The sequence below is a fragment of the Klebsiella pasteurii genome (assembly GCF_018139045.1).
Lineage (GTDB): Bacteria > Pseudomonadota > Gammaproteobacteria > Enterobacterales > Enterobacteriaceae > Klebsiella > Klebsiella grimontii.
The window spans coordinates 684,592-1,145,964 of record NZ_CP073236.1 but is presented as its reverse complement, the minus strand read 5'-3'; the positions used below and the strand labels follow the sequence as shown (position 1 = coordinate 1,145,964).

Here is a 461,373-nt window from a genome sequence, read left to right as displayed (position 1 = left end):
GATAATCAGTACGCTGAATAATAGTCGCCTGGGCAACAATTCCGCAGAATAACAAGGAACAAGATAAATAACACCACTTCTTCTGCGGGTATGAAATCTTCTCATTTTGCATTCATTGCTAGCAATAATGCTATCTTGGTACAGATGTTGCTGTTAACCCGCTATCACCCCCTGAACAAGAGATATCGCTATGCCGACACCTGACATCCTCTGGGAGCTTAACTATCACCAGCGTTTCCCGTGGCGTTCTGCCGCGGATACTCCGGCAGTCAGCTGGCCGGAAGGGAAACGGCTCGCACTGTATGTGGCTATCAACCTCGAACACTTCGCGTTTGGCTGTCAGGAGGGGGCGAAGCTCTCACAGGCGGCAAATCAACTCGATATTCTCAACTATAGCTGGCGAGATTACGGGAACCGGGTTGGCGCCTGGTATTTGGCCGATCTGTTTGCTGAACTGACGATTCCACCTGCGGTTATCAGTAACACGGCCATTCTGGATTACTGCCCGGACCTTTTGTATCGATGGCTTTCGCTGCCCGGAAGCGAACTGATCGCTCATGGGCACACCAACTCTCAGCGCCAGGGCGATCTGGCCCCGGCGGATGAAGAACATCTGATTAGCTACTGCCAGCAGCGGTTGAGTGAATTTCAGGGTAAACCGGTTGCGGGGTGGCTCTCTCCGTGGATTTCTGAAAGCCACCAGACTCCTGATTTTCTTCACCGCCACGGGTTCAGCTATAACCTGAACTGGGCGCACGACGATATGCCGACCCCCATGCAAACCGCCAGCGGAACGTTACTGTCGGTACCTTATCCGCAGGAAATCAACGATATTCCGACCATCATTCCCAACGGCGTCTCCATCGAGACCTTTTGCCGGATGGTTGAGGATCAGTTCAGCGAGCTCCACCAGCGTAGCCGCCAGCAGCCGCAAATAATGGGCATTGCGCTGCACCCCTATATCGTTGGCCAACCTTTCCGTTTTTATCACTTAAAGCAAACCCTGACGCGACTGGTCGCCCAGTGCGATGACGTCTGGCTAACCACTCCGGGTGACATCGCCGCGCGCTATCTGTCAGAGGCTTCATAACGAAGCAAGGTTTGCACCGTAAACGCACCAATTGAACCTTAGCAGTGCATTTCATTGAGGAGAGAAGAATGACAAGCGTACATGAGCAGGCCGTTGAGATTGTAAAAAACTTCCTGGAGGCGTCAATGGCGCCGGACCCCGATCGCGCCGCTGCGCTGATGGCGGAAAACGTGCAGATCACCTTTACCGGTAAGCGGCGGATGGCTCGTGTCCATGAGGTCACCGCGTTTAATGCTGACCGTTACCGCTGGGTTAAGAAACAGCCCGGCGAATTCGAATGGATGGCGAAAGGTGACGATCACACGGTGATCTACTGCACCGGCACCCTCTATGGTTGCTGGCCGGACGGACGTGAGTTTGAAGGAAACCGCTATCTTGACCGCTATGAAGTGAAGGGCGGGGAGATAACCATGATGGACGTCTGGAATGACAGCGCCGAATGGATCCTTGCGCATCAATTGCAGCAAAAATAAACGACCTGGCATCGTTATTGCAATTGCTAGCAATGTTATTAGCAAACAACTCGAGTGGTGCATGATGAAAAAAATAGTGTTATCGCTGCTGGCTGTAAGCGTTATCGGACTGATGAGTCAGCAGGCGAGCGCGGAGAATGTGGTTCGCTGGGCGACCGATGCCGACATCCCAACGCTGGATCCGGATGCCTACGCCTCTACCAAGGCATTAACCTTTCAGAACCATATCTATGAAGCGCTGGTGCAGCGCGATGATAATTTGCAAATTCAACCGTGGCTGGCAGCCAGCTGGCAGCAGACCGACGATACGACAATTCGTTTTAAGCTGCGTGAAGGCGTCAAATTTCATAACGGCAATGACTTTACCGCCGATGATGTTGTCGCTTCGGTTGCCCGGGTGACCGACCCTGCATCAGGGATCCGTGCTAACGCTTCGACGATTAAGGATGCCGTGGCCGTCGACAAATATACCGTCGATATCCATCTGGTGAAGAAAACCGGTATCGCGCTGAATGAACTGACCGGCGTGATGATCATGGATAAAGAGTGGCTGGCGGAGCACAACGCACTCAAGCCAACCGATATCAGCCAGGGAACGGAGGGGTACGCTACCAATAACACTAACGGCACCGGGCCATTTATTCTGCAAAGCCGCCAGCGGGACACCCAGATGGTGCTGGTGCGTAACCCGAACTGGTGGAACGCGGCCCACGGCGGCAACATCGATAAAATTATTTTCAAACCGGTGACCTCCGACGCTACGCGCCTGTCAGGGTTGCTGGCGGGAGAGTACGACCTGGTGACGTCGGTCCCGCTACAGGATATTCCGCGCCTGCAGAGCAATTCCCGGATCAATATGCAGATCAGCCCTTCGCTGCGGGTGGACTATTTAAGCCTCAATATGCGCGATAAGCTCAATGCTAAGAATGACAAAGCCGAGAACCCGCTGAAAGATTTGCGTGTCCGCCAGGCTTTACTGATGGCGATTAATCGCGAGGCGATTACCCAGAAGGTTATGCGTGGGCTGACAAAGCCCACCAATAACTATCTGGCGCCGGATATTCCGGGTTACAACGCCGCCAGCAGTCCGGATATCCCGTTTGATCCGCAAAAAGCCAGGGCATTACTGGCCGATGCGGGGTATCCAAACGGGTTTAATCTGGCCTTTGATTGCCCTGAGGGCACCTATATTAATGCGGCACAATGGTGCCAGGCGGTACAAAGCTTCTGGGCAAAGATTGGCGTGAAAACCAACCTCAACGTCCATCCAGCCAGCGTCTACGATCCGATTCTGGTCAATGGCCGTACCGACGTGGGGGTGTTAGGATGGGCAAACCTGCCGATTATGGACCCCTATAGCGTCGCAGTTCAGCTATTGCATACTAACGATGGCAAAAATATGGGCACCTTTAATATTCCGCGCTACAGCAATAGCGAAGCCGACAAGCTTATCGATCAATCGGTCGGTGAGCTGGATAATAAAAAACGTATTGCGCTACTTAGCCAGGCGGTGGCAATTGCTAATAAAGATTTGCCTTTTTTACCGATGCATTTCGAACCTGTGGTATGGGCACTGAGTAAAAATCTACAATTAAAACAGACGCCAGATAATGTACAGCGCCTGTGGTACGCTAACGTTACACCATAATTAATTTTTCTTGCTCGTTTATTCATTGGGGATAAACATCTTCGGGTTGCCTGCTGGGTAATTCGATGGCGTCGGTCCCCGTTTATCAGCGCAGACATTTATTTTTATCCGGAGGCAATAATGTTCTTTTTATTGCGTAAGCTGTTTCAGGCTGCGATGTTACTGGCCGGCGTAGCGCTGATCTCGTTTATTCTGTTTCAGTATCTTGGTGACCCGGTGGCAAATATGCTGCCGGAAAGCGCCACGGAAGTAGAACGAATGCAACTACGCGCCAGCCTGGGATTAAATGATCCGGTTTTTGTGCAGTTCTTACATTATCTTTCCCGTTTACTTCACGGTAATTTCGGCATTTCATATTACAACCAGGTATCTGTCTTTCAACTGATTATGGAGCGACTGCCGGCCACGCTGGAACTGGTGTTTGTCGCGGTCATAATATCGCTGGCAGTCGGCTTTCCGCTTGGCGTTTGGGTCGCCATTACGCGCAATAAACTATTGCGTGAGGGGGTGCAAATTCTCTCGTTGATTGGGGTTTCGCTGCCGTGGTTTCTTATTGGTATTATGCTGATTATCGTGTTTTCAGTATGGCTGGGTTGGTTTCCCTCCAGCGGCCGCGGTGAAACCGTTAAAATAGGTTTCTGGTCGACCGGTTTGCTGACCGCATCAGGCTGGCGCTCGATTGTGCTTCCGGCGCTTTCCCTGGCGCTGTCGATGATTACCATCATTATGCGTCTGGTACGAACAGAAATGCTGGAAGTGATGAAGGCTGATTATATTAAATTTGCGCGCGCACGCGGCATTGAGAATTACCGTATCTGGTTTCGCCATGCGCTGCGTAATGCCTTATTGCCGGTTGTCACGGTAATTGGTTTGCAAATTGGTGGGCTAATCGCCTTTGCAATAGTGATTGAGACCGTTTTTCAATGGCCGGGTATGGGACTATTACTTATTCAGTCGATCAACTATGTCGATGTCCCGGTGCTATCCGGCTACCTATTATTCATCGCTCTGATATTTATTATGATAAATACCATCGTCGATCTGCTTTATTATCTGATTGATCCCCGTATGCGTGCGCAATAAGGAACCGTGATGCAAACTCGTCATTATTCAAATACGACGGCCGGGCAAAAACTGGCTCCCCGAATCGCAGCGCGCTGGCGCGCCTTTATTGATAGCGATTTTTTATGGCTATTCTGGAAAAGTAAAAGCGCGGTCATCGCTTTCACCTGCTGTATGTTGATTTTACTTTGCTCATTATTCAGCCACTGGATTGCGCCGCATAATGTTTTTGATACCGCTGGTTTTGACTTAATGGATTCAGAACTACCGCCCGCATGGATGAGTGGCGGCGATCCGCGCTTCTGGTTGGGCACCGATGTTCAGGGGCGAGATATACTCTCCCTGATGCTTTATGGGCTGAATATTTCGCTGATTATCGGTGGCCTGAGCGTTCTGGCTTCGGTGGCTATTGGCGTGGGGTTGGGGGTACTGAGCGGGTATTTCGGCGGCATCGTGGATACGCTGATCATGCGGTTTGCTGACGCTATGCTCAGTATTCCTACCATCATGTTCACGCTACTGGTCAGCGGGGTGGCTCGCGTGGCAATTCCGAAAGAGTATATCGGCCATTTTGCCCCGGCTATCCTGATTGGCGCTATCGCTCTGACCGGATGGATGCAGTACGCCCGCACGGTACGCGGCCTGACCTTACTGGAGAAAGGGCGGGAATATGTTATGGCCTCTCAAATTAGCGGCGGCAGCCATCTGCATATCATGCTGGCGCACATTGTGCCCAACGTCATGCGCCCGGTGTTGGTGATGGCGACCCTACATCTGGGTGTCGCGATTCTCACCGAAGCCACCATGTCATTTCTCGGCGTCGGAATGCCTCCAGACCAGCCTTCGCTGGGAACACTTATTAATGAAGGCAATCAGTACCTCTTTTCCGGGCAATGGTGGATCGTTCTGTTCCCGGCCACGCTGTTGGTCATACTTTCGCTGGCGTTTAACGTTCTCGGCGACTGGTTGCTCAACGCGCTCAACCCTAAGCTGCGCTAAAGAGGAAAGATAATGACGGCTTCTCCACAGGCGTTACTGGAAGTGAAAAATTTGAGCATTGAATTCCTGCATCGCAAAGGCAACCTCCAGGCGATTCATGAGTTGACGCTATCGATGCAGCCAGGAGAGATCCTCGGTATGGTCGGCGAGTCGGGCGCGGGGAAATCCCTGACTGGTGCGGCGATTGCCGGGTTGCTGCAAAGTCCCGGACGCATTCGGGCGGGTGAAATCTGGTTTGCCAATCGACGCATCGATAACCTTGACGAAGAAGCCAGGCGCCTGCTGCGTGGTAAGGCAATAGGCTGTATTTTTCAGGATCCGCTCACCAGCCTGAACCCGGTTTTGACCATCGGGCAGCAGCTGATAGAAACCATTCGTACCCATCTTCCTTTATCGGCAAACGAGGCGCGGGAGCGCGCGGTTTCCCTGCTTACTGAAGTGGGAATTAATAGCCCACGTCAGCGTATCGATCAATATCCACACCAGCTCTCGGGTGGAATGCGTCAGCGCGTGGTCATTGCGCTGGCGCTGTGCGTTGACCCGCAACTGGTGATTGCCGATGAACCGACCACCGCGCTGGATGTATCGGTGCAGGCTCAGGTTCTGGGCGTACTGCGTCGTTTGTGCGAACAGCACGGCACCGCCGTGATGCTCATTACCCATGATATGGGCGTGGTGGCGGAGGTGTGCACAAGAGTGGCGGTGATGTACGCCGGGCGGATTGTTGAAACCGGACCGATCGCGCAGGTGGTTCGTCATCCTCAACACCCCTACACCCGGGGACTGATTCAGTCCATTCCATCAATGAGCGAGCGTCGCGAATACCTGACGCAAATTGATGGCGCGATGCCGCGTCTGAATGCGCTGCCGCAGGGCTGCGCTTTCCATTCACGCTGTCTGCATGCCAGCTCGCAATGCCGCGACCACCAGCCAAAGATGCAGCAGCGACACCAGGCTGAGTTGGCCTGTTTTCATCCGCAAGGAGAACCGCTATGAACGAACCGTCGGGCCTGGCCCCGGAAGTTGTGACCATTCGCGACCTGCATATTCGCTTCAATCTGGGGCGGGAGAAAAAAACGTCGCTGTTTCGTCCGGCGGCGAAAAAAACGCTGCATGCGGTACGCGGTATCAGTCTCTCTATCCGTCAGGGAGAGACGTTCAGCATCGTGGGCGAGTCGGGGTGCGGAAAATCGACAGTCGCCCGTGCGCTGGCCGGACTCTATCAACCTGCCTCCGGTGAAATAAACTATGCCTGGCGCAGCCCGCAAATGGCTGGAACTGTGGGGCAAAATGGCACCCAGATGATCTTTCAGGATCCCTATGCCAGCCTGAATCCGCGCTGGCGCATCGGCCGATCGCTGGCGGAACCGCTGGTGCTGGCGAAAAAGGTCGGTACCACGCGCCAGGCTCGGGAATACTGCGGCGACCTGCTGACCCAGGTTGGTCTTTCCGCCGGCGATCTGGATAAATTTCCCCATGAATTCTCCGGCGGCCAGCGCCAGAGGATTTCCATTGCCCGCGCGCTGGCAACACAGCCAGGTTTTCTGATTTGCGACGAACCGACATCGGCTCTGGATGTGTCGGTTCAGGCCCAGGTGCTCAACCTGATGCGCAAACTGCAACGGGAAAACGGCCTGACCTACTTTTTTATCAGCCATAATATGGCGGTGATCTCCCATATCTCCGACAGGGTCGGCGTGATGTATCTCGGCAGATTGGTTGAGCAGGGCAGCGTAGAGGAGATCTTCACCCATCCGGCGCACCCTTATACGCGCATGTTGATGGCAGCTATCCCACAGTTTGATGCGCCATCCAGCGCGCGCGAACCGATACGCGGAGAAGCGCCCAGCCCGCTGGCGCCACCGCCAGGCTGCGCGTTCGCACCGCGTTGCCCCTATGCTAAACCGCTGTGCCACCAGGCCATGCCGCCCGCGCACAGCCTTAGCGATAATCATCAACTGGAATGCCATTTCCCGATCGAAGTGATGGCCGGTTCCGCCTCTATTCCACTTGCGAAGGTATCGTAGATGACCACCATTTTGCTTAAAGGCGTCACGCCTTTTGACTGCTCTTCACCCGTTGATCTGCTGCTTGAGGAGGGAAAGATTGCCGCCCGAGCGGCAGAGCTGGAACCTCCTGAAGAGGCGACTGTGGTTGACGGCCGCGGTTATCAGGTCTTTCCCGGTCTGGTGGATGGTCATGCGCATCTGGATAAAACGCTGCTGGGACGTGAGTGGTACGTCAACGACGTTCCGCGCGATCTGGCGGCAATCATTGCCAACGAACGCGCCTATCGGCATGAACGAATGCCCGATGCTCAGATCCAGTCCGAGCGTATCGCCCGGCGAGGTATTGCCGCGGGCACCTCGTTTATCCGTACCCATGTGGATATTGATAATGAAATTGGCCTGGCCAATCTTGAAGGGGTGCTTGAGACTCGCAGAATTCTGGCGCAGCAGGTCGATATCGAGATTGTTGCTTTTCCGCAAAGCGGTATTTTGCAAAACCCTGGCAGTGAAGCCCTTCTGGATCGGGCGCTGGAAATGGGGGCGGATCTGATCGGCGGTCTGGACCCGTGCGCTTTTGACCGCGACCCGCAGCGCCATCTGGATATCATTTTTAGACTGGCCTGCCAGCATAATAAAAAAATCGATATTCATCTGCACGAACGCGGTGAACTCGGCGCATTTAGCCTTGAGCTGATCCTGGCGTTTATTCGCCGTTATCAGAAGCAGAATGCGGTCACCATCAGCCACGGTTTTTGTCTGGGGATGCTGGAACCCGCTCGTCAGCAGCGATTTGCCGAAGAGATGGCAGAGCTGGGCGTCAGCGTTGCAACAACCGCGCCTGCCGATATTGCCGTGCCGCCGTGGGAACTGCTCGATAGCGTAGGGGTTGCGATATGCGCCGGGAATGATGGCGTACGCGATACCTGGAGCCCTTACGGTAACGGCGATATGATTCAGCGGGCAGTGACTATGGGTCTGCGTTACCGCTGGCGTAAAGATAGTGAAATCTCGCGCGCCGCCCGTAGCGTGACCCACGGCGGCGCGCGGGTCATGGCGTTGGAACATTACGGACTTGAGCCTGGCTGTCGCGCGGACCTGGTACTGATCCCCGGTCGCAGTATGGTGGAAGCGCTGGTGGAAGCTCCGCGCGAGCGGAAAGTGTTTAAAGGCGGCGTGCTGGTAGCGGAAAACGGGGAGTGCCTGTTTTGATGAGTGAGAAAATAACGCGTATTTGCGCCGCCTGGGTGGTGGGTTACCGCGAGGGCGATCACTGCCTGTATGCCGACGGTGAAGTGGTCTATCAGGGAGATAAAATCCTCTTTGTTGGCCACGATTATCCGGGCCCTGTTGATGAAGAGATTCACGTTGGCAACAGTCTGGTTGGCCCTGGTTTTATAGACCTGGACGCGCTGGGCGATTTAGATACCACCGTACTGGCGTTTGATAATCAGCCTGGCTGGCAAAAAGGACGGATCGTTGCGGATGACTGGCGACGCCGCGACCTGTATACCCGCGAACAGCTCGATTTCGCCAAACGTTATGCTTACAGCCAGCTACTGCGCAACGGGATTACCAGCTTTGCGCCAATAACGTCAATTCTCTATCGCCAGTGGGCGGAAGATTTCGACGAATATCTTTATGCGGCGGACGTCGCCGAGTCTCTCGGCGCGCGCGCCTGGCTCGGCCCGGCGTTTATGTCCGGATATTATGTCACCGATGCTGCAGGGCACTTCAGCCGTCGGGAAGACCGCGAGCAGGCCAGACGCGGCCTTGATGACGCACAACGCTTTTTCCTGCGTTTGCAGCAGCGTGACGTTCCGACCATCAGCGGAATGCTGGCACCGGACAGAATAGAAGGTGGCGATCCGCAGTGGCTCAGCGAACTGGCCGGGTTGGTGCATGAGTTAGGCTGCCCGACGCGTCTGCACTGCTGTCAGAGTGAGCTGGAAATCAACGAAATTGCTCGCCGCTATAATGGCAAGAGTTCGCTGGAGGTACTGGAAGACGCCGGGCTGTTAAACCGACATATGCTGTTACCACACGGCCAGTATCTGGGCGGTGCTGAGCCCAGCGCGCCACGAATAGCGCAGGACATTGAGCGTTTGGCGCGCTCCGGGGCGACGGTGGTTTCCTGTCCGCTGGTATCCGGGCGTCATGCAAAATATCTTGAACAGTATCCGCAGCTTAAGGCCGCTGGGGTCAATATGGCGCTCGGCACCGATACATTCCCGCCGGATATGTTCAGCAATATGCATCTGGGTACGATCCTGACGCGAGTCGTGACCGGCGACATGTCAGCTGCCAGCAGCGCCGATTACTACCGCATGGCCACCCTTGGCGGAGCGCAGGCGCTGGGGCGTGACGACCTGGGGCGGCTCGCAGCTGGCTGCCAGGCGGATATGATCGTGGTGGATCTGACGCAGCCCGCATTAGGTCAGATATTCGACCCTATCGCCGCGCTGGTGCTCAGCGGCAACGGGCGCGATGTTAGCGGAACAATCATTGCCGGGCGTAAGGTATATTGGGAGGGCCGTCTGGTTCAGGCGGGTTATGACTTCGCGGAACTGCATGCTGAATCGCAGCGCGTTTTTGCCCATCTCCTGGACAGCTACCCGGAACGTACGGTTAACCACCCGCCGCTTACCGAAATTGTCCCGTCTACCTTTCCTCTCTGCCTGCGGAGGCACGCCGATGAGTGAGCGCTATTTATTGACTAACGTGCGCCTTGAGCAGGGCTTTATTCGTCGTCAGGGCGTTGTGCAGGGAACCGAATGCGCAGAGTTTACCCTCGATATTATCGACGGCAGAATTAACGCGCTTTACGCCGGTACGCAGCGCTTGCCAGGCGTTGCGGCGCAGGATGGCAGAGGATATCTGATGCTGCCGGTTACCCGCGATGAGCATATCCATCTGGATAAAACCTTTTATGGCGGTCCATGGCGAGCGGCGCGGGAGAACGGGGCGCAGGACATCTTTGAGATGATCGCTCTTGAGCAGGAGATACTGCCCGAGCTGCTACCGACCTCGGTACAGCGCACCCACGCGCTTCTTCAGTTATTACAGCAGCAGGGAACAACTTATGTTCGCAGTCATTGCAATATCGAGCCGGTAAGCGGCCTGCAAAGCTTGCGGCATTTGCTGGAGGCGTTGGAACCCTGGCGGGAGCAGTTACAGTGTGAGATTGTGGCGTTCCCGCAGCACGGGCTATTGCGTTCAGGCTCGCTGTCGCTGATGCGCAAAGCGCTGGCGATGGGGTGTGAGTGGGTCGGTGGCCTGGATCCGTCAAAAGTCGATGGCGATATGGTCCGTTCGCTTGAGGCGACCCTGGAACTGGCCGTCGAAGCGGGAAAGGGTATTGATTACCATCTACATGAGGATAAATCCACCGGCATTGCCTGTATCCGCTATTTACTGGATGCTCTGGAGCAGGAGCCGGTGCTGCGAGGGAAGCTGACGCTGAGCCACGCTTATTGCCTGGCGCAAATTGATCGCGAGGAGCTTAGCGAACTGGCAGGCAGGATGGCGGCGCTTGGCGTATCGCTGGCGACCTGTCTGCCGATAGGCAAGGATGTCATGCCGCTGCCGTTTTTGCGCGAGCGCGGCGTACGGTTGTTAAGTGGTACTGATAGCGTTATCGATCACTGGTCGCCGTTTGGTTCGGCCAGTATGCTGGAAAAAGCGCATGACTGGGCGCGGCTTTATACTCGCGGTACGGAGTTTGAGCTGAGCCGGGCGCTGGCTATCGCCACCGGCAATTGTTTACCTTTAGCCGACAGTGGCGAGAGGGTATGGCCGAAACTCAACGATGAGGCCAGTTTTATCTTGTTGAATGCTGCCTGTTCGGCGCAAGTTGTTGCGCGCTTGCCTGCCGTTGAGGCAGTCTACTTTCGTGGGAAAAGAGTCTGGATCAGAGAGTAAACCAGGGTAGAGAACGAAATGAGTGAAAAATTGACGCCGAAGCAGCGTGAAGTGAATCGGGTGGTGGAAGCGCTCACCCAGGCTATTGGGCAGCATAAGCTGCGTCCAGGGATGCGTTTGATTGAAGCGCAAATTGTTGAGGCGCTACAGGCTAACCGTAATCATGTGCAGACCGCACTTCAGCGGATGGCTGGCCAGGGGATTGTGACGATTGAACCGAATTACGGGGCAATGGTTGCGCGGCCAACGGCAAAACAGGCCCGCGAGGTTTTTATTGCCCGTAACGCCATCGAGTGCGCGATTATGTCCTGCATCACGCCGGAGAAAATGGCGCTTTTCGCCGAAGAGATCGCCTGTCAACAGCACAACGAGCACCAGTCGCTGCACGCGCAGGATCGGAGGCGTATTGTTTATGAGCTGGGTGCATTCCACGAGCTGATGGCAAGAATCGCGGATAATGACGTGCTGCGCGATATCCTGAATAATTTAATGGTGCTGAGTTCGTTGATTGTAATGCTCTATCAGCAGGATGTGACGACGCATTGTCAGTGCGATGAACACAGCAATATCATTGCCGCGCTGAAGGCCGGGGATTCGCTTCGCGCCCAGGATCTGATGCGAGAGCATCTTAACGACCTACTGCAGCAGCTCAACCTGGACGAAACCCCGCAGAATTTTATGACGCTGTCGCAGGCGCTGGAGATGGGGGAAGGGTAATTCGAGAGAAATGCATGTCCCCATTGAGGTGATGATGTGGCGTCGTTTCCGGCGTTCTTCGCTAAATCAACAAAGTAGCGCGTCGAATATGGATGCTCGATACTAACAAGGCGCAGTCTTGCTGAATTAAGAAGTGAACGATGATGCCGACCCAGGGTTGGCAATCGTGAGATTGCTCATTGCTCACATGAAATTCAGCAACAAATGTTACTTCAGATCATTATCACATCTGCGACTTATCTATATAAGTTTACTGCTTTATGAGTGAGGAATTTGACTAGTTAACGACGCGTGAGATTGCAAATGAAATGGATACGAGTATTTACAGCATGCGCTACTTGCTATGCCAAATGGAAATGACGGGAGTCGTGATAAGTATTAAAACGGGCAAAGGCCGGAGTCATACACTGCGTTGGAAATTAGCTAGCTAGTTCTTAAAAAGAATATTCAAAATGCTGTGTCATGCTAAATTGATAATAACGTCAATGTGTTATTCAACCTTCCTCTAAAATGATCGGCTAACTTCAATAATTTCAACGCCAGCCCTGGCCGGGAAAGGTTTTAACTGAGAATGACCGGTAGGTTTGCTGTTTACCTGATTCGTTTTGTTTCAGGAGGCTAACCGCAAACCTAACGGTCTCAGTTGTTCGGACAGTGAAGCGATGGGGGCTATACCCGCTCAATCCTTGCCGGCAACCCCTGACGCACCGCCGCGCCGGAGACCCAGTCAAGCCAGGTGTTGCTCACCTCTCGCGTGGGGTCCGCGAATCCCAGATCGTTAAGGTTAATACCTGATTTGACCTGCTCTGCGACAGGCATAGCCTTGCCGTCGAGGAGGTGCCGCGCCGCGCCCATTTCGCGATGCCCGTAGCCGTGTTCAATCGCGATAACGCCGGGCATCACCCCACTTAACAGGCTAATGACAGCTTCAACCTGGCCGCCGGGCGTGGATATGCGCACTCTGTCGCCATGCGCCACACCGAAACGGCGGCCGTCCTGTGGGTTCAGCGCCACCAGGTTGGTCGGCTTGAGGTGATGCAGGCGCGGGATCACCGTTGAGGCGCTGCCCATGGTGTTGGATTTAAATGAGATCAGCTTCAGCGGCCACTGCTGTCGCGGGAAAAGCGCTTCGACAGCGCGTCCGTCGGACAATCTGGCCGGATACCATGCCGGGCAGCCGCTGTAGCGCTCGCCGGTGATGGCATGGCGATGGGCGGCAACCTCCGCGTTCCAGATTTGCAGCGGTTTTTCCCACAATTGACCGACGCTATTCTCCGCTCGACCGCTTTTGTCCGGCGCGAAGCGCCCGCCGCGGGAATAGATAAAGGCTACCCGGCTCACTTCTTCCGCTTTCAGGGTCTGGCTAATAACCGGCAGAATACGCTGCACCCCGGTCAGCGTCAGATCCTCGCTGCTGGCCTCGGCAACCGGCGCTTTACCCATAAACGCAATATTGGCGGCCATGCGCAGGTAATAGTCCTCAGCCCGGTTGAGTGGATAGCGGTTACCCTGAGCATCGGTAATGGCGTTTTCGCCAAATCCGGGCAGATCAAGACGCTTCGCCACCGCGATGCAAAATGCCTCCATTGACACTGGCTCACCGTCAGCGGTTTTTGCGGTGGCGGCAGGGACGATCGGCCAGCGGGCGGTGGTGGCTTTACTGGCGACGCCAGCCCACGGCGCGCTGAACCCCCAGCTTTCGAAATTATGGGTATCGGGAACGATATAGTCGGCCAGGGCGGTGGTTTCGTTCATAAAGGCGTCGATAGCGATAAACAGAGGTAGGCGCCGCGGATCTTTTAACTTCTCTTCAGCGACGGTCCGTAACCCGGGCACGCCATACAGCGGGTTGGTCATATTGGAGATCCACGCCTTCAGTGGATAAGGGTAACCTTCGAGCGCCGAGGTCAGTAGCTCGGTCAACTGCCCGGCGACGAATGGATACCATGGAGCTTTGGCCGGGTAGGGGGAGACGCCCGCCGCCGCCTTGCGGTGATACTCTTCAGAGGATTCATACGCTGTTTTGCTGCGTGCGATGCTGAGCCCTTTCGGCTTCACTTTACCGACAAAGCTCTCCAGGTTGTAACGCGGGCCGTCTGTCGCGCCGTTGAATTTGCCGCCGCCGACAAACACGCCGCCCTCCAGGCTGAGATTCCCGATTAACGCATTAAGCATCATGACCGCCCAGGCGTTGTAGAATCCGTTGCCGGCCATCATGCCGCCGTGGGTAATGACCGCGGCTTTACGGCCATGACGGGTAAAGGCATCCGCCAGCGCCGCGATCTTATCTTCCGCGACGCCGCACTGCTGGCTGTACTCCGCCAGGGTGAGCTTTTCAGCGGACTCTTTCAGCATCTGGAAGCCGCTTTTGACCGTCACGCTGCGCCCGTCCTGCAGGGTTAGCTGGCGCGTTACAAAGAGCGCGCCGCGCCGGCAGCCGCTGGCGGCGACAGCATCACCGCTTTCGTTAACCACCACCGGTTCGCTGGCTCCCTCCGCATTCAGGTGAGCAAGGGTTAGATGCTGCCCGGCCAGCCCGGGCTTATCATCGGCGATCACCAGGTGTGTCGCATTGGTCCAGCTCTTTTCACCGACCAGCTTCATTGCCTGTGCGCCCGGTATTGCCAGATAGTCGGCGTTGTAGCGCTGGTTTTCGATAATCCAGCGGATCATTGCCATCGCCAGCGCCGAATCGCTCCCGGGGATGACCGGCAGCCAGTGCCCCCGATCGTCTGCCATCACCGTGGTGAGCGGCAGCGCGGGGGCGACAACGACATACTGAAAGTCATCGCGCAGGCGGGCGCTGGCCAGCTGTCTGGCCTGGCGTTTAAACGGATTGCCGGACTGGGCGGGTGAAGTACCCATAAACAAGGCAAACTCGACGTTGTCCCAGTCAGGCTTCACGTGCGGATTTTTATCCAGATCGCCCATTAATGCGCCGGAACCCGCACGATAGGCCAGCCCGCAGTAGGAGCCGTGAGCGCCGAAGTTTTTGCTGCCGAAGCTGTTCAGCGCAAAACGGCGTAAAAAGGTATCGCGCCCGTCGTCGCTGGTATTGGTGACCAGTAGCTGGTTGGTTTTTGGGCCGAATCCCGGATGCTTTGGATCGATGGGCGTTGTCGGCGCATAAATGGCGCGCAGGCCATCAACATGCCCCTCGCCAAACAGATCGCCGCCTTCCACCACCTCTTTTACCAGTTGATCGAAGCTGATGCGCTGCCATTTCCCTTCGCCGCGCTTACCGACGCGCTTCATAGGTTCAAGAATACGCAATGGACTGTACAACCCCTCCAGCAGCGTCGCACCGCGCGCGCAGGCGGTAGAGCGGGCGTCTAGTCCGCTTTCGCCCGCCAGCTGCGCCATCGCGATTGAAAAAGGAACGGAGGCGTCAATGTGGTGTTCATGAGAGAGCGGATGATACGGGTTGCCGGCAATGCGCAGCGCTTTACCTTCTTTGCTATCAACCCTGACGCGCACGCCACACTGGGTCCAGCAGCCAAAGCACTGGGTCATCGAAATCACCTGTTGCGGATTTGGCTGCCAGCCGGAACTGACCTGAGCTTCCGGGATCAGCGCGTTGCCGAAGATACGATCGCGGGTCACTTTCCCGGAGGTGCCGTTGAGCAGGCCGTCAAGGGCGCGCTTTGCCACCTCCCGATAGCTGAGGGCGAAAGATGCCATTCCGCCTGCGGCCAGGCCCACTTTAAGCCACTGACGACGGGTTAAATTAGTCATGTTGCCTTCTCCTGGCGAGTACGTTCACGGTTTCACTTACAATAATCAGCAGCGCAATCCACAGGCCGAAGGTGCCAAGGATTGCGAGCCAGCCGTCGGTACCGACCGGCAGGGTATAGGGATTAAACTGGGCATTAAATTTGGGGATGGTTTGCCCCTGAATCAGCAGCGTCCAGCGCATCAGCCAGCACAAGGCCATGGCGCTACTGGCCTGTAAAGCGCGAAGGGGGAGGTTGAGCGAATAGCGCAGCGCATGAATAGCAAAGCCCAATGACATCAACCAGAAGGCAAACCAGCCGAAGGCGTAATGACGGGCTGAAGACGAGATAGCCAGCCATTGCCGTATCGCGGTGCCGGACAGGGTATCGCCGCTGACCCACATCGCCACCACCACGGCCAGCAGGATCAGCGCCGAGAGCTGCCACCGCGCCAGGCGCCGCTGAAGGGGAAAATCATCGCGTGTTGCCACAATCAGTAGGGCGAAAAAAGTTTGCAGCGCGCTAAAGAACATCGCCAGTGGGAAGGCGTAGCTGAACCAGACCGGTCGGGCCAGAACAACTGAAACTTCACGTCCGGTATAGACCAGCAGGCCAACCGCCGTGAGGGCACTGGCAAGCGCAACCCATTTGGTGACGCCGTAACTTTTATTGAAAAGCTGTTTGATCCACTGCGCCACAAACCACCAGCCTAAAAACAACGTGAACAGCGGCAGAAACAGCGCCCCCCATGGCATCCACGACCAGGGCGTGGGGTAGGCGTAAAAGTGCCAGAAGCGGGCGGTCTGATGCAGATCCGCCGTTAGCGCCAGCGGCGCGGTAATCGCGCAGGTCAGCGCAATCAGCAGCGTTAGCCTTTCCAGCGTTTCATCGTGTCTTTTGCGCCAGTGAAGCAGGCAGGCAAACAGCACCGCGCAGGCGGCAATGCCAATAAAAAAGAAATACTGCACCGCCCACGGTAGCCAGCTCACCTCTTGCGGACGCGCCAGCACCTCTTCAATCATCAACGTATGCGTCATTCAAACCTCCTGCCAGAGCGCGGGTTGGGCATGTCCCATCAACGGGGTAACAAACGCCTCGTCGAGTCCGAGATAGAAAACGTGGGGGACGGTAGCGTTTTCCGGCTTCAACACCTTGATGGCGTCATGGTGCAAAGCGAGCATCTGCGAGATGCGGCTTTGAGGATCCTGGATATCACCGATGATCCGCGCGCCGCCGACGCAGGACTCGACGCAGGCGGGGAGCAACCCGGCCTCCAGGCGATGAACGCAGAAGGTGCACTTATCGGCGGTTTGCGTCTCATGGTTGATAAAACGCGCGTCATAGGGGCAGGCCTGGACGCAATAGGCGCAGCCGACGCAGCGGGTGTTATCCACCACTACAATGCCATCCTGACGCTGAAAGGTGGCCTGCACCGGGCAGACCGGCACGCAGGGCGGATTATCACAATGGTTGCACAGCCGCGGTAGCAGGACGTTGGTGATCCGATCGTCCAGCTGCACCTGATATTGATTAACGTGAGTGCGAAACGCCCCCTGCGGCGTCTGATTCTCAATTGCGCAGCTGACGGTGCAGGCCTGGCAGCCGATGCAGCGCCGCAGGTCAACCAGCATGGCATAGCGGTGTCGGGAGGCGCCTTCGCGGCGGGCTGGCGAAAAGGGAAATTTCGCCTCCGCCAGCGGCACCAGAGACGCGCCGGCGGTCAATACGCCCAACTGCGCCAGAAACTGTCGTTTACTGCTGTCCATTTTTTCCCCTCGGGTGGCAATAACGAAATATTTGTCACGTCATTGTTTTGCATGTGATGAATAAACAATGTTGATGATTTACAGTGTAAAAATCGCGGCGAGGTCAGCTCTATTGTGGTTAACCACATACCCGGCGGGTTGTTGATCTAAAACAACATAATGAACAGGGACAATCGAGTGAGAGCGAAAACGGTGCAGCATCTGACGCTGCTGGTGACGGCGCTCCTGCTGAATAGCAGCGGGTGGGCGGCGTCGTGGAATATCGGCGTTCTGGCCATGCGCGGCGAGGTCTTAACCCGCAGCCACTGGCAGCCGCTGGAGGTGGCGCTCAATCAGCAGCTAACGGATCAGCAGTTCCATATTCAGCCACTCGATCTGCAGCAGATGCAGGAGGCGGTCAATAACGGCGCGGTGCAGTTCGTGGTGACCAATCCGGCGCAGTTTGTCCAGTTGAATAGTCATTCTTCCCTGCGCTGGCTGGCCTCTTTGCGCTCTTCGCAAGGGACAAGCAACGTGATCGGCAGCGTTATTTTGACTCGTCGCGACAGCGGTATTGCGTCGCCGGCCGATCTGATCGGCAAAACGGTAGGGGCCATCGATCCTCAGGCGTTCGGCGGCTATTTATTGGGATATAAGGCGCTGATCGATGCCGGGCTGCGGCCGGAACGCGATTTGCACCTGCGCTTTAGCGGGTTTCCCGCCGACGCGCTGATCTACCTGCTGCGTGAACAGGCGCTGCAGGCGGCGATTGTGCCGGTGTGCCTGCTGGAAAAAATGGCTAATGAGGGGCTGGTGGATAAAGGTGATTTTACCGCGGTCATCGAGCGGCCAGCGGCGATGCCTTGTTTAACCAGCACCCCGCTGTATCCCGACTGGTCGTTTGCCGCGCTTCCGGCGGTGAGCGACGCGCTGGCGGATCGGGTGACCCGCGCCTTGCTCAATGCCCCGGCTAACGCCGCCTTTCACTGGGGAGCGCCCGCGTCGACCCGCCAGGTTGAAGCATTACTGAGCGAAGTTCAACAGCACCCCCAGCAGCGACGGCTGTGGCTTGAGGTAAAAAGCTGGCTTATCCAGCACCGGTTAATCATGGGCGGCATCGGGCTGGCGCTGCTGTTGCTGACGTTGAATTATATCTGGGTGATGCTGCTGGTGCGGCGACGCGGGCGACAGCTTGAACGCAACGCCATCCGTCTGCGCGAGCAGGAGCAGGCGCTGCAAACGGCGAGGCAGATGAGCGTATTGGGTGAAATGACTTCGGGATTCGCTCACGAATTAAATCAGCCGCTGTCGGCTATCCGCCACTATGCGCAGGGCTGCACGATCCGTTTGCAGAAACAGGATCCGCAGCATCCCTTACTGCCCGCGCTGGGCCATATCGATCAACAGGCTCAGCGCGGGGCGGAAACGCTGCGCAACCTGCGCCATTGGGTTAGCCAGGCGCACGGGAAGCCGGGACGCACGGAGACCTGGGAACGCATCAGCGTTCGTCAGGCCATTGACCATGTCTGGCAGTGGCTGCGAATGCCGCAGCAGTTTCCCGGGCTGTTGCTCAACAGCGATGTCGATCGCCCGTTAACGCTCGTCTTACCGCCGGTGCTGCTTGAACAGGTGCTGGCGAATCTGATCCTCAATGCGGCGCAGGCCGGGGCGAAGATGCTGTGGATTGACGCCCTTCGCGATGCCGGAGGCGTGAAGATCGTCCTGCAGGATAACGGTGGCGGTATCGCCGGAGCGCAGCTTGCACAGGCGTTTCAGCCGTTTGTGACCAGTCGTCAAGAGGGGATGGGGCTTGGGCTGGTTATCTGTCAGCGGCTGGTCCGCTATGGACGGGGGGAGATAAGCCTGACAAATCAAGCGGCACCCGATGGGCAACCCGGTGTCACCGTGGTACTGACATTCATGCAACAAGAAGCGCGGAGCGGCAATGGCGATAATTTATCTACTGGATGACGACCTGGCGGTGACTCAGGCATGTGCTTTTTTACTGGAAAGCCTGGGCTACGAGGTAATGTGCTGGGCAGAGGGGGACGCCTTCCTCGCGCAGGCCGATCTCTACCGGACCGGCGTTGTCCTGCTGGATATGCGGATGCCGACGCTGGATGGTCAGGAAGTACATGAGGCGCTGCGCCAGTGCGGCAGTACCCTGGCGGTGGTCTTTCTGACCGGACATGGCGACGTCCCGATGGCGGTAGAGCAGATGAAACGCGGCGCGGTGGATTTTCTGCAAAAGCCGGTTTCGCTAATGCCGCTGCAGGCGGCGCTGGAACATGGGCTCGCGGTCTCCGGCGAGCGCTTTGCACAGAAAAAAGTCGTCGATTGCTATCAGCGGCTTACGCCCAAAGAGCGGGAGCTTGCGCTGCTGGTGGTGAAAGGGCTCATGAACAGGGAAATTGCGCAGGCGATGAACATTGCCGTACGCACGGTGGAGGTCCATCGGGCGAGGGTGATGGAAAAGATGCAGGCCGGGAGTCTGGCGGAATTAGTCAGCATCTTACAGCCGGTTATCTCGTGATTTTATTGATTACGCTGAATGCAGAGTGGCGGGTTCCCGGCGTCAACAAAGCGGCGGTTGATATCAGAACACAAAAATTGGTAGGGAAGATGCAGGTAAACGTAATTGCAAATGATATTTATTTTCATTAATGTTTGCATTCCGTAAACTACTGTAAAGAAAAATTACATGTCAACCGCATCTCTGAAGCAGGTCGCGCGCCGCGCGCTGGTCATTTCGTTTTGTCTGCATGCTCTCTCCGCCTCGGCTAAGGATTTCAGCGAGCGGGAATTCCTCACTCAGTCTCTCGGCCACGGCGTTTATGAGCTGGCTTATGATAACGGTCAGAAGGCGCTGTATGCCGCTTCCGCACCCTCGTTTGATAAAGATAAAACTGTGGGGCTGGTCTTTCGACTGACGGCGGATTCTCTGCGGATTGATGAGAAAATCGCCACCGAACGCCGCGCCTTTGCGCTCTCTCTGGATGAAGAAAACCATATCCTGTATTTGGGCAATGCGCTGGATGGTTCGCTGACGCTGCTGGATACGCTGACCAATAGGGTGATTAACACTATTCAGCTAAGCGATGATTCAGATCCGGAGAAACAGGCTCACGTCCGTGAAGTCGTACTGGATAAGCTAAACCAGCGTCTGTATGTGTCAGGGATAGGGCGCAAGGGCCAGGGCCTGCTCTGGGTGGTCGATACCCGCAAGCAGCAGCTGATTGACACGTTGAAGAACATTGATCCGGTGGGGTTTGCCGTTGATACCTCGGGTGAAAAGGTTTATGCGGTGACCGGCAACGGGGAGTTGGTTACCCTCAATGGCAAAACGTCGAAACTGCTTTCCCGGGTGAAGGTTGACCCGGCTGAATCTGACCACTACTTCCTCAATATCGCCCTGAACACCGTCGCCGGAGTCGGATATATCGCCGATACCAATACCCGCGATGTGCTGGTGGTGCAACTGGACTCCGGCAAGCTGGTCGATCGTATCGCTTCGCCAAACTCCATCGCCGTGCTCTATCACGCCGGGCGCGATGAAATCTATGTGACCCATCGTAACGATCGCTCGATAAGCATCATCGACGCGAAAACCAACCATCTTAAACACACCATCAAAACGGCGGCCATGCCCAACAGCCTGGCGCTTTCAGCGGATGGCGGAACGCTCTATGCCAGCGTCAAACAGGGCGAAAAAAGCAACCTGGCTGACTACGTTCTCAAGATTGATCTAACTAAATTTTAAGGATTTTTTGTGACGATGAAAACACGCCTGGACGTGGCGGTGGCGCTCGCCTTGAATCTACCCGCGGCAGCCTTCGCCGCAGATGGCGCTGTAGTAAATGAAGAACAGATGGTAGTGACCGCCACGGGATTCAGCCAGGAGAGGCGCGAGGCGCCGGCGACGATCTCGGTGCTCGATGAGAAGGCGCTGAATACCCGCTCAAATCAAAACATCACCGAAGCGTTGCGCGAGATGCCTGGCGTGCTGGTGGGCAACGGTCACGGCAGCCTGGCGACCGGCGATGTACAGATGCGCGGTATGGATTCGACCTATACCTCGTATATGGTGAACGGCATCAAGCAATCTACCCGAGAATCTCGTCCCTACGGGCATCATATTGGGACGGAAGCGGCGTTTATGCCGCCGCTGGCCGCTATTGAACGAATCGAGGTCATTCGCGGGCCGATGTCTTCGTTGTACGGCTCTGACGCTATTGGCGGCGTGGTCAACGTCATCACCAAAAAGGCGTATAACCTCGACACATGGACGGGGGTGCTGGAGGATAATTACTTCCTGCAGGAGAAAAGCGAATACGGCAATACTAACCAGACAAACGCCTTCTTTATGGGGCCGGTCGTGCCGGGTAAACTCGGGGTCAGCGTGGGCGCAGATTATCTTGACCGTCGCGACGATGACAGCCCGACCCAAGAACGTTTTGTTAAACATCAGTCCGGAAATCTGGATGCCACGATTTCTCTGTCGCCAACCGATACCCAGCTCTGGGATCTGAACGCCACCAAAGGTAATCAGGAGAAAACCCATAATGATAAAGAGTGGTACTGGGGTTTTGACCGCGATGCGGCATCGCTGTCACAGCATGCCTGGTACGGTGATGACCTGCTGGAGGTGAAGAACTTTATCAGCTACGAAAAGGCCCGCACGGAGTACCGCGTGCCCGGCATGGACCCGCAGTTTATTAAGCAGAATAATTTTGAGGCCAATAGCGCGAACACCTTTACGCTGGGCGATCACAAGCTGACGTTAGGCGTCAACTTTACGCGCAACGAGCTGAATGACACCTTCGGTATCGCCGACAAACAGGCGCCTGGCGTCACCCCGGTCAGTAAAATTACCCGCCACGGCTGGGCGGTATTCGCGGAAGACGCGTGGATGATCGTCCCGGACTTTACCCTGACGACCTCGGCGCGCCTCGATCATGATAGCTATTTCGGTTATCACGTTACGCCTAAGCTGTACGGTAACTGGACCATTGACGAAACCTGGGCGCTGAAAGGGGGCGTGTCCGCCGGCTATAAAAAACCGGATTTACGCCAGAATAATGCCGGTTTTACCAGCGTCTACGGGGCTTATCCTTATTCTGAAATCGGTATTGGCAACGACGATCTCAAGCCGGAACAAAGCATCAATACCGAGCTGGGCGTGTACTGGCAGCGGGATGCCCTGGCGCTCGACGCCACCCTTTTTTACACCAAATTTAAAGATAAAATCAGCGACCATACCATCTGTACTTCATCGGCTACCCAGAAGTGCCAATACAATGGCTATACCGCCGATAGCGTGTCGCAATATATTAACGTCGGTGATGCGCAGATCTACGGTGTGGAGCTGAACGGCGACTGGCAGGTGACCGCAGCGCTGAAGGCAAACGCCAACTATACCTACACCCACAGCGAACAGAAAAGCGGTGAGTATAAAGGCTATGCGCTAAACGATTTCCCCAGCAGTATGGCCAACGTTTCGCTGACGTGGAACACCACTTCCGATCTGGAACTATGGACCAAGGCCAGCTGGCGCAGCAGATCGCCGGATATCGGCAAGTCCAGCTCAACGGACGCCTACGCGCTGGTGGATTTAGGCGCGCGTTACCACCTGACTAAGCGCGTCACCCTGATGAGCGGGATCTACAATCTGTTTGATGTAAATCCGGTTTACACCACCGCCTACAGGCAGACGGCGATGCTGGAAGGGCGGCGCTATAATTTCGGCGGGCGCATTGAGTTCTGACAATAATGCAGGGGCCGAATGGCCCCTGCGAAATGATTTCACAAAGAGCTGTCAGGGCCTGAAGTCCAGAACGGGATGACTGAATGTTTGATAGGTTTTTTCGTCTGGCGCAGGCGGGATTTTGGCTTGTTTCAGCGCGGACATCACCTGCGCGCATAGTGCCGGATCGCCGTTCTCGACCGTTGGATTCTGCACTGTCCCGTCACGCTGTAGCGTTAAGCGCACCGAGCATGTTTGCCCTTGCCAGGACGCCGGCTGGTCTATGTTAGCGAAGACAGCCGCCTGGATCCGCGCCAGATAGCGTGAGGCATTGGCCTGCGGTGAAGTATCTGCACCCGTTTGATAATCGCGAAGTATTTTATCCGCTTCTGCCGATATTTTAGCGTCTTCGGTGCTGTCCGGCGCAGAAGCACTACCCGAGCAGGCGGAAAGGAGTAAAGAGAGGGTGCAAATGAGCAGCGGGCTGATTTTCATGAACAGGGTAACGCCTCCTTGCTGGCGATGAGATATTCCGGATACGAGGCGGTTATCCTCTGTTATTCCGCGATATTATTCAAACCCTAATCGCTGATTTTTCATGCGGCGGATCGAACGCGCGACAGCGACGTTAAGTGACGCTGTCACGTATCTTCTGCCTTCGCCACGGGCGGTTTACGCCATCCAGTCGCGAATCAGGTTCCCGTACAGCTGCTCAGCCTCCTCCAGCCGGCTGACCAGGCAGTATTCGTCGGTTTGATGAGCCATAGAGGGTTCGCCGGGGCCAAGAATGATACAGGGCGGGTTGCCCATCGCAGGCAGCAGCAGCGAGGCGTCGGTAAAGTAGGGCACCACCCGCGGCTCAAGCGGCCGATCGTGCAGCGGCTGGCAGCGCTGAAATACCTGTTTTATCCATGCGTGATCCTGTTCGCTGAGTACCGCGGGCAGATCGACCAGCGTCGACACCGTGACGCTCTCGCCAAGCAGCGTGATCAACCGCTGGCGGATGATGGCGTGCTGTAAATCAGGCGCGCTGCGGATATCGACATCGAAACGCGTGCGGTCCGGTACGGAATTAATATTTAGCCCGCCTTCAATACGTCCGACGTTTACCGTGGGCTGCTTCATCAACGGATGCGGCGCCCCCGGCGAAAAATGTTGGATTTTACCCAGCGCATCCGCCGCCAGATAGATAGCATTAATCCCCAGTTCCGGCATCGCGCCGTGGGCTGTTTTTCCCCGCGTTTCGCAGCGTAGCCAGAGCGCGCCTTTATGGCCGATCACCGGATAGTTGGCGGTGGGCTCGCCGACGATCAGCGCGCCCACTTCCGGCAACGGCGCAGAGGCGATCAGCGCCCGCGCGCCGTCGCAGCCGGTCTCTTCCCCGCCGGTAATCAGCAATACCGCGCCGCGCCCGGCGCGGATCGTTTCCCGCTGTTGAACGCAGGCGACGGCAAACGCCGCTATCGCCGCTTTCATATCGCTGGAGCCACGGCCATAAAGACGCCCGTCTTCCACCTGCGAGCCGAAAGGGTCGTACTGCCACCGGGCATTTCCCAGCGGCACGGTATCCAGATGCCCGGTAAAGGCCAGCGGTTTACCAGGCGTTGCCCCGGGGAGCCTGGCGATCAGATTGCAGCGTTCCTCGCCGAATGACGACAGCGAAACCGCAAAACCGTTAGCGTTAAGCCAGTCGGCAAAGTACCGCATGCAGTCTGCTTCGCTGCCCGGCGGGTTGATGGTGTTAAAGCCCAGCAGCTGCCGGGCGAGCTCAAGGGTGGTGGTCATCAGCGACGTTCCGTCAGCCAGTCAAGGCAGTTAATCCACAGCTGGCGATAGCCGGGCCATTTGGCAAACTCTTCCGGCAGCCAGTGTGCCGACATATCGCTGGTCCACACCAGTGAGCGACCCTGTTGATATTCGCGAATAGCCAGCAGCGGATGACCGGTACCGGCCACGGTCGCCAGCAGTTTGCCTTCCGGATGCATTTCTACTTCGTTATAGCCCAGCAACCACGGCCATTCGCCCGGAATATCGTTGAACAGGGCGTGGGATTCCGTCACCTCGGCATAACAACCTTCCGGCGTTTCAATGCGATCGTCCCATGCCAGGCAGCGGACCGGCAGCACTTTCTCCACCGCGGTATGGCGATAACGCGCGCCGCCGTTGATTCCCTGGAAGCTGTAATAGCCGCCGATCATCATCAGCGACCCGCCGCCGGCCACATAGTCATGCAAAAGCGTCAGACGGTTGGCGGTTCGGCGGCTTCTCAGCCAGGTGTCCGGATGCAGCAGCAGCGTATTGGCGCCGATATCTGACAAAATAATCGCATCCCACTGCTGCAGCGCGTCCAGCGTCAGCGGAAAGTCTGTCGCCGCCGCGTGGGCGGGCATGTAGGTAATGGCGTAGGCACTGTCCGCGAGCGCCGCCAGAAAATCCGTCGCGCCGGTATGCCAGGTGGCGGTGGCGAACTGATCGAAGCCTTTAACGTGTGTTGAAGTGCTGGTCCAGGATTCCCCAACCAGTAAGATTTTTTTCTGCATTATGACTTTCCTTTTATCCGCCAAAGACCCGTTGGGGATTTCCAATCATCAAGGTTTCAAGCTGTTCGCCGCTGACGCCGTGGCGCCGCAGGCGGGGAACAAAATGCTTGAGTATGTAGCCGTAACCGTGGCCGCCGTAGCGGGTGAGCATGGTTTTCAGAAAGACGTCCTGCGACAGCAAAATTTGCTGGATATAGCCGTCGTCAATCAGCTCGCGAATCGCGCGGGCGTTTTCCTCATCGGAGGGCGACTGCGCCGACTCGTCGGCGTAGTAATAGCTCATGCCGATCATGTCGTATTCGAGAAACGCCCCGCGCTGCGCCAGTTCCCGCTGGTAGCGCTTATCGGCAAAGCTGGGATTCATGTGGCACAGCACCGTATGGCGCAGATCGGCGCCTTCCTGCTCGAGAATGTCCAGTACACGGTGACCCAGCCGTTCCCAGCCGGGCAGGTGGACCTCGATCGGTACCCCGGTCACGGCGCTGGCCCGGCCCGCAGCGCGCAGGGATTTCTCCTCATCCGGGGTAAAACGGCTTGAGATACCGATTTCGCCGATGAGCCCGGCGAGCACCTCCGGTTTCTCCTCTGCGCCGCCGAGATCGTAGATTAGCCGCTCGGTCAGCTGTTCAACGCTGCTGGTTCTTACCCACTCGGGGTGCGAGGGTTCCAGATAGAGGCCGGTGCCCATAATAATGTTCAGGCCGGTCAGACGGGCGATACGCGCCAGCGCTTTGGGATCGCGGCCAATACCGATATTGGTCGGATCGACCACCGTTTCCCCGCCGAGGGCGCGATATTTCGTCAGCTCTTCAATCGCGACGTCGACGTCAAACAGTTGACAATTATCGCGGCTCATCAGCGGGTTCAGCGACAGTTCGCCGAGGTTTTCCATTTTCACCGGCATTTCGGCAAGATGGCGATCGCTGCAGCAGCAGGGCGGCACCCATTTGCCGGAGGCATCCAGCAGAATATGCTCATGCATCAGCGTAACGCCCATTTCACTTATCGGCAGCGGGCCGACCACCGTCATCACGTAACCGCTGCTGACGCCGACCGGCAGCGGGTCGGGATGGCGAAAAATTGATCCTTTCATCTGCTATCCTTTTGCCGCGGAGCGCGCCGGGTTGAGAATGCGGGTGTTCAGCCAGATAGCCAGCAGGATAATAGTGCCGGTGGCAATCTGGGTGTAGAACGGAGAAATATGCGACAGGATCAGACCGTTCTGGATCACCGCAATCGACAGCGCGCCCAGCAGCGTGCCGATAATAGTGCCGAAGCCGCCAAACAGACTGGTACTGCCGAGCACCACGGCGGCGATGACCTGCAGTTCAAAACCTTCGCCCTGGTTGGAGGAGCCGCTGCCGAGGCGAGCGGTGATAATCATCCCCGCCAGCGCGGCGGCCATGCCGCTGATGATATAGACCTTCATGGTGACCGCTTTGGTGTTAATCCCGCTGCGTCGCGCGCCTTCGGCGTTGGCGCCGATAGCCGTCACGTAGCGGCCAAAACGCATATGGTTGAGAACGATGTGCCCGATAACCAAAATCATAATGCCGATCAGCGCAGGCATAGGGATTCCCACAACCCACGCGCGGCCTATAAAGGTAAACAGGCTGTCAGCCGGAACCGGGATCGAGTAGCCCTGGGTGACCAATAGCGCGATGCCGCGAACCACGGCCAGGGTGGCGAGGGTGACGATAAACGCCGGTATGCCCTCATAGGCGATAAAGAAGCCGTTGATGGCGCCAACGACGCCGCCGAGCAACAAGCCGCCGAGCAAAACCACCGGCCACGGCAGTCCCCAGTTGTTAAGGGCGATAGCGGAAAGCGCGCCGACCAGCGCGAGGGTGGAACCCACCGACAGATCGATGCCGCCGGTGGTAATGACCAGGGTCATTGCCGTCGCGACGATCAGCAGCGGGGCGCTCTGACGGATAATGTTGAGCCAGTTGGTGCCGGTGAGAAAGTTGCTGGTGATCAGCGAGAACACCACGCAGCAGAAAACGAAAAAGAGCGCGATGCTGACCACGCCGGAGTGGTTATGCAGCAGGCGGCGCGGCAGCGAATGCTGGATCATGCGGGAACTGCTTAAGTTCATGATACTCATCCTGTTACCTCAATGTGCGGCCGCAGAGCGGGCGGTGAATTTTTCGCCCACAATCAGGTTAACGATATCGCTCAGGCTAGTGTCGGCCACTCGTCTGTCGGCGACGTTGGTACCTTCGTACATCACCATGATCCGGTCGCAGACCAGAAACAGGTCCTGCAGGCGGTGGGTAATCAGAATCACGCTCACGCCGCGAGCGGAAACGCGGCGAATCAACTCCAGCACCGCTTCAACTTCCGCGACGGCCAGCGCGGCGGTGGGTTCATCCATAATCAACACTTTCGGGTCAAAGGCCGCCGCGCGGGCGATGGCAATGGCCTGACGCTGGCCGCCGGAGAGATTTCGCACCAGCAGGCGGGTATCCGGAATGGAGATCCCGAGACCTTTAAGCATCTCCCGGGCGTCGGCGTGCATTTTGGCCTCGTCGAGAAAGGGGATGCCGAGGACCGATTTCATTGGCTCGCGGCCCATAAACAGATTGCCCGCGACGTCGACCGTGTCGCACAGCGACAGATCCTGGTAGACCATCTCGATATGGCAGCGGCGCGAATCGGCCGGATTAGCGAAATGCTGCTGTTCGCCATCGATGCGAATCGTGCCGCTGGAGGGGATCACCGCCCCCGAGAGTACTTTGGTCAGGGTGGATTTCCCCGCGCCGTTATCGCCCACCAAGCCCAGCACCTCGCCCGGAGCCAGCTCGAGGTTGACTCCGCGCAATGAACGTATCGACCCGTAGGTCTTGGTGATGTTGATCATCTCCACCCTTGGCGGGGTAGTGTGTGGCTGCTGCATCTGATAACTCCCATCGCTGTTGCCGGGAAAATGTTCGCCATCCTGCGGGAGAGATGCTATCCGACACGGTTTACATGCTAGTAAACCGGTTTACCTGCGGAATAGAGTACTCGCCAGCACAGTCAGGACAAACGCTACGTAAGATATTTGTTCGCCAGTAAGAACGTTGCAGCATCCGTGCCAGGGCAGGAACAACACAGCAGCCCTGTAACTTAACCATATGTAATCAATAGGTTTTATTGGTTACATTCCGGTAAACCGGTTTACTGATTATAGTGAACAGATTGTGAATTGATCGTTTTTTGCGCCAAAACTGGGCGCTTTTGCGCCATTTTGGGACGCGCTTAACAAATCTTGATTGAGTCGCGACCGATCCATTCTACCGGTAGGCGGGTTTCTGCCGGGATATCCTGGTCATTGTTCAGCAGGCGCATCATGATATTCACCGCGGTGCGGCCCAGTTCACGGGCGGGCTGGCGGATAGTTGAGATACGCGGCTGGGTGAAATCGGCATAGTTGGCGTCGTCGAAGCCGACCAGCGACAGCGCCTCCGGCGCCTGAAGCCCGCTGGCGCGCAGCCCGTCAAGTAGGCCAAGCACCAGGTAGTCGCTGGCGGCGAAGACGGCGGTCGGGCGAAGCGGCTGGCTAAACAGGTAACGCAGCGCCTGTTGGCCGAACTCGCGCTGGTAGTCGCCGTACATCACCCATTCGGGCGGCCAGCTCAGACCGGCCTGCTCCATCGCGGTGCAGAAGCCCTGATAGCGCTCGCGGACGCTCATCAGCTTGTCAGGACCGCCGACGAAGGCGATATGGCGGTGTCCAGCGGCGATCAGCATTTCGGTGGCGATCCGCCCGCCCTGAACGTTATCGGCAAACACCTTCGGCACCGTACTGCCGGGTATATCTTCATCCAGCAGGACAATGCGTTCGTGACGCTGGACCTCTTTGCGCAGCAGGCCGTTATCGGGGCGGTTAGTGGTGAACAGCAGGCCATCGACCTGACAGGTATCCAGCCAGCGGATGAACTGACACTCCTTTTCAGGATTATTGCGGGTGATGCACAGCACCAGGCTATAACCGCTGGCGGAGGCGGCCTCTTCGGCGGCGTCGGCCAACTCGGCAAAAAAGGGGTTGGTAATATCGGGGAGCACCAGGCCGAGCGTCTCGCTGCCGCCTTTGCTCAGACGACGCGCCAGGCTATTACCGCGATAGTCCAGTTCGCGAATCGCCGTTTCGATACGGTCGATGGTGTCCTGCGGCAGCACAATACTGTTGTTCATATAGCGCGACAGGGTGGCTTTCGACAGTCCCGCCAGCTTTGCGACATCGGATAACAATACGCGTTTTATACTCATTTCCTGCGCCATTTCTGCCAGAATCGGCTATCTGTAACATAGTTAAGCGCGGTGGATACAGCAATTTCTCCGCTCATAATCTCCATAAATAAATGCTTGACAAATTTTAATCTGCGGAGAATTGTATAGGCAGTTTACCGCATCATCCGGGAAGTCATTCCCAAACCCGTTTAAGTCATTCCAGTCGCGCACCGACACGGACCGGTTGCCGGAATGAAGTTAAGCAGGTATTCGCCGAACGATCGATGATGGTTCTGGCCACATAGACGATATTTGCCCGCCAAAAAAATAATCCTTCTGCGTTCGCATGCGGCGCGGAACTCTGCTGGTTATCACTTATTCCCGACGAGGATACTGATGATGTTATTTAACACCGGAAAACTGCGTTTACTTGCTGTCGCCACGACGATGCTGGCATCAATGAGTTTTATTTCTACCGCCGGCGCGGCCGCTCCGACTTATGCACTGGTCCAAATCAATCAGCAGGCGCTGTTCTTTAATCTGATGAATAAAGGCGCGCAGGATGCGGCAAAAGCCAGCGGCAAAGATTTAGTGATATTTAACTCTAACGATAATCCCGTGGCGCAAAATGACGCGATTGAAAACTATATTCAGCAAGGCGTTAAAGGCATTCTGGTTGCCGCTATCGATGTTAACGGAATTATGCCCGCGGTAAAAGAAGCCGCCGCCGCTAACATTCCGGTGATTGCGATTGATGCCGTATTACCGGCCGGGCCACAGGCAGCCCAGGTCGGCGTTGATAATATTGAAGGCGGCAGAATTATTGGTCAATACTTCGTGGACTACGTGCAGAAAGAGATGGGCGGCCAGGCGCGGCTGGGTATCGTCGGCGCGTTGAACTCGGCTATTCAGAACCAGCGGCAGAAAGGGTTCGAAGAGACGCTGAAAAGCAATCCGAAGATCACCATCGCTAACGTTGTTGATGGGCAGAATGTGCAGGATAAAGCAATGACCGCGGCGGAAAACCTGATCACCGGTAATCCGGACCTGACGGCGATATATGCCACCGGCGAACCCGCGCTGCTCGGCGCGATTGCCGCCGTGGAAAACCAGGGGCGCCAGAAGGACATTAAAGTGTTTGGCTGGGATCTGACGGCGAAGGCGATTTCCGGTATTGACGGCGGCTACGTGACCGCTGTACTGCAGCAGGACCCGGAAAAGATGGGCGCAGAAGCCCTGAAGGCGCTGAACAGCATCACTTCGGGTAAAACCGTGCCGAAAACCATTCTGGTTCCGGCCACGGTGGTAACCAAAGCGAACGTCGATACCTACCGTTCGCTGTTTAAGTAGGTCAGCGCGCGCCGCCCGTGGTTAACAGGGCGGCGAGCTCATGGCTGCCGGGAAACGCGCTGAGCGTCCCCCGGCGGCTAACGGTAATGGCGGCAGCCCGGCTGGCATGCGCCAGCGCCAGCGCATCCGGCGCGACGCCGCGCAGCAGGGCGGAAGCCAGCATCACGGCGAGGAAGGTGTCGCCCGCGCCGGTTGTATCAAGCGCCTCGGCGGGCACGGCGGGGCAAAACTGGCGCTGGCCCTGCTGGATCAGCCAGGCACCTGCGGCCCCCTGGGTAATCACTAAAGTTTTCACCCTGTATGGCTGGAGCAGCTCGGCCTCAGATTCATTGACCACCGCGATGTCGATGAGCGGCCACAGATGGCAAAAGTCAGGATTGACGGGCGAGGGGTTGAATACCGTCGTCATACCGCGGCTTTTGGCGTACTGGAACAGCGCCCGCGTTTTGTCCAGGGAGAAATTGCCCTGCTGCAGCAGAATATCGCCGGCGACGGCATCCGCGATATGCGGAATGATGTCATCCAGGCGGAATGTATCCGCGGCGGCGGTAGTGGTAATAATGGCATTGTCGCCATCAGCGCTATTTAAAATAATCGAGGTATCGCTATGTTGATTGAAATGACCGTCGGGTAGCAAGGTCAGTGGTTCATTTTTTATCTGCTGACGGATCCACACGCCGTTGCTGTCATTTCCCGTGGCGGCAATTAAGCGTGTTTCTATTCCGCAGCGGGCTAATATAATCGCCTGGTTCGCGCCTTTACCGCCGATATCCTGCGAAACTTTAACGCCGTGAATTGAAGCGCCTTTTTTTGGTATATCCGGAATGGACCAGGTTTCATCTACGGTAATATTACCGGTAACGTAAACACGCATAGTGTTCCCTTAACAGGATGGATAAGATGGTTGCTATCTCAGCAGAAAAAACGAATGCAATACAAGCTATTTTTTCACGTAGCAAAGCGGTTATTGGAGTTATTCATTGCGATCCTTTTCCTGGTGCGCCTAAATATCGAGGGAAATCAGTCCGTGATATTATTGAGCGCGCGCTTCGCGATGCTGAAAATTATATTTCAGGCGGCGTTCACGGCCTGATTATTGAAAATCACGGGGATATTCCTTTTTCCAAACCGGAGGATATTGGTCACGAAACTTCCGCGCTGATGGCGGTGATTACTGAGAAAGTGCGCGAGCGTTTTGCTGTGCCGCTAGGCATTAACGTCCTGGCGAACGCGGCGATCCCGGCGATGGCTATCGCCCTGGCGGGCGGAGCCGATTTCGTTCGCGTAAACCAGTGGGCCAACGCCTATATCGCCAATGAAGGATTTATTGAAGGGGCAGCGGCTAAGGCGCTGCGCTACCGCAGTATGCTGCGCGCTGAGCATATTCGCGTTTTTGCCGATAGCCACGTCAAGCACGGTAGCCATGCCATCGTTGCCGATCGTTCGATTCAGGAGCTGACGCGCGACGTCGATTTCTTCGAGGCTGACGCGGTGATCGCCACCGGCCAGCGTACGGGCGATAGCGCCACGATGGCGGAAATTGACGAGATCCGCGCGGCGACGGAACTACCGCTGTTGGTAGGCTCCGGGGTGACGCCGGCCAACGTGCGCCAGATCCTCGAGCGGACTCAGGGGGTCATCGTGGCCAGTACGATGAAGGTCGATGGCGTGTGGTGGAACGATGTTGAACTGGCCCGGGTGAAGCATTTCATGTCGATCGCGCAGGCCGCGCTGGAGGAGGCATAATGGAAGCGTTTAGCGAACGCCTGCTGCGCGAGCATCAGCCGGTGTGGCAGGCAATGCAGCGGCACCGTTTTGTGACGGATATCGAAGAGGATCGTCTGCCGCCTGCCGTCTTCAACCGCTATCTGGTGTTTGAGGGCAACTTCGTCGCGACGGCAATCGCGATTTTTGCCCTCGGAGTCAGCAAGGCGCCAGGTATTCATCAGCAGCGCTGGCTGATTGGCGTCCTGAATGCTCTGGTTGACACGCAGATTGCATGGTTTGAACAGGTTTTATCAGAACGGCGGATAACTCCTGCTGATTATCCGGACGATCTGCCCGGCGTGCGGCGCTTTCGCGACGGTATGCTGCGAACCGCCCGGGAGGGCAGCTACGAGCAGATCGTGACGATGATGTTCGGCGCGGAGTGGATGTATTATTTCTGGTGCCGACGGGCGAGCGAACATCGGCAGAGCGATGCTGACGTGCGCTGCTGGGTGGAAATGCACGCCGAGGACGCATTCTATCAGCAGGCTCTCTGGCTGAAGAACGAACTCGACCGCTGCGCCATGACGCTGAGTGAAAGCGAAAAGCAGGCGCTGTCGGCGCTTTACGGCGATGTACTGCAGTGGGAAATTGATTTCCATCACGCCGCGTACGAAGCGTAGCCGCGAGGTGAATAACAGGGGGCGCCTGAAGCGGCGCCTCCTGAACGCTGATACACTTAGCGGACCGATCGCCGTTTACAGGGAAACCATGAAATATCAGGACCTCTTGCAAAGCGTGTTGTTAAACGACCCGATAAGAATGAACGCGCTGTACGCCGTGCAGGCGCTGGAACTCAACGATGGCTGGATTGGCGCCGGCTTTGTCAGAGATGCTGTCTGGGATCATCTGCACGGCTACGGGCTAAGGCCAGTTTCGGGTGATGTGGATGTTGTCTGGTTCGACGCGAAAAGCGCGACTTCCGCCTGCGATAGCGCGCTGGAAGAGAGGCTGAGCCAGCAAAATTCCGCCTTTAACTGGTCGGTGAAAAATCAGGCCAGAATGCATCAACGTAACGGACATCAACCTTATCACTCAACGGAGAATGCGCTGCTGTACTGGCCTGAAACCGCGACGGCTATGGCGGTCAGAATGGGAGGAACAGATCATATTGAGATTATCGCGCCCTACGGGCTGGACGATCTCTTTGAGCTCCGTCTGCGGCCAACGCCGGTATTTGCGCAGCATAAGCTGGCTATTTTCCGCCAGCGCGTCGTGGAAAAACGCTGGCTACAGCGTTATCCCGGCCTGCGGCTTCTCGTCCCGACATAACGCAAAGCCGCTGTTCGCCTGGTGTTCGTCAAAAGCGCCAGTCGGCCGCAGTTGAAAGTGCGACAAACGGACCCGCCAGCGTTCGGTTGTGATGGCCAATGATTTCATGAGCGGATAAATGGGGATTATCGATTGTGGTATGCGCATCAGAAATCAGCACAGTCGTGAATCCCAGCTCCGGCGCTGTCCGGCAGGTGGTATCGACGCAAAACTCTGTTTTCATCCCGGCAATCACCAGCTGCTTCACGCCTCTCAGCATAAGCTGGCGCTGTAATTCGGTGTCGCGAAAGCAGCTGGGATACTTTTTGGTCAAGACGATATCCCGTTCAACGTCCACATCCAGCTCAGCTATCAGCCTGGTTAACGGGCTGCTCGCAGAGAATGGGGAGCCGTCAGGCCCGACGTGGCGAATAAAAAAGATCGGTACCTGTGACTGCCTGGCTTTAGCGATCAGCAGAAGAATATTTGTCAGAACGGCATCAGCGCAATGAGGGGAAGCAGGGCCGCGGAAAAGTCCCTCCTGCATATCAATAATCACTAGCGCATGTTCAGATGAAATCATGGGGCGTGTCTCCATTCAGTGTGTGATGAACGGAGAGCTGTTTGTCCCCGTCCGGTTTAACGGGGAGTGTGGTTCTGTTCTATCAGGTTCCAGCCACAGATACGCACACGCCGCCGCAGGTTGCGGTGGTACGTGTCGTTGTTGAACGGGCTGGATGAATCATTTTCTGACCTTATTATTCGTTGAAGATAAATAACCAGAAACTAACGGAACCGCTTAAAACTACACGCCATGTACGATGCGGGTCAACTACAGATTTCATGTCATGTCGCCCGGTCAGAATACAGACTTTCCTGCCATTGCCGGGCAAATATCCTGCACGTTGACGCTTATTGATTATACTTTGATGGCAGGTTGTGCTGGCCCGCTATGGGGTAGCACAACCGACATCCTGGAAATGGGCTTAACCGTTCCGATGAATATTTGATCGTGAAACAGTAATGGAGGTATGGAACGATGGGATTATTAAATTTTGTCAAAGAAGCGGGCGAGAAAATATGGGACGCCGTCTCCGGCGGCAGCAAGGAAGATAAGGCCGACAAGCTGAAAAAACATATTGATGGTCTTAATCTTCCCGGCGCCGAAAAGGTCAATATCGATGTTGCGGACGACGGCACCGCGACGGTTACCGGCGATGTCGGTTCGCAAGAAGATAAGGAAAAAATTCTGGTGGCGGTAGGTAATGTCACCGGCGTTGGTCAGGTTAATGACAGCGTGAAGGTGACGCAAAGCGGGGCGGAAAGTCGTTATTACACGGTCAAATCCGGCGACACCCTGAGCGCCATCTCCAAAGCGATGTATGGCTCCGCCAATGAGTATCAACGTATTTTTGAAGCCAACAAACCAATGCTGACGCATCCCGATAAAATCTATCCGGGCCAGGTGCTGATTATTCCGACGAAGTAAGCGGTGAATTCCTTGGGCTGCAGGCAGATGGAATTATCTTCAAGGCCGGCCAGTGACAATATAGATTTTGTTGCTGGCTGGGGTTCGGGCATTCTCCTGACGTCAACGCGTTAAATTCCGTGATGGCAGGGATGCGATTATTGCATCCCTGTATCGTTGGATCAGAAGAAATCAATTCGCGTATTGATACCCACAGTGCGGCCCATGTTAACCTGCGCGACGGCGCTGCTGCCGTTCATATATCCATAGGTACGGTAACGACGGTCGAACAGGTTATCGACATAGACGGAAATATTCATCCGTTCCGTCGCCTGCCAGCCAATGCTGCTGTCCAGGGTGGCGTAGGTGCCTTGCCGCAGCTGGTTGTCGCCATCGAAATAATGCGGCCCCACCAGATTAACCGCCAGCCGGGGCATCAGTGCGCCATAGCGCGTATCAATCACGCCATTCACACTGCTTCCCGCGCCGTAACGCGGTACGAACGGCACCCGGTTGCCGTGGTACAGCTCGCTGTCGTTGGTGAATTCGGAATGGATCATGTTGCCATTGATATCCCATGACCAGCCTTGGGCAAACCGCCATTTCGCTTCCAGCTCAACGCCGGTGGCGTTGGCTCTCCCCGCATTGCTTAAGGTCTGCATTCCGACCGGGCCAGAGTAGAGCTGCATATCTTTGGTGTGGGTATAAAAGGTGGCGGCTTGCAGCGTGACGTCGGCGGTTTCGTAACGGGTGCCAATTTCATAGTTGATGGATTTTTCCGCGTTGAACGGTTTGGCATCAAGACCTGCGGTTGGCACGATATTGTATCCGGAAGGTTTATATCCCTGGGCGACGCGGGTATATACTCGCCAGTCGTCGGTCAGCAGATAGCCTGCGGAGAGCTGTCCGAGCACCCGGTCGTCATTGCTTTTACCCTGGTCGCCAAATGGGTTTCCCAGCATGCTGCCGTGATACTGCGTGCTGGCTTTATCATGCGAGAAACGCACGCCGCCGCCGATGTCAAAACGCTCGGTTAAATGCCAGGTCAGATCGCTGTAGGCGGCAAGGGTTTCAGCGGTGGTATAGCCGGTGCTGCTTAAATAGGGCATCGTCGGCATATCATAGGCGGAATTTAGCTTTTCGCGGGTGTTCTGCCGGTACAACCCAAATACCATATCCACGGTACGCGTATCGCCGAGGGTGGCGGCGCGTAGCTCCTGCACATCCTGGTTCCAGCGCTGGGGCATATTGACGATCAACGAGCCGGAAGGGAAGGTCCGGGAATAATTCTGCTGCTGCCAGGCGCCGATCAGATTGAAAACCCAGTCATCGGTAGCGTATTTACCGCTTAGCGTCTGGCTGTCAGTACAGCGCCGTAGGTACGGGTCCGGTGAACCCTCGCTAAGAGACAGCGTACGGCTCTTGAGATCATTCCATGCCACATAGGCATCCTGTGTAGCGCGAGTGCATTCGCGCGAGGCGGAAAACCCCATTTCCCAGGGCTGGTCGTCCGGCGCCAGACGCAATTTCACATTCCCGATACTGGCACGGGTACCGCCTAAATCATCGCTACCGGTCGAGGGGTTAATCATCTCGCCGTCATCAACCTGGCGTAAAAGAGTCACGCTGCCGTATAACAGGCCATCCTGAATCGGGCCGCTCAGGTTGAGTTTGCTTCGATAACTGTCACGACTGCTGACGCCACCCTCAATATAGCCGCGCGGTGTGCTGTCCGGCTGCTGGGTGACGATGTTAATGATCCCGCCCTGGGCGCTTTTGCCATACAAGGTTCCCTGCGGTCCGCGCAGCAGCTCTACGCTCTGTACATCGGTCAGTGCCTGGATGGTGTTGGTAGACAGCTGGGGAACCCCGTCGACATACAGGGTAACGGCGGGGTTATAAAAGTCCTGGGCCGAAGAGATGCCGCGTAGCGAGATCGTTGAAAAAAGCATGTTGCCGCTATTTTCAATATTCAGCCCTGGCAACACTCTGGGGAGTTTGTCACTGGCGGTAACGCCCGCGTCGCTTAACTCCGTCGCGCTGATAACGGTAGAAGAAACATTATTGGCTGATGCCGAGTGGGAAGACTGTTTACTGGCGGTGACCACCAACGTGCTTTCGTCTTGCTGTGAGGTTTGGCTATGAGCAGCGGCCGGGAGTAAAAATCCCCCCAGAACCAGAGGATAAAATCGTGTCATTTTCATTGTGATGAATCCCTGAAAAACGGCGAGACGCCAAAATACCGATAATGGTGAATTGAAAATGATAACTATTTCTAATTGCACTGCTACCCGAAACGGGTTTATTTCCACCTGTTTCGGGTAGCGGGGCGCTTATTGGGCTGAATGGCGATAACGATCAATGGCGAGCGCCGTCAGGCGCTTTTTATCTACCTTGCCGACGGCGGTGAGCGGCCAGTGGGTCAGAAACTCAATTTGATCGGGAATCTTCCACGCGCTGATCCCCATTTGGACCAGCTTTTGACGCAGCTGTTGATAGTCAGAGGGAGTGCGTTGCGCGATGATAAACGCGCATATCCGCTCGCCAAGCAGCGTGTCCGGCGCGGCGACCACGGCGCAATCCTTTACGTCTTCCAGACGCATCAGTACCGATTCCACTTCCGCAGCGGCTATTTTCTCTCCGGCGCGGTTGATCTGCTCTTTTATACGCCCCTCAACGTACAGATTTCCCGCCTCATCGAGCCTGACATTGTCGCCAGTACGGTAAAATCCTTGCGCGGTAAAGGCCCGCGCATTGTGCTCGGGAGCGCGATAATAGCCCGTAATAGTATAAGGACCGCGCGTTAATAACTGTCCCGTTTCGCCAGGCGCAACGTCGTTTTCCTCTTCGTCAACGACGTGAATTTCATCCAGGGGAGACATAGGGCGCCCTTGGCTGTGAAGAACGGTGACCAGAGGATCGTCCAACCGGGTAAAGCAGAGCAGGCCTTCCGCCATACCGAATACCTGTTGCAGGGGACAATCAAACGTCGAGATAATCTGCTCAGCAAGCGTTGGGTCAAGCCGGGCGCCGCCCACCTGAATGACGCGTAGCGAAGAGAGATCGCTGTCTTCCCACTCTCTGGCCTGCACCCAGAGCTGCGCCAGCGCCGGTACCAGGGCGACGTGGGTCACACCTTGTTCCGCGATTAAAGGCATCACCTCATCGCAGCTGGCGCTGTCGGTTAATACCACCTTTCCGCCGCAGGCAAGCGTTCCCAGAATACCGGGACAGGCCAGCGGAAAGTTATGCGCCACGGGGAGGACGGCGAGATACACGCTCTGTGGATTAAGGCCGCACAGTTCGGCAGAGGCGCTGAAGTTATAGCTATAGTCAGCGTGCCGTCGCGGGATAAGCTTTGGCGTCCCGGTGGTGCCGCCTGAGAGCAGCAGCAGCGCGGTGGCGCCAGCATCGGGCTGCGGCCACGTCTGCCGTTCGCCGCGCAGCGAGAAGAGCGGCGTAAAATCGTCGCCTTCGGTCTCACTTGCGACCAGAACTTGCCGCAGGCAGGCGTGTTTGCGCGCCATCTGGCGGGCCAGGTCCGCGTGGTTTTCTCCGTGAATCACATAAGCGGCCGGTTGCGCCAGCGCAATCAACGCGTCGATATCCAGCGCCCGCTGCGAGGGCATCGCCAGAACAGGGATAACGCCCAGTCTTAACAGCGCGAACAGCAGGATCACAAATGCGTTGCCGTTGGGGAGCTGGATAAGCACATGTTCTCCCGGACGCAAACCCAGCGAGTATAACCCTGCAGCAAGCTCATCGACCCGAAGATCGAGCGCGCTGTAGGTCAGCGAGCCTTTGGCATCAACGACAGCAATTCGTGAGGGATAGCGAGCCGCCCAGTGGCGCAGCTGTTCAGCAATGGGGAAGGGATACTGTTTTATCAGAGAATCAAAGGAAGAGTGCATGCGTCACCTTTCTGAAGTGCAGGACCGATTTTGCAAAGCGGTCGTCGCAGAAAATACGTGGGGAAAATGGTGAATAATCTGCTTAAAAAAGGCCCTGGATTGTTGCAGCAGATAAAAATGGTCGCCGTCAATCACCACCTCGCCTGCGATGTGGTTCAGCCACGGACGCCAGGCCTCCATCTCCGGCCAGGAGGCTTCACGATCGCGGCTGCCGCATACCAGCAGCGCAGGCGTGCGCAGCGGCGTGAAATCGTCGAGCGAGTCGTAGTGATAGTGCTCAGTAGCGTAAAAATCAGCGCGAAGAAGAGGAAGAAATAGCGACAGTAGCTCCTTGTTTTCCTGTAGTTCAGGCGAACATCCGCCGATATCAATCAGTTCAGCGATAAAGTCGGCATCCTCGCGGTCGCTGAGCCTGCGCCGGGAATGCAGATGAGGGGCATGGCATCCGGAAATAATCAGCCCTTGTGGGGGAAGACCCCGTTGTTCCAGAAGCCGGCAGGTTTCAAACGCCACCTGCGCGCCCATGCTGTGCCCGGCAAGTAAAAGCGGGGCGTCAGGCAATACGCTCTCTTCCAGTTCGTCCGCCAGCAGCGACGCCAGTTGCGTAATGCTGCTGAGCGGCGCCAGATGGCGCAGGCGATCGCGTCCCGGCCAGGTCACCAGGGAAAGCGCGATCTCCGCCATGGGGTGGTCTCGCCAGCGGCGAAACGCGCTACTGCTGCCGCCCGCGAAGGGGCACATCACCAGATGCGCCGTACTGGCGTTGCGGGCGGGCCATAACGGAATACACATCGCAGATTGCATCACCGGGACTCCTCATCGTGGCGGTAGAAAGCCGGTAACCGGTCGTGACGCGGCGGCGTCAGATGTCGGATCTCCGCATGGCCGGTCTTACGTAAAATCTGCTGCCATAAATGTGATAACGCGAGCTGATGAGCGGAGTGGCAGGCCGCCGGCAGATTTCCGCCCGCCAGATGGCAGCGCAGCTGCTGTAGCAACCTGCCGACCCCCTCCGGTCCGGCGGTTTCGCAGCAATCACGCCAGCTCAGGGGAGCCGCGCTGCGCGTCTGACCCGGCGGGTCGCGCAGGATCTCCGGCCTGCGGTAGAGACTACGACCATTCGCCTGATGTTCTGCGACAAACAGGCTGGATGACCAGACCACGGGGCCGTAGCTTGCCTCCAGCGAAAGATGACCTTCCGGCCAGCCCAGCAGCAAACGGTGCATAATCAGGCTGTGCATATCAGGATCGTCAGGATCGAGATAGCGCTGAAGCAGCAAACAGGCTTCTCCCGCCGGCCAGAAAAGTCTCAGACAGTGAAAGTCGCGAAAGCTACCGACCACTTCACACTCCACGCTGGCGGCATCAACCTCTAACGCCAGCAACAACAAATCCAGCGTGGAGTAGAGCAACTGTCGGCTGGTGGTAGCGTGAGCAACCGACGGCGCCTGATCCAGGCTGCGACGTAACCGCTGCGCATCCCCGAGCCAGGCGCGACCCGCACGCGCGTGCGGATAAAACGTGTTGACCCAATAGCAGCGGCCCCGTTCCTGCGCCAGCGCTTGTAAAGAACGGACGTCATCCGGGTGGAGGGGATGCTCCTGAATCACGTGCACGCCGCGGGTCAAAAAGTGCCGGGCAAGCTGGGTTCCGCTCCCGCCGGCGACGGTTGAGCGCACGACGATACAGGCGATATCCGGCATCTCGGCGATCTGTTCCGGCGAGGTATACAGGGGGATTCCAAACGCATAGGCCAGCTCTCTCGATCGCGCGCTTCCCTGGGACAGAAGACCAACCAGTTCCAGCCCCTCCTGGGGCTGCATAAAGGCGTTGAGGTACATTTCGCCAAATTTAGCGCCCACAATCAGTACGCGTTGCTTAGGGGCGGCGGACGGCATCATAACGTGTTCTCCGGTTGCGTTGAGGTTGCGCCGAACCAGCGCTTGATATGCTGCGCGCAGGTCTGAACGTGGGGGGGCTCCAGCATGATTTGCCAATGGCTGGCTTTAATCGCATAGCTGTCGGCGCGGTCTATCCAGGTTTGCCATTCGGTTTCCGCTGGCGTCCAGCGCGCGGGTCTCATCGCGGCATGCACGATGAGACAGGGGAGCGGAACGGTTTCGTCCGGCGTATGCTCGGTCAGTAAGCGCAGCAGATGCGCGATGTTGTCGATCCACGCTTCCGCCGCCTGTAGCGTCAGGTTTTGCGCCATTATTCCCGCCGTTCTGGCAAGGTCGATGAAGACGGCAAGCTGGCGGTCGGGCGTCAGCCGATCGAAATGTTCCGGCAGCGCCAGCGGCGTATCGCCTTCGGCTAACAGCCGCAGCAGGGCCGTCCGGTTTGCGCAACGAAAATCCTGTCGACACACGGGATCGATTAACGCCAGCCGTACCTGCTCGCCTTTGGCATCCAGGCGCTGCGCGGCGCCCGCCGCAAGAAAAGCGCCATACGACCAACCCGCCAGCGCATAAGGGCCGTGCGGCTGCTGGCGGCGGATACTCGCAACATACTCATCGATCATTCGATCAAGCGTGGCAAAACGCTGCGGCGATTTTGCCTGCAGGCCGAAAACGGGCATATTCAGTGCGCTGGCGAGCGGCAGCCAGGCGCTGATACCGCCGTCTGAAGCATGGAAAACAAACAACGTTTCGTCGCCACCTCCCTGGCAAATGGGCACAGGATTCTCCTCTCCTGACGAACAGGCCTGCAGATGGGCGCAGAAGTCGCTGAGCGTTGAATGGGTGAACAGATCCTGAAGGCTGGCGCTGGCAATCCCTCTGCGGTTCAACTGCGCGACCATCCTTGTCGCCATCAGGCTGTCGCCGCCCAGCGCGAAAAAGTCGTGATGTCTGGCCACGGGGCGAGACAGCAGCGTTTGCCAGAGTTCAGCGACCTGTTTTTCCAGCGCCGGATCGCCTACGGAGCTCGGTGTCGATTCGGCTGGCGCAATCTGTGCGTCAGGCGGGGCCGATAGCGGAGTAAATAACGTTTCTCGCTGCCGGATCTGCAACGCGGGCAGGGTGGCGCCAAAACGCTGCTGCAGATAGCGGCTCATGGCTGCTGTATCCGGGCGATTCACCCCAGGCGAACGTGCGACCAGCAGATGCTGGCGCAGCGGCGACGATTCCTGCGGCGGCCAGGCCAGTTCGTTGGCAAAACCGGCCTGCACAAGCACTTCCTGCCACGCCGAACGGGTGAGCATAGGTTTTTCATCCCGGCGGCGGAAATCGCGGTATCCGCTTAACCCTTCGATAAAGCCGACGCTCGCCAGCTGGAATACGCTGTTTCGTTCCGTCGCTTCAACGATCAGCAAGCGTCCGCCGGCTTTCAGCAACCGCTTTAATCGGCGCAACGACTGTACGACATGGCTGGCGTCGTGAAGCACGTTGACGGCAATAATCAGGTCGTAACCCGTCTCGGGGTGGGCGGTAAAATCCAGCGGCTGGTTGATATCGAATAAAGCGTAAGACACCCGCGATTCATCGTTGAAACGGGTTCGGGCGTCGTTGAGGAACTGCGCGGAGACATCCGTGAAATGGTATGACAGCCGCGTGTTTCGCGTGGCCTTCAGCACCGGTTCCGCGGTGGCCGCGGTTCCGGCGCCCACCTCGAGGATCCGTTCTGCGCCGCAAAGGGCGGCAATCTGCGCGGTATAGCGATTCAGACAAGCGCTGGCGGGGTTTTCGCGATACAGCGCGTCGGTTACGCGCAACGACTCGTTGAACAGCAGTTCCAGCGGCGAACACTGCCCGGAGAAGAGGTCGTCGTGCCGGGCGATGCAGGCGCCCAGATACTGCGCCAGCGCCTGGCTCCAGTGGGCTTGCGGGCACGCCTCGTGAGGCTCGGGAATGTCGCTGAGCGGAATGCGGCAGCGCCAGCTATCCCCCTCGCGCACTAACCATTCCCTTTCCGCCAGACACTGCAGCCACTGGCGTAGCAGGCGCCGGTGTGACGCTTGCGCGCCCAGCGCCTGTACTATTTCGCCAAATGGGTGGGCAACCTCCGGGGTGGTGAACAGACGGTGGCGATGTAGCGTGGCGGCGATCCCCTGCAGCGCGCGCGCCTCCAGCCAGCGCCAGGTCGCTTCCAGCTCGTCAAGTTGCGTCTGTTCAGGCAACGGCAGCGCCAGAGAGGCGAGATCGTGCTCATCATATAACGGCGCTGAGGACGGCGGATCCTCGGTCATAACGATATCCAGGGTTAACGCGCCATTTTCGCTAAATTCCGCTCTGGCCTGTTGGATGCCGGGGTATTCCTGCGCCGCTTGCTCAATATCCCGCAGATCGTAGTCCGTTTGCGCGTTCAGCGGCCAGCGGCGGCGGGGAATGTGTTCGGCAATGCCGCTGTCAATGGTCTTCAGGCCTTCAGGGTTGGTAATGGCGGCCTGCAGGATGGTGCAGTAGTCATTAAACATCGCTTCAGCTGCGCCCGGTTCCAGTACGTTGTCCATGCAGTACCAGCTAAACGTCAACGCGCCATTGCTCTCCATCACCTGATGATCCAGCCAGACCTGCGGCGTTTGCGTAAAGACATAGCAGGGTTCGCCGAACAGATGACTCATTGCCCGGTCGATAGCCATTCCTTCCAGCGTCATCCCCAGCATGCTGGTAAACACCACCGGCATCAGCGGTTGACGCTGGGATCCACGCTGGCGCCCCAGCTCGCGGATCGCCTCAACGCCGTTCACTTCGCTGTGCGCCATGTTTTGCCAGAGGCGCTGCTGGGTCCGTTGCATCTGCTCCTGCAGCGTTAGCGGCGTGGAGAAGTTAAAATCAACCAGCGTGACGGAGGTAAAATCCCCGATCAACTGGTTGATTTGCGGGTGGATCGGCTGGCGATTAAAGAACGTCAGGTTCAGCGTAAATGCCGTGGTACGACTCCAACGCTCAAGGGTGGCCGCAAACAGCGTGAGCAGCGCGGCGGAGGGGGTGAGGCCCTGCTGCTGCCAGCGTTGTTTCACCGCCTGCCACTCTTGCTTATCAAGCGTCGAAGTAAACGTGGTGAAGTGCGGGGTTTCCGGCGGTGTCTCCACCACCGGCAGTTCCGGCGCTGAAGGCAGTTGCGGTATTTTTTCCTGCCAGTAATCCCAGGCATTGTGCCATGCTGTTGTTTGTCGGCGCGCCTGTTCAGCCATCACGTAATCGCGGAAAGTGATATCGAGCGGTGGCAGCGTTTCTCCGCGCCAGACCTGGGCTAAATCGTCCATCATGACTTTAAAGCTCTGCACATCGAACTGCAGAAGATCGAGGTTCATGTGCAGGCGGTAGCGGCAATCATCGATTTCGCTGACCACCAGCTCAAAGAGCGGCCACTGGTCGGCAGGTAAAACGCGATAGCTCAGTTCATGGCGCCGTTTTTCCAGCGCCTGACACTGCTCTTGCGGGGAAAGCGCGCGCAGATCGTCGCGCGGGATACGATATGTCGGGGCTGTCGCCAGAACGCGCTGTTGTCCATCGGCATCTACCACCATCCGCAGCATATCGTGGCGGGCAATGAGCTGGTTCCATGCTTTCTCCAGTATGGCGAGATCGAACTCATCGTGGTGTTTATCCCATTCAAACAGCACGTGACAGGCAACGCCGCCATAGCCAATAAGATGGGTTCTGCCCAACCAGTAGGCATGCTGAATCGGCGTCAACGGGAAGGGCGCGTAACGCTTAGCGGCATCGTGCTGCAACATTTCTGGCGGCGATACGGCAGGCGCCATCTCTGCCTGAGAACAGATAAGCTGTGTGAGCCCGTGCGGCGAGAGATCCTGCCACGCCCGTTCCGCGTTGATGCGTACGCCCAGGTCATGTTGAATATCGCTACTGAGTTCAAGAAAGAGCAGCGAGTCCATTCCCAGCTGTAACAGATCCTGATCTGCGTTCAGCGAGGCAGGATCGTTCAGTCTTAGCTGCAGCGCAATGCGATTTTTCAGCCATGTCATCACCGCCGCTTTATCGCCGATGCTACCGTGGAAAGCATGGTTATCAGCGGGAGTCGCGGCTTGTTCTGTCGCTGCGGCGTTAAACAGAGCCTGCTGCAGCGGGGGCATTTTGTCGGTGAAAACGCGCATGGCCAGTCGCCAGGGGGCGCCGCGCATCACCGCTTGTTCAAGGTGCCAGCGTCCCTCGGCATCGCTTAACGCGCCCATGCCACGATCGGCAAGGGTCGTCAGCATCTCCGTCGTAGCCGCCCGGCCACTTTCTCCCCATGCGCCCCAGGCGATGGAGAGCACTTTCGGCGTAGCAAGGGAGGAGAACTGCCGGGCGAGTCCGTCAAGATAACCGCAGGCCAGCGCATGGGCGCTCTGGCCTGGCGCGCCGAGGGCGGCGGCGGCGGACGAATAGAGAATCAGATAACGGGCGTCGTGGTTGCCCAGCGTTTGTAATAGCTGGCTTGCCGCCTGCGCTTTGACCGCGAAAACGGCGGCCAGCTGGTGTTCATCGAGTTCCTGTAAGGGCCCATCAGCCAATACGCCAGCGGTATGAATTGCGCCGGCAATGCCGCCGCTGGTCGCCAGCTCATCAAGAACACGGGCCAGCTCTCCGGCATCACCCACATCACAACGGCAGACGCGAATCTCCACGTCCGCTGTGTCGCCTGGCCATGACGCATCCACGCGCGGCGCCAGTAGCGCGATGCGGCGCGCCCCTTTTTCTCTGAGCCAGTTCACGGCAAGACGGCCCAGTCCGCCAAACGCCCCGGTCACCAGATGCCAGCGGTTATCGCCGGCAAATACCTTCGCCGGTAATTCGGCGGCGCATCCCGCATTGGGCGCCAGCGAAGGGAGCCAGAAGCCGTTATCCCGGGCGGCTAGCCAGCGCTGTGACAATGAAACAGCGTTTAATCCTTGACGCAGCGTTTCCCACGAGTCGTTTTCAGCCATATCGATAGCGGCGATTAACCGTTCCGGCTGTTCGTTGGCCGCGACGCGAAGCATCGCCCACAGCGCGTGATGGGCCGCTGATAGCGCCTCGTTTTCCTCGATTCGCCACGCGCGGCGGGTGACGACAATCAAGCCGCCTGGGCTGACGCTGAGCGCCTCTTTCACCTGCATCGCTAACGCCAGCGTCTCCTCGCTATCATCGGCAATCATCAGGACAGAAGGGGCCTGCGGATCGTGAAGAATGCCGTATTGCGCCAGCGCCTCTTCGTGCGCAAGGGTACCGGCGCAGAAGCGGAATGCCAGCCGGCGGCTATTGCTGTCGATGCTGAGGGGCCTCCAGCGCCAATGATAATGCGTCTGCGGCGCAGGAAGAGGCGCGTCGGGCGCCAGCGGCAGCCACTTGCCGTCTGGATGACGGGCTTCCAAGCGCATCTCGCCGCGGGAAAAGGCTGCGTTTCGCCAGCTTAAGCGCACCTCTCCCAGCCATTGCGGGGCGGTAACGAGGGGCGGTTTCACGGGGGAATCGTCGCCGTGCCGCGCGGAGAGTCGCCGCCAGGCCTCCTGCCAGCGGGCGATAAACCGTTCCGGCTGACCTGCGCAATCGGACCAGTCGGCGAGATAATCAGGGTTATCCGGCAACGTCTGTTCCAGCGCGGGGTCTGGTGACGTGGACACCCCCTGGCCGGGCAGGGTGGCGAGAATGATATGTTCGCTCATCGCGGCGGTTGGGCTGCCGTCCTGCGGTAGCCACGCCACTTTGCTGAATCCGGCGCGGCGGCACTGCTGCTGCCACTGATGGGGGGTGAGGAAGAGCTCGCCTTCGCGGGCGTCGATATCCTGTAGCGGGAGGACCAGCGGGCCGAAAACGAAATCAAACAGACGCATTGGCTGGGTGATTTCGCGCATCAGCAGGCGCCCGCCCGGCTTGAGCAAGGGACGCAGATTATCGAGGGTTCGACCGATATGGCGCGTGGCATGGATCACGTTAGCCGCGACGATAAGATCGAAAGACTGCGCCGCAAAGCCCTGAGACTGCGCCTCTTGTTCGAGATCCAGCTCGTCGTAATGCACGAAGTCATAGTCGGCGAATTTCTGCTGCGCGCGGCGGGTGAACAGCGCGGAGATATCGGTGAAGTGGTACTCCAGCGCCGGTACGTCTTTGAGTTCCGGCAGCAGCCATGCGGTGGTGCCGCCGGTTCCGCCGCCGACTTCAAGAATGCGCAGCGGCTGATGGGGCTGACGCGCCTGGACGATACCCCGTAGTACCCCGGCGGCAATCTGGTTGAAATAGCGGCCGAAGCTGAATTCCTGATATAGCACCTCTACGCCGTCGGAAGCGCCTTGCGGGAAGATAATCGCCACCGGCTCTTCCGCGCCGCTCATCATGTCGTATAACCGATCGCCGGCACGGGCGATGGTATCGGGGATAGCCTGATAACCCTCACAATAATCGGCGAGTTCCGTCAGCAGGTTTTCCCGTTGCTGATGTTCAATGGGGCGGGCGCGGTAGTAGCGTCCCTCAGCGCAGCGGTAATCGCCGTCGACAACGCAGTTATTTAGCAGGCGCTGAAGCAGCTGCTGGTAGCGGGGCATCAGTCGTCCATGGCGCATAATGGTGATGGCGTCCACGCCGTTATCTATCGCATCGCCCGTACAGCGTTGTACCAGCCGATCGACATAGATGGCGTGCAGCCGCGTGGCGCACTGTTTAAGCGCCTCCAGACGGGGAAGTTCGAGCGCTGTCGCGGCGCTGCTGGCCACCTCGAGTCCAGCGGCAAACACAGCATCGGCTGGCTCGCAGGCAGAGGTGGCGGGTTCTTTCCAGTAACGCTCGGCCGCAAACGGATAGCATGGCGCGGAAATACGTTGCCCATCGCCTGCGAGAAGAGCAGCCCACGGTAAGGTGACGCCGGCCGCATATAGCTGGAGAAGCGCCTGATTCAGGACCGCGCTCGCCTCCTGGTTACGCCGGGCGCTGGCTATCCAGTAAGCGTCATCGCGGTATTCGCGCTGTCCGGAGGCAATCAGCTGGGCGTCGGGCCCCATTTCAACAAAAACGCGGGCGCCGAGCTTGCGCGCCGCCTGAATACTCTGAATAAAACGTACCGGCTGGCGCATATGGCGGCGCCAGTAATCCGCCTGGTTGAGTGTCGCCTCATCAATGACTTCGGAAGTAAGCGTGGAAATCAGCGGTGTTTGCCCCGGCTCGGCGAGCAGACCCGCGCAGGCCTCCTGGAAGCGATCGAGTATTGGTTCAAGTAAAGCGGAGTGCGCCGCGCCGGTTACGCTCAGGCGACGATAGTCGATCTCATGTTGCGAAAGCGCGGCGCAAAACTCCGCGATACGGACTTCCGGCCCGGAAAAGACCGTATGCCGGGTGCCGTTGTTGGCGGCGAGATCCAGCTCGAACTGACGGGCCAACGGCATCAATGCCTCTTCTTGCGCAAATACCGCCACCATCGCGCCGCTTGCGCACAGCTGCATCAGCGCGCCGCGCCGACATACCAGCGGCATGACCTGCTCAATGGTATAGTGTCCGCAGACAACGGCAGCGGCAAATTCGCCAACCGAGTGACCGATGGCGTAGTCCGGCTGCAATCCCTCGGCGCGCCAGTGGGCCGCCATCGCGATTTCGAACGCGACAATCGCCGGCTGGGCCCAGGCCATATTGTCAAGCTGCGCTGAATCGGGATTAAACATCACTTCCCGTAGCGAAGGCGTGAGCATGTCGCGACAGGCGGCAAAACAGCGCTCCAGCGTATCGGCAAACGCCGTTGAGTGCTGGTACAGAGACTGACCCATAGTGCGCCAGTGCGAACCCTGCCCGGTAAACAGCCACACCTGTTTGCCGCTGGCACCGTGACCGCTATAGACCGGCGAAGCCGATTTCGCGCCAGCCCAAGCGCTGAGCGCGGCGGCGGTGTCATGATTTAATGGCGCCGCCAGGCGGAAGGGAAGATCGAGACGGCGCGCGCGTAATGCCGTGAAGGCCAGATTGTTGGCATCCGCGTTCTCCCTCAGCGCCGTGGCATAGTCCGCGGCCAGCTGCCGCAACGCGGTGTCGCTGGCGGCGCTGAGCAACAGCGCGGAACTCTTGCTGCCGTCATCCGCGGTGGGGTAGCTTATATTGAGTTCGTCGGGCAGCGAAGCGACGATCATATGGCAGTTGGTGCCGCCAATACCGAAGGAGGAGACGCCCGCGTAGCGCACTTCGTCCTGCCACTCCTGCGCCGTCACCGGCACGGTAAAGGGGCTTTCCTCGAGCTTAAGCGCCGGGTTTGGCGTATGAAAATTCAGCATTGGCGGAATTTTTCCGCGACTGACCGCCAGAACGGTTTTCAGCAGTCCGGCAATGCCCGCCGCGGTATCCAGGTGACCAACGTTGCTCTTCACGGAACCCAGCGCGCAGCGCTGTTGCGGCGGGCGGGGAGCGTAGACGTTGCGCAGGGCTTCTATTTCAATCGCGTCTCCCAGCGGCGTGCCGGTACCGTGGGTTTCAATGTAGCCGATCTGCCTGTCGTCGATGGCCGCCAGCATTAACGCTTCTTCGATGACCGCTTGCTGTCCTGCCACCGACGGCGCGGTATAGCCCACTTTTCTGTTTCCGTCGTTGTTGACCGCGCTGGAGAGGATCACCGCGATAATCGGATCGCCTGACAGCAGCGCGTCCTTCAGGCGACGCAGCACCACGCAGCCGAGACCGTTGCCGGCCCAGGTGCCCTCTGCCGAGGCGTCAAAAGGGCGACAGTGGCCGTCGGGAGAGAAAATCATCCCGGGCTGGTAGCGATAACCCGCCTGCTGGGGAAAGGAAAGCGCCACGCCGCCGGCTACCGCCATATCGGATTCGCCTGCGCGCAGGCTTTCGCAGGCCAGATGGACCGCAACCAGCGAACTGGAGCAGGCGGTCTGTACCGATAACGCCGGGCCGTGCAGATTGAGTTTGTAGGCCGCGCGGGTGGCTATATAGTCCTTGTCATTGCCCATCAGAGACTGCAGGCCCTTGACCTGTGCTACCTCTGTCACGTTCAGGGCTTCGCGGCCGGGATAGGTGCTCATCCGCGAAGAGGCGAAAACGCCGGTCTTATGGGGGACGGCGCCCGGGGCGTAACCTGCATGCTCCAGCGCATGCCAGACCGCCTGTAAAAACAGGCGCTGCTGGGGATCTATCGACTCCGCTTCCTGCCGCGAATAGCCAAACAGGGTGGCATCGAAGCAGTCAGCGTTGTCTAAAACCGTTCCAATATTGACGTAACAAGGATCGTCAATAATGGCGGTATCCAGCCCGGCGGCCAGAAGCGCTTCACGCGTAAAGCGTCGGCTGCATTCGCGGCCTTCCAGCAGATTCCGCCAGAAGGTTTCGCCATCCGGCGCTTCAGGAAAATGGCAGGCGTAGCCGATGACTGCGACAGGTTCGCAGTCCGGGTAGCGTTGAGCGATCGATGCATCAATGGAATCTGCTGTTGGCGCAGAAGAGAAGCGCAAGTTATCCATAATCGGTCCCGTTTCCTAAAATTGACAAAGTCAGTGGCGCGCCATGCGTTGGCGATGGCGTCCGGGAAAAGTCAGTTTGTATCGCGTCAAAGGCGCCGCTGACGCCGGCGAACCGGCCGCACGCGTTTGGTTTGCTCCTCCAGGGCTACGCCGGCCAGATAATTGGCCAGCGCGACAGGAGAAGGGTGAGTGAACAGGTCAAGCAGCGTCAGGGCAGCGAATTCGTGACGTTGTAACAAAACGTGCAGCTGCACCAGATTCAGCGACGTGGCGCCCGCCTCAAAAAAGTTCTCTGCGGGTGCGACAGGTTCGCCAACCACCTCACGAAAGGCGTCGCAAATCAGGCTGACGCTGCTCTCGTCCGCCGCGACCCGCGGCTGAGTGCGCTCAGGGCGCAGCCGGTGGGCGCGTTGCTCCGTGACCTTAAGCGGGGGAACCAGGTCGGCGAGCGACAGCTGCCAGCTGCTGTCATCCTCCGCCATTCGGTTAAGCAAGGCGCAATACTGTGCAAACTGGCGCTCCACCTGCCCGTCAGGAAACAGGGCGGCGACAAAATCCCAGTTAAAGCGCAGTTCCCCTTCAGATTCATAAACCTGGTGATCGAGCCAGACCTGCGGCGTCTGGGATATACCCCACACCGGTTTGAGCAGATTGCGCTGGGCAAGGAAGTTATCCTGCTCAAAGCCCAGCGCGCTGGTAAAGACGACGGGCATTGGGACAGCCGGTACGTTTTGCCGCCGCGCCAGTTGCCGCATCACGCGTATTGCCGATACATCGCGGTGGTTGAGGCTCTCGCTTAGTCGCTGCTGCAATAACCGCGCGCTTTGCAGCCAGCTCTCGCCGGGATGCCAGCTCAGCAGCATCAGCGAAGTAAAGTCGCCCAGGATCTGGTTGATTTGCGGGTGCAGCGGTCGTCTGTCGAAAAGCGTAAGGTTAAGCGTGAAATCGGGCTGTGCGCTCCATGCAGCAAGAACCGTTGACCACACGGATAACAGTACGGCCGACGGGGTGAGATGAGCGTCAGCCGCCCGCTGTTTCAGGCGACGCCAGCGCGCGCTGTCCATTGCACCATTGAGCCGTGCGAAGCGCGGCGTCTCAACGTCCTGAGGCAAGCAGCGTAGCGGTAACGCAGGCGCCGGAGGAATATCATCTAGCTGCGTTTGCCACCATGCCAGAGAGTCGGGATTGGGCGTCTGCAGCGCGGGTTGCTGCAGATAATCCCTGAAGGTAACGGGAAGCGGCGGTGGCAGCTGCTGCGGATAGCGATAGCCGTGTTCCAGTTCCGACAACAGGATCTGCATGCTCAACCCGTCAAGCAACAGGTTATCCAGACACAGCCACAGGCGGGCGGGCATCCCGTCGACGAACCCGACCTGGAGATCGAATACCGGCCAGACTTCAGGGTTGAGAACCTGATGCGCCAGTCTGTCGCGTACCTGTAGCGCCTCTTCGGGGCTGTGCAGAATGTGCGCGGGTATCACCCACGGGGGAGTCTGTTCGAGAACCCGCTGTTGTCCATCCCGCACCACGGCGCGCAGCATATCGTGGCGGGCGATTAACCGGTTCCAGACCTTCTCCAGCCGGTGAATATCCAGATCGGCAATTTCAAATTCAACAAAGAAGTGTGAGCCTACGCCGCCAAGGGCAAAGCCCGGCTGACGCCCGACCAGGTAAGCCTGCTGCACGTCAGTCAGCGCGAAAGGCCGGTAGCGTTCTTCAGGGGAGTGGACAAAGGGTTGTTCAACAGGGAGGTCGGTTTTACGCAGCGTGGCGGCAAAATCAGCCAGCCGGGGGTGATTAAACAGGTCGCTTAATCGTGCTTTATAACCCGCCTGGTGGAGCTGTCCGATCAGCCTGGTGGCTAGCAGGCTATCACCGCCATGCTGGAAGAAGTCGGTTTCTCTGCTGACGGCGCCCATCGACAAGAGCGGCTGCCAGATGACGGCAACCTGCTTCTCAATATCGCCCAGGGGTAAATCCGCTTCAGTCCGGTTTTCAGCTTCCGGGGTATGACAGCGCTTTAGCGTCTGATAGTCAATTTTGCCGTTCGCCGTCAGCGGTAAGGCGTCAAGTAAGACGATCCGTTTCGGTACCATCCACCCCGGCAGACGTTCGGCGAGAGCGGACTGCAGCTGACGAGGATCGCGGCGTACCTGGCTAACGGGGCATTGTACGAGGAAGCGCTGCAATCCCTCGACTTCATCGCCGTGCTGGCAGTTGAAAGCGGCGGCGGTAAATATCGCCCCCCAGTCAGCGCTATTGTGAAGCAAGGCTTCGGGCTGATCATCGGTTAACAGAAGCGTGCTGAGCAGGGCGGAGGGCGTTAACTGACGAAACTCCAACACGTAGAGCAGCGCGCCTGGAACGGCCAGCTGCTGTAATGCCGCGAGGAGCCCGGGCTCTTCCGGCAGCAGACGATGCAGGGCGTTATTCAGCCAGATAATGTCCGCCGAATGAGCATGCGCCGCCAGCGTGTCTGCACTCCAGAGGGCGAGACGGGCGTCAGACCACGGTGCAAGCCGCTGTCGGGCGCTCAGCAGCAGCTCCTGGCTGTGCTCGAGCCCGACATACTCAATCTCGTCAGCGCTAAGCCGGGTTAGCAGGCACTCTGCGGCGCGGGCGGTGCGGACACCCACCTCTAGCAGGCGTACCGGGCGCTGTAAACGCCGGGAAAGCTGTTGACAGATTTTCGCCAGTTCCTCGATATACAGGGCGCTGGCCGGATGGTCGAATGCCAGACTTTCCGGCGACCACCGCGCATCGTTCAGTAATGACAGTTCGTGGCGAGCGCCGCGAAGGATCTGCGTTAAGGTGAGGTCATGCCCGCTGAAAGAAGGAGGGTTATTCTCCGGCGCTTCCCCCGCACAAACCTGATAACCCTCAGCGGCGGGCCGCAGCCGCTGTTGGGTCACGAGAAAAGCTAACCAGCTTTCCACCACGGCCCGCCAGCGAGGCTGGATAGCGAGAGCATTCATCAGGGGAAGCGGATCGGCGCCAGGAGTTTGACCCGGTTTCAGTTTTAACAGGCGATGCTGAAGAAAATCAGCGACCTGGCCGGCGGAGATTTCTGGGGGGCAGACACAGCAGGACAGCGTTCCGGCAAGCCCGCGCCACTCCTGGGGCAGCGCCGGGTCCCGATGATGGGTAACACAGAAAGCCGAACCCTGAGGCACAACCCAGGCCGCCAGGGTCTTTTCTTTTTCGCCGATTGCCACAACGGTTGACTGTTTCACTCCCGCCAGCTGGCTGAGCGCACTTTCGATTTCACCCAACTCGATGCGATATCCCCCGACTTTGACCTGCTTATCGCGACGACCGAGGAACTCTAACGTACCGTCCGGCCAGTAGCACCCGAGATCGCCGGTGCGATACCAGCGCGCGTTCGATTGCGTCACAAACTGCTGCTCGCTGCGTACAGGATCGTTAAAGTAGCCTTCCGCGACTCCGATACCGCCAATCCACAATTCGCCCGGAACCCAGTCCGGGCAGTCCCGGCCCAGTTCATCCACCACCCGGTAACGTTGGTTGGCCAGCGGAAAACCATAAGGGATGGCGCGCCAGTGGTCAGGGACCCGGTTAATTTCACAGGCGTTAGACCAGATAGACGCCTCGGTGGCGCCGCCCATGGCGATAAACTGTCCCTGAGGGCGGAAGGCGTGATAGCGGGCAGGGAGATCGAGGCCGATCCAGTCGCCGGAAAGCATGACCGCCCGCAGTTTCTCCGGCGCGGCGTCGGCGAAACCTTCACACCAGGTCAGCAGCATATCGAACAGCGCCGGGACGCTGTTCCAGAGCGTAACCTGATGACGCTGGATCAATTCGCACCATGCGTAAGGATCGCGCCGTTGATTTTCCATAACGATAACCAGCGCGCCGCCGGCGCTCAGAACGCCAAAAATGTCGTAAACCGATAAATCAAAATGCAGGGCGGAGAGGGCCAGCACTCTGTCTCCGGGACCCACCTGGTAACGAGTATTGATATCGCAGCAGGTATTCAGCGCTGCACGGTGAGAAATAACCACGCCTTTCGGCGTGCCGGTCGACCCGGAGGTATAGATAATGTAGGCCGGCTGCGTCGGCGCGCGCGCCGCCTGGTCGGCTAGCGGCTCCGCCTCAATGGCCTGCTGCCAGGTCAGGTGGGGAATATCGTCTGACCTGGCGCTGGCGTCGTGCTGGCAGGTGAGCACCAGCCGGACGTTGGCGTCGGTGTAGATTTTCCCGCGCCGCGCGGCGGGCTGGTCGAGCGAAACCGGAACGTACACCGCCCCGGACAGCAGAACGGCGAGGACCGCAACCAGCTGTCCCGCGCCTTTCGACATTGTAATAGCGACATTGTCGCCGGGCTGAACCCCGCACGCGATTAACCTGCCAGCGCAGCGGCGCGCATTCTCGGTCAGCTCACGATAATTCCACTGATAATGCGCGTCCGTTACCGCCAGCGCCTGCGGCTGCCGGAGGGCGATGCGGAAAATGCCTTCATGCAGCAAGCCTTGAGGAACGGGTGCGTCGGTTGCGTTAACCCGTTGACGTATCTCCCGCTGGCTTTGGGGCATCCTGTCCGCGAACGGCTTCTTCCAGGCGCTTTCATCATCGCAGAGTTGGTTAATCAGCTGGCAGTAGGCGTTGAACAACGTCTCGACCAGCGCCGGAGGGAACAACGCGTCATTGCTATCCCATTGTAGCCAGACCTCGCCCCGATGCTCGAACGCCAGATGATCTATCCAGACCTGCGGCGTCTGCGAGATGCCCCATTCCGGTTCGCCCAGCGGCGACTCATCGCGGCTGCTGTACAGGGAGCGCCCAAGATTGCTGGTAAATACCACCGGGGCGCCGTGGGGATGGCTTTGCTGGCGTTTGAGTTCACGAAGGAGCTCGACGCCGGACCAGTGGCGATGCTCCCAGTCCTCAGTAAACGTGAGCTGGTTTTTACGCGCCAGGTTGCTGACGGTATCGCCATCGCAGGCGGTATCCAGCAGAAGAATATTGGTGAAGTCGGCAAGCATTGCGTCAACCGCCGGGTGCAGCGGCTGGCGGTCAAATAACGTGATATTGAGCAGCAGCCGGGTCAGGCCGCCCCAGCGCGCCAGAACGGCAGCAAAACAGGTCGCCAGCGCCATAGTCGGCGTCACGCCATTCTCACCGGCCCGTTGGCTAAAGGCGTTCCAGCGTGTTGTCGGGACAATCATGCGGCGTCGGGTATTACGGACTTCACGCAGCGTTGCGGGTTCGCAGGCTAGCGGTAAAACCGGCGCGGGCGGCAGCGTCGATGCTTTCGCCAGCCAGTAGGCGCGCGCTTTGTCGAGCAGCGGCTGATTGATCTTCTGCTGATGCAGCAAATAAGCGCGGAAATCATAGCGGGCGTCGCCGGGCGGTAGCGACTCTCCGGCCAGCAGGGCGTTAAGTTCATCGAAGAACAGCGTAAAGCTGGAAGCGTCCATAATCAGCAGGTCGATATTGACATGGAGGCGGTGGCGATTGTCCGGCAAGAGCGTCAACTGGAAATCGAAGGTTTCACCCATTTCCACGCGTAAAAGACGGTGGCTCAGGCGCTGGCGCAATGTTTCCAGATAGGCCTGGCGGTTTGTCTCGTCGGTCTGGCGTAAATCATGAACGGTGACGCCGTTCCAGTGTGGCTGCGGTAGCCAGACCTGCTGCCCGTCAGCGCGAAAGGCTATATGCAGCATCGGGTGGCGTTGCAGTAAGATCGTGATGGCCTGTTCCAGCTGTGGCGCCGTGAGATAATGGCCGACAAACTCCTGATACAGATGGCAACCGACGCCGCCCAGCGTCTGTCCGGGCATTCGGCCCGTCAGATAGGCATGCTGTACCGGCGTCAGCGGGAAGGGGGTACGCTCGCTCATGACTGGCCACGCCGCGTCAGCCGGGGAGCTTGCATTATCCGGTTTTTCACCCGAACGGATGCGCATCAGCTGGCGCCATGCTGCCAACGTGGGGACGGCATACAGCTCGCGAAGGGTGAGACGGTAGCCCTTTTTACGAAACCAGTGTAACCATCTCATTAATCTTATGGAGTCCAGGCCCGCCTGGATCAGATTGCTCTCTTCTTGTAACTGCTGCGGCGCTAAATTCAGTTCCTGTATTAACAGTTCGCGTAATTGTTGATAATCAGCCGCTTCGCCGTTGTCCGATAACAGCGGATCCTGAGAGGGTGCGCCAGAAATCATTCTTCCTCCTGATGGCACGTCATACCAAAAGCATTGCGTATATGAGAATAATTATTATTAACAATTGAGCGCTACCCGAATCGGGTTTATTTATGCCCGTTTCGGTTTCACGGTCGGCAAAAAAAAGGTCCGGATGGCGAATCCGGGCCTTGTTAACGGAGGGGGTTCTGGGGTGAGTCCTGGTTAGATCACACGTTTGAAGGTCGACGGGGTGACGCCAAACTGCTTCTGAAATGCGGCGGAGAAATGGCTGGCGTTGGCATAGCCTAGATCCGCCGCCACCGTCATAACGGAAGTATTGCCATTAGCCAGCCGTCTTCTTGCCTCCTGCATGCGTTCGGCCTGAAAAAGTCCATAGACGCTGTTGTTGAACAGAACGCGAAATCCCCGCTTAATTTTAAGCACGCTTAAACCGGACTCTCTGGCGAGTTCGGTGACCCCCGGCGCCTGCGTCAAATCGGCCAGCAGCAGATCCTTTGCCCGCAGCAGTTTCTGGCGTTCCATCGGATTGAAGTGGCAGGAGGAACAGCTGGCGTCCTCGCGATGTTCATCCAGCACCAGGCTGAGCATCACCAGACTTTGTCCCTGTAGCCATAACGTCGACGGTTTTTGTTCATGAGTGAAGCCGCCGTGCATCCGCATCAGCGCATGACGCAGGGCCTGAGCCGTTAGGTGAGTTTCGGCATTACAACGTTGCTGCTGGCAACAGCAGTGGGAGTCGATCTTATTTTTAATGACCGAGCTAATATCCGGCACCCACAGCGCGAGGGCTTCAGGGCTGAAAGAGAGCGTAATGCTCTCGAACCGGCCGCAGTAGGAGGCGCTGCCGCGGCAGTCCGGCGTATGGGTAATGTAATGACGATCGCGCGCGAGTTCCCAGTCGGTGTGGCGGCTGTGTCCCTGGATCGCAAAGCGCGATGTGCCTTCCAGAATGCAAGAGAAGTTAATCCTGCCCAGGTCGTCGTGCAGCTGCAACGTCTCAGGCTGAGCAAAGTGGCCCCGCCAGAGCAAAATATCCATACCTTCCTGCAGCGAGCAGCGCAGCAGCTCACACTGGGCAGGAATAGTGCCGTCGTTCGCGGGTTTTCCAACCACTAGCTGGTGAATAGAGATGGCAGATTGCGTATGTGGTGACTCCGTCATGACCGGGTTATCTCCCTGTGGCTTAGACCAATGCGGGTATAAATAGAACCGAATGGGGTAGATGAGTAATTGATAATGGTTATTATTCACATTAATTCCCGGAACGCCACCTTGAAATAGTGTTTTTGGCGTCCATAAAAATTCATCAGGAAAATCAGCCACTCCCATGTCATCTCACTCATCCAACACTGAATCGCTGTCCCGATTTCCTCTTTGGCAGGTGATTACCCCGGTTCGCCGGAAGGTGCTCCTGGCTATGGCGCTGGCAGGGCTGGCGGCCTTAACCAGCCTGGGGGCGCTGCTTTTTCTGGCATGGTGCCTGCGCGATCTGCGCGGGGCGCCTGACTTCATCCCCGTCTGGCCGCTGAGCGGCGTAGTTGGCTGCGTGATAGCGACCTTTATCCTGCGCCTGCAGGCGTTCAATACCTCTCATTATGCGGCTTTCCATCTGGAGAATATTCTGCGCAGCAGATTAGCCCACAAGACCCTACAGCTTGCGCCGGGCGCGTTACAGCAGATGGGCAGCGGATCGGTGACGAAAGTGATGCTGGATGATGTGAAGTCGTTACATATTTTTGTTGCTGACAGTACGCCGCTCTATGCCCGCGCCATAATCATGCCGCTGGCGACTGTTGTTCTCGTATTCTGGCTGGACTGGCGACTGGCCATCGCGACGCTGGGGGTACTGGCGTTTGGTTCGGTGGTGCTGTTACTCGCCCGGCAGCGCTCGGAAAACATGGCTCAGCGTTATCATCAGGCGCGTGAACGGGTCAGCGCCGCGGTGATTGAGTTCGTACAGGCCATGCCGGTTGTGAGGACTTTTGATAGCGGCAGTACCAGCTTTTTGCGCTATCAACATGCCCTCGAAGAGTGGGTCGATGTGCTCAAAAGCTGGTATCGACAGGCCGGATTTTCAGCGCGTTTTTCATTCTCGATTCTGAACCCGCTGCCGACCTTATTCGTTCTTATCTGGTGCGGATACGGCCTGCTGCACGCTGGTAGTCTCGATTTTATCGCCTGGGTAGCCGTATTACTGATAGCCAGCGGAATGGCCGAAGCGGTAATGCCGATGATGATGCTTAATAACCTGGTCGCGCAAACGCGTTTAAGCGTTCAGCGTATCTATCAGGTTCTCACGATGCCGGAACTTTCGCGCCCGCGAGCCGATCGACAGCCGAAAGAGGCGAGTATCACCTTTGAGCAGGTAAGCTTTCATTATCCGCAAGCGCGGACTGGCGCCGCGTTGCAGGAGGTAAGCTTTCACGTGCCTGTCGGGCAAATTGTGGCGCTGGTAGGGCCAAGCGGCGCCGGGAAAAGCACCGTGGCGCGGCTGCTGCTACGTTATGCCGATCCCGACAAAGGCCATATTCGTATTGGCGGCGTGGATCTGCGCGATATGCGGATAGAGACCCTGATGAAGCAAATCTCGTTTGTGTTTCAGGACAACTTTCTTTTTGCCGACACGATCGCCAATAACATCCGTCTGGGCGCGCCGGATACGCCGCTGGAATCGGTGATAGCGGCGGCCAGAGTGGCGCAGGCGCATGAGTTTATTAGCGCGTTGCCGGAGGGTTACAGCACGCGAGTCGGGGAACGAGGGGTATTCCTCTCCGGCGGGCAGCGGCAGCGCATCACCATCGCCCGGGCGCTTTTGCAGGACCGTCCCATTCTGGTGCTTGATGAAGCGACGGCGTTTGCCGATCCGGAAGGTGAAGCGGCGCTTATCAAAGCCCTCGCGGCTGCCATGCGCGGCCGGACGGTCATCATGGTCGCGCATCGTCTCTCCATGGTGAGTCAGGCCGATGTGATATTGCTGTTTTCCGACGGTCAGCTTCGGGAAAGCGGGAGCCACGGGCAGCTATTGGCGCAGGGTGGCCTGTATCAACGGCTATGGCAACGCTATCAGCAGGCGCAGCAGTGGGCGCCGGGTGGAACGCAGGAAGAGGCGGAGCAAAATGAAAGTCACTAACCCGGCGGATAATCTGGCCTGGCGCGCGATCTGGCGCCAGCTTATCTCCAGCGTGGGCAGTCAGGTGGGAACGCTGCGGCGCAGTCTGTTTGCTCTGCTGCTGGCGGCATTGATGCAGGGGATCGCCTTCGCCTGCCTCTATCCGATCGTTGATGCGCTGCTACGGAATGAGGCATCTCGACTTCTTCACTGGGCTTTGGCCTTCAGCATTGCGGCGTTTGTGACGCTGGCTCTCCGCTGGTATGGGCTGGGCTTTGAATACCGCGGGCATCTGGCGCAGGCCACCCATGAACTGCGTCTGCGCCTGGGCGAACAATTACGCCGCGTGCCGCTGGAGAGGCTCCAGCGCGGCAGAGCGGGCGAAACGAACGCCTTGTTGCTGGGCTCCGTGGATGAAAACCTCAACTATGTGATTGCGATAGCCAATATTTTACTGCTGACCATCGTTACGCCGCTGACGGCGTCGCTGGCGACATTGTGGATCGACTGGCGGTTGGGGCTGGTGATGCTGCTGATCTTCCCCTTGCTGGCGCCGTTTTATTACTGGCGCCGCCCGGCGATGAGGCGACAAATGCAGACCTTGGGCGAAGCGCACCAGCGGCTGAGCGGGGATATTGTTGAATTTGTGCAGGGGATGGTGATATTGCGTACCTGCGGTAGCGATGCTGATAAAAGCCGGGCGCTGCGGGATCATTTTAACGCTCTGGAAAACTTACAGACCCGCACTCACCGCCAGAGCGCGGGCGCGACGATGCTGATCGCCGGCGTTGTGGAGCTGGGACTACAGGTGGTGGTGTTGTGCGGAATCATCTGGGTGGGCACGGGCACATTGAACCTCGCCTTTCTGATTGCCGCCACCGCGATGATTATGCGTTTCGCTGAACCGATGGCCATGTTTATAAGCTACACCTCGGTGGTGGAACTGATTGCCAGCGCCTTACAGCGTATTGAGCAGTTTATGGCGATCGCGCCGCTTCCCGTTGCAGAACGCGGAGAGATGCCGGAACGTTACGATATCCGCTTTGACAATATTCATTACCGCTATGACGACAGCGGCGATCCCGCGCTCAATGACCTCTCTTTGACCTTTCCGGCGGCCAGTATGAGCGCGCTGGTGGGCGCTTCCGGCGCAGGTAAAACCACGGTCAGCAAACTGTTAATGCGCTATGCCGATCCGCAGCAAGGGCGGATTTCTATCGGCGGCGTCGATATTCGTCGCCTCACGGCGGAACAGCTCAACAGCCTGATTTCCGTCGTATTCCAGGATGTCTGGCTGTTTGATGACACATTGCTGGCGAATATCCTGATTGCGCGCCCGCAGGCGACCCAGCAGGAAGTAGAAGAGGCCGCCCGCGCGGCGCAGTGTCTTGAATTCATTACCCGCCTTCCTCAAGGCTGGCTGACGCCAATGGGCGAGATGGGCGGACAGCTATCGGGCGGCGAGCGCCAGCGGATTTCCATTGCCAGGGCCTTATTGAAAGATGCGCCGATCGTCATTCTTGATGAGCCGACCGCCGCGCTGGATATCGATAGCGAGCTGGCGGTACAGAAAGCTATCGATAACCTGGTTCACAACCGGACGGTGATTATTATCGCCCATCGCCTGTCTACCATCGTCGGGGCAGGAAATATCCTGGTGATGGAGGAGGGCAAAGTGGTTGAACAGGGCACCCATGCGCAGTTGCTCTCTCTTCATGGGCGTTACCAGGCGCTGTGGCACGCGCAAATGGCCGCCCGCGTCTGGCGCGCCGAAGGGGTTTCCACGTCAGAGGAGGTGGCGCATGAGTGACGTTCCGTCGAATGTGAAACCGTTGACGTTAACCACCGGGCGGGTGATTTTCGCCATTGCCGGCATCTATGTGACACAGAGTCTGGTATCGGCGCTCTCGATGCAGTCCTTACCGGCGCTGGTGCGCGCTGCTGGCGGATCGCTTGCGCTTGCCGGGGCCACAACCCTGTTTATGCTGCCCTGGGCGCTGAAGTTTATTTGGGCGCCGTGGGTCGAGCGCTGGCGGCTACCTCCTGGCAGCCCGCAGCGCCGTTCCCGCATGCTGATCCTGCGCGGGCAGGCTGCGCTCGCGGCGATCCTGGCGATTGCCGCCGCGATTGGCGGGACAGGGCGAGAAGGCGTATTGCCCGAAACGATAGTCGTCGCGCTATTTGCGCTGTTTATGGTGGCGGGTACGGTCGCCTCCACTATTGATATCGCCAGCGATGGTTTTTGCGTCGATCAGCTGACCCGCGCAGGGTACGGTTGGGGAAACAGCGTGCAGGTCGGCGGCAGCTATCTGGGAATGATGTGCGGCGGCGGGGTGTTTCTGATGCTGTCGGCGACCGTCGGCTGGCCTGCGGCCATGCTGATGATGGCGGCGCTGATCCTGGTCTTATCCGTACCCCTGTGGCGCGTTGCCGAACCAACGCGCGCAGCATCTGTTCCGCATGTTCCGGCATTGGGTTATGCGCTTAGAAGGCGAAAGGCTCGTCTGGGCTTAATGCTGGTATTGATGCTGAATTCCGGCATGCGGTTTGTGCTGCCTCTTCTGGCGCCGTTGCTGTTGGATCATGGTCTGAGCATGTCAGCGCTCGGCGCGCTGTTCAGCGGCGGTAATATTGCGGCGGGCATAGCCGGAACGCTGGCGGGTGGATTGCTGATGAAATACCTCTCACCCGGCAGAGCGCTGTTTACGGCTTATGGCGTGCAGGGCATCGCGCTGCTGGCGGTAGTGATGACGCTGAAGATAGCGCCGGGTCCTCTACTGCTGCCGATTCTCCAGGTATTGATCGTTGTTCAATCTGTTTCGCTGGCCTGCGCGTTGGTCTGTCTTTACGCCACGCTGATGGCGCTTTCTTCTCCTTTGCAGGCCGGTGTCGATTTTACGCTCTTTCAATGTACTGACGCCGCCATCGCCATTCTGGCCGGCGTAGTCGGCGGCGTTGTCGCGCAGCGCTTTGGCTATACGGCCTGCTTCCTGTTTGCCGGCTTATTCACGTTGCTGGCGGCGTGGATTGTTTCTATCAGACTGCGTTCGGCAAAAGAACTGATGACAAGCTCAATTGATTGATTCGGGAATAACACAGAGAGGTAAGGGATGAAAATCAGTGAATTTTTACACCTGGCGTTACCAGAGGAGCAATGGCTGCCGATGATTTCTGGCGTCTTACGTCAGTTCGGAGATGAAGAGTGCTATGTCTATGAGCGCCAACCTTGCTGGTACATAGGTAAAGGATGCCAGGCGCAACTGCAGATTAATGCCGACGGCACCCAGGCGACATTCATTGATGATGCCGGAGAACAAAAGTGGGCGGTAGATTCGATTATCGACTGCGCGCGTCGTTTTATGACGCATCCGCGGGTAAGAGGATGCCGGGTATATGGCCAGGTTGGGTTCAACTTTGCGGCCCATGCGCGGGGAATGGCCTTTGATGCCGGCGAGTGGCCGCTGCTAACGTTAACCGCTCCCCGTGAAGAACTTATTTTTGAGAAGGGAAATGTTACCGTTTACGCGGACTCCGCCGACGGATGCCGCCGTCTGTGCGAGTGGGTAAAAGAGGTCGATACGGCGACACCATGCGGGCCAATGGTTGTGGATACCGCCCTGGACGGTGAAGCGTATAAACAGCAGGTTGCGCGCGCCGTTTCGGCGATCCGCCGCGGCGATTACGTTAAAGTCATCGTCTCACGCGCGATTCCTCTGCCTGCGCGAATTGATATGCCCGCTACGCTGCTATATGGACGGCAGGCCAACACGCCCACCCGTACGTTTATGTTTCGCCAGCAAGAACGCGAGGCGCTGGGTTTTAGTCCGGAACTGGTGATGTCGGTGACGGGAAACAAAGTGGTCACTGAGCCGCTGGCGGGCACCCGCGATCGCATGGGCGATACGGCGCATAATCAGGCAAATGAGAGGGAGCTGCTGCACGACGGTAAAGAGGTGCTTGAGCATATCCTCTCGGTCAAAGAGGCCATTGCCGAACTGGAGGCGGTTTGCCAGCCCGGCAGCGTAGTGGTCGAGGATTTGATGTCGGTTCGCCAGCGCGGCAGCGTCCAGCATCTGGGGTCTGGCGTCAGCGGCCAGCTCGCGGAAGATAAGGATGCCTGGGATGCGTTTACCGTGCTGTTTCCGTCAATTACCGCGTCAGGTATCCCTAAAAAAGCGGCCCTCAACGCGATCATGCAAATTGAAAAAACGCCGCGGGAGCTCTATTCAGGCGCAATCCTGCTTCTGGAAGATACGTGCTTCGATGCGGCGTTAGTGCTGCGTTCCGTGTTTCAGGATAGCCAGCGCTGCTGGATACAGGCGGGGGCGGGTATCATCGCGCAATCTACGCCGGAGCGCGAACTGACGGAAACCCGGGAGAAATTAGCGAGCATTGCGCCCTATTTAAAGGTGCCCGCATGACGGTCATCGACCCTGTTTAAGGTGAAAAGTGCCAGCAAGCTGGCACTTTCTTTTCCCGGATTCAGGCGTTTATCGTGCGTCGGCCAGCGCCAGCTCGGCTTCTTGCTGCTGCGTGTTCTTACGCTGTTGCTCAAGCTCCAGCGCGCCGCGATGAGAGAGGTAGCAGAACAGAATGCAGCAGACGATCCCGCCCATCAGCAGATAGAACCCGCCGTGCCAGCCCATTTTATCCACCATCACGCCAAACAGGCTGGTGCCTAACGATGCGCCAAAGATGTAGCTCATAAATCCGCGCAGTCCCACGGCGGAGCCGACGGCAAAGCTGGGAACAATTTCCATAGTCTGGACGGAGGCCAGAAACTGCGGCACGTAAATCAGGCAGCCCACTATCGCCGCGAACACCGTCACCATCAGCAGAGATTCGCTTTTCCAGTAGCCGATCAGGCAGATGAAAATCAGCGCCATACAGATCATGGCAAGCGGCATGCGCCGTCCTTTGAACAGCTTGTCGGAGAGCCAGCCCGCCAGCAGGGTGGAAGGAATCGCCGCCCATTCAAAGAACAGGAAGGCGACGCTCATCTGCTCTTTGGAAAAATGTTTCACCGTCAGCAGATAGATAGGCAGCCAGCTGATCATGCCGAAACGCACCATATAGACAAACACGTCCACAAGGGAGACATACCAGGCGTTTTTGTTGCGCAGAACGTAGGTGCAGAAGATCTGGAATGCGCTCATATTCTCCGGCGCCTTTACCGCGTGTTTAGCGTTAAGCACCACCTTTTCTTCCGGCATCATCTCTTCCAGCGCAGGCAGGCCTTCCTCGCGCGGCGAACCTTTACCCAGCGCCAGTACGCTCAGGGCGAACACCACTGCCACGCAGGCCGGGACAATGTAGCTGGCGCTCTGCCAGTGCTCGGTACCGAGAATCGCAAACGCGGCGCCGACGATCGGGGCGACAATCCCGCCGCCGACGTTATGGGAAATGTTCCAGAAAGCCCCCACGCGACCGCGCTCCCGGCGAGGGAACCAGTTAGCGATGGTGATAAAAGAGGGGCCGACGCCCATCCCCTGAAACAGACCGTTCAGAACGACCAGCGCAGCGAAGAGCCAGAACGCGGTGCTGAACCCCAACCCGACGTTGACGATCGCGCACAGCACCAGGCCGCAGGCCATAAAGACTTTCGGGCTGGCTTTATCCGCCAGGCTGCTCATAACGCCTTTGCTGATCCCGTACGCAATGAGCATACAGCTGCTGAGCAAACCGATCTGCGTGGCGCTCAGATCTAACTGCTCTTTCAGATAAGGCGTGGATAAGGTGAAATTGTTGCGCACAATATAGTACGCCAGATAACCCAGAAATACGCTTAGCAGCGCCTGCATGCGGTAGCGGCCATAAGTTGCCTGCACTTTTTCAGCAGGCACTTTATTCGCCGACGGTCCTTTTTTTAATATTGATAACATGTCGTCACCTGTATTTTATATTGCTATGAAGGTCAGGAGTGGTCGGCATGAAGAGTGAAATAAGCGGGTATAAAATTCAAATCATCAAAATGAGTCAAAATTGACTCAACTTGATGAATTAAGGTGTTATTTTTGACACATTGAACATCAATAAAATCGCGGCTAATTAATTTAACGCGGATTTTATGTCAGGCTTGTGCGGATATTAACAAATTCCACATTCATTATCTGGTAATCTTTCCTGAGATTTCCGGTTGCCAATACAACTATTTTTCCGCTGGCGATGATTAATCCGCCAGGCGTCATAAACGGGTAAGTTTTGTCTCAACGCTATTTTTTCGGTATTTCAATATTTATGAACGGGATCACAAACAGGTTTTTTCGTCGGGGCGGGATGCTCAGCAAAACGTGGGCGCTGTGGCTGCTGGCCGCCGGGTTTAGTCCCTGTACGGCGCAAAGCGAAGAACTGGTGATGGCGACAACGTTTTCTCCCGGCGCCACCGCGTGGATTATCGCGCGCTGGCAAACGGAACCGGGGTCGGTGATGATTCGTACACTCAACCGCACCAGCGCCTCGCTGGAACAACTTCTTGATACGGCAAATGCGGAAAACGTTGATCTGGTTCTGACCTCATCACCGATGTTGCTGCAGCATCTTCAGGAACATCAAAAGCTGGCGCCGTTCAACGGCGCGCCGGCAGGCAGCCAACATCTGGTGCCGGAATCCATTCGTTCAACGTCCGTTGCCGTGGCGATGTCGGGGTTCGGTTTACTGATTAACCGCTCGGCGTTGACGACGCGGCATCTGCCCGCGCCAGCGGACTGGGACGATCTCACCGATCCCCGCTATCAGGGGGCGCTGCTGATGAGCAGCCCGTCGCGCTCGGACACCAATCATCTGATGGTAGAGTCGCTGTTGCAGCAACAAGGCTGGGTTAAAGGATGGCAGACGTTGTTGGCAAGCGCGGGAAATCTGGTCACGATTTCATCGCGCAGCTTTGGCGTGGCGGATAAAATTAAAAGCGGGCTGGGAGTGGCCGGTCCGGTAATTGATAACTATGCCAATCTGCTGTTGAACGATCCGCATCTGACCTTTACCTATTTTCCGCAGTCGGCCGTTTCGCCAACCTATGTCGCGGTGCTCAAAAACAGTCAGCACGCCAGCGAAGCGCGGCGCTTTATTCGCTATTTGCTCAGTCCGGAAGGGCAGCGGATCCTCGCCGATGCCAATACCGGAAAATACCCGGTGACGCCGCTGGCGGCGGGTAATCCGCGGTCAGCGCAGCAGGCGCGGCTGATGAATCAACCGCCGTTGGACTATCGCCTGATCCTCAAGCGTCAGCGTCTGGTTCAGCGAATGTTTGATACGGCCATCAGCTTTCGTCTCGCCCAGTTGAAAGATGCCTGGCGGGCGCTGCACAGCGCGGAAGCCCGTCTTAAGCGTCCGCTGCCAGAGATACGCGCGCTGTTAACCGGCGTCCCGGTCGACCCGGCGAGCAGTGAGGATGTAGCCTGGCTGGTGCAGTTCGACAGTAAGAGCTTTGCCGAGCAGCAAATGATGGAGTGGCAGCTCTGGTTTCTCAATAACCAGCGTCAGGCGATCGCAAAACTGGAAGAACTCAAATGATGGGCCGGTCCATATTGCAACGTTTGCGGCAAATCAGCATCAGCGCCAGCCTGCGCGGGGCTTTTCTGATGGGCGCGCTGCTGACGCTGATTGTCAGCGGCGTCAGCCTCTATTCATGGCATGAGCAAAGCTCGCAGATACGCTATTCGCTCGACGAGTATTTTCCCCGCATTCACTCCGCTTTTCTGATTGAAGGCAATCTCAATCTGGTGGTCGATCAGCTCAATGAGTTTCTGCTGGCGCCGAATACCACGGTGCGCCTGCAGCTGCGTAACCAGATTATTCAGCATCTGGATAAAATCGAGCGGCTGAGTCAGGGATTGTCACCCGCTGAACGCCGGCAGCTGAAGGTGATTTTGCAGGACAGCCGCGCGCTGCTGTCGGAACTGGATCGCGTGCTCTATAACATGTTTCTGGTGCGCGAAAAGGTCGGGGAGCTGTCCGCGCGTATCGACTGGCTGCACGACAATTTCACCACGGAGCTGAATTCTCTGGTGCAGGATTTTACCTGGCAGCAGGGAACACTGCTCGACCAAATTGAAGCCCGGCAAGGCGATGCGGCGCAGTATCTGAAACGCTCCCGGGAAGTGCAAAACGAGCAGCAGCAGGTCTATACGCTGGCCCGCATCGAGAATCAAATCGTTGACGATCTGCGCGACAGGCTAAATGAACTCAAGTCCGGAAATGACGATGGTATGCTGGTTGAGACGCATATCCGCTATCTCGAAAACCTGAAGAAAACGTCGGATGAAAATATTCGCGCGCTTGACGACTGGCCGAGCACGATCACCCTGCGACAAACTATTGATGAGCTGCTGGAAATCGGCATGGTGAAAAATAAGATGCCGGATACTATGCGCGACTATGTCACGGCGCAAAAAGCGTTAATGGACGCCAGCCGGGCAAGAGAAGCCACTTTGGGACGTTTCAGGACGCTGCTTGAGGCCCAACTTGGCAGCAGTCATCAGCAAATGCAGATGTTTAATCAGCGTATGGGGCAGATTGTCCGCGTCAGCGGCGGGTTGATCCTGGTGGCGACGCTACTGGCGCTGCTGCTGGCGTGGGTATTGAATCATTATTTTATTCGCTCGCGGCTGGTGAAACGCTTTACCGCGCTGAATCAGGCGGTGGTGCAGATTGGGTTAGGCCGGACGGATGCGACCATTCCAGTGTATGGACGGGATGAACTGGGGCGTATTGCCGGTTTGCTTCGCCATACGCTGGGTCAGCTTAACGCGCAGAAACAGCAACTTGAACAGGAGATCGGCGAGCGCAAAGCGATCGAGTCCGATCTCCGCGCTACACAGGACGAGCTGATCCAGACCGCAAAGCTGGCGGTGGTAGGGCAGACGATGACTACCCTGGCGCATGAGATCAATCAGCCGCTGAATGCGCTGTCGATGTACCTTTTTACGGCGGGACGGGCGATTGAGCAGGGGCAGGCAGAGCAGGCGCGAACGACGCTAAGTAAAGCGGAGGGGCTGATTAACCGCATTGACGCAATTATCCGCTCGCTACGACAGTTCACCCGCCGCGCAGAACTGGAAACGCCGCTGCATCCGGTCGATCTGCGGCAGACGTTTATGGTGGCGTGGGAACTACTGGCGATGCGCCATAGGCCGCAGCAGGGAACGCTGATGCTACCGGATGAAACCGTCTGGATCCGCGGCGATGAAGTGCGGGTCCATCAGGTACTGGTGAACGTGCTGTCGAATGCGCTCGACGCCTGCCCGAACGCCGCGAAAATTACTGTGAGCTGGCAAATGCACGGCGACACGCTGAGCGTGTTGATTGCCGACAACGGCCCCGGCTGGCCTGCGGCCTTGCTACCTTCATTGCTGAAGCCGTTCACTACCAGTAAAGATGTGGGGCTGGGGATTGGGCTGTCAATTTGCGTTTCTCTGATGACGCAAATGGAAGGGACGCTGCGCCTGGCGTCGACGTTAACGCGCAACGCCTGCGTGGTGCTGCAATTCAATTTAACGGATGCAAAAGATGTTGAGTAATGAGTGTTCGATTCTGCTGATTGATGATGATGCCGATGTGCTGGATGCCTATACACAGCTGCTTGAGCAGGCGGGTTATCACGTCCATGCCTGCGATAATCCCTTTGCGGCGCGGGAGTGGGTGCAGAGGGACTGGCCCGGTATTGTGCTGAGCGATGTCTGCATGCCAGGCTGCTCCGGCATCGACTTGATGACGCTGTTTCATCAGGATGATGAGCAACTGCCGATTGTGCTTATCACCGGGCATGGCGACGTGCCGATGGCGGTAGACGCGGTGAAAAAAGGAGCCTGGGATTTTTTGCAAAAGCCGGTCGATCCGGGAAAGCTGCTCTCGCTGGTGGACGCCGCGTTGCGCCAGCGGCAAGCGGTGATCGCGCGTCGCCAGTACGGCCAGCAAAAATTACGGGTTGAGCTGATCGGGCGCAGCCAATGGACGGAACAGTATCGCCAGCGCTTACAGCAACTGGCGGAGACGGATATTGCGGTCTGGCTTTACGGCGAACCGGGAACCGGCCGTATGACCGGCGCACGTTACCTGCACCAGCTGGGGCGTAACGCCGACGGTCCGTTTATCAACTGCGAATTGACTGCGGCCAACGCCCATACGCTGAATGACGCGATCGCCCAGGCGCAGGGCGGAACGCTGGTATTAAGCCATCCGGAGCACCTGACTCATGAGCAACAACATCAGCTGGTACAGGCGCAGAGCCATGAGAAGCGGCCTTTTCGCCTGATTGGCATCGGCAACGCTTCGCTGGTGGAGCTGGCGGCCAGCAGCCAGATTGTGGCGGAGCTCTATTACTGCTTCGCGATGACGCAAATTGCTTGCCTGCCGCTCACTAAGCGGCCTGATGATATCGAGCCGCTGTTCCATCACTATTTGCAGAAAACCTGCCGGCGGCTGAATCATCCCGTCCCGGAGGTGGATAGCCATCTGTTGAAAGGGATGATACGCCGGGTGTGGCTGAACAACGTCCGCGAACTGGCGAACGCAGCCGAACTGTTTGCGGTGGGAGTATTACCGCTCGCGGACACGGTGAATCCACAGATGCACGTTGGAGAACCCACTCCGCTCGATCGCCGGGTCGAGGATGTTGAACGGCAGATCATTACCGAAGCGCTGAATATCCACCAGGGGCGGATTAATGAAGTGGCGGAGTATCTGCTCATCCCGCGTAAAAAACTGTATCTCAGAATGAAGAAATATGGCCTGAGTAAAGAGCACTATAAGGGATTTTAGGGGCCGCAGAAGAGGAGGGGAGTAATATTCGGTTACTCCCCAAATTTTGATTTTATTAATCGTATGACAAATAATGTTTGTTATCTCCGGGTTCGCCAGCTATAAATATTCAAGAGATTAACCACCCGCGCTAAAATAATAACGTCTTAAAAATGATACTTTAAAAAATATAAAAATTTCAGTATTAATTTTGATGCGTTAAAAGTCACCGCTATCCATCAGGTTATGTGATCGCTGTTAGCGAATTAGCATAGTCGCATTTAATAAAATAGCCAAATAAACACAGCGTTTTTATTACCTGCATCAGAATCAATAAATTCTGACCCTATTTTTATTACTGAGGCCATATTATGGAAACCGTTCAAAATACCCTCGTCGCTCGCGAGAGCAGCGGCTGGAGAAAGAGTGATACCGTCTGGATGCTGGGCCTGTACGGTACCGCGATAGGCGCAGGGGTGCTTTTCCTGCCGATTAACGCCGGGGTTGGCGGCTTAATTCCGTTAATTATCATGGCAATTCTTGCCTTTCCAATGACCTTTTTCGCCCACCGCGGTTTAACCCGTTTTGTGCTGTCAGGAAAAAATCCGGGGGAAGATATTACCGAAGTGGTGGAAGAGCATTTCGGTACCGGGGCAGGTAAACTCATTACGCTGCTCTATTTCTTTGCTATTTATCCGATTCTGCTGGTCTATAGTGTCGCCATTACCAACACGGTCGATAGCTTTATTACTCACCAGTTGGGTCTGGTGTCTCCGCCGCGCGCTATTTTATCGTTGATTTTAATTGTCGGGATGATGGGTATTGTCCGCTTTGGCGAAAAAATGATTGTTAAGGCCATGAGCGTACTGGTATTCCCGTTCGTGTTTGCTTTAATGATACTGGCGCTGTATTTGATACCGCAATGGAATGGCGCGGTACTGGATACCCTGTCGCTGAGCGGCGCTTCGGCTACGGGGAATGGGCTGTGGATGACCCTGTGGTTGGCTATCCCGGTGATGGTTTTCTCCTTCAACCACTCGCCGATTATCTCCTCTTTTGCAGTGGCAAAGCGTGAAGAATACGGCGAGGACGCCGAGCGCAAATGCTCCCGTATTCTGGGCTTTGCCCACATTATGATGGTGCTGACCGTGATGTTTTTCGTGTTCAGCTGCGTGCTGAGCCTCTCCCCGGAAAACCTGGCGGAAGCGAAAGCACAGAACATCTCCATCCTTTCTTACCTGGCGAACCACTTTAACGCGCCGGTGATTGCCTGGATGGCACCGATCATCGCGATGATTGCGATTACCAAATCCTTCCTCGGCCACTATCTCGGGGCGCGTGAAGGTTTCAACGGCATGGTGATAAAGTCTCTGCGCGGTAAAGGCAAATCGATCGAAATCAACAAACTGAACAAGATCACCGCGCTGTTCATGCTGGTGACCACCTGGATTGTCGCGACCCTGAACCCGAGCATTCTGGGCATGATTGAAACGCTGGGTGGCCCGGTCATCGCGATGATCCTGTTCCTGATGCCGATGTATGCCATCAACAAAGTACCGGCTATGCGCAAATATAGCGGTCACATCAGCAACGCGTTCGTGGTTGTGATGGGACTGATTGCCATCTCCGCCATTTTCTTCTCTCTATTCAGCTAAGTTTCAGCGCCGCCGCTCACCGGCGGCGTATTCGTTTTGCTATGTAACCGCATGGGTGCCACATGATTAGCGTTTTCGATATTTTCAAAATCAGCATCGGGCCGTCCAGTTCCCATACCGTTGGGCCGATGAAAGCAGGAAAACATTTTGTTGATACCCTGCAGGAAAAAGGCCTGCTGCATAAAGTCACCCGTCTGGTGGTGGACGTGTATGGTTCTCTTTCATTAACGGGTAAAGGCCACCATACCGATATCGCCATTATTCTTGGATTGTCCGGGTATTTACCGGATACCGTGGATATCGACGCCATTCCCGGCATTATTCGCGATGTCAACGCCATGCATCGTCTGTTTATTGAAGAAGGCCAGCGCGAAATTGAGTTTCCGGTGGCGGAATGCATGCGTTTTCACAATGAATTTCTGCCGCTGCATGAAAATGGCATGAGCATTACCGCGTTTTGCGACGGCAAAATCGCCCATTTCCAGACTTATTATTCCATCGGCGGCGGTTTTATCGTGACCGAGGAAAACTTTGGCAAGAGTCAGGGCGCGGATGTCGATATTCCGTTCCCGTTCTATTCCGCTCGCAACCTGCTGGCGCACTGCCAGGACAACTGCCTGTCGATTTCCGCGGTGATGATGAAAAACGAGATCGCCCGCCACGGCAGGGAGAGCGTTGAGCAAAATATGGCAAAAATATGGGAGACCATGAGAAACGCCATTAATCGGGGGATGAATACGGAAGGTATTTTACCGGGGCCGCTGAAGGTGCCGCGCCGAGCTTCTGCGCTGCACCGTGTGCTGGCGCCGCAGAGCCAGTCGATTACGCCGCTGAGCGCGATGGATTGGGTCAATATGTTCGCCATGGCGGTCGGAGAAGAGAACGCGGCGGGTGGGCGAGTCGTGACCGCGCCGACCAACGGCGCCTGCGGCATTGTCCCGGCGGTGCTGGCCTATTACGATCGGTTTATCAAAGAGGTGACGCCGGAAATCTCTATGCGCTATTTCCTGACGGCGGGCGCGATCGGCATTCTTTATAAGATGAACGCCTCCATTTCCGGGGCTGAGGTCGGTTGCCAGGGCGAAGTGGGCGTGGCCTGCTCGATGGCGTCCGCCGGACTGGCCGAGCTGTTGGGGGGAAGTCCGGAGAAGGTGTGCATCGCCGCGGAGATCGGTATGGAGCATAACCTTGGCCTGACCTGCGATCCGGTGGCCGGCCAGGTCCAGGTACCCTGCATTGAGCGTAACGCGATTGCGGCGGTGAAGGCGATTAACTCGGCCAGTATGGCGATGTACCGTACCAGCGATCCGAAAGTCTCACTGGATAAAGTCATCGAAACGATGTTTGAGACGGGCAAAGACATGAACGCCAAATACCGTGAAACCGCCCGAGGCGGTCTGGCGATTAAAGTCGCGGTGTGTGAATCCTGAGTCCCATAAAAAACGCCTGTTTAACGACAGGCGTTTTTTCTTTCCCCGGTGGTGCAGGCCCTACAGTTTAGGGCTTTTTTTTCTCTCCGTCAGGCGGCTGAAAAGACCATACCACGCTGTTAGAAGCCGATGAGGTGTACCATTCGTTAATGGTGGCGTTTGACTCGCTGGTCTGCGCCGCGGCGGCCTGTTTCTCTTTTGGCTGATGCGTTTTTTTCCGAATGCGGATACGGGAAGGGGCCCCGGAATTAATTTGCGCTTTAAAGGTGCGCATATGTGAATCGAATAAAATTGACTCCAGTTGATGTAGTCGGTCGAGGCCGCGCAAAATACCAATCAGCGTACTGAGAGTGACGGACTCACCTAGTTCAACGCGTTTAATGGTTGCCGCGCCGACCTGGGCGCGTTCGGCAAGCTCAATCTGTGATAGCCCCAGCTGTATACGCGTTTCTTTAATTCTTCGGCACAGTTCAGAAATAATTTCACTGTCGGGCATGGTACTGAAACGCATCTTAATTCCTCTACTGCGTAATAAAACCTGACTAATTATTCCGCAAGCCAATTTATAAATAAAGCGAATAATTTCTCTTTTGCGATAGCGACGACAATGTTTTTTACTAATGCCATCAACGAGTTGGATATACGCTCGTTCCCGCGAATCCAGTGGATTCAGGCGCCGAATAAAGGGACTTCGGATCAATCGCCTGGGGCGATACACCGTGGCGCAGGGATGCGCCTCTCTCTGCCATAATGCAATTACGGCGAATTGCGGTTATATATATCCCTTTCTGCGGCCAGGTTTCGCCGCAGCCACTCTTACGGATGATAACGATACGCCATGAATCTTCGTGAAAACATTGTGAGCCAATTCAGCCTGCTGTCGCCCGAACTCCAGCGCGCGGCGGAATTTTCCCTGCAAAATGCCAACCAACTGGTGGTGCAATCAATGCGTGCCTTCGCCGCGGAAGCCGGCGTTAAGCCTGCCACGCTACTACGCCTGGCGCAGCGTCTGGGCTATAACGGTTGGCGGGAACTGAAAAGCGCATTTATCGACGATCTCGGCTTAGGAAATGATACATATGTATCTAAGGCTGAAAAATTGATCGCTAAAGGAACGCAGCCCGAGCTGTACGAAGAGGTTTTCCTCGCGCATCAGGCCAATCTGGCATTCACTCAGGCAGAGAATCAACACGCTATGCAGCAAGCGATTACGTTGCTGGATGAAGCGAAGCAGGTCTATATTTGCGGCTTCCGCGCCAGCTTTCCTATTGCCTGGTCGTTGTTTTATGTCTACCGATTGTTCAATCGCCAGGTGTCGCTGATTGACGGATTGGCCAGTAATATCGAAGTATTCACCCGTGAGATCAACGCGGAAGACTGTCTGCTATTGACCAGCTTTTCTCCCTATTCCCGTGAATCTCTCGACGTTCTCAATGCAGCCAGACAGGCCGGGGCGCGGATTATCGCCATCACCGACTCACCGGTTTCGCCGCTGGCGCAAACGGCGGACTGCACGTTGCTTTTCTCCCTCAGCAGCCCGTCTTTTTTCCCTTCGATAGTTTCCGGTATGGGCGTTGCCGAGTGTTTGCTGGCGATGCTGGTTGCCCGCCACGGTCGGGAGGCGGTGAATAAGATTGAGAGCGCAGAACGTTATCTGCAACGCTCCGGGGCGTATGTGATGCCCGATAAACCCTGATAAATGATTCATTTGCTTTTATCATAAGAAAATTAAATACATTTGAATCATTATCGAATTGACGAGATTCAAATGGATCCTGCAAGATGCTTTCAATTTACGCGAAAGCGATTTCTAAAGCAGGGTAAAAGCATGAGTCATATCATTCACCGCAGCCTCCGTACTACCCCGGCAGTGGCAGTCAGTGCCCAGGGCGCTTACATCACGGATGCCAGTGGTCATCGCTATCTGGACGCCTGCGGCGGGGCGGCGGTTTCTTGTCTGGGGCACGCCCACCCGGATGTGCTGGCGGCGATGCATCGGCAGATCGATCGGTTGGCCTATGCCCACACCAGTTTTTTCACCACCGATACGGTGGAACAACTGGCTGAGCAGCTTGTCCGCACCGCGCCCGGTTCGCTGAACTATGCCTATTTCGTCTCCGGCGGATCGGAAGCGGTTGAAACGGCGCTGAAGCTGGCGCGCCAGTACTTTGTTGAGATCGGGCAGCCGGATCGCACGCTGTTTATTGCCCGTAAACAAAGCTACCATGGCAATACGCTAGGAGCGCTGGCCGTTGGCGGTAACGAGTGGCGCCGCCGCCAGTTCGCGCCGCTGCTGATGGATGTGGTGCGCGTATCGGCCTGTAATGAGTACCGTGACCGTGAGGCGGGCGAAAGCCAGCAGCAATACACCGAGCGCTTACTTGGCGAACTCGAAGCGGCAATTCTGGAGGCCGGGCCGCAAAAAATTATCGGTTTTATCGCTGAAACTGTGGTTGGCGCAACCACCGGCGCAATGCCGCCTACGCCGGGTTATCTGCAAGGCGTTCGTCGGTTGTGTGATAAATACGGCATTCTGTATATCGCCGATGAGGTGATGTGCGGCATGGGCCGTACCGGCACGTTGCACGCCTTTGAACAGGATGGCGTTGTCCCTGACATCGTGACCATCGCAAAAGGTTTAGGCGGGGGTTATCAGCCCATAGGCGCAGTGCTGGCCAGTGAGCAAATCGTCGCCGCGCTGCAAGCCGGTAGCGGTATGTTCCAGCATGGTCACACCTACATCTGCCACCCGACAGCCGCAGCCGCTGCGCTGGCCGTGCAGCAGGTTATCGAGCGAGATCGTTTGCTCGAGCAGGTGCAGCAGCAGGGCGCGTATTTGCAGCAGGCGCTGCATGATGTGCTGGGCGGATTACCGTATGTCGGTGATACGCGCGGTCGCGGTTTATTCGCCGGCGTGGAGCTGGTATGCGATAAAGAGCGCAAAACGGCATTCGATCCGATACTGAAGCTGCATGCCGCTATTAAAGCGCAGTGCATGGCGCACGGGCTGCTGGTCTATCCGATGGGCGGAACCATTGATGGCCAGCGGGGCGATCATATCCTGATTGCGCCGCCGTTTATTGTCAGCCGGTCCGAACTCGATTTTGTAGTGGATACCCTGCACAAGGTCATCAGCGAAGAGACGCATAAACTGATGAGACGTCAGCCATGAATCGTTTACCTGCACTGACAGAACAGCAGTGGAGCGATGAACAACGCCAGCTTGCGGAGGAGATTATCAACGGGCCGCGCGGCGCGCTGCTGCCGCCGTTTGAACCGTTGTTGCGCAGCCCGGAACTGATGGCCCATGCGCAGCGAATGGGGGAGTATCTGCGCTACCGTAGCGCGCTGGGGCAGCGGTTGTCGGAATTGGCCATCCTGCTGACCGCACGTCACTGGTCTCAGCCGGTTGAATGGGCCATTCATGCGCCAATAGCCAGGGAAAAAGGGATCCCGGAGCAAGCGGTGCAGGCAATTAATGAACAGCGTCAACCAGAGGCGCTGGCGGCTGATGAATGGGTGGTTTACCATTTTTGCCAGCAGCTGCATCAGCATAAAAAAGTCAGTGATGATATCTGGCAACAGGCAATCGATCTCTGGGGGGAAAAGGGCGTTGTCGATCTGATTGGCATCAACGGTTATTACAGCTTTCTTTCAATGATCATGAACGGCGCGCAGACGCCAGTACCCGACACCAGGGATTTTATTCTTCCCGCATAAATAATTCGCACGCCTTTATTTTTATATCGCGTGCGAATGTAGGGATACTGTTTTAATTCTCAACGCCAATATCAGTTTTAGGGTATTGCGCGAAAACTCCTGTCTGCTGTCTTAATTACGCTGAGGATTATTATGTCTGCATTATTGAAAAAATTAAAGATTACCCTGGCACTGGTTGCCTGTTCGGTGAGTTTTACCGTCATGGCACAAGATAAATTATTAGTCGGTGTGGATACTGCCTTCGTTCCCTTTGAATTTAAGCAAGGCAATAAATATGTTGGTTTTGATATCGATTTATGGCAAGCCATTGCGAAGAAAATGAATGTCAGCTACGAATTACGCCCTATGGATTTCGGCGGCTTAATTCCTGGTCTGCAATCGCGTAATTTAGATGTGGCAATGGCCGGGATCACCATTACCGATACTCGCAAACAGGTCGTTGATTTCAGCGAGGGTTACTACGATGCGGATCTCTTAATGGCGGTGAAGAGCGGTGATAATTCCATTACCAAATTCAGCGATCTGACCGGTAAAAAAGTGGGGCTGAAGCAGGGCACCGCCGCGGCGAGTTTTATGAAATCCAAATATAAAGCCAACTATGTCGAATTCCCCAATATTGATAACGCCTATCTCGACCTGCAGGCTGGCAACCTGGACGCGGTCGTTCACGACTCCCCGAACGTACTCTACTACGTGAAAACAGCAGGTGGCGGTAAGGTAAAATCCACCGGTGAAACGGACAGCATTCTGCCGCAGAAATACGGTTTTGCCCTGCAGAAAAACAGCAGCCTGACGCCGAAGGTCGATGCCGCGTTAAAGGCATTACGCGCGGATGGCACCTATGACAAGATTTATTTTAAATGGTTTAACAAACAACCTAAATAATACCAGCCGGGCCGGGTAACTCCGGCCAGAACCGTGAGTAATAGACCGCATTATGAATTTCGAAACGAAATATATATGGGAATCGCTGCCGCTATTATTACAGGGGCTGCAGCTGACAGTATTGATCTCTATGGTCGGTTTGGCGGGCGGCTTTATCATCGGTCTGCTGGCAGGAATCTGCCGTGCGCTGGGAGGCGGCATCGCGAAAACGTTATCATTAATTTTTGTTGAGTTGATTCGCGGTACGCCAATTATGGTACAGGTGATGTTTATCTATTTTGCCTTGCCAATGATTCTGCCCGTTCGTATCGACCCCATCACGGCCGCGATGGTCACCATTATCATTAACTCCGGCGCGTATATTGCGGAAATTACGCGTGGTGCAATTTTGTCCATCAATAGAGGGTTTAAAGAAGCCAGTCTGGCAATGGGATTATCGCAGCGCGCAACGCTATGGCACGTGATTATGCCGCTGGCCCTGCGCCGCATGATCCCGGCGTTGGGCAACCAGTGGATTATCAGCATTAAAGACACCTCGCTGTTCATCGTTATCGGCGTCGCGGAATTAACGCGCCAGGGGCAGGAGATCATCGCCGGGAACTTCCGCGCCCTTGAGGTCTGGACAGCGGTAGCCCTGATCTATCTTGCCGTCACCCTGTGCCTGAGCTTCCTGCTGAAGCAACTGGAGAAAAGGATCCATATTTTATGAGCATGGTTGAATTTAGCGCGGTCGCTAAACATTTCGGCACCACGCAGGTGCTGCACGATATCAATCTGAGAATTGATGCCGGTGAAGTGGTCGTGATTATCGGTCCTTCAGGTTCAGGTAAATCGACGCTGCTGCGTTGTATCAACAAGTTGGAAGCGATCTCCTCCGGCACCTTGCTGGTTGCCGGGATGCACCTGACCGATCCTCACGTCAACGAGTGCGAAATCCGCCGCGAAGCGGGGATGGTATTCCAGCAATTTCATCTGTTTCCGCATCTTACGGCGCTGGAAAATGTGATGTTTGGACCTATCCGCGTACGCAGAATGAGTCAAGCGGCAGCCCGCGAACAGGCGCTGGCGCTGCTGGAACGTGTCGGCCTACGCGAACGAGCCGAGCACTATCCATCAGAGCTTTCAGGCGGCCAGCAGCAGCGCGTGGCTATCGCTCGCGCGCTGGCGGTGAAACCGAAAATGATGCTGTTTGATGAGCCAACCTCTGCGCTCGATCCGGAGTTGCGCCACGAAGTATTAAAAGTGATGCGTTCACTGGCGGATGAAGGGATGACCATGATTATAGTGACGCACGAGATTGGCTTTGCACGCGATGTGGCCTCTCGATTGATTTTTATCGATGGTGGAACCATTGCTGAAGATGGCCCACCTGATATCCTGCTGAATGCCAGTAGCAATCCGCGCCTGAGAGAATTTTTACAGCACGTTTCATGAACATAAGTGAATCCATTACATGAAGAAAATCGACATCAGTGGTTCCCCGTTTGAGATTGGCCTGCGCCTTGGCGAGCTTGGCCGTGAAGCATGGCATCAGAAACTGAGGCTCACGTCATTGTGGCAAACGGTGATGACTCTGCAGGCATCCCCTGAGACCCGGTTAATGCGCGCCGAGGTGCAGCGGCATTATCCGCACATCTGGCAGGAGCTGCAGGGGTTGGCGCAGGGGCTGGAGTCCACTGTTGATCAGGTCTTTGCCTGGAACTGCCGTGGCGATCTGGTGCGCTCAACGTCGGATGGCTGTACGACGGTGGCCGGGGTAAACGCCGCAGGCGAGCGGATTATCGCGCACAATGAAGACGGTTTTCCTCAGTTACGGGATGAATGCTTGCTGGCTACCATTACCCCGAGTCGCGGTCTGAGCTTTACGAGTTTTGCCTATCCGGGGTCGATTTGCGGCCACACCTTTGCGGTGAATGAAAAAGGTATCGTTAACACGGTGAATAACATCCGTGCAGTGCATCGTCCGCAGGGATTACCGCGTCAGATCCTGGCTCGCGCCTCGCTGAATGCGAACACCCTCGACGAGGCAATCACTATACTTACCGGCCAGCCGCGATCCGGGGCGTTTCACCATACGCTCGGGCAACTGGGCGATGCGCGGCTGTTCAGCGTTGAGGCCACCGGTCAAGGCTGTTCCGTTCTACCCCTGACGACGGTAACGGGGCATGCCAACCATCTGGTGCATGCGGCACTGGCTGGCGTTGAGCAGATCGTTACCGCCAGTTCAGCGTCGCGGCAGTTACGCCTTATGCAGTGGCGGGAAACGCAACCTCCGTTTGACGCCGCGGCGGCAAAAACCATTCTCTCAGATACCCATGACGCCGAACTGCCAATTTATCGGCTGGCTGCCGACGATCCGGATGAGGAGAACACCCTCGCCACGGCAGTTTTCACCCTCAATGCCAACCACGTCAGGTGGCAAATTTTCGACATTAACCGCGACGATGCTAAATTTCAGGGAGAAGTGCGTGGGTGAGATAGCCGGTCGTCAGTCATAAAGGGCAGGGTAGTACCGTTGCCCCGGCGTTCAATAGTACAGTCCGGATACTGCCCGCTATCGGCGTCTTGAGCGATGTCCTGAAGCGCGGTGTCCGGAATATTCAGGTTTGCGTCTCTATACGATTCGGGCCATCGCCGTTTCTCATCTGCCTCGTGCGCGCCGATGCATACTCTCGCGGACATACACGAAAAACAAAATGTCTTGTTCAGTTAAGTATGGCTTACAGGACAGCGCCTGTTAATTAGCCCTTATACCTTAGTTGATTATTTCAAGGTTACTGCTGTTTCTGCTTTTTTATCCTTTCGTATGTCGCCTGCATCTCTCTAAAAAATTTATACAACTTTGTCAGAGTTACACTTTTTTACGTATTAACTTTTTTTTGCTGCGCTTAAAAACGCTTGACAAAATCAACGCCAAAGTTAAATTTGAGCGACCGCTCTAATTTTATGTCATGCATTTAGAATGGTAAAAATGGTTCTTAATGATTTACAAAACACTCTATGACAAGGGGAATAGCGTAATGCCACTTTTTTTCCAGGACACTCAGTTGATGAGAGCAAATATGATTACCCTTGCTCTGGCTTTTACTTTCTCTATTTTTTCTACACCAACCTCAGCAAATGCCTCACCATCAAAAACTTATCGTATCGCTGTTTATAGGGGAGACGCCGGGTGCGCGGGGTGTTCAGAAATGGTGGTGAAATCGCTCGTCGGTACTGGCCTGCCCCTGAATATCGCTTATGTGGGTGAAAAAGAAACGCTGAAAGTGAATGAGCAAACGCTTAAAAAATTCGATATCTACATTCAACCCGGCGGCGGTCAGGATATACCCGGTTCTTATGACGTCATTGGTGATGATGGCGCTGAGGCTATCCGTCAATTTGTGAAAAGCGGCAAAGATTTTATTGGCATTTGCATGGGGGCGTATCTTGCCGATAAAGACTGGATTGGGCTCATTGATGCTCCCCTTGAGTCAGAAGTGGGAAGACCTGGTTCACGCGCCTATGATGAGGGGGATTACACCTTGCAAGTGAAATGGAATAATAAACAGGAACCTTTTTACTATCAGGATGGCCCCTATCTGAATAACACAACCTCAAACGCTGGGTTCCAGGCGATAGCTTATTACGACAATGGGGATGTCGCTATCGCCAGATATAAATATGGGGAAGGGCATGTGATATTATCAGGCCCTCACCCTGAAGCCGATGAGACATGGATAGATGCCCGAGTTGCGGGTAACACCACCGCGGAAAGTAAAATGAAACGCATTTTAAGCTATCTGGGCATAAACAAGCGCTAATTTCTACTGCGGGTTTTTCATGCGTTTCAGAAGGGTTTGCCAAGGATTTTAAAAGAAATCTCATATATTTCATTAAGAAAAGCGGTTCTTTTTTCTTTTGAATAATCGAGGATCAGCATACTCGAGTATCCATCTATTAATGCATTTATTTGTCTGGCGGATACCGAAGCGTTTATCGAGGAAAACTCGCCCTCATTAATTCCGGAGTCGATGATTTCTTCGAGTATATTGATCCATTGGAGTGATTGATTATGGACCAAATTAGCATAATCATCGTCGCGCGCGGCCATCGGCCAGAGTTCAAGGTAGAGCAGCCAGTGCGCTGATGGCGCATCAGGTAACAGCGTTTTGATATACAGCCTGACCCTGTCAGTTGGGCTCATACTTTCCGAGGCATTAAACGTTGCATGACATTCCTCGATGTCATTATCAAACATATATTTTATGGCCGATTTTTTTAATGTTTCCCAGTTACTATAATAATGATAGATGTGGCTCCTTGAAATATTAAGCTTTTGTGTAAGATCGCGGGTGGAGACATTGTTGAATCCTTTTTCTCTAAAAAGCTGCAGAGCGGCTATCTTTATTAGTTCCGAAAAATTTGTTGCTTTCAAAATTTAACCTTCATAGTGCGTAAAATTATCGTGTCGCAGAAAACGCTCTATCATTGCTCTGCACCTAATCAACAGCCAAATTTACTACACAGTCATGACCAGAGGCAATGACTGGGTTTTACACAGGACGGTGAACGTTACCATCATGGCGTGGCGGTTTCTTACATCTGCGATTGTTCCCTGAACGATTTCCGAGAGGCGTTCGTAGGTAGAGCAGGGAAGCCAGCATGGTCAATGGCGCGTCGAAAATAATAACTTCCCTTAACCAATCTGTGGAATCTTTACGCCATCGTATAATGTGATCCTGCTTTTCCAGGTAACCCCGGATGGCCTCAAAATAGGTGAATGTCGATTCCGATTTTACAAATCGAAGCTGCATCAGGTGGCTCGTCGCGTCGTCGACGTAGACCAGTGCGGTACAGTCGGGTGCACGGTTCTCGAACCAGTGATGGTCGCAGCCATCAATCTGGATCAACTCACCACAACAGGCAAGACGATTGCTGAATTTTCGGCGCACGTTGTTTGCGGGGGATCCAGAGACCGGCTTTAACCATAAGCGACCGGACAGTTTCTTTGTACAGGTGGACATCGTGCAGTTCTGCAAGCTTTTCACACGCCAGCATTGGCCAAAGTCGGTATAGCGTTCTCGGATAATATTGAGCGCGTACTGTGCAAGGCCATCAGGCCGCTGGTTATTGCTGGGTTTTACTCGACGGCGGTTTACCAGGCGGGCCAGATTCACGGTAACGCGAGAAGACGTCGGCACTGACGAGCGGAGATACCCAGGCGCTGCGCGGCCATCTGCGTTGTTAGGTGCCGGTCGACAACATCTTGAATGGGGTTAACTTCATCCAAAGTAAAAAACTGCGCTGAATGGGCCATGAGCAGAATCCCAGGATGGTTAACTGAGTTCTGATCAAAACCGCATAATCTTGCGGCTTCTATATTGGTGCGCATAATGTATATTATGTTAAATCCCATTCGAAAGGCCGAGTTGCCGCAATTCGCCCCAGTAGCCATATCGCCCGCCTAACCGGGATTATTCAAATCATTCTAGTTTCTCAAGAACTAACACCATCTTGTCATCCACCTGCCGCCGCAACGCCTGGATATAGCCCCTTTCGTCACGCGCAGTTTCACTCATCGTTATGGATCAGCACTGCGCAATAGCGCATCACAAATTTTGCCGCTCCCTGGGCAGCAGTGAGCGAGGCGAGATACCGAAGGCTTTGCGGAAGGCATGGCTAAAATGAGAGAAATCGGAGAAGCCAAAATCCAGCGCTGCCTGGGAAACGCTACTGACTCGTCCGCGTTCGAGGGCCTCCCGGCTCGCTCGCAACCTCTCCTGCCAAATTACGGCCATCGGCGTTTTTTTGTGACGGGCGAAAGCCCGCGTGACGGTGCGAACGGAAACGTGGTGCGCCTGCGCCAGGCTCTCAATGTTCAAATCTGGATCGACAAGTTGCCGCCGAATGTAAATCATCATCCGGGCGTAGAGATCGCGCTCAGCGCTAACGTTATCCAGATCCTGCAATTCCAGACTCAGCACCAGCAGATCCAGCATTGTCTGGGAGAAACGACCAGAAATATCTGGATTGACCAGGCAGTCTGGCATCGCTGTTGCCTGACGCAGCATTTCGCGCAGTGGGATCACGCCGGGGCGACCGTCGTCCAGTACCATCGCGGTGAGGTTTTCAATTCTCGGCAAACGACCGCTCAACAGATGCCGCGGGACCCGTACCAGATGGTTATCGCGCCCACCCAGGCTAAAGCTGAAAGTCTGGGCGGCATCGTATAGCACCAGACTATCCGCCGTCAGCGCCGCCCTGCGTCCCCCCTGTTCAAGCTGGCCGTACCCTCCCTGCATATAGCCCAGCCACAGATCGTCGTCTGGGCCCTGTCTCAGATAACGCGCGGTGCGTTCCCAGCGGTGCAACGGCGCAGACAACGAACAGATATCCACCATACCCACACCGCGTACCGCAAGCCGGGCATCAAAGTCGACCCCAGCCATGGGCACACTGGCGGCCGGGATGCAGTGACGCAACACCACATCGTTCCAGTACTCGAAGCGGCGCGACTCGGCAACGCCAACGGTCGAATAGTGGGAGCTGCCCGCAGATTGCATGATGCTATTCATTATTACTCACCTCGCGCCTTGATTCCCGCATAAACAACAGACACGGTGTGACGGGCAGCAACTATCGTGCCAGCACACAGATTTCGCCTCCGTCTATCACGAGCATCTGCGCTAAGGCTGCGGAAATATGGCGGAAAATGCGTCGACGCGCCTGGCGTCCCACGTCGCGAATGGCGTCGAAATAGCGATAATCGCACTCCAGGCGTGCACATCTGCGCTACGACGGAGCATCACGCTATGAACCTTTTCACCCTGCCCGCCCGTTGTCCCTGCCAGCCAAACGACTGTCCTTATGAAACAAGTACGCCGCAAATTTCTCCCTAATATCAGTAACCGTAATGTCGTCCGGCCACGTTGGTACCGGGAAATAAACAAGAGATATCAGACATGAGGGTAACGTTATGACTGTTAGTGGCACCACATCTCGCATCAGCCTGGTCGCCTGCACGCTCTGGCTGGCGACGAGCCCGGCCCATGCGGTCGATCTCAACTCACAGGATCTCATTCCGGCGCCTGCCGGTACCGATGCCATTCTGGCGTATTTCACCTACGCCACGCGAGACAGCTTTACCCCCACAGGCGGCGACGAAATTAAGCAAGGCACCGGGCTGGATTCCTTCGTCAGCATCTTTCGTTACGTCCACTATATGGATGTGGCTGGCTTCACCGTCGCGCCGCAGGTGCTGATGCCCTACGGACGTCTTTATAACGGCTCCCTGGGCGGCGCCCGCCTCGATTCCGCCAGCGGCCTGGGCGACCCTATTTTGACCGCCCCTGTCTGGCTGGTGAACAACCCCGGCACCACCTTCGCCCTCGTGCCCTACCTGTACGTCCCTGCCGGTTCCTACGATGCCGGGCGTACGCTCAACGTCGGTGAGAACCGCTGGAAGTTCGACCTGCAGCTTGGCGGCGTGCAGCAGCTTGGTAACGGTTTCGCCACCCAGCTGTCTGCTGATGCGCTGTGGTATGGCGACAACGACGATGCCACGGGCATCGGCACCGGCCGCCTCAAACAAGACAACACCTATCAATTTCAGGGCTGGATAAGCTGGACGCCGCCCGCAGACAACACCTGGACCGTCTCTGCCGGTTACGCCAAATCGTGGGGCGGTAAACAGCAGATTGACGGCGTCGAGAACGGACAAGCGACGCGTTCGGATCAGGTAAGGCTGGAATTGTCGAAATTCATCACCCCTACGGTGCAAGTGCAGGGCTTGCTCCAACGCGATATCAACGTTGATGGCGGTTTTAAGGAAGATCTCCACACCACCCTGCGCGTGATGAAACTGTTCTGATTGAACAGAGACCGCAACATCCCCTTCCACTCACATGTTACGGAGAAATCCACCATGAACGAACAGCAGCAAAAGCCGTCCCTGTATGAACGTCTCGGCGGGTATGACGCCGTCTACGCCTTCGCAGGCGAAGTGTTGAAGACCTGTATGAAGCATCCCGACATCGGCCATATCTGGGCGCACGTGTCCGAGTCTTCATTCCAGAAAGAACATATCAACTTCGTTGATTTCTTGTGCAAGCACTGGGGTGGCAACACCGTCTATCGGGGACGAGATATGGTGACCGCGCACCGCGGCATGGGGCTGACCGAGGTGCACTGGAAAGCCGTGTTCGAATCTATCGATGAGTGTTATGAAAACTTCAACGTGCCGCAGGATATTCGTGAAGAGGTCACTGCCTTCCTGACCCAGTTCAAGCCCGCCGTTATCGGCAGTCCTTCGTACCGCGATGTAGTGCTCTCACACCCTGACATGGACGTGACCAAGGGCATGAAAAGTGTCGGTATCCACTGGCCTAAAGCCGATAAGCCGTCTTAACACCTTACGGACACCCACTGGCTGGGTGGGTGTCCATTTCAGCCAAACGACTGACCCGGATAACCAAGTCTGGATGGCATTCCGGGCTTATGTTCAAGACTGATGCATGAGCAAACACAGGAAAAAGGAAAAAACATGGCTATTCAACGTCCCACTGCCGAAGAACTGCAAGAGCTTGCCAGTCGGCTGCATATCAACCTGACGCCGGCGCAGGCTGAAGAATATCTCGCGCTGATGCAGGCTAACTTCGACGCCTACGATCTGGTCGACTCTCTTCCTGACGACATCCCGGAGGTCCGCTATCCACGCGCCGCCGGATACCGTCCCACTGGCGAGGACAATCCGCTCAACGCCTGGTATTACAAAACCGAGGTAAAAGGTGCGGCGACTGGGGCGCTGGCCGGGCGGACCATCGCCCTTAAAGACAATGTCTCGCTGGCCGGCGTACCGATGATGAACGGAACCTCCACCCTCGAAGGTTTCGTCCCATCCTACGACGCAACCGTGGCCACCCGCCTGCTGGATGCCGGGGCGACTATTCTCGGCAAAGCCACCTGCGAGCACTTCTGCCTCTCCGGCGGCAGCCACACTTCCGACCCGGCCCCGGTACACAATCCCCATCGTCATGGCTATTCCTCCGGCGGTTCGTCCTCAGGCAGCGCCGTACTGGTAGCGATTGGCGAAGTGGACATGGCGATAGGCTGCGATCAGGGTGGTTCCATACGTATCCCTTCCGCCTTCTGTGGTACCTACGGCATGAAACCGACCCACGGTCTGGTGCCTTATACGGGCATCATGCCGATTGAGGCGACCATCGACCACGCCGGTCCCATCACTGCCAACGTGCGCGACAACGCGCTAATGCTGGAAACCATCGCCGGGAGTGATGGGCTTGATCCGCGTCAGTACGCGCCGGTTGTAGAAACTTATACCGCCGCCCTCAGCAAAGGCGCGCACGGCCTGAAAATCGGCATTCTGACCGAGGGATTCCAGTTGCCGAATATGGACCCGCAGGTAGAAGCGAAGGTACGAGCCGCTATCGCCCGCCTGCAAGCGCTTGGGGCCATCGTTAGCGAAATTTCCGTGCCGGAACACAATCTGGCGGGCGCGCTTTGGTCGCCTATCGGCTGCGAAGGTCTGACCGCCCAGATGATGCACGGCAACGGCATGGGCTTTAACTGGGAAGGCCAGTACGACGTCGGCCTGCTGGACAAACACGCGCAATGGCGCGACTGCGCGAATGCCCTCTCCCCATCGCTCAAAGTCTGCATGTTCGTCGGCCAGTATGGGCTGGAACGCTATAACGGTCGCTACTACGCAAGGGCGCAGAATATTGCGCGTCGGGCCCGTGCCGGCTACGACCGCGCGCTGAGCGATTTCGATCTGCTGGTGATGCCTACAGTACCTATCCTCGCTCAGCCGATGCCAGACCCAGACTGCTCAATCACCGAATATATTTCGCGCGCTTTCGAAATGATCGGTAACACCGCCCCGCAGGACATCACCGGTCACCCGGCGATGTCTATTCCCTGTGGCATGGTCGACGGACTCCCGGTGGGCATGATGCTGGTAGGACGTCATTACGCTGAAAACACTATCTATCAGGCCGCCGCCGCTTTCGAGGCCTGCGGTGACTGGCGGAATTTTTAACCTTAACTCTCGGGAAGCATAAAATGAGCCATAAACACGACCACGACCATACCCAACCACCTGTAGACATCGAGCTACGTGTCCGCGCACTGGAATCCTTGTTACAGGAAAAAGGCCTGATCGACCCGGCTGCGCTGGATGAGTTGATTGACACCTACGAGCACAAAGTCGGCCCCCGAAACGGCGCACAGGTTGTCGCCAGAGCGTGGAGTGACCCGGAATACAAACGTCGTCTGATGGAAAACGCCACCGCCGCCATTGCTGAACTTGGCTTCTCCGGAATACAGGGCGAAGACATGCTGGTCGTGGAGAACACGCCGGACGTGCACAACGTCACCGTTTGTACGCTGTGTTCCTGCTACCCCTGGCCGGTTCTGGGGCTGCCGCCTGTGTGGTACAAATCAGCGCCCTATCGTTCACGTATCGTCATCGACCCGCGCGGCGTTCTCGCCGAGTTCGGGTTACACATTCCAGAAAGCAAAGAGATCCGCGTCTGGGACAGCAGCGCCGAGCTGCGCTATCTGGTCCTGCCAGAACGTCCGGCGGGGACCGACGGCTGGAGCGAAACGCAGTTAATCGAGCTGGTCACCCGCGATTCGATGATTGGCACCGGTGTGGTTAGCGCACCATAACGAAAGGAGAAAACCATGAACGGGATACATGATTTGGGGGGAATGCACGGCCTTGGCCCGATCCCTACTGAGGAAAACGAGCCCTATTTCCATCATGAGTGGGAACGCAGGGTATTTCCTCTGTTTGCCTCGTTGTTCGTCGGCGGACACTTTAACGTCGATGAATTCCGCCACGCTATCGAAGGTATGGCGCCGACAGAATATCTGCAGTCGAGCTACTACGAGCACTGGCTGCATGCATTCGAAACGCTGCTGCTGTCAAAGGGGGTGATCACCGTTGAAGAGTTGTGGGGAGGCGCGAAGCCTACCCCCTGTATGCCTGGCACGCCTGTGCTGACGCAGGATATGGTATCGAAGGTCGTTAGCACCGGCGGGTCTGCTCGCGTCAGTCATGATGTTACGCCCCGCTTCCGGGTAGGCGATCGGGTACGAACGAAAAATTTCAATCCGACCACACATACCCGTCTGCCACGCTACGCACGCGATAAAGTCGGTCGCATAGAGATCGCTCACGGTGTGTTTATCACGCCAGATACTGCGGCGCACGGCCTGGGCGAACATCCCCAGCATGTCTACAGCGTCAGTTTCACCGCGCAGGAACTGTGGGGCGAGCCGCGTCCGGACAAGGTGTTCATCGATCTGTGGGATGACTATCTGGAGGAAGTATGAATAGAAGCATGAATACTGCGACTCAACACGATTACGCCGCCATCGGGTTACCGCGCGATGAGGAAGGGCCGGTGTTCGATAAGCCCTGGCAGGCAAAAGCATTCTCCCTGATAGTCCATCTCCACCGGGCCGGGCTGTTCCCGTGGGCAGAATGGGTACAGACATTCAGTAAAGAGATCAAAGCGGCGCCGGCGCAACCGGGTGAAAGCGTGAATGATGCCTACTATCGTCAGTGGACGGCGGCGATGGAAAACATGGTGACTGCACTCAACCTGGCTGTGCCGGATGATATCAGCCGACGGACGCAGGAGTGGCGTCAGGCGTATCTCAACACGCCCCACGGTCAGCCGATTGTACTGGCGAACGCCAGTTGCCCGCCAGCACATAGCCATCATCACCTTTCGCTGGGCGTGCCGGTCACGGTGAGTCCGGCTCTCGTTTCCAACAGTAAAATCGATAATGGAGTTACACCATGAGTGATATCACCCTTAACACCCACATCCCGGCCGCCCCAATTCCTGTTGCGAAACTGCTGCCCTGGGCGCTGTTCACCGCCCTGCTGGCGCTGCTGGCAATCTATTTTGTTGGCGCGGAACAAGGCGCGACGTCGATGTTTTCCGGCACTCAGGTGCATGAATTCTTCCACGACGCACGTCATCTGCTGGGTTTTCCCTGCCACTGAGGAGGCGGAAATGATTGGGAAACTGTTATTTAAAGGGATGATGGCCGGCATTCTGGCGGGACTGGTGGCGTTTGCTTTTGCGCACCATTTCGGCGAGCCGCAGGTCGACCGCGCGATTGGGCTGGAAAAAAGCATGTCAGCTCATGCTCACCAACACGGCGCGTCAGCAGACAGCGAAGAAGAAGAGGTGTTTAGCCGACAGACCCAGTCCGGGATCGGCCTGATGACCGGCATGGCGCTGTTTGGCGCAGCACTGGGCGGCGGTCTGGCGCTGGCGTGGGCCTTTAGCTACCAGCGCTTTGGGCCATCGAACCCGCGTGTGCTGGCGTTGTGCCTGGCGCTGGGTGGCTTTCTGGCAATGAGCCTGATGCCAGGTCTGAAATACCCGCCCAATCCGCCCGCAGTCGGCAACCCGGAAACCATCGGCTATCGTACCGGGCTGTACTTCGTCATGATGTTACTTTCCATCGGCATCGTCATCGCGGCCGCGTGGTTATCACATCAGCTAATGCCGCGCCTCGGCAGAGCAGATGCGATGATGTGGGCAACGCTGTTCGCCGTGGCGCTGATGCTCGTGGTTTGTGCCCTGATGCCGACCGTGAACGAAGTATCCGACCACTTCCCGGCTGACCTGCTATGGCGTTTTCGCATAAGCTCCTTCGGCACGCATCTTGTGCTCTGGAGCGTCATCGGTGTGGTTTTCGGCGCCTTAGCCGAACGCCCGCCGGCGACACGCGGACAGCGACTGGCCTTCTGGCGCGGTTAACATCATGAGAGCGTCGCTAACGCTAATTTGCCAGGGAGAAACGGCAGCTTCCAGAGGTTCACACTTCCCCTGTGATGATCCTCTGGAGGCACGGGAGTGGCAACGGGCCCATCAGTTACAAAGCGGTACTGCCCGTTATCAACGCGTCTGGATCTCCCCAGACACCGCCGCCCGGCAAACCGCAGCTGCGCTCTCTTTACCGGGTACTCTGGTAACGGAACTGGCCGAACCCGACTACGGCATCTGGGCGGGTCGGTCATTACGTGAGGTGATGACGCAAGACGCCGAAGCATTCCGGGCATGGCTTGAGGGTGACTCTCCGCCGAGCGGAGAGTCGCGCGCACAGCTGCTGGCGCGCTGTGGCAGCTGGCTGGCTAAACACGTCGATATTCAAGGTCGGCACTGTGCCATTGCGCCAGCCGCCATAATCCGCGCCATGATCGTCGATGTTCTCGGCGCCCCACTTCACTCATTTGCACGCATCGACATCCACCCGCTCAGCATCACCGAGTTGCGCAGCGACGGACGGCGCTGGAATTTATGTTTATTGAAGGGCCACATCAATGGTGAATAGACCACGTTCAGCCAGCGGACGGAGGTCTGTCACATTTCTGCGGCATGGCATTCACGAAGGTAATATCTCAACCGTGGCCGCTCTGGCGCGAGCTCCCGTCATTGCGGAAACATAGCTACTGCTGGAATATTTTATCTGGTAGGCCCGATCGATTTTACTTTCAAGAACTGGGTCCGACGGTTTTACGAACCGCACGTCGAATTCCTGGCCGATAGCCACTATTTTACCCGCCCGTCGAGTTAGTGCTGCCTGATACCATTTTGAACGGGTACCACTATAGGCGCGGACAAAAAGTCGGTCATCCACCGTCACTTCCCAAATCCATGTTGGCGTGCCGGTAGTATTCATATCGGGACGGTACGGCGCGATTTTTAGGTCGTCCGCTGTATCTATTTTTGCTAAGAGCTCGCGGTTCCAGAGCATAAGCTTTCCCTCTTTTGTCTACGTTATTTCGTATATTAAGGACATAAAACGATAACGCTGATTCGTAGAATATCGGACGGTGTTATGATTTATTTATTAAGGTATTTGTTAAAAAATGCCGTGATGTTATCGAACGGGATCTTGTCCATGCGATCATATAAATCAACATGGGTGGCATTTTTTACAATCAAAAGCTCTTTTGGCTGATTTGCCGCTTCATAAGCCGTTTTGGAGAAGTACAGCGAATGCGCTCTTTCGCCATGAATGAACAGGATCGGGCGCGGAGAAATTTCCTTAATATAGGTCATGAGCGGGAAATTCATAAATGCCATCGGCGTTGTCACGGACCATGAATTGCCGGAGTTGACGGCTCGTGGATGATATCCGCGTTTGGTCATGTAGTAGTTCGCATAGTCCACGAGAAACTGTGCTTCACCGCCCTTCAGTTTATTATAGTCTGGCTGGTATGCAGGTTTGCCGTTTGCCGCATCCTCCCAGCGCTGAAGACTCATCTTCTCCAGCGCCTGCTCGCGTTGCTCCGTCGTTACGCTGTCATTGTAGCCTTTCGACATCACGCGGCTCATATCATACATGGTGCTGGCAACGACCGCTTTTACGCGTTTATCCACGGCAACAGCGTTCAGGGCAATCCCCCCCATGCCGCAGATACCGATGACACCGATACGTTCACGATCCACATAAGGTTGCAGTCCAATAAAATCGACGGCTGCCATAAAGTCTTCGGTATTGATATCAGGTGAAGCAATATTGCGCGGTTCACCACTGCTTTCACCGGTATAAGACGGATCAAATGCCAGCGTCACGAATCCGCGCTCTGCTAAGGTCTGAGCATACAGACCTGATGCCTGCTCTTTTACCGCACCAAAAGGCCCGGAAATAACAAGCGCAGCAAGCTTCCTGTTTCCGCGATCTTCAGGAAGATATACATCTGCGGCCAGCGTAATGCCGTAACGGTTTTTAAAAGTCACTTTTTGATGATCCACTTTGTCGCTCCTTGAGAAAGTTTTATCCCACGTCTGAACCAGATGGACTGAAGAATCAGCTGTGCCTGCTGCCGGCTGTGCGACCGCAGCTTCTGTTGAAATCATGGCCAGCGTTCCGGCAAGGAGTGCGCCATTAAAAAAACGGGTTGAAGTTTTTAGCGTCATGATAGTCATACCTTCATTCAAATTGGATGCGGATTGGGTTGTAGTCAGCGTCTCATTTCGGTATGTCTATTTTGGATGTCGCTAATGAAATCTGTTATTAAAATACTCTGTATTATTTGCCTGATCCTATTAACATGATGCCAAAGCGTATATTTCACTTTTCATAACGGGTAAGTTGGCAACGTCGCACAGACTTAACAAATATGGGGGGTGATGGAATGATTTCAGACAAATCGATTGAGAGACGACTCGGCGAGCTCTCCCGGGATATTGCTCAGCGCACGCCCGGCACCGGTGATTTCCCTACAGCCGTAGAAGGACTGGAATTATTCCGCCGAAACGAACCCGCTCCTCCGGTGAGCTGCCTGGTTCCTCCGAGTATCGTTCTGGTGGCCGATGGCGCGAAGATCATGTGGGTTGGCGGTGAACCATATGAATATAATGCGGAAAAATTCCTGATCACGTCTCTTGATCTGCCAGCCAGTTCGGAAGTATTGCAGGCTTCGACATCCCGGCCCTGTGTCGGCGTCGCCTATAAACTTGACCAGCGCGTGCTGATGGAATTAATTGCACAGGGAAGCCTGCCGCCGGTCAAAAAACGAGACGCGGGAACGGGTGTAGGGATAGGGACCATGACTGATGTATTGCTGGAGCCTTTCTGCCGTCTGCTTTCTTTGCTTGACGAGCCTGAAGCCATTCCTGTTCTTGGGCCGCTGATTCAAAGAGAGATACATTACAGGCTTTTGATGAGCGATCGGTCCGATCATCTCAGACAGATTGCAGCAGTAGACGGCCATGGCTACCGTATCGGTAAAGCTATCGACTGGTTAAAGACCAATATTGCATCACCTTTACGTGTCGAGGAGCTGGCAAACCGCGTGCAAATGAGCACGCCCTCTTTCCACCAACATTTCAGGCAGCTTGCGGGAATGAGCCCGCTCCGGTATCAGAAATGGCTGCGCCTCAATGAAGCCAGGCGACTGATGCTGAATGAACATTACGATGTCACCACAGCAGCCTATGCTGTCGGTTACGAAAGCTTATCTCATTTCAGCCGGGAATATACGCGGATGTTCGGGGAATCACCTAAGAGGGATATTACTATGCTGAGAAAGTCTGCTGGTAAGCTTTAGTAAATTCTGCCTTGCTCTGCCTCCCCCGGTAAAATCTATTGTACGTAAAGGCTGTAGGAGAAGCTAAAGACCTGAACTCAAAATCAGACAGCCCTCGTCGGGCAGCCCGTAAAAAGTCAGCTAATAGATGCCATTGACATATTCACTTTTTGATTAGATTTGCACATTACTCACATTATTAATCCAGTAACTTCATTTCCAGAGCCCGACTCATGGCTTGCGTACGACTATTGACTTTGAGCTTGGCGTAGATGTTCTTGATGTGCCATTTCACCGTCTCAGTAGAGATAGTCAAAGAGCGAGCGATTTCCTTGTTCATCTGACCATCAGCAATCAGCTGTAATATCTGCTGCTCTCGGTCACTGAGATCCAGGTTAACATCACTATTTTCACGCTGAATCCGCTTGCCTTCAGACTCGCTCCTTTTCACGGGCAAATGGTCATCCCCTTCGCTGGCTGCTGAGGTTTCGCGTACATGGACAAGCAGAAGCTGCAATGCCTCGCCAGCATCAAGAAAAATTCGTTTGAGATGCTGTTGTGCCGCTAATTGCAAGGTGGGCTGCAATGCAGCCACGGCAGCCGCGTTTTCGCCACTATCCCACAAGGATAATGACCATAGCGTACGAAGGCGCGCTGCGGATAGCCGGTCGCCCCGACGCTCCTGCTCAGTCACGAGTTCGCCCAGTAAAAGTCTGGCTTGTGGCGCCTGGCCTGACGCCAGAAGAAGGCGGCTGCGGCTGACGATTGCATGCTGAGCTATTGCGCGTTGACAGGGATTTTCGGCATCAATTGTGGCATGGGCGGCCAGTTGTTCGAGTTGCCGTTGCAGCTGCTCTGCGCCTGGATAATTCGCGCGCTGCAGGCGCACTCTCGCCTGCTCTGCTAACAATAAAGCCTGCGGCCGTTGCCATCCGCGAGACACCGCTAGTCGTTGCGCGTGTTCCAGCAGCCGTTCTGCCTCATGCGGCATATCGTCATTTAAGGCCTGGCGCGCAAGATAGGTATAGCAGCGACTCAAGGCATCGGGTGGACCAAACCGATCGATAAATTCGAGTCTGTCTGCTAACAGCGTATTTAATGAGTCCAGGTTCTTACGTTCGTAAGCTATTTCCGCCAGCAGCGGCGCAAGCGTCGCGCCGCTGGTCGACTGAGGGCCGGTAAAACGCTCAGCCTGGCGCAATGCATTCTCTGCATACCCCCAGGCGTTCTCCAGGTCACCCTGACCAAGATGGCACTGAGTAATGATAAAAGCGCGATAAACCGAGACAAACAGATTGTCGAGCGGGCTTTCCGGGCAAGGCATATGCCGTTGAACCTCAAGAGCGTCGGTATAGCGCTGGTTAACCACGTGGCAGTAGCTCAGAATATTGCAAATGAGGCCATCGACCCAGGTGTCTCCGCAGGGCACTTTAGCCAGCAACGGCTCAACAATCGCCAGGCTTTCCGGGATTTTCTCGGCAAAAGCTTCGCAAATTGCGCGCACGACACGTAATTTGAGCCAGGCGTTGGGGGTTATATCATCACGGTGATTAACGACCATTTGGTCAAGATTATCCAGCAACTGCCTTGATTCATCGAAGCGGAAATAGTGCGCCAGCGCCCAGGCCAAATTGATTTGCAGGTCAATGCGCGAAGGGTCAGTACTTGCGGGTAAGTGATGCATCCAGGAAACCAGGGTATCTATATCCCCTTCTTCCGCCAGTGACTGCGCTCCTGCACCATCCTGCCCGGGGTTATGGATCGGCTTGCCCGCTGCAAGTGCGTGGCGTACCGCTTCGGACCACAATCTCTGTTCAACGAACCAATGACTGGCTAATTCATGTAAATGCTTGAGGTTGATATCGTTGTTCTGCTGCAATATCGTTCGCAGGGTTTCCTGCAAAAGAGGATGGTAGCGAAACCAGCAGCCTTGTTCGTCAAGGGCTGACAAAAAAAGATTGTGCCGCTCAATCCATGCCAGTATCGCTTCACTATCATCACGCCCTGTAACCCCATTACATAACCCGGCATTTAAACGATTAAGAAACGACGTTTTGACAAGAAAATCAAAAATTTCCGCAGGCAATGGGTCAAGTACCACCTCTTTCAGATAACGGGCGATGGCGCGGGTTCCACCACGAATATTGCGCAGCAGATGTTCTGGATCATTGAGCAATTCTGGGGACAACGAAGCGATTTTCATGCCGGCGATCCACCCCTCTGTCGCGGAACGTAGCCGCTGTACATGCTGATTACTGAGTGGTACATCAATCGTCTGGCTGAAATAGTTTCTGGTTTCTTCGAGCGTAAATTGCAGGTCTCGATCATAAATTTCCACCAGCTGGTCCTGCGCCTGAAGCAGGCTCAGGGACAGACTGGGGTGGAAACGGCTGCCAATGATTAGATGCAAGGCGGCAGGAGCATGCTTGAGCAAATATCCCAGGGCTTCATATACACCGGCATCATTGATCATATGGAAGTCATCAACGATCAGATACAGGTCGTGCGGACAGTAATGCAGTTGGTTAATCAACCCGGCCAGCAGCTGTTGCGAACTGGAGGGCGTCTGTTCTTCTATGTTGCGCCAAAAGTCGGCGTCCCAATCGCCATAGAGCGGCCGCAATGCTTGCAGTAGATAAGGAATGAACTGCCATACGCCATCATCATCCTCATCGAGGCTAAGCCAGGCAACGCGTTCGCCCTGGGCAATCATTTGCTGATACCACTGCGCCAACAGGGTGGTTTTGCCAAATCCAGCTCCCGCGCAAACGACACCCAGACGGCGTCGCTGCATGCGATCGAGGAGCAGAAGAAGCCGTGAGCGCTGTAGCAGCCGTATCGAAGAGCGTGGTGGGACGAATTTGGTCAGGATTAGCGGCAAATCTCTCGTCAGCCGCAATGGCCCGGAGACCAGTGAAGTTGCCTGACGACTTTTAAAATCCGATGGCTTCATCCGTAGTTATCTACTCGTATTTTTTTATCAATTGTACGCCAGAGCCCGGGATGAAATGGAACCGTCCCTCTTGATAGATACATAAAATTTATAAAGTTTGACCTCAAGCATGTAAACCCCCTCCTACCCCCCCATGAAGGTGGCTTCGCACCTCCTCGTCGCACTCGTAGATTCATTGCATCGGCGTGGTTAAGGGCTTCCAGCCTGCCCGCCTGACGACCGTTACTGAGGAGAATTAAGTGATGCTTAACAAACAGGCTTTACTCCAGGCTTACCGTAAGATGCGCGAAATCCGGACGTTTGAGGAGCGTTTGCATCAGGAAAACACCAGCGGTGATATTCCGGGCTTCATTCACCTTTATACCGGTGAGGAAGCCATTGCGGTGGGGGTCTGCGAAAATCTGACTAACGCTGATTTTATTGGGTCCACGCACCGTGGACATGGCCACTGTATTGCCAAAGGCTGCGATATTCACGGCATGATGGCTGAAATATTCGGTAAGGACAGCGGATTATGCCGGGGCAAGGGGGGCTCTATGCATATTGCCGATCTGTCGAAAGGTATGCTGGGTGCAAACGCTATTGTGGGTGGTGCCCCTCCGTTAGCCATCGGCGCTGCGCTGACGGCCAAAACCCTTAAGACCGGGAACGTTGGGGTCTCTTTTACTGGTGACGGCGGTTCTAATCAGGGCCTGGTATTTGAAGCCATTAACATGGCAGTCGTGCTGCAACTCCCTGCCATCTTTATTTTCGAGAACAACGGTTATGGCGAAGGAACGGGCCATGACTACGCCGTCGGTGGTCGTGATATCGCCGGGCGCGCCGCGGGCTTCGGTTTACCGGCAGTGACGGTTGATGGCACCGATTTCTTTGCCGTTTACGATGCCACCGCAGAGGCGGTCAAGCGCGCCCGAGAAGGTGGAGGTCCAAGCGTCATTGAGGCCAAAGCTTTCCGCTGGCACGGTCACTTTGAGGGCGATCCGGCGCTTTACCGTGCTGAGGGCGAAGTTCAACGTCTGCGCGAACAACATGATCCGCTGAAGATTTTCACCACCAAGGTCGAACAACACATCTCCCTTGAGGAACTGGCGGCGATCGACGCGGCGGTTGAAGCACTTGTCGATGATGCTGTATTCAAAGCCCGCGCCGCTGCCTACCCGGCTCCGGAAGACCTGCTTACAGACGTTTACGTCTCATACTGAGGGTGATCACAATGCCTATAAAAACCTATCGAGAAGCGGTCAAGGAAGCCCTGGCCCAGGAAATGGAGCACGACGAACGTGTCGTTCTGATTGGTGAAGACTTGCGTGGCGGTCACGGCGGAAATGCGCCCGAAGAAGCAAGGATAGAGGCCTTTGGAGGCGTGCTCGGCGTTACTAAAGGGCTGTGGACGCAGTTCGGCTCCGACCGGGTGATCGACACCCCCATTACGGAGTCGGCGATCGTCGGCATGGCTGCCGGCGCCGCAGCAACGGGTCTGCGGCCGGTGGCAGAGCTGATGTTTATGGATTTTTTCGGTGTTAGCCATGATGCACTGTACAACCAGGCCGCAAAGTTCCGCTATATGTTTGGCGGCAAGGCGAAGGCGCCGCTGGTGATGCGGGGCATGATCGGCGCTGGTTTTTCTGCTGCAGCCCAGCATTCGCAGTCACCCTATAATATTTTTGCGACCACACCGGGGCTCAAGGTGGTCGTGCCATCGACGCCTTATGATGTCAAAGGGCTGCTGATCCAGTCGATTCGCGACGACGATCCGGTGGTGTTCTGCGAGCATAAAATGCTTTATGACCTCAAGGGCGAGGTACCGGACGAGATTTATACCATTCCCCTGGGCGTCGCCAACTATACCCGTGAAGGTGAGGATGTCACCATCATCGCGTTGTCGGCAATGGTACATAAAGCAAACCAGGTCGCCGACAAACTGGCCAGCGAGGGGATCTCGGTGGAGGTGGTCGATCCACGTACAATTTCGCCTCTGGACGAAGAAGGTATTCTGGAATCAGTGGCTTCTACAGGCCGCGTGGTCATTGTCGACGAGTCAGCTGCGCGTTTTGGCTTTGCTCATGATGTCGCCGCGCTGATTGCTTCCCAGGCATTCCATTTCCTCAAAGCGCCTATTGTTCTGGTAACACCACCACACACCCCGGTACCGTTCTCCCCTGCTCTCGAAAAACTCTGGATCCCTGGCGTTGAACGTATCGAAGCTGCCGTCCGTCAAGTGCTGGAGGATTAAGCTATGAGCGATATCAGGACACTTGAAATGCCGAAGTGGGGTCTTTCAATGGAGGAAGGCGTGCTCGCACGGTGGGCCATCCAGGAGGGTGACCGCTTCGCCAAAGGGCAGGAAATCTGTGAAATTGAGACCAGTAAAATCGTCAATGTTCTGGAGGCCCCCTTCGCCGGTACGCTACGGCGGATAATCGCCCGAGTGGGAGATACCCTCCCGGTCGGCGCTGTTTTAGCGTTGGTCGCTGACTCTTCGGTAAGCGAGGCTGAACTGGATGCCTTCGCGGCCAGTCTGGGCGCGGCGCAGCCAGCAGCTCCTGTCATGCAGACAACCGAGCCTGCTGTAGCGACCGCGGCGCCCTCCTTTGTACCGGCCCCCGCCAATAAGCCTGCGGCATCCATTGGGCTGACCGAGGTACCCATCAGCTTACAAGGCAAAACCGATCCGACTCAGGTGAATGCCACTCCCCATGCGTTACGTCTGTCCGCGCGGTTGGGCGTTGACTTGAAAAAGGTCCACGGTAGCGGGCGCGGCGAGCGTATCTCCGTGGCTGACCTGGAGAGCGCGATCGTTGCCGCAGGCGGCCGCATCGCCTCTCCGCCGCCGCCAGTTCGTTCCGGCAAAGCGCCGCGTTCGCATACCGATGATAGCCAGGTATCGGCAACCCCGTTGGCGCGCCGTCTGGCCAAAAAACTGGGGATCAACCTGCACGACTGCCGCAAAAGCGGTTCACTTGGACGGGTGAGTCGCGATGATGTGCTGGCGGCCGCTTTGCTGCTGGATGGGCTACCCCAGACCGGGGCTCCACAAACCACGTCAGCGACAGCCTTTGAGACGTTGCCGATGTCCAGCATGCGGCGAGCGATCGCTGGTCGTTTGCAAATGTCCAAGCAACATGCACCTCATTTCCGTTTGACCGTCGATCTCGACCTGGATCGACTCTTAGCATTACGTAAGGAAATCAACAGCGAAGTACCCGGCGTCAAGATTTCGGTTAACGATATGCTGGTTAAAGCCTGCGCCATGGCGCTGATAGCCGTGCCGGACGTTAACATACAGTTTGATGAGGCTACCCAGAGCATACGCCGTTTTGCCGATGCCGACATTTCCGTGGCGGTTGCGCTGCCAGACGGGTTAATTACTCCTATCGTACGTTCGGCCAACAGCAGGTCGATAAGCGACATATCAAACGAAGTTCATTCTCTGATAACCAAAGCCCGGGCGGGCATGCTCAAGCCCGAAGAGTTCCAGGGCGGCACCTTTAGCGTGTCAAACCTGGGCATGCTCGGAGTAAGGCAGTTTGACGCCATCATCAACCCACCCCAGGGCGCGATCCTTGCGATTGGCGCAGGTGAGCCCCGAGCGGTAGTTCGCGACGGACAGATCGTCGTCCGCCATCAACTGACCGTATCGCTGTCCTGCGATCACCGGGTCATCGATGGGGCGTCAGGCGCGGCTTTTCTCCAGGCGCTCAAGCGGTTGGTGGAAACACCGACGCTGTTGTTTATCGGGGAGACGAGCTATGCACGACAAATATGATGTACTGATAGTAGGTGGCGGGCCTGGGGGGTATGTCGCCGCCATTCGTGCCGGCCAGCTAGGGCTTCGTACCGCATTAGTGGAGAAGCAGCATTTAGGGGGCATCTGCCTGAACTGGGGATGCATTCCAACCAAGGCGCTGCTGCATGGCGCAGAGGTGGCGCACAGTATTGCGCATGCCGATCGGCTGGGTTTTAGTCTCAGCGAGGTGAGTTTCGATCTGCAGAAACTGGTGCAGTTTAGCCGCGCCGTGTCGCAACAGCTTACCGGAGGTGTCGAGTACCTGTTGAAGAAAAATGGCGTGACGGTCATAGCCGGCACCGCCCGGCTGCGTGGTAAGGGGCAAGTCACGGTCGCCGATCCCCAGGGGGAAGAGCGCGACTATCGCGCTGATCATGTGATCCTTGCGACTGGCGCCCGGCCGCGAGCGTTGCCAGGAGTAGAGCCAGATGGCGAGCGAATCTGGACCTATTTCGAGGCCCTGCAGCCTGAGCGCTTACCGGAGTCTCTATTAATTATCGGGTCAGGGGCCATCGGAGTGGAGTTCGCCAGCCTTTATAACGATCTTGGCAGCAAAGTGACGCTGCTCGAACAAGCCGCGCAGATTCTGCCCCTTGAAGACGCCGAAGTATCCGCTACCGTGCGTAAATCGTTCGAACGACGCGGTATACACGTCCATAGCCAAACTCTGCTGACGCAGGTAAAGCGCACCGATACGGGCGTGCGCTGCGCCCTGAAAACCACCGGCGCCGAACAGACCCTGGAAGTCGAACATGTGCTGTTGGCAGCGGGCGTACAGCCTAATGTGGAAGGCCTGGGGCTGGAAGCGCTGGGAGTCGAGTTGGACCGCGGGTTTATCAAGACGGATGCCGCCTGCCGAACCAACGTCTTTGGGCTCTATGCTATCGGCGATGTGGCCGGCCCGCCGTGTCTGGCGCACAAAGCCAGCCACGAAGGCATGATCTGCGTCGAGGCGCTGGCTGGTATCGAAGGCATACGCCCTCTTAACCGCGACTACGTGCCCGGTTGTACCTATGCCCGTCCGCAGGTTGCCAGCCTGGGCTTGACAGAGGCGAAGGCTCGCGAGACGGGACGGCCGATCAAGATTGGTAAGTTCGCGTATCAGGGGAATGGTAAGGCGCTGGCCAGCGGTGAGACGGAGGGTTTTGTTAAGACTATTTTCGACGCCGAAACCGGCGAACTGCTGGGCGCGCATATGGTTGGCGAGCAGGTCACTGAACAGATCCAGGGTTTTGGTATCGCGCATCATCTGGAGGCCACAGATGAGAGTCTCTTATCGATGATCTTTGCTCATCCCACGCTTTCTGAAGCCATGCATGAATCCATCCTTGCTGCCAGTGGTCATCCGCTGCATCAATAATGACAATACAAACCCGGCATTCAACGCCGGGTTTATCTGTACGCTAAGGCCGTCTGAATAGCGCAATGCTGCGCCCGGCCAGAATAAAATTAATCGCTTCCGTAATAGTGACGCCGTCACTTTTCTCTTCAGCGGTCGACAGCTCAAGAACCCAGCCGCCTTCGCCGAACTGCGGTATCTGGAACGCAACATCGCCCTCAAAGGGATTGAAGAGTATCAGAACGTCGTGCCAGATCCCTTTCTCCTCTTCGAGGTCGGGTCGACTGATGGCAAGGCCTAACGTTGACCCTTCATCCCACTGCTCAGATTGCTGCAAGCCGCCGCCGGCGTTAAACCAGCGTATCTCGAGCCCATCGCGCCAGCTTTCACGCCGTAAAAGCGGTTGTTCCACGCGTAGCGCAATCAGGCGCTGGGTGAAATGGCGTAATGCGTGGTCATCTTCGGACAGCGCTTCCCAGTTGATCCATGAAATCTCGCTGTCCTGACAGTAGCCATTATTATTTCCCTGCTGCGTACGGCCAAATTCGTCCCCGGCCAGTAGCATCGGGGTGCCGTGGGAGAACAATAGCGTGGTGAGGAAGTTACGCTTCTGGCGTTCGCGGACCGCGACGATAGCCTGATTTTCCGTCGGCCCTTCCTCGCCATAATTGCAGGAACGGTTATCATTGTGCCCGTCGTTATTATCCTCACCGTTGGCTTCATTATGCTTCTCGTTATACGAAACCAGATCGTTTAACGTGAAGCCGTCATGAGCGGTAATAAAATTGACGCTGGCCCACGGGCGGCGGCCGCGTAAATCGTACAGATCCCCCGATCCCAGCAAACGGGCGGCAAAATCGGTAGATACGTTATCTCCCTTCCAGTATTCCCGCACCGTATCGCGGTATTTGTCGTTCCACTCGCCCCAGCCTGGCGGAAAACCGCCAACCTGATAGCCGCCGGGGCCGATATCCCAGGGCTCGCCGATCAGTTTAAGTTTTGCCAGCACGGGATCCTGGGTTATGGCGTCAAAAAAACCGCCTCGCGGATCGAACCCTTCCGGTTCACGGCCGAGAATAGTTCCAAGATCAAAACGAAAGCCGTCAACGTGCATGGACTGAGCCCAATAGCGTAGCGAATCCATCACCATCTGCAGCACCCGGGGATGGGACGTATTCACCGTATTTCCCGTCCCCGTATCATTGATGTAATAACGATGCCGATCCGGCATCGTCCGGTAGTAGGAGAAATTATCGATGCCCTTAAATGAGAGCGTCGGGCCCAGCTCATTTCCCTCCGCGGTATGGTTGTAAACCACGTCAAGGATTACCTCAATACCGGCATCATGAAAAGCGCGCACCATATTGCGGAATCCGGCAATACCTGCGGGCCCATAGTAACGGGACGCGGGGGCAAAGAAGCCCAGCGTATTGTAACCCCAGAAGTTTTTTAGTCCCCTGTCAAGCAGATGCTGGTCATCGGGAAACCAGTGAACGGGCAGCAGCTCAACGGAAGTGATGCCGAGGCTCTTGATATACTCGACGGAGGCCTGATGCCCAAGCCCCTCGAATGTGCCGCGCAGCTCGGGGGGGAGCGCCGGATTAAGCTGGGTAAACCCTTTCACATGCGTTTCGTAAATCACCGTATTCGGCCAGTGAATGTCGGGGCGATTTTCCCCCTGCCAGTCGAACGCATCCGGGTCGACAACCTTACATTTTGGCGTAAAAGGCGCGCTATCGCGGGTATCAAAGCTGAGGTCTTTCTCCTCATGGCCCAGCTCGTAACCGAAATGCGCCTCGTTCCACGCGATATCGCCTGCCAGCTCCCGCGCGTAGGGATCGATAAGCAGTTTATTTGGGTTAAAGCGATGCCCGTTTTCCGGATCGTACGGGCCGTAAACCCGATAACCATATAACGCCCCAGGCTGAAGATCGGGCACGTAGCCGTGCCAGATTTCGTGCGTATATTCCGGCAGTTCCAGCCGGGCTATTTCCGTTTTCCCTGAAGGATCAAACAGGCACAGCTCAACCCGTTCAGCGTGCGCGGAGAAGAGCGCGAAGTTAACGCCTTTTCCGTCAAAATTAGCCCCCAGCTGCTGGCTGTCACCGGGCCGTATTTCAAAAGCTTTTTCCTTGCGCATCGTTATTCTCCCCGTTGCTCATCGCTAATAAGCGTCAACAACCACCCGGAAGTTGACGCCAGATCTAGGGACGTTTCCACCAGGCGGCTCTCGCCGCTTAACACATCGCGAAAACATTTCCCGGCCAGATCGTCTGGTATTGTTACCGCAGTATTGCCCCATAACCTTGCGGAAGATTCCGCCAATCCGTGCGCCGCAACGTCAAACGCCAGGCGAGGAACCACCACGATCAGGGCCTCCTCTCCGCTGATGCGCGCGTAGGCAATAAGATTATCCTCCCTCTCCCCGGAGACTTTTAATGGTACCCAGTCACCATAATGGAAGAGCGCTGAATGCCGCTGTCTCAATCGGAGAAAAGAAACGGTAACGTACTGTTTCAGGCGCCCGTCTCGCCAGGCGGATTCGCGGGTGAACAGATCCGCATTCCGGGTATGAAGGTTTTGCGCAAGGACGGCGAAATCGGGTTCACGTCGGTTATCCGGATCGACAAGGCTGAAGTTCAGCGCCTCGCTCCCCTGATAAATGTCCGGCACGCCGGGCGCGGTCAGTTTTATCACCGTCTGGCTGAGGCTGTTTACCAGTCCGGCACGGATAAAAGGCTGTAAGGCGGTGTGAAAATCGTTGAGAAAACGCGAATTATCCGCAGAAAATAGCTGCTGCGCATAATTAAGCACCACGCTTTCATAGCTTTCATTGCTGTCGATCCAGTCGGTTCTCTGCTTGGCCTCGCGCAGCGCTTTTTCCATAAAAGCGAGAAAACGCGCTTCGAGCGATTTCAGCCCTTCGGCATCGTCCGGCAACAGCGTTGCAGGCCATGCGCCCGCCAGCGCCTGATAGATCATCCACGTATCCGCCGCGTTCGGCGCCGTGCCGTCGTTCAAAAAACGCACCTGGGTTTGATTCATCTGACGCCAGCGCGCTAGGTTTTCCCCCCACAGCTGCGGGGCTTCCGTTAAGGTATAAAGCCGGGCGCGCGCATCTTCCCCGCGTTTCGTATCGTGCGTCGATGTCCCCAGCAGCGCATCGGGCTGGCGGGCAAGACGGATGCGCATCTCCTGATGAAAGCGAGACAAAGAGAAGGCGCGAGGCGTAGGATCGGCTCCAACTTCATTCAGCGCCAGGTCGAGGTTATGGCGAAAGAACAGCGTATCCTCGACCGATTTCGCCATTAACGGCCCGGTGAGCTGCTGAAAACGGGTCCTGAAGTGTGAAGCGATGTCGAGGCAGCTCTCCTGCAGATTGCCGGTCAGGATAGCGATAATAACGTTAAGCGCGTTGGCATCGGGGCGGTTTTCTTCGGCGTTCACCTGGTCAACCACCCGGTTTAACAGCGTAATATCGCCTGCGGTCAGCCCTTCGGCGGTGCCGTAGGTACGATAGACCGGGAAGGCCAGCAGCAGTTCGCGCAGGGCGTGGCGCAGCGCGTCGCTCTCGACCGCCATGCCGTTACGCTGCGCCAGTTCGCGAGCCAGGTTCAATAAGGTGGTAAATTCCCCCTCAAAATTGCGATCCGCCATCAGGCCTTTCGCCTCGCGCAGCGCTTTGCGGCGATCCACCGTTCCGCCGAGCGCGTCGTCATGCACCTGCTGCAGCTGGTCGAGGTTATTGTCATCCACCAGTACTTCCGCCAGCGAAGCGATAAACTCATACCCTGTGGTGCCGGACACCGGCCAGTCGGCGGGCAGCTGTTCGCCCTTCGCAAGGATTTTTTCCACCGTAATGTAGCACTCTGGCCCGGTTGCCTGGCGCAGTCGCTGCAGATACCCCAGCGGGTCGGCAAGGCCATCGATATGGTCAATACGCAGACCATCGACGATGCCGGAATGCACCAGTTCAAGGATAAGTCGATGGGTGTCGTCAAATACCGCAGGGTCTTCAACCCTGACGCCAATCAGGCCGGTAATTTCAAAAAAACGCCGCCAGGAGAGCTGCCTGGGCGCTTCCCGCCAGGACATCAGCCGCCAGCTTTGCGCCTCATGCAGCGCCAGAATGGCATCGCGTTCAGGGGATGTTAGTAGTTGCTCACCTGTCGCCAGGGTTTGAGGATTCAGGGGCCAGGCCTGATCGTAGTAGATGAACGCCGGTTTCCCGGTTTCAGGGTCGCGTTTCAGTGCGAGCGCCCCGCTCTCCAGCTCCGCCTCAAAGGTATCTCCCAGAAACGGCAGCGTAACGGGACGCGTCCAGTCAATGTCGAAATAATTCGCCCAGTGGCTGTTCTTGCCCTGCTCGATAACGTCCCGCCACCAGCGATTCTCCAGCGAGGTCGCCATATGGTTAGGCACAATATCCAGGATTAGACCAATTTGCGCATTTCGCAGCGCCTTTACCATCCGGTCAAACCCTTCGCGGCCCCCTATGGCCGGGTCGATCTCGTTAGGATCGGTAATATCATAGCCATGGGTGGAGCCGGTGGTAGCCGTAAATATCGGCGAGGCGTAAAGATGGCTGATACCGAGCCCCTGAAGATAGGGGGCCAGCGCCGCCGCGCGATCGAAAGTCATGCCGTTACGGAACTGAATACGATAAGTCGCAGAAGGGATCATACTGAGGCTTCTCCATGTGCAAAACGGACAACAATACTGTTTGGCATTAATGCCTCCTGCTGTTCCGGCCAGCTAAAAATGACCTCGCCGGGTATTGCCGGCAGCGCAAGCGGCTCCTCGCCGATATTCAGCGCCACAGAGAGCGTCCCGCCGGCAAATTGCCAGCTAACGGCCAGCGCCTGTGGTTCCGTGTGCAGGATCTTGCCCTCGACGGCGCCCCCTGCCGCCAACAGCGGGACGATATAGCGATGGCGCAGCAAGATGAGGTTGCGCGTGAAGCGCAGCCAGGATTTCCCCTCCTCGCTTGCCGCCTTCTGCCAGTCGAGCTTAGAACGGATAAAGGTCCGGGGATCGTTCGGGTCCGGGACGGATTCGTCATGTCCCGCGTGTCCGGCAAACTCTTTCGCCCGCCCTTCCCGTACCGCCTTCGCGAGGGAACCCTGAAAATCGGTAAAGAACAAAAAGGGATTGGTCTCGCCGAACTCCTCGCCCATAAACAGCAAAGGAATATGCGGAGACAGAAGCAACGCGGCAAGCAAAACGCGCGTTTTCCCGGCGCCGGCAAGGGAGATCAACCTTTCCCCCTGCGCACGGTTCCCGGTCTGATCGTGATTCTGAATAAAGTCGACAAAAAACTGCGGCGGTTGCGCTGCGCAGGACACGCCGCGGGGCTTCCCGGTTTGCGCAGAAATCTCACCCTGGTAGACAAATCCCTCGGCCAACGCCCTTGCGAGCTTACTGGCGGGCTGATGCGCAAAATCCTGATAATAGGCGTGCGTCTCGCCGGTGGCGAAAACGTGGGCGGCGTTATGAAAATCATCATTCCACTCGGCGGTAAATAGCGGCGTTTGGCCGTCCTCATCGCGCGGATGGAGGAAAATGACGTTCCGGCTGTCTTCGGTGGTGAGGTGGATATGGCGGTCGGGGATGGCTTTGCGGATATTTTCGGCGATCTCTATCAGCACATGCCTGGCGGAGCGATCTTCAATCTGATCGATGGCATCAAAGCGCAGCCCATCAAGATGGTACTCGGTAAGCCAGAATAGCGGCGCCTCGGTAATATACTGCCGCACGGCCTCGGTTTCATAGGCGATAGCGTTACCCCAGGGGGTCATCCGGTTCTGATGAAAAAAGCCCGGCGACAGCAAAGAGAGATAGTTGCCCTCCGGACCAAAATGGTTGAGAACGATATCGAGAACCACCGAAAGCCCTAACCCGTGAGCGGCGTCAATAAAGGCGTGAAAATCCTCCGGCGCGCCGTACGCGGCGTGCGGAGCGTAAAGTAATACGCCGTCATAACCCCAGCCTCGGGAACCGCCAAACTGGGCAACGGGCATAATCTCTATCTGGGTGATCCCCAACTCTGCCAGATAAGGCAGCTTATCGATGGCGGCCAGAAAGGTGCCTTCTGGCGTAAAGGTGCCCGGATGGAGTTCATAGATGACGGTTTCTTCCCATGGCCGCCCTTGCCAGCCATCGTTAACCGGCTGAAAAAGCCTGGGGTCGATAACCACCGAGGGACCGTTAACATCATCGCGCTGCGCGCGCGTGGCCGGATCGGGAATACGCCTGCCGTCGGCTAAAAGGAACATATATTCATCGCCATGCTTTACGCCGGGGACGTCAATCTGGAACCAGCCCTCACCCGCGGCTTCCATCGGTATATCCCGCGTCTTCAGGCTCAGCATCATTCTCTTTTGACCTTCAGCCCAGAGGCGAAAACGGACAGTGTCAGCGGCAATAAACTCCGCCCCCCAATGCTTGTGAAACGATATGGATTCCATTCAATGTCCTCAGGCGACTTATTCAGATAACGCGGCACGAAATATAAGATTAGACCAGGATGCGCCAAGTGCGCTGGTGGCGTTAAGTGTATTATTTATAAATACCTTGTCTGTAATGCATGTTGACTTAAAAGTCAGGTAAATAATTCCTGGTTTTAAGTCGTTAATTATTCCTGGTTTACGCTTCTTTTATCCCCCGGACGCAATAATTGACTAATCTTAAATTTCATTTATTAAGGAGGCCGGTATGACAACAGGAAATAATTCAACGCTACACTATCCACTTCCGCCGTTTGTCGAGCAGCCGCAGCAACCACCGGGGCTGGCATCTGAAATGAAGCCCCTTCCCGACCACGGCGAAACCAGCTACATCGGTTCCGGGAAGCTTGTGGGGAAAAAAGCGCTGGTTACCGGCGGTGATTCGGGTATTGGCCGGGCAGTGGCTATCGCCTTCGCGCGCGAAGGTGCGGATGTCGCGATCGGCTACCTGCCGGAGGAGGAGTCCGACGCGGCTGCCGTTATCGCGCTGATACAGGCCGAGGGCAGAAAAGCCGTCGCTATTCCCGGCGATATCCGGGTTGAATCATTTTGCGATACCCTGGTCGAAAAAGCGGTCGCGGAGCTTGGCGGGCTGGATATTCTGGTTAACAACGCCGGCAGGCAGCAGTATTGTGAATCTATCGAGGCGTTGAGTACCGCCGCCTTTGACGCGACCTTTAAAACCAACGTTTATGCGCCATTCTGGATAACAAAAGCCGCGCTCCGCCATCTGTCTGAGGGCGCGGCTATCATCAACACCTCTTCCGTCCAGGCGTTTAAACCCAGCGAGATCCTGCTGGATTACGCCCAGACCAAAGCCTGCAACGTTGCGTTTACGAAATCGCTGGCCAAGCAGCTGGGTCCGCGCGGTATCCGCGTTAATGCCGTGGCGCCGGGCCCCTACTGGACGCCTCTGCAGTCAAGCGGCGGCCAGCCGCAGGAGAAGGTTCAGCAGTTTGGCGGGGATACGCCGCTCGGCAGACCGGGACAGCCGGTTGAGATAGCGCCCCTTTACGTACTCCTGGCTTCCGACGCCTGCTCCTACGCTTCTGGTCAGGTCTGGTGCTCTGACGGCGGCACCGGGGTAGCATAAGAGAGATCGTCGCTGTGTCGTGCTCTATTCGCACGCCGCAGCGACAAACGCTAGCAGCGTACAAGGAACTGGATAAGGATGATCAGCAAATACAAACCGCAGACGATTTGCAAAACTCTCCAGCCCCATCTGAAATAACGCCACTGATAACGCTCTCTGGCATTCGCCTGCGCAATGGCGGGCTCCAGGCTCCTCTGTTTCTGCTTACTTTTCAGTATGCTCCAGCCCCACCAGACAATGACCATGATGACGATAACTTTATACAGGATGATGTTGTCCATGCCGCCGCCATTTCACGATTGGATAAAACTGCCTGCGAGTGTAGCGCACTTCCCGCCTCGTTACCTGCATTCCTTATTGACGTTTAAACATGTTTACTCTGGAGCACTCTTGCTCCGTCAGCACGATTGATGTAAGCGATATTATAGAATAATCTTATATATGTCAGATTGGTGAATTGCGACTTTTCTCTTTATTAAATATGTAGTATCAGGGTGCTGGTAATATTAGCAGTCTTATTATTCAAAAAGTTAAAATTTGCAAAACCAGACGTAACCGCTAAAATAAACATGAGCTAACTCACTAAGCAGGGAGATATTATGGGTTTTTGGCGAATTGTTTTGACGATTATTCTACCCCCACTCGGCGTGTTGTTGGGTAAAGGGTTCGGCTGGGCTTTCATTCTCAATATTATTTTAACTATCCTCGGCTATATTCCAGGGCTTATTCACGCTTTTTGGGTTCAAACCAAAAACACCTAATAAGAAATGTCTTATAGTTTGACTCCCGGCATTCCGGCGCTCGCCGGGCTATCCCCGGACATTAAACGGAATCAGAAAGTTCGCAGGAGCTATTTTATGCTTAAACAATTAACCGCTATCATTTTGCTGGCTGCAGCAACCAACGCCATGGCACAAGACGATATTACGCTGGACAGTCTGGTCAAAAAGGAACCGGCAGCCTTTAGTCAAATGGTAAAAGGTCACACTCTGCCCGCCTGGATAAGTACGGGCGGTACCGCCTCGCCAGCCAGAACAGTGAAGCTTGGCGCGGAGACTTACCAGGTACTCAGCGTCTGTAAACCGCATGATTGCGCGGCGGAACGCTTCGCAGTGCTATGGTCTGAAAAATCCAGACAGATGACCGGTCTTTTCTCTAGCGTTGATGAAAAAACCGCCCAGGAGAAACTGACCTGGCTTAACGTTAGCGACGATCTTTCCATCGATGGTAAAACGGTGCTCTTTGCCGCCCTGAGCGGCAGTCTGGAAAACCATCCCGACGCATTTAACTTTCAGCAGTAGCCGGTAGCTCAAAACTGACGCCTGTGGCCGAAACGGTAATCCGGTCATACCTATTCTGCCGCTCTGACCCCGGGTCTGGACGGCAGAATAACCTCCCTTTCCGGTTACAATGAGATGCCGGCGAACGACATAAACCCCAGCGACATTAGCCCGGCGGTAATAAATACGCTGCCTAACCCGCGCACCCCCTTCGGCATATTGGCGTATTTCAGCTTTTCGCGAATACCGGCCAGCGCCACGATCGCCAGCGCCCAGCCAATACCGCACCCGGTACCGTAAGTGAGTGACTCGAAGAAGCTGTATTCACGCTGCACCATAAAAATGGTCGCGCCGAAAATGGCGCAGTGAATGGTTAATAACGGCAGAAACGGGCCTAAAGCATGGTTCAACGCATGAAAGTATTTATCGATGACCATCTCGAGGATCTGCACCAGCGCCGCGAGAACGCCGATAAAAGTGATAAAATCGAGGAAGCTCAGATCGACCCCTTCGATCAGGGCGTTCTCTTTCAGCAGATGATTGTAAATCAGGTTGTTAATCGGCGTCGCTATGGCCAGCAGCGCGGTTACCGTCACGCCGAGACGAAATGCGACATCGATTTTTTTGGAGATAGCGAGAAAAGTACACATACCGAGGAAAAAGTTAAGCGCCATATTCTCGACAAAAACCGCGCGGATAAAAATATTGAGATGAGATTCAAACAAGACAACCTCCATGTTGTTGAGTTGTTTCTCAATCATGCCAAACTTTCAGTTGCAAGAGGCAATAAAGACTCGGTTTTGCCGAGTCGATCACCTTTTAATTTCCTGAGTTTTGATAAGGCGGGACAGCCGCCTTTACTCGCCCTCTCTCCGCTGGAGAAACGTGCGCGGAAGCATCTTAATAAATTCATCAACCGGCACCGGTTTTGAAAAGTAGTAGCCCTGGTAGAGAGTAATGCCCATATTTTTAAGCATCTCAAGCTGCTCCTTATCCTCAACGCCCTCAGCAATAATCTGGCAATGAAATTTTTTCGCCAGATTGACCATATTCATCACCACCAGCGCTGAAGCGTTATTGGTCACAATGTTGAAGGTAAACACCTTATCGATTTTGATAATCTCCGGATTAAACTGCTGGATGTAGCTGTAGTTTGCGTGCCCGGTACCAAAATCATCCAGCGAAAACTGCACGCCAATACGCCTGAGTTGGTCCGTCACCGCTGACGTCTGCAGGGTATTTGCAATCGACTCCCGCTCGGTTATTTCCAGGACAAGGCGTACTTTTTCCGCTTTCATCTGCTGGGTAAACGTCTGGCACAGGGTCACAATTTCGTCGTCCTGAAAATTTACCGAGCTGGTGTTAAAGCAGATAAACAGCCCCGCGGGAATGACGGACTGCTGTCGCCGGAGCTGGCGACTCACCTCAGCAAAGCAAATCGCCGTCACTTCTTTGATAAGGCCGGTCTGTTCGGCGACGGAGATAAATTTATCCGGCGCAATAAACCCCTGTTTGGGATGCTCCCAGCGCACCAGCACTTCGCCGCCGACGATCTGACCGGTGTCGTTGCCGATAATCGGCTGAATATAGGGTTTGAGCTGTTTAAGTTCGATAGCCTGCCTGAGCTGATACTCGATCGTATTCCGGTAGCGGAGGTAGTTTCTGAACAAAAATGTCAGCAGCAAGGAGGCCAGAATAATCGCGATAAGGGTGTGTTGTGCATAACGGATAAATGCGCCGGGGCCGGACGCGTAGTGGCGGTCGGCAATAACCGAATAGTGAAACTGCTCTGATTCCATGCGTACGGGAACGAGAATACCCGGGGTTGTCGTCACTTCCCCCTTGTGGGTCATTACCCGGTCGCCAACCTGAAGATACAGATGAGCGTCGCCGTCGAGAACGTTTAAAATATTGTATAAATAATAGCCATCCACGCCCACCAGAATCGTATTTCCCCGGCCGTCCTGTTCGCTGTAAACCATCAAAGGATGGAGCGGCGTGATTTCACTGCCGCTCAGCAGACGTAAAGCGCCATGCGTATATTGTCGGCGATCGAACTGAAATTTTCGTCCGCCATAAACCGAGGTACAGTATATTTCATTATCCTTACCTAAATTCACCGTGCGCACATCGGGAATAGTGGCCACCAGCGTGCGTAGTTCCGTCAGGACATTCTCATTACAGCTTTTCCCATAGTACGGCTCAGCCATATTAGCGGCCTGCTCCGCATGAGAAACGGTTACATCAAGGCTGGCTATCGCCTGTTGGAGTCGCGCATGAATATCGTTATCCACTTTTTTTTGCATTTGCCAGTAACAAAGCCCTGTACCGAGGCTCAGCACCGCAATTAAAAATAAGAATATCCACAGATGATGGCGTGATAAGGAGTCGTTCATTGTGCTAATCCAGTTTGACTCGCCGCAGCGGGCTGACGGTCAATAGTTTGACCAAATTTTAATAAATCCTGTTTATACTCGCCCTGAACGGATCAAGTTTTAATGCATATCAATGATATATCATGGCAAACCGTTGCGTGACGCGAGAGGCGTTTTATTCGTCTGAAGCTTGCGTGCTTTCGCCGCTGCATCCGTGGCTAAACTATTGACTTAAGGTCAAATAATACGAAAATGACTCTTTTGTGCGCTGACCAGAAAAACTGGCTAATATCATGACGATCCGCTCTCGTAAGTTTCTCCTGGACAAGGTGAAAATATCCGCCGTAGCAATAGCTGCTGCGCTGCTGTTGGCCCACTGCGGCAGCAAACCGCCCGTTTCTCTCGTCACGCCCATGCCGCCCGCGACCAGACAACCGACGTTACCCAAAAGCCATGAGCCGGTACGCGGCGTGTGGCTGACAACCGTTTCGCGCCTCGACTGGCCGCCGCTGGAATCGGTGAATGGCGGCATTACGGCCGACCGACGTATCGCCCTCCAGCAGCAGGCGCTGATTGCCAAGCTGGACAATTTAAAGAGCCTCGGCATTAATACCGTCTTCTTCCAGGTGAAACCGGATGGCACAGCGCTCTGGCCATCGAAGATCCTGCCGTGGTCCGATATGCTGACCGGGAAAATCGGCGAGGATCCGGGCTACGATCCGCTCAAATTCATGCTGGACGAGGCCCATAAGCGCGGGATGCGCGTTCATGCCTGGTTTAACCCCTATCGCGTTTCGGTCAACACCCGGCCGAAAACCGTCACCGAGCTTAACGGCACGCTATCGAAGGTTCCCGCCAGCGTATACGTTCTGCACCCCGAGTGGATACGCACCTCCGGCGATCGCTTCGTGCTCGATCCGGGCATCCCGGAAGTGCGCGACTGGATAACCAGTATCGTGGCGGAAGTCGTGGAGCATTACCCGGTTGACGGCGTCCAGTTCGACGACTATTTCTACACCGAATCGCCGGGATCGGCGCTGAACGACAGCCGGACGTTCCAGCAGTACGGTCAGGGATTTGCCGCGAAGGCGGACTGGCGGCGGCATAATACCCAGCTGCTGATCGAGCAGGTTTCCCGCACCATCAAGCAGCTGAACCCCGAGGTTGAATTCGGCGTCAGCCCGGCAGGCGTCTGGCGCAACCGCTCCCACGATCCGGCCGGTTCCGACACCCGCGGCGCGGCGGCCTACGATGAGTCCTATGCCGATACCCGTCTCTGGGTGCAGCAGGGATGGCTGGACTACATCGCGCCGCAGATTTACTGGCCCTTCGCCCGCGATGCGGCCCGCTACGACGTGCTGGCAAAGTGGTGGGCTGACGTGGTGAAACCCACCCATACCCGCCTCTATATCGGCGTGGCGCTGTACAAGGTGGGCGAACCGTCGAAGAACGAACCCGACTGGATGATTAACGGCGGCGTGCCGGAATTGAAAAAGCAGCTTGATCTGAATGAATCCATGCCGCAAATTCAGGGCACGATTTTGTTCAGAGAGAATTACCTCAATCAGCCGCAAACCCAGCAGGCCGTTAACTACCTGAAAAGCCGTTGGGGAGGTTGATTCCCATACCTGCCTCTACCGGAGAATGTTATGTTGAAAAAATCGATCGTCGCCTTTTCCTTGTTCTGCGCTCTGACGCCCGTCGTTTTTGCGGGAAACAGTGAAAATGAACAGCTGAATAAAAAGAATGTCATTGATTTTTATAATAAAGCGTTAAATGACAAAGATTTTGCCGCCGCCAGACCCTATCTCGGAGACCGCTACATACAGCATAACCCGATGGCGAAAGACGGCGTGGAGGGCTTTCAGCAGTTTATCGCCTTCCTCAAGAACAAATATCCCGACTCCCACAGTGAAATTAAGCAGGCGTTTGTCGATGGCGATCATGTGATCCTGCACGTTGAGGTCACCGGTCGCGAGCCGGGCGTGACGCGGGCGATTATCGATATCTTCCGCGTCGACGAGCAGCATAAAATCGTTGAACACTGGGACGTGACTCAGAACGTTCCGCAAAAAACCGCCAGCGGCAACGGCATGTTTTAAATCCTGAGCAGGCGTTTCCTGCTCATCCCCCCTCGCAACCAGCCTCGATATGAGCCACTTTCTCGTCAGCTCCCTGCAGGAGCCGCTGAGCCGGGTGATCGTTGAATTCGCCCTGGCGCAGTTTCAGCAAGGAAAAAACTGCCCGACGCGGCTCTGAAGCGCGCGCCTGCGCCCCATCGTGATGACCTCACTCGCATTTGTTGTTGGCGTAATCCCTCTGGTACTCTCTACCGGCGCGTGGGCTTCCAGCCAACGAGAGACAGGCGCCGCGGTCATCGGCGGCATACTCACCGGGACGCAGCTGACCTTGTTTTTCGCTCCACTCTTTTTCCTGCTGGTACAGCAAGGAATGATGCGCCTTAAAGGGCGCAAACGGTAAGGACTCAACTGATGGGAAATCAACGCGGGCGGCCGATGAAAGCCCGCCCACGCATTTTACAAACCGCCCGGGCGCTGTTTCTGCAGCACGGTCTTGATGTGTCTCTCGATACCATCGCCGCCGAAGCGGGAACCACGCGACCGACGCTGTACAGCCATTTCCCCGGCGGAAAAGACGCGCTGCTGCTGGAGACGTTCGCCTTTCTCAACGACGCTATGCAGCCGCCCCTGCAACAGCTTCTACAGGACAGCCAGCAGGATCTGCCGGCGCTGCTGCGGGGGTTTGCGAAAGTGGTGCAACAACACTTTTATGCGCCGGAGAATATTCACTTTCAACGCCTGCTTATCCAGGTGCTGGTGCAGAAGCCCGAGCTTTACGTCACGCTCGAACAACGCCCCTCAGGACGCGTATTGCAGGCGCTCAGCGATATCCTCGCTAAGAAACGAGATCAGGGTCAGCTGACCCTCAGCGACCCGCAGCTCCAGGCGACGGCGTTTCTCGGCGCGATTATGGGCTATCCGCTGCCGGGAGCCTTAATTGCGCAAAATGCGCTGGCGGCAGAAACGCTGGAGCCTCTCGCCGAGTGCGCGATTAGCGTGTTCCTCACGGCCTGGGGCTATAAGCCATCATCATCCGGCGCCCTGTGAAAGGGGCCGGAATACGCCTAACCGGCCAGGAGCTCATCGTACAGGCTACGCAGGCGGGTGCGAAGGTAGAGAACGGCTTTATGCTTACGCGAGAGCAGCGCCTGTTCGCTGACGCCGGACTCTTCGGCCAGCTCCCGGTAGCTATACCCCTGCAGTTCGGTTTTCTCAAATGCCTCACGCTGGGCGGGCGGCAGCTCCGAAAGCGCCTGGTTTAGCTCCTCCCAGAGCAGCGCTTTCAGATACTCATCCTCCGGCGTTTGCGGCACGCCAAACAGCGTTTCGGCCAGCTCGTCCTCGGGAAAATCGCCCTCTTCCTCCTCGCTGAAGCCACCCGCCAGCGGCAGCTCGCGTTTTTTCCTCGCCCTGTCGGTCATTTCGTTGCGCGCCGCCCGGAACAACCAGGCGGCGATATTCTCCACCGGTTGCTCGACGCGAATGAGCTGATACGTCACTTCCTGCAGGATATCGTCCGCCTCATCGCGCAGCGGGGTCCGTCCGCGGATAAAAGCCTTCAGCCGCGAACGGCAGGCGTTGAGGGCGGAAACAAGCCGTGACTCCGCCACGATGCCGTTTTTCATTGTGTTCACTCGGGATCCGCGTTTTTAGCCGGACTCTCTTGCTGCGGCCCATGCTCGCCGCGGCGGTCGCGCCAGCCGCAGGGGCCGTGATGCCCGCGGCGGCCGAAGCGCTGAGCAAACTCCTCGCGCTGCTCGGGGCTCATGTTCATCCAGCGTTCGTGCATCCGACGCCGGGCGTGCCCCATGCCAAACATGCCCGGCCGAAAACCGAGGCCGCCGAACAGGATCCGCGACAGCGCCAGAATCCCTAACGCCTGCCAGAAACCGATGCTCTTCACACCTAGAATTGCCGGCAGCAGCGCATTCCACAGCGACATTACCACCAGCCCGAGTACGGCGATTAACGCCACGCCGATAATAAGCGGTTTTGCCATTCTGTGACGGCCAAAGCGCTGATGGTGGTGCTGACCGTGCATATCGAAATCTCTCATCTTCTGTTGTCCTCATAATGCTCGTGAATATTAGCCTGTGCTGAGGTAGACGAATGAGCGGACAAAATATTGCTAACAATATTTAAAAATCGACACGCTTTATTTGTATGACAATTTTTAATGTGTGATCTTCATCACCTTCTATCGCGTGCGGCGGCGATAAGGTTGCACGATGATTCATTGAAAAAAGAGGAACTTATGAACGCAGTAAAAACACTAAAAGCGGACTGGCTGATTATTACGCTCATGATTGTTGTCGCGGTCGTGATGTATGGGTATCTGATCCCCAAATACTGGTAATCGAAGTCCGCCCTATCGCTCAGGGCGGCTTGCCGGCACTATCGCTTATCGTTCAGCGTCTTAATCAGAAACGGCACCGAGTCGCGTAAAGACGGGTTAACCGTACCGCTATGATCCAGGCCTTCGTAAATATGTACCTCCGCCCGGGTTCCCGCGCTTTTTACCGCATCGGCAAAGCGTTTTTGCATCGCCGTCGGCACGTTGATATCCGCGCCGCCAATACCGATAAACACCGGATGATCGATTTTCAGGGTCGGATAAAGCATGCTGCCCACGCTGGCGTTTAACAGGGAATCTATTCCCGGCTTAAGTGAGTTAGCGGCATTAAGACCGGCCTTCATGACCTCATCGTTTAACGGCGTAATGCATAAATTGCTCGCCTCTTTCAGCAGCGGCAGCGCGTTATCCTGGAAATAATCAGCCGGATTAAGCTGCGGGTTGCTGTCGGCGGCAGAAAGATAAATATAGAAAATATAAGGTATTTTCGGGTCGCCACCGGTCGGCGCTTTGCCGCCTGCCGGTGGAAGCACGTCGGCGGCGGTGGTTCCTTTCTCAAAATAAGGCGTACCGGTCAGTACCGTCGCGCGAACGTTCAGTTCCGGCGCATATTCCGGCTGATAGCCCGCGCTGGCGAACGCGGCGTGAGCGCCCTGCGACTGCCCTACCAGAATAAGCTCATTCTTAAGCGGAAACTGCTTCAGGGCGGCGCGAACGCCATCAAGAACGCTCCACGCTTCGCCACGGGCGTTAAGATAATGGTGCAGGCCAGCAGAGCCCAGCCCGGCGTAATCCGGCGCAACCACCGCGTAGCCCAGCGACAGCCAGGTATTCAGATACTGCTTATCGCGATCGCTGCGCGGGTTTAATGACGGCGCGCAGTGGTTCGCCACGCCCACGGTACCGTGAGCCCAGACCACCACCGGCCATCCCCCTTCCGGCGTCGCGCCAAAGGGAATAAATACCGCGGCGGTATCTTCGCGGACGGTTTTACCGTCAACGCCGCTGCGGGAGGGATAATGCAGGAGGTACTGCTTTGCCGCTTCGCTTAAGCCATTCGCGGCGTTGAGCGGAGAGACAGCTTCGGTGCTGTCGCCAGCGCTAGCCGGTACCGCGCTCATTGAAAGCAGCAGCAGCGCGGAGGTGGCGGCGAGGAATTTTCTCGAGAGTGAATAGGTCATGGCATCCTGTTCCATTGTTAGTGATTCACTTAGTGTAGTCCCCGCCGTCTGAATATCAGCTCAATGAAGCAGACGCTTGGCCATTTTTTTATAAACCCTGAGTGGCTTCGCTTTTTGCGCGCGCAAATAATGATAGATTTTTATCAATAACCTCAAAGGAAGAGACCGATGTCAGCGAAAAAAGTGACCATGACCGACATAGCCAGAGACGCCGGAGTGGGTATTGCGACGGTAGACAGAGTGCTCAATAAACGGGCCGCGGTCAAAGAGAGCACCGAACGTAAAGTACTCGAGTCCGCGCGGCGATTAGGTTTCGCGCTTGAGCAATCCCACTATCGGCTGGCTGCCGGCCGGCCGGCGATAGCCCTCAGAATGGGGTTTATCCTGCTGCAGCCATCACACTCGTTTTATCAACAGCTGGCGCAGGCGCTTGAACAGGCGGCTCTCGCGTGGCATAGCCCGACGCAGGCCCCCGTTTTTCTGCATTATGATATTAACGCCATCGACGATATGGCCGCCGCGATCGCCCGCCTGAGCGCTGAAGTGGATGTGATCGGCATTGTGGCGCTGGATAATCCGCTTATCCGCCATGCCCTCATTCAGGCGATTGATAAAGGGGTGCACGTCTTCACCCTGCTCTCCGATATGAGCATTCCCCAGCGTACCGGCTATATCGGGCTGGATAACCAGAAAGCAGGCCGCACCGCCGGCTGGGCGGTGGACAGGCTCTGTCACGGCGACGGCAAAATTGGGATTATCGTCGGCGATAATCGGTTTATTTGTCAGGAAAGCTGCGAGATAAGTTTCCGCTCCTACCTGCGCGAACAGGGCAAAGGCGATCGGGTGCTTGAACCTGTGCGCAACCACGAACGCGCCGATGTCGCGCGCCAGGTGACGGAAGAGATGCTGCAACAGTACCCCGATCTGAAGGCCATTTACGCGCCCTGCGGCGGCGTGGAAGGTATTGTCGACGCCCTGCGTGCTCGCCAACGCCAACACCAGGTCACCCTGATTTGCCATGGCCCGATAGACAACGGCGAGCTGGCGTTAATCGACGGCACCGTCGATCTTATGCTTGCGCACCGGCTTAGCGACTTCGCTGCGGCCACAATTAACGCCTTTATCCAGGCGGCCAGCCAACCGCAGGCGACGTTTATCAACGCTCTGCAGCCGTTTGACCTCCTCACCAAAGAAAACCTCTGATTGCCGCAGGCGCGGGTTAGTCGCCGCGCCCCGCTTCAGCCCTATATTTGATAAAAAACCATCATTTAAACTATCAAAATAAATCTTGAATCCCATCAAAGAATTTAAATTTCATCATTGTTGAATATGAAATTTTCATTCAATACTGGTCATGTTTTCTCCTCATCAGAAAAGGAAGCCATCATGACCATACATATTGCCAACGCGCCGTGCAGCTGGGGCGTCGATGATCCCAAAAACCCGTACCTGCCGCCATGGTCCAAGGTGCTGGAAGAAGCGGCGACGGCCGGTTATAAAAGCATTGAACTGGGCCCGTGGAGCTATCTGCCGACCCGAGCCGATGAACTCAGCGCCGCGCTGACTAAACAGGGGCTGTCGCTGGTTGCCGGAACGATCTTTGACGATCTGGTTAGCGAAGAGAACTTCGCGAATATTGTCGAACTGACGCATAACCTCTGCCGCAATCTGTCGCAGGTACCGGCCGCGGAAAAGACGCCGGGCAACCCCTTTCAGCCGCCTTATCTGGTCATTATTGATTTCGGCAATCCGCAGCGGGCGAAATATGCCGGACGCGGCGAGCTGGCCCCCCGTCTGTCACCCGCCGACTGGCAGCGGATGATCGACCACATTATCACTATCAGCAAACTGGCGTGGCAGGAGTACGGCGTGCGTCCGGTAATCCATCCGCATGCCGGCGGCTGCATCGAGTTTGCCGATGAAATCGACCTGCTGGCGACGCAAATTCCCCATAAGGTGGCCGGTTTGTGTCTCGACACTGGCCACCTCTACTATTCGGGCATGGACCCCATTATCTGGCTGGATCGCCATTTTGACCGTCTTGACTACCTGCACTTTAAAGATGTTGACCCGAAGGTGTTCGCGAGCGTGATTTCCCGCGACATCGACTTCTTCTCCGCCTGCGCAGAGGGGGTGATGTGCCCGCTCGGCAGCGGCGCCATTGACTATCCGGCGGTGCGCGCCTTTCTCGATAAGCGCGGCTATCAGGGCTGGATCACCATTGAGCAAGAGCGCGATCCGCGCAACGTCGAGGGCAGCCTGCAGGCGGTCACGGAAAGCCTGCGCTACCTGCGCTCCGTTGGGTTTTAATCGGGAGAAAACAGATGATTAACGGTATTAAACCTGTTGGCCGCTCCTTACGCTGGGGCATGGTGGGCGGCGGCGGAAGCAGCCAGATTGGCTATATTCACCGCTCCGCGGCGCTGCGCGACGGTTCGTTTACCCTGCTGGCCGGGGCTTTTGATATTGACGCTGAGCGCGGGCGCGAGTTTGGCCAGCAGCTGGGCGTCGAGGCCGGTCGCTGTTACCCCGACTACGAAACGTTGTTTCGCGAAGAAGCGGCGCGGGAAGACGGCATTGAAGCGGTTTCTATCGCCACGCCGAATAACACCCACTATGCCATTTGCCGCGCGGCGCTTGAGGCCGGACTGCATGTGGTCTGCGAAAAACCGCTCTGTTTTACCGGCGAAGAGGCCGATGCGCTGGTGGCCCTGAGCGAAAAACAGCGCAAAATCATCGGCGTCACCTACGGCTACGCCGGGCATCAGCTGATTCTGCAGGCGCGGCAGATGATTGAACAGGGGCTGCTGGGCGAGATCCGCATCATCAATATGCAGTTCGCCCACGGTTTCCATAACCAGCCGGTAGAGCAGGATAACCCCAGCACCCGCTGGCGGGTGGACCCGAAATTTGTTGGTCCCAGCTACGTGCTGGGCGATCTGGCCACCCACCCGCTGTTCCTGGCGGAGACGATGGCGCCGAAGCTTAATATCACTCGCCTGATGTGCTCCCGTCAGAGCTTTGTCAAAAGCCGCGCGCCGCTGGAAGATAACGCGCATGTGCTGATGGAGTACGACAACGGCGCCGTAGGGTCGATGTGGTGCTCGGCGGTCAACAGCGGCTCAATGCACGGACAGAAAGTGCGCATCGTCGGGGAGAAAGCCAGCCTGGAGTGGTGGGATGAACAGCCGAACCAGCTGCGCTACGAAATTCAGGGCGAGCCGGTGCGCATCCTCGAACGCGGAATGTCCTATCTTGACCCGCTGGCCCTCCAGGACGACCGGATCGGCGGCGGCCATCCCGAAGGGCTGTTTGAGGCCTGGTCGAATCTGTATCGCCGCTTTGCCATCGCCATGGATGCGACCGACCGCCGCGACGCTGCTTTGCTGGAAAACTTCTGGTATCCAGATGCCAAAGCCGGGGCGCTCGGCGTGCACTGGGTCGAGAAGTGCGTACGTTCAGCAGACAGCGGCGCCAGCTGGGTAGAGTTTCACTGATCCTTTGATAATACGCGCCCGGTAAGGCATCAGCCGCCGCCGGGCTACCACGATGCACAAAAGCCCTTTCACGCGACATTCATCCGTGACAACGTCACCTTTTCTCATAAAATTCACAGCATTGTAATCAAAAAAGGAATGTCGTATAACAGGGGCCAAACCGAGGGGTGTCCCGTGAGGGCTGAGATGGCGTAAGCCGAACCCTTTGAACCTGATCTGGGTCATGCCAGCGAAGGGACGGGTTGGCATTTCCGCCAGTTTTGCGCCACTGCCTGTTCACACTTCATTCAGCACGCCCGGATCTCCCTTGTTTCAGGAGGTCCTGTGATTCTTCCCGCGTTTACCCAAGGTATTTATGGCCGTCTGCGTCAGCAGGCCGGCGCCGACTGGCAGCACTACGTCGCCCACCCTTTCCTGCGCCAGCTCGCCGATGGCACCCTGGCCGAACCCGCCTTCCGCCGCTATCTGACCCAGGATTACCTGTTTCTGATCCACTTCGCCCGCAGCTACGCGCTGTTGGTCAGCAAGCTGCGTACTCTGGCGGAAATGCGCGCGGCCGCCGCGTCGATGAACGCTATAATGGACGAGCTGCCGCTGCACGTTGGCTACTGTCGGGAATGGGGGCTGGATGAAGCGACGATGGCCGCCGAAACGGAAGCCGCGGAAACCATCAACTACACCCGCTACGTGCTGGACATCGGCCACTCCGGCGACGCCCTGGATCTGCTGGCAGCGCTGATGCCCTGCGTTGCCGGCTACGCGGAAATCGGCCTCGGCCTGCTGCACGATCCGGCGACCAGGCTGACCGCCAATCCATATGCCTCCTGGATCCGCAACTACGGCGATGAGGGTTACCTGAACGGCGTCACTAACGCTATCGGCCTGCTGGAAACCCTCTGGCGGCATCGCGGCGGCGAGGCGCGCTTCGCTGAACTCAGCGCTATTTTCACTACCGCCACGCGTCTGGAGGCAAACTTCTGGCAGATGGGCCTCAACGCCGTCGCGGAGCGCCCGGCGTGACGGCACCCGGTATCGAGGTGCGCGGTCTGAGCCTGCGCTTTGGCGCGCGGTGGATATTCGACAATCTGACGTTCGATATCCCCGGCGGCCAGTGGGTATCGCTGCTGGGGGCCAGCGGCGCTGGAAAGACCAGCCTGTTGCGTATTATCGCCGGGCTGGCAAAAGCTACCGCCGGTGACGTTCGCGCCAGCGACGGGCAGCCAATAGATAAACGGCTGGCGTGGATGGGACAAAAAGATCTGCTTTATCCATGGTTAAGCGTGCGCGACAACGTCTCGCTTGGCGCGCGTCTGCGCGGAGAGCGCGTAGACCATCGGCGGGTTGCCGCGCTGTTACAGCAGGTTGGCCTTGAACACTGCGCCGGCGACCGCCCGGCCGCCCTCTCAGGCGGCATGCGCCAGCGTGCAGCGCTGGCGCGCACGCTCTATGAAGACCGCCCCATTGTGCTGATGGACGAGCCCTTTTCCGCCCTCGATACCCTTACCCGCACGCGCATTCAGACCCTGGCTGCGGAACTGCTGGTGAACCGCACCGTGGTGCTGATTACCCATGATCCGATGGAAGCCTGCCGCCTGAGCCATCGTCTGCTGGTCCTTTCCCCCGCTCCCGGCGGGATTGACGATGCGCATCACCTCTCCGGTTTGCCGCCGCGCGCGCCGGACGATCCGGCGCTGTTGGCCAGCCAGGCGGAGCTGCTGCAACAGCTCATAAGGGCTAACGGATGAGCGCAAAACTGTTTCGCGCCGCCGTAGTGTTCTGCGGCCTGCTGCTGCTCTGGTGGCTGGCGAGCCGCAGCGGCATTCCCGCTTTTCTGCTGCCTTCACCCTCGGCGGTGGCAAGGGCTCTTTGGGTCAACCGCATGTACCTCGGCCAACACACGCTGATCACCTTGAGCGAGATCCTCAGCGGCCTCGTGCTTGGCGCCCTCCTCGGAGTGACGCTGGCGCTGTGCATGATTGTCTCGCCTCGCCTTCAGCGCTGGCTGATGCCGCTGGTGCTGACCAGCCAGGCGATCCCGGTCTTTGCCCTCGCCCCGCTGCTGGTGCTGTGGTTCGGTTTTGGCATGGGCGCCAAGGTCATGATGGCGGTGCTGGTGATTTTCTTTCCCGTCACCTCGGCGTTTTTTGACGGTCTACGCCGGGTTAATCGCGACTATCTCGATCTGGCGCGCACCATGGGGGCCTCTTTTGGCGCGCAGCTGCGCCACGTTCGCATGATGGCCGCCCTTCCGGCCCTCGGTTCGGGCCTGCGGATGGCCGCCGCCGTTGCCCCCATTGGGGCGATTATCGGCGAATGGGTCGGTTCAGCCGAAGGTCTGGGCTACGTCATGCTTAACGCCAACGCCCGCCTGCAAACCGATATCTGCTTCGCAGCCCTGTTCATTTTGGTGGTGCTGACCGTCCTGCTCTGGCTGGCGGTGGATGCTTTTTTACGCCGGCTGATCGACTGGACGCCGGAATAACGATTTTAAACAGAAGGAATAACCATGCGTAAACATCTTTATAGCGGAATGGCCCTTGGGGTGCTGTTCAGCGGTCAGGCGCTGGCCAACGAGAAACTCACCCTGGTGCTGGACTGGTATATCAATCCCGACCACGCGCCGATCGTGGTGGCCGAACAGATCGGCGCCTTTAAAGACGCGGGGCTGGACGTCAAAATTGTGCCGCCGTCCGACCCGGCGCTGCCGCCGCGCTTAGTCGCTGCACGCCAGGCGGACCTGGCGATTACCTACCAGCCGCAGGTGCATTTTTTTGCTGATGAAGGGCTGCCGCTGGTCCGCGTCGGCACGCTAATTAATTCGCCGCTGAATACGGTGATCGCGCTGGATAAAAGCATAAAATCTCCCGCCGATCTGCAGGGCAAAAAAGTGGGTTACTCGGTGAGCGGTATCGAACAGGCGACGCTGGCCACCATGGCGCAGCATGCGCACATCGACCCCAAAAGCATCAAGCTCATCAACGTGAACTTCCAGCTGACCAGCGCCCTGCTGGCCGGTCAGGTCGACGCGGTGATTGGCGGCTATCGTAATATCGAAGCGCTGGAGCTGAAGCTACAGGGGAAAGATCCGCAGGTGATGAACGTTGAGGATTACGGCGTACCAGCCTACGACGAGCTGGTGATTGTCGCCAACCGGGATGAAGCCAACGCGCCGAAGATTAAGGCGTTCCTCACGGCGCTGCAAAAAGGCGTCGCTTACCTGCGCGCTCACCCGCAGGAGACCTGGCAGGCGTTTGCCGCCGCGCATCCCGAGCTCAACACCGAACTGAACAAGCAGGCATGGTTTAAAACACTTCCTCAGTTTGCCAGCGATCCGGCGGCGTTGGATAAACCTCGCTATGAAGCTTATGAACAGTTTTTATATAACAATAAGTTGGTGAAAAAAGTCACACCTTTAACGAATTATGCGGTTGAGCTGCATTGAGTCATGCCATTGCTGGCGGAAACTTTTCGCCAGCAATATCCGCGCAACGTTAATAAAAATCGAGAAACTTCCTCACTAATAATTACAATTTTAAAGGTCTTTCATGCTTTAAAATATTACTTTAAAATCAATTTATTATGATGGTTTTCGGCAGTGTAAAAATAACGTAAATATACCTTAATCAATAAAACGTTGAATGCGTATCTAAAAAGCCATATATTGTGCCCGCTTTAATGCATGGCGATTCAATTTCTTACACCAATTTATTCAACCAGCGCTCAACCGTAACGCTGGTTGTGGGAGTGATATGATGACGGATAAAGTCCGTATTGATACTTTAGGCGCAGATTTATTAGATGCAAACAACGATACCTTTTTGGCCCGTCAGGCTGAATTCGAATCGAATGTCAGGAGCTACCCGCGCAAGCTGCCCCTTGCGATTACCAAAGCGGAAGGCGTCTGGCTGACCGATGCGGATAACAAACAGTATCTGGACTGCCTTGCCGGCGCCGGTACTCTGGCACTCGGCCACAACCATCCTGACGTGCTGCAGAGCATCCAAAGTGTCATTACCAGCGGCTTGCCGTTACATACTCTCGATCTGACGACACCGTTAAAAGATCGCTTTTCTGAATACCTGCTCTCCCTGCTGCCGGGCGAAGGCAAAGAATACTGCCTGCAGTTTACCGGTCCGTCCGGCGCTGACGCCGTGGAAGCGGCGCTGAAGCTGGCGAAAAAATACACCGGTCGCTCTTCCGTGATCAGCTTCTCCGGCGGCTACCACGGCATGACCCACGGCGCGCTGTCGGTCACCGGCAACCTGTCGCCAAAAGCGGCGGTTAACGGCATGATGCCGGAAGTGCAGTTTATGCCTTACCCGCATCAGTACCGCTGCCCGCTGGGTATCGGCGGTGAAGCCGGTGTGAAAGCACTGACCTACTACTTCGAAAACCTGATCAATGACGTCGAAAGCGGCGTGCGTAAACCGGCGGCGGTGATTCTTGAAGCCGTTCAGGGTGAAGGCGGCGTCAACCCGGCTCCGGTCGAGTGGCTGCAGCGCATCCGTAAAGTGACTCAGGAACACGGTATTCTGCTGATCATCGATGAAGTTCAGGCTGGCTTTGCCCGTACCGGTAAATTCTTCGCCTTTGAACACGCAGGCATTGAGCCGGACATTATCGTGATGTCGAAAGCCGTTGGCGGCGGTCTGCCGCTGGCCGTTCTCGGTATCAAAAAGCAGTTCGACGCCTGGGAACCGGGTCACCACACTGGCACCTTCCGCGGCAACCAGCTGGCGATGGCCACCGGTCTGACCACCCTGCGTCACCTGAAAGACAATAAGATTGCGGATAAAACCGCCGCTCAGGGCGAATGGTTGAAAGGCAAGCTGGCCGAGATGCAGAAACGCTATCCGGTTATCGGCCACGTTCGCGGTCTGGGCCTGATGATCGGCATCGAGATCGTTAAACCGAACGAAGCGCCGGACCACATGGGCTGCTACCCGGCGGACGGAGAACTCTCCGCGCTGCTGCAGAAGAAATGCTTCGAAGCGGGTCTGATCCTCGAGCGCGGTGGCCGCCACGGCTGCGTGCTGCGTCTGCTGCCGTCCCTGCTGATCAGCAACGCTGAGCTGGAAATTTTCTTCGACAAATTTGAACAGGCCCTGCTGGCCGCCGGCGTAAAACCGGTCTGAGTGGAGTAAGTGACCGCAATGTCCAAATTGAATCCGATTCTTGCTGGTTCCGCGCAAAGTATTGATGCCTACCAGCAAGCGATCGCCCAGACCAGCCAGGCGGTAGCGCAGTGGCTGCAACAGCCTGAAATGTATCAGGGGAAAAGCGTTGACGAACTGCGTGAGCGTATCACCCTTGATTTCAACGAACAGGGTCTGGGCAACCAGGCGGCGATTGAACGTGCGATCGAGTACTTCCTGAAAGACAGCCTGTCGGTACATCACCCGCAGTGCGTGGCGCATCTGCACTGCCCGAGCCTGGTAATTAGCCAGGCGGCGGAAGTGCTGATTAACGCCACCAACCAGAGCATGGACTCCTGGGATCAAAGCCCGTCAGCGACCATCATCGAGATCAAGCTGATTGAATGGCTGCGCGCCCAGGTCGGCTACGGCGCTGGCGATGCTGGCGTTTTCACCAGCGGCGGCACCCAGAGCAATATGATGGGTCTGATGCTGGCGCGCGATGCCTTCTTCGCCCGCCGGGGTCACTCCATCCAGCAGGATGGTCTGCCGGGCGATATTCGTCAGTACAAAGTGCTGTGTTCAGAAAACGCCCACTTCTCGGTGCAGAAGAATATGGCGCTGATGGGCCTCGGCTACCGCTCCGTGACGCTGGTGAAAACCGACGAATTCGCGCGGATGGACGTGGCGGATCTGAAAGCGAAAATCGCCGAGGCGCAGGCTAACGGCGAGCAGATTATGGCGATCGTCGCCACCGCCGGCACCACCGACGCCGGGGCAATCGACCCGCTTCGCGAGATTGCGGCCGTCGCGGCAGAGCACCAGATCTGGCTGCACGTCGACGCGGCCTGGGGCGGCGCGCTGTTGATGTCCGAGAAGTATCGCGACCGTCTGGACGGCATTGAGTTAGTGGACTCCATCACCCTGGATTTCCACAAGCAGTTCTTCCAGACCATCAGCTGCGGCGCGTTTCTGTTAAAAGAAGCCCGTCACTATGAGCTGATGCGCTATCAGGCGGCCTATCTGAACTCCGAGTTCGATGAAGAGCACGGCGTACCGAACCTGGTATCCAAATCGCTGCAGACCACCCGCCGCTTCGACGCGCTGAAGCTATGGATGGGTCTGGAAGCGCTGGGCCAGAAGCAGTACGCGGAAATCATCGACCACGGCGTGACGATGGCGCTGAACGTGGCGGATTACGTCGCAACGCAGCCGACGCTGGAACTGGTCATGCAGCCGCAGCTGGCGAGCGTGCTGTTCCGTTCACGTCCGCAGCAGATGGCGGGCAGCGACGATGCCGCGATCGCCCTGCTCAACCAGCGGGTTGGCGATGCGCTGCTGGCTTCCGGTCGCGCTAACGTCGGCGTGACTGAGCACAACGGCGTTACCTGCCTGAAGCTGACGCTGCTGAACCCGATCGTGACGTTAGAGGACGTGAAGGTGCTGCTGAGCCTGGTAGAACGTACCGCTCAGGAGCTGCTGGCGCAGTAAATTTGTTTTCGCATTAACCTTGAAAGCCGATAACTCACCTTATCGGCTTTTTTATTGGTTATTCGCCCTCGACTTGTGACGTTGTCACGATTTTTCCCGCTGCGTGGTATCTGCGCCAGGCGTGACATGGCGGGATGTTGTCGCACCGTGTATCGACTCTCCTTTCCGATATACGGTGAGACAAACGCACGATCAGTCCAGATAACGCGCCGCCGGTTCAGATTGCGCAAAGCCGGGGAGCATGGCCTGACGCGTCGCGTTGAGCGCCTGCCACTGCGTTTCATCATGCAGCGGCGGAATGGTCACCGATTCACGGCGGTCGAACCCTACCAGGGCGGCATCCACCAGTTTATCCACCTCCATGACGCCGGGGATGGTATCCACATCTTTGCCGCTGTGCTGCCAAATCTCGGTGCGCGTCGCCGCCGGCAGTACCGCCTGGACGTATACGCCTTTCGCGCTCAGCTCAACATCGAGCCCCTGCGAGAGAAACAGCACAAAGGCTTTCGTGGCGCCGTAGACGGTCAACCCCATTTCCGGACCCAGCCCAACGACCGACGCGATGTTGACAATCGCCCCCTCTCCGGCTTCGGCCAGACGCGGCGCGATGGCGTTCGCCAGGCGAGCCACTGAGGTCACGTTGAGGGTAATCAGGCGAGTGATGTCGTCACTGCTCTGGTGGAGGAAATCACCGGGAATCGAGGTGCCGGCATTGTTGACCAGAATCCCAATACGCGCGTCTTCCCGCAGCCGCTTCTCCACGGCGGTGATGTCGCTATCCTGGGTTAAGTCGGCCTGCAGGATGTCAACCTGAACGCCGGTTTCACCGCGCAGTCGCTCGGCCAGCGCCGTCAGACGCTCGCGGTTACGCGCGACCAGCACCAGGTCGTGGCCACGACGGGCAAAACGTTCGGCATAGACTGCGCCAATTCCGGTCGATGCGCCGGTTACCAGCACGGCTGATTTACTGCTCATAGGTGTACTCCTTGATTTATACATGATGGTCGTCATGTATAATGGCACGGGCTGGGTATGCTGTAAATAATGTTATATGATGGCCATCATAAATAATTTCGCAGCAGGACGACGCCATGAGAGTGAGCAGAAAACAGGTTGAAGAGAATAAGCAGACAATCCTGACCGCCGCTGGACGCTTGTTTCGCGAGCGGGGTTTTGACGCGGTCACGGTCACCGATATTATGAAATCAGCCGGTCTGACCCACGGCGGATTCTACGGCTACTTCAAATCGAAGGATGACCTGATCGCCCAAACCCTCGCGGAACTGAAGATAGAGAACGACGCGGCGAAAAATGGCCTCGTCGCGCAAATCGAGCGTTATCTTTCCCCCGAACATCGGGATAATTTTGCCAGTGGCTGCCCGCTGGCGGCGCTGGCGGCTGAGACCATCCGCCAGTCCGAACCCGCGCGTGACGAAATGAGCGCGCGGCTGCAGCAGCAGATAGCGCAGCTCAGTGAAGCGATGGATGATCAAGACGCTGAAGCCCGCCGCCGTGCGGCGATAGGCTGCTGGTCGGCCATGGTCGGCGCGTTGATTCTGGCGCGGATGACCGCGGATTCGGCGTTTTCCGACGAAATCCTGGCTGAAACGGCGGCCTGGCTCGCGGAAAAACAGCGCTAACGTTAAGCCGGGTTGAGGTCTGGCTGCAGGTAGCCTGCGACAAAGCGGGTCAAAATCGCCGAGGCCACTGGACTCTCCGCAACGTCACGACTCAGCCTGTCCGGGTCAACCCCCTCGTTGCGCAGCGCCGCCTGACGGAACGCGATCAGCGAGCGGGCAATCGCCGGGGTGATCTCCGGATGAAACTGCGTAGATACGGCATGTGCGCCGTAGCGAACAATCTGGTGAGGGTCGTGCTGCGACGAAGCCAGCACCTTCGCCCCTGGCGGTAATCGGGTGACCGTTTGCATATGCGTGAGGTGCGCGCTGAACGGCGCCGGGTGGTCAGCCAGCAGACAATCCGCCAGGCCGTGTGCGGACAGTGAAATGGTTTTACTTCCCGCTTCGCGTCCGGCTGGATGGTAGTCCACCTCGCCGCCCAGCGCGTGCGCCATCAGCTGATGCCCGTAGCAGACGCCAAACAGCGGCATGTCAATTGCCATCGCCTCGCGGATCCATGCGGCGGTCATTTCGCTCCACGGCAGGCGCTCCGTGACCATATCCCAGGATCCGGTAATCACCGCCACGGTATAATTGTCCGGCGCGGGAAGCGGCTCGCCGGCATACACCCGCGCGACGCTGATTTTATTGCGCCACGGCGCCAGCAGATTGCCAAACCAGAGGGGAAGATCGCCGTGGTCGGAGACGATTTCATCCGGCGGAGTCCCGGTCTGGACAAGAAGAAGCGTATTTCGGCTTAACGACATCAGAGCGCCTTTTTCACAGCAACACAGAACGCTACTATGCGCAAAAGCGCCGGCGGCGGCAAATAACCAATCCGCCAACGCTTATGCTCTCCGCGAATAACCGCTACTGCGCGTCGGCGCTCTCCACCTGCGGTACCGTCGACGTCGCGCCCTGTACCGCCGGCGCGTTGGCCGGGTCGAAGATATGGTCGAGGATGGCGCGCGCCGTCGGTCCCGCTACCACGCCATCGCCGCCGCCGTTCTCCAGAATCAGCGCCATCGCCACCTTCGGATGCTGATACGGCGCAAACAGGGTGTAGAAAATATGGTCGCGCAGGCGCACCGGGATCATTTTCGCGTTATAGGTCTGGTTCTCCTTCAGGCTGAAGACCTGGGACGTCCCGGACTTGGCGGCGATTTGGTACGGCGCGGTATGGAACAGCTTATAGCCGGTGCCGTTTGGCAGGTTCGCCATGCCGTACATGCCGTTACGCACCACGCTCCAGTAGGGCGAACGCGGATCGCCAACCTGCGGCAGATCCTGCGGCGGCTGATAGCGCTCGACCTTATTCCCCTGCTTCATGGAGTAAAGCAGATGCGGATTTTGCACTTTGCCGTTGTTAATCAGGGTCGTCAGCGCCTTAACCATCTGGATCGGCGTGGCAATCCAGTATCCCTGGCCGATGCCGACGGAAATGGTATCCCCCTGATACCACGGTTTTTTATGCACCCGCTGTTTCCACTCCCGGCTCGGCAGCACCCCGGCATACTCTTCGTTTAGATCGATGCCGGTTGACTGACCGTAGCCAAACTTGCTGAGCCACTCGTGAATACGGTCGATACCCATCTCAAACGCCACCTGGTAGAAGAAGGTATCCGCCGATTCTTCTATCGCTTTGGTGACGTTAAGCATGCCGTGGCCGCTCTTCAGCCAGTCGCGATAGCGGCGCTGGGTCCCCGGCAGCGTCCAGGTCGGCGCGCCGAAGAAGGAAGTGGTTGGCGTGATCACGCCCGCCGATAGCGCCGACAGCGCCATGTAGGGCTTCACCGTCGACGCGGGCGGATAGAGCCCCTGGGTGACCCGGTTAATCAGCGGCCGGTCCGGGTTATCGAGCAGCGAACGGTAGGCCTGATAGCCGATGCCCCTGACAAAGGGATTGGGATCGTAGCTGGGACTGGACACCATGGCCAGCACGCCGCCATCGCGCGGATCGACGACCACCACCGCCGCGCGCTGCCCCTTCAGCACCGATTCGATATACTGCTGCAGGTGCAGATCCAGCGTCAGGTAGATATTCTTCCCGGCCACCGGCGGCACCTCTTTCAGCAGGCGCACGACCCGCCCGTGGTTATCCACCTCGACCTCCTGGTATCCGGTGGTGCCGTGCAGCGCTTTCTCGTAGTAGCCTTCAATGCCCTGCTTGCCGATATTGTGGTCGGCGGCGTAGTTCTCCTCTTCCCCCGCTTTGGCCAGCTTTTGCAGATCGCTATCGTTGATTTTCGATACGTAGCCAACCACGTGCGCCAGTTCGGCCCCGTAGGGATACGCGCGCTGCTGATAGCTCTCCACCGTGACGCCGGGGAAATGAAATTCATTGACTGCAAAACGCGCCACTTCAACATCGCTCAGGTCCGATTTTAAGGTCACCTCTTTGTAGCGGCTGTTGTGGTGCATATCGTCGCGAAAATCGGCGATATCCTGCGGGGTTAAATCGACGATCGGTGTTAGCTGCTGCAGCAGCGCCGTCATATCGGCGATTTTGCTCGGGATCACCTGCAAACGGTAGAGGGTAATATTTTGTACCAGCGGGATACCGTTACGGTCGAAAATCAGTCCCCGGCTCGGCGCGATGGGCAGCATTTTAATATCGTTCTGGTTTGAACGCGTCTGATAAAAATCGTGCTGATCGACCTGCAAACGGTAAAGATTAAGGATCAGGATGGCAAAGCAGACCACCACCAGTAGAAACGCGATGACGGCTCGGCGGATAAATAGCATCTCTTCCGCTGAATGGTCGCGAATTTCATCTCTCATTAGGGACATTAGCGGTCATATACCTGGGTTACAAAGGGCCTGAAAAAGGAAAAGCGGGGAAGAATAGCGTTATCGCAGCGGGAGCCCTACCGAAAGGTTGCTAATGATTTGGCAGAAATGTTTCAGCATGTTAGAGGAGTGACGCTGTCACAAAAAACACCTCCCTCGAAAACTCGACGGAGGTGATGATGTCCTAGCGTGCCAGCCAGGCGCGCCAGCCCCCGTAAGCGGTAATCTCCGTAGCTTCGCCTAATCCATCGGCTTCGCAAATAAAGCCCGTTAACCGGCGTCCGTCGGCAAGTTCAACTTTACCTAAGCCCAGCGGCGCGGGAATGGCCGCCAGTAGCGAACCGACCTCCGCGCTGGGTAGCTCCCACACTTCGACCGCAATCGCCGCCCCGCCGCACTTATCGCGAACCATTGCCGGGCGCTTACCGTCCGCGAGGGCGTACAACCGATAGTGCGCTGCGCTGCGGGTTTCCTGCAGCAGCCGGCCGCCCCGCGCCAACAGCTGATCGTTTAGCGGCAGGCCGGCAAGATGCGCGCCGCAAACAACCAGCGCCATTCGGTCATGGCCGGCGGCGCGCTCGGGCTCCGGGGTTTCCAGCAGCGTCCCGCCGACCAGCGGCAGCCGCTCCGCTCGCTGAAACGCATCGGCCAGGCTGAGCAAATACTGGTCGGTAAATGCCCGGCCAAACAGGGTAACGCCGGAGGGCAATCCGTCCGGCATAAATCCGCAGGGCACGCTCACCGCCGCGTAGTCCAGCAGATTCATAAAGTTGGTGTAATACCCGAGATCGGCGTTACGCGCGATCGGTTCCGCTTGCAGCTCGTCGAGCGTCACCGGACGTGGATAGGTTGGCGTCAGCACGCAATCGAGGGTCTCGAGGATCGCGTCGCACCGGGCTTTGTACTGCTGTAGCTGATAGATCGCCTTAAAGGTCGCCGTGGCGTCGGTGTCCGGCGCTTTCGCCAGCACATCGCGAATAACCGGCAGCACCGCCTCCGGCTGCCGCGCAATCAGCGGGCCGACGACCGCGTAACGTTCAGCGACCCACGGTCCGTCATACAGCAGCCGGGCTGCCGCCAGAAACGGCGCGAATTCGATCTCAACCGCCACCCCGCCCAGCGCCGTCAGCCGTTGCCGGGCCTGGGTAAACAGTCGTTCGCTTGCGCTGCAGCCGAGGAAGCTCAGCTCGCGCGGAACGCCAAAACGAAAACCGGCTGCCGGCCTGCCGAACGCCTGACGGCTGTTCCACTGCGGATTATGGCGGCTCCAGGCATCCAATGTATCGTACTGCGCGACCAGCGCCAGCAGCTGGCTGGCCTCGTCGGCGGTGGCGCTGAAAAAAGTCACACAGTCTAACGTACGGCAGGCGGGCACGACCCCAGCGGTGGAGATCAGCCCTTTCGTGGCCTTCAGGCCAACCAGATTATTCAGCCCCGCCGGGACGCGGCCGCTACCGGCGGTGTCCGTTCCCAGCGAGAAGCTGGCGACGCCCAGCGCCACTGCCAGCGCGGAGCCGGCGCTGGAGCCCCCGGAGGGGTAATCGGCAAGATAGCCGTTGCGGCAAGCGCCGTACGGCGAGCGGGTACCATTCAGGCCGGTGGCAAACTGATCGAGATTGGTTTTACCGACCGGTACCGCCCCTAGCGCGATTAGCTGAGCGACAATCGTCGCGCTCTGCTCCGCCCGGTAAGCAAACGCCGGGCAGGCGGCGGTGGTGACAATCTCCGCCAAATCGATGTTGTCTTTGATGGCGAACGGCACGCCGTATAGCGGTAACTCGGTCGGCGAGAGGTCTTCCAGCGCCGCCAGAAACGGCTCCTGCTCCTCTTCGCTCAGAATATGGATAAATAAGCGGAATTCGGGGTTCAGCGCCTGCGCCCGCTGGCGCACTTCCGCCAGCAGGCGGCGCGGGGTGGTTTTGCCGTTGCGATAATCTGCCGCCAGGGTCGCCAGGCGTAAATCAAACGTATGCTGCATCATGCCTTCTCCTCAATAATCACCGCCACCCGCTGCCCGGCGCGCACCGCGCTACCCGGCTGGACGTGAACCTGCTGAATAACGCCATCGCAGGGGGCCAGCAGCGGGATCTCCATCTTCATCGACTCCAGAACGACCAGCACATCCCCCGCGCGAACCCGACTGCCTGGCGCGGTTTGTACCTGCCATAAGTTGCCGGAAATCGGGCTCTCCACCCCCTGCTCGCCCTGCCGCAACGGCGCGTCGCCGCCCTCATCCACGGCGCTTTCCTGGCTGTCGAAATGGGCCTGGCCGCTGGCTATCCAGCGCTCGCGTTCGGCGTTGAACGCCCGCTGCTGATGCTCGCGAAACGCGTCGATGCTGTGCGCTTCGCGGCGAAGAAACTGTTGGTATTCCGCCAGCCGCAGCGTGCTGTTCTCAATGCGCAGCGGGTAGCGTCCGAGCGGGAAGTCGCGGCGAATTTGCAGCAGTTCTTCCGCTGAAACCGGATAGAAACGCAATTGGTCGAAGAAACGCAGCAGCCAGGGTTTGCCAGCAAAATCCGCCACTTCGTGGTAGCGATTCCACATCTGCAGGGTTCGGCCAACGAACTGATAGCCGCCAGGTCCCTCCATGCCGTAGACGCACAGATAGGCCCCGCCGATGCCGACCGAGTTTTCCGCCGTCCAGGTGCGCGCCGGGTTGTACTTGGTGGTGACCAGGCGATGGCGTGGGTCAAGCGGCGTCGCCACCGGCGCGCCGAGATAGACGTCGCCCAGTCCCATCACCAGATAGCTGGCGTCAAATACCGTATTCCATACCGCCTGCTCGTCAGGTAGATCGTTGATGCGACGAATAAATTCCAGATTACTCGGGCACCATGGCGCGTCCTGGCGCACGGTGGTCATGTATTTATCGATCGCCTTGCGGCAGGCCGGGTCGTCCCAGGAGAGCGGCAGATGCACCACGCGCGTCGGCACCTGCAGATCGTCGCTCAGGCATACCGTGGACCATTCGCCGCGCACCCGCTCCAGTAGCGCCTCCAGGGGCAGCGTTTCCGGCTGAAAATGGATTTGCAGCGAGCGGATCCCCGGCGTGATATCAATCACGCCTTCTGCGGATTGCGCCTCAAGGGCCTGCATCAGGGCATGAATGCGGAAACGCAGCACCAGATCCAGCTCCGGCTCCCCGGCTTCCAGCAGCAGGTGGGTATCGCCGGAAAGGCGCGCCACCAGGCGTTTATCCGCCTCGCCGCAGGTCATGACGACAGGCGACGTCAGGGGCGCGGGCTGCCAGGCTATCGCCTGGTGACTTAGGGTCGCCAGCTCGGCGCGCCGCCCTTGCGCCAGCCGCCGGGCGGTGGGTAAATCCACCGCCACGAAATGCACTTTGTCCCCGGCCTTGAGCTGGCCTAACTGCCAGAGGTCGGCTTCAATAACGGTGACCGGGCAGACGAAACCGCCGAGGCTCGGCCCGTCCGGCCCGAGGATCACCGGCATATCGCCGGTAAAATCGACCGCGCCCACCGCGTAAGGATTATCGTGAATATTCGACGGATGCAGTCCTGCTTCGCCGCCGCTGTCGCGGGCCCACAGCGGCTTGGGCCCAATCAGGCGCACGCCGGTGCGGCTGGAGTTAAAATGGACCTCCCAGTCGGTGGCGAAAAAGGTCGCGATATACTCCGGCGTAAAAAACTCCGGCGCGCCGTGGGGGCCATAAATCACCCGCAGCGTCCGTACCTGCGCAAGCGCCGTGCGGAGCGCGGCGGGCAGTTGATCCCCGACCCTGGCGGCGGCGCGCGGCGCCAGATGCAGCACGTCGCCGCCGCGCAGCGCCCGTCCGCCGTGGCCGCCAAACTGACCGAGGGTAAAGGTGCTTTTACTGCCCAAATAGTCCGGCACCTGAATACCGCCGCTCAGGCAGAGATAGCTTCTGACCCCTGCGCCGCTTATCGCGCCAAGCTTCAGCGTCGCCCCTGCCGGAATGGTAAAAACGCGGTCCAGCGGCTGGTCAACGCCATCGAGCGTCACCGCCAGCGGCGCACCGCACACCGCCGCCTGAACGTCAGTATTAAATTTCAGGGTCGGCCCGTTAAGGGTGATTTCCAACGCGGCTTCACCCTCGGCATTGCCCAGCAGACGGTTGCCGAGACGCAGGGCGCGATCGTCCATCGGCCCCGACGGCGGTACGCCCACCGCCCAGTACCCGAGACGTCCAGGGTAGTCCTGCACGCTGGTCTGGGTCCCGGCGCTCAGCACCTCGACGGTGGCCGCCCGGTAGCACAGCTGCTCAAGGCAGCGGGTCCAGGGCTCGCCTTCGGTAAACGGCGCAAAGCCGAGAATTTGCAGCAGGTACAGCCGGTTGGTTTCGACGCCGTACAGGCGGGTCTCCGCCAGCGCCTGCGCCAGGCCGGCGATAGCCTCATCGCGGCTGGGGCGCCAGGCGATCGTTTTTGCCAGCATCGGGTCGAAAAACGGCGGCACTTCGCAGCCTGCTTCCACCCAGCGATCGATACGCAGGGCGGCGCCGTCCGCCGGTGGAAAGATGGCTTCCGTTAGCAGTCCGGGAGATGGCTGAAACTGCCGTCCCGGATCTTCGGCGTAAAGTCGCGCCTGAATAGCATGCCCCTGGGGCCGTAACCCGGCGGCCAGCACGTCCAGCGCGGGTAAATCGCCCGCCGCCAGCTCAATCATCCAGCGCACCAGGTCAACGCCCCACACCTGCTCGGTGACGCCGTGCTCAACCTGAAGCCGGGTATTCACTTCGAGGAAATAAAACTGCCGCGCCGTGCTGTCATAGACGAACTCCACCGTGCCGGCGCTGCGGTAGTTCACCGCTTTACCGAGCGCGATAGCCGCCGCGCATAGCGCCTGCGCGGTGCCTTCCGGCAGATTAGGCGCAGGCGTCTCTTCAATCACTTTCTGGTTACGCCGCTGTACCGAGCAGTCGCGCACCCCGAGGGCGATAACGTCCCCCCGCCCGTCGCCGAAGATTTGTACCTCCAGATGACGGGCGCGTTCGATATATTTTTCGAGAAATACGCCGGCGTCGCTGAAGTTGTTTTGCCCCAGCCGCTGCACCGTGGCGAATGCTTCGGTCAGCTCACGGGCGTCGCGGCAGACGCGCATGCCGATCCCGCCGCCGCCGGCGGTGCTTTTAAGCATCACCGGATAGCCCACCGCCTCCGCCGCCCGGCAGGCTTCGTCGCTGTCAGCCAGCAGTTCGCTGCCCTCCAGCAGCGGCACGCCCTCGGCTTTGGCTAAGGCGCGGGCGGTATGCTTCAGACCGAAGACGCGCAGCTGCTGCGGGGTTGGGCCGACAAAGGCCAGCCCCACCGCCTCGCAGGCTTCGGCGAAGGCCGCGTTCTCCGACAGAAAGCCGTAGCCGGGGTGGATCGCCTGGGCGCCGCTCTGCTGCGCGGCGGCAATGATTTTCTCCGTGGCCAGATAGGTTTGCGCCGCCGGACCGTCGCCGAGGCTGAGGGCTTCATCGGCGTCGCGGATATGCAGACTACTCAGGTCGGCTTCGGAATAGACGGAGACGCCCTTCACCTGCATCGCGCGCAGGGTGCGCAGAATGCGGCAGGCAATCGCGCCGCGGTTGGCAATCAGTAAGGTATCAAACATAAGCGGAACTCACAGGGTCGCGGGTCGTCCCGCAAAAATTCGATGTTCCCCTGAGGTCGTCCCCGGGGTGAACCGGCGCTTAAGGTTTGCGCGTCGGCTTACTGTTCAGGCGATCGGCGCGGACGGCGAAGAGCCGAAAGGCCAGCAGACGCCAGCGCTGCCAGCGGGTCAGTTCCATACCAGCACCTCGGCGGGCGTAGGGTTCCAGCCGTTGCAGGGATTGTTCAACTGCGGACAGTTGGAAATCAGCACCACGGCGTTGCACTCGGCGCGCAGCTCAACGTATTTACCCGCCGCCGATATGCCGTCCTCAAAGGTCAGCCCACCTTCCGGGGTTACCGGGACGTTCATAAAAAAGTTGATGTTGGCGCCGATATCGCGCTTGTGCAGGCGACCATCGTGCAGGCAGGCGCAAAGGAAATTATCCCGGCAGCTGTGCATATAGCGTTTATCCTGGGCGTAGCGCACGGTGTTGCTCTCCTGGGCGCAGGCGCCGCCGAGGGTATCGTGGCGACCGCAGGTGTCGGCAACGATGGTCAGCAGCGGATTGCCCAGATTGGAATAGAGCACGCTGCCGGTGGTCAGATAGGCATTGCCCTGGCGGCGCAGCGTGCGCTGCGGATCGTAGCGTTCCCGGGGGTTATCAGCATTGTAGAACAGAGTATCAATGGCCTGGTTGCCTTCGAGGTCTAGCAGGCGCAGGGTTTGTCCTTTTTGTACCTCAAACAGCCAGGGTTCCCCTGCCGGGATCACATGACGATAGACGGCATCTTCAGGACGACGGTTACTGGTGATAAGGCTCATCGCTGCCTCCTTACAGGGCAAAAAGTTGGGTATTGAGGAACGCGCGCTGGTTTTCATCGCGGGTAAAGAGCGCTTCTGTGGCCGCCTGCACATCGTCGGCCTGATACCAGCTGAGCTGAATCGGCCGCGGGGCGTACTCCGCGGCAGGATCCTGGGGATGAGGCAGCGCGGTCAGCACCATGAGGACATCCATCGGCGCAAACAGCTCAACGTAATCTCCGGCGCGGCTGTTGCCCGGGATGAAGCGGAAACTACCGTCCTCATCGACAGTCACTTTGCTGAAGAAGTTAACCACCATCAGCAGGTCTTCAAGGCCCAGGTCCCACTTGCCCATCTCGACCAGCAGGTTATCGACACCGTTGCGATAGAAGCCGTTGCGCAGCTCCTGGTAGCGTCCTGCGCCATATTTTTCACGCGTCTCGTCGGCGTTGAGCACCCCGCCGAACGGGTCGTGCCAGCCGCAGCTATCGGCCACAATCCCGGCCAGGACGCGCCCCATATCTGAGTAGAAACAATGCCCGGCGGTCAGGCGCGCGGTGTGCTGGCCCTTGAGGGTATCCGGTAAATTCAGGCGCTCGCTCTTCTCGTGGGGATTAAGCATCATCATGCTGACGTTAGCCCCGCCGTCGATATCGGTCAGGCGCAGGATCTGCCCTTGGCGCAAAATCAACGAGGTATGCGCCCCGCCGGGGAGACGCTCTTCGCGCAGACTGGGGGAGGAGTGAAAAAGTGCGGTCATCAAACTATCTCCTTAATGCGTAAACGTTATTGTCGCTGCCGGTCGTCAGCTGCGACATCCGCGCTTCATTGAGCGGTATATCGTAGGTAATGCGCGCCCCCCAGGCGTTAGGCGCCTGCGGGTCAATGCGCACTTTGTCGAAAACCAGCAGCCGGGTGCCAAGGTTGAAGCCTTCCGCGAGGTCGTGGGTGACCATAAAAACCGTCATCCGGGTTTCGCTCCATAGCTGGAGCAGCAGCCCGTGCATATCCTTGCGGATCCCGGGATCCAGCGCGCCGAAGGGCTCATCGAGCAGCAGCACGCGCGGCTGCATCACGAACGCCTGGGCAATCGCCAGCCTCTGCTGCATCCCGCCGGAGAGCTGCGCCGGGTATTTATCCAGCGCGTGCCCCAGCCCGACTTTCTCCAGCATCCGCCGCGCCTGTTCGCGGGCGTCGCGTTTCCTGCCGGCAAACAGCCGGCCAAACAGCGGTGACGCCGGAAGTTCAAGACCTATGGCGACGTTATCCAACACGTTGAGATGCGGGAAAACCGAATAACGCTGAAACACCACGCCGCGGCTGCGATCCGGCTCCGCCGCCAGCGGCAGGCCGTCGAGGGTAATTTCACCGCGGGTCGGCTTTTCCTGGCCGAGCAGCAGACGTAAAAAGGTTGATTTGCCGCAGCCGGACGCCCCGACCATCGAACAGAACTCGCCCTCTTTCACCTGCAAATTGATGCGCTCCAGCACCACGTGATCGCCGTACTCCTGCCAGATATTTTTGATGTCGATAAAACTCATGCCCGACCTCCTTCCGCCCACGGGAAACAGGCTTTATGCAGCTGGCGCAGAGCCAGATCCATCAACCACGCCAGCAGCGTTATCCAGATGACGTAAGGAATAATCACGTCCATCGCCATATAGCGGCGAACGAGGAATATGCGATAGCCAAGCCCGGCGGTGGCGGAAATGGCCTCAGCGGAGATCAAAAACAGCCACGCGGAGCCCAGCAGCAGGCGCAGGGAGGTTATCAGCCGCGATAGCAACTGCGGCAGCACGACCCGCAGGACCACCGTCCAGCTATTGGCGCCGAGGGTTTGTGCTTTGATAAACAGCTCCGCAGGGATTTCCCGCGCCCGCTGCTCAAGGTCGCGCGCCAGCATCGGCGTAATGCCAATAACGATAAGCATCACTTTTGATAGCTCATCCAGGCCAAAGACGATAAACAGCACCGGCAGGATCGCCAGCGGCGGGATCATAGACACCACGGTCATCAGCGGCGACAGCGCCGCGCGGTACATCGGGAACACGCCGGCGGCGATGCCGATGCCCAGGCCAATCAGCGAAGAGAGTGTCAGGCCAATCAGCAGGCGGCCAAGGCTAATCAGCGTATCGGCCCACAGCAGATACTCACCGCTGCGTTTATCCGGCGTGAACGCCATCCGGTCAATGGCCGCGATCATTTGCGACAGGCCGGGCAGCAGCTTATCCTGCGGATTGGCTTCCAGCCGCACCGCCGAGCCGATAAACCAGGCGGCGACCAGCAGGACAAAGGGCAACAGCATCAGCGTCAGACGCATACCCTGACGGGGATAGCGGTTAATGTGGCGCATGGCGTGGACTCCCGGAGTCAATCATTACAGCTTGCCCGCCGCGGCCAGCTTCAGATAGCTGTCGTCAAAGCGCAGCTTGCTGTTCGCGGTATCGCCGACGGTGACGCCGCCGGGAAAGGTCATGCCGATAAAGTCGGCGCTCTGCGCTCCCTCGCCCAGCAGCCCTTTATCAAAGGAGAACTGCGCCACCCGCTGCATGGTTTTGGCCAGCTCCGGCGAGGAGATAAACGTCAGGGTGTCGGCAGGCGTCCAGAACAGATGGGTCGTTTTTAGCTGCGCCTGGTAACCGGCGAGGTCGGTGCCGGAGTCGGCGGCCATAGCGTTTAGCGCCTCGGTATCGCCGGCCTGCATTTTGGCCATCATCTCGAACCAGGCGCCGGTCAGGGCTTTGCCCAGCGCCGGGTTATCTTTCAGCGTCTGAGTATTTACCACCATCATGTCGATCAGCTCGCCGGGGACCTGTGAAGAGCTAAAGACTTCTGTAGTTTGCGGCGTCTTTTTGATAACCGAAAGCTGCGGGTTCCAGGCCACCGCCGCGCGTACGCCGCTGGTGCCAAAGGCCGAGACGATATCCGCATCCGAGGTATTGACCACTTTGACGTCTTTTTCCTGCAGTCCGGCTTTTTCCAGGCCGCGAACCAGCAGGTAGTGCGATACCGAAAGCTCCGGGAGATACACCGCCATGCCTTTCAGATCGCTGAGTTTTTTATTCGCCCCTTTCAGCACCACGCCGTCGTTGCCGTCGGAGTAGCTGCCGGTAATCAGCGCCGTCGTGTCAACGCCCCCCGCCGCCGGAATGGTCAGGGCATCCATGTTGGTCATGGTGCAGCCGTCAAACTGGCCCGCGGTATACTGGTTGATGGACTCGATGTAGTCGTTTAGCTGAACGATATTGATTTTGATGCCGTATTTACTGGCCCACTTATCGATGATTTTTTCGTTGCTGATGGTGCCCCAGGGCATCCATCCGGCGTAGATAGTCCAGCAGACGTTGAACTCTTTTTTGACGGCGGCAAACGATGGGACGCTGGCCAGCAGCGCCAGCGACAGGATAAGAGAGCGGAGGAGCGGCGGTGTCTTCATGGTGGACCTCTGGTTAGCACGGGAAACGGGGGCAGCGCGACACCCAACGGTGCTGCTGTCTCCCGGGCTTTTGTCCCGCCGTGTAACCTCGCAGAGGTCGCCAGCTCTCGGACCAGACGTTCACCTGAGTGAACCGGAACCCTAGCCAGCTATTGTGTTATCTCAATTGTCTGTTGCGCTGCCTTCTGACGAGGAGTTTGCAAGGTCTATGCCAGGCGCGCAGAGCGCGTAAAATCAGCCATACGACGACAGGCGTCGCCGCGATTCCCAATAATGGGGAGTGATGATGGGGCATTGCATGAATTTGGTGCGCTCGCCGTGAGAGAGGAGCGCGGTCGGGATAATACTAACGCGCTTTTTCGCTGACCGTCATAGTGAAGCGCGTGACAGCATCCCCGGCGTTAGCGTAGCTATGCGGGGCGTCGGTGCGCGCCACGGCGGAATCTCCGGCGACAATCACATAGCTCGCGTCGTTGACCGTCAGGGTTAAGGCGCCCTCGGTCACAAAAAGCAGCTCTGTCGTGCCATCGCCGTGCCCCGGCGAGGTAAAAATCTCACCGGGATAGAGACTCCATTGCCAGAGCTCCACCATATCCGGTCCGCTGGTACCGGCAAGCAGCCGCGCATGACCGCCCCGCTCGCCCTGCCACAGGGTGGGAATATCCCTTGCGGCCATCACCTTGACAGGCGGCGCGGCGGCGACGTTGACAAAATCGGCCACGGATACGCCCAGCGCCGAGGCCAGACGGCATAACAGCGCGATGCTCGGATTGGCCCGGCAGGCTTCAATGTCTACCAGCATGCCTTTACTGACCCCCGCGCGTCGCGACAGCTCATCAAGGGAGATCTTCTTTTCCGCCCGGTAGCGTTTAAGGCGCGCGGCAACGGCTTCATTGATCATGGCGGCATCGGCGCCCGCATCGGTCGTTATATTGACTTTATTGGTCATCGGTCGATATTATGCTTTAAAATGGTCGTTACAGGATTATCCAATGAATAGCGTATTACCGTCAATCAGCCCGCAGGTCTCCGCGCTGGCCCCCGGCTTTCGCGCCCTGAGCATTGATGTCGTTTCCGCCGCCGTACGCGCCCCCCAGGTCGGGTCAGATGCGCTCCGCTCCGCCTGCAAAGCGGTTCTCGCCGACGAGCCGCAGTGGGCGGAGGCGCACCTGCAGGCCTGGAGCGAAGTATTCCGCGCCTTTGGCGCAAAACCTAAAAGGACCCCCTGCTCGGCGGAAGCCTTGCGTAAACGGGTGCTGCGCGATGGCGAGATGGCCGCGATCGATCCTATCATCGACCTCTATAACGCGGTGAGCCTGCGCTACGCCGTGCCGGTCGGCGGCGAAAACCTGGCGGCGTATGTTGGCGTGCCGCAGCTCAAGATAGCGGACGGCAGCGAGCCGTTCGATACCGTTAAGGAAGGACAGACGGTTTACGAATACCCCGACGCGGGAGAGGTGGTCTGGGGCGACGATCGCGGCGTGACCTGCCGCCGCTGGAACTGGAGACAGGGAGTACGCACTCGTCTGAGCGTGGAGAGTCCGCGGATGTGGTTTATTCTTGAAAGCCTGCCGGAAATGCCGTTTAGCGCGCTGCAGGAGGCGGGAGAGATGCTGAGCAACGGTCTGCTGGAGATGATGCCGGAGGCGACGATCCGCTCGCGGCTGATTGGCCCGGGGGCTTAACCCCCTTCTGCTGCGCCCGGCAGCGCTATACTACCGGGCAGAGCGATTACTTCCGCGCTTCGAAGGCAATTTTCACCGCCATCCCCGCCAGCACCGTCGCCATCAACCAGCGCTGAAACTGCTGCCATAACGGGCGCCCCGCAAGAAACAGCGACACCTGCCCGGCCATCACCACAATCAGCGCGTTAACCGCCACGCTAATTATCGCCTGGGTAAATCCCAGCGCCAGCGATTGCGTAAGGATGCTGCCGTGACCGGGAGAGATAAACTGCGGCAGCAGTGAGAGATACATGATGGCGATTTTAGGGTTCGCCAGGTTAGTAATAAAGCCCATCATAAACAGCTTACGGCCGCTATCCGCAGGCAGGTCGCGCACCGTAAAGACCGAGCGCCCGCCGGGCTTCACCGCCTGCCAGGCCAGATAAAGCAGATAGACAACGCCGCTGATGCGCAAGACGTCATAAGCATAGGGCACGGCGAAGATCAGCGCGGTAATACCGAACGCGGCGCACAGCATATAAAAGACAAACCCCAGCGCCACCCCGCCGAGGGAGACCAGTCCGGCCTTTCTTCCCTGGCAAATCGAGCGCGAAATCAGATAGATCATATTCGGCCCCGGGGTCAGCACCAGGCCAAGGGCCACCAGAGCGAAGGTCAGCAGCGACGAAATCTCAGGCATAGCGTATCTCCATAAAGTGAAGTGATGCCCAGGCGCGCGGCGGCGGCAACCATGCTCCCCGACAGTGACCTGTCTAAAACGCCAGTCACATGGTGACGAACAGTATGGCCGCGGTTAGCGATGCACGACAACTCACCTGAACAGGTGGGCGGTCTATCGCTTCTCTGCTGCTTTTGCCGCCTTGCCGGAGCGATAAATAAAGAACAGCGCCAACCCCAAACAGACGATCGCCCCAAGCCGCCCCGGTGAAAAGGTAATGGCATCATTACCGAGCCAGCCAAAGTTATCGATCAGCAGACTCATGGCCAGTTGGCCAAAAATCACCGCCACCGTGGCCGTCGCGGTACCGATACGCTGCACCGCCACCACCATAATTACGATATAGGGGACGCCGCAAAATGCCCCCAGCAGCTGCCATTTCGGCACATCCTGCAGCGTCGTCGTCTGGTGGGGCGCAAAGTAGAAAATCAGCAGCGCGGTGATCAAGGCGCCTACGGAGAAAGTGAGAAACGCGCTACGAAATACGCCTACCTGACTGCCTAAACGACCGTTAATCGCCGCCTGCATACTCAACATCGCGCCGCCGGCCAGCGCCAGCAAAATCATTATGCTACTCATCTTAAGTCCTCAGCTTGCGGCGATCAGAATCAGGGCGACAACGATAAACAGTAGTGCGATAAGCCGCCGACCGTCGATTTTACGTTTTGGCGAACCGAACAGGCCATAATGGTCAATCAACAGGCTTTTGCAGACCTGGCCGGCAAGAATGCCGATCATCGTCATGGCAATACCGATAACCGGCACGGCGATAGTTAAGATGACGACATAGATGGGGCCCAGGATGCCCCCGGTAAGCTGCCAGCCCGGCAAAGAGAAGAACGAGGGGCTTTGTCTCTGGCCAAACAGCAGCATCAGCAGAAACGTCAGCGCGCTGCCAACGCTGAAAATACTGAAGGTGGCCCACAGGTCCCCTACCTGACCGGCCAGCGGCCCGAGTAGTCCAGCTTCCACGGATAATCCCATGCCGCCGGCAATCACAAGAAAAATAAGTAATAACTGCATCGTTGCTATCCGATTATTAATGGGGTGGCAGAGCATAAAGCAGCGGAGTGATGTGAAAAACGATACAATCAAGGAAACACTTTTGCGGATATTGCATTAATGAGCGATGCGGGTAATGTGAACTTTCGGGCGCTGCAGCTGTTTATCGCCGTTTACGACAGCCAGAGCTTTTCCGTCGTGGCGCGACGGGAAGGCGTTTCTCCCTCAATGGTATCGCGCACCATTCACCAGCTTGAGGACGCGCTCGGTCAGCAGCTGTTTTATCGTAATACCCGGGCCGTGGTGCCTACCGAAGCAGGACGCCTGTTTGCCGCTCATGCCAGAGGTATCAGCGAACAGTTCAGCGCCGCGCGACGCGATTTGCAGGACCGGAACCTTGAGCCAGGCGGGCTGGTGCGCATCAACGCCCCGGTCTATTTTGGCCAGCGCCATATCGCGCCCTGGCTGCCGGGGCTGACGGCGCGCTATCCGCAGATGCAGATTGAGCTGGCGCTGACCGATGATTTCATCGATCCGCACCGCGATGCGACCGACGTGATTTTTCGCATCGGTAGCCTGCCGGATTCCAGCGTTCACGCCAGGGTACTGGGTATGCAGCATCATTATCTGGTCGCCGCTCCGGCGTATCTGCGACGCCGCGGCATCCCGGAGACGCCGGAAGATCTTCGCCAGCACAGCACGCTGGTCTACAGCGGCTCAAACGGGCCCAACCGCTGGCTGTTCCGCCTTGCGCAAGGGGAATGGGTGCACTATCCGCAAACGCCGCAGCTCACTTCAAATAACGCTGATGCGCTGCTGACCGCTGCGCTGGGGGGCATGGGAGTGGTGCTCTTTCCCGACTGGATGGTTAATAAAGCGACAGGAGAAGGAAGGCTAATTCAACTGATGCCCCGCTACACCGCGGCAATCGGCAATACCCCCTCGCCGGTTTCGGCGATTTACCCTCACGCCAGGCATCCGTCACTTAACGTACGGGCGGTAATTGACTATTTTATCGACGTTTTTGGTACACCTTTATACTGGCAGCGCTAAGCTTGTTTACGCACTAAAATTGTCATAACGCAAATAATGGGATCTTCGCTGGCGGAGATGATGCCTTAACGATTCCTTTACGCTGATGTTACGACTATGGTGGTAAGGTCATTGTTGAAAACCAGCCATTCAACAATGATATATATTCGGTTTTTACAAAGGCATTGAACGGAAATAACTATTAAATCCGTAGACTCATTCAAATATCGCTTATTGGTAGCAGTGTATATCGTAATGGCATTCACAAAAGCAAACGGAGCCTGATATGAGCACGTCAAACGATCCTTCGAATACCCCGTCGGCAGGAAAATGTCCCTTTCACGCCGAAACACCGACGCCCACGCAGAGCGCGGGCGGTGGCACCGGCAACCGCGACTGGTGGCCTAATCAACTACGTGTGGATCTGCTGAATCAGCACTCCAATCGTTCAAACCCGCTGGGCGAAAACTTTAACTACCGCGAAGAGTTTAAGAAGCTCGACTACTCGGCCCTGAAAGCCGATCTGCGCGCCCTGCTCACCGATTCTCAGGAGTGGTGGCCGGCGGACTGGGGCAGCTATATCGGGCTGTTTATTCGTATGGCATGGCACGGCGCCGGTACCTATCGTACCGTTGACGGGCGCGGCGGCGCAGGCCGCGGGCAGCAGCGTTTCGCCCCGCTCAACTCCTGGCCGGATAACGTCAGCCTCGACAAAGCCCGTCGCCTGCTGTGGCCGGTTAAGCAGAAATACGGCCAGAAAATCTCCTGGGCCGATCTCTATATGCTGGCGGGCAACGTGGCGCTGGAAAACGCCGGTTTCCGCACCTTTGGCTTCGGGGCCGGTCGTGAAGACGTATGGGAACCGGATCTGGACGTTGACTGGGGTAATGAAACCGAATGGCTGGCCCATCGTCATCCGGAAAGCCTGAATCAGCAGGCGATCGGCGCCACCGAAATGGGGCTGATTTACGTCAACCCTGAAGGTCCTAATGCCAGCGGCGACCCGCTCTCCGCGGCCTCCGCAATTCGCGCGACCTTCGGCAATATGGCGATGAATGATGAAGAGATCGTCGCGCTGATCGCCGGCGGCCATACGCTGGGCAAAACCCACGGCTCCGCGGTGACCAGCCACGTTGGCGCAGAGCCGGAAGCGGCGCCGATCGAAACGCAGGGCCTCGGCTGGGCGAACAGCTACGGCAGCGGCGCGGGCGCCGACGCGATCACCTCCGGTCTGGAAGTGGTCTGGACGCAAACGCCAACCCAATGGAGCAACTACTTCTTCGAAAACCTGTACAAATACGAGTGGGTACAGACCCGCAGCCCGGCAGGCGCGATTCAGTTCGAAGCGAAAGACGCCCCTGAAATCATTCCTGACCCGTTTAATCCGGAGAAAAAACGCAAGCCCACCATGCTGGTCACCGACCTGACGCTGCGCTTTGACCCGGAATTCGACAAGATTTCCCGCCGTTTCCTGAACGACCCGCAGGCCTTTAACGAAGCTTTCGCCCGCGCATGGTTTAAACTGATCCACCGCGATATGGGGCCGAAGTCCCGCTACATGGGTCCGGAAGTGCCGAAAGAAGATCTGATCTGGCAAGACCCGCTACCGGCGGCGATCCACGCCCCGACCGCAGAGGATATCGCGACGCTGAAAACCGCCATTGCCGACGCCGGCCTTTCGGTCAGCGAGCTGGTTTCCGTAGCCTGGGCATCGGCATCCACCTTCCGCGGTGGTGATAAACGCGGCGGCGCCAACGGCGCGCGTCTGGCGCTCGAGCCGCAGAAATCGTGGCCGGTCAACGCCATCGCCTCCCGCGTGCTGCCAACCCTGCAGGCGATTCAGCAGGCATCAGGTAAAGCGTCTCTGGCTGATATCATCGTCCTCGCCGGCGTGGTGGGCATTGAGCAGGCTGCCGCGGCGGCAGGCGTTCAGGTCAGCGTCCCCTTCGCTCCTGGCCGCGTCGATGCGCGTCAGGATCAGACCGATGTCGAAGCGATGGATCTGCTGCAGCCGCTGGCCGATGGTTTCCGCAACTATCGTCGCGTCGGCGGCGGCATCTCCACCGAAACGCTGCTGATTGATAAAGCGCAGCAGTTAACGCTGACGGCGCCAGAAATGACGGTCCTGGTAGGCGGTCTGCGCGTGCTGGGCGCTAACTTTGACGGCAGCCGGCACGGCGTATTTACCGACCGCGTGGGCGTGCTGAGCAATGATTTCTTCGCTAACCTGCTCGATATGGGTACCGTCTGGAAAGCTGCTGACGAGCACGCTGAGCTGTTTATTGGCCGCGATCGTAAGAGCGGCGAAGAGAAATACACAGCGACCCGCGTTGATCTGGTGTTTGGCTCCAACTCCGTCCTGCGCGCCCTGGCAGAAGTGTATGCCTGCAGCGATGCGCGGCAGAAGTTTGTCAGCGACTTTGTCGCCGCATGGACCAAAGTGATGAACCTCGACCGCTTCGATCTGTAATCTTTTCCCCGGCAGAAATGCTAAACCCGGGCCAATGGCCCGGGTTTCTTCTATCTAATCCAGATTGTCAGCAGAATAATGATGGCCGCAATAATCGCCACCTGAATAAAGACTTTATCCAGCGATCCTCTACGCATCGCGCCCCCTTATTCAGAACAGGATTTGCCAGATAGCTAACAGCAGCACCAGCAGACCCATCAGGAAAAATATCAGCGCGATGATAGTGTCCGGAGAACGATTCATCTCTGCGCCTCCTTATTATCAGAACCACTGACCGAAACGTTTGATATAGAAACGTTTCATGCCCTGCGCGACCACGCAGTAGCTGAGCAGCGTCGCGACCAGCCATGGGAAGTAGCTCAGCGGCAGCGGCTCCAGCCCGACCATCGCTCCCAGCGGGGAGAACGGAATGTAGATGCCCATCGCCATAATCACTGCGGTGGTGAGCAGTACCGGCAGCGTCGCGCTGCTCTGGATAAACGGAATTTTCTGCGTTCTCAGCATATGTACGACCAGCGTTTGCGACAGCAGCCCTTCAATAAACCAGCCGGACTGAAACAGCGCCTGGGCTTCGACGTTGTTCGCCGCGAACACGTACCACATCAGCGCGAAGGTGGTGATATCAAAAATGGACGACGTCGGGCCAATCCACAGCATAAAGCGGCCGATGTTTTTTGCATCCCACTTGCGCGGCTTGCGCAGGAATTCCTTATCCATCTTGTCCCAGGGCAGCGAGAGCTGGGAGAGATCGTACATCAGGTTCTGGATCAGCAGATGAATCGCCAGCATCGGCAAGAACGGAATAAACGCGCTGGCCACCAGTACTGAGAAGACATTACCGAAGTTAGAGCTGGCGGTCATATTCAGGTACTTAATGATATTGCCGAAGGTCTCACGTCCTTTGATCACCCCTTCTTCCAGCACCATCAAATCCTTTTCCAGCAGGATAATATCGGATGCCTCTTTGGCGATATCCGCCGCGCTGTCGACCGAAATACCGACGTCCGCGTCGCGCAGCGCTGGCGCATCGTTGATGCCATCGCCGAGGAAGCCGACGGTGTGGCCGTTTTTCTGCAGCGTTTTCAGGATCCGCGACTTCTGCAACGGCGTCAGTTTGGCGAACACCGCGCGCGTTTCCACTTCGCGCTCCAGTTCGTTATCCGTCATCGTCTCAATCTGCGGCCCGGTCAGGATACCGTGGGCATCGATACCTACTTCCAGGCAAATCCGCGCCGTGACGACCGGGTTATCGCCGGTCAACACTTTGACCGCCACGCCGTTGTCGCGTAGCGCGGTAATCGCTTTTCCCGCGCTCTCTTTCGGCGGGTCGAGGAAGGTCAGCATTCCTTCTACCGTCAGCCCCTGCTCATCGTTGGCGCACAGCGGGGCTGTCAGGGCGGAATCATCCAGCTTGCGGGTCGCAACCAGCAGCACGCGGAAGCCCTGGGCGTTGTAGTCCTGCGTTTTGGCTAACAGCAGATCGCGGCGGGTTTCATCCAGCGCAACCACGCGGTCGCCTTCGCGCAGATGCGTGGCCACCATCAGCATCTCTTCGACCGCGCCTTTGCAGATCAGGCTTTTATCACCGTGGCGAACATCTTCCACCGACACCGACACCCGACGGCGGACAAAATCAAACGGCAGTTCATCAAGCTTCACGAAGCGCTCTTTGGTCGCCGGCGCAATCCGCCCCTCACCAAAGCGCAGCACCGCCCGATCCATCAGGTTGCGCGCCCCGCTCTGGCTGCTGCTGTTGAGCCACGCCAGCGTCAGCACCCGGTCGCTCTCGCTGCCGCTGACGTCAAGATGATGCTCAAGAATGATATTGTCCTGAGTCAACGTGCCGGTTTTATCGGTGCACAGCACGTCCATGGCGCCGAAGTTCTGAATCGCGTTCAGCCGCTTGACGATCACTTTACGCCGCGACATGGCGATAGCGCCTTTCGCCAGGTTGGAGCTGACGATCATCGGCAGCATCTCCGGCGTCAGGCCCACGGCGACCGCGAGAGCAAACAGCGATGCCTCAACCCAGTCGCCTTTGCTGAAGCCGTTAATCAGCAGAACAATCGGCACCATCACCAGCATAAAGCGGATCAGCAGCCAGCTGACGCTGTTTACCCCGCGATCGAACGCCGTCTGGGTGCGCGTACCGACAATAGACTTCGCCAGCGAACCAAACCAGGTGCGGTTTCCGGTGGCCACCACCACCGCCTGCGCCCTGCCGCTGGTCACGTTGGTGCCCATCAGACAGATATTGCCCATCTCCAGCAGGCTTTTATCTTTATTCGGCTCGGGAAGCCTGTCGCACCCTTTGCCGGACACGCTGGCCAGAACATCATACTTTTCAACCGGCAGCGATTCACCGCTGAGTATCGACTGGCTGACGAACAGGTCCCGGGACTCCAGCAGACGAACATCTGCCGGAACCAGATCCCCCGCCGCCAGGAAAATGATGTCACCGGGCACCAGTTCCTCAATGGCAATCTCCTCCTGCACCGGCCCCATGTTACCAGGACCGCGACGCAGCACCGTCGCCGTGGTGCGGACCATCGATTTCAGCGCCTGTGCCGCTTTGTTGGTACGAAACTCCTGCCAGAAACGCAATAACCCGCTCAGGCTAACCATCGTGACGATAATAATGATCCCGGTCAGATCGGTCTCTTCGCCGTTACGCAGCGGTAGCCAGTAATCGGTCACGAAGCTGACGGCGGCCAGCGCCATCAGGACATAGATAAACGGGTTATTGAATGCCTGCAAAAGCTGGATTAGCGCTGGCGGCGCCTGCTCGTGCGCCACTTCATTGCGGCCATATTCATCCAGTCGTTCAAGGGCATCTTCGGTGGTGAGACCCTGACGGCTGCTGTTGAGCCGCGCCAGCGTATGATCCGGGCTGTTAAATGCCTCGGTTTCAATGGCGAAGCTTTTTTTATGCTGCTTATCATTTTCTGACGCAGACCGGTTTATTTTCCGGTTTTCTATTTTCATGTCAGTCATGATTAATCCTCAAATTTAAGACGTCGTTATCCCTGCATAATTAACTTATGCATAATTCATTTTTACGTTATTAAACGCTTATTACTTTATATGCCTGGGAATATCCATCATTCCCTCCTTAGACAAATCATTGCCACAGTAGAATATCAGGGAGGCTAACTCCCTTCGACGCACCAGCGCACTGACGTAATGTTTTCGTCACCGCCAATTCTTGCCATAATAAGATCTCGTACTTTGCGGTGGTCGGTATTACCGACCAGTTCGATACGAATTTCTTTATGTCCTTGTTCTTTTGCTGCTATCGACACCAGCCCCTGCAAGCTGAGCGTCATCTCTTTACTGATATTAAGCAATAGCTGACGAATCGCGTTTTCGTGTTCGCTATGACAAATAATATTCAGGACGTAGCATTTCTCTTCTTCTGTCGCACCGGGGATCTGATTAATTCTCTGCGCCGCTTCGCGCAGTAGAATATTAGCGCAGAGGATGATCAGCGTTGCCGCCGCCGCTTGCCAGAACTGGCCTAAGCCACACAGCACGCCAATTGCCGCAGAGCACCACAGCGTCGCCGCGGTATTCAGGCCGCGCACGTTCATGCCTTCCCGCATGATGACGCCGGCGCCGAGAAAACCAATTCCGGAAACCACCTGCGCGGCAATACGCCCCGGGCTATCCGGCGATGTGGAGATAGAGCTCAGAATAAAAACCGCCGCGCCGGTGGCGACCAGCGCATTAGTGCGCAGGCCAGCCATTCGCTGCCGCCACTGTCTTTCGGCGCCAATCAGCGCGCCCAACAGCATTGCCGCGAGTAAATTTGCGATATAAGGAAACATCAACATAGCTTCCTCCATTTTTGCTGGAAGAATTAACTACGTGCTTTATTAAGCACACGACAAATTGTCGCCAGATAGGCGATTAGCGTCGCGTTGACGGTGGAGGGAATAATGTATTTTTAAACATGAACATGACGATTATCCTCGCAGCCATGCTGCGTTATTCTTTATGGGATGCAATCGTCTGAATGATGAGGAGATTGCTGCCCGCCGGTTGGCAAGCAGCGCAGAAAAAATAGCGTCAGCTTGCCTTGATGTTTAAGTAAGGGTGACTGTCCAACATATTTCTCCTGTGTGAATTTGTGCTCATTATAGTCATTCAATTATTTGAGTAAAGTTAAAATCTCGCTTTAGTGACGATTTGTTTAGAATGACCTTAATGCGCCAGGCCTGCCCACCGGGATTAACCCCGGCGCGAACCGGGGTTAATTCACTAATCGAAGACGCCATTAATTATCGACGTCACGATCGCCGTACTCAGCGCGATCAGCACTAAATCCTGGCCCACCACGCGCCATTCATAGCCTGGATAGTAAGGCAGTTCGTTGAGCATTGATGCCGGAACCGCTTTTTTCGCAATCCCCGGAGGTAAGGGTTTACCACGCGCCAGATTTTTGGCGATTCCCGGCGGCAGGGACTGATAGCCGGTTAAACCGTAGTTTACCGCCAGCGAACGTGCTCTGGAGAAGCTGATATCGGCGGAGACATGATCGGGTTTGCCGTAATTTTTTCTCTGCCCCGGATTTCCTTCTTTATGGCCCTGGTTGCCCTTATCAACGTTGTTTTTACCGCTATTGCCCTTGTTACCGCTATTGCCATGGTTACCGCTATTCCCACCACTGTTGCCATGGTTACCGCTATTTCCACCGCCGTTACCGCCGCCATTCCCGTTACCGGGATTAGCGAAGACCGGCGTAGCCATCATTGACAGCGAAAGCGCCGCCGCCAGCGCTGCTTGTAAAATTTTCTTGCTAGACATGATTATTTTCCTGAGTGGGAGTACTCGCTTTGAATGTAGGTGAATAACCGCGACGTAACAATCTCTCTTTATCTTAAATTTAACCCAAGTCAAAACCTTACGGCATAGTGGTGAATTCCTTCATCCCGTGGGCGGATGCAGCGCGAAAACCAGCATACTTTCTCATCAGAATCCCATTTCCGAGATTTTATTCTGCAAATATTCCCCCCTCGGTGCGAATAAAAATTTAAAACCATTAACAATCAAATAACATTAGCAGGCAAACATTTTATCTGAGGAAAATAATAATATGTCTACCACCCAGGTTCTGGGCGACGCCGCGTTCGCCTCCCCAGGACATCCCCACTCCAGCCTGACCGCTCGCATCGATGCGCTGCCCGCCTCCGTTGGCCTGTGGTCTTTTATCACCCTCCTGGCGCTGGGCGGCTTCTTCGAGCTGTACGATCTTTTTCAGACCGGCTATATCAGCACCGGGCTGCTGGCAGAGAATATTTTCCATACCGGTGAGCAGGGTATCTTCGGTATCTCCGACCAGGCCGCCTTCGCATCGTCCACTTTTATGGGGCTGTTTATTGGCGCCAGCCTGCTTGCGCCACTGGCGGATAAACTGGGCCGCCGCCTGACGTTTATGTTTGCCCTCGCCTGGTACGGCGTATTTTCGCTGATGATGGCCCTGCAAAGCAGCGCCGAAGGGGTTATCTTCTGCCGCTTTCTGGTCGGCGTCGGTCTCGGCATTGAGCTGGTGACCATCGACACCTATTTAAGCGAATGGGTGCCGACGCATCTGCGCAATAAAGCTTTCGCTTTCGCCTTCTTTATTCAGTTTTTATCGGTTCCTGCCGTGGCGCTGATGTCGTGGCTGCTGGTGCCGATTACCCTTTTCGGCCTGACCGGCTGGCGCTGGGTGATTATTTTCGGCGCGCTCTGCTCACTGGTCATCTGGGTTATCCGCAAGAAGCTGCCGGAGTCGGCGCGCTGGCTGGAGGAAAAAGGTCGTCACGAGGAAGCCCATAAGGTGATGTGCGAAATGGAACAGCGCTGCGGCGTTTCTCCCTCGCCGCGCCACCGGATTGAGAAGCAAGACAACCAGCGCAGGCTGGGAAGCTTTAAAGCGATCTGGGCGCCGCAGTACCGCAAACGCACGATCATGCTGATGGTGATGAACTTCTTCCAGGCCATTGGCTTCTTTGGCTTCGGCAACTGGCTGCCCGCCCTGCTTTCCGGTCAGGGGGCGAGCATCACCCACAGCCTGCTGTACGCGTTCTTTATTACCCTCGCCTATCCTATTGGCTGTCTGTTCTGCACCCGCTTCGTCCATCGTTTTGAAAATAAATGGCAAATTGTGCTTTCCGCGCTGATGACGGTGGTGTTTGGGACCCTGTTTGCCCTGCAGAACAGCCCGGTACTGCTGGTGATTTGCGGGTTTATGATCACCTGGTCAAACGCCTGGCTAACCATTAGCTATCACGCCTACCAGGCCGAAGTTTTCCCAACCCACATCCGCGCGCGGGCGGTCGGCTTCTGCTACTCCTTTAGCCGACTGTCGACGGCGATCACCAGCATTTTGATCGGCATTATTTTGCAATACGCCGGTACCCCGGGGGTGATTAGCTTTATCGTCGCCAGCATGCTGATGGTGATGCTGTCGGTGGGCATCTTTGGTCCGAAGACTCGCGGGATCAGCCTGGAGAATATTTGACGCTAGCCGCCGCCGGGTTAGCCGGCGGCGCGCGTGGCTAATCTTTTCTCCTGAATCCGTAGCAGCCACGGCAGCGGCAATGCGCTCAGGGCGCAGAGCAGCAATATTCCCTGCATTGCCCGCTCGCCGTTGCCGTCAACCGAGAGCACCCACGACGAAAGCAGAAAGGCCGCCGCCGTACTTAATGACATTAAGGTATTCTGTAAAAGCGTAAACCCGGCCCTGGCGCTATCCGCGGGAAAACGCATCGCCACAGCCGATGAGGCCACCAGACGACAGTAGGCGGCGGCCAGAAACAGCACCATAAACAGTGCGCCGCCGTGGTTGAAGGTAAAAGCGATGCTCAGGCTCAGTATAAACAGCAGACTGGCCAGCAGGCTGATGCGGTAGCCGCTGTAATGCTGGCATAGCTTGCCGGTGAGTTTAGTGGCGCCCAGCCCTGCCACTCCTCCGCCGAAAAAGAGCCACGGCAATTCGCCGCCGCTGGCCCCCATTTTCACCGTCAGTAACGGTACCAGCAGCGGAATGATTAACATCGGGCTGAACTGCGCAAGTGCGTTGCCGGAGGCGTAAAACAGCACCGATGACGACCAGCGCAAACCCGCCTGACGACTCGCCTCGATGGGTTGCTCCGGCAGCACGAGTTTTATCAGCGGTAACGTGATTAAGCAGAGTCCGCCGATCGTCGCGGGAGCTATCTGCCAGCCGATTTGTTCACTGAGAAATAGCATCATCGGCATGCCGACAATGCTGACCAGTGAGAATGCGGCAATCGTTGAGGCCAATGCCCGAGGGCGCAGCTGCGGCGGCATAATGTTGACCAGCAGACTGCTGGCCACGCCCATCGTGGTCCCGCCGACCAGGCCGGCAAGAAAACGCCAGAATAACAATACGTCAAAACGGGTGGTGGTCAGCGTCATCATCGTTAGTCCCCCCAACAGAGCCATGTTGCAGAGCAAAAAGCGCCGTGGTTTAACGTTACCGACCCATCGCCAGATGCTTACCCCGGCAACAACGGAAGCCAGCGTATAAACGCCGGTGACGTAACCCGCCTGGCTTACCGGCACCTGAAAAGTCGGCGCCATCCAGGTAAATAAGGGATTAAAAATCATATATTCGAGGGCGTTGATGAATTGAACAAAGGCCATGATCAACGTTATTCGTACCAGATATCCGGGCATGTAAGACTCCTGACAATGTAATGCGCAGAGTCTAGCTGCTGGTAAATCCGCGCATAAGACGGTAAAAGTGGCGTTGTTAATTATCAAAATCGGGATAATCGAGAGTGAAAAAAGTGGATCTCAACGCCCTGCGGGTGTTCGTCACCGTGGCGGAAACTGGCTCATTCAGCGCCGGAGCAAAAGCGCTGCAGATGCCCTCATCGAACGTAAGCCGACAGATTTCACAGCTTGAGGAGAGCCTTCAGCTACGCCTGATACAACGCAGTACCCGGCACATGAAGCTGACCCCTGCCGGTCAGACGCTGCTCGCCAGTATGCGGCCGGTGCTGGAGCAACTTGCCGCTACGGAAGCCGAGCTGACTCAGCAGCAGGCCGAACCCGAAGGGCCGCTGCGCCTGTGCCTGCCAAACGAGATTGGCCCTTCGCTGTTTGCGCCGCTAATGGCGCAATTTGCCCTGCGCTACCCAAAAATAACCGTGAGCTGTACCACCAATCTGGCGGGAACGGAGGTGTTAAAAGAGGATGTGGATATTGCGGTGATCATTACCCGCGGCAAAATGGAAGACGCCAGCGTTATTGCGCGTCCGCTCTTTTCGTTTCCCTGCTGCGTGGTCGCTTCTCCGCAGCTGATTGCCAGAACGGGAATGCCGACAAACAGCGAGCAATTAACCACGCTGCCCTGTATTACCACCGTTAGCGCTCTGGCGGGGCAAGCCTGGCAGTTCGCCGCGGCGGACGGTAGCTTCAAAAAGGTTAGCGTCAACGGCCACTATCGCGTCAACAGCGGCGAAATGGCCCTGCACGCCGCGCTTGCCGGCGTCGGCTTCGCGATTCTGGGGGAGAAACCCTGCCGCCCGTTTATTGAACGCGGTGAACTCCAGGAAGTCATACTGGAGCTGCCGCCGGCGCCGTTACAGCTCTCCGCCCTCTATCGGGAGCGCCACTTTATGCCCGCCAGAACGCGCGTCTGGCTTGAATTTATCCAGTCGCAGATGGTCGGCGTTCGCTAAAAATCACCTGCGCATCGGCGAAGCATTTTTCCGCCAGCGACGACACCGGCTCTTTGTTGCGCATGATCAGCGCCAGCATCGAGTCGACCTCCGTCTCCGCGATCGGCCTGATTTCCAGATTATCGCTTAGCGCTTCGAGGCCGTTGTTCAGCGGCATAATCGCGCAGCAGATCCCGGCCTGCACCGCCTGGATAATCTGAAACGTGGAGTCGCTTTCGAAAACGTATTTTGGCGCCAGCCCCTTGGCCTTAAAGCTCATCTCAATCGATTCGCGGTAGTACATGCCCTTGGTCAAAAAGCCCAGCGGCAGCGCGGCCAGCGTCTCCCAACCGGGGATGGCGTCAGCAAACTGGAAATGGCGCTTATCGTGCAGCAAACCCATCCGGGTGTTCGGCAGCCACACCACGTTGAACAGCTGGCTATCGACGTGATGCAGATAGCAGATCCCCAGATCCAGCTGGTTGCGGCTGACGCCGTCGATAATCTGTTCCGAGGTCATGGACAGCAGACTGAACTGCAGCTCCGGGTATTTATCCGCCAGCGGTTTGATCAGCTGCATCGGATTCAGGCTGGCTAAGGGCACCATTCCCACTCTGAGCTGGCCGACCATCTGCCCGCGGCAGATAGCCGCCTCCGCCTCCAGCCCGTCGTGCGCCGCCAGCAGCGCCCGCGCCCAGGCCAGAATACGCTCGCCCTCAGGGGTAAAACCTTCAAACCGCTGCCCGCGCTGAATCAGAGTCAGATTAAGTTCTTCTTCAAGATTGCGGATCCGCATTGATAGCGTAGGCTGGGTGATATGACAGGCTGCCGCGGCCTGGCCGAAATGTCGTGTTCTGTCGAGCGCAATCAGGTACTTAAGTTGTTTGATATCCATTAATGATCCACTGTTGCGCAATCTGCTGCCAGCGCAGCAGGCAAAATGTTAGCTAAATGTTATGTTCTACGTTGATGAAATTCAAGCGCCGGTCGACCGTTGCTCGTCCCGCGCGTCTGAGGCTACACTCATGCTATGCCCCGGCAGGAGAAACCGTTGAAAACTCGCCTTCATCACGTTCAGCAGCACCGGATAGCCATGCCGGGACTGGAAGCCATATCGTTAGTTACGGACCAGAGCTTTCCGCGCCATTCCCACGAACGGTTCGGCATCGGGATTTTCACTCAGGGCGCGCAGCGTTCCTGGAGCCATCTGGGCAAAGTTGAGGCCGCCGCCGGAAATATCATTATGGTTAATCCGGGCGAAATACACGATGGTATTCCGCTGGAGGGCCCACGCAGCTGGCGTATGGTCTATCTCGATCCTGAGCGCGTTGTCGACGAACTGCAGGGAGAGATGAAGGCAGAAGAGATCCTCCTGCGTCCGGTCGTCGACGACCCGCAGCTGCGCGGGCAAATGCAGCGGCTGTTTCACGAGATCGTCGCCAGCGCGCCCGACGATACCGCCGTGGAAGAGGCGCTGCTGCTCTGCCTGATGCAGGTGAGCCAATTTCATCTTTGCGCCAGGCGACCCGGCAAAATCGGCACTCCCGCCATTGCGCTGGCCAGGCAATATCTCGACGACGCCCCCGAAGAAAAAATCTCTCTCGACGCGCTGGCTACCCTCTGCGGTCTCAGCCGCTTTCAGCTGATCCGCGGCTTCGCTCGAGAAACCGGCATCACGCCGCACGCCTACCTGGTACAGGCACGCGTACGCCTGGCTCGCCGTCTGCTGGCGGAAGGCTACTCCCCCGCCGATACCGCATTGATGGCCGGTTTTGCCGATCAGAGCCACCTCACCCGCGCGTTTCAAAAACAGTTTGCCGTCACGCCAGGCAGCTATCAGGCGATCGTTCAGGCGAGCCGCTAGCTGACGTTGTGCAATTTTGTTCAATACCGGCACGCGGCTTTACGAAATACTCAGAGCCTCGATTCACCACATCAGGAATAACATCATGGCGCTCATCAGCCCTGAGTTTCTTTTGACTTCGTTTATTGTGGTTATCGCTCCCGGCACCGGGACGCTGTACACCATTGCCACCGGTCTGGCGGCGGGCAGACGAATGAGTTTTGCCGCAGCCTTCGGCTGCACGCTGGGTATTATTCCGCATATACTGGCGGCGATAACCGGGCTGGCGGCCATCCTCCACAGCACGCCTGGCGCATTCGAACTGGTGAAGTACGCCGGCGTCGCCTGGCTGCTGTACCTCGCCTGGGCTACGCTGACCCAGCGCGGCAGCTTGAGCGTGGAAGGCGTCGGGCAACGCAACCCCCGGCAGGTCATCAGCCACGCCATTCTGATCAATTTGCTTAACCCCAAACTGCCGCTCTTCTTTCTCGCCTTTCTGCCGCAGTTTATCCAGCCCGGATCGGCTTCGCCGATCCGGGAAATGCTGATCCTGAGCGCCATGTTTATGCTGATGACGCTGCTGGTTTTTATGTTCTATGGCGCCTTTGCGGCGGCAATGCGTGGATACGTGCTGACTCGCCCCAGGGTTTTACAAGGGCTGAGAGCCTGCTTTGCCGCCGGTTTTGTCGGGCTGGGGATAAAGCTGATTCTGGCGCAGAGGTAGCGATTTTGCCCACGACGCGACGATCGTCGCAGGCAAACAGCCCTTTAGCGAAGCCCCGCCAGCGCGCGGATCTCTTTCGAGCGCAGGGTTAAACGGACGGGCGCCGATTTATACGACGGCGTGCCGCTCTCTTTATCGAGATAATCCAGAGGGACCAGCACGTTCGCTTCGGGGTAATAGGCCGCAACGGTGCCCGGCGCGATGCTGTAGGCGACCAGCGTGATATCTTCCAACCGCTGATGGTGGCCCGGTAGCGCGGAGCTGATATCCACCCGATCGCCGTGCTCGAATCCCTGCTCCGCCATGTCCTGCTCGTTCATAAACAGCACGTCGCGACGGCCAAACACACCGCGGTAGCGATCGTCCATGGCATAAATGGTGGTGTTGTACTGATCGTGGCTGCGCAACGTCACCAGCCGCATCACATCGTTACCCTCCACCTGCAGATTTTCGCGCACGCCGTGGAAAACCGAGAACATCGCTTTTCCGGTCGGCGTCGGCCAGATACGCTCCGTCGGCGGCAGCGGCATACGAAAACCGCCGGGATGGCGAATACGTTGATTGTACTGGTCAAAGCCGGGAACGGTCTGTTCAATCAGATCGCGGATACGATCGTAGTCGGCAACCAACCACTGCCAGTCGATTTTGCTCTCCGGCAGCGTCGCCGTCGCCATTGCGGCGACAATCGCCGGTTCCGAGCGCAGTTCAGGCGAGCCGGGCTTCAGCTTGCCCGATGACGCGTGCACCATCGACATGGAATCTTCGACGGTGATCGACTGGCGTCCGGTCTCCTGAATATCGAGTTCGGTTCGCCCAAGGCACGGCAGGATAAAAGTCTCTTTTGCCACCAGAAGATGCGAGCGGTTAAGCTTAGTGCCAATATGGACGCTCAGATCCAGCCCCCGCATCGCCGGAAAAGCCCGTTCGCTATCCGGCATGGCCACCGCGAAGTTACCGCCAAGGCAGATCAGCGCTTTCGATTCACCGTCAATCATCGCCTGCAGCGCTTTTACCGCATCATGGCCGTGCTCCTGCGGCGGCGTAAAACCACACACCCGCTGTAGGTTGGCGAGAAACTGGGCGCTCGGTTTTTCGGTGATACCGACGGTACGGTTGCCCTGGACGTTGGAGTGGCCGCGCAGCGGGCAGATCCCGGCCCCCGGTTTGCCAATATTCCCGCGCATCAGCAGCAGGTCGGCTATCAGGCGTACGTTGGAAGTGCCCTTGTTATGCTGGGTGATGCCCATGCCGTAAGTGATAATCGTGGCGTTAGATTTAGCGTAAGCCGCCGCCACCCGTTCAAGATCGCCGCGCGTCAGGCCAGACTCGCGTTCGATATCCAGCCACGGCGTCGCGTCGACATCCCTCGCAAAGTCGGCAAAGCCCAGCGTGTGCTCATCGATAAAGGCCCGATCCAGCGCCTCGCCCTGCTCCTCCTCAAGCCTTAACAGCGCCTTCGCGATACCCTTAAGCGCCGCCGCGTCGCCGCCCGCTTTGACCTGGAAGTAGGTCGATGCAATGTTGGTTGAGCTGTAGGTCGCCATCTCAATGACGTTCTGCGGATCGGCGAATCGCTCCAGCGCCCGCTCTTTTAGCGGGTTGAAGACGATAATCGGCACGCCCCGGCGCGCCAGTTCGTGCAGCGTACCCATCATGCGCGGATGGTTGGTGCCGGGATTGTGGCCGATAGAGATAACCAGCTCGGTTTTGTCAAAGTCATCAAGCGAGACGGTCCCTTTACCGATGCCGATCGACTGCGGCAGGCCGACGCTGGTCGACTCGTGGCACATATTGGAGCAGTCGGGAAAGTTATTGGTACCGTATTCGCGGGCAAACAGCTGGAACAGCCATGCCACTTCATTAGAGGCGCGCCCTGAGGTGTAGAACTCCACTTCATTGGGCTGCAGGGTGCGAAGAACTTCGCCAATGCGGGTAAACGCCGCTTCCCATGACACCGGACGCAGGGTGTCGCTGGCCTTATCGTAAGCCAGAGGCTGGGTTAAACGCCCGTAGCCTTCCAGCTCGAAATCGCTCCGGGCCAGCAGCGACGTGACGCTATTCGACGCCAGAAACTCTTCGGTGACCCGCTTGCTGGTGGCCTCCCAGGTCACCGCTTTGGCGCCGTTTTCGCAGAACTGAAACGTGGATTTATGCTCCTTATCGGGCCAGGCGCAACCGGGGCAATCAAAGCCATCAGGCTGATTGGTTCGCAGTAGCGTCGCGGGGGCATCGAGCGCATCCATTTGCGTCCGAACGGCGATGGCGGTGGCTTTTAAGGCACCCCAGCCTCCCGCCGGGCCATCATAGGGATGGACGCCGGGAACGACGCGTCTTTTATTACTCATGTTCACTCCTGATGCGCTTTCGGCGGCGGATAGCAGGTGAAACGCCGCATGATTCTTATCACCCGCTACCAGCTAGCGTAACGGGCATTTTATTAACGAAAGCATAACAATCAAGGTCGAGACTGTATAATCAATGTTATCTATCACGCGTTAGATTTAACTTATTTAACGAATAATAAACATACAAATTAGGTCAGATTGTAGTAGCGATCCGGCTCAAGTTGCGCCGGCAAAGGATGCTGCCCGGTCATATCCAGCAGGTTGCGCTCAATGGTGTTGCACATTGCGTTCAGCGGCAAATCATTGGCCGCGGTACCAAACGGATCCTCCAGCTCTTCCGCCAGCGAATCCCATGACAGAAAGGTGTAGGAGATAAAGACCGACACGAACGGCGTCATATAGTGCAGATCGCCGACGAGGGCAAACGGCAGCAGCGTACAGAACAGGTAAACCGTACGCTGCAAAATAAGCGTGTAAGCAAAGGGTACCGGCGTGCTGGCGAGGCGCTCACAGCCGCCCAGCGCATGACCGAGCTCATCAAGCTTATTGTCCATCAGGCTGAAGGTCATATCGCTGAGTTTCCCCTCCGCGCGAAGACGCCCCAGCTCATTCCCCGCCAGCAGCAGAATACGGTTGGTGGGCATCGAGCTGGCGAGAATATCCGCCACGTCTGGCGGCGGCAGCAAACGTGCTAAATCGGCGCTCGGGTCCGTCTTGCGCAACTGATGCTTCAGGCTCCAGCTAAACGCGACCAGGTAGCTCACCAACCGCTGATGGGATACGCTTTCCATTGGCAGGATATTCTTCAACTGGCGCACCAGCGTTCTCTGCGCAATCAGGACCGTTCCCCACAGATTACGCGCTTCAACAAAGCGGTTGTATCCGGCGCTATTACGAAAGCCGAGAAAAATGGCAATGGCAATCCCCAGCAGGCTAAACGGCGCGACGGTAAGATGGATCCCCAATTGCTCGTACCATTGATAGCTGATGATGGCGATAATCGACATCAGCAGATTAAGCAACAGGCGAAAGACGATTTTTGACAGCACCGAACCGTGCCAGTCAAACAGACGAAGAAACCAGTGTTGTTCTGGCCGGATAATCATTGTATTACTTCCTGAAATTTCGTACGGACAATAGATATTTTCTATTAGCCGATTGGTTTTTTATATTGATTAAAAACACGACAATGCGTCAACCTGCTATTAATCAGCGATGAAAGAATAGCCACTGAATTATGGTCCTTTTTTATTATCCAGGCAATATTGTCTGCAGAATAATAAAGCCCTTTAGGTTGCTGAGGAATAAACTAGGTACTCATTGCGGCTATTTCCGCGCGACAAGGGTCGATATGAATCATCATATGCAAAACGTTATGGCTATTTAATACCCGCGAGCGCGCCGTCAGCGCAATATCGTGTCCTTGGGCAACCGATAAGTTTCCCGGTACCTCAATGTGCACATCGACCAAAATGAAATCTCCGGCACGGCGGGTTTTAAGGTCATGCAGCGCCGCAACGCCAGGCGTCGACAGAATGGTGGCGGTTATCTGCTGCTCGGTATCACGGTCCACTGAGCGATCCATTAAGTCATGCAGAGCGTCAGATGAAAAGGTATAGCCCATGCGGGTGACCAGCGCGCCAACGACCAGCGCGGCAACCGGGTCAAGCCACGGAAAGCCGGCCAGATTGCCGACGATGCCCACTGCGACCACCACCGACGACGCGGCGTCAGAGCGGGCGTGCCACGCGTTGGCGATCAGCATTGAAGACTGGATCCGCGTTGCCGCCCTTAGCATATAGCGGAATAAAACCTCCTTGGTGACCAGCGCGGCGATCGCAACCCACAGCGCGGTTATATGCACATTCTGGATAGACTCCGGATGCCACAGTTTGCCGCAGGCGGACCACAGCATCCCCGCGCCAACCAGCAACAGCAGCGCGCCAATCGCCAGGGAAGCGCCGTTTTCATATCTCCAGTGCCCGTAGGGGTGATCGTCATCCGAAGGCTGGCGGCTTTTTTTATTCGCCAGCAGCACGACAAAATCGGCGACTAAATCGGAAAGCGAATGGATTCCATCGGCTATGAGTCCTTGCGATCCGCAGAACACACCCGCCAGCACCTGAGCGCTGGATAAAAATAGATTGACCACCACGCTGACCATCGTCGTTTTGCGCGCAACCTGAGAACGCCGATCCTCGCCAGTCATCCCGCCCATATTCGCTTCTCCGTAAAAAAATAAATAACGTACGCGCTTTGGCTTAATTTTTCCTGAATAATTCGCCGTCGTTAAGAGAATATTTAATTATTTTTACGACTGCCAAATATATAAATGAGAATAGTTTGTTTTTAAAAAATATAGCCATGACAATAATAGCCATGGCTATATTTCCGGGTAAAACGCAGCCTGAGTAATTAAAATTGATTCATCCGACGCATAGCGCAGTGATAAGCGCCGTTGCGCACCGACGCGCGCAGTACGCGAGCGACGGCGTGCACCGTAATCCGCGCGCTGTGGCGCTGCGTTGCGCTCATCGGTAAATTGAGCATCTCCTGCGCCCACGGCGGCAGCAGATCAATCCCGGCGCACATCATCATTCGCCCAACCGGCTGGCTCAGGCGACCGGGCAGACGGGTCGACAGTAGTACGTCGGCCACTTCCTGCGTTCGCTCATCGCAGCGCAGCGCCGGGCGCATATCCTGCAGGTAGTCGGCAACCTGCCGTGGCGTCACCGGGATATCCCGAGCGCCAAGGCGGCGGGCAATTTCGGCGGCTTCCTGATAATACTGCTCCTGGCGGGCGGGGCTCACCACGGTACGTTTATAGCGCAGATGCGAAGCCATGAAGCTGCTGCATTCGGCGACGTGGACCCAGGTGAGCAGCGCCGGGTCACTGGCCTGATAGGGCGTGCCGTCTTTATCTTTGCCGCTGACCCGCAGGTGGATCCCCTGCACTTTTGCAATCAGCCGTTCGGCGTCGGCGGTGGTACCAAAGGTGGTGGCGGAAATAAACTGGCTGGTACGGCGCAGGCGGCCAAAGATATCTTCGCGAAAGTTTGAGTGATCCCAGACGCCCGCCAGCGCCAGAGGATGCAGCATCTGCAACAGCAGCGCGCTGACGCCGCCGCAGAGCATGGAGGTAAAATCGCCGTGAACCTGCCAGATGGCAGACTGCGGACCAAATAGCCCCGGTTCCCCTTTGGGATGCTCAAAATCGATCTCTTTAAGCGCTATCCCGGTTAAGCCCAGAACCTGAGCCTCAATGGTTTTACGTATGCCGATCATTACCCTACCTGCTCTTTTCCGTAGGCGGCAAAGATAGCATTAATTAACGCCAGGGGCATTTGCCAACAATGGCTTTTAAGGCAGGAGCGCCCGCCGATAGCGGGCGCCAGTGAGCTTATGGATTGAGCTGGTAGTCGAGGCTTATCTCCGCGTTCAGCACCTGCGACACCGGGCAACCGGCTTTGGCTTTTTGAATGATCCCGTCAAACGCATCGGCCTCGATGCCTGGCAGCACAATTTTACTCTGCAGCGCGATTTTGGTGATGGCAAAGCCGCCGCCGGATTTATCCAGCGTCACCACCGCCACGGTATCAATAGAGGTGGCGGTATAGCCCTCTTCGCTCAGCATCAGCGATAGCGCCATAGAGAAACAGGCGGCATGGGCGGCCCCGATCAGCTCTTCCGGGTTGGTACCCTTGACGCCTTCGAAACGGGTATTAAAACCATAAGGCTGCTGGTTCAGCGCGCCGCTCTCGGTCGAGACGGTTCCTTTACCGCTTTTCAGATCCCCTTCCCAATGCGCCTGACCTTTCTTATGGATTGCCATAATATCGCTCCTTTTTGACATTAAAGGGTTAAGTATAGAACCCCTTTACGCATTTGGGCGGCGCGCGGCGTTTTTCAGATCAATCCGTCGGGATATTTTTACTCATATTAACGCCGGTAACGCGGAAACCCGCGGCGTCATAGAGATGGCGCGCGCGTGGGTTATCCCCGGCGACGCGCAGCTTAATTTGGCTGATGCCCTGGCTTTTCAGCGCATGCTCAAAAGCCGCCATTGCTTGTTTACCCAACCCTTGTCCCTGCAATGCCGGATAAATATAAAAATCGCAGATAAAGGCGGAGCGCATTTCTTCATCCGGCTTGTACCAGAGATAGCCGACCCGCTTTTCTGCTCCGTCACCGTCATCGAATAAGCAGCATAAAACCTGGCCGCGGGTATTGACGCCGTCGGGCAGATCTGCGGCGATTTCGCGCTGCGCCTGGGCGAAAGCGGCCGCCGGCGAAAGCGCATAATTGGCCGAGATTTCCGCCGCATAGTCGGGGATAAAATAGTCGAGATAAGCGGGATACTCTTCATCACGCATGGGGCGAAGCACTATCATCAAAGGTTTCCTTTTATATCGTGAGTTTGCGCCAGCAGCTGCTGAATCTCGCCGAGAAACAGCGGCAGCGCGCTCGGCTGGTAGTCCCTGGAGAGGTAAATCCCATACACGCTTAACGGTTTTGGCCGCCAGGCCGGCAACACCAGCTTCAGCGCCCCGCTGTTAAGCGCCCGCTGCGCCTCCAGCTCTGGCAGCATCGCGATGCCGCAGCCAGCTACCGCCGCTTCCATTAGCAGCGAAGAGATCCCGGCGCTAAGATTACCGGAAACCGCCACCGCCACGCTTTCGCCGCCAGGGTCGCTAAACTGCCACGTCTGGCTGGCAAAATGGCTGTAGTGCAGACAGTTGTGGCGGGCGAGATCTTCAGGCGTTTGCAGAGGGCCGTTCTGCTGCAGCCAGCGCGGCGACGCGCAGAGCACCGAACGGCATACGCCAAGGCGGCGGGCAATAGCCCCCGGTTCTGGGTTATCGGTGATTCGTATCGCCACGTCGATACGCTCGCCAATCAGGCTCACCGGATGATTATTGATATCCAGCTCAAGGCGCAGCTGCGGATAGCGGGCGAGAAAATCGGGTAACAACGGAGAAATAAGCTGCATGGCGGTGAAGTGCGCGCAGGCGACGCGCAGCGTACCGCTGGGGATCGCGCGTTCGCTTTGCCCGGCGATCTCATCCGACAGCTGCGTCAGGGTGCGCGTTTTTTGCAGCACCTTTTCCCCCGCAGCCGTGAGCGTCAGTTTGCGGGTTGAGCGATGGACCAGCCGGGTACCGGCCCACTGCTCCATCTGCTCCAGATAGCGGCTGACCATCGGGCGCGACATCCCCAGCGCGCGCGCGGCGGCGCTTAAACTCCCCAGTTCACAAATGCGCATATACACCTGCGCGGCGATGACCCTATCCATTCTTCGATTCCATCTGCACGTTTTATGAAACTCAGCATCTCTTTTTTCAGGAATTTTCGCAAATCAGGAAATCCGTACAATAGCGCTCATTCACCTGACCAAGAGAAAATGAATATGAAATTATCTGCCCTGGCTATCGCGAGCACGCTGTTCAGCACGTCCGTTCTGGCTGCCCCTTTAACGCTGCAAACCTACAACCCGCAGGAAAACGCCATTTTCGCAGTGAACTCCACCCTCGCTTCCGGCCCGCATGAAGCGGTGCTGTTTGACGCCCAGTTTAGCGTTAAAGATGGCGAGAAGCTGGTTGAAATGATTCAGAAAAGCGGTAAAAAACTGACCCGCATTGTGATCACTTCCGGCGATCCGGATTTCTACTTCGGCCTCGAGCCGCTGGTGAAGGCCTTCCCGGACGCCAAAGTGGTGGCGACCGCGGAAGTGGTTAAACACATTAACGCCACCAGGGCGGCTAAACTGGCCTACTGGGGCCCACAGATGAAGGACGGCGCGCCGAAGCAGGTTTACGTCCCGCAAGCGCTGACGACAAATACCTTCACCATCGACGGCGAAAAAGTGGAGATCCGCCAGCCGCAAAATTACGCCGCCTATGTGTGGATCCCGGCGAATAAAGCCATTCTTGGCGGCACTGGTGTCGCATGGGGAATGCACGTCTGGACCGCGGATACCCAAAGCGTGGAGAGCCGCCAGCAGTGGATACATACGCTCGACGAGATGGCCGCGTTGCATCCGCAGCAGGTGATCCCCGGCCATTACCTGGGTACGCCGCCCGCAGGCGACCGTGCGATTACCTTTACCCGCGATTATCTGACCCAGTTCGAGCAGGCGCTTAACGCGCACAAAAACTCCGCTGGCGTCATCAAGGCGATGAAACAGCGCTGGCCGGGACTGGCGGAAGAGAGTTCGCTGGATCTAAGCGCTAAAGTGAATACCGGCGAAATGAAGTGGTAATTCCGGCTATCGCGCGGGTATGCCGGCCGCGATCCGGCCGACATACCGCGGTCCGCTGAAGAGACTGTTCTTAATCTGCCGCCTCAACGTTGCTAATCCTGGTAAAATGGGCCACGCTGATTATCGCCGTGCTAAAAAATGTGCGGCGTACTTAAGGGTTAAATTTCGTCCGACACCCGTCGGGCTTGTCCTTGAAACCGACACAGGATAAAGGAGTAAGAATGAAATCGAACCAACAGGCACGTCATCTTCTCGGTCTGAACTACAAGCTTTCTCAGCAGAAAAAAGTGCTGCTGGAGGGCGATGCGGAAACCACGGTTAACCATGTTCGCGCCACCGGCCGCAAACGCCGCGGTGGCTAACTTTTCAGCTGAATGATGATAAAAACACCGTCCTTTCTACCGGATGGTGTTTTTTTAACGCTATCGTCCTCTTGTTTACCCTCCTTTGATGCCATCTGCCTTATACTCTGCACGCTGCCATTCCCTGCCAGCCCCCGCCTGTCGCCGCGCCCGGGCTGAAGCGATTATCAAGGAGTTAGTGCGATGCAATTCACCCATAAGAAAAACCGCTCTCTTTACATCCCTTACGCCGGCCCCGTGCTGCTTGAGTTTCCGCTGCTCAACAAAGGTAGCGCCTTCAGTATGGAAGAGCGCAGCAGCTTCAACCTGCTGGGTCTGCTGCCAGAAGTGGTCGAAACCATCGAAGAGCAAGCCGAACGCGCGTGGATCCAGTACCAGGGATTTAAAACCGAGATCGACAAACACATTTATCTGCGCAACATCCAGGACACCAACGAAACGCTGTTCTACCGTTTGGTCGGCAACCATCTCGAAGAGATGATGCCTGTTATCTATACCCCGACCGTCGGCGCCGCCTGCGAACGCTTTTCTGAGATCTATCGTCGCGCCCGCGGCGTGTTTATCTCTTATCAGAACCGCAATAACCTCGACGATATTCTGCAAAACGTGCCGAACCACAACGTCAAGGTGATAGTGATGACCGACGGCGAACGTATTCTCGGCCTCGGTGACCAGGGGATCGGCGGGATGGGCATTCCTATCGGCAAACTGTCGCTGTATACCACCTGTGGCGGTATCAGTCCGGCCTACACGCTGCCGGTAGTCCTGGACGTCGGTACCAACAACCAGCAGCTACTGGACGATCCGCTGTATATGGGCTGGCGTCACCCGCGTATTACCGACGACGAGTACTATCAGTTTGTTGACGACGTTATCCAGGCGATTAAAGCCCGCTGGCCGGACGTACTGCTGCAGTTCGAAGACTTCGCGCAGAAAAACGCCATGCCGCTGCTCAACCGCTATCGCCACGAAGTGTGCTCTTTTAACGATGATATCCAGGGCACAGCTGCGGTCACCGTCGGTACGCTGATCGCCGCCAGCCGCGGCGCGGGCAGCCAGCTGAGCGAGCAGAAAATTGTCTTCCTCGGCGCCGGCTCCGCGGGCTGCGGTATCGCCGAGCAGATCGTCGCCCAAATCCAGCGCGAAGGGTTAAGCGAAGAGGAAGCCCGCAAGCGCGTGTTTATGGTTGACCGTTTCGGCCTGCTGACCGACGCCATGCCGAACCTGCTGCCGTTCCAGAGCAAACTGGTACAAAAGCGTGAGCATCTGCAAGCGTGGGATACCACGAATGATGTGCTGTCGTTGCTTGACGTGGTGCGCAACGTCAAACCGGACATCCTGATCGGCGTTTCCGGCCAGCCGGGTCTGTTCACCGAAGAGATTATCCGCGAGATGCATAAGCACTGCCCGCAGCCAATCGTCATGCCGTTGTCCAACCCGACCTCCCGGGTGGAAGCCACGCCGCAAAACATCCTCAGCTGGACCGATGGCGCGGCGCTGGTTGCTACCGGCAGCCCGTTCGCCCCGGTCACGCTCAAAGGTAAACAGTACGTTATCGCTCAGTGCAATAACTCCTATATCTTCCCGGGAATTGGCCTCGGCGTGATCGCTTCGGGCGCGTCTCGCGTCACCGATGCAATGCTGATGGCCGCCAGCGAAACTCTGGCGAAACACTCGCCGCTGGTAAATAACGGCGAAGGCCCGGTTCTGCCGGAGCTGAAGAATATCCAGACCGTCTCGCAGGCGATTGCCTTCGCGGTCGGCAAAGTAGCGCAGGAACAAGGCGTGGCGGTGAAAACCTCAGCCGAAGCGCTGCTGCAGGCGATTGCCGATAACTTCTGGCAGCCGGAGTACCGCAGTTACCGCCGGACGTCGATTTAACCGGAAATCAGCCGTATAACGGGCCTGCTTTGCAGGCCTTTTTCTGTTCTTCATCTAGCCAAACTGCTTTTATCCCTCTACACTGCCAGCACCCATCAACTAACTGAATAGAAAAGGAGGATCCCATGTCGTACCGTGAAATGTTTTTTTCACGTGCATTTGGCGATCGCACCAGCTCAAGCGTTATCGGTATCGTGCTGCGATAACTTCAGCTTGAGCGAAGAAACCAAAGACTAAATCCCTTCCCTCGGGCTTACCGGGTTATCGTCAGCGATGTTTGACGAGGCATTCACATGCCTGTAACTCTTGAGTAAGTTCACAATGAGCACATTACTAACTGCACAATCTCTTCATGTTGATACGGCGTTTGGTCCGCTGTTCACTAACCTCTCCTTTACCCTGAAAAAAGGCGACCGCATTGGCCTGATTGGCTACAACGGCTGCGGAAAGAGTACCCTGCTACAGGTGTTGGACGGCACTATCGTGCCCAATTCGGGCAGCGTGGCGCTGGCCAATCACTGTCTGATGGCGCGAGTGGAACAGCATCTACCCGATACGCTGTTAGCGCAGCCTCTGCTGCAGGCGGTACTGGCGAAACTTCCCGTCCTTGAACGTGAGAGCCAGCGCTGGCAAGCAGAAAGGCTGCTGGCGGAGATGGGCTTTACGCCAGATGAGGTCCTGCAGCTGGCGTCAACGCTTAGCGGCGGTCAGCACACCCGGCTGCTGCTTGCCAGAGCGCTGATCCAGCAACCGGATCTCCTGCTGCTGGATGAGCCGGGAAACCACCTCGACCTGCCGACCCTCCTGTGGCTGGAAAGCTTCTTGCAGACCTGGCAGGGGAGCTTCGTTCTGGTGTCGCATGACAATATCCTATTGGATGCTGTAACTAATGCCAGTTGGATCCTGCGCGACAGAACCCTGCACGCCTTCTCCCTGCCCTGCAGCGCCGCCCGTCAGGCGCTGGAAGCCCAGGACGCCAGCGACGCGCTGCGCCATAAAGCGGAGCAAAAGGAGATCGACCGGGTCGCCGCCAGCGCCAAACGGCTGGCCATCTGGGGACGGACGTATGACAACGAAGATCTCTCGCGCAAAGCCAAGCAGATGGAAAAGCAGGTTCAGCGCCTGAAGGATAGCCAAACCGAGCTCACCGACGGAACGCCCTGGCGGCTGGCGCTGTGCGGCGACATGCTGCGGGCCGATCGACTGCTGGAGATGGAACAGCTCCCCGTTTCGCCCGCGCCGGGTCTGCCGGCCCTGTTCACTGCGGGCCTGGCGCGTCTGAAAAGCGGCGATCGGGTGGCGGTGATGGGACGTAACGGCTGCGGCAAGTCTTCGCTGCTGCGTCTGCTGTGGCGGCAAATGCAGCAGGAAACGACGGAGCCCGGTCTGCGTCTGCATCCGCGGCTGAAGCCCGGTTACTACGACCAGACCCTGCATCAACTGGCGGATGGCGACACCCTTCTCGACGCGCTGGAGCCCTTTGAACCGGCGCCGGAGACGCGCAGGCGGGCGCTGATCTCCGCCGGGTTTAGCTGGGCGCGTCACGGGCAAAAGGTCGCCACCTTAAGCGGCGGCGAGCGTTCGCGCTTGCTGTTCGTCGGCCTGTCTCTGGCCCGCTATAGCCTGCTGCTGCTGGATGAGCCCACCAACCATTTAGATATGGATGGCAAAACGGCGCTGGCGGCGACGCTGAACGACTACCCCGGCGGCCTGCTGCTGGTCAGCCACGATCGCGAGCTCATCAACCAGAGCTGCAATCGCTTCTGGCTTATCGACGAGCGCGGGCTAAGCGAATGGCAAAGCGCCGACGAGGTGTATGACGTTTTACGCGCCGCCGTTCGCCGTCCGCTGATAGAGGAGACGACGGTGAACAGGCGCGAAGCAGAGGACGATCATGATGCGCTGCTGGAGCGGTTAATCACGCTTGAGCAGCTGCTGGCCGACGATCTGGCGCGCAAGTCAAAACATCAAAAACCGCAGCTGCAGGCGCAGTGGCGTAAGGAGATGGCGACGATCAATACGAAATTAAGCTAAAAGAGGTTCTCCCGGCGCGGCGATTCGCGCCGGGAGATTATCCAGCGCGGGCCTGCTGCCGGCTAAACTGCTGCTCGGTCATCATCCGCCCCCACTGATCGCCCTGCCACTCTTTATGCAGCGTGAAGCCGAAGGATTCATATAGCCTGCGGGCGGCGTTCAGCCCGCTGAAGGTCCACAGCTGCACCGCAGAAAAGCCCTGGCTATCGCAAAAAGCCATCGCTTCATTCAGCAGACGGCGGCCAATGCCGCTTCCCCGACAGCTATCGTCGAGGATAAACCAGCGCAGGTGCGCTTGATTGTTACCGAGGTCTTCGCCGTCAATCGCCACCGATCCGACAATCTGCCCACCCTGAACGGCAAGCCAAACCCGGTTGCACGGTTTCTCAAGACGACCGGAAAACTCCGCCAGCCCGCTGGCCACCTTGCTCTCGAAAAAGTGACCAAATCCGTAGTGCTTCGCATAGTACTCGCCGTGCATCTGCGTAATGCGGCCAATCATTCCCGGACGAAAGCCGGTAACGATAGCAATCCTCGTGGTTAAGTCGCTCATTTTAACTCCTCGTCAGAGCCAAGGGAGACAATGGCCTCCCTTGGTACCCCTTGTCATCAGGCACAACAACGATCGTTCCATGAATCACGATAGATAATATTACCCTCCGTATACATCCAGGTAATTGCTTCATAACGCAATTCAAGCGTTTCAAGGTGAGTACTACTCATACCGTCAGGAGACAGGAATGGTGCGACCGTTGTGAACCTGACGTTTTCAAGAATGATATTGAAATACTCGGCCTCGATGCCCGATTCCTGAATGCGGTACCTCTTAATTGTAGCCTTTTTCATGGTCCGGCCTTCACAGACCGCGCGGTACAGAAGTGGTGTTGTCTGATCAAATTCTTTCACTATCGTTATAGGGCGGTGAACGCGTGTACCTGTAAGTTTTCCCCAGCTCGGGTCAACCGGAATAGTGACACCGTGAGAGAATGATTTTAATTCGATTGAACCCAGGCGAAGTGGCATTTGGCAACTGCCAACAATCGGCGAACCATTTTCATCTTCAAGCCATAAATGTGCGGGTATAGACATAGAATTTCCTTATAAATAAATTTCAAATAATGCTAAATTTTGATGTTTTGATGATTACCATTTCACATATCGATAAAAAATAACGATCACAAAAATGCAGAATATGGGGACAGGCCATATTGGTCCGTCAGGAAAAATTTGAAAAAGGACAATTGCAAATAAAAGTGTCAATAAGGCAGGACCGTACATCGATATCAATGACCTGAATATCCGTCTGAAAAACCTTTTAATAAGACTCATCATGATTATCGAATCATCCTGGTGATGATGTTTGCAATCTCGCCATCCGATACCCTTTGTGCATTAAACGCTTCAGCTCGTTCAAACAATGGCTCTATCAGGAAGTACATCATCTCCAGCTCTTGTGCATATAGCGCTGAGTAGTACGCTGGACAATTAATAGCAAGACGACGCGCACTATCTGCTGCTTTCTGCACAACGCCATATAAACCAATAATCCCAACAATACCTCCCGCTCTTCGCCCTGCCAGTGCACTGAGTTCAAGACTTAAATTCATGCCTGCAGCGACAAATGATGCTGTTGCTAAAGCAAATCCTGTATTTGTGAGTGAACTTGCGGAAATATGAATATTTACTGCCATTAACAGTTGTTTGATGTGCTCTAGTTGATCGGACGTTTTGTATCGGAATACTTCTTCAAAGTAAATTCTAAGCATTTCATACACAACATCTCCACGCCTTATAATATGATAAACGCCTTTAGTAAATCGGATATCTTTGGACTTTTGTTTCTGGCATACGACCTGATATTCATCAGTAAAGCAGGATGTATAATACAGCACACGCGTTGCACCTGCACCGATCCTTTCAATCTGATTTGATACATCTTTTCCTACACCCTCTAATGCGTGGTCGAGTTTTAACGCAAGAATTTCATTAGCCTGCAAATAACTTATAACGTCATTTCTGTCATAAATATGTACGTATAAGGGGCCGTGAAAGAGATTTATATCGTACCAGTGATATGAGACAACGTCAGCAGTGAGATTGACCGGGATCTTATTACCCGTGAAAAAAGCAATCCCGAGCGCATCGTCGCCACGCAGGGGCTGAAGAAAAGGACGCAGGGTAACGGAAATTTCGGCGGTTCCGGCGTAGTTCCCCGTATTGCCGCACTCTGCGGAGAATAAGGCGAAGAAAAAGCGACAGGCACCGGGCGATGCCTGTTTTTCCGCTTATTGCGGATTTTTCTCTTTCCAGGCATCCCATGCCGCTTTAATTTCCTGCTTCGCGGCGGCGGCATCGTTAAAGCCGTTCAGCTCCACTTTTTTACGCCCTTCCGGCAGCTGTTTGTAAACGCGGAAGAAAGCCTGCAAACGCTCCTGCTCAATTTTCGGCAGATCGCCGATCGCGTTGATGTCATCGTAGGTTGGGTCGATTTTGCTTGCCGGAACGGCAATGATTTTGTCGTCCTTCTCGCCGCCATCAATCATCTTGAGCACACCAATCGCGCGCAGCTTAATCAGCGTTCCCGGCGCCATCGGCGCGCGGGTGTAAAACACCACGTCCAGCGGATCGCCATCTCCTGCCAGAGATTGGGTCAGCGAGCCGTAGTTAGCCGGATAGGCCACCGGCATCGACTGAAAACGATCGGCGATCAGAAAGCCGGTTTTGGCGTCGGTTTCATATTTGATAATCCCGCCCGCGGGAATTTCGGTCACCGCATAAAACTCTTCAGGATTGTTTTTCGGCTGCGGGAAATCCAGTACGTTCTGCGCCTGAGCGGCAGCGGAAAGCAGAAGGCCTGAGGCAAGGAGTGTTTTTACCAGATGCATTGTATTGTCGCTCTCTCGTTATAAGAAATTGAAATACAGAACGATAGAGGCCGCAAATGAAGCGTGCATGACGTAACGATGACGGTAATGTGACGATAATTTCATTAATAAATCTGATTAAAAAAACGGCACGTGAAACTCATCTCAGCCAGGAACTGCTATTATTCCCTTGATTTTGTGATGATTTGAGCTAAACCTTAGCATGCGTAAAAAACAAAATTGTGTTAGTACGCTTATGTTCAATAAGGAGAACAGAATGAAAGCTGCTGTTGTCACGCAAGATCATCAGGTCAATGTTACGGAAAAAACGCTTCGTCCACTGCAACATGGCGAAGCCCTATTAAAAATGGATTGCTGCGGCGTATGCCACACCGACCTGCACGTCAAGAACGGCGATTTTGGCGATAAAACCGGGGTCATCCTTGGCCATGAAGGCGTGGGCGTCGTACAGCAGGTCGGTCCTGGCGTGCATTCTCTGAAGCCGGGCGATCGCGCCAGCGTCGCGTGGTTCTTCGAAGGCTGCGGGCATTGTGAATATTGTAACAGCGGCAACGAGACGCTGTGTCGCTCGGTGAAAAACGCCGGCTATACCGTCGATGGCGGTATGGCGGAAGAGTGCATCGTCATGGCCGATTATGCGGTCAAAGTGCCGGACGGGCTGGATTCAGCGGCGGCCAGCAGCATCACCTGCGCGGGCGTGACGACCTATAAAGCGGTAAAAGTCTCCCATATCAAACCCGGCCAGTGGATCGCCATCTATGGCCTCGGCGGCCTCGGCAACCTTGCGCTGCAGTACGCCAAAAACGTGTTTAACGCCAAAGTGATCGCCCTTGACGTTAACGATGAACAGCTGAAGCTGGCCGCGGAAATGGGCGCGGACCTGACCATCAACTCCCGCAGCGAAGACGCGGCCAAAATCATTCACGAGAAAACGGGCGGCGCGCATGCCGCAGTGGTCACCGCCGTCGCTAAAGCGGCGTTCAACTCAGCGGTAGACGCGGTTCGCGCCGGCGGACGCGTGGTGGCGGTAGGCCTGCCCCCGGAAGCGATGAGCCTGGACATTCCGCGTCTGGTCCTCGACGGAATTGAGGTGGTCGGTTCGCTGGTCGGCACCCGTCAGGATCTGACCGAAGCCTTCCAGTTCGCCGCAGAAGGTAAAGTCGTACCGAAAGTCACCCTGCGCCCGCTGGGCGATATCAACGCCATCTTTAAAGAGATGGAACAGGGGCAGATTCGCGGCCGTATGGTCATTGATTTCCGCCGCTAATCGTCGGACCTCTCCCCGCTGCGGGAGAGGTTTCATTTCCCCTTTACACGCATGGCCCCGTTGCGCAACCGTACATCATCACCAGCGGAAATAGCGGCACCAGCGGAATCAGGGCGATCTCTCCGAGCGGGCTAATGGTCTGCGTTGTATCGTTAATTGACACCACCACCGGGCTGGCAAGCCGATAAGCGTCATCCAGCTCATTGGGATCAACGGTTGACCAGAAACCGGTCGCTTTAAACAGCACGCCAAGATGCTCGTTGTCCAGTGCATTCGCTTTATATTGGTTGGTTAATAAAGTTTGTTGGCTCGCATCCAGCCTGCGCTTGTCGAGCACCACCAGATATTCCGCAACAACCTCATGCTGTTTCACGACAAAATTCACCCGTACGCCGGATGCGACCTTATTGAAGCGTTCGTAGAAAGTATTATAACGCTGGTACTCCTGCGGCACCCCTTTACGGAAGAATCGATAGCTGTATTTATTTGAATTGGCAATGATGCCCGACTCAATAGGTTTAACCTTAATAATGGTATCGGTAGAAGGCAAATTGGGTGCACTGGTACAGCCCGCCAGTACCGTCACCGCCAACATCAGTAAATACTTCAGCATCGTTGCTATCCCTTTATTACGCTGACTATCTCTCAGCCATTAAATTATCCATCATGAGTTTCAGCTGAAAGGCATGGAAATACCAGCCCCTAAAAATCGATCCGGGTATAAATGCTTTTTATGCAAATGCTTAGCGCAAATCCTCACTTCCTTTGTTAAAACGCGCGCCCGATGATGACCAAACAATAGATAACAAAGGAATTCACCATGCACACCCGTTTTCGCCTGCCCGCGCTGGCGGCACTTTTTTTAAGCGGCGCCTTTTCCGCGTGGGCCGCCGATGCGCCGGTTAAAGGCGGCACGTTAATTTATCTGGAGCAACAGCCGCATACTAATCTTTATCCGCCGGCCGGCGGGTTCTATCCCAACGGCGGTATCCTGAATCAAATAACCGATAAGCTGACCTGGCAAAATCCCGAAACCCTACAAGTCGAACCCTGGATTGCCGAAAGCTGGAGCGTTAACGCCGATAAAACCGAATATACCTTTAAGATTCGCCCTGGCGTCACCTTCTCGGACGGAACCCCGCTTGACGCCAATGCGGTTGCCAAAAACTTTGATACCTACGGGCTTGGGAATAAAGCGCGCCGCCTGCCGGTTTCCGAGGTGATTAATAATTACGATCGCAGCGAAGTCATCGATCCATTGACGGTAAAATTCTACTTTAAAAAGCCCTCGCCGGGATTTCTGCAGGGCACCGCGACCATCGGCTCCGGACTGGTTTCCCTCAGCACCCTGGCGCGTAATTTTGAAGAGTTGGGGGACGCCCGCCATATTATTGGTTCCGGGCCTTTTACGGTTAAAGATGAAAAACCGGGGCGTGAACTCACGCTGGTCGCGCGTAAAGATTATCAATGGGGGCCAAAAAGCCTCGCCCAGCAGGGACCAGCCAATCTCGACGGCATAACCTATATCGTCACCCCGGAGGATGGCGTGCGTATTGGCGCGCTGCTGGCGGGACAGGCCGATTTTATCCGCCAGGTGCAGGCCTACGATGAGAAGCAGGCCACCGATGCAGGCTTTAAAATCTATGCCGCTCCGACGCGCGGCGTCAACGATAGCCTGAGCTTCCGCCCGGATAACCCGCTGGTTGCCGACCTGCGCGTGCGCCAGGCGCTGCTGCACGCCACCAACGCGAAACAGGTGGTCGAAACCCTGTTCTCCGCCAACTATCCGCAGGCCACTTCCGTCATCGCCAGCAGCGCGGCCGGATACATAAACCTCAGTGATAAGCTGGCTTTCGATCCGGCCAAAGCGAAACAGCTGCTGGATGAGGCGGGCTGGAAACCGGCCGCCGACGGTATACGGGTAAAGGATGGTCAGCGCCTGGCGTTAACCGTCTATGAATCCCTGCCCCAGCCGCAAAACAAAGAGGTACTCCAGCTTATCGCCCAGCAGTGGCGTCAGGTCGGCGTTGCGCTGGCGGTCAAAGCCGGTGATGCCGGTAGCCGTACGCTGGACAGTCTCGACCCGTTGAAAACGCCGCTCACCGTGTCGGAAGTGGGCCGCGCCGACCCTGACGTGGTGAAAAGCATGTTCTTCCCCATTAACCGCGACGCGCTGCTGCAAAAAGGCGGCTCCAGCGACAAAGTGCAAAGCTTCCGCGACGATAAGCTCAACGCGCTGCTGACCGCGATCTCAGCCGAAGTCGAGCCGCAAAAACGCCTTCAGCTCACCGGCGACGCCCAGCGCTACCTGCTGGATAACGCCTACGTGATCCCGATATTTGAAGAGCCGCAGGTCTTTGCCGGCGCCCCGTGGGTGAAAGGCGTCAGTTTTGAAGCGGTAGGCCGCCCGTCGTTCTACGGCGCGTGGCTGGAAAAGCACTAAGGAGCCCGCGATGAGCCACTATCTTCTGCGGCGCTCCGGCCAGGGACTACTGGTGCTGTGGGCGGCGTTTACTCTCTCCTTCGTCCTGTTACAGGTGCTGCCCGGCGATGCGGTACTGATCAAGTTTCAGAACCCGGATCTGGGACTGAGCCCCGCGCAGATCGCCGAAATGCGCCTCGCCTACGGGGCCGATAGCCCGCTGTGGAAGCAGTATTTCCACACGCTATGGGCCATGCTACGGGGCGATTTTGGCTATTCGCTGCAGGCCGGGCTGCCGGTCAGCGCGCTTATCGCCAGCAACCTGCCGGAGACATTAAGCCTGGCGCTGCCCGCCTTTGCGCTAGCGGTGGCGCTGGCGTTCACCCTCGCCTTCGCCTCACGGCTGCCGGGTTTGCGCTGGCTGAGCAACACGCTGCAATCGCTGCCGGTGCTGTTTATCTCGCTGCCAACGTTTTGGCTCGGGATCGCCCTGATTCAGCTTTTCTCCTTTCAGCTGCGCTGGATCCCGGTGATCAACCCGGGTCCGGTTGAGGGCTTGATTTTGCCCATTATTGCCGTCGCGGTGCCAATTTCCGCCCCGCTGGCGCAAATCCTGATGCGCAGTCTGGATCAGGTCGCCGCGCAGCCATTTGTCGCCGTTGCCCGTGCCAAAGGCCTGAGCGAAACGGGCGTTCTGTGGCGGCACGTTACCGGCAACGCCCTGCTGCCGGTACTCAATATTGCCGGTCTGCTGCTGGGGGAACTGATCGCCGGCGCGCTGATTACCGAAACCGTGTTTGGTCGCGGCGGTCTGGGACTGCTGACGCAGCAGGCCGTCAATAATCAGGATATCGCGGTGCTGCAGGCGGTGGTGATGATCTCTGCCCTCGGTTTCGTACTGATTAACCTGCTGGTCGACCTGCTGATGCCGCTGTTCGACCCGCGCCTGAAAACCGTTATCGGAGGTGCCGTATGAGCCTGGTGGATTACGCAATCGCCGCGCGACGCCGCAGGATAAACTGGCGTACGCTGCGCGTTCAGCCCGGCCTGCTGCTGGCCTGGGCGATAACGATCGTTGCCGCGCTGATGGCGATCGCCCCGCAGCTGTTTACCGCTTATAACCCGCTGGAGGGACTTCCCGGCGCCCAGCGGCTGGCGCCGCAGGCCGGCCACTGGTTGGGCACCGACCAGCTGGGTCGGGATCTGTGGAGCCGCATCGTTTACGGCGCCGTGCATTCCCTCTCCGCCGCGCTGGCGGCGGTGGCGATCGGCCTGTTCATCGGTACCGCGCTGGGCACCCTGGCCGGTGCGCTGGCGGGACGCGTGGAGTCGGCGATCATGCGACTGGTTGACGTGCTGCTGGCGATCCCCGCTTTGTTATTGTCGCTGACGGTCATCATCCTGCTCGGTTTCGGCACCCTTAACGCCGCCGTCGCGGTCGGCGTCGCGGCAATAGCCAGCTTTGCCCGCCTGGCACGAGCGGAAGTGGTTCGCGTGCGCCACAGCGACTTCGTCGAAGCGGCGTACGGCAGCGGCGGCACTTTTTTCGCCGTTTTCTGGCGGCATATTCTGCCCAATTCGCTCACTGCGGTACTGGCTTTTGCCACCCTCCAGTTCGGTCAGGCCATTCTGGCGCTCTCAACCCTGAGTTTTCTCGGCTACGGCACGCCGCCGCCGGTACCGGAGTGGGGGCTGCTGATCGCTGAGGGCCGGAACTATCTCTCCACCGCCTGGTGGCTTACCACCCTTCCCGGCCTTGTGGTGATCGCCGTAGTGCTCGCCGCCAACCGCATCAGCCGTCAATTTAGCGGAGAACGCCCATGAATGTTTTGACCGTCGAGAATCTGCGCATCAGCTATCGTTCGCAGCGCGAATGGCGCGAAGTGGTGCACGACGTCAGTTTTGCGGTAAAACGCGGCGAAATGCTGGCGTTCGTCGGCGAATCCGGTTCGGGTAAAACCACCACCGCGCAGGCGATTATCGGCCTGCTGGCGGATAACGCGCGCCGGGACAGCGGGCGCATCTCGATTAACGGCGAAGATATCAGCGGCTGGTCCGCCAAACGCCTCGACGGCCTTCGCGGCGCGCGGATTAGTCTGGTGCCTCAGGATCCGGGCAACTCCCTGAATCCGGTAAAAACTATCGGCGCTCAGGTGGGCGAAATTCTGCGCCTGCATCAGCAAAGCAGCGCCGCAGAGCGTAAAGCGCAGGTGCTGGCGCTACTGGCGAAGGTTGGGCTGAGCCACCCGGAACAGCGCATCGATCAATATCCTCACCAGCTTTCAGGTGGTATGAAGCAGCGGGTGCTGATCGCTATCGCCATCGCCCTGAAACCCGATTTAATCATTGCCGATGAGCCCACCAGCGCCCTCGACGTGACGGTACAAAAACGGATCCTCGACCTGTTGGACACGCTGCGCCGGGAGTCCGGTACGGCGGTGCTGTTCGTCACTCACGATCTGGCGCTGGCGGCGGAACGCGCCGACCGACTGTTGGTCTTTCGCCACGGCGAAATTCAGGAACAGGGCGCGACCGTCGATGTGGTGCGCACGCCGCAGCACGCCTATACCCGCCAGCTGCTCAGCGATCTCCAGGGTTCGACGCTGACCATCCCCCCGGCCAGCGGGCGCGTGCTGGCGACCCCGGCGATCCGCGTAGAGGGCATCAGCAAGCGTTTTTCGCTAGGCCGCGCGCATTTACAGGCGCTGGACGCCGTGAGTTTCGAGGTGAAACGGGGCAGCACCCACGCGCTAGTCGGTGAGTCCGGCTCCGGTAAAACCACCCTTGCGCGGATCCTGCTGGGGTTCGAAAAGGCCGATGTTGGCCATATCGCTATTGACGGTATTGATGCCGGGCATCTCAGCCGCGAGGCGCTCCGCCAGCTGCGGCGTAAAATACAGTTCGTCTACCAGAACCCCTTTGCGTCCCTGGATCCGCGGCAAACGCTGTTTGAGATTATCGAAGAGCCGCTAAAAAACTTTGACCGACTCAACGCCGAGACGAGACGCCAGCGCGTGGAATCGGTCGCCGCCCGCGTGGCGCTCGCGCCGGAGCTGCTGTCGCGTACCGCCCACGAGCTATCCGGCGGCCAGCGTCAGCGGGTGGCCATCGCCCGCGCGCTTATCCTTGAGCCAACGATCCTGGTGCTGGATGAAGCGACCTCAGCGCTGGACGTCACGGTGCAGGCGCAAATTCTCGCCCTGCTGCAGCAGCTTCAGCAGCAGCTCGGGCTGAGCTATCTGTTTATCACTCACGATTTGGCGACGGTGCGCCGTATCGCCCACAGCGTGACGGTGCTGCGGGCGGGCCAGGTGGTTGAACATGGGGATGTCAGCCGTCTGTTCAGCGCCCCGCAGCATCACTATACCCGCGAGCTTATCGCCGAGATTCCCCACTTTTCATCCCTGAGCAAGGAGGTTGCATGACGCGTAAACGACTGGGCTTTTTCACCCGCCTGCTGGACCACGCCACGCCCAAAGAGCGCTATCGGCTGGCCACCGAGCAAATTCGCCACGCCGAACGCCTTGGGTTCGACAGCGCGTGGATTGCGCAGCACCATTTTCATGAGCACGAAGGCGGCCTGCCATCGCCGCTGGTTTTTCTCGCCCATGCGGCAGCGCACACTGAACGCATCCGTCTGGGAACCGCTATTATCACTCTGCCGATGGAAAACCCGCTACGGGTGGCGGAGGATGCGGCGGTGCTGGATCTGCTCGCCGATGGGCGGCTGGAGGTGGGCTTCGGCTCCGGCGGCACCCCCACCTCGTTTTTACCCTTCGGCCTGACGATCGACCAGCGCAGCGCGGTGTTCGCCGAGCACCTGCATCTGATTCAAAGCGCCTGGCGCGGAGATTCGCTCGCCCATCCGGATAATCATCTTTACCCTCCGGCGCCGCAGCTGGCGGAACGTATCTGGATTGCCACATTTTCCGTCGACGGCGCGGTCCGCGCCGCGCAGGCCGGACATGGACTGATGCTCTCGCGTACCCAGCCGCGCCCGTCCGGGCAACCGATGCTGCCGCTGGACGCGATTCAGAATCCGATTATCGACGCCTATCTCGCCGCGCTGCCCGCGGGCGTCGCGCCGCGGATCCTCGCCTCGCGTACCGCTTTCGTCGCCGACAGCCAGGAGTACGCGCTACATGTCGCCGAATCCGGTTTACGCCGGCAGGCAGCCCAACATCGCGCCGCCGGCCATGAAATTATTGGTGACACTGTCACCGAATTTCTACCGCAGCTTGACGCTCACGTTGGCGACCCCTCACACGTCGCCGCCTCGCTGGCGCGGGATAGCGTGCTGCGGCGGGTGACCGATATTTCGTTTCAGGTGCACTCCGTTGAACCGTCGCACCGGGACACGCTGCGTTCCCTTGAGCTGATCGCTCAGCACATTGCCCCTTCAGTTACATAAGGAGTCACCATGACGCTAAGTCAGGATATATTGGCCGAACTGGCAGAGATTGCCCCCGATTCCGCTTTAGCCGCGGCGCGCGCCGTGCGCGAGGCGGCCACCCGCCACGCTCAGGGAAGCTATGAAACACTGTTTGGTCAGCAGGATAACGACTTTCCGCTCGATGAGCGTTTTGCCGTTGCCGCCAGGGTCGCTAAGCTGCATGAGAGCGATGCGCTGGCGGCCCACTATGCCGGTTTTGGTATCGCCGACCCCACATCCCCGCGGCTGGTCCCGGCGCTGGCCTTTGCCCGACTGTTAACCTTTACGCCTGTGGAGGCCACGCCATCGCCGCTGGAGGCGTTAATCCGCGCCGGTTGGACCCTGCGCGGCATCGTCACCCTCGCCCAGCTTATCGCCTTTGTCAGCTTCCAGAGTCGGCTGGTCACCGGGCTGCGCCTGCTTAACGGCAAAAGCATTACTGTCGCACAAACCCCGGTCGCGGCTGGATTCTGGCATACCTCGCCGCAAACCCTCAGCGGTAAGCGCGCGCCAGTGCGATTTACCCGCGACGAACTGCACTGGGAGCCCTGGCTGGCGGCTAAACCGCTGGCGGAGTTTACCCCGGATGAGCAGGCGCTGCTGGCGAAGTTCGGCCATAGCGATTCCCCCTATTTCCGCCTGCTGGCGCGCAACCAGCCGGTACTGGAGCAGCGTACGTTAACCGACAAAGGGATTTTTTATACTCCCGGCGGCCTGCCGCGCGCCGAACGCGAGCTGGCGGCGACGGTGGCGAGCAAAGTTAACGGCTGTATTTATTGCGCGTCGGTGCATGCGCGCAAGGCCGCGCAGCTGGCTAAGGATGAAACGGCGGTAGAAACGCTGCTGGCGGTAACGCCCGGAGAGAACCTGAGCGACGGGCAGACGCCGGGCTGGCAGGCGCAAATCGATTTCGCCGCCGCGATTTCCGTTACCCCGCCCGCCCTGGGCGCCGGACACCTTGCCGCGGTCGAACAGCAGGGCCTGGATACGCTCGCTCAGCTGGATTTACTGCAATCGGCAGCGTTCTTCGCCTGGGCCAACCGTTTAATGTTGACCCTCGGCGAACCCTGGCAGGAGTAAATGAATCAGGCCGGACGCTGCTGATAGCGGGCATAAATCAGCAGCGAACTGAGGGCAAGAAACGAGAGCAGAGCGGCCGGTAAGGCAACGGAACGCCAGCCAAAATCGGCCGTAATCATCATTCCGCCAAACAGCGCGCCGATGGCGCTACCGAGATTAAAGGCTATCTGACCGCCCGCCGCACCCAGCATCTCGCCGCCTTTGGCGTTTTGCAGCAGCAGAATTTGCAGCGGCGCCGACAGGGCGAACAGCGCCGCGCAGCAAATAAACGCCAGGGTTAATGAGGCGGCTTTATGCTCAGCCAGCAGAAAGATCAATAATAAGGTCACCACAATAACGCCATCGGTAACGGCGGCAATACGCAGCGGGCTGAAGCGAACGGAAACTTTACCGCTAAAGAGATTTCCGAGAACCATCCCGAGGCCCACCAGCATCATAATGAATATCATGGCGCTCTCACCGAAACCGGAGACGTTAATCATAAACGGCTTAATATAGCTAAACCATGCGAATACGCCGGCATTGCCGAACATCGTGGCGGCAAAAATTAACCACGGCGCGGGCGATGTTAAAAAACAGAACTGCGAGCGCAGGCGCGCCGTGGATTTATCAAACAGCGTGGGCACCCACCAGGCGATGGATACCAGCACCGCGATATCAAACACCGCAATCGCCAGAAAAGTATAGCGCCAGCTAAACTGATGGCCGAGCCAGGTCCCGGCGGGCACCCCCAGCAAATTGGCGACCGTCATCCCGGCGATCATCCCCGCCACCGCCGCCGTCACCTTTCCTGGCGGGGCGATTTTTGACAGGATAATCGCCCCTACGCCAAAAAATGCGCCGTGCGGAAAGCCGGAGATCAGACGGCCCAACGCCAGCATCGAATAGCTGGAAGATAAAGTGAAGATGGCATTGCCGATAACGCACAGCGCCACGAGAAACAGCATAACCGACTTTAACGAAAAGCGGCTGGAGAACAGCGCCATCACCGGCGCGCCGATCACCACGCCAAAGGCATAATATGAGATCATATTGCCCGCGGCGGGAATAGATATGCCGACATCATGAGCGATTTCAGGTAATACGCCCATAATGCCAAACTCCGCCATCCCGAGACCAAAGGTGCCAAGCGCTAACGAAAAAATAGTCTTTTTCATACAACTAATCACTTGTTATAAAATATACCGGCGGCATTATTGTGCATTATCAAACGGCAGACCAGATAAAAACGCCGGGTGGCATATTTATCCATAAAACGGCGCGGTTATTTCATAAGCTTATTCGCAAGTCGGTTATTAATTGCGCATTATCTCAAGGTACTCATTATTTCGAAGGTCGGATTACCATAAAAGCGATCGCCAGGACATTCTGTGACCAGCGGCTGGATTGCAACTATAAACCGTGTGGCAATGCCGACCCAGGACCACGCTTCCACAAAAGTGCCATCTTTTTCATATCGTTGCTGTTCTCTGGAACCCGTCTCGCAAACCTGCAACAACCAGGGGAGTCGGTATTGTTTTTTAAAGTGATAGGTTGATAATTGAAGCACACCACTTATGGAGGCCATAATGAAACTAAACGATATTGAAAACCTAACCGTCAAAGCCCCTCCACAGAATCCATGTCAGGCATCTGACGATCGCGATGAACAGTACCAGAAGGACAAGGAGTTTATGCAGGCAATGAATGAATTTACTGCTGAAGCCGGCCTGTTATCTGATGACCCCTTCTTTGAGGGACTGTGATGAGCTTACAATTTGATGTTTATCGCAATCCATCGGAGAGAACCAATCAGCTACAGCCATATATTATGGTTATTCAACATGATTATTACTGTGATTTGTCTACCAGACTTACTCTTCCATTAGGCTATAGTACTCGGCTGGCAGGATACTACCACTCCGCGTCTCCACGGATAAATATTAATTTTCAATCTTTATTCCTGAATACACCAGGGATCACCAGTGTAGAAAAGAGCAAATTAAAAAAGAAGCATTTCGTCTGTAATTTAAAAAGTAGCCACGGAGATGTTATTTCAGCCATCGATGCTCTTATTACCAATACCTGACCCGCTCCGGGTTTAACCGGAGCGGGTTTACGACTCAGAACTTATTTCAGCCCTTCGCAGCTCTCTTTCTTCGCTTCCTGACGCTCCACCTCGCGATACCAGCGCGGATGATGCTTCTTCGCCCAGCGGCGACTCACCTTCCCTTCGATCATGCCTTTAATCGATCCCTTTACCCAAAACGCCATATACATATGGATCAGAATCGCATGAATAAGAATAATCGCCGAGGTCGCGTGAATCAGCAGGCTATAGCGAATCACCTGAATCGGGAAATAGTGGGCAAACCAGGGTCGCCAGATAATCACCCCGGTCACCAGCAGCACAAAAATCATGCTCATAATGGTCCAGAACATCATTTTCTGCCCGGCGTTATATTTCCCTACCCGCGCCACTTTATGCTCGTTGCCTTTCAGCACCTCAATAATCCCTTTGAGCCAGGGAATATCCTGCTTATCAGGAATATTGTGGTGGACAAAGCGCACAAACATAAACATCAGGGCCACGAAAATCAGCACCCCGAAGAACGGATGCAGAATACGCCCCATCTGCGGTGTACCGAAGGTTTCGGTCAGCCACTGCAGCGTCGGGAAGAAAAACGAGATCCCCGAGAGCGCCACCAGAAAGAAGCAGATGACTACCGTCCAGTGACAGGCGCGGTCAATAAACTTCGTGCGCACAATCATTTTCGATTTACTCATCGTGCTCCTCCTCTTCGTCACCCGCTTCCTTGTTCGGCCCAATCCCGATGTAGTGATAAATCAGCCCGGCAAAGGTGGCGATAAATCCGACCGCCGAGAGCGGCTTCAGCGCGCCTTTCCACAGGTTGATCGCGGTATCGATCTGCGGCGCTTTCGCCAGGTTATGGTATAGCTCAGGCTGGTCGGCATGATGCAGCACGTACATCACGTGCGTGCCGCCGACGCCCGGCGGGTTATACACCCCGGCATGGGGATAGCCGCGCTTCTTCAGTTTTTCCACGCGCTCGTTAGCCACCTCCAGCATCTCTTTCTTGCTGCCGAAATGAATCGCGCCGGTTGGGCAGGTTTTCACGCAGGCCGGTTCCTGGCCGACGCTGACCCGGTCAACGCACAAGGTGCACTTATAAACCCGGTTATCCTCTTTATTGAGGCGCGGGACGTTAAAGGGACACCCGGCGATGCAGTAGCCGCAGCCGATGCAGTTTTCCTGCTGAAAGTCGACGATGCCGTTGGCGTATTGAATAATCGCCCCGGCGGACGGGCACGCCTTCAGGCAGCCCGGGTCCTCGCAGTGCATACAGCCGTCTTTGCGAATCAGCCACTCCAGCTTGCCGTTCTGCTCGGTTTCGCTAAAACGCATTACCGTCCAGGATTTGGCGCTCAGATCGGCGGGATTGTCATACACGCCGACGCAGTGCCCAACCTCATCGCGAATATCGTTCCACTCGGAACAGGCCACCTGGCAGGCTTTACAGCCTACACAGGAGGAGACATCAATCAGCTTCGCCACTTCCGCCTTAAAATCCCGCGCGCGCGGCGCGGGAGTTATCGGGTTGGTGGCGGAGCGTTTAATAATGTCCTGGGTTTCCATCGCCATTGATTCGCTCCTTACGCTTTCTCGATGTTGACCAGAAACGCCTTATACTCCGGCGTTTGCGAGTTGGAATCCCCCACGTTCGGCGTCAGGGTATTGGCGATGTAGCCTTTTTTAGCTACGCCTTCAAAACCCCAGTGCAGCGGGATACCGACGGTTTCCACCTGCTGGCCGTTAACGTTAAGCGTGTGCAGACGACGCGTCACCACCGCCACCGCGCGAATAAAGCCGCGTTTGCTGCTGACCGTCACCCGATCGCCGTTGGCTATCCCCTTCGCTTTCGCCAGGCCTTCGCTGATTTCGACAAACTGTTCCGGCTGCGCGATGGCGTTGAGCAGCGCATGCTTGGTCCAGGTGTGAAAATGCTCGGTCAGGCGATAGGTGGTGCCGACGTACGGGAATTGCGCCCTCTTGCCTAAACGCAGGGCATCCTCTGCATACAGCCGCACCACCGGGCTGGAGATCACGTTCGGGTGCAGCGGGTTGGTGCCAAGCGGCGTTTCCATCGGCTCGTAGTGTTCCGGGAACGGGCCTTCCGCCAATTTATTCAGCGCAAAGAGTCTTCCCATCCCTTCCTGCTGCATAATAAACGGCCCGGTTTTGCTGCCCGGCGGGGCGTTATTAAAGTCCGGAATATCGTTTCCGACCCACTTGCTGCCGTTCCAGCGGATCAGCATCCGCTTCGCATCCCATGGCTTGCCGTTGATATCCGCCGATGCGCGGTTATACAGCACCCGCCGGTTGAGCGGCCACGCCCACGCCCAGCCGAGCGTGTTGCCAAGACCTGACGGATCGGCGTTATCGCGGTTGGCCATCTGGTTGCCCTGCTCGGTCCAGCTGCCGGTATAGATCCAACAGGATGAAGCGGTGCTACCATCATCGCGCAGCAGCGCGAAGCTGTTCAGCAACTGGCCCTTCTTCGCCAGCAGCACACCGTTGGCGTCGTATAGCTCTTCCAGTGCATAGCCGTTGTTCTCTTTGGCGATTTCCTCAGATTCGGGATGATCCGGCTGCTTGTAATTCCAGCCCATCTTCAGCAGCGGCTCGACGCCTTTGCCACCCTCGGTGCGATACATCTCGCGCAGACGGTGATAGATCCCGGCAAGGATTTCGCCATCGTTACGCGCTTCCCCCGGCGCATCCTGACCTTTCCAGTGCCACTGCAGCCAGCGCCCCGAGTTGGCGATCGAACCATCCTCTTCGGCGAAGCAGGTAGACGGCAGACGGAAGACTTCGGTCTGAATCGCCGCCGGGTCGACATCATTCGACTCGCCGTGGTTTTGCCAGAAGGTCGACGTTTCGGTCACCAGCGGGTCGATCACCACCATGTACTTCAGCTTGCTCAGGCTGCGGACCACCTTGTTTTTGTCCGGGAACGAAGCCACCGGATTGAAGCCCTGGCAGAGATATCCCGTCACCTTGCCGTTATCCATCATATTGAAGTACTTGATAACGTCGTAAGCCTGGTCCCACTTCGGCAGCCAGTTAAAGCCCCAGTCGTTCTCTTTTTGCGCCGCATCGCCGTAGAACGATTTCATCAGGCTGACGAAGAATTTCGGATAGTTGCTCCAGTAGTTCACCTGGTCCGCCAGCAGCGCTTTCGGCGTATTCGCCGTCAGATAGCTTTGCAGATCCGTCTGCTGTTCCGACGGCAACGTCAGGTAGCCCGGCAGGCTGGTCGATAGCAGCCCTAAATCGGTAAGCCCCTGGATATTGGAGTGTCCGCGCAGCGCATTCACGCCGCCGCCCGCCATCCCCATATTGCCGAGCAGCAGTTGGATCATCGCCATGGTGCGGATGTTCTGCGCCCCGACGGTGTGCTGCGTCCAGCCCAGCGCGTAAAGGAAGGTGGTGGTCCGGTCCGCCGCGCTGGTTGAGGCCAGCACCGCGCACACCTTGAGGAAATCGGCCTTCGGCGTGCCGCAGATATTCTCCACTACCTCCGGCGTATAGCGCGAAACGTGCTGCCGGAGCAGATTCCATACGCAGCGCGGATGCTGCAGGGTTTCATCGCGCATGGCGTAGCCGTTTTCGTCGAACTGATAGTTCCACGACGATTTATCGTACTGACGCTTTTCGGCATCGTAGCCGCTGAACAGGCCGTCTTCGAAGGCAAAATCGTCGCGCACCAGCAGGCTGGCGTTGGTGTAATGCTTCACGTATTCAGCGTTGATTTTGTTATTTTCGATCAGGTACAGCAGCACGCCCGACAGAAAGGTAATGTCGGTGCCGGAACGAATCGGCGCATAGATATCGGCCACCGACGCCGTACGCGTAAAGCGCGGGTCGACGACGATAAGCAGAGCGTCGTTGTTGTTTTTCGCCTCCATCGCCCAGCGGAATCCCACCGGATGGGCTTCGGCGGCGTTACCGCCCATCACCACCACGACGTTGGCGTTTTTGATATCCACCCAGTGGTTGGTCATCGCACCGCGACCAAATGTTGGAGCAAGACTTGCTACCGTTGGTCCGTGTCAGACGCGCGCCTGGTTGTCTACCGCCAGCATACCGAGGGAACGCACAAACTTCTGCGTCAGCATGCCGGTCTCGTTGCTGGCTGCCGAGGCGCACAGCATCCCGGTGGTAAGCCAGCGGTTTACCGTGACGCCCTGCTCGTTTTTCTCCATAAAGTTGGCGTCGCGGTCGGCTTTCATCAGCCTGGCGATACGCTCAAACGCCTCATCCCAGGAGATGCGCTGCCATTTATCCGCACCCGGCGCGCGGTATTGCGGGTAGCGCAGGCGGTTATCACTGTGGACGTAGTCCAGCAGTCCGGCCCCTTTCGGGCACAGCGCGCCGCGGCTTACCGGATGATCCGGGTCCCCCTCGATGTGATAAAGCGCTTCTTTCGCGTTCTTCGCGCCGTCGCCCAGGCTATACATTAATAGCCCGCAGCCTACGGAGCAGTATGTGCAGGTGTTGCGGATCTCTTTAGCGCGCAGCAGCTTGTAATTACGCGCCTGAGCCAGGGCCATTTTGGGCGCAAAACCCAAAGCAGCGGCTGTTGTTCCGGCCATACCGCCTGCGCAGATTTTAAAAAACTTTCTGCGGCTGACGTCCATTGTTCCCCTCCATGCGGGATGTTTATTCATCGCGGAGGGCAAAACTAACAGCAATATCCCTGTTTTATTTGCGTCAAATCAATGTCGAAAACTGACGCCCCCTTAATAGTCAGCGGCGCCAATTTTTATTACTCCGATAGTATTAAGCATGGTGGAAAATATCCCCCCGACGGCAGTAAAAAGTGTTATAAAACCCGACTGCGTTTGAACCAACATCAGGTTAAATATGGAGAAAAAGAGAGCCACGCTCATTGGATTGGCCGCTATCGTACTCTGGAGCACTATGGTCGGGTTGATTCGTGGCGTCAGCGAAGGTCTTGGCCCGGTGGGCGGCGCGGCGATGCTCTACAGCCTGAGCGGCATGTTGCTGATCTTTACCGTCGGCTTCCCGCAAATACGCCAGATTCCCCGCCCTTATTTACTGGCGGGGAGCCTGCTGTTCGTCAGCTATGAAATTTGCCTGGCGCTGTCGGTTGGCTTTGCCGGTACCCGCCAGCAGGCTATTGAAGTGGGGATGGTCAATTATCTCTGGCCCAGCCTGACGATTTTATTCGCCATTCTGTTTAACGGCCAAAAAAGCAGCTGGCTGGTTATCCCCGGTTTATTACTCGCTATATTTGGCGTCACCTGGGTATTAGGCGGTGAGCATGGTCTGAATATAGACGAAATTATCAGCAACGTGATCTCCAGCCCGCTGAGCTATATTCTGGCGTTCATCGGGGCGTTTATCTGGGCGGCCTACTGCACGGTCACCGCGAAATACGCCAAAGGCAAAAACGGGATTACGCTGTTTGTTCTGCTCACCGCCCTGACCCTGTGGCTGAAATTCCTGTTCAGCGATCAGCCGCCGATGGTCTTTAGCTGGCCGGTGACGATCAAGCTGATCGCGCTATCCGTCGCCCTGGGGTTTGGCTACGCGGCGTGGAACGTCGGAATCCTGCACGGCAACGTTAGCCTGCTGGCCGCCGCCTCTTACTTTACCCCGGTGCTCTCATCGGCGCTGGCGGCGGTACTGCTCAGCGCCGCGCTATCGTGGTCGTTCTGGCAGGGCGCCGGAATGGTCTGCGCCGGTTCCCTGCTCTGCTGGCAGGCAACCCGGCGCTAAAGCGGAGGCGGCGAACGCCTTAATGGCCGACACGATCCGCGACTGACTTCAGTCCCACCCCTGATGGCAATTCCCGGAATGGGCACCTCTTCAATCATCTGGCTGCCGGCTGGCAAAGGGTTAGTTGAGCTCCGGCGCTTTTGCCAGGCTTCGCCAGATCCCCGCCGCCAGCAACAACAGCAGGACGCCAGCCGTGGCCAGCACGGTGCTGTGCGAGTGAATAAACGCCGTCTTCGCCGCCTCAAGCAGGCTTTGCGCCGGAATGGCGGGCAGCGACTGCGCCAGCTTAATCGCCTCGCTGATGGAGGAGGACGCCTGCTCCGCCGCCGCGCCCTCAATACCCCACGGCAGGACGATTGACGAAGTGTAGCTGCGGGTCAGGATCAGGCCAAACAGAGCAATGCCCAGGCCCGCGCCCAGTTCATAGGCCATGGTTTCGATGGCCCCCGCCGCCGCCGCTTTCTCCTTCGGCGCGGCGGCCATGATCGCCGAGCTGGAGGCCAGCAGCGCGCTGGCAACGCTGAAGCCCAGCAGCGTCATCAGTCCCCAGGCCTGCCACTGCTGCGTACTGAAATCGGTCATCGACAGGCCGAGGAAGCTCAGGGCGCTCAACAGCATTCCGCCGGTGGCGACCTCGCGCAGCCCCAGACGCGACACCAGCATGCCGGCAATCGGTCCGCTGAAACCGCTCGCTACCATCACCGGCAGCATAAACAGCCCGGCTTCAAAAGGCGTTTTGCTATGCACAAACTGCAGCTCCTGCGCCATCAGCAGCTCAAAACCCACTAGCGTAATCAGCGCGGTCATCGCCATCATCACCCCGCTTAAAATAATGCGATGGGTAAACAGACGCATATCGACCATCGGACGGGTTGCCGAGAGCTGTTTGCGCACGAACCAGAACAGCATCGCAGCGCCCGATAGCGCCACCAGCCCGGTTAACCACAGCGCCATTTGCCCTTTGAGCGCCGTCTTGGCGCTAAACACCAGCATCAGGATGGCGGCGATGAGGATCAGCGCCTGGAAAAAATTAAGCGGCTGCTCGCGCCGCGCGGGCTGGCGCGGCACCACTTTGGCGTTAATCGCCATCACCAACAGCACGATCGGCACGTTGATCAGGAATACCGAACCCCAGTAAAAGTGCTCCAGCAGCATGCCGCCAATCAGCGGGCCGAATGCCGCGCCGCCGGAACCGACCGCCGCCCATAGACCCAGCGCCATATTGCGCTGTTGCGCTTGCGAAAAGGTGCTGCGGATACCGGCAAGGGTCGCCGGGACGATCATCGCCGCCCCCACCGCCAGCAGCGCGCGGGAGGCAATCAGCGTCTCTGCGGTAGGGGAAAACGCCGCCGCCAGCGACGCCGAGCCAAAAATACCGCTGCCGAGCAGAAGCAGCCGTTTAAAGCCGATTTTATCGCCCAGCGCGCCCATAGGCAGTACCATGCCTGCCATGACCAGCGAATAAATATCAATAATCCACAGCAGCTCGTTGCCGCTGGTGCCCAGCGCTACGCTTAGCGTGGGCGCGGCCACGTGGAGAACGGTGGCGTCAATCGCCACCGGGATATAAACCAGCAAAATCGCCATCAGCGTCAACCATTGCCGAGACATACTACATTTCCTCAAAGTTAAATATTGGACAGCTGTCCAGGAAAGCGATCCTGCCGGAATGTTGAACGAGTGTCCAACTTTTTGTTACTATCGGCAAAAAAACCAGGGTCACAAACGTTATGAGCTACTTAAATCGCGATGCGCGTCGGGAAGTTATTGTGCAGGCGGCCATGCGCGTGGCGCTTCAGGGCGGGTTTAGCGCCATGACCGTTCGCAATATCGCCGCCGAAGCCGGCGTTTCCGCCGGCCAGCTGCACCACCATTTCACCTCCGCGGGTGAGTTAAAGGCCCATACCTTCGTGCGCCTGATTCGCGAAATGATGGATATGCCGCTGGTCGCCGACGATGCCACATGGCGTGAACGCCTGTTTTCCATGGTGGGCAGCGATGACGGCAGGCTTGAGCCCTACATTCGTTTATGGCGCGAAGCGCAGCTGCTGGCCGATAGCGATGCTGATATTAAAGGCGCGTATCTGCTGACGATGAGCATGTGGCATGAAGAGACGCTGAAGATAATCCAGCGCGGCACCGAAGCGGGTGAGTTCAGGCCAAGGGACCCTGCGGAAAGTATCGCCTGGCGGCTTATTGCCCTCGTCTGCGGTCTGGATGGTATTTACGCCCTGGGAATGAAGGAAATTGATGATGCCGCCTTTAATCAACATATCAATCATTATATTTCGATGGAATTATTTTAATCAGGGTTACACTTTGTAACAAATAATTCCCACCTATTCTCCGCGCGTCTCTTTTAGATGCGCTTTTCTTATCTATTCTTCATTCATTACAACAAATACATCCCCCATCCCCTGGTTTTATTTCTTTTATTAATTTGCTGTTTTACAAGTTTATTCTTTTTGACTGACGACTGTTCATTCGAGGGCAATATGCAGAGCAAAAATGAGAAAAAGAATCATTATCTTTTAAAAGAGTGGAAACCGGAAAACTCGGCATTTTGGGAGAATAAGGGAAAGAAAATAGCCCGCAGAAATCTTTGCATTTCCGTAGCTTGTCTGCTACTCGCTTTTTGCGTCTGGATGCTATTCAGCGCCGTCGCCGTTAATCTCAATAAGGTTGGTTTTAATTTTACCACCGATCAGCTTTTTTTATTAACCGCCCTGCCTTCGCTCTCTGGCGCAATATTACGCGTGCCCTACTCCTTTATGGTACCTATATTTGGCGGGCGCTACTGGACGGTATTAAGCACGATTATTCTGGTAGCGCCCTGTATCTGGTTGGGAATAGCCATACAGAATACCGCTACTCCTTTTTGGGTATTTATTACGATTGCATTACTCTGCGGTTTTGCCGGGGCGAACTTTGCTTCCAGCATGGGAAATATCAGTTTTTTCTTTCCTAAAGCGAAACAGGGCAGCGCTCTGGGCATCAACGGCGGCCTCGGTAATCTTGGCGTCAGCGTGATGCAGATGATCGCCCCGGCAGCGATTTTTGTGCCCATTTTCGCCTTTCTTGGCGTACACGGCGTGCCTCAGGAAGATGGTTCGATCCTCGCGCTAAGCAACGCCGCCCTTATCTGGGTTCCGCTGCTGGTGATTGCCACCTTCGCCGCCTGGGTAGGCATGAACGACATCGCCAGCTCGAAGGCTTCCATTCGCGAACAGCTCCCGGTGCTTAAACGCCCGCACATGTGGCTGCTGAGCCTGCTCTACCTCGCCACCTTCGGCTCGTTTATCGGCTTTTCCGCCGGTTTTGCCATGCTGGCGAAAACCCAGTTTCCCGACGTTAACATCCTTAAGCTGGCCTTCTTCGGGCCGTTTATCGGCGCGCTGGCGCGATCGTTTGGCGGCATCATCTCCGACCGCCTCGGCGGCGTGCGGGTGACGCTGGTCAACTTTGTGTTGATGGCGCTGTTTACCGGCCTGCTGTTTCTCACCCTGCCCGGCACCGGCTCAGGCAGCTTTCTCGCCTTTTACGTGGTGTTTATGGGCCTGTTTCTGACCGCCGGTCTCGGCAGCGGTTCCACCTTCCAGATGATCGCCGTGATCTTCCGCCAAATCACCATCGACAGCGTGAAGAAACGCGGCGGCAGCGATGAGCAGGCTCAGCACGAAGCGGTGACCGATACCGCGGCGGCGCTCGGATTTATCTCCGCCATCGGCGCGATTGGCGGCTTCTTTATCCCGAAAGCCTTCGGCACCTCGCTGGCGATGACCGGCTCCCCGGTCGGGGCGATGAAGGTCTTCTTTGTATTCTACGTGGTCTGCGTGCTGGTGACCTGGCTGGTCTACGGCCGGCGGAAACCGACGGCGACAAGACAATAACAACATGTTCAACGCAGGTCGTCTCGCTACGCCGGGTGGCGCTGATACGCCTTACCCGGCCTGCGGGCGAACGCCCTGACAGTTTATGGATCAGGAGAAATGTCATGAGTAAACTACTGGATCGCTTTCGCTACTTTAAGCAGAAAGGCGAGAGCTTTGCCAACGGTCACGGCCAGGTGTACAACACCAACCGCGACTGGGAGGACAGCTACCGTCAGCGCTGGCAGTTCGACAAAATCGTCCGCTCAACGCACGGTGTGAACTGTACGGGCTCCTGCAGCTGGAAAATTTACGTCAAAAACGGCCTGGTGACCTGGGAAACCCAGCAAACCGACTATCCCCGAACCCGTCCTGACCTGCCGAACCACGAGCCCCGCGGCTGCCCGCGCGGCGCAAGCTACTCCTGGTACCTGTACAGCGCCAACCGTCTGAAGTATCCGCTGGCGCGTAAGCGGCTGATTGAGCTGTGGCGCGAAGCGCTGGCCCAGCATCCGGATCCGGTAGAGGCGTGGGACAGCATCATGCGCGACCCGGTCAAAACCCTTAGCTACAAGCAGGTTCGCGGCAAAGGCGGGTTTATCCGTTCAAGCTGGAAGGAGCTGAACCAGCTGATCGCCGCCGCCAACGTCTGGACCATCAAAAACTACGGCCCGGACCGGGTGGCGGGCTTTTCGCCGATCCCGGCGATGTCGATGGTCTCTTACGCCGCCGGTACCCGTTATCTGTCGCTGCTCGGCGGCACCTGCCTGAGCTTCTACGACTGGTACTGCGACCTTCCTCCCGCCTCGCCGATGACCTGGGGTGAACAGACCGACGTTCCCGAATCCGCCGACTGGTACAACTCCAGCTATATCATCGCCTGGGGCTCCAACGTCCCGCAGACCCGAACGCCGGACGCCCACTTTTTTACCGAAGTGCGCTACAAGGGCACCAAAACCATCGCGATTACCCCGGACTTTTCGGAAGTCGCCAAGCTTAGCGACCAGTGGCTGGCGCCGAAACAGGGTACCGACAGCGCGCTGGCCATGGCGATGGGCCATGTGATCCTCAAAACGTTTCACCTTGATACCCCGAGCGATTATTTCCTCAACTACTGCCGCACCTACACCGATATGCCGATGCTGGTGATGCTTGAGCGTCGCGAGGAGGGTTTCTACGTTCCCGGCAGGATGGTCCGCGCCGCCGATCTGGTTGACGATTTGGGCGAAAGCAACAACCCGGAGTGGAAAACCGTTGCCTATAACAGCGCTGGTGAACTGGTGGCGCCCAACGGTTCGATTGGCTTCCGCTGGGGGGAAAAAGGCAAATGGAACCTCGAACAGCAGGCCGCCGGGCAAACCATTGAACTCTCGCTGTCGCTGCTGGGTAGCCGTGACGACGTGGTGACGGTAGGTTTCCCCTACTTCGGCGGCAACGAAAACCCGCACTTCCGCAGCGTTCAGCAGGAGCCGGTGACCCTGCATCAGCTGCCGGTTAAACAGCTGCCGCTGGCCAACGGCGAAACCGGCCTGGTGGTCAGCGTCTATGATCTGATCCTCGCGAACTACGGACTCGATCGCGGTTTAGACGATCCCAACGCCGCGCAGGACTTCGGCGAGATAAAAGCCTATACCCCGGCGTGGGCCGAACAGATTACCGGCGTCCCGCGCCAGCACATCGAGCAGATCGCCCGCGAATTTGCCGATACCGCGCATAAAACCCACGGACGGTCGATGATTATCCTCGGCGCCGGCGTCAACCACTGGTACCACATGGATATGAACTACCGGGGGATGATCAATATGCTGGTGTTCTGCGGCTGCGTCGGCCAGAGCGGCGGCGGCTGGTCTCACTATGTCGGCCAGGAGAAACTGCGTCCGCAAACCGGCTGGCTGCCGCTGGCGTTCGCTCTTGACTGGAACCGCCCGCCGCGCCAGATGAACAGCACCTCCTTTTTTTACAATCACGCCAGCCAGTGGCGCTATGAAAAGCTGACCGCCCAGGAGCTGCTGTCGCCGCTGGCCGATGCCAGCCAATTCAGCGGCAGTCTGATCGACTTTAACGTACGCGCCGAGCGTATGGGCTGGCTGCCCTCCGCGCCGCAGCTTGGCGTCAACCCGCTGACGATTAAGGAACAGGCCGCCGCGGCCGGACTTACCCCTGCGGACTACACCGCCCGGGCGCTGAAGTCTGGTGAGATACGCTTCGCTTGCGAACAGCCGGATAACGGCAAAAACCATCCGCGTAATCTGTTTATCTGGCGCTCCAACCTTCTGGGCTCTTCCGGCAAGGGCCACGAGTATATGCTCAAATATCTGCTGGGCACCGACAGCGGCATTCAGGGCGATGAGCTGGGGGCTGCCGACGACGTGAAGCCCGAAGAGGTGGAGTGGCAGACCGCGGCCATCGAAGGCAAGCTCGACCTGCTGGTGACCCTCGATTTCCGCATGTCCAGTACCTGCCTGTTCTCCGATATCGTTCTGCCAACCGCCACCTGGTATGAAAAAGACGATATGAACACCTCAGATATGCATCCGTTTATCCACCCGCTTTCCGCCGCCGTTGACCCGGCGTGGGAATCGCGCAGCGACTGGGAAATCTACAAAGATATCGCCAAAACCTTCTCCGAGGTCTGCGTGGGCCACCTCGATAAAGAGACCGACGTGGTGCTGGTACCGCTGCAGCACGACTCCCCGGCGGAACTCTCTCAACCCTTCGACGTGCTGGACTGGCGGAAAGGCGAATGCGAGCTGACGCCGGGTAAAACCGCGCCGTCGATCGCCGTGGTTGAGCGTGATTACCCAGCGACTTACGAGCGCTTCACCTCCCTTGGCCCGCTACTCGACAAGCTGGGCAATGGCGGCAAAGGCATTACGTGGAACACCCAGAGCGAAGTCGATTTCCTCGGCAAGCTTAACTACGTCAAGCTGGACGGCCCGGCGAAAGGCCGACCGCGCATCGACAGCGCCATCGACGCCTCGGAAGTGATCCTCGCCCTCGCCCCGGAAACCAACGGCCAGGTGGCGGTAAAAGCCTGGCAGGCGCTCGGCGAGTTTACCGGCCGCGAGCACACGCACCTGGCGCGCAATAAAGAGGATGAAAAAATCCGCTTCCGCGATATTCAGGCCCAGCCGCGCAAAATCATCTCCAGCCCGACCTGGTCCGGCCTCGAGAGCGAGCATGTCTCCTATAACGCCGGCTATACCAACGTCCACGAGCTGATCCCCTGGCGCACCCTTTCCGGCCGCCAACAGCTGTATCAGGATCATCCCTGGATGCGCGCCTTTGGCGAAAGCCTGGTGGTTTATCGTCCGCCGATTGACACCCGCAGCGTCAGCCAGATGAAAGCGATCCCGCCCAATGGCTTCCCGGAAAAAGCGCTCAACTTCCTGACGCCGCACCAGAAATGGGGCATCCACTCCACCTACAGCGAAAACCTGCTGATGCTGACCCTGTCGCGCGGCGGGCCAATCGTGTGGATCAGCGAAACCGACGCCCGCGAGCTGGGTATCGAAGATAACGACTGGATCGAGGCCTTCAACGCCAACGGCGCGCTCACCGCCCGCGCGGTGGTCAGCCAGCGCGTACCGCCGGGGATGACCATGATGTACCACGCCCAGGAGCGCCTGATGAATATTCCGGGCTCGGAAGTCACCGGACGGCGCGGCGGGATCCATAACTCGGTCACCCGCGTGTGCCCGAAACCGACCCATATGATTGGCGGCTACGCCCAGCTGGCTTACGGTTTCAACTACTACGGTACCGTCGGCTCCAACCGCGACGAGTTCATCATGATCCGCAAAATGAAAAATATTGACTGGCTGGATGACGAAGGTCGCGATGGGGTACAGGAGGCGAAAAAATGAAAATACGTTCACAGGTCGGTATGGTTCTCAATCTCGACAAATGCATCGGCTGCCACACCTGTTCCGTCACCTGTAAAAACGTCTGGACCGGACGCGAAGGGATGGAATACGCCTGGTTTAACAACGTTGAAACCAAACCGGGCATCGGCTATCCGAAAAACTGGGAAGATCAGGAGGTGTGGGAAGGCGGCTGGGTGCGTGATGTTAATGGCAAAATACGCCCGCGTCTGGGCGGTAAAATGGGCGTCATTACCAAGATCTTCGCTAATCCGGTGATACCGCAGATTGACGACTACTATGAGCCGTTCACCTTTGATTATCAGCATCTGCACAATGCCCCCGAGGGCAAACACCTGCCCACCGCCCGTCCGCGTTCGCTTATCGACGGCAAGCGGATGGATAAAATCATCTGGGGGCCCAACTGGGAAGAGCTGCTCGGCGGCGAGTTTGAAAAGCGCGCCCGCGACCGTAACTTCGACAAGATTCAGAAGGAGATGTACGGGCAGTTTGAAAACACCTTCATGATGTATCTGCCGCGCCTGTGCGAGCACTGCCTGAACCCGAGCTGCGTCGCCACCTGCCCCAGCGGCGCCATCTACAAGCGTGAAGAAGACGGCATCGTGCTGATCGACCAGGATAAATGCCGCGGCTGGCGTCTGTGCATCAGCGGCTGCCCGTACAAAAAAATCTACTTCAACTGGAAAAGCGGCAAATCGGAAAAATGCATCTTCTGCTACCCGCGTATCGAATCCGGGCAGCCCACCGTCTGCTCGGAAACCTGCGTCGGGCGTATTCGCTATCTCGGGGTGCTGCTGTATGACGCTGACCGCATCGAAGAAGCGGCCAGCACCGAGCGCGAGACCGATCTCTACGAGCGGCAGTGCGAGGTGTTCCTCGACCCCCACGACCCGGCGGTGATTGAAGAAGCGCTGAAACAGGGGATCCCACAAAACGTAATTGATGCCGCCCAGCGCTCGCCGGTGTACAAAATGGCGATGGACTGGAAGCTGGCGCTGCCGCTGCATCCGGAATATCGCACCCTGCCAATGGTCTGGTACGTGCCGCCGCTGTCGCCGATTCAGTCCTACGCCGACGCCGGCGGTCTGCCGAAAAGCGACGGTGTGCTTCCGGCCATCGAAAGCCTGCGTATTCCGGTGCAGTATCTCGCCAATATGCTCAGCGCGGGCGATACCGGCCCGGTACTGCGCGCGCTGAAGCGCATGATGGCGATGCGTCACTACATGCGCTCGCAAACGGTGGAGGGCGTTACCGATACCCGCGCCATCGAGGAGGTGGGCTTAAGCGTTGAGCAGGTCGAGGAGATGTACCGTTATCTGGCGATCGCCAACTACGAGGACCGCTTCGTGATCCCGACCAGCCACCGCGAAATGGCCCGCGATGCTTTCCCCGAGCGCAACGGCTGCGGCTTTACCTTCGGCGACGGCTGCCACGGCTCCGACAGCAAATTCAACCTGTTCAACAGTAGCCGCATTGACGCCATCAACATCACCGAAGTGCGCGATAAAGCGGAGGGAGAATAATGCGAATCCTCAAAGCGATCGCCCTGCTGCTGGAGTACCCGGATGAGTGTCTTTGGCAGTGCAAGGACGAGGTGCTGAGCATAGTACGTCACGACGCCCCCCTGCTCGACGACTTCGCCGCGGAGATGCTGAATGCCCCGCTGCTGGACAAGCAGGCCGAATGGTGCGAAGTGTTCGACCGGGGCCGCGCCACGTCGCTGCTGCTGTTCGAACACGTGCACGCAGAGTCCCGCGACCGCGGTCAGGCGATGGTCGACCTGCTCGCACAGTATGAAAAAGCGGGCCTGGTGCTCGACTGTCGCGAACTCCCCGACCACCTGCCGCTGTATCTGGAATACCTCAGCATATTGCCGGAAGCCGAAGCCCGCGAAGGCCTGCAAAACGTCGCGCCGATTCTGGCGCTGCTGGGCGGGCGGCTAAAGCAGCGCGGTGTCCCCTGGTATCAGTTGTTTGACGCCCTGCTCAGCCTGGGCGGGATCCCGCTATCAAGTGACAGTGTCACGCAGCAGGTCAACAACGAGTCCCGCGATGACACCCGACAGGCGCTGGATGCGGTCTGGGAAGAAGAACAGGTGAAATTTATCGAAGACAACGCTACGGCTTGTGACAGCTCACCGTTACAGCAATATCAACGACGCTTTAGCCAGGACGTGGCGCCGCAGTACGTCGACGTCAGCGCGGGAGGCCCGAAATGATACACTACCTGAACGTCTTTTTTTACGACATCTACCCCTACATCTGCGCAACGGTCTTTTTTCTCGGCAGCTGGCTGCGCTATGACTACGGTCAGTACACCTGGCGCGCTTCCTCCAGCCAGATGCTGGATAAACGCGGGATGGTGCTCTGGTCGAATCTGTTCCATATCGGCATACTCGGCATTTTCTTTGGCCATCTCTTCGGTATGCTAACGCCGCACTGGATGTATGCCTGGTTTTTGCCGATTGCGGTCAAGCAGCAGATGGCGATGGTGCTCGGCGGCGTGTGCGGCGTTCTGACGCTGATTGGCGGCGCGGGGTTGCTCTGGCGCCGTCTGACCAACCAGCGCGTGCGCGCCACCTCGACGATGCCGGACATTATCATCATGAGCATTCTGCTGATTCAGTGTCTGCTCGGGCTGAGCACGATTCCTTTCTCGGCGCAGTATCCGGACGGCAGTGAAATGATGAAGCTGGTTGGCTGGGCGCAGGGCATCGTAACGTTCCGCGGCGGCTCGTCAGAAATGCTCAGCGGCGTCGCCTTTGTATTCCGCGTGCACCTGGTGTTGGGGATGACGATTTTCCTGCTGTTCCCGTTCACCCGACTGGTTCACGTCTGGAGCGCGCCGTTTGAATATTTCACCCGCCGCTACCAGGTGGTGCGTTCAAGACGCTGAGCAAAATCCGCAATCATCCCGGGTGGCGGCGTAAACGCCTAACCCGGGCTACAGGATCGCAGATAGCTGTGAAGCTGTAGCCCGGCTAAGCGTAGCGCAAGCCGGGAAACATCGACGTTTGACAGTAACGGTTCCTGAATGATATTTATTTTCCGGCCTCGGGATGGGTATCAAACGCCGCCATCACCGCCGCCAGCTCTGCTTCGCTGAAGCCGTATTTGGCATCATCGACCCCAAGACCAAAACGCGTTTTCAGCGCTTCATACAGCGCCGGAACATCCGCTAAATCCAGCTTTTCGACCACATGGTTTTTATCCCAATGGGTAAAGTGGAAATTGGTCAGCGTCATCTTGCCGCCGTCCGGTAAATGACGGCACATCAGCAGGTGGTGGCGAAAGTGCGACTGCGGCCAGTGCGCCGACCAGAAGTTGCCCATTACATAGTCGGCAGCGTACTGGCGACCTAAATCAAAATGGTACATCGACTGCCAGTGGCCGTGATGGCTAAACTGCAGCGCCCACTCATCCCCTTCGTTAATCAGGCGATACTCGCCGTGCGGTGTGGCTTGTTCAATATCCGCCAGCAGCTTAATCGGCGCGGTGAGGGTCTGGCCGCCGAAGCCGACATCAGCAATCCAGCGTTCCCCTTCCACCTCCACCAGCAGCAGCCGGTGGGTTCGCGGCGGCATATGCGGCGGATTGGCCAGCACCACGCGGCCCAGCAGGCTGCGCACGTTAAAGCCGATCTCGCGCAGCGCCCTCTCCAGCAGGCCGTTTTGCTCAAAGCAATAGCCGCCGCGGCGACCATGAATCAGCTTCTCCTCAAGGGTACGATCGTCGAGATGAATCTCTCTGGGCAGCAGCACATCGAGATTCTCAAAGGGGATGGCGCCATTATGATGGATATGCAGTTCACGCAGGGTGTTCAGAGAAACATCCGGGGTACCCGCCCAGCCCAGGCGAGAAAAATAGGCGCTTAAAAATGGACTCATCAATGCCTCCAGCAATCGGTGTCCGACATTTATAGCCTTTTTTTGTCGCCAGATGGCGTATTTTGTGCGATCGGCGTTATTCGCGCGCGCCCCGCTGCATCAACGCCAGCGCGCTGAGCATCAGCCCCAAACCGGTAAATAGCGTCAGCGAGGCCATCGCCATGCCTTGTCCTGGGGATCCTTGCTCAAACTGACGCCAGATAAACACCGCCACGGTTTGCGTCCCGGCGGGGGCCAGCAGCAGCGAGGTCACCAGCTCGCGGGAGGCGATGGCAAACACCATCAGCATCGCCGCCAGCAGCGCCGGGAACACCAGCGGCAGGACGATCAGGCGCAGCGCCTGCAGGGGCGTCGCGCCGTGCACCCGCGCGGCGGGCTCAAGGTTATGACCAAGCTGGCGCAGCGCGCTGCCAACGTAGCGCACCGGCCACGGCAGCAGCAGACAGCAGTAGGAAAGCAGCAGCATAAACCAGGTGTTGTAAGGCGACACTGGCCAGAACGGCTGGTTCCACAGCAGAATCAGCCCGACGCCGACCACCACGCCCGGCAAAGCCGCCGGCATCAATGACAGCGCATCGACGATCGCGCTACCCTTTATTTTCTGCACCAGCACCAGCCACGCCGCCAGCAGGCCAATGACGCCGACAATCAGCGCCGAAGCCAGCGCCAGCGAAAGGCTGGTACCCAGCGCCGACAGCGCGTCGCCCTGCTGGGCAAACAGCGCCGTGAAATGGCGGAGGGTAAAGTTATCGCCATGAATACCGCCCGACAGGGTACCCATCAGGCTGGTCAGCACCATCGATGCTCCCGGCAGTATCACGGCCACACCCCCGACGCTCACCATTAACAGCGCCGCAGGAAGCGCCAGCCAGCCCAATTCCGCCCCGCTATTCTCCCCCGGTTTGCCGGTGACGCTGGTGACCTCTTTATCGCCAGTCAGCCGTTTTTGCAGCCACCAGGCCAGCAGCGCCACCGCCATCAACAACAGCGACAGCAGCGAGGCGCCGGGAAGATCGATAGGCCAGTCGGCGAGCTTTTTCTCGATTCCCACGGTGAGCATCAGCAGACCCGCGCGCGACCCGAGGGCCGCCGGAACGCCGTACTCTTCAATCGCCAGGGTAAACGCCAGCAGCATCCCCGCCGCCAGCGCCGGTGAAAGCATCGGTAGCGTAATGTGCCAGAACGCCCGCCAGGCGCTGGCCCCGTGCACCCGAGCGACGATCGCCAGCCGCTGACCGCTCGCCAGCAGGCTGCGCGAAACGGCAAAATAGACCACCGGGAAAATATTGAGCGTCATCACCAGCACGATCCCGCTGCGGCTAAACAGCAGATCGTTGAGATCCCAGCCGGTTAGCTGTTGCAGATAGCCGTTGCTTTGCAGCAGCAGCGTCCACGCCAGGGCAGCGATATAAGGTGGCGTAAGAAATGGGATCAGAAACAGCAAATCCCACAGCCGCGGCAACGGCAAATTAAACAACCCGCGCAACACGCCCAGCGGCAGGCCGATCAGCACGCTCATCAGCGCCACGCCGCAGGCCACCCACAGGGTACCGCCGAGCATCATTGGCAGCTGCGGGTCGGCAATCAGCGCCGCCACGCCGCTAAACGCGCCCTCCAGCGACCCGGCGCTAAACCGGGGGAAAATCGCCTGCAGAATAATAAAGAGCAGCGGCAACGCCACCAGCACCAGCAGCGCCGCCAGCGTGCCAGCGGAAATCAGTTTCTGTTTCACGGTATTTTCCTGGATACGATCTTCCCCGGCTCGCGCTGCGCTTAGCCGGGCTACCGGTTCACAGCCGTCTGCGGTCCGGTAGCCCGGACAGGCGCGCCAGCGCCGCCTCCGGGGAGTGTGCCTGAGCAAACTTTCGCAACCCGTGGGATGTCGGTTTACTGGGCGAAAAGCGTATTAAAGCGGGACAGCACCGCGCTGCGTTCGCTCTTGCCATCGCTGACGGTTGGCAGAATTTTCAGCTCGTTGAGCAGCGGGCGCTTCGCCGGAACATCGCTGCGGGCAGGCATCAGCCAGGCGTCGGCGACCAGCGCCTGGCCTTCCGGCGACAGGACATAATCAACGAAGGCCTTAGCATCTTCGGCATGCTGGCTGGTTTTGAGGATCATCATCGGCCGCGGGGCAATGACCGTGCCGCTGGCCGGGAAAATCACCTTCAGCGCTTCGCCCTGATCGATATTGCCGTATGACACATAATCTACCGCGCCGAATACCGCCGCTTTCGCCCCCTGCATCACCGGCGTCACCGCCTGGGCATTCGGCCCGCTGACCACCATGCCATTCTTCTTTAAATCATCAAACAGCACCCAGGCTTTATCGCCCATGCCATTCTGTAACCCGATCAGCAAATCCAGCGATGCGCCGGAAAGCGCCGGGTCCGGCGTCGTCACTTTGCCTTTAAACGCCGCTTCGGTCAGGTCGCGCCACTCTTTTGGCTCCGGGGTGCCGCTTTTGGTATTCCAGACGATCCCCAGCGCCGAAATCCCCTGGGCAACGTAATCGGTGGATTTCAGGTTGGCCGGGACCTTATCGGCATTGGCGCTCTGATACGGCAGCAGCCAGCCGCGGAGATGCAAATCTTCTGCGGTATCCCAGGAGGCGGAAATCAGCACATCCGCCTGCGGGTTAGCCTGTTCGGCCTCAAGACGCGCCATCACCTTACCGGTGGTGGCCTGGAAAATATTCACCTTAACGCCGGTTTTCTGCTCATAGCCGCTGGCGAGGCTTTTCGCCAGTGAGCCCGGACCGGCGGTATAAACGGTGAGCGCGTGGGCGCTGGAGATCATCGTGGCAGACAGCATCATCGCGAGCGCGGCTCCTTTCTTAACGGTCATAACGGTTTTCATACGGATTCCCCTGAGGTTGAAGTCACAGCGCGGACGGCGGCAACGCAGCCCGCGGATAAATGCACAATCTTGTCGGCCAACAGTTCGGCTTCGCGACGGTCGTGGGTGACGTAGACGGCGGTGATGCCCAGTTGGCGCAGCAGGCGGCTCATTTCAATGCACAGCGACTCGCGCAGCTCGCTGTCGAGATTGGAGAGCGGCTCGTCGAACAGCAGCACGCGCGGTTCGGCGACAATAGCGCGGGCCAGGGCAACGCGCTGCTGCTGGCCGCCGGAAAGCCCTGACGGTTTGCGGTCGGCGAAGCCGCTGAGGCCGACCATCGCCAACGCCTCCTCGACCCTTTGCTGACGTTGCTGACGCCCGACGCCGCGCATACGCAGCGGAAAAGCCACGTTCTGCGCTGCCGTCATATGCGGCCATAGAGCGTAATCCTGGAAGACCATACCGAGATCGCGCTGCTCCGGCGGCAAACCCCAACCGGTTTTCGCCACAAGGCGATCGCCAAAGTGAATACTGCCGCTGGCGGGTACGGTTAATCCGGCGAGCAGGCGCAGCAGCGTGCTTTTACCGCAGCCAGAAGGCCCCAGCAGCGCAACAATGCTGCCCGCATCAATTTGCAGATCGATCTGATTAAGCACGGTGTGGGCGCCGAAGGCGAAAGAGACGCCGTCGAGTTTAATGCTGGTCAGCGCGCGCATTATCGCCCTCCCGTTGGGAAAGCGAGGCTCTGCCCGCGGTCAACATCCGCCGGCGCGCGCTCACCTGAGATAAATTCAGGGGAGCTAACATATTGTTATCCTCTTTGGGACTTAGTGACGCCGACTATAGGGAGCCTTGATGACGTATTGATTACATTTTCATTGCGGATTAACGTGTTGTCTGGCATCAGACCCATTTACCAAGGAACGCATATGAGCCGTTTTCGCCACGTGGAACTCCAGTACGCCAGTCGCCTGCTCAACCATGGCCCGACCATTCTGATAACCAGCTATGACGCCCGGTCTCAACGCCGCAACGTGATGGCCGCCGCGTGGTCGATGCCGGTGGAGTTCGCCCCGCCGCGGCTGGCCATCGTGGTGGATAAAAGCGCCTGGACGCGGGAAATTATTGAGCGTAACGGCACCTTCGGCATCGTCGTCCCGGGCGTCGAGGCCGCCAGTTGGACCTACGCGGTCGGCAGCATCAGCGGGCGCGATGAAGATAAATTTAACGCTTACGGTATTCCGGTGGTGCAAGGCCCGGAGCTGGGATTACCGCTGATAGAAGAGAAGTGTCTGGCGTGGATGGAGTGCCGACTGCTGCCGGCAACGGCGGCTCAGGAGCAGTACGATACGCTGTTTGGCGAAGTGGTTTCCGCCGCCGCCGATGAGCGCGCCTTCGTCACCGGCCGCTGGCAGTTCGACGACGATAAAATTAATACCCTGCATCATCTCGGCACCGGCAATTTTGTCGCCAGCGGTCGCCACGTGCGCGCCAATACTCCGGAAGAGTAGAGCCCCTCCCCTGTGCGGGCCGGTTCTAAAGGCCTGCACAAAGTGCTGACCAGGAATTCACCAAAACGGCGTCGTCAGCTTGTTTGCATTCTCCACGGCGGGTTTCAAAACGCCTTTTACGCTTGATCGCCTGTCGCTTTATGCATATAGTTAGGCGCCATACTATATGTCGGAGGCCGCTATGGAACTTGAACAGAAATACCTTTCTCTACTACAGGAGGCAGAGCGTCACCAGCTTACCGACGTGGATAACATCCGTCTCTGTTTTCAGACCCTGTCGCTCGCCGCCGCCATCGATCGCGATTGTGCAACGCTGCTGGCTCCGTGGGGATTATCCGAAGGGCGCTTCGTGCTGCTGTTTTTGCTTGATGCCGCGCCAGACGGCCTGGCCCCCAACGTGCTGGCGGAAAAAGCGGGCGTCACACGCGCCACCATTACCGGCCTGCTTAACGGCCTGGAGCGCGACCAGCTTATTGAGCGCCATGCCGACCCCCTTGATGGCCGGGCCATGAGCATTGCCTTAACCGCAGAAGGAAAACAGCTTATCACCCGCGTCTTCGCCCAGCATAGCCGCTGGATTGGCGGCTTATTCAGCCATCTCTCGGCGCAGGAGCGCGGCCAGCTGTCCGAACTGCTGACGAAGGTCGCCGCCGGGACGCTGGCAGGTAAAGGCGTTCCCCCTTGTGGCGGATAAGCCTGAAGCTATTTCGCAGGCGCTCTGCGCGCAAGGACTCACGGCGTCGCCTCCATCCACCACACATCGTATCTGCCAACGGGCGATACGAAATTTCACTTGAGGAGCAACAGATATGCCCCACTATTTAGTCGAACTTTATACGCCCAATGCAGCCTGGCGCGGCCTGTCCCCGGAGCACCGTCAGCAGTTTATCAGCGGCATTCAGGCGGCAATGGGCGGCCTCGCGGGATCCGGCATTGAACTATTGACGCTGGCGGAAACCGATACCGCTGTCGACCATACTACATCGCACCGCTTTTTGGGGATCTGGCGCTTTCCTGACGCACAGGCCCGCAATGCGCTGCTCGCCGGTATCGCCGCCAGCGGCTGGTATGATTATTTTGATCATATTAATGCCGCGGCAGCTACCGGCGGTATGGAAGAACATCTCCGCTCGCTGAGCTGACGCTTCAGTCCCGTCTTCTCCCCGGGGCGGCGCAGAGCGCCTTGCCCGCGCTACCGGACCGCGGACCGCTGCGGACCCATAGCCCGGACAGATGCGCAGTATCGCCTCCGGGGAGAGAACTACCGCTGCAAACGACGCCGGTCTTCGCTGGGGGTCAGGCCAAAGACCTTTTTATATAAGGTGGTGAAGTGATTACTGTTGGCAAAACCGCATAAATAAGCCACTTCGGTAATCGTCATATCGGTTTCGCGTAATTTTACGCGCGCCGAAACTAATCTCAGCCGCTTTAAATAATTATCCGGGGTCAGCCCCGTCGCCTCTTTAATATGACGAAAAGCGGTCCGCGTGGTCAGATGAAATTTATCCGCCAGCTGCTGCCAGTTATGTTCTTCAAAACAGTGCTCCTGCAGCCAGGTCAGCAGCTTATGCAGCTTATATTTGGTATTACTGTATTCGGCTTCAGTTTCCGCATGCAGAATCGTCGTCACCAGCTGGAAAAACGCGGCTTCCCTCAGGGCGATATTTCCCGGCTGCCGCAGCGGGTGTGAAAAGATTTTATCAACCAGATCCTTGCAGGTATGGCGAGTGTCCGGAGCCAGCCAACCGTAGCAGGACGCATTCTGCGCAGAGAAAGTCTGTAATAAGGTATCGAGAGGCTGTAAATATTGGAACTCAACCAGCGGGTTAATCAATATGTTAATTAACTTCAGCGTTCCCAGCTCATCATAATAATGTACATCGCCCGGCTGAACGTAAAAAACGTCCCCCTGTTGAATATATAATGGCCGGCCATTAATAACGTGTAAACCGTGTCCTTGCTCAACGAGCACCAGTTCAGCAAATTCGTGACTGTGTTCATGGCTATTATCTTCCGGGTCACTGGCGTACATCCCCAGCTTATCCTGAGGATGGGTGAAATAATACTCAACGGTTAACATCATCGATCAAGTCCAAAACAACATACGGTGCATGGGCAAGATAATGCATTTCACCGGCGGCCACGAGTCAGATTTGTGGAATTGTGATCGCCAACCCGCCCACCCCATTATCAGTGCCATTTTGTCAAATGCATTGGCATTGCCAGAGTGGTTGCCGCGGGCGGCGGCGTCTTATGCTGCGGACAATTAAACACAGAGGACGCAGTATGTCACAGGCAATTCAGCATAATTCTCAGGTCACGATGACTCGCCACCCGCATTTTTTACGCATCGCCGAGGCGCTCCGGCCCGCGCTGCGCCGTGAGGCGCATCTGCCGAGCGCGGTGGTGGAAGCCCGCGCCGACGCCGCGGCGCTCTTTGGCTGGCGCGCCGAGCCGGTGAGCACCCTGGCCGCGTTTTACCAGCGCGAGCTGACCAGCGGCGATAGCGTCATTATTGATTTTGGCAGCCATTACGTTGGCTACCTGCATTTTCTCTGCCGGAGCGCCGGGAGCCCGCCGGACGCTCCGGCTCATCTGCAATTCACCTTCGGCGAAACGCTGAGCGAAGTGTGCGAACCGTTCAGCGATTATCAAGGCTGGCTCAGCAGCAGCTGGCTGCAGCAGCAAGATCTGTGGCTTGATGTCCTGCCCGCCGAAGTTGACCTCCCGCGCCGCTACTGCTTCCGCTACCTGAAGGTGGAGGTAAAAGCCGTTTCGCGCAAGTTTCGTCTGCAGTTTGACCAGATCCAGGTTAATGCCGTTACCTCAGCCAGCGGCGCATGCCCGGCGGCGGCAACCTCCGACCCGCAGCTCCAGGCCATCGATAGCATTGCCGTTCTGACCCTACAAAACTGCATGCAGGAGGTGTTTGAAGATGGGCCCAAACGCGACCGCCGCCTGTGGCTCGGCGATTTACGCCTGCAGGCGCTGGTGAACGAGGTCACCTTCGCCCGCCACGATCTGGTGCGCCGCTGTCTGTACCTTTTCGCCGGGCATACTCGCGAGGACGGGATGGTGTCGGCTAATGTGTTCGTCCAGCCGGATATCGTTGCGGACGATACCTTTCTGTTTGATTATTCGTTGTTTTTTGTCGACGTTCTTTATAACCATTTGCAAAGCACCGAGGACATTGAAACGGCGCGCGAGCTGTGGCCCACGGCGCGCCGTCAGGTAGAACTGGCGCTAAGCCGCTGCGGCCCCTCCGGTATTGTGCGCGATAGCGACGAATGGTGGGTGTTTATCGACTGGCAAGCGTCGCTGAATAAACAGGCGGCGGCGCAGGGGGTACTGATTTACTGCCTGCAGCGCGCCGTCTGGCTGGCGGAGCGTTTCGAACCTGAGCTGGCCGCAAGCTATCGCCAGCGTTTACAGCAGCTTAAAGCGGCAGCGCTTGATTCGTTCTGGGACGAGCAGCAGGGCTTCTACGTCAGCGGCCCCCAGCGCCAGGTCTCCTGGGCATCGCAAATCTGGCTGGTGCTGGCAGAAATCGGCACGCCGCAGCAGCGACGGGAGATCATGCGCAACCTGGAGAAAAATCCCCCCGCCGTCGCCATGAACACGCCGTATCTGCGTCACCACTATATCGCCGCCCTACTGCAGTGCGGGCTGCGGGATGAAGCGATTGCGCAGCTCAAGGCCTACTGGGGCGCCATGGTCGACTACGGCGCCGATACTTTCTGGGAAATCTTCGACCCGGCGCATCCTGACTTTTCCCCTTATGGCAGCAAACTGATCAACAGTTACTGCCATGCGTGGAGCTGCACTCCGGCCTGGTTTATTCGCCAGTACGGACTTTAACAACAACGATAAGCGAGTGTATTTTTATGGCAGAAACAACCTTTACCCTGTGGCGGCAGCGCCTTGGCTATGGCATCGCCGACCTCTCCTGCAACCTTGTGTGGCAGATGATCTCTCTTTATCTGATGTTCTTTTACACCGACGTGATGGGGCTGCCCGCCTATTATGTTGGCCTGATGTTCCTCGTTACGCGCCTGGTGGACGGCGTTGCCGATGTACTGATGGGGTTGGTTATCGACAATACCGCCACCCGTTGGGGACGCTGTCGTCCCTACCTGTTGATAGGCGCGGTTCCCTTCGGGCTGCTGTGTATTCTGGCCTTCTACGTGCCGGATTTCAGCACCATTGGTAAGCTGATCTACGCTTTTATCACCTACCTGTGCCTGTCGTTTCTCTACACCCTCGTCAACATTCCGTTCTGCGCCATGCTGCCGTTTCTGACGAACGACTCGCGGGAGCGCACCACGCTGTCGGCGGTGCGTATTCTGCTCGGCTCGCTCGGCGCGACTATTGTCGCGGTCGCCACTCTGCCGCTGGTTGGCGCGCTGGGGAAAGGCAATCAGCAGCACGGCTTCTTCTATACGGCGGTGGTTTTCGGCGTTATTGCCACCTTTTTCCTGCTGGTGAGCTTTCGTAATGTTAAAGAAAATATCAGCATTACGCAGGAGCGCATGACCTTAAAACGCGCGTGGGTTAGCCTGCGCGCCAACCGGCCGTGGTTCGTCTTCGCCATTAATATTTTCCTGATGTGGGGCGCGTTCTTCTTCCAGACCGGGGCGCTGGTCTACTTCTTCCACTACTACGTCGGCAATAGCGATCTCACGGCGATCGTCGCCGGGATCTCCACCTTCGTACCGCTGCTGGGTACCCTCACCGTACCGCTGCTCGCCAGCCGCATGAAAAAACGCCACGTCTACCTGGTGGCCAGCGCGATCAACCTGGTCGGCATGGGCATGATGATGGCGGCAGGCGTTAACAGCTGGGGTCTGGTTGCCGGAGCGGTCGTACTCTCGCTTGGCGCCGGACAGCGCACGGCAATTTACTTCTCCATGCAGGCCGACCCGGTGGATTACGGAGTATGGAAAACCGGCATCAATACCGCCGGCATTTTAACCTCCATCAACGGCTTTCTTGGCAAGGTGGCGATGGCGGGCGCGGGAGCCATTACCGGGGCCCTGCTCTCATCCGGCGGTTATATCGCTAACCAGACGCAAAGCGACAGCGCGATGCTGGCCATTAAAGCCTGCTACCTCTATATCCCGGCGCTGTTGATTGTCGCCTCGATGCTGTGGATAGGCCGTTTCTACCGCCTCGACGACCAGTACGAGCAGATCCGCGCCGACCTTGATGCCGGACGTCGCGCGCCGTCGGATTCGTCATCAGTCGCCGGAGAAAACCACGCCCTGTAAGGCGCTGCATACCCTTCATACCTCTGAAAAAATAAGGATTACTATGCGTATCTCTTTGATTAGCGCAGCGGTTTGCTGCGCCCTTTTTTCGGCTTACGGCGCGAGTGCGGCCCCGCTCAGCGTTGAACAACGTCTGGCGCAGCTGGAGGCCCGGCTTAACCATGCGGAGCAGGAGGCCGGAGAGGCTAAACGTCGGGCGCAGCAGGCGGAGCTGCGCACCAGCGCGGCAGAACAGCGTGCGGCGGCAGCGGAAAAGCAGGTGCAGACCCTCAGTCAGCGCACCGCAGCGACGGAGCAAAAACAGCAGGCTGCCGACAAAAAGCTGGCGAAAACCCGCCTGAGCGATGGCTTTGAATTTAACGCCTACGCACGCTCCGGGATGCTGGTCAACAGCCACGGCAAAGGCGCGCGCGGCGGTCCGGGTGTCTCCCCGGCCAGTTCGCTCAACGGCGATGCCCACGTTGGCCGTCTCGGCAATGAGAAAGATAACTACGTGGAGCTGAGCTTCGGCAAAAAAATGACCTTCAGCGACGGGTCGTGGGCGCACTTTAAAACCATGCTAGCCGACGGCGCGACCAACCCGGATCCGTGGGTGCAGGATAACGATAGCCACCATCTGAACGTGCGCCAGCTGTACGTAGAGATGGGTAATTTCGCCGATTTTTCCGGGCCGTTCAGGAGCGCCTCCATCTGGGCGGGCAAGCGTTTCGACCGCGATAATTTCGATATCCACTTTACCGATAGCGATATTATGTTCCTCGGCGGTACCGGCGGCGGGATCAATGACGTCAACTGGAATAGCACGCTGCGCGGCGACTACTCGGTTTATGCGCGCAGCTTTGGCGACCTGGGTAGCGATAATTATGAAGATAACGATATCCAGAACCTGATGTTCACCGCCAACCACTTCTGGAACAACTGGCAGCTGATGACCACGGCGATGACCGCCCAGGGCAATGATGACCTCAAAGATAATACCTCGACCACCGGCAGTTACGCTCTGCGCAGCGATAATACGGCGAAAAACGGCTACTACGCGATGCTGGCGTATCACGACAAACAGCAATTCTATGGCCTCGCGCCGGGCGTATCGGAGAGCGCCCTGCAGTACGGCGGCGGGCTGGGCGCCGAGGCGCGCCAGCCGGGCAGCGACGGCGATCTTACTGAAAACGCCAAATCACTGCGCTTTGCGTCCTACGGTATTTTACCGCTGGGCAAAAACTGGCAGCTTGCGCCATCGGTTATCGCCCAGCATAGCGAAGATCGCTACCGCGATGGCGACCGCTACGATTGGGCAACCTTTAACCTGCGGGTTTCCCAGGGCATCACCCGCAACTTCGCCCTGCTATACGAGGCGTCCTGGCAATATATGGACCTGAATCCCAACGGCCGAACCTATCGCTATGACAGCGGCGTGCATCAATACCAGGCGGTGAGCGGCGATTTTTACAAGCTGACCTTCGCCCCGACGTTTAAAGTGGGCGATGTGTTTGAAATCAAAGCGAGGCCGGAGATACGTTTCTTTGTCACGTGGATGAATTGGGATAAAGACCTGGATCGTTATGCGATCAACGATGATTTCGGCAGTAAAGGATTTACTGCCGGAGGAAACTGGAACTTTGGCGTGCAGACGGAGATTTGGTTTTAAGAAGGCAGCCCGTCCGGGGCAAACGCCTGGACGGGTTTATTTAAATACACGCTGTAACTTTGTCACAATGCCAGTTCTGTATGAAGTAAAATAAACTAATAAAATAAAAACCATAACAGGCTATAAAGACAAAGGTTGTTTTTATAATTCCAATAAGTGACTTTCGTTTTTTCTCAACGATGAGAAGATCGTGAAACCTTTCTTGCTGTTGCTCTGGTGTTAAATTATTGAGTATTTTATTTTTTATATCATCGTGAATCTTTTTAAACGTTCGCTTTTCACCTGGAAAGCTACCGTGTAGAAGAAACAAAAAAATAATGAAGAGCATAATAAATGCCAGCATCCTAATATAGGGATCAGTTACTCCCCAGCATCCAAGCGTAGCAATAAAAAGCCAGATACCATGAGTATTTGCTCGCGATCTAAACCTATCGATATGAGCGCTGTATTTCTCGACTTCTGTCAAAATAGATTCATCAGTTTCCATACGTAATACTCTCCTTTTTAAAGACCCTCGATTACGAAAGAGGGCAAATTCTGCCATTTTCCTTTCGAAAAATAACGTTTCAAATAACCTTCAACAAGTTGATAATCAATGGATTGCCCTGAAGCAATAAAAGCAGCTTTCTGGATGCGCCGGTTGGATGACGTCGTTTCGTTTCCCAGCTTTTAACCAGCTCATAGCTAACGCCAACGGCGGCGGCGAAGTCCTGCTGTTTTAAACCGGTGGCTTCGCGTATCGCTTTCACATCAACTTCGCTGAAGGTATGAACGTGGTGCACCTTCGGCGTTAGTTCACCCTTCTCAATCCTGATCATCTCTTCTGCACTAGCCAGCAGATCGGCAAACAATTCGTCTTTCATATACACCTCAGTTGGCTCTCTGGCGCTATCGATGTTTCAATCATTAATAGCTCAGCCTCACTTTATGTTTCTTGGCTAGTTTAATAACTCAGCAACCTGCCTTAACATTTTTTTCTGCTCCTGGCTTAATTCATCCTGTTCACTTTTAGGATAGATGAGCGCCAGGTAAATTCTTCCCTTTATCGTTACATTATAGTAAATCACCCGCACGCCGCCGCGCTTGCCCGTTCCGGGACGACTCCAGCGGATTTTACGAAAACCTCCGGTTCCCGAAATGGTGTCACCTGCCTCAGGATCATTGATCAGGATTTCCTGAAAGACCCGAAATTCACCATCCGGCAACAGCACCTGGCGTCGCTTACTGAAGCCTTGTAGTTCAATAAAAGTAAACATCTCATTCCCTGATGTCCTTACGACTTACCAGACAATATATATGTACTGTGTACAGTAATCAAAGGATTTCATGTACCCGGTACATTGTAACGCGTTGGTCCAGGACAAGACGTATCGCTCATGGCCTGGCTTCAGTGCCCCCGCTCCCGGGGGCGGCGCGATACGCCTGCCCGGGCTACCGGATAGCAGACCACTGAGAACGCGTAGCCCTGACAGATGCGCAGCATCGCCTCCGGGAATGCTGATCGCCTCCGGGGAAGAAACCGGGTTACATGCTATAGCCCGGTTTCTTAATCAACTGTTCCATCTGCGGGGCGATTTCGCTGTCCCACACCTGCTGCCAGTCGCTCGGCTCAACCTGCTTCAGGGCCACGCTCACTGAACTCTCTTTGCTGTTCAGATGGCGAATCAACACCTCGGTAATATCGGCGGCCAGCGCCGTTTTTTGTTCATCATTCAGCTCGCGGGGAAAACATTTTATATCAACGTGCGGCATAGCAGGCTCCTTATTGTCAGGACAATAAAGCTATCATAGCAGGCGACGTTCGGTTCTCATTTTGTGCTTTAAATCAGCTCGTTGCGATGCAGCACGGATTGGAGTTTGGGATGGCGATACACCGCATCCGCCACGGCGACGAATTTTGGCGTATGGGCCGCAAACCACTCCCGGCGCGGGCCCCAGGCGCACATCGCCGCAATATAGCAGTCCAACAGGGTTATCTCCGCGCCCAAGGCATACGGCGCGGCGGCAAGTTGCTCCTCCAGCCACAAATAGAGCGATTTGCGATATCTGATGCAGCTTTCCCGCAGCTGCTCTGGCGCATCGGCGGCCCAGCGTTCGGGGTAATCCGCAAAGGTAAAGGTGGGATAGACGTTCGCCACCAGCCAGATCAGCAGACGCTGAAAGGCATGCCGCTGCGGCGATGCGGGCGCCGGGGCGAGATCCGGCCGTCTGTCGAGGATCATCAGGGCAATAGCGGCGGATTCGGTCATCACGCTGCCGTCTTCAAGCGTCAGGGTCGGCACCTGACACAGCGGGTTTATCTCTTTAAGGCGGTCGCGCTGCGGGCCCGGCTGGTCAAAGCCCTCAACGTTAACAAAATGGTACGGGATACCGGCCAGCGTCAGCATCAGTTCGCTAATTGTTGAGCCCCAGCCGGGTACGCCATAGACGGTGATCATATTCTGCGCCCTCGATGAATTTGCCGCTCAGGAACAGAGCGGCGACAGGTTTAGCCATTTTGCAGTATAGGATCGATAGCGCGATGCCGCTTTAGAACGCCCTACGCCGACTCGCGCGCCACCAGGTGAAAGCCGATATCAATAATCACGTCCCCTTCACCGCCGCCTTCGATGCGGTCGGCAAGCAGCGTGGCCGCCTGCTCGCCGATGGCGTGACGGTCGACGCTGACGGTGGTGATGGCCGGACGGTTGCTGGCGGCGAAGTCCAGATCGCCAAAACCGATCACCGCCAGATCCTGCGGCACGCGCAGACCCCGGCTTTCAGCTTCCATAATCGCCCCCTGGGCAAGGGTATCAGAGCTGCAGACGATAACGTCAAACTCGCCGCCAGCCACCAGCTCGGCCAGGCCGCGACGCCCCAGCGCCAGTGATGCCGGAAGCGGCACTACGACCTGCGGCGCATCGTCAAGGCCATTTTTGGCCAGCCGGGCGCAGAGTCCCTGCTTTCGCAACGTCGCGCGGGCGTCGCCGGCCCACAGCAGGCCCGGGCGACGGTAGCCTTTTTCCAGCAAATATTCGCCAATAGTTTCACCGACTTTTTCATGCGAAAAACCAACCAGCATATCCAGCGGCGTCGGGGTGAGATCCCAGATCTCCACTACCGGCGTAGCGGCGTTGAGAATCGTCTTCTTCAACGCCGGGGCGTGCTGAATGCCGGTCAACACCACGCCATCCGGACGCCGGGAGAGTAAGGTTGCTACCAGCTCGGCTTCGGTCTGTCGGCTGTAGCCCGCTACGCACAGCAGCATATGGTAGCCGCGCGCCGCCAGGGTATCGCTTAACGCCTGGATGGTATCGACAAACATATTGTTATTGATTTGCGGCACTACCACCGCCACCAGCTTGCTGCGCCTGGAGGCCAGGCCGCCGGCCAGCGCGTTGGGAATGTAGCCCGTCGCCTGCACCGCCTGCATCACTTTCTCGACCGTTTTTGGCCGTACCAGCTGCGGCGTATTCAGCGCCCGACTGACCGTCATCGACGACAACCCGGCGCTACGGGCTACATCATCCAGCGTCGGCGCCCGCGTCGGTTTTCTGCTTTTCACGACTAAGCCCCTGTGTTGAGTCGTTTTCTGTGGGCATTATTGATGATGGCCCGCGCAATTGCCAGCGGCCACCACGACATCTTCAATAGAATCAACGATCTGAAAAATAAAATGTTATCGCTATCATTATTCTTTGTGAATTTTCACAAACCTATTTGGATCGTGACCTGCACTGCATAATTTTACCCTTTATAACCGCTAATTGTGATCATTTGTACAAATTAAAATCACTGCCGTAGCGCCAGGACAATTTCAGGATTAAAAATGTTAGCGCAAACATTTTATCACTAAAAGGGAACTAACTATGACCACGAGCGCTAATTCCGAGTCCGTGACCTACGCCAAAGCGTCTGGCGTCAAAACCGCCGCAGAGACCGGCGACCGCATTGAACACGTCAAACTGTCGCTGGCCTTTCTGCCGCTGGCGACCCCCGTTAGCGATGCAAAAGTTCTGACCGGTCGGCAAAAACCGCTTACCGAAGTAGCGATCATCATCGCCGAAATCCGCTCCCGGGACGGCTTTGAAGGCGTCGGCTTTAGCTATTCCAAGCGTGCGGGCGGCCAGGGCATTTACGCCCACGCCAAAGAGATCGCCGATAATCTGCTCGGCGAAGACCCGAACGATATCGACAAGATCTACACCAAACTTCTGTGGGCCGGTGCTTCCGTAGGCCGCAGCGGTATGGCGGTACAGGCCATCTCTCCTATCGATATTGCGCTGTGGGATATGAAAGCCAAACGCGCAGGACTCCCGCTGGCGAAGCTGCTCGGCTCGCACCGCGATTCCGTCCAGTGCTACAACACCTCTGGCGGCTTCCTGCATACGCCGCTGGATCAGGTGTTGAAAAACGTGGCTATCTCCCGTGAGAATGGGATTGGCGGGATTAAGCTGAAAGTCGGTCAGCCGAATACCGCTGAGGATATTCGTCGCCTGACGGCAGTGCGCGAGGTGCTGGGCGATGATTTCCCGTTAATGGTCGACGCCAATCAGCAGTGGGATCGCGAAACCGCCATCCGCATGGGGCGCAAAATGGAGCAGTTCAACCTGATCTGGATTGAAGAACCCCTTGACGCCTACGACGTTGAAGGCCACGCACAGCTCGCCGCCGCGCTGGATACGCCGATTGCCACCGGCGAGATGCTGACCAGCTTCCGCGAACATGAGCAGTTGATCCTCGGCAACGCCAGCGACTTTGTTCAGCCGGATGCCCCGCGCGTCGGCGGGATCTCCCCGTTCCTGAAGATTATGGATCTGGCAGCGAAGCACGGTCGCAAGCTGGCCCCGCACTTTGCGATGGAGGTACACCTGCATCTCGCCGCCGCCTACCCGCTCGAGCCGTGGCTGGAGCACTTCGAATGGCTGAACCCGCTGTTTAACGAACAGCTGGAGCTGCGCGACGGGCGGATGTGGGTTTCCGAACGCCACGGCCTGGGCTTTACCCTGAGCGAACAGGCCCGCCGCTGGACCCAGCAAAGCTGCGAGTTTGGTAAACGCCCTTAACCGAATTCCCCGGATGGCGGCGTAAACGCCTTATCCAGGCTACAGGCCCCGTAGCCCGCGCAAGGCGCGTCAAGCGCCGCCCCCAGGAGAATACCGCATTTTCCCGGAGGCGATGCAGCGCATCTGTCCGGGCTACCGGTCCGCAGACGACTGAAAACCCGTAGCCCTCCCGGGGAAATATCTCTTATTGCCTGTACCCACAATACACAACCCTGCAAAGGAGTTGATTAAAATGCAACAGCAATTAAAACGCAGCAACGTGCGTTACAGTATATTACTGTTTTTATTTCTGGCTACCGTATTTAATTACGCCGACCGGGCAACGCTGTCCGTCGTCGCGCCTATTATGAGCAAAGAGCTAGGCTTTGATCCCGAGGCAATGGGGCTGGCCTTTTCTGTTTTTGGTATCTCCTACGTCATTATGCAAATACCCGGCGGCTGGCTGCTGGATAAATATGGTTCGCGGCTGGTCTACGGCTGCGCGCTCATTGGTTGGTCGATCGTCACTATGTTCCAGGGCACCATCTATCTGTTCGCCAGCCCGCTGGTAGCGCTGGTTATTCTGCGCCTGATGATGGGGGCGATTGAAGCCCCAGCCTTCCCCGCCAACAGCCGTCTGAGCGTGCAATGGTTTCCCAATAAAGAGCGCGGATTCGTCACCTCGGTCTATCAGGCCGCGCAGTATATCTCTTTGGGGATTATTACGCCGCTGATGACCATTATTCTGCATAATTTAAGCTGGCATTACGTATTTTATTATATTGGCGCTATCGGGGTCGTGCTCGGGATATTCTGGCTGGCAAAAGTGAAAGACCCGTCTAACCACCCGAATATTAATCAGCAGGAGCTCGACTATATTCGTGAAGGCGGCGGCGAGCCGGAATTAGGCACGAAAAAAACGCAGCAGAAATTAACCCTCGCGCAGATTAAAAGCGTCTGCGTCAATCGCATGATGATCGGGGTTTATATCGGCCAGTTCTGCGTGACGTCTATTACCTGGTTCTTCCTGACGTGGTTTCCCACCTATCTTTACCAGGCCAAAGGTATGTCGATCCTGAAAGTCGGCTTTGTCGCCAGTATCCCGGCCATTGCCGGATTTATCGGCGGCCTGCTCGGCGGCGTGTTCTCGGACTGGCTATTGAAACGCGGCTACAGCCTGACGACCGCCCGCAAGCTGCCGGTGATCTGCGGCATGCTGCTCTCCTGCGTGATTGTTGTCGCCAACTACACCACCTCGGAAGTGGTGGTGATCGCCGCCATGAGCGTGGCCTTCTTTGCTAAAGGTTTCGGTAACCTCGGCTGGTGCGTGCTGAGCGACACCTCACCGAAGGAAATGCTCGGTATTGCCGGCGGCGTGTTCAACATGTGCGGCAACCTGGCGAGTATTATCACGCCGCTGGTCATCGGCGTGATCATCGCCAACACCCACTCGTTTGATTACGCCATCCTGTACGTCGGCTCCATGGGTGTACTGGGCCTGTTCTCTTATCTGTTTATCGTCGGGCCGCTGGATCGTTTGACGCTGACCCCGCGAGCCGCCTGATTTAACACCCTGGCGAGGATTCGCCCCCGCTGTTTCGCATCACACTCCTGCGAAACAGCGGTTTTTTAGTAGGTTATCCCCGGCGGGTTCACCGTCGATTGCGTCACCTCTTCGCCCTGCTCGCCCCAGCGCGCCAGCACCTTCTGGTATTCCCCGCGAGCAATCGCGCCATTCAGCGCCGCCTGCAGCGCCACCACCAGGCCGTTACCCTTTTTGGTCGTCGTGGCAACGTACGCTTTTTTCGGCCCCAGGCCGACGACTTTGGTTTTGCCGCTGAGCGCCGCTTTATAGGCTGCCACCGACTGCGGCCCAAAGAACACATCCGCGCGCCCGGACTGAATATAAAGGTTGCCCGAAGCGTCATCGGTCAGGTAGACCGGCAGCGCCGGTTGACGCCCGGCGGCTTCATTTTCGGCGTTCCAGCCGAGCAAAATCCGCTCCTGATTGGTCCCGGAACCGACGATCACCTTTTTACCCGCGAGATCCTCCGGTCCGTTGACGCTGGCGATATCACTGGTCGATTTCACGGAAAAGGCCAGCGAATCGACGCGATAGGTCGCAAAATCAAACTTCTCTTTTCGCTGCTCGGTCACCGCAATATTGACCAGCGCCACATCGTAGCGACCGGAAGTCACCCCCAGCGGCCAGTCCTCCCAAGCGGTGGGCACCAGCTTCAGCTTCAGCCCGAGGCTGCCGGCCAGCAGCCGGGCGATATCCGGGTCGCTGCCAATACGCGTGCGGTTATCGCTGGCCAACAGCGCCAGCGGCGGCGAGTTGAGCGCCGAAATCGCCACCGTTAAGGTGCCCGGCTCGACGAAAGCGTAATTTGCCGGGATCTTCGCGATCGCCTGCTCATCACGGATCACCGGCAGCGGCTGCTCGTTGGCGCGCAGGTCGATAGCCGCCTGCGATGCCGCGGATAAAGACAATAATGTCAGGGCCAAAAGTCCGTTTCTCATGCCGCTAATACCCTCGATAAGAACTGCCGCGTCCGCGGGTGCTGAGGGTGGTTCAGCACGGCGTCGCTGCTGCCCTGCTCGACAATTTTGCCGTCGACCATAAACACCACCCGATCCGCCACCTCTTTCGCAAAGCCGATTTCATGGGTCACCACCACCAGGGTAGTGCCGGAGCGCGCCAGCTTTTTAATCACATCCAGCACTTCCCCCACCAGTTCAGGATCAAGCGCGGAGGTCGGTTCATCAAACAAAATCACCCGCGGGTTCAGCGCCAGCGCCCGGGCAATGGCGATGCGCTGCTGCTGTCCCCCGGACAGGTGTCGCGACCAGGCATCGGCTTTGTTGCGCAGTCCGACCACGTCCAGCAGGTCATACGCCCGCGCGATAGCCTCTTTGCGGGTCGCCTGTTTGTGGGCGATGGGCGCTTCAATCAGGTTTTCCAGCACCGTCAGATGCGGGAACAGATTGAAGTTCTGAAATACGTAGCCGACGTTGACCCGCTGGCGGAGGATCTCTTTCTCTTTCAGTTCGTACAGCTTGTCGCCTTTGCGACGATAGCCGATATAGTCGCCATCGATCTGGATAAAGCCTTCATCGACGCGCTCCAGGTGGTTAATTGCCCGCAGCAGCGTCGATTTTCCCGAGCCGGACGGCCCGAGGATCACCGTTACCGTGCCGGGTTCGATTTCCAGCGACACATCATCCAGCGCTTTATGGCGGCCAAAGTATTTGCTGACGCCGGTAATGGAGATATGACCGTTACGAGAGTGGGACATGGGCAGGCTCCTGCGATTGTGGGCGGCGAACGGGTTCAGCGCGACGACTGCTGCGGGCGGTATTGACCGCCGAGCGGCGTTCGCTGCGGGCGAGGCCGCGTTCGACCAGATACTGAATCAGCGACAGCACGCTGGTGATCACCAGATACCAGGCGGCACCGACCATCAGCAGCGGAATGACTTCCTGGGTGCGGTTGTAGATCATCTGGATGGTGTAAAACAGCTCCGGCATCGCCAGCACGTAAACCATCGCCGTCCCCTTGGCGAGGCTGATAATTTCGTTAAAGCCCGCCGGTAAAATGGTGCGCAGCGCCTGCGGCAGGATAATGCGCAGGGTACGACGGCTGGCCGGAAGCCCCAGTGCCGCCGCCGCTTCATACTGACCGTGATCGACGCCAAGGAAGCCACCGCGGATAATTTCGGCGGTATAGGCGCTTTGCACGAGTGTCAGCCCGACAACGGCGGTGGAAAACTGCCCCAGCACGTTGATGGTCTCAAAGCTGGCCCAGCTAATGCCGGTGAACGGGATACCGATCGATAACCTGTCGTAGAGATAAGAGAAGTTGTAGAGAATAATCAGCACCACGATCAGCGGCAGCGAGCGGAACAACCAGATATAGCCCCAGGCCAAACTGCTCAGCAACCATGAGCTGGAGAGGCGGGCCAGCGCCAGCAGACCGCCGAGAATCACGCTCAGCGCCGTCGCCAGCAGGGTCAGCAGCAGCGTCTGCCCGAGGCCCTCGAGGATCACCGGGTCAAAGAACCAGCGGGCAAAAACGCCCCACTCCCAGCGCGGGTTAAAGGCGACGGACTGAATCACCACCGCCAGCGCCAGCAGCGCCAGCGCCGCGCCGACCGCCCGCAGCGGATAGCGTGCGGGAACAACCTTAATCGTTTCCGGGGTATGCATATTGACTCCTTAAGCGCTCTGGCTTAGCGCGCTGACCGCCAGCGCTTTCGTAAAGCGCAGTCGGCCATCGAACGGCGGCAGGCTGTACTCTTCCGGATCGCGGCTGAGGTCAAACTGAGCCTCGTAGCCCTGGCTGAGGTAGAGCCGCACCGCTTCCGGCTGCCGAAAACCGGTGGTCAAATAGATATGGCTGTAGCCGGCAAGCAGCGCCCGACGCTCCAGCTCCTGCACCACTTTCGCCGCCAGCCCCTGCTGGCGCAGACGACGATGGGTCCAGATACGTTTGATTTCCGCCGTATGGGCGTCTTTCGGTTTGTACGCGCCGGTGGCGATAATTTCGCCCTCGCGCTCCAGCACGATAAATAGCCCCTGCGGCGCCAGATACCACTCGGTAAGCTCGACTTCGGCATCGCGGGAAAAGTAATCGCCGTAGCGCGCGGCGTACTCGCCGAACAGGCTCTCAATAATCGGCTGCAGCTCCGGCGCTTCCGGAGAGACATCGCGGAATAGATCGCTCATCATGCCTCCTGTTAGTCGCCGAGTCCGGCCGGGTTAATTTCCGATTGCGGGATGCTCTCCACGCCTTCTCCCCAGCGGTTCAGCACCTTCGCGTAGTCGCCGCTGCGGATAGCGCCGTTCAGCGCCGTCTGTACCGGTTCAACCAGGCCGCTGCCTTTTTTCACCGTCACGGCAATATGCGCCGCCTTCGGCCAGCCGCCGTCAACGCTGCCCACCAGCTTCGTTTTACCCGTCAGCGCCGCTTTCCACGCGCCGATCACGTTGGGGCCGAAGAAGGCGTCGGCGCGCCCGGACTGCAGCGCCAGGGTCTGGGCGGCGTCATCTTTGGTATAAACCGGGGTAAACGGCTTCAGCCCCTTCTTGACGTTCTCGGCATTCCACGCCAGCAGAATGGCTTCCTGATTGGTACCGGAGCCGACGATAATCCGCAGCCCGGCGATATCCTCCGCTTTTTCAATTTTGCTCAGCGGACTGCTGCTCTTGACGTAGAAACCCAGTGAATCTTTGCGGTAGGTGGCGAAGTCAAACTTCTCTTTGCGCTCTTTGGTTACGGTGATATTGCTGACCGCCGCATCATATTTGCCGGAGGCGACGCCGAGCGGCCAGTCTTCCCATGAGGTCGGTACCACGTTCAGCTCAAGCCCAAGGCTGTCGGCCACCAGGCGGGCGATGTCCACTTCGCTGCCGAGCAGGGTTTTGTTATCGTCGGAAAACACGGTCAGCGGCGGCGAGTTCAGTGCGGCGACCGCGACGGTCAGTTTGCCCGGCACCGCCAGGTGAAGACCTTTGGGCAGTTGCGCGATAGCCTGCGGGTTTTTCGCCGTATGAATCGGCGTTTTATTAGCTTCAAGGCTCACGCCGGTGCCGTTGATCGTGACGTTCTGCGCCCAGGATGAGGCGCTAACTGCCAGCGCAAGCGCCAGGAATAGCGATTTTTTCTGCGTTTTCTGCATAGCGGGTTTTCTCTATTATTGTTTTTGGAATTGATTGACGGGCTCTGCCAGCCCTAAGCTTTCGCGCAGCGTGGCGCCGGGATATTCCTGGCGGAATAATCCGCGCTGCTGAAGAATGGGCACGACCTGATCCACAAAGCGCGGGAAGGTGTCCGGCGTGCCGCCCTGGATAATAAAACCGTCCGCCGCGCGCTGTTCAAACCACAGCTGCAAACCATCGGCCACTTCTTCGGCGGTGCCAGAGAAACGCGGTCGCGGGCTGGCCGCCTCCAGCGCCACCTGGCGCAGCGTCAGGCCGCGTTCGCGGGCGTTGCGTTTTATCTCATCGGTGGTGCTGCGAAAGCTGTTCTGCCCGAGATCGCCGATATCCGGGAACGCCTCATCCAGCGGATACTGGGCAAAGTCGTGATGCTCAAAATAGCGGCCAAGATAATTGAGCGCGTCGTCAATCGATACCAGCGCGGCGGTGGTCTGGTATTGCTGCTCTACATCCTCGGCGCTGTCGCCAACGATGACGCTGACGCCCTGGAAAATATGCAGTTCGTTGTCCCGGCGGCCATGCGCTTCCAGCTGGCTTTTGACGTCGCGATAAAAGGCCTGGGCTTCCGCCAGAGATTCCTGATGGGTAAAAATAGCGTCGGCGTGGCTCGCGGCTAATTTTTTGCCGTCATCGGATGCGCCCGCCTGAAAGATAATCGGTCGCCCCTGCGGGGTGCGGGCAATATTTAGCGGACCGGCTACTTTAAAGAAATCGCCGTGATGATTAAGGGTATGCAGCTTATTTTTATCAAAGAACTGGCCGCTCTCTTTATTACGAATAAACGCGTCCTGCTCCCAGGAGTCCCACAGACCTTTGACAACCTGCAGATATTCATCGGCGATGCGGTAGCGCAGCGCATGGTCCGGATGCTGCGCGCGGGAGAAGTTTTTCGCCGAGCCCTCCAGCGGCGAGGTGACCACATTCCAGCCCGCGCGCCCGCCGCTCAGATGATCGAGGCTGGCAAACTGGCGGGCAGTGGTAAAGGGTTCGCTGTAGGAGGTCGATAGGGTGCCGACCAGGCCCAGACGCGAAGTTACTGCCGCCAGGGTGGATAATACGGTGAGCGGTTCAAAACGATTTAAAAAATGCGGGATCGATTTTTCATTAATATATAAGCCGTCGGCGACAAAAATAAAATCGAGCTTGCCCTCTTCCGCTTTTAACGCCGTCTGCTTAACGAACTCAAAGTTAATACTGGCGTCCGCCAGCGCGGCCGGATGGCGCCATGCCGACATATTTCCCGATGCGCCATGTAATATAGTGCCAATACGCAGTTGCCGTTGTTCAGACATCGTTAATCCTTAGTCTATGACCCTGAATAATTAAAGTTCTTTTAATGCCTGCTCTGCCAGATCGGCAAAATAGTGCGCCGCCGGCGCGATCAACCGCTCATCCGGGTTAAACGCCGGATGGTGAAGACCAAACTCGCTGGCGCTACCGATGCTGACGAAAGCGCCGGGTATATGCTGGAGATAAACGGCAAAATCTTCGCCACCGAGATGGAGATCCGCATGATGCGTGCGGTAGCCGGACTTATCGGCCACGTCGCTGGCGAATGTCGCCCAGCGCTCATCATTGACCAGCGCGGTCGGCCCGGCATACCAGAACACATCGATCTGCGCGCCGAAAGCGCTGGCGAACCCGGCGGCGATTTCGCTCACCCGCGCCTTTACCCGCTGCTGGACTTCGCTGCTGTGGGTGCGCAACGTCCCCTCCAGTTCGACGCTTTCCGGCAGGACATTCCAGGTATTACCGCCCTGAATCCGCGTCACGCTAAGCACCACGGAATCGAGGGTATTCACTTCGCGGCTGGCGACGCTTTGCAGCAGGGTCACCAGTTGGCTAGCCAGCAGAATGGCGTCCTTCCCTTCATGAGGCCGGGCGGCATGTGCGCCTTTACCGGTCACCTTGAAGACAAAGCGGTCGACGTTGGCGTAAAACGCGCCGCCGCGAGTAGCGAACTCGCCTACAGGCAGGCCCGGTTCATTATGCATACCAAAAATGGCGGAAACCCCCTCCAGAACCCCGGCGCGAATCAGGGTTTTCGCGCCGCCGAAACTCTCTTCCGCTGGCTGGAACAGAATGCGGACGCGTCCTGCAAGCTGCGCTTCGCGTTGTTTCAGCAGTAAGGCTGCGCCAAGGATCACGCTGGTATGAATATCATGCCCGCAGGCGTGCATCACGCCGGCATTCAGCGAGCGAAACGGCACGCTGGCCGCCTCTTCGATAGGTAGCGCATCGATATCGGCACGCAGGGCTATCACCTTATCGCCGCTGCCCACTTCGGCCACCGCGCCAGTTTTCAGTTCATAAGGCAGCAGGCTGATGCCGCCGCTCTGCAGCCAGTCGCGAATACGTGCCGTGGTGTCGACCTCCTGCAGCGAAAGTTCCGGGTACTGGTGCAGTTCGCGCCGCCAGCGTATTAGCTGTTCGGAAAGACTCATGGCTGCACCTCCGCGCTCAAATGCGCCTGAGCCAACAAACGCAGGGAGTTCAGACGTGCCGCGCCGTCGCTAATAGGCGTGTCGATTATAAATTCGTCGATGTTCAACGCCGACTGCAGGGCATCCAGCTGCGCTTTCACCTGCTCCGGGGTACCGAATAGCACCGCCGATTCCCGCCGGGCGATGCGCGTCGGCCTGCTACCCGCCTGGCGGGCAAACGCGGCCGCCTGAGCTTCGCTGCCGACGGTTACCCGCTGGCCGTTTTCCAGCTCAACGCCCCATACTTCCACGCCGTTTGCCAGATCGGCTGCGGTGGCAGAATCGTCGGCCACGATGACCTGGACGGCAATAATCGCGTCTCGACGGCTCAGTTCGCGCCAGCGGGTTAACACCTCGCGCAGCAGATGCTTATCGCCGTTGAGATGGGCGGCGAAGACGAAGTTCCAGTCCAGCTGCGCCGCCAGCTGCGCGCTTTCCAGGCTGGCACCGAGGAGAAAGCCGTCAGCGCGGCGCGGCGGGATCGGGGTTGCGCGGACGCTCTCTTCCCCGTCGGTTTCGGTCAACGACAGCCAGTTATCGAGTTGCGCCAACTGGTCGGCAAAACTCCCTTTTTGCTGGGGATTAAGCCCCTGCTGCAGCGCGCGGGTAGAGAGCGGCAGGCCGCCGGGGGCTTTGCCCACGCCGAGGTCGATGCGGCCCGGCGCGAGGGAGGCCAACATATTGAAGTTTTCCGCCACTTTGTACGGGCTGTAGTGCTGGAGCATGACGCCGCCGGAACCGACACGAATCCGGCGGGTCTGGCCGAGGATCCAGGCGATCGCCAGTTCCGGCGACGGGCTGGCAAGCTGCTCGGTATTGTGGTGTTCGGCTATCCAGAAGCGATGATAGCCCCAGGCTTCCGCCTGTTGCGCGAGCGTTAATGTACGCGCCAGCGCCTGGGCGGCCGTTTCTCCGGCTGCCAGCGGGCTTTTATCCAGGATACTGATTCGATAAGACATTTCGCAGGCTCATGTGAATTAACATGTCTGCATTATTAAAAGCGGCCGCGGTCAGTGAGAAACAATTTATTTACATTTGCTCTGCCGGAAATTAGATATGCGGCGAGGAAACTGCCCCGGAGGCGATGCTGCGCATCTGTCCGGGCTACGGGTTATCAGCAATCTGTGGCCCGGTAGCCCGGCTAAGCGCAGCGCGAGCCGGGAAGAAGCCGAAGCAATGCCACGTCACGGCATATTCCCCGGGTTGCGGCGTAAACGCCTTACCCGGGCTACGGATTACCGACAACCTACGGTCCGGTAGCCCGGCTAAGCGCAGCGCGAGCCGGGTGATTATCGGCTATTTTGCCGAAGCTCGCGCACCAGCGCCTCGGTCTGCCGCTGGTTGCGCAGACGCACAAAGCGAATGTGTTGATACTGGGAATCGCGCATATCCGCCAGATAGCGCCGGCGATTGTTGCGCCAGGTTTTCAGCGTCCACAAAATAATGGAGTCCCGGCTAAAGAAAGAGCGGCGGAAGGTTTCGCAGTTGCCGGTGCCGGGCCACAGCTCCTGGCGCCGGCTTGCGCGTGAAGCCGCGCGCCAGACGGCCTGGCGAATCGTGCGCCAGAAACTGTAGTCCACCCACACCACCAGATCCACGTCGCGCCATTTTACCGGGCGGCTGCGGTTATAGTTGCCGTCCAGCACCCAGCCGGGCGCGGCGAGCGCGGTGGCAAGTTTGGCGTAAAACTCATCGTCCGACGTACCTTGCCATTCGGGCAGCCAGTAGAGCACATCCATTTCGATATAAGGCAGCGACAGTTCCTGAGCCAGCCGACGCGCGAGGGTAGATTTGCCGACGCCGCTGGTCCCTACTACGTTGATTTTCATCGTGGTCTCTCGGGCAAAAAGCGGGCTGAAAATAATAGCGCACATTGGGCAAAATCGATCAGCGAAATTTCCAGGTGATTATCCCCCCGCAGAACGCGGCGATCTCATTGATATTTAAGCAAGTGCGGTCCGTAAATCTTTTACGTGCGTCCATTTTCCGATACGTGTAGGATTCTCCGCCATGCTCGCTTATCTCATTCCTCAGAATGATGAGAGAGCCAGCAGCACGAACCACTCATGGACTTTGACAGGAAAATAGCGACATCAATGAATACAAAACACTCTAGCGTGGCGGAGCAGCACGCTGCCAAACGCCATTGGCTGAATTCGCATGAGTCCGGCTACCACAAGGCGATGGGCAACCGTCAGGTACAGATGATTGCCATCGGCGGCGCCATCGGTACCGGCCTGTTTCTCGGCGCGGGCGCGCGCCTGCAGATGGCCGGACCGGCCCTGGCGCTGGTTTATCTGGTCTGCGGCCTCTTTTCGTTTTTTATCCTACGCGCGCTGGGCGAACTGGTGCTTCATCGCCCTTCGAGCGGCAGCTTCGTCTCCTACGCCCGCGAGTTCCTCGGTGAAAAAGCGGCTTACGTGGCGGGCTGGATGTACTTTGTCAACTGGGCGATGACCGGGATCGTCGATATCACCGCCGTGGCGCTGTATATGCACTACTGGGGCGCGTTCGGCGACGTCCCGCAGTGGGTCTTCGCCCTCGGCGCGCTGGCGATTGTCGGCACCATGAACATGATCGGCGTGAAATGGTTCGCCGAAATGGAGTTCTGGTTCGCGCTGGTGAAAGTTCTGGCGATCGTGGCGTTTCTGGTGGTCGGGACTATTTTTCTTGGCACCGGCAAGCCGCTGGATGGCAATGCCACCGGTTTCCACCTGATTACCGATAACGGCGGCCTGTTCCCGCATGGCCTGCTGCCGGCGCTGGTACTGGTACAGGGGGTGGTGTTCGCCTTCGCCTCTATCGAACTAGTGGGTACCGCCGCTGGCGAGTGTAAAGATCCGCAGACCATGGTGCCGCGCGCTATTAACAGCGTTATCTGGCGTATTGGTCTGTTCTACGTTGGCTCGGTATTGCTGCTGGTGCTGCTGCTGCCGTGGAATGCCTATCAGGCCGGGCAGAGCCCGTTCGTCACCTTCTTCTCGAAGCTGGGCGTGCCGTATATCGGCAGCGTGATGAATATCGTGGTGTTAACCGCCGCGCTCTCCAGCCTCAACTCCGGCCTCTACTGCACCGGGCGTATTCTGCGCTCCATGTCGATGGGCGGTTCCGCGCCGAAGTTTATGTCGAAAATGAGCCGCCACCACGTGCCCTACGCCGGGATTCTGGCGACGCTGGCGGTGTATGTCGTTGGGGTGTTCCTCAACTATCTGGTGCCTTCGCAGGTGTTTGAGATTGTCCTGAACGTCGCTTCGCTGGGGATTATCGCTTCGTGGGGCTTTATTGTGGTGTGCCAGATGCGCCTGCGTAAGGCGATTAAGGAAGGCAAAGCGGCGGACGTCAGCTTCAAGATGCCGGGAGCGCCCTTTACCTCCTGGCTGACCCTGCTGTTCCTGCTGAGCGTGTTGGTATTAATGGCTTTCGACTATCCGAATGGAACCTATACCATCGGTTCGATTCCGCTGATCGCCGTACTGCTGGTTGCCGGCTGGTTTGGCGTACGTAAGCGCGTGCATGATATTCACAGCACCGCGCCGAATATTGAAAAACCGTAACCCGTTCCTTTTGCGGTTTGCCCCACCGGGCAAACCGCAACTGCACAACTTAATTATCTTCCACCAGCTGAGCGACGTCGCTGCTGTTAATCTGGCGCTTATTGCCTGACTCATCGGTATAGCTGGTCATGCCGGTATCCTTATCCAGCTGCGGCTTGCCCTGCGTCACGATAGTCTGCCCGCTTTTCGTCGTCATCACATAGTTTGAGCTACAGCCCGCCAGAAGGGCCAGCATCGCGCCGGCGCAAACGACCATAAATGATTTTTTCATCTTTTCTCCAGGATTAATGCCACCGTCCCGCTTGCGCAGGAAAGACGTCAGTTTATAGCCATTATATTTATCAGGCTAATAAGTGTTTGTAACAGAGGGTGATATCGCTGAAGGCGCCGGCCGCCGCCGGCGGACAGACTTTCAGGAGGGGTTACCCCCTCCCGTCAGGATCACAGCGCGATGCGAATAACGTCATCCGGCTGGGTGGCCTCTTTCTGGCGTGTCGATTCCTGCTTCACGCTGACGTACAGCGTTTTGCCATCGGCGGAGAGGGTCAGGCTGTTCGGGTGAGTCGGGGTTTTAAAGGTCTTGACCACTTTGTAGGTCTTACCATCGATCACGCTCACTTCGCCGGCTTTACGGTGGGTCACGTAGGCTTCGTTGCGGGTCGGGTTAAACAGCACGGCCAGAGATTCCGGCGCGGCGATTTTCTCCAGCACTTTACCATCGCGAATATCGACCACCAGCACTTCCGGCTGTTTGCCATCGGTGATAAAAGCCCGGTGACCAGCGGTATCGAGGCTCAGGTTGAGGTAGAAGTGCTCTTTGCCGTCATCCTGCAGTTTCTTACGCGTCAGGATCTTATTGCTGGTGCTGTCGATGGTCACCAGTTCGCCATCGGCGTTGGTGGTGTAGATACGGTTCGCTTCCGCATCCACCGCCAGGCCCGTCGCCATCGCGCCGGTATTGGCAATAGTGTCTTTCAGCGTCAGCTTGTCGCCGTCCACCACCCAGATCACGCTCTCTTTACCCAGCCCGGTGATGTAGACAGTATTGGTTTTCTCGTTAACTGCCAGTTCGCGCGGGGCTAGCGGGCGCACGGTTTCGCTGCGCTGACGGGGATCGAGCACCAGACGCCCTTTCACCTTGCCGGTTTTTGCATCAATTGCCGTCACGCTGCTGTCGGTGGTGTTGCCAAACCACAGGGTCTGGGTAGCGTTGTTGATCGTCGCGCCGAACGGTTTTAGATCGTTACGAATAATCTGCGTCACTTCCAGCGTCGTCGGATCGAGACGGTAAACAATACCGCCCTTGTCCAGCGAACGGCTTTGCGAAGTCGCCACCCACAGCGCATTCTCCTGCTGGCTATAGGCCATTTCGTACGCGCCTTTACCAACGGCTTTGCGCAGCATTTCTTCCGCCGCGTGGGCGCTGAAGCTCCCCGCCAGCAGTAATGAAGTTAATAACAGTGAACGGCGCAGACGCGGCGCGGACAGATGACGTAATGACATGACGACTCCCTTTGATAAAACGAATATGTGCCTGCTCGACAGTGCTTCCGGGGCGCAAAATCATGGCTTTGCGCTACTCTTTGTAATGCGAATAGTAATCATTATTTATCGCAATGTGGAGAGTTAATTGCGTTTAGTCCATCCGGCATCACGCAATTCTTGCTATTTGTTAACTCAAATCCTGTTAAGTCTTTTCAAAAAATTTACAAAAGAGTTAACATATATACATATGTTCCGTTTGGTTCGTTTTGCGAGTAACTTTGATGAAAATCCTTTCCGTGCGCGCCGCCGCGCTCCCCGCACTGCTTCTGCCGCTTATATCCTCAGCGCCAACTGCCCACGCCGCTGAACAGACCATGGTGGTTACCGCCGCACCGTCGGCGGTTTCTGAACTCGATACTCCCGCCGCCGTAAGCGTGGTTAACGGCGACGAGATGCGCCAGGCCGCGCCGCGGGTCAATCTTTCCGAGTCGCTGGGCGCGGTACCGGGGCTACAGGTGCAAAACCGTCAGAACTATGCGCAAGATCTGCAGCTTTCGATTCGCGGCTTCGGCTCCCGCTCCACCTACGGCGTACGCGGGCTGCGCATATACGTCGACGGCATTCCGGCCACCATGCCCGATGGCCAGGGACAAACCTCGAATATTGATATTGGCAGCCTCGATTCGCTCGAAGTACTGCGCGGACCTTTTTCCGCCCTCTACGGCAACTCCTCCGGCGGGGTGATTAACGCCACCACCCAGACCGGCAGCCAGCCGCCCACTATCGAAGCCAGCAGCTACTACGGCAGCTTCGGTACCTGGCATTACGGTATGAAAGCGACCGGCGCGGTCGGCGACGGCAGCCATGCGGGCGACGTCGACTATGTGGTTTCCACCAACCGCTTCACTACCCACGGCTCCCGCGATCATAGCGGCGCGCGTAAGAATCTCGCCAACGCGAAGCTCGGCGTACGTATTAATGACGACAGCAAACTGACCCTGCTGTTTAATAGCGTGGATATTAAAGCCAATGACGCGGGCGGCCTGAGCTATGACGAATGGCAAAATAATCCCCGCCAGTCCCCAAGAGGCGATCAGTACAATACTCGCAAAACCATTAAACAGACCCAGGCCGGTTTGCGCTACGAGCGCCAACTGAGCGAGCAGGACGATCTGAGCGTGATGATGTACGCCGGCGAGCGTGAAACCACGCAATATCAGTCGATTCCTCGCGCTCCGCAGCTCAAACCCACCCATGCTGGCGGCGTGATTGACCTGACGCGTCACTATCAGGGGATTGATACCCGCTGGACCCATCGCGGCGAGCTGCTGGTGCCGGTCACTTTTACCACCGGACTTGATTATGAAACCATGACCGAGCGCCGTAAGGGTTATGAAAACTTTGTCATGAGCAACGGCGTGCCGCAGTACGGTGAAAAGGGCGACCTGCGCCGCAACGAACGCAATTTGATGTGGAACGTTGACCCCTATTTGCAAACCCAGTGGCAGCTCACCGAGAAACTCTCTCTTGACGCCGGCGTGCGCTACAGCTCGGTGTGGTTCGATTCCAACGATTATTACGTTACGCCGGGTAACGGCGATGACAGCGGCGAGGCCAGCTATCATAAATGGCTGCCGGCGGGCTCGCTGAAATACGCGGTAACCGATGCCTGGAACGTCTACATCTCCGCCGGCCGCGGTTTCGAAACGCCGACCATCAATGAGCTTTCCTATCGCTCAGGCGACCAGGGCGGGCTGAACTTTGGCCTGCAGCCTTCCACCAACGAAACCGTTGAAGTTGGCAGCAAAGCGCGAATCGGCAACGGCCTGTTGACCGCCGCGCTGTTCCAGACCGATACCGACAATGAGATTGTCGTCGACGCCAGCAGCGGCGGGCGCACCAGCTATAAAAACGCCGGTAAAACGCGCCGTCAGGGGATGGAGCTGGGGCTGGATCAGCAGTTCGGCGAGAGCTGGCGTTTAAAAGCGGCCTGGACCTGGCTGGATGCGACCTATCGCACCAATGTCTGTGACGATACCAGCTGTAAAGGCAATCGTATTCCGGGGATTGCCCGCAATATGGGCTACGCTTCCTTCGGCTATCAGCCCGAGAAAGGCTGGTACGCGGGCAGCGATATTCGCTATATGAGCGATATTATGGCTAACGATGAGAACACGGCCAAAGCGCCGTCCTGGACGGTGGTCGGCCTGACGACCGGCTATAAATGGAGCTACGGCAAGATGGATATGGATCTGTTTGGCCGGGTAGATAACTTGTTCGACCGCAGCTACGCGGGCTCGGTTATCGTGAATGAATCCAACGGCCGCTACTACGAACCGGCGCCGGGCCGTAACTACGGTATCGGGCTAAACCTGGCATGGCGGTTTGAGTAACGCTTGACCACGGCACCTCAACGGGATCGCGCGCAGGATCCTGTTGAGGCTGAGCCGTGGGCGCTCACTGACGTTAAATAACGTTTCTTAACGACAATTCGAAAATGATCTTTTCCGCCTGGCAGGAGAAGGCAATCGAAGCCTCAAGCTTTGCCTCATCACCGGCGGGCACGATGGTATAGTCGACCTGCGGCGGCTCGCTGGCGGGGGCGGCGGCAAGGGCACGTTCGCGGACCGCCGCGATGGTGGACTCAGCCTCTTCGCGGCTGGCGAAGTTTTTCTCAACCCGCCAGACGCAGTCCTCATTATCAATAATCGAGCCTACGTCGATGGCACAGCCTTTGGTACTGCATTTATCTACAACATCTTTCATTGCAATTATCTCCTGGAGTTTTCTTTAGAATAAGAATCCGCTGACGGAAAGCAAACCAGTAATATTCGTATGGTTGCGTCGTTTTATCATTATAGGCCTCCACGGGAAGCGACTTCTTGCGCCACCGCATGGCTACCTCCTGATTGCGCACAGATCAACCAGCTATGTTGGCTAAGCGTCGCGCGATGTCGGCGCTCAATCGTGCACGTCATCACACTATCCTGCGTTGAGCCTCGTTTATGTCGCTTTACGGCGTTACCCTTGTCACAAAACAACGCCAACAAGGAGCTGCCATGGCACTGCCAGTAATTATCGATTGCGATCCGGGTCATGATGACGCGATTGCCCTCGTTCTCGCCCTCGCCTCACCCGAACTTGATGTTAAAGCCGTGACGTCCTCCGCGGGAAACCAGACCCCGGACAAAACCCTGCGTAACGTACTGCGCATGCTCACCCTGCTTAAACGCCCGGATATCCCGGTAGCCGGCGGCGCGCTTAAGCCACTGATGCGGGAGTTGATTATCGCCGACAACGTGCATGGCGAGAGCGGTCTTGACGGCCCGGCGCTGCCGGAGCCGGGCTTTGCCGCGCAAAGCTGCACCGCCGTCGAGCTGATGGCCAATATCCTGCGCGACAGCGCCGAACCGGTTACGATCGTTGCCACCGGCCCGCAAACCAACGTCGCCCTGTTACTCAACAGCCATCCGGAACTGCATGCCAAAATCGACCGTATTGTGATAATGGGCGGCGCAATGGTGCTGGGGAACTGGCAGCCGGCAGTCGAGTTTAATATCTACGTCGACCCTGAAGCCGCGGAGATCGTTTTCCAGTCCGGTATTCCGGTGGTGATGGCTGGGTTAGACGTCACCCATAAAGCGCAAATCCACGTTGAGGATATTGAGCGTTTCCGCCGTATCGGCAACCCGATATCCACCATCGTCGCCGAACTGCTCGACTTCTTCCTTGAGTACCATAAGGATGAGAAATGGGGCTTTGTCGGCGCGCCGTTGCACGACCCGTGCACCATTGCCTGGTTGCTGAAGCCGGAGATGTTTACCACCGTTGAACGCTGGGTCGGCGTGGAAACGCAGGGGAAATATACCCAGGGGATGACGGTCGTCGATTTTTACAATCTGACCGGTAAGCAGCCGAACGCAACGGTGATGCTCGATGTCGATCGCCAGGCGTTTGTTGACCTGCTGGCCGATCGGCTGGCGTTTTACGCGTAAATCATCATAAAACCCGGCGGGCGCGGCGCCTGCCGGGAAAGCGATTACTCATCCGGAGAGACGCGAACCACCACTTTACCGAAATTCTCGCCCTTCAGCAGACCGATGAGCGCCTGCGGTGCGTTCTCCAGGCCGTCAACAACCTGCTCGCGGTATTTGATTTTCCCTGCCTGCACCCAGCGCCCCATCTCCTGCTGGAACTCGGCAATCCGGTGACCATAATCCTGGCCGATAATAAAGCCCTGCATACGGATGCGTTTTTTGAGGATCGTCGCCATCAGCAGCGGCAAGCGATCCGGGCCGTCGGGTAGCGCGGTGGCGTTGTAGCCGCTGACCAGGCCGCAAACCGGCACGCGGGCCGAGGTGTTCAACAGCGGCAGCACTTCATCGAATACTTTGCCGCCGACGTTCTCATAGTAGATATCGATGCCCTGCGGGCAGGCTTCTAACAGCTTAACGGCAAAATCGGGCGCGCGGTGATCGATACAGACGTCGAAACCCAGCGTCTCTACGGCATAGCGGCACTTCTCGCTGCCGCCCGCAATGCCTACCGTACGGCAGCCTTTTAGCTTCGCTATCTGTCCGACCGTTGCGCCAACCGGCCCGGTGGCGGCGGCGACCACCAGCGTCTCGCCCGCTTTTGGCTGGCCGATATCGAGCAGCCCCATATAGGCGGTAAAGCCCGGCATACCGAGGATCCCCAGCGCCCACGAAGGGTGTTCCGGGCTGTCGCCTAACTTCACCAGCCCGCTGCCGTCGGAAAGTTCATAATCCTGCCAGCCGCCGTAGCCCAGCACCCAGTCGCCGGGCTGAAAATCGGCATGGTTCGATGTCACCACGCGGCTCACGGTGCCGCCAACCATCACCGCGCCAATGGCGACCGGCGGCGAATAGGAAGGCGCGTCGCTCATCCGCCCGCGCATATAGGGATCCAATGACAGAAAGACGGTGCGCAGCAACAGCTGCCCCGGCCCAGGAGACGCGACCTCGCCCTCTTCCAGGCGGAAATTCTCCCCGGTTGGCTCGCCGTGCGGACGCGATGCCAGCAGCCAGCGGCGGTGGCGTTGCGGATTGAAAGCCATAACACACTCCTCTTTTGACAAGTCTGTATTGAGGCTAGCTGCTTTCCCGGCAGCGCGCATTGACATTATGAGGCAGATTGATTGAGTCGGACGACCAGATAGACGCAGGGCAGCGCGGTTTCATTAATAAAGCGGCAGTCGTTAGGCGGCCCGAGCTCCAGGCAGTCCCCCGCCTGCATCTCGTGGCGCGCATTGCCTTCGATAAACACCAGCTCGCCCTGCTGTAGCCAGATCAGCTGCCGGGCCTGGGCGTAGGATGACGCAGGCATTGGCACATCGCTGCCGGCCGGAAGCTCCACCTGCACCAGGTCGATTGGCAGGTCGCTGCGCGGCGAAACGTGGCGCCGCAGATAGTGGCTCTGCGGATCGCGCCACACCGGCTGATGCGCAAAGCGCAGCAGCTTGCCTTCCTGCATCTCCGCCCTGGCGATCAGCGTCGACATACTCATGCCGAAGGCGCCGGATAACCGTCCCAGCATCGATGCCGTCGGGCTGCTTTCGCCGCGCTCGATCTTGTGGATCATCGCCCGCGACGCCCCCGCCCGCTCCGCCAGTTCGTTCAGCGACCAACCGCGAGATTCCCGCTCGATTCGGATACGTGCGCTGATGCGCTGGTTAAGGTTGTCTTCTATAGTATTCATAGCGTGACACTATAGTGTAGCCCGCCTGTTTGCACAACCAGACGCCCGGCGTCGGAAATGAAGATGAAAAAGCCCGGCGCATCATTGGCCGGGCAAACACAGAGAGTCATTCAATCCGTTAATTTGAACAGCATTACGGCAATAAATGAAAAGAAATTATCCCGCTTAGATAAAGACGCGCAGACCCACTGCGCCAAGATGGTCGTCAATATTCCACGCTTCATTATCGTTGCCCCAGGCTTTTTCGTAGCCATATTCAAGATAAGTGACCGCGTTTGCGCCGAGCCAGTAATCGGTACCCAATACCGTCGACTGGAAGTGCTGTCCCTCCATCGCATCGCCGCCCTGCGACCAGTTAAAATCAACGTACACGCCCCAGGCCGGGGTGATTTTAAACTGTGAGTCATATTCCAGACCGAGAACCGTTTCCTGGTCATCACCCTGCGGGTTATTATGTTCGTAATGGCCGCTGGTCGCCGCGTTAACATCATTCACTTTATTGAGGTAATAAGTCACTTCCGCGCCGTTATACCAGGCATGATCGCCAACGCTTGTCGTATATTTCGCGTTCATGCCCATGCTATAAGTATTGCCGTCATAGGCATCGCCGTTATTATCGGTGTAATTAAAACAGTGGCCATTCGGGCCAAAATTCTGGCAGCCGCTGACTGAACCGCTATTTACCGTGTAATTGTTATACGCCACCGCGCTGGAGACGGAAAAGCCGTTATCCCAACGGTACTGCGCGGCAACCGCCGCTCCGCCGTGAACGGTGGCTGACCCATCGCGGTAGGCGTCGTGCAAGTTGGGGCCATCGCCATAGGAAGCAAACCCGATGCTGTCGACGTTGTCATTGCCTTGTCCCATGACGCCAACAGTCATATTTTTATCACTGTAATAGTAGATCGCCGCAGAATTAATTATATCCGTCGACATCCCGGCGGTATCATGTTTCGCTTTACCGCCCCAGGCATAAGTCGTATCAATACCCAGTCCCCAGTCGGTAGGGGCGTATTGTTTGCCGAAGGTCACGACGCCATATTGATCGTTACCAATACCGGCATACGCCTGCCGCGTATAGACATCGTTGCCCTGATCATCGGTGGCGGAATCTAAACCATGAACACCGGTCTCATAATAACCGACGGCATAATTACTCAGGCCATTCAGGTCAAAATTATGGCGCAGGGCAATCCCCAGCCGCGAGTCATTATTCTGTATATTATGTTCCTGAGTATGAGCAGAATCCGTTTTGGCCATTAAACGTACGGATCCTAAAATACCGATTGCCGTATCGTCATTACTCCACAGCGTCTCCCCTTTGGTCTGCGTTGCGGTATAAGCCGGCGCAGCCTGTAGCGCAGAAGGTTCCGCCGCCATTGCGCTATTCGCGAATAGCGTACCGATGGATATTGCCAGTACTGAAGGCATGAATTTTTTCATATTTTGTGTCTGCGCCATCGCTTCACCCTTTTAGCAAATTTATTCCGTGCGTATAAATACGCACAATATTGTGAGTAGAATATGGTTATATAAAAACCAACAGAGCAGCGCGCTATATTAAATAGCGACCCGCATACTCTGATTAATCACAATATATCCGCGAGGATTGAGTTATTTCTATTGGCTGAAATGCAAAAAAGGAATGCCATCACAACGAATCACACCATTATCAATAAAATCATGGAGTTACATTATTACTGGCACCATTGCCAGATGTCATTAAACAATAATAGTGGTAAATAAAAATGTGGAATGTTACGGCAAATTAATAGCAATATATTAAATGAATTATCGAATTAAAAATTATCGATGTGAGTGATGATTTTGCCGCCGGACCCGGCGACGCAATCCTCGTATCCTCCGACGCAGCTCAGCCGAGGAGAAAATTTCTGCCTAAAACAGATGACAGCCTTGCGTACATTATTGTAATAATATCGTACTACTATAGTGTACAAACCTTGAGGGTTACCATGACCATCCGCCATGCCAGCAAAGACGATTGCGCGGCAATCGCTGAAATCTACAACCATGCGGTACTGCATACCGCCGCTATCTGGAACGACAAGACCGTCGATACCGACAACCGTATTGCCTGGTTTGAGGCCCGACAGCTCGTCGGCTATCCGGTGCTGGTCAGCGAAGAAAACGGCGTGATTACCGGTTACTCCTCCTTCGGAGACTGGCGCGCCTTTGACGGTTTTCGCCATACCGTCGAGCATTCCGTCTATGTTCACCCCGATCATCAGGGTAAAGGGCTGGGCCGCAGCCTGCTGGTCGCCCTCATCGCCGAGGCGAAACGGTTAAATAAGCATGTTATGGTTGCCGGTATCGAGGCGCAAAATCAGGCTTCACTGCATCTGCATGATACCCTGGGCTTTATCACCACCGGGCAAATGCCGCAGGTAGGCACCAAATTTGGTCGCTGGCTGGATCTGACCTTTATGCAGCTGCAGCTTGACGATCGCCGCGATCCGGACGGCAGCGCATGAATCAAACCCTGACCCTCGCCTGTTTAGTGGCCGCCGGCGTCGGACTGGTACTGCAAAATACGCTGATGGTGCGCATTACCCAGTCCGCATCGACTATCCTGATCGCCATGCTGCTTAACTCGCTGGTCGGCATCGTGATTTTCGTGACCATATTGCTGCTTAAGCACGGCGCGGCGGGGTTTCAGGAGCTGGCGATTAGCGTAAAGTGGTGGACGCTCATTCCCGGCCTGCTGGGCTCGTTCTTCGTCTTTGCCAGCATCAGCGGTTATCAGAACGTCGGAGCGGCAACCACCATTGCGGTGTTGATTGCCAGCCAGCTGGTGGGGGGGTTAGTGATGGATCTGATTCGCGCGCACCACGTCCCGCTTCGCGCGCTGATTGGCCCGCTCTGCGGCGCGGTGATGCTGGTGGTCGGCGCCTGGCTGGTGGCCAGACGCCAGTTCTAGCCGCTAAGCTAGTGAATTTCGCCGCCGCGGGTCAGCTGCTCGCGGCGCGCCTCCTGCTCCTCGTGCTGCTGGCGGCCATGGTGGGCGATGGCAGTCCGCAAACGCTGCTGCTGAACGTAGCGCTCTTCCCGTCCCAGCTCCGCGTCATCGCTCAGCGCGATCAGCAGTTCATTCATGTGGGTAATGACGCTTTCGGCAATCGCGGCGTCCACGCGGGCGACGACCTCATCCAGATGCGACATGTTTTTCTCCTTGCGGCTTAGTTGAGTTTAACTTTGGAAAAATCACTGCCCATCAGGCTCACGCTGTAGCCGCTGACGTTGCTGCGCGTCGCGTAGAAGGTCTTCCCGGTCGCCAGGGTGATCCAGGGGGCCTGCTGCTGAAAAATCGTCTGCGCCTCGCCGTATAGCTTAGCGCGCGCCTGAGGATCGCTGACCAGGATAGCCTTTTTCACCAGCGCATCGTAGGACTTATCGCACCAGCGGGCGACGTTAGAGCCGGTTTTGATGTTATCGCAGCTTAACAGGGTGCCGGCGAAGTTATCCGGATCGCCGTTATCGGACATCCAGCCAAACAGCGCGCTGTCGTGCTCGCCTTTACGCATTCCGGCGAGATATTCCCCCCACTCATAGGTGACGATTTTGGCTTTAATCCCGACCTTGCTCCAGTCATTCTGGATCATCTCGGCAATACGGCGCGAATTAGGGTTATAGGGACGCTGCACCGGCATCGACCACAGGGTCACTTCGGCCCCCTTCTCCAGTCCGGCCTGCTTGAGCAGGTCTTTCGCTTTTTGCGGATTGTAGTCGTAGTCCGGTAGATCTTTCTTATAGCCAAGCATATTGGCGGGGATCGGTGATTTCGCGACGCTGCCGGAGTCGAGGAACACCGCTTTTACGATCGCCTGCTTGTCGGTCGCGTAGTTCAGCGCCTGGCGCACCAGGACATTATCAAACGGTTTTTTCTCGGTATTGAACGCCAGATAACCAACGTTGAGCGCTTCTACCGAATGCAACGCCAGATCTTTATTGCCCTTAATCACCGGGAACTGTACCGGCGATGGCGCGGGAATAATCTGGCACTCATTGGTTTGCAGCTTCGCCAGTCGCGTCTCAACGTTCGGCGTGATCGAGAAGATCAGGTGTTTGGTTGGTACCTCGCCGTCCCAGTAGTGCGGATTGGCGATATAACGGATCTGCGAATCCGCTTTATATTGTTGTAGCGCGTAAGGTCCGGTGCCGACAGGCCAGGTATCAACATACTCCGGGGTCCCTTTTTTCAGCATCGCATCGGCATATTCGGCAGAGAGTATCGACGCAAAATCCATGCCCCAGTCGGCGAGGAACGCTGCGTTGGGTTCGCTCAGCACAAACTGGACGTGGTAATCATCGACCTTTTTAACCTCTTTGATCAGCTTATCCAGCCCAACGTCGTGAAAGTATTCGTAATGTCCCTGGGAAACATTATGGTACGGATGGTTGGCATCTTTCTGCCGCAGCACCGAGAACAGCACGTCATCGGCGTTGAAATCGCGGGTAGGCTTAAAGAATTTGTTGCTGTTGAACTGCACGCCCTTGCGCAGGGTGAAAGTCCAGGTTTTGCCGTCCGGCGAGACGCTCCATTCGGTCGCCAGCGAAGGAATTGGCGTGTTTTTCACCGGATCGAAGTTTATCAGGCGGTTATAAAGCACCTGGGAACTGGCGACGAACGACGGGCCCGAGCTGGCAATCTGCGGGTTGAAAGATTCCGGTGAAGCTTCGGAGCAGTAGACCAGCGTATCGTTGCCCGCCGCCCAGGCGCTGGCCGCCGGAAAGAGTGCGCTCAACGCCAGCGCAAGCAGCGTTTTCCCTGTAGACATGGTTATAAGCCTTATGAATTTGTTATAAGTGCTTTAATAACAGCACAGGAGAATTCAACCGGCAAATAATCAATTGCTATCAGGTTATGCTAAAAACCGCATTTTCGCCGATTAATTCTACATCCGCTCATTTGACGTCATTGAATCCAGCAATAAATGTGAAGCGTACGGAAGGTTACGAAAAAAGCGGGCGATAACCGCCCGGCCGGCATCGCGCACCCGCACCACCCGGTAGACTCGGCAAATCGTAACGTCAGGAGAAGATAACAATGACCATAACCTGCAGCCTGTACACTAACGGCCAGTGGCATGATGCCGAAGGCCGCGCCACCTTTACCCGCAATAATCCGCTGACGCAAGAGACCGCCTCCGTTGCCAGCGCAGCCAGCCTGGCAGACGCTCGCCGCTGCGCCGATGCCGCGGGTGCGGCGTTCCCGCAGTGGCGCGACACAATCCCCGCCGAGCGTCGACGCCTCCTGCTGGAAGCCGCAGAAGAGATGCTGCGCCGCGAAGCCAAGTTCATTGCCGCGATGGCGGCAGAAACGGGGGCCGCCGCGCACTGGGCCGGTTTTAACGTTCACCTGGCCGCCGATATTCTGCGTGAAGCCGCCGCGCTAACCACGCAAATCGAGGGACAGGTGATCCCCTCCAATGTGCCGGGAAATCTGGCGCTGGGCATCCGCCAGGGCGCGGGAGTCGTGCTCGGCATGGCGCCGTGGAATGCGCCATTGATCCTGGCGACCCGCGCTATCGCCACGCCGCTGGCCTGTGGAAATACGGTTATTCTCAAAGGCGCGGAGCTGTCACCGGCAACCCAGGGGTTGATCATTGATGCCCTGGCAGCGGCAGGCTTTCCCGCCGGGGTGGTCAATTATCTGACCTGTCCCCCCGCCGACGCGCCTGCGCTGGTGGAGTCTCTGATCGCCCACCCCGCCGTTCGCCGCATCAATTTCACCGGTTCGACGCCGGTGGGGCGGATAATCGCCCGCACCTGCGGTGAACATCTGAAACCCGCGGTACTGGAGCTGGGCGGCAAAGCGCCGCTGCTGGTGCTGGATGACGCTGACCTCGAACAGGCCGCGGCAGGGGCAATTTTTGGCGCCTTCGCCAATGCCGGGCAAATCTGTATGTCAACCGAGCGCATCATCGTCGATGCCGCCGTCGCGGAACCGTTCGTGGCGCTGCTGGCCAAACGAGCCGCCGCCCTGCCCGCCAGCCTTCTCGGTCCGGTGGTGGAGATGAGAACCGTCGCCCGCTGCAACGCGCTAATAGAGGACGCGCTGGCGAAAGGCGCGCGCCTCCTCGCGGGCGGCATGTCGGACTCAACGCAGATGCGCGCCACCCTGCTCGATGGCGTAACCCGCGAGATGCGCATCTGGCATGAGGAGTCATTTGGCCCGGTGAAATCGATTATTCGCGTTCAGGATGAAGCCGAAGCGCTGGCCGTCGCCAATGAAAGCGAATATGGCCTCTCGTCGGCGATCTACAGCCGGGACAGCGCCCGGGCGTGGAACCTGGCGCAAAATTTGCAAACCGGCATTTGCCACATTAACGGCCCCACCGTGCATGATGAGGCGCAAATGCCGTTTGGCGGCTGCAAATCGTCGGGCTACGGCCGCTTTGGCGGACGCGCGGGGGTGGCGGAGTTTACCGAGCTGCGCTGGATAACGCTGCAAACGCTCCCGCGCGAGCTGCCGTTTTAAGCCTCAGGGCTGCCAGTGGTTATTGAATTCCCACAGGCGATTGAAGGCAACATCATCAAGCTGACGTTCTGCGGCGGTATTGCCGCGGAACGGCCGGGAGGTGGTGGCCGCAGCGCCCCAGGGGGAAAGCCGATCGTAGCTTTGATCGATAGTGCTGTTGGCGATAAGCGCCTGCCCGTTAGCGGTTTTTCCGGGTAAATAGCCGGTCTTGCCCGCCCCCTGGTCCCAGGCGCGGCCAAGCTTCGCCTTGAAGCCGCCCCGATAGCCGCTATCGCCGGTAAAACGGCTGTTGATCACCAGAAATCCACACGGGTTATCCGGCAGCGTATTCGGCGCAAGCACGTAAGCTTCGGGCGAGAGGCGCGTTGAGACGGTGTGAAAATGGACATTATCAAAAACCACGTTTGCCCGGCCAAAAACATAGTCCACATCGCCTTCTATGTAGCTGTCTTTGACATATACCCGGCTGATACGGTCGGTCACCGCCTCATTGCGCCGATTGCTGGTATTGACATAGAGCGTATCCTGGCGTCCCAGCAGACGGACGTTCTCCAGCTGCACCCGATCGCCATCGGTCCGCAGCGCCACGCCCTGATGGGTCCCACCGTCGACGTTGTCCAGCAGGCTATTGACTACGCTGAGGTTCAGCAGCTGAAAATCCGCGCTTTGTGACCACATCACCGCCGCGCAGTTGGTGCCTATCGTCCTGGCGGTGCGTCCGGCGCAAAGCGCATACTGATACCAGGCCGGATCGCCTTCACGATACTGTTGCTGGCTATTCACCTGCTGGCGATAGCGCGTTACCGGGAATTGCGAGTCGATTGCCAGCTCTATTCTCACCGCTTCAGGGTTATCCCCGGCGCCGTAGAGGGTTATCGGCGGCGCCCCTTCTGGGATATAGACCGTCTCCCGATAGATACCCGGTTCAATGCGGATATAAATACGCCCATCACCGGCCGCGTGCTGGTTGATTGCCGCATTGACCGCCTGCTGAATGCGGGTGAACGGCGCGCCCGATGGCGCCACGCGCCACGCGCTTTCGGCCCGCGGGAGACGCGCAGGCGATGGCGACCAGGGGCCATCGGGGGCACTCAACGCGCCGCCTTGCGCAAAATAGCGTTCCATGGTGAAGGTTGCCGCTTCCGCCGCCGTAAGCTGTGGGCGGGAGGTTGTCCCGCGCGGATTTTGCGACACGCACCCTTGCAGAAGCAGCGGTGTACAGAGTAAAGCCGAGATACCCAGGATAGTGATTTTTCGCATTTCACGCTCGCCAAAAAAATAAAAAAACGGAATACCAAAATAAATGAAATATTGTTTCTTTTTGTGTATAGCGATCACGAATCAGGCTTCTGCGTCAATACCGGCGTAAAAATCGGCCAGCGTACGCGCCAGCGCTGAGGGGTTTTCCCACGCCATGGAATGCCCGGCCTGCGGGATCATCAGCAGCGGGATCCCGGCGGCTTCACTCTCCGTCGCTTCCTGGGCAGGCAGCGATAATGCTCCGTATATCAGCGCTCTGGGGCAGGATAAATTGACAAAGCGCGCGAACCAGGAGGGATTAGCACCCTTCACCAGACTGACCGCGCCGCGCCACACCGCCCAGGGGGCGCTGTTTTGCAGGCAGCCGGCCCATGGCGAGGTTTCGGTGGAAAGCATATCGGCGTAACCACGGGCAATAAAGCGTTCTTCCGTTTGCCCGGCGATGCGCCTGCTGTACATTCCGCCCCCGGGATAGAGATTGGGTTCGGCTACCAGCAGCGCCCGCACCCGTTCGGCAAGCCGCCCGGCCGCTTCAATCGCGACGCTGCCGCCCATGCTGTGACCAAATAAATAGCAGCGTTCAAGGGCTAAGCGATCCACCAGCTCGGCCACTACCGCGGCCTGATCGGCGATACGGTAGCTGAAGGATTCAGGTTTATCGCTATAGCCGAAGCCGGGTAAATCGACAAGGATCATTCGCCGCCCGGCCAGCGCCGGGTCGGCAGCAACGCGCGGATAATCATAGCTTGAGGCACAGCCCAGGCCGTGGATAAAGACAATGGGTTCGCCGCGACCGGGCAGATCGAGCCAGCGCACGGTGGCGCCAGCCTGAGAAGAATAAAAACCGTTCATCGAAAAGCCTCCATTTAATTACGCCTGTTTTTTTATACAGTCATAACGTAAGGTGAGCTATCGATTTTTAAATCAAAACAGGGAGACCAGCAGCGCCATGGGAAAACTGAACGGCCAGGTCGCGCCAATCAGCAGCGCCGCCAGCAGTCGGATCCAGCGGCTCTCTTTGGTTAAGAACCAGCTTATTACCGCACAAACACAGCCCATAACTGCATAAAAAACCAGCATTTTCTGGTATAAAGTCATTTTTCTTCTTCCTTCCCTGACCGGCATTTACGCATATCGCGATGCCTTTTCGCATCCGCAGAGTGCGTCAGGGATTATGGCATTTTTAAAACACACAACAGGGTTAATTTCGGAAAAACGCCTGATTCATCTTTGTCCGATAGCGCAACCTCTAAGCTCGTACTATAACTGTAGAGGCTTATTCATAAAGGTGGCGTTATGGATGTTTCCAGCAAAACCGTCCTTCTGATAAATGTCGGCGCGGCACTCGCGCTTATCGGCCTGTTATCCGTTCGTTTTGGTTGGTTTTAAAGATTTTACTCAGCAGCGAAACCTAAAAAAGCAGCCTGGTCAGGCTGCTTTTTTACGATTTGAAAGACCCCGCCTCCGCTGCAGGCGCACGCTTTTGCGCGGCCATCAACCTTTGAACTTCTGGATTCCATGCCGGCAGCAGATCGACTTTTTCACTATCCCACGCGGCTGCCATGCAAATCGATTCCGCGACCCCCTGCTTTTCACAGCCAATAATCTGTTTGGCCGGAAAATTGCCGTAAAGCATCGCCGTGGCGCAGGCCACAAAGAGAAAACACGCTATTTTTTTCAAAACAATATCAACTTCGAAGCAACAAATTGCGCCGAATGTTCGCATGAGCGGCTATAGAAAGTCAAACGCCCGGCGCGTCGCGTATTAGCCGTAATGACGCCCGTAAATTTAACAAAAATATTACATTCACCATCAACTTATAGGTGAAGGCGGGGATTAAATATCGTCAAAGTTAAATCGCTGCCGTTAGAGATATTAATCTCACCTGTCGCCGCAAATTCCAACATAAATAATAGGGTTAATATCAACCATAAATATGACTGCTGCGCCGTAATCCATACATAACGGTATTGCCGAAAGCGAATGCGCTTTTCATTGCACGGGGTAATTGTTCATTACTCTTTATACGCGCAGATTCGCGAGAGCATTTTGCGATCATCATTATTAGCAGGGTCAGCGGCAGCGAGGATTTCAGCAAAATGAACACACCAACAAAAAGAACAAATATATCAATATTTTACACTAGATCATGATAACCAAAAGCCTGCGAATTGTTTTAAATGATAAGAAATATCATTTGCGTTATTTAGCACAAAATCATACATTCATAATCACAAGTTATGCGAAGCTTGTTTTTTACTCATTTATTTTTGAGGTGGCACATGTCCGGAATCGCCGTTCTTATTGTGGCGTTAATTTTATTAGTTGCTGCAATTTATAATCTTTTTTCCTACGTTCGCGAGCGTCGCCAGGCGAGTTTACCGAGCAAAAAAACAAAACGTTAGCCTGATTATCATTTACCAAAAAATAGATGCCTTGATACGTAATAAATGCGCGACCGCATGACATCGGGCAAACTCGCAGTAACAAACCAGTAGCGTCTGAACAACAAAAAGCCCCTGCAGATGATGCAGGGGCCCGGGAATGAGTATCGTCATATCGCGGCATCCCGCTCAGGGCGCATCGCGCGCCCCGGGGAAGGATACCAGCCCCATCCGGCGCTTATCTCCGGCACTCATCATGGCTTAGCTCTTGAAGGGGCATAAGAATACTCTCATAAAACCCCGCTTCCGTTTTAACTTTTTCTGCTATCGCTAACTATTAGCAGGGTAATGTATCCACTCAGGGATTATCACGACTGTGCCCTACCCGTGTTTAATCATTACGTGCCGGATAGTGGTGTAATCCTCCAGGCCATACATCGACATATCTTTGCCATAGCCGGAAAGCTTCTGCCCGCCGTGCGGCATTTCGCTGACCAGCATGAAATGGGTGTTGACCCAGGTGCAGCCATACTGCAAACGCGCGCTAAGGCGATGCGCTCTGCCGACATCCCTGGTCCACACCGACGAGGCCAGACCATACTGTGAATCGTTAGCCCAGCTTAGCGCCTGCTCTTCATCAGTAAACGAGGTGACGCTGACGACCGGGCCGAATACCTCGCGTTGGACAATCGCATCTTCCTGCCTGGCTCCCGCCAGCAGCGTCGGCTGGTAATAGTAGCCGTTACCGGACGCTTTGTTGCCGCCGGCGATCACTTGAATATGCGGCAGCGCGCGGGCGGCATCGACGGCGGCGCTGACCCGGTCCAGATGTGCTTGTGAACTCAGCGGCCCCAGCTCGGTGGTCTCATCGTCCGGCGGGCCCATCTTCAGGCTGGCGACCGCGGCGCCGAGTTTTTCCACCAGTTGGTCATAAATCCCGGCCTGGGCGTAAATCCGGCAGGCGGCGGTGCAGTCCTGACCGGCGTTATAGAAACCAAAGGTCCGTACCCCCTCCACCACCGCATCGATATCCGCATCATCAAAGACGATAACCGGCGCTTTCCCGCCCAGTTCCATATGGGTACGCTTAATCGACGACGCGGTGTGGCCGATGATATGCGCGCCGGTGGCAATCGAACCGGTCAACGACACCATGCGCACCTTTGCATGGGCGGTGAGCGGATCGCCGACGGTAGCGCCGCGGCCAAACAGCACGTTAAGCACCCCGGCGGGGAAAATCTCTTTTGCCAGTTCGCCCAGCTTCAGCGCGGTCAAGGGGGTAATCTCCGAGGGTTTGATCACCACGCAGTTGCCGGCGGCCAGCGCCGGTGCCAGCTTCCACGCCGCCATCATCAGCGGGTAGTTCCACGGCGCGATGGAGGCCACCACGCCAACCGGATCGCGGCGGATCATGGAGGTGTGGCCCTCGAGATACTCACCGGCCGCCATACCCGGCAGACAGCGCGCCGCCCCGGCAAAGAAGCGGAACACATCGGCGACCGCCGGCAGTTCATCGTTGATCACGCAGTGCAGAGGCTTGCCGCAGTTGAGCGATTCAAGCTTAGCCAGCGTCTGCGCATGTTCGTCAATCACGTCCGCCAGCGCCAGCAGGCATTCAGCGCGGCTCTTGGGCGTGGTCTGGCTCCAGTTGACAAAGGCCTGGTCTGCGGCCTCAACCGCGGCCTCAACCTGCGCCGGCGTAGCTTCAGCTATCGACACGATCTCTTCACCGGAGGCAGGATTAAACACCGGCACAGCCTCGCCTTCCCCAGCCACTAACTTACCGTTAATCAAAAGGTTATTTTGCATAGCATTATCCTGTATCGGTATTTTATTTTCCGTTTTCAGCGCTGATGTCGCCGTCACGGGTGAGCCACCAGGCCCCCAGAATCGGAATCATCGTCACCACCATCACCAGCAGCGCAACCACGTTGGTTATCGGGACATCGCGCGGGCGTCCGAGCTGATTGAGCAGCCAGAGCGGCAGCGTACGCTCGTGTCCGGCGGTAAAGGTGGTAACGATAATTTCATCAAACGACAGGGCAAACGCCAGCATGCCTCCCGCCAGCAGCGCCGAACCCAGATTAGGCAGCACCACATAGCGAAAGGTTTGCCAGCCCGTTGCGCCTAAGTCCATCGACGCTTCGACGAGACTCCAGGAGGTCCGGCGAAAGCGGGCAATCACGTTGTTAAACACCACCACGACACAGAAGGTCGCGTGGCCTACGACTATCGTCAGCAGCCCCGGCTCCAGATTGACGGCCTTAAAGGCGGTGAGCAGCGCCAGTCCGGTAATAATGCCGGGCAGCGCTATCGGCAACAGCAGCAGCAACGACACGGCGTTCTTACCAAAAAACGCGCTGCGCCACAGCGCACCTGCAGCCAGCGTGCCAAGTACCAGGGCGATAGCGGTGGAAAGCGCGGCAACCTTAAGTGACAACGTCACGGATTCGATAATGTCGCCGCGCCCCGCAGCTTCGCTAAACCAGCGCAGCGTCAGGCCCTGCGGCGGAAAGCTGAAGGCGGCGTCTTCGGTATTAAACGCATAGAGGGCGATAATCAGTAGCGGGAAATGCAGGAAGATTACCCCGCCCCAGGTTGCCACCTTCAGGAGCAGCGGCGCGCGGTCAGAGTGCATCAAACGCTCCCAGACGTTTCACGAACGCCAGATAAAGGGCAATCAGCACGATTGGTACGAGGGTAAAGGCCGCCGCCATCGGCATATTGCCAATCGCTCCCTGCTGGGAATAGACCATATTGCCGATAAAGAACCCCGGCGGCCCCACCAGCTGCGGGACGATAAAATCGCCGAGCGTCAGGGAAAAGGTAAAAATCGATCCCGCGGCAATGCCGGGAATCGCCAACGGCAGAACCACGTAGCGGAATGTCTGGCGCGGACGGGCGCCAAGATCGGCGGAGGCCTGAAGCAACGACGGCGGCAGGCGTTCCAGCGCAGCCTGCACCGGCAGGATCATAAACGGCAGCCAGATATAGACGAACACCAGAAAGCGGCCCAAACCGGAAGTCGACAGCGTATTGCCGCCTACCGCGGGGATCGTCAGCACCAGACTCAGCAGGCTTTCCAGCCCCAAATGGCGCAGAAACCACTGCGCGACGCCATCTTTTGCCAGCAGCAGCGTCCAGGCATAGGCTTTGACGATATAGCTCGCCCACATCGGCAGCATTACGGCGATATAGAAAAACGCCTTCATCTTGCCGCGGGTGTAGCGGGCCATATACCAGGCCATAGGCAATGCCAGGATCGCGCTGGCGATCGTTACCGACAGCGCCATCATCAGAGTACGGAGAATGATGTCGTAGTTTGCCGGGTTAAACAACGCCCGCAAATTGGCCAGCGTCAGGTCCTGAGTCACTGACATGGTGAAATCATCGAAAGTGTAGAAGCTTTGCCATAGCAGGGTCAGCAACGATCCCAGATAGACAATGCCGAACCACATTAGCGGGCCAAGAAGAAGCAAAAACAGGGCCAGCGAGGGTTTACGCCAAAACAGCGCGGATAAGCGCCCGGGAGAAGCGGACGGAATCGCCATCGTCATATCAGCCCCCGCTCTCCAGCGGCACCATTGCCGCACGCGACCACGAAGCCAGCACCGTTTGTCCCACCGGCGGTGCGTTTAACGCGGCATGACCATCAACGTTCGCCTGACTCACCAACAGCTTCTCGCCATCGGCCAGCTTGAGTTCGACCCGAGTCGCGGCCCCCTGATACTGTACCGCCTGTACCACCCCCGCAATCTGGATCTCACCGGCGGTATTCAGACGAATATGCTCCGGACGCAGCGACCAGGATCCCGCCATCGCGCAGAGCCTATGCGCCCGTTCTCCGCTGAACACGTTGGCGGTACCGACAAAGCTGGCCACAAACGCCGTTTTCGGCCGCAGATAGAGGTCCTGGGGCGCATCAATCTGTTCGATTCGCCCATTATTAAACACAGCCACCCGATCGGACATCGACAGTGCTTCCCCCTGATCATGGGTAACAAAAATAAAGGTGATGCCCAGCGCCTGCTGCAGTTTTTTCAACTCCAGCTGCATCTGCTCACGCAGCTTTAAATCCAGCGCGCCGAGCGGCTCATCCAGCAGCAGGACCCGCGGCTGATTCACCAGCGCGCGGGCGATCGCTACCCGCTGACGCTGTCCGCCGGAAAGCTGTGATGGCCTTCGCGCGTGCACAAACGCGAGCGCGACCCTCTCCAGCGCCTCCATCGCGCGGGCGTGACGCTCCTTTTTGCCGATTCCTTTAACCATCAGACCGTAGGCGACGTTATCGAGCACCGACATATGAGGAAACAGCGCGTAATCCTGGAAAACGGTATTAACGTCGCGCTGCCACGGCGGCAGCTCGCTGGCCGGTTTACCAAAAATGCGAATCGCGCCGCCAGAGAGCTGTTCAAACCCGGCAATCAGGCGCAGGCAGGTGGTTTTGCCGGAGCCGGAGGGCCCCAGCATGGAGAAAAACTCACCGTCGCGAATGGCGATGCTGACGCCATCCACCGCCCGTACGTCGCCGTACAGCCGCGAGACATTATCGAACTCTACCGCGTGCATATTGTTCGCCTCCGGCGACTTAACGACCGCCCATAATCGCGATGTAATCCTGGGTCCAGCGGCTGTAGGGTACGAATTTCCCGCCTTCCGCGACCGGCGTTTTCCAGAACGCGATTTTGGTGAACTCGTTATAGCCGTTGGTCTCGCAGCCCTTATCTCCCAGTAGCGTACTGGCTTTGCACCCTTCAGGAACCACCGGCAGAGAACCAAACCAGGCAGCGACATCGCCCTGGACTTTCGGCGTCAGCGACCAGTTCATCCATTTATAGGCGCAGACCGGATGTTTTGCGTCGCTATGCAGCATGGTGGTATCCGCCCAGCCGGTAACCCCCTCTTTCGGGAAAACGGTAGCAATCGGCTGGCCTTCCGCTTTCAGGCCGTTGGCCTGATACGGCCAGGCGCTGGAGGCCACGACGCCTTCGTTTTTAAAATCACTCATCTGTACGGTGGTATCGTGCCAGTAGCGATGAATCAGGGCGTGCTGATCGCGCAGAACCTTGAGTACCGCCTGATATTGCGCTTCGGTGAGCTGATAGGGGTCGGTGATACCGAGCTGCGGCTGGGTGGCTTTGACAAAGAGCGCAGCATCGGCAATATAAATCGGCCCGTCATAGGCCTGCACCCGGCCCAGGTTGGTTTTGCCGTCCGGCAGATTTTGTTTGACGAACACCACGCTCCAGCTATCAGGCGGCGTCGGGAAGATTTTGCTGTTGTACATCAGCAGATTCGGCCCCCACTGGTACGGGGTGCCGTAAACCTTACCGTTGACGTTGAACCATGCGCCTTTTTCCACCCGCGGGTCGAGGGACTTCCAGTTGGCGATCAGCGAGGTGTCAATCGGCTGTACGCGCTTGCCCATAATCAGGCGCAGCGAAGCGTCGCCGGAGGCGGTGACCAGGTCATAACCGCCTTTCGCCATCAGGCTGACCATCTCGTCGGATGTGGCGGCGGTTTTAACATTGACCTGACAGCCCGATTCTTTTTCAAACTGGGTTACCCAGTCGTAGCTTTTATCGGTCTGTCCCCGTTCGATATATCCCGGCCAGGCGATAATATCGAGACGGCCTTCGCCTTTATCGAGAGAAGTCGGCGGCTCGGCGGCCTGCGCCGTCAGGAAAACCATACCCAGCACGCATAAGCTGCCGCGGGCAATTTTATTGCTCATCGGGTCTTACTCCTGTCACAAGAAAATGAGCGGCAGCCGTGCCGTAAAAATATCTCCCTTAATAACAGTAGACGGCGCGCTATAGCCCCCTGGGGAAATTTATTCAGGTTGTGACAAGGGGCGCATTACGCAAAAACGAGATACACGGGATAACTTTGTGGATTATAGACAAGGAGTTAGCGAGATAATACGACTATGCAAATTTCATATGGCTCGTGCCGGTAAAATAATAACCGGCATGATAACTGAAAGACTAAGGCGGCTTATTTTTCGGCGAGGATAATCGCCGGATATAAACAAAACGACAGCATGGCGACCAACCTGTTTTAACCGCTGCCGTGCATGCCTGACGGGCGCAATTTTAGCTAGGCCAACATCTCGCGAATCAGATCGCCCAGCCGCTTAACCCCCTGCTCCTCTCTTTCGCCCCAGCCCCACGCGGTGTTAAAGCGGAAAAATGCGGTCCAGCTGTCAGTGGTGGAGAACATTTTTCCCGGCGCAATGCTGATGTTATACGCTAGCGCGCGGGCGCTCAGCTCCCCCGCGTCGCTCCCGGCGGGGAGCTCAAGCCAGAGAAAATAGCCGCTATCGCTATGATGAATTTTTACTTCTGCCGGAAGATGGCGCAGCAGCGCCTGCCAGGCCAGCTGCTTGCGCTCGGCAAGCTGGCGGCGCAAACGCCGCAAATGGGCGTCGTAGCGCTTGGTCGAAAGGTAATCCACCAGCGCCAGCTGCATTGGCGAACTGGTAGAGAGCGTGCTCATCAGCTGTAGCTGCTGAATACGTCGGGCGTGCTTGCCCGCCGCCACCCAGCCAATGCGAAAGCCGGGGACCAGGCATTTCGAAAACGAGCTGCAGTGCAGCGTCATATCGTCGCGATCCCAGTACTTTGCCGGCAGCGGTTTCTCGCGGCCGAAATAGAGCTCGCTATATACGTCATCTTCAATCAGCATCACCTTGTAGCGCGCCAGCAGGGCAACAAGCTGCGCTTTTTTCTCTGCGCTGAGGGTAAAGCCGAGCGGGTTTTGCCCGTTGGTCATCAGCCAGCAGGCCTTAACCGGGTAATTCTGCAATGCCTGCTCCAGCGCGTCGAGGTCAATCCCCTCTTTGACGTCGGTCGCCACCGACAGCGCCTTAAGGCGCAGCCTTTCCAGTGCCTGCAGCGCCCCGTAGAAGCAGGGGTTTTCCACAACCACCCAATCGCCAGGTTCGGTGACGGCCTGCAGGCTAAGATTCAACGCCTCCAGCGCCCCGGCGGTAATGACAATTTCATCCGGCGAGATATTCATTCCCTGCAGCGCGTAGCGTCGGGCAATCGCGTGGCGTAGTTCATCATTCCCCGGCGGCAGGTTTTCAATCACGCTCATGGCGGTAGCGGTTTTGCTGACCTGCGCCAGGGATCGGTTGAGCTGCGGCAGCGGGAACAGGCGCGGGTCGGGAAAAGCGGAGGCAAAGGGCAGCATTGAGGCCTGGCGGCTGGCCTGCAGCACCTCGAAAATGTAGGTATTGATATCGACGGACTCGTCGCGCGTCACCTGCGGAGGCGGTTCCGGCTGGCGCTGTTTGAGCGGCTGCGGCGCGACATAATAACCGGACTGCGGGCGCGCGATAATCCGCCCCTGGCTTTCCAGCAACTGATAGGCGTGGCTGACGGTCATGAAGCTCATTCCGCTGCTCACTACCTGCTCACGCAGCGAAGGCAGTCTGTCGCCGGGTAACCACACTCCAAGCCCAATCTGTTCGGTGATCTGCTGCGCCAGCTGCTGGTACTTTTTCATAGAGATATCCGCAAGAAAATGTCTGCACGATTGTATATCAGTTAAAAAAATAGGCCAGTATTTATATACTGACCTATTTACAAAGATTGGCATCGGCGATAGCACGAATTACCTATCGCTAAGCTATTCGTTTATTGCTCATATATCTATTTGATACAGAACAAACTCAAGCGCTTAAACAACAAGCGTTTTTAAAATAACATAATGAATCCGCTAACAACGAATACCCAAAAAAAAGTCATAATTAACAAAACAGTACATAAACTGCGAAGTCCATTAGTTGACAAAATCACATCCTCTGTAAAATATAATCAATAAATACACTTTCCAATAACCAACCGCTTAAGATTACAGGCATGTATTAAACATACGCTTAACTCAGAGTGCGTATCCCCTGAACCCAAATCCCAGAGTAAAATCCACAGCGCGCGAGACCAGCGTTAATGACGCAACGCGCGACCGGAGAGAAAACGGACAATTGTTTTATTATAGGATTAATACGCGTTTTATGATTTATTCAGCGAATCTATATTTAAAAAAAATATATAAATCTCGCTTACCCAAAGGAGCGTTGAAATACTGACAGGCAGCACTCACGTCTAATCAAAATAACATACTATCCCGGCGCGTTAAATAGTTTGCTTTTAGAAAAAAAGAGTTGAGACATCAAAAAAGAGCGCAAATCGACAACTGTTATAGATAAAAACAGGTTTTTTGTTCCTGCTATCGGCCTGGGTGGAGGCCTAGAATTGCGCTGAATCAATTTTGTTGTGGAGTTCTGCATGTTTGGTCTTGATGCATTTCACCTGGCGCGGATCCAGTTCGCCTTCACCGTGTCATTTCATATCATCTTCCCCGCCATCACCATCGGCTTAGCCAGCTACCTGGCGGTGCTCGAAGGCTTATGGTTAAAAACGAAAAACCCGACCTGGCGCTCGCTGTACCACTTCTGGTCGAAAATCTTTGCCGTCAACTTCGGCATGGGGGTGGTCTCCGGTCTGGTGATGGCCTACCAGTTTGGCACCAACTGGAGCGGTTTCTCCGAATTTGCCGGGAGCATTACCGGCCCGCTGCTGACCTATGAAGTCCTGACCGCCTTCTTCCTGGAAGCCGGATTCCTCGGCGTCATGCTGTTCGGCTGGAACCGCGTCGGGCCGGGCCTGCACTTCTTCGCCACCTGCATGGTCGCGCTGGGGACGATTATCTCCACCTTCTGGATCCTCGCGTCCAACAGCTGGATGCAAACGCCGCAGGGGTTTGAGATCGTCAATGGTCAGGTGGTGCCGGTGGACTGGTTCGCGGTGATCTTTAACCCGTCATTCCCTTACCGCCTGCTGCATATGTCGGTGGCGGCCTTTCTCAGCAGCGCGCTATTCGTCGGCGCCTCGGCGGCCTGGCACCTGCTGCGGGGTAATAATACGCCCGCCGTTCGCGCGATGTTCTCCATGGCGCTGTGGATGACGCTGATTGTTGCCCCCATTCAGGCAATGATTGGCGATATGCACGGGCTGAATACGCTCAAGCACCAGCCGGCGAAGATCGCGGCTATTGAAGGCCACTGGGAAAATATCCCCGGTGAGTCCACCCCGCTGCTGCTGTTCGGCTGGCCGGATATGCAGCAGGAACGTACCCGCTATGGTCTGGAAATCCCGGCCCTCGGCAGCCTGATCCTTACCCACAGCTTGGATAAACAGGTGCCCGCGTTGAAGGAGTTCGCCGCGGAAGATCGGCCTAACGCCACTATCGTGTTCTGGTCCTTCCGCCTGATGGCCGGGCTAGGGATGCTGATGATCCTGCTCGGCGCGCTGGCGCTGTGGCTGCGCTACCGCGGCCGCCTGTATCATTCCAGACCCTTTTTACGCTTTGCGCTATGGATGGGGCCCTCGGGACTTATCGCCATTCTTGCAGGCTGGGTGACCACCGAGGTGGGCCGCCAGCCGTGGGTCGTCTACGGGGTACAACGCACCGCGGATGCCGTCTCCGCGCACGGCGACCTGCATATGTCGATCAGTCTGCTGACGTTTATCGTCGTCTACGGTTCGGTATTCGGCGTCGGCTATAGCTATATGCTGCGTCTGATTCGCAAAGGGCCGCAGGAAGCGCAGCCGCCCGCGTCAGGGACGCCAGCGCGCCCCCTTTCCGCCGCTACCGACCACGCACAGCAGAAGGAGTCCCATTAATGGGTATCGATTTATCGGTTATTTGGTTTGTCATTATCGTCTTCGCCACCCTGATGTATATCGTGATGGACGGCTTCGATCTGGGCATCGGCATTTTATTTGCTACCACGCGGGACGCTTCCGACCGCGACGTCATGGTGAACAGCGTCGCGCCGGTCTGGGATGGCAATGAGACCTGGCTTGTGCTCGGCGGCGCGGGCCTGTTCGGCGCGTTTCCGCTAGCCTATGCGGTGATTATCGACGCGCTGGCAATCCCGCTGACCCTGATGCTGATCGGGCTTATTTTCCGCGGCGTCGCTTTTGAATTCCGCTTTAACGCGACGCCATCGCACCGTCCGTTCTGGGATCGCGCCTTTATGGGCGGCTCCATTCTGGCCACCTTCACCCAGGGCATGGTGGTCGGCGCGGTGATCAACGGTTTCGCGGTCAGCGGCCGCAGCTTCAGCGGCGGAATGTTTGACTGGTTGACGCCGTTTACCCTGTTCTGCGGTTTAGGACTGTGTATTGCCTACGCGCTGCTGGGGGCCTGCTGGCTGGTCATGAAGAGCGAGAATGCGCTGCACCGCAATATGCGCGTCACCGCGCGTGGTTTACTGCTGGCGCTGCTGGCGGCAATCGTCGCCATCAGTATCTGGACGCCGCTGGCGCAGCCGGCCATCGCCGAGCGCTGGTTTAGCTTGCCTAACCTGTTCTTCCTGCTGCCGGTGCCGCTGCTGGTCGCGGCGATAAGCGCCTGGCTATGGCGAGCGCTTCGCAACAACGACAGCCATCTGCTGCCGTTCGTTCTTACGTTGGGGCTGATCTTTCTCGGCTTTAGCGGACTGGGGATCAGTATCTGGCCGCATATTATTCCGCCGGGCATCACCCTTTGGCAGGCCGCCGCGCCGCCGCAAAGCCAGGGCTTTATGCTGGTCGGCGCGCTGCTGATTCTGCCGGTGATCCTCGGCTATACCTTCTGGAGCTACTACGTATTTCGCGGCAAAGTTCAACACGGCGAGGGGTATCACTGATGCAACGAGTATGGCTTAAGCGGACATTATGGATGGTCGCCCTGTGGGGAGGAAGCGTGCTGGCGCTGGCGGCGGTGAGCATGGGATTTCGGCTGCTGATGACGGCCGCCGGATTGAAAGCGTAATAGCGCGCTTACCGTTGTAAGTTCGGCCCGACGGCACGCCGTCGGGCTTTTTTTCACCATCCGTCAGGCGCCGCTGACAAAGGCTTTTCTCTTCTTTGATAACCGCAGAGATAAGCTCAACCAATTCCGGGCATAGTAGCCCCATTCGCCGATAGCATGGAAAAAGAGATGTTCAGGAGAAGCGTTTCGACGTTACTGCTGGTGTGCGCCCTGTTTTCCGGGCACGTACTGGCCCGCAAACAAGGGCACGATTTCTTCCCGGTACAGAGTCTCGAACAGCAATTGCAGCACGAAGCCGATAGCGATGAACTGCGCAGCCAGGCGGAAGACGCCGCCTCCGAGTTGCGTGAACATCACCACTGGCAGAATGCGCGAAAACCGAAAATGCATCACTACCAGTAGCGATTTCGTTATCAAGCGCCCTTGCGTTTTGGCAGCGTTTTCATCAGCTCATCGGGGCTCACGGACGCCACGATACTGCCCGGCAGCGGCATTTTCAGAATATGATTTTTTATCTTACCAACCACGTGCATTTCGCACGGCCGGCAATCGAACTTCAGCGTCAGCACTTCATCACCGTGGATGAGCTGCATCGGCGTCGCCTTCCAGCTCTTAATCGAGCCTTTGGCCTGTTTCGGACAGAGGTTGAAGGCAAAGCGCAGGCAGTGCTTGGTAATCATCACCGGCACATCGCCTTTCTCTTCGTGGGCTTCATAGGCGGCGTCGATCAGCTGTACGCCGTAACGTTGATAAAACTCGCGCGCTTTGTGGTTGTAAACGTTAGCCAGAAACGACAGATGCGTTTCCGGATACACCGGCGGTGGAACGGAAACCGGCTTGCGGCTGCCGCGCGCCACGGCCTTCAGGCGCGCATCATCGAGCATTTCAACCGTTTCACGGCGCAGCTGGTTCAGCAGGCTGTTTGGCACAAACAGCGCGCCCGGCAGGTTAATCTCGACGTTGCGCGAATAGTAAATGGTCTGGCCAAGCTTCGCCACACCATCGCGCAGATTCGCCAGCGCTTTCTCCGCCTGGGTCGCCTCGGCAAACTCGCCATCCAGCGTGTGGGTGACGCTGACGCCCTCTTCGCTGGTCATCGTCAGGACCAGCTGCTCCTGCCAGCCGCTCAGTTCGATATCGACGGCGATGCGGCGCTCGCTGGAGGTTTTCAGCAGCGCCTGCTGCCAGTTATGATCGAGGTTGCGGTTTAACGGCTGGTGCGGACGCACTTTGTATAAATCCGCGGGCATCTCATTCGGCCATACGCGGTAGCGATTTTCGCCGTTTTTTTCCACCGTGTTGGCGCGAAAGCCGACGATTTCACGTTTGATCATCACGTTCAGGCCGTCGCCGTTGGTCAGCGTTTCGCTCACCTCAACGTCGAGAAAGTCTTTGCCGACTTTCAGAACTTCACCCACCGGCAGGCCAATAAACTTTGGTGAATCAAAAGCGCCAATGTCGCCTTTGCGCGCATTGACAAAATAGTCGGTGCTGCCGCGATGGAAGGTCTTATCCGTCGACGGTACAAAAAAGTGTTCGGTTCGCCCCGATGAGGCGCGCGCCAGGTCGCCGCGATCGTCAATAATGGCGTCCAGCATCTGGCGATAATGTGCGGTGATGTTCTTCACATAGCTCATATCTTTGTAGCGGCCTTCAATCTTGAAGGAGCGCACCCCGGCATCGATCAGCGCGGCCAGGTTGGCGGTCTGATCGTTGTCTTTCATCGACAGCAAATGCTTTTCATACGCCACCACGCGGCCCTGGTCATCTTTCAGAGTGTAGGGCAGACGGCAGGCCTGCGAGCAGTCGCCGCGGTTGGCGCTGCGCCCGGTCTGGGCATGGGAAATATTGCACTGCCCGGAATAGGCCACGCACAGCGCGCCGTGGATAAAGAATTCAATGGTCGCGTCGGTGTTATCGTAAATCGCTTTGATTTGCTGAAGATTCAGCTCGCGGGCAAGCACGATTTGGCTGAAGCCGACGTCGGAGAGAAACTTCGCTTTCTCTACGCTGCGGATATCGCACTGGGTGCTGGCGTGCAGCTCTATCGGAGGAATATCCAGCTCCATCACCCCCATATCCTGGACAATCAGCGCGTCCACCCCGGTTTCATACAGGTCGGTTATCAGGCGCTGCGCCGGTTCCAGTTCATCATCATGAAGAATGGTGTTCAGGGTCACGAACACTTTCGCGCCGTAGCGATGGGCAAACGGTACCAGACCGGCGATATCGCTCAGGCTATTGCTGGCGTTGTGGCGTGCGCCAAAGCCCGGCCCGCCGATGTAGACCGCATCCGCGCCGTGTAAAATCGCTTCACGGGCGATCCCGGCATCGCGGGCGGGACTCAGTAGTTCAAGATGATGGTTTTGCAGGCGCATACGCTCGTCGTTATCCATTATAGGGGGTCGAAATGGCGGCTATTGTAGTCAGAACTGGGCACAGACCAAAACATTTTCCATCGCCGCGGCGGGAGTAATTTTCAGTTTTTAGCAAAGCATTGAAGGAAAAGATATTTCCCAGAAAAAGCGCCTAAGGATAGAGTCATCACGTATTCCGGATTTTCCTCGTCACGTTGTGATTTGCTGTCTCAGTCATTTGCCTGGCCGCGAGTTTGCTCGCGGCTTTTTTATTTCTCTTTCGGATAGTGGATCAGCGAATGGAAATGGGCGGTGTGCGACCCGCTATTGCGATAGGCGTGCGCTAAATCGCCGGCGAAGCGCCGCCCTTCTCCTGGCTGCAGCGTCAGCCACGCCCCCTGCAGGCAAAGATCCAGCACGCCGCTAATCACCACCACATGTTCGATAACCCCTTGCTCATGCGGCGTTGACTCGCTCAGCGCGCCGGGGGCAAGGGTAATGGAGAAGTGATCGAAGCGCAGCGCCGGGTCCCATGGGAAGAGCGGCGTCACCACCATGGCCTGCTGCTGGGGATCGAACGCCGTCGGTTCGGCGGCGTCATCGGCAACAATAAAGGCGGAAAACGGTACGTTAAGCCCGGTAGCGATTTTCCATAACGTCGCCACCGTCGGGCTGGATTCGTTACGTTCGATCTGCCCCAGCATCGCCTTCGATACGCCAGTCTCTTCCGCCAGGCGCGACAGGCTCCAGCCGCGCTGCTGTCGCAGCGTTTTTAACGTTGCCGACAGGTGTTGCGCAATATCCATTCAACCTCCTAATAATCTCTTCGGGAATTATACGCGCATGCGTCGGATTCTACAGGGGGAATGCAGTTTTAGCTTACCAGGTCCCAAAGCCTGTCGGGGTTCAGCACGCCAAAAGCCGATTGTGCGTTATAGCGCACAATGCTAAATTATATCGACCGTTATAACGCACAAGGCACAACCATGCGCACTTTTACTCTCCCTCTCCCGACTCTGTTAGCCGGCCTCGTTGCCGTACTGGTCGGCTACGCCAGCTCTGCGGCGATCATCTGGCAGGCCGCCGCCGCGGCAGGCGCCGATGCTTCGCAAATCGCGGGCTGGATGACCGCCTTAGGCCTGGGGATGGGCGTCAGCACCCTGGCGCTCACCCTGTGGCGGAAGGTGCCTATCCTTACCGCGTGGTCGACGCCGGGCGCCGCGCTGCTGGTCACCGGCCTGCAGGGGGTCACGCTCTCCCAGGCGGTTGGCGTCTTTATTTTTGCCAATGCCTTAATCCTGCTTTGCGGCGCCACCGGCATCTTTGCCAGGCTAATGAAAATCATCCCTCATTCGCTGGCGGCGGCGATGCTGGCCGGGATTTTGCTGCGCTTCGGCATGCAGGCTTTCGCCAGCCTGCAGGGAAATTTGCTGCTCTGCGGCAGTATGTTAGCCGTCTGGCTACTGTGCAAAGCCTGGCTTCCCCGCTTCGCGGTAGTGGCTGCCCTGCTGGCAGGCGCCGCGGTAGCCGGGTTTAGCGGGGATGTGACAACGTCACAAATAGGTTTGAGCTTCGTCGCCCCGTCCTGGATTGCGCCTGAATTTACGCCAGCACTGTTGCTCAGCGTCGGCGTGCCGTTTTTCCTCGTCACCATGGCGTCGCAAAACGCCCCCGGCTTCGCCACCCTTCAGGCCTCCGGCTATCGGGTCCCTGCTTCAACGCTGATTGTCGCCACCGGCGGCCTGGCGCTGCTGCTGTCGCCCTTTGGCGTCTACTCGATCTGCATCGCCGCCATTACGGCCGCGATTTGCCAGAGCCCGGATGCCCATCCGGACCCGCAAAAGCGCTGGCTCGCGGCGGCGGCGGCGGGCGTTTTTTATCTGTTGGCGGGGATATTTGGCGGCTCCATCACCTCGCTGATGTCAGCGCTACCAATGGCGTGGATCCAGATGCTTGCCGGGCTTGCGCTACTCGGCACCATCGGCGGCAGTTTGTTTCAGGCGTTGAATCAGGAGAGTGAGCGCGATGCGGCGGTGGTGACTTTTCTGGTCACCGCCAGCGGCGTGACGCTGGGCGGTGTCGGTTCTGCATTTTGGGGACTGGCTCTCGGCGGCGTCAGCTACGTTTTGCTCTCATCGCTGCGCCGCGCGTAGCTGCGAGGGCGTCAGGCCGGTGGCGCTTTTCACCCGATGACTAAAGTGGCTGGCCGTGCTAAAGCCGCAGGCCATCGCAATATCGGTTAACGACATCTGGCTACGGTATATCAGTTCCTGTGCTTTGACCATCCGGCGCTGCATCACGTACTGATGCGGCGCCATCTTCATCGACTGGCGAAACATCCGCGCAAAATGGTATTCACTCAGCGCCGCTTCCTGCGCCAGATCCGCGAGAGTTAACGGCCGGTCGAGGTTCTCCTCAATCCATGCCAGCAGATTACGCAAGACGTGCGGCGCCAGCCCGCCGGTCACCGTCGGTAGGCGCCACTGGACGTTTGAATAGCGCTGAATCAGGTGAGTGAGCAGCAGCGTGCTGGCCGAACTCAACGTCAGTTGATTCGCCTGCTGCTGCCAGTCGTTGTCGAGAAGAAACTGGCGATAGACAGCGGTGATTTTATCATCGCTGGAGAAGGTTTTTTCCTGCAGCGTGAACGAGGCCGGGCTGCGGTCCCAAATCTGCTCGCCGACCCGACGCAGGTGTTCATCGGTGCAGTAAAGATGCACAAAAGAGAGATCGCCGCGGATATCCCAGGTGCTCTCATCGCCTTTTGGCATCAGACAGAAACGGTCCGGCCCGCCGCCGTTTTTCCAGCCGTGGGGCGTTTTTTGGTAACTTTCGTAGCCATCGGCAATATACAGGCTCAGGGTATGGTGGTCGCTTTTTACCGTAATGGTATCAAGATTGTTATACCACGCGGCCAGCTGAATACCGGAGTTGAGCTGCACCGTCTCGCGCAGCACGGCATTTTTTTGACGCAATGTTTCGAAAGTCCCGTAAGCCATAACCCTTCACACTTCTGATTCCACAGATCTCTAGTCTATGAAGAGTCGCTGGCAGATACCAGCCTTCCCCTGCCGCAGGCTAAAAATAAGCGCAAGAATTTGCAAGTCGGCAACAAGCAGATGACAGCGCCGCGCGGTGCCAGGCCGCAAAATGATCGCGACAACACTCACAGGAGAGACATTTTGAACGCATTACTCTACGGGTTGGTCGTGGTTATCTGGGGCACGACATGGATTGCTATCTTTTTGCAGCAGGGGCCGGTTGCCGCGCCGGTGTCCATTTTCTGGCGCTTTGCCGTCGCCAGCGTCGCGATGCTGACCATTCTACTGGTTACCCGTCGCCTGCGCCCGCTGGCCGCGCGCGACCATGTCTTCTGCCTGCTGCAGGGCTGCTGCGTCTTCTGTTTTAATTTCTGGTGTTTTTATACCGCCGCCGCGTATATCAATACCGGCCTTGAATCGGTGATCTTCTCTATGGCGGTGCTGTTTAATGCGATCAACAGCTTTCTCTTCTATCGTCAGCAGCCTCCTGGCCGTTTCTGGCTGGCCGCCGCGCTGGGCCTGGCAGGGATCGTGACGCTATTCTGGGATGATCTCTGGGCCAGCGGCCTGAACGCCTCGCTGCTGCTGGGTATCGCCCTCAGCGCGCTGGGAACCTATGGCTTTTCACTCGGCAATATGCTCAGCATCCGCCACCAGCGCCGCGGCCTGGAGACCTTGACCACCAACAGCTGGGCCATGCTTTACGGCACCCTGGTCATGGGCGCCATCGCGCTGATACGCGGTGATAGCTTTGCCCCACAGTGGACGCTGAGCTATATGGGGGCGCTGCTGTATCTGGCCGTGTTTGGCTCGGTAATTGCTTTTGGCGCCTACTTCACCCTGGTGGGTCGCATCGGCGCAGGGAAAGCGGCATACAGCACCCTGCTGTTTCCACTCGTCGCCCTGACGATTTCCACCTTTTATGAAGGCTACGTCTGGCATAGCAACGCCGTGGCCGGGCTGGCGCTGATCCTGGTGGGAAATCTGGTGATGTTTGCTCGTCCGGAGCAGTGGCTGCTGCGCCGCAGGCTGGCCCAGGTTCGCTCATAACACCGCTGACGCTGCGTTGTGGCTAATAAAAAAGGCGCTATCAACGAATAGCGCCTTCATTTTACGATGAACCTTGCTTAGCGGTTATTCGGATCGAATTTCACCGCGTCAATCGCCATATCGTCTATCACCTGCTTCAGCGTCTCGACGGTGAGCGGGGTATTTTCGTTGGACAGATTTTTGCCTTCGCCTTTACGAACCACTTTGATGACCGGCTTTTTGGTCGCGGCATCAATCAGTTCACCTTCAAAGTACAGGTTGGTATCCATGGTACGGTGACCGGTTGCCGCCTGGGTACCGGCGATAATCATCGCGACCGGGATCACTTCGTAGAACTGCAGGCCTTCTTTGCTGGAATCCACGCCGGTAATGGCGCCGCGGAAGATCAGGCTGCGCTTACCTGCGGTGGTAGCCAGCGGTTTACGCTCGGAAATAGCCTGTTTCATCTCTTTATTGGTGTAACTCAGGATATCGTTGAGCGCCTTCTCGCCCACCTGAGTGGTCGGTTTCGGTACCGGGTAGTAGGTGATCGGATTATAAACAACGTTGTCATAGTTGCTCGGATTGTAATCCGGAGAAATCCAGCGCAGTTCCGGTTTGCCGGATGCCGAGGTGGTTTCTTTTAAGTTAGAGTAATCTTTTAAAAATCCCGAATATTGTTCCGGTTTAGCGATTTTAGATGAGCAGCCGGCCAATGCTAACAGGCCAGCGAGCGCGGCGACCTTAAAAAATAACTGAGTACGCATATAGGTTAATCCCTGTGAATACCATTTCGGCAAGAGTTATAGCAAATAACACGGGTAAGTTTTGTGACAAAAAGGGTGCTACGTCAAGTAGTGCAATAAAATAAACCCGCCGTTGCCGGCGGGCTATCTTTAACCGTTTATCTGATATCAACCTGATAAAAAATATGCTTGCCAAAGGGGTCTATTTCGTAGCCGGAGACATTTTTACGCACCGGTTCAAATATTGTCGAGTGGGCAATCATTACTGCCGGCATCTGATCGTGCATCATCTGCTGCGCCTGAAGATAGAGCGCTTCGCGTTTTTGGCGATCGGTTATCGATTTTGCTTCGGCAATTATTTTATCAAATGGCTGATAGCACCATTTTGCCGAGTTCGATCCACCCTTCGCCGACTGGCAGGTAAATAATGGGCCGAAGAAGTTATCCGGGTCGCCGGTGGCGGTGGTCCAGCCCATCAGCGCCGCCTGATGTTCGCCATCCTTCACCCGCTTTAAGTATTCACCCCACTCATAGGTTGTAATGGTAGTTTGCACGCCGATTTTCGCCCAGTCGGCCTGAATCATCTCGGCCATACGTTTGGCGTTCGGGTTATAGGGTCGCTGCACCGGCATCGCCCACAGATCGATGGTAATGGGCCCCGCAACGCCCGATTCCGCCAGCAGCGCTTTGGCCTTCTGCGGATCGTATTCATAATCCTTAAGCTGGCTATCCGCGCTCCATACGCCCGGCGGCAGCAGGTTTTTCGCCACCGTACCGGTACCGTGGAATACCGCTTCAATAATCGCCGGTTTATTAATCGCCATCGCTAACGCCTGGCGCACCTTCACGTTGTCCAGCGGCGCTTTTTGGGTGTTAAAAGCAAGGAAGCCGGTGTTAAGACCCGCTTTGCTCATCAGGTTGATCGCATTGTTCTCTTTCATTCGCGGCAGATCGGCCGGATTAGGGAACGGCATCACCTGGCACTCGTTTTTCTCCAGCTTGGCGTAACGTACCGAGGCGTCCGGCGTGATGCTGAAAATGAGACGATCGATCTGCGCCTTCCCCTGCCAGTATTCCGGGAACGCGGTGAAAAGAATACGGGAATCTTTTTGATATTGCGCGAGCCTGAAAGGACCGGTACCAATCGGGTCCATATCCACACGCTCTGGCGTACCGGCTTTTAACATCGCATCGGCATATTCCGCCGATAAAATAGAGGCGAAATACCAGGCAAGATCGGCGACAAATGGCGCTTCGGCATGGGCCAGCGTGAAACGCACCGTATATTCATCAGGCTTATCAATCGCGGTAATTAACTGGCCAAATTCCAGGCTCTCAAAATTAGAATAATTGCCGCTGGAGATATTGTGATAAGGGTGTTGAGGATCCTTTTGCCGCATAAACGAAAAAATAACGTCGTCGGCATTAAAATCACGGCTGGGTTTAAAATATTTATTACTCTGGAATTTAACGCCTTTGCGTAAATGGAACGTATAAACTTTGCCATCCTCGCTGACTTCCCAGCTCTCAGCGAGGCTCGGCACCAGTTCCGTAGTGCCGACTTTAAAATCGACCAGCCGGTTATAAACAGGCACCGCGCTGGCGTCCACGCTGGTCCCGGAGGTGTAGAGTTGAGGGTTAAAATTTTCCGGCGATCCTTCTGAGCAGTAGACCAGCGTTTTTGCGCTAATGGCCGAGCTGGCCGTCAGGGCCGCTAACGCCAGAGCAAGCGTCGTTAATCTGCGTTGCATAGGTTTTCCTTTTTAATTTGTCAGCTAATGAATAGCTTGTTGTTTTCCCTTTCATACATAACACTAAAGTCTGATTGCAAACACCTGAAAACTCGAATAAAGAAGGAATCACTATGTCATCAGCCTTGGCCAGTCAATTAACCCAACGCTTCTTTCGCTACCTGGCGATAACCAGCCAAAGCGACCCGCGAGCCACGACTCTGCCCACCACCGCCGGGCAACACGCGATGGCGCAGGCGCTTGCGGATGAACTACGCCAGCTGGGGCTGGATGAGATTGTGATTGACCAACACGCAACCGTCACGGCAGTGAAAAAGGGAAATGTCGCAGGCGCCCCGCGGATTGGCTTTATTACCCACATCGATACCGTTGATGTCGGGCTGTCGCCGGATATTCATCCACAAATTTTGCGCTTTACTGGTGAAGATCTCTGTTTGAACAGGGAAAAAGATATCTGGCTGCGCGTTGCGGAACATCCGGAAATCCTCGCGTATCCTGATGAAGAGATTATTTTTAGCGACGGTACCAGCGTGCTCGGGGCGGATAACAAATCCGCCGTGACGGTAGCGATGACGCTGCTGGAGAACCTGACGCCGGAGCACCGCCACGGCGATATCGTAGTGGCGTTTGTGCCGGATGAGGAAGTGGGTCTGCGCGGTGCGAAAGCGCTGGATCTCGCGCGCTTTGCCGTCGATTTTGCCTGGACCATCGACTGCTGCGAGCTTGGGGAAATCGTCTATGAGAACTTTAACGCCGCCGCCGCGGAAATTCGCTTTACCGGCGTGACCGCCCACCCAATGTCGTCAAAAGGGGTGCTGGTGAATCCGCTGCTGATGGCCACCGATTACATAAGCTATTTCGATCGCCAGCAAACGCCGGAGCATACCGCCGGACGCGAGGGTTACGTGTGGTTTAACGGCATCCAGGGCGATCAGAACAGTACCCTGCTGCAGGCCAGCATTCGCGATTTCGACCTTGAAAGCTTTACTCGCCGTAAGCAGCAGATTGGCGAGGTGGCGCAGCAAATCGCCGCGCAGTATCCTACGGGCAACGTGGAATACCAGGTGAGCGATATTTACAGCAATATCAGCAACGCCGTTGGCGAAGACCGCCGCGCTATTGACCTGCTATTTGAAGCGATGGAAAGCTTAGGCATCACGCCAAAACCGACGCCGATGCGCGGCGGCACCGACGGCGCGGCCCTGTCGGCAAAAGGCGTATTAACGCCCAATTTCTTTACCGGCGCGCACAACTTCCACTCGAAATTTGAGTTTCTGCCGCTGCGCGCCTTTGAGGCGTCTTATCAGACCGCGCTACAGCTCTGCGTGTTAGCGGCGCGTTAAGCCAGCTTTCGCGCCAGCATCGTGGCGAAACGCAGCTTAATCCGCTTACCGTTGGCGTCGGTGCGGTGGAGTTCACCGACGTCTTCGTTATATTTGAGCAACGTCCAGCCTGAATAATAGTTGCGCAGCTCTTCCGGTTTAAACGCGAACGGGAAGCCAACGGTGCACGGAAAATCGTCGGTATCCATGGCCGCAACAATCAGATTGTAGCCGCCGGGCCGGGTGCAGCGCTGCATGCTGGCAATCAGACCCGGGATGGTCTTCGCTTCCAGGAACATCATCACCACGGTCGAAAGAATAAAGTCATACTCGCCGTCAAAGCTGAGGGCGTTAAGATCCTTAATCGCCGTCCGCAGATTCTCCAGCCCTTCCGCCTGACGAATACGCTCAAGATTGCCGATGCTGGCCGGATTTTTATCCCATGCGGTGACGTCAAACCCGTTGGCCGCCAGGTAGAGGCTATTGCGCCCGTTGCCGCAGCCCAGATCCAGCGCCTTGCCCGGCGCAATCAGCGTGGCGGCGTGCAGTACCTCGGAGTGGGTGCGGGTCATGCCATATTTGTCGGTGAAGTAATTTTCGTCGCGAAGAGTCATGGTTAATCCTTGTTTTTTAATAACGTGTCGCGTTCGACGCGAATCAGCAGTTTACCGCGCATCAGCAGCAGGAAGGTACGAATCAGCAGCAGCCCAACGATCAGATTGGTAAAGAGAAACAGCGGGAGCGCGAGGGTGTGGAAAAAGCCGTCCGGATGCTGATGACCGAGATGCAGGCCGGTGGTCGCCAACGCGGAAACGCCGAACGAGAAGCTCCAGAACGAGGCGTTAAACGGCTGGCGCAGGTACCACGGCATCAGGCGCAGCATAAACAGCAGCTGAAGCAGACCATAGCCGAACAGCAGCTTAGCGAAGGTATCCGCCTCGCCGCCGTTCACGCTCAGCCAGGCGCTGCACGCCACCAGCGCCGGAGCCAGCTGAATGCCGAGCGATGTACGCATGGCCATCGGCAGTTCTCCGTCGCTACGCAGGCGTTGCAGAATCACCGGTTCAAGGCTAAGCCAGGAGAATAATCCGGCGCCAAGAAACACCAGTCCGGCGTCGGTAAAACCCAGCGCGCCGCAGGCCATGGCGCTGATAAAGTTGTTTGCCACCGTCGGCAGATAGAGGCCCGGGGTGGTCGCTTCGTTGGGATGGCTCCCCCGCCATAGCCCGGCGCTCTGCCAGGCCGCATAGCTCAGTTGCAATACTACGCCAATGCTGAATAACACCAGAGACAGCGGACGCAGCCAGGGTACAAAACCGATAGCGACCAGCATCGTGGTGGCCGGAAACAGGCTGACAAAACTGCTGGCGACCGGATGGCGCATCTCCTGCACTACGCTGTGCGGGAAACGGACTGCCCGGCCGATAAAAGCCAGCGCCAGCAGCGCCCAGATGACCGTTGCCGTGACCACCAGACCGTCGCCGACGATCCGGCTCAACGGCCAGATCGTGCTGGCGTAGCGCCAGGCGAAGCCCATGCCGATAATGCCCAGAACCATACCAAAATAGCCCGCCGGAAGATTCAGCACCCGGCTCGCGCCCTGCTTTTTATTCATTTTGTTTAAACTTTCAATTTATATTAAGTTGCATTCTAAAAGAACCTTCAAAACGCGCTACGGCGTTTTTTGCTATGTTTATGTTAACCATATGTAATGAGTAAGGCCGATGCGCAAATATTCCCTCAGCGAACAGGTTCGCCCGTTTCACTACCAGACAGACGGCATTAAACATAGCGTAAATCTGCGGCAAATTATCGCCTTGCGGGATTTCGCCGACGTGAAAACCGGCGACGAAGGCGGCTGGATCGATGATGAGGCCGCCCTGAGCCATGACGGCGAGTGCTGGATTTATGACGCCAATAGCGCCGTTTTTGCCGGAGGGAAAATCGAGGGCAACGCGCGCTTAACCGGCGAGTGTATTATCAGCCTGGGGGCGATTATCAGCGATAATGTCCGACTGGATAGCGTACACGTTAGCCACTCCGCGCGAATAAGTGACAACGTCACCGTTTCGCATTCGCAGATTCGCGGATATTGTCACCTGGCCGACAATGCGCGCATTCTCCCCCACTGTCATATTATCGCCGCCCGGGGCCTGACCGCAGACAATGATAAAATCCTGCGGATTTATCAGCGGGCGACGGTCAGCGCATCGAGAATCGTTCACCAGGCGCAAATTTACGGCGATGCCTTTGTCGAACACGCGTTTGTTGAGCATCGGGCGGAAATCTTCGACCAGGCGCGGCTGGAGGGCAACGATGAGAACGATGTCTGGGTCTGCGATAACGCCAGGGTATACGGTAACGCGAAGATTATCGCCGGCCGTGAAGAGGACGCCATCCCCACCCTGCGCTACAGTTCGCAGGTGGCGGAGCATGCGGTGGTCGAAGGAAACTGCCTGCTGAAGCATCGGGCGATGGTCGGTGGACATGCGTACCTGCGCGGCGGGCCAATTCTGCTTGACGATAGCGTGTTAATTGAAGGCCATGCGGTCATTTGCGGCGATGTGGTGATTGAACATCAGGTGACGATCGGCGATCGGGCGCGAATTGAGGCCAGCGCAGGCGACGCCATTTATATCCGCGGGGAGAAAGTAATAAACGGAGACGAGCATTTTACCCGCACGCCCATCGTTGGCTTTCTGTGACCTTTGCTATTGACCGGGCGGTTTATCGGCTTCAGGCCCCTGCGCGCTGGTCCCCGGGGGGCGGCGCTCAATGCGCCTTGCCCGGGCTACATTTCAGCGCGGCCCATAGCCCGGGCAAGGCGTCAGCCGCGAGCCGGGAATTGACCGGTGTTACAATCAATAATGCGCCCGTAGATATTCTGGTCATCATACGAACCGTTCAGATACTCGGCCTGCTTCAGGCACCCTTCGAGGGTGAAACCGTTACGCAGAGCGACCTGATTGCTTCTCTGGTTTGCTACCCGACATTTAATCACGAAGCGGCGAACCGTCCCGCTGCGGGCAAAAAAGTCCATCAGCGCCTGCAGCGCCTGAGAGAGCAGCCCCTGCCCCTGATGGCTCTCATCAATCCAGTAGCCGATGTAGGCGGTCTTATTGATCGGCTCAATCTGGTTAAACGACAGCACGCCGACGATCTCTTCCTGCAGAAAGAGCAAAAACATTTTGGCGTAACCGCGCTGGTGCAGCATCACGTTGCCCTGCACGTGGCGGCGGGTTTCATCTTCGTGACTGACGTCAGCGGGCCAGCTCAGCGATTGCTGGAGCCAGCGCTGGTTTTTCATTACCAATTGGTGCAACTCCGTCACGTAGCGCTCATCCACCGCGCGCAGGGAGAGCGATGCCGTGACGGGAATGCGTTCGATCGAAGCGGTATTTTCGGCAGACATGGCGCACTCTGATTAATCGTCTGATAAAAAGAAAAACGCCCGCAGACTCACCTCGGCGGGCGGAGTGACAGGCTATTACTTCATGACCCGGTCATCGACATAGTTGCGTTTATCCGGCGCTGGCGGGAAGTACTGATACAGCCAGGTTTCACTGATCGCCTCACCCTGGCAGCGCAGGAACATGCGCATCTCGACCGGGTCGGTCGAATCAGAGGTCGGGTACCAGTCAAACTGAATACGATAACCATCAAACGGTTCCACGTAGAGAATTTCTATCTGCTTCGCTTCGCCGCTCGACAGGGTAATCACCGGCTCGATACCTCTTGGCGCAGCGGCCTTCAGGTCGCCGCCGACGAAATCGATGGCAAAACGACGGGTCCATTTATCCGGATAGTGCTCACCCGGCGCCCAGCCTTCAGGGAAACCACCCATGCCGGTACGCGTCGCCAATACCCGCGCCAGCGGCGAACGGACCGGCGGCTGCGCGCTCCAGTAGAGTCGATAGCGGAAGTCCAGCTCATCCCCGGCTTTCACCGGCTTCTCGGGTTGCCAGAAGCAAACGATATTGTCCAGCGTTTCACCGGTCGTCGGGATCTCCATCAGGTTGACGGCCCCTTTGCCCCACTGGTTGCGCGGCTCCACCCACAGGCTTGGGCGTTTGTTATACCAGCCCATAATATCCTGATAGTGGGAGAAATCGCGGTCCAGCTGCAGTAGGCCAAAACCACGCGGATTCTTATCCTGGAAAGCGTTGAACTGCAGCTTCTGCGGGTTGTTCAGCGGACGGCACACCCACTCGCCGTTGCCCAGCCACATCGACAGGCGGTCGGAGTCGTGGATCTGCGGATGGATAGTGTCGCACATCCTTCGTTCGTTATTGCCGCAGCTAAACATACTGGTCATCGGCGCGATGCCCAGCTGTTTAATGTCTTTACGCGCGTAGATGTGGTTTTCCACATCCATAATCACCTGCGTCTCCTGACAGTTCACGACGAACTTATAGGCCCCGGTGACGCTTGGGCTGTCGAGCAGCGCATAGACGGTAAATACCGTAGCTCCCGGTTTAACGGTCTCAAACCAGAAAGAGGTGAAGTCAGGGAATTCTTCCGGCGTATCGGTAAAGGTATCGATCGCCAGACCGCGGGCTGACAGTCCGTACTGATACGTGCTGTCCACCGCGCGGAAATAACTCGCGCCGAGGAAGGCGACGATATCGCGACGCGCCAGCTCCGGCGCTTTAAACACGCGGAATCCGGCAAAGCCGAGATCGCTCTGGCCTTCTAGTTGTTTGGTGTCGACGCCGGCGTCATTATATTTAAACAGCTCAGGGCGGAAGTGAATTTCCCGCGCCTGCTGGGTTTGCGAATCCAGGGAGAACATCCGCACGCGGCGGCGAAACCCCATCCCCACGTGGAAGAACTGAATGTCCAGCTTGCGCTCTTCAATATTATTCCACAGCGAATGCGCAGCATCGTACTGAATGCTGTTGTAGGCCTGGGGGGTCAGGTTTGCCAGGGTTGGCGGCAGATCGCGCGGCGCGCCGCCCCAGGGCTGACGCGCAAGATCGTGGGCCATCGACTGGAGTACGGAGTAATCAAAGCGACGGGTCTGACCGTCGGCAATTCCTGAGTCCTCGGCGAATGCGGCTTTTGAAAATAGAGAGGCGACTCCTGACGTTCCGCATACGGCGGCAACAGCCATGGAAGATTTGAGAAAACGTCTGCGGTTCATGCCTGAGAGAGCATCCTTCTTCATATGTGAATTGAGACGCGACGTAACAAACCCATGCGTCGTGAATGTCGCTCACTCTAGACAAAAACGATTAATAATCCAATTGTTGACGGCAGAAATGCGTGAAAAAAATATGTCCACCGGACCAGACCGAATTGCTGATATTCACAGGGCGGCGATGATTTCGCCAGGCAGCGATGCTTCACACGAAAGACAGCGCCAGCGAAACGTGACGGGAAGCGGCCAGACGAACGCTGGCCGCGAGAACGACTATTTTTGCTGCAGAAGGTTAAAACTGGTCATCAGGTTGCGATAGTCCGGAATATGGTTAGAGAACAGCGTCCCTAGCCCTTCAACATCATTCCGCCAGTCGCGGTGCAGTTCGCAGGCAACGCCGAACCACGACATCAGCTGCACACCAGCCTGCGACATACGATCCCAGGCGGCATCGCGGGTAATTGGGTTAAAGGTACCGGAAGCATCGGTCACGACAAAGACATCAAAGCCCTCTTCGATGGCCGACAGCGCCGGAAATGCCACGCAGACTTCAGTCACCACCCCGGCGATGATCAGCTGCTTCTTGCCCGTCGCCTTCACCGCCTTCACAAAATCTTCGTTATCCCAGGCGTTAATATTGCCCGGCCGCGCGATGTATGGCGCATCAGGGAACTGCGCTTTTAGTTCCGGCACCAGCGGACCGTTAGGGCCGTTCTCGAAGCTGGTGGTTAAGATGGTCGGCAGAGCGAAGTACTTCGCCAGGTCGCCGAGGGCAAGGACGTTGTTCTTGAATTTATCGGGATCGATATCGCGCACAAGAGAGAGCAATCCGGTCTGGTGATCGACCAGCAGCACGGCGGCATCATTTTTATCCAGACGAACATACGGTTTAGCCATGATTTCATCCTCATTTCAGCATCACATTTTCCGTCGGAACCCCGGTTCCGCGGATGTAGGGTTAACAGCACCGATCATAGTGTAATCACTGGCTGAGGATTAGCCGCCGAAAGTGGGACGCATCGTCCCATTTACAGAACACGCAGCGTCTCAAGGCATCTTCCGGGCAGCGTCAATCCAGGGTCACATGATGCTTCATCACCCGGCGAAACAGCGCCAGCCGCGCGCGCATAAAGCGGTTTTCCACCTTAAAACCGGCTCGTTTGTGCAGGCCAATACGCAACAAACGATCCCGACCGCGCACGCTGGCGGGCCAGCGCACCGCCCCTGGGAGATCGTGGCAGCCGTTACCGGCCACGCGGGCGAAGTTAGCCCAATAGTCGGCGACCTGGCCGGCAAAGGTCCGGTCGCGATCGTTAGCATACTGGCGTACCGGCTCGGCAAGATCGAGGTTGTCAAAAACGTATGCCACTTCATTCCCGTGCCATGCGCCGTGCGGATAGGTCTGGTGTTCCGCCTCGGCAACGTAGTCAAACCAGTAGCGCCAGCACGGTTGCCCTACCCGCTGCTGCGCCTGCATCACCACGTAGCCCAGGGTGGTGAACGCCATATCGCGGCAGACTTCACGCCCCAACGCTTCATCGCCTTTGACGCCGGGATACAGCAGTTTAATCAGCCCGAGACCCAAGCGCCGTTCGCGGCGAAGCTTCTGGATCTGTCCGGCGATATCGACGCCAAACACCGCCATCACGCTGGCCTCATCGCTGTTTGAACCAATCATCACCGGCAGCGGATGCTGACGCCCGCTAAAAAAGGTTTCCAGCATCGGCTGGGGCAGCACGGCATCGCCAACAATCGGCGCCGGGCCGATGGTAAGCGGCGCGGTCAGCGACCAGAACGCCTCTGCCGGAATCGCCCGCAGCTGTTCGGCGCTGGCCTGCGGTAAAGCGAAGTGTTCAGCGATAAGCTGCCCTTTGGCCAGCGCCTTTTCCCGCGGCAGATCCGGCAAGGTATAGCCGCTCTGGATAATCGCTTTATGGAATAGTCCCCGGGATTTCGGCGAAACCATGAGCGACAGCACGCTGCGCGCCCCGGCGGACTCGCCGAACAGCGTGACGTTAGCCGCATCGCCGCCAAAAGCGTGAATGTTATCCTGAACCCATTGCAGGGCGGCAATTTGGTCAAGCAGCGCGAAATTATAGATGCGCTCGCCCGCTTCCTCCTCCAGCGCCGGATGGGCAAAAAAGCCCAGGTGCCCCAGCCGGTAGTTGACCGTCACCACGACAACGTCACGGGAGGCTAAGGCTTTGCCATCATAGGGCGGTAAACTTCCCGCGCCGATGGTATAGCCGCCGCCGTGCAGCCAGACCATCACCGGCAGCGGTTGCGCGCGCGAAGCGGGTGACCAGACGTTAAGGTAGAGGCAATCTTCGGAAAAACTGCCGGGATCGCCGCCGCCGAGCTCACGACAGTACTCAATATCTTGCCAACTGGAGGCCGAGAAAGTCTCCGCCCGACGTACGCCCTGCCAGCGGGCGGCAGGCTGCGGCGCGCGCCAGCGAAGATCGCCGACGGGCGGCGCGGCATAGGGAATACCGCGCCAGATATGCATGTTCTCTTCAGAGGTGCCGGATAGTGTGCCCTGCCGGGTTTTCACCAGCGGGGTAGACGGATTCTGCATGGCCTGCTTCCTTTTACGACTCATGCCAGCAGAGTACTGATTTTACAGCAGACCGCAACGTCGTTTACTGCGCTCCTCCGCCTGCTGATAAAGGCCAAACTCATCGTAAACCGCACAGCCCAGCGCCTCCTCAAAGGCCTCGCGGCTGGCGTTGCCGTGGCTGCGGGCCTGTATCTCGTTACCCAGGTTGGACTGAAAAATCCCGGCGGCGCTGACCGGTAAAAAGTCTTCATAAATAATTGGTTGCGCGATAACCCAGCCGCGCTCAATCAGCCGCTGCGGATCGTCGCCCGGCCGAAAGGCCTGGCGGTGCGCCTCGCCTGCGGGCGTCAGGCGGTAACGAAAGTACGCCAGCCCCTGCTGACGCAGCAGGAATTCGCTGTCCGGGAACGGGCTAAACACCTCCTGCAGATGGCGCTGATGGTTAAGATTATCTTTGCCCCCCCCCGCCTCGCTAAGCAGTCGGTCGTACAGAGCGCGGCCCTTCGGCGTCAAGGCGATGCCGCGCTGCTCTATTTCGCCAAAGCGGGCCGTATGGGTGCCGCGATGCTCCCCGGCAAACGTCACCGGCTCTTCAAGGGCCTTAAAGCTGGTCTGGCGCAGCAAAATCGGCACATCGCGGCGCGGCGGGCCTTCTATTAACGCTTTCGGCGCGATACCGCATTCAGGCATCAGCGCCTGAACCCGGTCGATATCCAGCGTGCGCGGCGTCAGATGATTAATGTGACAGCCGGGGAAACAGACCACATCGGCAATCAGCCGGTGCTCTTCGTGCAGGGCGTGATAGGTTTCCTCATCGACGGTGGCATGTCGATGCCAGCGAAAGGTTTCCAGCGCCTGCTGCACAAATTCACGCGCCTCCGCGGCGGTGAACTCCCCCTTCTGTTCATGAAGTGCGATCAGTTCGCGACAGCGCGGCGTGAAGATATCACGCCGGGCAAGAATTTCCGCCGCCCGCTTGCGCAGCGCCTCATTGGCGATCAGCTCAAGGCGCAGGAGCGAGGTAAAAACGCGAAACGGATTGCGCGCCAGCGCCGCGTCATCGATGGGGCGAAACGCAGTGGAGTGAACCGGTACGCCGGCCTGCGACAGATCGTAATAGCTAACGGGATACATGCCCATAATGGCAAACATGCGACGCAGGGTCGCCAGTTCCTCCGCCGTACCGACGCGGATCGCGCCGTGGCGTTCAACGTTCAGCCGCGCCAGCTCATCGGCGTTGGCCAGTTGTTCGTGCAGCGTCGGGTTATTTTCCAGTATCGCCAGATTAACGTCGGCTACCAGCTCCAGTAGCGTCCCGTACTGCGGAACTTCCTGCTGGTACATCGCCGACATCGCCTGCGAAAAGCTTTCCCGAATCTCATCAGCCGTGATGGTGTTCGCCATGATGTCTTACCTCCAGTGAATTCTCCCTGGAGTGTAGGAAAGCTGTCTGAAGACGGCGGGAAGAATTTACAAACTGTGATGCCGGTAGCTGGCCGGTTTCTTTTCATCCGCTCACTTCATAACCACCGGTTATGTTAAACACCCTTTAATTTCACTTTAAATTAACAAAACATTTACACACACTGCATGTGGCGACATTACAACAACATGCCTCTCTACCGATAACACGGAGTCCCCTCATGAACGACAAATGGTCACCGCGCGAGGTCCTGCATCGCGACTACAGTAGCCATCCTCCCGCCTACGCGCCGGGCTACAAAACCAGCGTGCTGCGCTCGCCGCGCAATGCGCTCATTTCCCTGCAGAATTCACTTTCGGAGATCACCGGTCCGGTATTCAGCAGCGACGATCTTGGCGCACTTGATAACGACCTGATCCTGAACTACGCCAAAGACGGCCTGCCGATTGGTGAGCGGATTATCGTGCACGGCTACGTTCGCGATGGGTTTGGTCGGCCGATGAAAAATACGCTGGTTGAAGTCTGGCAGGCCAACGCGGGCGGCCGCTACCGGCATAAGAAAGATCAATATCTGGCGCCTATCGACCCGAACTTTGGCGGCTGCGGACGCGTGCTGACCGATGAGAACGGTTACTATTGTTTCCGCACCATCAAGCCCGGCCCCTATCCGTGGCGCAACCAGGTCAGCGACTGGCGTCCGGCGCATATTCACTTTTCGCTTTCCGGCGAAGCCTGGGCGCAGCGTCTTATCACCCAGATGTATTTCGAGGGCGACCCGCTGATTAAACAGTGCCCTATTGTCAAAACCATCAATAACGATGATGCCATCAGAACGCTGATCGCCGAGCTGGATACCCATGCCGCCGTCCCGCTGGACTCTCTGGCCTACCGTTTTGATCTCGTGCTGCGCGGTCATCGCGCAACGCTGTTTGAAAACCGCACGCAGGGGGCCGCCCGATGAGAGATTTTTTACCTGAAACCGCTTCGCAAACCGCTGGCCCTTATGTGCATATCGGCCTGGCGCCGGACGCTGCCGGCTTTCATATCTTTGAGAGAAACTTTGGTCCGACGCTGACGACGGCCGACACCGAGGGCGAACGCATTACTATTGAAGGTCGAGTCATCGACGGCTCCGGCACCCCGGTGCGCGATGTGCTGCTGGAAATCTGGCAGGCCAACGCCGCCGGGCGCTATAACCATCCTGACGACCGACAGCAGGGTAAGAAGCTGGATACGGCATTTCGCGGCTGGGGACGCAGCTGCTCGGACTTCACCAGCGGCGTCTGGCGCTTTGAAACTATCAAACCCGGGGCCGTTGTTGGCCGCGATGGTCGCGCCATGGCGCCGCACGTCAATTTATGGGTGGTCGCCCGCGGGATTAATATTGGCCTCAACACGCGGATGTACTTCTCTGACGAACAGGACGCTAACCAGGCCGACCCGGTGCTGAATTTGATTGAGTGGGAAGTGCGCCGCCAGACCCTCATCGCCCAACGCGAGGTGCGCGGGACGGAGATCGTTTACCGCTTCGATATTCATCTGCAGGGCGAAAACGAAACCGTCTTCTTCGATATCTGAATTTTCACTTCCTTTTTCCGCCCCTGCTGTCAAGGGGGCGGTACTTTAACGACAATGCCAATAAAATCAACTTGTAAAATAATAATATAAAATGTTAATAATATTTTGCTATGAAGTTAACAATTTTAAACGCCCTTACTTGTCATCGGTACACCTCTGTTTTTAACATTGATTATGCAAAAAAATGGTCTTTTCAGTCAGCGCATTCGCTTGCGCCATCTACATACCTTCGTGGCCGTCGCTCAACAGGGAACTCTTGGGCGCGCGGCTGAAACCCTTAATCTGAGCCAACCGGCCTTATCCAAAACGCTGAACGAACTGGAGCAGCTCACCGGCACGCGGCTGTTTGAGCGGGGGCGCCTGGGCGCGCAGCTTACGCTGGTCGGCGAACAGTTTCTCACCCATGCGGTCAAAGTGCTCGACGCGCTCAATACCGCTGGTCAGGCGCTAAATCGTAAAGAAGGCCTCAACAGCGATATCGTACGTATCGGAGCGCTCCCCACCGCCGCGCTGGGGATCCTGCCCTCGGTGATCGGCCAGTTCCATCAGCAGCAAAAAGATATCACCCTTCAGGTCGCCACCATGAATAACACCATGCTGCTGGCGGGGCTAAAATCGGGAGAAATCGATATCGGCATCGGGCGAATGTCCGATCCGGAATTAATGAGCGGATTGAACTATGAACTGCTGTTTCTCGAATCCCTGAAGCTGGTGGTTCGTCCGGGACACCCTCTGCTGCAGGAAACCGTCACGCTGAGTCGGGTCATGGAGTGGCCGGTGGTGGTTTCGCCTAAAGGCACGCTGCCGCGACAGAACGCCGAAACCCTGCTGCAAAGCCAGGGCTGCAAAATTCCCACTGGCTGCATCGAGACGCTGTCGGCTTCACTGTCTCGCCAGCTCACCGTCGACTACGACTACGTATGGTTTGTCCCCTCCGGCGCGGTTAAAGACGACCTGCGTCGTGGGCTGCTGGCCGCGCTGCCGGTGCCCACCCAGGGCGCGGGTGAACCAATAGGGATCCTCACCCGAGTGGACGCCACGCTCACTGCGGGTACGCAAACCCTGCTCAGCGCCATTCGCAAATCCATGCCCGTCTGATCGCGTTCTCCCCGGCTTCGCGCGTCGGGGAGAGATAATCCGCCCGTTTTCCCTGCTGCTGCCCGGAACTATTCACCACAATATTCAATTAGTGCGAAATCATTCATTAACAATTGCGTAAATTTCTTTAACAGATCTATCATATCCGCGATTTCACCAAATGGTTCACATGAAATCAATAACAGTAAAAATTACGCTTTTATGAAGGTTATCATTACTTCATTCAAAAGAGTTCACTTGAAAAATTGATCTATCTGGTTCGCACCTGTTCAGGGGTGGTGAAGGAGAAAAAATGGCAACTGACAACGCGCCGCGAGGGTTCCCCCGGATCCTACAGTGGCTTCTCGCCGGGCTGATGCTGATCATCGGCCTGGCTATCGGTATTCTTGGTGCGAAGCTCGCCTCCGTCGGCGGGACGTTCTATTTTGCGCTGATGGGCCTGGTGATGGTTATCGCCGCGGTGCTCATTTTCCGCAGCCGCCGCGGCGGTATCATGCTGTACGCCGTTGCGTTTGTCGCATCGATCGTCTGGGCGATTAGCGACGCGGGCTGGACCTACTGGCCGCTATTCTCCCGCCTGTTCGCCCTCGGCGTACTGGCCTTCCTTTGCGCGCTGGTCTGGCCGTTTCTTTCCCGCCAGCCGGCGAAAAAAGGGCCGGCATTTGGCCTGGCTGCGGTGCTCGCCGTGGTGCTGCTGGTCAGTTTCGCCTGGATGTTCAAATCCCAGCCGCTGGTCAGCGCCAGCGAGGCGGTGCCGGTTAAACCGGTCGCCGCAGGCGAGCAGCAGAAAAACTGGGCGCATTGGGGCAACACCACCCACGGCGACCGTTTTGCCGCCCTCGACCAGATTAACAAACAGAACGTCGACCAGCTGCAGGTCGCCTGGATCGCCCATACCGGCGATATTCCGCAGAGCAATGGCTCCGGCGCGGAAGACCAGAACACGCCGCTGCAGATTGGCGATACGCTTTACGTCTGTACGCCCTACAGCAAAGTGCTGGCGCTGGATGTCGATAGCGGCAAAGAGAAGTGGCGCTACGATTCAAAAGCCACCGCCCCCAACTGGCAGCGCTGCCGTGGTTTAGGCTATTACGAAGATAGCCAGGTTCAGGTTTCCCCTGCCGCCGACGCGCAGCCGGCCGCCTGCTCCCGTCGCCTGTTCTTGCCTACTACCGATGCCCGCCTGATCGCTATTGATGCCGACAACGGCAAACTGTGCGACGCCTTTGGCGACCACGGTATCGTTGATCTGAGCATTGGCATGGGCGAGATCAAAGCGGGTTACTACCAGCAAACCTCCACGCCGCTGGTGGCGGGTAATGTCGTGGTCGTTGGCGGTCGTGTGGCGGATAACTTCTCCACCGGCGAGCCTCCGGGCGTCGTTCGTGCCTATGACGTCCACACCGGGAAACTGGCGTGGGCATGGGATCCGGGCAACCCGGCGCTGACCGGAGAACCGCCGGCAGGCCAGACCTATACGCGCGGCACGCCGAACGTCTGGTCCGCCATGTCCTACGACGCGAAGCTGAATCTGATTTATCTGCCGACCGGTAACGCGACGCCGGACTTCTTTGGCGGCGAACGTACCGCGCTTGACGATAAATACAGTTCATCCATCGTGGCCGTTGACGCCACGACCGGCCAGGTCCGCTGGCATTATCAAACCACCCATCACGATCTGTGGGACTTCGACCTGCCTTCCCAGCCGCTGCTGTACGATCTGCCTGACGGTAAAGGCGGCACCACGCCGGTGCTGGTGCAAACCAGTAAGCAGGGCATGATCTTTATGCTTAACCGCGCCACCGGTGAACCGGTCGCTAAAGTCGAAGAACGTCCGGTTCCGGCCGGCAACGTTAAAGGCGAGCGCTACTCGCCTACCCAGCCTTACTCCGTCGGTATGCCGATGATTGGCAACGAGACGCTCACCGAGTCGGATATGTGGGGCGCGACGCCTGTCGACCTGCTGCTGTGCCGTATCCAGTTTAAAGAGATGCGCCACCAGGGCGTCTTCACCCCGCCGGGCGAGGACCGTTCGCTGCAGTATCCCGGCTCGCTGGGCGGGATGAACTGGGGCAGTGTATCGGTTGATCCGAATAACAGTCTGATATTCGTCAACGATATGCGCCTTGGCCTCGCCAACTATATGGTGCCGCGCGCCAAAGTGGCGAAGGACGCCAGCGGTATCGAAATGGGGATCGTGCCGATGGAAGGCACGCCGTTCGGCGCCATGCGCGAGCGTTTCCTGTCGCCGCTGGGTATTCCATGCCAGAAACCACCGTTCGGCACCATGTCAGCGGTTGATTTGAAAACCGGCAAACTGGTGTGGCAGGTTCCGGTAGGCACCGTTGAGGACACCGGCCCGCTGGGGATCCGCATGCATATGCCAATCCCCATCGGCATGCCGACGCTGGGTGCGTCGTTATCCACCCAGTCCGGTCTGCTGTTCTTTGCGGGCACTCAGGACTTCTACCTGCGCGCGTTTGATACCGCCAACGGGAAAGAGATCTGGAAATCGCGTCTGCCGGTCGGCAGCCAGTCCGGCCCGATGACCTACGTATCGCCGAAAACCGGTAAACAGTACATCATCATCAACGCGGGCGGCGCTCGCCAGTCGCCGGATCGCGGCGATTACATCATCGCCTACGCGCTCCCGGAGCAGAAGTAACCCTCAGGGCCCCCAATCGGGGCCCTTTTTGCTGGCAAAGTACCTAGTCTGGGTTTTGCCCGGTGGCGCGATAGCAAAATCGTCTGCGCATCTCCCCCCAGCAAGCCATTCTTATTCCGTCATGTTATTATTGCGAATGGTTATCAATAATAAATACTGAACAAGGATAATGGATGAAGCGTTCAACCTGCCGCCTGCTCGCAGGCGCCATCATGTCGATAGCGGCCGCCTCGGCTCAGGCGTTAAAAGCCCCGGAAGTGGACCTGCGCGATCCGACGATTTGGCAAGAGAAAGCGATGTCTCCGCTCACCGCTCACCCACAGCCCTGCGAGGTGTTCAGCGGCCCGCACTGCGCGGTCTGGGAAGATGAGAAATCGGATATTCAACGTGAACGGGAGCGCCGGGAACAGCGGCGCTGGCAGAATGGTTATGAAAACCTGCGGCGGGAATAATCCCGCTAAAACGATAACCCGGGCACGCCCGGGTTATTTATTATCTGAAAATCAATTCTCGCCGAAATGAATAACGGTACGAATGGATTTACCTTCGTGCATCAGGTCAAAGGCTTCGTTGATGCGATCCAGCGGCATGCGGTGGGTAATAAACGGATCGAGACGAATTTTCCCCGCCATCGCCTCTTCAACCATTCCCGGCAGCTGCGTGCGCCCTTTCACGCCGCCGAACGCGGAGCCGCGCCAGACGCGCCCGGTCACCAGCTGGAATGGACGGGTTTTAATCTCCTGACCCGCGCCAGCGACGCCGATAATCACGCTTTCGCCCCAGCCTTTGTGGCAGCACTCCAGCGCCGCGCGCATCACGTTGACGTTACCGATACACTCGAAGCTAAAGTCGACCCCGCCGTCGGTGAGTTCAACAATCACATCCTGAACCGGCTTATCGTAATCATGCGGGTTGATAAAGTCGGTCGCGCCCATCTCTTTCGCGAGGGTGAATTTTTCCGGGTTGGTATCCACCGCCAGAATGCGCCCGGCTTTCGCCTGTACCGCGCCCTGGATCACCGCCAGGCCGATCCCGCCGAGGCCGAAGACGGCGACGGTATCGCCCTCTTTTACTTTCGCCGTATTGTGCACCGCGCCGATACCGGTCGTGACGCCGCAGCCCAGCAGACATACTTTATCCAGCGGCGCCTGCGGATTCACTTTTGCCAGCGAAATTTCGGCCACCACGGTGTATTCGCTGAAGGTGCTGGTGCCCATATAGTGATAAATCGGTTCGCCGTTGTAGGAGAAACGCGTGGTGCCGTCCGGCATCAGGCCCTTACCCTGGGTGGCGCGGACCGCCTGGCAGAGGTTGGTTTTGCCTGATTTACAGAACTTACATTCGCGGCATTCGGCGGTATACAAAGGAATAACGTGGTCGCCCGGCTGCAGACTGGTCACGCCTTCCCCGACTTCGACGACAATCCCGCCGCCTTCATGGCCCAGCACCGCCGGGAAAACGCCTTCCGGATCGTCGCCTGAGAGGGTAAAGGCATCGGTGTGGCATACGCCGGTATGGGTGATCTTGACCAGCACTTCGCCTTTTTTCGGCGGCGCGACGTCAATCTCAACGATTGAAAGCGGCTGACCCGGGCCAAACGCGACGGCTGCACGTGATTTCATATCTCTCTTCCTCGTGGTGATTTTATTTTAAATAGGATCGTAGCAGATGCCCGACTTCCGCCATTCTGGCGGCGCGCTGATCGGGCGTCGTTTCGCCGCTGACCAGTTCGTCCTGTAGGTGAATTTCCACCATCTCCCCCATCAGTCCGTTAGCGGCGCCGCGTATTGAGGCGATTTGTTGCAGAATAGTCATACAGGGTTCGCCGGATTCAAGCGCCCGCTCAAGCGCTTCAACCTGGCCACGAATGCGCCGCACCCGGCTGAGGGCACGCTTTTTATCTTCAGGTGAATGTGGCATGGTTTCGCCCTCCATATCATATAGGGGGGTATACTATATTTATTATTGCCTTGAGGCAAATGGCTTCGCCGCTTTAACCGTAGCATAGCGGCGAGAATTTGCGCTTAGCTGAAGTTGAGGATCCCGAAGAAAGAGACAAAAAAACCCGCCGAAGCGGGTTTATCGAGGTTTAACGCCTGCGCGGCATCATCCGCAGCAGCGTGTTATCTTTCCACAAATAGTGGTGCATCAGCGCCGCCAGCGCGTGCAGGCCGATAATAAAGTAGCCGGTATTGGCCAGCACCTCATGCCACTCTTTCAGGGTATCCACCAGCTCAAAGTTGCTTTCCGCCGCGTGCGGCATGGTCAGGCCAAAAGCAAACCAGGGGTTGCCGCGGTAGTACATCATGACCATGCCGATGGCCGGCAGCGCGATAAACAGCAGATAGATAACCAGATGCCCAAGATGCGCGAAGCCGGTCATCATCGGTGACGGTTTAGGCACAATCGGCGGCGCCGGAGATTTGAGGCGCACCAACAGACGCACCACCATCAGAACAAAAATAGAAATCCCGCAGGAGACGTGGATCATATTAAAAACGGGCCGCTCGCTGCGGGGGAAAAAGCCCCGCAGCTCCATCGCCGCGTAAGCGCCAATCACTAAAAAAAAGACCAGCCAGTGGATACCTATTTGTAGACCAGTGTATTTATCGCGCATGAGAAACCCTTAATAAAACGGTGATATCGCCAACATAAACACCTTTTATTAAAAATTCATTAACTTTTACGTACTTATAAAAAAACAATTGCCGGTTTCGCGCAGATAAAGCAAAAGTAGCGGGTTATCTGCGGAGCAGTAGTACGAGGAACGTATACCGCAACCTTGACGCTGTATATAATCACAGTACAATACGGTTTGCTATTATCATCAATGGGATAAAAAATGTTCGTAGAGCTGATTTATGACAAGAGAAATTTCGAAGGATTAGCCGGCGCTAAAGAGATCATTCTGACGGAATTGACGAAGCGAGTGCATCGCATTTTTCCCGATGCCGACGTTCGCGTTAAACCGATGATGACGCTGGCCTCCATCAATACCGACGCCAGCAAGCACGAGAAAGAACAGATCAGCCGCGCCGTGCAGGAAATGTTCGAAGAAGCCGACATGTGGATGCAGGAAGATTAACGGGCGATATTCGAGGACAAAATGAATACCTTCACCATTATAGCCATCCCCTTCTTCGCCGCAGCGATCGTCATGCTGACATTGGGGACAACCAGGAAAAGTCGTGCCTGCGCTATCGTGGGCGGCGTTTTGCTGGCCGCGACCGTGGTCAACGCGGTGACGGGCATGGCGCTACAGGGCGGGTAAGAGAATGAGTTTTGTTTGGTACATGGCGCTGATATGCGTTGCGATCGCCTATCTCATGATGCGCTTTCTCCCTGTTTAACCCCGGGTTTTCGCATACCCGGGCTTCATATAGCGTTCTTTTTACCGGCGGGATCATAACCCCTTACGCACCAGCGTCGCCGCCTGTTTAAAAATCTCGTCCTCGACGCCGTCCCCCTTCTGTCTTCCCAACCTCACCAGTTCTTCGACAATACTTTCCCGGTTAATAGGCTTCTGCCCAGAAACCAGGCCAATCACCGCCGCGCCGATGGCAAGACCAATCAGCCCCGTTTGTTCGTCTTTGTTCTTCATCGTTCCGCTCCGTTATGCCCGAAAAAAGTTTAGCAGCCGCACTCGCGACTGCAACCCGAGCATCCGCAGGCTTTGGCGCCAGCTAAAGCGACTTCAGAGGCCATACGGATACAGGATCAGGCAAAGCCGGCCTCAGGCGCGTTAGCCTGCTGCGGGACGCTAAAAAGTGTGAAGTTGATCAAAAACAACAAAATGACGGTCTGAGAGGCGTATTTGTATTACCGCCGCGCCGGGGCAGCCCGGAGCGTGACGACACGATGATGAAAAGGAGAAATAACCATGATCACATACGATCGTAACCGCAATCCTATTACCAACGGCAGCCAGGTGATGATTAATGGGACGGGCAAAACCGGTAAAATTATCGCTATCCATTCTACGGATTTAACCCCAGCCCAGCTGCGTCGAACTAAGACCGTTGAAGTTGAAGGGGCTGAAGGGAAGTTTGAACCGGTTGAACTGATCCGCCTTGGTCTCCACTAAGGAGGCGACAGCCGCTGCGGCATCGCCCAAACGCCGGCTATCGGCTGGCGATGCCCGGCAGTTTTACTACCGACGTTCCGCGCCATGGCTGCTCTTCGCCTGATACATGCGTCGGTCCGCCACCGCAACAATCTCATTGAGGCTATGATGCGCATCGGGATCGTATTCAACGCAGCCCCATGAGAACGCCAGCTGCCACGGATTGCCCGCCTGCTGATTGTACTCCGCGACGTTCTTGCTAAGCTGCTCCATCGCCTGGCCAGCGGCGTGCTGCGAGGTATTGGCAAGCAGGATGATAAATTCGTCGCCACCCTGCCTGGCAATTAAATCCGACTCTCTGAAGGTGGCCTTCATCAAATCAGCAATCGCCCTCAGGGCTTTATCTCCCTGTTCATGACCCCAGGTATCGTTAATCAGTTTAAAGCGATCGAGATCGATAAAGATGAGGCTCGCTGGTTCATTCCGCCGTCTGGCGGTCAGCAACGCGTACTCCGCTAACGACATAAAGCCCCGGCGGTTGAATAGCCCCGTCAGCTCGTCAGCGGTCGCCGCATCCAGCACCTTGAATTCATCTTCAACGATGGCGGCCAGGTCGCTTAAGATTTGTATTTCATGAACGGAGAAAGCGCGCGGCTTGTGATCCATCAGACAGAACGCGCCGACCGTCGCGCCGTCAGGCAGCTGCACCGGGTATCCGGCATAAAAGCGGATAAAAGGCGCTTCGGTGACCAGCGGGTTATCGTGAAAGCGCAGGTCCTGCTGCAGGTCGTTGACGATTAAAGGATCGGTTTGCAGGATAGTATGCGCGCAGAATGTGATATCCCTCGGCAGGGTATCCACATCAAGTCCGGCGCAGGATTTTACGTGCAGGGTGTTTTCCCCCACGAGGCTAATCGAAGCCACCGGCAGATCGTAGAGCGTACGTGCAAGCCTGGTCAGGCGATCGAAACGCTCTTCTTTTCCGCTGTTTAATAATCCGGATGTCCGCAGCGATTGCAGACGGCGCAGTTCATCTGGATGAAGTCCGGCTAATTTCAATTTTTCTCTCTTACGTTATCAGGATAAATGACGCAGCGCTTACCAATGAAACGCGCATCAGGCTGTTAACAAACGATTCACATGTGTTATCTGATGAGTTAAGCATATATCGCTGGCTCGTCAAACGAGACATCAGGCGCGTTCTGCCGCAGCCCACTCCCTCAGCTTCGCTTTCAGCCACTGGCTCGCGCCGCGCTGCCCGCTCCGCTTATGTGAATAGATTTTCACTTCGAATGGCGGAACCTCAAACGGTAATTCAAAAACCTTCAGCTTCGCCGCGCCGAGCATTTTTTCCGCTGCGGAGCGCGGTATCGCCATAAGCAGTTCACTTTGCGCAATAATGAAGGGCGCGCTCAGCATAGAGGGTGTTTTGATGGTGATATGCCGCGCAAACCCCATTTTCGCGAGCTGTACGTCGAGAATCCCCTGGCTTTCATTCCACGGGGTGACCACCAGATGCTGGGCTGCCAGGTAATCCGCCAGCGTTAGCCGGGACCGGCTGGCGTGGCTTATTGCAACATAATCATCTTTTAGCCAGCAGATCTCATCCAGCTCCGGATGCTCTGCTTCATGCAAGGCGCTAAACCCCAGCGCTAAATCCACCTCGCCGGCCAGCAGTTCCGTCAGCGCCGGGCTGTGCGGCAGATAGCGCAGCTCGAAACGCAGGCCTGGCGCCTGTTGCTGCAGCCTGGGCATCAGCGTCGGGAAAACGCACTGCGCGGTAAAATCCGTGATCGCTATCTGTAAGCAGTCGGTACTGGCCGAGGCGACAAACTTCGGCTGCGGGGTCAACTCCTGATCTAAAAACTTTAACGCCGAGGCAATAGAAGGCGCGAGCTGGGTGGCGAACACGCTGGGGCACATACGATGCCCTTCGCGATAGAAAAGCGGGTCATTGAGCGCGGCGCGCAGCCTGGACAGCGCGTGGCTTAACGCCGAGGTGCTCATCGCCAGCTCTTCCGCCGCCAGGCGTACCGAACGATAACGGTAGACCGCCTCGAATACCGGGAGCAGATTCAAATCAAGACGACGCAGAGCTGGATGCATAATATTCATCATTGCGTGATTTCATTGCACTTAATTCTTCTAACCTTAACGTTTATGCTTTGCGGTATCAAACTTACGATGGCACAACAGGTACTCCAATGAATATGACCATTCGTCAGGCCAGCCCGGCGGACGCAAAAGCAATTTATGACATGATTTACGAGCTGGCGGTGTATGAAAAGGCGCCGGAACAGGTGGTCACCACGGTTGAAGAAATCCAGGCATCGCTTTTCGCCAGCGACAGTAAAACGGAAGCGCTAATCTGCGAGATTGACAGTAAGATCGCCGGCTACGCGGTGTTCTTTACCAGCTATTCCACCTGGCTCGGCCGCAACGGCATCTATATGGAAGATCTCTACGTCACTCCCGAGTTTCGCGGCCGCGGTGCAGGAAAAGCGCTGCTGAAAACCATCGCTCAGTTGGCGGTAAAAAGAGAGTGCGGTCGCCTGGAGTGGAGCGTGCTCGACTGGAACCAGCCGGCCATTGATTTTTATCTGAGCATTGGTGCCGTTGCGCAAAGTGAGTGGGTTCGCTATCGCCTTGACGGCGCCGCGCTTGCCGCTTTTGCTGAACTGGGCGGGAACGCCAAATAATCGGCCACCAGGTGGGCCCTTCCTGGGCCCACCTTTTCAATCCCTTGCCAATATGCCCGTGGCGTATAAAGCTGAAACAAAAAATTATTAACCGTTAACACCCCGCCCGCAACCCACCGAATTTATTCACTTTTCCGTTCGCGTTTTTATCAGCATTTAACGGCGCCGCAAAAATCGTTGGTTGCCCTATTCCGGCAGCTGAACTAAGCCTGGAGAAGTTTTTACCTGACAGTTCAACTGACCTGGAGATTCTTCATGAGTAAACTCGGGATTAATGGATTTGGGCGTATTGGACGTTTAGTGCTGCGCCGGTTACTGGAGGTTAACAGCCCTTTAGAGGTCGTGGCGATTAACGACCTGACATCACCTAAAGTGCTGGCCTACCTGTTAAAGCATGATTCAAACTACGGGCCTTTCCCATGGAGCGTAGATTTTACTGAAGATGCGCTGATCGTTGATGGCAAAAAAATTACCGTTTTTGCGGAAAAAGAGGCTCAGCATATTCCGTGGAAAGCGGTAGGCGCCGAGCTGATTGTCGAGTGTACGGGTTTTTATACCTCCGCGGAAAAAGCGCAGGCGCATCTGACCGCCGGCGCGAAAAAAGTACTGATCTCCGCGCCCGCTGGCGATATGAAAACCATTGTCTATAACGTTAACGACGACACGCTGGACGCCAACGATACAATTATTTCCGTGGCCTCCTGCACCACCAACTGCCTGGCGCCGATGGCGAAAGTGCTCCATGACGCATTTGGCATTAAAGTGGGGACCATGACCACTATTCACGCCTATACCGGTACGCAATCGCTGGTTGACGGCCCGCGCGGCAAAGATCTACGCGCTTCCCGAGCGGCGGCGGAAAATATCATTCCGCATACTACCGGGGCGGCGAAAGCCATTGGGCTGGTTATTCCAGCGCTGAGCGGCAAGCTGAAGGGCCACGCCCAGCGCGTACCGACCAAAACAGGGTCGGTGACTGAGCTGGTGTCAGTGCTGGAGAAAAAGGTCTCCGCCGAAGAAGTCAATCAGGCGATGAAAAATGCGGCGGCGAACAATGAATCATTCGGTTATACCGAAGAAGAGATCGTTTCATCGGACGTCATCGGCAGCCATTTCGGTTCAATTTACGATGCCACGCAGCTGGAGATTGCTGAGGTTGGCGATCTGCAACTGGTGAAAACCGTGGCCTGGTACGATAACGAGTATGGCTTCGTTACCCAGCTTATCCGGGTGCTGGATAAATTCGCGAAGTAAGTCGCAGACGGTTCGGCACACGTAGCCCGGACAGATGCGCAGCATCGCCTCCGGGAAATGATGCCATCCTGCGCTCTGTTCCCCGGGCGGCGCAGAGCGCCTGCCCGGGCTACGGGTACGTGCGCCTGCGTTTGGGTAGTTTAGGTAGCCCGGGTAAGGCGTCAGCCGCGACCCGGGGGCGATCTGCGGGCTGGACAGCCCGGAAAGATGCGCAGTATCGCCACCGGGAGACGCTGCCGACTCAGGCCTGCAGATAGACCACCTGGGTTTGCAGATACTCATTCAGACCGTGACGTCCGTCGGCGCCGCCAATGCCCGATTTACGCCATCCGGCATGGAAACCCTGCATCGCTTCGAAGTTTTCGCGGTTAATATAGGTTTCGCCAAATTTTAGCCCCTTGATCGCCTTCATTGCGACGTTCAGGTCGCGGGTATAGATCGACGACGTCAGCCCATAATCGCTATCGTTGGCCATCGCCAGCGCCTCTTCAAGGGTATCAAACGCCACCACCGGCAGCACCGGACCGAATGTCTCTTCATGCACGATATCCATCTCCTGGCGCACATCCAGCAGCAGCGTTGGCGGATAAAAATAGCCCCTCCCCGTCACCGCTTTACCGCCAAGGGCGACGCGCGCGCCCTGGGCAACCGCTTTTGCCACCTTCTGCTCAACGCGCTCCAGCGCGGCGGCGTTAATCAACGGCCCCATCGCGATATCGTCGCGTGCCGCCGGATCGCCAAACTGTACCGCCTTCAGCGCTTCGCCAAGGCGATTAACAAAGCGATCGTAAATGCCCTTTTGCACGTATACGCGCTCGACGCAGTTGCACACCTGCCCGCTATTGATAACCCGAGAATCCACCACCGCCTTAACCGCCAGCTCAAGATCCGCATCATCCATCACGATAGCAGGTGCTTTCCCGCCCAGCTCCAGACACACTTTAGTGATGTTTTTCGCCGCCGCGGCCATAATCTTCTCGCCTGCAGCGACGCTGCCGGTCATGCTGACCATCGCTACTTTCGGATTGCCCGCCAGCTCCTGGCCTACGGTTTCGCCGCGGCCCAGCACCAGGTTAAAGACCCCTTTCGGTAGACCAATATCATGGACGATTTGCGCAAAAACGATGGCGTTATTCGGCGTAAATTCACTCGGTTTAATGACGATGGTATTACCGGTAATCAGCGCCGGCGCCAGCTTGCGGGCAATCAGGAAGAACGGAAAATTCCACGGCAGGATACCGGTCGTCACGCCCAGCGCGCGCTTGAATACCAGAATGTTCTCCCCCGGGCGGTCGCTCTGCACAATTTCACCTTCATAACGGCGCGCCCACTCGGCCATATAATCAAGATAATCGGCGGTAAAAGAGACCTCCACCGCCGCCAGCTGCTGGATTTTTCCGCCCTCGGCGACGATAAGCGCGGCGATCTCTTCCGCACGTTGGCGGATACCGGCAGCGATTTTGCGTAACCATCCCGCGCGCTCAATCGCCGGCAGGGCTTCCCAGCCAGGCTGCGCGCGCTCGGCGGCGAGAATCGCTCGCCTTGCATCTTCCGCGCTGCCGTCGGGGATCCGCGAAAGCAGCGCTTCCGTCGCCGGGTTGATCACATCAATCCACGCATCACCGCGGCCGGGTTCAAACTGGCCGTCAATATACATAGGGTGTTGAACGGGTGCTGTCATGGTCTGCTCCTAAGGATTATTGTTTTTAACAGGTGAACTAGATGTTAAAAACTATCGTCCATAAGGCAAAGAGACAGCATGAGGGCTTGTTTTTGTGAGATATTTCATAAAAACAGATGAAGCTAACGCGCAAAAAATCACAATTCAATAACACGATCTGCCCGTTTGCGATACCGCCAACGCAAACGGGCAAATTTCCCGACGCCGGCGACCATGCCAGGCGTCTAAAGGAGGAAGAAACGCGAACCAACAGCGATGAAAAGCGCTTATGGCTACCTAAGCCAGCTGCCGCGCGCTTAGCGCATCGGAGAGCAGACGGTCGTCGCGCAGCGTCTGCCACGCCTGAGCAATGTGCGGCGGAATATCCACATGGGCGATAAAATCCTTGCCTAACGGGCCGTAGCCCTGCGGGTTATCCGCCAGCCGCGGCGGTTCGCCGAGGATCAGCGCCAGATAGCGCCCCACCGGCCACAGACCCGTATCTTCCCCACCAAACGTGACACCGTCACGCCTGTTACGCAATACCGGCGCGCACCCCGGCGTGCTGTACCACGTCGGCGCTCGCGGATCGTCTTGCCAGACGCGGGCAAACGTCGCCATCGTTCTGCGCTGCATGGTCGGATCCTGAATCACCACCCCTGTACGATGGGCAATGCCCCTCTCCTCAAGCATTTCCCGGGTAAAGCGCGCGTTCTCTCCGCAGTTGGTGGAGCGATCCTCCACCACGATGTGTTGGCGCGGAATGGCCCAGAACTGATGGGCGATGTCGGCCAGGATATGCGCTTCGGCGCGATCCCTTACCGCGATGGCGCGGTAGCGCGGGTCGTTTAACACCGACTGGTATAAAAACGAAGTGGAGTGACCGATACCGCCGCTGATCAGCAGCGGAACCGCGTGCTGCGCCGCCAGCCGGCAGGCGAAATCGATGGTCGGGATCACTGCGTTGCCAGCCAGCACCACCACCTCTATTTGCGGATCAACGGGCAAATCATCCTGCGCCAGCCAGGCTCCCAGCTGGTTCGCCGCGGCCAGTACCGATTCGGGTAGCGATGGAAAATGTTCTGACATGTTTTCTCCTGTTAACACTCTCAGCCGTAGATTAGCGGCCACCATCTTAGACGCTGGCGCGAACTTTGGGTAATAAAGCGCGAATAGCGCACCCACGCCTCTTAAGCAACAAAGTCAACACATCTGAATAGCGTTTTATTCACTTTTTGAAGAGGGTCAAGAATCTAATAAATAGGGAGAAAGGGTCACAACTACGGCTTTAATGCACAAAAATGCATATTCATCCATGAAGAGCGTTATTTTACGTTTTTTTATTCACAAAAAGCTGAATCCCAGCCGCAACGACAGCATATTCTGCATTTTTGCCAAATACCGTCCCATTAAATTGGTGATAACATTCTCGTTACAGAGTTTATAGCTGTACCTTTCCACGGTTAACAAAATAATTATCACTGCGAAACAGGACTCTTATGGAAAAGTTATCTTACGCTTCTGAAAGTAGTACATCTCCATGGACCACCTACCTGCGCCAAATCGATCGCGTCGCGCCCTACCTCGGCGATCTCGCTTTCTGGATTGAAACCCTGCGCCATCCGAAACGCGCGCTAATCGTTGATATCCCTGTGCAAATGGACGACGGTACTATCCGCCACTTCGAAGGTTACCGCGTTCAGCACAACCTCTCGCGCGGACCGGGTAAAGGCGGCGTGCGCTACCATCCTGATGTTGATCTCAATGAAGTTATGGCGCTTTCAGCCTGGATGACCATCAAGTGTGCGGCAGTTAATATTCCCTACGGCGGCGCCAAAGGCGGCATCCGCGTCGACCCGTTCTCATTGTCGGAAGGTGAACTGGAGCGTTTGACCCGTCGCTATACCAGCGAGATCGGCATTATTATCGGGCCGCAAAAAGACATTCCGGCGCCGGACGTCGGCACCAACGGCAAAGTGATGGCCTGGATGATGGATACCTACTCCATGAACCACGGCACCACCATCACCGGCGTGGTCACCGGCAAGCCTATTCACCTGGGCGGTTCGCTGGGCCGTGAAAAAGCCACCGGCCGCGGCGTATTCGTCACCGGTCGCGAAGTAGCTCGCCGCAGCGGTATCGAAATCGAGGGCGCAAAAGTCGCGCTACAGGGTTTTGGTAACGTAGGTAGCGAAGCGGCCCGCTTGTTCGCAGGCGTCGGCGCACGGATTGTGGTGATTCAGGACCACACCGCCACCCTATATAACGAGGGCGGTATTGATATGGCCGCGCTGACCGCATGGCAGGCCGAGAACAAGCAAATCGCCGGTTTCCCTGGCGCCCGCGAAATTGCCAAAGAAGCGTTCTGGACGACGCCGATGGATATTCTGATCCCGGCGGCGCTGGAAGGCCAGATTACGCGCGAGCGCGCCGAAACCCTCAGCTGCAAACTGGTGCTCGAAGGCGCTAACGGCCCGACCTACCCGGAAGCGGATGATGTGCTAGCCGAGCGCGGCATCGTGGTGGTGCCGGACGTTATCTGTAACGCCGGCGGCGTCACCGTGAGCTACTTCGAATGGGTGCAGGATATGGCCAGCTTCTTCTGGAGCGAAGAAGAGATCAACGCCAAAATGGATCGTATCATGACCGATGCGATCGTTCACGTTTACGAAAAAGCGGTGGAAAAAGCGTGCTCTTTACGCACCGCCGCCTATATCGTGGCCTGTGAGCGGATCCTGATGGCGCGTAAAGATCGCGGTATTTATCCGGGATAATCCCTCTTCTCAGCCCGGTTAATGCCGGGCTTGAGACCAGCCCCCTCCTTTGCCCTTCGCAAGTCTTATTCCACATTAAACGCACATACCGTTAACCTGTTTTTACCAAACGGGCTTGAATTCTCGTTCTGGTCAGGCAAAAATCATTAGAGCTCTAACGATATTGCAGACTGGTCTATGGATAACCGACAGCTTAACTTTTCCCATCTTTTATATCTGACCGCCCACCACTGGCGCCTGGCGGTCAACCGCCGACTCAAGGACCTTGGCATGAGCCAGGCCAGCTGGGTCGCCGTTTCCGCCATCGCGCGCAACGAAAAGCCGCTATCGCAAAGCGAGCTGGCCCAGGAGCTGGGCGTCGAAAGCGCAACCCTCGTACCGCTGCTCAACCGGCTGGTCGATCTCGGTCTGGTCGAGCGGGTGAAAACCGAGCGCGATAAACGCAAACGGCTGCTGATTGCCACCGCCAAAGGCCTTGAAGTGTACCAGCAGGTGAAAACGGTGGCCGATGATTTGCGGGAGGAGATCCTTACCGCCATTACCCCCGAAGAGCAGCAGCAGACGCAGCAGGTACTGGAGAAGCTGCTGCGCGAGGTCGAGAAAAAATAATGCCTCGCCGACACGCCAATCCCTATATTCCTCACGACTGGGCCCCGCACGAAAAACCAGCGATCCTCGGCTCGCCGTCGACCCCGATCCACAGTACGCCAAAACGCATTGCCTACGGGATCGTCGGGCTGCTGGTATGCCTGACCGGCGCGTTGGGCAATGCGGTGGTGACCGCCAATCTACAGCTGTTGCAGGGTACTTTTGCCGCCTGGTCGACGGAGATTGCCTGGCTCCCGGCAGTCTACGTAATGACCAACGTGTCCATTAACCTGCTGCTGGTGAAGTTCCGCCAGCAGTTCGGCCTGCGCGCTTTTACCGAAGGTTTTCTCGTACTCTACGTGCTGGTGACCTTCTTCCACCTGTTCGTCAACGACCTGAGTTCCGCGCTGATGGTCCGCGCCGCCCACGGCATGGTGGCCGCGGCGCTAAGCTCGCTGGGGATTTATTATCAGGTGCAGGCCTGGCCCGCCCGCCATCGGCTCAAAGCGCTGACCATCGGCATCACCGGTTCATCGCTGGCGATCCCGCTGGCGCGCCTGTTCTCCACCGAGCTGCTGCAAATCGACGAGTGGCGCGGGCTGTACTTCTTTGAACTGGGGCTGGCGCTGGTGTCGCTGGCCTGTGTGATCGCCCTCAAGCTGCCGCCAAGCGATCGGAAAAAGGTATTTGAGAAAAAAGATTTCATCACCTTCTTTCTGCTGGCGCCAGGGATGGCGCTGGTCACTGCGGTGCTGTCGCTGGGGCGGCTGGACTGGTGGTTCGAAGCGTCGTGGATCGGCTGGGCGCTGGCGGGCGCTGTGGTGCTGATTGTCTCCGCGATTGCTTTTGAGCATAACCGCAGCAACCCGCTGCTCAATATCAAATGGCTCTCCAGCGGCAGTATTCTGCGTCTCGGGCTGATTATGCTGCTGATCCGTATCGTGCTGGCGGAGCAGAATACCGGCGTCATCGGCTGGCTGCAGTACGTCGGCCTGCAGAACGAACAGATGACCAACCTGGCGTGGTCGATTTTCGCCGGGATCCTCTGCGGTATTGTCGCCAGCTGTCTGACGCTCAACCCGCAGCGCCTCTACTGGCCCACCGCCACCGCGCTGGCGTTAATTATGGTTGGATCGCTGCTCGACAGCCAGTCGACGATCCTGACCCGCCCGGAGCAGCTGATGTTCAGTCAGTTTCTGCTGGGTTTCGGCAGCGCTTTCTTCCTCGCCCCGGCGATGCTGGCGGGGATTGGCGGGGTCATTGCCGACCAGCGCAACCTGGTGAGCTTCTCGGTACTGTTCGGCATGAGTCAGAATATCGGCGGCCTGCTGGGCTCCGCCATTCTCGGTACTTTCCAGACCTGGCGGGAGAAGTTTCACTCCAGCCAGCTCGCCGACCAGCTCACCACGCTCAATCCGCTGATTACCGAGCGTATACAGCAGTATAGCCAGATGTATCAAAGCCAGATTGGCGACAGCACCCTGCTCAATGTTCAGGCCACCATGCTGTTGCAAAACGCCGCCACGCTGCAGGCCAATATTCTCGCTTACAATGATACCTATCTGCTGACGGCGGCGATTTCAGCCGCCACGCTGGTATGGGTTTTCTGGCGCTTAATAAGATTACGTATTACCGCCCGTATCGCGCTGAAACGCGCAACGGGAAGTAAATAAAATTCACTCTGGAGTCATTATGAGTCAGCAGGATGCGGCCAAACAGCAGGCCAACACCCGAAATAATATTCGCATCGTTTCGATTTTCACCGCCGCCGCCATTGGCATCGTTGGCGTACTGGTTATTCTCTACGCCTGGCAGCTGCCGCCGTTTACCCGTGAAAGCCAGTTTACCGATAACGCCTACGTTCGCGGGCAAACCACGTTTATCAGCCCGCAGGTCAACGGTTATATCACCGAGGTTAAGGTTCAGGATTTTAATCAGGTGAAAGCCGGCGACGTGCTGTTCCAGATTGACGAGCGCATCTATAAGCAGCGCGTCCATCAGGCGCAAGCAACGCTGGCGATGAAAGAGGCGGCGCTGAAGAACAATCAGCAACAGCGCAGAAGCGCCGAGGCGGTCATCGCACGTAACGAAGCGGCGCTGCAGAACGCCCGCGCGCAGAATCTGAAAACCCAGGCCGATTTAAAACGCGTTCAGGAGCTGACCGCTGACGGCTCGCTATCGATTCGCGAACGCGATTCCGCCCGCGCCAGCGCGGCGCAAGGTACCGCGGATATCGAGCAGGCCAAAGCAACGCTGGAGATGTCACGCCAGGACCTGCAATCCACCATCGTTAACCGCGATTCGCTGCTCGCCGACGTCGCCAGCGCAAAAGCAGCGCTGGAGCTGGCGCAGATCGACCTGCAAAACACCCGGATTATCGCGCCGACTGACGGTCAGCTCGGGCAAATCTCGGTTCGCCTTGGCGCCTACGTGACCGCTGGGACGCATCTCACCTCGCTGGTGCCGCCGCAGCACTGGCTGATCGCGAATCTCAAAGAGACCCAGCTGGCGCAGGTGCGCGTCGGGCAACCGGTGACCTTTACCGTTGATGCGCTGAACAGCGAGAAATTCACCGGCACGGTGCAGAGCATCTCTCCGGCGACCGGCGTCGAGTTCAGCGCCATTTCCCCGGATAACGCCACCGGTAACTTCGTGAAAATCGCCCAGCGCATTCCGGTACGCATCGCCATTGATGAGGGGCAGAAGAACGGCCAGCGTCTGCGGCCGGGGATGTCGGTGCAGGTCACCATTGATACCCGCGCGGAGAAACAGCAATGATTCGTCCGCTCGCTCTCGCCGTTATCCTTGCGCTGGTCGGTTGCCAGTCCGCGGACGTTCAGCAGGCCGCGCCCGGTTTACAGATCCCTGCCGCCTGGCGGGCGGATGTCGGTCCGTCCAGCCCCGTTGAGGGCGTGTGGTGGCGCAATTTTCATGACAGCACGCTCAACCAGTATGTCGACCAGGCGTTGCGCTATAACAGCGACGTGCTGCTCGCTCGCGAACGGGTCAACGAGTACCAGGCCCGGGCCTACGCCGCCGATAGCAGCCTGTTTCCCTCGCTCGACGCCGGGTTGACCGGCACCCGCGCGCGGTCCCAGTCGGCGGCTACCGGGCTGCCCGTTCACAGTACGGTGTATAAAGGCGCGCTGACCGCCAGCTACGATGTTGATCTCTGGGGCGCAAACCGCAGCGCCGCCAGCGCGGCGCAAGCCGGCCTGGAAGCGCAAAAAGCCGCGGCCGCCGCGGCGAACCTGACCGTCGCCTCTTCGGTGGCGGTCGGTTACATCACCCTACTATCGTTGGATGAACAGCTGCGGGTGACGCAACAAACGCTAAAATCACGCGAAGACGCTTTCAACCTGGCGAAACGCCAGTTTGAAACCGGCTATACCTCGCGCCTGGAGCTGATGCAGGCGGACTCCGAACTGCGCTCCACGCGCGCGCAAATTCCGCCGCTGCGCCATCAAATCGCCCAGCAGGAAAATGCGCTCAGCCTTTTGCTCGGCGCCAATCCGGGCACCGTTAAGCGCAACGCGTTCGCGCAGCTTTCGCCGCTATCGCTACCTTCCCAGCTGCCGTCAACCCTGCTCAACCGCCGACCGGATATCGTTCAGGCCCAGCGTCAACTGGTGGCCGCCGACGCCACCCTGGCGTCATCGCAGGCGCAGCTGCTGCCGTCCATCAACCTTACCGCCACCGGCAGCCTGCAGGATCGCACCCTGCCCGACCTGCTGGATAATCCGCTACGCTTATGGAGCCTCGGCGGCAGCATTCTGGCGCCGTTGCTCAACCGCCAGGCGCTGAATGCTCAGGTCGACGTATCGATGGCCCAGCGCAATCAGGCGCTGTATAGCTATGAAAAAACGGTGCGCGCCGCGTTTAAAGAGGTGAACGACAGCCTCGATGCCATTAATCGCTACAGCGATCAGTTGGCGGAGCTACTTGAACAGGAGAACGTTGCTAAGGAGACGCTACGTATCGCCCAGAACCGCTATCGCAACGGCTACTCATCCTATCTGGATGTACTCGACGCCCAGCGCACGCTGTTTTCCACCCAGCTCAGCGTGGTACAGGTGAAAAACAACCTGCTGCTGGCGCAAGTTGATTTGTACCGGTCGCTGGGAGGCGGCTGGTCTGATTCATCAGGGATGTAATACGGGAAATCTGACATGCAACAACAGTGGTCGGCAGTAGATAATTATCTCGTGACAGCGTTAATCCCCACCGATCCGCTCCTCAGCCAGGTTCTGGCGAATAATCAGCACGCCGGGCTTCCGGCGATCGACGTCGCCGCCAATCAGGGGCAGTTCCTGGCCCTGCTGGTGCGCATGACGGGCGCCAAACGCATCCTCGAGATCGGCACGCTCGGCGGCTACAGCACGATCTGGATGGCCAGGGAGTTGCCCGTCGATGGTGAATTGCTCACCCTGGAGGCCGACGCGCATCATGCCGCCGTCGCGCGCGAGAACCTCCGTCTGGCAGGCGTGAACGATCGCGTTGCGGTGCTGGAAGGCCCGGCGCTGACCAGCCTGGAAAAGCTGGGCGATCGCCCGCCGTTCGATCTCATTTTTATCGACGCGGATAAACCGAATAATCCTGGCTATCTGCGCTGGGCGTTGCGCTATTCTCGCCCGGGGACAGTGATTGTGGGCGATAACGTGGTGCGCGACGGCGAAGTGACGAACCCGGATAGCGAGGACGACCGGGTGCAGGGCGTCAGAGCGTTTATCGACATGATGGGCAGCGACCCGCGGCTGACGGTCACGGCCCTGCAAACGGTGGGCAGCAAAGGCTGGGACGGGTTCACCCTCGCGTGGGTGAACGAATAATGAGTCTGAAAATCCGGATTGCGGCGCGAAGCTACAATCCGGATCATGTTAGCTATGGTGATGGGTTAATTCTGATAATGGATTACATATCAGATTGCACATGTCTTTTGCATCAGTGAGTGACATCCTTGTTTACAGAACAAATCATTGAGAATGATTCGGCTGATATTCAATCTGATAATTTACCTCTATTTCCCTGTCGGCCCCCGCGCGAGCTGTATCAGCTTCCCACCTGTTCTCCTGCGTGCAGTTTCCGACAACATCCCACCTTACGCATTTTTCCTCGAAACGGGAGCGATTTTCAGCCGTCAGTCCCAGAAGCAGGCTCGACAGCCAGCGCCCTTGTCCGTCCCAGCGCAGGAGTCGGGAACGTGACTCTTCGGTAACATGTGCTAAACGCCCATTGATATCGTGGTAATAGTCGACGATGATTGCCGCCGGAGAACCCGTGGGCTTTATCACTTCACGAATCAGGCGATTTTGATCGTCATAAAGATATTCCCAGGTCGTGGTTTCCAGCAGTTTGTCATCCATTTTATATTGGCCTTCTGCGCGGACAATTCGGCCCAATTCGTCGGTATAGTAATGTCGGCTATCGATGCTGGCCTTATTCGGATAAAAGCCGTCGATTCTCATCTCCGTCAGCCAGCCCTTTTGTTTATCACGGATGACAGTCGTTGTGCTTCGCATTGTCTTATTATTACCAATATCACGCTCTTCCGTTTCAGCGCGACTTTCCAGTTGCCCGCAGTGAGAAAGTGACATCGTGCCGGATGATTCATAACGATAAAGTTTTCCTTTACCGGAAAAGTGCACGCTAAGAAACTTCTCGCCCGGCATCATGGGCGGCATTTTTGTCAGAATCATATAGTTTGAACTATTGATAAATAACTGTTTTTCTGCACAAGTCGTCGTGGTCTTTTCATTAGCAAAGGCCGAAGAGCACGCTGCGGTTAAAATTGAAATCATCGTGACGATTTTTATATTCATATAATATTTACATCCCTTTAAATAATTAGTTTTAGCAATACTTTATTTCATCCGAATTTATATGTTTTATACTACAGCATTAGCCGTTCTGGCTGTCGTTAAGATCAATAATATTAAGACGAACGCATAATGGATATTTAATAATTTGGCATGACGTTTCCATTCCCTGAAAGAGAATGAAAACGCCATTGCCGTAGTATCAGGCCACAATCGCGTCCATTGCCTGCAGCACTCGCTTGTCGGATATCGGATACGGCGTGCCGAGCTGCTGGGCGAACAGGCTGACGCGCAGCTCTTCAATCATCCAGCGGATCTCCTGCACGTCGTTATCCTGACGGCGCTGAGGCGGCAGCTTATTCAACCACTGCTGCCACGCCTGCTGGATGCTCTCCACCTTGAGCATCTGCGCGCGGTCACGGTGCGGATCGATCGCCATTTTCTCAAGCCGCTTTTCAATCGCCTGCAGATAGCGCAGCGTATCCCCAAGGCGGCGGAAGCCATTGCCGGTGACGAAACCGCGATACACCAGCCCGCTCATCTGCGATTTGATATCCGACAGCCCAAGCGCCATGGTCATATCCACGCGGCCTTTCAGGCGTTTATTGATATTGAACACCGCGGTCAGGATCTGCTCAACCTGTTTGGCGATTTCCACCACCGTCTCGTTGAGTTCAGCGCGCACCTTTTCATGCAGCGCGGCAAAGCCCTCTTCGGTCCATACCGGGCCGCCCGCTTCATCGATCAGCTTATCCACGCCGCAGGAGATACAGTCATCGATCAGATCCAGCACCTTGCCGTAGGGGTTGAAATAGAGCCCCAGCTTGGCTTTATTCGGCAGCTTCTCATGCAGGTATTTAATCGGCGACGGGATATTCAGCAGCAGCAGGCGGCGCAGGCCGCGCCACATCTCCTGCTGCTGCTCCAGCGGGTTATCAAACAGCTTGATCGCCACGCTATCGCGCTCGTCCACCAGCGCCGGCCAGGCCTTAACTTTGTAGTTGCCGCGCTTCTGCTCGTAGCTCTCCGGAAGCCGGCCAAAGCTCCAGATATGCAGCCCGCTCTGCTCGATACCGTCATCGGCAACCGCGGACAGCGTCTCCTGCACCTTACCTTTCAGCGCATCTTTCAGATCCTGCAGCGAGCGCCCTTCCTGCAGCTTCTTGTTTTTCTCGTCCACCACCCGGAAAGTGATTTTCAGATGATCGGGTACCTGATCCCATTGCCAGGCCTCGCGGTCGATAGTCACGCCGGTCATCCGCCGCAGCTCACGTTCAAGGGAATCCAGCAGCGGCAGCTCCAGCGGCGTCGCGCGGCCTAAAAACGCCTCCGCGTAGTTCGGCGCTGGAACGAAGTTACGCCGTACCGGCTTCGGCAGCGATTTAATCAGGGCGATAACCAGCTCGCGACGCAACCCCGGGATCTGCCACTCAAATCCGGCTTCTTCCACCTGGTTGAGCAGCGGCAGTGGAATATGCACCGTTACGCCGTCAGCGTCGGCGCCCGGTTCAAACTGATAGGTGAGACGCAGCTTCAGGTTGCCCTGGTGCCAGAAGTTCGGATAGTCGAGCTTACTGACCTGCTCCGCGCCTTCCTTAATCAGCATGCTCTTTTCAAAGTTGAGCAGATCCGGCGTCTCGCGGCTGGCCTGTTTCCACCACTTGTCGAAATGGCGCGCTGAGATGACGTCATGGCTGATACGCTGGTCGTAGAACTCAAACAGCGTTTCGTCGTCGACGAGAATATCGCGGCGGCGCGACTTATGCTCCAGCTCTTCAATCTCGTTGCGCAGCTTCAGGTTGTCACGGAAGAAGGCGTGACGAGTCTGCCAGTCGCCCTCCACCAGCGCATGGCGGATAAATAGCTCGCGGCACAGCGCCGGATCAATCTGGCTATAGTTGACCTTGCGGGCCGCGACAATCGGCAGCCCGTAAACGGTGACCTTTTCCGTCGCCATCACCGCGCCCTGCCCGCGCTCCCAGTGGGGTTCGCTGTACGAGCGTTTGATCAAATGCTGCGCCACCGGCTCAACCCACTCCGGCTCAATGCGCGCGGCGATGCGCCCCCACAGGCGGCTGGTTTCCACCAGTTCGGCGACCATCGTCCATTTTGGCGGCTTTTTGAACAACCCCGATCCAGGGAAGATGGAGAAGCGAGCGTTGCGCGCGCCGGTAAACTCCTGCTTGTCGGCGTCTTTCATACCGATATGCGACAGCAGACCGGTCAGCAGCGCGGTGTGAATTTCGCGATACTCCGCCGGCTCGCTGTTCACCGGCAGCCCGAGCTCTTTCACCACCTGACGCAGCTGGGTATAGATATCCTGCCACTCGCGCACGCGCAGGTAGTTGAGGAAATCGACCCGGCACTGGCGGCGGAACTGGTTCGAGGAGAGCGCTTTTTGCTGCTCGCCCAGGTAGTTCCACAGGTTGACGAACGCCAGGAAGTCGGACTCTTTATCGTGGAAACGGCGATGTTTCTCGTCAGAGGCCTGCTGCTTGTCCATTGGCCGCTCGCGCGGGTCCTGAATGGAGAGCGCCGAGGTGATAATCATCGCCTCGCGCACGCAGCCGTGTTTTTGCGCTTCCAGCACCATGCGCGCCAGACGCGGGTCCACCGGTAGCTGGCTAAGCTGACGGCCCATCGGCGTCAGCTTATAAGCGGTCTGCTGTTCGTCGGTGGTAATCGCCCCCAGCTCTTCCAGCAGGCGAACGCCGTCCTGAATATTGCGTTTATCCGGCGCTTCAACAAACGGAAACGCGGCGATATCGCCCAGGCCCAGCGCGGTCATCTGCAGGATAACAGATGCCAGGTTGGTGCGCAGAATCTCCGGGTCGGTAAATGCCGGGCGCGACAGGAAGTCATCTTCCGAATAGAGACGAATACAGATCCCTTCCGACACGCGACCGCAGCGGCCTTTACGCTGGTTAGCCGACGCCTGGGAAACCGGCTCAATAGGCAGGCGCTGCACTTTGGTGCGGAAGCTGTAGCGGCTGATACGCGCGGTACCCGGGTCAATAACGTACTTGATGCCCGGCACGGTCAGCGAGGTTTCGGCGACGTTGGTGGCCAGCACGATCCGCCGCCCGCTGTGGGCCTGGAACACACGGTTCTGTTCGCTATTGGAAAGCCGCGCATACAGAGGCAGCACTTCGGTATGGCGCAGATTCAGCTTATTGAGCGCATCGGCGGTATCGCGGATTTCACGCTCGCCGCTCATAAAGATAAGGATATCACCGGGGCTTTCGCGCCCGAGTTCATCAACGGCGTCAAATATCGCCTGCAGCTGATCGCGCTCGGTGTCGTCGGCGTCTTCAACGATGGGTCGATAGCGCACTTCTACCGGGTAGGTGCGCCCGGACACTTCGATAATCGGCGCGTTGTTAAAGTGGCGCGAGAAGCGTTCCGGATCGATGGTCGCCGAGGTGATTATAATTTTCAAATCCGGGCGACGGGGCAGCAGTTCCCGCAGGTAGCCAAGCAGGAAGTCGATATTGAGGCTGCGTTCGTGCGCTTCATCGATAATGATGGTGTCGTATTGCATCAGCAGCCGATCCTGCTGGATTTCCGCCAGCAGAATACCGTCGGTCATCAGCTTAACCATGGTGTTATCGCTGACGTGGTCGCTAAAGCGGACTTTATAGCCAATGCAGCCGCCCGGCTCCGTTTGCAGCTCTTCGGCGATACGGTTGGCGACGGTACGCGCGGCCAGCCGACGCGGTTGCGTATGGCCAATTAAGCCTTTAACGCCGCGCCCCAGCTCCATACAAATTTTTGGCAGCTGGGTGGTTTTCCCCGAACCGGTTTCCCCCGCCACAATCACCACCTGGTGATCGCGCACGGCTTCGAGAATCTCCTGTTTTTTCTGGCTAACCGGCAGGTTCTGCGGATAATCGATTACCGGTCGGGCGGCTTCGCGCAGCAGGACTCTCCCTGCCGCCTGTTCAATTTCTTGCGCCATCTCCTGAAGGATGGCCTGCTGGGCATCAGGATTTTTAACCTTCTTCACGCCGTGCAGGCGACGGGCAAAGCGCGACTTATCGCGCAGCATCAGGCCATCCAGCCGTGCAAAGAGCTGAGAGAAGGTTATTTTTTGTTGTTCTGTCATAGCGTTATCGGGCAGCGCACTGCCGGGAAAAATCTCTTTTGATGTATTGCGTTAGAGTACCACATCCGCGCAATTCGTGCCTTGTTCAAAAAAACTGAATACAGAGTTCGATTTATTGCGCTTTCTCTGCGACATGATTGTGAATAGAGTGTCAACAAGCACCAGGGCAACGGCCCGTCAATCACATTAAAAAAGGAAACACCCATGAGCAAAGTATTAGTTCTGAAATCCAGTATTCTGGCAGGGTACTCGCAATCTGGTCAGCTGTCCGACTATTTTGTTGAACAATGGCGTGAAAAGCACGCGCAAGACGTTATCACCGTGCGCGACCTGGCTGCAAACCCCATTCCGGTTCTGGACGGCGAACTGGTTGGCGCTCTGCGTCCGAGCGATGCGCCGCTGACGCCGCGTCAGCAGGAAGCGCTGGCGCTTTCCGACGAACTGATCGCTGAACTGCAGGCGAATGATGTGATTGTTATCGCGGCGCCGATGTACAACTTCAACATCCCTACCCAGCTGAAAAACTACTTCGACCTGGTAGCGCGCGCTGGCGTGACCTTCCGCTACACCGAGAAAGGGCCGGAAGGTCTGGTGAAAGGTAAACGCGCTGTCGTCGTCACCAGCCGCGGCGGTATCCATAAAGATACCCCGACGGACCTGGTAACGCCGTACCTGTCTACCTTCCTTGGCTTTATCGGCATCACCGACGTGAACTTCGTGTTCGCTGAAGGCATCGCCTACGGCCCGGAAGTTGCAGCGAAAGCGCAGACCGATGCGAAAGCCGCTATCGACAGCGTTGTTGCCGCATAAGAGTTGACTCCTCCCGCCCCGGCGGGAGGAGAGTTTCACTTTTTCTCGTAGCGCAAATACCCCACCACGCCACCGCCGCCATCTTTTGGATGATTCACGCCGTCGTTGACCTCCACGCAGGGAAAATCAAAAGGCGACACACCGTCTATGCAGGCCACATTCACGCCATATTGCTGCGGGTTTGAACGCCGTTGATGAAAAGTGTAGATCCCACACACGGAGCAGAAAAAGTGCACGGCTTGACCGGTATTAAAACGATACTCCGTGAGCTTATCCCGTCCGCGTATAACATCTATTCCTGAAAGCGGCGCGGAGACCGCGACCGCCCCACGCATCCGGCAATATGAACAGTTACAGCGGCGAACGGTGTTGAAGCCATCGCTAAGCTCAACGGTAAAGGCCACCGCGCCGCAGTGGCACTGAGCGGATAATTTCTCTGCCATGATTTACCCCCTCAGGATGATGATTTCGGCCGCAAATTCTCATCAAACGCCAGCCGCTTTCTGTCCGGCTCTGCTTCTTTGAGCGGTTCCACCTGATGCAGCGTCTGTTTGCAGCGCTCCACCAGCATCTGATACTCCCGCGTCCCCTGCTTCTTCCAGGCCAGCTCCCGTTCGCTTAATGTACGAATGGCTTTTGCCGGACTGCCGACAATCAGATGGTTAGCGGGCATTTCGGCGTTGGCTTTCACAAAGGCCGAAGCGCCGACAATGCTGTTTTCCCCAATGCTGGCCCCATCAATAATCACCGCGCTCATGCCCACCAGCGCGTTGCGCCCGATGGTGCAGCCGTGCAGAATCGCGCCGTGGCCGATATGCCCCTCTTCTTCCACGACCGTATCCTGGCCGGGAAAGCCGTGCATCACGCAGTTATCCTGAATGTTGGCGCCATCTTTCACCACGATACGGCCAAAATCGCCGCGCAGGCTGGCGTTAGGCCCGACGTAGACCCCTTTACCGAGGATCACGTCGCCAATTAGCACCGCGGTGGGATGAACGTAGCTCTCGTCCGGTACCACCGGCGTCATACCGTCAATTTGATAAATGGGCATAGCCTCTCCTTATACGCCTGCGAGTCCGCCAAAGCGCTGGAAATAGAGCGGTCCCGGCGCGGGAAGATCCCCCACCGAGCTTTCGCCCTTCTCGCTGACAAACGCCAGCGCGCCGGGCGCAACGCGTTGATAAATATTGATGCACAGCTGGCGCGCGGTTTGTCCGGCCCAGTGCGCGGGGAGCAGCTCTTCAGGCAGCAGCGGATCTTTCAGCACCACCCGGCGATAGAAGTGAATCAGCAGCAGCTGAATCTGGAAACTGCGTTCGGGCGTCAGCTCCGCGGGCTCGCAGTCGCGAAGCAGCGGCAGCAGCGGTCGAAACAGGGCGATAAACGTTTCATACATCGCGTTCTGGTCGGTAAGATGCCAGCACTCTTCAACGCGAGCGCGCAGCGCCGCCCGAGAGAGCGCCAGCGGGGAATGCGCTTCGAAACAGATAACGTTTTCCGCCACGCCCGCTTCATGCAGCAGAGACTGTACGTCCGCCAGCTTTTGTGATGGCGAAGCCAGCAGGCTCGGCGCAAGCGCGCCAAATCCCTGCCATAGCAGCTGTTTTTTGACTTCCGCCAGGGTGCTTTTTTCCAACCCTTCCGACAGCAGCAGCAGCCAGGTCCCATCCCACTCCGGCGCGCTGGCGCGATAGATTTTATGCTCCGCCCGGCGGGTCAAACGCAGGCCTTTGTCGCTGAGGCGGTAGAAGCTGCGGCGGCCAATGCGCACCACATCGAGCCACTCTTCTTTATTCAGGCGGAACAGCGCGGTACGCACGAATCGTTCGCCGAATCCAAGCCCTTCCAGCAGCGCCGCCACGCTGCCGAGCCAGACCTCTCCGCCGCGCTGGAGCAAGGCGTCGCCATATAAAGAAGCAATAAGCGAGGTCCCGCTGATGGGCATCGCGGCGACGGCCTGCTGAATAAAGGTGTCGAGTTTACTCATCTGATTCATTCTGTTGTGATTTTTTTCCTTTTTGAATCATAGCACAGGAAATTGCGAGGCGGTGCTGCGCACCTGGCCGGGCTACCGGCCCGCAGACGACCATGGATACATCAACCCCGGCACACTCCCCGGGTCGCGGCGTAAACGCCATACCCGGGCTACGGGAGTTGTGTCGTCGGGTAGCCCGGACAGGCGCAATGCGCCGCCTCCGGGAGAAGGTGTTATCCGTTAGCGGCCGCCTTGCGCAGATCGAACACGCGGCAGGCCTTGCCCTCAGAGCGCGGGATGCTGCCGCAGTTAACAATGCTGATATCGGTCGAAATCCCCACCATCGACTTGATCCGGTGGCGCAGCTGATGACAAATCTGACAACGTTGTTCGTGGTTCAGCGCCAGACCGCTCTCTTTTAACTCCACGCGCACCGAAAGTGAATCAAGATGGCCCCGGCGGTTAACCTCCAGCTGATAGTGCGGCGCCAGATGTTCGAACTTGAGGATCTCCTCCTCCAGCTGCGACGGGAAGACGTTCACGCCGCGGATAATCAGCATATCGTCACTGCGCCCGCTGATGCGATCCATCCGGCGCATAGTGCGGGCAGTCCCTGGCAGCAGACGGGTCAGGTCGCGGGTACGGTAGCGGATCACCGGCAGCGCTTCTTTGGTCAGGGTGGTGAACAGCAGCTCGCCATGTTCGCCGTCCGCCAGCGGCGTGCCGTTGTCCGGATTCACCACTTCAGGGTAGAAGTGATCTTCCCAGATCGTCGGACCGTCGGCGGTTTCCAGGCACTCCATCGCTACCCCGGGCCCCATCACCTCCGACAGGCCGTAAATATCCAGCGCCGAAATCCCCAGACGACGCTCGATTTCCGTACGCATCGCGCGGGTCCACGGCTCCGCGCCGAACACTCCCACCCGCAGTGAGCAGCCGCTGGCGTCGCCGCCCATCTGACGCTCCAGCTCTTCAATCAGATTCAGGCAGTAGGACGGCGTCACCATAATCATATCCGGCTTAAAATCGCGGATTAGCTGGGCCTGCTTTTCGGTCTGCCCGCCGGACATCGGTATCACCGTCGCGCCTAAACGCTCCGCGCCGTAGTGGGCGCCTAGCCCGCCGGTAAACAGACCATAGCCGTAGGCGACATGAATTTTGTCTTTTGCCGTCCCGCCCGCCGCGCGCAGGGAGCGGGCGACAATATTGGCCCAGTTATCAATATCGTTTTGCGTATAACCCACCACCGTCGGCTTGCCGGTGGTGCCCGAAGACGCGTGGATGCGCACCACCTGCTCCATCGGCACCGCAAAGGTATCAAACGGATAGTTGTCGCGCAGATCCTGCTTGGTGGTGCAGGGAAACTTGCTCAGATCGCTCAACTCATGAAAATCGTCCGGATGAACGCCCGCCGCGTCGAATTTGCGGCGATACATCGGCACATTGTCATAGGCGTGCTTCAGGGTCCACTTCAGACGCTGGGTTTGCAGGGCCTGCAGCTCGTCGCGCGATGCGCTTTCAATCGGGTCTAATTGCGTTATCGTTGTCATTTTGTAGGGTACTCGCAGGTAGATTCGCTCACACTCGCTCAAGGATCATGGCAATGCCCTGACCCACGCCAATACACATCGTACACAGCGCATAGCGCCCATTGCGGCGCTGTAGCTCCAGGCTGGCGCTCAATGCCAGCCTGGCTCCGCTCATCCCCAACGGGTGGCCTAAGGCGATGGCGCCGCCGTTGGGGTTAACATGCGGGGCGTCATCCGCCAGCCCCAGCTGTCTGAGCACGCCCAGCGCCTGGGCGGCGAAGGCCTCATTCAGCTCAATCAGATCCATATCGTTTATGTTCAGCCCGGCGCGCTCCAGCACTTTACGTACCGCCGGTACCGGTCCGAGCCCCATCAGCTTCGGCTCGACGCCCGCCGTCGCCATCGCCACAATTCGCGCCCGCGGCGTCAGCCCCTGGGCGGTGGCCTGCTGCGAGCTGGCGATAATCAGCGCCGCGGCGCCGTCGTTGACGCCAGAGGCGTTTCCCGCGGTCACTACGCCACCTTTCCGGAACGGCGTTTTTAGCCGCGAAAGCTGTTCAAAGGTGGTGTCCGCCCGCGGATGCTCGTCGTCACGCACGACGTTTACCGCCCCTTTCCGGTCGATAATCGGTACCGGCACGATCTCCTGCGCCAGAATGCCGTCGCGCTGGGCCTGGGCCGTACGCTGCTGACTACGGTACGCAAAAGCGTCCTGATCGTCGCGGCTGATATTTAACAATTCAGCTACATTCTCCGCCGTTTCCGGCATACTGTCAGTGCCAAATCGCTGCTGCATGAGCGGGTTCACAAAACGCCAGCCGATAGTGGTATCAAACAGCTCGGCCTGGCGCTGATACGGGGCGCTGGCTTTGCCCATCACAAACGGCGCGCGCGACATCGACTCGACGCCGCCGGCGATCATCAGATCCGCCTCTCCGGCTTTGATCGCTCGGGCGGCGAAGCCGATAGCGTCGAGACCGGAGCCGCACAGGCGGTTAATAGTCGTGCCGGGTACGGTGTGCGGATAGCCCGCCAGCAGCGTCGCCATATGAGCCACATTGCGGTTATCTTCGCCGGCCTGGTTGGCGCAGCCGAGAATCACATCGTCAATCGATGCCGGGTCAAATTTCGGGTTACGGTTCAGCAGCTCGCGCAACGGGATAGCGGCCAGGTCGTCAGCGCGCACGCTGGCCAGCGCCCCGCCGTAGCGGCCAATCGGCGTGCGGATCCCGTCACAAATAAAGGCGTCGCGCATCAGACTTCTCCTGTGATTGTGCCGCCGATGCGGTGCGATTTACCGCGAAACAGGGCGACCACTTTTTGCTGTTGGTTAACGATTTCAATGTCATAGACCCCGGTCAGTTTGCCCTGATGCTTAACTCTCGCCGTCGCGGTCAGCAGCTCGCCGACAAAGGCTGGTCGAAGAAAATCGATGCTCGCCGCTGAGGCGACCGCCGCCAGCCCCTGACTGTTGCAGGCGTAAGCAAAAGCGGTATCGGCGAGCGAAAACAGCTGTCCGCCGTGGCAGGAGTGGTGGCCGTTGAGCATGTTCGGGGTGACCGCCATGGTCATCTGCGCGTAGCCCTGGTCCATCTCGATAATTTCAATTCCCAGCGCTTTCGCACAGTTATCGTTCTCATACATCGCGCGGGCGTTGCGCCAGGCTTCATTGCTCATGATGTCTCTCCATCAGCGCCTTCTGACGCAGCAAGGAACAGGGGCGATAGCGCTCTTCGCCGTAATGCCACTGCAGGTTTTCCAGCAGCCGCAGTACCCGGCCCCAGCCAAGTGATTCTCCCCACGCCAGCGGGCCGCGCGGGTAGTTGACGCCCAGACGCATGGCGGTATCGATATCCTCCGCGCCGGCGACGCCCTTCTGCAACGCGTCCAGCGCTTCGTTAACCAGCATCGCCACCGTCCGCCATACCAGCAGGCCGGGATAGTCGGCGATCCGCAGCACCTTTTTGCCCTGCTGCTGAAAATAGAAAGTTGCTTTATCGATCGCCGCCTGAGAGGTGGTTTCCGCGCTGGCCAGCACCACCGTATCGCCTGCGCTATGGTCGTAGACCACCACCGGACGGCCGTGCTTAAGGCTTAACGCCAGGGCGGTTTCACCGGTTGTTTCCAGCAGCAGCACCTCATCCAGCTCGGTGACAACGTCACGTTTTATGTGCTTTGCTGCGCGTTTTGCTGATACGGCGGCCAGCGCCAGGTCAGGCAGTGCGTCAGCAGGCCAGCAGTAGACCCCCTGCCCGCTTTTTTTGCCCAGCCGTCCGGCCAGCGCCAGCTCCTGCTGCTGCAGCGACGGCAGATAGCGACGGTCCTGCCAGAAGGCGTTAAATACCGAACAGGTCACCGCAAAGTTGACGTCCTGGCCAATCAGGTCGGTCAGCGCCAGCGGCCCCATGGGGAAACCACCGCCGTCGCGCAGGGCGGCGTCAATCACCTCCGGCGCGGCGACCTGCTCCTCCAGCGCTCGCCACGCTTCGGCATAAAACGGTCGCGCCACGCGGTTGACGATAAAGCCGGGCGTTGAGCGGCAGCGAACCGGCTGTTTTCCCCAGTCGCTGACCCGCTGGCAGAGCTGTTCGACGACTTCCGCCGAGGTGGCCAGACCGCTGACCACTTCCACCAGCTTCATTACCGGGGCCGGGTTAAAGAAGTGCAGCCCGGCGACTCGCTCCGGGTGTTGTATCCCCGCGGCGATGGCGGTGATCGAAATCGATGACGTGTTGCTGACCAGCAGCGTCGACGGGGAGCAGATCGCCGCCAGTTGTTCGAACAATGCCTTTTTGACCTCCAGACGCTCGGAGGCCGCTTCGATAACCAGTTGCGCGCAGGCCAGAGCGCTCAGCGTCTCCGCCGGGGCCAGACGCGACAGCAGCACCCCGGCCTGTTCCGCGGCCAGCTTGCCGCGGCTGACGCGGGAGGCCAGCCGCTGGCGAATCCCGTCGATGGCGCGAACCACCGCCCCAGGAGCGATGTCGTAAATCAGTACCGGATGCCCTGCGGCGGCGGCCACTTCGGCAATGCCGGCGCCCATGGTGCCGCTGCCTATCACCGCGACGGTAGGTAACGTTGTGCTCATCGGCTATTTCCCGCTGAATTGAGGTGGACGCTTGGCCAGAAAAGCGCTGACACCTTCGCGATAGTCTGCGCTGCGCCCGGCCAGACGCTGATAGTCGCGCTCAAGCTCAAGCTGCTGGTCCAGGGTCTGCGTTTCCGCCAGCTGCAGGGCTTTCTTAATCAGCCCGAGGCCATAGGTCGGCTGGGCGGCCAGATGACGCGCCAGCGCCAGGCCGGTGTCTTTCAGATCGGCGTCGTCCACCACCTGCCAGATCATCCCCCACTGCGCCGCCTGCTCTGCGCTCAGGCTATCGCCCAGCAGCGCTAACCCCATCGCGCGCGCGCGTCCCGCCACCCTCGGCAGAAACCAGCTGCCGCCGCAGTCAGGCACCAGGCCGAGTTTGCTGAAGGCCATGACGAACTTCGCCGAACGCGCCGCCAGAACGATATCGCAGCCCAGCGCCAGCGTGGCCCCCGCGCCCGCCGCGACGCCGTTTACCGCGCAAATGACCGGTTTCGGCAGCGCCGCCAGACGGCGCACCAGCGGGTTATAGAAACGCTCGACCGATAGGCCGAGATCCGGTGCAGGACCGCTGGGGTCAACGTTGCGGTCATTTAAATCCTGTCCGGCGCAAAAGCCGCGCCCGGCGCCGGTCAGCAGTAAACTGCGCACGCTGTCGTCACGCTCGGCCTGTTTCAGGCACGCCGCCAGCTGCTGATGCATCAGGTCGTTAAAACTGTTCAGACGGTCCGGGCGATTAAGGGTAATCGTCATCACGCCCTGTTCCACTTCGCTGAGAATGAAAGCTTCCACGATTAGCGTCCTTTAAATTCCGCAGTACGTTTATGTAAAAAGGCGTCGATGCCTTCACGGCGATCTTCGGTCGCGCTCAGCAATGTAAACAGCTGGCGCTCCTGCTGAAGCCCGGCCTGCAGGCTCACCTCCTGCGACAGCCGCAAAGCCTGCTTAGCCGCGCGCAGCGCCAGCGGCGAGTGGCGAGCAACGGTTGCCGCCAGGCCAAGCGCATATTCATCGGTGAGCGCTGGCGGATAAACCTCGCATACCAGCCCCGCCCGTTGCGCCTGATGAGCATCAATGCTTTCGCCGCTCAAGACCATCCGGCTGGCCAGCGCCTTACCGACGGTGCGGATCAGACGCTGGGTGCCGCCCGCGCCCGGCATAATGCCGAGGGTGATTTCCGGCAGGCCGAAGCGGGCGTTATCGCCGGCAACAATCAGATCGCCCAGCAGCGCCAGCTCGCATCCGGCGCCGAGGGCATAGCCGTTAACCGAAGCAATCAGCGGTTTGCTGAAGGCGTCGATACGCGCCCACAGCCGCGGGCGAATATCATCGAGCGTGGCGGACAGATCTTTTTCCGCCATTTCGTTCAGGTCAGCGCCTGCGGCGAAAAAATGTGGGTTGCCGCTGATGACGCAGACGCCAACCGTCGGATCCAGCGCCGCCGCGTCGAGCGCGTCGGCGATCTGCGTCAGCAGCGCGTTATTCAGCGCGTTGCGCGCCTGCGGACGATTGAGCGTCAGCTGCAGTACGCGCGCGTGGCGAGCAATCAACAGTTCACTCATGCCATCCCCCGCGCGTCGAAGTCGACGATCACGTCGCCGCTGGTGGGAAGCGCCTGGCAGCTCAGCACGTAGCCTGCCGCCACTTCGTCGGCTTCAAGGCTGTAGTTAGCGGCCATCGCCACCTCGCCGCGCAGCACTTTGCATTTACAGGTGGCGCACACGCCGCCCTTACAGGCAAACGGCAGGTCCGCCCCCTGGCGTAGCGCGGCGTCAAGAATGCTGTCGTCCTCAGCGCTCAGGGCAATGATGCGGTCGCGGCCATCCTGACGAATCGTGACCGAGCGGCCCTCCGCCTGTACGCCAGCAGCCCGCCTGGCGCTGCTGCCCGGCGTATTGAAACGTTCCAGATGGATGGCTTTCTCCGGGACGCCCAGCTCGCGCAGGGTCATTTCCGCTTCATCCATCATCGCCGCCGGGCCGCAAATAAAAGCATGGTCAAAGCGGCTGAAGTCCAGCAGATGGTCGGCCAGTTCGCGCAGCTTGTCGCCATTGATGCGCCCCTGCAGCAGATCGCTGTCCATCGACTCCTGGCTGAACAGGTGCACCACCTGCAAACGCTGCGGATAGCGGTCTTTCAGGTCGGCCAGCGCCTGACGGAACATCATGCTGTGGCTGCTGCGGTTACCGTAAATCAGCGTGAAGCGGCTGTCGGTTTCGCTGGCGAGGGTGGCATCGATAATCGCCATCATCGGCGTAATCCCGGAGCCGGCGGCAATCGCCAGGTAGTCGGCCCGACGCCCGGCCTGCGGCTGGTAACCAAAGTGACCCTGCGGCACCATCACCTCCAGCGCCATCCCCGGTTGAATGTCGCTTTGGGCATAGCGCGAGAAGCGCCCGCCGTCGATAGCCTTCACCGCCACGCTGATTTCACCCGGCGCGCGGCTGCGGCAAATGGAGTAGCAGCGCCTAAGCTCTTCGCCGCCGAGGCGGGCTCTCAGCGTCAGATGCTGGCCCGGACGAAAGGCATAGGCGTCGCGCAGCGCGTCGGGTATGGCAAAGGTGATGGTGACCGCGTCGCGGGTTTCCGGTTCCACTTTCGCCACGGTAAGCGAATGAAATGTCGTCATCGCAACCTCAAATACATTTAAAGTAATCAAAGGGTTCCCGGCAGCTGTCGCAGCGATACAGCGCTTTGCAGGCCGTGGAACCGAATTCGCTAATTAGCGAGGTGTGTCGGCTAGCGCAGCGCGGGCAGATCACCTCGTCCGGCATATGGGCATGGCAGGCATGAGCCTGCGGCGGGCTGATGCCGTACTGGCGCAGACGTTCCCGGGCCTCCGGCCCCATCCAGTCGGTAGTCCACGGCGGGTCCAGCTGCAGCACGATATGCACCGGCGCGTAGCCGTTTGCCGTCATCGCCGCGCGGATTTCTCCCAGCAGATGTTCGGTGGCCGGGCAGCCGGAATAGGTTGGCGTGAAGCCAATCACCCAGCCATCGCCTCGGCGTTCCACGCTGCGCACCATACCGAGGTCGGTAATCGTCAGCACCGGAACTTCCGGGTCAGGAATGGCGCTTAATACGTCCCAGACGGCGTGGATCTCCGGGGGAGCGATATCTACCAGACGTTGCATAATCCCCTCCTGCTACCAACGCTGACCGGGATAGGCGCGCTGTAAATACTGCATCTCCGCCAGCAGCGGCCCGAGATGCTCGCTGTGCAGCCCCTGCTTGCCGCCGTGGCGAAACGGCGCTTCCTCGGGGATCGACAAACCGGCATCGCTTAGCGCGGCGCGGACCGTCGCCTGCCATTCAGCCTGTAACTCGCGCGGGTCGACGGCGATGCCCTGCATGCTCAGCTCAATCTCCAGCGCATCGGCCTGGAATAGCTCGCCGGTAAAGCGCCAAAGGTTATCGACCGCGTCCTGCGTTCTCTGCGCGGAAAGCGCCGTGCCGTTGCCCAGGCGTTCCAGCCAGCCGCGGCTAAAGCGCTGGTGATAACGCACCTCTTTCAGCGCCTTGGCGGCGATGGCGGCGAGCTGCGTATCGCGACTGCTGACCAGGCGGCCATAGAGCGCCACGTGCCAGACATCGATAAAAAACTGGCGAGCAATGGTGTCGGCAAAGTTGCCGTTTGGCTGCTCCACCAGCAGCAGATTGCAAAACTGGCGTTCGTCGCGGCCAAAGGCCAGAGTGTCTTCATCGCCGCTGCCGGCCAGGTCGGCGGCGTAGCTAAGAAAATTGCGCGCCTGCCCCAGCAGATCGAGACCGATATTGGCCAACGCCAGATCGATCTCCAGCTCCGGCGCGTGGCCGCACCACTCGCCAAGACGCTGAGCCAGCACCAGGCCGGTATCGCCGAGGCGCAGAGCATAAGCGGCAACGGGGTTGTCGTTGTTCATCGCCGCCTCACATATGTTCCATGCCATCGGGCACGGTGTAGAAGGTCGGATGGCGGTAGATTTTGCTCTCCGCCGGATCAAAAAATTCTTCACGCGCTTCGGGCTGCGAGGCGATAATTTCGCGGGCCTTCACCACCCAGATTGAGCAGCCTTCGCTGCGGCGGGTGTAGGCATCGCGGGCGTTTTCCAGCGCCATCCGGTCGTCGGCGGCGTGCAGGCTGCCGACGTGGCGGTGCGACAACCCCTGCTTGCTGCGAACGAACACTTCATATAACGGCCAGTCGTTTTTGCTCATCTTCCTTCTCCTTACGCGGCATCGCGGGCCCGTTGTTTTTGCGCGTGCGCCAGCGCGGCTTCCCGCACCCACGCGCCCTCTTCCCATGCCTTGCGTTTAGCGGCCAGGCGTTCGTGGTTGCAGATCCCGCGCCCGGCAATCGTCTCGTTAAATTCCTGCCAGTCGATGGCGCCAAAGCGGTAGTGGCCGGTGAATTCATCCAGCTGCAGATCCGGGTCCGGCACGGTCATGCCGAGGATCTCCACCTGCGGAATGGTGTTATCAACAAAGCGCTGGCGCAGTTCGTCATTCGAGTGGAGCTTGATTTTCCACGCCATACTGCGGGCGCTGTTTGGCGAGTTATCGTCGTTCGGCCCGAACATCATCAGCGCCGGCCACCAGAAACGGTTGATGGCGTCCTGCAGCATCTGCCGCTGCGCGTCGCTGCCCTGCGCCAGCGCCATGCAGGCTTCAAATCCCTGGCGCTGGTGAAAGCTCTCCTCTTTGCAGATCTTGACCATTGCCCGGGCGTAGGGTCCGTAGGAGGTCCGGCACAGCGCCACCTGATTGACGATGGCCGCGCCGTCCACCAGCCAGCCGATCACGCCGATATCCGCCCAGCTCAGGGTCGGGTAGTTGAAAATGGAGGAGTACTTCATCTTGCCGTCGAGCATTTTCTGATACAGGTCTTCGCGGGCGCAGCCGAGGGTTTCCGCCGCGCTGTAGAGGTACAGGCCATGCCCGGCTTCATCCTGCACTTTCGCCAGCAGAATCGCTTTGCGCCTAAGGGTCGGCGCGCGAGTGATCCAGTTGCCTTCCGGCAGCATGCCGACAATTTCCGAATGCGCGTGCTGGCCTATCTGGCGGATCAGCGTTTTGCGGTAGGCTTCCGGCATCCAGTCCTGCGGTTCAATGGCCGTCTCCTGCGCAATGCGCTGGTCAAAGCGTTGTTCTTCTGTCACGTCATCACCTTTATGATTCCAATAAATTCGATTTAAATTAATTTTCGAATCACTTTGATTTATAAAAGTTACATTCGGGTTAAATAAAACCACAAATTTTGTTTATGTTTTTTGTGACAGTTACCGCAAAAGCTTTTGTAAAAACCATTATTAACAATTAATTAAGACAATCCCACCGAAAGACGGCGATCGCATTGTTAATAAATTATTAAATTCAAACTTGATTTTTATGATTCACCAAAGAACTATTTATAGATATTTCACGTAACACATCTGGAGATAAACCATGCAGCAGTTAGCCAGCTACTTGTCCGGCGCGTGGCAGACCGGCCGGGGCCACGCACGCACCATCCATCACGCCATCAGCGGTGAAGCGCTATGGGAAGTCACCAGTGCGGGTCTGGATATGGCACAGGCGCGACGCTTCGCGATCGAGCGCGGCGGCAAGGCGCTGGGGGCGATGAGCTTTATTGAGCGCAGCGCGATGCTGAAGGCGCTCGCCAGATATTTGCTGGAGCAGAAGGCGGAGCTGTACGCGATCTCCGCCGAAACCGGCGCCACACGCGCCGATAGCTGGGTAGATATCGAAGGGGGCATTGGCACCCTTTTCACCTACGCCGGTCTCGGCAGCCGCGAGCTGCCGGACGATACCCTGTGGCCGGAAGATGAGCTGATCCCGCTGTCAAAACAGGGAGGCTTCGCCGCCCGCCACGTCCTGACCTCGAAGTCCGGCGTGGCGGTGCATATCAACGCGTTTAACTTTCCCTGCTGGGGGATGCTGGAAAAGCTGGCGCCCACCTGGCTTGCCGGGATGCCCGCCATCATCAAACCGGCTACCGCCACCGCGCAGTTGACGCAGGCGATGGTCAAAATGATTATCGACAGCGGACTGGTGCCGGAAGGCGCAATCAGCCTGATCTGTGGCGGCGCGGGCGATCTGCTCGACCATCTCGATGGCCAGGATGTCGTCACCTTTACCGGATCGGCCCATACCGGACAGCAGTTGCGGGTGCACCCCAACCTGGTCGCGAAGTCCATTCCCTTCACCATGGAAGCGGATTCGCTGAACTGTTGCGTACTCGGTGACGATGTCACGCCGGAGCAGCCGGAGTTCGCGCTATTTATTCGCGAAGTGGTACGAGAGATGACGGCAAAAGCCGGGCAAAAGTGCACCGCCATCCGCCGGATTATCGTGCCACAGGCGCAGGTGAAAGCGGTGAGCGACGCGCTTATTGCACGCCTGCAAAACGTGGTGGTTGGCGACCCGGCGCAGGAAGGCGTGAAGATGGGGGCGCTGGTGAACAACGAACAGCGTCAGGACGTGCAGGATAACGTCAATCGTCTGGTGGCCGCCGGATGCGACGTGCTGCTAGGCGGCCAGGCCGATCTCAGCGCCGCCGGGGCCTTCTTCCCGCCAACGCTGCTGTACTGCCCGCAGCCGGACGAAACCCCGGCGGTTCACGCTATTGAAGCGTTTGGTCCCGTCGCCACCCTGATGCCGTATCAGACCGTTGAGCACGCCATGACCCTGGCGCGGGCCGGCGAAGGTAGCCTGGCCGGAACGCTGGTGACCGCTAGCGGCGAACTGGCGCGGACGTTTATTCTCGGCGCCGCCCGCGCCCACGGACGTATTCAGATACTGAACGAAGCCTCTTCTGCAGAATCGACCGGCCACGGCTCCCCGCTGCCGCAGCTGGTTCACGGCGGCCCGGGGCGCGCCGGCGGCGGCGAAGAGCTGGGCGGTCTGCGGGCGGTGAAGCACTATATGCAGCGCACCGCGATTCAGGGCAGCCCGACGATGCTCGCCGCTATCGGTCAGCAGTGGGTACGCGGCGCGCAGGTGGTGGAAGACCGCATTCACCCGTTCCGTAAATATTTTGAGGAGATCCAGCCGGGCGACAGCCTGCTGACGCCTCGCCGCACCCTGACCGAGGCGGATATCGTCAACTTCGCCTGCCTGAGCGGCGATCACTTTTACGCTCATATGGATAAGATTGCCGCCGCGGAGTCGATTTTTGGCGAGCGGGTGGTGCACGGCTATTTCCTGATTTCCGCCGCTGCCGGGCTGTTTGTTGACGCCGGAGTCGGTCCGGTGATCGCCAACTACGGGATGGAAAATCTGCGCTTTATCGAGCCGGTGAAGCCGGGCGATACCATCCAGGTACGCCTGACCTGCAAACGCAAAACGGTGAAACGCCAGCGCAGCGCGGAGGAAAAAGCGACCGGCGTCGTCGAGTGGGCGGTAGAGATTTTTAACCAGCACCAGCAGGCGGTCGCGCTCTATTCCATTCTGACCCTGGTCGCCCGCCAGCGGGGAGATTTTGCCGGGTAAATATTGGAAATTCGCGCATTTTTGTCGCCCGGCAGGGCTTCGCCATATTCATACCTCTGCGGAGGCATTTTTTGTAACTGGCAAAACTGACAAACAACCTGGCAAAAGCAGGCAAACGCCTGGGAGCAGAGCGCTGTTAGGTTAACGATACACAAGCCGACATTCGCAGCGGCACAGCACAACACAACAATAAGGTGAGGTCTCAATGGCGATTCTTTCTCCCCGCAAAACGGCTCTGGCGTTAGCTGTCGCTCTGTTCTGCGCCTGGCAAAGCCCGGCGTTCGCCCACGGCGGCGAAGCCCATATGGTCCCGATGGACAAAACCCTGCAGGATTTTGGCGCGGACGTTCAGTGGGATGACTACGCGCAGATGTTTACCCTGATTAAAGACGGCGCTTACGTAAAGGTAAAACCGGGGGCGAAAACGGCCATCGTCAATGGTAAAACCCTGGAGCTGCAGGTGCCGGTAGTGATGAAAGACGGCAAAGCGTGGGTTTCTGACACCTTTATCAACGACGTGTTTCAGTCCGGTCTTGACCAGACCTTCCAGGTGGAAAAACGCCCTCACCCGCTGAACTCGTTGTCAGCGGCGGAAATCAGCGCAGCGGTCGCCATTGTTAAAGCCGCGGTGGATTTCAAGCCCAATACCCGATTCACCGAGATCTCCCTGCGCGAGCCGGATAAAAAAGCGGTGTGGGATTTTGCCCTCAACGGCACGCCGGTCAACGCCCCGCGCGCCGCCGACGTGATCATGCTCGACGGCAAGCACGTTATTGAGGCGGTGGTGGATTTACAGAATAAAAAGGTCCTTTCATGGACGCCGATTAAAGACGCCCACGGCATGGTGCTGCTGGATGATTTCGCCAGCGTGCAGAACATCATCAACGCCAGCAGCGAATTTGCCGAAGTGTTGAAAAAACACGGCATCGACGACCCGAGCAAGGTGATTACCACCCCGCTGACCGTCGGCTACTTCGACGGTAAAGATGGCCTCAAGCAGGACGCGCGGCTGCTGAAAGTGGTCAGCTATCTCGACGTCGGCGACGGCAACTACTGGGCGCACCCGATTGAAAATCTGGTGGCGGTGGTCGACCTCGAGCAGAAGAAGATCATCAAAATCGAAGAGGGTCCGACGATCCCGGTGCCGATGGCGGCCCGCCCCTATGACGGCCGAGACCGCGTTGCGCCTACGGTGAAACCGCTGGAGATCATTGAGCCAGAGGGCAAAAACTACACCATCACCGGCGATATGATTCACTGGCGGAACTGGGATTTCCATCTGCGGATGAACTCCCGCGTCGGGCCGATTTTGTCTACCGTGACCTGGAACGATAACGGTAAAAAACGCCAGGTGATGTATGAAGGTTCGCTGGGTGGGATGATCGTCCCCTACGGCGACCCGGACGTGGGCTGGTATTTTAAAGCCTATCTGGATTCCGGCGACTACGGCATGGGCACCCTGACCTCGCCTATCGTCCGCGGTAAAGATGCGCCGTCCAACGCGGTCCTGCTGGATGAAACTATCGCCGACTATACCGGCACGCCAACCACCATCCCACGCGCGATCGCCATCTTCGAACGTTACGCCGGGCCGGAGTATAAGCATCAGGAGATGGGCAAGCCGAACGTCAGTACCGAACGCCGCGAGCTGGTGGTGCGCTGGATCAGCACCGTCGGCAACTACGACTACATCTTTGACTGGGTATTTCACGAAAACGGCACCATCGGCATTGATGCCGGGGCCACCGGCATCGAAGCGGTCAAAGGCGTACAGGCGAAGACCATGCACGACCCGAGCGCCAAAGAAGATACCCGCTACGGCACGCTGATCGACCATAATATTGTCGGCACCACTCACCAGCATATCTACAACTTCCGCCTCGATCTTGACGTCGACGGCGAGAACAACACGCTGGTGGCCATGGACCCGGAAGTGAAGCCGAACACCGCCGGCGGCCCGCGTACCAGCACTATGCAGATCAATCAGTACACCCTTGATAGCGAGCAGAAAGCGGCGCAGAAATTTGACCCGGGCACCATTCGTCTGCTGAGCAATACCACCAAAGAAAACCGGATGGGTAACCCGGTGTCGTATCAGATTATCCCCTACGCGGGCGGCACACATCCGGTCGCCACCGGAGCGAAATTCGCCCCAGATGAGTGGATTTACCATCGTCTGAGCTTTATGGATAAACAGCTGTGGGTCACCCGCTATCATCCCACCGAGCGCTTCCCGGAAGGTAAGTACCCTAACCGTTCGATTCACGACACCGGCCTCGGCCAGTACGTGAAAGATGACGAGTCGCTTAACAACCATGATGACGTGGTATGGATCACCACCGGTACCACCCACGTGGCCCGGGCTGAGGAGTGGCCGATTATGCCGACCGAGTGGGCGCATGCGCTGCTGAAGCCGTGGAACTTCTTTGACGAGACGCCGACGCTGGGCGAGAAGAAACAATAAGCACGTCACGGCCTCAGCGATGGGGCCGTTTTTACTTATCCGCGGTCAATGCACATGCAGCGGGCAGCAGGACCGGTATACCCTGTTTTTCAACTTCTTTTACCGTATATTCATCGCTGACGCTCCGGTTCGCGGCGTTCCCGCTCATCCTCGGTTACGTAGCGCGTTAAGTAGCGCCTGCGTTGCGCTGGAAGACGTTCCGGATGACGAACAAACCAGCCGAAACTCACGGTGTATGGCAGGCGTCACTGGCACCACGCACAGATTGCGCAACGCCTCTGGCAGAGCTGATTCAGGTACAAGGGCGACGCCCATCCCTTCCGCGACCAGCTTACAGGCGCTAATCCAGTCGCGCACCGTCACGCGTATATCAGCAAGTTGCAGACCCGCCTTTTCCATCAGGCTTTTGCCATTAACGGCGCATCCGCCTGTCGCCAGAATAAAGGGCTGGTCTGCCAGCGCCTTTAGCGTTATGCCAGACGTCCTGGCATGGTGTGCCAGCCGATGAGTGGCTGGCAGTACCGCTACCCATGCATCCTGCCCTAATACAACGTCTGCACGGCCGGGGTCGGGATTCATGACCACCCCCAGCTCAACGGTATCTGCGGCCAGCCACTCCTCAACCTCCTCGTCAGAGCCTTCCAGGATGACGACATCAATACCCGGATGCAGGCGCTTAAAGTCCCGCAGCAGACCGGGCAACAAGGTGGACGTCACGGATGGAAAGCTGGCCAGGCGAATGCGCCCGCGATTTAAACCCCGGCTCTCATCGGCCAGTACGCGGATGGCATTCAGCTGCGAAAGCATGTTTCTTGCGTGTTCAACAACCTGCCCACCCAGCGCGGTCACACCGATATATCGTCGCTCACGTATAAATACCGGAAATCCCAGTGAAGCTTCTAGTTGGGCGATTGCCTGGCTGGCGCCGGACTGAGTCATTCCTATCTCCTCTGCGGCGCGCGAGATGTTGCCGGCATCCGCCACGGCCACCAGTAAGCGCCAATGTAAAAGATTCATCATGATTGTCAGTAGCTCAGCTAATAGTTAGTTTCTTTATCATTAATTTTACAGCGCAACCCGCCTCAAATACAGTGAGTTCAGGATGTTCCCCGACCGCTTTTCCCCTTTAACGGAGACAAAATGAAACTCTATTACGCCCCGGATACCTGTTCGTTATCACCGCACATCGTGCTGCGCGAACTGCAACTTGAGTTTGAACTGGTTAGAGTCAACAACAGAAGCAAGATCACCGCTGATGGTCGTGACTTCCGAACGATTAACCCTAAAGGCTATGTCGCGGCCCTTGAACTCGATGATGGTCAGATACTCACTGAGGGTCCGGCCATCGTACAGTACCTCGCCGATCTAAAACCAGAGCACGGCCTGGCGCCCCGCGCTGGCAGCTGGGCTCGGGTGCGTCTGCAGGAATGGCTTAACTTTATCACCAGTGAGATACACGCTGGCTCGGCACCGTTGTTCAACCCCGCGCTGCCCGAAGAGGTCAGAGCGATTTTTCGTGAGAAGCTGTTCCGACAGTTCGATTACCTTCAGGCGACTCTCAACGAAAAAACCTATCTGACTGGCCCATCCTTCAGCGTGGCTGATGCCTACCTTTTCACTGTGCTGGGCTGGTGTAGATTCTTCTCAATCTCACTGGAGCGCTGGCCTGTGCTATTGGCGTACAGGGAAATGATCAATGCCCGTCCTGCGGTACAGGCCGCATTACTGGCCGAGGCATCGCTTTAAGGTTGGTATGGGGATTACGGTTCAGGCATTACTGCGTAAAAACGTAAGGCCTTATAAACAGGGCATTCACCAAAGAGGACGACAAGTATTCTGATTGTTAGAATGACGACGGCGGGCGAGAAAAAGCGGTAATGCGGCTCAGACGCTGAGCGGCGTTAAAACCGGGTTCGAATTTGTCGCCGTTGTTCTGTTTATCCGGGGGAATGCGCCTGCCGCTCTTTCATGTTCAATCGGGTGCAACACCTCAGGAATATATTTTACCCTCACAGCCTTAACGCTATAACTAATGGGCGTTGGTGGAGTTTGGTAGACAGCTTTGCGTCAGAAGCGGACCGTCAGCAAGCCGAAGCAGGATATTTCGGAAGCTCTTATGGACAAATGAAATGTATAATCACATGTAAACTCAGGCGGGATTTTAATATTAAAGCAGTATCTTTCCCTGGAGAACACTGATGTTTACTCATATGCGTATTGCTAAACCCGTCGCCAATCTCGAAAGATCATTTCTGATGTACAGCAAGGGGTTAGGTCTGCATAAAATTGCTGAATTCAACGATCATGACGGTTTCAATGGAATAATGCTAGGGAGGGGAGACTTAGACTGGCACATAGAATTCACTTTTTGCCGAAGCCATCCCGTTCAACCTTTACACACAGAAGAGGATTTACTCGTTCTTTATTACTCTGAAGAAAAAGAATGGGGAATTGCCTGTGAAAGAATGATCGGTGCTGGCTTTAGAATGACCACGTCATTCAATCCTTACTGGGATGTGAACGGAAGGACATTTGTTGACTTCGATGGATATAGGGTGGTTATACAAAACAAGGCGTGGGTATTGCCCCAATAAATATGGCAATGCTGCCACCGTCCTGCCGTAAGATAAACATTCGTTTCTCGCTCAAAGCTGACCTCACGGCGCTTCAGGCGGTCCGCTTCGTGCCAGGAGCGGACGTAATGGAATTGGCATCGCGTTATATCGTTCTGGCATAAACAGCAAAATCCAATAATAAATAACTCAATGATTGAACGGAAATTGCCCAGCAGAGATATTATCATGCTCATTATGTACAGCTGTTCTATAGTTCATGAAGACCTCCGCTAAAACAATCAATTGAGTGGGATTTCGCTATGCCAATAACACGCAGGGACTTTTATAAACTGGCGCTGGGCTCCGCCGTTGGTCTTGCAGTACTAAAGAACAGCCCAACAGCGCTTGCTCAGGGGATTTCCCTGAAGAAGCCACTTCCCTACGGCGCAGGGCAAAAAGGGGAAACTGCAGGTGGTTTACCACCTGAAGGTTCCAGAATCGGACGCCGCAATCGCAACAACAACGAATCCGTCAGTCCACAATAAAGAGTTTTGCCCCTGTCTCCGTTCTGGACTGATGTGGTTCTGCGTTATCACCCACCTGATAGCTCATTCCCGCAGTTAAAGTGAATTTACGGCCATCTGCGAGCAGTGTTTCGAGTTCTCCCTCCATGCATAAAAGGACATGGCCTTTATTGCACCAATGATCCGCGAGGTAACCAGGGGTATATTCAACCATTCGCACACGAATTTGATTTGGCTTCTGACCAAAAAGTTGCGTGCGCCAGTAAGCCATGCCCGTTTCCCCTGGATGTTCTGTTATTTCGATTTCACCCCAGTTGGTGGTGCCAAACGCAAATGCCTCGATATTCATTTTATGGCCTTTCGTTATTAAGAAAGAGCTCTTGAGCTCAGGTTAGAGTGAATTAAAATAAGAAAAAATAATTTATACATCAATGAAAATCGATGGGTGTCGGTAACGTCCGCTCCTCGCTCATAGCGGACCTTTAGCCCAGTTAGCTTGTCCGCTTCGTGCCAGAAGCGACCATGGCGCGTCTCTATACCGTTGTGCGAGGTATCTCGGTATGATCAATGCAACCCTGGCCCTGTAACGTCGTATGGACAGCTACATCAAGAGGGGTGTGAGGCTCGGCACCTAAAAATTTCACCAGTTTCGTATTGTCCAGGCGGACCGACTGGCGCCACAGGTACCGCATCTCCAAAAGCTCGCGTAAGGTTGCGTTGAAAGGCGCAGCCAGGTACGCGAACCACCACGGAAATGATTGTATTTTGGCAACGCCGCCGTAGCGCGCCGCAGTGCGTTGAATCGCACTGACCATTTCGCTGCCGTCGGCATCCCAATGGCCTTGCATATGGAAGCGCGCAAAGGGCTCAAGTTCCTCGCGTCGTTCTAGCAGCGCAGCTATCGTTTCCGCTACATCAGGTAAATAAGCCCACTGGTGACCCGTTTCATGCGAACCAGGATTGCTAATGACGCCAGGCAGCTTGCCGGGTTTAATCAAACCTTGAGAAAACCAGTTATTACCGGCGCGTGGACCAAAAAAATCCCCTGCACGGAGGATTAATACCCGCCCGCCCCGCTGCGAATAGGCCTCAAGTTCGTTCTCCATTTGTACCCTGATCGCTCCCTTCTTTGTGACCGGCATCTGCGGAGCATCTTCCCGTACTAGCGGAAAAGCGTCAGGACCATAGTTGTAAAGGGTACCGGGAAGCACGATCAAGGCGCCGGTTCGTTCTGCTGCGTCGATCGTGTTGCGCAGCATAGGCAGCACCAGATGCTCCCAGTTTCTGTAGCCGGGCGGATTGACGGCGTGAACGATCGCGCTACAGCCTGCCGCCGCCGCGGCGACTTGGTCCGGGTCGAGAACGTCGCCCCCTATCCACTGGATGTCATCACGTTGTTCACTGCCATGAAGTCCTCGTTTTAGTGCACGTACGTCCCATTTTTTCTGAATGAGCCGGCGAGCAGTTTCACCACCGATACCGCCGGTTGCGCCAAGTATCAGTACTTTGCCTCGGGTTTCCATAATATCTGCCTCTTCGCTGATTTGACCTTGACAGCGTACGTACAGGCAGAGCTAAATGGAATTGCATATCTTTATAGGGCAGCTATACAAATTTGTATGAATAAATCTATCCCATGGGAGTGGTACCGAACATTTCTGGCTGTGCTCAGGGAAGGTTCGCTTTCCGGCGCATCACGCAGGCTTTCGATTACGCAGCCTACGGCAGGACGCCATATCGCTGCGCTGGAGTCCGCTCTGGGCCAGGTGTTGTTCACGCGGTCGCAGACGGGCCTGCTGGCGACTGAAACGGCGCTGGCGCTGAGGGTGCATGCCGAAGCGATGGAGAGCACCGCGAATACGTTAGCGCGTACAGCCTCCAACTTTAGTCATAACAGCGCGTCCATTTGTGGCGTTGTCCGCGTCTCCGCAAGTGACGTTATCGGCGTTGAGGTTCTGCCACCACTTATTGCCAGGCTCAGGAAGTCTCACCCACAAATAACGATTGAATTAGTTCTGTCGAACCGGGTTCAGGATTTACTGCACAGAGAAGCCGATATTGCTGTACGCATGACTACGCCAGTACAGGAGCAGCTTATTGCGCGTCGCGTTGGGCGCATTGAGCTCGGTCTCCACGCATCGACTTCCTATCTCGCACGTCATGGCACACCTGAAAATAGCGAAGATTTGCTGAATCATGCGCTGGTTGGCTTTGATCAGGATACGCCTTTCATCCGTAAGGCCCTGGAAAAATTCCCTCAGCTAAGCCGCGATGCCTTTTCCATGCGCACCGACAGCGACGTGGCTCAGCTGAATCTTATTCGCGCCGGTGCCGGCATTGGCATATGCCAGGTGCAGTTGGCCAATGGCTATATTCCATTGCAGAGGTTACTGTCGAATGTCTTTTCTTTCTATCTTGATACCTGGATCGTCATGCACGAAGACCTGCGTAATAGTCTGTGCTGCAAATTGGTTTTCGATGTTCTGGCAAAGGGATTAGGGGAATATATCGGCCAGAGACAGGAACAGTGAATCGCCATGGAGAAAAGGCCGCTAGTTCGAACTCCGTCTGTTAACGACCTTCAATACATCATTTATGAGACTGAAAATAATATTCAGCCACACTTATTCCTGTTTGCGGCCAGAGCAGAAAAAAACCACTATATTAAAGGGATATGTTTGTTCTGTAGCATTTAAATCAATAACATACATGGCCTTTAATAATGTAAGTGATACCTGTTCGACACGCGGAAACAGAGTGGAATGTGAAGGGTATTATTCAGGGACAGAGTGATAGTGCGTTGACCCTGCGACTTCATGTGCATCTCCGCCCTGCAAACAAGTGATACCATAGAAGGTATGAACCTGCTTCAGGAATGCTCATGAAACCGACCCTTAATCAGTTGATTAACTTTTGCACTGTTGCTGAAACCGGAAACATCGGCAAAGCCGCCAATAAACTCAATATTTCGCAGCCCCCCTTAAGCCGGCAAATTGCCCAGCTGGAAACCATCCTCGGTGCAAAGCTATTTAACCGGGCCGCTAAAGGTGTCAGTTTAACCCTTGCCGGAGAGCAATTTCTGGTGGACTGCCAGGCGGTGCTGGCAATGCTGGAGCAGGCTTGTAATAACGTACGGGCAGTAGAATCAGGGCAGAAAGGTGTTCTGAAATTAGGTGCAACAATGTATGCCAGCTATAGCGTTGTGCCTCATGTTGCCATACAGCACCGGGATACCTATTCTGATGTGGAATTGCATTTTCAGGAGATGGTCCCCTCTGATTTACACGCCGCATTACAGGATGGCAGATTAGACGCGGCAATCAGCTTCTCCGAGACGGCCACTCCGGGAATTCATTCACTGGTGCTCTTGCGTGAGCCGCTAATCGCCGCCCTTCCTGCCAATCACCCCCAGGTTCAAAGCGAGCATTTCAGGCTTGAATCACTCAGTGATGACCCATTCATCACTGTTCCGCGCCAGAGTGCACCGATGCTCTATGATTCCATCCTTCATCAGTGCCTCAAGGCCGGATTTAGCCCGAAAATAGGACTGGAAGCCTCCATACAGCAGACTGTAATGAATTTTGTGGCCCATGGCGTTGGCGTGGCGCTTATTCCCGCAAGTATGGAGAATGCCCAATTGCGTGGTGTAGTTTACCGGAGGCTGGAAAATCCGAATATGGTGGAGAATATGCTGATGTGGTCGACAAAGAACAAAAACCCGGCTTTACCGGGTTTTGTGAACCAGTGCCGCAGTATCAGGGATAAACTGCATGCACCGCAGGCCGAACGGATTAATGATTAACTTTTACTGATAATGATTTCGATCACATTAGGTTTGCCACTCGCCAGTGCGGCCTCAACTGCCGGGGCGATATCCCCGGCACGAAGAACTTTTCTGGTTTCCAGTCCCATCGATGCACCCAGCGCCTGATAATCAACTGCCGGATTAACCAAATCCATTGCGATAAAGCGTTCTGTTTGTGCCGAAGTATAATCCGCCTGTGAACGCATGAAGTTTTTCAATACGTTATATTCCGTGTTATTCATTACAATAAAGGTTACCGGCAGTTTTTCATGTGCGGCCGTCCAGAGAGCCTGAGGAGAGTACATCGCAGCGCCGTCGCCCACAAAGCACACCACAGGCGCTCTTCCCAAACCGAGTGAATAGCCCACAGCTGCAGGCATCCCCCACCCCAGACCACCGCCGCGTAAAAAGGCATATTGATCCGCGCGGGGACTGTTGAGTGATTTACGAAGCGAGCCGCTGGTTGCAATCGCTTCGTCAACAATTGCCACATCGGGTCCGATCGCCCTTGCGGCCTCAAAGGCAGCCACGAGTGGCGTAATTACCGTAGCAGATTGTTGTTCCTTAACCTGCTCTAGCAGACTATCTCTGCTCAATTCAAACTCATTAACCGCGCTTTCAAAACGACGTTGATAATCACTTCGATGGTTTGCCGTGGCTTTTTCCAGCTCGGGCAGTAGCACCATTAACGATGATTTAATATCGCCAACCACTGAGAGTTCACTACTGTAAGTGCGTCCCAGGTCGCCCGCATCGGCTGATAACTGGAACACTTTACACTGCTCCGGTACTGCCTGACCTTCTGTATAAAGAATGGTGATAAGCGACTTACCACCAAGTGCGAAAATAGCATCGTACTGGCCTAATGCTCTGTTAATTTCCGTCGCTTTAGTGGACAGGTTGCCCCGCCAGAGAGGGTGTGCTGTTGGGTAGGGGATCCGGTTTGGCCATGTTGAACCGTATACGTCAGCGGCAAGCATCTCAGCAAGAGCAACAACCTCGCTGGCCGCTCCACTTTGGTAAATTTCGTCGCCGGCAATCAGTGCGACTTTACCTGGAGTAAATGCCGCTAGCTTACTTGCCAGCAAAGGTAACGAACCCGCGACTGCATTGCGGTCAATAGTGGAAGGCGCCCCGATCCCGATAGAACTCATCGCCTCCATTACATCCATCGGAAGCGACAGGAAAACGGAGCCTTTCGGTGCAGCGTCTGAATCGTGGAAAGCCCGGCGAACTAATACCGGTAGCTGGTCAACGTGAGTCACCTCCTGTGACCATTTAGCGAACGTTTTACCCATTCCCACCAGATCACCCAACAATAGCGGATCGGCTGTCGTGTGGCGTAAATCCTGCTGCCCCGCTGTCACCACGAGTGGCGTCTGTGAACATTTTGCATTCAACAGGTTTCCCATGCCGTGGCCTAAACCACCGGCGGTATGCAGATTCAGGAATCCTGGCTTTTTTGCTGCCTGCGCATAACCGTCCGCCATGGCTACTGCGCTCGCTTCCTGCAGAGCTAACACGTACTGAATTGACGGTTTTCTTAACAGCGCATCCATGAAGGGCAGTTCGGTTGTGCCTGGATTACCAAACACATATTCCACCCCTTCACTTTCCAGAACTTCTAACAATACATCACCGCCACGACGTGCATTGGCGTTGTGGACTTTAGTTATTGCGTTACTCATAGAATGATCACCTCTATCTGCATATTCGTTCGCCCTGTCTGGCGGGTGATTCAATCTTAATAACAGGTATGACATCCTTTCCAATACTATAATGATGCCCAGCCATACCCTTTTAGGTATGGAAAGTCATTCGTTTTCCATTAGGAATTGTAAAGTGTTCTGTGTCGAAGAACTGGCTCCGCGCCGCTTCAACACAGTGCCGGATCGGACTTTTCTACCGCCGCTGAGGTATTGATCAATGGAGAACAGGTCCTATTTATCATATAAATTAACGGACACGCTGAGTTTTACAGGAATATCACCGATGAATACTGCCGCCTCCATTGCCCTTTTGAGCGCTTGCCCATTTGTGAGTCTGGCGGCAGTGCCGGTGACCTTTTCCGAAACTGTCCTGGAGGCCGCTGGGCCGAAAGGTCCTTTGAAGGGTACGTTACTCACCCCAAATTCTAAACCAACCGCGGTTGTTCTTATCATTCCTGGCTCCGGGCCGACCGATCGGGATGGAAACAACCCGCTTGGTGTGAATGCATCGCCTTACCGACTTCTTGCTGAAGGTCTGGCGGCAAAAGGCTTTGCAACGCTTCGTATCGACAAACGTGGAATGTTCGCTAGCGCAATGGCCGTAGAGGATGGCAATGCGGTGACGATGGCTGACTATGTTGACGATGTTCGATCCTGGGTAGAAATGCTTAGACGTCAGATGCACGCTTCCTGTATTTGGGTTTTAGGACACAGCGAAGGAGGCGTAGTCGCCCTTGCCTCGGCTCAAGAAGAGGATCTGTGCGGGGTGGTTCTTATTGCAACGCCCGGGAGGCCGATGGGCGAGGTGTTGAGGGGGCAACTTTACGCTAATCCGGAAAACGAAGTGCTATTAAAGCAGGCACTGCCGATCATTGATGCTCTCGAGCATCGGCGCCGGGTAGATATTTCGAATATGCATCCAGCACTGCAAAATCTCTTTAATCCTGGGGTGCAGGGATTTTTGATCAATGCGTTTTCATATAATCCGGGTCAGCTCATTTCGCGTATTTCCAAACCCGTGTTAGTGCTACAAGGGCTACGCGATCTTCAGGTGGAAGAAACGGATGCAAGGCTGCTTAAGGCCGCGAATCCTCAAGCGTCCTTAATTATACTGCCCGATATGAACCATGTTATGAAGGAGGTGACTTCGGACGATAGCAAGGCGAATATCGCTTCATACGCTGATCCAGCGCTCCCCTTAGCTCCCGGTTTAATCGACTCAATTAAGCATTTCCTCATCCACAACTCACCTTTTCCCGAAAAGTAACAGCTGCTCTGGTCCCTGTGTACTGCAAAAAAACGATGTCCTTTTAAAGCGTTCAGCATCCTTTAAAGCATTCATCTGCTTTTCGTTCTCGGCAGTCTCCCCCCTTAAATAGGGTCTGCTTCGTGCCAGCAGCGAACATCCTCAGGATAACTTACCTGTCTTCTGGTCGATTAACTTATTTGTCTACTTACCAGGTCTTGCAACATTTTTCCGGCAATCTGAATATGTCGCTTAACTTCAGTTCGCGCTTGTTCGGCGTTTCGTTGCTGGCAGGCAATAAGAATACTCGCGTGGTCATCCTGAAACAGGGATGTCTCAGAGAGTAGCTTTCGCTGGAGGTATTCATACCGCTCAATCTGATTGCGAGAATCATTAATCATGGTCAGTAGACGATGATTTTCGCACCCGCTATAGAGAAGATCATGAAACTCACGGTTTAGTTGCCCTTGCAGTTCGAATTTGGTACATGAAGCAAGAAGACTGTGCGTCAGCCCCGCTCTCGCCAGATTATCAGCACTCAAATTATTGACGCTCTGAAATATTGCTTCGCCCTCGAGCAGAGAACGCAGCTGGTAAATTTCATTAAGATCATCAACAGATAACGTTCTGACAATTGCTCCGCGATTTCTAAAAATCTCCACCAGACCCTCATGTTCAAGTTGTCTGATCGCCTCCCGCATTGGAATACGGCTTACATCAAAATGACTTGCAAGGTCTCTTTCGACAAGCCTTTCACCATCACGAAGACTACCGTTGTTAATCATTTCTCTTAACTTATTAGCGAGTAAGTCTGCGGTTGAAACAGCTCTAAAGCTCATAAACGACTCCGAAAAAAACGATGGTATAATGGTATACCATTTGATAGATTGAGTCCAGAAATGCGGCGGCGAGACAAATCTAATATTTCCAAAACAATAAGTTAATGCACACGGAGACCAAAATGATCGAGAGAGAGCATCACTACCAGGTGAACGTTAAATGGACGGGAAATAAAGGTAATGGCACGCAGTCTTACAAAGACTATGAGCGAAGTTATGAGATTTCAGAGGACGGAAAACCTGTAATTTTGGGGTCATCAGACCCCGCATTTCTGGGCGATGCCAAATGTTGGAATCCGGAGGACCTGCTCGTTGCTGCTGCTTCAGCATACCATAAATTATGGTATCTGCATCTCTGCTCGGAAGCAGGGATAAGCGTTATAAGCTATGTTGACCGAGCACATGGAACGATGCGCGAAGGGAAAAAAGGATGTTTCACCGATATTACTTTAAAACCTGAAATAACGATCCGTCCCGGAGATGACATCAATCGAGCGCAGGCTCTCCATCACCGCGCGCATGATCTTTGTTTCATTGCAAATTCCCTTAATTTCCCGATTACATGCCAGGCAGTTATTACTCACAGCCAAAATGGCTAACGAAATCTGCAGGCAGGTAACCGTGTGAAATAGCGTGCCGGTACAATAGGGCGTCATCCAAACTGAATGGTAGACGTCCGCTTCTCGCTCAAAGCAGATATTCGGTACTATTTTTCCAGTCCAGTTTGTACGAAACCTACCTCAGCAGGTAATCCCATCCCGTCGACGTCAAACCATCAGCGAACGAGAGAACAGCGTCGCTGCGGGGGTAAAAATTATCTCTCCCCCGCCTGTCCGGTTGACTTATTCTGTAAAAAGATTACTTTTCAAGACATGAAGAAGATACTTATTATCGTCCCCGATGGCGGCATGCTGTTTGAATCCGCCGGTATTGCCGACATTCTGATGCAGGCCAACCGCCTGCACCCGGAAGGCGCCGGGAAACTCTGCTACCAGGTCCAGCTAGCGACCACCCAGCCGCATCAGGTGATCCATGGTCAGTCTGGATTAAATCTGCTGGCCGATCATCGCCTGCATGAGATAGATCCTCGCGAGCCGCTCGATACCATCATGATTACCGGCAGAGGTCAAAACCCGCAGGAAGGGATCGCGGTGGTTGACTGGCTGCGCCTTGCCGCACCCCATGCCCGCCGCATTGCCTCCATTTGCGGCGGAGCCATGCTGCTTGCGCAAACCGGGCTGCTGGACGGCAGACGAGCCACTACCCACTGGAAGCTACTGGATACCCTGCAGGCGGAATTTCCGCAGGTACGCGTTGAAGGCGGTCCACTCTATATTCAGGACGAACACATCTGGACCTCTGGCGGAGTCAGTTCCGGCTTCGATCTCACCCTGGCGCTGGTTGAAGAGGACTACGGCTTCAGCCTTGCGCGCGATATTGCCCAGGATTTCGTCATGTACCTGCGACGTCCCGGCGGCCAGCTGCAGTTTAGCCGCTACAACCTCCAGCAGACCAGCACCCTGGGCCCCATTAACGATCTGCTGGCGTGGTTGCTCGAAAACCTCACCGCCGACCTCAGCGTGGATAAACTGGCGGAAAGAGTCGCCATGAGTCCAAGGAATTTCACCCGCGTATTTACCCGGGAAACCGGCGCTTCGCCGGCGCGCTACGTCGCCGAAGCCCGCCTGGCCGCCGCGCGGCAGCGTCTGGAGCAAACTAACGAGACGCTGGATCGTATCGCCGAACAAACGGGATTTGGCAGCAGCATTAACCTGCGACGGCTGTTTGAAAAACAGCTTCACCTCACACCCGGGGAATATCGACAGCGATTTCACTGTCGCAAAATGGCGTAAAGTGATCCTTTTTTGTCATTTACGCCAAAGCCTACCCGACCTACTCTGACGCCAGAGACAATGGATAAGGAGTTAATTATGGTAAAGGTCGGTATTAACGGTTTTGGCCGTATCGGACGCAACGTACTGCGTGCTGCACTGGGTCATCCGGATATTCAGATTGTGGCGATCAACGATTTGACGGACAGCAAAACGCTGGCGCATCTGCTGAAATACGACTCGCTGCTTGGTAAGCTCGACGCCGACGTCACCGCCGGTGAAGGGCAGCTTGTGGTTGACGGTCAACCCATTACCGTATTCAGCGAACGCGATCCGGCCAATATCCCGTGGCGTCAACGTGAAGTCGATATCGTCATTGAAGCTACCGGATTCTTCACCGATCGCGACAAGGCGTCTGTGCATATCCGTAGCGGTGGCGCAAAGCGCGTGATTATCTCCGCCCCCGGCAAAAACGATGATTTAACCATCGTGATGGGCGTTAACGATGGCCTCTACTCCCCGGATAAACACTACGTGGTCAGCAATGGTAGCTGCACCACCAACGGTCTGGCGCCTGCCGCGCAGGTTCTGCACCAGCATTTCGGTATTAAGCACGGTTTGATGAACACCACCCACGCCTACACCAACAGCCAGGCGCTGCACGACCAGCCGGAAAAAGATCTGCGCGGCGCTCGCGCCGCTGCGCTGTCGATTGTGCCTTACTCCAGCGGCGCAGCGAAGGCGCTGGGCAAGGTTATTCCTGAGCTGGATGGCCGCTTAACGGGATACTCGCTGCGCGTCCCCGTGCCGGTGGTATCCATTGTCGACCTGACCGTGACGCTGGCGCGAGATGTGACGGCCGAAGAAGTGAATAATGCCTTCCGCGAAGCCGCCGCGGCGGGACCGCTGAAAGGGATCCTCGGCTATAGCGATGAACCGCTCGTCTCCAGCGACTACCAGGGTGACCCCCGCTCGTCGATTATCGACGGTCTGTCAACGCTGGTGATTGGCGGCAATATGGTCAAAATTCTGGCGTGGTACGACAATGAATGGGGATTCTCCAATCGCCTCGTTGACCTGGCGCTGATGATGGCAAGGCGTGAACGTTAATTCACTGCGGGTGTTATTGATAGTTGACATCACTCTGTCGCGGAGAACTTCTTTGGTGACGCGCAGCAGGCCCCTCTGAGCGCCTGATAAAAAGCATAAATGCCCTCGAAGGGCATTTATGCTTTAGCGGTAATGCGCGACGGGTCAGTATTTTTTTAACCACTATTCCTGCCGTTCCGGAAAATAGTTAGTGCACAAATAACGCGATTAAAATAATGATAGGGATTGGCACACCCAGAAAGAAAAGCAATATTGAACGCATAGGTTCCTCCCGTATAATGAGTATTAGACGTTATAAATCACGCTGACGGCCGCCATAGGTGGCACAAAGGCTGGCAACAAAAGCGCCAATTAACAGAGAAATAAATGACCACAGGGTAACGTAGCTGGTGGTTTTTCTGGCGGCGTCAGCGGCCTGCTGCGCTTTATCTTTCGCCTCTTTCAAATTAGCCTGGGCTTTATCATAAACCGCCTGTACCCGTTGCTCGGCCTCTTGCTGACTTATACCGGTATTCTGAGCAACCAGCTGCGCCACATAGTTCAGATCATCCTGGGGAAGCGCGCCAGAATAAATACTGTTAGCAAATATGCCCGTCACCTCGGCTAATTGAGCGGGAGACTCCGCCTTTGGCGGCACAGGATGATTCATGGCCATGACATCATTGCCTGATGCGTTGCTGTTATCTGCCGGAGTGGAGCCGCTCGCCCTGAACAGTGAGCGGGTAAAATATTCCATCGATGACTTCGATAACATCGAGGATCCGTCCCCAGCCTTATTCATGGCAGTAGCCGTCGCGCCCCCGGCAACGGAACCCATGACTTTTGCGCTGCCGCCGATCAGGGAACTGATGGTGGTGGTTAAAAGAACGGCTGATACCAGCAGCGCCACCGCCCATGTCAGAAAGCCATGCGCCGTGTCGCGGAAATAGATTTCATTGGTATGCGTATCAACCCATTTAGTCCGCAGCCTTCCGGCCAGATACCCCCCCATTCCTGAGGCCACAATTTGGGTAAATGTCAGCCAGGCGATGGCGGCAATACCGACGGTCCCCGCCGCAAGGCCTTGATTTTCCCACGGTGAAATTGAAGTAAGGCCCAATCCGGCACCAAGCATAAGCAGCATAAGCGCCAGCGAGGCGGCAGCGGCGGCGCCTGCAAATATCGCCCCCCATGATACCGCGCTCGCGCTGTTAACTGCGGCCGCGGGCACCTGCCTGGCGGTTTCCTGACTGCTAATAGAGGTAGAGTCGTAGATATTCGTCATTTACGTTGTCCTTTGAAATAACTCATTAGTCCTGAAGTCGTTTGGCATAAACGTTCACCGCAGACATTAACCCGCCAGATCTGCGATAATATCGAGCGGGATAATTATCGTCAGCCGCTATCGCTCGCCGCTTAAATAGCGGGCGGTCGACCAGGGACTAATTATCTAAATGAGTACGAATTGCTAGCGTATGAATTTAATCAACAATTCTATTTTAGTAGATGATTTTGTTTTAACCATTTTTAATCGCCAAAAATATCACCGCACAGCCATAACAAACTGTAAACAAAGGAAATGTCGGGGAGAATAGATTTTATCGACAATATTTTTCACAGGACTATACCGCCCAGTCTTTATGGAATTATCTTAATTTTACGCGGGTAATTGACTGAATGGACTTGGTTATTAAAAGTGGCGTACATTTTCGATTTGCATTATCGATGATTTAATATCCCGGCCTGAACCGTAATACATTGCTGGCGGCCGATGGGGGTATATCAACTGAACAAAGGGAATACAGGGAAGGTTCGCTTCCCTTCCCCGTTATATCGGCTTCGTATTCGTCTCGCCGCGGGCTAGCTTGCCCGTTTGACTAATTAGCGAGCAGACAAAGCAAAGCGGTTCTCAAGCGCATGCGCAATTTCATCTTCCGCCAGCCACTGCTTCTCTACGCGGTCGGCGGTAATACTCTTAAGCATATTGCCCAGCAGAATAAAGCGCCCCTCGGGCTGATGCTGTATCACCAGCAGCTTTTGTACAAAGACCGCATCGGGATGCGTGGAGTTAAGAAAATTGGCCGGAACAAAATCAATCCACTCCTGAGGTGACAGGTCAAAACCGTATTGATTGGCCCAGCTTCCCTCAACTTTTGCCTGCAGCAGGTAGTCTCCATGCGCATCGCAGCTAAGCCGGAACGCATCGAAATCCTGGATAATGTCCGTATCAAGTTCGTCCAGGGCCAGCGGCGCGCGGATACCGTAGCTCCCAAAGCCAAGGTCGCAAAGCCACTGACGCCCCTCCACTTCCGCGACCACCGCCATATGGGTTTTAGGCCGGCGCGCAGGATAGAACATGGGCCGCGCCGCGACAAACCGCCAGGCAATACCCAGCGCTTCCAGCGCCATGGTAAACAGCCCGTTGAGTTCATAGCAGTAGCCGCCCCGTCTCTGCCGTAAGAGCTTATTGGCAATATCATCGGGCTCCATCGACACGATTTTACCTGCCTGTACGTCCAGATTTTCGAAGGGGATGGCAAAGAGCTGGTGACGCATCAGCGCGTGTAGCGTTGCGGTATCCGCTGCCGCAGGCCCGCTATAGCCTATGCGGCGGAAGTAAAGTGAAAGGTCGAAACTGTCGCTGTGCATGTGATTTCCTTGGCTGGATTGTGTTGAACCCACTATAGATGGCGCCCCGCAACGACTGTATAGTCAGATTTATCAAAAATCAGACTATACAGATGACGATGTCCAACCCACTCCCGCCGATTCCTCACTACCGCCGAATAGCCGATATGCTGCGGCTGACGCTTGCTTCAGGCGCTTTGCGGGCAGGCGATCGCATTATCTCCGCGCGCAAACTGGCCGAGCGCGAGCAGGTCAGCCTCCCCACTGCGCTCGAAGCCCTGCGTCATCTTGAGGCGGAAGGCCTGATCATCGCCCGACCGCGTTCAGGCTACTTTGTCCGCCAGATAAACACCTCCGGAGACGTACAGCGCGCAGCATCTTTATCCGGCCCCGTGCCGGTGACCATGTCCGCCATCGCCCGCTCGTTGTTCGGTAGCGCTGAAGCGCGTCTGGTGCCGCTTGGCGCCGCGCTACCCGATACCGCCTGGCTTCCCGTCGATGCCTTGCAGCGGGCGTTGCACACTGCCGGACGTCGGCTTGACGCGCGCGGGCAGAGCTACAGCCTACCCCCGGGAAGAGCGGACCTGCGCAGAAAGATTGCCGCCCGCGCGGCACAGTGGGGGGCCCTTTTTGGCGCTGATGACCTTATCATCACGGCAGGCGCAACGCAGGCGCTACGCCTGGCGCTACGCGCGGTATGCCAGCCGGGCGATGCGGTGGCGATTGAGCGGCCCGCCTATTTCGGCACGCTTCTGCTGTTGGAGGATCTGGGGCTGAAGGCATTACAGATCCCCACGGACCCGATTGAGGGATTATTGCTGGCGCCGCTTGAAGAGGCCATCAAGCGCCACCGTCCGACAGCCGTTCTGGCCTCACCCACGGTGCAAAATCCGCTGGGCGCCAGCATGCCCGTCGCGCGCAAGCAGGCGCTGGTGGCCCTGCTTGCCGATCGGGGCATCCCTTTAATTGAAGACGATGTCTACGGCGATCTGGCCGGTGGCGCGCAGCGTCCGCCCGCGTGTAAAGCCTTCGACAAGGGCGGAAATGTGATTTATTGCAGTTCTCTGTCGAAAACCCTGGCGCCGGGCTGGCGAATTGGCTGGATTGCTGCCGGACGCTATCACCCGGCGGTGTTGCAGGCCCGCATGGCCGGGGAATGGGCAGGCGCGCCGTTGATTGAAGCCGCGGCGAACGAGATCCTCGCCAGCGGAGATTATGACCGGCACCTGCGCCACCTGAAGCTGCGGATTGCGGAAGGTATGCGGGCCATCATCGCCAGGGTTGACGCCTGCTTCCCACCGGGCACGCGCGTAGCGGCTCCCGAAGCCGGCTTTCTGATTTGGGTCAAACTGCCCGCCGGGATCGATGCGCTGGAAGTCCATCGTCGCGCCCTCGCCCTGGGAATTGGCGTCAGCCCGGGGCCGTTGTTTTCCCCTGGCGCGGCGGAACTGCAAAACTACCTGCGCCTGAACGGTGCGAACGACCCCACGCCCGCGCTTTTGCATGCCGTGGAGCAGCTCGGGAGCTTATGCCATGAATTAATCAGGGGCCAATGATGGCGGATATTGCCTGAAGCGGTAAATTATACATCGTCATATTGTCTCCATTGACTTCCTTAAGCTGATGGACAGGCCTGCCGCGCTCGGGGCTTTCTGGCAAAAGAGATGTTTTTTGGAGATGAAATCAGGATATGCTAACTGTATGATTGACTGGATAAATCTCAGTCTTAGCGCTACTTTGCCGCCACAGGAATGTAAATGATCGATGACATCCGTTACCTGATTGTTTTTGCAAAAATTGTAGAGGCAGGTTCAATTTCAGGTGGTGCAGACGCTTTAGGGCTGACTACCGCGACGGCAAGCACGCATCTCTCTAAGCTTGAGCGAAATCTTGGCAGCGCGTTGCTCTACAGAAATACCCGCAAGCTCTCCCTGACTCACGATGGCGCAAGTTTGCTCGAGACAGCAAATGCTATGCTCGAGCTCTATGAAAAGGGATTTATCGAATTTAAACAGCGTACCATTTCAACAACCAATAAACTGCATATTTCGCTACCTGCCGTTTTTCAAAATAGTGTATTTACGCACCATCTTGCCGCTTTTATAAAAGAATATCCGGATGTTTGTCTGAATATTTCCTATAGCGATACGCGTAAGGACATCATTGCGGAAAGTATTGATGTGGCATTTCGTATTGGCGATCTGCCGGACAGCTCGCTCAAAGCACGGCATCTTTTTGTATTGCCGCGAAAAGTGGTGGCATCAAAGCAATGGTTAAGCAATTACAAACCTGTCAACCATCCTGATGATTTAGCAAAAATGCCCTGGATTGGTCTGACTATGCGACAGAACAGCCGAGAGTTCAGACATACTAATGGTGAAGTGGCCATCATAAAGTACACCCCAACGGTTTACGTTGATAATGTCGAGGCCGCCTATGCGCTGGCAAAACAACAGGTAGGGTTAGTTGCTCCTCCTGCCTATCTCAGTAAAGAGGATATTCAGCGCGAAGAAATGCAGGAGGTACTCCCCGACTGGTCATTAGAACCACTGAAAGTTTATGCCATTTGGCCCTCCAATATCTCGACCAGCAGCATCGCCTACACCTTAATAAATAAAATTTACCACGCTTTTGAGCATCATATATTAGATTAACTAACAAACAGGCGAACGACTGAACGCCTGGCGTTCATTGCCAGGCAGTTAAGCCGGCATCAATAAATGGGAAGCCGATCATTGAAAAGAGAGCATATAGCAAGCGGTCATGATCAGTAACCCACCCATCAGGACGTTAAATACACGGATCCGCTGAGCGCTACTTAGTAATGTTGATACTTTATTTCCCAGTATTGCCCATGCAGCCAGAGAGATGTAACACACTGAAAAATAGATAATTATAAAGGTAATCAGCATTGTGTGGGTTGACGAATCAGAAAATAGCGCCACCCCAGATGCACAGGCGATCCAGGCTTTAGGATTGAGCCACTGGAGTAAAAAACCCTGAACGAAACCTGGGGTATCTGTTTTTTTCAGAGATAACTCAGGTTGGGACGAAGCTATCTTATAACCCACAAATATAATAAATGCTGAACCGGCGATATTAAGATATTTTAAGAAGAGTGGATACGACTCGATAACGGCATAGAACCCAAAACCGACAAGGATAAGTAATAGCGTAAATCCTATGGTAGCACCTGAAACAAACGGAAGGGTTTTTCTAAATCCATGGTTCGCCCCTGAAGATATAATAACCATATTCACCGGACCTGGCGAAAAGGACATCGTCAGAGCGAACATAAACATTGCCAAAATCAAACTCATTTTCTCTCCATACTCTTATGAATGCATAATAAAACAGCGTCGATTTTTCTTGCATGACCGTATTTTGTTATAGTGACAGGTTACAGAAAAAATCGGGTGAGATTAAGTGGGTTTTCTTTAAGGGTGTATTAGATTTTTTATGTGATAATTTCGATAAAACATGAAATTTAATAAAACAATAAAGATTTGATAGTTAATCACCGGGAAATAAGTCACGTTAACCGCATTGATACAAGGGCCATAAACCTTGAATCCTATAAAAAACAGCGCGCACGTTTACCCGCTAAACACTGCAAGGATTATCACCATGATGCGTATCGTGCCTGTCTTCGCTCACGGATCGTTAATCAATCCCCTTTTGTTATGTGCCAGCCCGGCCAGCAACAGTATCAATGCCAGGAAAACACCCATTGAACTTCACATAGTGCAGACGAGCCTCATCCTGTTCGTCTGTATCCGGCGCCAGTAAATCATCGCTTTCGACGAACCCCCGCCCCTGACGCACCCGGCGGGCGCGCACTTCTGATATTCAGATGGAATGCAGAATTGTAAATAACCAGCGATCTATGCGTGTGCCAGGGGTGAACTGCGCGCTTTTTTCAAGCGCGCGGACACAGGTACACAGAACCAGTTCTTCGGCAACTTCACGGTTACGCGTCAGAACCAGCCCATAACGCCACAGGCGTGTCAGATGTTCAGCAAGATGCTGACGGACGTCGCTGATCGTGATTTTTTTATCCTCATCTCCTTATTCAGGACTCAGGATGACCGTCGATCGCAGCCTGGAGATCCCGGTACTCCTCGCAGCTATGGCCGCACAGCGCGGCGATAGTTTTCAATTGCGCTTTTGCCAGGTCAGGACGACCTTTCGCCAGCCATGCTTCACCAAGATATTCACGTACTTTGGCATAGGTCGGATCGAGCGCGATTGAACGCTGATAGTAGCCGATGCCCTCATCGGTACGTCCCAGCTTACGCGTGGCATAGCCCCGTTTATTCCTGCATCTTTCTGTCAGACCATGATGGCGACGCAGTGAAGCGGGTTATCTGGTCGCCAAATAAGTGATAGCCAGGAGCGGATATTGCTTTCCAGCGATTATTGCCCTAAGAGTTAATGACCGAAGGTTATGAGGACAAACACTGTGCTTCTGGAGACGCTTAAAGGACTCGAATGTTCTCTTCATGGCGACAAGCGCAAAGAGCGGGAATGGCTTGAGCAGATACTTCATGAGGAATTTAGAGAAATAACACGATCGGGTGTGCTAGTTGATCGTGCTGAAACAATAGCGGCACTTTCTACTGAAGAATATGTTCCGCCTCTTCTCAGTCGAGATTTCAGACTTATCAGCGTTAGAGATAATTTCGCAATCTTACACTACAGGACTTTTCATCAAGATGGCAGCCGTGCATCTCTTCGTTCCTCATGCTGGGAAATGTCAGGGAATGGCCAATGGAAAATGGTATTCCATCAGGGTACTCCGGAGTCAAATGGCAAGAAGCGGACACTCTCGCCCTGAGCCTGGCGAAGCATTTCGCTAAAGCAAATAACAAACGGTCGTCACGTTGGATAACGGATCTCAAATACGATGAAAGTGATATGGGTGAGGCACGCAGAAACCGAGTGGAATCAAAAAGGAATTATTCAGGGACATCGCGACAGCGTCGTAACCCACCGCGGTATGCAAGAAACAGCGGCGTTACTGACAGCGCTGACGAAAGAGGCATATCCGATAGAATGTGTTTACAGCTCCCCGCTTGGGCGCGCCTGGCATATGGGGCTGAAGCTGTCTCAAGGTCTTGGCTGCCCGCTAAAAGTTGAAGCATCTCTTAAGGAACAGTCATTTGGTTGCTTTGAAGGGATATCTTTCGAGCACTTCAGGCGAGACAATCCGCATGATGCAGATGCGTTGCTCGCCCGTGATGCAGCGTATTGTCCCCCGGAGGGAGAGTCGTTAGCTCAGGCCACAGGACGCGTGATAAATTTCTTACAACACCTGCAAAATACCAATGAACATCAGATCGTCTGTGTTGTTTCTCACGGGCATGTCAGTCAGGGCGTACTGGCGATACTTAAAGAAGGGACTCTCGATAACTTCTCTCGCTATGCTCACCCCAATGCGAGTTACTCTGTTCTCGATTTTATGGACGGCAAAGGCGCCGCGCTCAGTTGGGGGATGGCTACCCACCTTATTCAACGTCAACGGTAAACTGCCATTAAGACCACAGCGGTCCTATATGCCCGAGCGGGTATTAGAAGTGATGAACCCATGATTTTGCTGATACATTTTTCATCAATGCCTCACGCCATGGCGTGAGGCGTCAGCTAGCCCCCGATCTCACTCACGCTTTTTTACATAGTGGCTAAAGCGCAGATTGCTTCAAAAAAATTACCGTATTTGGTATATTGTTGTTTATTGCTTACTCACCTCTGCGGTGCCAAAAAGAACAAGATTCACCGCTACCCAGGATAAAAAAATGTTAGATTACCGCTTCCCGACAGCTTTGCAGATGGTTCTCAGCGTAGCAATGGCGGAGCAGTTGGGTGAACGTTCGACGAGTGCGATTCTGGCCTACGGTCTGGAAGCCAACCCGAGCTTTATCCGCAAACTCATGGTTCCTCTCACCCGTGACGGCATCATCGTCTCTACGCTTGGCCGCAACGGCTCTATTCATCTTGGCCGCCCGGCGGAAGAGATCACCCTACGCGATATCTACGTCTCCGTCATCGAAGATAAAAAGCTCTGGGCGTCGCGTCCTGACGTCCCCGCCCGCTGCGTGGTCAGCGCGAATGCGTGCTGGTACTTCAAATCTATCGCCGATGAAGCGGAACAGGCTTCGCTACAGGTACTGGCGCGCCACACCGTGGCAAGTGCGCTGGAAGAAGTGAAAAAAGCCGATACCAGCGGGTGCGATCCGGTGCCTGAACTTATCGCCAAGTATAAAGAAGCCCATTAATTTTCCTTGAGCGCAAAAAAAACCGCCTTCACTGTGAAGACGGTTTTTTGTTATCTGCCGCACCCTACGCCTGCGAAACGTCCTCTACCGGTTTACCGCGCGTCACGAATTTACGCAGCGTCACATAGAACACCGGAGTCAGGAACAGACCAAACAGCGTCACCCCCAGCATCCCGGAGAATACCGTAATCCCGGTGACGCCACGGACTTCCGCGCCCGCGCCGTGGCCGAGGATCAGCGGGATGGTCCCGGCGATAAAGGCGATGGAGGTCATCACGATCGGGCGTAAACGCAGGCGGCACGCTTCCAGCGCCGCTTCCATGATCCCTTTCCCCTGCATTTCCAGCTCGCGGGCAAACTCGACGATCAGAATCGCGTTTTTACAGGCCAGCCCCATCAGCACCACCAGACCCACCTGCACGAACACGTTGTTATCGCCCCCGGTCAGCCAGACGCCAAACAGCGCAGACAGCATCGTCATCGGTACGATAAGGATCACCGCCAGCGGCAGCGTCCAGCTTTCATACAGCGCCGCCAGCACCAAAAACGCCAGTAGTACCGCCACCGGGAAGACGATCAGCGCCGTATTGCCCTGGGTGGCCTGCTGGAAGCTCAGGTCCGTCCATTCAATATTCATCCCGTTCGGCAATATCTGTTTAGACATCTCGTTAAGCTGCGTCATCGCTTGCGAGGAAGAGAGTACGCGAGGGTCGGCGTCGCCAATCAGATCCGCTGCCGGATAACCATTGTAGCGAATCACCGGGTCCGGTCCGTAGGTGGTGCTGATATTTACCATACTGCCGATCGGCACCATTTCGCCCTGATTATTGCGGGTGCGCAAATTGGCAATATCCTCCACGCTTTCGCGGAACGGACCGTCGGCCTGCGCCATGACGCGCCAGGTACGCCCGAACTGGTTAAAGTCATTGACATAAGAGGAGCCCAGATAGGTTTGCAGCGTACCGAACAGATCGGTCAACGACACGCCCTGCGCTTTCGCCTTATCACGATCGACCTGCACATCCAGTTGCGGAACGTTAGCCTGGTAGGTGGAGATCGGGAAATGCATCCCCGGCGTCTGCATAATCGTAGCGGACATCGCGTTCACCGCGCTTTGCAGCGCGCCGTAGCCAAGACCTGCCCGGTCCTGAATATAGAGCGAATAGCCGGAGCCCTGACCCAGCCCTAAAATCGGCGGCGGCAAAATCGAGAAGCCAAAGCCCTGCTGGATTTGCGCGATTTTGGCGTTAATCTCGGCGTTAATTTCCGCCGCCGAATGTTTACGCTGGTCGAACGGCTTCAGGCCAAAGAAGACCGTCCCGGTATTCGGCGTATTGGTGAACTGCAGCGCATTCAGCCCCGGGAACGCGACCGCATAGTCCACGCCTTCGGTATTCATCCCGATTTCGCTCATTTTACGGATCACCGCATCGGTGCGCGCCAGCGAAGATCCTTCCGGCATTTTCACGCCGCCGATTAAGTACAGCTTATCCTGAGTCGGAATAAACCCGCCGGGGACGATTTTAAACATGACGCCTGCGGCGCAGAGCAGCAGCAGATACACCGCAAACACCGCCCCGCGTCGTCCGAGCGTTTTACCCACCAGCCCCTGATAGCCGTTCGAGCTGCGATGGAAAAAGCGGTTAAACGGACGGAAGATCCAGCCGAACAGACGATCGATAAGCCGGGTCGGGAAGTCCTTCGGCGCGCCGTGCGGCTTCAATAGCAGCGCGGCCAGCGCCGGAGAGAGCGTCAGCGAGTTGATGGCCGAAATCACCGTGGAAATCGCGATCGTCACCGCAAACTGCTTATAGAACTGACCGGTCACGCCCGAGAGAAACGCCATCGGGACGAACACCGCGCACAGCACCAGCGCAATGGCAATGATCGGCCCGGACACTTCACGCATCGCCTGATGCGCCGCGGCAAGGGGAGCCAGCCCCTCCTCGATATTTCGCTCGACGTTTTCCACCACTACGATGGCGTCATCCACCACGATGCCGATAGCCAGCACCAGCCCGAACAAGCTCAGGGTATTCAACGAGAAGCCCAGCAGGTAGAGAATGCTGAAGGTTCCCACCACCGAGACCGGCACCGCGATCAGCGGAATAATCGACGCGCGCCAGGTTTGCAGGAACAGGATCACCACCAGCACCACCAGCACCACCGCTTCCAGCAGCGTTTGCACGACCGCGCGAATGGAGTCGCGAACAAACACCGTCGGGTCGTAAGGCGCCGCCCATTGCATATCCTGCGGGAAACGCTTCGACAGCTCGTCCATTTTGGCGCGCACCGCGTTCGAGAGATCGATGGCGTTCGCCCCCGGCGACTGGAAGATACCAATTCCGACCGCATCTTTATTGTTCAGCTGAGAACGCAGCGCATAGCTGCCGGAGCCCATTTCGATACGCGCCACGTCGCGCAGGCGCACCAGCGAGCCGTCCTGCGCCGTTTTGAGAATAATATTGCCAAACTCTTCTTCGGTATGCAGACGCCCCTGGGCGTTAATGGAGATCAGGAAATCGCTCTCTTTCGGCAGCGGCTCGGCGCCAAGCTGCCCGGCGGAAACCTGGACGTTTTGCTCCTGCATCGCCGTGACCACATCCGATGCTGTCAGCCCGCGCGCCGCCACTTTATTGGGATCGAGCCAGACGCGCATCGCGTATTCACCCGAGCCAAAAATCTGAATTTGGCCGACGCCGGGCAGGCGCGCCAGTTCATCCTTCACCTTAAGCGTGGCGTAGTTACGCATATACAGAGAGTCGTATTTACCGCCGGGCGAAAACAGATGCACCACCAGCGTCAGCGTCGGCGACTGCTTCTGGGTGGTGATCCCCAAACGCCGCACATCTTCCGGTAGACGCGCTTCGGCCTGCGATACCCGGTTTTGCACCTGGACCTGCGCCTGATCCGGGTCGGTACCCGGACGGAAGGTGACGGTGGTCACCAGCACGCCGTCGGATCCGGCGACGGATTTCATGTACATCATGTTTTCAACGCCGTTGATCGCCTCTTCCAGCGGCGTCGCCACGGTCTCAGCGATCACTTTCGGGTTGGCGCCGGGATACTCCGCGCGCACCTGCACGCTGGGCGGCACGACGTCAGGATATTCGCTGACCGGCAGCAGCGGGATGGCGATTAATCCGGTGATAAAAATCAGAATCGACAGCACCGCGGCGAAAATTGGCCTGTCGATAAAAAAGCGGGAAAAGTCCATGGGTCGGATTCTCAGATAAGGGATCAGTTAAGGGCGGTGCTGGCGGTCATAGCCACGGTTTTCGCGTTAACCGGCATCCCCGGCATAAACACTTTTTGCAAACCCTCGACGATGACTTTATCGCCAGGCTTCAGCCCCTGCTGCACGATGCGCAAACCGTCCGCCAGACGCCCCGGCGTAATATCACGACGCTGCGCTTTACCCTCTTTATCAACGACATAAACATATTTACGATCCTGATCGGTCAACACCGCTTTGTCATCGATAAGCGTGGCGTTGAACTCCGCGCTGCCCGGCAGGCGGACGCGGGCAAAGAGCCCCGGCGTGAACTGACGCTGGGCGTTATCCAGTAGCGCGCGCATCCGGATCGTGCCGGTACTCGGCGTTAACTGATTATCAAGAAAATCCACTTTCCCCTGATGGGGGTAACCCTCTTCGCCAACAAGGCCAATCTCAACCGGCAGCGCCAGGTGATTGCTCGACGCGCCCTGCCCGCTGCGGGCGAGACTTTGATAGTGAAGGTAGGTCGACTCGTCCACGTCAAAGTAGACGTAAACCGTCTTTTGCGATACCAGCGTGGTCAGGACGCTGGCGCTGTCGCCAGCCGTGACCAGGTTACCGCTGGTGATCAACGCGCGGCTGGCGCGGCCATCGATAGGCGCGGTCACTTTGGTGAAATCCAGGTTAAGCTGCGCGGCGTCGACCGCCGCCTGCGCGGCGCGGATGTCGGCCTGCGCCTGGGTGGCCGCCGCACGGCGCTGCTCCCACTCTTCGCGGGAAACCAGATTGGTATTGACTAATTTATCGGTACGATTAGCCTCGCTTCGCGCCAGGCTGGCCTGGGTTTTGGCTCTCGCCAGCGTCGCCTGCGCCTGTTCCAGCGCGGCGCGATAGGTTCTGTCATCGATAGTGAACAGCACCTCGCCCTTTTTCACCTCCTGGCCGTCGGTGTAATTCACTTTATCAATGTAGCCGGAGACTCGGGGTCGGAGCTGAACGCTTTCCACCGCTTCAATCCGACCGTTGAAGCTATCCCACTGGCTGATGGATTTGACGACCACGTCAGCGGCGCTGACCGCGGGCGCTTGCGGCGCGGCGTTTTGCGCGACTCCCTCATCGCATCCGACGAGGAGCGCGGAGAGTAACATCACGCCCGGCACAGTCAGATGAAAGTTACCCCAGGTTTTTTGCAGGCTCATTATTTTTATTCCGGTATTGGTAGCCGCCGGGCAAGACGCAGCGGAAGACGCCGCGCCACTTCCTTTGTCCGGGCTGGCTTAAGGCCATTTGTGTCGTTCATCGCCACAAAACTGTAACAATTGCAAATACACTATCGCGGCGATTGTAGGAAGGCGCTAAATTTAGTGCAAGAATAATTGTTGCACTTTATGTGCTATTCCTGGCACAGGAAAAAGGCGCGTTTTCACCGGGGATTTAAATGCAACAATAAAACTTGCAATTAACGCAAAAACGGGCCACCTTTAAATGCAACAGATAAAGATGCTTTTTAATACACTGCGTTGAGGAGACAAGATGAACACTGGCGCATTCATTCACGATTTACTCGACTGGATCGACAACAATCTTGATAGCCGGCTTGACATTGGCACCGTCGCCAGGCGAGCCGGCTATTCGAAATGGCATCTGCAGCGGCTATTTAAGGAGCATACCGGTTATCCCCTCGCCGAGTATATTCGGGCGCAAAAGTTACAAAAATCGGTCGAGCGCTTAGCCCACAGCGACGAACCGATTTTGAACGTGGCGATCGCCCTCGGCTTTGACTCCCAGCAGTCCTTCAACCGCAGCTTCAAGCGTCAGTTCGGCCAGGCGCCCGGCGCATGGCGACGCAGTATCGGCTGCGCGCAAACGCAGGGGTTACGCCAGCAATCCGCTCACCTGTCGGAAAAAGGCTTACGCTCTCAGCGTTGATCCCATTGCAGTCTCTGCCCCGAACAGTTTGGCTGGCGGCATACTGCCAGCTTCACCTCACACCTTATCAAGGCCGGGCGTCACTGCGGGCTCCGCCGTTCTTCGACCGGCAAAATAGTGCGCGGGCGTGCTGCCCATCGTTTTTCTGAACATAGTGATAAACGCGTTTACCGACTCATAGCCCAGATTAGCCGCCACGTTTTGCACCGATACCCCGCTTGCCAGCTCCCGAAGGGCAATAATCAAATGCAGCTGCTGACGCCATCGCCCAAAGGTCAGCCCGGTTTCGCGCAGCATCAGGCGGGCTAATGAGCGCTCGCTGAGCGCCAGCCGTTTCGCCCAGACTTTAAAGGTGCTGCGATCCTCCGGGTGGCTGACCAGCGCATCCGCCATAGCGCGGATCTTAGGGTGCGCCGAAACCGGCAGGCTTAATTTCTGCTGCGGCATGGCGGCAAGTTCATCGAGCGTCACTCTGATCAATCGGCCGACATGGCTCTCCGCCGGATAATCAACCTCCTCAGTCGTTAGGCGGTCGACGAGCTCTTTAATCAGCGGTGAAATCGCCAGGGTGCAGCATTTCTCCGGCAGCGCGGCGGCGCCGGGTTCAATAAATAAATAGTTGAGATGCGCATTCCATGTCGCTTTGGCACTGTGCGGGATCCCGCCGGGGATCCACACCGCGCAGTCTGGCGGCACTATCCAGATATCGTTTTCCGCGCGACAAATCACCGCCCCATAGAGGGCAACGATCAGCTGGCCTTTGCGGTGGGTATGAACCGGCACTTCTGCCGCATAATCAACGAAATCAATATGCCGCGCGACGGCCGGGTTCGACGTGCTATCGGGATCAAACAGGGTATGGGCGAGTCTGGATGGCATTTTATTGGCAACATTTAGGTATTTTTTGACAGAATAGAGTATTTAAGGACCTACGCAAAGCGGGAATAATTCCCGCCATGAGCAAATTATCTTTCCATCACAGCCCTCTTTTGCACGCGATAAGCCGTTGGTCAGGTCGCATGGCCACGCCCGCGCTGCTGAGCGATGCCCATGCCCTGCTCTATTCGATCAGGAGTTTTGCCGCCGCGATGCTCGCGTATTACCTCGCCCTGGCGATTGGCCTTGAACGGCCCTCGTGGGCGATCATCACCGTCTATATCGTGTCGCAAACTTCGGTAGGCGCCTCCCTGAGCAGGAGCCTCTATCGCCTGGCGGGTACCGTGGCCGGCGCGGGGGCCACGGTATTGATTGTGCCCACGTTTGTGAATACGCCGATTTTATGCAGCGTGATGCTGACAGGCTGGATCACCTTCTGCCTCTATTTGTCACTACTTGAACGCACGCCCCGCGCCTATGCCTTTGTGCTGGCCGGTTATACCGCAAGTCTGATTGGTTTTCCCGCCGTCGCCGATCCCGGCACGGTGTTTAACATCGCCATCATCCGGGTACAGGAGATCTTGATTGGCATCGCCTGCGCCGCGCTGATCCACCGCTACATTCTGCCTACCCGGATATCAGGATTGTTCAACAGCAAATTAGCGCAAACGCTTGACGCCGCGCGACAGCGGATTGCCGACACGCTGGCAGGCAAGTCCGATACGCAGTCAGAGCCGCTGCACCTGGCGCTGGCGCTGCAGTTCCTGCAGGGTATCAGCCACCACATCCCGTATGATTTCGCTCTTTCGGTACCGGTCCGCCAGGCCAGGAAAGCGCTCCATGACCGGCTGGCGCGGTTAGTCATTGTCAACGGTGAATTACGCGACCGTTTGCAGGCGATCGCGCAGATGCCCGCCGATACGCGGACGCTGCTGGATGACGTTCAGGCCTGGCTGAATTGCGGCGATAGCGGAAAACGCAAAAACACCGCGAAAACGCTGCAACAGCGCAGCGCACAGTTAGCGCAGCGATACGCCGCGCAGGCGCTGACCTTTGAGGATGCGCTGCAGGTGAATTTCTTACGCTACATCGCTGAGTCGATTGCCCTCCTGCAGCAGTGCGAACGGCTTTCAGAGGCCATCCATCACGCCAGACCCGCGACAATGCAGGCGGAAGACCGTACGGCGAAAGGATATGTATTCCATCGCGATCCCCTCAGTGCCGCCCGAACGGCGCTGGGCGCGTTTGTCATCATCCTGAGCGGCTGTCTGGCATGGATTTATTCCGCCTGGCCGGATGGCGGCACGGCGGTGTCGATTCTGGGGGTTTGCTGCACGCTGTTTGGCAGTTTCGACACCCCGGCCCCGCATATTGTGAAATACATTATCGGCTCGGTCTGGGGCGTAATAATAAGCCTGATCTATAGCTTCGCCCTGCTTCCCCCGATCGGCGATTTCCCCGTGCTGGTGGCGGTACTTGCCCCAGTCTATCTGCTTGCCGGATCGCTGCAGGCGCGCCCCCCCACCACCTTTATGGCGATGGGGATCACCCTGACGCTGCCTGTGCTCTGCGAGCTGGGCGCGCGCTACAGCGGGGACTTCGCCGACGCGGCCAACACCGCTATCGCCCTGTTTTTGGCAACCGGCTTTGCGGTTATCGGCATGAGTCTGCTGCAAACCGTGCAGGCGGACGCGGCGATAAACCGTCTGCTGAAACTGTGCCAACGCGATATTCGTCGCAGCGTGAACGGCGCGTTTAGAGGCGATGAAACGCACTGGACCAATCTGATGATCGACCGGGTCGCCCTGCTGCTGCCACGCTTGCCGCGCAGCGGGCAATCCTCCGCACGGGCGCTCGATCGCCTGGTGCACTTTCTGCGCATAGGTCTCTGCGTGATGCGCCTGCGCCGCTGCGAAACGCCCGCCGGCAGCGATATCCACGAGGTGCTTTATCGTCTTACCCACACAACGGAGACCGAAGCCTTACGCGAGCGCATTGCCGCCATGGCGGACAGCTGCTTGCCCACGACGGATGAACATTCACGCCAGCTTGTCGACAGTCTGGTCGATCTGCACTGTGCGTTACGAGCGCAAAACGAGGAACCGACGCATGATCAATGACATCAATATCGGCGGGGTTTTTATCCCCGGCCTGCTGCTAACCGCACTCATTGCCCTGGTCTGTACGCTGTTACTCGTGCCGCTTTTCTCTGTCAGCAGGCTTTACCGCCGCCTGCCCTTACGCCCGTTGCTTGATGTCTCAACCTATATCGTGACCTTTTTCCTGCTTTTGCAGGGCCTGACCACACTGGGGTTATTCGCATGAAATCTTTATTCTCTTTGCTCGGCCGTTACGCGCTGACGTTAATCGCAGTAGCGGTGGCGGCTTTCGTGGCGTTTATTTTCTGGAAACAGTATGCGCAGACGCCATGGACGCGCGATGGCCGCGTGCGGGCAGATGTGGTGCAGATTGCGCCGGACGTTTCCGGGCCGGTGAGCAGCGTGGCGGTGCGGGATAATCAGTGGGTTAACCGTGGCGATGTACTTTACGCCATCGACCCGCGTTGGCTAAAGCTGGCGGTGCTCAGCGCGCAGGCCGACGTCGAGGCAAAGCGTCATGAGATGGTGATGCGCCAGGATGCGGCCCGGCGACGCGCGCTCATCAAAGGGGTCATTTCCGGCGAGGACATCCAGCAAACAGGCAGCGCAGCGCGCGTCGCGGCGGCCAATTACCAGGGGGCGCAGGCTGCGCTGGAACTGGCGCAGCTGAATTTATCCCATGCGACTGTGCGCGCACCGGTTGCCGGCTACGTCACGCATCTTCGGCTTCGCCCCGGCGACTATGCCACGGCGGGAGAGACCAAGGTCGCCATTGTCGATGCGCACAGTTTCTGGGTGGTGGGCTATTTTGAAGAGACCAAGCTGCGTCATATCCGCGTCGGCAGCGCTGCGCACATTTCGCTGATGGGGTTTGACCCGCTCATCACCGGGCATGTGGAAAGTATCGGCCGGGGGATCGACGATAACAATGACGAGACGGGCGGGCTGGGGCTGCCGGATGTCAATCCCACCTTCAGCTGGGTGCGGCTTGCGCAGCGAGTCCCTGTCCGTATCCAGCTAGACAAAATTCCGGAAGGGATTGAGCTGGTGGCGGGATTATCCGCCAGCGTTTCCATCCTGCCTGAAAAGCCCTGACGGCAGGCGTAGCGGAGGATCGGGCTACGTGGCTCAGGCTCTCCCCCCATAGTGGACACAAGACTAAATGAGGAAGCGATGCGTCCTTCAAAAATATCTGGCCCGAATATACCGAACTCGATATTCTGTAATGCTTTGTATTTTTTGTGAACAGGAAAAAGTATGCTTAATACGTTACCCGATTTACATAGAAGTTTTGCAGAGCAACTCAAGCTTAACGTTCAGTCTGACGCCCGGATTCACTCCCTGCTCGCGGGCGGCTCGCTTATTCATGGCGGATTTGATAAATACTCCGATTTGGATTTTGTCATTGTAGTAGACCCTCTCTACTATGATGAAATCATGGCGCAGCGTGTGGCGTTCGCCGAAACACCAGGCAACCTACTGCATGCGTTCAGCGGGGAACATGTCGGAGAGCCTCGCCTGCTGATATGCCTGTATGGCCCTGAACTCCTCCATGTCGATCTGAAATTTGTCACCCTGGACATGCTCACTCAACGTGTTGAGGAGCCGGTGGTGTTATTTTCTCGCGATCGCCATGCCCTGGAGCGACAGCTGGCAAAATTTAGTGCCCACTGGCCTGACATGACGCCGGAGTGGTTTGAGTCCCGAGCCTGGATCTGGCTTCATTATGCGGTGGTTAAACTGGGAAGGGGCGAACTTTTCGAAGCGATTGGTATGCTGTCATTCTTCCGGGAGCAAGTGCTGGGACCGATGCTGTACCGTCGCGCCAATCTACCGCAGCGTGGGGTTCGCCGCATTGAATGTCACAATATCGATCCTGAGGACCTGCTGACCTCCACGCTGGCCAGGCACGATCGTGACTCCGTCAGCATCGCCATCAGAAAGGCGGTTGATGCTTATATCAATCTGCGCGCTGATGCGCTGCCGGAAAATATCGCGGACGATGCGGCACGACGGGCGCTCCTTGCCATGCTTAAAGTGTATTCGGAAAGGGGTTAAGCGAGACTTCCGGCCACTTACCTGGCCGGAATCTAAAACCATCGTGGAAGATGCCGCCAATACTCAAATCCCAGGACAAACATCGCTATCCGGGAAACTACTCGTGACAACTGGAATTCTCGTCAGAGAGTCTGACACAAATCATTGAAAGCCCGCTTATCGTTCAAAGCAGTCCATCAACATCTGAGCGCTAAATTTTAACTTGAGGTGCAATATTTCCCGTTTTCCAGACGGCCCCCGTGAAGCCTGTAAACCCCAAAGTGGTTCATCTGAATGGATAAATAGAGTATCCAGGCATCGCGGGCGCGTGATAAATTGCTGCCTGTTGATGCAGCTATGATATATCAGGCCGGCGACAGCATTGTTATGTCCTTACCGCAATCAGAACTGGGCGGGCATTTATTCATATGAGAAAACCACACTCGGGGAGGGTCGCAATAATGGCTGATTCAGGACACGATAAACCTGCTGCGTTGTCATTAAATATCGGTAATAAAATAAGACGATTGCGGCAGTCACGGGGGGTTTCGTTAAATGACCTGTCTAAATTGTCAGGGGTTTCAAAGGGGGCATTATCCAAACTGGAGTCAGGATCCTCCAGCCCCCGTGTCGATACGCTGGACGCTATCGCCACAGCATTACGTTTACCGGTTGGCGATTTACTGAGCGGCGGCAGCAGGATATATCCCTGTTTTGATAAATATCGTCCCGCGCCGGGCGAATATTCGCAAATGATGAAATTCCGCATCGGCCCCGGCAATACCTCCGAGATATGGTTGCTGCAAATGGAGCCGCAGGTCACCATCCACAGTCCCGGGCATTCAGACGGGTCGCATGAACATATACTGGTTCACAGCGGCACCCTGCATCTGCGCTTTAGTCAGTACGAAGTCATCACATTAGAAGCCGGGGATTTTTACGCTTTCTCCGCGCAGGTTGCGCACACATATAGCTCAAAGGAGACGGCGATTAGCGCAACGGTGGTGATGAGTCACCTCGAGCCAGGTTAACTCCTCCATGTGATTATCTGGCCAGGCGCCCTCTGATAAAATGCCGAAGAGCGGGCATGTGTTCACTTAAAGAAACAAAAACGCTCTCCTGAAAGCCAGGCGGAAAATTCTTTTATAAATAAAATGAAGTAAATTCAGCCGATTGATTTTGTATTGATAAATTATTCCGCCCGTAACCGGGAAACCCATTGTTCTGCATGCGGGCTGACTGTATTGTTATTTCGAACAACAGCACCGGCTTCCCTACGCTGTATTTTTCCGCAATGCGAAGCAGTTGTTAGCGCCAGAAAGCTGGCCATGTTACGGCCAATTTATCTTTGGTCTGCCGGAGTTTTTTTTGCAATGAATATCGACCTTCCGGTGGCGCGCCGCGCTCCCATTGTCGGTTCTTTTTTTATGCCAAATAAATCCATCTGGATTATATATGTGACGGAGAAGATGAGTGCGTAAAGTTAATTTAAAAGAAAGTTTTGCTCTATTCAGCGAATGCTGGAGCCCCAAAATTGTCGGCGAAATTAATAACGAGTATGTCAAACTGGCTAAATTAGCCGGAAAGTTTGACTGGCATCATCATGAACATGAGGATGAGCTTTTTCTTGTTATCAGCGGCCGCTTGCGAATGGGGTTAAGAACGGGCGATATCGTGCTTGAAGCGGGTGAGTTTATCATTGTGCCGAAAGGAACCGAGCATTGTCCTGAAGCGTTAACTGAAGAGTGCTGCGTCGTTTTACTTGAGCCAAAAACGACGCTGAATACGGGCAATATCGTCAATGAACGTACGGTCCATGAGCTGGATAGACTATAGCCGCGCCTCCTGACGTCTCAGAACGTTATCAACGAAGTTTCGTGTGAAATTAACACTCTCATAACATAATTAAAATTAAGCAAATGAAGCAGGTTGGCATTGTGGGTTGGCGAGGAATGGTCGATTCTGTTTTGCTACAGCGAATAATCGAAGAGTGAGGGGGTATTTTATGTCCTTTCGCAGGAAGTAAGTCCATCCTTAAAACCAACGGCATAAATACACGCTGAATACGGAGCTCTTGATGGTCACTACACATGTTTTTATCGCGGTCAGTCTTGATGGTTATATCGCCCGACAGGATGGCGATATCGACTGGCTGTTGCAGCGCGATGACCCGACAGAAGATCATGGCTATGCCGCATTCATCGCGGACAAAGATTGGATCGTTATGGGCCGAGGGAGCTATGAGAAGGCGCTGACTTTTGACCAATGGCCTTACGATCGACCCGTGCTGGTTATCTCCCGACAGCTATCCGATATCGCCATTCCCGAGGCGCTGAAGGGCAAAGTGCAGCTCTCAAGCCGCACGCCAGGGGAAGTGCTTGCTGACCTGGCGTTGCAAAACGCGCATCGCGTCTATCTGGATGGCGGGCTGGTAATACAGTCGTTCCTGCGCGAAGGTCTGGTCGCCGATATGATTATCACTACCGTTCCTGTCCTGCTCGGTGCGGGAAAACCGCTGTTCGGTTCCCTGACAAGGGATATCGATTTGACGCTGTTATCAAGCCGCAGCTTCCCTTCGGGTCTGGTGCAGTCGCACTATCGGCTGACGTCATAAACTGCATAAATACATAGCGGCGACCAACGCGGAAGCAACAGTACCGCCCTGCCAGCGGTATTGAATGTTACTGATATAATCTCAAAATAGATAAAAGAGGTGACACATGGGGACTGACAAAGTGCATAAACAAATATCAAGAAGCTTCAATCCCCTCCGTCAGGGGAGTAAACCATTTAGTCGCAAGATGGGCGGGTACTCGCCCGCCCTGCCGCCGCTACCGCGGCCAGACCTGCGGAAACTCATCGGCGATGAGGGGCTCGCCGTCGCGCAGCTTAAGCCCCGGAAACGGCGGCGAGGTCACGCCGCCGCGGTCGGCGAATGTCGCATCATCCCCGACCCAACGGGCAGAAAATACCCGCCGCGCGCGGGCGCTTGAATTGCCCCTGGCGCCGTGCAGCGTGCGGAAATGGAAAGCGACCGCATCGCCCGGCTCCAACGCCCAGCTGACAATATCGTAATCCTCCTGATGGGCATCGATATCCGGCAGCTCTTTAAAACGCGAGTGGGAATAGAGCTTTGAACCGTTAAACCGCGTTGGGCTGAACTCCTCGTCCCAGCGATGGGAACCGCGAATACAGCGCAGCGAAATCGCCTCCGCTACCGGATCGAGCGGGATCCACAGGCTGACATTCTGCCGCCCCTCCACGCAGTAATAGGGCTGATCGTGGTGCCATGGCGTTACCGTACTGCCGCCGGGCTGTTTCACCAGCGTGTGCTCGTGGAAAAACTTCGCCGTCTGCGACCCCATCAGCGCCGCGGCGATCTCCGCCGCCGGCGACTGAAAAACAAAATCGCGAAATTCCGGGATTCGTTGCCAGTTGCAATAGTCCTGAAAGAACGGTGCCGAACCGTCCTCAGGGATCACCGTTCGCGCATGACCATATTCGCTGGGGTTCTCCATCAGCGCGGCGACGCCGCACGACAGGCTCTCGATCCACGGCGTGAACACGCCTTTAAGCAGTACGACGCCGTCGGCCTGCCAGCGGTCGACGGTCTGTTGATCTATGAGCGGGGAGTTCGGGTTTTGCATAGTCGCCATCCTGTGTTGATAAATCAGTGAAGAGAATCGGAGGGATCGGCGCGCATCCAGGCGCAAAGGTTTTCCAGCATCGCCATACAGCGTTCGGTCTGGGGGATGCTGATATATTCGTCCGCTTTGTGGCCCTGCGCCATGCTGCCCGGCCCGCAGATCAGCGTCGCGACGCCTGCCTCGTCAAACAGGCCGCCTTCGGTACCGTAGGCGACGGTGGTGAAATCATCGCAGCCGCACCACTGCGCCAGCCAACGGGCGAACTCTGACTGCGGGTCGCTCAGCAGCCCCGGATAGTGGCTCAGCGTCTGGAAATGAATGTCGCTGCGCTGCGCCACCTTGCGCATCGCCGGAAGCAGCTGCTCGCGGGCATAATCGCCCAGGGCGTCGGTCACGGCCTGCGGGCACGTGCCGGGTAAATAGCGAATTTCAAAGTCGAACCAGCAGGATTGCGGAACGATATTCAGCGCCGCGCCGCCGTGGATCGTCCCTACCTGCAGCGTGCCTGACGGCGGCGAGAACCGGTGGTCCTGCTGCCGTGAAAAGCTTTCGCCCAGCCCATCCAGCTGGTAAATCAGCTTCGCCGCATAGCTAATCGCGTTAACCCCTTGCGGGGCGTAGGCCGAATGGCAGGCGTGGCCTTCCACGCGACAGCGCACCGCGAGCTTGCCTTTATGACCATAGACCGGGCGCATGTCGGTCGGCTCGCCGATAATACACAGCGCCGGTTTCTCGGCGGAGGCGCGGAGAAAATCCACCAGGCTGCGCACGCCCAGACAGCCGACTTCCTCATCATAAGAGAATGCCAGATGCAGCGGCATCCGCAGCGGCGCGGCCAGAAACGCCTCCAGCGACGCCAGCACGCAGGCGATAAATCCTTTCATATCCGCGCTGCCGCGACCGTAGTAGCGCCCGTCGCGTTCGGTAAGGGCGAACGGCGGCACCGTCCACGCCTGACCATCTACTGGCACCACGTCGGTATGGCCGGAGAGCATCACCCCGCCGGGGCCGGTTGGCCCAAGGCGGGCATAGAGGTTTGCCTTGCGCCCTTCGTCGTCATAAAACAGCTGCGACGTTACGCCGCGCGCGCGCAGAAAGTCGCCGATCCAGGCAATCAGCGCCAGATTCGACTCGCGGCTGGTGGTATCAAACGCAAGCAGCGCGCCGAGGATCTCACGCACGCGGTTATTCATCGCCCGGCACCCCGTAGGTCGGCGCTTCGCGCGGGTCAAGCGCACGGGTGATATACGCTTCCATCTGCGGCTCGTAGGCCAGCCACAGCGCTTCCAGCGCTGCTACCGGACGTTCTTCCGCCCAGTCGACGCGTAAATCCACCACCGGCCAGGCGTAATCCTCCACGACTTTAAGCGCCGCCGAGTGCTCCGGCCCGGCTTCCCCGCCCGCATCGATACCCGCCTGCAGAGCCGCAATCAGGCGGCTGGCCAGTTCGCCGGTGGCGGCTTCGAACGCCGCCGTCATGGCGGTAATCACCTGCGGGTTGGCCAGCATATTCCCCGCCGCCACGCAGTTCTCGCCCTGCGCCAGCTGCCAGATGCCGAGCGTATGTTCACCGCTGAACACTGCGCTCTCGCCGCTGGCGTCGATGACCGCCACCTGGCGATAATCGCTAAACCGGTCTTCGCCCAGCGCCTGCTTCAGGGCCTGCTGCGGCGTGAGCCCCGCCTCAAGCCCGGCAAGAATCTGCGGTCCGAGCGCGGGCAGCGTAATGTTCTGGCTGGATACCGCGCCAACACCTGCCAGCAGCCACGGGCAGCGGGCGCCGACGGCAATGCTGGATGAGCTAATCGCAATGCCCAGTTGACCCGACTCCGGGCACAGGGCGGAAATCGAAAGGGTCATGGTGCCTCCTGCGCATGCCAGTCGTCAGGGATCACCGCCGTGACGTCAATTTCCATCAGCCACTGCGGCTGCGCGAGGGCCGACACCACCACGCCGGTCGAAATGGGAAACACGCCTTTGAGCCATTTCCCCACCTCCTGGTACACCGGTTCGCGGTAGCGCGGGTCGATCAGATAGGTCGTCGTTTTCACGATATGCGTCAGATCGCTGCCAGCCTCTTCCAGCAGCTGTTTAACGTTCTTCATCGCCTGTTCCGCCTGGGCGCGCGGGTCGCCCAGGCCGATCAAATTGCCGTCAAAATCGGTACCCACCTGGCCGCGAACGTACACGGTATTTCCCGCGCGCACCGCCTGGCACAGATCGTTATTGAGCGTCTGATTGGGATAGGTCTCTTTGGTGTTAAACATCCGAATACGGGTATGGGTAGGCATAGGTTGCGTCCTCAAATCAGGCGTTAGCAGGAAGGTTGGTAGTGTTGATACTGGCGCTGAATGGCAATCTGATCGGCGATGTATTTCGCATCGTGCCAGACGCCCCAGATAAAGGTTGAACCACGGCGGGAGAGCCAGGGCAGGCCAAGGAAATAGACACCCGGTTCGCTGGAAACGCCGCGATGGTGCTGCGGGCGCTGCTGTTCATTAAAGGCGTTGACCTTCAGCCATCGGTAATCGGTGGTATAGCCGGTGGCCCAGATAATGCTGCGCACGCCCGCCTTTTCCAGGTCGAGTTCGGCAAGCGGCTGGGTCAGGCAATCGGGGTCGGGCAGGAAGAAGCGCGCTTCCGGCTCTTCCGGCAGCGATAGCCCGTTGCGAGCGATATACTCATCCGCAGCGTCGAGCAGCGCCAGATAAGAGGCGTCGCCGAGACGAATGTTGTCCGCCAGATCGGCACGGAATACGGCTTTGCCCTCGGTAAAGCCGTGCGTCTGCCCGACCAGGGTAATCCCCTGGTGCGCCAGTTGGCGAAAGTCAACGGTATGACCGCCGCGCGCGCCGCTGACCGCAATCGTCACGTGTTCTTTACCGGGCTGATTGGCCGCCGCATCCCACAGTCCTAATACCCCCAGCCACCAGCAAAAATCGCGCTGGCGGTAGCGGCGCGGCGGGCGATCGTGCGCGCCGACGGAGAGCCACACCGCACGCCCCGCCCGGCGGAGTTCTTCGGCGATTTGTACGCCGGACGATCCCGCGCCAACCACCAGCACGCCGCCTTCCGCAAGCTGCTGCGGGTTGAAATAGTGCGCGGAATGTATTTGCTCAACTACGCTATCCTGCGGCGCGATGGCCGGTATCACCGGGCGCTGGAAGGGCCCGGTGGCGGCGACAATACGCTGCGCCTCAATCACGCCCAGTGACGTTTCCACGCGAAACCCCGGACGGCCGTTTAAGCGCTCTGCGCTAAAGACCTCAACGCCGGTCTTGATCGGCGCACTAAAGGATTTGGCATACGCGGCGAAGTAGTCGGCAATCTGCTCTTTGGCGACAAAGCTGTCGGCGTCGCAGTCGGGAAAGGTCATGCCGGGAAACCGATCGTGCCAGGCCGGGCCGTTGGCCACCAGCGAATCCCAGCGGCCGCTGCGCCAGGCCTCAGCGATGCGCTTTTTTTCCAGCACCAGATGCGGAATGCCGTGATGCGTCAGATGCTCGCTCATCGCGACGCCCGCCTGCCCCGCGCCCACCACCAGGGTATCGATCTCTGTAATCTGCTCTGTCATGTCTGTGTCCTTCAAGCACGGTTGTCCGGCTTATCCGCCGGAATTGACAGAACTCAGGTTAAGTAAGTGTGATGAAATGGTAAATTATTATAAAACGATCGTCTGAATAGAAATTTACGAGGCTGGATAACGCAGCGGGAAAATAACGCTTGCGGCCGCGTTAATTACATTACGCGTGCTGATGCGGCGTTAATTCCATGCTGCGACAATAATCCATAAAAAGCTGCGTCGGGCGCGTGGGTTCATTATTGGCAAGGTGCGCCATAATTAATGTCGATGCGGGCATCTCGTCGGCAATATCCAACTGCACCAGCTTTTCACCGTCATAGGTCGTATCGCATAGCGGACGGGTAACCAGTACCGAAAAGCCTAATCCCTGACCGACCATACAGCGCACCATTTCAATTGAGGGCGAACTATAGGCCACTTCCGGGTGATAACCTTTCTCTTTAAATATTGAGACAAAATAGTTTTTGCTGGGGACCGCATCGAGCAAAATCATCGGTTCACGACTTAACTCCTGCAGCGTGACGCTTTTTTTCTGTGCCAGTGGATGAGATGCAGGCAGCAATGCATAGGGTTTATGCGGGGCATTGAGCAGCTCTTTATGAATGGAATGCCCTAATTCAAGATCATAAACCAGCGCCAGATCGAAACGCCCGCGATGCAGGCCGTGCATCAGCTCATGTTGCTCACCGTCGTAGAGCTGGAGTGTGATCTCGGGATACATTTTTTTAAATCCCGCCACCAGTTTTGGCATATACAGCGGCGCGACGGATTCAAAGCAGCCGACGGAAATGGTCCCGGATACCAGCTCTTTATCCGCCCGCGAGTTCTGCTCAAACTCATACGATAGCCGCAGCAGCTCTTTGGCTTTATCGTAGAAGCGCCGCCCGCTTGAGGTCAGGGATACGCCCTGCGCGTGGTGGCGAATAAACAGCTGCTGGTCGAAGGTGCTTTCCAGATTTTTGATGGCAATGGAGATCGACGGCTGGGCAATATGTAGCTGGCGGGAAGCCTCGGCGATACTCTCCGTTTCCACCACCGTCACGAAATACTTAAGCTGTTTGAGGGTAAATCGGTTCATCGCGTCACCATTGATAAAATATTGTCTTATTGCGAACGGGCTTAGTTTTACGATAAGCAGTCTGCAAGCATCGTGCCATGCTCTTTGCGCTCTATATCGTCGGCAAATAACCGCCGCCTCTATTTAATTACCCGCCCTCTTTATTTTCCTGATTTCGCGTATTGCACCATAAAGAATCACCCTGCACCTTATTTGCCCGCAACATGCCCCAATATTGCACAAAATACCGTTTTGCAAAAAATCAGGTTTAAAAATAACGGTGATTGTTTTTAAGTTGTTTCAATGCTGTTTCTCATTAATTGCGTTAAATTCCTTGAGGTTAATATAGCTGTATAGTTTTTTTAAACTTAAAGGCCAAAAATTTACTAATTGCCACCGGTCGAACAGTGCCAGCATAGTGTCAGGGCAAGATGAACGCCGGCGGCTCCCCATTTTAGAACAGGGGAATCGCCTTAATTTCCGTTAATTATGGCGAGTGAAATAGCCCATGACGTTTAACTGGAACTATATGTTAAGCCTGCTCAGCGATGTCGATTTCTGGCAGGCCACCTGGACCGTCATCAAATTAAGTTTGCTGACCTGGGCTTTCAGCATTGTGCTGGGATTCATTCTGGCGCTGGCCAAACAGTCGCCGCGCAAGCTGTTTAACGCGCCTGCCCGCCTCTATATCTGGCTGTTTCGCAGCATGCCGCTGCTGGTGCTGCTGATTTTTGTCTACAACATGCCGCAGGCGCTGCCCTCCTTCGCGCCGGTGCTGAACGACCCGTTCTGGGCCGGGCTGCTGGCGATGGTGCTGAGCGAAGCCGCCTATATTGCTGAAATTCATCGCGGCGGGCTGCTGTCGATTCCGAAAGGACAGAGCGAAGCCGCCCGCGCGCTCGGGCTGCGCTATGCCGGCACCCAGTGGCGCGTGGTGATCCCGCAGGCGCTGCGCGTCGCCCTACCGGCGCTGGCCAATGAGTATATCGCCATCGTCAAGCTCAGCTCGCTGGTGTCGGTTATCTCCCTGACCGAGATCCTAATGGTCGGCCAGCGCCTCTATTCGCAGAATTTCCTCGTCATGGAGACCATGGCGGCGGTAGCGTTTTACTACATCCTGATCGTCACGGTATTTGATTTTCTGCTTAAGCGTCTCGAGACCTGGCTCGACGTCACGCAACGTAAAACCACGCGCCCGGTGGATGAAGAAATGCAGAAGCTGGCCACGGCGCGACGTCCGGCAATGGCCCGCAGCGTCAGCGTGGCGCAGGAGCCAGCGCTGCAGGCGTCTAAATTGCATAAAGCCTATAACAATGTCGAAGTGCTGGGCGCGGTCAGCCTGCAAATTCAGCCCGGCGAAGTCGTCTCCGTCATCGGCCCGTCCGGTTCCGGTAAGACCACGCTGATCCGCCTGCTGAACGGCCTTGAGCAGATCGATAACGGCGAGATCAAAATTAACGGTCAGCCATTTATTCACCTCGAGCGCCAGGGGCAGCAGAAGCCGCGTTTTATGGAGAACAGCGAGCATCGCCAGAATATCGGCATGGTCTTCCAGAGCTTCAACCTGTTCCCCCACCTGACCGTGCTCGGCAACCTGTTGCTGGCACCGCGCTATCACCATCTGGCCAGCGAAGGCGAGCTCAAGCAGCACGCCTGCGAGTTGCTGCATAAAGTCGGGATGCTGGAACACGCGTGGAAATATCCGCATCAGCTTTCGGGCGGCCAGCAGCAGCGGGTGGCGATTGCCCGCGCTCTGATGATGCGTCCGCAAATTATGCTGTTCGATGAACCCACCTCGGCGCTGGATCCGGAAAAGGTTAACGAGGTTCTGCAGGTTATCGAATCGCTGGCCCATGAAGGTATCACCATGGTGATCGTCACCCATGAGATGAACTTCGCCTTTAAGGTTTCCGATCGAATTGTGTTTATGGAAAAAGGACGCGTGGTCTGCGACGACACGCCTCAGGCAATGCGCGATGGCCAGCATCCGCGCGTGGACGCCTTCCTGAAAGATGTCTCTTTGGCTTAACGCTTCCGTTCCTGAAAGGAGAAAAATATGATCGCGCAGTGGCAAATCGAACAGTTTCATCAGCAGGGTTTTCTGGTTGTTGAAGAGGTGCTCTCCGCCGAGGAGGTGGCTCTGCTGCAGACCGATTTCGACGCATGGGTCGAAGAGAGCCGCCAGCATAGCGAGGCGTGGGGAGAAACCCTGGACGGCCGTCCGCGCTTCGACCTCGAAAGCGATCACGCGCCGAACCACCCCTCGCTGCGCCGGGTCAGTTCGCCCACCGAGATTTCCGCCGCCTACCGCCACGCCGCCTTTAATTCGCGGATGGCGGCGATTGCCGGCCAGCTCATCGGCGGCAGCGGGACCCGCTTTCATCACAGCAAAATCAACTCCAAACTGCCGCACACCGCCACGCAGGTGAAATGGCATCAGGATTTTCTGTTCACTCCCCACAGCAACGACGACATTATCACTGCCCTATTGATGGTTAGCGAAGTGACGCCAGAAAACGGTCCGCTCAACGTGGTCCCGGGAAGCCACCAGGGACCGCTGTGGTCCCACTGGCAAAACGAGCGTTTTACCGGCGCCGTGGCCCCGCAGGTAGAAGAAGCCCACTGCCAGCATCCGCAGGCCTGTTTCGGCCCGGCGGGTTCGGTGTGCTTTATGCATACCCGCCTGCTTCACGCCTCCAGCCCTAATGAAACCGATCTCCCGCGCACGCTGTTTATCAGCGTCTACGCGGCGGAAGATGCCCTGCCGTTCGGTGAAAATCCGCTGCCCAGCGTTCACGCCGGGCAGATGGTTGCCGGTGAAGAGAGCGGCCTGGTGCGTAGTACCGTTAATCATTTACGTCTGCCGCAAAAACCGCGCGGCGCATCCTTTTTTGTCCAGCAGGCCGGTACCGATCGCGCCAGCATGTAATTTGCCCACTTTTTGGAGGTTCTATGAAACGTATTAATGCTTTGCGCCCTGCTGTCCTGCTCCTTTGCGCCGCTGGCGCCCTGTCGTCCTTTAGCGCCCTGGCCTTCCAGCAGCCGGGGAAAATTACCGCCGGTTCGGATATGACCTTTTTCCCGTATGAATATATGGAAAACAACAAGCCCGCCGGGTTCGATATCGAGTTTCTTGCCGGGCTGGCAAAAACCATGGGCCGCGAGGCGGTGAATATTGATACCCGGTTTCCGAATTTGATTCCTGGTTTGCAGGGCGGACGCTTCGATATTACTAACTCGTCGATGTACATCACCGCCGAGCGTCTGAAGGTTATCGATATGGTGCCCTATCTGAAAAGCGGCGAAGCGATCCTCGCGCTGAAAGGCAGCGACTATCAGCCGAAAACGCCGGAAGAGTTTTGCGGTCATAAAATTGGCTCTATGGGCGCGACCTCTTGGCTGGCGCAGTTGCAAAAGCTCTCCGCCGACTACTGCGTGAAAAAGGGCCTGAAGCCAATAGCGCTTAGCGAATACACCACCGACCCGCAAACCACCCAGGCGCTGCTGTCGCGGGCGGTTGAGGCGCAAATCACCGATGCGGCGGTGGCGCGCGGCGTGATTGATAAGCTTGGCGATCGGGTGACAATCTCTTCCGAAACCTTAATTTATCCGGTGCTCAATGGCTTTGGGGTGAAAAAAGGCAATAGCGAAGTGAAAACCGCGCTGGAGGAAGGACTGAAGAAATACAGCGCGACGCCGGAATATGCCGCGCTGCTGAAAAAATATAACTTCCAGGCGCCGACGCCGGAGGACCTGCAAACCCTGATGCCAAAAGCGGAGTAACGACATGGCCCGGTCTTATGAAGAACAGACGCGCATCGACCTGGCGGCGACCTTTCGTATCATCGCCCATCTCGGGATGCACGAGGCGGTGGCCAACCACTTTAGCGCGGCCATCTCGGCAGACGGCAAAAAATTCCTGCTGAATCCGAAATGGAAACACTTTTCGCGCATCCGCGCCAGCGACCTGTTGCTGCTGGACGCCGATGATGAAGCCTGCGCCCGGCGATCTGACGTCGACGCCACGGCGTGGGCGATTCACGGGCAAATCCACCAGCGCCTGCCGGAGGTGCGGGTGGTGCTGCACCTGCATCCGGTGTATACCACCAGCATCGCTTGCCTCGAGACACCGCATATCCCGCCGATCGATCAGAACACGGCGCGCTATTTCAATCGGATAGCCGTCGATAGGTTATACGGCGGCATGGCGGATACCACGGCGGAAGGCGCGCGTCTGGCGTCGCTGCTGGCCGACAAGCGCCGGCTGCTGATGGGCAACCACGGCGTACTGGTGACCGCGCCGTCGATTGGCGAGGCTTTCGATGATATCTGGACTCTGGAGCGCGCCTGTCAGATTCTAGTGACCGCGTGGTCAACGGGGCAGCCGCTGAAAGTGCTCTCCGATGCGGTGGCGGAGAAAACCGCGCAGGACTGGGAGGGGATCGCCGACTTTTCACGCCAGCATTTTGCAGAGATGAAGCAGATGATGATCGACGCCGACCCTTCCTTGCTGGACTGACGGCTTACTCCTGGAAAAAGGCGCCCGGCGGCAGGCGCAACCGGGCATACGGAGATGAGGCGGATTTGAGGTATCGAGGTGCGGATTTTGCCGTAGGCCTGGCGACAGAATCCGCAAGTTACGCGCGTGTAGCCCCGGTGAGGCGCCAGCCCCCACCGGGGAACAGGCGGCTAGTAGCGCACGCAAACCGACTTTGTTTCGCACCAGTCGTCCAGCCAGTCGGGGCCGAAATCGCGGCCGGTGCCGGACTGCTTCATGCCGCCGAACGGCAGGTTGGCGTCGATCAGCGTATGGCTGTTGACCCACACCGTCCCCGCCTGCAGGCGATCGGTATAGCTCAGCGCCTGACTCAGATCGCGGGTCCAGACGCTGGCGGTCAGGCCAAAATCGCTGTCGTTGGCCAGACGCAGCGCCTCTTCGCCGTCGGCCACGCGCACCAGGTTCACCACCGGGCCGAAAACCTCTTCCCGGCTAAGGCGCAGCCCGGCGTCGGGATTAATCACCAGCGTTGGCGCAATATAGTAGCCCTGCGCATCCGGCCCCACGTGACCGCTAATCAGCTCTGCCTTCTGCTGACGGGCTTCATCAAGATAAGCCGCCACTTTCGCGCAGTGCGCCTGCGACACCACCGGGTTAATCTGGCTGCTCTCGAGCATTCCGGGTCCGACCTGTAGCGACTTCACCGCCTGCTCAAAGCCGCTCACCAGCGTATCGAACAGCGGCGCTTCGATATAAATTCGCGAACTGGCGGCGCACACCTGCCCCTGATTCAGAAAGCTACCGGTCATTAATCCCTCAATAACCCACTGCGGATCGGCATCTTTCAGCACGATAGCCGGGTTCTTGCCGCCCAGCTCTAGCGTGACCCGGGTCAGGCGATCGGCGGCCACGCGGGCAATCTGTTTACCGGTAGCGGTCGATCCGGTAAAGCTCACCTTGGCGACCTGCGGATGCGAGGTCAGCGCCGCGCCGCATCCGGCGCCGCTGCCGGTCACCACGTTAAAAACGCCGTCGGGCACGCCGGCCTCGGTTGCCAGTTCCGCCACCCGCAGCAGGGTCAGCGGGGTGGTTTCCGACGGCTTAATGACGATTGAGCAGCCAGCCGCCAGCGCGGGCATCACTTTCCACATGCCGATCATCAGCGGGAAGTTCCACGGCACGATCCCGGCCACCACGCCCACCGGCTCTTTTTTGGTCCACGCCTGATAGCGCGCCCCCGGTGGGAAGGGAATCGATACGTCGAGGGTGCGGCCGCTGATTTTAGTGGTCAGCCCGGCGGTATAGCGCATCCAGTTCAGCGTGCAGCCCACTTCAAAGGCGCGGGAAATGTTAATCGATTTTCCCTGTTCCAGGGTCTCCAGCTGCGCCAGCTCCTCGCCGTGCTGCTCCACCAAATCGGCGAAGCGCAGCAGGATCCGTTCGCGGTCGGCGGGCGTCCGCCCTGCCCAGCTGCGGGAAACGAAAGCACGCCAGGCGGACATCACCGCCCGATCGACATCCGCGGCGTTAGCATCCGCGGTGCTGGCGATAGCCTGACCGGTGGCCGGATCCCAGACGGTTAAACGCTTTTCGCTCTCTGCCGCCTGCTGCGCACCGTCGAGATACAACCCATGCTGTCTGTCTAGAAACTGCTGCACGCTGGCGAGTAGCGCGACCTGTGATGTGGACATACCCCTTCCTTATTGTTCACGGATAGTGGTTTCAGTTTATGCCGGGGTCGCGATTCACGCTTTTTTCTCTGTGACATTCGCTGTTGCCGCTGTGACAGGCGCCGCAATTAAGTCGATGGGTGGACAGGCAACATTATTGAAAAACGCCGGCTGGCCAGGCCTGATTGAGATACCCGAGGACGCATTCAATGACGATATCCTCTCTTGCCGTTATATTAACCTTGATACGCTACTCATTTATCCGGGAAAAATGACAATGTTGCCTCGTCGATAAGCGACCTTGACTTTCTGTCCGACGAAAAAAGGCGTTCCTCTTGTTGGCTGGACAATAACAAAATCACGTCCATCAGTGGGTCTGATAAACAACTCAACAAGCTGGCTACGAGCCAACCGTCTCTGTACTGCTTGCCCGGCCAACACGCCAGCGGCAGCAACACCCACTATCACCTGGCGCTGACCAGTAAGGGTATATCCGGTAATACCACCGAGAGCCCCGCCGCTAACGGTACCTACAGTATTGTAACCCGTATCGTTTTGGAGAGTTATATAGTTTACACCAGTAACAATACCGTATGAGGGGGGTATTTCTTGTGTATAAAAAGTATTTTCCATATTATTATCGGCATCAATTGAAGATCCTCTACACCCGACGATTGTGAGTAAAAAAATCACAGCAATGACGATATTCCGGCGCATTAACCTTGTCACTCGTAACAATTATGAAATATTAAAATAACCATGCAAATAGCTGGCCCATTGAAATTCATCAAAATATTGGCAATGCCTATATTTCAGCGTATAAACAGCCCCTATTGTTCTGAGCAGGCATTTTTAACTGATATCAATTCAACATCCTACAATCACAGACACGATCATTGACAACATATCCTCCACCTGACTAAAACTCTCTTTGTTAGTTTAATAAGCGAACTACATGTAAGATAACGGCACAATATCATGCTTTGTTAAACAATCCTTAAACGACTCTCTATGGTTTTTTAATGTTCGTTAAATTGATTCTGATCAAAAAGCCAGCCTCCCTTGTTTAATATCCGTTTAATATAGATCACTAATATCTGGTTAATAAAGCGAAAACCCATTGCGTGAACATTATGAAAAATAAACCGAAGAGAAAAAAAAGCATCAACAGCATTGTATTTATCGCATTCATTATAGTGAATGTGTTAATGCTAACCATCAGTATTTACACACTATATTTTAGTTCCTCATCCCCATTCACTGAACATCGAATGCGTCACGATACGACATTCTGGATAGGTGCGATTAAAAATATCGCATTACTAAGCGGCCTATGGATTTTCGTAGATGTCATTTTTTCCATTTTTTTCTACTTAAAGTCGAAATTTCATTAAAAACATTTATAAAAGGGTTTGATATGTTGTTTATTATAGCCTGGCTTATCGCCATGGGCACCAGTGAACTGTTATTGTGGTCTTATGGCTACCTTCACCTTATTTCTCCCGTACTTTATATCTCGCTATGCATTATGTTTATCTATCAACGCAGAAAAATACATAAAAATAAAGATCTCAACTTATATGAGAAAAAAATAGCGTCTATGCGCATGGGCATAATGTTTGTTCTGTCTATGCTGGTGATGCTGGCCATCACTGTCAATATCCGTTTTTTCACGCTGATTTATACCGGACTTTAACATTATATGATGTTTCATCTGACGGGATGCCACCTCATTTTATCGGTATGGACTTACGCAGACAATCTGCTGCGAGAAGCGTTTTATCATTAATTTATACGAGCAAGATTTTCAATCATGAATAAATCAGATGCAAAGTTGTCTTTGCCTGCCCTGACCGCGTTGGTGGTCGGTTCGATGATTGGTGCAGGAATATTTTCACTTCCCGCTACTTTCGGGCGCGCAGCGGGCGGGCTTGGTGCCATCATCGCGTGGTGTATCGCTGGAGGGGGAATGTTAACCCTCGCCCTGGTCTTTCAGACTCTGGCCACAAGAAAACCGCATCTGGATTCGGGTATATTTATTTACGCTAAAGAAGGATTCGGGAATTACCTTGGGTTTACTTCCGCGCTCGGTTTTTGGGCGGGGACCTGTATCGGCAACGTATCTTATTTTGTGCTGATAAAATCAACCCTCGGCACATTCTCACCCATCTTTGGGGATGGCAATACTTTATACGCGATTCTCACTGCCTCTGTTGTTCTGTGGTGTTTCCATATTCTGGTATTAAGGGGCGTAAAAGAAGCTGCAATTATTAATACGGTGGTCACCTGGGCCAAAATTATTCCGATAGGTGTCTTTATTATCGTTCTAATGTTCGCGTTCAACGCTGACATTTTCACCGTTAACTTCTGGGGGGGATCCGACATCAAGGACATTCACTCCCATACCCTCTCTGAAGGGTACCATGACCTTATGCACTATATCGCCGCGCCTGACAATGCGCACGAGTCCTTATTTTCGCAGGTCCGCAATACTATGCTGGTGACGGTATTCGTCTTTCTCGGGATAGAGGGGGCGAGCGTGTATTCCCGCCTGGCGAAAAAACGTAGCCATATCGGTACCGCCACGGTGTTCGGTTTTATCGGCGTCCTGTGCATTCTGTGTCTGGTCACTCTCCTCTCATATGGGGTACTTTTACGACCTGAGCTTGCCGCGCTTCGTCAACCTTCGATGGCAGGGGTACTGGAGACAATTGTGGGTCGTCCGGGGATGATTTTTATCAGTATTGCCCTGGTCATATCGGTTTTAGGCGCCTATCTCTCCTGGTCATTACTGGCAGCAGAAGTGTTATACAGCGCAGCAAAATCCGGACTGATGCCAAAAATATTGGCTAAAGAGAACGCTAACCGGGTTCCATATAAGGCTGTCTGGCTGACCAACATATTTATTCAGGTTTTTTTAATCATCACGCTGTTCACCGACTACGCCTTCCAGCTGGCACTGGAGTTAACCAGCTCGCTGACCTTAATTCCTTATTTCCTCGTCAGCGCATATGCTTTAAAGCTTGCGTTAACCGGGGAATCTTACTCCGGCTCTGGAACAGGGATAAGAAAGGGGCTGATACTGTCCACCATTGCCCTGATTTATTCGCTGATGATGATTTACGCTGGCGGCGTGAAATATCTTTTACTTTCTACCATTATTTACGGCCCGGGAACTATTCTTTTCTATTTCGCGAGAAAAGAAAATTTGACGAAAGTTTTTACCAGGCATGAGCGTCTTCTGTTTGCCATGCTGATGTCAGGAGCCATCATCGGTATCTATGCTATTGCAACGGGACTTATTCAAATTTAATAAACGGAAATATTATGCTTACTGAAAATAAAAACATATCACCCGCCTTTGGCGTTTATTCAGAGGTCGGTAAATTAAAAAAAGTCATGGTGTGTTCACCGGGAATGGCGCATGAACGCCTTACGCCGGGGAATTGTGACCGTATGTTGTTTGACGATGTTCTGTGGGTAGCGAACGCCAAACGCGATCACTTCGATTTTATGAATAAAATGCGTGAGCGCGAGGTTGAGGTTGTTGAGTTCCATCAATTGCTGGAAGAAACGGTAAAAAATCCTCTGGCGCGAAAATGGATTCTGGATTTACAAGTGGTACCTGATGAAGTCCCCTTGAGTCTGATAGATGAAACACGAGACTTTCTCGATAATATTTCCGCCCGCGAACTCGCGCAGACTCTACTTGGCGGCCTTTCAACGCTGGAACTGCAACACGTCTCAGGTGGAAAATACGATAAAGAAGAATGCAGACTTCTCCATGCCGCTATTGCACAGAGTCAGTACCTACTTCCTCCTTTACCTAATGCGCTTTACACCCGCGATACCACCTGCTGGATCAATGGCGGCGTTACTCTTAATCCCCTCTACTGGCCAGCCCGTCATGAAGAGACGGTGCTTGCGGCTTCCGTTTACCAGTTCCATCCTGATTTCGCTGGCAAGGTTAACGTGTGGTACGGCGATCCAACGGTCCACCACGGTACGGCTACCCTTGAAGGTGGTGACGTCATGCCGATCGGTAATAAAACAGTGTTAATTGGCATGAGCGAGCGCACCTCTTACCAGGCGATAGCACAGCTTGCGCAAGCGCTCTTTGCGGATCAGCATTCGGGTATTGAGAGGGTGATGATTGCCGCCATGCCAAAGCTTCGAGCCGCGATGCATCTTGATACCGTTTTTACCTTCTGCGACCGGGACCTCGTCACGCTTTATCCCCCAATTGTTAATCAAATCAAAACGTTTTCATTGCGACCTGATGAAAGATCGCCGCACGGAATACGGTTAACCAGGGATGAAGATAATTTTGTAGACGCGGTAGCCCACGCGCTAAATCTCAAACAATTAAGAGTTGTGGAAACTGCCGGAAATGACTACGACATGGAACGTCAGCAGTGGGATAGCGGCGCGAATATGGTTGCGCTTGAGCCTGGTGTGGTCGTGGCCTATGACCGAAATACCAAGACTAATGCACAACTGCGGAAAAGCGGTGTTGAGGTGATCACCATTGTTGGCAGCGAATTAGGCCGCGGTCGCGGCGGCGGTCACTGCATGACCTGCCCTATTATTCGCGAGCCCATTGATTATTAATCATAAATATAATTCCTTTTATCATTCTGCGGAAGTCGCCAGCAGGATGGTAAAAGTATAATCGCTATCATGATGAACTGTGCAGGAACAATAATATTATTTGCTCCCTGCACTGATTCATTAATGGCCTGCAGAATATATTATGATATCGACAACGGCTGCAGGTATAGTAGTTAGCCCCAAGATTATTTATCATTGCGCAATGACAACTGCGGATAACATCCCCCAGACTGGGATCTCCCTCGACTGTATTTTATCTAAAGTGGATTTCAGAAGCATTTTATATATTTACAAAGATAAACAAAGGCTGAAATAAATTCTCTTCTGATAATGCTAATATCCACTCAGCATTAATGAATAACAGATAACGTCTGCAAAAATTCAGACAGGAGAATTTTATGGAAAAATCCACGTTGAGTCCCCTTGGTGTAAAACAATCATCTCAGCGGCCCGAACCGCAGGAGCGTCAAGCGAAACAGCTAGATCAACTTTGGACAAGACGCAAAAATGCAGTGGCGAGGAATAAATCATGGACAAGATCTGGGTTTGATGCGCCAGGAGATGCTATGCAAAATGGAATAACAGGGTCCCACATTTTGCGTGAGCCTATACTATAACAACTCCGTATTGTATTGGCACTAATGAATATTTCGAACCTTAATGTGACCCGATAGACATGAAGAGTATACCATGGTGCACATGTAATTAATCGCATTCCCGATTGTAATATCATTAGGATATAGCCCCTATTTTCAGAAAGTGCCCAAGGAATTACCCTTCTGATTTTACTTGCCAACTGCCATATATCGGTGTGTGTAATTCTGTGTCACTCCTGAACATTCTAATCATAGAGGGATGACACAGCCCTCTATTCAATGTTTATAACGTACTATTTCTTTTTTGCCTCTCCACTAATCATGTCTCCTTTTATTTTACCCTGTTAAATTTCATAACGGATTTGCGGTGACAGAGTAAACGTGTTACGTAATATTTTTTTATAATAATACTGTGATCCAGGTAATAGTTCTTTCATATACTCCGCCTTTGACCCTTGCCTCCGGCATCATAAGTGCAACAATGCAAAAACATTATCATTACAAAGGACGCGCGATGAGTACGGTAAATCGTGGGCAGAATTACCAGCATTGGTTAGCAAAAATCAATCAGGTCTGCGGGCAGTTCGCCGCCCGTCCGCTGGATGATAATTTCCACGGTGAGATCGACGCCAGCTACGCGGGCGACCTGAAAGTCAGCACGGTGACCGCCCGCAGCATTAATCTCTACCGTACCCGACAAGAGATCCAGCGCGATAACGACGCCTGGTTTTATACCGTCTTCCAGCTCGCGGGCCAGGCGACGATTGAGCAGGATGGCCGTCAGGCGATGCTGGAGAGCGGCGATATCACCCTGATTGACGCATCTCGTCCATGCTCGATTATCTGGCAGCAAACCTCGCGCCAGGCCTCCCTGCTGCTGCCAAGATCGCTGCTGGAGCAGCAGCTGCGCGGCAGTGAAATCAGCATCGCTACCCGGCTGGCGAAAAGCCTGCCGATGGTCCAGCTCAGCCAGCGCCTGCTGCATGAAAGCATGAACAGCCCTGAACTCTCGGCCAGCGAAAGCAAAGCGGCGCTGGAGGCCATCGTCTGCCTGCTGCGTCCGATGCTGCATCATCAGGAGGCCCAGCCGTCCCGGCGCGATAAGCAGTTTCAGAAAATCATGGCGTTAATCGATGAGTCGATTCAGGCGGAACATCTGCGCCCGGAGTGGCTGGCCAGCGAAACCGGCATGTCGGTGCGCAGTCTTTACCGGCTGTTTGCGGAAAAGGGGCTAGTGGTGGCGCAATATATCAAGAATCGTCGGCTCGATTTGTGCGCCCGCGCGCTGCAAAGCGCCCATGATGACGAAAAGCTGGCGGGGATCGGCTACAGCTGGGGCTTCAGCGATCATAGCCATTTTTCCACCGCCTTTAAGCAGCGCTTCGGCGTCTCGCCGGGTGAGTATCGCAAGCGCTGCCGATAGCTATTTTTTCAGCCATTTGCCGTTAAGGCCCTTCACGTACTCGCCCGGCTGCGCCCTGGCGACCAGCTTCTGACCGGCCATTTTCGCCACCTGATCCACCGGTAGATTATTGTCATCCGCCAGCTGCTGATAGCTGTCGCTGCGGGCGGCGTTGATCTGCTTCACCAGCTCAAGGGTTTCTTTATCCTGACGCAGCGGTTCAAGATAGCCGTTGAGGGTTTCGCCGACCCGCCCCTGCTGGCGAGCTTCATTGAGGGTCAGGGCCAGCGCCTGAGCGCTGAACAGCACCAGCGCCAGCGTCGTGGTTATCAGTCGTATTCTCATCATCGCCTCAGAACAGATCGCTACGCGATTTGAGCAGATTCTCAACGTCCTTATCCAGCTTAATATGAATTTCATGCTCAATTTTGACATTCATATTGATGGTGATCGGCTCTTTCGATGCCGCGATTTCAATACGCGGCGTACAGCCCGCCAGCAGCGCGGTGGCCAGAAAGGCGGCGAATAGTTTGATCATTATTGTTGTTCCTTACAGGTATGACTGTCCTGACAGCGCGGCGCGGGCAGCCTGGCGTTCTGCTCCAGCCACGCCTGCAGATTGTCGCCGAAACGCAAGCTGCGCCACAGGTCAAAAATATTCTCTTCATGGGAGTAGTTTAAGTGCACCGTATTGCTTTTGCCTTCTACCCGGCTGGTGCCGCTAATCGTTGCCTTCAGCGTCAGTACGCCAAGGTTATCGAGGTTGATCCGCGTCCACGATCTGGCTACCTCCATATATCGCAGCCAGTTAATGGCCGCCCCGGCGGAGACGTTGTCGGCCACCAACGCGTCCGCGGTGTCTTTATCGAGGCGCATCGTCATCGGCCCCGGATTGCTGAACCAGCCGTCTTTGATAATCCATTTTTCGTTATCCAGCCACAGAGGCAGCGCACCGTTAAACGGGCCGGAGACGGCGAACTGCTTCACTTTAATCGCACTCACTAATTCGCTGCTGGAGATATTTTGCAGACGCAGCAGCGCCGGGTCGTGCTGCGGCATCCTCAGTTGCTGCATGGTCAGCTTGCCGCCGAGAATATCGACGCTGACGTTACTCAACTGTAAAGGCGCGTCTTCACTCCAGGGCCAGGCCCCCTGAAGATCTGCCGTCAGATTGCGCGCGGTGAACTGGTTGACGACTTCGCCAATGCGCAACGATACCGGATGGCGGGTGCCAAGCTGCCAGGTGCCGTCGCTAAAACGGAACGGCAGCACAAAATCGACGCCGTTGATCTGGTTATCCGGCATCCAGGCGCTGCCGCCCTTGAGCACCCCGTGACCTCCCGCCTCGAAGCCCTGCCCGGCTGCGGCGGAGAATGCCACCTGCGCGTAAAGCGTTCCCTCACGCAGGGTCATCTTCCACTCCGGCGGCAACAGCGGCTGGAAAACGGTCAGCGACTGTTTTGGCCACCACGCTTCGCCGCGCAGACGTTCTCCGTCCCAGCGCCCGGTAACGCGCACGGGGCCAATTTTTTGCGCATGCAGGGAGCCGTTGAACTGGAACCAGGTCGGATCGCGACCGTCGATATTAAATTTCAGCGTCGACGGCGGCAGTTCGCTGCCGCCGCTGAAGGTGGTTTTCCCGGCATCCAGCGACAGCGCGCCGGTCAGTTTGGGATGCTGCCCATCGCGCAGCCAGCGGATCGGTTTTTCCAGGGTCAGACGCGGCGCGCTTACCAACATGGAACCGTACTGCAGTTTATCGAACCCGGTCGACAGGCTGTTGAGCATGATGGCGCTGTCGGCCCATTCGCCCGCGCCTTTCACATCCCAGCGCGCCTGCATTGGGGTGAAATGACCCTCGCCCCAGTAGCGCCACTGCCAGCGGCCGCGGTCGGGCATAAAGTTGTCGGCCTGACCGTCAAGATGCAGGGTAAAATCGCCCATTTCCTGTTCATGGGCGCGTAAAATAGCCTGCAGGCGGCCATCAACGCCCTGCTGCGTCACTTTGACGCCCGCCAGCGGCCAGCGGATTTCATCAATATTCAACGAATCGATGACCCGCCCGCGCGAACGCAGCAGCGCGCCGGGGTGAAAGTTGAGCACCGGCGCGGTAAGCGGTCCACTCAGCTGCGCGGGCAGTTTGGCGTAAAAAATCAGATCGCCGAGCTTAGCCTCGCCGGTCAGCTGTAGCGGCATGTCGCTGCTGTCCATACTCAGCTTGCCGGGGCCGATATTCAGCACGGCGTTGCCCTTCCCGGCCTGACCCTGAGTGAGCACGTTAAGACGCCCGCTGACCTGCATCTGCTCGGTGCCCTGCTGCCAGTTGCCCAGCGAAAGCGCGACGCGGCCGCTCAACGCGTTGCCCGCGTATTCGGTGTGCCAGCGGCCATCGCTGATGGTAATACGATCCGGGGTGATTTCCCACGGCAGGTCAAGCATCGGCTCCACCTCACCGCGCGGCGTGACCAGCAGTTGCCCGCGGTTCTTCTGCCACTCCAGCTCGGCATCGACCAGACCGGGAGTTTGTGGAAATTCAAAGGTGCTGAACAAGTGGCCATCGACCGGCAAACCGTCCGGCACCAGCGGCATCTGAAACTCGCCCACCAGCTTCACCGGCGCCTGGTCTTCCACCAGACGCGCGGAGAAGTCGCTGACCGTCAGCGCCTGACCGCGCAGTCGCGCCTGGAGGGTAACCTCTTTCCCGGCATAGCCGATATCCTGCTGCTGCGGCGTGAGCGACATCACCAGCCGCCCCTGCCATTTATCCCACGGCGACAGGCGCAGATTGTCAATCGTCAGCCAGCTATAAGGGAGCATTGATTGCCATTCGGCGAGGGTTTTCGGCGCCCCCGGCGCGGCTTCGCTTTCCGGGAGCTTGTTCAGGCAGGCGCTGTTTATATCCAGCTCGCCGATATGTAAACGCCAGCGGCTGGGACGCGAGAGCGAGGCATTGGCGACGCGCGCGATTTCGCAGTCGCCGACCAGATAGCGCAGATCCGGAATACGCAGCGACGAGCGCGTCAGCCGCGGGCTTTCATTGAGTGAGATTCGGGTTCCCGCAGGTAGCCAAATGCCTGCCAGCGTAGGCACCCAGTGGGTGAGCGTTAATAGCAAAGCCAGCGGTAGCAGCACGAGGGCTAATAATAGCGCGATGGCGGCTTTATATTTACCCTTCATGGGCAGCTAATATCCTGATTCGAAATAAGTAAAAGCCGAGAGGCCGTTATTGTGGCACGTTCGACCTGTGAGTTAAAGTTTCCATCCCGTTTAAGCGTAGTCGTCGCCCTGTGATTCACCAGCCAGCTATTTAACCAGGGTTTAGTTTTCGCCTGCGACACTGGTCTACACCTGCGAACGTAAACGGATTGTGCTGTGGACTTAATTATCTCGCTGATGGAATACGCTCAGAGCCGCTATTCATTGGTATTGCTGATGGTTTTCCTGATGACGTTCGCTAAATCCTGCGCCGTCATCTCGCTGCTGATCCCGGGCACCTCCGGGCTACTGCTGTTCGGCACCCTGGCATCGGCCAGCCCGGGACATTTCCTGTTAATGTGGATGAGCGCCAGCCTCGGCGCTATCGGCGGATTCTGGCTCTCGTGGCTGACGGGCTACCGCTACCGGTACCATCTGCATCGTATCCGCTGGCTTAATGCCGAACGCCTCGCTCGCGGCCAGTTGTTCCTGCGCCGCCACGGCGCGTGGGCAGTCTTTTTTAGCCGCTTTCTCTCTCCGCTTCGCGCCACCGTGCCACTGGTAACCGGCGCCAGCGGCACCTCTCTCTGGCAGTTTCAGCTCGCCAACGTCAGCTCCGGGCTGCTCTGGCCGCTTATCCTGCTGGCGCCAGGCGCGTTAAGCCTCAGCTTTTGATGAAAGGTATTGTCTTTTAAAGAGATTTCTTAACACCGCGATATGCTCTAGAATTATTACTATAACCTGCTGATTAAACTAGTTTTTAACATTTGTAAGATTATTTTAATTATGCTACCGTGACGGTATTATCACTGGAGAAAAGTCTTATGAAAATCGCTGTGTATAGTACAAAACAGTACGACAAGAAGTATCTGCAGCATGTTAATGATGCATATGGCTTTGAACTGGAGTTTTTTGACTTCCTGCTAACCGAAAAAACCGCCAAAACCGCCAACGGCTGTGAAGCGGTGTGTATCTTCGTAAACGATGACGGTAGCCGCCCGGTACTTGAAGAACTAAAAGCCCACGGCGTGAAGTACATCGCGCTGCGCTGCGCGGGGTTCAACAACGTTGACCTCGATGCCGCCAAAGAGCTGGGCCTGCGGGTGGTGCGCGTCCCGGCCTACTCGCCGGAGGCGGTCGCTGAGCACGCGATCGGCATGATGATGTCGCTGAACCGCCGCATTCACCGTGCCTATCAGCGCACCCGCGACGCGAACTTCTCTCTGGAAGGGCTGACCGGTTTCACCATGCACGGTAAAACCGCCGGCGTTATCGGCACCGGTAAAATCGGCGTCGCCGCGCTGCGCATTCTTAAAGGTTTCGGTATGCGTCTGCTGGCGTTTGATCCCTACCCAAGCGCCGCCGCGCTGGATATGGGCGTGGAGTATGTCGATCTTGAAACCCTGTACCGGGAGTCCGATGTTATCTCACTGCACTGCCCACTGACCGATGAAAACTACCATTTGCTGAACCATGCCGCGTTCGATCGCATGAAAGACGGGGTGATGATCATCAACACCAGCCGCGGCGCGCTCATCGATTCGCAGGCAGCGATCGACGCCCTGAAGCATCAGAAAATTGGCGCGCTGGGGATGGACGTGTATGAGAACGAACGCGATCTGTTCTTTGAAGATAAGTCTAATGACGTGATTCAGGATGATGTGTTCCGCCGTCTCTCCGCCTGCCATAACGTCCTGTTTACCGGTCACCAGGCGTTTCTGACCGCGGAAGCGTTGATCAGCATTTCGCAAACCACCCTCGACAACCTGCGTCAAGTGGATGCAGGCGAAACCTGTCCTAACGCACTGGTCTGATTTTCCTTGCCCTTTTGTGCTCCCCCTTCGCGGGGGGCACATTCAGATAATCCCCACAGAAATTGCCTGCGATAAAGTTACAATCCCTTCATTTATTAATACGATAAATATTTATGGAGATTAAATGAACAAGTATGCTGCGCTGCTGGCGGTGGGAATGTTGCTATCGGGCTGCGTTTATAACAGCAAGGTGTCGACCAGAGCGGAACAGCTTCAGCACCACCGTTTTGTGCTGACCAGCGTTAACGGGCAGCCGCTGAATGCCGCGGATAAGCCGCAGGAGCTGAGCTTCGGCGAAAAGATGCCCATTACGGGCAAGATGTCTGTTTCAGGTAATATGTGCAACCGCTTCAGCGGCACGGGCAAAGTCTCTGACGGCGAGCTGAAGGTTGAAGAGCTGGCAATGACCCGCATGCTCTGCACAGACTCGCAGCTTAACGCCCTGGACGCCACGCTGAGCAAAATGCTGCGCGAAGGCGCGCAGGTCGACCTGACGGAAACGCAGCTAACGCTGGCGACCGCCGACCAGACGCTGGTGTATAAGCTCGCCGACCTGATGAATTAATAGTTACCGCAGCTTCCGCCTGCCAGCGCCTGCTCGCTGCAGCGCTTGCCGTTCGGCAATGCGCACATGCCGATAGCGGAGCCATCAAGCTGGCGGGCCACCGATAACGAGCCGCCAACCATGGCGCAGTTTGCCTGGCCGGAGCTGCTCATCGCAGCGCGCATTCCCGGCGATACGTGCGCCGCCGTTGCCTGCTGAACAGGTTCATCATTGCTACTACACGCCGACAGTAACAGCGCAGCACATCCCACTAAAAACGCAGCTCGCATCTTCTCTCCCCTCAGATACATCTTAAAATGGACAAGCCTAAGGATAATAGGCAGCTCAGCGCGCCGCGTCGAGAGGCGAAGTACGTATTTATGCGTTGTGTTAACATTTATTAGCAAATTTTTTGGCGTCAGAAGCCTCTCAGCATGAGCACATTAATCTCTGTACAACTGAGAAGCATCATGGTGAGGCGATAGTTTCCCGACAGTTAAATAGGTAGTTCTTTGTTCTGCAAGATTATTTCCTGTGCGTTCAATCTTAGCTTCTTTGACTCACTGGTGAGCATCCAAATCACTTTCATTCCTATCAGCGACAATCTTCAGAGTTGAATGGCTCTACTCGGCAGGGACTCGTCACAGTCAAACATAAAAAAAGCCAGCAGGGGATGTGCTGGCAATTCTTCAAATATGAAAGTTATTGAATACCGTATTTCTTTTCAGTGACGAATTTTGGCTCTTGCTAATTGGGACCTTTTTTGACAAGCATTTTTTCGCCCCATACGACCACGCCTTTTTGACGCATCTGTTCAAAGGTCCTCATAAACTCCCCACTTTCTATTACTGAAAACTTATAACGACTGAAAAAACGATCCATTTGAGGATAACCAAAGCCATTCTCATTCCTGGTTAAGTTGAGAATAATATCCTCGAGCGTCTGCTCTGCCACTATACGTTCAAAATCAATCACTTGAAACCCCTCAACTCTTGTTCTTCTGCTGCTTTCAGCGCTTCTGGTGTATATAAAGAGTTTCTATTACCTAATTTATAGTCCTCCAGAGTGGCTGTATGAGTATTATTCCATACCTCAGCAGAGCGCTATCTTTAACGCCAAGCAGCTTGTAGCGCTCCAGTTCTCTGACCTCATGAGTGTAGTATCTCTTATCGGTATCAGTAGCCTGGAGCTCACCTTTTATAATTTTTTCTAGCCTGTCAATCATCACTTTATTGGCATCTGATTCAGCAAAACGACCTGTATGTAGTTTCACCTTATCAATGCCTGCACGGTCAATGATTGCCGCCTTCCAGTCCAGATTCTGAACCGGACCGCCTGCTTTACCTCCGTGCCAGTATGTACAGGGGTCACCGGTGCCGGCGTACTGTTACCGGTGTGAGGCGGGGCGCCCGCCACGGCTTATACATATTCAATTTCTCCAGATTTCGATTACTGAAATGATTAGATTAATAAAATAGAAACTACATAGATACTCGTGTTCGCAACCAACCATATATAAATGATTTATTAACCTCACTTTTTTCTGCTAACTCCAGATAATACTGCCCCTGGCTACAGTTTAATGCCCGGAGCAATACACGCTCCCCTTCACTGCCTCTTCGAATAACATAATGGCTCAAGGCATTTAAGGTTCTGGGGCCAATAACACCATCGGTTATAAGATCCGGATAAAGTACCCCACGATGATTAAAAGCATTTAACCAGCGTTGAAGCCACTTACCCGGCAGAACAGGCCCCATATTGACCCCGGCATCACACAGTTTTTCAGCGATCGCGGTAGATATTTCAGCAACATGATCGAACCGGGGCGCAATCCAGTAGTCAGCGTTGAGAATATCCAGCGCCTGTTGGCGCGTCAGTTTTTGCATATCGCCATCATAACCATGAGCCCGTGCGGTGACTTGAGTAATCCCCCAGTTTGTCGGACCTCCTTTATCATCAGGATGATTTACATAACCGCCCTCCTTTTCCAGAATGGCATTAAAAATCTCATCTTTAGTCATTTATTCCTCATTTATCGATTAAATGCGCGATATTCCCCCTCACCAGGAACACGGCAATAAAGACAAAAAAATTCACGGTAACCACCAACCAGTGGGTCGACGTATACAAGCCGAAGAGATAACGAAACGGTATGCTGGCATAAGTGATTACCAGCAAATAAGCCGTATACGATATCCATGGTCGATACCTCCTGTACCGGGCGCGCCGATAAAACATTAAGGTTAGGGTGATCAAAGCGCAGAGAATGGCATTAAGCAGCGCGGGCAGTTCATTTCCCATTCGGGCGCCCACTATTGTTGCGGGTAAGTATTTTATATAGGTCGGTTAGTTCTTGATTATTCAGGAACGTAAGTATCTTAATAATCAGCGCGGATATCAGTACGGCGCCTAACGCGTCTAACGGTCTATCACTATATCCTGTCCAGATCGCCAACTTTGTCCCAATTAACCCGGAACCCAGAACACCGACGATAAAAGAAGTCATAAAATAGGCAGCGAGTCTAAAACGTGTGATATTAACCGCCGTCGCAACATAAAATACCGCGCCAGCAAACGCGCCAAATACAACGCCATAATCAATACCTGTCACCAGGCCAAACATACCAGCGCCCATTAATCCACCAGCAACAATTATCGACGTACCGGAAACAGGATCGGACATATACCCTCCCTTCTTTCACTATGAGTTATGATGGTAAATAACGAAGCGCAGGGTCATTTTTCCTGGCACTAAGGTGTTACCTCGCCGTTACTTTCTTTCTTTTTTGCAAACCAAGCGCATAAATTGCCCTCTCGAAGAGCCAGGCTCCTGGCTGCGCATACTGGTGGGCAAATTCTTGCTGATAAATGATGGTCGCTCGCTCAATTTGCCGTTTATATTCCTCGCGCTGCCAAAAAATATCCTGCGCCACAAATTTAATCGGCAATGCGTCCTCAATACGTTCAGGCGTATGGTGCTTCCCTTTTGCCTGAATCTGAGCGCGGGAAGGGGTGGGCCGGTGGATAAGATCGGAACTGAGCGTTTGCGGATTTTGTAAGTGGGAACGCTGCGCGCGACGTCTACCCGCAGCGGAGCCATTAAACGCGGTTTTACGGGACATTGCGGTCTCCTTTAATGGGCTTTGGCGGAATGCCATTGGCAATCGGATCCTTGCCAATGGCTTTACCCCAAAGCGCACTGCGCCATGGCGCTGGCTTTTCAGCCACGTAGATTCAGTTATGAATCGTTGTATTTCATCATCCAGATAGTGCTGCCTATCAAGCTGATGACAAAAGAATACCTCAGGGTTATTTAAAAATAAATACCCATGGGTATACTTTATGACAAAAACACATTAATGAATTGAAAACATTGAAATTTTTTTTGAAAAAAGTGGTCTACCGCGTAAAAAAACTGAAAAGGTCCGAGGGGGTTGTGATGAACAGCGTCTCACAGGAGGAGGGGCGATGACGCAGGTATGCCCGGCTTACACGCGACATACCTGGTTAAAACTTATCGGCTGAACTCAGTACGAATGGCGACCTGCGGGGCAATGCGCGCCTTTAAACGAAGCGTTTAACGCTGTGGCTATAAATCACGCGACCAATGATCTTCAGATACTGTTCATGGCTCTCGCCAATCGTCCAGTCTGCATATTTACTGTTATCCGAGTGAACAAGCAGGCCATCCGCCGTGAACTGAAGTCGCTTCACCAGCACCGCGCCTTTAAAGGAAAAGACGTAAATGCCATCGCCTTCAAAGTAGTCTTTCGAGACATCGACAAAAATGTAGTCACCGGTCTCAATGGTGCCGGACATGCTATCTCCGGATACGGTGATCACCTTGATATGCTCTGCGGGCCTGTTACCAAAAAGCCGCAGCGCGCCGGCAGAGTCATAGGTGATACTGCTGACCGTTTCATCAACCTCACTGGAGACAATGCAGCCCGGCCCTGCGCTGGCCTGGGCATCCAGAACCTCAATGACATATGGCATCTGTGGCGAATCCTCTACCGGTTCTCGCTCGATATCAATATTCCCGGTGATACCGTCCATCCATCCGCGGGGAAGATTGAACGAAGATTCAATAAGTTCGACCATCTCGTCAGCTATCCTTTTCTTTTGCTTTTTACCTTCGGGGTAGAGCATTCTTGAGACGTAAGAAGGCTCCCGTCCAAGAGTTCGGGCCACATCAACGGCCTTACCACCGCATAAATTATCACGGATATAGAGCAACCGCTGTCGTCTGATTTCGTATTTATCCATCGCAATGATTCTAACGCCATTTACCATCAGGTATCTAAAATATAGCAAAACCCGAATAAATTACCTACAGGTAATTAAGGCAGTATTGTCGGTCAGGACCCTTTGACTGGCGGAATTCGCCACACTGCTACTTATGGAAAAATGACGCCATTGATTTTGGTGTAGGGTGTCGCTCATACGTGGATACCTATGTAATACGTTGAATTAATTTATCTGAACTATGGATTTTGTCGCTACTGGAGATCAAAAAATCATGTTCCTCCGGAGTCTATACTTAGACAGTAATTCGCAAACCCGGTCCCCCCTGCCCGTAACCATGCAGGGAGAAACGAACTTTTACGCTACCGGTGAAATCGCGCCGATAGCGGTTGCGCAGAATGCAGAATAGATAAGCGAGTGCTCAGAATGTATCTATGGGCATAAAAACATTTTTTATCAAACATTTAGCAATGTGAGTATTGATATGATCACTATCGACGGTAATGGCGCGGTTGCTTCAGTCGCGTTTCGCACCAGTGAAGTTATCGCCATCTACCCGATCACGCCCAGCTCCACGATGGCGGAGCAGGCGGACGCCTGGGCGGGCAACGGGCTGAAAAACGTCTGGGGCGATGTTCCCCGCGTCGTCGAAATGCAGTCGGAAGCCGGGGCAATCGGCGCCGTACACGGCGCGCTGCAAACCGGTGCCCTTTCGACCTCTTTTACTTCATCGCAGGGTTTACTGCTGATGATCCCGACGCTGTACAAACTGGCCGGCCAGCTGATGCCGTTTGTGCTGCACGTCGCCGCCCGCACCGTGGCAACCCACGCGCTCTCTATCTTTGGCGATCACTCGGACGTCATGGCCGTGCGCCAGACCGGCTGCGCGATGCTCTGCGCCAGCAGCGTCCAGGAAGCCCAGGATTTTGCGCTAATTTCGCATATCGCCACCCTGCAAAGCCGGGTGCCATTTATTCATTTCTTTGATGGTTTCCGCACCTCGCACGAAATCAACAAAATCGCCCCGCTGGCGGACGATACCCTCCTCAGCCTGCTACCGCAGGATAAAATCGATGAACATCGCCAGCGCGCCCTGAACCCCGAACATCCGGTAATCCGCGGCACCTCAGCTAATCCGGATACCTACTTCCAGTCACGTGAAGCGACTAACCCGTGGTACGACGCGGTTTACGCACACGTTGAAACGGCAATGAACGATTTTGCCGTCGCCACCGGGCGTCAGTACAAACCGTTTGAGTTCTACGGACATCCGCAGGCCGAGCGCGTTATCGTGATTATGGGCTCCGCAATCGGCACTTGTGAGGAAGTGGTTGATGAACTGCTGAGCCGCGGTGAAAAAGTCGGTGTACTGAAAGTTCGTCTTTATCGCCCCTTCTCCGCTGCCCATCTGCTGGAAGCGCTGCCGGTTAGCGCCCGCGCCGTTGCGGTGCTTGACCGAACCAAGGAACCGGGCGCCCAGGCTGAGCCACTGTATCTCGACGTGATGACCGCGCTGGCGGAAGCCTTTAACCGCGGCGAGCGGGAAACGCTGCCGCGTACCATTGGCGGCCGCTATGGTCTCTCATCAAAAGAGTTCGGACCGGAGTGCGTGCTGGCGATTTTCAACGAACTGAGCGCCGCCAAACCCAAACCACGCTTTACCGTCGGCATCTACGATGACGTCACCAACCTTTCCCTGCCGCTGGTAGAAAATACCCTGCCGTCGGAGGCGAAGCTGGAAGCCCTGTTTTACGGGCTCGGCAGCGACGGCAGCGTCTCGGCCACCAAAAACAATATCAAGATTATCGGTAACTCGACGCCGTGGTTCTCGCAAGGCTATTTCGTCTATGATTCGAAAAAAGCTGGCGGCCTGACGGTTTCCCATTTGCGCGTCAGCGAGAAGCCGATTCGTTCTTCCTATCTGATTTCGCAGGCCGATTTCGTTGGCTGTCACCAGCTGCAGTTTATCGACAAGTATCAGATGGTTGAGCGTCTTAAGCCGGGCGGTATTTTCCTGCTCAATACCCCATACAGCGCCGAGGAAGTCTGGTCGCGCCTGCCGCAGGAAGTCCAGGCCACGCTGAATCAGAAAAAAGCGCGGTTTTATATCGTTAACGCGGCCAAAATCGCCCGCGAGTGCAGCCTCGGCGCGCGCATCAACACCGTTATGCAGATGGCGTTTTTCCATCTGACGCAGATCCTGCCGGGTGATAGCGCGCTGGCGGAACTGCAGGGCGCGATTGCGAAAAGCTACAGCAGCAAAGGTCAGGAACTGGTCGAACGCAACTGGCAGGCGCTGGCCCTGGCCCGCGAGTCGCTGGCGGAAGTGCCGCTGCAGCAGGTCGATGCCAACAGCCCGAATCGCCCGCCGGTCGTCTCCGACGCCGCACCGGATTTCGTCAAAACCGTGACCGCCGCCATGCTGGCCGGGCTCGGCGATGCGCTGCCGGTCTCCGCCCTGCCGCCGGATGGTACCTGGCCGATGGGCACCACCCGCTGGGAAAAACGTAATATCGCCGAAGAGATCCCTATCTGGAAGGAAGAGCTTTGTACCCAGTGCAACCACTGCGTGGCCGCCTGCCCGCACTCGGCAATCCGCGCGAAAGTGGTCACCCCGGAGGCGATGGAAAATGCCCCGTCCAGTCTGCACTCCCTGGACGTCAAATCCCGCGATATGCGCGGCCAGAAATACGTTCTGCAGGTCGCGCCTGAAGATTGCACCGGCTGTAATCTGTGCGTCGAGGTTTGTCCGGCAAAAGATCGGCAGAACCCGGAAATCAAGGCCATCAATATGATGTCGCGCCTTGAACATGTTGAAGAGGAGAAAGTCAATTATGACTACTTCCTCAATCTGCCGGAAATGGACCGCAGCAAGCTGGAACGTATCGATATCCGCACTTCGCAGCTGATCAGTCCGCTGTTTGAATACTCCGGCGCCTGCTCCGGCTGCGGCGAAACGCCGTATATCAAGCTGCTGACTCAGCTCTACGGCGACCGGATGCTGATTGCCAACGCCACCGGCTGTTCATCGATTTACGGCGGCAACCTCCCTTCCACGCCGTACACCACCGATGCCAACGGCCGCGGGCCGGCATGGGCCAACTCGCTATTCGAGGATAATGCCGAATTTGGCCTCGGCTTCCGCCTTACCGTCGACCAGCATCGTCAGCGCGTAATGCGTCTGCTATCGCAGTTCGTCGATAAACTCCCGCCTGAGCTTAACGAGGCGCTGCACGCGGAGGCCACGCCTGAGGTACGCCGCGAACAGGTGGACGAACTGCGCAAGGTGCTGGCAAATGAAGAAGGAGCGAAGGAACTGTTAACCGACGCCGACGCACTGGTCGAGAAATCTATCTGGCTAATCGGCGGCGACGGCTGGGCCTACGATATCGGCTTTGGCGGTCTCGACCACGTGCTGAGCTTGACCGAAAACGTCAATATTCTGGTGCTCGATACCCAATGTTATTCCAACACCGGCGGCCAGGCATCGAAGGCTACCCCGCTGGGTGCGGTGACTAAATTTGGCGAGCACGGCAAGCGTAAAGCGCGTAAAGACCTTGGGGTCAGCATGATGATGTACGGTCATGTTTATGTGGCGCAAATTTCCCTTGGCGCGCAGCTCAACCAAACGGTAAAAGCGATTCAGGAAGCGGAAGCGTATCCGGGACCATCGCTGATTATTGCCTACAGTCCTTGCGAAGAACACGGTTACGATCTGGCGTTAAGCCACGATCAGATGCGTCAGCTGACCGCGACCGGATTCTGGCCGCTGTATCGCTTTGACCCGCGTCGTGCCGATGAAGGTAAACTTCCGCTGGCGCTGGACTCCCGTCCGCCGTCAGACGCGCTGGCCGAAACGCTCCTGAACGAACAGCGTTTCCGTCGCCTGAACGCGCAGCAGCCGGAAGTTGCGGAACAGTTGTGGAAAGATGCGACCGCGGATCTACAAAAACGCTATGACTTCCTGGCGCAGTTGGCCGGTAAGGCGGAAAAACCCACCAGCGAAAGCTAATTCGCTGCCATTTTTTATCCGCGCATAAAAAAAGCCCGAATATTCATTCGGGCTTGTCGCTTTACCGCTCAACAAAAACCATTCTCAGGAACGAGGGCAATATAAATTCTTGAATGACAATAAAAGGCATATAACGAGCAGATAATACGATATTAAAATCGTCATGTATAATTTTTATTTTGTATATTTTCTGCCAAATCATTCATTATAATTATCATCATTTCATCTGAATTATTTATTTTAGATTTTACTTATATCGTAACAATTGATACTTACCATATCTCTATTTGCTCCTTTAGCATGAGTTCACTTCCCAGGAGGAAGCTAAAACAAAAACCGTTAAAGGATTGTCTAAATGAAAAGAAAAGTACTGGCCCTCGTTATCCCGGCATTATTAGCTGCTGGCGCTGCTCACTCTGCTGAGATTTATAATAAAGACGGAAATAAACTGGACCTCTATGGCAAGGTAGACGGTCTGCATTATTTCTCCGATGATTCATCTAAAGATGGCGATCAATCCTACGTCCGTCTTGGCTTCAAAGGCGAAACTCAGATTAACGATCAGCTGACCGGCTACGGTCAGTGGGAATATAACGTTCAGGCGAACAACACCGAAGGCGCCGACAACCAGTCCTGGACCCGTCTGGCGTTTGCGGGTCTGAAATTCGCTAACTACGGTTCATTCGACTATGGCCGTAACTACGGCGTACTGTACGACGTAGAAGGCTGGACCGATATGCTGCCAGAATTCGGTGGCGACTCCTACTCCCAAGCCGATAACTTTATGACCGGCCGCGCTAACGGCGTTGCAACCTACCGTAACAATGACTTCTTCGGTCTGGTTAACGGCCTGAACTTCGCCCTGCAGTATCAGGGTAAAAATGAAAACGCCGGCAGCGGTGAAGGCACCAACAACGGCGATCGCAGCGTACGTAACGCCAACGGCGACGGTTTTGGTCTGTCAACTTCTTATGATTTCGGTATGGGCATCAGCGCAGCTGCCGCATACACCTCTTCTGACCGTACCAATGATCAGATGACCCGGACCACCGCAGGCGGTGACAAAGCGGAAGCGTGGACCACCGGCCTGAAATATGATGCCAACAACATCTATCTGGCGACCATGTATTCCGAAACCCGCAACATGACGCCTTACGGCGACGGTAACGGCGTTGCCAATAAAACCCAGAACTTCGAAGTGACTGCGCAGTATCAGTTCGACTTTGGTCTGCGTCCGGCGGTTTCTTTCCTGATGTCTAAAGGTAAAGATTTGAGCAAAACCGATGGCGACAAAGATCTGGTTAAATATGCTGACATTGGCGCGACTTATTACTTCAACCGTAATATGTCTACCTACGTTGATTACAAAATCAACCTGCTGGATGAAGACGATAGCTTCTATTCTAACAACGGCATCTCTACGGATGACGTCGTCGCATTAGGCCTGGTTTACCAGTTCTAATGTCCGGGCCCGCTGGCAACGGCGGGCTTTCTCTTCCCCTCCCTGCCATCGCCGGCATTCAAAGCAAAACAATATATCGATTACCTTAAAATAATCGTCCGTTAAATGATATATTGCTACCTGGAATTGCCGCAGCCGTAGAGGACGCCCGCCATGCAACATCACCCCGTAACCTCATCCCGAATCACCTCCGTCGCCTATGATGAGTCCGCCGGCATTCTTGAAATCCGTTTTCGCGATAACCAAACGCTGCAGTATATCGGTGTCCCGCCGCGCATTTTCCGCGACTTTCTCCTGGTGGTTTCTAAAGGTCGTTTTTACGATGGCGTCATTAAAGGAAAATTTACCGAACGCCGCTGCGCCTGATGGCCAAAGTGTGATTGCGCGCAATGTACAATAATCGCCTGGATGACCTACACTTTAAGTGGTTACTTAAACAGGAGGTTTTATGAACAGAATGATTCTTGTGCCCATCGATATTTCTGATACAGAATTAACCGATCGCGTTATCAAGCATGTTGAAGCTGAAGCCAGAATCGATGATGCCGAGGTGCATTTCCTGACCGTCATTCCCTCCCTTCCCTATTACGCTTCGCTGGGAATGGCCTACACCGCAGAGCTGCCGGCGATGGATGACCTCAAAGCCGAATCGGAATCGCGGCTCAAAGAGATTGTGAAAAAGTTTAATATCCCCGAAGACCGTATCCACTTTCACGTTTCAGAGGGCTCGCCGAAAGATAAAATCCTTGCTATGGCGAAGTCTCTTCCCGCGGACCTGGTGATTATCTCTTCGCACCGTCCCGATATCACCACCTACCTGCTGGGCTCTAACGCCGCCGCCGTTGTCCGCCATGCGGAATGTTCGGTGCTGGTCGTGCGGTAAACCGACTCTGCCCGCCGCTGTGCGGGCTTTTTGTCTTTTATCCCGCCGGGCTTATTTAACCTTAAATGTGCTGACATTCCCTTCGCTAATCCGTACCATACACGCCACATGCTACGCACCAGCAGAATGCCATAATCATGCTGGCAGAACGCGTGCGCTTCTGATGCCACACTATGAATTGAGCCATTATTAAATGCTGCAGAATCAAGAAATTAGCAAGAAAGAAAAATACAATATCGACAAATTGCAGAAGCGCCTGCGCCGTAACGTCGGCGAGGCCATTGCCGATTTTAATATGATTGAAGAAGGCGACCGCATCATGGTTTGCCTCTCCGGCGGTAAAGACAGCTACACCATGCTGGAGATTTTGCGCAACTTGCAGAAAAGCGCGCCAATTTCCTTCTCCCTCGTGGCGGTCAACCTCGATCAAAAACAGCCGGGCTTCCCCGAACATATCCTGCCGGAATATCTTGAGCAGCTGGGCGTTGAATACAAGATTGTTGAAGAAAATACCTACGGCATTGTTAAAGAAAAAATTCCGGAAGGTAAAACCACCTGCTCGCTCTGCTCACGTCTGCGCCGCGGCATTCTTTACCGCACCGCTTCTGAGCTGGGCGCGACCAAAATCGCCCTGGGCCACCACCGCGACGATATCCTGCAGACCCTGTTCCTGAACATGTTCTACGGCGGGAAGATGAAAGGTATGCCGCCGAAGTTGATGAGCGACGACGGTAAACATATCGTGATTCGCCCGCTGGCCTACTGCCGGGAAAAAGATATTGAGCGTTTCTCCCAGGCGAAAGGTTTTCCGATTATTCCGTGTAATCTGTGCGGTTCGCAGCCCAACCTCCAGCGCCAGGTGATTGCCGATATGCTACGCGACTGGGACAAACGCTATCCAGGGCGCATCGAAACGATGTTTAGCGCGATGCAGAACGTGGTGCCTTCCCATCTTAGCGACGTTAACCTGTTCGATTTTAAGGGCATTCATCACGGTTCTGCGGTGATTGACGGCGGCGACCTGGCGTTCGATCGCGAAGAGATCCCGATGCAGCCGGCCGGTTGGCAGCCGGAAGAGGATGACGCGCAGTTGGATGAACTGCGCCTGAATGTGGTGGAAGTAAAATAACGTCTTTACGTCTCAGGCGCGCGCCTGAGACGCTTTTTTCGCGCTTATTTCAGCAAACGAACCCGGCAGGTCTTACCTTTAATCTTCCCGTTTTGCAGCTGCTTAAACGCTTTATGCGCTACGCCCTGGCGCACGGCAACGTAGACATGCGCCGGATGAACGGCGATCTTGCCGATGTCCGCGCCATCAAGGCCGATATCACCGGTCAACGCCCCCAGTACATCGCCCGCGCGCATCTTCGCTTTTTTTCCGCCATCAATGCACAGCGTGGCCATCTCTGCCTGCAGCGGCACAATAGTGCTATTTGCCGGCCCGTTCATCCAGTTGAGCTTTGTTTGCAACATTTCTGCAAGAATATTCGCGCGCTGCGCCTCTTCCGGCGCGCAGAGGCTAATCGCCAGACCGCTTTCGCCCGCGCGAGCGGTACGACCAATGCGGTGCACGTGAACCTCCGGGTCCCAGGCCAGCTCGTAGTTCACCACTAGCTCGAGCGACTTGATATCTAACCCGCGGGCGGCAACGTCGGTCGCTACCAGCACGCGCGAGCTCCCGTTAGCAAAGCGTACCAGCGTCTGGTCGCGGTCGCGCTGTTCAAGATCGCCGTGCAGCGACAGAGCGCTCTGGCCAGCGGCGTTTAGCGAATCGCAGACAGTCTGACAATCCTTTTTGGTATTGCAGAACACCACACAGGAAGCGGGCTGATGCTGGCTCAGCAGCTTTTGCAACAGCGTGATTTTTCCGTGTTGCGAAGTTTCAAAAAACTGCTGCTCAATAGCTGGCAACGCATCAACGGCATCAATTTCAATGGTCTGCGGGTTGTTCTGCACACGGCCGCTAATCGCCGCGATCGCTTCCGGCCAGGTAGCGGAAAACAACAGCGTCTGGCGCGAAGCCGGCGCAAAGCGGATCACTTCATCAATGGCGTCGCTAAACCCCATATCCAGCATGCGGTCCGCTTCGTCCATCACCAGCGTTTGTAGCGCGTCCAACGACACGGTGCCCTTTTGCAGGTGATCGAGCAAACGCCCCGGCGTGGCGACGATAATATGCGGCGCATGCTGTAGCGAGTCGCGCTGGGCGCCGAAAGGCTGGCCACCGCAGAGGGTCAAAATTTTAATATTCGCCAGAAAGCGCGCCAGACGACGCAGCTCACCAGCGACCTGATCCGCCAGTTCGCGGGTCGGACACAGCACCAGCGACTGCGTCTGGAACAGAGAAGCGTCAACGTGCTGGAGCAATCCGAGGCCGAATGCCGCCGTTTTACCGCTGCCGGTTTTTGCCTGCACGCGGACATCTTTACCCGCAAGAATAGCCGGCAAAGCCGCCGCCTGAACCGGGGTCATCGAAAGATACCCCAGTTCATTCAGGTTAGTGAGCTGGGCGGCGGGCAAAACATTCAGAGTTGAAAAAGCGGTCACAATTATTTCTCGCATTACATTTAGGGGCGGACAATCTGCTGGCGCGTATCGTCGCAGATCTCCGCTCCCGATGCGACAATTTAATCGGCTCATCGTCAGGCGGTGGGTCGGGTAACGGGCGCGGGCGGGGTTTAGGATCGTGGACCGGTACAGGATCGTTGGGTTCCGGCGGAATGGGGATTGAGTTCAGCGAATGAATACGCATATTGACTCCCGGTTATGGACGGGTACACCAGTTAAGCGTAGAAGCTGAGAAACAGAGCGCAAAAAAAAGCCGACTCATTAAAGTCGGCGTCGTACGAATCAATTGTGCTATGCAGTAATTCAAAAAAGGAAGTAAGACAATATGGAGCGCAACGCCCATCGCTTGACGTTGCATTCACCTGCGAGAGAGATATTGCCCTGAATGGGTAGACAGTTTATTGATTTCGCTCAAACATTGCCGGATTTTCATCATCATCACCGCGCCAAAAGACGATTCTTTACAACCATTTACTACGATGCAACCACCATGTAACACCCCCAATGAGAACGACTAACATTATGCAGAAAATAGAAAAACCCATATGCCAGCTATTGCCGGGAATGCCGCCGAGGTTGACGCCAAAGAGTCCGGTTAAAAAAGTGCTGGGTAGAAAAACCATTGCCATCAGCGACATCGTATAAGTTCTACGCGATAGCGACTCCTGCATAATTTGCGCGATTTCATCGCTCATGATCGCCGTGCGGGCGATGCAGCTATCAATCTCATCCAGACCTCGTCCCAGACGTTCGGCAATATCCTGCATCCGTCGCCGATGGTCGTCCGTCATCCACGGCAGACGCTCGCTGGCAAGCCTTGCATACACATCACGCTGCGGCGCCATATAGCGGCGCATGACGATAAGCTGTTTACGTAGTAACGCGAGGAAACCGCGCGGCGGGACCTGCTGATCCAACAAATCATCTTCCAGATCGATAATCCGGTCGTGAAGCTGCTCGATAAACTCGCTGGCGTGATCGGTTAGCGCATCGCAAACATCCACCAGCCAGCCGCCGCCGTCAACCGGGCCGTTTCCCTCACGCAAATCGCCGAGCACATCATCCAGCGCCAGGACTTTGCGCTGCCGGGTGGAGACAATCAAACGCTCGTCCATATAAAGACGCATCGCGACCAGTTGGTCCGGGCGCTCATCGGTACTGCCGTTAATACAGCGCAGCGTGATTAAAGCCCCATCGCCAATCCTCGTCACACGCGGGCGAGTGCTCTCGCCGGCCAGCGCATCGCGCACGTTATTGGGCAGCAGCGGCGTTGATGCCAGCCATTCCGCGCTATCAACATGGGTATAGTTGAGATGCAGCCAGCAAGGATGCTCTTTATCAATGGTGTCACTATCGACCAACGGCTTTACGCCGCCCTGCCCGTCGAACACCCATGCAAAAACGGCATCCGGCACGTTCAGTTCCGATCCCTTAATGGCGTCCACTGGACCTCCGTTAACTCATGCACATTTCCGTAGTCTAGCCTTACGCGACGGTTACGCAAGAGCTAATCAGGGCATGCTGCTGAATTCACTGGCGAAAAACGAGGAGTCTGAAAAAAAGAACCCGCCGGCGGCGGGTTGTGGATGTACCTTGCAATACTGTGTCTAACCTGCATTATCACTCTCCGCCAGACGCTGGGCTGACGGGAAGGCAGGCTAGCAGGAGCCGTTCACTTTTTCTCTTCTGCGTATTGACGAGCGTTGTCATGCAAATGGGTACACATACTTTTTTCCTCTATGTTAATAAGCAAAATAATAATAGAGCGATATTGCTGCTTTGCAAGTTTAACTGTGGCCTTTGGCGCTATTCAGATAGCGCAGAAATAGCAGCAGGTCTAAGTCGTTGCGTAGATGAAATTTAGACATAATCAGACGCTTATGTGCAAAAACCGTTTTATTGCAAAGCGAAAGTTCTCGGGCAATCGCGTTCACCGTTAGCCCCTGGTAGATTGCCGCCGCGATGATTCGCTGCTGTGGAGATAGCCTTCTCTGCGGGCAACGCTCGCATCGTAACACCGATTTTTGTTCCGCTGCCGGTGGAACCAGAATCCATGAGAGTTTAATTTTCGCCATAACCTGAGAGATTTTCTCATCGCGCCCAACAAAGACGATCTCTTCCAGGCAGAGCGGCAAAGCGCCTCTCCCCCGTTGATTTTGCCTGGCAACCAGGCCAATCAGCAATCCCGGTTTCCGATTTAACAACTCCGGATGACATACGAATTCAGCTCCGCGGCATAAATCCAGCACGACCACATCAGCATCCTGCACGATCCGTTCATTAAGCGATGCAGCACATTGTGTAGATAATGAGTACTCCGGGAAGATGCTCTGTAATATAAAGTGAAATCCTAAATTAAAAAACTGATTGTTATTTTTAATGACGATATTCAACATTGGCTTAGCCTGCTGAAGATAGTAAATCAAGTATTATCCAGACAGCTAACGATACGCAAAGTACCGCTATCGTCGTTTTACAAAACACGATATAAATAAACATTATTTTTCGACCTGAGAACTGGCGCCCCACGAAATTTAAGTAGAAATAGCGTTCTGGCGCAGCGAATCACACGGGCTAATTAAAACCTCCCCGCCCCGCTGTGGATTAATATCCCTCATCTTGACTAAAAAAGGATATTGCAAAAAACCTTATACCATTCACATGGATTATATTTACGCTCGCCGGAGCGTCGCCAGCCAGGCCGGCCGGCTTACAATCAAGCATCGTAAAAACCAACGCTATTACGGCTGAAGTGAATTCTCATCTAAATACACTCATTAACTCAAGTTATTTTTCGGTATAATTTTAGACTATTCATAACTTGCATTGTTGATCTTCTCAGAGGTTATTGGCTGCCAGAGGGGAGGACTCCCCGGCGGAAAAATGGGAGAGTGACAAACTATCCTGCGTAAGCATTCAACAAAACGTCACCTCTGTGGGGCATCACGTTCGGCGCATTCCTTTTTCGGTAAAATGCTGTATTATGCGATTTATTGCAGCATTTTGCGGGTTTAGATTATGCACAAAACGGCCAGACAGAAATATCTAATTGATATTCTTAGCGAAAAAGGCCAGGTCACTATCAGTGAGCTGGTCGATAACCTGCAGGTTTCTGCAGATACGCTGCGCCGCGATCTCAGCGACCTCGAGAAACAGGGGCTGGCCCAGAAAAACCACGGCGGCGCTATCGCGCTCAATCTCTCCATCATGAATCGCCAGAACAGGAATACGCTGCTACCGGATATCAAGCAGCGCTTAGGTAAAATGGTGGCGGAGAAAATCCCCGGCGGATCCACGCTGTTCCTTGACGCGGGGAGTACCGTGCTGGCCGTCGCCGCTCAGATACAGGGCCCGATGACGGTGATCACCACCTCTTTGGATATCGCCCAGCACTTCAGCGCGCGTGCGGATATTCAGCTTATTTTGCTGGGGGGGAAATGGGATATGCAGCAGCGCCTTTTTGCCGGTAGCGCTACGGTTTCGCTACTGGAACGCTATCGGGCGGATATCGCTATTCTCGGCGCCTGCGCGCTCCATGCCGATCTCGGCCTCAGCGCCAGCCAGGAGGCGGACGCTGAAGTTAAGCGCGCCATGCTGGCGGCCAGCGCGGAACATTGGCTGGTGGCCGATCATATGAAACTCAATCACTGCGAGCCCTGGCTGGTTGCCGGACTCGCCGACATCCATCAGCTCTTTCTTGATCGTCCATGGGAAGAACTGAAGGATAACGGCTCAATACAACTCACTATCGCTGATGCTTAAGAACGCGGAGATGCTTATGACTAACGGTAAGAATATTAATATTGCCCTGATTGGCTACGGATTCGTCGGAAAAACTTTTCATGCTCCGCTGATCCAGTCCGTCAACGGCTTGAATCTGGCGATTGTCGCCTCGCGCGATGAAGATAAAGTGAAACGCGACCTGCCGAATGTCACCGTCATCGCATCGCCTGAAGAGGCCATTCAGCATCCGGATGTCGATCTGGTGGTTATCGCCTCTCCTAACGCCACCCACGCTTCGCTTGCCCGTCTGGCCTTAAACGCCGGCAAGCACGTCGTTGTCGACAAACCGTTTACTCTTGATATGCAGGAAGCCCGCGAACTGATTGCGCTCGCGGAAGAGAAACAGAGGGTGCTGTCAGTGTTCCATAACCGCCGCTGGGACAGCGATTATCTGGCCGTGAAGCAGGTTATCGAACAGGAGCTCATCGGAAAAGTTAAACATTTTGAATCCCATTTTGACCGCTTCCGCCCGGAAGTACGCGTCCGCTGGCGGGAGCAGAACGTACCGGGCAGCGGCCTGTGGTTTGATTTAGGCCCGCATCTGATCGACCAGGCGCTGCAGCTGTTCGGCCTGCCGCAGTCGGTGCAGGGGAACATCGCCACTCTGCGTGAAGGCGCGGAGATCAATGACTGGGCGCACGTGGTGCTGAACTATCCGCAGCACAAAGTGATTCTGCACTGCAGCATGCTGGTCGCAGGTGGCGTATCGCGCTTTACCGTCCATGGCGATAAAGGCAGCGCCGTCAAACAACGCGCAGACCAGCAGGAGAGCCAGCTGCTGGCGGGCGTGATTCCGGGCAGCGAAAGCTGGGGCGCGGACGACGATAGCCTGGTGGTGTTTGACGCGGACCTGCGCGCCAGTGAAATCAGCGCGCCACGAGGCGATCAGCGCCAGTACTATATTCACGTCCGCGACGCGCTGACCGGCAAAATCAACAATCCGGTATCGCCATTAGAGGCGCTCGCCGTGATGGCGGTGCTGGAAGCGGCTGTGCAATCCGCCGAGAGCGGTACAACGCAAACTCTCGCGCTGACCGCAGATGAACTGGCGGGTCTGCAATAAGCGCTGCGCAATATGTCTGAGGGATAGTCGCCCCCCTTTAATGCCAGCCTACAGTTTCACCCGCAGCAAATCGCTGAGCCGGGTGGTGTAGGCTGGCGACAGCATCTGCCGCTTCATCTCCCAGCTGCGCTCTATCCCCTGCCCGGCAAACCAGAGCCGGCCTTTTTCACGTCGATTAACAGAATCAAGAACCGTCATCAGCTGTTCACTATTCGCGCGCGGCCGATAGTCGTCAAACAGGCCTAACTGCGCCACCCCCTGGCTAAAGAAATCGCCCAGCATCACGCCGCACTTTTGATATCGGTATCCCTCTCGCCAGATGGTATCCAGGCATTTTAGCGCCGCCGCGATGATATCCCGGCTATCCTGGGTCGGGATGTGGATTTTCGTGCCGGCATCATTGCCGTAATAGACTTCATTACCCGCAAACGGGCTGGTCTTCACAAAAACGGAAATATAGCGGCAGTACTGATGCTCCGCGCGCAGCTTCTCGGCGGCGCGGACCGCATGGCTGCACACCGCTTCACGCATCGCCCCGTATTCACTCACCTTCTGACTGAATGAACGCGAGCAGATAATTTGCTGTTTAGTCGGCATATACTCTTCCAGCTCAAGGCAGGGCTCGCCTCTCAGTTCCCGCACGGTGCGCTCCATCACGACGCTGAAATGTTTTCTGATAAGCGAAGCGGGCGTCTCGGCCAGCTGAAGCGCCGTGTTGATCCCCATATCATTGAGCTTTTTCGCAATGCGGCGCCCTACCCCCCAGACCTCACCGACGACCACCTTCTCCAGCAACTTTCTCTGCCTGACCGGTAAGGAGAGATCGACCACGCCCTCGAACTTTGGCCACCTTTTGGCCGCATAATTAGCCAGCTTAGCCAGCGTTTTCGTCGGCCCGATCCCTACCCCCACCGTCAGACCGGTACACTGGAGTAATGTACTACGCACATGGCGACCAAATGACTCAAGCTCCTCAGAACGATGGATCCCGGCCAAATTCACGAACGCTTCATCAATAGAATATTGATGAACCGCGGGGGCCAGCTCTTCGAGAATCGTCATGACCCGATGGGACATATCGCCATAAAGGGCATAGTTGCTGCTAAACACCGCCACCTGATGGCGTTCAAACTGTGATTTCACTTTGAAATAGGGCGCGCCCATTGGAATCTCCAGCCGTTTAGCCTCGTGATTCCTGGCGATGACGCAGCCATCGTTGTTGCTCAACACCACCACCGGACGCCCGCGTAAATCAGGGCGAAAGGCCGTTTCACAGCTGGCATAAAATGAATTCACATCGACCAGGGCAAACATCAGCGAAGCCTGTTGATGCTGAAAGTGACGACACCAAAAATCTCCAGCGCCTCACCGTCGTTGTGCAGCACAATGGGTGGAAAATCTGGATTCATCGGCAAGAGTTGCATGATGGGGTGCGTACAGAGGCGTTTAACCGTGTACTCGCCGCCGACGGAGGCGATGATGATATCACCATGTTTCGCTTTCAGGCCACGGTCCACCACCAGCAGCGTGCCTTCATAAATGCCGGCATCAACCATTGACGTGCCCGTCGCCATGACAAAATAGGTCGCCGCGGGATGGCTGATACAAAGCTCATTGAGATCTATCCCCTTCTCAATGTAATCCTGCGCGGGGCTGGGAAAGCCGCATGAAACAAGGTCGCTAAACAGCGGAATCGACACGATCTTTCGCAATTCAACCGGTTGATAAAACATCATATTAGAGTCACCCGTGACAATACTGTATTTATATACAGTATCAATAGTTCATCCGAGTTTTTCAAGTCGCCCGTCAGAGATTGGTGCGAAGACGTTGAAGTTGCGCTGAATTTTGCATCCGGGTTTGCACAGGACGCCTTCCTCGTACGTATTACAGATGGTTTTGTACTGCATGCTGGAAATTTCCGCAAATTGGGAGGAGGATAGAATCCGTTGAGGCGTACTTTGCTCATAGCCTGTTGTGGTCCACCCGACATACTGAACCGGAGATTCATATGTATTACACGTTAGGAGACAAAACTCTCCACTTTTATCGTTATCAGTGCCGCTTTTATGTCGCTCATTGGGACGGAGGGCATGTAATGACGGAGAAGTTCAAGCCGTTTATTGCCTCAATCACCGAAAAAACCGGCCTTGAGGCAAAGAACGTTGAGGCGGCGGCGCGGGACTACTTCAATAACGTCGACTGATATTGTACGCCATACCATCGCTATCGGCTTATTCGCATAGCGATGGTAACGATGGACGAACGGCGGAAAGCATAAGAAAAGCCGTGTCACGCGATCGTAAAACAAAGCCTGTAGGATAAGCCCGGACGCCACCAGCGCTAAAACGAGGTGAAGAGATGGGAACAGTTAAAGCCAGTAATCTGGAACAGGCAAAGCAGCTTCTGCAGTCCGGCGACGCTATTAAACTCGAACTGGATTTCGAGCTCGACTCTGATGAATTTTTTAATTTTGCTATCGAGTACTGTACGAATGGAGCGAAGCTTACGCGAGCCGGCGATCACTTTCAGATTTCACGTAAAAAAAAGTAGCCTGAGCGTTATCCCCGCGATTCCCAGCATCACAGGGGCCTTCGTTTTTAGCGCCTGTGATGCTCGCCAGCAGAATAAAAACATCCTCATAAATTAACCTGGAATATTGATACATCGCGCATTTTCGTTGCCGAGGGAGGAATATTGTAGCTGCGGTATCTTACCGAGGGTTAAACCGTGAAAAAACTATTAATATGCTGTTTGTTTGGCGAAACGGCAGGGATTATTGCCCGCAGAATGCAAAAAATTGCTGACGATCGGCAACTGGATTTATTAATCAGCGCCGTTGGGGTTGAAAATTTCTTTAGCGTCGCTCCCGCTTACGATGCCGTGCTGGTTGCCCCGCATATCCAGTATAAGGTCGAGCAATTCACTCGCGCACCGCAGGCACCACAAGACATTGCCGTTATTGAAAGTTTGCCCTATGCCTCATTTGATGGTGAGAAGATCCTTAACTTCGCCCTGAATACGCTGCTGTAATCTCTCTCCTGTCAAAAGAACCCGTGACTGCACGGGTTCTTTTGAGATGAATTATCTGAACGGCGCGTCAAGAGGTACTTCGGCGTCAGGTTCATGGGTAATACGGTTGCGAAGATCGCGACGAATCATCTCAATGGCCCAGAACCAAAAAATATGTCCCAGCAATTCCGAAATATACTCATCGGCAGGAATATTCAATAACGAAGGCGTCAGCCCCAGTAGCGGAAATGAGATCCAGTGAACGGCGATGGTGGCGACAATTCCCGCCCATGCTCCCTGCCATAATTTCACTTTCGGAAAGACTTCCGCGACGACACAATAGCCAACGGCAAACACCAGCGAGAATATAATATGCGTGACCATCACCGGATTGATGATGTGTTCGGAGAAAGTATATACCGTATGCGTTGGGTCAATTCCCAGATAGTCGCGTAAGAAAAGATAAGGTGGATTAAACTCATCTCTGCCGCCGGAGAAAGTACGCGGCGGTAATGGAACTTCAGCCCCCCATTTAACAAACGCCGACATAATTCCTGCAATCACCCCGACAAATAGCGCTACGCCATAACGACGTCGCCCGGGTGTTGTTTGTATAAAAAAGTCCTTAATCGCCATAAAAAATCACCATTAATTTATTACATTTATTTCCCCTGTGTCATATTTAAGGGCATTGGCGATTATCAACATTGATCACGATCACACTTTTCTCAGGTGCCATGACGACCAATTATATACTGTAATTATGACCATAGGTCTATTACCAGCAGATAAAGAGCCCCCTTTTTATTCAAAGGACGCTCTTTCCGGGACGATGCTTTTATTGCCCAAAACGGTAACTGATGCCCGCCATCATGGAGTTTACATCGCTGCTCACGCCAATTTGATTTTCGTTACCCACATTGTTGACCCACTGGTACTCCAGACGTCCCGACCATCTGTCATTAAATGCATATTCGGTGCCGAAAGCCAGTACCGGGCGCACGCCGGTGTCAAATCGATTTTTTCCATTCACGTCGGATTCCGCGCGATAGCCCATCATCCCTGCCCGGCCGTAAAGATCCCAGTCGCTGGTCAGGCTATAACTGGCCTTCAACGAAAGCTGTAGTCCCTGACTTTTCATTTGCGAACCGGATGCGCCATGGCGACCATTGATACCCATATTGCCTAAATAGTCATAGCCACCTTCAACCGCCAGCCAGGGGTTAATCTGATAGCCGGTAAACACACCGCCGCCGACGTTATCGCGGTCGACATCGACTTGCCGATCGGTGCTGGAATCGCCGTAGTGCGACCAGCCAAATTTAGATCCCGCGTACCAGGTTCCTGTCTCCGCAGCAGCAAAAGCTGCCGTCGCCGTAAAAGCATGGGCAATAATTAACGTAATAAGCGTCTTCTTCATAATCATCTCGTTGTCGACCCGTTGTCGAATAAATGTCATCGTAAATATTAAGTGGGTCTACAATAAAATATTAACACCGCGCTGATAATCGTTTTATTATTTAAATTTGGACAACCCGCCAGCCCTAAAACCGCTCGGGTAACTTATTCACGCCAATCAAGTCCCCCGTATTTAAACGTAATATAGTTACCACATTTTAACGCCGATAATACGTTTAATACACTGCTATGTGATAAGTGGGTCCCCCCCTGAATATAACCCAGAATAGATAGGCGCATCCGTGTCTGTTCGGGAAGCGGTCCTATCTCCTCCGTTGATAAAAAGGTACAGCTGTGGTTGATTTTTATGTGTCCTGGTCATACGTTTTCGCGGCTCAACGTTCATTTTTCGGCAATCGGTGTCAGGAGCGCCGTTAAACGCGGGATACTCGCTTCCGGGCGGACGGGCGGTAGGATATGCATAGGAATACCAGATGAGTTCTGGTTTAAAAATTATAGAACGCAACAAGTTTTCCGCAAGAATTGCGAGACTACGCATTTACTCACATCTGCAAAGATAAGAAAAGTACGGTCTGATTTGAATTTAAACAAACTAAAAAGCTGCCCGCAGGCAGCCGATCGAAATGGTAATAACGCTTACGATTCAGATATCAAAGGCCCTTTTCAAGGGCCCAATCTTACTTCCGTAACTCAAGCGATGCCGAGTTTCTGGACATATGCGCTGCGATATTATCGAATGTAATCATCGAGGATTTACAAAAAATGCATTTCGCGCCAAACGGATTTTTTTCAGAAACATCGTAGGTGGATGTTCTGTACTGCGACCCATGACAGCATGGGCATCTGAAATGAATGTGGTCAATCATGATGTTAGCCTCTTTTTGCTACAACATTCTCTACCGCAGGGACATTTAGCCATATTTCACAGAAAACACCTTCCCGGCTTTTCTGTCACAGCGTGAAAACGCTGCTCTGAATGGTTGAGAATAACAATGACATCATTGTCATTACTGCTTATAGATACCTCTGAAGCGCACTTCAGACTGAAATCTATTACTGCACCAGCGATTTTTTAATGTTGTTAATTTCTTAGTTTGCCCGAGGGCACGTAATGTTCGGTAGATTTCAATAAAATAATCGTGTGCTATTGGGATAACGTTATCTCTTATGCACTTTTGCACGCTAAACGGAAAATTCCAGGCCAATCCCTTCTCTATCGCCGTTTGCGCCAGTTTGTGAACCTGTCTACTCGGGTTTAGACCGTCATCGTTGTCGCAGGTTCAAAAAACTTTAAAATTATTCGCTTCACAGAGCTTAATTAATCACGATAGGGAGAGTCTAAAGAAGGATTATCTATGGATAACGCTTGAGATGAGAACTGCTTCACTAAACCGTTTATTACTGGATCTGTGTAGTAAATCGACCTGCTATTAATCACATAGATGCCGATCGATAGCAAGCTTTATTTTCACCCCGCAGCGCACTGAGAAAAAACGCGACCTGAAAAGATAGGTAAGGTAGTCGGCCGGAGCCCGCAAAGCCTTCGTTGAAGACAAGAGCAATGATCAGCCCCAGAGTGGAAACGTTAAGCTCTTATCCGGGACCAGATTCGCAGCCTGGAAACATTTATCCCCGGAGAGCAGCGTAACGGCATCTTGTTCAACCGAACGCTCCTCCCCTTCTGAATCGAATCGCCAGGCTATTTTTCTGGCGCAAGGCGTCAGAAAAATAGCGTCAGACGGAAAGCCGTAGTAACCCGCACAAAACAGAATCTCTAACTAATCGTCAGCTCATTCACAACGCTCGCTACGCTTTTGACGCTGCGAATGTTGCCGATCCCCGTGCCGAGCGAGATATAGCCTTCCTCAGCGTTGCCTTCCAGCATGCCGATACGCAAGCCGCGTAATCCCCCCATGGCTTCGCCGAGCGCCTCGCGGCTGGCGCCGGCTTTATCCATCGACACCAGTGTTTCGGCCAGCCTGCCCGGCAGCGAGCGATAGAAATGCGGCAGCGTGCGGAAAAGCCGTAAATCAAGGCCATTGGCGGCAATAATTCTTTTTTTGACTGAGGCCGGCACTCTGCTTTCTTCCGTCGCGATAAAAACCGAACCGGCAAATATCCCTTCCGCGCCGAGCGCGTGCGCCGCTCTGGCGGTACGGTTGTCGGTAATACCGCCAGCCGCCATCACCGGAATGCGATCCACCGCATCGGCAATCAGCGGCACGATTGAAAAGGTTCCCAGCACGGTACCCGGCAATGTCCCTCCTTCATCAAAACCGGTCGCGACGATGATATCGGCGCCAGCGGCTTCAGCAAGGCGGGTATTTTCAGGCGTCGGATTGATATCACGGTAAATGACAGCAATACCTGCCTCTTTTAATTCGTTGAATAGCGCCGGTATGAGCGCCCCTTCACCGTAACCGGTATACACCACGGCCCTGATGCCCTCTTCTTTTATCACCTGCAGAATAGGCGGGGTCCAGATATCGTTTTCAGGCATTGGGATCAGGTTCACGCCGAAAGGCTTTTCGGTCAGCCGTTTGGTTTTGCGGATCTCTTCGCGCATTTTTTCAGCGGTTTCTTCCGGCGTGGAAACCGCGGTCTCAGCGGTTAAACCCGCATTGGGCCCCAGCACACCAAGCCCGCCTGCATTGCTGACGGCGGCGACTAAACGGGCATCGGTTAGCCACGATAGCGGCCCCTGAATAACCGGTTTTTCTATATTCAGGATCTGACAGATACGGTTATTTTTCATGGTGCAATATCCTTCACAATAGCGCTATGGCGCGGTTCAGTTTCTTAGTGGAAGGAGTGTAGGCCGTAAGATTATTTAGAAAAATAGCCAAAAAAATTCATCACTATTATAAAATCAGTAACAATGAAATCTCCCGATGTGGGCAAAAGAAACTAACTATGCAAATAAATCTCTTCGAATCGATTCGCATTTTTATTGAAATTGTCGAGGCGGGCAGTTTTACTCAGGCGGCGGAACATCTGCAAATCCATCGTCCCGCCGTTACGAAAGCCTTGCAGCTGCTGGAGCAGCACTGCGGCACACGTTTGCTGCAGCGAACAACGCGTCGTATTAACCTGACGCCTGACGGGGAAGCGTTTTATCGTCAGAGCAAACCTTTACTCTCCCAGGCGGATGCGTTGCTGGAGTCGTTTGGTACAGACCGGGTATTGCACGGCCAGCTGCGAGTCGACATGCCTGTCGCTTTTGCGACGTTATTGGTCGTTCCCCATCTGCCTGATTTTTATCGTCAGCATCCTGGCGTCGAAATCATCCTCAGTAGCTCGGACCGCCGTCAGGATATGCTGCGCGATGGGCTTGACTGCCTGCTGCGGGTAGGACAACTGGATGACGGGGACTATATCGCCCGCAAGTTGGGCAGCATTAAAATGACGACCTGCGCCAGCCCGGCCTATATTGCGAGCCACGGCGCGCCGCAAACGCTGGAGGATTTGCAGGATCATCAGGCTATCAACTGGATTAACAGCAGCAGCAGGCAAATTATGCCGTGGACCTTTGCGACGCCAGAGGGTATCACCGAAATGACGCTTCCCGGTAAGCTGGTCATCGATAACTCTGAAACTTATTTATCGGCAGGCCTGGCGGGGCTGGGATTAGTTCAGGGAATGAACCTTTTTTTACAACCTTATCTCGACCGCAGCCTTTTAGTGGAAGTCTTACCCGACAACCCCTCCCCCGACCGCAAACTGTCACTCTTGTATCCGCACCGCCATCTCTCACGCAAAGTGCGGGCGTTTACCGAGTGGCTAGAGAGCTTATTGTCAAAGACGCGATGCGACGTTAAACAGTAACGGTAGCGCCTGTCATCGACCAGAAAGTGCCCCGGAGAAGGTTATGCCCCTCAGGAATGACGGCTTAGATTCTCAGGGTGTCAATCACCGCCCGCAGCGCGGGCGACACGTTGCGATGGGGATAATAGAGAAAAGAGCCTTCCAGCCGCTGGCTGTAGCGTTGCAAAACTCTGATAAGCGCGCCTCGCTCTAAGTCGTCGGCGACCAGCTCCTGCGGGACATAAGCCAGACCCAGACCCAACCTGGCGGCTTTTGCCTCCATATAGCTGTCAGCAAAGGCCCACTGCCCCTGCGGACGATGGGTGATTTTTTTACCGTCCTGATCGAGCTCCCAGCCGTACAGGCTTCCGTCGCCAAACTGATAGGCGATGCAGGGATGAATCACTAAATCTGCGGGCGTTTGCGGAAAGCCGTAGCGGCGAAAATGCTCGGGCGTGCCGACAACAACCATCTCCATATCTGGCGAAATGCGCACCGCCACCATGCCGCCGCCGACTTCCGGCCCCAGACGCACCCCGGCATCAAACCGCTCCGCGATAATATCGACAAACCGGCTTTCGCCGATCAGTTCCAGGCGGATATCAGGATAGCGTTGTTTAAATACCGCCAGCTTCGGCAGGAGCACTTTATCAATAGCGTGCTGGCTGGCATTGATGCGGACGGTACCGGACGGGGTATGGCGATAATACGCCAGCGTGGATAGCCCCGAGTCTAACGCATCAAAGCCGGATTCGACGGTTTGATAGAGCTGCTCGCCCGCCTGGGTGAGCGAAAGTTTGCGGGTGGTACGCACCAGAAGCTGCACGCCCAGCCGCTTTTCCAGTTCACGAACGGAACGGCTAACGCCGGATTGCGCCAGCCCAAGCCGCTGCGCCGCGGCGGTAAAACTGCCCTCCCGCACCACCAGCATAAACAGGTACAGATCGTTATAGTTTTCCCGTTTTGCCATGATTCCTCCCGCGCCTGCGTCGTAATTTATAACAATATGATATGAATTTTAGCACTTTTCACCCACTAATCAGCACTCTGGCTGCTAACTATAATCAGCGCATTGCAACAAAGCACAGCAGCGTTATCCGTATGAAACCTGTATCTGGAACCTGTTTTAGGGGAATGATTAATGAAAGCGTTTACCAGAAAACTGACGGCCGCCATGCCTGCCATGCTGCTATGCGCGTCACTAAGTGGAGTCACCACCATGAGCTATGCCGAGACAACCAATCCAAACGCGCCCGTTTCGATGGTCGAAAAATGGGACAAAACCTTCGCGGAAAGCACGAAAGTCAGTCACCGTAAGGTGAGCTTCCAGAACCGGTACGGGATCACCCTGGTCGGCGATCTCTACATTCCGCAAGATCGCGGCGAACGCAAGCTGGCGGCGATCGCTGTCAGCGGCCCCTTCGGCGCGGTGAAAGAGCAGTCCAGCGGTCTCTATGCACAGACCTTGGCGGAACAGGGTTTCGTCACCCTGGCCTTCGATCCTTCTTATACGGGCGAAAGCGGCGGCTATCCGCGTAACGTTGCCTCTCCAGATATCAACACCGAGGATTTCAGCGCGGCAGTCGATTTCTTAGGTCTGCAAAGCGAGGTGGACCGCAACCGTATCGGGCTGCTCGGCATTTGCGGCTGGGGCGGCATGGCGCTTAACGACGCCGCGATGGATACCCGCGTGAAAGCGGTGGCCACCAGCGTCATGTACGACATGAGCCGCGCGATGGGCCATGGGGTTGGCGACGGTAAAGATCGCTATACCACCGCCGATCGCCGCGCCGTACTGCGCTACCTCAACGAACAGCGCTGGAAGGATGCGGAAAACAGCACCTACTCACCGGGCGGACATGATATTTACGTCGATGAGAAAAGTAACGCCAGCGCGGGCGATCGTATCTTGCCAGAAACCTTACCCGCCAACCCAAACCCGGTTTTGAAAGAGTTTTTTGACTATTACCGGATGCCGCGCGGTTTCCACGCCCGCTCCGTGAACTCAACCGGCGCGTGGAATGCGACCATGCCGCTGTCGTTTATGAATATGCCGCTGCTGAGCTATGCCAATGAAGTCACCATCCCGACGCTGATCGTGACCGGTGAAAAAGCGCATTCCCGTTATTTTGCCGAAGACGCCTTTAAGGCCATCGGCAACAAAGAGAAAGAGCTGATAATCGTCCCCGGCGCGAACCATGTCGATCTCTATGATAATGCGGCCGGTAAAATTCCGTTTGCCAAATTTGAACAGTTTTTCAAAACCAACCTGAGATAACGACCGAAAGCCGTTCGCAATTCGCGGGCGGCGTTCCATCGCCCGCTCTTTACCCTTACCCACGTTTTTTGTCGTTATGCCATCAATAGCGTCTGATCCGGCCGCGCCTGAAGCGGGCCGGGAAAATATTCAGGGATGCAGATCATGTCCACACTGAGCCGTACTACACCACCCACGCCAGCGCACGCCCACTGGGGCGGCGTATTTGCCATGACGCTGTGCGTTTTTGTCCTCATAGCTTCCGAATTTATGCCGGTCAGCCTGCTGACGCCGATTGCCAGAGATTTAAACGTCACCGAGGGGCTGGCAGGCCAGGGCATTGCGATTTCCGGCGCCCTTGCGGTGCTGACCAGCCTGACTATCTCCAACCTTGCCGGGAGTCTGAATCGTAAATATCTCCTGCTGGGGCTGACGGTTCTGATGGCGGCGTCGGGTTTGATTGTCGCGCTGGCGTCCAGCTATGCGGTTTATATGGCGGGAAGGGCCCTGATTGGTATCGTCATCGGTGGATTCTGGTCGATGTCGGCGGCCACCGCCATCAGGCTGGTGCCGCAGCGCCAGGTTCCCCGCGCGCTGGCGATTTTCAACGGCGGTAACGCGCTGGCGACCGTCGTGGCGGCGCCGCTGGGCAGCTATCTGGGGTCAACCGTCGGCTGGCGCGGCGCCTTTTTATGCCTGGCGCCGCTGGCGATAGCCGCCTTTGTCTGGCAGTGCGTCAGCCTGCCCGCGATGGAAAGCGATAACGCGAGCCGGCCGCGCGGCTCCGCGCTTCGCCTGTTCAGAACGCCCATCGTCGCTATCGGCCTGCTGGCCTGCGGACTCTTCTTCATGGGGCAGTTTACCCTATTTACCTACGTGCGGCCGTTTCTGGAAACGGTGACCGGCGTCAGCGCCTCTGGCCTGTCCCTGATTTTGCTCGCGATAGGCATCGCGGGTTTTATCGGCACCCTGGGCGTTTCGCCACTCCTCACCGCCCGGTTTTATCAGACCTTAATCACTCTCCCCTTACTGATGGCCGCGATTGCCGGAACGTTGCTGCTGGCAGGACACCACGCCTGTGCCGTAGCCATTCTGTTAAGCTTGTGGGGAATGCTGGCGACGGCGGCGCCAACCGGCTGGTGGACGTGGATAGCGCGGACGCTGCCCGACGACGCGGAAGCAGGTGGCGGACTGATGGTCGCCGTGATTCAGCTGTCGATTGCGCTGGGTTCGACGGCAGGAGGCGTGGTATTTGACCGCCTGGGGTGGCAAAGCGCTTTTGGATTGAGTGGAATATTGCTGCTTGCCGCGGTCGGAATAACGGTGATCGCTGGTCGCCTGGCGAGGAAGTAGGCTAAGGCTGCGGTTTTTTCTCGCCGCGCGTCGTGCGTATAATGCAGTTTCAATACGCGCTGAAAAACTGCGGCTAAAAATATGAATCTCAATCGGTGTTGTTATTTACTCCTGATCGCCGCGGCGATCGGCTGCATTTTTACCTCCTGGCCTTTTGCTATTTGGCTCCTGCTGATCAACGTCCTGACGCTGGCGATTTACGGTGTGGACAAAATGGCGGCGCGCAGGGCCTGGCGCAGGGTGCCGGAGTCCACGTTGCTGGTGTTTGGGCTCGTGGGCGGCTGGGCTGGCGCGATAGCGGGTCAGCAGCTGTTCCGCCACAAAACGCAAAAGCAGCCATTCAGGACCTGGTTCATCATCAGCGCGATCGCCAGTCTCTCAGGGATGGCGGTGATTTATGTGCTCTATCCTTTTTCTTTTTATTAATTTCCGGCGAGGCTAACGGCTTGCAAAAGAGGGGAATGCACTCAATCGGTCGCTATTCGTAGTATATTGAGAGTACTGTTGATTATCAGGTGTCCCTTATGACCTACTCCATCGGTGAATTTGCGCAGCTTTGCGGCATTAACGCGACGACGCTCCGCGCCTGGCAGCGTCGCTACGGGCTCCTTAAGCCACAGCGCACCGATGGCGGCCATCGCCTGTACAACGATGACGATATCCAGCAGGCGCTCAAAATTCTCGACTGGGTCAAAAAAGGGGTTCCTGTCAGCCAGGTGAAACCCCTACTGGCGCGTCCCGGCGCGCGTCGGACGAATAACTGGCTCATCTTGCAGGAGAGCATGCTCCAGCGGCTGAAAGAGGGGAAAATCGAATCCCTGCGCCAGCTGATTTACGACGCCGGGCGCGAATCCCCTCGCCCCGAGCTGGTCACCGAGGTGCTACGCCCGCTGCGCAGCCAGGTCTCCGCCAACGTACCGGCAATCATGACGCTGCGCGAAATCCTCGACGGGATCATCATCGCCTACACCTCCTTCTGCCTCGAAGGGGACAAAAAGGCGCCCGGTGATAACTATTTGATCACCGGCTGGCATCTGACGGACGCATGCGAAATCTGGCTTGAAGCGCTCAAACGCACCGGACAGGGCCACCGCATCGACGTCCTTCCGACGCCCCCGGCAACCCTGGCGCCGGAGATCCTGCCGGAGCGCAAATGGCTGCTGGTGACGACCGGTAAACTCTCCCCTGCTCGCCAGAAGCAGGTTGAACGCTGGCAGCAGCAGGTGGTCTCCCTGGAGATTGTCGCGCTGTAATTTAGCGCGCCTCGGCTAACACGTCCTTCGTAATATCCCCGTAAACCGATCCTCTGTGCGTTAAATGCGCCCCCTGTCCGCGCCGTCTGTCTGCTCAAGGCGCGGCGGACATGCCCTTTCGCCTCTCGCTAAAGCCTCAAACCTGCACAGCAGAGATAAAAATAACCATATGATTTTTAATAAAAATAAAAAATATTTCAGCCAAAACTTGGACAAATATTATTAATTGTGTAAGTTTTAAATACGCTATGTTGATTCACTCTGGATGTGAGCCATGAGTCCTTCGCCCTCCGTTCTCAGCCGTTTTACCGAGTACTACGCCATGCTGGATACCCAGCCGCCCTCGGCGCTGGCCGCGCTCTATCATGCGAATGCCGTACTGATCGATCCGTTTGGCCAGCATCGGGGACTATCCGCGATCCAGGGGTATTTTTCCCATCTGCTAGCCAACGTGGAGCGGTGCCGCTTCACCATCAATACGCCGGTCTGCAACGCTCAGCGGTTTGCCGTCGCCTGGACTATGCACTGGTCACATCCGCGCCTGGCCGGCGGGAAGGCGTTAGAACTTGCGGGCTGCTCGATGGTTACGGTTGAAGAGGAGCGGATTATTTACCAGCGCGACTACTACGACGCCGGAGAGATGCTGTACGAACATCTTCCCCTGGTGGGCTGGGCGGTACGCGGCGTCAAGCGGAGGGTGCGGACATGATGACGGTGCTTATCACCGGCGCCAGCTCCGGGATTGGCGCCGAGCTCGCCAAATCCTTCGCTGCGGATGGCCACTCCGTCATCGCATGCGGTCGCGATCCGTCACGTCTGACGGCGCTACAGCAGCACAGCCCCAACATCAGCCTCCGCCCATTTGATATGACGGACAGGGAGGCCTGTCGCCGGGCGCTCGCGGAGTGCCAGGCCGATCTGATCATTCTCTGCGCCGGGACCTGCGAATACCTGGACCACGGCACGGTAGATGCCGCGCTGGTGGAACGGACGATCGCCACCAACTTTCTCGGGCCGGTGAACTGCCTGGAGGCGCTTCAGCAGCGGCTGTCTGCCGGCAATCGCGTAGTGCTGGTAAGTTCAATGGCGCACTGGCTGCCCTTCCCTCGCGCCGAGGCGTATGGCGCCTCCAAAGCGGCGCTAACCTGGTTTGCCAACAGCCTGCGCCTGGACTGGGAGCCGAAAGGCATTGCCATCACGGTGGTCTCGCCGGGATTCGTCGATACCCCGCTGACGCGCAAAAACGATTTTCCCATGCCCGGCCAGGTGAGCGTGGAGCAGGCGGTAAAGGCGATTCGCCGCGGTCTGGCGAAAGGTAAAAATCATATCGTCTTCCCGACAGGTTTTGGCATGCTCCTGCGCCTGCTGGCAGGGCTTCCCGAAGGTCTGCAACGCCTACTGTTGCGCAGGATGGTACGCTCATGAATATCGCGATTATTGGCAGCGGCATTGCCGGTCTGACCTGCGCCTGGCGCCTTGCCGGACAACACCAGGTCACCCTGTTCGAAGCAGCATCCACGCCGGGGGGACATACCGCCACGGTGGATATCGCCACGCCGCAGGGCACATGGGCCATCGATACCGGGTTCATCGTTTACAACGATCGCACCTATCCGCGCTTTATGGGGCTGCTCAGCGAACTGGGCCTCAGCGGTCAAAAAACGCAAATGAGCTTCTCGGTACACAACCCGCAGAGCGGGCTGGAGTATAACGGCCACAGCCTGAGCTCGCTTTTCGCCCAGCGGCGCAACCTGGTAAAGCCGGCCTTCTGGGGATTGCTGACGGAGATCGTCCGCTTTAACCGTCTGGCGAAACAGGCTCTGGCGGGGGCGTTCGACCCGGGCGCCACGCTACAGACCTTCCTTGAGCGGCACCGCTTTAGCCCCTTTTTTGCGCGCCACTATATCCTGCCGATGGGCGCCGCTATCTGGTCATCGTCGCTGCAGGAGATGCGCCGCTTCCCGCTAGCGCTGTTTCTGCGCTTTTTTGAAAACCACGGCCTGCTCGATGTCCGCCAGCGTCCGCAATGGTACGTGGTGCCCGGAGGCTCGCGCGAATACGTGCGCGCCCTGCTGGCTCAGCGTGGCGATCGCCTGCGCCTGCGCCTCAATGCACCGGTGCAAAACGTTATCCGTCGTCAGGATGGCGTCACGCTCCAACTGGCATCGGGGGAGCAGCATTTCGACCAGGCGATCTTCGCCTGCCACTCAGCCCAGGCGCTGGACATGCTGGCGGACCCGACCTCTGCCGAACGCGAGATTCTGGGAGATATCGGCTGGCAGCAAAATGAAGTCGTCCTGCATAGCGATCCCCGCTGGCTACCGGTGCGTAAGCGCGCCTGGGCCAGCTGGAACTATCGCCTGAGCGAGCAGGATCAGGCCAGCGCCTGCGTCACCTATAACATGAATATTCTCCAGGGCCTGCCCGCCGATGCCCCGCTGTTCTGCGTCACCCTCAATCCGCCAACGCCGGTGGACCCGCGTTTCGTCTGGAAGCGCATGGTCTATGAACATCCGCTGTTTAATCCGCAAAGCTGGTCCGCCCAGATGCGCCGCGAGGAGATTAACGGCCGCCAGCGGAGCTGGTTCTGCGGCGCGTACTGGTATAACGGTTTTCATGAAGATGGCGTGCGCAGCGCCCTCGATGTGGTCAACGGCATCGCGGCGGCGGAGAACTTCTGAAATGAACAGCTGCCTCTATGAGGGCGTATTACGCCACCGCCGTCTCCAGCCGAAGGCGCACCACTTTCGCTATCGCATCTTTATGGCCTGGCTCGACCTGGACGAACTGGATGCGCTCGCCGCCGTCGGTATCCGCCGCAATCGGTTTGCCGGCGCTGCCTTTTACGATGCCGATTATCCGCTGGGCACGCCGTTAAAACAGCAGGTTCTGAACCGCCTGGAAAACCTGACCGGCACGCGCCCGGATGGCCGCGTCATGCTGCTGACCCAACTGCGTTACCTGGGCTTTCATTTTAACCCGGTCAACTTTTACTACTGCTACGACAGCGCCGGTACCCTGCGCTGGGTGCTGGCCGAAGTGCGCAATACGCCGTGGAATGAGCGCCATTACTACGCGGTAGACGGTCAACGGGCGCGTCCGCTGGCGAAAGCCTTTCACGTCTCGCCGTTTAACCCGATGGATATGGTCTACCTCTGGCGCTTTAACAGTCCCGGTAAAACGCTGCACATGCATATCGAGAACCATCAGGCCGCGAAAGTCTTCGACGCCACGCTGGCCCTGAGCCGCGTGCCTTTGACGCGCGCCAGCCTGCGCGGTCTGCTGCTGCGCATTCCGCTGATGACGCTGAAAACCGTCCTCGCGATCTACTGGCAGGCGCTGCGGCTATGGCTCAAGCGCATGCCGCTGTATAACCATCCTGTCAGCAGGAGTGAACGCTCATGACCGATCCCGTCTTTGCGCTTGAACCCGATATTCCGCGCAACGTGCGTATCGCGCGCTGGTTGCTCTTTCGTCTGTTGAGCGGCATTCGCGAAGGTTCGCTCACCGTGCGCGAAGGGGCGCAAACCTTTCATTTTGGCGACCCTACCGCCGCGCTGCGCGCCGAGGTGCGAGTGCTTTCAGCGAACGTCTACTGGCGCTTATTGACCGGCGGCAGCCTCGCCGCCGCGGAGGCCTGGATGGACGGCGAATGGGAGAGCCAGCAGTTGACGCCGCTGCTGCAGATGCTGGCGCGTAACGGCCAGGTACTGGGGCGGCTCGAGCGCGGCTTCCGGCTGCTGGGCAAGCCCGTCGAGCGGCTGCGCCACTGGACGCGCCGCAACTCGCGCGCGCAGGCGAAGGCGAATATCGCCGCCCATTACGATCTGGGCAACGACTTTTACGCCCACTTCCTTGACGACGAACTGCTTTACTCCAGCGCGCTGTTTACCGACGACGGCCAGGATCTCACCCAGGCCCAGCGGGCCAAAATGGCGCGCCTGTGCGAGCGTCTGGCGCTTACGCCCGGCGATCATCTCCTGGAGATCGGCACCGGCTGGGGGGCAATGGCCGAATACGCCGCCCGCCACTACGGCTGCCGGGTCACCACCACCACCCTGTCGCAGGAACAGTTCCAGTGGGCCAACGCGCGAATTGCCCGCGCCGGGCTGCAGGATCGCGTCGAGGTACTGCTCTGCGATTACCGCGATCTGACCGGCCAGTATGACAAGCTGCTGTCGGTGGAGATGATTGAAGCCGTGGGGCAACGCTATCTGCCAGCTTTCTTTCGCACCTGCCAGGCGCGGCTGCGCCCGGGCGGCAGAATGGCGATCCAGGCCATCACCATCCAGGATCAGCGCTATCGCGGCTACAGCAAAAACGTGGATTTTATTCAGCGCTACATCTTCCCCGGCGGATTTTTGCCCAGCATCACGGCGATGAACGAGCTGATGACGCGGCACACCGATTTTGTGATGCGCGATCTGTTCGATATGGGGCCGGACTACGCCCGCACCCTGGCCCACTGGCGGCAGCGATTTATCCACGCCTGGCAGGATATTGAGAAGCTCGGCTTTGACGATCGCTTCCGCCGCATGTGGCTCTACTACTTCGGCTACTGCGAAGCCGGGTTTAACGCCCGCACCATCAGCGTTGTGCAGCTTACCGCGGAGCGAACATCATGAAACGCATTCTGACCCTTGGCCTCGCACTGCTGATGCTGGCTCTGGCGGGCTGCAGCGCCGAAGTGACCGACTACCGGCAGCAGCAGCCGGCGCTGGACATTTTCCACTACTTTCAGGGCCAAACGGAAGCCTGGGGGATGGTTCAGGATCGTAACGGCAAGCAGCTGCGCCGCTTCCATGTGGCGATTGACGGCGACGTGGTTGGCGACACGTTGACGCTTCACGAGCGCTTTGTCTATGACGATGGCGAAAAGCAGCAGCGGGTATGGCGCATTCGCCGCACCGGCGACCACCGTTATGAAGGCACCGCGGGCGACATTACCGGCGTGGCGACCGGCCAGGCGGCGGGCAACGCTTTCCACTGGCGCTACAGCATGAACGTGGCGGCCAACGGTAGCACCTGGCTGCTGCACTTCGACGACTGGATGTTCCTGCAGGACGACGTGCATCTGTTCAACAAAACCGAGATGAAGAAATTCGGCATTACCGTCGCCACGGTGACCCTTTTCTTCACCCGAACGGTACATTAAGAGAGGACAACGCCATGAACACGCAACCTGTCATTGGGATCAGCGGATGTTTAACCGGTTCAGCCGTGCGATTCGACGGCGGGCACAAGCGAATGAGCTTTGTGATGGATGAGCTCGCACAGTGGGTGGCGTTTAAACCCATCTGCCCGGAGATGGCTATCGGCCTGCCCGTTCCGCGCCCAGCGCTGCGGCTGGTGCAGACGACCGAGGGGGAGTTTCGCATGCGCTTTAGCCATGCCCCGCACGACGACGTGACGGAGAAGATGGCCGATTTCGCCAGCGCCCATCTCTCCACGCTGGGCGAGCTGTCGGGATTTATTGTCTGCGCCAAATCGCCCAGCTGCGGCATGGAGCGCGTGCGGCTGTACGATGAAAAGGGCAACCGCGGGCGTAAAGAAGGCACAGGATTGTTTACCGCCGCGCTGATGGAGAAATACCCCTGGCTACCGGTTGAGGAGGATGGTCGCCTGCACGATCCTGTGCTGCGTGAAAACTTCGTCGAGCGGGTTTTCGCCCTGCATGAACTGAATAGTCTGCACAAAAATGGCCTGACGCGTCGTGCGCTGCTGGATTTTCATAGTCGCTATAAACTTCAGCTGCTGGCCCACCATCAGTCGGGGTATCGCGAGATTGGTCCGTTCGTTGCGTCGCTCCACGAGTGGCAGGATCTGGAGGCTTTCTTTGCGGTGTACCGCGAAAAACTGATGGCGATCCTTAAACAGCCCGCTTCGCGTAAAAACCACACTAACGTGCTGATGCATATTCAGGGCTACTTCCGTAACCAGCTAAACAGCCGCCAGCGCGGCGAGCTGCGGGAGGTGATCCTTAACTATCGCTCCGGGCTGCTGCCCATTCTTGCGCCGATAACGCTGCTTAAGCATTATCTGGCCGAATATCCTGATCGTTACCTGCAGGCGCAGAACTATTTTGACCCCTACCCGCAGGACCTGGCCTTGCGCCTGACGGTGCATTGAGAGGGCTGAACGAGCGAACAGGCTGGCGCGCGCCAGCCTGTTCGCCCTGGTAAATCCGTCAGCTTTTAGAACCACGCCTCAAACATGCCGCCGACGTTCAGCGAATCCAGCTGTTCGTCTTTGGTGCCGTTGACCTTCGCAGTGCGCTTGTTATCCACCTGGCCGCCGGTCACGTAGAAGCGCAGCATCGGACGGAACTCCGGCCCCATTCCGATGGCGATATTCTGCGACAGCGTCAGCTTCCAGCCGTGGTTATCGCCGCCCTGGTCGTAATCGACGCGCTGGTAGCCCGCTTCCAGCCAGGTGGAGTGCACGTCGTTCCAGAAGTACATCGGACGGACGATGGCGCCGTAGTTTTTGCGGTTATCGGTGTTGTCCTTGCCGTTGTCATAGTCGTGGAAGGCCAGCAGATATTCGATCTGCGCCTGCCGGGTAAATTTATGCAGCCCTTCAAAGCTGGCGTAGATAGCGGTCAGGTCATCGGTTTTGTTGTAGACGCTGTTATCCGAGTTATCGGAGTAGCGCAGGATCACTTTATTGACGCCGCTGTCGTTGGTGTGGCTCAGCACCAGCCCGCCCTGCCAGGCGTCGAGACGCTCGTCGCTGTCCACCGCTTTCGAATCAAAACCGTAGTTGGCGTATACCTCAACGTCGATCGGCCCGGCCTTGATGTTGTGGGTTTTGGTGGTCAGGGCGTAGTGGCCGTTATCGCCGGTACCGGAGCCGCCGGTACAGGTGATGCGCGACGGGTTGGCCTCATCGGCCATCACTTCCGGGCTACAGGACTCCACCTGCGACACCCCCGCCACGTCAAACTGCACGCCGCCGATATCAAAGTTTTTCACCCCGGCGCCCTGGCCATCGTGGTTCATCCAGAAGTAGTCGTTGATCCCCTGCTGCGGACGCTGATGGAAGTCGCGGCCTGCCCAGATATAAGCGTTGGGGTTAGATTCCAGCACGTTGGTGACGCCGACGTAGGCTTTTTTCAGGTTAACTTCATCGCTCCAGTGGTCAAACATGACGTTGATATCCCAGATCGCGCCTTTATTGCTCTTAAAGGCTTTGGTTATCTGGAATTCGCCGCCGTTACCTTCGTTGCCTAAACGACCGATCGCCGAGGCGCCGTTATAGGAGCCATCCACGCCGACAAACTTCTGATCGCCGGTCTGGAACTGCGCGCCGTAGCGGGCGTAGCCGCTGAACTTGAGGCCGAAGGGGATCGCCAGATCCGGCGTGGCCGCGGTGGTCTGCGGGTTGGTAATGACGTCCACTTTTTTATCGGCGGCGGCGTCGATTTTCGCCTGGCGCTCGGCCAGGGCTTTATCGACGGCTTTCGCCACAATGGCGTCGATCTGTTCCTGCGTGAACTCTTGAGCTATTACAGAGGTAAACGGGAAAAAGGCGGCGATAACCGCCACGGGTAATGGAAGTTTTTTTATCATTGTCAAAATTATCTCAATATAGGTTAATTTTATTCAGATAATAACAATCCTATTCTGAGTAGACAGAATATCTCGCTATCATAAGAACATTATTTTAATTTTGTACATCTACAGAGGCTTTACACTATTAGGGATACCCGACCTCCTCGCGCATTATTTAATAATTAGCGGCCCCCCGGGTAAATTATCACTTTGGATAATTCACGGGCCAGCAGCGGTGGTATTGATTGCCCCAGGCATGCGCCATTAATTAGCGTCGTTGTTTCAGCAGCTGGCGACGGCCTCCCTACTCACGACACCACCTTTTGCCTCCAGGCGGCGGACAGCATTGATGGCGCCAGCGACCTGCACTATTGCCGTGAAAAACAGGAACGGCGCGGCGTTGGCCGCCGCCCCGGCACCGTCGAGTGGATGTGTAAAACCACTACCTGCGTCCCACTCAGCATAAGATTGCATGATAAACCCCATAATTTATGAAGCCAAAATTTAACAACTGTGACACATCCTCTATTCTCCTGGCCGGTTGCTCAATTACGTTATTTCACTCAGCGATTAAGAAAATGCTCAAATGTGAGCCATCTCGCAAATATTAGCGCCATTTACTCAACGCCAGGAGAACCCTGTAAAGTACATTTCTTCGGGTGACCAGGAGAGAAAAAAATAAAATAAAAATGATTTTTTCGCGCCCTGAATCTATCGGGATATAGCTTGTGAATCGTTAGTCAACAAGAGAGACAAGATAGTCTTGATGGGTATTTGCTTCGATGATCACAGAAGTAAAAAAACATAATAAATTAATTTAAAAACGTAATGGATTCTTCGAGATCATTTATGTCAGAAATTGTTACACATCCACACAACACACCGGAGTCTGCTCAGAATGAGTAAAAACATAATGCAAAGCCGCCATGACGAATATCATAAATTAACGCGCGGGGAACGTATTGGTTATGGGATGGGCGACTTCGCTCAAAACCTGGTCTTTGGCACAATAGGCGGCTTTCTTGCTCTTCACATGCTGACGGTAAATACCATCAGCACGGCAACGGCTGGGTTTATATTTCTTTTTGTCCGAATCATCAATGTCTTTTGGGATCCAATGGTTGGTACGTATGTAGACAAAAGAACGTCAAAAGCAGGTAAATACCGTCCCTGGCTGTTAAGAGCCGGCGTGCCGCTGGTGATCCTTTCCGCGTTACTTTTTGCTCCCATTCCTGGCGTCCGAGGTTCAGTCCCTTTTGCTTTTATCGTCTATTTGGCTCTGGATTTAGTTTATTCGGTGGTGAATATTCCTTATGGTTCTCTTAACGCGTCCCTGACCAGGGATCCGGAATCGATTGATAAACTCACCAGTACCCGCATGATGCTGGCCAATAGCGCGAACCTTCTTGTCTATACCCTGTTCCCGATGTTTGTACAAATGGCCTCGCCAAAAGATCGTAGCCTTAAGGACACCGGTTTTTTTGGCATTGAGCTCAATCTGGGAAACTATACCGATCCATCAGCGAACTACGCCTGGTTCGGCGTTTACTCCGTTTATATGCTAATCGGCGCTGCGGCGCTTTTCATCTGCTATAAATTCACCAAAGAACGCGTTGTTGCAACGGCAGAACAGACTGCCAACGTCAAAACGACCGATCTGTTCCTTGAACTTAAACATAATCGTCCGCTGGTTATTCTCGGGCTGTTTTTCATGCTGGCGTTTACCTTCATGTTTTTCATGAACACGGTTAACGGCTTTTTCAATCAGTACGTTGTGGGTCATTCAGAGTGGATGGGGGCCGTCGGCCTTGTTGCCTCGATTCCGGGCATTGCCTTCCCTATTTTCTGGCCCAAACTCAAGAAAATTTTTGGTAAAAAAGGGTTCTTCCACATTTTTCTGGCCATGTTTATTGTCGGTGAATTACTGACTTACGTCTGGTCACGGGAGGGCATGCACGATGCGCTTTGGCTTGCTTACATCGCGACCTTCATTAAACAGTGGGGCTTGACCTCGGCGACCGGCTTTATGTGGGCGCTGGTTCCTGAAGTGATTGCGTACGGCGAATTAAAATCTGGCAAGCGAAATGCGGCGATCATTAATGCCATTATGGGGCTCTTTTTCAAAATCGGCTTTACTATCGGCGGCGCGATTCCGCTGTGGTTACTGGCCGTTTACGGCTTTAATGAAACCGGCGCCCAGCAAAGCGCCAGCGCTATCGACGGGATCATTATGACCGCGGTATGGATCCCTATCGCGTTAGCCATTATATCGATGATCATCATTCAGGTTTATCCCATCTCTGACAAAAACGTTAACGATATCAACCGTCAGCTTGATGAGATACGCGTGTAGCTAAAAATTATAAATCCAGCCATTAAGTCACTTTTCATTTTAAAAAGGTGTAATGATATGTCTCTTATTCAAAACCCTATTTTACGTGGGTTTAATGCCGACCCAAGTATTATCCGCGTGAAAGATACCTACTATATCGCCAACTCGACGTTCGAGTGGTTCCCGGGCGTTCGTTTACATGAGTCAAAAGACCTGGAGCACTGGAATCTTCTCCCTTCGCCATTGTCAACGACCACCCTGCTGAATATGAAAGGCAATCCTTCATCAGGCGGTATTTGGGCGCCGGCGCTCTCATATGCGGATGGTCAATTTTGGTTGGTGTATACCGACGTCAAAGTCACCGAAGGCGCCTTTAAAGACATGACTAACTATCTGACCACCGCAACCGATATTCGCGGCCCGTGGACGGATCCCATCAAGCTCAACGGCGTAGGTTTTGATGCTTCACTATTCCATGACGATGATGGGCGTAAATATATCGTGCAGCAAACCTGGGATCATCGTGAGTACCACCATCCCTTTGACGGCATCACCTTAACCGAACTGGATACCAGGACCCTGAAATTAAGACCAGAAACCGCGCGTACTATTTACCGCGGCACTGCCGTTGCGCTTGTTGAGGGGCCGCATCTTTATAAACTGAACGGCTATTATTATCTTTTTGCCGCCCAGGGCGGCACCGTATTTACGCACCAGGAAGTGGTTGCGCGTTCTAAGTCCTTAGACGCCAACAGCTTTGAAACCGAGCCTGGTGAGGTCTTCTTAACCAACGTCGATACGCCAGACAGCTATATCCAAAAGCAAGGACACGGCGCCTTAGTTTCTACCCCCGGTGGGGAGTGGTACTATGCCTCGCTCTGCGCGCGTCCGTGGAATCGCCCGGGTGAGTCAGTCTACGATCCTCGCGGCTGGTCAACGCTGGGTAGAGAAACGGCTATTCAAAAGGTGTATTGGGATGAAGATGGCTGGCCGCGTATTGAAGGAGGCCACGGCGGAAAAACGTTTGTCGAGGGTCCAAAAGATGCCATTTATACCGAAAGCCCGGAAGACCGTAGCCAGCACGACGACTTTACAACGGCGACGCTCGATCGAAACTGGAATACCCTGCGAGTGCCGTTCACAGAAAAAATGGGGACCACAGGCGATGGCAAGCTAACGTTAATTGGCCAGGGCTCTTTAGCGAATACGCACGACCTGTCGCTGATTGCCCGCCGCTGGCAGGCCTTCTATTTTGACGCGAAAGTTAAAGTCAAATTTAATCCATTTAACTACCAGCAAATGGCAGGATTAACAAACTACTATAACGATCGTCACTGGAGTTTTGTGTTCATTACCTGGAATGAAATTAACGGCAAGGTCATTGAATTAGGTGAGAATAACCGCGGGAAATATACATCATATTTAAAAGATGACGCCATCAAGGTCCCGGAACATATTGAAGAAGTCTGGTTCCGCACGAAGGTCAGGAAAGAAACGTATAGCTATGAATATAGCTTTGATGGAGTTGAATTCACTGAAATCCCCGTCAGGTTAGATGCTGCGATCCTTTCGGATGATTATGTTCTGCAAAGCTACGGCGGGTTCTTTACCGGGGCGTTTGTTGGCCTTGCGGCAGTCGACTACTCCGGTTATGACGCCAGCGCTGAGTTTTATCATTTCGATTACCAGGAGCTGGGCGATACGTTAATCGCCAGTGACGCTTACAGTTGGGAAGCCAGTGAATTACGTGGTTATTAGATAGCCCTGACCGGGGATGTGAAATGAGGAACTGGCGCGACAGGCCGCGCCGGTTCCGGGTGTTGCGGGGGCCGTTCTGGCCGCAGAATGGATATCCCGGATGCTTTTCGTAGATTATCTGTAGAAAAAAATATAACGGCGGATGCGATCCCGGGGTTATTCCGCCGATTTTATTTGTTTCAACGCGGCATAGCGGGCAATCAGTTGCTGCAGGTGTTGTTCCGTCTGGCTCTGCTGCGCCGAAGCCCCTGGCTGATTGTGCGGCTGTTCTGACAGCTGCCGCAGCTGCTCTTCCGCCGGAACGGTCCGGCTGAACGACTGCGTTATGGCAAACACCGCCGACTTCAGTTCACTCACCGTAATATACCCCCCCTTCTGCTCATCTAGCGCGTTAAGCCGGTTCGTCAACTGCTGTAGCTGCATCATTCCCTGGTGCCAGCCGTTGAGATTCTCCGCGGGAAGTGCGGCGGCGCTGACCTGCTGTTGCCATTGCCGCGCCAGCGGTTTCGCCTGTTCCGGCCATAATGTCAGCGCCTGCTGCGCCAGATGGTCGCCATAATCAAGGGCCCAGTCCGGTTTTAGCTGCAAAAGCTGCGCCAGCCGCTGCTGCGTTTGTTTTATACCTGTCTCCGGCGAAGGGGAGCGTTGTCGCAGCGACCGTAGCTGCTCGGCTGAAAGCGCCGCGGGTAATGGAGTAAGCATAGCGGTAAACTGCCGCTGGGCCGTCTCGGACGGATGCATTGCCAGCCATCCTTCCGCCGCGGCTCCGGCCAGCACTAGCATGGTCAGCATCCCGGCGGCAAAGGGTTTCCAGGGCTTCGCGGGCGGCGGCAATGCCGTTACCGCGTCAGCTTCCGTCTGCGGTGCCGGATCGGCGACATAGACCCATTTCACCTGCTCGGTCGGTTCAGGGAGGCTGTCGCAGGAAGGTTCAGGCGTAGCGGCGCTCGTTCGCAACACGGTCTCCTCTATATTTTCTCTGTCTTCCAGCCGCACCGCCACGTTGTGCATCAGGGTATACAGGGCATTGAGCTGGCTGACATGTTTGAGTTCCAGGCGCTGCAGCACATCATCCAGAGCCGTCAGGTGCGCTTCGGCCTGGTAAAGCTGGCTCAGATCGTTAGAGTTCAGGGACAGAGTACGCATCGCCAGCTGCAGCCGTTTACTGAGTGAACTGAGTATTTTCATTCGCGCAGTCGTCTGCTGCGGCCACATATTGCCCCACTGACGGGCGACCAGCGCTTCCAGTATCGCCAGCCCTTCGTTCAGACCGTACAGCCCGGCCAACTGCGTGCGGGCTAGTATGTACCAGGCGGCGGTCTGCAGTTCCACGCCGTTGTGTTCAAACAGCGACAAGCAGAGCTTTTCCGCGTACTGCCAGTTGACATCCGGGCGCGCCGGATGGCTCAGTTTATTCATTTCATCGCGCAACGCGGCGTAATCCGCTAACGTACGCGGGTCACCGCCGGTTTTAAGGCAGCGCTCAGGATGTGTCGTCATGATGGTTTCAGCCAGAGTCAGAACTATATTGCGGAACGGACATCAAGATACTGCCGTTGTTTCAGATGCCTGATCAGTACCTTACCTTCAGGCATAAACTCAGTGCCATACCGTACAAGTCCTATGCCTCTCAGTTCCGCATCAATGGCGTAGCGCAATTCTCCAGGCACTTGCTGTTCGAGTAAGGTGACATTGAGTGACTGCAAACGGGGTTCGTATTTGAGCAGAACACCCGCCAGCGTATCGATCAGCTCGTGGGCAGTTCCAGGCATGCCTTGCAGAATTTTGGTCATATCGGGCAAACCATAATCTGGTAAATGGCTTATGGTTCCGGCACGGGCGTTCAAAATTCGCTGGATGTTATCCAGTACAGATAAAATGACCTGGTCTTCTTCGTTTACAACTTCAAGGGGAAGATCCCCTGTAAAGTTGCCAGTAAGAATTTCATATAAGGAGGGCGTTTTTTGATTCATAACATATCGAATTATTTTAAATGATAGAGGCTTAGGTCCTAAGGGATAGGAATTACTCAATATTTCTTTTAATTTTTTGCAAAAATAATTATGGCGTAACCGGATAATGAGGAACCAAACACCAACATTACACGAAGTGGATTTGTTCCATACCATGTATAAAACATAAATACAAAAGCCACGCCAAGGATGGATATTGAATATTTTAATTTAATGAAGGCTGAGAGAAATATTATTGGAATAATAATATACCGCATGTATAACATTACAAACCCAAGACCGACACCTCTACTTCGAGGAGTGAAATGATCCATATGCCATTTGTAGCCGAAATAATTGGCAGTGACAACAAAAATGCATCCAAGGACTGCAGTTAAAATATTTACTGCAACGGTTTTATTTTCCCAAATTTCATATTTTTCCAACTGTTGCCAGTAAGAATTTCCTATAAAGATGGGGTTTTCTATCGGGCATTTTGACCTCAGGAAACGATCCGGAATGATTGATCACTTCTTAAACTAATATTGAAAATCATATATTTCCCCTAATTATCTCCATGTTTACGGATTTATGTCACTTAGTGAATTCGTATGATTCATAGCCTTCTGGTCCTGGGTAAAGTAAAGAATGGCTATCACCGTACTGGAATTCTATACCGTCATATGCTCCCATGTTGGAAGTGCCATAATACGGTGATGGTTTAAAAACCACCTCACCGGATGCATTGTAAATAATGAAAAAATAATCCTCATCCTTTAAGTACTTATAAAGTGACATAGGGGAAATTATTCCTCCAAGGTAAACAATTACTTTATATTCATTGTCAGGGCTATTAATCTCAAATACTTTTGAATATGAAGAAGGAATAATTGTTGATGGTAGAATGATCCATGCAACCAATAATACCACGATAAATAACGCACTAGAAACTCGCTTCATCATAAAACAATCACCTTATCCTTTGGTAAGGGCTCCAGCCATAAAACATCTGAAAGCACTATAAAATCACCTCCAGTGTTATGCTTAGTCTGCCATTTTCTAAAGTCCGCGTTGAAAACTGGAACAAAACCAGTAAAATCTCTTGCCAATACGCCCCAAACGCCAGATAAATAAGTTGACATATTATAATGCGGATTCTGTTTTGTCTAATATTCTGTTTTTACTCCAAATGCCAAGTGGTTCTGGAGTCTTGCCTTCGTCAACAAAATCATATGTGTCTTTGAGATAAAATCCTAATTTATCGACGGTAAATATATTCTCACTTCCACTTTTACTTGTTTTTCCACGAATGCATACTTTCAAAGTAGAGTTCCCCTTAGCACCATACCATTCATTCACAGTATCGAACTTGCTACCAATTACTAAGATGTTGACCTGGGCATTCGCATCAAGCTCCTTGATATGTTCAGAATAACCCAGCGCAATATCCTCTTTTTCAAGCGAACCTTTCTTACCTAATTGAAACTTCAACCGCTTAATGCGTTTTTCACTTTTCCATATACGGGAGAGTTCGTTTATTCCATTTTTAACCTGTTCATATTGAATTGCCCATGGCATTTTAATTATGTCACAATTAATTTGTAATACAATCAGAATAAACAAGGCAACCAAGTATAACAAGTGGTGGTAGTCCCTTCATGCCTGATTTACCTCATTATTATCACCGGCACTGTTATCCGCTAACAGCTGTGTATCGTCAGCAGATACTGCATTGCTAGCAATGAGCCGCATATTATATCGAATCATGTTATTCTCTCCTTCGGTCCAGTATATAGGCAGAGCAGTGAAATAACCTTTAATTGCATGCAGGGAACCGTCGTTCTGAAATTTATAATTTCGCCAGACAATCTCTGAGAAGGGCATGCTACTCCTTACAAAACTTTTAATCTTGTCACCCGTGTACATTACTGGCCATATTGAGGCGGGTATTTCATTAGTTTTTGTGCTTTCGGTATCAGAAACAGAAGGTGTTATTTCAGCAGGATAGGGATTGCTGTCAATATAATTTTTCAGAATAAAATCAAACACTATTTCATAGGTCTCAGCATTTTTTTTCGCCAACATCTGAATCTTCTCCCAGCTTTTTTCAGTGCCGGTTTATCCAGCACATCTGCACACTCTCCCGCTGCGCTGCCCAGCCATTTACGCCATGCACTTTGTCTCAATTCGCGCGCAAAGTTTCAGGTCGGTGCAGCAACGCCCGTCCCATCCAGGTCCGTATAACAATGGGCTGTATCGGATATCAGTACCGCAACCTCCAGTTCAGGAACAGAGGTTTTCAGCGAATGATCCGGATAAGGGTGACGATAACTGCTCCAGCGAAACACAAAGTTACGCACCAGGTCATAAACCGCAGGCCCTTCAATTTGCATTTGGTAGTCCTGCCAGGGCATCCGGGGCTGGACCGTCGGGTCCAGATAGGTACTGTCCTTTGACGTGGCGGATGACTGCAAGTGCTGATGGCTGAGCACGTTATCGATAATGTGCTGTACACTGTCAGCCTGCCGACGCTCAGCTTTTTGCCGTTCATCCTGCTGGTTATACCGCCGGAATCCCCCTGCCGGGATGACATATACCCCCATGGGGTTGTAACTGCTTTGCCGCGAAACAGGCGGGATGCACGAATTGTACATATTCATCCCCTGTCGTCCGTCTGCATTTGCCTGCAAACCATAATGGTTATCATAGCGTCCGTAGGCCAGGTTAATACCGCCGACAAACGCAACTTCTTCATCAACAATCACGCATTTGCCGCGCCGTCGAGCAGACCCGAGGGCTCGCTGTACGGCAGTCGCACGTCAAACCGGTAGTTAAGCTGGCTGTCGGCAAAAATGTACGTATCCAGCTCACGGGTGCCGTCCATCTCCGTGCGCCAGTAAATCCCCACCTCGGACAGAATGCGCCGCATAAACTCCAGGTCCGTTTCCCGCCACTGGGTGATAATTTCACGCGGCGGATATGTATGCTCCAGTCTGAATTCAAAATCAGGACCTTTCAGACCGTGTTTACGCAGCACCTGCTCAACCACCTCAGGAACGGACTGGTTCTGATATACCGCGCACTGTCGGGTGTATCCCAGGAGCGCCAGACGGGAACTGAGCGTCTTCATCCATGGGCATACAGTTATCCATCACGTCACTCCTTCACCGGCACGAGGCTGAGCCAGCCCTCACCCAGTTCAATCGTGCGGGGTTTGTCCGGGTCCAGGTCGTCACGGGTCAGCACCAGGCGCCAGCGGTTGTCCTTCTGATCCGGGCGGTTAAACAGTCCCACCACAGCCACGAACTGAGCGTCTTCATCCATGGGCATATTGAGCGTCACGCTGCCTTGGGCATCACCAGCAGCGATTTTGACGCCAGTACGTCGTCTTTAAGTATCGTATCGGCATTACGCAGCAGTGTCTGGTAATCGGCGGCATCAACCGCTTTACGATCCCTGAGCTGCCAGACCCTCACCATTGCCGCCAGCGGGGTCTGTGCGCCATCGGCGTTGATGGCCGAGCGCGGGGTAAAATCCAGATGCAGCGTTTTAATTTTCTTGTAGAAAATGGATTTCGTGAGGCTGACCGTACCGTCCGTGACGGTCTGAGTCAGACCGCAGCCTGCGAGCAGACCACAGGCAATAAGCGTCAGCGCCCACCAGTGTGTAGATGTGATGGAGGTGTTATGAAATTACTATTGATGCGAACCATGATTAACCTGAAAAGAGGCGTAAGACGACACAATAATATTGTGTCCGCTGATATCGTCGTTATTAAAATATTTCATTAATGGTTCAGTAATAAGATGTCCACGAAAAACATCCTGTTCAAATGAGCAACCAAATAAAAACATAATGAGAATCAAATATGTTTTATGACTATCTCTCTTCAGTTTATATCTTTCACAACCCACACCTGAAAGAGTAATTAAATCATTTACAGCATCATAGCAAGCAAAATCATACCGCTGTGGATAAATATCCCTTAATAATTCGTGTAGCTCTGCATTACTGGAACCTATTTTTTCGGGGAGGAATTTAACACTGTAATCTTTAAATTTTTCTAGGCTCTTCTTAAAAAAACATCCGTTTACCCCATAAACTCTTGCAAGATAATCATCCAGTAATCCACAGCACATTATGCTCCGTTCTATCTGCGAGAGAACTTTTTGCTCTTCCGTTTTCAACCACTGAAAAAGCGGATCACACTCGAAGTTCATCCCGAGTATAATCATCATATCAATATAGAGTCGAATGGGTCCTCTTTGAGTGTAACCGGCTTTTCTCGCAAGAGTGATGCCCAGTTGAATACAAGAACGAAAATCCTCTTTTCTGTACAGGGAAATCAATTCCGGAAAAATAACTCCGCAATGCTCAGTGAGCTCGCCAATATAACTTTCAAAAGATATTTTTTTTAGCACATCAACCTGACCGTCACTGAATTCCATTAAAATAAATCCTCGGAAATATAAAAATGCCTCACTTGATAACAAATGAACTTACTTGATAACTTTACCTGCAATATAATCCCTGTAAGAATATTGAGCCGGAGATGTTGAATGCCAGTAACCGGCCTTATGAACAAAGCCAGAATAAGGAAATGAAAACCCATCTTCATATGGTTCCCTTAATACCTCCACTTCATAATCAATACCCTTATAAGTGAAGAAAAAAAGAAAATAATCATTAACTGGAGTTAATGTCTTGGCATCAAATTGCGTTCTGAGATACTCACAAGAGATATTATCTTTCATAGTTTGAAAAAAAATCTGATTATCCATTTTATAAAGATCCAATAACTTTGGTTCAAGGTTAATCGACCTCCTGATAGCCTCCTGCAAAGTTAGTGTGATACGGAAATCATTTAGTTTCTCGATATGTATATATCTAACATTTAACAAATACGCATCATTAATTTTCACATAATGTGAATCTTTAATCCATTTACTAGCATCAAACCACTTTTTCTTACTCGGCCACTCTGGATCGTTCTCACTATCTGGGGTAACTCGAACATACATTTGATATTGTTGTTGATTCATATAGTATCCTCCATAGCTCAAAACCACTAAAATTAATATAAAAGTTAAGACTCCCCACTTTCTTTTTTTCATGACTCTCTCTATTCCAATGGAATATATATTTGCAAACCTTTTTGTAACCCGATAGGTGTGTTACCTGTCGTCGGAAAAATCCATCACGTCACTCCTTCACCGGCACGAGGCTGAGCCAGCCATCACCCAGTTCAATCGTGCGGGGTTTGTCCGGGTCCAGGTCGTCACGGGTCAGCACCAGGCGCCAGCGGTTGTCCTTCTGATCCGGGCGGTTAAACAGTCCCACCACAGCCACGAACTGAGCGTCTTCATCCATGGGCATATTGAGCGTCACGCTGCCTTTGGGCATCACCAGCAGCGATTTTGACGCCAGTACGTCGTCTTTAAGTATCGTATCGGCATTACGCAGCAGCGTCTGGTAATCGGCGGCATCAACCGCTTTACGATCCCTGAGTCTGATAGACTCGCGTCATAAGAGTAGTACTGGGTGAAAATAAAGGAATAGAAAATTGCGGAGCTAATAATCAATGGATTACCTTCTCTTAATCGAACTGATAATATGTTCAGCCATTTTTTCTAATTCGTCCTTATCCATTGGCGGCTGATTTTTAAGCTGACGGCTGTCCTGCATAACATAGAGCAGTAAATCTGGTTCCAGGTTTCTGGCTTTATGATTGCCCTGCACATAAGCCGCATAGCCATAGTTAATATAATTCAGCCGGTTACTCACATGACCTTTATAGTCATATACTGGAACATTTTTGTATGTGCCTTTAACAAAAGTTCCGGTCCCGTCACGACCATCCATCTTAATTGAGCGCCACTTTGGTTTTATCAGCTCTTTTGAAGTTGCTCCCGCTTGGAAATCCCAGCTCCACAGCCAGGCCATGTAATCCTTCTCATTCAGGTCGTCTTCTTCTCCTGCCTGCGGATTCATCATCCCCAGGTCCTGGAAAAATATGGTCACATCTGGGTGATTTTTCAGACGGTAAGTGACGGCCATATTGCGTTTTTCATGTCCGGAATCCCCGGCGATAAAACCATAGGGTAAACAGAACCCCTGTTTTTCCGGAACTTCGTAGAGTTTGCGTGGCTGAAAACGTTTAAGCAATGAAAGCATCTCAGGTCTGCTTTTGTTCAGTTGCTCATCAAGTGATTGTACTTTATCTGCCTTTTTAAAAATAAACAGTCTGTTGCCATTGTTTACAAATAAAGAATAACCACCCGAATCAGTGGCTGAAAAAGCATTGTCGTAGTTATCGATACTGTACGCAAGTGATCTTTCAGCAATATCTTTTGGTAATACTGGAAGTTTCATTGATAATTTGTGGTTCCTTTTATCCCAGTAGTCCTGTATTCGATTGTCAGTACGCTCTTTAAATTCCTTTTCATATTTCAGCAAATCGATAGTCGATTTGTTTTCAGAGGAAACTACAACGTCATAATCTGCATAATGGAATACTGAGAATTGTGCCTGAACTGTGTCACCATTACTCTGATATCGATTTTCACCGAAAGATATTTTTGGAAACAAATAACGCGACACCAACGTGTTTTTTTGCCACGCTGGGTTTTCGAGTGGGTCAATGATTAAATTCACGGGATATAAAGCCACCTCCAAGCCATCAGGCAACAGCAACTGATAATAACCAATGCACTCACCCTTCCATTCCTGTGCAATAATACAATCAGAATAAACAAGGCAACCAAGTATAACAAGTGATGGTAGTCCCTTCATGCCTGATTTACCTCATTATTATCACCGGCACTGTTATCCGCTAACAGCTGTGTATCGTCAGCAGATACAGCATTGCTGGCAATGAGCCGCATATTATATCGAATCATGTTATTCTCTCCTTCGGTCCAGTATATAGGCAGAGCAGTGAAATAACCTTTAATTGCATGCAGGGAACCGTCGTTCTGAAATTTATAATTTCGCCAGAAAATCTCTGAGAAGGGCATGCTACTCCTTACAAAACTTTTAATCTTGTCACCCGTGTTCATTACTGGCCATATTGAGGCGGGTATTTCATTAGTTTTTGTGCTTTCGGCATCAGAAACAGAAGGTGTTATTTCAGCAGGATAGGGATGGCTGTCAATATAATTTTTCGGAATAAAATCAAACACTATTTCATAGGTCTCAGCATTTTTTTTCGCCAACATCTGAATCTTCTCCCAGCCTTTTTTCAGTGCCGGTTTATCCAGCACATCTGCACACTCTCCCGCTGCGCTGCCCAGCCATTTACGCCATGCATTTTGTCTCAATTCTCGCGCAAAGTTTCGGGTCGGTGCAGCAACGCCCGTCCCATCTAGGTCTGTATAACAATGGGCTGTATCGGATATGATTAAGTGCTTTCACCAGTGCACCAGCACTATTTCCTGAATAGTGTTGAACGTATGTATCGAGTATCCAGGCACAGCGCTGGCCCCGACGAGTTTCGCGATCAATAAGCGCTTCGCGTTCCACATTCCGGGACTCAGCCCCCACCTGCTCTGCTTTGTATGCAAACCGGCGCAGGGAGAAAAGCAGTCCCCAGAGACAGAAAGGCAATCCCAGGGCAGTAAACCAGAAAATAAAGCCAGTGCGTTCTGTCGTCCAGTTCCAGAGCGTTAGAGCAATCCCTACTGACATGACAAATGCCAGGAACAGCAGCCATCGGCGGGTATCAGGTCGTGGAACCTTCGCCGCCTTTTCAGGGATGGTATCAAGCAGGACTGGCATACTCAGGCAACCCTGGCAGGAGCAAAAGAACTGATCAATGTGCAGCCACAGCCACATCTATGACCGTGAAAGGCAACCGGGATCCCGTTATCAAGATAATCAGGGTTGCCTTCGATGATAGTTGTCGGACCATGTCCCGGTATCGGGCAGGAAACCATATCTCCTTTACGCGCCACGCCAATCCCACCAAATATCATGGTGCCAGAACAGGTCATGACTGAACCACCGTGAGTGGTCTTGTCGCCTTTTCGAATAATTTGCAACATTTGTATCTCCATTAATTTATTGCATACAGGGCAGAATAAATTAATATTTATTACTCAAGTGTCTCAATCCTGACCCAGAAAATAAGATGTAAACCTTTTTATAAATTTTATGTTTTCCTGCTAGGAACAATGATTCTCAAGTATGTATTTTTTACAGAGATCGCGTTTTTATACTTAAATGAATTATTTTTTGCATTATAATCAGATAAATTTAAATTATTGTCTAAAATCGCATTGGTATGAATATTCCCTTTTTTATCATATGTATATCCATATACTTTATAATAATCACCTTCGTCCATGCTTCCTCCCCAGGAGACCAGACCAATGATATTCATTCCTGAATTAATATCAATAAAAATAACAAATTACCTCATTAATAAAACCAAACACCAGGCGTTTTTTTGTGACACGACTAAGATAACTAATATTGTGTATCCGATTCGATTACTACGTCAGCACTATTATTTTTATACTTAATGGAATAGCGGATAGACTCATTTTCTTGTTCAATTATTATCTCTAGCGTGTTGCGATCAGTCCATTGATAAATGGTATATCCTCCATCAACAGGGTATTTAATATTTTTACTCGGCAACTTTTCCTTTAACGCATGTTGATAATGACTGAGCGCACGAATATTGGAATACACTTCAGCTATGGATTTATGACTAAACTGACAGCTATATTTACATCTTCCATCGTAGGCCGCGCCTACCGCAGCGTCTTTACAGTATTGCCAAAAATCAATTTTATCTTTATTCCCCGATGTTACATTCCCAGTTTTTTTCTTCATGAACACCACATAGTCTTGTTCAGAGAAAAACAAATTCCCCTTAGCCTCTATGAGTTCACTGTACGGTTCGGGACATTCTTCACCGGGCCTGAGAGATGTCAGGACAATAATATCATCCGTCAGAGGCATTCCTTCCTGTGAAAATAGTGCCTTATACATTGCCACCGTATCTTTAGAGTAAAAATAAGAAAGCAATGTTTTATTTATTCTCACGAAATTGATAGAGCAGATATTTCCTTTTTCCAGTAGGGAATTCTGAATGGTGAGAATGTTTGAATCAGTGACGATCTCAACCTGTCGAAACTGCGTTGTCAGATTGCGAACCCTGTCCGCATCCGTCATTCCTAAGACAGTAGAACTGGAGACTTTATCAAAAACCCATACATCCTTTGCCTCACTCACCTGGATACGAGCGCTAAATGATAAAACAAAGAGGATGTAAATCCATAATAGCTTTTTATTCACAATAGCATTCCTTGTATTACATTCTGTCAATGAGAAGAATCATAAACATTGTTATTGAATAAATCCCACTCTTTCCTACGGCGCGTCACCAGGCCAGTGGTACCATCATTGGTAATATCGAGGAATTCGTCCGCTGCACCAGCATAATCTCCGCTATTAAGTTTCGATTTGAGTAAAGGTGCTTTGCGTAAGGAACCGAGATTGAACAAAAGGCTTACCAACGCATCAAACTCGTACTGATAGAGATTCACCGTTACTGAACTCTTAAGTTCATTTACATATGTGGGCAGTCTTTCTTCAAAAAGTTCATCGGCGCGGGCACACGTGATGCCGTCTTTAAATTCGTCTGACAGAACGATATCCTCACACTTGCGCCTTGCAATTAAGTGACCATAACCAATGGTGCAATAGCCCTCTGAATCATTATAAGGTTTTGACTTAAATGACTCCCATCCTTTGATAAACGCTTTTCCTTCATCTGAAACCTGTAACTGGTTTATATCAATCCGGTTTCCATTTTTGACATTTTCACTGAAAGTGTTCTCGTAACCTTCGCGCAATATTTCCAACGGATCACGTAAGTCATTTCGTCTTCTGTAAGGGAGATCTAATGTATTGTTTGGAGGCGATTCAGACTCATTTCCAGGATAGTATTCAAAATGTAGCATATAAACAGTCTGCCCCGCTATAATGCTGGGATGCCTGTTTGTTTCTGGAGAAATCATTAAACCTGTTTTAGCTATTATACTACCTTGACTCACGTTATCCCCTACATTAACAGTAATACTATTAGGATCAACCTCTCCATAACGTGCAAAAAAACGTCTGTTATCATTCGTTTTATGCTCGATTGTTATTTGTGATGTTCCCATATAATAAGCTGTAATGCTTTTGACTGTTCCGTCACAAACAGCGACAACTTCTGTCGAAGGTTCTGTATACAAATCACGAGCAGCATGTTTACGACTCCCTCCGCTTCGATTTCGACCAAATATGGCCTGAGAGGCATTGCTGTCACTTAAAGATGCAGCCCAGTAATAATTTTTCCAGACTCCATTAATATCATTCTTCGGTTTGACTTTAAGCGGAAATATAATCAATTTCTGATCGTTTGAGACAGCATCTAAAAACACTACCGGATGCATATGCCACGGCTCCGGCCCCAGCGACACGCCCTTTTCCGACACCGCCTTCATCCACGTCATTTTATCCAGAAACGCTTCCAGATACGTTTTCCACAACGGCGCATCTGTGGTTAAGGTATCCAGGTATGTCTTCCACAGCGGGTCATCCTTGCCGTAATACCATTCACTGGCGTGCTTCGCAATCACACGGTATAAGCGGTCACGATAGGAGACATTATGCACCGCCTGAAGATACTCCTGCTCCGAGTAATACCCGTCATGGTTATCGTCTATCAACGCCAGCAATCGCTGGTAGTTATATTTGTTCAGGGCATGATTGGTGCGCGTTTCATCCTGTGCCGCTTTATACAACTGCTCCAGAATACCCTTCACCACGTTATTCGGTTGTTTTATTCCATCAATCAGGTCAAAACTTTCCGGAGCCTTATTCAGTGTGACAAATCCGAGCTCACCAAGCGCATACTGCGATACTTTCTGAACACTGGCTGCGGCCAGCCAGCCACCTTCAGGACGTATCTGATAATATGCCGCATCCTTGTTACTGCTCAGCGTATTCCCCTCAGCATCAACGCCAGGGACTTTTGCCAGTGTCAGAATACCCGATATCTTTGTTTTACGACTGCCCGCAACCATTCCCCGCTCACCCTTTTCAAACAATGGTGCATCAGCTTTCCAGGTCAGATACACCGGCGCATCCTCTCCTGCTCTTCCGGGATTAGTGATGAACGTCTCCATATCATCCATGCTCAGGCATTCTATATGTACCTGGTAGCGTGAGCGTTTGCCGTTTTCTTCCGGTAGCTGATAAAAGCCCATATGCCCAAGACTGTCTCCGGCATTGACCGCTACAGGCGCTGAAGGTACATACACATCATTAAAAACGGGTTCACTACCGGATGCTGCCGGTGCAACCGGCGTCAGACTGTCGCCGTCTGATACTACCCATACCCGATCGCCCTTTTTCAGCTTATCCTTATCCCGGCCCAGCGTGACCAGACTGAATGTTCTTGCTGCATCGCCAGGATTCTTACCTGGACGGATGACCTGCTGTGCGGTATTACTGGGTTCACCGGATGCCCGTTTACTGGATTAGCTTCATATAAAAGATGAAGGGATAGCTTTTATTCCCTGTTGCATTTGACCATACTCCTTTAAATTTCCCATTGTCTAACAGACCATCAAACGTTTCTATTCCTTCAGGGACAGAGGCTGACAGCGTCAGCTTCTTACCGTTCCGACGACCGGTTACATTTATTTTCTTCTTCATTTTTTCATAAAAATAAAAACCAGAAACGTTATTGTTATTATATTCGAGATACAGGCCTATTCTGAATTTTTCGTTTAACTTACCTATGTAATTAGTTGAGTCAGATGCAATATCACAGTCACTTAAACAACCAATATCATTCAAATTTATAGAATCAATATCTTTATTATCAAGCAAAATTACAGGAAGCTGTTTTTTTCAACACCATTAATAAATTGCGATAGATGAAATAAGATATCACTTCCTATATATTTATTTGGGGTGTATGCTAACTTAACTTGATTAACACATAATTCTGAGGCCACTTGTAACAATAAGCCATCTTTTTTTTCAGGGATTTTTCCTGCCGATGTACCACATTCCTTGCCAGACCATTTCTTTACGTTATTACTGAAATCAATAGAACTCTCAATATAATAATATGTTACAGGTGAAAGGACTTTGTTTTCATACTTAAATGTAATAAACTCTATAGCCTTGGTGTTATCAAAATACTCTTTTGAAAAAACATATCTGTCTCCATACTTTTGCAAAGAGACATTTTCTGTCGTTTCATTCATATCAAAATAAGGGAGTATTTTTTTCCATTTTCAGTATCTGCCAATTCAACTTTGTAAGATACATCATTAATATTCCGTTCCATTTTCATAAAAACATCGCAAGAAGTACTTCCCTTTAGAGAACAGTCAGTGACATCTAAGTCAGCGTCTGCATGTACATAAAAGGAGCATAAAGATAAAACAAGGCACAATGCACTACTACATTGTTTCATTTATTATCACCTCAAATAATTCAGCGTAATCTTTAAACTCGTCAGCTTTATCAGGAATACCATCTCGATAACCATTAATGATTAACCTTGCATTAAAGTAATCCTTTTTACCTGCTCCCAAATAAGTTTCTAATGTATGCCCAGCCCTGAAGTCACCATCTTTCATACCTTTCATCATAATTGAAACAGCCGTGCTAATTTCAAGACAAAGATCTGGATTGGTAACTATATCAATACCTGTTAATGATTTGAATTTCTCATAGGCAATTTTCCATGTTAACTGAACCAAACCACGCCCGCGATATTTATACCCATCACCAATATCTGTGTTGTGGTTCAATATAGCTCTTTGTCGGTTAGATGCCGTTGGACCTGAACCATAATCAACTTCCGCCTTGTCATATGAAATATTTTCACTAATTGGTTTGAAGAACAATTTCTGTCTATAGGCATAAGACTCTATTCTTATTGTAGCAAGCATATAAGAAACAAACTTTTCATTAAAATCGTAAAAATTCTCATAATATTGATTCTTCATTTCATTTAAAAGATTTCGCAATGACTCTTCAGAGTCCGGAGTCAATTCTGGGATTGTTATTTTAGTTCCTCGATCATAGAACCCAAAAACTACAGAATGTCTTTCTTTATACTTTTGAATGAATTTTTCGATATCAAACCATTTAGATGAACTATTCATCGCCTCCAAAAATATTATTGGATGCATATGCCACGGCTCCGGTCCCAGTGCCACACCCTTTTCCGACACTGCTTTCATCCACGTCATTTTATCCAGAAACGCTTCCAGATACGTTTTCCACAACGGCGCATCCGTGGTTAACGTATCCAGATAGGTCTTCCATAATTGATCGTCCTTGCCGTAGTACCATTCACTGGCATGCTTTGCTATCACCCGGTACAGATGATCACGGTAGGAAACATTGTGAATCGCCTGAAGGTACTCCTGCTCCGAGTAATACCCATCCTGGTTACTGTCAATCAACTCCAGCAGGCGCTTGTAGTTGTACTTATTGAGTGCATGGGTGGTCCGGGTTTCATCCTGTGCCACTTTATACAACTGCTCCAGAATCCCCTTCACCACGTTATTCGGTTGTTTTATTCCATCAATCAGGTCAAAACTTTCCGGTGCCTTATTCAGCGTCACAAACCCGAGCTCACCAAACGCATACTGTGATACCTTCTGAACATTGGCAGCGGCCAGCCAGCCACCTTCGGGGCGTATCTGATAGTATGCCGCATCCTTGTTATTGCTCAGCGTGTTCCCCTCAGCATCAACGCCTGGTACTTTTGCAAGCGTCAGGATCCCCGGAGCCTTTGTTTTTCGACCGCCTGATGTTATTCCGGTATCGCTCTTGTCAGATAATGGGGTATCGGCTTTCCAGGTCAGATACACCGGCGCATCCTCTCCTGCTCTTCCGGGATTAGTAATGAACTTCTCCATATTATCCATGCTCAGGCACTCTATGTACCTGGTAGCGCGAGCGTTTGTCGTTTTCTTCCGGTAGCTGATAAAAAACCATATGCCCGAGACTGTCTCCGGCATTGACCGGTGGAGGTGTCCAGGTATCGATAGCCTGCTGCAAGGCCAGCCACAGGCGTTGCCCCGGGTAATAACCCAGGCTGTAACGTAAAGGCTCTCCCTGACGCTGCCAGCGTTCAAGCAGGAGCGCATCCTGTTTCAGCGCGCCCAGTGATTCCGCTTTAGGCCGGTAATGATCCATGGGAATGGCATTCCAGCGCTGTAAATCGGTACTCACCTGACGGATAAGGTCACGATTATTGAGCGCAGAAATACCCAATGCAGTCAGGGCACACAGCCACATCAGCAGGATCAGGCGACGGGTACGGGCGCCCCCCTGCACAGTTGATGCAAAAGGTGCCAGCAGCGGCAGAACCGCATCCGGAAACAAACTTGTCGGATTTGTCTGCCCTGGTTTTCGGGAAAACTGCAAACAGGTGCGGGAATAGAGCCAGTCGGCCCAGACTGACTGTGCTTCAGGAAGGACGGTACCGAGGCGCATTGCCACGGAAAATGCTCGTTCAGGGGGCGTTAACCGGTCAGGCTTCTCCAGCTCATCAGTCAGGGTATGACGGATAAAGGAAAACGCCTGACTGATCGCTGGCAGCGTCACGATATTGTCTTCCGCCTGCTGCCAGTCGATGAAAGCCTGCGGCGAATCATTTACCGGACAGACAATCGGCTTATCATCCCGAACGATTATCCAGGGCGTTTCTGGCCCGGAAAATTCTGCACTCAACACAACCGGTAGTGTGAAACCCGTCAGGGATTTAATCTGCTTACACTGCTGGCGGAGCGTTTTCAGTGTGGAACGAAGAACGGCGTCATCCTGATGATGATCTGGCAGGCAGCGGTACATCACCGAGAGCTGACCGACCTGGCGCGGGAATTGCGTCTGGATACTGCGGACAACGTCGGTTAACCGGTTGACGTCACCGGCCCGCAGCCACCATCCCTGGGCTGTTTTACGCAGAGGACTTCCCGGAAACAACGCTTCCAGCATGTCACCACACACCAGTACAACGGGTCCCCGGGTGTCGTGTAATGGCAGTTCAGCAGCCGGGAGGGTAACGTCGGATACTGGCTCCTCACGCCGAAGATTTTTAAAAACATACCAGCCTGCCAGAAGGAGAATCAGCAGAGTGATCAGGCCTTTAAAAACGTTGCCAGCCGGGATGAAATACCACAGCAACCACAGCAACCACAGCACCGTGGCAACGGCTGCTAAGGTGTGCAGGGCTACCGGAATGATGACTGATCTACGCATTAGCCGTGCAGCTCCGGTATTTGTGCTGACAACAGAGCCTGAAGCCACAGATGGCCCCCCCACCAGATAACCCCGGTAAGAATGACGGCGAGCACTATCCAGAACCAGACTGAGCGTATCAGACTCCAGCGATGTTTCCCCATCCGGTGAACAACCAGAGACAGGTCTGCATCAGGCGGAGAAACCCGCTCGGAAAGGGCTTTCACTACCTCATCCCGCTGCGACTGGCTGACCGCCTTCAGGCTGTATAATCCTTGAAAGCCCAGCGCAATCACACGGTGATAGCAGGTTAAAACAGCCGGATTCGGTGAGGGCTGACGCAGAATCTCTGCAATGCGATCCCATAACGCTTCACCTGCCCGGAGTGAGCCAAAAAAACGGGCCTGCAGCGGAGCTTTACGCCAGGCCATTTGGCCTTCATCAACTTTCGGCTCCTCTCCTTCTTCGCTTTTTTTGGGCTTACGGCTCATCACCGTTTCGTCCAGCAGGGCACATTGTGCGTAGGAAATATGCTCCACACTGGCGTCGTCATAACCAGCACGCTCCAGCGCTTCCCGCACACTTTCAACCTGTTTAACGCATTTATTGTAAAGCGCAGTACCATCAAGCGTGACGGCGCCTTTCTTAAGCATGGTGACGGTGAGCCACGTCTCCGTCATCAGCTGGTCGATATCGATATCCTGTCTCATGAGCGCAATACCGCAAACAGTTCAAGTTCCAGGGCACCAAGTAACTCAGGCACATAGAACATACACACCCCCTGCTCCTGCATTTCATGCGCAGCGGGGCTTTCCATATCAAGGGCGAAGTACTGGTTTTCCATGCGTACAGGTAACGCTGCCGGGACCCTGCTCACCGGGATCAAAGGGATCCCCTTGAGTGCCACACCATAGATCTCGCGGACATCATCAGGTGAACCCGCCTGACAGAGTGCAGGGAATTTCTCGGCGACCTGCCAGGCCGGAATATCCGAGCGCACAGAGAGATAAAGGTCGGCCTCTTCACGCAGGCGGATATCGTGGAGGCTGGCCTTCCAGGTCTGTCCGTCCGGTCGGGACATTTCCAGAGCAATGACCCGGGATGGCAGACTCGCTTCCAGCAAACCCGTTATCAGGTCAAACAGCGGTGGAAATGCGTTGGCCGGTTCCTCGTGGTCATAGCCCGGTATGGCGTCAAGATCATGGTCCAGAGAAAAAGTCAGCATACTGCCTGCCAGACGAGCGAGCTCCGCCCACACCTGTTCTGGTGAACGGGAAGGAAAACGTTCGTATTCTGTCAGCACTCTGGCGTGAGAATTCAGTGCATTCAGCAACCAGAAAAGGGAAACATCGGCGACGGCAAAATCGGCGAGCCTTTCGTTGCTTTCACGACGCATAGTCATCAGACGCTGGCGTCGGGAGCGTAACTGGCGATTGAGCAACACCAGACGTTCGCGAAGGACCGGGCTTGCCCCAAATGAGGCGACTGGAGGAATAAAAGACGGATCCTGTCGCCACGCATTTTGCCCATCCCGGATCAGTCTTGCTACCGGGCAGACTTTCCAGGAATCATTGCTTTCATGGGCAAACCGGATGGTGAAATTAAACCGGGCAACGGCCATGGACTCTTCTTCAGAGCCAAAGGCATCCTGCAATGTCACCCACTCTTCGCGATAGCGAAGCGGCCGATCTGAATTGACGCCTTCCAGTTCAATGTTGATCACACCTGGCTGCATGTGAGGCAGGGCAATGACGACAGTTACCGCATCACGGCCAGCCAGCTGGCTGGCATCTAACTCACGCGGCGCCGGAGGCAGATCGCTCCTTTGCGCATCAATAAGAGTTCCATCTTCTAGCCAGAGGCGTAACTGCGTAATCTGGATCAGGCCGGACGAAAGAAGAGTGTCATTAAACTCAATCTTTTCCACACCCCAGGGGAATGGGGATGCCAGCGCTGATACGCCGGCACTGCGAAAAGACTCCCATTCAGCCTGCTGCTGGAACTGTTGAGGAGACAATAAAGCCCCCTCATTCCACAGTGGACGATAAATTTTCATCCCTGATTTCCCCTCGCCTTACGATTTGGCTTTCGGCATTTGAGAAACCAGCGACAGGTTGACGTCCATCCCTTCCACCTGGAAGTGCGGCACCGCGAACAGCTTCACGCGGAAGAATCCCGGGTTGTCCTCAATGTCTTCCACCACCACCTTCGCGTCGCGCAGCGGGTGAGAGGCCTGCAGCTCGTCGCCCGGGTCGGTCATCTCGGTGACCAGGCCGCGAACCCAGGTGTTGAGCTCCAGCTCCAGCAGACGACGATCCTTGGTGGTGCCGATATTTTCTCGCTGGATAAGCTTCAGGTAGTGCGCAATGCGCGACAGCAGGAAGATGTACGGCAGGCGGGCATTGATGCGGCTGTTGGCGGTGGCGTCGGCGGTGTCGTACCGCGCCGGCTTCTGGGTGGAGTTCGCCGAGAAGAAGCAGGCGTAGTCGCGATTCTTGTAGTACGACAGCGGGATAAGACCGAGGCTGGCGAACTCAAACTCGCGGGTTTCCGGGATCATCACCTCTGACGGGATCTTCACCTGGTTGCCGGTGCCCAGATCATAAAGGTGGATCGGCAGATCTTTCACCGCCCCGCCCGCCTGCGGGCCGCGGATCTGCACGCACCAGCCATTATTGATAAAGCTTTTCACCATGTTGGCGGCAAAGGAGAACGACGCGCTGGTCCACAGGTATTTCTCGTGGTCCGGGCCTTTCACCTGCTCGACGTAGTTGAAGCTACGCACCGGCACGGTGTCCGGACCATACGGCAGCCGGCCCAGCACGCGCGGCATCACCAGACCGATATAGCGCGCATCGTCAGTGTCGCGAAAGGATTTCCACTTGATGTATTCGGCGCGGTCGAAGTAGTTGCCGATATCTTTGATGGCGGCGACCTCTTCCATGGAATCTTTCAGGAAGAAGGCCGGACCGACGGCGCCGATAAACGGCATATGCGCCGCGGCTGAGACTTTAGAGATGTTGCGCAGCAGCGCCACGTCCTGCGGGCTGGCGTCGAACTCGTAAGCGGAGATCACCGACCCAATGGGCTCGCCGCCGGGGGTGTCGTACTCTGCGGTGTAGGTGTGCCAGTAGAGGCCGCTCTGGATCAGCTCCGGCGCGTCTTCGAAGTCCTGACGTAGATCGTCTTTCGAGACGTCCAGAATTTCGGTTTTCACGTTCTGTCGGTAGTCGGTGCTGTCCACCAACTGCTTCAGACCGCGCCACTGGGATTCCACTTTCTGGAACGCTTCGTGGTGCATGACCGCATCCAGCTGGCGGCTAATCTGGTAGTCCAGTTCCGCGATATGGCGATCGATCAGGGTTTTGTCGAGCTTCTCCACCGGCTGGCCGGACTTGCGGATGCAGTCCATAAACACCTGCATCGCCGCCGTCAGACGTTCGCCCGCCGGGGCGTCAGACAGCGCGGCATCATCCAGAAAGTTGTTAATATCCCCCAGGCGGGACGCCGGGGTCAGGTTGATTTTTTCAAACAGGGAGGCGTACACGCCCTCTTTTTCCAGTACAGCGGTCTGCCCATGCGTAGAGGCGGTTTCAGTATTTACAGACATCAGCATATTCCCGGTTAATCCATTAAATAACGCACGCCGTTTATTTCGGGGCCAGTGCACTCATTTCATCGCGTAACTCCTGAGACAGCGCCGGGTCTTTGAGGATCTTTTCGAGCTCTTTTCGGAAAGTGGCGTTATCCAGAAGGTTGGATTTGAGGTCACGTAATAAATTACGCATCGCCAGCATGGCGCGAAGCTGCGGAATTTGACGGGCAACCTGCTCAGGCTCGAAGTCTTTCATATCAGCGAAGTTCAGCTTAATGCTTTCCTCCGTGCCGTCTCCGGCCAGCGTGTTCTGCACGGTCAGGTTTATTTCCGGGTTGAATTCCGCAAGGACGCTGTTGAAGTTATTTTTGTTGATATTGATTTTTTCTCTGTCAGATAATGGTCGGTCCTCTTTACCATTACTGAAATCACCGAGGGTGAGAAGCTTCAGCGGCAGCTCGACTTTTTTCTGCGCGCCCCCTGTATGCAGAGCCAGCTTTAAATTAATGCGTGCCTTTGGCACTTCATTCTGGAAACTATCAGCCATAGCGGTCCCTTCCCTTGAGGAATATTTGTTAAAAATAACGACGTTTGATGACAAAACCATAGTAGAGCAAATCATCAGAAAATATCAACCCGTCAGTTCTAAAGTCCAATATAAGACTTCCCTTAAGGATTTTAATCCAAATGTAAAAACCAAAGCATCAGACGAACAAAGCCAATATGAAACACCCAGCGTTTACTTACAATAAAGAAAGGATTTACGCCCGCCTTATGAATAGATAATGAATTCACATCTCAACACATCTGTTCAATTGATGAAAATCAATGTGTAACGGTAATAATTATTATTCCATCGCTGAAAATACGCCTGACAAAAGAAATAAAGATCGAATTCTTTTTTTATCGTTTGCAAGCCATGAATGTTCCCTGAACCAGACGTTAATATAGTCATAAAAAATGTCAGACAGGATTGGTATAAAAACCACAAATAATCCCCCTCAAATATTCCTCTTTGATTATTAGACCTGACAAGGCATTAAGACTCAGTGAGCGCAATGAAATATTAGTAATCCATTCACCCGGTATATTTAAATACGGCAGACAATAATGCTCATCGCTCATTAATCCCTTCCCTGCGCCCGTTCGAAAGCGGCGCGCCCGCCTGCCGCCAGCCAGGTCGTAAAGGATTACAGCTGCGGATTCATTGTTTTGTTGTCCAGAGCCGAGTTGCGGTTCGCATTCCCTCTCCCGCCAGGCTATATCTTAGACACCTTTCTTCATACAGGAGTGAATATGATGGGCAAAAAGATTCTGATGCTGGTGGGCGATTACGCCGAAGATTACGAGACCATGGTGCCGTTTCAGGCACTACAAATGATTGGTCATCAGGTTGATGCGGTCTGTCCTGACAAAATCAAAGGCGACTACATTATGACCGCCATCCATGACTTTGACGGCGCCCAGACTTACAGCGAGAAACCCGGCCACCGCTTTGTTCTCAACGCCGATTTTGCAAGCGCGAAAGAAGCGGATTATGACGCGCTGTTGATCCCCGGCGGACGGGCGCCAGAATATCTGCGCCTGAATGCGGAAGTGCTTAAACTGGTGCAGGCATTTGACGCAGCGCGTAAACCTATTGCTGCCGTTTGCCACGGCCCTCAGCTGTTGGCGGCTGCGGGGGTATTAAAAGGCCGCACCTGCAGCGCCTATCCGGCCTGCGCGCCGGAAGTGCGGCTCAGCGGTGGACATTTTGCCGACATCGGTATCGATCAGGCGCATATTGACGGCAATCTGGTTACCGCCCCCGCCTGGCCCGCCCATCCGCAATGGCTGGCGAAATTTGCCGAATTGCTGCGGTAAAAAAACAACCGGATAACTGCCTCGATGAAGATTATTTGAAGGAGGAGCTGGCGCTAAAATCGCGCCAGCTACGGGTTTAAATATCAGTACCCATCAGTGCTTCACGATATACATTGTGCGGCTATAGGCCACGTCCTCCGGATTGGCTATCGGATACCCTTTCAGCCATGGTTTAATCAGACGCCCGTTGGTGTACTGATAAATCGGCGCGATGGGCGCTTTCGCCATAATGATTTTTTCCGCCGCGTTGTAATCGTCATTGCGCGCTTTTTCCGACGTTTCCAGCGCCGCCTGGGTCAGAATTTTGTCGTAGGCCGGATCGTTGAAACGGGAGATATTGCCGCTATGGGTTGAGGTCAGCAGCGACAGGAAAGTCGACGGTTCGTTGTAATCCCCCACCCACGAGGCGCGGATCACATCGAAATTGCCGGTATTGCGGCTGTCGATATAGGTTTTCCACTCCTGGTTTTGCAGCTTCACGTCAACGCCCAGATTTTTCTTCCACATGGAAGCCACCGCAATCGCGATCTTCTGGTGGTTCTCCGAGGTGTTGTACAGCAGCGTCAGCTTCAGCGGACGGTTCGGACCGTAGCCCGCCGCCTGCAGCAGCGCTTTTGCCTGGGCATTCAGTTCGGCCTGGCTCATGCTTTCGATTTGCGTCGGCTGCGGAGTAAAGCCTGCGGTCACATCCGGAGTAAAGCGCCAGGCCGGTTTCTCGCCGGTACCCAGAATTTTCTCCGCCATCAGACGACGATCGATAGTCATGCTAAGCGCCAGGCGGACGCGCTCATCGGCGGTTGGCCCTTTCTGAGTGTTAAAGGCGTAATAATAAGTTCCCAGCTGCGGCGGAGTATAAACCTGCCCCGGTATATCCTTCAGCAGCTTCTGATACAGATTTTTCGGGAACGACTCGGTGATATCGATATCGCCGGCCAGATAACGTTTGGTGGCCGCTGATTCCTGGTTAATGGGCGTAAATGTGACCTGCTGGATCACCGTTTTGTCGTTATCCCAGTAGTGCGTATTGGGGACCACTACCAGCTTTTCATTCACCACGCGATCTTTTAGGACATACGCGCCGTTGCCAATCAGGCTTCCCGGACGCGTCCAGTTGTCGCCGCTCTCCACGTTAGCTTTTTGCACCGGATAGAAAGCAAAGCTCGCCGTCAGATTGCTGAACCACGGCAGCGGTTTATCCAGCTGCACGCGCAAGGTACGCGCGTCAACGGCGGTAACGCCGAGGGTATCCGGCGCGGCTTTACCATCAATAATATTTTGCGCATTAGCGATTCCGGCCAGCGCAGCAAACCAGGCAAAAGGGGATGTGGTTTTGGGATCAACCAGCCGCCGCCAGCTATAAACAAAATCCTCTGCCGTTACCGGCGTTCCGTCGGACCAGCGGGCGTTATCGCGCAGGGTAAATGTCCAGACGCGATTATCATTGCTCTGCCAGCGAGTCGCCACGCCCGGGATCAGGTTGCCTTTCTCGTCCTGATTGACTAAACCTTCAAAAAGATCGCGGATAACCTGAATTTCAGGCAGACCGACGGCTTTCGCGGGATCTAAGGAGGCGGGCTCGTCTTTAATATGCCGCACCAGCACCTGGTTTTCGGCTAAAACAGTGCCCGGCGGAACATCAGCCGCCCAGGCAAGAGAAGAGACGCTGGCTAACCACAGCGCGCCGCATGTCAATGTGACAGGATACTTCATAAGATCCCCTTTAAAATAAAAAAACCAGAGCTGGCAGTGCGATAATTATTTGTTTCATCACCTGAAATTGCAAACGGCTTGTGAAAGAAAGTTGACGTCTATGCTGATTTCACTATCGCTGGAAACTATTTGATTCCGGGACGGTTTTACACAACACTGCTGAAAAATAACCTGATAACAGGATGCCCTATGCCCGTTTCTCGTCCTCGCCCTCAGCGCGGTGATTTTCCGCCAGGAACACAACGCTACGGCCAGTCTCACCTTGGCGCGCCGCTGCTGTGGTTCCCGGCGCCGCTGGCCGATAGCCGTAGCGGCCTGATCCTTGCCGGAACCCACGGCGATGAAGGCTCATCCATAGTCACGCTTTCCTGCGCGCTGCGTACGCTCAAACCCGAGCTGCGCCGTCATCATGTGGTGCTGGCGGTCAACCCGGACGGCTGCCAGCTGGGGCTGCGCGCTAACGCGCGCGGGATCGACCTGAACCGGAATTTTCCGGCGGCGAACTGGAAAGAAGGCGAAACGGTTTATCGCTGGAACAGCGCGGCGGAACAGCGCGATGTGGTTCTGCTCACCGGCGAAAAACCCGGCTCAGAACCGGAAACCCAGGCGCTGTGCCAGCTTATCCACCAGATCCACCCCGCGTGGGTGGTCTCGTTTCACGATCCGCTGGCCTGTATTGAAGATCCCGGCCATAGCGAACTGGGTCAATGGCTCGCCGATGCGTTTAGCCTGCCGCTGGTGGGCAGCGTCGGCTATGAAACGCCCGGCTCCTTTGGCAGCTGGTGCGCGGATATCGGCCTGCCCTGCATTACCGCCGAATTCCCGCCGATATCCGCCGACGAGGCGACCGATAAATACCTGGCGGCAATGACGGACCTGCTGCACTGGCACTCTCAAAGATGAAGCACGCCGGTGCTGAAATGCAGCGCCGGCTCGACGTCCACCGCCAGCCAGGTCGGGCCATCGAGGTCGGCAAAACGGACCTGCGGCGCCAGCGCTAGCGCCGCGCTGATGGCTCTGGAAGTACACAGCATACAGCCCAGCATTCGCGCAAATCCCAGGCGCTCCGCCTCCTGCGCCAACAGCAGCGCTTCGGTCAGGCCGCCGGTCTTATCAAGCTTGATATTGACCATCTCATAGCGGCCGCGCAGCGCCGCCAGGCTGTCGCGAGTATGGCAACTCTCATCGGCGCAAATGGGCAGCGGGTGGATAAAATTCTCCAGCGCCTCGTCGGCCCCAGCCGGGAGCGGCTGTTCCAGCATCGCCACGCCGATATCCGCCAGCAGCTGGCAACGCTCGGCCAGGCCATCGCCGCGCCAGGCTTCGTTAGCATCCACGATGAGCGTGGCCTGCGGAACCGCTTCACGAATGGCAATCAACCGCTCGCTAATCAGATGATCGTCAAGCTTCACTTTCAGCAACGTAGCCCCTTTTTCCCACAGCGCCGCCGCGCTGGCCGCCATCTGCTCCGGCGTGCCGATAACCACCGTTTGCGCCGTCACCACCCGGTTGGGCAGCGTCACGCCCAACATCTGCGCGATGCTCTTACCCACGCTTCGCGCCTGCCAGTCCCAGAGCGCGCAGTCCACGGCGTTACGCGCGGCCCCTGGCGGCAGCAGGCGCTGGATCTCCTCGCGGGAAACGCCGCGCTCAATCTGTTCGCCAATTGCCATAATCTGCGCCATCACCGAAGCAATACTCTCCCCGTAACGAGGATAGGGCGTGCACTCGCCTGTACCCTTGACACCATTCTCTTCAATTTCCACCACCACGACTTTTGCCTCGCTGCGGCTGCCGCGGGCAATCACAAACGGGGTATGTAACGGCCAGGCTTCTTCATAGACTCGCAGATTTCGCATTCCCTGAACCTCGCAGGTAAGTATTAAAAGGATTTGCCGTGCTGCTGACGGATGTCATACACTAGCCGCGACGTTAACTATATGTAAACAGGAAGATAACCATGTCACAAACCGTGCATTTCCAGGGCAACCCCGTTTCTGTTCAAGGCACCATTCCGCAGGCAGGCGCTAAAGCGCAGCCGTTTACGCTGGTGGCCAAAGATCTCTCTGACGTCGCGCTGAGCCAGTTCGCAGGCTCCCGTAAAGTGCTGAATATTTTCCCAAGCATCGATACCGGCGTTTGCGCGGCATCGGTACGTAAATTCAACCAGCTGGCGTCTGAACTGAACAACACCGTCGTGCTGTGCATTTCCGCTGACCTGCCTTTCGCTCAGTCTCGCTTCTGCGGCGCTGAAGGCCTGAACAACGTTGTGACTCTGTCCACCCTGCGCGGCGCGCAGTTCCTGGCCGACTACGGCGTCGCTATCTCCGCGGGCCCGCTGGCCGGCCTGGCGGCGCGCGCTGTGGTCGTGATTGATGAAAACGACCAGGTTGTTTACAGCCAGCTGGTGAATGAAATCACCGAAGAGCCGGACTACGACGCCGCCCTGGCCGCGCTAAAAGCGTAATAACGCCACAGGCCACGTAAGCCCTCGTTAACCGGGGGCTTTTTTATTCCCGCGCCGCATAGCGGGAGATAAAGCGCGCAATCGCCGGCCCGGTCAGTAAGATGGTGAACAAGCGCAGCGTCTGCATCGCCATAATAAACGACATATCCGCTCGCGTACCGGCGGCGATAATCGCCACCGTGTCCAGCCCGCCCGGACTGGTCGCCAGATAGGCGGTCATAAAGTCCAGCGGCAAAACCTGCGTCAGCCCAAAAGCCATCAGCGCGCACAGCAGGATCAGGCCAATAATCGATGCGAGGATCTGCGGCAGGGTTTTGAGCGCCAGCAGGAAAATCTGTTTATTAAACTTTAGACCAACGCTCCAGCCAACGGCGGCATAAGCCAGCGCCAGCAGCCACTCAGGAAGTTCAAGCTGCAGCCAACCTTCCCCCTGCGCCAGCGCCCCGATCACCATCGGGAAGAGCATCGCGCCGGATGGAAAGCGCAGCCGCAGCCCCAACCACCCTGCTGCCGCCGTCAGCAGCAGCGTGAACGGTAGCTGCCAGCTTATCGGAGGAAACCAGGCGACCTGCTGAGTCATCTCCTGCGCTTCACCGCCGAGCGCGACGCGAACGACCAGCGCCGCGGCCCCCGCGACAAACAGCACCCGCAGATACTGCATCAACGCCACCAGCCGGACATCTGCGCCGTACTCCTGAGCCATAATCACCATCGCCGAAGCGCCGCCCGGCGAACTCCCCCACGCCCCGGTGGCGCCAGGCAGATCGCTGTAGCGCACCAGCAGCCATCCCGCCAGCGCGCTGATAGCGAGCGTAGAAAAGAGAATCAACAGCACCAGCGCCCAGTTCGCCAGCAGGACGCCGAAAATGGAGGGCGTCAGGCTGCGGGCGATCATGCAGCCGATAATCGCCTGGGCGGCGATAAAAAAGGGACGGGGTACACGAATTTCCGCGCCGCGCAGGCTGAGGATGATTCCGGCAATCATCGGCCCCAGCAGCAGTGCGGCGGGAAGATGAAACCAGAACAATATAAAAGAGAGCGCGCTGGAGAGTACCAGCAGTTTCATCCATTGAAAAAAATCACTACGCCAGATCCGCATGCGTATTCCTGCCAAAAAGAGGGTAAAGACGAAGTATATACAGAATCATTCTACACCTGGACCCCGCCCTTTTCTGGAAATACCAACCGCCTGCCCGGGCAGACGGTTGGTGAGCATTACTCGTCGCCTTTTTTCTGGCTCAGGCCATATTCGCGCAGCTTATTGGCGATCGCGGTGTGGGAGACGCCAAGACGCTTGGCCAGTTTACGCGTGCTGGGGAAGCTGCGATAAAGCTGGGTGAGCACCGAGCGTTCGAAACGGCGGGTAATGTCATCCAGAGACCCCTCCATCGCTTCTTCGCCAACCGCCAGCGAAGAGACGTCGTGGTCCGGCAGCAGGATATCCTGAGGGCGCAGCTCAAACCCATCCAACTGAGTCAGCGCGCGATAGATCGCGTTTTTCAGCTGACGCACGTTGCCCGGCCAGCTGTAGCGCGTCAGTACGCTATTTAAATCGGCTGAGAGTTTTGGCCGCGGAATGCCCTGTTCATCGGCAAAGCGCGCCACGAACAGTTCGGTCAGCGGCATGATGTCCTGCGGACAGTCGCGCAGCGGCGGCAGATACAGCGTCAGCACGTTCAGGCGATAATAGAGGTCTTCGCGGAACAGCCCCTTTTGCACCAGCTCCACCAGGTTTTTCTGGGTCGCGCAGATCACCCGCACATCAACGTGGACCTCATGATCTTCACCGACGCGGCGGAAGGTGCCATCGTTGAGGAAACGCAGCAGTTTGGTCTGCATGCGCGGCGACATTTCGCCAATTTCATCCAGCAAAACCGACCCGCCGTTAGCCTGCTCGAAAAAGCCCTTTTTCCCCTGGATGGCGTCGCCGAACAGCTCGCTTTCCACCGCGTCTTCCGGGATAGAGCCGCAGTTCAGCGCCAGATAAGGTTTCCCCGCGCGCGGGCTCGCCAGATGGCAGGCGTGGGCCAGCAAATCTTTCCCTGTGCCAGTATCCCCGACGATCAGCAGCGGCGCGCTGAGCATGGCCAGCTTGCGTGCCTGCTCGACGACGTGGCGCATTTTCGGACCTACGGCGAGGATCTGGCTAAAGGCGCTGGTATCCTGAATGGTCATGGTTTGCAGCTGGCGCCCCATACGGACCGTCGAACGCAGCATCGCTACCGCGCCGGTTAGCACCTTCTCGCCGTGCTCGCCTTCCAGGTAGACCGGGGTGATCTCCAGCAGAAAGTTCTGTCCGTTGACCACCACGTGTTCCGCATGCGACTCCTGAGGATCGTTCTCCAGCCAGCGCTGGACGTTAAAATCGGTAATCAGCTGCGCGACCGGATGGCTGCGCAGCTTATCCTGGCTCTGGCCAAACAGCTGGCAGCTGGCTGGGTTAGCCAGTTCGACTTTTCCTTTGGTATCCAGAGACAGCACCGGCTCCGGCATCGCCACCAGCAGCGCGCTGAGCGCCAGATGTTCCCGCTCTGACGGCATCCACGCTACGGTGCGCACGTCGGTGACCCCGGCGATACGACGAATTTCCGCCATCAGGCTGCTGAAGCTGGCGAACTCCAGCTCGGCGAAATTGAGATAAATTCGGCCAATAGGGTCAATGTCGATACCCCGCAGGTCGATACCGCGCAGCACCAGTAAATCGAGTAATTCACGAGTCAGACCAAGACGGTCTTCACAAAAGACTTCAAGACGCATAGGTGTTTTCACCCTAAAGAGGCCAATGACGGATGAATAATAGGACAGTTATTTGCTGGCGTGAAGCCAGCTGTCAACAATTATTGACAGTATGGCGGAAAAATGGCCTTTCTGCCGTAAAGTTATGCGCTCAGACGAAAAATGGCGATGAGATGAGCGGCTATCATCGCTTCTGTTTTTCTCCCCGGCTTGCGCTACGCTTAGCCGGGCTACAGGTTACAGCCTTCTGTGAAACGGTAGCCCGGCTAAGGCATTCACGCCGCAAGCCGGGAATGCTTAAGCGACTTATTTTTCCACGCCGCTTTTACTCTTCTGCAACGTCTCTTTTAGCTGGCCGATCAGCTCGCGGCGAAAATCCCCCAGCCGCGGTTTATCGTCGGCGATCCACGGCAGCGGACGGCAGAGTTCCATAGCTTTAATTCCCAGCCGCGCGGTCAGCAGACCGGCGCCAATCCCCTGCGCCGCGCGCGCCGATAGCCTGGCCGCCAGATCCTGCGACATCCAGTCCATCCCGACCTCCCGCACCAGTTCGCTGGCGCCGGCAAAAGCGATATTGAGCAGCACCAGACGAAACAGGCGCAGGCGGCTATAGTAGCCCAGCTCAATACCGTAGAGGGTGGCGATGCGGTTGATCAGCCGTAAATTGCGCCAGGCGATAAACGCCATATCCACCAGCGCCAGCGGACTGACGGCTATCATTAGCGTCGACTCTGCCGCCGAACGGCTGATTTCACGCCGCGCCTGCGCATCCAGTACCGGCTGCACGATCTGCGCATACAAGCTCACCACTTCACGATCGTTCTGCGTTTCGTGGATTGCCGCATACCAGCGCTGCAGGGCCGGGTGCGATTGATCGAGCCCCGCCTGCTGGGCCAGCTTCTCGCAAAAGGCGCGCCCTTTGCCGACCGCATGGCTGTGCATCAGATCCCGCGCCTCATCGCGCTCGTGGGCGCGCTGGCGTAGTCGCCACAGCCGGCGCCACTCGGTTGCCACCGAACCGACGCCCGCGCCGACGATCAAGGCGCCGGCAGCGCAGCCGCCAAGGGCTATCCAGTCCTGCGTTTGCCAGGCGGTCATCGTCCACTGCACGCCCTGCGCCACCACGCTGACGCCAAAAATAGCCAGCCCGGCGCTGACCATCTTTCGCCACAGGCTGCGCTTAGGTCGCAGCGCTGACTCCACTACCGCTTCCGCCGCCCCCTCTTCTTCTTGCAGAACGTCAAGCCGCGCAGGAGCGAATTTCGCCGCGTCGGCGCCGTCAAACGCGCGCGCGGACTTCAAAATTTGCGCCTTTTCCTCCTCCAGCGGGCCGTCGAAATCGATACGCGGTTTTAAGGGTTCGGTCATCGCAATTTATCTCCGATCAAAAATTCCAGCGCCGCATCGAGGCGAATATGCGGCAGCGGTTTATCAACGTCCATCACCTGCGGGCGGAAGTTTTCAAACTGAAAGCCCTGCTGTTCCCAGAAGGCCTGGCCCGGCAGGCGGGCTGGCACCTCGCCGGGGTAGACGGTTAGCGGCTGGCCGTCGCTCAGCCTGTGGCCTCGCAGCGCAGGGATCTTTTCGCCGTTCACCTCAATAAGCCCGCTCTGCGTCGCCTGAATCGACGCCAGTCCCAGACAATCCATACTGATACCTTCGAATGCCGCATTTTGCCAGGCATCCTGTATCAGCTGCTGCAGCAGCGACACCATATTGCTGTGCTGATCGACGGTCACATGATCCGCTTTGGTCGCGGCGAACAGCAGCTTATCGATAACCGGTGAGAACAGGCGACGAAACAGCGTACGCTGGCCATAGTGAAAACTTTGCATCAGCTGCGTCAGCGCCAGGCGCATATCGTTAAATGCCTGCGGCCCGCTGTTAAGCGGCTGAAGGCAGTCCACCAGTACGATTTGCCGATCGA

At 55.9% G+C, this 461,373-nt stretch carries 414 protein-coding genes, 15 pseudogenes and 3 riboswitches (1 of these 432 only partly in view); of the genes and pseudogenes, 202 read left to right on the top strand and 227 right to left on the bottom strand.

Annotation, left to right across the window (positions count from 1 at the left end):
* Positions 1-190 precede the first annotated feature (190 nt).
* The 12 genes from KCG39_RS05340 (at position 191) to KCG39_RS05285 (ending at position 12,347) form a co-directional block, all read left to right on the top strand.
* Positions 191-1,090 (top strand): polysaccharide deacetylase family protein, encoded by a 900-nt coding sequence (locus KCG39_RS05340; protein ID WP_064380471.1) that lies wholly within the window; start codon positions 191-193, stop codon positions 1,088-1,090.
* 68 nt (positions 1,091-1,158) lie between these two features.
* A complete protein-coding gene (locus tag KCG39_RS05335; protein WP_004120225.1) occupies positions 1,159-1,563 on the top strand; it encodes a nuclear transport factor 2 family protein in 405 nt (134 codons plus the stop codon).
* 64 nt (positions 1,564-1,627) lie between these two features.
* The gene (locus tag KCG39_RS05330; RefSeq protein ID WP_142468330.1) at positions 1,628-3,211 is read left to right on the top strand and encodes an ABC transporter substrate-binding protein; all 1,584 of its coding nucleotides are present in this window, start codon (positions 1,628-1,630) and stop codon (positions 3,209-3,211) included.
* 120 nt (positions 3,212-3,331) lie between these two features.
* Positions 3,332-4,294 carry an ABC transporter permease gene (locus KCG39_RS05325; RefSeq protein ID WP_004120231.1) on the top strand — a complete coding sequence of 321 codons (963 nt, stop codon included), beginning with the start codon at positions 3,332-3,334 and terminating at the stop codon, positions 4,292-4,294.
* A 9-nt stretch (positions 4,295-4,303) separates the two neighbouring features.
* Positions 4,304-5,272, top strand: a complete 969-nt coding sequence (locus KCG39_RS05320; protein ID WP_004120233.1) for an ABC transporter permease — start codon at positions 4,304-4,306, stop codon at positions 5,270-5,272.
* A gap of 12 nt (positions 5,273-5,284) precedes the next feature.
* A complete protein-coding gene (locus tag KCG39_RS05315; RefSeq protein ID WP_142468281.1) occupies positions 5,285-6,268 on the top strand; it encodes an ABC transporter ATP-binding protein in 984 nt (327 codons plus the stop codon).
* Positions 6,265-7,299, top strand: coding sequence for an ABC transporter ATP-binding protein (locus tag KCG39_RS05310; RefSeq protein ID WP_004120237.1), 1,035 nt, complete (start codon positions 6,265-6,267; stop codon positions 7,297-7,299). The genes KCG39_RS05315 and KCG39_RS05310 overlap by 4 nt, the downstream gene beginning before the upstream one ends.
* Complete coding sequence (locus KCG39_RS05305) at positions 7,300-8,490, top strand: amidohydrolase family protein (protein WP_123829353.1); 1,191 nt, start codon at positions 7,300-7,302, stop codon at positions 8,488-8,490.
* The gene (locus KCG39_RS05300; protein WP_139530139.1) at positions 8,490-9,980 is read left to right on the top strand and encodes a chlorohydrolase family protein; all 1,491 of its coding nucleotides are present in this window, start codon (positions 8,490-8,492) and stop codon (positions 9,978-9,980) included. Before KCG39_RS05305 ends, KCG39_RS05300 begins: the two co-directional genes overlap by 1 nt.
* The gene (locus KCG39_RS05295) at positions 9,973-11,199 is read left to right on the top strand and encodes an amidohydrolase (RefSeq protein WP_004120243.1); all 1,227 of its coding nucleotides are present in this window, start codon (positions 9,973-9,975) and stop codon (positions 11,197-11,199) included. Before KCG39_RS05300 ends, KCG39_RS05295 begins: the two co-directional genes overlap by 8 nt.
* A gap of 18 nt (positions 11,200-11,217) precedes the next feature.
* Positions 11,218-11,916, top strand: a complete 699-nt coding sequence (locus tag KCG39_RS05290; RefSeq protein ID WP_211811565.1) for a GntR family transcriptional regulator — start codon at positions 11,218-11,220, stop codon at positions 11,914-11,916.
* Between the two features lie 308 nt (positions 11,917-12,224).
* Positions 12,225-12,347, top strand: coding sequence for a hypothetical protein (locus tag KCG39_RS05285; protein WP_227632192.1), 123 nt, complete (start codon positions 12,225-12,227; stop codon positions 12,345-12,347).
* Between the two features lie 238 nt (positions 12,348-12,585).
* Here the strand turns inward: KCG39_RS05285 and ttrA are convergent, their stop codons facing one another.
* Genes ttrA through ttrB form a run of 3 tightly spaced genes read right to left on the bottom strand, consistent with a single transcriptional unit; the run spans position 12,586 to position 17,395 of the window.
* On the bottom strand, positions 12,586-15,651 hold the full coding sequence (ttrA, locus tag KCG39_RS05280; RefSeq protein ID WP_142468280.1) for a tetrathionate reductase subunit TtrA: 3,066 nt from the start codon (positions 15,649-15,651) through the stop codon (positions 12,586-12,588).
* Complete coding sequence (gene ttrC, locus KCG39_RS05275) at positions 15,644-16,666, bottom strand: tetrathionate reductase subunit TtrC (RefSeq protein WP_211811564.1); 1,023 nt, start codon at positions 16,664-16,666, stop codon at positions 15,644-15,646. Before ttrC ends, ttrA begins: the two co-directional genes overlap by 8 nt.
* Positions 16,667-17,395, bottom strand: coding sequence for a tetrathionate reductase subunit TtrB (gene ttrB / locus KCG39_RS05270; RefSeq protein ID WP_142446550.1), 729 nt, complete (start codon positions 17,393-17,395; stop codon positions 16,667-16,669).
* A 177-nt stretch (positions 17,396-17,572) separates the two neighbouring features.
* On the opposite strand from ttrB, the gene ttrS reads away from it, so the two are divergent.
* The 4 genes from ttrS (at position 17,573) to KCG39_RS05250 (ending at position 23,138) form a co-directional block, all read left to right on the top strand.
* On the top strand, positions 17,573-19,345 hold the full coding sequence (ttrS, locus tag KCG39_RS05265) for a tetrathionate respiration histidine kinase TtrS (RefSeq protein ID WP_112165025.1): 1,773 nt from the start codon (positions 17,573-17,575) through the stop codon (positions 19,343-19,345).
* A complete protein-coding gene (gene ttrR / locus KCG39_RS05260) occupies positions 19,320-19,907 on the top strand; it encodes a tetrathionate respiration response regulator TtrR (protein WP_004120256.1) in 588 nt (195 codons plus the stop codon). The genes ttrS and ttrR overlap by 26 nt, the downstream gene beginning before the upstream one ends.
* A gap of 168 nt (positions 19,908-20,075) precedes the next feature.
* Entirely contained in the window at positions 20,076-21,134 is a 1,059-nt protein-coding gene (yncE, locus tag KCG39_RS05255) for a 7-bladed beta-propeller protein YncE (RefSeq protein ID WP_211811563.1), read from the top strand.
* A gap of 15 nt (positions 21,135-21,149) precedes the next feature.
* Positions 21,150-23,138, top strand: coding sequence for a TonB-dependent receptor domain-containing protein (locus KCG39_RS05250; RefSeq protein ID WP_049115259.1), 1,989 nt, complete (start codon positions 21,150-21,152; stop codon positions 23,136-23,138).
* 51 nt (positions 23,139-23,189) lie between these two features.
* Here the strand turns inward: KCG39_RS05250 and tolA are convergent, their stop codons facing one another.
* The 7 genes and pseudogenes from tolA to KCG39_RS05215 form a co-directional block, all read right to left on the bottom strand.
* Positions 23,190-23,612 carry a cell envelope integrity protein TolA gene (gene tolA / locus KCG39_RS05245; RefSeq protein ID WP_369893844.1) on the bottom strand — a complete coding sequence of 141 codons (423 nt, stop codon included), beginning with the start codon at positions 23,610-23,612 and terminating at the stop codon, positions 23,190-23,192.
* 146 nt (positions 23,613-23,758) lie between these two features.
* Positions 23,759-24,902: pseudogene (locus KCG39_RS05240) on the bottom strand (M20 family metallopeptidase).
* A complete protein-coding gene (locus KCG39_RS05235; protein ID WP_049115263.1) occupies positions 24,902-25,657 on the bottom strand; it encodes a glutamine amidotransferase in 756 nt (251 codons plus the stop codon). Before KCG39_RS05235 ends, KCG39_RS05240 begins: the two are co-directional and overlap by 1 nt.
* A gap of 13 nt (positions 25,658-25,670) precedes the next feature.
* A complete protein-coding gene (locus tag KCG39_RS05230; RefSeq protein WP_004120289.1) occupies positions 25,671-26,750 on the bottom strand; it encodes a phosphotriesterase family protein in 1,080 nt (359 codons plus the stop codon).
* 3 nt (positions 26,751-26,753) lie between these two features.
* On the bottom strand, positions 26,754-27,755 hold the full coding sequence (locus KCG39_RS05225; protein WP_162625997.1) for an ABC transporter permease: 1,002 nt from the start codon (positions 27,753-27,755) through the stop codon (positions 26,754-26,756).
* 18 nt (positions 27,756-27,773) lie between these two features.
* Positions 27,774-28,520, bottom strand: a complete 747-nt coding sequence (locus KCG39_RS05220) for an ATP-binding cassette domain-containing protein (RefSeq protein WP_162626010.1) — start codon at positions 28,518-28,520, stop codon at positions 27,774-27,776.
* A 380-nt stretch (positions 28,521-28,900) separates the two neighbouring features.
* Positions 28,901-29,923: a LacI family DNA-binding transcriptional regulator gene (locus KCG39_RS05215; protein WP_004120296.1), complete on the bottom strand. Its 1,023-nt coding sequence runs from the start codon at positions 29,921-29,923 to the stop codon at positions 28,901-28,903.
* Between the two features lie 345 nt (positions 29,924-30,268).
* Here KCG39_RS05215 and KCG39_RS05210 point away from each other — a divergent pair, with 345 nt between their 5' ends.
* Entirely contained in the window at positions 30,269-31,222 is a 954-nt protein-coding gene (locus tag KCG39_RS05210) for an ABC transporter substrate-binding protein (RefSeq protein ID WP_049115270.1), read from the top strand.
* Between the two features lies 1 nt (position 31,223).
* Here KCG39_RS05210 and KCG39_RS05205 read toward each other — a convergent pair whose 3' ends face one another.
* Complete coding sequence (locus tag KCG39_RS05205; protein ID WP_142468277.1) at positions 31,224-32,096, bottom strand: PfkB family carbohydrate kinase; 873 nt, start codon at positions 32,094-32,096, stop codon at positions 31,224-31,226.
* 26 nt (positions 32,097-32,122) lie between these two features.
* On the opposite strand from KCG39_RS05205, the gene KCG39_RS05200 reads away from it, so the two are divergent.
* The 3 genes from KCG39_RS05200 (at position 32,123) to KCG39_RS05190 (ending at position 34,261) form a co-directional block, all read left to right on the top strand.
* The gene (locus KCG39_RS05200) at positions 32,123-32,968 is read left to right on the top strand and encodes a BtpA family protein (RefSeq protein ID WP_004120301.1); all 846 of its coding nucleotides are present in this window, start codon (positions 32,123-32,125) and stop codon (positions 32,966-32,968) included.
* Positions 32,968-33,612, top strand: a complete 645-nt coding sequence (locus tag KCG39_RS05195; protein ID WP_123829360.1) for a TenA family protein — start codon at positions 32,968-32,970, stop codon at positions 33,610-33,612. Before KCG39_RS05200 ends, KCG39_RS05195 begins: the two co-directional genes overlap by 1 nt.
* Positions 33,613-33,700: 88 nt before the next feature.
* Positions 33,701-34,261 (top strand): nucleotidyltransferase family protein, encoded by a 561-nt coding sequence (locus tag KCG39_RS05190; RefSeq protein ID WP_004120305.1) that lies wholly within the window; start codon positions 33,701-33,703, stop codon positions 34,259-34,261.
* A gap of 28 nt (positions 34,262-34,289) precedes the next feature.
* On the opposite strand, the gene KCG39_RS05185 is transcribed toward KCG39_RS05190, so the two are convergent.
* Positions 34,290-34,823 carry a cysteine hydrolase family protein gene (locus tag KCG39_RS05185; protein ID WP_142468276.1) on the bottom strand — a complete coding sequence of 178 codons (534 nt, stop codon included), beginning with the start codon at positions 34,821-34,823 and terminating at the stop codon, positions 34,290-34,292.
* A gap of 456 nt (positions 34,824-35,279) precedes the next feature.
* On the opposite strand from KCG39_RS05185, the gene lysM reads away from it, so the two are divergent.
* A complete protein-coding gene (gene lysM, locus KCG39_RS05180; protein ID WP_004120310.1) occupies positions 35,280-35,729 on the top strand; it encodes a peptidoglycan-binding protein LysM in 450 nt (149 codons plus the stop codon).
* A gap of 161 nt (positions 35,730-35,890) precedes the next feature.
* Here lysM and fyuA read toward each other — a convergent pair whose 3' ends face one another.
* The 7 genes from fyuA to ybtA form a co-directional block, all read right to left on the bottom strand.
* The gene (gene fyuA / locus KCG39_RS05175; protein WP_142468275.1) at positions 35,891-37,912 is read right to left on the bottom strand and encodes a siderophore yersiniabactin receptor FyuA; all 2,022 of its coding nucleotides are present in this window, start codon (positions 37,910-37,912) and stop codon (positions 35,891-35,893) included.
* Between the two features lie 129 nt (positions 37,913-38,041).
* Positions 38,042-39,619, bottom strand: a complete 1,578-nt coding sequence (gene ybtE / locus KCG39_RS05170; protein ID WP_142468274.1) for a yersiniabactin biosynthesis salycil-AMP ligase YbtE — start codon at positions 39,617-39,619, stop codon at positions 38,042-38,044.
* A 3-nt stretch (positions 39,620-39,622) separates the two neighbouring features.
* Positions 39,623-40,426 carry a thioesterase II family protein gene (locus KCG39_RS05165; RefSeq protein ID WP_049114802.1) on the bottom strand — a complete coding sequence of 268 codons (804 nt, stop codon included), beginning with the start codon at positions 40,424-40,426 and terminating at the stop codon, positions 39,623-39,625.
* Positions 40,423-41,520: a Gfo/Idh/MocA family oxidoreductase gene (locus KCG39_RS05160; RefSeq protein WP_049114803.1), complete on the bottom strand. Its 1,098-nt coding sequence runs from the start codon at positions 41,518-41,520 to the stop codon at positions 40,423-40,425. Before KCG39_RS05160 ends, KCG39_RS05165 begins: the two co-directional genes overlap by 4 nt.
* Positions 41,517-50,981: a yersiniabactin polyketide synthase HMWP1 gene (gene irp1, locus KCG39_RS05155; RefSeq protein WP_142468273.1), complete on the bottom strand. Its 9,465-nt coding sequence runs from the start codon at positions 50,979-50,981 to the stop codon at positions 41,517-41,519. Before irp1 ends, KCG39_RS05160 begins: the two co-directional genes overlap by 4 nt.
* An 86-nt stretch (positions 50,982-51,067) precedes the next feature.
* Complete coding sequence (locus KCG39_RS05150; RefSeq protein ID WP_211811562.1) at positions 51,068-57,166, bottom strand: non-ribosomal peptide synthetase; 6,099 nt, start codon at positions 57,164-57,166, stop codon at positions 51,068-51,070.
* A gap of 183 nt (positions 57,167-57,349) precedes the next feature.
* Positions 57,350-58,309, bottom strand: coding sequence for a yersiniabactin transcriptional regulator YbtA (gene ybtA, locus KCG39_RS05145; protein ID WP_004120333.1), 960 nt, complete (start codon positions 58,307-58,309; stop codon positions 57,350-57,352).
* A gap of 256 nt (positions 58,310-58,565) precedes the next feature.
* Here ybtA and ybtP point away from each other — a divergent pair, with 256 nt between their 5' ends.
* The 4 genes from ybtP to KCG39_RS05125 are packed head-to-tail and all read left to right on the top strand — an operon-like array spanning position 58,566 to position 64,678.
* Positions 58,566-60,278, top strand: coding sequence for a yersiniabactin ABC transporter ATP-binding/permease protein YbtP (ybtP, locus tag KCG39_RS05140; RefSeq protein ID WP_185910506.1), 1,713 nt, complete (start codon positions 58,566-58,568; stop codon positions 60,276-60,278).
* Positions 60,265-62,067: a yersiniabactin ABC transporter ATP-binding/permease protein YbtQ gene (gene ybtQ, locus KCG39_RS05135; RefSeq protein ID WP_142468270.1), complete on the top strand. Its 1,803-nt coding sequence runs from the start codon at positions 60,265-60,267 to the stop codon at positions 62,065-62,067. Before ybtP ends, ybtQ begins: the two co-directional genes overlap by 14 nt.
* On the top strand, positions 62,060-63,340 hold the full coding sequence (gene ybtX / locus KCG39_RS05130) for a yersiniabactin-associated zinc MFS transporter YbtX (protein ID WP_142468269.1): 1,281 nt from the start codon (positions 62,060-62,062) through the stop codon (positions 63,338-63,340). The genes ybtQ and ybtX overlap by 8 nt, the downstream gene beginning before the upstream one ends.
* A 27-nt stretch (positions 63,341-63,367) precedes the next feature.
* Positions 63,368-64,678 carry a salicylate synthase gene (locus tag KCG39_RS05125; RefSeq protein WP_211811561.1) on the top strand — a complete coding sequence of 437 codons (1,311 nt, stop codon included), beginning with the start codon at positions 63,368-63,370 and terminating at the stop codon, positions 64,676-64,678.
* A gap of 69 nt (positions 64,679-64,747) precedes the next feature.
* Here KCG39_RS05125 and pgtP read toward each other — a convergent pair whose 3' ends face one another.
* A complete protein-coding gene (gene pgtP, locus KCG39_RS05120) occupies positions 64,748-66,139 on the bottom strand; it encodes a phosphoglycerate transporter PgtP (protein WP_049112074.1) in 1,392 nt (463 codons plus the stop codon).
* 394 nt (positions 66,140-66,533) lie between these two features.
* Here pgtP and pgtC point away from each other — a divergent pair, with 394 nt between their 5' ends.
* The 5 genes from pgtC (at position 66,534) to KCG39_RS05095 (ending at position 74,076) form a co-directional block, all read left to right on the top strand.
* On the top strand, positions 66,534-67,766 hold the full coding sequence (pgtC, locus tag KCG39_RS05115; RefSeq protein ID WP_032741843.1) for a phosphoglycerate transport regulator PgtC: 1,233 nt from the start codon (positions 66,534-66,536) through the stop codon (positions 67,764-67,766).
* Positions 67,763-69,772, top strand: a complete 2,010-nt coding sequence (gene pgtB / locus KCG39_RS05110) for a two-component system sensor histidine kinase PgtB (protein ID WP_142468268.1) — start codon at positions 67,763-67,765, stop codon at positions 69,770-69,772. The genes pgtC and pgtB overlap by 4 nt, the downstream gene beginning before the upstream one ends.
* Entirely contained in the window at positions 69,762-71,012 is a 1,251-nt protein-coding gene (pgtA, locus tag KCG39_RS05105) for a two-component system response regulator PgtA (protein ID WP_004120366.1), read from the top strand. The genes pgtB and pgtA overlap by 11 nt, the downstream gene beginning before the upstream one ends.
* Positions 71,013-71,362: 350 nt before the next feature.
* The gene (locus KCG39_RS05100) at positions 71,363-72,646 is read left to right on the top strand and encodes an HAAAP family serine/threonine permease (RefSeq protein WP_004120369.1); all 1,284 of its coding nucleotides are present in this window, start codon (positions 71,363-71,365) and stop codon (positions 72,644-72,646) included.
* A gap of 62 nt (positions 72,647-72,708) precedes the next feature.
* On the top strand, positions 72,709-74,076 hold the full coding sequence (locus KCG39_RS05095) for an L-serine ammonia-lyase (RefSeq protein ID WP_087828112.1): 1,368 nt from the start codon (positions 72,709-72,711) through the stop codon (positions 74,074-74,076).
* A 67-nt stretch (positions 74,077-74,143) separates the two neighbouring features.
* Here the strand turns inward: KCG39_RS05095 and KCG39_RS05090 are convergent, their stop codons facing one another.
* Complete coding sequence (locus KCG39_RS05090; RefSeq protein WP_004120375.1) at positions 74,144-74,587, bottom strand: helix-turn-helix domain-containing protein; 444 nt, start codon at positions 74,585-74,587, stop codon at positions 74,144-74,146.
* A 327-nt stretch (positions 74,588-74,914) separates the two neighbouring features.
* Here KCG39_RS05090 and KCG39_RS05085 point away from each other — a divergent pair, with 327 nt between their 5' ends.
* The 8 genes from KCG39_RS05085 to KCG39_RS05050 all read left to right on the top strand — a co-directional run bounded on the left by KCG39_RS05085 (position 74,915) and on the right by KCG39_RS05050 (position 82,484).
* On the top strand, positions 74,915-75,772 hold the full coding sequence (locus KCG39_RS05085; RefSeq protein WP_004120378.1) for a MurR/RpiR family transcriptional regulator: 858 nt from the start codon (positions 74,915-74,917) through the stop codon (positions 75,770-75,772).
* A gap of 132 nt (positions 75,773-75,904) precedes the next feature.
* Positions 75,905-77,248, top strand: a complete 1,344-nt coding sequence (locus KCG39_RS05080) for an aspartate aminotransferase family protein (RefSeq protein WP_123829374.1) — start codon at positions 75,905-75,907, stop codon at positions 77,246-77,248.
* Entirely contained in the window at positions 77,245-77,796 is a 552-nt protein-coding gene (locus KCG39_RS05075) for a carboxymuconolactone decarboxylase family protein (protein ID WP_142468266.1), read from the top strand. Before KCG39_RS05080 ends, KCG39_RS05075 begins: the two co-directional genes overlap by 4 nt.
* Before the next feature lie 132 nt (positions 77,797-77,928).
* The gene (gene glnH, locus KCG39_RS05070; RefSeq protein WP_142468265.1) at positions 77,929-78,681 is read left to right on the top strand and encodes a glutamine ABC transporter substrate-binding protein GlnH; all 753 of its coding nucleotides are present in this window, start codon (positions 77,929-77,931) and stop codon (positions 78,679-78,681) included.
* A 52-nt stretch (positions 78,682-78,733) separates the two neighbouring features.
* The gene (gene glnP / locus KCG39_RS05065; protein WP_142446546.1) at positions 78,734-79,390 is read left to right on the top strand and encodes a glutamine ABC transporter permease GlnP; all 657 of its coding nucleotides are present in this window, start codon (positions 78,734-78,736) and stop codon (positions 79,388-79,390) included.
* 2 nt (positions 79,391-79,392) lie between these two features.
* Positions 79,393-80,115 carry a glutamine ABC transporter ATP-binding protein GlnQ gene (glnQ, locus tag KCG39_RS05060; RefSeq protein WP_032742120.1) on the top strand — a complete coding sequence of 241 codons (723 nt, stop codon included), beginning with the start codon at positions 79,393-79,395 and terminating at the stop codon, positions 80,113-80,115.
* Positions 80,116-80,134: 19 nt separating this feature from the next.
* On the top strand, positions 80,135-81,157 hold the full coding sequence (locus tag KCG39_RS05055) for an acyl-CoA--6-aminopenicillanic acid acyl-transferase (protein ID WP_049112079.1): 1,023 nt from the start codon (positions 80,135-80,137) through the stop codon (positions 81,155-81,157).
* 544 nt (positions 81,158-81,701) lie between these two features.
* Positions 81,702-82,484, top strand: a complete 783-nt coding sequence (locus tag KCG39_RS05050) for a BPL-N domain-containing protein (protein WP_049112122.1) — start codon at positions 81,702-81,704, stop codon at positions 82,482-82,484.
* A 26-nt stretch (positions 82,485-82,510) separates the two neighbouring features.
* On the opposite strand, the gene KCG39_RS05045 is transcribed toward KCG39_RS05050, so the two are convergent.
* From KCG39_RS05045 to KCG39_RS27905, 4 genes and pseudogenes are all read right to left on the bottom strand, one after another.
* Positions 82,511-83,098 (bottom strand): TetR/AcrR family transcriptional regulator, encoded by a 588-nt coding sequence (locus tag KCG39_RS05045; RefSeq protein WP_049112082.1) that lies wholly within the window; start codon positions 83,096-83,098, stop codon positions 82,511-82,513.
* A gap of 307 nt (positions 83,099-83,405) precedes the next feature.
* Positions 83,406-83,980, bottom strand: a pseudogene (locus tag KCG39_RS05040) (transposase family protein); the annotation flags it as partial.
* A gap of 292 nt (positions 83,981-84,272) precedes the next feature.
* Positions 84,273-85,238, bottom strand: coding sequence for an AraC family transcriptional regulator (locus tag KCG39_RS05035; protein ID WP_004120423.1), 966 nt, complete (start codon positions 85,236-85,238; stop codon positions 84,273-84,275).
* A gap of 111 nt (positions 85,239-85,349) precedes the next feature.
* On the bottom strand, positions 85,350-85,472 hold the full coding sequence (locus KCG39_RS27905; RefSeq protein WP_256682062.1) for a hypothetical protein: 123 nt from the start codon (positions 85,470-85,472) through the stop codon (positions 85,350-85,352).
* A gap of 167 nt (positions 85,473-85,639) precedes the next feature.
* On the opposite strand from KCG39_RS27905, the gene KCG39_RS05030 reads away from it, so the two are divergent.
* The 9 genes from KCG39_RS05030 to KCG39_RS04990 all read left to right on the top strand — a co-directional run bounded on the left by KCG39_RS05030 (position 85,640) and on the right by KCG39_RS04990 (position 92,043).
* Positions 85,640-86,533 (top strand): transporter, encoded by an 894-nt coding sequence (locus KCG39_RS05030; RefSeq protein ID WP_123829378.1) that lies wholly within the window; start codon positions 85,640-85,642, stop codon positions 86,531-86,533.
* A 54-nt stretch (positions 86,534-86,587) separates the two neighbouring features.
* Complete coding sequence (locus KCG39_RS05025) at positions 86,588-87,070, top strand: group I truncated hemoglobin (protein WP_049112087.1); 483 nt, start codon at positions 86,588-86,590, stop codon at positions 87,068-87,070.
* Positions 87,071-87,205: 135 nt separating this feature from the next.
* Positions 87,206-88,720 carry an amidase gene (locus KCG39_RS05020; RefSeq protein WP_142468262.1) on the top strand — a complete coding sequence of 505 codons (1,515 nt, stop codon included), beginning with the start codon at positions 87,206-87,208 and terminating at the stop codon, positions 88,718-88,720.
* A 23-nt stretch (positions 88,721-88,743) separates the two neighbouring features.
* Positions 88,744-89,352, top strand: a complete 609-nt coding sequence (gene nthA, locus KCG39_RS05015; protein WP_004120432.1) for a nitrile hydratase subunit alpha — start codon at positions 88,744-88,746, stop codon at positions 89,350-89,352.
* A gap of 15 nt (positions 89,353-89,367) precedes the next feature.
* Complete coding sequence (gene nthB / locus KCG39_RS05010; protein ID WP_004120434.1) at positions 89,368-90,021, top strand: nitrile hydratase subunit beta; 654 nt, start codon at positions 89,368-89,370, stop codon at positions 90,019-90,021.
* A gap of 8 nt (positions 90,022-90,029) precedes the next feature.
* Positions 90,030-90,497 carry a nitrile hydratase accessory protein gene (locus tag KCG39_RS05005; RefSeq protein ID WP_032742121.1) on the top strand — a complete coding sequence of 156 codons (468 nt, stop codon included), beginning with the start codon at positions 90,030-90,032 and terminating at the stop codon, positions 90,495-90,497.
* The gene (locus KCG39_RS05000) at positions 90,494-90,703 is read left to right on the top strand and encodes a CbtB domain-containing protein (protein ID WP_004120437.1); all 210 of its coding nucleotides are present in this window, start codon (positions 90,494-90,496) and stop codon (positions 90,701-90,703) included. The genes KCG39_RS05005 and KCG39_RS05000 overlap by 4 nt, the downstream gene beginning before the upstream one ends.
* Before the next feature lie 10 nt (positions 90,704-90,713).
* Entirely contained in the window at positions 90,714-91,469 is a 756-nt protein-coding gene (locus KCG39_RS04995) for a CbtA family protein (RefSeq protein ID WP_142446545.1), read from the top strand.
* A gap of 4 nt (positions 91,470-91,473) precedes the next feature.
* The gene (locus KCG39_RS04990) at positions 91,474-92,043 is read left to right on the top strand and encodes a histidine phosphatase family protein (RefSeq protein WP_142446544.1); all 570 of its coding nucleotides are present in this window, start codon (positions 91,474-91,476) and stop codon (positions 92,041-92,043) included.
* 51 nt (positions 92,044-92,094) lie between these two features.
* On the opposite strand, the gene KCG39_RS04985 is transcribed toward KCG39_RS04990, so the two are convergent.
* Positions 92,095-92,466: a DUF2255 family protein gene (locus KCG39_RS04985; RefSeq protein ID WP_142446543.1), complete on the bottom strand. Its 372-nt coding sequence runs from the start codon at positions 92,464-92,466 to the stop codon at positions 92,095-92,097.
* 89 nt (positions 92,467-92,555) lie between these two features.
* Positions 92,556-93,644: an alpha/beta hydrolase gene (locus KCG39_RS04980; protein ID WP_172880189.1), complete on the bottom strand. Its 1,089-nt coding sequence runs from the start codon at positions 93,642-93,644 to the stop codon at positions 92,556-92,558.
* A 209-nt stretch (positions 93,645-93,853) separates the two neighbouring features.
* On the opposite strand from KCG39_RS04980, the gene KCG39_RS04975 reads away from it, so the two are divergent.
* Complete coding sequence (locus KCG39_RS04975; protein WP_142468261.1) at positions 93,854-94,768, top strand: AraC family transcriptional regulator; 915 nt, start codon at positions 93,854-93,856, stop codon at positions 94,766-94,768.
* A 178-nt stretch (positions 94,769-94,946) separates the two neighbouring features.
* On the opposite strand, the gene KCG39_RS04970 is transcribed toward KCG39_RS04975, so the two are convergent.
* Positions 94,947-97,700: a winged helix-turn-helix domain-containing protein gene (locus KCG39_RS04970; RefSeq protein ID WP_338033203.1), complete on the bottom strand. Its 2,754-nt coding sequence runs from the start codon at positions 97,698-97,700 to the stop codon at positions 94,947-94,949.
* Between the two features lie 242 nt (positions 97,701-97,942).
* On the opposite strand from KCG39_RS04970, the gene KCG39_RS04965 reads away from it, so the two are divergent.
* Genes KCG39_RS04965 through lpdA form a run of 4 tightly spaced genes read left to right on the top strand, consistent with a single transcriptional unit; the run spans position 97,943 to position 102,847 of the window.
* Positions 97,943-98,902, top strand: coding sequence for a thiamine pyrophosphate-dependent dehydrogenase E1 component subunit alpha (locus KCG39_RS04965; protein ID WP_170100451.1), 960 nt, complete (start codon positions 97,943-97,945; stop codon positions 98,900-98,902).
* 11 nt (positions 98,903-98,913) lie between these two features.
* Entirely contained in the window at positions 98,914-99,933 is a 1,020-nt protein-coding gene (locus KCG39_RS04960; protein WP_142446541.1) for an alpha-ketoacid dehydrogenase subunit beta, read from the top strand.
* A gap of 3 nt (positions 99,934-99,936) precedes the next feature.
* The gene (locus KCG39_RS04955) at positions 99,937-101,466 is read left to right on the top strand and encodes a 2-oxo acid dehydrogenase subunit E2 (protein ID WP_004120456.1); all 1,530 of its coding nucleotides are present in this window, start codon (positions 99,937-99,939) and stop codon (positions 101,464-101,466) included.
* Positions 101,450-102,847 carry a dihydrolipoyl dehydrogenase gene (gene lpdA / locus KCG39_RS04950; protein ID WP_142446540.1) on the top strand — a complete coding sequence of 466 codons (1,398 nt, stop codon included), beginning with the start codon at positions 101,450-101,452 and terminating at the stop codon, positions 102,845-102,847. The genes KCG39_RS04955 and lpdA overlap by 17 nt, the downstream gene beginning before the upstream one ends.
* A 43-nt stretch (positions 102,848-102,890) precedes the next feature.
* On the opposite strand, the gene glgX is transcribed toward lpdA, so the two are convergent.
* The 3 genes from glgX to treZ are packed head-to-tail and all read right to left on the bottom strand — an operon-like array spanning position 102,891 to position 109,293.
* Positions 102,891-104,966, bottom strand: a complete 2,076-nt coding sequence (glgX, locus tag KCG39_RS04945) for a glycogen debranching protein GlgX (protein WP_142446539.1) — start codon at positions 104,964-104,966, stop codon at positions 102,891-102,893.
* A 2-nt stretch (positions 104,967-104,968) separates the two neighbouring features.
* Positions 104,969-107,509, bottom strand: a complete 2,541-nt coding sequence (gene treY, locus KCG39_RS04940) for a malto-oligosyltrehalose synthase (RefSeq protein ID WP_049123011.1) — start codon at positions 107,507-107,509, stop codon at positions 104,969-104,971.
* Positions 107,506-109,293, bottom strand: coding sequence for a malto-oligosyltrehalose trehalohydrolase (gene treZ / locus KCG39_RS04935; RefSeq protein ID WP_142446538.1), 1,788 nt, complete (start codon positions 109,291-109,293; stop codon positions 107,506-107,508). Before treZ ends, treY begins: the two co-directional genes overlap by 4 nt.
* A 247-nt stretch (positions 109,294-109,540) precedes the next feature.
* On the opposite strand from treZ, the gene KCG39_RS04930 reads away from it, so the two are divergent.
* On the top strand, positions 109,541-110,425 hold the full coding sequence (locus KCG39_RS04930; RefSeq protein WP_004120468.1) for an SDR family oxidoreductase: 885 nt from the start codon (positions 109,541-109,543) through the stop codon (positions 110,423-110,425).
* Positions 110,426-110,475: 50 nt separating this feature from the next.
* On the opposite strand, the gene KCG39_RS04925 is transcribed toward KCG39_RS04930, so the two are convergent.
* On the bottom strand, positions 110,476-110,706 hold the full coding sequence (locus KCG39_RS04925) for a hypothetical protein (protein ID WP_004120470.1): 231 nt from the start codon (positions 110,704-110,706) through the stop codon (positions 110,476-110,478).
* A gap of 318 nt (positions 110,707-111,024) precedes the next feature.
* Between KCG39_RS04925 and KCG39_RS04920 the strand changes: the two genes are divergently transcribed.
* The gene (locus KCG39_RS04920) at positions 111,025-111,186 is read left to right on the top strand and encodes a YqaE/Pmp3 family membrane protein (protein ID WP_004120471.1); all 162 of its coding nucleotides are present in this window, start codon (positions 111,025-111,027) and stop codon (positions 111,184-111,186) included.
* 96 nt (positions 111,187-111,282) lie between these two features.
* Positions 111,283-111,726 (top strand): Ivy family C-type lysozyme inhibitor, encoded by a 444-nt coding sequence (gene ivy / locus KCG39_RS04915; protein ID WP_004120472.1) that lies wholly within the window; start codon positions 111,283-111,285, stop codon positions 111,724-111,726.
* 104 nt (positions 111,727-111,830) lie between these two features.
* Here ivy and nqrE read toward each other — a convergent pair whose 3' ends face one another.
* Both nqrE and KCG39_RS04905 read right to left on the bottom strand, forming a co-directional pair.
* Entirely contained in the window at positions 111,831-112,442 is a 612-nt protein-coding gene (gene nqrE, locus KCG39_RS04910; protein WP_032742122.1) for an NADH:ubiquinone reductase (Na(+)-transporting) subunit E, read from the bottom strand.
* Between the two features lie 120 nt (positions 112,443-112,562).
* A complete protein-coding gene (locus tag KCG39_RS04905; RefSeq protein ID WP_049112113.1) occupies positions 112,563-114,101 on the bottom strand; it encodes an EAL domain-containing protein in 1,539 nt (512 codons plus the stop codon).
* A 272-nt stretch (positions 114,102-114,373) separates the two neighbouring features.
* Here KCG39_RS04905 and KCG39_RS04900 point away from each other — a divergent pair, with 272 nt between their 5' ends.
* The 4 genes from KCG39_RS04900 (at position 114,374) to KCG39_RS04885 (ending at position 117,208) form a co-directional block, all read left to right on the top strand.
* Positions 114,374-115,699, top strand: a complete 1,326-nt coding sequence (locus KCG39_RS04900; protein WP_142446537.1) for a glycoside hydrolase family 10-like protein — start codon at positions 114,374-114,376, stop codon at positions 115,697-115,699.
* Between the two features lie 30 nt (positions 115,700-115,729).
* The gene (locus KCG39_RS04895; RefSeq protein WP_049112116.1) at positions 115,730-116,182 is read left to right on the top strand and encodes a nuclear transport factor 2 family protein; all 453 of its coding nucleotides are present in this window, start codon (positions 115,730-115,732) and stop codon (positions 116,180-116,182) included.
* 181 nt (positions 116,183-116,363) lie between these two features.
* Positions 116,364-116,561: an efflux RND transporter permease subunit gene (locus tag KCG39_RS04890; RefSeq protein ID WP_032741851.1), complete on the top strand. Its 198-nt coding sequence runs from the start codon at positions 116,364-116,366 to the stop codon at positions 116,559-116,561.
* An 11-nt stretch (positions 116,562-116,572) separates the two neighbouring features.
* Positions 116,573-117,208, top strand: coding sequence for a TetR/AcrR family transcriptional regulator (locus tag KCG39_RS04885; RefSeq protein ID WP_004120479.1), 636 nt, complete (start codon positions 116,573-116,575; stop codon positions 117,206-117,208).
* Between the two features lie 17 nt (positions 117,209-117,225).
* Here the strand turns inward: KCG39_RS04885 and KCG39_RS04880 are convergent, their stop codons facing one another.
* Both KCG39_RS04880 and KCG39_RS04875 read right to left on the bottom strand, forming a co-directional pair.
* A complete protein-coding gene (locus tag KCG39_RS04880; protein ID WP_049114469.1) occupies positions 117,226-117,786 on the bottom strand; it encodes an RNA polymerase sigma factor in 561 nt (186 codons plus the stop codon).
* Between the two features lie 5 nt (positions 117,787-117,791).
* A complete protein-coding gene (locus KCG39_RS04875) occupies positions 117,792-118,217 on the bottom strand; it encodes an HMG-box domain-containing protein (RefSeq protein ID WP_004120488.1) in 426 nt (141 codons plus the stop codon).
* A 198-nt stretch (positions 118,218-118,415) separates the two neighbouring features.
* On the opposite strand from KCG39_RS04875, the gene ykgR reads away from it, so the two are divergent.
* Complete coding sequence (ykgR, locus tag KCG39_RS27960) at positions 118,416-118,517, top strand: small membrane protein YkgR (protein ID WP_004120489.1); 102 nt, start codon at positions 118,416-118,418, stop codon at positions 118,515-118,517.
* Positions 118,518-118,555: 38 nt separating this feature from the next.
* On the opposite strand, the gene KCG39_RS04870 is transcribed toward ykgR, so the two are convergent.
* Positions 118,556-119,695: an alpha/beta hydrolase gene (locus KCG39_RS04870; protein WP_087829343.1), complete on the bottom strand. Its 1,140-nt coding sequence runs from the start codon at positions 119,693-119,695 to the stop codon at positions 118,556-118,558.
* Between the two features lie 168 nt (positions 119,696-119,863).
* Here KCG39_RS04870 and KCG39_RS04865 point away from each other — a divergent pair, with 168 nt between their 5' ends.
* The 9 genes from KCG39_RS04865 (at position 119,864) to KCG39_RS04825 (ending at position 129,818) form a co-directional block, all read left to right on the top strand.
* On the top strand, positions 119,864-120,898 hold the full coding sequence (locus KCG39_RS04865; protein ID WP_142468260.1) for a LacI family DNA-binding transcriptional regulator: 1,035 nt from the start codon (positions 119,864-119,866) through the stop codon (positions 120,896-120,898).
* 183 nt (positions 120,899-121,081) lie between these two features.
* A complete protein-coding gene (locus KCG39_RS04860; protein ID WP_123829391.1) occupies positions 121,082-122,005 on the top strand; it encodes a sugar phosphate isomerase/epimerase family protein in 924 nt (307 codons plus the stop codon).
* 14 nt (positions 122,006-122,019) lie between these two features.
* A complete protein-coding gene (locus tag KCG39_RS04855) occupies positions 122,020-123,192 on the top strand; it encodes a Gfo/Idh/MocA family protein (protein WP_004120493.1) in 1,173 nt (390 codons plus the stop codon).
* 153 nt (positions 123,193-123,345) lie between these two features.
* A riboswitch (TPP riboswitch) is annotated at positions 123,346-123,447 on the top strand.
* A gap of 69 nt (positions 123,448-123,516) precedes the next feature.
* On the top strand, positions 123,517-124,212 hold the full coding sequence (locus KCG39_RS04850; RefSeq protein ID WP_211811560.1) for a TenA family protein: 696 nt from the start codon (positions 123,517-123,519) through the stop codon (positions 124,210-124,212).
* A complete protein-coding gene (locus KCG39_RS04845) occupies positions 124,209-124,937 on the top strand; it encodes an ABC transporter ATP-binding protein (protein ID WP_142468259.1) in 729 nt (242 codons plus the stop codon). The genes KCG39_RS04850 and KCG39_RS04845 overlap by 4 nt, the downstream gene beginning before the upstream one ends.
* On the top strand, positions 124,934-125,674 hold the full coding sequence (locus KCG39_RS04840; protein WP_142446534.1) for an ABC transporter permease: 741 nt from the start codon (positions 124,934-124,936) through the stop codon (positions 125,672-125,674). The genes KCG39_RS04845 and KCG39_RS04840 overlap by 4 nt, the downstream gene beginning before the upstream one ends.
* Before the next feature lie 24 nt (positions 125,675-125,698).
* On the top strand, positions 125,699-126,634 hold the full coding sequence (locus KCG39_RS04835) for an ABC transporter substrate-binding protein (RefSeq protein WP_142468258.1): 936 nt from the start codon (positions 125,699-125,701) through the stop codon (positions 126,632-126,634).
* Between the two features lie 307 nt (positions 126,635-126,941).
* The gene (locus KCG39_RS04830; protein WP_024358191.1) at positions 126,942-128,327 is read left to right on the top strand and encodes a diaminobutyrate--2-oxoglutarate transaminase; all 1,386 of its coding nucleotides are present in this window, start codon (positions 126,942-126,944) and stop codon (positions 128,325-128,327) included.
* A gap of 9 nt (positions 128,328-128,336) precedes the next feature.
* Positions 128,337-129,818 carry a pyridoxal phosphate-dependent decarboxylase family protein gene (locus KCG39_RS04825; protein ID WP_162626001.1) on the top strand — a complete coding sequence of 494 codons (1,482 nt, stop codon included), beginning with the start codon at positions 128,337-128,339 and terminating at the stop codon, positions 129,816-129,818.
* Positions 129,819-130,010: 192 nt separating this feature from the next.
* On the opposite strand, the gene KCG39_RS04820 is transcribed toward KCG39_RS04825, so the two are convergent.
* Complete coding sequence (locus tag KCG39_RS04820) at positions 130,011-130,793, bottom strand: SDR family NAD(P)-dependent oxidoreductase (RefSeq protein WP_123829393.1); 783 nt, start codon at positions 130,791-130,793, stop codon at positions 130,011-130,013.
* Positions 130,794-130,909: 116 nt separating this feature from the next.
* Between KCG39_RS04820 and KCG39_RS04815 the strand changes: the two genes are divergently transcribed.
* Positions 130,910-131,458, top strand: a complete 549-nt coding sequence (locus KCG39_RS04815) for a TetR/AcrR family transcriptional regulator (RefSeq protein WP_142468257.1) — start codon at positions 130,910-130,912, stop codon at positions 131,456-131,458.
* A gap of 2 nt (positions 131,459-131,460) precedes the next feature.
* Here the strand turns inward: KCG39_RS04815 and KCG39_RS04810 are convergent, their stop codons facing one another.
* From KCG39_RS04810 to KCG39_RS04765, 10 genes are all read right to left on the bottom strand, one after another.
* Positions 131,461-132,204, bottom strand: coding sequence for a glutamine amidotransferase (locus tag KCG39_RS04810; RefSeq protein WP_142468256.1), 744 nt, complete (start codon positions 132,202-132,204; stop codon positions 131,461-131,463).
* A 103-nt stretch (positions 132,205-132,307) separates the two neighbouring features.
* Positions 132,308-134,227: a penicillin-binding protein 2 gene (gene mrdA / locus KCG39_RS04805; protein WP_172879919.1), complete on the bottom strand. Its 1,920-nt coding sequence runs from the start codon at positions 134,225-134,227 to the stop codon at positions 132,308-132,310.
* Between the two features lie 184 nt (positions 134,228-134,411).
* A complete protein-coding gene (gene atzF / locus KCG39_RS04800; protein ID WP_211811559.1) occupies positions 134,412-136,208 on the bottom strand; it encodes an allophanate hydrolase in 1,797 nt (598 codons plus the stop codon).
* The gene (gene uca, locus KCG39_RS04795) at positions 136,205-139,810 is read right to left on the bottom strand and encodes an urea carboxylase (RefSeq protein WP_142468254.1); all 3,606 of its coding nucleotides are present in this window, start codon (positions 139,808-139,810) and stop codon (positions 136,205-136,207) included. Before uca ends, atzF begins: the two co-directional genes overlap by 4 nt.
* A gap of 168 nt (positions 139,811-139,978) precedes the next feature.
* Complete coding sequence (locus KCG39_RS04790) at positions 139,979-140,614, bottom strand: urea amidolyase associated protein UAAP2 (RefSeq protein ID WP_004120525.1); 636 nt, start codon at positions 140,612-140,614, stop codon at positions 139,979-139,981.
* A 10-nt stretch (positions 140,615-140,624) separates the two neighbouring features.
* Positions 140,625-141,353: an urea amidolyase associated protein UAAP1 gene (locus KCG39_RS04785; RefSeq protein ID WP_004120527.1), complete on the bottom strand. Its 729-nt coding sequence runs from the start codon at positions 141,351-141,353 to the stop codon at positions 140,625-140,627.
* 4 nt (positions 141,354-141,357) lie between these two features.
* Positions 141,358-142,134, bottom strand: coding sequence for an ABC transporter ATP-binding protein (locus tag KCG39_RS04780; protein ID WP_004120528.1), 777 nt, complete (start codon positions 142,132-142,134; stop codon positions 141,358-141,360).
* Positions 142,131-142,946, bottom strand: coding sequence for an ABC transporter permease (locus KCG39_RS04775; RefSeq protein WP_004120530.1), 816 nt, complete (start codon positions 142,944-142,946; stop codon positions 142,131-142,133). The genes KCG39_RS04780 and KCG39_RS04775 overlap by 4 nt, the downstream gene beginning before the upstream one ends.
* Positions 142,947-142,970: 24 nt before the next feature.
* Positions 142,971-144,029, bottom strand: coding sequence for a putative urea ABC transporter substrate-binding protein (locus tag KCG39_RS04770; protein ID WP_004120532.1), 1,059 nt, complete (start codon positions 144,027-144,029; stop codon positions 142,971-142,973).
* 57 nt (positions 144,030-144,086) lie between these two features.
* Positions 144,087-144,185: riboswitch (guanidine-I (ykkC/yxkD leader) on the bottom strand.
* 190 nt (positions 144,186-144,375) lie between these two features.
* A complete protein-coding gene (locus KCG39_RS04765; protein ID WP_004120534.1) occupies positions 144,376-144,978 on the bottom strand; it encodes a helix-turn-helix domain-containing protein in 603 nt (200 codons plus the stop codon).
* A gap of 43 nt (positions 144,979-145,021) precedes the next feature.
* Here KCG39_RS04765 and KCG39_RS04760 point away from each other — a divergent pair, with 43 nt between their 5' ends.
* Positions 145,022-145,714 (top strand): B3/B4 domain-containing protein, encoded by a 693-nt coding sequence (locus KCG39_RS04760; protein WP_142446530.1) that lies wholly within the window; start codon positions 145,022-145,024, stop codon positions 145,712-145,714.
* 46 nt (positions 145,715-145,760) lie between these two features.
* Here the strand turns inward: KCG39_RS04760 and KCG39_RS04755 are convergent, their stop codons facing one another.
* The 3 genes from KCG39_RS04755 to KCG39_RS04745 all read right to left on the bottom strand — a co-directional run bounded on the left by KCG39_RS04755 (position 145,761) and on the right by KCG39_RS04745 (position 147,455).
* Entirely contained in the window at positions 145,761-146,393 is a 633-nt protein-coding gene (locus tag KCG39_RS04755) for a LysE family translocator (RefSeq protein ID WP_142446529.1), read from the bottom strand.
* 19 nt (positions 146,394-146,412) lie between these two features.
* Positions 146,413-146,492: riboswitch (ZMP/ZTP riboswitch) on the bottom strand.
* Positions 146,493-146,546: 54 nt separating this feature from the next.
* Positions 146,547-147,011, bottom strand: a complete 465-nt coding sequence (locus KCG39_RS04750; RefSeq protein ID WP_142446528.1) for a DMT family transporter — start codon at positions 147,009-147,011, stop codon at positions 146,547-146,549.
* Between the two features lie 9 nt (positions 147,012-147,020).
* On the bottom strand, positions 147,021-147,455 hold the full coding sequence (locus KCG39_RS04745) for a DMT family transporter (RefSeq protein ID WP_004120541.1): 435 nt from the start codon (positions 147,453-147,455) through the stop codon (positions 147,021-147,023).
* 99 nt (positions 147,456-147,554) lie between these two features.
* On the opposite strand from KCG39_RS04745, the gene KCG39_RS04740 reads away from it, so the two are divergent.
* Positions 147,555-148,487 carry a LysR family transcriptional regulator gene (locus KCG39_RS04740; RefSeq protein ID WP_142446527.1) on the top strand — a complete coding sequence of 311 codons (933 nt, stop codon included), beginning with the start codon at positions 147,555-147,557 and terminating at the stop codon, positions 148,485-148,487.
* A 265-nt stretch (positions 148,488-148,752) separates the two neighbouring features.
* Positions 148,753-150,936 (top strand): catalase/peroxidase HPI, encoded by a 2,184-nt coding sequence (gene katG / locus KCG39_RS04735; RefSeq protein WP_211811558.1) that lies wholly within the window; start codon positions 148,753-148,755, stop codon positions 150,934-150,936.
* A 50-nt stretch (positions 150,937-150,986) separates the two neighbouring features.
* On the opposite strand, the gene mgtU is transcribed toward katG, so the two are convergent.
* The 5 genes from mgtU to KCG39_RS04715 all read right to left on the bottom strand — a co-directional run bounded on the left by mgtU (position 150,987) and on the right by KCG39_RS04715 (position 155,742).
* A complete protein-coding gene (gene mgtU / locus KCG39_RS27900) occupies positions 150,987-151,073 on the bottom strand; it encodes a magnesium transporter protection protein MgtU (protein ID WP_251009858.1) in 87 nt (28 codons plus the stop codon).
* Between the two features lie 13 nt (positions 151,074-151,086).
* Positions 151,087-151,179, bottom strand: coding sequence for a protein MgtR (mgtR, locus tag KCG39_RS04730; RefSeq protein WP_004101989.1), 93 nt, complete (start codon positions 151,177-151,179; stop codon positions 151,087-151,089).
* Positions 151,180-151,197: 18 nt separating this feature from the next.
* A complete protein-coding gene (gene mgtA / locus KCG39_RS04725) occupies positions 151,198-153,930 on the bottom strand; it encodes a magnesium-translocating P-type ATPase (RefSeq protein ID WP_142445727.1) in 2,733 nt (910 codons plus the stop codon).
* Between the two features lie 155 nt (positions 153,931-154,085).
* Positions 154,086-154,781 carry an MgtC family protein gene (locus tag KCG39_RS04720; RefSeq protein ID WP_049112851.1) on the bottom strand — a complete coding sequence of 232 codons (696 nt, stop codon included), beginning with the start codon at positions 154,779-154,781 and terminating at the stop codon, positions 154,086-154,088.
* A 415-nt stretch (positions 154,782-155,196) separates the two neighbouring features.
* Positions 155,197-155,742 carry an anti-virulence regulator CigR family protein gene (locus tag KCG39_RS04715; RefSeq protein ID WP_004120550.1) on the bottom strand — a complete coding sequence of 182 codons (546 nt, stop codon included), beginning with the start codon at positions 155,740-155,742 and terminating at the stop codon, positions 155,197-155,199.
* A 289-nt stretch (positions 155,743-156,031) separates the two neighbouring features.
* On the opposite strand from KCG39_RS04715, the gene KCG39_RS04710 reads away from it, so the two are divergent.
* Positions 156,032-157,441, top strand: a complete 1,410-nt coding sequence (locus tag KCG39_RS04710) for an MFS transporter (RefSeq protein WP_049112853.1) — start codon at positions 156,032-156,034, stop codon at positions 157,439-157,441.
* 17 nt (positions 157,442-157,458) lie between these two features.
* Here the strand turns inward: KCG39_RS04710 and KCG39_RS04705 are convergent, their stop codons facing one another.
* The gene (locus KCG39_RS04705) at positions 157,459-158,622 is read right to left on the bottom strand and encodes an MFS transporter (RefSeq protein WP_142468252.1); all 1,164 of its coding nucleotides are present in this window, start codon (positions 158,620-158,622) and stop codon (positions 157,459-157,461) included.
* Between the two features lie 104 nt (positions 158,623-158,726).
* Here KCG39_RS04705 and KCG39_RS04700 point away from each other — a divergent pair, with 104 nt between their 5' ends.
* Positions 158,727-159,632 carry a LysR family transcriptional regulator gene (locus tag KCG39_RS04700; RefSeq protein ID WP_112165109.1) on the top strand — a complete coding sequence of 302 codons (906 nt, stop codon included), beginning with the start codon at positions 158,727-158,729 and terminating at the stop codon, positions 159,630-159,632.
* Here KCG39_RS04700 and KCG39_RS04695 read toward each other — a convergent pair.
* Positions 159,601-160,506 carry a LysR family transcriptional regulator gene (locus KCG39_RS04695; RefSeq protein WP_004120559.1) on the bottom strand — a complete coding sequence of 302 codons (906 nt, stop codon included), beginning with the start codon at positions 160,504-160,506 and terminating at the stop codon, positions 159,601-159,603. The two genes, KCG39_RS04700 and KCG39_RS04695, sit on opposite strands and share 32 nt — an antisense overlap.
* A 156-nt stretch (positions 160,507-160,662) precedes the next feature.
* Between KCG39_RS04695 and KCG39_RS04690 the strand changes: the two genes are divergently transcribed.
* The gene (locus KCG39_RS04690) at positions 160,663-161,475 is read left to right on the top strand and encodes a helix-turn-helix transcriptional regulator (RefSeq protein ID WP_142468251.1); all 813 of its coding nucleotides are present in this window, start codon (positions 160,663-160,665) and stop codon (positions 161,473-161,475) included.
* A gap of 85 nt (positions 161,476-161,560) precedes the next feature.
* Positions 161,561-162,178 carry a LysE family translocator gene (locus KCG39_RS04685; RefSeq protein ID WP_004120564.1) on the top strand — a complete coding sequence of 206 codons (618 nt, stop codon included), beginning with the start codon at positions 161,561-161,563 and terminating at the stop codon, positions 162,176-162,178.
* 44 nt (positions 162,179-162,222) lie between these two features.
* On the opposite strand, the gene KCG39_RS04680 is transcribed toward KCG39_RS04685, so the two are convergent.
* From KCG39_RS04680 to KCG39_RS04650, 7 genes are all read right to left on the bottom strand, one after another.
* Complete coding sequence (locus KCG39_RS04680) at positions 162,223-164,523, bottom strand: FdhF/YdeP family oxidoreductase (RefSeq protein ID WP_112165117.1); 2,301 nt, start codon at positions 164,521-164,523, stop codon at positions 162,223-162,225.
* Positions 164,524-164,711: 188 nt separating this feature from the next.
* On the bottom strand, positions 164,712-165,629 hold the full coding sequence (locus tag KCG39_RS04675; RefSeq protein ID WP_049113368.1) for a bestrophin family protein: 918 nt from the start codon (positions 165,627-165,629) through the stop codon (positions 164,712-164,714).
* Positions 165,630-165,832: 203 nt separating this feature from the next.
* The gene (locus tag KCG39_RS04670; protein WP_112165119.1) at positions 165,833-166,741 is read right to left on the bottom strand and encodes a cation diffusion facilitator family transporter; all 909 of its coding nucleotides are present in this window, start codon (positions 166,739-166,741) and stop codon (positions 165,833-165,835) included.
* 197 nt (positions 166,742-166,938) lie between these two features.
* Positions 166,939-167,808 (bottom strand): oxygenase MpaB family protein, encoded by an 870-nt coding sequence (locus tag KCG39_RS04665; RefSeq protein ID WP_004120576.1) that lies wholly within the window; start codon positions 167,806-167,808, stop codon positions 166,939-166,941.
* Positions 167,809-167,923: 115 nt separating this feature from the next.
* A complete protein-coding gene (locus KCG39_RS04660) occupies positions 167,924-168,355 on the bottom strand; it encodes an OsmC family protein (RefSeq protein ID WP_004120579.1) in 432 nt (143 codons plus the stop codon).
* Between the two features lie 79 nt (positions 168,356-168,434).
* On the bottom strand, positions 168,435-168,914 hold the full coding sequence (locus tag KCG39_RS04655) for a GNAT family N-acetyltransferase (protein WP_049113369.1): 480 nt from the start codon (positions 168,912-168,914) through the stop codon (positions 168,435-168,437).
* Complete coding sequence (locus KCG39_RS04650) at positions 168,914-169,816, bottom strand: LysR family transcriptional regulator (RefSeq protein ID WP_087829362.1); 903 nt, start codon at positions 169,814-169,816, stop codon at positions 168,914-168,916. Before KCG39_RS04650 ends, KCG39_RS04655 begins: the two co-directional genes overlap by 1 nt.
* Positions 169,817-169,930: 114 nt before the next feature.
* Here KCG39_RS04650 and KCG39_RS04645 point away from each other — a divergent pair, with 114 nt between their 5' ends.
* The 4 genes from KCG39_RS04645 to KCG39_RS04630 all read left to right on the top strand — a co-directional run bounded on the left by KCG39_RS04645 (position 169,931) and on the right by KCG39_RS04630 (position 175,059).
* Complete coding sequence (locus KCG39_RS04645) at positions 169,931-170,782, top strand: Vmh family MBL fold metallo-hydrolase (RefSeq protein WP_004120584.1); 852 nt, start codon at positions 169,931-169,933, stop codon at positions 170,780-170,782.
* Positions 170,783-171,003: 221 nt separating this feature from the next.
* Positions 171,004-171,144 carry a stationary-phase-induced ribosome-associated protein gene (sra, locus tag KCG39_RS04640; RefSeq protein ID WP_004101955.1) on the top strand — a complete coding sequence of 47 codons (141 nt, stop codon included), beginning with the start codon at positions 171,004-171,006 and terminating at the stop codon, positions 171,142-171,144.
* 183 nt (positions 171,145-171,327) lie between these two features.
* Entirely contained in the window at positions 171,328-173,025 is a 1,698-nt protein-coding gene (locus KCG39_RS04635) for an NAD-dependent malic enzyme (RefSeq protein WP_142468250.1), read from the top strand.
* 321 nt (positions 173,026-173,346) lie between these two features.
* On the top strand, positions 173,347-175,059 hold the full coding sequence (locus tag KCG39_RS04630) for an ABC-F family ATP-binding cassette domain-containing protein (protein WP_142468249.1): 1,713 nt from the start codon (positions 173,347-173,349) through the stop codon (positions 175,057-175,059).
* A gap of 37 nt (positions 175,060-175,096) precedes the next feature.
* Here KCG39_RS04630 and KCG39_RS04625 read toward each other — a convergent pair.
* The 5 genes and pseudogenes from KCG39_RS04625 to KCG39_RS04610 form a co-directional block, all read right to left on the bottom strand.
* A pseudogene (locus KCG39_RS04625) lies at positions 175,097-175,591 on the bottom strand (GNAT family N-acetyltransferase); the annotation flags it as partial.
* A gap of 77 nt (positions 175,592-175,668) precedes the next feature.
* Positions 175,669-176,148 carry an Hcp family type VI secretion system effector gene (locus KCG39_RS04620; protein ID WP_142468247.1) on the bottom strand — a complete coding sequence of 160 codons (480 nt, stop codon included), beginning with the start codon at positions 176,146-176,148 and terminating at the stop codon, positions 175,669-175,671.
* Positions 176,149-176,202: 54 nt separating this feature from the next.
* Positions 176,203-176,391 (bottom strand): hypothetical protein, encoded by a 189-nt coding sequence (locus KCG39_RS27745; protein ID WP_049113377.1) that lies wholly within the window; start codon positions 176,389-176,391, stop codon positions 176,203-176,205.
* A gap of 2 nt (positions 176,392-176,393) precedes the next feature.
* On the bottom strand, positions 176,394-177,086 hold the full coding sequence (locus KCG39_RS04615) for a hypothetical protein (RefSeq protein ID WP_142468246.1): 693 nt from the start codon (positions 177,084-177,086) through the stop codon (positions 176,394-176,396).
* A 258-nt stretch (positions 177,087-177,344) separates the two neighbouring features.
* Positions 177,345-177,944 carry an inorganic diphosphatase gene (locus KCG39_RS04610; RefSeq protein ID WP_004120601.1) on the bottom strand — a complete coding sequence of 200 codons (600 nt, stop codon included), beginning with the start codon at positions 177,942-177,944 and terminating at the stop codon, positions 177,345-177,347.
* 256 nt (positions 177,945-178,200) lie between these two features.
* Here KCG39_RS04610 and adhP point away from each other — a divergent pair, with 256 nt between their 5' ends.
* Positions 178,201-179,211, top strand: a complete 1,011-nt coding sequence (adhP, locus tag KCG39_RS04605) for an alcohol dehydrogenase AdhP (RefSeq protein WP_004120604.1) — start codon at positions 178,201-178,203, stop codon at positions 179,209-179,211.
* Positions 179,212-179,254: 43 nt separating this feature from the next.
* Here the strand turns inward: adhP and KCG39_RS04600 are convergent, their stop codons facing one another.
* Entirely contained in the window at positions 179,255-179,824 is a 570-nt protein-coding gene (locus tag KCG39_RS04600) for a hypothetical protein (protein ID WP_004120608.1), read from the bottom strand.
* A 207-nt stretch (positions 179,825-180,031) separates the two neighbouring features.
* Between KCG39_RS04600 and KCG39_RS04595 the strand changes: the two genes are divergently transcribed.
* Genes KCG39_RS04595 through KCG39_RS04570 form a run of 6 tightly spaced genes read left to right on the top strand, consistent with a single transcriptional unit; the run spans position 180,032 to position 187,145 of the window.
* Positions 180,032-181,654, top strand: a complete 1,623-nt coding sequence (locus KCG39_RS04595; protein WP_004120612.1) for a TIGR04028 family ABC transporter substrate-binding protein — start codon at positions 180,032-180,034, stop codon at positions 181,652-181,654.
* A 10-nt stretch (positions 181,655-181,664) separates the two neighbouring features.
* Positions 181,665-182,609, top strand: coding sequence for an ABC transporter permease (locus KCG39_RS04590; RefSeq protein WP_112165128.1), 945 nt, complete (start codon positions 181,665-181,667; stop codon positions 182,607-182,609).
* Complete coding sequence (locus tag KCG39_RS04585) at positions 182,606-183,457, top strand: ABC transporter permease (RefSeq protein ID WP_004120626.1); 852 nt, start codon at positions 182,606-182,608, stop codon at positions 183,455-183,457. The genes KCG39_RS04590 and KCG39_RS04585 overlap by 4 nt, the downstream gene beginning before the upstream one ends.
* Positions 183,454-185,058: a dipeptide ABC transporter ATP-binding protein gene (locus KCG39_RS04580; protein ID WP_211811557.1), complete on the top strand. Its 1,605-nt coding sequence runs from the start codon at positions 183,454-183,456 to the stop codon at positions 185,056-185,058. Before KCG39_RS04585 ends, KCG39_RS04580 begins: the two co-directional genes overlap by 4 nt.
* Positions 185,055-186,044: a putative FMN-dependent luciferase-like monooxygenase gene (locus KCG39_RS04575; protein ID WP_123828084.1), complete on the top strand. Its 990-nt coding sequence runs from the start codon at positions 185,055-185,057 to the stop codon at positions 186,042-186,044. Before KCG39_RS04580 ends, KCG39_RS04575 begins: the two co-directional genes overlap by 4 nt.
* 9 nt (positions 186,045-186,053) lie before the next feature.
* A complete protein-coding gene (locus tag KCG39_RS04570) occupies positions 186,054-187,145 on the top strand; it encodes an alkylhydroperoxidase domain protein (RefSeq protein WP_004120632.1) in 1,092 nt (363 codons plus the stop codon).
* Positions 187,146-187,150: 5 nt separating this feature from the next.
* On the opposite strand, the gene araJ is transcribed toward KCG39_RS04570, so the two are convergent.
* Entirely contained in the window at positions 187,151-188,302 is a 1,152-nt protein-coding gene (gene araJ, locus KCG39_RS04565) for an MFS transporter AraJ (RefSeq protein ID WP_004120634.1), read from the bottom strand.
* 411 nt (positions 188,303-188,713) lie between these two features.
* Here araJ and KCG39_RS04560 point away from each other — a divergent pair, with 411 nt between their 5' ends.
* Positions 188,714-188,890, top strand: coding sequence for a hypothetical protein (locus KCG39_RS04560; RefSeq protein ID WP_004120643.1), 177 nt, complete (start codon positions 188,714-188,716; stop codon positions 188,888-188,890).
* Positions 188,890-189,213 (top strand): CcdB family protein, encoded by a 324-nt coding sequence (locus tag KCG39_RS04555; protein ID WP_071988218.1) that lies wholly within the window; start codon positions 188,890-188,892, stop codon positions 189,211-189,213. The genes KCG39_RS04560 and KCG39_RS04555 overlap by 1 nt, the downstream gene beginning before the upstream one ends.
* A gap of 41 nt (positions 189,214-189,254) precedes the next feature.
* Here the strand turns inward: KCG39_RS04555 and fdnI are convergent, their stop codons facing one another.
* From fdnI to fdnG, 3 genes are read right to left on the bottom strand one after another with little or no spacing between them, the layout of a single operon-like run.
* Positions 189,255-189,911 carry a formate dehydrogenase-N subunit gamma gene (fdnI, locus tag KCG39_RS04550; protein ID WP_004120645.1) on the bottom strand — a complete coding sequence of 219 codons (657 nt, stop codon included), beginning with the start codon at positions 189,909-189,911 and terminating at the stop codon, positions 189,255-189,257.
* Positions 189,904-190,788, bottom strand: a complete 885-nt coding sequence (gene fdxH / locus KCG39_RS04545) for a formate dehydrogenase subunit beta (RefSeq protein WP_142468245.1) — start codon at positions 190,786-190,788, stop codon at positions 189,904-189,906. Before fdxH ends, fdnI begins: the two co-directional genes overlap by 8 nt.
* Before the next feature lie 11 nt (positions 190,789-190,799).
* Entirely contained in the window at positions 190,800-193,847 is a 3,048-nt protein-coding gene (gene fdnG, locus KCG39_RS04540) for a formate dehydrogenase-N subunit alpha (protein WP_142474141.1), read from the bottom strand.
* Between the two features lie 226 nt (positions 193,848-194,073).
* Here fdnG and yddG point away from each other — a divergent pair, with 226 nt between their 5' ends.
* Entirely contained in the window at positions 194,074-194,952 is an 879-nt protein-coding gene (gene yddG / locus KCG39_RS04535) for an aromatic amino acid DMT transporter YddG (RefSeq protein WP_004120652.1), read from the top strand.
* A gap of 120 nt (positions 194,953-195,072) precedes the next feature.
* On the opposite strand, the gene KCG39_RS04530 is transcribed toward yddG, so the two are convergent.
* Positions 195,073-196,563: an MFS transporter gene (locus KCG39_RS04530; RefSeq protein WP_004120658.1), complete on the bottom strand. Its 1,491-nt coding sequence runs from the start codon at positions 196,561-196,563 to the stop codon at positions 195,073-195,075.
* Positions 196,564-196,682: 119 nt separating this feature from the next.
* Between KCG39_RS04530 and KCG39_RS04525 the strand changes: the two genes are divergently transcribed.
* From KCG39_RS04525 to narI, 6 genes are all read left to right on the top strand, one after another.
* Positions 196,683-197,258: a TetR family transcriptional regulator gene (locus tag KCG39_RS04525; RefSeq protein WP_004120660.1), complete on the top strand. Its 576-nt coding sequence runs from the start codon at positions 196,683-196,685 to the stop codon at positions 197,256-197,258.
* 189 nt (positions 197,259-197,447) lie between these two features.
* A complete protein-coding gene (locus KCG39_RS04520; protein ID WP_142468243.1) occupies positions 197,448-198,842 on the top strand; it encodes a NarK family nitrate/nitrite MFS transporter in 1,395 nt (464 codons plus the stop codon).
* A gap of 104 nt (positions 198,843-198,946) precedes the next feature.
* Positions 198,947-202,687, top strand: a complete 3,741-nt coding sequence (locus KCG39_RS04515) for a nitrate reductase subunit alpha (RefSeq protein ID WP_142468242.1) — start codon at positions 198,947-198,949, stop codon at positions 202,685-202,687.
* Positions 202,684-204,228, top strand: coding sequence for a nitrate reductase subunit beta (gene narH / locus KCG39_RS04510; protein WP_087829382.1), 1,545 nt, complete (start codon positions 202,684-202,686; stop codon positions 204,226-204,228). Before KCG39_RS04515 ends, narH begins: the two co-directional genes overlap by 4 nt.
* A complete protein-coding gene (narW, locus tag KCG39_RS04505; protein ID WP_004120668.1) occupies positions 204,228-204,923 on the top strand; it encodes a nitrate reductase molybdenum cofactor assembly chaperone in 696 nt (231 codons plus the stop codon). The genes narH and narW overlap by 1 nt, the downstream gene beginning before the upstream one ends.
* Positions 204,920-205,600 (top strand): respiratory nitrate reductase subunit gamma, encoded by a 681-nt coding sequence (gene narI, locus KCG39_RS04500; RefSeq protein ID WP_004120670.1) that lies wholly within the window; start codon positions 204,920-204,922, stop codon positions 205,598-205,600. The genes narW and narI overlap by 4 nt, the downstream gene beginning before the upstream one ends.
* 145 nt (positions 205,601-205,745) lie before the next feature.
* On the opposite strand, the gene nhoA is transcribed toward narI, so the two are convergent.
* The 4 genes from nhoA to KCG39_RS04480 all read right to left on the bottom strand — a co-directional run bounded on the left by nhoA (position 205,746) and on the right by KCG39_RS04480 (position 210,148).
* Positions 205,746-206,591, bottom strand: a complete 846-nt coding sequence (nhoA, locus tag KCG39_RS04495; RefSeq protein ID WP_087829387.1) for an N-hydroxyarylamine O-acetyltransferase — start codon at positions 206,589-206,591, stop codon at positions 205,746-205,748.
* 76 nt (positions 206,592-206,667) lie between these two features.
* Positions 206,668-208,323, bottom strand: a complete 1,656-nt coding sequence (locus tag KCG39_RS04490; protein ID WP_142445715.1) for an ABC transporter permease — start codon at positions 208,321-208,323, stop codon at positions 206,668-206,670.
* 155 nt (positions 208,324-208,478) lie between these two features.
* A complete protein-coding gene (locus KCG39_RS04485; protein ID WP_142468241.1) occupies positions 208,479-209,447 on the bottom strand; it encodes an ABC transporter substrate-binding protein in 969 nt (322 codons plus the stop codon).
* Positions 209,444-210,148, bottom strand: coding sequence for an ABC transporter ATP-binding protein (locus KCG39_RS04480; protein ID WP_162626014.1), 705 nt, complete (start codon positions 210,146-210,148; stop codon positions 209,444-209,446). The genes KCG39_RS04485 and KCG39_RS04480 overlap by 4 nt, the downstream gene beginning before the upstream one ends.
* Positions 210,149-210,358: 210 nt before the next feature.
* Between KCG39_RS04480 and KCG39_RS04475 the strand changes: the two genes are divergently transcribed.
* The 3 genes from KCG39_RS04475 (at position 210,359) to KCG39_RS04465 (ending at position 212,082) form a co-directional block, all read left to right on the top strand.
* Positions 210,359-210,940 (top strand): flavin reductase family protein, encoded by a 582-nt coding sequence (locus tag KCG39_RS04475; RefSeq protein WP_004120679.1) that lies wholly within the window; start codon positions 210,359-210,361, stop codon positions 210,938-210,940.
* Positions 210,941-211,121: 181 nt separating this feature from the next.
* On the top strand, positions 211,122-211,634 hold the full coding sequence (locus KCG39_RS04470; protein WP_087829394.1) for a MarR family winged helix-turn-helix transcriptional regulator: 513 nt from the start codon (positions 211,122-211,124) through the stop codon (positions 211,632-211,634).
* 115 nt (positions 211,635-211,749) lie between these two features.
* Positions 211,750-212,082: a DUF6616 family protein gene (locus tag KCG39_RS04465; RefSeq protein ID WP_004120683.1), complete on the top strand. Its 333-nt coding sequence runs from the start codon at positions 211,750-211,752 to the stop codon at positions 212,080-212,082.
* Between the two features lie 119 nt (positions 212,083-212,201).
* Here KCG39_RS04465 and KCG39_RS04460 read toward each other — a convergent pair whose 3' ends face one another.
* Positions 212,202-213,023, bottom strand: a complete 822-nt coding sequence (locus KCG39_RS04460) for a helix-turn-helix domain-containing protein (protein WP_142445713.1) — start codon at positions 213,021-213,023, stop codon at positions 212,202-212,204.
* Between the two features lie 203 nt (positions 213,024-213,226).
* Between KCG39_RS04460 and KCG39_RS04455 the strand changes: the two genes are divergently transcribed.
* From KCG39_RS04455 to KCG39_RS04445, 3 genes are read left to right on the top strand one after another with little or no spacing between them, the layout of a single operon-like run.
* Entirely contained in the window at positions 213,227-214,798 is a 1,572-nt protein-coding gene (locus tag KCG39_RS04455) for an alpha-L-rhamnosidase-related protein (protein ID WP_142468240.1), read from the top strand.
* A gap of 26 nt (positions 214,799-214,824) precedes the next feature.
* Positions 214,825-216,207, top strand: coding sequence for a glycoside-pentoside-hexuronide (GPH):cation symporter (locus KCG39_RS04450; RefSeq protein WP_142446510.1), 1,383 nt, complete (start codon positions 214,825-214,827; stop codon positions 216,205-216,207).
* Between the two features lie 43 nt (positions 216,208-216,250).
* Entirely contained in the window at positions 216,251-217,855 is a 1,605-nt protein-coding gene (locus KCG39_RS04445) for a carbohydrate porin (RefSeq protein ID WP_142468239.1), read from the top strand.
* Between the two features lie 40 nt (positions 217,856-217,895).
* On the opposite strand, the gene KCG39_RS04440 is transcribed toward KCG39_RS04445, so the two are convergent.
* From KCG39_RS04440 to KCG39_RS04415, 6 genes are all read right to left on the bottom strand, one after another.
* Positions 217,896-218,342, bottom strand: a complete 447-nt coding sequence (locus KCG39_RS04440; protein ID WP_004120702.1) for a hypothetical protein — start codon at positions 218,340-218,342, stop codon at positions 217,896-217,898.
* A gap of 79 nt (positions 218,343-218,421) precedes the next feature.
* Positions 218,422-218,718: a NadS family protein gene (gene nadS, locus KCG39_RS04435; RefSeq protein ID WP_004120704.1), complete on the bottom strand. Its 297-nt coding sequence runs from the start codon at positions 218,716-218,718 to the stop codon at positions 218,422-218,424.
* 75 nt (positions 218,719-218,793) lie between these two features.
* Complete coding sequence (locus tag KCG39_RS04430) at positions 218,794-219,111, bottom strand: type II toxin-antitoxin system RelE/ParE family toxin (RefSeq protein ID WP_139530064.1); 318 nt, start codon at positions 219,109-219,111, stop codon at positions 218,794-218,796.
* Between the two features lie 268 nt (positions 219,112-219,379).
* Entirely contained in the window at positions 219,380-219,607 is a 228-nt protein-coding gene (pptA, locus tag KCG39_RS04425; protein ID WP_004120709.1) for a tautomerase PptA, read from the bottom strand.
* A gap of 68 nt (positions 219,608-219,675) precedes the next feature.
* A complete protein-coding gene (locus tag KCG39_RS04420; protein WP_004120711.1) occupies positions 219,676-220,293 on the bottom strand; it encodes a glutathione S-transferase family protein in 618 nt (205 codons plus the stop codon).
* Between the two features lie 101 nt (positions 220,294-220,394).
* Complete coding sequence (locus tag KCG39_RS04415) at positions 220,395-221,399, bottom strand: LacI family DNA-binding transcriptional regulator (RefSeq protein WP_004120714.1); 1,005 nt, start codon at positions 221,397-221,399, stop codon at positions 220,395-220,397.
* Positions 221,400-221,703: 304 nt separating this feature from the next.
* On the opposite strand from KCG39_RS04415, the gene KCG39_RS04410 reads away from it, so the two are divergent.
* Both KCG39_RS04410 and KCG39_RS04405 read left to right on the top strand, forming a co-directional pair.
* A complete protein-coding gene (locus tag KCG39_RS04410) occupies positions 221,704-222,900 on the top strand; it encodes an L-talarate/galactarate dehydratase (RefSeq protein ID WP_142468238.1) in 1,197 nt (398 codons plus the stop codon).
* Positions 222,901-223,132: 232 nt separating this feature from the next.
* Positions 223,133-224,443 carry an MFS transporter gene (locus KCG39_RS04405; RefSeq protein WP_004120718.1) on the top strand — a complete coding sequence of 437 codons (1,311 nt, stop codon included), beginning with the start codon at positions 223,133-223,135 and terminating at the stop codon, positions 224,441-224,443.
* Positions 224,444-224,508: 65 nt separating this feature from the next.
* Here the strand turns inward: KCG39_RS04405 and KCG39_RS04400 are convergent, their stop codons facing one another.
* From KCG39_RS04400 to KCG39_RS04360, 8 genes and pseudogenes are all read right to left on the bottom strand, one after another.
* Entirely contained in the window at positions 224,509-225,402 is an 894-nt protein-coding gene (locus KCG39_RS04400; RefSeq protein ID WP_172879616.1) for an ABC transporter substrate-binding protein, read from the bottom strand.
* The gene (locus tag KCG39_RS04395) at positions 225,399-226,178 is read right to left on the bottom strand and encodes an amino acid ABC transporter ATP-binding protein (RefSeq protein WP_139530060.1); all 780 of its coding nucleotides are present in this window, start codon (positions 226,176-226,178) and stop codon (positions 225,399-225,401) included. Before KCG39_RS04395 ends, KCG39_RS04400 begins: the two co-directional genes overlap by 4 nt.
* Positions 226,162-227,088, bottom strand: a complete 927-nt coding sequence (locus KCG39_RS04390) for an amino acid ABC transporter permease (protein ID WP_142468237.1) — start codon at positions 227,086-227,088, stop codon at positions 226,162-226,164. The genes KCG39_RS04395 and KCG39_RS04390 overlap by 17 nt, the downstream gene beginning before the upstream one ends.
* A 9-nt stretch (positions 227,089-227,097) precedes the next feature.
* Positions 227,098-227,607, bottom strand: a complete 510-nt coding sequence (locus KCG39_RS04385; RefSeq protein WP_049113757.1) for a GNAT family N-acetyltransferase — start codon at positions 227,605-227,607, stop codon at positions 227,098-227,100.
* Between the two features lie 11 nt (positions 227,608-227,618).
* Positions 227,619-229,892, bottom strand: a pseudogene (locus KCG39_RS27740) (NtaA/DmoA family FMN-dependent monooxygenase).
* A 30-nt stretch (positions 229,893-229,922) separates the two neighbouring features.
* Positions 229,923-231,044 (bottom strand): amidohydrolase, encoded by a 1,122-nt coding sequence (locus tag KCG39_RS04370; protein WP_004120739.1) that lies wholly within the window; start codon positions 231,042-231,044, stop codon positions 229,923-229,925.
* Entirely contained in the window at positions 231,041-232,042 is a 1,002-nt protein-coding gene (locus KCG39_RS04365; RefSeq protein WP_123828096.1) for an LLM class flavin-dependent oxidoreductase, read from the bottom strand. The genes KCG39_RS04370 and KCG39_RS04365 overlap by 4 nt, the downstream gene beginning before the upstream one ends.
* A 330-nt stretch (positions 232,043-232,372) precedes the next feature.
* The gene (locus KCG39_RS04360; RefSeq protein ID WP_142468235.1) at positions 232,373-232,912 is read right to left on the bottom strand and encodes an AAA family ATPase; all 540 of its coding nucleotides are present in this window, start codon (positions 232,910-232,912) and stop codon (positions 232,373-232,375) included.
* A gap of 267 nt (positions 232,913-233,179) precedes the next feature.
* Between KCG39_RS04360 and ansP the strand changes: the two genes are divergently transcribed.
* Positions 233,180-234,637 carry an L-asparagine permease gene (ansP, locus tag KCG39_RS04355; RefSeq protein WP_049123303.1) on the top strand — a complete coding sequence of 486 codons (1,458 nt, stop codon included), beginning with the start codon at positions 233,180-233,182 and terminating at the stop codon, positions 234,635-234,637.
* A 49-nt stretch (positions 234,638-234,686) separates the two neighbouring features.
* Here ansP and KCG39_RS04350 read toward each other — a convergent pair whose 3' ends face one another.
* Positions 234,687-234,908, bottom strand: a complete 222-nt coding sequence (locus KCG39_RS04350) for a YgdI/YgdR family lipoprotein (protein ID WP_004120747.1) — start codon at positions 234,906-234,908, stop codon at positions 234,687-234,689.
* 170 nt (positions 234,909-235,078) lie between these two features.
* Complete coding sequence (yncE, locus tag KCG39_RS04345) at positions 235,079-236,140, bottom strand: 7-bladed beta-propeller protein YncE (RefSeq protein ID WP_211811556.1); 1,062 nt, start codon at positions 236,138-236,140, stop codon at positions 235,079-235,081.
* A gap of 263 nt (positions 236,141-236,403) precedes the next feature.
* Here yncE (KCG39_RS04345) and pqqU point away from each other — a divergent pair, with 263 nt between their 5' ends.
* Entirely contained in the window at positions 236,404-238,515 is a 2,112-nt protein-coding gene (gene pqqU / locus KCG39_RS04340) for a TonB-dependent receptor PqqU (RefSeq protein ID WP_004120753.1), read from the top strand.
* 73 nt (positions 238,516-238,588) lie between these two features.
* On the opposite strand, the gene KCG39_RS04335 is transcribed toward pqqU, so the two are convergent.
* Entirely contained in the window at positions 238,589-238,888 is a 300-nt protein-coding gene (locus tag KCG39_RS04335; protein ID WP_087829418.1) for a DUF406 domain-containing protein, read from the bottom strand.
* Positions 238,889-239,181: 293 nt separating this feature from the next.
* Here KCG39_RS04335 and rihA point away from each other — a divergent pair, with 293 nt between their 5' ends.
* Positions 239,182-240,117, top strand: a complete 936-nt coding sequence (gene rihA, locus KCG39_RS04330; protein ID WP_004120759.1) for a pyrimidine-specific ribonucleoside hydrolase RihA — start codon at positions 239,182-239,184, stop codon at positions 240,115-240,117.
* Positions 240,118-240,161: 44 nt separating this feature from the next.
* On the opposite strand, the gene KCG39_RS04325 is transcribed toward rihA, so the two are convergent.
* The 3 genes from KCG39_RS04325 to KCG39_RS04315 all read right to left on the bottom strand — a co-directional run bounded on the left by KCG39_RS04325 (position 240,162) and on the right by KCG39_RS04315 (position 243,301).
* The gene (locus KCG39_RS04325) at positions 240,162-241,199 is read right to left on the bottom strand and encodes an NADP-dependent oxidoreductase (protein WP_004120761.1); all 1,038 of its coding nucleotides are present in this window, start codon (positions 241,197-241,199) and stop codon (positions 240,162-240,164) included.
* Positions 241,200-241,264: 65 nt separating this feature from the next.
* Positions 241,265-241,840, bottom strand: coding sequence for a helix-turn-helix domain-containing protein (locus KCG39_RS04320; RefSeq protein ID WP_004120763.1), 576 nt, complete (start codon positions 241,838-241,840; stop codon positions 241,265-241,267).
* Between the two features lie 165 nt (positions 241,841-242,005).
* The gene (locus tag KCG39_RS04315; RefSeq protein WP_049115477.1) at positions 242,006-243,301 is read right to left on the bottom strand and encodes a porin; all 1,296 of its coding nucleotides are present in this window, start codon (positions 243,299-243,301) and stop codon (positions 242,006-242,008) included.
* Between the two features lie 512 nt (positions 243,302-243,813).
* On the opposite strand from KCG39_RS04315, the gene KCG39_RS04310 reads away from it, so the two are divergent.
* Positions 243,814-244,332, top strand: a complete 519-nt coding sequence (locus KCG39_RS04310) for a GNAT family N-acetyltransferase (protein WP_004120767.1) — start codon at positions 243,814-243,816, stop codon at positions 244,330-244,332.
* A complete protein-coding gene (locus tag KCG39_RS04305) occupies positions 244,329-244,778 on the top strand; it encodes a DMT family transporter (RefSeq protein WP_004120768.1) in 450 nt (149 codons plus the stop codon). The genes KCG39_RS04310 and KCG39_RS04305 overlap by 4 nt, the downstream gene beginning before the upstream one ends.
* Before the next feature lie 8 nt (positions 244,779-244,786).
* Here the strand turns inward: KCG39_RS04305 and KCG39_RS04300 are convergent, their stop codons facing one another.
* Positions 244,787-245,020, bottom strand: a complete 234-nt coding sequence (locus KCG39_RS04300) for a YdcY family protein (RefSeq protein ID WP_004120770.1) — start codon at positions 245,018-245,020, stop codon at positions 244,787-244,789.
* A 17-nt stretch (positions 245,021-245,037) separates the two neighbouring features.
* On the bottom strand, positions 245,038-246,636 hold the full coding sequence (locus KCG39_RS04295) for an ABC transporter substrate-binding protein (protein ID WP_049115476.1): 1,599 nt from the start codon (positions 246,634-246,636) through the stop codon (positions 245,038-245,040).
* A gap of 269 nt (positions 246,637-246,905) precedes the next feature.
* Between KCG39_RS04295 and KCG39_RS04290 the strand changes: the two genes are divergently transcribed.
* Positions 246,906-248,339, top strand: a complete 1,434-nt coding sequence (locus KCG39_RS04290) for an aldehyde dehydrogenase (protein WP_142468234.1) — start codon at positions 246,906-246,908, stop codon at positions 248,337-248,339.
* 3 nt (positions 248,340-248,342) lie between these two features.
* Here KCG39_RS04290 and KCG39_RS04285 read toward each other — a convergent pair whose 3' ends face one another.
* The 3 genes from KCG39_RS04285 to KCG39_RS04275 form a co-directional block, all read right to left on the bottom strand.
* Positions 248,343-249,599: a putative acyl-CoA thioester hydrolase gene (locus KCG39_RS04285; protein ID WP_004120792.1), complete on the bottom strand. Its 1,257-nt coding sequence runs from the start codon at positions 249,597-249,599 to the stop codon at positions 248,343-248,345.
* 81 nt (positions 249,600-249,680) lie between these two features.
* Positions 249,681-250,451, bottom strand: coding sequence for an alpha/beta fold hydrolase (locus KCG39_RS04280; RefSeq protein WP_049115978.1), 771 nt, complete (start codon positions 250,449-250,451; stop codon positions 249,681-249,683).
* Between the two features lie 72 nt (positions 250,452-250,523).
* Complete coding sequence (locus KCG39_RS04275; protein ID WP_004120798.1) at positions 250,524-250,697, bottom strand: GhoT/OrtT family toxin; 174 nt, start codon at positions 250,695-250,697, stop codon at positions 250,524-250,526.
* 198 nt (positions 250,698-250,895) lie between these two features.
* Between KCG39_RS04275 and yncL the strand changes: the two genes are divergently transcribed.
* Positions 250,896-250,988 carry a stress response membrane protein YncL gene (gene yncL / locus KCG39_RS04270; RefSeq protein ID WP_004101822.1) on the top strand — a complete coding sequence of 31 codons (93 nt, stop codon included), beginning with the start codon at positions 250,896-250,898 and terminating at the stop codon, positions 250,986-250,988.
* 52 nt (positions 250,989-251,040) lie between these two features.
* Here yncL and KCG39_RS04265 read toward each other — a convergent pair whose 3' ends face one another.
* On the bottom strand, positions 251,041-251,325 hold the full coding sequence (locus KCG39_RS04265; protein ID WP_049115976.1) for a hypothetical protein: 285 nt from the start codon (positions 251,323-251,325) through the stop codon (positions 251,041-251,043).
* Positions 251,326-251,882: 557 nt separating this feature from the next.
* Here KCG39_RS04265 and KCG39_RS04260 point away from each other — a divergent pair.
* A complete protein-coding gene (locus KCG39_RS04260; RefSeq protein ID WP_004120802.1) occupies positions 251,883-252,005 on the top strand; it encodes a small membrane protein in 123 nt (40 codons plus the stop codon).
* A 360-nt stretch (positions 252,006-252,365) separates the two neighbouring features.
* Here the strand turns inward: KCG39_RS04260 and patD are convergent, their stop codons facing one another.
* From patD to KCG39_RS04230, 6 genes are all read right to left on the bottom strand, one after another.
* Positions 252,366-253,793 (bottom strand): aminobutyraldehyde dehydrogenase, encoded by a 1,428-nt coding sequence (patD, locus tag KCG39_RS04255; protein WP_004120804.1) that lies wholly within the window; start codon positions 253,791-253,793, stop codon positions 252,366-252,368.
* A 22-nt stretch (positions 253,794-253,815) separates the two neighbouring features.
* On the bottom strand, positions 253,816-254,622 hold the full coding sequence (locus KCG39_RS04250; RefSeq protein ID WP_004120806.1) for an ABC transporter permease: 807 nt from the start codon (positions 254,620-254,622) through the stop codon (positions 253,816-253,818).
* Positions 254,612-255,541: an ABC transporter permease gene (locus tag KCG39_RS04245; RefSeq protein WP_004120810.1), complete on the bottom strand. Its 930-nt coding sequence runs from the start codon at positions 255,539-255,541 to the stop codon at positions 254,612-254,614. Before KCG39_RS04245 ends, KCG39_RS04250 begins: the two co-directional genes overlap by 11 nt.
* Before the next feature lies 1 nt (position 255,542).
* A complete protein-coding gene (locus KCG39_RS04240; protein ID WP_049115973.1) occupies positions 255,543-256,553 on the bottom strand; it encodes an ABC transporter ATP-binding protein in 1,011 nt (336 codons plus the stop codon).
* Between the two features lie 19 nt (positions 256,554-256,572).
* Complete coding sequence (gene ydcS / locus KCG39_RS04235; RefSeq protein WP_004120816.1) at positions 256,573-257,718, bottom strand: putative ABC transporter substrate-binding protein YdcS; 1,146 nt, start codon at positions 257,716-257,718, stop codon at positions 256,573-256,575.
* 365 nt (positions 257,719-258,083) lie between these two features.
* Positions 258,084-259,496, bottom strand: a complete 1,413-nt coding sequence (locus KCG39_RS04230) for an aminotransferase-like domain-containing protein (RefSeq protein WP_032742128.1) — start codon at positions 259,494-259,496, stop codon at positions 258,084-258,086.
* A 782-nt stretch (positions 259,497-260,278) separates the two neighbouring features.
* Here KCG39_RS04230 and KCG39_RS04225 point away from each other — a divergent pair.
* From KCG39_RS04225 to KCG39_RS04210, 4 genes are all read left to right on the top strand, one after another.
* Positions 260,279-261,676: a cytochrome ubiquinol oxidase subunit I gene (locus KCG39_RS04225; protein WP_049112700.1), complete on the top strand. Its 1,398-nt coding sequence runs from the start codon at positions 260,279-260,281 to the stop codon at positions 261,674-261,676.
* The gene (gene cydB, locus KCG39_RS04220; RefSeq protein ID WP_087829435.1) at positions 261,676-262,686 is read left to right on the top strand and encodes a cytochrome d ubiquinol oxidase subunit II; all 1,011 of its coding nucleotides are present in this window, start codon (positions 261,676-261,678) and stop codon (positions 262,684-262,686) included. Before KCG39_RS04225 ends, cydB begins: the two co-directional genes overlap by 1 nt.
* Positions 262,686-262,811, top strand: a complete 126-nt coding sequence (locus KCG39_RS04215; RefSeq protein ID WP_004120829.1) for a DUF2474 domain-containing protein — start codon at positions 262,686-262,688, stop codon at positions 262,809-262,811. The genes cydB and KCG39_RS04215 overlap by 1 nt, the downstream gene beginning before the upstream one ends.
* A gap of 168 nt (positions 262,812-262,979) precedes the next feature.
* Positions 262,980-263,213, top strand: a complete 234-nt coding sequence (locus tag KCG39_RS04210; RefSeq protein ID WP_123828105.1) for a DUF2554 family protein — start codon at positions 262,980-262,982, stop codon at positions 263,211-263,213.
* 11 nt (positions 263,214-263,224) lie between these two features.
* Here KCG39_RS04210 and KCG39_RS04205 read toward each other — a convergent pair whose 3' ends face one another.
* The gene (locus tag KCG39_RS04205; protein ID WP_142468233.1) at positions 263,225-265,189 is read right to left on the bottom strand and encodes a peptidase U32 family protein; all 1,965 of its coding nucleotides are present in this window, start codon (positions 265,187-265,189) and stop codon (positions 263,225-263,227) included.
* A 248-nt stretch (positions 265,190-265,437) separates the two neighbouring features.
* Complete coding sequence (locus KCG39_RS04200) at positions 265,438-265,974, bottom strand: helix-turn-helix domain-containing protein (protein ID WP_087829437.1); 537 nt, start codon at positions 265,972-265,974, stop codon at positions 265,438-265,440.
* A 180-nt stretch (positions 265,975-266,154) separates the two neighbouring features.
* On the opposite strand from KCG39_RS04200, the gene KCG39_RS04195 reads away from it, so the two are divergent.
* Entirely contained in the window at positions 266,155-267,321 is a 1,167-nt protein-coding gene (locus tag KCG39_RS04195; RefSeq protein WP_142468232.1) for a benzoate/H(+) symporter BenE family transporter, read from the top strand.
* Here the strand turns inward: KCG39_RS04195 and KCG39_RS04190 are convergent.
* Positions 267,301-268,167: a helix-turn-helix domain-containing protein gene (locus tag KCG39_RS04190; protein WP_142445703.1), complete on the bottom strand. Its 867-nt coding sequence runs from the start codon at positions 268,165-268,167 to the stop codon at positions 267,301-267,303. The two genes, KCG39_RS04195 and KCG39_RS04190, sit on opposite strands and share 21 nt — an antisense overlap.
* A 183-nt stretch (positions 268,168-268,350) precedes the next feature.
* Between KCG39_RS04190 and KCG39_RS04185 the strand changes: the two genes are divergently transcribed.
* Complete coding sequence (locus tag KCG39_RS04185; RefSeq protein WP_004120848.1) at positions 268,351-269,259, top strand: DMT family transporter; 909 nt, start codon at positions 268,351-268,353, stop codon at positions 269,257-269,259.
* Between the two features lie 77 nt (positions 269,260-269,336).
* Here the strand turns inward: KCG39_RS04185 and KCG39_RS04180 are convergent, their stop codons facing one another.
* Both KCG39_RS04180 and KCG39_RS04175 read right to left on the bottom strand, forming a co-directional pair.
* Complete coding sequence (locus tag KCG39_RS04180) at positions 269,337-270,005, bottom strand: DUF3313 domain-containing protein (RefSeq protein ID WP_004120852.1); 669 nt, start codon at positions 270,003-270,005, stop codon at positions 269,337-269,339.
* A gap of 137 nt (positions 270,006-270,142) precedes the next feature.
* Positions 270,143-271,735 carry an ABC transporter substrate-binding protein gene (locus KCG39_RS04175; RefSeq protein ID WP_004120855.1) on the bottom strand — a complete coding sequence of 531 codons (1,593 nt, stop codon included), beginning with the start codon at positions 271,733-271,735 and terminating at the stop codon, positions 270,143-270,145.
* 113 nt (positions 271,736-271,848) lie between these two features.
* On the opposite strand from KCG39_RS04175, the gene pepT reads away from it, so the two are divergent.
* On the top strand, positions 271,849-273,078 hold the full coding sequence (gene pepT / locus KCG39_RS04170; RefSeq protein WP_142468231.1) for a peptidase T: 1,230 nt from the start codon (positions 271,849-271,851) through the stop codon (positions 273,076-273,078).
* Here the strand turns inward: pepT and tehB are convergent.
* Positions 273,075-273,671 carry a tellurite resistance methyltransferase TehB gene (gene tehB, locus KCG39_RS04165; RefSeq protein ID WP_142446499.1) on the bottom strand — a complete coding sequence of 199 codons (597 nt, stop codon included), beginning with the start codon at positions 273,669-273,671 and terminating at the stop codon, positions 273,075-273,077. The genes pepT and tehB overlap by 4 nt on opposite strands.
* Before the next feature lie 2 nt (positions 273,672-273,673).
* Entirely contained in the window at positions 273,674-274,672 is a 999-nt protein-coding gene (tehA, locus tag KCG39_RS04160) for a dicarboxylate transporter/tellurite-resistance protein TehA (protein WP_142446498.1), read from the bottom strand.
* 109 nt (positions 274,673-274,781) lie between these two features.
* On the opposite strand from tehA, the gene ydcK reads away from it, so the two are divergent.
* Positions 274,782-275,762, top strand: coding sequence for a YdcK family protein (gene ydcK, locus KCG39_RS04155; RefSeq protein WP_112165173.1), 981 nt, complete (start codon positions 274,782-274,784; stop codon positions 275,760-275,762).
* 122 nt (positions 275,763-275,884) lie between these two features.
* Here ydcK and rimL read toward each other — a convergent pair whose 3' ends face one another.
* The 5 genes from rimL to hglS all read right to left on the bottom strand — a co-directional run bounded on the left by rimL (position 275,885) and on the right by hglS (position 282,161).
* Entirely contained in the window at positions 275,885-276,469 is a 585-nt protein-coding gene (rimL, locus tag KCG39_RS04150) for a 50S ribosomal protein L7/L12-serine acetyltransferase (protein WP_087829449.1), read from the bottom strand.
* Positions 276,470-276,544: 75 nt separating this feature from the next.
* Positions 276,545-278,200: a glucan biosynthesis protein D gene (locus KCG39_RS04145; protein ID WP_049086041.1), complete on the bottom strand. Its 1,656-nt coding sequence runs from the start codon at positions 278,198-278,200 to the stop codon at positions 276,545-276,547.
* Between the two features lie 270 nt (positions 278,201-278,470).
* Complete coding sequence (ycaC, locus tag KCG39_RS04140) at positions 278,471-279,094, bottom strand: isochorismate family cysteine hydrolase YcaC (RefSeq protein WP_004120873.1); 624 nt, start codon at positions 279,092-279,094, stop codon at positions 278,471-278,473.
* Between the two features lie 172 nt (positions 279,095-279,266).
* On the bottom strand, positions 279,267-280,775 hold the full coding sequence (locus KCG39_RS04135; RefSeq protein ID WP_004120875.1) for a carboxylesterase/lipase family protein: 1,509 nt from the start codon (positions 280,773-280,775) through the stop codon (positions 279,267-279,269).
* A 42-nt stretch (positions 280,776-280,817) separates the two neighbouring features.
* A complete protein-coding gene (gene hglS / locus KCG39_RS04130; protein WP_142468230.1) occupies positions 280,818-282,161 on the bottom strand; it encodes a 2-oxoadipate dioxygenase/decarboxylase HglS in 1,344 nt (447 codons plus the stop codon).
* A gap of 239 nt (positions 282,162-282,400) precedes the next feature.
* Here hglS and pcaH point away from each other — a divergent pair, with 239 nt between their 5' ends.
* The 5 genes from pcaH (at position 282,401) to KCG39_RS04105 (ending at position 287,973) form a co-directional block, all read left to right on the top strand.
* A complete protein-coding gene (pcaH, locus tag KCG39_RS04125) occupies positions 282,401-283,141 on the top strand; it encodes a protocatechuate 3,4-dioxygenase subunit beta (protein ID WP_004120877.1) in 741 nt (246 codons plus the stop codon).
* On the top strand, positions 283,138-283,758 hold the full coding sequence (pcaG, locus tag KCG39_RS04120) for a protocatechuate 3,4-dioxygenase subunit alpha (RefSeq protein ID WP_004120878.1): 621 nt from the start codon (positions 283,138-283,140) through the stop codon (positions 283,756-283,758). Before pcaH ends, pcaG begins: the two co-directional genes overlap by 4 nt.
* A 174-nt stretch (positions 283,759-283,932) precedes the next feature.
* Positions 283,933-284,856 carry a LysR substrate-binding domain-containing protein gene (locus KCG39_RS04115; RefSeq protein WP_004120879.1) on the top strand — a complete coding sequence of 308 codons (924 nt, stop codon included), beginning with the start codon at positions 283,933-283,935 and terminating at the stop codon, positions 284,854-284,856.
* 292 nt (positions 284,857-285,148) lie between these two features.
* Positions 285,149-287,521, top strand: coding sequence for a membrane-bound PQQ-dependent dehydrogenase, glucose/quinate/shikimate family (locus tag KCG39_RS04110; protein ID WP_049115541.1), 2,373 nt, complete (start codon positions 285,149-285,151; stop codon positions 287,519-287,521).
* A gap of 173 nt (positions 287,522-287,694) precedes the next feature.
* Positions 287,695-287,973 (top strand): hypothetical protein, encoded by a 279-nt coding sequence (locus tag KCG39_RS04105; protein ID WP_211811555.1) that lies wholly within the window; start codon positions 287,695-287,697, stop codon positions 287,971-287,973.
* A gap of 51 nt (positions 287,974-288,024) precedes the next feature.
* Here the strand turns inward: KCG39_RS04105 and KCG39_RS04100 are convergent, their stop codons facing one another.
* The 3 genes from KCG39_RS04100 to cybB all read right to left on the bottom strand — a co-directional run bounded on the left by KCG39_RS04100 (position 288,025) and on the right by cybB (position 290,138).
* Complete coding sequence (locus KCG39_RS04100) at positions 288,025-289,143, bottom strand: S-(hydroxymethyl)glutathione dehydrogenase/class III alcohol dehydrogenase (RefSeq protein ID WP_049115543.1); 1,119 nt, start codon at positions 289,141-289,143, stop codon at positions 288,025-288,027.
* 22 nt (positions 289,144-289,165) lie between these two features.
* On the bottom strand, positions 289,166-289,441 hold the full coding sequence (locus KCG39_RS04095; RefSeq protein WP_004101746.1) for a metal/formaldehyde-sensitive transcriptional repressor: 276 nt from the start codon (positions 289,439-289,441) through the stop codon (positions 289,166-289,168).
* A 169-nt stretch (positions 289,442-289,610) separates the two neighbouring features.
* Complete coding sequence (gene cybB / locus KCG39_RS04090) at positions 289,611-290,138, bottom strand: cytochrome b561 (protein ID WP_004120888.1); 528 nt, start codon at positions 290,136-290,138, stop codon at positions 289,611-289,613.
* A gap of 225 nt (positions 290,139-290,363) precedes the next feature.
* Between cybB and KCG39_RS04085 the strand changes: the two genes are divergently transcribed.
* Positions 290,364-290,606 carry a DinI-like family protein gene (locus tag KCG39_RS04085; RefSeq protein ID WP_004120890.1) on the top strand — a complete coding sequence of 81 codons (243 nt, stop codon included), beginning with the start codon at positions 290,364-290,366 and terminating at the stop codon, positions 290,604-290,606.
* A gap of 21 nt (positions 290,607-290,627) precedes the next feature.
* Complete coding sequence (locus KCG39_RS04080; protein WP_004120892.1) at positions 290,628-290,792, top strand: hypothetical protein; 165 nt, start codon at positions 290,628-290,630, stop codon at positions 290,790-290,792.
* A gap of 132 nt (positions 290,793-290,924) precedes the next feature.
* Here KCG39_RS04080 and KCG39_RS04075 read toward each other — a convergent pair whose 3' ends face one another.
* Positions 290,925-291,122 (bottom strand): hypothetical protein, encoded by a 198-nt coding sequence (locus tag KCG39_RS04075; protein WP_004120895.1) that lies wholly within the window; start codon positions 291,120-291,122, stop codon positions 290,925-290,927.
* A gap of 279 nt (positions 291,123-291,401) precedes the next feature.
* On the opposite strand from KCG39_RS04075, the gene ydfZ reads away from it, so the two are divergent.
* Positions 291,402-291,605, top strand: coding sequence for a putative selenium delivery protein YdfZ (ydfZ, locus tag KCG39_RS04070; RefSeq protein WP_004120898.1), 204 nt, complete (start codon positions 291,402-291,404; stop codon positions 291,603-291,605).
* 66 nt (positions 291,606-291,671) lie between these two features.
* Here ydfZ and KCG39_RS04065 read toward each other — a convergent pair whose 3' ends face one another.
* Together KCG39_RS04065 and KCG39_RS04060 are read right to left on the bottom strand one after the other, a co-directional pair.
* On the bottom strand, positions 291,672-292,643 hold the full coding sequence (locus KCG39_RS04065; protein ID WP_004120903.1) for a GGDEF domain-containing protein: 972 nt from the start codon (positions 292,641-292,643) through the stop codon (positions 291,672-291,674).
* 132 nt (positions 292,644-292,775) lie between these two features.
* Complete coding sequence (locus tag KCG39_RS04060; RefSeq protein ID WP_185910507.1) at positions 292,776-293,699, bottom strand: LysR family transcriptional regulator; 924 nt, start codon at positions 293,697-293,699, stop codon at positions 292,776-292,778.
* A gap of 89 nt (positions 293,700-293,788) precedes the next feature.
* Here KCG39_RS04060 and KCG39_RS04055 point away from each other — a divergent pair, with 89 nt between their 5' ends.
* Both KCG39_RS04055 and gap (KCG39_RS04050) read left to right on the top strand, forming a co-directional pair.
* The gene (locus KCG39_RS04055; protein WP_004120909.1) at positions 293,789-294,283 is read left to right on the top strand and encodes a GNAT family N-acetyltransferase; all 495 of its coding nucleotides are present in this window, start codon (positions 293,789-293,791) and stop codon (positions 294,281-294,283) included.
* 255 nt (positions 294,284-294,538) lie between these two features.
* The gene (gene gap, locus KCG39_RS04050; protein ID WP_004120910.1) at positions 294,539-295,537 is read left to right on the top strand and encodes a type I glyceraldehyde-3-phosphate dehydrogenase; all 999 of its coding nucleotides are present in this window, start codon (positions 294,539-294,541) and stop codon (positions 295,535-295,537) included.
* Positions 295,538-295,778: 241 nt separating this feature from the next.
* Here the strand turns inward: gap (KCG39_RS04050) and aldA are convergent, their stop codons facing one another.
* Both aldA and KCG39_RS04040 read right to left on the bottom strand, forming a co-directional pair.
* The gene (gene aldA / locus KCG39_RS04045) at positions 295,779-297,218 is read right to left on the bottom strand and encodes an aldehyde dehydrogenase (RefSeq protein WP_004120913.1); all 1,440 of its coding nucleotides are present in this window, start codon (positions 297,216-297,218) and stop codon (positions 295,779-295,781) included.
* Between the two features lie 276 nt (positions 297,219-297,494).
* Positions 297,495-298,286, bottom strand: a complete 792-nt coding sequence (locus KCG39_RS04040; RefSeq protein WP_049112216.1) for a YdcF family protein — start codon at positions 298,284-298,286, stop codon at positions 297,495-297,497.
* A gap of 410 nt (positions 298,287-298,696) precedes the next feature.
* Between KCG39_RS04040 and KCG39_RS04035 the strand changes: the two genes are divergently transcribed.
* The 6 genes from KCG39_RS04035 (at position 298,697) to KCG39_RS04010 (ending at position 305,388) form a co-directional block, all read left to right on the top strand.
* Positions 298,697-299,971 carry a Glu/Leu/Phe/Val family dehydrogenase gene (locus tag KCG39_RS04035; RefSeq protein WP_004120918.1) on the top strand — a complete coding sequence of 425 codons (1,275 nt, stop codon included), beginning with the start codon at positions 298,697-298,699 and terminating at the stop codon, positions 299,969-299,971.
* Between the two features lie 177 nt (positions 299,972-300,148).
* A complete protein-coding gene (locus KCG39_RS04030) occupies positions 300,149-300,580 on the top strand; it encodes a MarR family winged helix-turn-helix transcriptional regulator (protein ID WP_004120921.1) in 432 nt (143 codons plus the stop codon).
* Entirely contained in the window at positions 300,580-302,232 is a 1,653-nt protein-coding gene (locus KCG39_RS04025) for an MFS transporter (protein ID WP_087829463.1), read from the top strand. The genes KCG39_RS04030 and KCG39_RS04025 overlap by 1 nt, the downstream gene beginning before the upstream one ends.
* 19 nt (positions 302,233-302,251) lie before the next feature.
* Positions 302,252-303,337 (top strand): HlyD family secretion protein, encoded by a 1,086-nt coding sequence (locus tag KCG39_RS04020; RefSeq protein ID WP_004120925.1) that lies wholly within the window; start codon positions 302,252-302,254, stop codon positions 303,335-303,337.
* Positions 303,334-304,713 carry an efflux transporter outer membrane subunit gene (locus KCG39_RS04015; RefSeq protein WP_142468227.1) on the top strand — a complete coding sequence of 460 codons (1,380 nt, stop codon included), beginning with the start codon at positions 303,334-303,336 and terminating at the stop codon, positions 304,711-304,713. The genes KCG39_RS04020 and KCG39_RS04015 overlap by 4 nt, the downstream gene beginning before the upstream one ends.
* Before the next feature lie 15 nt (positions 304,714-304,728).
* Complete coding sequence (locus KCG39_RS04010; RefSeq protein ID WP_049115430.1) at positions 304,729-305,388, top strand: O-methyltransferase; 660 nt, start codon at positions 304,729-304,731, stop codon at positions 305,386-305,388.
* Between the two features lie 144 nt (positions 305,389-305,532).
* Here KCG39_RS04010 and KCG39_RS04005 read toward each other — a convergent pair whose 3' ends face one another.
* Both KCG39_RS04005 and hrpA read right to left on the bottom strand, forming a co-directional pair.
* Complete coding sequence (locus KCG39_RS04005; protein WP_142468226.1) at positions 305,533-306,378, bottom strand: hypothetical protein; 846 nt, start codon at positions 306,376-306,378, stop codon at positions 305,533-305,535.
* Positions 306,379-306,577: 199 nt separating this feature from the next.
* Positions 306,578-310,423 (bottom strand): ATP-dependent RNA helicase HrpA, encoded by a 3,846-nt coding sequence (gene hrpA / locus KCG39_RS04000; RefSeq protein WP_235894136.1) that lies wholly within the window; start codon positions 310,421-310,423, stop codon positions 306,578-306,580.
* Between the two features lie 261 nt (positions 310,424-310,684).
* Between hrpA and azoR the strand changes: the two genes are divergently transcribed.
* Positions 310,685-311,290, top strand: coding sequence for an FMN-dependent NADH-azoreductase (gene azoR / locus KCG39_RS03995; RefSeq protein ID WP_004120936.1), 606 nt, complete (start codon positions 310,685-310,687; stop codon positions 311,288-311,290).
* Positions 311,291-311,325: 35 nt separating this feature from the next.
* Here azoR and KCG39_RS03990 read toward each other — a convergent pair whose 3' ends face one another.
* The 14 genes from KCG39_RS03990 to paaA all read right to left on the bottom strand — a co-directional run bounded on the left by KCG39_RS03990 (position 311,326) and on the right by paaA (position 323,020).
* The gene (locus KCG39_RS03990; protein ID WP_029669679.1) at positions 311,326-311,736 is read right to left on the bottom strand and encodes a GFA family protein; all 411 of its coding nucleotides are present in this window, start codon (positions 311,734-311,736) and stop codon (positions 311,326-311,328) included.
* A gap of 8 nt (positions 311,737-311,744) precedes the next feature.
* On the bottom strand, positions 311,745-312,341 hold the full coding sequence (gene paaY, locus KCG39_RS03985; RefSeq protein WP_004120943.1) for a phenylacetic acid degradation protein PaaY: 597 nt from the start codon (positions 312,339-312,341) through the stop codon (positions 311,745-311,747).
* 9 nt (positions 312,342-312,350) lie between these two features.
* Positions 312,351-313,277: a phenylacetic acid degradation operon negative regulatory protein PaaX gene (gene paaX / locus KCG39_RS03980; RefSeq protein ID WP_162626003.1), complete on the bottom strand. Its 927-nt coding sequence runs from the start codon at positions 313,275-313,277 to the stop codon at positions 312,351-312,353.
* 221 nt (positions 313,278-313,498) lie between these two features.
* Entirely contained in the window at positions 313,499-314,815 is a 1,317-nt protein-coding gene (gene paaK, locus KCG39_RS03975; RefSeq protein WP_004120947.1) for a phenylacetate--CoA ligase PaaK, read from the bottom strand.
* A 28-nt stretch (positions 314,816-314,843) separates the two neighbouring features.
* Entirely contained in the window at positions 314,844-316,049 is a 1,206-nt protein-coding gene (pcaF, locus tag KCG39_RS03970; RefSeq protein WP_049123120.1) for a 3-oxoadipyl-CoA thiolase, read from the bottom strand.
* Positions 316,049-316,471 (bottom strand): hydroxyphenylacetyl-CoA thioesterase PaaI, encoded by a 423-nt coding sequence (paaI, locus tag KCG39_RS03965; RefSeq protein ID WP_004120952.1) that lies wholly within the window; start codon positions 316,469-316,471, stop codon positions 316,049-316,051. Before paaI ends, pcaF begins: the two co-directional genes overlap by 1 nt.
* On the bottom strand, positions 316,461-317,882 hold the full coding sequence (gene paaH / locus KCG39_RS03960; RefSeq protein WP_142468225.1) for a 3-hydroxyacyl-CoA dehydrogenase PaaH: 1,422 nt from the start codon (positions 317,880-317,882) through the stop codon (positions 316,461-316,463). Before paaH ends, paaI begins: the two co-directional genes overlap by 11 nt.
* Positions 317,883-317,885: 3 nt before the next feature.
* Positions 317,886-318,674, bottom strand: a complete 789-nt coding sequence (paaG, locus tag KCG39_RS03955; protein ID WP_112165187.1) for a 2-(1,2-epoxy-1,2-dihydrophenyl)acetyl-CoA isomerase PaaG — start codon at positions 318,672-318,674, stop codon at positions 317,886-317,888.
* Between the two features lie 2 nt (positions 318,675-318,676).
* Entirely contained in the window at positions 318,677-319,444 is a 768-nt protein-coding gene (gene paaF / locus KCG39_RS03950) for a 2,3-dehydroadipyl-CoA hydratase PaaF (protein WP_049115392.1), read from the bottom strand.
* A complete protein-coding gene (gene paaE / locus KCG39_RS03945) occupies positions 319,441-320,511 on the bottom strand; it encodes a 1,2-phenylacetyl-CoA epoxidase subunit PaaE (protein WP_004120966.1) in 1,071 nt (356 codons plus the stop codon). Before paaE ends, paaF begins: the two co-directional genes overlap by 4 nt.
* 7 nt (positions 320,512-320,518) lie before the next feature.
* A complete protein-coding gene (gene paaD, locus KCG39_RS03940; RefSeq protein ID WP_004120970.1) occupies positions 320,519-321,016 on the bottom strand; it encodes a 1,2-phenylacetyl-CoA epoxidase subunit PaaD in 498 nt (165 codons plus the stop codon).
* 12 nt (positions 321,017-321,028) lie between these two features.
* Positions 321,029-321,784, bottom strand: coding sequence for a 1,2-phenylacetyl-CoA epoxidase subunit PaaC (gene paaC / locus KCG39_RS03935; protein WP_004120973.1), 756 nt, complete (start codon positions 321,782-321,784; stop codon positions 321,029-321,031).
* Positions 321,785-321,791: 7 nt separating this feature from the next.
* A complete protein-coding gene (paaB, locus tag KCG39_RS03930) occupies positions 321,792-322,079 on the bottom strand; it encodes a 1,2-phenylacetyl-CoA epoxidase subunit PaaB (protein ID WP_004120976.1) in 288 nt (95 codons plus the stop codon).
* Positions 322,080-322,090: 11 nt separating this feature from the next.
* Positions 322,091-323,020 (bottom strand): 1,2-phenylacetyl-CoA epoxidase subunit PaaA, encoded by a 930-nt coding sequence (paaA, locus tag KCG39_RS03925; protein WP_235894171.1) that lies wholly within the window; start codon positions 323,018-323,020, stop codon positions 322,091-322,093.
* Positions 323,021-323,306: 286 nt separating this feature from the next.
* On the opposite strand from paaA, the gene paaZ reads away from it, so the two are divergent.
* A complete protein-coding gene (paaZ, locus tag KCG39_RS03920; protein ID WP_112165195.1) occupies positions 323,307-325,352 on the top strand; it encodes a phenylacetic acid degradation bifunctional protein PaaZ in 2,046 nt (681 codons plus the stop codon).
* A gap of 205 nt (positions 325,353-325,557) precedes the next feature.
* Positions 325,558-327,816 carry a primary-amine oxidase gene (gene tynA, locus KCG39_RS03915; RefSeq protein ID WP_112165197.1) on the top strand — a complete coding sequence of 753 codons (2,259 nt, stop codon included), beginning with the start codon at positions 325,558-325,560 and terminating at the stop codon, positions 327,814-327,816.
* Between the two features lie 144 nt (positions 327,817-327,960).
* Here tynA and KCG39_RS03910 read toward each other — a convergent pair whose 3' ends face one another.
* Positions 327,961-328,836: a LysR family transcriptional regulator gene (locus tag KCG39_RS03910; protein WP_004120983.1), complete on the bottom strand. Its 876-nt coding sequence runs from the start codon at positions 328,834-328,836 to the stop codon at positions 327,961-327,963.
* Between the two features lie 120 nt (positions 328,837-328,956).
* Between KCG39_RS03910 and gstA the strand changes: the two genes are divergently transcribed.
* Both gstA and KCG39_RS03900 read left to right on the top strand, forming a co-directional pair.
* Positions 328,957-329,562 carry a glutathione transferase GstA gene (gene gstA / locus KCG39_RS03905; RefSeq protein ID WP_112165199.1) on the top strand — a complete coding sequence of 202 codons (606 nt, stop codon included), beginning with the start codon at positions 328,957-328,959 and terminating at the stop codon, positions 329,560-329,562.
* A 452-nt stretch (positions 329,563-330,014) separates the two neighbouring features.
* Entirely contained in the window at positions 330,015-330,410 is a 396-nt protein-coding gene (locus KCG39_RS03900; protein ID WP_004120985.1) for a VOC family protein, read from the top strand.
* 492 nt (positions 330,411-330,902) lie between these two features.
* Here the strand turns inward: KCG39_RS03900 and KCG39_RS03895 are convergent, their stop codons facing one another.
* Together KCG39_RS03895 and KCG39_RS03890 are read right to left on the bottom strand one after the other, a co-directional pair.
* On the bottom strand, positions 330,903-331,244 hold the full coding sequence (locus tag KCG39_RS03895) for a DHCW motif cupin fold protein (RefSeq protein WP_112165201.1): 342 nt from the start codon (positions 331,242-331,244) through the stop codon (positions 330,903-330,905).
* 184 nt (positions 331,245-331,428) lie between these two features.
* A complete protein-coding gene (locus KCG39_RS03890) occupies positions 331,429-332,418 on the bottom strand; it encodes an NAD-dependent epimerase/dehydratase family protein (protein WP_142468224.1) in 990 nt (329 codons plus the stop codon).
* A gap of 96 nt (positions 332,419-332,514) precedes the next feature.
* Here KCG39_RS03890 and KCG39_RS03885 point away from each other — a divergent pair, with 96 nt between their 5' ends.
* The 3 genes and pseudogenes from KCG39_RS03885 to KCG39_RS03875 all read left to right on the top strand — a co-directional run bounded on the left by KCG39_RS03885 (position 332,515) and on the right by KCG39_RS03875 (position 334,697).
* Positions 332,515-333,426, top strand: a complete 912-nt coding sequence (locus KCG39_RS03885; protein WP_142468223.1) for a LysR family transcriptional regulator — start codon at positions 332,515-332,517, stop codon at positions 333,424-333,426.
* Positions 333,427-333,623: 197 nt separating this feature from the next.
* A pseudogene (locus KCG39_RS03880) lies at positions 333,624-333,707 on the top strand (histidine phosphatase family protein); the annotation flags it as partial.
* A gap of 69 nt (positions 333,708-333,776) precedes the next feature.
* The gene (locus KCG39_RS03875; RefSeq protein WP_049078941.1) at positions 333,777-334,697 is read left to right on the top strand and encodes a LysR family transcriptional regulator; all 921 of its coding nucleotides are present in this window, start codon (positions 333,777-333,779) and stop codon (positions 334,695-334,697) included.
* On the opposite strand, the gene KCG39_RS03870 is transcribed toward KCG39_RS03875, so the two are convergent.
* On the bottom strand, positions 334,694-336,388 hold the full coding sequence (locus tag KCG39_RS03870; RefSeq protein WP_004120992.1) for a thiamine pyrophosphate-binding protein: 1,695 nt from the start codon (positions 336,386-336,388) through the stop codon (positions 334,694-334,696). The two genes, KCG39_RS03875 and KCG39_RS03870, sit on opposite strands and share 4 nt — an antisense overlap.
* Before the next feature lie 304 nt (positions 336,389-336,692).
* Between KCG39_RS03870 and KCG39_RS03865 the strand changes: the two genes are divergently transcribed.
* On the top strand, positions 336,693-337,676 hold the full coding sequence (locus tag KCG39_RS03865) for an alpha/beta hydrolase (protein WP_142468222.1): 984 nt from the start codon (positions 336,693-336,695) through the stop codon (positions 337,674-337,676).
* Positions 337,677-337,846: 170 nt separating this feature from the next.
* Here the strand turns inward: KCG39_RS03865 and KCG39_RS03860 are convergent, their stop codons facing one another.
* On the bottom strand, positions 337,847-338,494 hold the full coding sequence (locus KCG39_RS03860; protein WP_049115550.1) for a GntR family transcriptional regulator: 648 nt from the start codon (positions 338,492-338,494) through the stop codon (positions 337,847-337,849).
* Between the two features lie 122 nt (positions 338,495-338,616).
* On the opposite strand from KCG39_RS03860, the gene KCG39_RS03855 reads away from it, so the two are divergent.
* From KCG39_RS03855 to gap (KCG39_RS03845), 3 genes are all read left to right on the top strand, one after another.
* Positions 338,617-339,093, top strand: a complete 477-nt coding sequence (locus KCG39_RS03855) for an OsmC family protein (RefSeq protein ID WP_211811554.1) — start codon at positions 338,617-338,619, stop codon at positions 339,091-339,093.
* A gap of 273 nt (positions 339,094-339,366) precedes the next feature.
* The gene (locus KCG39_RS03850) at positions 339,367-340,347 is read left to right on the top strand and encodes a GlxA family transcriptional regulator (protein WP_049123121.1); all 981 of its coding nucleotides are present in this window, start codon (positions 339,367-339,369) and stop codon (positions 340,345-340,347) included.
* Between the two features lie 78 nt (positions 340,348-340,425).
* On the top strand, positions 340,426-341,436 hold the full coding sequence (gap, locus tag KCG39_RS03845) for a type I glyceraldehyde-3-phosphate dehydrogenase (RefSeq protein WP_142445677.1): 1,011 nt from the start codon (positions 340,426-340,428) through the stop codon (positions 341,434-341,436).
* A gap of 292 nt (positions 341,437-341,728) precedes the next feature.
* On the opposite strand, the gene KCG39_RS03840 is transcribed toward gap (KCG39_RS03845), so the two are convergent.
* Together KCG39_RS03840 and KCG39_RS03835 are read right to left on the bottom strand one after the other, a co-directional pair.
* Positions 341,729-342,700, bottom strand: a complete 972-nt coding sequence (locus KCG39_RS03840; protein WP_004121006.1) for a hypothetical protein — start codon at positions 342,698-342,700, stop codon at positions 341,729-341,731.
* Between the two features lie 596 nt (positions 342,701-343,296).
* Positions 343,297-344,064 (bottom strand): arylamine N-acetyltransferase family protein, encoded by a 768-nt coding sequence (locus KCG39_RS03835; RefSeq protein WP_004121008.1) that lies wholly within the window; start codon positions 344,062-344,064, stop codon positions 343,297-343,299.
* 38 nt (positions 344,065-344,102) lie between these two features.
* Here KCG39_RS03835 and KCG39_RS03830 point away from each other — a divergent pair, with 38 nt between their 5' ends.
* Together KCG39_RS03830 and KCG39_RS03825 are read left to right on the top strand one after the other, a co-directional pair.
* Positions 344,103-345,599, top strand: coding sequence for an aminotransferase-like domain-containing protein (locus KCG39_RS03830; RefSeq protein WP_049115669.1), 1,497 nt, complete (start codon positions 344,103-344,105; stop codon positions 345,597-345,599).
* A 201-nt stretch (positions 345,600-345,800) separates the two neighbouring features.
* Positions 345,801-346,697: a LysR family transcriptional regulator gene (locus KCG39_RS03825; RefSeq protein ID WP_004121011.1), complete on the top strand. Its 897-nt coding sequence runs from the start codon at positions 345,801-345,803 to the stop codon at positions 346,695-346,697.
* Positions 346,698-346,775: 78 nt separating this feature from the next.
* Here the strand turns inward: KCG39_RS03825 and KCG39_RS03820 are convergent, their stop codons facing one another.
* The 3 genes and pseudogenes from KCG39_RS03820 to KCG39_RS03810 all read right to left on the bottom strand — a co-directional run.
* Entirely contained in the window at positions 346,776-347,363 is a 588-nt protein-coding gene (locus KCG39_RS03820; RefSeq protein WP_049115665.1) for a LysE family translocator, read from the bottom strand.
* Positions 347,364-347,778: 415 nt separating this feature from the next.
* Positions 347,779-348,087: pseudogene (locus KCG39_RS03815) on the bottom strand (sigma factor); the annotation flags it as partial.
* Positions 348,088-348,115: 28 nt separating this feature from the next.
* Positions 348,116-348,361: pseudogene (locus KCG39_RS03810) on the bottom strand (tetratricopeptide repeat protein); the annotation flags it as partial.
* Between the two features lie 129 nt (positions 348,362-348,490).
* Here KCG39_RS03810 and KCG39_RS03805 point away from each other — a divergent pair.
* The 3 genes from KCG39_RS03805 (at position 348,491) to oqxR (ending at position 350,318) form a co-directional block, all read left to right on the top strand.
* Positions 348,491-348,880 carry a nuclear transport factor 2 family protein gene (locus KCG39_RS03805; RefSeq protein WP_211172091.1) on the top strand — a complete coding sequence of 130 codons (390 nt, stop codon included), beginning with the start codon at positions 348,491-348,493 and terminating at the stop codon, positions 348,878-348,880.
* Positions 348,881-348,949: 69 nt separating this feature from the next.
* Entirely contained in the window at positions 348,950-349,570 is a 621-nt protein-coding gene (locus KCG39_RS03800; RefSeq protein WP_004121014.1) for a histidine phosphatase family protein, read from the top strand.
* A gap of 268 nt (positions 349,571-349,838) precedes the next feature.
* Positions 349,839-350,318 carry an efflux pump transcriptional repressor OqxR gene (gene oqxR / locus KCG39_RS03795; RefSeq protein WP_004121015.1) on the top strand — a complete coding sequence of 160 codons (480 nt, stop codon included), beginning with the start codon at positions 349,839-349,841 and terminating at the stop codon, positions 350,316-350,318.
* A 64-nt stretch (positions 350,319-350,382) separates the two neighbouring features.
* Here the strand turns inward: oqxR and oqxB are convergent, their stop codons facing one another.
* Positions 350,383-353,535 carry a multidrug efflux RND transporter permease subunit OqxB gene (gene oqxB / locus KCG39_RS03790; RefSeq protein WP_211811553.1) on the bottom strand — a complete coding sequence of 1,051 codons (3,153 nt, stop codon included), beginning with the start codon at positions 353,533-353,535 and terminating at the stop codon, positions 350,383-350,385.
* Positions 353,536-353,558: 23 nt separating this feature from the next.
* Complete coding sequence (gene oqxA, locus KCG39_RS03785; RefSeq protein ID WP_004121017.1) at positions 353,559-354,734, bottom strand: multidrug efflux RND transporter periplasmic adaptor subunit OqxA; 1,176 nt, start codon at positions 354,732-354,734, stop codon at positions 353,559-353,561.
* Between the two features lie 334 nt (positions 354,735-355,068).
* On the opposite strand from oqxA, the gene KCG39_RS03780 reads away from it, so the two are divergent.
* Entirely contained in the window at positions 355,069-355,464 is a 396-nt protein-coding gene (locus tag KCG39_RS03780) for a helix-turn-helix domain-containing protein (RefSeq protein WP_211811552.1), read from the top strand.
* 57 nt (positions 355,465-355,521) lie between these two features.
* On the opposite strand, the gene KCG39_RS03775 is transcribed toward KCG39_RS03780, so the two are convergent.
* Positions 355,522-356,343, bottom strand: a complete 822-nt coding sequence (locus tag KCG39_RS03775) for an AraC family transcriptional regulator (RefSeq protein WP_004121019.1) — start codon at positions 356,341-356,343, stop codon at positions 355,522-355,524.
* A gap of 77 nt (positions 356,344-356,420) precedes the next feature.
* On the opposite strand from KCG39_RS03775, the gene KCG39_RS03770 reads away from it, so the two are divergent.
* The 8 genes and pseudogenes from KCG39_RS03770 to KCG39_RS03740 all read left to right on the top strand — a co-directional run bounded on the left by KCG39_RS03770 (position 356,421) and on the right by KCG39_RS03740 (position 363,090).
* Positions 356,421-358,460 carry an FUSC family protein gene (locus KCG39_RS03770; protein ID WP_142468219.1) on the top strand — a complete coding sequence of 680 codons (2,040 nt, stop codon included), beginning with the start codon at positions 356,421-356,423 and terminating at the stop codon, positions 358,458-358,460.
* The gene (locus KCG39_RS03765; protein ID WP_004121021.1) at positions 358,450-358,665 is read left to right on the top strand and encodes a DUF1656 domain-containing protein; all 216 of its coding nucleotides are present in this window, start codon (positions 358,450-358,452) and stop codon (positions 358,663-358,665) included. The genes KCG39_RS03770 and KCG39_RS03765 overlap by 11 nt, the downstream gene beginning before the upstream one ends.
* The gene (locus tag KCG39_RS03760; protein WP_112165220.1) at positions 358,662-359,534 is read left to right on the top strand and encodes an efflux RND transporter periplasmic adaptor subunit; all 873 of its coding nucleotides are present in this window, start codon (positions 358,662-358,664) and stop codon (positions 359,532-359,534) included. Before KCG39_RS03765 ends, KCG39_RS03760 begins: the two co-directional genes overlap by 4 nt.
* Positions 359,535-359,696: 162 nt before the next feature.
* Complete coding sequence (locus tag KCG39_RS03755) at positions 359,697-360,497, top strand: nucleotidyltransferase domain-containing protein (protein ID WP_142468218.1); 801 nt, start codon at positions 359,697-359,699, stop codon at positions 360,495-360,497.
* Between the two features lie 440 nt (positions 360,498-360,937).
* Positions 360,938-361,507 (top strand): XRE family transcriptional regulator, encoded by a 570-nt coding sequence (locus KCG39_RS03750; protein WP_004121027.1) that lies wholly within the window; start codon positions 360,938-360,940, stop codon positions 361,505-361,507.
* A 442-nt stretch (positions 361,508-361,949) separates the two neighbouring features.
* Positions 361,950-362,312, top strand: coding sequence for a cupin domain-containing protein (locus KCG39_RS03745; RefSeq protein ID WP_004121031.1), 363 nt, complete (start codon positions 361,950-361,952; stop codon positions 362,310-362,312).
* Between the two features lie 83 nt (positions 362,313-362,395).
* Positions 362,396-362,467 (top strand): annotated as a pseudogene (locus KCG39_RS27735) (hypothetical protein); the annotation flags it as partial.
* 86 nt (positions 362,468-362,553) lie between these two features.
* Positions 362,554-363,090 carry a dihydrofolate reductase family protein gene (locus KCG39_RS03740; protein WP_142468217.1) on the top strand — a complete coding sequence of 179 codons (537 nt, stop codon included), beginning with the start codon at positions 362,554-362,556 and terminating at the stop codon, positions 363,088-363,090.
* Positions 363,091-363,307: 217 nt separating this feature from the next.
* Here KCG39_RS03740 and KCG39_RS03735 read toward each other — a convergent pair whose 3' ends face one another.
* From KCG39_RS03735 to KCG39_RS03710, 6 genes are all read right to left on the bottom strand, one after another.
* Positions 363,308-364,123, bottom strand: coding sequence for a phytanoyl-CoA dioxygenase family protein (locus tag KCG39_RS03735; RefSeq protein ID WP_123828129.1), 816 nt, complete (start codon positions 364,121-364,123; stop codon positions 363,308-363,310).
* 23 nt (positions 364,124-364,146) lie between these two features.
* Positions 364,147-365,316: an acetylornithine deacetylase gene (argE, locus tag KCG39_RS03730; RefSeq protein WP_142446477.1), complete on the bottom strand. Its 1,170-nt coding sequence runs from the start codon at positions 365,314-365,316 to the stop codon at positions 364,147-364,149.
* The gene (locus tag KCG39_RS03725) at positions 365,309-365,983 is read right to left on the bottom strand and encodes a DUF1028 domain-containing protein (protein WP_049114498.1); all 675 of its coding nucleotides are present in this window, start codon (positions 365,981-365,983) and stop codon (positions 365,309-365,311) included. The genes argE and KCG39_RS03725 overlap by 8 nt, the downstream gene beginning before the upstream one ends.
* A complete protein-coding gene (locus KCG39_RS03720; protein ID WP_004139129.1) occupies positions 365,980-366,414 on the bottom strand; it encodes a RidA family protein in 435 nt (144 codons plus the stop codon). The genes KCG39_RS03725 and KCG39_RS03720 overlap by 4 nt, the downstream gene beginning before the upstream one ends.
* A 23-nt stretch (positions 366,415-366,437) precedes the next feature.
* Positions 366,438-367,697 (bottom strand): flavin-containing monooxygenase, encoded by a 1,260-nt coding sequence (locus KCG39_RS03715; RefSeq protein WP_004121044.1) that lies wholly within the window; start codon positions 367,695-367,697, stop codon positions 366,438-366,440.
* 169 nt (positions 367,698-367,866) lie between these two features.
* The gene (locus KCG39_RS03710; RefSeq protein WP_004121046.1) at positions 367,867-368,784 is read right to left on the bottom strand and encodes a LysR family transcriptional regulator; all 918 of its coding nucleotides are present in this window, start codon (positions 368,782-368,784) and stop codon (positions 367,867-367,869) included.
* Between the two features lie 487 nt (positions 368,785-369,271).
* Here KCG39_RS03710 and KCG39_RS03705 point away from each other — a divergent pair, with 487 nt between their 5' ends.
* Genes KCG39_RS03705 through KCG39_RS03690 form a run of 4 tightly spaced genes read left to right on the top strand, consistent with a single transcriptional unit; the run spans position 369,272 to position 373,282 of the window.
* Entirely contained in the window at positions 369,272-370,792 is a 1,521-nt protein-coding gene (locus KCG39_RS03705) for an amino acid ABC transporter permease/ATP-binding protein (protein WP_004121048.1), read from the top strand.
* Positions 370,793-370,819: 27 nt separating this feature from the next.
* Positions 370,820-371,692: a phytanoyl-CoA dioxygenase family protein gene (locus KCG39_RS03700; protein ID WP_087829524.1), complete on the top strand. Its 873-nt coding sequence runs from the start codon at positions 370,820-370,822 to the stop codon at positions 371,690-371,692.
* Positions 371,693-371,715: 23 nt separating this feature from the next.
* The gene (locus tag KCG39_RS03695; protein ID WP_004121052.1) at positions 371,716-372,546 is read left to right on the top strand and encodes an ABC transporter substrate-binding protein; all 831 of its coding nucleotides are present in this window, start codon (positions 371,716-371,718) and stop codon (positions 372,544-372,546) included.
* A 4-nt stretch (positions 372,547-372,550) separates the two neighbouring features.
* The gene (locus KCG39_RS03690) at positions 372,551-373,282 is read left to right on the top strand and encodes a class II aldolase and adducin N-terminal domain-containing protein (protein ID WP_049080210.1); all 732 of its coding nucleotides are present in this window, start codon (positions 372,551-372,553) and stop codon (positions 373,280-373,282) included.
* Positions 373,283-373,452: 170 nt separating this feature from the next.
* Here the strand turns inward: KCG39_RS03690 and KCG39_RS03685 are convergent, their stop codons facing one another.
* Positions 373,453-374,952 (bottom strand): aldehyde dehydrogenase family protein, encoded by a 1,500-nt coding sequence (locus tag KCG39_RS03685; RefSeq protein WP_049114308.1) that lies wholly within the window; start codon positions 374,950-374,952, stop codon positions 373,453-373,455.
* A 237-nt stretch (positions 374,953-375,189) separates the two neighbouring features.
* Positions 375,190-375,648 carry an outer membrane lipoprotein gene (locus KCG39_RS03680; RefSeq protein ID WP_049114307.1) on the bottom strand — a complete coding sequence of 153 codons (459 nt, stop codon included), beginning with the start codon at positions 375,646-375,648 and terminating at the stop codon, positions 375,190-375,192.
* A gap of 700 nt (positions 375,649-376,348) precedes the next feature.
* Between KCG39_RS03680 and KCG39_RS03675 the strand changes: the two genes are divergently transcribed.
* The 4 genes from KCG39_RS03675 (at position 376,349) to feaR (ending at position 381,561) form a co-directional block, all read left to right on the top strand.
* On the top strand, positions 376,349-376,627 hold the full coding sequence (locus KCG39_RS03675) for a hypothetical protein (protein ID WP_211811551.1): 279 nt from the start codon (positions 376,349-376,351) through the stop codon (positions 376,625-376,627).
* Between the two features lie 117 nt (positions 376,628-376,744).
* Positions 376,745-378,244 (top strand): amino acid permease, encoded by a 1,500-nt coding sequence (locus KCG39_RS03670; protein WP_087829534.1) that lies wholly within the window; start codon positions 376,745-376,747, stop codon positions 378,242-378,244.
* A gap of 14 nt (positions 378,245-378,258) precedes the next feature.
* Complete coding sequence (locus KCG39_RS03665) at positions 378,259-379,542, top strand: arginine deiminase (protein WP_087829537.1); 1,284 nt, start codon at positions 378,259-378,261, stop codon at positions 379,540-379,542.
* Positions 379,543-380,652: 1,110 nt separating this feature from the next.
* Positions 380,653-381,561: a transcriptional regulator FeaR gene (gene feaR, locus KCG39_RS03660; protein ID WP_087829540.1), complete on the top strand. Its 909-nt coding sequence runs from the start codon at positions 380,653-380,655 to the stop codon at positions 381,559-381,561.
* Here feaR and KCG39_RS03655 read toward each other — a convergent pair whose 3' ends face one another.
* From KCG39_RS03655 to KCG39_RS03645, 3 genes are read right to left on the bottom strand one after another with little or no spacing between them, the layout of a single operon-like run.
* A complete protein-coding gene (locus tag KCG39_RS03655) occupies positions 381,562-381,885 on the bottom strand; it encodes a YdbL family probable chaperone protein (protein WP_004121062.1) in 324 nt (107 codons plus the stop codon).
* Between the two features lie 7 nt (positions 381,886-381,892).
* Positions 381,893-382,078: a YnbE family lipoprotein gene (locus tag KCG39_RS03650; protein WP_004121063.1), complete on the bottom strand. Its 186-nt coding sequence runs from the start codon at positions 382,076-382,078 to the stop codon at positions 381,893-381,895.
* Complete coding sequence (locus KCG39_RS03645; protein WP_004121065.1) at positions 382,078-384,717, bottom strand: YdbH family protein; 2,640 nt, start codon at positions 384,715-384,717, stop codon at positions 382,078-382,080. Before KCG39_RS03645 ends, KCG39_RS03650 begins: the two co-directional genes overlap by 1 nt.
* Positions 384,718-384,912: 195 nt before the next feature.
* On the opposite strand from KCG39_RS03645, the gene KCG39_RS03640 reads away from it, so the two are divergent.
* From KCG39_RS03640 to hslJ, 3 genes are all read left to right on the top strand, one after another.
* A complete protein-coding gene (locus KCG39_RS03640; RefSeq protein WP_004121067.1) occupies positions 384,913-385,410 on the top strand; it encodes a DedA family protein in 498 nt (165 codons plus the stop codon).
* Positions 385,411-385,559: 149 nt separating this feature from the next.
* Positions 385,560-386,549, top strand: coding sequence for a 2-hydroxyacid dehydrogenase (locus KCG39_RS03635; RefSeq protein ID WP_004112629.1), 990 nt, complete (start codon positions 385,560-385,562; stop codon positions 386,547-386,549).
* A gap of 124 nt (positions 386,550-386,673) precedes the next feature.
* Positions 386,674-387,114, top strand: a complete 441-nt coding sequence (gene hslJ, locus KCG39_RS03630; protein ID WP_004121070.1) for a heat shock protein HslJ — start codon at positions 386,674-386,676, stop codon at positions 387,112-387,114.
* On the opposite strand, the gene KCG39_RS03625 is transcribed toward hslJ, so the two are convergent.
* From KCG39_RS03625 to KCG39_RS03595, 7 genes are all read right to left on the bottom strand, one after another.
* Positions 387,111-387,383: a putative hemolysin gene (locus KCG39_RS03625; protein WP_004101621.1), complete on the bottom strand. Its 273-nt coding sequence runs from the start codon at positions 387,381-387,383 to the stop codon at positions 387,111-387,113. The two genes, hslJ and KCG39_RS03625, sit on opposite strands and share 4 nt — an antisense overlap.
* 457 nt (positions 387,384-387,840) lie before the next feature.
* Positions 387,841-388,068 (bottom strand): hypothetical protein, encoded by a 228-nt coding sequence (locus tag KCG39_RS03620; RefSeq protein WP_004121072.1) that lies wholly within the window; start codon positions 388,066-388,068, stop codon positions 387,841-387,843.
* A 506-nt stretch (positions 388,069-388,574) separates the two neighbouring features.
* Positions 388,575-389,117 carry a glycoside hydrolase family 108 protein gene (locus KCG39_RS03615; protein ID WP_004121074.1) on the bottom strand — a complete coding sequence of 181 codons (543 nt, stop codon included), beginning with the start codon at positions 389,115-389,117 and terminating at the stop codon, positions 388,575-388,577.
* Between the two features lie 7 nt (positions 389,118-389,124).
* On the bottom strand, positions 389,125-389,397 hold the full coding sequence (locus tag KCG39_RS03610; protein WP_032741863.1) for a phage holin family protein: 273 nt from the start codon (positions 389,395-389,397) through the stop codon (positions 389,125-389,127).
* Positions 389,387-389,779, bottom strand: coding sequence for a phage holin family protein (locus KCG39_RS03605; RefSeq protein ID WP_004121076.1), 393 nt, complete (start codon positions 389,777-389,779; stop codon positions 389,387-389,389). The genes KCG39_RS03610 and KCG39_RS03605 overlap by 11 nt, the downstream gene beginning before the upstream one ends.
* A gap of 76 nt (positions 389,780-389,855) precedes the next feature.
* Positions 389,856-390,218, bottom strand: coding sequence for a transcriptional antitermination N peptide (locus tag KCG39_RS03600; RefSeq protein WP_004121079.1), 363 nt, complete (start codon positions 390,216-390,218; stop codon positions 389,856-389,858).
* A gap of 442 nt (positions 390,219-390,660) precedes the next feature.
* A complete protein-coding gene (locus KCG39_RS03595; protein ID WP_049090298.1) occupies positions 390,661-391,362 on the bottom strand; it encodes a S24 family peptidase in 702 nt (233 codons plus the stop codon).
* Between the two features lie 463 nt (positions 391,363-391,825).
* Between KCG39_RS03595 and nifJ the strand changes: the two genes are divergently transcribed.
* The 5 genes from nifJ to ttcA all read left to right on the top strand — a co-directional run bounded on the left by nifJ (position 391,826) and on the right by ttcA (position 398,827).
* Positions 391,826-395,353: a pyruvate:ferredoxin (flavodoxin) oxidoreductase gene (gene nifJ / locus KCG39_RS03590; RefSeq protein ID WP_004121083.1), complete on the top strand. Its 3,528-nt coding sequence runs from the start codon at positions 391,826-391,828 to the stop codon at positions 395,351-395,353.
* A gap of 355 nt (positions 395,354-395,708) precedes the next feature.
* Positions 395,709-396,815: a porin OmpC gene (gene ompC, locus KCG39_RS03585; RefSeq protein WP_004121085.1), complete on the top strand. Its 1,107-nt coding sequence runs from the start codon at positions 395,709-395,711 to the stop codon at positions 396,813-396,815.
* Between the two features lie 153 nt (positions 396,816-396,968).
* Positions 396,969-397,181, top strand: coding sequence for a KTSC domain-containing protein (locus KCG39_RS03580; protein WP_004121086.1), 213 nt, complete (start codon positions 396,969-396,971; stop codon positions 397,179-397,181).
* Positions 397,182-397,263: 82 nt separating this feature from the next.
* Positions 397,264-397,698: a universal stress protein UspF gene (gene uspF, locus KCG39_RS03575; RefSeq protein ID WP_004121089.1), complete on the top strand. Its 435-nt coding sequence runs from the start codon at positions 397,264-397,266 to the stop codon at positions 397,696-397,698.
* Between the two features lie 193 nt (positions 397,699-397,891).
* Entirely contained in the window at positions 397,892-398,827 is a 936-nt protein-coding gene (gene ttcA / locus KCG39_RS03570; RefSeq protein WP_004121091.1) for a tRNA 2-thiocytidine(32) synthetase TtcA, read from the top strand.
* 44 nt (positions 398,828-398,871) lie between these two features.
* Here the strand turns inward: ttcA and dbpA are convergent, their stop codons facing one another.
* The 4 genes and pseudogenes from dbpA to KCG39_RS03555 form a co-directional block, all read right to left on the bottom strand.
* Positions 398,872-400,245 carry an ATP-dependent RNA helicase DbpA gene (gene dbpA / locus KCG39_RS03565; protein WP_087829559.1) on the bottom strand — a complete coding sequence of 458 codons (1,374 nt, stop codon included), beginning with the start codon at positions 400,243-400,245 and terminating at the stop codon, positions 398,872-398,874.
* 40 nt (positions 400,246-400,285) lie between these two features.
* Positions 400,286-400,450, bottom strand: a pseudogene (gene ynaL, locus KCG39_RS27955) (proline-rich small protein YnaL); the annotation flags it as partial.
* 277 nt (positions 400,451-400,727) lie between these two features.
* Positions 400,728-401,711 (bottom strand): zinc transporter ZntB, encoded by a 984-nt coding sequence (zntB, locus tag KCG39_RS03560; RefSeq protein ID WP_004121094.1) that lies wholly within the window; start codon positions 401,709-401,711, stop codon positions 400,728-400,730.
* Positions 401,712-402,053: 342 nt separating this feature from the next.
* Entirely contained in the window at positions 402,054-402,662 is a 609-nt protein-coding gene (locus KCG39_RS03555) for a helix-turn-helix transcriptional regulator (protein WP_004121096.1), read from the bottom strand.
* A 622-nt stretch (positions 402,663-403,284) separates the two neighbouring features.
* Here KCG39_RS03555 and KCG39_RS03550 point away from each other — a divergent pair.
* Together KCG39_RS03550 and KCG39_RS03545 are read left to right on the top strand one after the other, a co-directional pair.
* Positions 403,285-404,028 (top strand): DeoR/GlpR family DNA-binding transcription regulator, encoded by a 744-nt coding sequence (locus KCG39_RS03550; RefSeq protein WP_004121098.1) that lies wholly within the window; start codon positions 403,285-403,287, stop codon positions 404,026-404,028.
* Positions 404,021-405,112: an oxidoreductase gene (locus tag KCG39_RS03545; protein WP_185910505.1), complete on the top strand. Its 1,092-nt coding sequence runs from the start codon at positions 404,021-404,023 to the stop codon at positions 405,110-405,112. The genes KCG39_RS03550 and KCG39_RS03545 overlap by 8 nt, the downstream gene beginning before the upstream one ends.
* 48 nt (positions 405,113-405,160) lie before the next feature.
* On the opposite strand, the gene umuC is transcribed toward KCG39_RS03545, so the two are convergent.
* Together umuC and umuD are read right to left on the bottom strand one after the other, a co-directional pair.
* Entirely contained in the window at positions 405,161-406,426 is a 1,266-nt protein-coding gene (gene umuC, locus KCG39_RS03540; protein WP_112165248.1) for a translesion error-prone DNA polymerase V subunit UmuC, read from the bottom strand.
* Entirely contained in the window at positions 406,426-406,848 is a 423-nt protein-coding gene (umuD, locus tag KCG39_RS03535) for a translesion error-prone DNA polymerase V autoproteolytic subunit (protein ID WP_004121104.1), read from the bottom strand. Before umuD ends, umuC begins: the two co-directional genes overlap by 1 nt.
* A gap of 275 nt (positions 406,849-407,123) precedes the next feature.
* Here umuD and KCG39_RS03530 point away from each other — a divergent pair, with 275 nt between their 5' ends.
* The 3 genes from KCG39_RS03530 to KCG39_RS03520 all read left to right on the top strand — a co-directional run bounded on the left by KCG39_RS03530 (position 407,124) and on the right by KCG39_RS03520 (position 408,145).
* A complete protein-coding gene (locus tag KCG39_RS03530) occupies positions 407,124-407,318 on the top strand; it encodes a hypothetical protein (RefSeq protein WP_004121108.1) in 195 nt (64 codons plus the stop codon).
* A gap of 155 nt (positions 407,319-407,473) precedes the next feature.
* A complete protein-coding gene (locus KCG39_RS03525; protein WP_142468213.1) occupies positions 407,474-407,665 on the top strand; it encodes a hypothetical protein in 192 nt (63 codons plus the stop codon).
* A gap of 177 nt (positions 407,666-407,842) precedes the next feature.
* On the top strand, positions 407,843-408,145 hold the full coding sequence (locus KCG39_RS03520; protein WP_004121114.1) for a PTS sugar transporter subunit IIB: 303 nt from the start codon (positions 407,843-407,845) through the stop codon (positions 408,143-408,145).
* Positions 408,146-408,196: 51 nt separating this feature from the next.
* Here the strand turns inward: KCG39_RS03520 and KCG39_RS03515 are convergent, their stop codons facing one another.
* From KCG39_RS03515 to KCG39_RS03495, 5 genes and pseudogenes are all read right to left on the bottom strand, one after another.
* The gene (locus KCG39_RS03515) at positions 408,197-408,760 is read right to left on the bottom strand and encodes a YagU family protein (protein WP_004121116.1); all 564 of its coding nucleotides are present in this window, start codon (positions 408,758-408,760) and stop codon (positions 408,197-408,199) included.
* Positions 408,761-408,962: 202 nt separating this feature from the next.
* On the bottom strand, positions 408,963-409,544 hold the full coding sequence (locus KCG39_RS03510) for an outer membrane beta-barrel protein (protein WP_004121118.1): 582 nt from the start codon (positions 409,542-409,544) through the stop codon (positions 408,963-408,965).
* Positions 409,545-409,668: 124 nt separating this feature from the next.
* A pseudogene (locus KCG39_RS28045) lies at positions 409,669-409,840 on the bottom strand (helix-turn-helix domain-containing protein); the annotation flags it as partial.
* Positions 409,841-410,220: 380 nt separating this feature from the next.
* Positions 410,221-410,409, bottom strand: a complete 189-nt coding sequence (ymcF, locus tag KCG39_RS03500; RefSeq protein ID WP_142468212.1) for a cold shock small protein YmcF — start codon at positions 410,407-410,409, stop codon at positions 410,221-410,223.
* A gap of 908 nt (positions 410,410-411,317) precedes the next feature.
* Entirely contained in the window at positions 411,318-412,298 is a 981-nt protein-coding gene (locus tag KCG39_RS03495; RefSeq protein WP_123828136.1) for an NAD(P)H-dependent flavin oxidoreductase, read from the bottom strand.
* A gap of 158 nt (positions 412,299-412,456) precedes the next feature.
* Between KCG39_RS03495 and KCG39_RS03490 the strand changes: the two genes are divergently transcribed.
* The gene (locus KCG39_RS03490) at positions 412,457-413,368 is read left to right on the top strand and encodes a LysR family transcriptional regulator (RefSeq protein WP_142468211.1); all 912 of its coding nucleotides are present in this window, start codon (positions 412,457-412,459) and stop codon (positions 413,366-413,368) included.
* 64 nt (positions 413,369-413,432) lie between these two features.
* Here KCG39_RS03490 and KCG39_RS03485 read toward each other — a convergent pair whose 3' ends face one another.
* Positions 413,433-414,317 carry a LysR family transcriptional regulator gene (locus tag KCG39_RS03485; protein WP_004121124.1) on the bottom strand — a complete coding sequence of 295 codons (885 nt, stop codon included), beginning with the start codon at positions 414,315-414,317 and terminating at the stop codon, positions 413,433-413,435.
* 171 nt (positions 414,318-414,488) lie between these two features.
* On the opposite strand from KCG39_RS03485, the gene KCG39_RS03480 reads away from it, so the two are divergent.
* The 11 genes from KCG39_RS03480 to KCG39_RS03430 all read left to right on the top strand — a co-directional run bounded on the left by KCG39_RS03480 (position 414,489) and on the right by KCG39_RS03430 (position 424,339).
* Entirely contained in the window at positions 414,489-415,625 is a 1,137-nt protein-coding gene (locus tag KCG39_RS03480; RefSeq protein WP_004121126.1) for an alpha/beta hydrolase, read from the top strand.
* A 144-nt stretch (positions 415,626-415,769) separates the two neighbouring features.
* On the top strand, positions 415,770-416,957 hold the full coding sequence (locus KCG39_RS03475) for an MFS transporter (RefSeq protein WP_185910504.1): 1,188 nt from the start codon (positions 415,770-415,772) through the stop codon (positions 416,955-416,957).
* Positions 416,958-417,038: 81 nt separating this feature from the next.
* Positions 417,039-417,383: a DUF1294 domain-containing protein gene (locus tag KCG39_RS03470; RefSeq protein WP_142468210.1), complete on the top strand. Its 345-nt coding sequence runs from the start codon at positions 417,039-417,041 to the stop codon at positions 417,381-417,383.
* Positions 417,384-417,481: 98 nt separating this feature from the next.
* On the top strand, positions 417,482-418,210 hold the full coding sequence (locus KCG39_RS03465) for a MerR family transcriptional regulator (RefSeq protein WP_004121132.1): 729 nt from the start codon (positions 417,482-417,484) through the stop codon (positions 418,208-418,210).
* Between the two features lie 274 nt (positions 418,211-418,484).
* The gene (locus tag KCG39_RS03460; RefSeq protein ID WP_087829200.1) at positions 418,485-418,919 is read left to right on the top strand and encodes a nuclear transport factor 2 family protein; all 435 of its coding nucleotides are present in this window, start codon (positions 418,485-418,487) and stop codon (positions 418,917-418,919) included.
* On the top strand, positions 418,916-419,635 hold the full coding sequence (locus KCG39_RS03455) for an SDR family NAD(P)-dependent oxidoreductase (protein ID WP_211811550.1): 720 nt from the start codon (positions 418,916-418,918) through the stop codon (positions 419,633-419,635). The genes KCG39_RS03460 and KCG39_RS03455 overlap by 4 nt, the downstream gene beginning before the upstream one ends.
* Entirely contained in the window at positions 419,632-420,891 is a 1,260-nt protein-coding gene (locus KCG39_RS03450) for an NAD(P)/FAD-dependent oxidoreductase (protein ID WP_004121148.1), read from the top strand. The genes KCG39_RS03455 and KCG39_RS03450 overlap by 4 nt, the downstream gene beginning before the upstream one ends.
* Position 420,892: 1 nt before the next feature.
* Positions 420,893-421,615 carry a DUF1365 domain-containing protein gene (locus tag KCG39_RS03445; protein WP_112165256.1) on the top strand — a complete coding sequence of 241 codons (723 nt, stop codon included), beginning with the start codon at positions 420,893-420,895 and terminating at the stop codon, positions 421,613-421,615.
* A complete protein-coding gene (locus KCG39_RS03440; RefSeq protein ID WP_049115314.1) occupies positions 421,612-422,835 on the top strand; it encodes an SAM-dependent methyltransferase in 1,224 nt (407 codons plus the stop codon). Before KCG39_RS03445 ends, KCG39_RS03440 begins: the two co-directional genes overlap by 4 nt.
* Complete coding sequence (locus KCG39_RS03435; RefSeq protein WP_004121156.1) at positions 422,832-423,365, top strand: DUF3833 domain-containing protein; 534 nt, start codon at positions 422,832-422,834, stop codon at positions 423,363-423,365. The genes KCG39_RS03440 and KCG39_RS03435 overlap by 4 nt, the downstream gene beginning before the upstream one ends.
* Before the next feature lie 14 nt (positions 423,366-423,379).
* Positions 423,380-424,339: a YbgA family protein gene (locus KCG39_RS03430; protein ID WP_004121158.1), complete on the top strand. Its 960-nt coding sequence runs from the start codon at positions 423,380-423,382 to the stop codon at positions 424,337-424,339.
* A gap of 65 nt (positions 424,340-424,404) precedes the next feature.
* On the opposite strand, the gene KCG39_RS03425 is transcribed toward KCG39_RS03430, so the two are convergent.
* On the bottom strand, positions 424,405-425,787 hold the full coding sequence (locus tag KCG39_RS03425; RefSeq protein ID WP_196094608.1) for a carbohydrate porin: 1,383 nt from the start codon (positions 425,785-425,787) through the stop codon (positions 424,405-424,407).
* Positions 425,788-425,973: 186 nt separating this feature from the next.
* Between KCG39_RS03425 and KCG39_RS03420 the strand changes: the two genes are divergently transcribed.
* From KCG39_RS03420 to KCG39_RS03410, 3 genes are all read left to right on the top strand, one after another.
* On the top strand, positions 425,974-426,258 hold the full coding sequence (locus KCG39_RS03420; protein ID WP_142446457.1) for a hypothetical protein: 285 nt from the start codon (positions 425,974-425,976) through the stop codon (positions 426,256-426,258).
* Between the two features lie 418 nt (positions 426,259-426,676).
* Complete coding sequence (locus KCG39_RS03415; protein WP_177447572.1) at positions 426,677-428,116, top strand: MFS transporter; 1,440 nt, start codon at positions 426,677-426,679, stop codon at positions 428,114-428,116.
* 57 nt (positions 428,117-428,173) lie between these two features.
* Positions 428,174-429,853, top strand: coding sequence for a glycoside hydrolase family 43 protein (locus KCG39_RS03410; RefSeq protein WP_170100380.1), 1,680 nt, complete (start codon positions 428,174-428,176; stop codon positions 429,851-429,853).
* Between the two features lie 156 nt (positions 429,854-430,009).
* Here KCG39_RS03410 and KCG39_RS03405 read toward each other — a convergent pair whose 3' ends face one another.
* The 28 genes and pseudogenes from KCG39_RS03405 to tssB form a co-directional block, all read right to left on the bottom strand.
* On the bottom strand, positions 430,010-431,353 hold the full coding sequence (locus tag KCG39_RS03405; RefSeq protein ID WP_142467979.1) for a VasL domain-containing protein: 1,344 nt from the start codon (positions 431,351-431,353) through the stop codon (positions 430,010-430,012).
* Between the two features lie 23 nt (positions 431,354-431,376).
* Positions 431,377-431,826, bottom strand: coding sequence for a type VI secretion system baseplate subunit TssE (tssE, locus tag KCG39_RS03400; protein ID WP_142467978.1), 450 nt, complete (start codon positions 431,824-431,826; stop codon positions 431,377-431,379).
* 68 nt (positions 431,827-431,894) lie between these two features.
* The gene (locus tag KCG39_RS03395; RefSeq protein WP_142467977.1) at positions 431,895-432,251 is read right to left on the bottom strand and encodes a hypothetical protein; all 357 of its coding nucleotides are present in this window, start codon (positions 432,249-432,251) and stop codon (positions 431,895-431,897) included.
* Positions 432,252-432,399: 148 nt separating this feature from the next.
* A complete protein-coding gene (locus KCG39_RS03390; protein ID WP_142467976.1) occupies positions 432,400-432,768 on the bottom strand; it encodes a DUF6201 family protein in 369 nt (122 codons plus the stop codon).
* Entirely contained in the window at positions 432,765-432,947 is a 183-nt protein-coding gene (locus tag KCG39_RS27895) for a DUF6402 family protein (RefSeq protein ID WP_087829218.1), read from the bottom strand. Before KCG39_RS27895 ends, KCG39_RS03390 begins: the two co-directional genes overlap by 4 nt.
* Position 432,948: 1 nt before the next feature.
* A complete protein-coding gene (locus tag KCG39_RS03380; RefSeq protein WP_142467975.1) occupies positions 432,949-433,446 on the bottom strand; it encodes a DUF6402 family protein in 498 nt (165 codons plus the stop codon).
* A gap of 15 nt (positions 433,447-433,461) precedes the next feature.
* On the bottom strand, positions 433,462-433,890 hold the full coding sequence (locus KCG39_RS03375) for a hypothetical protein (RefSeq protein WP_142467974.1): 429 nt from the start codon (positions 433,888-433,890) through the stop codon (positions 433,462-433,464).
* 116 nt (positions 433,891-434,006) lie between these two features.
* Positions 434,007-434,570: a hypothetical protein gene (locus KCG39_RS03370; protein ID WP_142467973.1), complete on the bottom strand. Its 564-nt coding sequence runs from the start codon at positions 434,568-434,570 to the stop codon at positions 434,007-434,009.
* A pseudogene (locus KCG39_RS03365) lies at positions 434,570-434,929 on the bottom strand (contractile injection system protein, VgrG/Pvc8 family); the annotation flags it as partial. The pseudogene KCG39_RS03365 and the gene KCG39_RS03370, both read right to left, overlap by 1 nt.
* Before the next feature lie 32 nt (positions 434,930-434,961).
* A pseudogene (gene tssJ / locus KCG39_RS03360) lies at positions 434,962-435,482 on the bottom strand (type VI secretion system lipoprotein TssJ).
* Positions 435,483-435,500: 18 nt separating this feature from the next.
* The gene (locus KCG39_RS03355; RefSeq protein WP_142467972.1) at positions 435,501-436,253 is read right to left on the bottom strand and encodes a hypothetical protein; all 753 of its coding nucleotides are present in this window, start codon (positions 436,251-436,253) and stop codon (positions 435,501-435,503) included.
* Positions 436,254-436,304: 51 nt separating this feature from the next.
* Positions 436,305-436,847 (bottom strand): hypothetical protein, encoded by a 543-nt coding sequence (locus KCG39_RS03350; RefSeq protein WP_087829309.1) that lies wholly within the window; start codon positions 436,845-436,847, stop codon positions 436,305-436,307.
* Between the two features lie 160 nt (positions 436,848-437,007).
* Positions 437,008-437,332 (bottom strand): annotated as a pseudogene (gene tssJ, locus KCG39_RS03345) (type VI secretion system lipoprotein TssJ); the annotation flags it as partial.
* Between the two features lie 59 nt (positions 437,333-437,391).
* Positions 437,392-438,597 carry a T6SS immunity protein Tli4 family protein gene (locus KCG39_RS03340; protein ID WP_176690186.1) on the bottom strand — a complete coding sequence of 402 codons (1,206 nt, stop codon included), beginning with the start codon at positions 438,595-438,597 and terminating at the stop codon, positions 437,392-437,394.
* Positions 438,594-439,067: a hypothetical protein gene (locus KCG39_RS03335; protein WP_176690187.1), complete on the bottom strand. Its 474-nt coding sequence runs from the start codon at positions 439,065-439,067 to the stop codon at positions 438,594-438,596. Before KCG39_RS03335 ends, KCG39_RS03340 begins: the two co-directional genes overlap by 4 nt.
* Positions 439,068-439,206: 139 nt before the next feature.
* Positions 439,207-439,581: pseudogene (locus KCG39_RS27725) on the bottom strand (hypothetical protein); the annotation flags it as partial.
* A gap of 2 nt (positions 439,582-439,583) precedes the next feature.
* Complete coding sequence (locus KCG39_RS03330) at positions 439,584-439,847, bottom strand: PAAR domain-containing protein (protein WP_142445347.1); 264 nt, start codon at positions 439,845-439,847, stop codon at positions 439,584-439,586.
* Positions 439,848-439,954: 107 nt separating this feature from the next.
* Complete coding sequence (locus KCG39_RS03325; RefSeq protein ID WP_142446084.1) at positions 439,955-440,149, bottom strand: hypothetical protein; 195 nt, start codon at positions 440,147-440,149, stop codon at positions 439,955-439,957.
* Positions 440,150-440,271: 122 nt separating this feature from the next.
* On the bottom strand, positions 440,272-441,108 hold the full coding sequence (locus tag KCG39_RS03320; RefSeq protein ID WP_196564930.1) for a hypothetical protein: 837 nt from the start codon (positions 441,106-441,108) through the stop codon (positions 440,272-440,274).
* Between the two features lie 26 nt (positions 441,109-441,134).
* Positions 441,135-443,069 carry a glycoside hydrolase family protein gene (locus KCG39_RS03315; RefSeq protein WP_228299428.1) on the bottom strand — a complete coding sequence of 645 codons (1,935 nt, stop codon included), beginning with the start codon at positions 443,067-443,069 and terminating at the stop codon, positions 441,135-441,137.
* Positions 443,070-443,334: 265 nt separating this feature from the next.
* Positions 443,335-443,697, bottom strand: coding sequence for a hypothetical protein (locus KCG39_RS03310; RefSeq protein WP_211811549.1), 363 nt, complete (start codon positions 443,695-443,697; stop codon positions 443,335-443,337).
* A 2-nt stretch (positions 443,698-443,699) separates the two neighbouring features.
* A complete protein-coding gene (locus KCG39_RS03305; RefSeq protein WP_211811548.1) occupies positions 443,700-444,080 on the bottom strand; it encodes a hypothetical protein in 381 nt (126 codons plus the stop codon).
* A 198-nt stretch (positions 444,081-444,278) separates the two neighbouring features.
* Positions 444,279-445,760 carry a hypothetical protein gene (locus KCG39_RS27980; protein WP_228305850.1) on the bottom strand — a complete coding sequence of 494 codons (1,482 nt, stop codon included), beginning with the start codon at positions 445,758-445,760 and terminating at the stop codon, positions 444,279-444,281.
* A 97-nt stretch (positions 445,761-445,857) separates the two neighbouring features.
* Positions 445,858-447,096, bottom strand: a pseudogene (locus tag KCG39_RS27975) (OmpA family protein); the annotation flags it as partial.
* Positions 447,096-447,785 carry a type VI secretion system protein TssL, short form gene (gene tssL, locus KCG39_RS03290; protein ID WP_142468574.1) on the bottom strand — a complete coding sequence of 230 codons (690 nt, stop codon included), beginning with the start codon at positions 447,783-447,785 and terminating at the stop codon, positions 447,096-447,098. The gene tssL and the pseudogene KCG39_RS27975, both read right to left, overlap by 1 nt.
* Positions 447,782-449,131: a type VI secretion system baseplate subunit TssK gene (gene tssK, locus KCG39_RS03285; protein ID WP_142473406.1), complete on the bottom strand. Its 1,350-nt coding sequence runs from the start codon at positions 449,129-449,131 to the stop codon at positions 447,782-447,784. Before tssK ends, tssL begins: the two co-directional genes overlap by 4 nt.
* Positions 449,132-449,149: 18 nt before the next feature.
* Complete coding sequence (tssC, locus tag KCG39_RS03280; RefSeq protein ID WP_211811547.1) at positions 449,150-450,685, bottom strand: type VI secretion system contractile sheath large subunit; 1,536 nt, start codon at positions 450,683-450,685, stop codon at positions 449,150-449,152.
* Positions 450,686-450,725: 40 nt separating this feature from the next.
* The gene (gene tssB / locus KCG39_RS03275; RefSeq protein ID WP_142445359.1) at positions 450,726-451,217 is read right to left on the bottom strand and encodes a type VI secretion system contractile sheath small subunit; all 492 of its coding nucleotides are present in this window, start codon (positions 451,215-451,217) and stop codon (positions 450,726-450,728) included.
* Positions 451,218-451,969: 752 nt separating this feature from the next.
* Here tssB and KCG39_RS03270 point away from each other — a divergent pair.
* Positions 451,970-452,533 (top strand): DJ-1/PfpI family protein, encoded by a 564-nt coding sequence (locus KCG39_RS03270; RefSeq protein ID WP_112166433.1) that lies wholly within the window; start codon positions 451,970-451,972, stop codon positions 452,531-452,533.
* Between the two features lie 93 nt (positions 452,534-452,626).
* Here the strand turns inward: KCG39_RS03270 and KCG39_RS03265 are convergent, their stop codons facing one another.
* Positions 452,627-454,243, bottom strand: a complete 1,617-nt coding sequence (locus KCG39_RS03265; RefSeq protein WP_004121195.1) for a peptide ABC transporter substrate-binding protein — start codon at positions 454,241-454,243, stop codon at positions 452,627-452,629.
* A 189-nt stretch (positions 454,244-454,432) separates the two neighbouring features.
* Here KCG39_RS03265 and mpaA point away from each other — a divergent pair, with 189 nt between their 5' ends.
* Positions 454,433-455,146: a murein tripeptide amidase MpaA gene (gene mpaA / locus KCG39_RS03260; RefSeq protein ID WP_004121196.1), complete on the top strand. Its 714-nt coding sequence runs from the start codon at positions 454,433-454,435 to the stop codon at positions 455,144-455,146.
* Here the strand turns inward: mpaA and ycjG are convergent.
* Positions 455,137-456,102, bottom strand: a complete 966-nt coding sequence (gene ycjG / locus KCG39_RS03255; protein ID WP_142467971.1) for an L-Ala-D/L-Glu epimerase — start codon at positions 456,100-456,102, stop codon at positions 455,137-455,139. The genes mpaA and ycjG overlap by 10 nt on opposite strands.
* A gap of 101 nt (positions 456,103-456,203) precedes the next feature.
* Between ycjG and tpx the strand changes: the two genes are divergently transcribed.
* The gene (gene tpx / locus KCG39_RS03250; RefSeq protein ID WP_004101479.1) at positions 456,204-456,710 is read left to right on the top strand and encodes a thiol peroxidase; all 507 of its coding nucleotides are present in this window, start codon (positions 456,204-456,206) and stop codon (positions 456,708-456,710) included.
* A 43-nt stretch (positions 456,711-456,753) separates the two neighbouring features.
* Here the strand turns inward: tpx and KCG39_RS03245 are convergent, their stop codons facing one another.
* The 4 genes from KCG39_RS03245 to KCG39_RS03230 all read right to left on the bottom strand — a co-directional run.
* Positions 456,754-457,809, bottom strand: a complete 1,056-nt coding sequence (locus tag KCG39_RS03245; protein ID WP_049114321.1) for an AbrB family transcriptional regulator — start codon at positions 457,807-457,809, stop codon at positions 456,754-456,756.
* Positions 457,810-457,925: 116 nt separating this feature from the next.
* Positions 457,926-459,467 carry a transcriptional regulator TyrR gene (gene tyrR, locus KCG39_RS03240; RefSeq protein WP_004121199.1) on the bottom strand — a complete coding sequence of 514 codons (1,542 nt, stop codon included), beginning with the start codon at positions 459,465-459,467 and terminating at the stop codon, positions 457,926-457,928.
* A 285-nt stretch (positions 459,468-459,752) separates the two neighbouring features.
* Positions 459,753-460,814 carry a YcjF family protein gene (locus KCG39_RS03235; RefSeq protein WP_004121200.1) on the bottom strand — a complete coding sequence of 354 codons (1,062 nt, stop codon included), beginning with the start codon at positions 460,812-460,814 and terminating at the stop codon, positions 459,753-459,755.
* On the bottom strand, positions 460,811-461,373 hold the final stretch of the coding sequence (locus KCG39_RS03230; RefSeq protein WP_004121201.1) for a YcjX family GTP-binding protein. It continues 835 nt past the right edge of the window; only the last 563 of its 1,398 coding nucleotides appear in the window; the start codon falls outside the window, past its right edge; its stop codon occupies positions 460,811-460,813. The genes KCG39_RS03235 and KCG39_RS03230 overlap by 4 nt, the downstream gene beginning before the upstream one ends.

Coding starts and splice junctions, on each gene's coding strand:
- KCG39_RS04075 (WP_004120895.1), bottom strand. CDS start 291,122: ATGAAGAACAAAGACGAACAAACGGGGCTGATTGGTCTTGCCATCGGC.
- KCG39_RS04145 (WP_049086041.1), bottom strand. CDS start 278,200: ATGAACCGCAGACGTTTTCTCAAATCTTCCATGGCTGTTGCCGCCGTA.
- KCG39_RS03410 (WP_170100380.1), top strand. CDS start 428,174: ATGTCTCTTATTCAAAACCCTATTTTACGTGGGTTTAATGCCGACCCA.
- KCG39_RS04325 (WP_004120761.1), bottom strand. CDS start 241,199: ATGGCTTTCAATCCGCAACGCCACCGCCGCTGGCTGCTGGCATCGCGT.
- paaC (WP_004120973.1), bottom strand. CDS start 321,784: ATGAACAACGACAACCCCGTTGCCGCTTATGCTCTGCGCCTCGGCGAT.
- KCG39_RS03350 (WP_087829309.1), bottom strand. CDS start 436,847: ATGAATCAACAACAATATCAAATGTATGTTCGAGTTACCCCAGATAGT.
- treY (WP_049123011.1), bottom strand. CDS start 107,509: ATGATCCCTTCTGCGACTTATCGTATTCAGTTCCGTAACGGCATGACT.
- KCG39_RS05160 (WP_049114803.1), bottom strand. CDS start 41,520: ATGATGCCGTCCGCCGCCCCTAAGCAACGCGTACTGATTGTGGGCGCT.
- KCG39_RS05335 (WP_004120225.1), top strand. CDS start 1,159: ATGACAAGCGTACATGAGCAGGCCGTTGAGATTGTAAAAAACTTCCTG.
- KCG39_RS04100 (WP_049115543.1), bottom strand. CDS start 289,143: ATGAAATCACGTGCAGCCGTCGCGTTTGGCCCGGGTCAGCCGCTTTCA.
- glnQ (WP_032742120.1), top strand. CDS start 79,393: ATGGTTGAATTTAGCGCGGTCGCTAAACATTTCGGCACCACGCAGGTG.
- ybtP (WP_185910506.1), top strand. CDS start 58,566: ATGGCGCTGGCAGGGCTGGCGGCCTTAACCAGCCTGGGGGCGCTGCTT.
- ttcA (WP_004121091.1), top strand. CDS start 397,892: ATGCTGCAGAATCAAGAAATTAGCAAGAAAGAAAAATACAATATCGAC.
- KCG39_RS04770 (WP_004120532.1), bottom strand. CDS start 144,029: ATGAAGACACCGCCGCTCCTCCGCTCTCTTATCCTGTCGCTGGCGCTG.
- KCG39_RS03680 (WP_049114307.1), bottom strand. CDS start 375,648: ATGCGCCGGAATATCGTCATTGCTGTGATTTTTTTACTCACAATCGTC.
- KCG39_RS04705 (WP_142468252.1), bottom strand. CDS start 158,622: ATGCCCGGATATCTGGTACGAATAACGTTGATCATGGCCTTTGTTCAA.
- KCG39_RS03720 (WP_004139129.1), bottom strand. CDS start 366,414: ATGCCTACCCATACCCGTATTCGGATGTTTAACACCAAAGAGACCTAT.
- fyuA (WP_142468275.1), bottom strand. CDS start 37,912: ATGAAAATGACACGATTTTATCCTCTGGTTCTGGGGGGATTTTTACTC.
- KCG39_RS04680 (WP_112165117.1), bottom strand. CDS start 164,523: ATGAGTAATAAAAGACGCGTCGTTCCCGGCGTCCATCCCTATGATGGC.
- KCG39_RS03510 (WP_004121118.1), bottom strand. CDS start 409,544: ATGAAGAAGACGCTTATTACGTTAATTATTGCCCATGCTTTTACGGCG.
- ycjG (WP_142467971.1), bottom strand. CDS start 456,102: ATGCGAAATCTGCGAGTCTATGAAGAAGCCTGGCCGTTACATACCCCG.
- ivy (WP_004120472.1), top strand. CDS start 111,283: ATGCTTAAACAATTAACCGCTATCATTTTGCTGGCTGCAGCAACCAAC.
- KCG39_RS05150 (WP_211811562.1), bottom strand. CDS start 57,166: ATGATTTCTGGCGCACCCTCTCAGGATCCGCTGTTATCGGACAACGGC.
- KCG39_RS04815 (WP_142468257.1), top strand. CDS start 130,910: ATGAGAGTGAGCAGAAAACAGGTTGAAGAGAATAAGCAGACAATCCTG.
- KCG39_RS05125 (WP_211811561.1), top strand. CDS start 63,368: ATGAAAATCAGTGAATTTTTACACCTGGCGTTACCAGAGGAGCAATGG.
- KCG39_RS03245 (WP_049114321.1), bottom strand. CDS start 457,809: ATGCGGATCTGGCGTAGTGATTTTTTTCAATGGATGAAACTGCTGGTA.
- KCG39_RS03840 (WP_004121006.1), bottom strand. CDS start 342,700: ATGACGAATATCTACGACTCTACCTCTATTAGCAGTCAGGAAACCGCC.
- KCG39_RS04055 (WP_004120909.1), top strand. CDS start 293,789: ATGAATATGACCATTCGTCAGGCCAGCCCGGCGGACGCAAAAGCAATT.
- KCG39_RS04395 (WP_139530060.1), bottom strand. CDS start 226,178: ATGTCCCACTCTCGTAACGGTCATATCTCCATTACCGGCGTCAGCAAA.
- KCG39_RS03800 (WP_004121014.1), top strand. CDS start 348,950: ATGAAAGTGATATGGGTGAGGCACGCAGAAACCGAGTGGAATCAAAAA.
- KCG39_RS04755 (WP_142446529.1), bottom strand. CDS start 146,393: ATGCCTGAGATTTCGTCGCTGCTGACCTTCGCTCTGGTGGCCCTTGGC.
- ycaC (WP_004120873.1), bottom strand. CDS start 279,094: ATGGCTAAACCGTATGTTCGTCTGGATAAAAATGATGCCGCCGTGCTG.
- KCG39_RS04620 (WP_142468247.1), bottom strand. CDS start 176,148: ATGTCTATACCCGCACATTTATGGCTTGAAGATGAAAATGGTTCGCCG.
- sra (WP_004101955.1), top strand. CDS start 171,004: ATGAAATCGAACCAACAGGCACGTCATCTTCTCGGTCTGAACTACAAG.
- KCG39_RS03495 (WP_123828136.1), bottom strand. CDS start 412,298: ATGAAAAATAACCGTATCTGTCAGATCCTGAATATAGAAAAACCGGTT.
- KCG39_RS03330 (WP_142445347.1), bottom strand. CDS start 439,847: ATGTTGCAAATTATTCGAAAAGGCGACAAGACCACTCACGGTGGTTCA.
- mgtR (WP_004101989.1), bottom strand. CDS start 151,179: ATGAATCGTTCTCCGGACACTATCATCGCGCTGATATTTTTCCTGATG.
- KCG39_RS04745 (WP_004120541.1), bottom strand. CDS start 147,455: ATGCAGTTATTACTTATTTTTCTTGTGATTGCCGGCGGCATGGGATTA.
- KCG39_RS04275 (WP_004120798.1), bottom strand. CDS start 250,697: ATGACTTTATACCAGAAAATGCTGGTTTTTTATGCAGTTATGGGCTGT.
- KCG39_RS04085 (WP_004120890.1), top strand. CDS start 290,364: ATGTTCGTAGAGCTGATTTATGACAAGAGAAATTTCGAAGGATTAGCC.
- KCG39_RS03825 (WP_004121011.1), top strand. CDS start 345,801: ATGATCGATGACATCCGTTACCTGATTGTTTTTGCAAAAATTGTAGAG.
- fdnI (WP_004120645.1), bottom strand. CDS start 189,911: ATGAGTAAATCGAAAATGATTGTGCGCACGAAGTTTATTGACCGCGCC.
- KCG39_RS04300 (WP_004120770.1), bottom strand. CDS start 245,020: ATGTCGCATCTGGATGAGGTCGTCGCCCGCGTGGACGCCGCGATTGCC.
- KCG39_RS04520 (WP_142468243.1), top strand. CDS start 197,448: ATGCAGAGCAAAAATGAGAAAAAGAATCATTATCTTTTAAAAGAGTGG.
- KCG39_RS04775 (WP_004120530.1), bottom strand. CDS start 142,946: ATGCGCCACATTAACCGCTATCCCCGTCAGGGTATGCGTCTGACGCTG.
- KCG39_RS27745 (WP_049113377.1), bottom strand. CDS start 176,391: ATGATGAGTCTTATTAAAAGGTTTTTCAGACGGATATTCAGGTCATTG.
- ompC (WP_004121085.1), top strand. CDS start 395,709: ATGAAAAGAAAAGTACTGGCCCTCGTTATCCCGGCATTATTAGCTGCT.
- narI (WP_004120670.1), top strand. CDS start 204,920: ATGATACACTACCTGAACGTCTTTTTTTACGACATCTACCCCTACATC.
- ybtA (WP_004120333.1), bottom strand. CDS start 58,309: ATGACGGAGTCACCACATACGCAATCTGCCATCTCTATTCACCAGCTA.
- KCG39_RS04575 (WP_123828084.1), top strand. CDS start 185,055: ATGACGCGTAAACGACTGGGCTTTTTCACCCGCCTGCTGGACCACGCC.
- KCG39_RS05195 (WP_123829360.1), top strand. CDS start 32,968: ATGGAAGCGTTTAGCGAACGCCTGCTGCGCGAGCATCAGCCGGTGTGG.
- tssK (WP_142473406.1), bottom strand. CDS start 449,131: ATGAAAATTTATCGTCCACTGTGGAATGAGGGGGCTTTATTGTCTCCT.
- oqxR (WP_004121015.1), top strand. CDS start 349,839: ATGTTAGATTACCGCTTCCCGACAGCTTTGCAGATGGTTCTCAGCGTA.
- glnH (WP_142468265.1), top strand. CDS start 77,929: ATGTCTGCATTATTGAAAAAATTAAAGATTACCCTGGCACTGGTTGCC.
- KCG39_RS05230 (WP_004120289.1), bottom strand. CDS start 26,750: ATGAAAGGATCAATTTTTCGCCATCCCGACCCGCTGCCGGTCGGCGTC.
- KCG39_RS03750 (WP_004121027.1), top strand. CDS start 360,938: ATGGCTGATTCAGGACACGATAAACCTGCTGCGTTGTCATTAAATATC.
- paaD (WP_004120970.1), bottom strand. CDS start 321,016: ATGCAACGTCTGGTAGATATCGCTCCCCCGGAGATCCACGCCGTCTGG.
- KCG39_RS05185 (WP_142468276.1), bottom strand. CDS start 34,823: ATGATTTCATCTGAACATGCGCTAGTGATTATTGATATGCAGGAGGGA.
- KCG39_RS04225 (WP_049112700.1), top strand. CDS start 260,279: ATGTTTGGTCTTGATGCATTTCACCTGGCGCGGATCCAGTTCGCCTTC.
- paaH (WP_142468225.1), bottom strand. CDS start 317,882: ATGAGCACAACGTTACCTACCGTCGCGGTGATAGGCAGCGGCACCATG.
- paaF (WP_049115392.1), bottom strand. CDS start 319,444: ATGAGTGAACTGTTGATTGCTCGCCACGCGCGCGTACTGCAGCTGACG.
- KCG39_RS04930 (WP_004120468.1), top strand. CDS start 109,541: ATGACAACAGGAAATAATTCAACGCTACACTATCCACTTCCGCCGTTT.
- KCG39_RS03475 (WP_185910504.1), top strand. CDS start 415,770: ATGTCCACACTGAGCCGTACTACACCACCCACGCCAGCGCACGCCCAC.
- ybtE (WP_142468274.1), bottom strand. CDS start 39,619: ATGCACTCTTCCTTTGATTCTCTGATAAAACAGTATCCCTTCCCCATT.
- KCG39_RS03390 (WP_142467976.1), bottom strand. CDS start 432,768: ATGATGAAGCGAGTTTCTAGTGCGTTATTTATCGTGGTATTATTGGTT.
- KCG39_RS04470 (WP_087829394.1), top strand. CDS start 211,122: ATGGAACTTGAACAGAAATACCTTTCTCTACTACAGGAGGCAGAGCGT.
- KCG39_RS03670 (WP_087829534.1), top strand. CDS start 376,745: ATGAATAAATCAGATGCAAAGTTGTCTTTGCCTGCCCTGACCGCGTTG.
- KCG39_RS04840 (WP_142446534.1), top strand. CDS start 124,934: ATGAGCGCAAAACTGTTTCGCGCCGCCGTAGTGTTCTGCGGCCTGCTG.
- KCG39_RS04675 (WP_049113368.1), bottom strand. CDS start 165,629: ATGATTATCCGGCCAGAACAACACTGGTTTCTTCGTCTGTTTGACTGG.
- rihA (WP_004120759.1), top strand. CDS start 239,182: ATGGCACTGCCAGTAATTATCGATTGCGATCCGGGTCATGATGACGCG.
- KCG39_RS04710 (WP_049112853.1), top strand. CDS start 156,032: ATGTCTACCACCCAGGTTCTGGGCGACGCCGCGTTCGCCTCCCCAGGA.
- KCG39_RS04405 (WP_004120718.1), top strand. CDS start 223,133: ATGCAACAGCAATTAAAACGCAGCAACGTGCGTTACAGTATATTACTG.
- KCG39_RS03405 (WP_142467979.1), bottom strand. CDS start 431,353: ATGACGACACATCCTGAGCGCTGCCTTAAAACCGGCGGTGACCCGCGT.
- KCG39_RS05030 (WP_123829378.1), top strand. CDS start 85,640: ATGACTGTTAGTGGCACCACATCTCGCATCAGCCTGGTCGCCTGCACG.
- KCG39_RS05005 (WP_032742121.1), top strand. CDS start 90,030: ATGAATACTGCGACTCAACACGATTACGCCGCCATCGGGTTACCGCGC.
- tehB (WP_142446499.1), bottom strand. CDS start 273,671: ATGACTCTTCGCGACGAAAATTACTTCACCGACAAATATGGCATGACC.
- KCG39_RS05325 (WP_004120231.1), top strand. CDS start 3,332: ATGTTCTTTTTATTGCGTAAGCTGTTTCAGGCTGCGATGTTACTGGCC.
- KCG39_RS05055 (WP_049112079.1), top strand. CDS start 80,135: ATGAAGAAAATCGACATCAGTGGTTCCCCGTTTGAGATTGGCCTGCGC.
- KCG39_RS03525 (WP_142468213.1), top strand. CDS start 407,474: ATGGGAACAGTTAAAGCCAGTAATCTGGAACAGGCAAAGCAGCTTCTG.
- gap (WP_142445677.1), top strand. CDS start 340,426: ATGGTAAAGGTCGGTATTAACGGTTTTGGCCGTATCGGACGCAACGTA.
- yddG (WP_004120652.1), top strand. CDS start 194,074: ATGGAGAAAAAGAGAGCCACGCTCATTGGATTGGCCGCTATCGTACTC.
- KCG39_RS03775 (WP_004121019.1), bottom strand. CDS start 356,343: ATGCCATCCAGACTCGCCCATACCCTGTTTGATCCCGATAGCACGTCG.
- KCG39_RS04865 (WP_142468260.1), top strand. CDS start 119,864: ATGTCAGCGAAAAAAGTGACCATGACCGACATAGCCAGAGACGCCGGA.
- KCG39_RS04780 (WP_004120528.1), bottom strand. CDS start 142,134: ATGAGTTTTATCGACATCAAAAATATCTGGCAGGAGTACGGCGATCAC.
- KCG39_RS04265 (WP_049115976.1), bottom strand. CDS start 251,325: ATGCGAACATTCGGCGCAATTTGTTGCTTCGAAGTTGATATTGTTTTG.
- KCG39_RS04920 (WP_004120471.1), top strand. CDS start 111,025: ATGGGTTTTTGGCGAATTGTTTTGACGATTATTCTACCCCCACTCGGC.
- KCG39_RS05035 (WP_004120423.1), bottom strand. CDS start 85,238: ATGAATAGCATCATGCAATCTGCGGGCAGCTCCCACTATTCGACCGTT.
- KCG39_RS04990 (WP_142446544.1), top strand. CDS start 91,474: ATGAGAGCGTCGCTAACGCTAATTTGCCAGGGAGAAACGGCAGCTTCC.
- KCG39_RS04080 (WP_004120892.1), top strand. CDS start 290,628: ATGAATACCTTCACCATTATAGCCATCCCCTTCTTCGCCGCAGCGATC.
- KCG39_RS04875 (WP_004120488.1), bottom strand. CDS start 118,217: ATGAGAGATTTCGATATGCACGGTCAGCACCACCATCAGCGCTTTGGC.
- KCG39_RS03895 (WP_112165201.1), bottom strand. CDS start 331,244: ATGAATATCGAGGCATTTGCGTTTGGCACCACCAACTGGGGTGAAATC.
- KCG39_RS04965 (WP_170100451.1), top strand. CDS start 97,943: ATGCTTAACAAACAGGCTTTACTCCAGGCTTACCGTAAGATGCGCGAA.
- aldA (WP_004120913.1), bottom strand. CDS start 297,218: ATGACAGCACCCGTTCAACACCCTATGTATATTGACGGCCAGTTTGAA.
- KCG39_RS03820 (WP_049115665.1), bottom strand. CDS start 347,363: ATGAGTTTGATTTTGGCAATGTTTATGTTCGCTCTGACGATGTCCTTT.
- lysM (WP_004120310.1), top strand. CDS start 35,280: ATGGGATTATTAAATTTTGTCAAAGAAGCGGGCGAGAAAATATGGGAC.
- feaR (WP_087829540.1), top strand. CDS start 380,653: ATGAGTACGGTAAATCGTGGGCAGAATTACCAGCATTGGTTAGCAAAA.
- narW (WP_004120668.1), top strand. CDS start 204,228: ATGCGAATCCTCAAAGCGATCGCCCTGCTGCTGGAGTACCCGGATGAG.
- KCG39_RS03600 (WP_004121079.1), bottom strand. CDS start 390,218: ATGTCCCGTAAAACCGCGTTTAATGGCTCCGCTGCGGGTAGACGTCGC.
- KCG39_RS04315 (WP_049115477.1), bottom strand. CDS start 243,301: ATGGCGCAGACACAAAATATGAAAAAATTCATGCCTTCAGTACTGGCA.
- tssL (WP_142468574.1), bottom strand. CDS start 447,785: ATGAGACAGGATATCGATATCGACCAGCTGATGACGGAGACGTGGCTC.
- KCG39_RS04230 (WP_032742128.1), bottom strand. CDS start 259,496: ATGAAAAAGTACCAGCAGCTGGCGCAGCAGATCACCGAACAGATTGGG.
- patD (WP_004120804.1), bottom strand. CDS start 253,793: ATGCAAAATAACCTTTTGATTAACGGTAAGTTAGTGGCTGGGGAAGGC.
- katG (WP_211811558.1), top strand. CDS start 148,753: ATGAGCACGTCAAACGATCCTTCGAATACCCCGTCGGCAGGAAAATGT.
- KCG39_RS05295 (WP_004120243.1), top strand. CDS start 9,973: ATGAGTGAGCGCTATTTATTGACTAACGTGCGCCTTGAGCAGGGCTTT.
- KCG39_RS04695 (WP_004120559.1), bottom strand. CDS start 160,506: ATGGATATCAAACAACTTAAGTACCTGATTGCGCTCGACAGAACACGA.
- KCG39_RS03375 (WP_142467974.1), bottom strand. CDS start 433,890: ATGTTGGCGAAAAAAAATGCTGAGACCTATGAAATAGTGTTTGATTTT.
- KCG39_RS03755 (WP_142468218.1), top strand. CDS start 359,697: ATGCTTAATACGTTACCCGATTTACATAGAAGTTTTGCAGAGCAACTC.
- KCG39_RS04580 (WP_211811557.1), top strand. CDS start 183,454: ATGAATGTTTTGACCGTCGAGAATCTGCGCATCAGCTATCGTTCGCAG.
- KCG39_RS04115 (WP_004120879.1), top strand. CDS start 283,933: ATGCAAAAAAATGGTCTTTTCAGTCAGCGCATTCGCTTGCGCCATCTA.
- KCG39_RS04740 (WP_142446527.1), top strand. CDS start 147,555: ATGAGCGATGCGGGTAATGTGAACTTTCGGGCGCTGCAGCTGTTTATC.
- KCG39_RS04215 (WP_004120829.1), top strand. CDS start 262,686: ATGCAACGAGTATGGCTTAAGCGGACATTATGGATGGTCGCCCTGTGG.
- pgtP (WP_049112074.1), bottom strand. CDS start 66,139: ATGTTATCAATATTAAAAAAAGGACCGTCGGCGAATAAAGTGCCTGCT.
- KCG39_RS05330 (WP_142468330.1), top strand. CDS start 1,628: ATGAAAAAAATAGTGTTATCGCTGCTGGCTGTAAGCGTTATCGGACTG.
- KCG39_RS04430 (WP_139530064.1), bottom strand. CDS start 219,111: ATGTTTACTTTTATTGAACTACAAGGCTTCAGTAAGCGACGCCAGGTG.
- adhP (WP_004120604.1), top strand. CDS start 178,201: ATGAAAGCTGCTGTTGTCACGCAAGATCATCAGGTCAATGTTACGGAA.
- KCG39_RS03645 (WP_004121065.1), bottom strand. CDS start 384,717: ATGAAGGGTAAATATAAAGCCGCCATCGCGCTATTATTAGCCCTCGTG.
- KCG39_RS04250 (WP_004120806.1), bottom strand. CDS start 254,622: ATGCACTCTGACCGCGCGCCGCTGCTCCTGAAGGTGGCAACCTGGGGC.
- KCG39_RS04460 (WP_142445713.1), bottom strand. CDS start 213,023: ATGATGTTAACCGTTGAGTATTATTTCACCCATCCTCAGGATAAGCTG.
- KCG39_RS04240 (WP_049115973.1), bottom strand. CDS start 256,553: ATGCACGCGGTAGAGTTCGATAATGTCTCGCGGCTGTACGGCGACGTA.
- cybB (WP_004120888.1), bottom strand. CDS start 290,138: ATGCGCGATAAATACACTGGTCTACAAATAGGTATCCACTGGCTGGTC.
- KCG39_RS04195 (WP_142468232.1), top strand. CDS start 266,155: ATGCGCACTTTTACTCTCCCTCTCCCGACTCTGTTAGCCGGCCTCGTT.
- KCG39_RS03650 (WP_004121063.1), bottom strand. CDS start 382,078: ATGATCAAACTATTCGCCGCCTTTCTGGCCACCGCGCTGCTGGCGGGC.
- KCG39_RS04870 (WP_087829343.1), bottom strand. CDS start 119,695: ATGACCTATTCACTCTCGAGAAAATTCCTCGCCGCCACCTCCGCGCTG.
- ttrC (WP_211811564.1), bottom strand. CDS start 16,666: ATGACGCATACGTTGATGATTGAAGAGGTGCTGGCGCGTCCGCAAGAG.
- irp1 (WP_142468273.1), bottom strand. CDS start 50,981: ATGGATAACTTGCGCTTCTCTTCTGCGCCAACAGCAGATTCCATTGAT.
- yncE (WP_211811556.1), bottom strand. CDS start 236,140: ATGTCATTACGTCATCTGTCCGCGCCGCGTCTGCGCCGTTCACTGTTA.
- KCG39_RS04555 (WP_071988218.1), top strand. CDS start 188,890: ATGAGCTTACAATTTGATGTTTATCGCAATCCATCGGAGAGAACCAAT.
- KCG39_RS04600 (WP_004120608.1), bottom strand. CDS start 179,824: ATGCTGAAGTATTTACTGATGTTGGCGGTGACGGTACTGGCGGGCTGT.
- KCG39_RS03235 (WP_004121200.1), bottom strand. CDS start 460,814: ATGACCGAACCCTTAAAACCGCGTATCGATTTCGACGGCCCGCTGGAG.
- KCG39_RS05080 (WP_123829374.1), top strand. CDS start 75,905: ATGAGTCATATCATTCACCGCAGCCTCCGTACTACCCCGGCAGTGGCA.
- ymcF (WP_142468212.1), bottom strand. CDS start 410,409: ATGATTGACCACATTCATTTCAGATGCCCATGCTGTCATGGGTCGCAG.
- KCG39_RS04570 (WP_004120632.1), top strand. CDS start 186,054: ATGACGCTAAGTCAGGATATATTGGCCGAACTGGCAGAGATTGCCCCC.
- KCG39_RS03625 (WP_004101621.1), bottom strand. CDS start 387,383: ATGCGAGCTGCGTTTTTAGTGGGATGTGCTGCGCTGTTACTGTCGGCG.
- KCG39_RS04365 (WP_123828096.1), bottom strand. CDS start 232,042: ATGTCTTATCGAATCAGTATCCTGGATAAAAGCCCGCTGGCAGCCGGA.
- KCG39_RS04285 (WP_004120792.1), bottom strand. CDS start 249,599: ATGCGAAAAATCACTATCCTGGGTATCTCGGCTTTACTCTGTACACCG.
- KCG39_RS03685 (WP_049114308.1), bottom strand. CDS start 374,952: ATGTCCACATCACAGGTCGCGCTACTCGCCAGCGTGCAGCAGTTTCTA.
- uca (WP_142468254.1), bottom strand. CDS start 139,810: ATGTTTGATACCTTACTGATTGCCAACCGCGGCGCGATTGCCTGCCGC.
- KCG39_RS04280 (WP_049115978.1), bottom strand. CDS start 250,451: ATGAACGGTTTTTATTCTTCTCAGGCTGGCGCCACCGTGCGCTGGCTC.
- KCG39_RS05215 (WP_004120296.1), bottom strand. CDS start 29,923: ATGGCGCAGGAAATGAGTATAAAACGCGTATTGTTATCCGATGTCGCA.
- KCG39_RS04010 (WP_049115430.1), top strand. CDS start 304,729: ATGCAACAACAGTGGTCGGCAGTAGATAATTATCTCGTGACAGCGTTA.
- glgX (WP_142446539.1), bottom strand. CDS start 104,966: ATGCGCAAGGAAAAAGCTTTTGAAATACGGCCCGGTGACAGCCAGCAG.
- KCG39_RS05205 (WP_142468277.1), bottom strand. CDS start 32,096: ATGCGTGTTTACGTTACCGGTAATATTACCGTAGATGAAACCTGGTCC.
- KCG39_RS04810 (WP_142468256.1), bottom strand. CDS start 132,204: ATGTCGTTAAGCCGAAATACGCTTCTTCTTGTCCAGACCGGGACTCCG.
- KCG39_RS03855 (WP_211811554.1), top strand. CDS start 338,617: ATGATCGAGAGAGAGCATCACTACCAGGTGAACGTTAAATGGACGGGA.
- KCG39_RS04205 (WP_142468233.1), bottom strand. CDS start 265,189: ATGCGCCTGCAAAACCATCATCTTGAACTACTGAGTCCCGCCCGCGAT.
- ybtX (WP_142468269.1), top strand. CDS start 62,060: ATGAGTGACGTTCCGTCGAATGTGAAACCGTTGACGTTAACCACCGGG.
- nifJ (WP_004121083.1), top strand. CDS start 391,826: ATGATCACTATCGACGGTAATGGCGCGGTTGCTTCAGTCGCGTTTCGC.
- KCG39_RS03830 (WP_049115669.1), top strand. CDS start 344,103: ATGGCGCCCCGCAACGACTGTATAGTCAGATTTATCAAAAATCAGACT.
- hrpA (WP_235894136.1), bottom strand. CDS start 310,423: ATGCTGCGCGATAAGTCGCGCTTTGCCCGTCGCCTGCACGGCGTGAAG.
- KCG39_RS04830 (WP_024358191.1), top strand. CDS start 126,942: ATGATGACGGATAAAGTCCGTATTGATACTTTAGGCGCAGATTTATTA.
- KCG39_RS03455 (WP_211811550.1), top strand. CDS start 418,916: ATGATGACGGTGCTTATCACCGGCGCCAGCTCCGGGATTGGCGCCGAG.
- treZ (WP_142446538.1), bottom strand. CDS start 109,293: ATGGAATCCATATCGTTTCACAAGCATTGGGGGGCGGAGTTTATTGCC.
- KCG39_RS05320 (WP_004120233.1), top strand. CDS start 4,304: ATGCAAACTCGTCATTATTCAAATACGACGGCCGGGCAAAAACTGGCT.
- glnP (WP_142446546.1), top strand. CDS start 78,734: ATGAATTTCGAAACGAAATATATATGGGAATCGCTGCCGCTATTATTA.
- pqqU (WP_004120753.1), top strand. CDS start 236,404: ATGAAAATCCTTTCCGTGCGCGCCGCCGCGCTCCCCGCACTGCTTCTG.
- paaZ (WP_112165195.1), top strand. CDS start 323,307: ATGCAGCAGTTAGCCAGCTACTTGTCCGGCGCGTGGCAGACCGGCCGG.
- KCG39_RS04245 (WP_004120810.1), bottom strand. CDS start 255,541: ATGACGATGGCGATTCCGTCCGCTTCTCCCGGGCGCTTATCCGCGCTG.
- KCG39_RS04040 (WP_049112216.1), bottom strand. CDS start 298,286: ATGTCAGAACATTTTCCATCGCTACCCGAATCGGTACTGGCCGCGGCG.
- KCG39_RS05085 (WP_004120378.1), top strand. CDS start 74,915: ATGAATCTTCGTGAAAACATTGTGAGCCAATTCAGCCTGCTGTCGCCC.
- KCG39_RS03770 (WP_142468219.1), top strand. CDS start 356,421: ATGAGCAAATTATCTTTCCATCACAGCCCTCTTTTGCACGCGATAAGC.
- tssB (WP_142445359.1), bottom strand. CDS start 451,217: ATGGCTGATAGTTTCCAGAATGAAGTGCCAAAGGCACGCATTAATTTA.
- KCG39_RS03610 (WP_032741863.1), bottom strand. CDS start 389,397: ATGGGAAATGAACTGCCCGCGCTGCTTAATGCCATTCTCTGCGCTTTG.
- pcaG (WP_004120878.1), top strand. CDS start 283,138: ATGAGAGATTTTTTACCTGAAACCGCTTCGCAAACCGCTGGCCCTTAT.
- ttrA (WP_142468280.1), bottom strand. CDS start 15,651: ATGACTAATTTAACCCGTCGTCAGTGGCTTAAAGTGGGCCTGGCCGCA.
- KCG39_RS03700 (WP_087829524.1), top strand. CDS start 370,820: ATGATCGCGCAGTGGCAAATCGAACAGTTTCATCAGCAGGGTTTTCTG.
- KCG39_RS03740 (WP_142468217.1), top strand. CDS start 362,554: ATGGTCACTACACATGTTTTTATCGCGGTCAGTCTTGATGGTTATATC.
- KCG39_RS05100 (WP_004120369.1), top strand. CDS start 71,363: ATGGAAACCGTTCAAAATACCCTCGTCGCTCGCGAGAGCAGCGGCTGG.
- KCG39_RS03715 (WP_004121044.1), bottom strand. CDS start 367,697: ATGACAGAGCAGATTACAGAGATCGATACCCTGGTGGTGGGCGCGGGG.
- KCG39_RS05000 (WP_004120437.1), top strand. CDS start 90,494: ATGAGTGATATCACCCTTAACACCCACATCCCGGCCGCCCCAATTCCT.
- KCG39_RS04905 (WP_049112113.1), bottom strand. CDS start 114,101: ATGAACGACTCCTTATCACGCCATCATCTGTGGATATTCTTATTTTTA.
- ybtQ (WP_142468270.1), top strand. CDS start 60,265: ATGAAAGTCACTAACCCGGCGGATAATCTGGCCTGGCGCGCGATCTGG.
- KCG39_RS05050 (WP_049112122.1), top strand. CDS start 81,702: ATGCCACTTTTTTTCCAGGACACTCAGTTGATGAGAGCAAATATGATT.
- KCG39_RS03665 (WP_087829537.1), top strand. CDS start 378,259: ATGCTTACTGAAAATAAAAACATATCACCCGCCTTTGGCGTTTATTCA.
- KCG39_RS04900 (WP_142446537.1), top strand. CDS start 114,374: ATGACGATCCGCTCTCGTAAGTTTCTCCTGGACAAGGTGAAAATATCC.
- pcaF (WP_049123120.1), bottom strand. CDS start 316,049: ATGCGCGACGCCTTTATTTGTGACGGGATCCGCACGCCGATTGGCCGC.
- KCG39_RS05220 (WP_162626010.1), bottom strand. CDS start 28,520: ATGATCAACATCACCAAGACCTACGGGTCGATACGTTCATTGCGCGGA.
- KCG39_RS04305 (WP_004120768.1), top strand. CDS start 244,329: ATGAATCAAACCCTGACCCTCGCCTGTTTAGTGGCCGCCGGCGTCGGA.
- mpaA (WP_004121196.1), top strand. CDS start 454,433: ATGCCCGTTTCTCGTCCTCGCCCTCAGCGCGGTGATTTTCCGCCAGGA.
- oqxA (WP_004121017.1), bottom strand. CDS start 354,734: ATGAGCCTGCAAAAAACCTGGGGTAACTTTCATCTGACTGTGCCGGGC.
- ttrR (WP_004120256.1), top strand. CDS start 19,320: ATGGCGATAATTTATCTACTGGATGACGACCTGGCGGTGACTCAGGCA.
- KCG39_RS04485 (WP_142468241.1), bottom strand. CDS start 209,447: ATGAAAACCGTTATGACCGTTAAGAAAGGAGCCGCGCTCGCGATGATG.
- KCG39_RS04320 (WP_004120763.1), bottom strand. CDS start 241,840: ATGAATACTATAGAAGACAACCTTAACCAGCGCATCAGCGCACGTATC.
- KCG39_RS04665 (WP_004120576.1), bottom strand. CDS start 167,808: ATGATCGGCATACGTAAAACCATTGAGGCTCAGGTTCTGGGCTTAACC.
- KCG39_RS04450 (WP_142446510.1), top strand. CDS start 214,825: ATGGCAGAAACAACCTTTACCCTGTGGCGGCAGCGCCTTGGCTATGGC.
- KCG39_RS04985 (WP_142446543.1), bottom strand. CDS start 92,466: ATGCTCTGGAACCGCGAGCTCTTAGCAAAAATAGATACAGCGGACGAC.
- yncL (WP_004101822.1), top strand. CDS start 250,896: ATGGATGTTTCCAGCAAAACCGTCCTTCTGATAAATGTCGGCGCGGCA.
- nthA (WP_004120432.1), top strand. CDS start 88,744: ATGAGCCATAAACACGACCACGACCATACCCAACCACCTGTAGACATC.
- KCG39_RS05075 (WP_142468266.1), top strand. CDS start 77,245: ATGAATCGTTTACCTGCACTGACAGAACAGCAGTGGAGCGATGAACAA.
- nhoA (WP_087829387.1), bottom strand. CDS start 206,591: ATGAGTCCATTTTTAAGCGCCTATTTTTCTCGCCTGGGCTGGGCGGGT.
- KCG39_RS04715 (WP_004120550.1), bottom strand. CDS start 155,742: ATGTCTAGCAAGAAAATTTTACAAGCAGCGCTGGCGGCGGCGCTTTCG.
- KCG39_RS03805 (WP_211172091.1), top strand. CDS start 348,491: ATGAGGACAAACACTGTGCTTCTGGAGACGCTTAAAGGACTCGAATGT.
- KCG39_RS05300 (WP_139530139.1), top strand. CDS start 8,490: ATGAGTGAGAAAATAACGCGTATTTGCGCCGCCTGGGTGGTGGGTTAC.
- KCG39_RS04295 (WP_049115476.1), bottom strand. CDS start 246,636: ATGTCTACAGGGAAAACGCTGCTTGCGCTGGCGTTGAGCGCACTCTTT.
- KCG39_RS03315 (WP_228299428.1), bottom strand. CDS start 443,069: ATGGGCTTTTATCAGCTACCGGAAGAAAACGGCAAACGCTCACGCTAC.
- KCG39_RS03355 (WP_142467972.1), bottom strand. CDS start 436,253: ATGGAATTCAGTGACGGTCAGGTTGATGTGCTAAAAAAAATATCTTTT.
- KCG39_RS04590 (WP_112165128.1), top strand. CDS start 181,665: ATGAGCCACTATCTTCTGCGGCGCTCCGGCCAGGGACTACTGGTGCTG.
- pcaH (WP_004120877.1), top strand. CDS start 282,401: ATGAACGACAAATGGTCACCGCGCGAGGTCCTGCATCGCGACTACAGT.
- KCG39_RS04445 (WP_142468239.1), top strand. CDS start 216,251: ATGCGTATCTCTTTGATTAGCGCAGCGGTTTGCTGCGCCCTTTTTTCG.
- KCG39_RS04290 (WP_142468234.1), top strand. CDS start 246,906: ATGACCATAACCTGCAGCCTGTACACTAACGGCCAGTGGCATGATGCC.
- KCG39_RS04585 (WP_004120626.1), top strand. CDS start 182,606: ATGAGCCTGGTGGATTACGCAATCGCCGCGCGACGCCGCAGGATAAAC.
- KCG39_RS03270 (WP_112166433.1), top strand. CDS start 451,970: ATGGGCAAAAAGATTCTGATGCTGGTGGGCGATTACGCCGAAGATTAC.
- pgtB (WP_142468268.1), top strand. CDS start 67,763: ATGATGGGCCGGTCCATATTGCAACGTTTGCGGCAAATCAGCATCAGC.
- KCG39_RS04005 (WP_142468226.1), bottom strand. CDS start 306,378: ATGAATATAAAAATCGTCACGATGATTTCAATTTTAACCGCAGCGTGC.
- ydcK (WP_112165173.1), top strand. CDS start 274,782: ATGCGCAAATATTCCCTCAGCGAACAGGTTCGCCCGTTTCACTACCAG.
- KCG39_RS04785 (WP_004120527.1), bottom strand. CDS start 141,353: ATGACCGCACTTTTTCACTCCTCCCCCAGTCTGCGCGAAGAGCGTCTC.
- paaB (WP_004120976.1), bottom strand. CDS start 322,079: ATGAGCAAAAACGACTGGCCGTTATATGAAGTGTTCGTTCGCAGCAAG.
- KCG39_RS03655 (WP_004121062.1), bottom strand. CDS start 381,885: ATGAGAATACGACTGATAACCACGACGCTGGCGCTGGTGCTGTTCAGC.
- KCG39_RS04515 (WP_142468242.1), top strand. CDS start 198,947: ATGAGTAAACTACTGGATCGCTTTCGCTACTTTAAGCAGAAAGGCGAG.
- KCG39_RS04595 (WP_004120612.1), top strand. CDS start 180,032: ATGCACACCCGTTTTCGCCTGCCCGCGCTGGCGGCACTTTTTTTAAGC.
- KCG39_RS05310 (WP_004120237.1), top strand. CDS start 6,265: ATGAACGAACCGTCGGGCCTGGCCCCGGAAGTTGTGACCATTCGCGAC.
- KCG39_RS04190 (WP_142445703.1), bottom strand. CDS start 268,167: ATGGCTTACGGGACTTTCGAAACATTGCGTCAAAAAAATGCCGTGCTG.
- KCG39_RS03305 (WP_211811548.1), bottom strand. CDS start 444,080: ATGAATGAAACGACAGAAAATGTCTCTTTGCAAAAGTATGGAGACAGA.
- KCG39_RS03890 (WP_142468224.1), bottom strand. CDS start 332,418: ATGGAAACCCGAGGCAAAGTACTGATACTTGGCGCAACCGGCGGTATC.
- KCG39_RS03865 (WP_142468222.1), top strand. CDS start 336,693: ATGAATACTGCCGCCTCCATTGCCCTTTTGAGCGCTTGCCCATTTGTG.
- KCG39_RS03265 (WP_004121195.1), bottom strand. CDS start 454,243: ATGAAGTATCCTGTCACATTGACATGCGGCGCGCTGTGGTTAGCCAGC.
- ttrB (WP_142446550.1), bottom strand. CDS start 17,395: ATGGACAGCAGTAAACGACAGTTTCTGGCGCAGTTGGGCGTATTGACC.
- KCG39_RS03490 (WP_142468211.1), top strand. CDS start 412,457: ATGCAAATAAATCTCTTCGAATCGATTCGCATTTTTATTGAAATTGTC.
- pgtC (WP_032741843.1), top strand. CDS start 66,534: ATGCTCAGCAAAACGTGGGCGCTGTGGCTGCTGGCCGCCGGGTTTAGT.
- paaK (WP_004120947.1), bottom strand. CDS start 314,815: ATGACAACGATAACGCAATTAGACCCGATTGAAAGCGCATCGCGCGAC.
- KCG39_RS03635 (WP_004112629.1), top strand. CDS start 385,560: ATGAAAATCGCTGTGTATAGTACAAAACAGTACGACAAGAAGTATCTG.
- KCG39_RS04095 (WP_004101746.1), bottom strand. CDS start 289,441: ATGCCACATTCACCTGAAGATAAAAAGCGTGCCCTCAGCCGGGTGCGG.
- KCG39_RS04835 (WP_142468258.1), top strand. CDS start 125,699: ATGCGTAAACATCTTTATAGCGGAATGGCCCTTGGGGTGCTGTTCAGC.
- KCG39_RS04655 (WP_049113369.1), bottom strand. CDS start 168,914: ATGATAGTGCTTCGCCCCATGCGTGATGAAGAGTATCCCGCTTATCTC.
- KCG39_RS04260 (WP_004120802.1), top strand. CDS start 251,883: ATGTCCGGAATCGCCGTTCTTATTGTGGCGTTAATTTTATTAGTTGCT.
- KCG39_RS03695 (WP_004121052.1), top strand. CDS start 371,716: ATGAAACGTATTAATGCTTTGCGCCCTGCTGTCCTGCTCCTTTGCGCC.
- KCG39_RS04670 (WP_112165119.1), bottom strand. CDS start 166,741: ATGGGCGGGATGACTGGCGAGGATCGGCGTTCTCAGGTTGCGCGCAAA.
- KCG39_RS04025 (WP_087829463.1), top strand. CDS start 300,580: ATGCCTCGCCGACACGCCAATCCCTATATTCCTCACGACTGGGCCCCG.
- KCG39_RS05200 (WP_004120301.1), top strand. CDS start 32,123: ATGGTTGCTATCTCAGCAGAAAAAACGAATGCAATACAAGCTATTTTT.
- KCG39_RS04820 (WP_123829393.1), bottom strand. CDS start 130,793: ATGAGCAGTAAATCAGCCGTGCTGGTAACCGGCGCATCGACCGGAATT.
- KCG39_RS03850 (WP_049123121.1), top strand. CDS start 339,367: ATGAAGAAGATACTTATTATCGTCCCCGATGGCGGCATGCTGTTTGAA.
- araJ (WP_004120634.1), bottom strand. CDS start 188,302: ATGAAAAAGACTATTTTTTCGTTAGCGCTTGGCACCTTTGGTCTCGGG.
- KCG39_RS04610 (WP_004120601.1), bottom strand. CDS start 177,944: ATGCATCTGGTAAAAACACTCCTTGCCTCAGGCCTTCTGCTTTCCGCT.
- paaI (WP_004120952.1), bottom strand. CDS start 316,471: ATGAGCAATGAAGCCTGGCGCAACGCCCGCGCGATGTATGAGAACGAT.
- KCG39_RS04645 (WP_004120584.1), top strand. CDS start 169,931: ATGAAATTATCTGCCCTGGCTATCGCGAGCACGCTGTTCAGCACGTCC.
- KCG39_RS04455 (WP_142468240.1), top strand. CDS start 213,227: ATGTCACAGGCAATTCAGCATAATTCTCAGGTCACGATGACTCGCCAC.
- uspF (WP_004121089.1), top strand. CDS start 397,264: ATGAACAGAATGATTCTTGTGCCCATCGATATTTCTGATACAGAATTA.
- KCG39_RS03555 (WP_004121096.1), bottom strand. CDS start 402,662: ATGTTGAATATCGTCATTAAAAATAACAATCAGTTTTTTAATTTAGGA.
- KCG39_RS05190 (WP_004120305.1), top strand. CDS start 33,701: ATGAAATATCAGGACCTCTTGCAAAGCGTGTTGTTAAACGACCCGATA.
- KCG39_RS03430 (WP_004121158.1), top strand. CDS start 423,380: ATGAACACGCAACCTGTCATTGGGATCAGCGGATGTTTAACCGGTTCA.
- tynA (WP_112165197.1), top strand. CDS start 325,558: ATGGCGATTCTTTCTCCCCGCAAAACGGCTCTGGCGTTAGCTGTCGCT.
- tyrR (WP_004121199.1), bottom strand. CDS start 459,467: ATGCGTCTTGAAGTCTTTTGTGAAGACCGTCTTGGTCTGACTCGTGAA.
- pepT (WP_142468231.1), top strand. CDS start 271,849: ATGTCATCAGCCTTGGCCAGTCAATTAACCCAACGCTTCTTTCGCTAC.
- KCG39_RS03515 (WP_004121116.1), bottom strand. CDS start 408,760: ATGGCGATTAAGGACTTTTTTATACAAACAACACCCGGGCGACGTCGT.
- KCG39_RS04765 (WP_004120534.1), bottom strand. CDS start 144,978: ATGACCAATAAAGTCAATATAACGACCGATGCGGGCGCCGATGCCGCC.
- ydcS (WP_004120816.1), bottom strand. CDS start 257,718: ATGAGCAATAAAATTGCCCGCGGCAGCTTATGCGTGCTGGGTATGGTT.
- KCG39_RS03485 (WP_004121124.1), bottom strand. CDS start 414,317: ATGGCAAAACGGGAAAACTATAACGATCTGTACCTGTTTATGCTGGTG.
- umuD (WP_004121104.1), bottom strand. CDS start 406,848: ATGATGTTTTATCAACCGGTTGAATTGCGAAAGATCGTGTCGATTCCG.
- KCG39_RS04995 (WP_142446545.1), top strand. CDS start 90,714: ATGATTGGGAAACTGTTATTTAAAGGGATGATGGCCGGCATTCTGGCG.
- KCG39_RS03735 (WP_123828129.1), bottom strand. CDS start 364,123: ATGCAAAACCCGAACTCCCCGCTCATAGATCAACAGACCGTCGACCGC.
- KCG39_RS04635 (WP_142468250.1), top strand. CDS start 171,328: ATGCAATTCACCCATAAGAAAAACCGCTCTCTTTACATCCCTTACGCC.
- KCG39_RS03710 (WP_004121046.1), bottom strand. CDS start 368,784: ATGAACCGATTTACCCTCAAACAGCTTAAGTATTTCGTGACGGTGGTG.
- KCG39_RS04465 (WP_004120683.1), top strand. CDS start 211,750: ATGCCCCACTATTTAGTCGAACTTTATACGCCCAATGCAGCCTGGCGC.
- KCG39_RS03435 (WP_004121156.1), top strand. CDS start 422,832: ATGAAACGCATTCTGACCCTTGGCCTCGCACTGCTGATGCTGGCTCTG.
- KCG39_RS04970 (WP_338033203.1), bottom strand. CDS start 97,700: ATGAAGCCATCGGATTTTAAAAGTCGTCAGGCAACTTCACTGGTCTCC.
- KCG39_RS03860 (WP_049115550.1), bottom strand. CDS start 338,494: ATGAGCTTTAGAGCTGTTTCAACCGCAGACTTACTCGCTAATAAGTTA.
- KCG39_RS04660 (WP_004120579.1), bottom strand. CDS start 168,355: ATGGCAATCCATAAGAAAGGTCAGGCGCATTGGGAAGGGGATCTGAAA.
- KCG39_RS03580 (WP_004121086.1), top strand. CDS start 396,969: ATGCAACATCACCCCGTAACCTCATCCCGAATCACCTCCGTCGCCTAT.
- mgtU (WP_251009858.1), bottom strand. CDS start 151,073: ATGCGTAGAGGATCGCTGGATAAAGTCTTTATTCAGGTGGCGATTATT.
- paaX (WP_162626003.1), bottom strand. CDS start 313,277: ATGAGTAAACTCGACACCTTTATTCAGCAGGCCGTCGCCGCGATGCCC.
- KCG39_RS05290 (WP_211811565.1), top strand. CDS start 11,218: ATGAGTGAAAAATTGACGCCGAAGCAGCGTGAAGTGAATCGGGTGGTG.
- pgtA (WP_004120366.1), top strand. CDS start 69,762: ATGTTGAGTAATGAGTGTTCGATTCTGCTGATTGATGATGATGCCGAT.
- KCG39_RS03465 (WP_004121132.1), top strand. CDS start 417,482: ATGACCTACTCCATCGGTGAATTTGCGCAGCTTTGCGGCATTAACGCG.
- KCG39_RS05235 (WP_049115263.1), bottom strand. CDS start 25,657: ATGCAGAAAAAAATCTTACTGGTTGGGGAATCCTGGACCAGCACTTCA.
- KCG39_RS03440 (WP_049115314.1), top strand. CDS start 421,612: ATGACCGATCCCGTCTTTGCGCTTGAACCCGATATTCCGCGCAACGTG.
- KCG39_RS04975 (WP_142468261.1), top strand. CDS start 93,854: ATGATTTCAGACAAATCGATTGAGAGACGACTCGGCGAGCTCTCCCGG.
- paaY (WP_004120943.1), bottom strand. CDS start 312,341: ATGCCCATTTATCAAATTGACGGTATGACGCCGGTGGTACCGGACGAG.
- KCG39_RS03765 (WP_004121021.1), top strand. CDS start 358,450: ATGATCAATGACATCAATATCGGCGGGGTTTTTATCCCCGGCCTGCTG.
- lpdA (WP_142446540.1), top strand. CDS start 101,450: ATGCACGACAAATATGATGTACTGATAGTAGGTGGCGGGCCTGGGGGG.
- KCG39_RS04525 (WP_004120660.1), top strand. CDS start 196,683: ATGAGCTACTTAAATCGCGATGCGCGTCGGGAAGTTATTGTGCAGGCG.
- tehA (WP_142446498.1), bottom strand. CDS start 274,672: ATGAATAAAAAGCAGGGCGCGAGCCGGGTGCTGAATCTTCCGGCGGGC.
- KCG39_RS03760 (WP_112165220.1), top strand. CDS start 358,662: ATGAAATCTTTATTCTCTTTGCTCGGCCGTTACGCGCTGACGTTAATC.
- fdxH (WP_142468245.1), bottom strand. CDS start 190,788: ATGGCGATGGAAACCCAGGACATTATTAAACGCTCCGCCACCAACCCG.
- KCG39_RS03910 (WP_004120983.1), bottom strand. CDS start 328,836: ATGATGAATCTTTTACATTGGCGCTTACTGGTGGCCGTGGCGGATGCC.
- KCG39_RS05020 (WP_142468262.1), top strand. CDS start 87,206: ATGGCTATTCAACGTCCCACTGCCGAAGAACTGCAAGAGCTTGCCAGT.
- KCG39_RS03605 (WP_004121076.1), bottom strand. CDS start 389,779: ATGTCCGATCCTGTTTCCGGTACGTCGATAATTGTTGCTGGTGGATTA.
- ansP (WP_049123303.1), top strand. CDS start 233,180: ATGAATACAAAACACTCTAGCGTGGCGGAGCAGCACGCTGCCAAACGC.
- KCG39_RS03900 (WP_004120985.1), top strand. CDS start 330,015: ATGTTTACTCATATGCGTATTGCTAAACCCGTCGCCAATCTCGAAAGA.
- KCG39_RS04200 (WP_087829437.1), bottom strand. CDS start 265,974: ATGGATATTGCGCAACACCTGTCGGCAACGTTAAAAACGCTGCGACAG.
- oqxB (WP_211811553.1), bottom strand. CDS start 353,535: ATGGACTTTTCCCGCTTTTTTATCGACAGGCCAATTTTCGCCGCGGTG.
- KCG39_RS03445 (WP_112165256.1), top strand. CDS start 420,893: ATGAACAGCTGCCTCTATGAGGGCGTATTACGCCACCGCCGTCTCCAG.
- ykgR (WP_004120489.1), top strand. CDS start 118,416: ATGAACGCAGTAAAAACACTAAAAGCGGACTGGCTGATTATTACGCTC.
- KCG39_RS05315 (WP_142468281.1), top strand. CDS start 5,285: ATGACGGCTTCTCCACAGGCGTTACTGGAAGTGAAAAATTTGAGCATT.
- KCG39_RS04390 (WP_142468237.1), bottom strand. CDS start 227,088: ATGCATACCCCGGAAACGATTAAGGTTGTTCCCGCACGCTATCCGCTG.
- KCG39_RS03595 (WP_049090298.1), bottom strand. CDS start 391,362: ATGGATAAATACGAAATCAGACGACAGCGGTTGCTCTATATCCGTGAT.
- KCG39_RS03470 (WP_142468210.1), top strand. CDS start 417,039: ATGAATCTCAATCGGTGTTGTTATTTACTCCTGATCGCCGCGGCGATC.
- KCG39_RS03885 (WP_142468223.1), top strand. CDS start 332,515: ATGAATAAATCTATCCCATGGGAGTGGTACCGAACATTTCTGGCTGTG.
- KCG39_RS03415 (WP_177447572.1), top strand. CDS start 426,677: ATGCAAAGCCGCCATGACGAATATCATAAATTAACGCGCGGGGAACGT.
- KCG39_RS05305 (WP_123829353.1), top strand. CDS start 7,300: ATGACCACCATTTTGCTTAAAGGCGTCACGCCTTTTGACTGCTCTTCA.
- narH (WP_087829382.1), top strand. CDS start 202,684: ATGAAAATACGTTCACAGGTCGGTATGGTTCTCAATCTCGACAAATGC.
- KCG39_RS04360 (WP_142468235.1), bottom strand. CDS start 232,912: ATGAAAATCAACGTAGTAGGGACCAGCGGCGTCGGCAAATCTACCCTC.
- umuC (WP_112165248.1), bottom strand. CDS start 406,426: ATGTTTGCCCTGGTCGATGTGAATTCATTTTATGCCAGCTGTGAAACG.
- tolA (WP_369893844.1), bottom strand. CDS start 23,612: ATGAAAATCAGCCCGCTGCTCATTTGCACCCTCTCTTTACTCCTTTCC.
- KCG39_RS03325 (WP_142446084.1), bottom strand. CDS start 440,149: ATGGACGAAGGTGATTATTATAAAGTATATGGATATACATATGATAAA.
- KCG39_RS03340 (WP_176690186.1), bottom strand. CDS start 438,597: ATGAAGGGACTACCATCACTTGTTATACTTGGTTGCCTTGTTTATTCT.
- nadS (WP_004120704.1), bottom strand. CDS start 218,718: ATGAAAGACGAATTGTTTGCCGATCTGCTGGCTAGTGCAGAAGAGATG.
- KCG39_RS04560 (WP_004120643.1), top strand. CDS start 188,714: ATGAAACTAAACGATATTGAAAACCTAACCGTCAAAGCCCCTCCACAG.
- azoR (WP_004120936.1), top strand. CDS start 310,685: ATGAGCAAAGTATTAGTTCTGAAATCCAGTATTCTGGCAGGGTACTCG.
- KCG39_RS04110 (WP_049115541.1), top strand. CDS start 285,149: ATGGCAACTGACAACGCGCCGCGAGGGTTCCCCCGGATCCTACAGTGG.
- KCG39_RS05285 (WP_227632192.1), top strand. CDS start 12,225: ATGGATACGAGTATTTACAGCATGCGCTACTTGCTATGCCAAATGGAA.
- nqrE (WP_032742122.1), bottom strand. CDS start 112,442: ATGGAGGTTGTCTTGTTTGAATCTCATCTCAATATTTTTATCCGCGCG.
- paaE (WP_004120966.1), bottom strand. CDS start 320,511: ATGACGACATTTCATTCGCTTACCGTGGCGAAAGTGGAACCGGAAACC.
- KCG39_RS05225 (WP_162625997.1), bottom strand. CDS start 27,755: ATGAACTTAAGCAGTTCCCGCATGATCCAGCATTCGCTGCCGCGCCGC.
- KCG39_RS03530 (WP_004121108.1), top strand. CDS start 407,124: ATGTATTACACGTTAGGAGACAAAACTCTCCACTTTTATCGTTATCAG.
- yncE (WP_211811563.1), top strand. CDS start 20,076: ATGTCAACCGCATCTCTGAAGCAGGTCGCGCGCCGCGCGCTGGTCATT.
- mgtA (WP_142445727.1), bottom strand. CDS start 153,930: ATGACTGACATGAAAATAGAAAACCGGAAAATAAACCGGTCTGCGTCA.
- KCG39_RS05090 (WP_004120375.1), bottom strand. CDS start 74,587: ATGCGTTTCAGTACCATGCCCGACAGTGAAATTATTTCTGAACTGTGC.
- KCG39_RS27895 (WP_087829218.1), bottom strand. CDS start 432,947: ATGTCAACTTATTTATCTGGCGTTTGGGGCGTATTGGCAAGAGATTTT.
- KCG39_RS03780 (WP_211811552.1), top strand. CDS start 355,069: ATGAACACTGGCGCATTCATTCACGATTTACTCGACTGGATCGACAAC.
- KCG39_RS04400 (WP_172879616.1), bottom strand. CDS start 225,402: ATGAGAAACGGACTTTTGGCCCTGACATTATTGTCTTTATCCGCGGCA.
- KCG39_RS04135 (WP_004120875.1), bottom strand. CDS start 280,775: ATGCAGAATCCGTCTACCCCGCTGGTGAAAACCCGGCAGGGCACACTA.
- KCG39_RS04350 (WP_004120747.1), bottom strand. CDS start 234,908: ATGAAAAAATCATTTATGGTCGTTTGCGCCGGCGCGATGCTGGCCCTT.
- atzF (WP_211811559.1), bottom strand. CDS start 136,208: ATGATGCAGCATACGTTTGATTTACGCCTGGCGACCCTGGCGGCAGAT.
- KCG39_RS03690 (WP_049080210.1), top strand. CDS start 372,551: ATGGCCCGGTCTTATGAAGAACAGACGCGCATCGACCTGGCGGCGACC.
- KCG39_RS04750 (WP_142446528.1), bottom strand. CDS start 147,011: ATGAGTAGCATAATGATTTTGCTGGCGCTGGCCGGCGGCGCGATGTTG.
- KCG39_RS03480 (WP_004121126.1), top strand. CDS start 414,489: ATGAAAGCGTTTACCAGAAAACTGACGGCCGCCATGCCTGCCATGCTG.
- gap (WP_004120910.1), top strand. CDS start 294,539: ATGAGTAAACTCGGGATTAATGGATTTGGGCGTATTGGACGTTTAGTG.
- KCG39_RS04475 (WP_004120679.1), top strand. CDS start 210,359: ATGAGCCGTTTTCGCCACGTGGAACTCCAGTACGCCAGTCGCCTGCTC.
- rimL (WP_087829449.1), bottom strand. CDS start 276,469: ATGTCTGCCGAAAATACCGCTTCGATCGAACGCATTCCCGTCACGGCA.
- KCG39_RS04175 (WP_004120855.1), bottom strand. CDS start 271,735: ATGCAACGCAGATTAACGACGCTTGCTCTGGCGTTAGCGGCCCTGACG.
- nthB (WP_004120434.1), top strand. CDS start 89,368: ATGAACGGGATACATGATTTGGGGGGAATGCACGGCCTTGGCCCGATC.
- KCG39_RS04895 (WP_049112116.1), top strand. CDS start 115,730: ATGTTGAAAAAATCGATCGTCGCCTTTTCCTTGTTCTGCGCTCTGACG.
- gstA (WP_112165199.1), top strand. CDS start 328,957: ATGAAACTCTATTACGCCCCGGATACCTGTTCGTTATCACCGCACATC.
- KCG39_RS03460 (WP_087829200.1), top strand. CDS start 418,485: ATGAGTCCTTCGCCCTCCGTTCTCAGCCGTTTTACCGAGTACTACGCC.
- KCG39_RS04955 (WP_004120456.1), top strand. CDS start 99,937: ATGAGCGATATCAGGACACTTGAAATGCCGAAGTGGGGTCTTTCAATG.
- KCG39_RS04790 (WP_004120525.1), bottom strand. CDS start 140,614: ATGAGCCTTATCACCAGTAACCGTCGTCCTGAAGATGCCGTCTATCGT.
- KCG39_RS27980 (WP_228305850.1), bottom strand. CDS start 445,760: ATGGATAATATGGAGAAGTTCATTACTAATCCCGGAAGAGCAGGAGAG.
- KCG39_RS04030 (WP_004120921.1), top strand. CDS start 300,149: ATGGATAACCGACAGCTTAACTTTTCCCATCTTTTATATCTGACCGCC.
- tssC (WP_211811547.1), bottom strand. CDS start 450,685: ATGTCTGTAAATACTGAAACCGCCTCTACGCATGGGCAGACCGCTGTA.
- KCG39_RS04410 (WP_142468238.1), top strand. CDS start 221,704: ATGACCACGAGCGCTAATTCCGAGTCCGTGACCTACGCCAAAGCGTCT.
- argE (WP_142446477.1), bottom strand. CDS start 365,316: ATGAATAACCGCGTGCGTGAGATCCTCGGCGCGCTGCTTGCGTTTGAT.
- KCG39_RS05340 (WP_064380471.1), top strand. CDS start 191: ATGCCGACACCTGACATCCTCTGGGAGCTTAACTATCACCAGCGTTTC.
- KCG39_RS04310 (WP_004120767.1), top strand. CDS start 243,814: ATGACCATCCGCCATGCCAGCAAAGACGATTGCGCGGCAATCGCTGAA.
- KCG39_RS04440 (WP_004120702.1), bottom strand. CDS start 218,342: ATGGAAACTGATGAATCTATTTTGACAGAAGTCGAGAAATACAGCGCT.
- KCG39_RS04105 (WP_211811555.1), top strand. CDS start 287,695: ATGAAGCGTTCAACCTGCCGCCTGCTCGCAGGCGCCATCATGTCGATA.
- KCG39_RS03870 (WP_004120992.1), bottom strand. CDS start 336,388: ATGAGTAACGCAATAACTAAAGTCCACAACGCCAATGCACGTCGTGGC.
- KCG39_RS04885 (WP_004120479.1), top strand. CDS start 116,573: ATGGGAAATCAACGCGGGCGGCCGATGAAAGCCCGCCCACGCATTTTA.
- KCG39_RS04210 (WP_123828105.1), top strand. CDS start 262,980: ATGTTCAGGAGAAGCGTTTCGACGTTACTGCTGGTGTGCGCCCTGTTT.
- KCG39_RS04890 (WP_032741851.1), top strand. CDS start 116,364: ATGACCTCACTCGCATTTGTTGTTGGCGTAATCCCTCTGGTACTCTCT.
- hglS (WP_142468230.1), bottom strand. CDS start 282,161: ATGGCGAACACCATCACGGCTGATGAGATTCGGGAAAGCTTTTCGCAG.
- KCG39_RS04060 (WP_185910507.1), bottom strand. CDS start 293,699: ATGAATATTATGCATCCAGCTCTGCGTCGTCTTGATTTGAATCTGCTC.
- hslJ (WP_004121070.1), top strand. CDS start 386,674: ATGAACAAGTATGCTGCGCTGCTGGCGGTGGGAATGTTGCTATCGGGC.
- KCG39_RS05095 (WP_087828112.1), top strand. CDS start 72,709: ATGATTAGCGTTTTCGATATTTTCAAAATCAGCATCGGGCCGTCCAGT.
- KCG39_RS03550 (WP_004121098.1), top strand. CDS start 403,285: ATGCACAAAACGGCCAGACAGAAATATCTAATTGATATTCTTAGCGAA.
- KCG39_RS04855 (WP_004120493.1), top strand. CDS start 122,020: ATGATTAACGGTATTAAACCTGTTGGCCGCTCCTTACGCTGGGGCATG.
- cydB (WP_087829435.1), top strand. CDS start 261,676: ATGGGTATCGATTTATCGGTTATTTGGTTTGTCATTATCGTCTTCGCC.
- KCG39_RS04760 (WP_142446530.1), top strand. CDS start 145,022: ATGAATAGCGTATTACCGTCAATCAGCCCGCAGGTCTCCGCGCTGGCC.
- KCG39_RS03705 (WP_004121048.1), top strand. CDS start 369,272: ATGACGTTTAACTGGAACTATATGTTAAGCCTGCTCAGCGATGTCGAT.
- mrdA (WP_172879919.1), bottom strand. CDS start 134,227: ATGTCCCTAATGAGAGATGAAATTCGCGACCATTCAGCGGAAGAGATG.
- KCG39_RS04880 (WP_049114469.1), bottom strand. CDS start 117,786: ATGAAAAACGGCATCGTGGCGGAGTCACGGCTTGTTTCCGCCCTCAAC.
- KCG39_RS04020 (WP_004120925.1), top strand. CDS start 302,252: ATGAGTCAGCAGGATGCGGCCAAACAGCAGGCCAACACCCGAAATAAT.
- KCG39_RS03725 (WP_049114498.1), bottom strand. CDS start 365,983: ATGACCCTTTCGATTTCCGCCCTGTGCCCGGAGTCGGGTCAACTGGGC.
- KCG39_RS03615 (WP_004121074.1), bottom strand. CDS start 389,117: ATGACTAAAGATGAGATTTTTAATGCCATTCTGGAAAAGGAGGGCGGT.
- KCG39_RS04685 (WP_004120564.1), top strand. CDS start 161,561: ATGGCGCTCATCAGCCCTGAGTTTCTTTTGACTTCGTTTATTGTGGTT.
- KCG39_RS04925 (WP_004120470.1), bottom strand. CDS start 110,706: ATGGACAACATCATCCTGTATAAAGTTATCGTCATCATGGTCATTGTC.
- KCG39_RS04960 (WP_142446541.1), top strand. CDS start 98,914: ATGCCTATAAAAACCTATCGAGAAGCGGTCAAGGAAGCCCTGGCCCAG.
- KCG39_RS04630 (WP_142468249.1), top strand. CDS start 173,347: ATGAGCACATTACTAACTGCACAATCTCTTCATGTTGATACGGCGTTT.
- KCG39_RS04015 (WP_142468227.1), top strand. CDS start 303,334: ATGATTCGTCCGCTCGCTCTCGCCGTTATCCTTGCGCTGGTCGGTTGC.
- KCG39_RS04335 (WP_087829418.1), bottom strand. CDS start 238,888: ATGAAAGATGTTGTAGATAAATGCAGTACCAAAGGCTGTGCCATCGAC.
- KCG39_RS03450 (WP_004121148.1), top strand. CDS start 419,632: ATGAATATCGCGATTATTGGCAGCGGCATTGCCGGTCTGACCTGCGCC.
- KCG39_RS03835 (WP_004121008.1), bottom strand. CDS start 344,064: ATGCACAGCGACAGTTTCGACCTTTCACTTTACTTCCGCCGCATAGGC.
- pptA (WP_004120709.1), bottom strand. CDS start 219,607: ATGCCGCACGTTGATATAAAATGTTTTCCCCGCGAGCTGAATGATGAA.
- KCG39_RS05210 (WP_049115270.1), top strand. CDS start 30,269: ATGATGTTATTTAACACCGGAAAACTGCGTTTACTTGCTGTCGCCACG.
- KCG39_RS04650 (WP_087829362.1), bottom strand. CDS start 169,816: ATGGATAGGGTCATCGCCGCGCAGGTGTATATGCGCATTTGTGAACTG.
- KCG39_RS05250 (WP_049115259.1), top strand. CDS start 21,150: ATGAAAACACGCCTGGACGTGGCGGTGGCGCTCGCCTTGAATCTACCC.
- tpx (WP_004101479.1), top strand. CDS start 456,204: ATGTCACAAACCGTGCATTTCCAGGGCAACCCCGTTTCTGTTCAAGGC.
- KCG39_RS03875 (WP_049078941.1), top strand. CDS start 333,777: ATGAAACCGACCCTTAATCAGTTGATTAACTTTTGCACTGTTGCTGAA.
- tssE (WP_142467978.1), bottom strand. CDS start 431,826: ATGAATCAAAAAACGCCCTCCTTATATGAAATTCTTACTGGCAACTTT.
- KCG39_RS04980 (WP_172880189.1), bottom strand. CDS start 93,644: ATGACTATCATGACGCTAAAAACTTCAACCCGTTTTTTTAATGGCGCA.
- KCG39_RS04035 (WP_004120918.1), top strand. CDS start 298,697: ATGGAAAAGTTATCTTACGCTTCTGAAAGTAGTACATCTCCATGGACC.
- KCG39_RS04860 (WP_123829391.1), top strand. CDS start 121,082: ATGACCATACATATTGCCAACGCGCCGTGCAGCTGGGGCGTCGATGAT.
- KCG39_RS04420 (WP_004120711.1), bottom strand. CDS start 220,293: ATGATCACCGTCTATGGCGTACCCGGCTGGGGCTCAACAATTAGCGAA.
- KCG39_RS04530 (WP_004120658.1), bottom strand. CDS start 196,563: ATGTCTCGGCAATGGTTGACGCTGATGGCGATTTTGCTGGTTTATATC.
- KCG39_RS04370 (WP_004120739.1), bottom strand. CDS start 231,044: ATGAGTCTTTCCGAACAGCTAATACGCTGGCGGCGCGAACTGCACCAG.
- KCG39_RS03545 (WP_185910505.1), top strand. CDS start 404,021: ATGCTTAAGAACGCGGAGATGCTTATGACTAACGGTAAGAATATTAAT.
- KCG39_RS04720 (WP_049112851.1), bottom strand. CDS start 154,781: ATGGAGGAAGCTATGTTGATGTTTCCTTATATCGCAAATTTACTCGCG.
- KCG39_RS05025 (WP_049112087.1), top strand. CDS start 86,588: ATGAACGAACAGCAGCAAAAGCCGTCCCTGTATGAACGTCTCGGCGGG.
- KCG39_RS04385 (WP_049113757.1), bottom strand. CDS start 227,607: ATGAGCGATCTATTCCGCGATGTCTCTCCGGAAGCGCCGGAGCTGCAG.
- KCG39_RS04180 (WP_004120852.1), bottom strand. CDS start 270,005: ATGCGTACTCAGTTATTTTTTAAGGTCGCCGCGCTCGCTGGCCTGTTA.
- ydfZ (WP_004120898.1), top strand. CDS start 291,402: ATGATCACATACGATCGTAACCGCAATCCTATTACCAACGGCAGCCAG.
- KCG39_RS03675 (WP_211811551.1), top strand. CDS start 376,349: ATGTTGTTTATTATAGCCTGGCTTATCGCCATGGGCACCAGTGAACTG.